The 456,921-nt window shown below is 64.9% G+C and carries 423 protein-coding genes, 7 tRNA genes and 6 pseudogenes (2 of these 436 only partly in view); 147 read left to right on the forward strand and 289 right to left on the reverse strand.

Annotation, left to right across the window (positions count from 1 at the left end):
- Positions 1–320: the start of a GH25 family lysozyme gene (locus CHEID_RS07025; RefSeq protein ID WP_112769269.1), read on the reverse strand. It extends 1,228 nt beyond the left edge of the window; 320 of the gene's 1,548 nt are visible here — the first part of the coding sequence; the start codon lies at positions 318–320; its stop codon lies off the left edge, out of view.
- A gap of 47 nt (positions 321–367) precedes the next feature.
- Entirely contained in the window at positions 368–895 is a 528-nt protein-coding gene (locus CHEID_RS07030) for a hypothetical protein (RefSeq protein WP_146743844.1), read from the reverse strand.
- A 402-nt stretch (positions 896–1,297) separates the two neighbouring features.
- On the opposite strand from CHEID_RS07030, the gene CHEID_RS07035 reads away from it, so the two are divergent.
- Entirely contained in the window at positions 1,298–1,792 is a 495-nt protein-coding gene (locus CHEID_RS07035; RefSeq protein ID WP_238599292.1) for a hypothetical protein, read from the forward strand.
- Positions 1,793–2,108: 316 nt separating this feature from the next.
- Here the strand turns inward: CHEID_RS07035 and CHEID_RS07040 are convergent, their stop codons facing one another.
- The 25 genes from CHEID_RS07040 to CHEID_RS07160 all read right to left on the reverse strand — a co-directional run bounded on the left by CHEID_RS07040 (position 2,109) and on the right by CHEID_RS07160 (position 21,624).
- Positions 2,109–2,384: a hypothetical protein gene (locus tag CHEID_RS07040; protein WP_112769266.1), complete on the reverse strand. Its 276-nt coding sequence runs from the start codon at positions 2,382–2,384 to the stop codon at positions 2,109–2,111.
- A 2-nt stretch (positions 2,385–2,386) separates the two neighbouring features.
- On the reverse strand, positions 2,387–3,493 hold the full coding sequence (locus CHEID_RS07045) for a hypothetical protein (protein ID WP_112769265.1): 1,107 nt from the start codon (positions 3,491–3,493) through the stop codon (positions 2,387–2,389).
- 6 nt (positions 3,494–3,499) lie between these two features.
- Entirely contained in the window at positions 3,500–4,705 is a 1,206-nt protein-coding gene (locus CHEID_RS07050) for a Gp37-like protein (RefSeq protein ID WP_112769264.1), read from the reverse strand.
- 12 nt (positions 4,706–4,717) lie between these two features.
- On the reverse strand, positions 4,718–5,605 hold the full coding sequence (locus tag CHEID_RS07055) for a hypothetical protein (RefSeq protein ID WP_112769263.1): 888 nt from the start codon (positions 5,603–5,605) through the stop codon (positions 4,718–4,720).
- On the reverse strand, positions 5,605–8,511 hold the full coding sequence (locus CHEID_RS07060) for a phage tail protein (RefSeq protein WP_112769262.1): 2,907 nt from the start codon (positions 8,509–8,511) through the stop codon (positions 5,605–5,607). Before CHEID_RS07060 ends, CHEID_RS07055 begins: the two co-directional genes overlap by 1 nt.
- A gap of 3 nt (positions 8,512–8,514) precedes the next feature.
- Positions 8,515–8,829 (reverse strand): hypothetical protein, encoded by a 315-nt coding sequence (locus tag CHEID_RS07065; protein WP_112769261.1) that lies wholly within the window; start codon positions 8,827–8,829, stop codon positions 8,515–8,517.
- 86 nt (positions 8,830–8,915) lie between these two features.
- Entirely contained in the window at positions 8,916–9,395 is a 480-nt protein-coding gene (locus tag CHEID_RS07070) for a hypothetical protein (protein WP_112769260.1), read from the reverse strand.
- A gap of 84 nt (positions 9,396–9,479) precedes the next feature.
- Positions 9,480–10,070 carry a phage tail tube protein gene (locus tag CHEID_RS07075; protein ID WP_112769259.1) on the reverse strand — a complete coding sequence of 197 codons (591 nt, stop codon included), beginning with the start codon at positions 10,068–10,070 and terminating at the stop codon, positions 9,480–9,482.
- On the reverse strand, positions 10,070–10,489 hold the full coding sequence (locus CHEID_RS07080; protein WP_112769258.1) for a hypothetical protein: 420 nt from the start codon (positions 10,487–10,489) through the stop codon (positions 10,070–10,072). The genes CHEID_RS07075 and CHEID_RS07080 overlap by 1 nt, the downstream gene beginning before the upstream one ends.
- Positions 10,486–10,800, reverse strand: a complete 315-nt coding sequence (locus CHEID_RS07085; protein ID WP_112769257.1) for a DUF5403 family protein — start codon at positions 10,798–10,800, stop codon at positions 10,486–10,488. Before CHEID_RS07085 ends, CHEID_RS07080 begins: the two co-directional genes overlap by 4 nt.
- Positions 10,784–11,161, reverse strand: coding sequence for a hypothetical protein (locus CHEID_RS07090; protein WP_112769256.1), 378 nt, complete (start codon positions 11,159–11,161; stop codon positions 10,784–10,786). Before CHEID_RS07090 ends, CHEID_RS07085 begins: the two co-directional genes overlap by 17 nt.
- A complete protein-coding gene (locus tag CHEID_RS07095) occupies positions 11,162–11,626 on the reverse strand; it encodes a hypothetical protein (RefSeq protein WP_112769255.1) in 465 nt (154 codons plus the stop codon).
- Between the two features lie 85 nt (positions 11,627–11,711).
- The gene (locus CHEID_RS07100) at positions 11,712–12,788 is read right to left on the reverse strand and encodes a hypothetical protein (RefSeq protein WP_112769254.1); all 1,077 of its coding nucleotides are present in this window, start codon (positions 12,786–12,788) and stop codon (positions 11,712–11,714) included.
- Between the two features lie 6 nt (positions 12,789–12,794).
- A complete protein-coding gene (locus tag CHEID_RS07105) occupies positions 12,795–13,391 on the reverse strand; it encodes a hypothetical protein (protein WP_112769253.1) in 597 nt (198 codons plus the stop codon).
- A gap of 62 nt (positions 13,392–13,453) precedes the next feature.
- A complete protein-coding gene (locus tag CHEID_RS07110; protein WP_112769252.1) occupies positions 13,454–14,593 on the reverse strand; it encodes a VG15 protein in 1,140 nt (379 codons plus the stop codon).
- Complete coding sequence (locus CHEID_RS07115) at positions 14,577–15,977, reverse strand: phage portal protein (protein WP_112769251.1); 1,401 nt, start codon at positions 15,975–15,977, stop codon at positions 14,577–14,579. Before CHEID_RS07115 ends, CHEID_RS07110 begins: the two co-directional genes overlap by 17 nt.
- Positions 15,977–17,476, reverse strand: a complete 1,500-nt coding sequence (locus tag CHEID_RS07120; protein ID WP_146743842.1) for a hypothetical protein — start codon at positions 17,474–17,476, stop codon at positions 15,977–15,979. The genes CHEID_RS07115 and CHEID_RS07120 overlap by 1 nt, the downstream gene beginning before the upstream one ends.
- 3 nt (positions 17,477–17,479) lie before the next feature.
- Complete coding sequence (locus tag CHEID_RS07125) at positions 17,480–18,127, reverse strand: hypothetical protein (RefSeq protein ID WP_112769249.1); 648 nt, start codon at positions 18,125–18,127, stop codon at positions 17,480–17,482.
- A 211-nt stretch (positions 18,128–18,338) separates the two neighbouring features.
- The gene (locus CHEID_RS07130) at positions 18,339–18,791 is read right to left on the reverse strand and encodes a hypothetical protein (RefSeq protein ID WP_146743841.1); all 453 of its coding nucleotides are present in this window, start codon (positions 18,789–18,791) and stop codon (positions 18,339–18,341) included.
- 269 nt (positions 18,792–19,060) lie between these two features.
- Entirely contained in the window at positions 19,061–19,789 is a 729-nt protein-coding gene (locus CHEID_RS07135; RefSeq protein ID WP_146743914.1) for a hypothetical protein, read from the reverse strand.
- Between the two features lie 128 nt (positions 19,790–19,917).
- Positions 19,918–20,199: an HNH endonuclease family protein gene (locus CHEID_RS07140; RefSeq protein ID WP_202973264.1), complete on the reverse strand. Its 282-nt coding sequence runs from the start codon at positions 20,197–20,199 to the stop codon at positions 19,918–19,920.
- Positions 20,196–20,432: a hypothetical protein gene (locus CHEID_RS07145; RefSeq protein ID WP_146743913.1), complete on the reverse strand. Its 237-nt coding sequence runs from the start codon at positions 20,430–20,432 to the stop codon at positions 20,196–20,198. The genes CHEID_RS07140 and CHEID_RS07145 overlap by 4 nt, the downstream gene beginning before the upstream one ends.
- A gap of 50 nt (positions 20,433–20,482) precedes the next feature.
- A complete protein-coding gene (locus CHEID_RS07150; protein WP_146743912.1) occupies positions 20,483–20,761 on the reverse strand; it encodes a hypothetical protein in 279 nt (92 codons plus the stop codon).
- Positions 20,762–20,936: 175 nt separating this feature from the next.
- A complete protein-coding gene (locus CHEID_RS07155) occupies positions 20,937–21,098 on the reverse strand; it encodes a hypothetical protein (protein ID WP_181645974.1) in 162 nt (53 codons plus the stop codon).
- Positions 21,099–21,111: 13 nt separating this feature from the next.
- Complete coding sequence (locus CHEID_RS07160) at positions 21,112–21,624, reverse strand: hypothetical protein (protein WP_112770267.1); 513 nt, start codon at positions 21,622–21,624, stop codon at positions 21,112–21,114.
- 466 nt (positions 21,625–22,090) lie between these two features.
- Here CHEID_RS07160 and CHEID_RS07165 point away from each other — a divergent pair, with 466 nt between their 5' ends.
- Complete coding sequence (locus tag CHEID_RS07165) at positions 22,091–22,540, forward strand: Panacea domain-containing protein (protein ID WP_112770270.1); 450 nt, start codon at positions 22,091–22,093, stop codon at positions 22,538–22,540.
- Positions 22,541–23,043: 503 nt separating this feature from the next.
- On the opposite strand, the gene CHEID_RS07170 is transcribed toward CHEID_RS07165, so the two are convergent.
- The 16 genes from CHEID_RS07170 to CHEID_RS07245 all read right to left on the reverse strand — a co-directional run bounded on the left by CHEID_RS07170 (position 23,044) and on the right by CHEID_RS07245 (position 31,334).
- Positions 23,044–23,316, reverse strand: coding sequence for a hypothetical protein (locus tag CHEID_RS07170; protein WP_112770265.1), 273 nt, complete (start codon positions 23,314–23,316; stop codon positions 23,044–23,046).
- Complete coding sequence (locus tag CHEID_RS07175; RefSeq protein WP_112770264.1) at positions 23,313–23,672, reverse strand: hypothetical protein; 360 nt, start codon at positions 23,670–23,672, stop codon at positions 23,313–23,315. The genes CHEID_RS07170 and CHEID_RS07175 overlap by 4 nt, the downstream gene beginning before the upstream one ends.
- Before the next feature lie 256 nt (positions 23,673–23,928).
- On the reverse strand, positions 23,929–24,126 hold the full coding sequence (locus CHEID_RS07180) for a hypothetical protein (RefSeq protein WP_112770263.1): 198 nt from the start codon (positions 24,124–24,126) through the stop codon (positions 23,929–23,931).
- The gene (locus CHEID_RS07185) at positions 24,123–24,311 is read right to left on the reverse strand and encodes a hypothetical protein (RefSeq protein ID WP_112770262.1); all 189 of its coding nucleotides are present in this window, start codon (positions 24,309–24,311) and stop codon (positions 24,123–24,125) included. Before CHEID_RS07185 ends, CHEID_RS07180 begins: the two co-directional genes overlap by 4 nt.
- An 8-nt stretch (positions 24,312–24,319) precedes the next feature.
- Positions 24,320–24,700 (reverse strand): putative PDDEXK endonuclease, encoded by a 381-nt coding sequence (locus tag CHEID_RS07190; RefSeq protein WP_112770261.1) that lies wholly within the window; start codon positions 24,698–24,700, stop codon positions 24,320–24,322.
- A gap of 110 nt (positions 24,701–24,810) precedes the next feature.
- Entirely contained in the window at positions 24,811–25,287 is a 477-nt protein-coding gene (locus CHEID_RS07195) for a hypothetical protein (protein WP_112768747.1), read from the reverse strand.
- Positions 25,288–25,292: 5 nt separating this feature from the next.
- Complete coding sequence (locus tag CHEID_RS07200; protein ID WP_112768748.1) at positions 25,293–26,339, reverse strand: hypothetical protein; 1,047 nt, start codon at positions 26,337–26,339, stop codon at positions 25,293–25,295.
- The gene (locus tag CHEID_RS07205) at positions 26,320–26,667 is read right to left on the reverse strand and encodes a hypothetical protein (RefSeq protein WP_112768749.1); all 348 of its coding nucleotides are present in this window, start codon (positions 26,665–26,667) and stop codon (positions 26,320–26,322) included. The genes CHEID_RS07200 and CHEID_RS07205 overlap by 20 nt, the downstream gene beginning before the upstream one ends.
- A gap of 9 nt (positions 26,668–26,676) precedes the next feature.
- The gene (locus CHEID_RS07210; RefSeq protein WP_112768750.1) at positions 26,677–27,111 is read right to left on the reverse strand and encodes a single-stranded DNA-binding protein; all 435 of its coding nucleotides are present in this window, start codon (positions 27,109–27,111) and stop codon (positions 26,677–26,679) included.
- On the reverse strand, positions 27,108–27,980 hold the full coding sequence (locus tag CHEID_RS07215) for a hypothetical protein (protein WP_112768751.1): 873 nt from the start codon (positions 27,978–27,980) through the stop codon (positions 27,108–27,110). The genes CHEID_RS07210 and CHEID_RS07215 overlap by 4 nt, the downstream gene beginning before the upstream one ends.
- Positions 27,977–28,297 carry a hypothetical protein gene (locus tag CHEID_RS07220; RefSeq protein ID WP_112768752.1) on the reverse strand — a complete coding sequence of 107 codons (321 nt, stop codon included), beginning with the start codon at positions 28,295–28,297 and terminating at the stop codon, positions 27,977–27,979. The genes CHEID_RS07215 and CHEID_RS07220 overlap by 4 nt, the downstream gene beginning before the upstream one ends.
- The gene (locus CHEID_RS07225) at positions 28,288–29,292 is read right to left on the reverse strand and encodes a hypothetical protein (protein ID WP_112768753.1); all 1,005 of its coding nucleotides are present in this window, start codon (positions 29,290–29,292) and stop codon (positions 28,288–28,290) included. Before CHEID_RS07225 ends, CHEID_RS07220 begins: the two co-directional genes overlap by 10 nt.
- Positions 29,270–30,094 carry a helix-turn-helix transcriptional regulator gene (locus tag CHEID_RS07230; protein ID WP_273661036.1) on the reverse strand — a complete coding sequence of 275 codons (825 nt, stop codon included), beginning with the start codon at positions 30,092–30,094 and terminating at the stop codon, positions 29,270–29,272. Before CHEID_RS07230 ends, CHEID_RS07225 begins: the two co-directional genes overlap by 23 nt.
- Positions 30,091–30,384 carry a hypothetical protein gene (locus CHEID_RS07235; RefSeq protein ID WP_112768755.1) on the reverse strand — a complete coding sequence of 98 codons (294 nt, stop codon included), beginning with the start codon at positions 30,382–30,384 and terminating at the stop codon, positions 30,091–30,093. The genes CHEID_RS07230 and CHEID_RS07235 overlap by 4 nt, the downstream gene beginning before the upstream one ends.
- On the reverse strand, positions 30,381–30,578 hold the full coding sequence (locus CHEID_RS07240) for a helix-turn-helix domain-containing protein (protein WP_112768756.1): 198 nt from the start codon (positions 30,576–30,578) through the stop codon (positions 30,381–30,383). The genes CHEID_RS07235 and CHEID_RS07240 overlap by 4 nt, the downstream gene beginning before the upstream one ends.
- A gap of 519 nt (positions 30,579–31,097) precedes the next feature.
- Positions 31,098–31,334, reverse strand: coding sequence for an XRE family transcriptional regulator (locus CHEID_RS07245; protein WP_181645855.1), 237 nt, complete (start codon positions 31,332–31,334; stop codon positions 31,098–31,100).
- Positions 31,335–31,484: 150 nt separating this feature from the next.
- Between CHEID_RS07245 and CHEID_RS07250 the strand changes: the two genes are divergently transcribed.
- The 4 genes from CHEID_RS07250 to CHEID_RS07265 all read left to right on the forward strand — a co-directional run bounded on the left by CHEID_RS07250 (position 31,485) and on the right by CHEID_RS07265 (position 33,859).
- Positions 31,485–31,982, forward strand: a complete 498-nt coding sequence (locus CHEID_RS07250) for a hypothetical protein (protein ID WP_112768757.1) — start codon at positions 31,485–31,487, stop codon at positions 31,980–31,982.
- Entirely contained in the window at positions 31,966–32,367 is a 402-nt protein-coding gene (locus tag CHEID_RS07255; RefSeq protein WP_112768758.1) for an ImmA/IrrE family metallo-endopeptidase, read from the forward strand. Before CHEID_RS07250 ends, CHEID_RS07255 begins: the two co-directional genes overlap by 17 nt.
- Positions 32,364–32,612: a hypothetical protein gene (locus CHEID_RS07260; RefSeq protein ID WP_112768759.1), complete on the forward strand. Its 249-nt coding sequence runs from the start codon at positions 32,364–32,366 to the stop codon at positions 32,610–32,612. Before CHEID_RS07255 ends, CHEID_RS07260 begins: the two co-directional genes overlap by 4 nt.
- Before the next feature lie 80 nt (positions 32,613–32,692).
- Positions 32,693–33,859: a tyrosine-type recombinase/integrase gene (locus tag CHEID_RS07265; protein ID WP_112768760.1), complete on the forward strand. Its 1,167-nt coding sequence runs from the start codon at positions 32,693–32,695 to the stop codon at positions 33,857–33,859.
- 33 nt (positions 33,860–33,892) lie between these two features.
- Here CHEID_RS07265 and CHEID_RS07270 read toward each other — a convergent pair whose 3' ends face one another.
- Positions 33,893–35,062, reverse strand: a complete 1,170-nt coding sequence (locus CHEID_RS07270) for an acyl-CoA dehydrogenase family protein (RefSeq protein WP_112768761.1) — start codon at positions 35,060–35,062, stop codon at positions 33,893–33,895.
- Positions 35,063–35,351: 289 nt separating this feature from the next.
- On the opposite strand from CHEID_RS07270, the gene CHEID_RS07275 reads away from it, so the two are divergent.
- Positions 35,352–36,056 carry a DUF4232 domain-containing protein gene (locus tag CHEID_RS07275; protein WP_181645856.1) on the forward strand — a complete coding sequence of 235 codons (705 nt, stop codon included), beginning with the start codon at positions 35,352–35,354 and terminating at the stop codon, positions 36,054–36,056.
- A gap of 24 nt (positions 36,057–36,080) precedes the next feature.
- On the opposite strand, the gene CHEID_RS07280 is transcribed toward CHEID_RS07275, so the two are convergent.
- A complete protein-coding gene (locus CHEID_RS07280; RefSeq protein WP_181645857.1) occupies positions 36,081–36,764 on the reverse strand; it encodes a cutinase family protein in 684 nt (227 codons plus the stop codon).
- A gap of 518 nt (positions 36,765–37,282) precedes the next feature.
- Here CHEID_RS07280 and CHEID_RS07285 point away from each other — a divergent pair.
- On the forward strand, positions 37,283–38,209 hold the full coding sequence (locus CHEID_RS07285; protein ID WP_112768764.1) for a DUF808 domain-containing protein: 927 nt from the start codon (positions 37,283–37,285) through the stop codon (positions 38,207–38,209).
- The gene (locus CHEID_RS07290; protein ID WP_273661038.1) at positions 38,193–39,095 is read left to right on the forward strand and encodes a patatin-like phospholipase family protein; all 903 of its coding nucleotides are present in this window, start codon (positions 38,193–38,195) and stop codon (positions 39,093–39,095) included. Before CHEID_RS07285 ends, CHEID_RS07290 begins: the two co-directional genes overlap by 17 nt.
- A 46-nt stretch (positions 39,096–39,141) precedes the next feature.
- Here the strand turns inward: CHEID_RS07290 and CHEID_RS07295 are convergent, their stop codons facing one another.
- Both CHEID_RS07295 and CHEID_RS07300 read right to left on the reverse strand, forming a co-directional pair.
- Positions 39,142–40,023 (reverse strand): oxygenase MpaB family protein, encoded by an 882-nt coding sequence (locus tag CHEID_RS07295; RefSeq protein ID WP_112768765.1) that lies wholly within the window; start codon positions 40,021–40,023, stop codon positions 39,142–39,144.
- A 43-nt stretch (positions 40,024–40,066) separates the two neighbouring features.
- Positions 40,067–41,185, reverse strand: coding sequence for a hypothetical protein (locus tag CHEID_RS07300; protein WP_146743814.1), 1,119 nt, complete (start codon positions 41,183–41,185; stop codon positions 40,067–40,069).
- Positions 41,186–41,308: 123 nt separating this feature from the next.
- Between CHEID_RS07300 and CHEID_RS07305 the strand changes: the two genes are divergently transcribed.
- Entirely contained in the window at positions 41,309–41,875 is a 567-nt protein-coding gene (locus tag CHEID_RS07305) for a 1-acyl-sn-glycerol-3-phosphate acyltransferase (protein ID WP_112768767.1), read from the forward strand.
- A gap of 110 nt (positions 41,876–41,985) precedes the next feature.
- On the forward strand, positions 41,986–42,204 hold the full coding sequence (locus CHEID_RS07310) for a hypothetical protein (RefSeq protein ID WP_112768768.1): 219 nt from the start codon (positions 41,986–41,988) through the stop codon (positions 42,202–42,204).
- Between the two features lie 249 nt (positions 42,205–42,453).
- Here the strand turns inward: CHEID_RS07310 and CHEID_RS07315 are convergent, their stop codons facing one another.
- Positions 42,454–42,708, reverse strand: a complete 255-nt coding sequence (locus CHEID_RS07315) for a metal-sensitive transcriptional regulator (protein ID WP_112768769.1) — start codon at positions 42,706–42,708, stop codon at positions 42,454–42,456.
- A gap of 450 nt (positions 42,709–43,158) precedes the next feature.
- Here CHEID_RS07315 and CHEID_RS07320 point away from each other — a divergent pair.
- Positions 43,159–44,582: pseudogene (locus tag CHEID_RS07320) on the forward strand (MBL fold metallo-hydrolase).
- 14 nt (positions 44,583–44,596) lie between these two features.
- Positions 44,597–45,355 (forward strand): sulfite exporter TauE/SafE family protein, encoded by a 759-nt coding sequence (locus CHEID_RS07325; RefSeq protein WP_112768770.1) that lies wholly within the window; start codon positions 44,597–44,599, stop codon positions 45,353–45,355.
- A gap of 203 nt (positions 45,356–45,558) precedes the next feature.
- Here CHEID_RS07325 and CHEID_RS10615 read toward each other — a convergent pair.
- Positions 45,559–46,536: pseudogene (locus CHEID_RS10615) on the reverse strand (alginate lyase family protein).
- A gap of 647 nt (positions 46,537–47,183) precedes the next feature.
- On the opposite strand from CHEID_RS10615, the gene CHEID_RS07335 reads away from it, so the two are divergent.
- From CHEID_RS07335 to CHEID_RS07360, 7 genes are all read left to right on the forward strand, one after another.
- Positions 47,184–47,471 (forward strand): helix-turn-helix domain-containing protein, encoded by a 288-nt coding sequence (locus CHEID_RS07335; RefSeq protein ID WP_112768773.1) that lies wholly within the window; start codon positions 47,184–47,186, stop codon positions 47,469–47,471.
- The gene (locus tag CHEID_RS07340; protein ID WP_202973251.1) at positions 47,471–50,611 is read left to right on the forward strand and encodes a DNA-directed DNA polymerase; all 3,141 of its coding nucleotides are present in this window, start codon (positions 47,471–47,473) and stop codon (positions 50,609–50,611) included. The genes CHEID_RS07335 and CHEID_RS07340 overlap by 1 nt, the downstream gene beginning before the upstream one ends.
- Positions 50,612–50,616: 5 nt before the next feature.
- Entirely contained in the window at positions 50,617–50,964 is a 348-nt protein-coding gene (locus tag CHEID_RS10570; protein ID WP_112768792.1) for a DCL family protein, read from the forward strand.
- A gap of 84 nt (positions 50,965–51,048) precedes the next feature.
- Complete coding sequence (locus tag CHEID_RS07345; RefSeq protein WP_112768774.1) at positions 51,049–51,396, forward strand: hypothetical protein; 348 nt, start codon at positions 51,049–51,051, stop codon at positions 51,394–51,396.
- A 5-nt stretch (positions 51,397–51,401) separates the two neighbouring features.
- A complete protein-coding gene (locus tag CHEID_RS07350) occupies positions 51,402–51,722 on the forward strand; it encodes a hypothetical protein (protein WP_112768775.1) in 321 nt (106 codons plus the stop codon).
- Positions 51,723–51,977: 255 nt separating this feature from the next.
- Complete coding sequence (mobC, locus tag CHEID_RS07355; protein WP_112768776.1) at positions 51,978–52,340, forward strand: plasmid mobilization relaxosome protein MobC; 363 nt, start codon at positions 51,978–51,980, stop codon at positions 52,338–52,340.
- Entirely contained in the window at positions 52,322–54,247 is a 1,926-nt protein-coding gene (locus CHEID_RS07360; RefSeq protein ID WP_112768777.1) for a relaxase/mobilization nuclease domain-containing protein, read from the forward strand. Before mobC ends, CHEID_RS07360 begins: the two co-directional genes overlap by 19 nt.
- A 24-nt stretch (positions 54,248–54,271) precedes the next feature.
- Here CHEID_RS07360 and CHEID_RS07365 read toward each other — a convergent pair whose 3' ends face one another.
- The 4 genes from CHEID_RS07365 to ychF all read right to left on the reverse strand — a co-directional run bounded on the left by CHEID_RS07365 (position 54,272) and on the right by ychF (position 61,908).
- A complete protein-coding gene (locus CHEID_RS07365; protein ID WP_112768778.1) occupies positions 54,272–55,843 on the reverse strand; it encodes a recombinase family protein in 1,572 nt (523 codons plus the stop codon).
- Between the two features lie 129 nt (positions 55,844–55,972).
- Positions 55,973–58,948 (reverse strand): type III restriction-modification system endonuclease, encoded by a 2,976-nt coding sequence (locus CHEID_RS07370; RefSeq protein ID WP_112768779.1) that lies wholly within the window; start codon positions 58,946–58,948, stop codon positions 55,973–55,975.
- Between the two features lie 3 nt (positions 58,949–58,951).
- A complete protein-coding gene (locus CHEID_RS07375; RefSeq protein ID WP_112768780.1) occupies positions 58,952–60,808 on the reverse strand; it encodes a site-specific DNA-methyltransferase in 1,857 nt (618 codons plus the stop codon).
- Entirely contained in the window at positions 60,805–61,908 is a 1,104-nt protein-coding gene (gene ychF / locus CHEID_RS07380) for a redox-regulated ATPase YchF (protein ID WP_112768793.1), read from the reverse strand. The genes CHEID_RS07375 and ychF overlap by 4 nt, the downstream gene beginning before the upstream one ends.
- A gap of 471 nt (positions 61,909–62,379) precedes the next feature.
- On the opposite strand from ychF, the gene CHEID_RS07385 reads away from it, so the two are divergent.
- From CHEID_RS07385 to CHEID_RS07400, 4 genes are all read left to right on the forward strand, one after another.
- Entirely contained in the window at positions 62,380–63,930 is a 1,551-nt protein-coding gene (locus CHEID_RS07385) for a sodium-dependent transporter (RefSeq protein WP_238599227.1), read from the forward strand.
- Between the two features lie 2 nt (positions 63,931–63,932).
- Entirely contained in the window at positions 63,933–64,085 is a 153-nt protein-coding gene (gene metS / locus CHEID_RS07390; protein ID WP_112768782.1) for a methionine/alanine import NSS transporter subunit MetS, read from the forward strand.
- A gap of 140 nt (positions 64,086–64,225) precedes the next feature.
- Positions 64,226–65,797 carry an AI-2E family transporter gene (locus CHEID_RS07395; protein ID WP_112768783.1) on the forward strand — a complete coding sequence of 524 codons (1,572 nt, stop codon included), beginning with the start codon at positions 64,226–64,228 and terminating at the stop codon, positions 65,795–65,797.
- An 11-nt stretch (positions 65,798–65,808) separates the two neighbouring features.
- A complete protein-coding gene (locus tag CHEID_RS07400; protein WP_146743815.1) occupies positions 65,809–67,110 on the forward strand; it encodes a DUF6542 domain-containing protein in 1,302 nt (433 codons plus the stop codon).
- Between the two features lie 71 nt (positions 67,111–67,181).
- Here the strand turns inward: CHEID_RS07400 and CHEID_RS07405 are convergent, their stop codons facing one another.
- Positions 67,182–68,198 carry a 4-hydroxy-3-methylbut-2-enyl diphosphate reductase gene (locus tag CHEID_RS07405; protein ID WP_112768785.1) on the reverse strand — a complete coding sequence of 339 codons (1,017 nt, stop codon included), beginning with the start codon at positions 68,196–68,198 and terminating at the stop codon, positions 67,182–67,184.
- A gap of 83 nt (positions 68,199–68,281) precedes the next feature.
- Between CHEID_RS07405 and xseA the strand changes: the two genes are divergently transcribed.
- Both xseA and CHEID_RS07415 read left to right on the forward strand, forming a co-directional pair.
- Complete coding sequence (gene xseA, locus CHEID_RS07410; RefSeq protein WP_273661039.1) at positions 68,282–69,640, forward strand: exodeoxyribonuclease VII large subunit; 1,359 nt, start codon at positions 68,282–68,284, stop codon at positions 69,638–69,640.
- A gap of 58 nt (positions 69,641–69,698) precedes the next feature.
- Positions 69,699–69,986: an exodeoxyribonuclease VII small subunit gene (locus tag CHEID_RS07415; protein WP_112768787.1), complete on the forward strand. Its 288-nt coding sequence runs from the start codon at positions 69,699–69,701 to the stop codon at positions 69,984–69,986.
- A 65-nt stretch (positions 69,987–70,051) separates the two neighbouring features.
- Here CHEID_RS07415 and CHEID_RS07420 read toward each other — a convergent pair whose 3' ends face one another.
- Positions 70,052–70,624, reverse strand: coding sequence for a DUF4245 domain-containing protein (locus CHEID_RS07420; RefSeq protein ID WP_112768788.1), 573 nt, complete (start codon positions 70,622–70,624; stop codon positions 70,052–70,054).
- Positions 70,625–70,897: 273 nt separating this feature from the next.
- On the opposite strand from CHEID_RS07420, the gene glpX reads away from it, so the two are divergent.
- From glpX to CHEID_RS07440, 4 genes are all read left to right on the forward strand, one after another.
- Entirely contained in the window at positions 70,898–71,944 is a 1,047-nt protein-coding gene (glpX, locus tag CHEID_RS07425; protein WP_273661040.1) for a class II fructose-bisphosphatase, read from the forward strand.
- A 44-nt stretch (positions 71,945–71,988) separates the two neighbouring features.
- On the forward strand, positions 71,989–73,389 hold the full coding sequence (locus CHEID_RS07430) for a class II fumarate hydratase (protein WP_112770253.1): 1,401 nt from the start codon (positions 71,989–71,991) through the stop codon (positions 73,387–73,389).
- 140 nt (positions 73,390–73,529) lie between these two features.
- Entirely contained in the window at positions 73,530–74,315 is a 786-nt protein-coding gene (locus CHEID_RS07435; protein WP_238599425.1) for a TetR/AcrR family transcriptional regulator, read from the forward strand.
- The gene (locus CHEID_RS07440; RefSeq protein WP_112770254.1) at positions 74,312–75,985 is read left to right on the forward strand and encodes an MDR family MFS transporter; all 1,674 of its coding nucleotides are present in this window, start codon (positions 74,312–74,314) and stop codon (positions 75,983–75,985) included. Before CHEID_RS07435 ends, CHEID_RS07440 begins: the two co-directional genes overlap by 4 nt.
- Positions 75,986–76,377: 392 nt before the next feature.
- Here CHEID_RS07440 and CHEID_RS07445 read toward each other — a convergent pair whose 3' ends face one another.
- The 8 genes and pseudogenes from CHEID_RS07445 to CHEID_RS07480 form a co-directional block, all read right to left on the reverse strand.
- Positions 76,378–77,025 carry a hypothetical protein gene (locus CHEID_RS07445; RefSeq protein WP_112770255.1) on the reverse strand — a complete coding sequence of 216 codons (648 nt, stop codon included), beginning with the start codon at positions 77,023–77,025 and terminating at the stop codon, positions 76,378–76,380.
- A gap of 161 nt (positions 77,026–77,186) precedes the next feature.
- The gene (locus CHEID_RS07450) at positions 77,187–77,333 is read right to left on the reverse strand and encodes a hypothetical protein (RefSeq protein ID WP_165841710.1); all 147 of its coding nucleotides are present in this window, start codon (positions 77,331–77,333) and stop codon (positions 77,187–77,189) included.
- Positions 77,334–77,460: 127 nt separating this feature from the next.
- Complete coding sequence (locus CHEID_RS07455; protein ID WP_112770296.1) at positions 77,461–77,739, reverse strand: hypothetical protein; 279 nt, start codon at positions 77,737–77,739, stop codon at positions 77,461–77,463.
- Positions 77,740–78,228: 489 nt separating this feature from the next.
- Positions 78,229–79,312 (reverse strand): annotated as a pseudogene (locus tag CHEID_RS07460) (pyridoxal-dependent decarboxylase).
- Between the two features lie 73 nt (positions 79,313–79,385).
- Positions 79,386–80,009 (reverse strand): GNAT family N-acetyltransferase, encoded by a 624-nt coding sequence (locus tag CHEID_RS07465; RefSeq protein ID WP_112770297.1) that lies wholly within the window; start codon positions 80,007–80,009, stop codon positions 79,386–79,388.
- Between the two features lie 146 nt (positions 80,010–80,155).
- On the reverse strand, positions 80,156–81,526 hold the full coding sequence (locus CHEID_RS07470) for a PhoH family protein (protein WP_420536402.1): 1,371 nt from the start codon (positions 81,524–81,526) through the stop codon (positions 80,156–80,158).
- Positions 81,527–81,968: 442 nt separating this feature from the next.
- A complete protein-coding gene (locus tag CHEID_RS07475; protein WP_112770040.1) occupies positions 81,969–82,568 on the reverse strand; it encodes an LGFP repeat-containing protein in 600 nt (199 codons plus the stop codon).
- A gap of 350 nt (positions 82,569–82,918) precedes the next feature.
- Complete coding sequence (locus tag CHEID_RS07480; RefSeq protein WP_238599389.1) at positions 82,919–83,560, reverse strand: LysR substrate-binding domain-containing protein; 642 nt, start codon at positions 83,558–83,560, stop codon at positions 82,919–82,921.
- 392 nt (positions 83,561–83,952) lie between these two features.
- On the opposite strand from CHEID_RS07480, the gene CHEID_RS07485 reads away from it, so the two are divergent.
- Together CHEID_RS07485 and CHEID_RS07490 are read left to right on the forward strand one after the other, a co-directional pair.
- Positions 83,953–84,303, forward strand: coding sequence for a DUF5997 family protein (locus CHEID_RS07485; RefSeq protein WP_112770043.1), 351 nt, complete (start codon positions 83,953–83,955; stop codon positions 84,301–84,303).
- 791 nt (positions 84,304–85,094) lie between these two features.
- Complete coding sequence (locus tag CHEID_RS07490) at positions 85,095–86,288, forward strand: acyl-CoA dehydrogenase family protein (RefSeq protein WP_112770038.1); 1,194 nt, start codon at positions 85,095–85,097, stop codon at positions 86,286–86,288.
- Positions 86,289–86,491: 203 nt separating this feature from the next.
- Here the strand turns inward: CHEID_RS07490 and CHEID_RS07495 are convergent, their stop codons facing one another.
- Entirely contained in the window at positions 86,492–87,115 is a 624-nt protein-coding gene (locus CHEID_RS07495; protein WP_112770042.1) for an isochorismatase family protein, read from the reverse strand.
- Positions 87,112–88,404: a serine hydroxymethyltransferase gene (glyA, locus tag CHEID_RS07500; protein WP_112770037.1), complete on the reverse strand. Its 1,293-nt coding sequence runs from the start codon at positions 88,402–88,404 to the stop codon at positions 87,112–87,114. Before glyA ends, CHEID_RS07495 begins: the two co-directional genes overlap by 4 nt.
- 232 nt (positions 88,405–88,636) lie before the next feature.
- Between glyA and coaA the strand changes: the two genes are divergently transcribed.
- The gene (gene coaA, locus CHEID_RS07505) at positions 88,637–89,584 is read left to right on the forward strand and encodes a type I pantothenate kinase (protein ID WP_112770036.1); all 948 of its coding nucleotides are present in this window, start codon (positions 88,637–88,639) and stop codon (positions 89,582–89,584) included.
- Positions 89,585–89,617: 33 nt separating this feature from the next.
- On the opposite strand, the gene CHEID_RS07510 is transcribed toward coaA, so the two are convergent.
- Genes CHEID_RS07510 through mca form a run of 3 tightly spaced genes read right to left on the reverse strand, consistent with a single transcriptional unit; the run spans position 89,618 to position 91,961 of the window.
- Complete coding sequence (locus tag CHEID_RS07510) at positions 89,618–90,388, reverse strand: isoprenyl transferase (protein WP_112770041.1); 771 nt, start codon at positions 90,386–90,388, stop codon at positions 89,618–89,620.
- Positions 90,389–90,399: 11 nt separating this feature from the next.
- A complete protein-coding gene (locus CHEID_RS07515) occupies positions 90,400–90,963 on the reverse strand; it encodes a hypothetical protein (RefSeq protein WP_238599388.1) in 564 nt (187 codons plus the stop codon).
- Positions 90,960–91,961, reverse strand: coding sequence for a mycothiol conjugate amidase Mca (gene mca, locus CHEID_RS07520; protein WP_273661041.1), 1,002 nt, complete (start codon positions 91,959–91,961; stop codon positions 90,960–90,962). Before mca ends, CHEID_RS07515 begins: the two co-directional genes overlap by 4 nt.
- A gap of 140 nt (positions 91,962–92,101) precedes the next feature.
- Between mca and CHEID_RS07525 the strand changes: the two genes are divergently transcribed.
- From CHEID_RS07525 to CHEID_RS07545, 5 genes are all read left to right on the forward strand, one after another.
- Positions 92,102–92,656: a DUF4307 domain-containing protein gene (locus CHEID_RS07525; protein WP_112770100.1), complete on the forward strand. Its 555-nt coding sequence runs from the start codon at positions 92,102–92,104 to the stop codon at positions 92,654–92,656.
- Between the two features lie 76 nt (positions 92,657–92,732).
- Positions 92,733–93,248, forward strand: coding sequence for a transcription elongation factor GreA (greA, locus tag CHEID_RS07530; RefSeq protein ID WP_112770099.1), 516 nt, complete (start codon positions 92,733–92,735; stop codon positions 93,246–93,248).
- Positions 93,249–93,505: 257 nt separating this feature from the next.
- Positions 93,506–94,093 carry an ArsR/SmtB family transcription factor gene (locus CHEID_RS07535; RefSeq protein ID WP_112770098.1) on the forward strand — a complete coding sequence of 196 codons (588 nt, stop codon included), beginning with the start codon at positions 93,506–93,508 and terminating at the stop codon, positions 94,091–94,093.
- A gap of 43 nt (positions 94,094–94,136) precedes the next feature.
- Complete coding sequence (locus CHEID_RS07540) at positions 94,137–95,189, forward strand: serine hydrolase domain-containing protein (RefSeq protein ID WP_181645955.1); 1,053 nt, start codon at positions 94,137–94,139, stop codon at positions 95,187–95,189.
- Entirely contained in the window at positions 95,186–95,566 is a 381-nt protein-coding gene (locus tag CHEID_RS07545) for a hypothetical protein (protein WP_112770096.1), read from the forward strand. Before CHEID_RS07540 ends, CHEID_RS07545 begins: the two co-directional genes overlap by 4 nt.
- A 66-nt stretch (positions 95,567–95,632) precedes the next feature.
- Here the strand turns inward: CHEID_RS07545 and CHEID_RS07550 are convergent, their stop codons facing one another.
- Positions 95,633–96,535, reverse strand: coding sequence for a Bax inhibitor-1/YccA family protein (locus tag CHEID_RS07550; RefSeq protein WP_112770095.1), 903 nt, complete (start codon positions 96,533–96,535; stop codon positions 95,633–95,635).
- A gap of 237 nt (positions 96,536–96,772) precedes the next feature.
- Here CHEID_RS07550 and CHEID_RS07555 point away from each other — a divergent pair, with 237 nt between their 5' ends.
- A complete protein-coding gene (locus CHEID_RS07555) occupies positions 96,773–98,386 on the forward strand; it encodes a succinic semialdehyde dehydrogenase (RefSeq protein ID WP_112770094.1) in 1,614 nt (537 codons plus the stop codon).
- Between the two features lie 33 nt (positions 98,387–98,419).
- Here CHEID_RS07555 and CHEID_RS07560 read toward each other — a convergent pair whose 3' ends face one another.
- Complete coding sequence (locus tag CHEID_RS07560; RefSeq protein ID WP_112770101.1) at positions 98,420–99,166, reverse strand: SDR family oxidoreductase; 747 nt, start codon at positions 99,164–99,166, stop codon at positions 98,420–98,422.
- A gap of 345 nt (positions 99,167–99,511) precedes the next feature.
- Here CHEID_RS07560 and CHEID_RS07565 point away from each other — a divergent pair, with 345 nt between their 5' ends.
- The 3 genes and pseudogenes from CHEID_RS07565 to CHEID_RS07575 all read left to right on the forward strand — a co-directional run bounded on the left by CHEID_RS07565 (position 99,512) and on the right by CHEID_RS07575 (position 101,894).
- Positions 99,512–100,294, forward strand: a complete 783-nt coding sequence (locus CHEID_RS07565) for a DUF6230 family protein (protein WP_337956015.1) — start codon at positions 99,512–99,514, stop codon at positions 100,292–100,294.
- A 244-nt stretch (positions 100,295–100,538) separates the two neighbouring features.
- Positions 100,539–100,757: pseudogene (locus tag CHEID_RS10575) on the forward strand (DUF6114 domain-containing protein); the annotation flags it as partial.
- A 654-nt stretch (positions 100,758–101,411) separates the two neighbouring features.
- Positions 101,412–101,894, forward strand: coding sequence for a hypothetical protein (locus tag CHEID_RS07575; RefSeq protein WP_146743908.1), 483 nt, complete (start codon positions 101,412–101,414; stop codon positions 101,892–101,894).
- A 325-nt stretch (positions 101,895–102,219) separates the two neighbouring features.
- Here the strand turns inward: CHEID_RS07575 and CHEID_RS07580 are convergent.
- The 7 genes and pseudogenes from CHEID_RS07580 to CHEID_RS07610 form a co-directional block, all read right to left on the reverse strand.
- Positions 102,220–102,293: transfer RNA gene (locus tag CHEID_RS07580), tRNA-Leu, on the reverse strand.
- A 30-nt stretch (positions 102,294–102,323) separates the two neighbouring features.
- Positions 102,324–103,331, reverse strand: a complete 1,008-nt coding sequence (locus CHEID_RS10620) for a Ppx/GppA phosphatase family protein (RefSeq protein ID WP_238599414.1) — start codon at positions 103,329–103,331, stop codon at positions 102,324–102,326.
- A gap of 195 nt (positions 103,332–103,526) precedes the next feature.
- Positions 103,527–103,919: pseudogene (locus tag CHEID_RS10625) on the reverse strand (DUF501 domain-containing protein); the annotation flags it as partial.
- A 61-nt stretch (positions 103,920–103,980) separates the two neighbouring features.
- Positions 103,981–104,679, reverse strand: a complete 699-nt coding sequence (locus tag CHEID_RS07595) for an FtsB family cell division protein (RefSeq protein ID WP_112770220.1) — start codon at positions 104,677–104,679, stop codon at positions 103,981–103,983.
- 134 nt (positions 104,680–104,813) lie between these two features.
- Positions 104,814–106,091 (reverse strand): phosphopyruvate hydratase, encoded by a 1,278-nt coding sequence (gene eno / locus CHEID_RS07600; protein ID WP_112770219.1) that lies wholly within the window; start codon positions 106,089–106,091, stop codon positions 104,814–104,816.
- A gap of 222 nt (positions 106,092–106,313) precedes the next feature.
- Positions 106,314–107,048 (reverse strand): lytic transglycosylase domain-containing protein, encoded by a 735-nt coding sequence (locus CHEID_RS07605; protein ID WP_337956016.1) that lies wholly within the window; start codon positions 107,046–107,048, stop codon positions 106,314–106,316.
- 146 nt (positions 107,049–107,194) lie between these two features.
- On the reverse strand, positions 107,195–107,881 hold the full coding sequence (locus CHEID_RS07610; protein ID WP_112770218.1) for a metal-dependent transcriptional regulator: 687 nt from the start codon (positions 107,879–107,881) through the stop codon (positions 107,195–107,197).
- A 112-nt stretch (positions 107,882–107,993) separates the two neighbouring features.
- Here CHEID_RS07610 and CHEID_RS07615 point away from each other — a divergent pair, with 112 nt between their 5' ends.
- From CHEID_RS07615 to CHEID_RS07625, 3 genes are read left to right on the forward strand one after another with little or no spacing between them, the layout of a single operon-like run.
- The gene (locus CHEID_RS07615) at positions 107,994–108,971 is read left to right on the forward strand and encodes a metal ABC transporter solute-binding protein, Zn/Mn family (protein WP_337956017.1); all 978 of its coding nucleotides are present in this window, start codon (positions 107,994–107,996) and stop codon (positions 108,969–108,971) included.
- Positions 108,971–109,765: a metal ABC transporter ATP-binding protein gene (locus CHEID_RS07620; protein ID WP_112770201.1), complete on the forward strand. Its 795-nt coding sequence runs from the start codon at positions 108,971–108,973 to the stop codon at positions 109,763–109,765. The genes CHEID_RS07615 and CHEID_RS07620 overlap by 1 nt, the downstream gene beginning before the upstream one ends.
- Positions 109,762–110,595 carry a metal ABC transporter permease gene (locus tag CHEID_RS07625; protein WP_112770202.1) on the forward strand — a complete coding sequence of 278 codons (834 nt, stop codon included), beginning with the start codon at positions 109,762–109,764 and terminating at the stop codon, positions 110,593–110,595. The genes CHEID_RS07620 and CHEID_RS07625 overlap by 4 nt, the downstream gene beginning before the upstream one ends.
- Here CHEID_RS07625 and CHEID_RS07630 read toward each other — a convergent pair.
- Complete coding sequence (locus tag CHEID_RS07630; RefSeq protein ID WP_112770203.1) at positions 110,592–111,992, reverse strand: MazG nucleotide pyrophosphohydrolase domain-containing protein; 1,401 nt, start codon at positions 111,990–111,992, stop codon at positions 110,592–110,594. The two genes, CHEID_RS07625 and CHEID_RS07630, sit on opposite strands and share 4 nt — an antisense overlap.
- Positions 111,993–112,057: 65 nt before the next feature.
- Entirely contained in the window at positions 112,058–115,837 is a 3,780-nt protein-coding gene (gene mfd, locus CHEID_RS07635) for a transcription-repair coupling factor (RefSeq protein ID WP_112770204.1), read from the reverse strand.
- A gap of 149 nt (positions 115,838–115,986) precedes the next feature.
- Here mfd and CHEID_RS07640 point away from each other — a divergent pair.
- The 4 genes from CHEID_RS07640 to CHEID_RS07655 all read left to right on the forward strand — a co-directional run bounded on the left by CHEID_RS07640 (position 115,987) and on the right by CHEID_RS07655 (position 120,086).
- Positions 115,987–116,058 (forward strand) — tRNA-Gln (locus CHEID_RS07640).
- A gap of 433 nt (positions 116,059–116,491) precedes the next feature.
- Positions 116,492–117,955 carry a bifunctional UDP-N-acetylglucosamine diphosphorylase/glucosamine-1-phosphate N-acetyltransferase GlmU gene (gene glmU, locus CHEID_RS07645; RefSeq protein ID WP_273661513.1) on the forward strand — a complete coding sequence of 488 codons (1,464 nt, stop codon included), beginning with the start codon at positions 116,492–116,494 and terminating at the stop codon, positions 117,953–117,955.
- A gap of 218 nt (positions 117,956–118,173) precedes the next feature.
- Complete coding sequence (locus CHEID_RS07650; protein WP_112769846.1) at positions 118,174–119,145, forward strand: ribose-phosphate diphosphokinase; 972 nt, start codon at positions 118,174–118,176, stop codon at positions 119,143–119,145.
- Positions 119,146–119,411: 266 nt separating this feature from the next.
- The gene (locus tag CHEID_RS07655; protein WP_112769845.1) at positions 119,412–120,086 is read left to right on the forward strand and encodes a 50S ribosomal protein L25/general stress protein Ctc; all 675 of its coding nucleotides are present in this window, start codon (positions 119,412–119,414) and stop codon (positions 120,084–120,086) included.
- A 96-nt stretch (positions 120,087–120,182) separates the two neighbouring features.
- Here CHEID_RS07655 and CHEID_RS07660 read toward each other — a convergent pair whose 3' ends face one another.
- The 4 genes from CHEID_RS07660 to CHEID_RS07675 all read right to left on the reverse strand — a co-directional run bounded on the left by CHEID_RS07660 (position 120,183) and on the right by CHEID_RS07675 (position 125,680).
- Positions 120,183–121,976, reverse strand: a complete 1,794-nt coding sequence (locus CHEID_RS07660) for a dipeptide ABC transporter ATP-binding protein (RefSeq protein WP_112769844.1) — start codon at positions 121,974–121,976, stop codon at positions 120,183–120,185.
- A complete protein-coding gene (locus CHEID_RS07665; protein WP_112769843.1) occupies positions 121,973–122,938 on the reverse strand; it encodes an ABC transporter permease in 966 nt (321 codons plus the stop codon). The genes CHEID_RS07660 and CHEID_RS07665 overlap by 4 nt, the downstream gene beginning before the upstream one ends.
- Complete coding sequence (locus tag CHEID_RS07670; RefSeq protein ID WP_112769842.1) at positions 122,931–123,857, reverse strand: ABC transporter permease; 927 nt, start codon at positions 123,855–123,857, stop codon at positions 122,931–122,933. Before CHEID_RS07670 ends, CHEID_RS07665 begins: the two co-directional genes overlap by 8 nt.
- 218 nt (positions 123,858–124,075) lie before the next feature.
- On the reverse strand, positions 124,076–125,680 hold the full coding sequence (locus CHEID_RS07675) for a peptide ABC transporter substrate-binding protein (protein ID WP_112769841.1): 1,605 nt from the start codon (positions 125,678–125,680) through the stop codon (positions 124,076–124,078).
- 364 nt (positions 125,681–126,044) lie between these two features.
- Between CHEID_RS07675 and pth the strand changes: the two genes are divergently transcribed.
- From pth to CHEID_RS07690, 3 genes are read left to right on the forward strand one after another with little or no spacing between them, the layout of a single operon-like run.
- Positions 126,045–126,770, forward strand: coding sequence for an aminoacyl-tRNA hydrolase (pth, locus tag CHEID_RS07680; protein WP_238599363.1), 726 nt, complete (start codon positions 126,045–126,047; stop codon positions 126,768–126,770).
- Positions 126,771–126,805: 35 nt separating this feature from the next.
- Complete coding sequence (locus CHEID_RS07685) at positions 126,806–127,771, forward strand: ATP-binding cassette domain-containing protein (protein ID WP_112769839.1); 966 nt, start codon at positions 126,806–126,808, stop codon at positions 127,769–127,771.
- A 1-nt stretch (position 127,772) separates the two neighbouring features.
- Positions 127,773–128,555, forward strand: coding sequence for an ABC transporter permease (locus tag CHEID_RS07690; protein ID WP_238599362.1), 783 nt, complete (start codon positions 127,773–127,775; stop codon positions 128,553–128,555).
- Here CHEID_RS07690 and CHEID_RS07695 read toward each other — a convergent pair.
- A complete protein-coding gene (locus CHEID_RS07695; protein ID WP_273661044.1) occupies positions 128,552–129,775 on the reverse strand; it encodes a glycerol dehydrogenase in 1,224 nt (407 codons plus the stop codon). The two genes, CHEID_RS07690 and CHEID_RS07695, sit on opposite strands and share 4 nt — an antisense overlap.
- 123 nt (positions 129,776–129,898) lie before the next feature.
- Between CHEID_RS07695 and CHEID_RS07700 the strand changes: the two genes are divergently transcribed.
- The 5 genes from CHEID_RS07700 (at position 129,899) to CHEID_RS07720 (ending at position 137,907) form a co-directional block, all read left to right on the forward strand.
- Entirely contained in the window at positions 129,899–131,755 is a 1,857-nt protein-coding gene (locus CHEID_RS07700) for a dihydroxyacetone kinase subunit DhaK (RefSeq protein ID WP_273661045.1), read from the forward strand.
- A gap of 228 nt (positions 131,756–131,983) precedes the next feature.
- On the forward strand, positions 131,984–133,630 hold the full coding sequence (locus CHEID_RS07705) for a peptide chain release factor 3 (RefSeq protein ID WP_112769815.1): 1,647 nt from the start codon (positions 131,984–131,986) through the stop codon (positions 133,628–133,630).
- 299 nt (positions 133,631–133,929) lie between these two features.
- Positions 133,930–136,329: an MMPL family transporter gene (locus tag CHEID_RS07710; RefSeq protein ID WP_112769816.1), complete on the forward strand. Its 2,400-nt coding sequence runs from the start codon at positions 133,930–133,932 to the stop codon at positions 136,327–136,329.
- A gap of 53 nt (positions 136,330–136,382) precedes the next feature.
- Positions 136,383–137,099, forward strand: a complete 717-nt coding sequence (locus tag CHEID_RS07715; RefSeq protein ID WP_112769817.1) for a nicotinamide mononucleotide transporter family protein — start codon at positions 136,383–136,385, stop codon at positions 137,097–137,099.
- A 145-nt stretch (positions 137,100–137,244) separates the two neighbouring features.
- Entirely contained in the window at positions 137,245–137,907 is a 663-nt protein-coding gene (locus tag CHEID_RS07720; RefSeq protein ID WP_112769818.1) for a TetR/AcrR family transcriptional regulator, read from the forward strand.
- A 34-nt stretch (positions 137,908–137,941) separates the two neighbouring features.
- On the opposite strand, the gene CHEID_RS07725 is transcribed toward CHEID_RS07720, so the two are convergent.
- From CHEID_RS07725 to CHEID_RS07780, 12 genes are all read right to left on the reverse strand, one after another.
- Positions 137,942–139,201 (reverse strand): enoyl-CoA hydratase/isomerase family protein, encoded by a 1,260-nt coding sequence (locus CHEID_RS07725; RefSeq protein WP_112769825.1) that lies wholly within the window; start codon positions 139,199–139,201, stop codon positions 137,942–137,944.
- A 98-nt stretch (positions 139,202–139,299) separates the two neighbouring features.
- Entirely contained in the window at positions 139,300–140,283 is a 984-nt protein-coding gene (ppk2, locus tag CHEID_RS07730) for a polyphosphate kinase 2 (RefSeq protein WP_112769819.1), read from the reverse strand.
- A 168-nt stretch (positions 140,284–140,451) separates the two neighbouring features.
- Positions 140,452–141,963 carry an L-serine ammonia-lyase gene (locus tag CHEID_RS07735; protein WP_112769820.1) on the reverse strand — a complete coding sequence of 504 codons (1,512 nt, stop codon included), beginning with the start codon at positions 141,961–141,963 and terminating at the stop codon, positions 140,452–140,454.
- Complete coding sequence (locus CHEID_RS07740) at positions 141,960–142,295, reverse strand: putative quinol monooxygenase (RefSeq protein ID WP_112769826.1); 336 nt, start codon at positions 142,293–142,295, stop codon at positions 141,960–141,962. Before CHEID_RS07740 ends, CHEID_RS07735 begins: the two co-directional genes overlap by 4 nt.
- Before the next feature lie 66 nt (positions 142,296–142,361).
- The gene (locus tag CHEID_RS07745) at positions 142,362–143,642 is read right to left on the reverse strand and encodes an esterase-like activity of phytase family protein (protein ID WP_112769821.1); all 1,281 of its coding nucleotides are present in this window, start codon (positions 143,640–143,642) and stop codon (positions 142,362–142,364) included.
- A gap of 70 nt (positions 143,643–143,712) precedes the next feature.
- Positions 143,713–145,533, reverse strand: a complete 1,821-nt coding sequence (locus tag CHEID_RS07750; RefSeq protein ID WP_112769822.1) for an ABC-F family ATP-binding cassette domain-containing protein — start codon at positions 145,531–145,533, stop codon at positions 143,713–143,715.
- A gap of 31 nt (positions 145,534–145,564) precedes the next feature.
- On the reverse strand, positions 145,565–146,614 hold the full coding sequence (locus tag CHEID_RS07755; protein WP_112769823.1) for a 4-(cytidine 5'-diphospho)-2-C-methyl-D-erythritol kinase: 1,050 nt from the start codon (positions 146,612–146,614) through the stop codon (positions 145,565–145,567).
- A complete protein-coding gene (rsmA, locus tag CHEID_RS07760; RefSeq protein WP_238599359.1) occupies positions 146,611–147,543 on the reverse strand; it encodes a 16S rRNA (adenine(1518)-N(6)/adenine(1519)-N(6))-dimethyltransferase RsmA in 933 nt (310 codons plus the stop codon). Before rsmA ends, CHEID_RS07755 begins: the two co-directional genes overlap by 4 nt.
- 105 nt (positions 147,544–147,648) lie before the next feature.
- Complete coding sequence (locus CHEID_RS07765; RefSeq protein ID WP_273661047.1) at positions 147,649–148,806, reverse strand: resuscitation-promoting factor; 1,158 nt, start codon at positions 148,804–148,806, stop codon at positions 147,649–147,651.
- A 242-nt stretch (positions 148,807–149,048) separates the two neighbouring features.
- Positions 149,049–149,942 carry a hypothetical protein gene (locus tag CHEID_RS07770; protein WP_146743909.1) on the reverse strand — a complete coding sequence of 298 codons (894 nt, stop codon included), beginning with the start codon at positions 149,940–149,942 and terminating at the stop codon, positions 149,049–149,051.
- A gap of 18 nt (positions 149,943–149,960) precedes the next feature.
- The gene (locus CHEID_RS07775) at positions 149,961–150,749 is read right to left on the reverse strand and encodes a hypothetical protein (RefSeq protein ID WP_133258614.1); all 789 of its coding nucleotides are present in this window, start codon (positions 150,747–150,749) and stop codon (positions 149,961–149,963) included.
- A 34-nt stretch (positions 150,750–150,783) separates the two neighbouring features.
- Positions 150,784–151,650: a TatD family hydrolase gene (locus CHEID_RS07780; protein WP_112770229.1), complete on the reverse strand. Its 867-nt coding sequence runs from the start codon at positions 151,648–151,650 to the stop codon at positions 150,784–150,786.
- Positions 151,651–151,858: 208 nt separating this feature from the next.
- Here CHEID_RS07780 and CHEID_RS07785 point away from each other — a divergent pair, with 208 nt between their 5' ends.
- Positions 151,859–152,497 carry an HAD family hydrolase gene (locus CHEID_RS07785; RefSeq protein WP_112770226.1) on the forward strand — a complete coding sequence of 213 codons (639 nt, stop codon included), beginning with the start codon at positions 151,859–151,861 and terminating at the stop codon, positions 152,495–152,497.
- A gap of 24 nt (positions 152,498–152,521) precedes the next feature.
- On the opposite strand, the gene metG is transcribed toward CHEID_RS07785, so the two are convergent.
- The gene (gene metG / locus CHEID_RS07790) at positions 152,522–154,363 is read right to left on the reverse strand and encodes a methionine--tRNA ligase (protein ID WP_273661048.1); all 1,842 of its coding nucleotides are present in this window, start codon (positions 154,361–154,363) and stop codon (positions 152,522–152,524) included.
- A 256-nt stretch (positions 154,364–154,619) separates the two neighbouring features.
- On the opposite strand from metG, the gene CHEID_RS07795 reads away from it, so the two are divergent.
- Complete coding sequence (locus CHEID_RS07795; protein WP_238599415.1) at positions 154,620–155,075, forward strand: RrF2 family transcriptional regulator; 456 nt, start codon at positions 154,620–154,622, stop codon at positions 155,073–155,075.
- Between the two features lie 58 nt (positions 155,076–155,133).
- Here CHEID_RS07795 and CHEID_RS07800 read toward each other — a convergent pair whose 3' ends face one another.
- Complete coding sequence (locus tag CHEID_RS07800; RefSeq protein WP_112770021.1) at positions 155,134–156,960, reverse strand: BCCT family transporter; 1,827 nt, start codon at positions 156,958–156,960, stop codon at positions 155,134–155,136.
- A gap of 198 nt (positions 156,961–157,158) precedes the next feature.
- On the reverse strand, positions 157,159–158,100 hold the full coding sequence (gene rsmI, locus CHEID_RS07805; protein ID WP_112770022.1) for a 16S rRNA (cytidine(1402)-2'-O)-methyltransferase: 942 nt from the start codon (positions 158,098–158,100) through the stop codon (positions 157,159–157,161).
- An 18-nt stretch (positions 158,101–158,118) separates the two neighbouring features.
- On the opposite strand from rsmI, the gene CHEID_RS07810 reads away from it, so the two are divergent.
- The gene (locus CHEID_RS07810) at positions 158,119–159,720 is read left to right on the forward strand and encodes a dolichyl-phosphate-mannose--protein mannosyltransferase (RefSeq protein ID WP_420536370.1); all 1,602 of its coding nucleotides are present in this window, start codon (positions 158,119–158,121) and stop codon (positions 159,718–159,720) included.
- Here CHEID_RS07810 and CHEID_RS07815 read toward each other — a convergent pair.
- The 6 genes from CHEID_RS07815 to CHEID_RS07840 all read right to left on the reverse strand — a co-directional run bounded on the left by CHEID_RS07815 (position 159,717) and on the right by CHEID_RS07840 (position 165,801).
- Positions 159,717–160,601 carry a zf-HC2 domain-containing protein gene (locus CHEID_RS07815; RefSeq protein ID WP_238599386.1) on the reverse strand — a complete coding sequence of 295 codons (885 nt, stop codon included), beginning with the start codon at positions 160,599–160,601 and terminating at the stop codon, positions 159,717–159,719. The genes CHEID_RS07810 and CHEID_RS07815 overlap by 4 nt on opposite strands.
- 132 nt (positions 160,602–160,733) lie before the next feature.
- Entirely contained in the window at positions 160,734–161,153 is a 420-nt protein-coding gene (locus tag CHEID_RS07820) for a DoxX family protein (RefSeq protein ID WP_112770023.1), read from the reverse strand.
- A 26-nt stretch (positions 161,154–161,179) separates the two neighbouring features.
- Entirely contained in the window at positions 161,180–162,472 is a 1,293-nt protein-coding gene (gene sepX / locus CHEID_RS07825) for a divisome protein SepX/GlpR (RefSeq protein WP_181645950.1), read from the reverse strand.
- Between the two features lie 131 nt (positions 162,473–162,603).
- On the reverse strand, positions 162,604–163,287 hold the full coding sequence (locus CHEID_RS07830) for a GNAT family N-acetyltransferase (RefSeq protein ID WP_112770024.1): 684 nt from the start codon (positions 163,285–163,287) through the stop codon (positions 162,604–162,606).
- 36 nt (positions 163,288–163,323) lie between these two features.
- The gene (gene glp / locus CHEID_RS07835) at positions 163,324–164,694 is read right to left on the reverse strand and encodes a molybdotransferase-like divisome protein Glp (RefSeq protein ID WP_112770025.1); all 1,371 of its coding nucleotides are present in this window, start codon (positions 164,692–164,694) and stop codon (positions 163,324–163,326) included.
- 150 nt (positions 164,695–164,844) lie between these two features.
- A complete protein-coding gene (locus tag CHEID_RS07840; RefSeq protein ID WP_112770026.1) occupies positions 164,845–165,801 on the reverse strand; it encodes a UTP--glucose-1-phosphate uridylyltransferase in 957 nt (318 codons plus the stop codon).
- Between the two features lie 243 nt (positions 165,802–166,044).
- Between CHEID_RS07840 and CHEID_RS07845 the strand changes: the two genes are divergently transcribed.
- Positions 166,045–166,692 carry a 5-formyltetrahydrofolate cyclo-ligase gene (locus tag CHEID_RS07845; RefSeq protein WP_181645914.1) on the forward strand — a complete coding sequence of 216 codons (648 nt, stop codon included), beginning with the start codon at positions 166,045–166,047 and terminating at the stop codon, positions 166,690–166,692.
- Between the two features lie 36 nt (positions 166,693–166,728).
- On the opposite strand, the gene CHEID_RS07850 is transcribed toward CHEID_RS07845, so the two are convergent.
- The 5 genes from CHEID_RS07850 to CHEID_RS07870 form a co-directional block, all read right to left on the reverse strand.
- Positions 166,729–167,019 (reverse strand): hypothetical protein, encoded by a 291-nt coding sequence (locus CHEID_RS07850; RefSeq protein ID WP_112769533.1) that lies wholly within the window; start codon positions 167,017–167,019, stop codon positions 166,729–166,731.
- On the reverse strand, positions 167,019–167,651 hold the full coding sequence (locus CHEID_RS07855; RefSeq protein WP_112769532.1) for a MogA/MoaB family molybdenum cofactor biosynthesis protein: 633 nt from the start codon (positions 167,649–167,651) through the stop codon (positions 167,019–167,021). Before CHEID_RS07855 ends, CHEID_RS07850 begins: the two co-directional genes overlap by 1 nt.
- Before the next feature lie 181 nt (positions 167,652–167,832).
- On the reverse strand, positions 167,833–169,020 hold the full coding sequence (locus CHEID_RS07860) for a S1C family serine protease (RefSeq protein WP_337956018.1): 1,188 nt from the start codon (positions 169,018–169,020) through the stop codon (positions 167,833–167,835).
- A 525-nt stretch (positions 169,021–169,545) separates the two neighbouring features.
- The gene (gene rpmF, locus CHEID_RS07865; RefSeq protein WP_112769530.1) at positions 169,546–169,713 is read right to left on the reverse strand and encodes a 50S ribosomal protein L32; all 168 of its coding nucleotides are present in this window, start codon (positions 169,711–169,713) and stop codon (positions 169,546–169,548) included.
- A gap of 15 nt (positions 169,714–169,728) precedes the next feature.
- Entirely contained in the window at positions 169,729–169,992 is a 264-nt protein-coding gene (locus tag CHEID_RS07870; protein ID WP_112769529.1) for a type B 50S ribosomal protein L31, read from the reverse strand.
- 385 nt (positions 169,993–170,377) lie between these two features.
- On the opposite strand from CHEID_RS07870, the gene rpmB reads away from it, so the two are divergent.
- The 10 genes from rpmB (at position 170,378) to CHEID_RS07920 (ending at position 175,702) form a co-directional block, all read left to right on the forward strand.
- A complete protein-coding gene (rpmB, locus tag CHEID_RS07875; protein ID WP_112769528.1) occupies positions 170,378–170,614 on the forward strand; it encodes a 50S ribosomal protein L28 in 237 nt (78 codons plus the stop codon).
- A gap of 2 nt (positions 170,615–170,616) precedes the next feature.
- Entirely contained in the window at positions 170,617–170,781 is a 165-nt protein-coding gene (gene rpmG / locus CHEID_RS07880) for a 50S ribosomal protein L33 (RefSeq protein WP_010187624.1), read from the forward strand.
- Between the two features lie 2 nt (positions 170,782–170,783).
- Positions 170,784–171,089 carry a 30S ribosomal protein S14 gene (gene rpsN, locus CHEID_RS07885; protein WP_112769527.1) on the forward strand — a complete coding sequence of 102 codons (306 nt, stop codon included), beginning with the start codon at positions 170,784–170,786 and terminating at the stop codon, positions 171,087–171,089.
- A 15-nt stretch (positions 171,090–171,104) separates the two neighbouring features.
- A complete protein-coding gene (gene rpsR, locus CHEID_RS07890; RefSeq protein WP_112769526.1) occupies positions 171,105–171,353 on the forward strand; it encodes a 30S ribosomal protein S18 in 249 nt (82 codons plus the stop codon).
- Between the two features lie 436 nt (positions 171,354–171,789).
- The gene (locus CHEID_RS07895) at positions 171,790–172,308 is read left to right on the forward strand and encodes an RDD family protein (RefSeq protein ID WP_181645913.1); all 519 of its coding nucleotides are present in this window, start codon (positions 171,790–171,792) and stop codon (positions 172,306–172,308) included.
- A gap of 116 nt (positions 172,309–172,424) precedes the next feature.
- On the forward strand, positions 172,425–172,640 hold the full coding sequence (locus tag CHEID_RS07900) for a hypothetical protein (protein WP_112769524.1): 216 nt from the start codon (positions 172,425–172,427) through the stop codon (positions 172,638–172,640).
- Positions 172,641–172,716: 76 nt separating this feature from the next.
- Positions 172,717–173,373: an RDD family protein gene (locus CHEID_RS07905; RefSeq protein ID WP_112769523.1), complete on the forward strand. Its 657-nt coding sequence runs from the start codon at positions 172,717–172,719 to the stop codon at positions 173,371–173,373.
- A 161-nt stretch (positions 173,374–173,534) separates the two neighbouring features.
- Entirely contained in the window at positions 173,535–174,128 is a 594-nt protein-coding gene (locus CHEID_RS07910; protein ID WP_112769522.1) for an RDD family protein, read from the forward strand.
- Positions 174,129–174,131: 3 nt separating this feature from the next.
- Complete coding sequence (locus CHEID_RS07915; protein WP_112769521.1) at positions 174,132–175,112, forward strand: AEC family transporter; 981 nt, start codon at positions 174,132–174,134, stop codon at positions 175,110–175,112.
- Positions 175,113–175,156: 44 nt separating this feature from the next.
- Positions 175,157–175,702, forward strand: coding sequence for a TM2 domain-containing protein (locus CHEID_RS07920; protein WP_238599322.1), 546 nt, complete (start codon positions 175,157–175,159; stop codon positions 175,700–175,702).
- Here the strand turns inward: CHEID_RS07920 and CHEID_RS07925 are convergent.
- From CHEID_RS07925 to CHEID_RS07940, 4 genes are all read right to left on the reverse strand, one after another.
- Positions 175,699–176,907, reverse strand: coding sequence for an acetyl-CoA C-acetyltransferase (locus tag CHEID_RS07925; protein ID WP_112769520.1), 1,209 nt, complete (start codon positions 176,905–176,907; stop codon positions 175,699–175,701). The genes CHEID_RS07920 and CHEID_RS07925 overlap by 4 nt on opposite strands.
- Positions 176,908–176,998: 91 nt before the next feature.
- Entirely contained in the window at positions 176,999–178,678 is a 1,680-nt protein-coding gene (gene purH / locus CHEID_RS07930; protein WP_112769519.1) for a bifunctional phosphoribosylaminoimidazolecarboxamide formyltransferase/IMP cyclohydrolase, read from the reverse strand.
- Positions 178,656–179,351: a phosphoribosylglycinamide formyltransferase gene (gene purN / locus CHEID_RS07935; protein WP_420536371.1), complete on the reverse strand. Its 696-nt coding sequence runs from the start codon at positions 179,349–179,351 to the stop codon at positions 178,656–178,658. Before purN ends, purH begins: the two co-directional genes overlap by 23 nt.
- Positions 179,348–181,180: a cell division protein PerM gene (locus CHEID_RS07940; RefSeq protein WP_146743853.1), complete on the reverse strand. Its 1,833-nt coding sequence runs from the start codon at positions 181,178–181,180 to the stop codon at positions 179,348–179,350. Before CHEID_RS07940 ends, purN begins: the two co-directional genes overlap by 4 nt.
- Before the next feature lie 338 nt (positions 181,181–181,518).
- Between CHEID_RS07940 and CHEID_RS07945 the strand changes: the two genes are divergently transcribed.
- Positions 181,519–182,283 carry a M23 family metallopeptidase gene (locus tag CHEID_RS07945; RefSeq protein WP_112769517.1) on the forward strand — a complete coding sequence of 255 codons (765 nt, stop codon included), beginning with the start codon at positions 181,519–181,521 and terminating at the stop codon, positions 182,281–182,283.
- A 32-nt stretch (positions 182,284–182,315) separates the two neighbouring features.
- Here CHEID_RS07945 and CHEID_RS07950 read toward each other — a convergent pair whose 3' ends face one another.
- Entirely contained in the window at positions 182,316–184,781 is a 2,466-nt protein-coding gene (locus CHEID_RS07950) for a UvrD-helicase domain-containing protein (protein WP_238599323.1), read from the reverse strand.
- A 178-nt stretch (positions 184,782–184,959) separates the two neighbouring features.
- Between CHEID_RS07950 and CHEID_RS07955 the strand changes: the two genes are divergently transcribed.
- Positions 184,960–185,301, forward strand: coding sequence for a chorismate mutase (locus CHEID_RS07955; RefSeq protein ID WP_112769515.1), 342 nt, complete (start codon positions 184,960–184,962; stop codon positions 185,299–185,301).
- Between the two features lie 31 nt (positions 185,302–185,332).
- Here CHEID_RS07955 and CHEID_RS07960 read toward each other — a convergent pair whose 3' ends face one another.
- Positions 185,333–186,631, reverse strand: coding sequence for a phosphatase PAP2 family protein (locus tag CHEID_RS07960; protein WP_273661050.1), 1,299 nt, complete (start codon positions 186,629–186,631; stop codon positions 185,333–185,335).
- 416 nt (positions 186,632–187,047) lie between these two features.
- On the opposite strand from CHEID_RS07960, the gene CHEID_RS07965 reads away from it, so the two are divergent.
- Positions 187,048–188,166: a branched-chain amino acid aminotransferase gene (locus CHEID_RS07965; protein WP_112769514.1), complete on the forward strand. Its 1,119-nt coding sequence runs from the start codon at positions 187,048–187,050 to the stop codon at positions 188,164–188,166.
- Positions 188,167–189,458: 1,292 nt separating this feature from the next.
- Here the strand turns inward: CHEID_RS07965 and CHEID_RS07970 are convergent.
- On the reverse strand, positions 189,459–189,857 hold the full coding sequence (locus tag CHEID_RS07970) for a GtrA family protein (RefSeq protein WP_112769943.1): 399 nt from the start codon (positions 189,855–189,857) through the stop codon (positions 189,459–189,461).
- A gap of 1,696 nt (positions 189,858–191,553) precedes the next feature.
- On the opposite strand from CHEID_RS07970, the gene CHEID_RS07975 reads away from it, so the two are divergent.
- Together CHEID_RS07975 and CHEID_RS07980 are read left to right on the forward strand one after the other, a co-directional pair.
- The gene (locus tag CHEID_RS07975) at positions 191,554–191,781 is read left to right on the forward strand and encodes a hypothetical protein (protein WP_112769942.1); all 228 of its coding nucleotides are present in this window, start codon (positions 191,554–191,556) and stop codon (positions 191,779–191,781) included.
- Positions 191,782–192,217: 436 nt separating this feature from the next.
- Positions 192,218–192,877 carry an LppP/LprE family lipoprotein gene (locus CHEID_RS07980; protein ID WP_112769941.1) on the forward strand — a complete coding sequence of 220 codons (660 nt, stop codon included), beginning with the start codon at positions 192,218–192,220 and terminating at the stop codon, positions 192,875–192,877.
- Positions 192,878–193,203: 326 nt separating this feature from the next.
- On the opposite strand, the gene CHEID_RS07985 is transcribed toward CHEID_RS07980, so the two are convergent.
- Together CHEID_RS07985 and CHEID_RS07990 are read right to left on the reverse strand one after the other, a co-directional pair.
- Positions 193,204–193,277, reverse strand: a tRNA-Met gene (locus CHEID_RS07985).
- A gap of 124 nt (positions 193,278–193,401) precedes the next feature.
- A complete protein-coding gene (locus CHEID_RS07990) occupies positions 193,402–196,329 on the reverse strand; it encodes a UPF0182 family protein (protein WP_238599375.1) in 2,928 nt (975 codons plus the stop codon).
- Positions 196,330–196,610: 281 nt separating this feature from the next.
- Here CHEID_RS07990 and CHEID_RS07995 point away from each other — a divergent pair, with 281 nt between their 5' ends.
- Complete coding sequence (locus CHEID_RS07995; RefSeq protein ID WP_112769939.1) at positions 196,611–197,156, forward strand: PPA1309 family protein; 546 nt, start codon at positions 196,611–196,613, stop codon at positions 197,154–197,156.
- Here CHEID_RS07995 and CHEID_RS08000 read toward each other — a convergent pair.
- Both CHEID_RS08000 and CHEID_RS08005 read right to left on the reverse strand, forming a co-directional pair.
- Positions 197,153–199,159 carry a vWA domain-containing protein gene (locus CHEID_RS08000; RefSeq protein WP_112769938.1) on the reverse strand — a complete coding sequence of 669 codons (2,007 nt, stop codon included), beginning with the start codon at positions 199,157–199,159 and terminating at the stop codon, positions 197,153–197,155. The genes CHEID_RS07995 and CHEID_RS08000 overlap by 4 nt on opposite strands.
- A 129-nt stretch (positions 199,160–199,288) precedes the next feature.
- On the reverse strand, positions 199,289–200,302 hold the full coding sequence (locus CHEID_RS08005) for a YlbL family protein (protein ID WP_181645941.1): 1,014 nt from the start codon (positions 200,300–200,302) through the stop codon (positions 199,289–199,291).
- 202 nt (positions 200,303–200,504) lie between these two features.
- On the opposite strand from CHEID_RS08005, the gene CHEID_RS08010 reads away from it, so the two are divergent.
- Positions 200,505–201,992 (forward strand): zinc-dependent metalloprotease, encoded by a 1,488-nt coding sequence (locus CHEID_RS08010; RefSeq protein ID WP_112769936.1) that lies wholly within the window; start codon positions 200,505–200,507, stop codon positions 201,990–201,992.
- Between the two features lie 167 nt (positions 201,993–202,159).
- Positions 202,160–203,065, forward strand: coding sequence for a hypothetical protein (locus CHEID_RS08015; protein ID WP_273661052.1), 906 nt, complete (start codon positions 202,160–202,162; stop codon positions 203,063–203,065).
- Here the strand turns inward: CHEID_RS08015 and CHEID_RS08020 are convergent.
- The 7 genes from CHEID_RS08020 to CHEID_RS08050 all read right to left on the reverse strand — a co-directional run bounded on the left by CHEID_RS08020 (position 203,062) and on the right by CHEID_RS08050 (position 215,349).
- On the reverse strand, positions 203,062–205,197 hold the full coding sequence (locus CHEID_RS08020; RefSeq protein ID WP_273661053.1) for an ATP-dependent DNA helicase UvrD2: 2,136 nt from the start codon (positions 205,195–205,197) through the stop codon (positions 203,062–203,064). The two genes, CHEID_RS08015 and CHEID_RS08020, sit on opposite strands and share 4 nt — an antisense overlap.
- Complete coding sequence (locus CHEID_RS08025; protein ID WP_112770119.1) at positions 205,198–206,271, reverse strand: potassium channel family protein; 1,074 nt, start codon at positions 206,269–206,271, stop codon at positions 205,198–205,200.
- Positions 206,264–209,797, reverse strand: a complete 3,534-nt coding sequence (locus CHEID_RS08030) for a UvrD-helicase domain-containing protein (protein ID WP_112770120.1) — start codon at positions 209,795–209,797, stop codon at positions 206,264–206,266. The genes CHEID_RS08025 and CHEID_RS08030 overlap by 8 nt, the downstream gene beginning before the upstream one ends.
- Positions 209,797–213,126, reverse strand: a complete 3,330-nt coding sequence (locus tag CHEID_RS08035; protein ID WP_273661054.1) for an ATP-dependent DNA helicase — start codon at positions 213,124–213,126, stop codon at positions 209,797–209,799. Before CHEID_RS08035 ends, CHEID_RS08030 begins: the two co-directional genes overlap by 1 nt.
- Positions 213,127–213,191: 65 nt before the next feature.
- Positions 213,192–214,118, reverse strand: a complete 927-nt coding sequence (locus CHEID_RS08040) for a TIGR02569 family protein (protein WP_238599442.1) — start codon at positions 214,116–214,118, stop codon at positions 213,192–213,194.
- A gap of 6 nt (positions 214,119–214,124) precedes the next feature.
- Positions 214,125–215,090: a DUF3152 domain-containing protein gene (locus CHEID_RS08045; protein WP_273661056.1), complete on the reverse strand. Its 966-nt coding sequence runs from the start codon at positions 215,088–215,090 to the stop codon at positions 214,125–214,127.
- 28 nt (positions 215,091–215,118) lie between these two features.
- Positions 215,119–215,349, reverse strand: coding sequence for a DUF3107 domain-containing protein (locus CHEID_RS08050; RefSeq protein ID WP_112770064.1), 231 nt, complete (start codon positions 215,347–215,349; stop codon positions 215,119–215,121).
- Between the two features lie 137 nt (positions 215,350–215,486).
- Between CHEID_RS08050 and CHEID_RS08055 the strand changes: the two genes are divergently transcribed.
- Complete coding sequence (locus CHEID_RS08055) at positions 215,487–216,746, forward strand: DEAD/DEAH box helicase (protein WP_112770074.1); 1,260 nt, start codon at positions 215,487–215,489, stop codon at positions 216,744–216,746.
- A 46-nt stretch (positions 216,747–216,792) separates the two neighbouring features.
- Complete coding sequence (locus CHEID_RS08060; RefSeq protein ID WP_112770065.1) at positions 216,793–218,031, forward strand: Rv3212 family protein; 1,239 nt, start codon at positions 216,793–216,795, stop codon at positions 218,029–218,031.
- On the opposite strand, the gene CHEID_RS08065 is transcribed toward CHEID_RS08060, so the two are convergent.
- On the reverse strand, positions 218,028–218,453 hold the full coding sequence (locus CHEID_RS08065) for a hypothetical protein (protein ID WP_273661057.1): 426 nt from the start codon (positions 218,451–218,453) through the stop codon (positions 218,028–218,030). The genes CHEID_RS08060 and CHEID_RS08065 overlap by 4 nt on opposite strands.
- Before the next feature lie 417 nt (positions 218,454–218,870).
- Here CHEID_RS08065 and CHEID_RS08070 point away from each other — a divergent pair, with 417 nt between their 5' ends.
- Positions 218,871–219,137, forward strand: a complete 267-nt coding sequence (locus tag CHEID_RS08070) for a WhiB family transcriptional regulator (RefSeq protein WP_112770067.1) — start codon at positions 218,871–218,873, stop codon at positions 219,135–219,137.
- 93 nt (positions 219,138–219,230) lie between these two features.
- Complete coding sequence (locus CHEID_RS10580; RefSeq protein ID WP_099298023.1) at positions 219,231–219,305, forward strand: 50S ribosomal protein bL37; 75 nt, start codon at positions 219,231–219,233, stop codon at positions 219,303–219,305.
- A gap of 41 nt (positions 219,306–219,346) precedes the next feature.
- Here CHEID_RS10580 and rsrA read toward each other — a convergent pair whose 3' ends face one another.
- From rsrA to CHEID_RS08085, 3 genes are read right to left on the reverse strand one after another with little or no spacing between them, the layout of a single operon-like run.
- Positions 219,347–219,640, reverse strand: a complete 294-nt coding sequence (rsrA, locus tag CHEID_RS08075) for a mycothiol system anti-sigma-R factor (RefSeq protein WP_112770068.1) — start codon at positions 219,638–219,640, stop codon at positions 219,347–219,349.
- A gap of 4 nt (positions 219,641–219,644) precedes the next feature.
- Positions 219,645–220,292 carry a sigma-70 family RNA polymerase sigma factor gene (locus tag CHEID_RS08080; RefSeq protein WP_273661059.1) on the reverse strand — a complete coding sequence of 216 codons (648 nt, stop codon included), beginning with the start codon at positions 220,290–220,292 and terminating at the stop codon, positions 219,645–219,647.
- A 58-nt stretch (positions 220,293–220,350) separates the two neighbouring features.
- On the reverse strand, positions 220,351–221,010 hold the full coding sequence (locus tag CHEID_RS08085) for an SOS response-associated peptidase (protein WP_112770070.1): 660 nt from the start codon (positions 221,008–221,010) through the stop codon (positions 220,351–220,353).
- Between the two features lie 49 nt (positions 221,011–221,059).
- Here CHEID_RS08085 and aroA point away from each other — a divergent pair, with 49 nt between their 5' ends.
- Together aroA and rsgA are read left to right on the forward strand one after the other, a co-directional pair.
- Entirely contained in the window at positions 221,060–222,361 is a 1,302-nt protein-coding gene (gene aroA / locus CHEID_RS08090; protein WP_112770075.1) for a 3-phosphoshikimate 1-carboxyvinyltransferase, read from the forward strand.
- Between the two features lie 2 nt (positions 222,362–222,363).
- A complete protein-coding gene (gene rsgA / locus CHEID_RS08095; protein ID WP_112770071.1) occupies positions 222,364–223,362 on the forward strand; it encodes a ribosome small subunit-dependent GTPase A in 999 nt (332 codons plus the stop codon).
- Positions 223,363–223,365: 3 nt separating this feature from the next.
- Here the strand turns inward: rsgA and CHEID_RS08100 are convergent, their stop codons facing one another.
- Both CHEID_RS08100 and CHEID_RS08105 read right to left on the reverse strand, forming a co-directional pair.
- Entirely contained in the window at positions 223,366–223,872 is a 507-nt protein-coding gene (locus tag CHEID_RS08100; protein ID WP_112770072.1) for a DUF6912 family protein, read from the reverse strand.
- A gap of 2 nt (positions 223,873–223,874) precedes the next feature.
- Positions 223,875–224,285, reverse strand: a complete 411-nt coding sequence (locus CHEID_RS08105) for an HAD family hydrolase (protein WP_112770073.1) — start codon at positions 224,283–224,285, stop codon at positions 223,875–223,877.
- A gap of 111 nt (positions 224,286–224,396) precedes the next feature.
- Between CHEID_RS08105 and CHEID_RS08110 the strand changes: the two genes are divergently transcribed.
- The gene (locus tag CHEID_RS08110; protein ID WP_273661060.1) at positions 224,397–224,993 is read left to right on the forward strand and encodes an Rv3235 family protein; all 597 of its coding nucleotides are present in this window, start codon (positions 224,397–224,399) and stop codon (positions 224,991–224,993) included.
- Here the strand turns inward: CHEID_RS08110 and secA are convergent.
- The 9 genes from secA to CHEID_RS08155 form a co-directional block, all read right to left on the reverse strand.
- Positions 224,990–227,569 carry a preprotein translocase subunit SecA gene (gene secA, locus CHEID_RS08115; RefSeq protein WP_112769983.1) on the reverse strand — a complete coding sequence of 860 codons (2,580 nt, stop codon included), beginning with the start codon at positions 227,567–227,569 and terminating at the stop codon, positions 224,990–224,992. The two genes, CHEID_RS08110 and secA, sit on opposite strands and share 4 nt — an antisense overlap.
- Positions 227,570–227,656: 87 nt before the next feature.
- Positions 227,657–228,331 (reverse strand): ribosome hibernation-promoting factor, HPF/YfiA family, encoded by a 675-nt coding sequence (hpf, locus tag CHEID_RS08120; RefSeq protein ID WP_112769984.1) that lies wholly within the window; start codon positions 228,329–228,331, stop codon positions 227,657–227,659.
- 192 nt (positions 228,332–228,523) lie between these two features.
- Entirely contained in the window at positions 228,524–229,219 is a 696-nt protein-coding gene (locus CHEID_RS08125; RefSeq protein ID WP_112769985.1) for a ComF family protein, read from the reverse strand.
- Positions 229,220–229,249: 30 nt separating this feature from the next.
- Entirely contained in the window at positions 229,250–231,010 is a 1,761-nt protein-coding gene (gene lpqB / locus CHEID_RS08130; RefSeq protein WP_112769986.1) for an MtrAB system accessory lipoprotein LpqB, read from the reverse strand.
- A complete protein-coding gene (gene mtrB / locus CHEID_RS08135; protein ID WP_420536372.1) occupies positions 231,007–232,782 on the reverse strand; it encodes an MtrAB system histidine kinase MtrB in 1,776 nt (591 codons plus the stop codon). The genes lpqB and mtrB overlap by 4 nt, the downstream gene beginning before the upstream one ends.
- A gap of 3 nt (positions 232,783–232,785) precedes the next feature.
- On the reverse strand, positions 232,786–233,460 hold the full coding sequence (gene mtrA, locus CHEID_RS08140; RefSeq protein ID WP_112769987.1) for an MtrAB system response regulator MtrA: 675 nt from the start codon (positions 233,458–233,460) through the stop codon (positions 232,786–232,788).
- A gap of 9 nt (positions 233,461–233,469) precedes the next feature.
- A complete protein-coding gene (locus tag CHEID_RS08145) occupies positions 233,470–234,177 on the reverse strand; it encodes a dTMP kinase (RefSeq protein WP_112769988.1) in 708 nt (235 codons plus the stop codon).
- 1 nt (position 234,178) lies between these two features.
- Positions 234,179–235,669 carry an adenosylhomocysteinase gene (gene ahcY / locus CHEID_RS08150; protein WP_112769989.1) on the reverse strand — a complete coding sequence of 497 codons (1,491 nt, stop codon included), beginning with the start codon at positions 235,667–235,669 and terminating at the stop codon, positions 234,179–234,181.
- A 100-nt stretch (positions 235,670–235,769) separates the two neighbouring features.
- Positions 235,770–236,144: a DUF4259 domain-containing protein gene (locus tag CHEID_RS08155; RefSeq protein ID WP_112769990.1), complete on the reverse strand. Its 375-nt coding sequence runs from the start codon at positions 236,142–236,144 to the stop codon at positions 235,770–235,772.
- Between the two features lie 327 nt (positions 236,145–236,471).
- Between CHEID_RS08155 and CHEID_RS08160 the strand changes: the two genes are divergently transcribed.
- The 3 genes from CHEID_RS08160 (at position 236,472) to CHEID_RS08170 (ending at position 240,291) form a co-directional block, all read left to right on the forward strand.
- Positions 236,472–237,182 carry a hypothetical protein gene (locus CHEID_RS08160; protein ID WP_273661061.1) on the forward strand — a complete coding sequence of 237 codons (711 nt, stop codon included), beginning with the start codon at positions 236,472–236,474 and terminating at the stop codon, positions 237,180–237,182.
- Between the two features lie 80 nt (positions 237,183–237,262).
- A complete protein-coding gene (locus CHEID_RS08165) occupies positions 237,263–238,657 on the forward strand; it encodes a purine-cytosine permease family protein (protein WP_238599434.1) in 1,395 nt (464 codons plus the stop codon).
- A gap of 53 nt (positions 238,658–238,710) precedes the next feature.
- Positions 238,711–240,291 (forward strand): amidohydrolase family protein, encoded by a 1,581-nt coding sequence (locus tag CHEID_RS08170; RefSeq protein ID WP_112770327.1) that lies wholly within the window; start codon positions 238,711–238,713, stop codon positions 240,289–240,291.
- On the opposite strand, the gene CHEID_RS08175 is transcribed toward CHEID_RS08170, so the two are convergent.
- The gene (locus CHEID_RS08175) at positions 240,288–241,304 is read right to left on the reverse strand and encodes an HNH endonuclease signature motif containing protein (RefSeq protein ID WP_273661062.1); all 1,017 of its coding nucleotides are present in this window, start codon (positions 241,302–241,304) and stop codon (positions 240,288–240,290) included. The two genes, CHEID_RS08170 and CHEID_RS08175, sit on opposite strands and share 4 nt — an antisense overlap.
- Before the next feature lie 579 nt (positions 241,305–241,883).
- Between CHEID_RS08175 and CHEID_RS08180 the strand changes: the two genes are divergently transcribed.
- Positions 241,884–242,891 (forward strand): formamidase, encoded by a 1,008-nt coding sequence (locus CHEID_RS08180; RefSeq protein WP_112770192.1) that lies wholly within the window; start codon positions 241,884–241,886, stop codon positions 242,889–242,891.
- A gap of 15 nt (positions 242,892–242,906) precedes the next feature.
- Here the strand turns inward: CHEID_RS08180 and manA are convergent, their stop codons facing one another.
- From manA to CHEID_RS08195, 3 genes are all read right to left on the reverse strand, one after another.
- Entirely contained in the window at positions 242,907–244,091 is a 1,185-nt protein-coding gene (gene manA / locus CHEID_RS08185; RefSeq protein WP_112770191.1) for a mannose-6-phosphate isomerase, class I, read from the reverse strand.
- A 3-nt stretch (positions 244,092–244,094) separates the two neighbouring features.
- Positions 244,095–245,489, reverse strand: coding sequence for a phosphomannomutase/phosphoglucomutase (locus CHEID_RS08190; RefSeq protein WP_112770190.1), 1,395 nt, complete (start codon positions 245,487–245,489; stop codon positions 244,095–244,097).
- A gap of 67 nt (positions 245,490–245,556) precedes the next feature.
- Positions 245,557–245,985: a DUF3499 family protein gene (locus CHEID_RS08195; protein WP_112770189.1), complete on the reverse strand. Its 429-nt coding sequence runs from the start codon at positions 245,983–245,985 to the stop codon at positions 245,557–245,559.
- A 91-nt stretch (positions 245,986–246,076) separates the two neighbouring features.
- Between CHEID_RS08195 and CHEID_RS08200 the strand changes: the two genes are divergently transcribed.
- Complete coding sequence (locus CHEID_RS08200; protein WP_112770188.1) at positions 246,077–246,544, forward strand: metallopeptidase family protein; 468 nt, start codon at positions 246,077–246,079, stop codon at positions 246,542–246,544.
- Here the strand turns inward: CHEID_RS08200 and CHEID_RS08205 are convergent.
- From CHEID_RS08205 to rfbD, 4 genes are all read right to left on the reverse strand, one after another.
- The gene (locus CHEID_RS08205; protein ID WP_273661063.1) at positions 246,541–246,906 is read right to left on the reverse strand and encodes a WhiB family transcriptional regulator; all 366 of its coding nucleotides are present in this window, start codon (positions 246,904–246,906) and stop codon (positions 246,541–246,543) included. The genes CHEID_RS08200 and CHEID_RS08205 overlap by 4 nt on opposite strands.
- A 316-nt stretch (positions 246,907–247,222) precedes the next feature.
- A complete protein-coding gene (gene manB, locus CHEID_RS08210) occupies positions 247,223–248,356 on the reverse strand; it encodes a mannose-1-phosphate guanylyltransferase (RefSeq protein ID WP_112770187.1) in 1,134 nt (377 codons plus the stop codon).
- Between the two features lie 73 nt (positions 248,357–248,429).
- Positions 248,430–249,308 carry a glycosyltransferase family 2 protein gene (locus CHEID_RS08215; RefSeq protein WP_112770186.1) on the reverse strand — a complete coding sequence of 293 codons (879 nt, stop codon included), beginning with the start codon at positions 249,306–249,308 and terminating at the stop codon, positions 248,430–248,432.
- A gap of 10 nt (positions 249,309–249,318) precedes the next feature.
- Positions 249,319–250,194: a dTDP-4-dehydrorhamnose reductase gene (gene rfbD, locus CHEID_RS08220; protein WP_273661064.1), complete on the reverse strand. Its 876-nt coding sequence runs from the start codon at positions 250,192–250,194 to the stop codon at positions 249,319–249,321.
- A gap of 137 nt (positions 250,195–250,331) precedes the next feature.
- Here rfbD and CHEID_RS08225 point away from each other — a divergent pair, with 137 nt between their 5' ends.
- Positions 250,332–251,984: an LCP family protein gene (locus CHEID_RS08225; RefSeq protein WP_112768734.1), complete on the forward strand. Its 1,653-nt coding sequence runs from the start codon at positions 250,332–250,334 to the stop codon at positions 251,982–251,984.
- A gap of 10 nt (positions 251,985–251,994) precedes the next feature.
- Positions 251,995–252,687 (forward strand): TIGR03089 family protein, encoded by a 693-nt coding sequence (locus tag CHEID_RS08230; protein ID WP_112768733.1) that lies wholly within the window; start codon positions 251,995–251,997, stop codon positions 252,685–252,687.
- Here CHEID_RS08230 and CHEID_RS08235 read toward each other — a convergent pair.
- The 7 genes from CHEID_RS08235 to CHEID_RS08265 form a co-directional block, all read right to left on the reverse strand.
- Positions 252,684–253,394 carry a hypothetical protein gene (locus tag CHEID_RS08235; RefSeq protein WP_112768732.1) on the reverse strand — a complete coding sequence of 237 codons (711 nt, stop codon included), beginning with the start codon at positions 253,392–253,394 and terminating at the stop codon, positions 252,684–252,686. The two genes, CHEID_RS08230 and CHEID_RS08235, sit on opposite strands and share 4 nt — an antisense overlap.
- Positions 253,391–254,341 (reverse strand): ATP-binding cassette domain-containing protein, encoded by a 951-nt coding sequence (locus CHEID_RS08240; RefSeq protein WP_112768731.1) that lies wholly within the window; start codon positions 254,339–254,341, stop codon positions 253,391–253,393. Before CHEID_RS08240 ends, CHEID_RS08235 begins: the two co-directional genes overlap by 4 nt.
- Before the next feature lie 47 nt (positions 254,342–254,388).
- Entirely contained in the window at positions 254,389–255,183 is a 795-nt protein-coding gene (locus CHEID_RS08245; RefSeq protein WP_112768730.1) for a hypothetical protein, read from the reverse strand.
- 27 nt (positions 255,184–255,210) lie between these two features.
- A complete protein-coding gene (locus CHEID_RS08250) occupies positions 255,211–256,152 on the reverse strand; it encodes an ABC transporter ATP-binding protein (RefSeq protein ID WP_112768729.1) in 942 nt (313 codons plus the stop codon).
- 107 nt (positions 256,153–256,259) lie between these two features.
- On the reverse strand, positions 256,260–256,766 hold the full coding sequence (locus tag CHEID_RS08255; RefSeq protein ID WP_112768728.1) for a hypothetical protein: 507 nt from the start codon (positions 256,764–256,766) through the stop codon (positions 256,260–256,262).
- Positions 256,767–256,844: 78 nt separating this feature from the next.
- Positions 256,845–257,567: a response regulator gene (locus CHEID_RS08260; RefSeq protein ID WP_112768746.1), complete on the reverse strand. Its 723-nt coding sequence runs from the start codon at positions 257,565–257,567 to the stop codon at positions 256,845–256,847.
- A 74-nt stretch (positions 257,568–257,641) separates the two neighbouring features.
- The gene (locus tag CHEID_RS08265) at positions 257,642–258,895 is read right to left on the reverse strand and encodes a sensor histidine kinase (RefSeq protein WP_112768727.1); all 1,254 of its coding nucleotides are present in this window, start codon (positions 258,893–258,895) and stop codon (positions 257,642–257,644) included.
- Positions 258,896–258,958: 63 nt separating this feature from the next.
- On the opposite strand from CHEID_RS08265, the gene CHEID_RS08270 reads away from it, so the two are divergent.
- The 5 genes from CHEID_RS08270 (at position 258,959) to CHEID_RS08290 (ending at position 263,424) form a co-directional block, all read left to right on the forward strand.
- Positions 258,959–260,035, forward strand: a complete 1,077-nt coding sequence (locus CHEID_RS08270; RefSeq protein WP_112768745.1) for an ABC transporter ATP-binding protein — start codon at positions 258,959–258,961, stop codon at positions 260,033–260,035.
- Between the two features lie 94 nt (positions 260,036–260,129).
- On the forward strand, positions 260,130–261,392 hold the full coding sequence (locus tag CHEID_RS08275) for an ABC transporter substrate-binding protein (RefSeq protein ID WP_112768726.1): 1,263 nt from the start codon (positions 260,130–260,132) through the stop codon (positions 261,390–261,392).
- A 96-nt stretch (positions 261,393–261,488) separates the two neighbouring features.
- A complete protein-coding gene (locus tag CHEID_RS08280; RefSeq protein WP_112768725.1) occupies positions 261,489–262,388 on the forward strand; it encodes a carbohydrate ABC transporter permease in 900 nt (299 codons plus the stop codon).
- Positions 262,372–263,190 carry a carbohydrate ABC transporter permease gene (locus tag CHEID_RS08285; RefSeq protein ID WP_112768724.1) on the forward strand — a complete coding sequence of 273 codons (819 nt, stop codon included), beginning with the start codon at positions 262,372–262,374 and terminating at the stop codon, positions 263,188–263,190. The genes CHEID_RS08280 and CHEID_RS08285 overlap by 17 nt, the downstream gene beginning before the upstream one ends.
- A gap of 15 nt (positions 263,191–263,205) precedes the next feature.
- Positions 263,206–263,424, forward strand: coding sequence for a hypothetical protein (locus CHEID_RS08290; protein WP_112768723.1), 219 nt, complete (start codon positions 263,206–263,208; stop codon positions 263,422–263,424).
- 10 nt (positions 263,425–263,434) lie between these two features.
- Here the strand turns inward: CHEID_RS08290 and bsaP are convergent, their stop codons facing one another.
- The 8 genes from bsaP to CHEID_RS08325 all read right to left on the reverse strand — a co-directional run bounded on the left by bsaP (position 263,435) and on the right by CHEID_RS08325 (position 271,107).
- A complete protein-coding gene (bsaP, locus tag CHEID_RS10630) occupies positions 263,435–263,692 on the reverse strand; it encodes a biotin synthase auxiliary protein BsaP (protein ID WP_475678943.1) in 258 nt (85 codons plus the stop codon).
- Between the two features lies 1 nt (position 263,693).
- Positions 263,694–264,695, reverse strand: a complete 1,002-nt coding sequence (gene bioB, locus CHEID_RS08295; protein ID WP_112768722.1) for a biotin synthase BioB — start codon at positions 264,693–264,695, stop codon at positions 263,694–263,696.
- An 11-nt stretch (positions 264,696–264,706) separates the two neighbouring features.
- Positions 264,707–265,237, reverse strand: a complete 531-nt coding sequence (purE, locus tag CHEID_RS08300; protein WP_112768721.1) for a 5-(carboxyamino)imidazole ribonucleotide mutase — start codon at positions 265,235–265,237, stop codon at positions 264,707–264,709.
- Between the two features lie 36 nt (positions 265,238–265,273).
- Positions 265,274–267,460, reverse strand: a complete 2,187-nt coding sequence (locus tag CHEID_RS08305) for a YhgE/Pip domain-containing protein (RefSeq protein WP_112768720.1) — start codon at positions 267,458–267,460, stop codon at positions 265,274–265,276.
- Positions 267,457–268,296 carry an ATP-binding cassette domain-containing protein gene (locus tag CHEID_RS08310; RefSeq protein ID WP_112768719.1) on the reverse strand — a complete coding sequence of 280 codons (840 nt, stop codon included), beginning with the start codon at positions 268,294–268,296 and terminating at the stop codon, positions 267,457–267,459. The genes CHEID_RS08305 and CHEID_RS08310 overlap by 4 nt, the downstream gene beginning before the upstream one ends.
- 205 nt (positions 268,297–268,501) lie before the next feature.
- Complete coding sequence (locus CHEID_RS08315; protein ID WP_112768718.1) at positions 268,502–269,779, reverse strand: 5-(carboxyamino)imidazole ribonucleotide synthase; 1,278 nt, start codon at positions 269,777–269,779, stop codon at positions 268,502–268,504.
- Positions 269,766–270,272, reverse strand: coding sequence for a hypothetical protein (locus CHEID_RS08320; RefSeq protein WP_112768717.1), 507 nt, complete (start codon positions 270,270–270,272; stop codon positions 269,766–269,768). Before CHEID_RS08320 ends, CHEID_RS08315 begins: the two co-directional genes overlap by 14 nt.
- Positions 270,265–271,107, reverse strand: a complete 843-nt coding sequence (locus tag CHEID_RS08325) for a biotin--[acetyl-CoA-carboxylase] ligase (protein WP_181645854.1) — start codon at positions 271,105–271,107, stop codon at positions 270,265–270,267. Before CHEID_RS08325 ends, CHEID_RS08320 begins: the two co-directional genes overlap by 8 nt.
- 58 nt (positions 271,108–271,165) lie before the next feature.
- Here CHEID_RS08325 and CHEID_RS08330 point away from each other — a divergent pair, with 58 nt between their 5' ends.
- Genes CHEID_RS08330 through CHEID_RS08340 form a run of 3 tightly spaced genes read left to right on the forward strand, consistent with a single transcriptional unit; the run spans position 271,166 to position 273,492 of the window.
- Positions 271,166–272,581: an acyl-CoA carboxylase subunit beta gene (locus CHEID_RS08330; RefSeq protein ID WP_181645853.1), complete on the forward strand. Its 1,416-nt coding sequence runs from the start codon at positions 271,166–271,168 to the stop codon at positions 272,579–272,581.
- A 21-nt stretch (positions 272,582–272,602) separates the two neighbouring features.
- Positions 272,603–272,875 (forward strand): hypothetical protein, encoded by a 273-nt coding sequence (locus tag CHEID_RS08335; RefSeq protein WP_112768716.1) that lies wholly within the window; start codon positions 272,603–272,605, stop codon positions 272,873–272,875.
- An 8-nt stretch (positions 272,876–272,883) separates the two neighbouring features.
- Positions 272,884–273,492, forward strand: a complete 609-nt coding sequence (locus CHEID_RS08340; protein ID WP_112768741.1) for a Maf family protein — start codon at positions 272,884–272,886, stop codon at positions 273,490–273,492.
- Here CHEID_RS08340 and CHEID_RS08345 read toward each other — a convergent pair.
- On the reverse strand, positions 273,489–274,559 hold the full coding sequence (locus CHEID_RS08345) for a Cj0069 family protein (RefSeq protein WP_112768740.1): 1,071 nt from the start codon (positions 274,557–274,559) through the stop codon (positions 273,489–273,491). The genes CHEID_RS08340 and CHEID_RS08345 overlap by 4 nt on opposite strands.
- A 271-nt stretch (positions 274,560–274,830) precedes the next feature.
- On the opposite strand from CHEID_RS08345, the gene CHEID_RS08350 reads away from it, so the two are divergent.
- The 4 genes from CHEID_RS08350 (at position 274,831) to CHEID_RS08365 (ending at position 280,099) form a co-directional block, all read left to right on the forward strand.
- Positions 274,831–275,805 (forward strand): sulfurtransferase, encoded by a 975-nt coding sequence (locus CHEID_RS08350; protein ID WP_112768715.1) that lies wholly within the window; start codon positions 274,831–274,833, stop codon positions 275,803–275,805.
- A gap of 107 nt (positions 275,806–275,912) precedes the next feature.
- Entirely contained in the window at positions 275,913–277,712 is a 1,800-nt protein-coding gene (locus CHEID_RS08355) for an acetyl/propionyl/methylcrotonyl-CoA carboxylase subunit alpha (protein WP_112768714.1), read from the forward strand.
- Between the two features lie 67 nt (positions 277,713–277,779).
- A complete protein-coding gene (glpK, locus tag CHEID_RS08360) occupies positions 277,780–279,396 on the forward strand; it encodes a glycerol kinase GlpK (protein WP_112768713.1) in 1,617 nt (538 codons plus the stop codon).
- 10 nt (positions 279,397–279,406) lie between these two features.
- Positions 279,407–280,099, forward strand: coding sequence for a DUF1707 SHOCT-like domain-containing protein (locus CHEID_RS08365; protein WP_181645852.1), 693 nt, complete (start codon positions 279,407–279,409; stop codon positions 280,097–280,099).
- A gap of 44 nt (positions 280,100–280,143) precedes the next feature.
- Here CHEID_RS08365 and CHEID_RS08370 read toward each other — a convergent pair whose 3' ends face one another.
- Entirely contained in the window at positions 280,144–281,325 is a 1,182-nt protein-coding gene (locus CHEID_RS08370) for an amidohydrolase (RefSeq protein WP_420536404.1), read from the reverse strand.
- Between the two features lie 150 nt (positions 281,326–281,475).
- On the opposite strand from CHEID_RS08370, the gene CHEID_RS08375 reads away from it, so the two are divergent.
- A complete protein-coding gene (locus CHEID_RS08375) occupies positions 281,476–282,522 on the forward strand; it encodes a phosphohexomutase domain-containing protein (RefSeq protein WP_112768711.1) in 1,047 nt (348 codons plus the stop codon).
- On the opposite strand, the gene CHEID_RS08380 is transcribed toward CHEID_RS08375, so the two are convergent.
- Positions 282,509–284,005: a glutamate-cysteine ligase family protein gene (locus CHEID_RS08380; RefSeq protein WP_112768710.1), complete on the reverse strand. Its 1,497-nt coding sequence runs from the start codon at positions 284,003–284,005 to the stop codon at positions 282,509–282,511. The two genes, CHEID_RS08375 and CHEID_RS08380, sit on opposite strands and share 14 nt — an antisense overlap.
- 81 nt (positions 284,006–284,086) lie before the next feature.
- Entirely contained in the window at positions 284,087–284,725 is a 639-nt protein-coding gene (gene upp, locus CHEID_RS08385; protein ID WP_112768709.1) for a uracil phosphoribosyltransferase, read from the reverse strand.
- A 127-nt stretch (positions 284,726–284,852) separates the two neighbouring features.
- On the opposite strand from upp, the gene CHEID_RS08390 reads away from it, so the two are divergent.
- The 4 genes from CHEID_RS08390 (at position 284,853) to CHEID_RS08405 (ending at position 287,779) form a co-directional block, all read left to right on the forward strand.
- Entirely contained in the window at positions 284,853–285,158 is a 306-nt protein-coding gene (locus tag CHEID_RS08390) for a hypothetical protein (RefSeq protein WP_112768708.1), read from the forward strand.
- Positions 285,158–286,192 (forward strand): C40 family peptidase, encoded by a 1,035-nt coding sequence (locus CHEID_RS08395; RefSeq protein ID WP_181645851.1) that lies wholly within the window; start codon positions 285,158–285,160, stop codon positions 286,190–286,192. Before CHEID_RS08390 ends, CHEID_RS08395 begins: the two co-directional genes overlap by 1 nt.
- Before the next feature lie 72 nt (positions 286,193–286,264).
- Positions 286,265–286,426, forward strand: coding sequence for a hypothetical protein (locus CHEID_RS08400; protein WP_181645850.1), 162 nt, complete (start codon positions 286,265–286,267; stop codon positions 286,424–286,426).
- 63 nt (positions 286,427–286,489) lie between these two features.
- On the forward strand, positions 286,490–287,779 hold the full coding sequence (locus CHEID_RS08405) for a hypothetical protein (protein WP_112768707.1): 1,290 nt from the start codon (positions 286,490–286,492) through the stop codon (positions 287,777–287,779).
- 44 nt (positions 287,780–287,823) lie between these two features.
- Here CHEID_RS08405 and CHEID_RS08410 read toward each other — a convergent pair whose 3' ends face one another.
- From CHEID_RS08410 to trpS, 6 genes are all read right to left on the reverse strand, one after another.
- Positions 287,824–288,711 carry an ATP-binding cassette domain-containing protein gene (locus tag CHEID_RS08410; RefSeq protein WP_112768706.1) on the reverse strand — a complete coding sequence of 296 codons (888 nt, stop codon included), beginning with the start codon at positions 288,709–288,711 and terminating at the stop codon, positions 287,824–287,826.
- Positions 288,712–288,713: 2 nt separating this feature from the next.
- On the reverse strand, positions 288,714–289,769 hold the full coding sequence (locus CHEID_RS08415; protein WP_112768705.1) for an ABC transporter permease: 1,056 nt from the start codon (positions 289,767–289,769) through the stop codon (positions 288,714–288,716).
- Positions 289,769–290,764, reverse strand: a complete 996-nt coding sequence (locus CHEID_RS08420; protein ID WP_112768737.1) for a sugar ABC transporter substrate-binding protein — start codon at positions 290,762–290,764, stop codon at positions 289,769–289,771. Before CHEID_RS08420 ends, CHEID_RS08415 begins: the two co-directional genes overlap by 1 nt.
- A 197-nt stretch (positions 290,765–290,961) precedes the next feature.
- On the reverse strand, positions 290,962–292,227 hold the full coding sequence (locus tag CHEID_RS08425; RefSeq protein WP_112768704.1) for an adenosine deaminase: 1,266 nt from the start codon (positions 292,225–292,227) through the stop codon (positions 290,962–290,964).
- A gap of 11 nt (positions 292,228–292,238) precedes the next feature.
- On the reverse strand, positions 292,239–293,333 hold the full coding sequence (locus CHEID_RS08430) for a YhjD/YihY/BrkB family envelope integrity protein (protein ID WP_112768703.1): 1,095 nt from the start codon (positions 293,331–293,333) through the stop codon (positions 292,239–292,241).
- A gap of 125 nt (positions 293,334–293,458) precedes the next feature.
- Positions 293,459–294,478, reverse strand: coding sequence for a tryptophan--tRNA ligase (trpS, locus tag CHEID_RS08435; protein WP_112768702.1), 1,020 nt, complete (start codon positions 294,476–294,478; stop codon positions 293,459–293,461).
- Here trpS and CHEID_RS08440 point away from each other — a divergent pair.
- Positions 294,477–294,920: a hypothetical protein gene (locus CHEID_RS08440; RefSeq protein ID WP_420536373.1), complete on the forward strand. Its 444-nt coding sequence runs from the start codon at positions 294,477–294,479 to the stop codon at positions 294,918–294,920. The genes trpS and CHEID_RS08440 overlap by 2 nt on opposite strands.
- The gene (locus CHEID_RS08445) at positions 294,917–295,792 is read left to right on the forward strand and encodes a cation:proton antiporter (RefSeq protein ID WP_112768701.1); all 876 of its coding nucleotides are present in this window, start codon (positions 294,917–294,919) and stop codon (positions 295,790–295,792) included. Before CHEID_RS08440 ends, CHEID_RS08445 begins: the two co-directional genes overlap by 4 nt.
- A 1,051-nt stretch (positions 295,793–296,843) precedes the next feature.
- Here CHEID_RS08445 and CHEID_RS08450 read toward each other — a convergent pair.
- The 3 genes from CHEID_RS08450 to CHEID_RS08460 form a co-directional block, all read right to left on the reverse strand.
- Positions 296,844–297,617, reverse strand: coding sequence for a CoA transferase (locus CHEID_RS08450; protein WP_112768700.1), 774 nt, complete (start codon positions 297,615–297,617; stop codon positions 296,844–296,846).
- A 530-nt stretch (positions 297,618–298,147) separates the two neighbouring features.
- Complete coding sequence (locus tag CHEID_RS08455) at positions 298,148–299,173, reverse strand: exodeoxyribonuclease III (protein WP_273661077.1); 1,026 nt, start codon at positions 299,171–299,173, stop codon at positions 298,148–298,150.
- Between the two features lie 30 nt (positions 299,174–299,203).
- Positions 299,204–300,445 (reverse strand): MFS transporter, encoded by a 1,242-nt coding sequence (locus CHEID_RS08460; protein WP_238599429.1) that lies wholly within the window; start codon positions 300,443–300,445, stop codon positions 299,204–299,206.
- A gap of 297 nt (positions 300,446–300,742) precedes the next feature.
- Between CHEID_RS08460 and CHEID_RS08465 the strand changes: the two genes are divergently transcribed.
- The 3 genes from CHEID_RS08465 (at position 300,743) to metX (ending at position 305,640) form a co-directional block, all read left to right on the forward strand.
- Entirely contained in the window at positions 300,743–302,965 is a 2,223-nt protein-coding gene (locus CHEID_RS08465) for an NADP-dependent isocitrate dehydrogenase (RefSeq protein WP_112770299.1), read from the forward strand.
- A gap of 138 nt (positions 302,966–303,103) precedes the next feature.
- Positions 303,104–304,504 carry an O-acetylhomoserine/O-acetylserine sulfhydrylase gene (locus CHEID_RS08470; protein ID WP_273661080.1) on the forward strand — a complete coding sequence of 467 codons (1,401 nt, stop codon included), beginning with the start codon at positions 303,104–303,106 and terminating at the stop codon, positions 304,502–304,504.
- Between the two features lie 14 nt (positions 304,505–304,518).
- The gene (gene metX, locus CHEID_RS08475) at positions 304,519–305,640 is read left to right on the forward strand and encodes a homoserine O-acetyltransferase MetX (RefSeq protein WP_112770371.1); all 1,122 of its coding nucleotides are present in this window, start codon (positions 304,519–304,521) and stop codon (positions 305,638–305,640) included.
- A gap of 69 nt (positions 305,641–305,709) precedes the next feature.
- Here the strand turns inward: metX and CHEID_RS08480 are convergent, their stop codons facing one another.
- Positions 305,710–306,171, reverse strand: a complete 462-nt coding sequence (locus CHEID_RS08480; protein WP_273661082.1) for a DUF3017 domain-containing protein — start codon at positions 306,169–306,171, stop codon at positions 305,710–305,712.
- Entirely contained in the window at positions 306,168–307,025 is an 858-nt protein-coding gene (locus CHEID_RS08485) for a bifunctional methylenetetrahydrofolate dehydrogenase/methenyltetrahydrofolate cyclohydrolase (protein ID WP_112770242.1), read from the reverse strand. The genes CHEID_RS08480 and CHEID_RS08485 overlap by 4 nt, the downstream gene beginning before the upstream one ends.
- An 86-nt stretch (positions 307,026–307,111) precedes the next feature.
- Between CHEID_RS08485 and CHEID_RS08490 the strand changes: the two genes are divergently transcribed.
- Positions 307,112–308,164 carry a HoxN/HupN/NixA family nickel/cobalt transporter gene (locus tag CHEID_RS08490; protein WP_112770243.1) on the forward strand — a complete coding sequence of 351 codons (1,053 nt, stop codon included), beginning with the start codon at positions 307,112–307,114 and terminating at the stop codon, positions 308,162–308,164.
- Positions 308,165–308,187: 23 nt separating this feature from the next.
- On the opposite strand, the gene CHEID_RS08495 is transcribed toward CHEID_RS08490, so the two are convergent.
- On the reverse strand, positions 308,188–308,649 hold the full coding sequence (locus CHEID_RS08495; protein WP_181645972.1) for a tRNA (cytidine(34)-2'-O)-methyltransferase: 462 nt from the start codon (positions 308,647–308,649) through the stop codon (positions 308,188–308,190).
- A 97-nt stretch (positions 308,650–308,746) separates the two neighbouring features.
- On the opposite strand from CHEID_RS08495, the gene CHEID_RS08500 reads away from it, so the two are divergent.
- Entirely contained in the window at positions 308,747–310,036 is a 1,290-nt protein-coding gene (locus CHEID_RS08500; RefSeq protein ID WP_112770245.1) for a saccharopine dehydrogenase family protein, read from the forward strand.
- 31 nt (positions 310,037–310,067) lie between these two features.
- Here the strand turns inward: CHEID_RS08500 and CHEID_RS08505 are convergent, their stop codons facing one another.
- Positions 310,068–311,921, reverse strand: coding sequence for an alpha/beta hydrolase family protein (locus CHEID_RS08505; RefSeq protein ID WP_112770246.1), 1,854 nt, complete (start codon positions 311,919–311,921; stop codon positions 310,068–310,070).
- A 63-nt stretch (positions 311,922–311,984) separates the two neighbouring features.
- On the opposite strand from CHEID_RS08505, the gene CHEID_RS08510 reads away from it, so the two are divergent.
- Complete coding sequence (locus CHEID_RS08510; protein ID WP_273661087.1) at positions 311,985–312,992, forward strand: DUF4272 domain-containing protein; 1,008 nt, start codon at positions 311,985–311,987, stop codon at positions 312,990–312,992.
- A 24-nt stretch (positions 312,993–313,016) separates the two neighbouring features.
- On the opposite strand, the gene CHEID_RS08515 is transcribed toward CHEID_RS08510, so the two are convergent.
- Positions 313,017–314,336: a CE1 family esterase gene (locus CHEID_RS08515; protein WP_273661089.1), complete on the reverse strand. Its 1,320-nt coding sequence runs from the start codon at positions 314,334–314,336 to the stop codon at positions 313,017–313,019.
- A gap of 65 nt (positions 314,337–314,401) precedes the next feature.
- Positions 314,402–317,899, reverse strand: a complete 3,498-nt coding sequence (locus CHEID_RS08520) for an error-prone DNA polymerase (protein WP_273661091.1) — start codon at positions 317,897–317,899, stop codon at positions 314,402–314,404.
- A 343-nt stretch (positions 317,900–318,242) separates the two neighbouring features.
- On the opposite strand from CHEID_RS08520, the gene CHEID_RS08525 reads away from it, so the two are divergent.
- The 3 genes from CHEID_RS08525 to CHEID_RS08535 are packed head-to-tail and all read left to right on the forward strand — an operon-like array spanning position 318,243 to position 320,838.
- On the forward strand, positions 318,243–319,118 hold the full coding sequence (locus CHEID_RS08525; RefSeq protein WP_112770033.1) for a MetQ/NlpA family ABC transporter substrate-binding protein: 876 nt from the start codon (positions 318,243–318,245) through the stop codon (positions 319,116–319,118).
- Positions 319,115–320,149 carry a methionine ABC transporter ATP-binding protein gene (locus CHEID_RS08530; RefSeq protein ID WP_112770032.1) on the forward strand — a complete coding sequence of 345 codons (1,035 nt, stop codon included), beginning with the start codon at positions 319,115–319,117 and terminating at the stop codon, positions 320,147–320,149. The genes CHEID_RS08525 and CHEID_RS08530 overlap by 4 nt, the downstream gene beginning before the upstream one ends.
- Positions 320,146–320,838 (forward strand): methionine ABC transporter permease, encoded by a 693-nt coding sequence (locus CHEID_RS08535; RefSeq protein ID WP_112770031.1) that lies wholly within the window; start codon positions 320,146–320,148, stop codon positions 320,836–320,838. Before CHEID_RS08530 ends, CHEID_RS08535 begins: the two co-directional genes overlap by 4 nt.
- 24 nt (positions 320,839–320,862) lie before the next feature.
- On the opposite strand, the gene CHEID_RS08540 is transcribed toward CHEID_RS08535, so the two are convergent.
- The 6 genes from CHEID_RS08540 to guaB all read right to left on the reverse strand — a co-directional run bounded on the left by CHEID_RS08540 (position 320,863) and on the right by guaB (position 329,131).
- On the reverse strand, positions 320,863–321,966 hold the full coding sequence (locus CHEID_RS08540) for a sucrase ferredoxin (protein WP_112770030.1): 1,104 nt from the start codon (positions 321,964–321,966) through the stop codon (positions 320,863–320,865).
- Between the two features lie 34 nt (positions 321,967–322,000).
- Positions 322,001–323,713 (reverse strand): Y-family DNA polymerase, encoded by a 1,713-nt coding sequence (locus CHEID_RS08545; RefSeq protein ID WP_112770029.1) that lies wholly within the window; start codon positions 323,711–323,713, stop codon positions 322,001–322,003.
- Positions 323,710–324,438: a hypothetical protein gene (locus CHEID_RS08550; protein WP_238599387.1), complete on the reverse strand. Its 729-nt coding sequence runs from the start codon at positions 324,436–324,438 to the stop codon at positions 323,710–323,712. Before CHEID_RS08550 ends, CHEID_RS08545 begins: the two co-directional genes overlap by 4 nt.
- Before the next feature lie 244 nt (positions 324,439–324,682).
- The gene (gene guaA, locus CHEID_RS08555) at positions 324,683–326,239 is read right to left on the reverse strand and encodes a glutamine-hydrolyzing GMP synthase (RefSeq protein ID WP_112769636.1); all 1,557 of its coding nucleotides are present in this window, start codon (positions 326,237–326,239) and stop codon (positions 324,683–324,685) included.
- 138 nt (positions 326,240–326,377) lie between these two features.
- Positions 326,378–327,520, reverse strand: coding sequence for a GuaB3 family IMP dehydrogenase-related protein (locus CHEID_RS08560; RefSeq protein ID WP_112769623.1), 1,143 nt, complete (start codon positions 327,518–327,520; stop codon positions 326,378–326,380).
- 81 nt (positions 327,521–327,601) lie between these two features.
- A complete protein-coding gene (gene guaB / locus CHEID_RS08565) occupies positions 327,602–329,131 on the reverse strand; it encodes an IMP dehydrogenase (protein WP_112769624.1) in 1,530 nt (509 codons plus the stop codon).
- Positions 329,132–329,387: 256 nt separating this feature from the next.
- Between guaB and CHEID_RS08570 the strand changes: the two genes are divergently transcribed.
- The gene (locus tag CHEID_RS08570) at positions 329,388–329,759 is read left to right on the forward strand and encodes a DUF5319 domain-containing protein (RefSeq protein WP_112769625.1); all 372 of its coding nucleotides are present in this window, start codon (positions 329,388–329,390) and stop codon (positions 329,757–329,759) included.
- Between the two features lie 68 nt (positions 329,760–329,827).
- On the opposite strand, the gene CHEID_RS08575 is transcribed toward CHEID_RS08570, so the two are convergent.
- Both CHEID_RS08575 and shbA read right to left on the reverse strand, forming a co-directional pair.
- Positions 329,828–330,868, reverse strand: a complete 1,041-nt coding sequence (locus CHEID_RS08575; RefSeq protein WP_112769626.1) for a hypothetical protein — start codon at positions 330,866–330,868, stop codon at positions 329,828–329,830.
- Positions 330,869–331,022: 154 nt separating this feature from the next.
- Positions 331,023–331,598, reverse strand: coding sequence for an RNA polymerase sigma factor ShbA (gene shbA, locus CHEID_RS08580; protein ID WP_112769627.1), 576 nt, complete (start codon positions 331,596–331,598; stop codon positions 331,023–331,025).
- Positions 331,599–332,173: 575 nt separating this feature from the next.
- On the opposite strand from shbA, the gene CHEID_RS08585 reads away from it, so the two are divergent.
- Positions 332,174–332,479, forward strand: a complete 306-nt coding sequence (locus CHEID_RS08585) for a WhiB family transcriptional regulator (protein ID WP_112769628.1) — start codon at positions 332,174–332,176, stop codon at positions 332,477–332,479.
- Positions 332,480–332,655: 176 nt separating this feature from the next.
- Here the strand turns inward: CHEID_RS08585 and groL are convergent, their stop codons facing one another.
- From groL to glmS, 7 genes are all read right to left on the reverse strand, one after another.
- Positions 332,656–334,272, reverse strand: coding sequence for a chaperonin GroEL (gene groL, locus CHEID_RS08590; protein ID WP_112769629.1), 1,617 nt, complete (start codon positions 334,270–334,272; stop codon positions 332,656–332,658).
- A 13-nt stretch (positions 334,273–334,285) separates the two neighbouring features.
- A complete protein-coding gene (gene groES, locus CHEID_RS08595; RefSeq protein WP_112769630.1) occupies positions 334,286–334,585 on the reverse strand; it encodes a co-chaperone GroES in 300 nt (99 codons plus the stop codon).
- Positions 334,586–334,841: 256 nt separating this feature from the next.
- Positions 334,842–335,270 (reverse strand): hypothetical protein, encoded by a 429-nt coding sequence (locus tag CHEID_RS08600; RefSeq protein ID WP_112769631.1) that lies wholly within the window; start codon positions 335,268–335,270, stop codon positions 334,842–334,844.
- A 77-nt stretch (positions 335,271–335,347) separates the two neighbouring features.
- Positions 335,348–337,825: a tRNA (adenosine(37)-N6)-threonylcarbamoyltransferase complex transferase subunit TsaD gene (tsaD, locus tag CHEID_RS08605; protein ID WP_112769632.1), complete on the reverse strand. Its 2,478-nt coding sequence runs from the start codon at positions 337,823–337,825 to the stop codon at positions 335,348–335,350.
- Between the two features lie 34 nt (positions 337,826–337,859).
- Positions 337,860–339,653, reverse strand: coding sequence for an alanine racemase (gene alr / locus CHEID_RS08610; protein WP_112769633.1), 1,794 nt, complete (start codon positions 339,651–339,653; stop codon positions 337,860–337,862).
- 34 nt (positions 339,654–339,687) lie between these two features.
- Positions 339,688–340,677: an ADP-dependent NAD(P)H-hydrate dehydratase gene (locus CHEID_RS08615; protein ID WP_112769637.1), complete on the reverse strand. Its 990-nt coding sequence runs from the start codon at positions 340,675–340,677 to the stop codon at positions 339,688–339,690.
- 24 nt (positions 340,678–340,701) lie between these two features.
- Positions 340,702–342,564, reverse strand: coding sequence for a glutamine--fructose-6-phosphate transaminase (isomerizing) (glmS, locus tag CHEID_RS08620; protein WP_112769638.1), 1,863 nt, complete (start codon positions 342,562–342,564; stop codon positions 340,702–340,704).
- Between the two features lie 65 nt (positions 342,565–342,629).
- Between glmS and CHEID_RS08625 the strand changes: the two genes are divergently transcribed.
- Entirely contained in the window at positions 342,630–343,523 is an 894-nt protein-coding gene (locus tag CHEID_RS08625) for a dienelactone hydrolase family protein (protein WP_238599335.1), read from the forward strand.
- A 29-nt stretch (positions 343,524–343,552) separates the two neighbouring features.
- Here CHEID_RS08625 and CHEID_RS08630 read toward each other — a convergent pair whose 3' ends face one another.
- The 10 genes from CHEID_RS08630 to CHEID_RS08675 all read right to left on the reverse strand — a co-directional run bounded on the left by CHEID_RS08630 (position 343,553) and on the right by CHEID_RS08675 (position 354,946).
- Positions 343,553–343,804, reverse strand: coding sequence for a hypothetical protein (locus tag CHEID_RS08630; RefSeq protein WP_146743859.1), 252 nt, complete (start codon positions 343,802–343,804; stop codon positions 343,553–343,555).
- A 5-nt stretch (positions 343,805–343,809) separates the two neighbouring features.
- Positions 343,810–345,855, reverse strand: a complete 2,046-nt coding sequence (locus CHEID_RS08635; protein ID WP_273661097.1) for an ICP22 family protein — start codon at positions 345,853–345,855, stop codon at positions 343,810–343,812.
- Positions 345,852–346,292: a hypothetical protein gene (locus CHEID_RS08640; RefSeq protein ID WP_112770382.1), complete on the reverse strand. Its 441-nt coding sequence runs from the start codon at positions 346,290–346,292 to the stop codon at positions 345,852–345,854. The genes CHEID_RS08635 and CHEID_RS08640 overlap by 4 nt, the downstream gene beginning before the upstream one ends.
- A 128-nt stretch (positions 346,293–346,420) precedes the next feature.
- Entirely contained in the window at positions 346,421–347,764 is a 1,344-nt protein-coding gene (gene glmM / locus CHEID_RS08645; RefSeq protein ID WP_112769127.1) for a phosphoglucosamine mutase, read from the reverse strand.
- A 238-nt stretch (positions 347,765–348,002) separates the two neighbouring features.
- Entirely contained in the window at positions 348,003–348,548 is a 546-nt protein-coding gene (gene rpsI, locus CHEID_RS08650) for a 30S ribosomal protein S9 (RefSeq protein ID WP_112769126.1), read from the reverse strand.
- Complete coding sequence (rplM, locus tag CHEID_RS08655) at positions 348,548–348,991, reverse strand: 50S ribosomal protein L13 (RefSeq protein WP_112769130.1); 444 nt, start codon at positions 348,989–348,991, stop codon at positions 348,548–348,550. The genes rpsI and rplM overlap by 1 nt, the downstream gene beginning before the upstream one ends.
- A 382-nt stretch (positions 348,992–349,373) precedes the next feature.
- A complete protein-coding gene (locus CHEID_RS08660) occupies positions 349,374–349,655 on the reverse strand; it encodes a WXG100 family type VII secretion target (RefSeq protein ID WP_112769125.1) in 282 nt (93 codons plus the stop codon).
- 49 nt (positions 349,656–349,704) lie between these two features.
- Entirely contained in the window at positions 349,705–349,989 is a 285-nt protein-coding gene (locus tag CHEID_RS08665; protein WP_112769124.1) for a WXG100 family type VII secretion target, read from the reverse strand.
- A 227-nt stretch (positions 349,990–350,216) separates the two neighbouring features.
- A complete protein-coding gene (locus CHEID_RS08670) occupies positions 350,217–351,596 on the reverse strand; it encodes a type VII secretion-associated protein (RefSeq protein WP_181645884.1) in 1,380 nt (459 codons plus the stop codon).
- Between the two features lie 101 nt (positions 351,597–351,697).
- Positions 351,698–354,946 carry an FtsK/SpoIIIE domain-containing protein gene (locus tag CHEID_RS08675; RefSeq protein WP_112769122.1) on the reverse strand — a complete coding sequence of 1,083 codons (3,249 nt, stop codon included), beginning with the start codon at positions 354,944–354,946 and terminating at the stop codon, positions 351,698–351,700.
- 217 nt (positions 354,947–355,163) lie between these two features.
- Between CHEID_RS08675 and CHEID_RS08680 the strand changes: the two genes are divergently transcribed.
- The gene (locus CHEID_RS08680) at positions 355,164–356,438 is read left to right on the forward strand and encodes an EsaB/YukD family protein (protein ID WP_112769121.1); all 1,275 of its coding nucleotides are present in this window, start codon (positions 355,164–355,166) and stop codon (positions 356,436–356,438) included.
- Positions 356,438–357,814: a S8 family serine peptidase gene (locus CHEID_RS08685; RefSeq protein WP_112769120.1), complete on the forward strand. Its 1,377-nt coding sequence runs from the start codon at positions 356,438–356,440 to the stop codon at positions 357,812–357,814. Before CHEID_RS08680 ends, CHEID_RS08685 begins: the two co-directional genes overlap by 1 nt.
- On the opposite strand, the gene eccB is transcribed toward CHEID_RS08685, so the two are convergent.
- The 19 genes from eccB to CHEID_RS08780 form a co-directional block, all read right to left on the reverse strand.
- Positions 357,759–358,940, reverse strand: a complete 1,182-nt coding sequence (eccB, locus tag CHEID_RS08690; RefSeq protein WP_112769119.1) for a type VII secretion protein EccB — start codon at positions 358,938–358,940, stop codon at positions 357,759–357,761. The genes CHEID_RS08685 and eccB overlap by 56 nt on opposite strands.
- A gap of 1,125 nt (positions 358,941–360,065) precedes the next feature.
- Positions 360,066–360,932 carry a tRNA pseudouridine(38-40) synthase TruA gene (truA, locus tag CHEID_RS08695; protein ID WP_112769118.1) on the reverse strand — a complete coding sequence of 289 codons (867 nt, stop codon included), beginning with the start codon at positions 360,930–360,932 and terminating at the stop codon, positions 360,066–360,068.
- 221 nt (positions 360,933–361,153) lie between these two features.
- On the reverse strand, positions 361,154–361,810 hold the full coding sequence (gene rplQ / locus CHEID_RS08700) for a 50S ribosomal protein L17 (RefSeq protein WP_112769117.1): 657 nt from the start codon (positions 361,808–361,810) through the stop codon (positions 361,154–361,156).
- 44 nt (positions 361,811–361,854) lie between these two features.
- A complete protein-coding gene (locus tag CHEID_RS08705; protein ID WP_112769116.1) occupies positions 361,855–362,868 on the reverse strand; it encodes a DNA-directed RNA polymerase subunit alpha in 1,014 nt (337 codons plus the stop codon).
- A gap of 175 nt (positions 362,869–363,043) precedes the next feature.
- Positions 363,044–363,649 (reverse strand): 30S ribosomal protein S4, encoded by a 606-nt coding sequence (rpsD, locus tag CHEID_RS08710; RefSeq protein WP_112769115.1) that lies wholly within the window; start codon positions 363,647–363,649, stop codon positions 363,044–363,046.
- 27 nt (positions 363,650–363,676) lie between these two features.
- Positions 363,677–364,081, reverse strand: a complete 405-nt coding sequence (rpsK, locus tag CHEID_RS08715; protein WP_112769114.1) for a 30S ribosomal protein S11 — start codon at positions 364,079–364,081, stop codon at positions 363,677–363,679.
- Positions 364,082–364,087: 6 nt separating this feature from the next.
- Positions 364,088–364,456, reverse strand: a complete 369-nt coding sequence (gene rpsM, locus CHEID_RS08720) for a 30S ribosomal protein S13 (RefSeq protein WP_112769113.1) — start codon at positions 364,454–364,456, stop codon at positions 364,088–364,090.
- Between the two features lie 336 nt (positions 364,457–364,792).
- Positions 364,793–365,014: a translation initiation factor IF-1 gene (gene infA, locus CHEID_RS08725; RefSeq protein WP_005519800.1), complete on the reverse strand. Its 222-nt coding sequence runs from the start codon at positions 365,012–365,014 to the stop codon at positions 364,793–364,795.
- A gap of 133 nt (positions 365,015–365,147) precedes the next feature.
- Positions 365,148–366,338, reverse strand: a complete 1,191-nt coding sequence (locus CHEID_RS08730) for a dicarboxylate/amino acid:cation symporter (RefSeq protein WP_112769112.1) — start codon at positions 366,336–366,338, stop codon at positions 365,148–365,150.
- 10 nt (positions 366,339–366,348) lie between these two features.
- Positions 366,349–367,155, reverse strand: coding sequence for a type I methionyl aminopeptidase (map, locus tag CHEID_RS08735; protein ID WP_112769111.1), 807 nt, complete (start codon positions 367,153–367,155; stop codon positions 366,349–366,351).
- A 32-nt stretch (positions 367,156–367,187) separates the two neighbouring features.
- On the reverse strand, positions 367,188–367,733 hold the full coding sequence (locus CHEID_RS08740; protein WP_112769110.1) for an adenylate kinase: 546 nt from the start codon (positions 367,731–367,733) through the stop codon (positions 367,188–367,190).
- Positions 367,730–369,052, reverse strand: coding sequence for a preprotein translocase subunit SecY (gene secY / locus CHEID_RS08745; protein ID WP_112769129.1), 1,323 nt, complete (start codon positions 369,050–369,052; stop codon positions 367,730–367,732). Before secY ends, CHEID_RS08740 begins: the two co-directional genes overlap by 4 nt.
- 228 nt (positions 369,053–369,280) lie before the next feature.
- Entirely contained in the window at positions 369,281–369,727 is a 447-nt protein-coding gene (rplO, locus tag CHEID_RS08750) for a 50S ribosomal protein L15 (protein ID WP_112769109.1), read from the reverse strand.
- A gap of 2 nt (positions 369,728–369,729) precedes the next feature.
- Positions 369,730–369,915: a 50S ribosomal protein L30 gene (gene rpmD, locus CHEID_RS08755; protein WP_112769108.1), complete on the reverse strand. Its 186-nt coding sequence runs from the start codon at positions 369,913–369,915 to the stop codon at positions 369,730–369,732.
- Positions 369,916–369,921: 6 nt separating this feature from the next.
- On the reverse strand, positions 369,922–370,575 hold the full coding sequence (gene rpsE, locus CHEID_RS08760; protein WP_112769107.1) for a 30S ribosomal protein S5: 654 nt from the start codon (positions 370,573–370,575) through the stop codon (positions 369,922–369,924).
- 40 nt (positions 370,576–370,615) lie between these two features.
- Entirely contained in the window at positions 370,616–371,026 is a 411-nt protein-coding gene (gene rplR, locus CHEID_RS08765; RefSeq protein ID WP_112769106.1) for a 50S ribosomal protein L18, read from the reverse strand.
- A complete protein-coding gene (rplF, locus tag CHEID_RS08770; RefSeq protein WP_112769105.1) occupies positions 371,026–371,562 on the reverse strand; it encodes a 50S ribosomal protein L6 in 537 nt (178 codons plus the stop codon). Before rplF ends, rplR begins: the two co-directional genes overlap by 1 nt.
- Positions 371,563–371,575: 13 nt before the next feature.
- On the reverse strand, positions 371,576–371,983 hold the full coding sequence (gene rpsH, locus CHEID_RS08775) for a 30S ribosomal protein S8 (protein WP_112769104.1): 408 nt from the start codon (positions 371,981–371,983) through the stop codon (positions 371,576–371,578).
- Between the two features lie 364 nt (positions 371,984–372,347).
- The gene (locus CHEID_RS08780; protein ID WP_146743832.1) at positions 372,348–373,052 is read right to left on the reverse strand and encodes a hypothetical protein; all 705 of its coding nucleotides are present in this window, start codon (positions 373,050–373,052) and stop codon (positions 372,348–372,350) included.
- Positions 373,053–373,626: 574 nt separating this feature from the next.
- On the opposite strand from CHEID_RS08780, the gene CHEID_RS08785 reads away from it, so the two are divergent.
- The 3 genes from CHEID_RS08785 to nadC all read left to right on the forward strand — a co-directional run bounded on the left by CHEID_RS08785 (position 373,627) and on the right by nadC (position 377,761).
- A complete protein-coding gene (locus CHEID_RS08785; protein ID WP_202973253.1) occupies positions 373,627–375,432 on the forward strand; it encodes an amino acid permease in 1,806 nt (601 codons plus the stop codon).
- Between the two features lie 186 nt (positions 375,433–375,618).
- On the forward strand, positions 375,619–376,725 hold the full coding sequence (gene nadA / locus CHEID_RS08790) for a quinolinate synthase NadA (RefSeq protein ID WP_112769101.1): 1,107 nt from the start codon (positions 375,619–375,621) through the stop codon (positions 376,723–376,725).
- Between the two features lie 124 nt (positions 376,726–376,849).
- Positions 376,850–377,761 (forward strand): carboxylating nicotinate-nucleotide diphosphorylase, encoded by a 912-nt coding sequence (gene nadC / locus CHEID_RS08795; protein WP_112769128.1) that lies wholly within the window; start codon positions 376,850–376,852, stop codon positions 377,759–377,761.
- 129 nt (positions 377,762–377,890) lie between these two features.
- Here the strand turns inward: nadC and CHEID_RS08800 are convergent, their stop codons facing one another.
- Both CHEID_RS08800 and CHEID_RS08805 read right to left on the reverse strand, forming a co-directional pair.
- Positions 377,891–379,606, reverse strand: a complete 1,716-nt coding sequence (locus tag CHEID_RS08800) for a hypothetical protein (protein WP_273661103.1) — start codon at positions 379,604–379,606, stop codon at positions 377,891–377,893.
- Between the two features lie 131 nt (positions 379,607–379,737).
- Positions 379,738–381,057, reverse strand: coding sequence for a thymidine phosphorylase (locus CHEID_RS08805; RefSeq protein ID WP_112770137.1), 1,320 nt, complete (start codon positions 381,055–381,057; stop codon positions 379,738–379,740).
- A 116-nt stretch (positions 381,058–381,173) separates the two neighbouring features.
- Between CHEID_RS08805 and CHEID_RS08810 the strand changes: the two genes are divergently transcribed.
- Both CHEID_RS08810 and CHEID_RS08815 read left to right on the forward strand, forming a co-directional pair.
- Entirely contained in the window at positions 381,174–381,644 is a 471-nt protein-coding gene (locus tag CHEID_RS08810; RefSeq protein WP_273661104.1) for a cytidine deaminase, read from the forward strand.
- A 59-nt stretch (positions 381,645–381,703) separates the two neighbouring features.
- A complete protein-coding gene (locus CHEID_RS08815; RefSeq protein ID WP_112770135.1) occupies positions 381,704–382,918 on the forward strand; it encodes a NupC/NupG family nucleoside CNT transporter in 1,215 nt (404 codons plus the stop codon).
- Positions 382,919–383,072: 154 nt separating this feature from the next.
- Here the strand turns inward: CHEID_RS08815 and rplE are convergent, their stop codons facing one another.
- Genes rplE through rplN form a run of 3 tightly spaced genes read right to left on the reverse strand, consistent with a single transcriptional unit; the run spans position 383,073 to position 384,331 of the window.
- A complete protein-coding gene (rplE, locus tag CHEID_RS08820) occupies positions 383,073–383,642 on the reverse strand; it encodes a 50S ribosomal protein L5 (protein WP_112770134.1) in 570 nt (189 codons plus the stop codon).
- A 2-nt stretch (positions 383,643–383,644) separates the two neighbouring features.
- A complete protein-coding gene (gene rplX / locus CHEID_RS08825; protein WP_112770133.1) occupies positions 383,645–383,959 on the reverse strand; it encodes a 50S ribosomal protein L24 in 315 nt (104 codons plus the stop codon).
- Positions 383,960–384,331 carry a 50S ribosomal protein L14 gene (rplN, locus tag CHEID_RS08830; protein WP_112770132.1) on the reverse strand — a complete coding sequence of 124 codons (372 nt, stop codon included), beginning with the start codon at positions 384,329–384,331 and terminating at the stop codon, positions 383,960–383,962.
- A gap of 303 nt (positions 384,332–384,634) precedes the next feature.
- Between rplN and CHEID_RS08835 the strand changes: the two genes are divergently transcribed.
- From CHEID_RS08835 to CHEID_RS08850, 4 genes are all read left to right on the forward strand, one after another.
- Positions 384,635–385,534: a siderophore-interacting protein gene (locus tag CHEID_RS08835; RefSeq protein ID WP_112770131.1), complete on the forward strand. Its 900-nt coding sequence runs from the start codon at positions 384,635–384,637 to the stop codon at positions 385,532–385,534.
- A 140-nt stretch (positions 385,535–385,674) separates the two neighbouring features.
- The gene (locus CHEID_RS08840; RefSeq protein ID WP_181645960.1) at positions 385,675–387,180 is read left to right on the forward strand and encodes a pyridoxal phosphate-dependent decarboxylase family protein; all 1,506 of its coding nucleotides are present in this window, start codon (positions 385,675–385,677) and stop codon (positions 387,178–387,180) included.
- 70 nt (positions 387,181–387,250) lie between these two features.
- Positions 387,251–388,672, forward strand: a complete 1,422-nt coding sequence (locus CHEID_RS08845; RefSeq protein WP_112768829.1) for a lysine N(6)-hydroxylase/L-ornithine N(5)-oxygenase family protein — start codon at positions 387,251–387,253, stop codon at positions 388,670–388,672.
- A complete protein-coding gene (locus CHEID_RS08850; protein ID WP_181645859.1) occupies positions 388,672–391,245 on the forward strand; it encodes a GNAT family N-acetyltransferase in 2,574 nt (857 codons plus the stop codon). Before CHEID_RS08845 ends, CHEID_RS08850 begins: the two co-directional genes overlap by 1 nt.
- Here CHEID_RS08850 and CHEID_RS08855 read toward each other — a convergent pair.
- From CHEID_RS08855 to CHEID_RS08870, 4 genes are read right to left on the reverse strand one after another with little or no spacing between them, the layout of a single operon-like run.
- Positions 391,232–392,026 (reverse strand): ABC transporter ATP-binding protein, encoded by a 795-nt coding sequence (locus CHEID_RS08855; protein ID WP_112768827.1) that lies wholly within the window; start codon positions 392,024–392,026, stop codon positions 391,232–391,234. The genes CHEID_RS08850 and CHEID_RS08855 overlap by 14 nt on opposite strands.
- Complete coding sequence (locus tag CHEID_RS08860; protein WP_112768826.1) at positions 392,026–393,078, reverse strand: FecCD family ABC transporter permease; 1,053 nt, start codon at positions 393,076–393,078, stop codon at positions 392,026–392,028. Before CHEID_RS08860 ends, CHEID_RS08855 begins: the two co-directional genes overlap by 1 nt.
- Positions 393,078–394,220, reverse strand: a complete 1,143-nt coding sequence (locus CHEID_RS08865) for a FecCD family ABC transporter permease (protein ID WP_238599231.1) — start codon at positions 394,218–394,220, stop codon at positions 393,078–393,080. The genes CHEID_RS08860 and CHEID_RS08865 overlap by 1 nt, the downstream gene beginning before the upstream one ends.
- Positions 394,217–395,251: an ABC transporter substrate-binding protein gene (locus CHEID_RS08870; protein WP_112768825.1), complete on the reverse strand. Its 1,035-nt coding sequence runs from the start codon at positions 395,249–395,251 to the stop codon at positions 394,217–394,219. Before CHEID_RS08870 ends, CHEID_RS08865 begins: the two co-directional genes overlap by 4 nt.
- 318 nt (positions 395,252–395,569) lie before the next feature.
- Here CHEID_RS08870 and CHEID_RS08875 point away from each other — a divergent pair, with 318 nt between their 5' ends.
- Together CHEID_RS08875 and CHEID_RS08880 are read left to right on the forward strand one after the other, a co-directional pair.
- Positions 395,570–396,031 (forward strand): hypothetical protein, encoded by a 462-nt coding sequence (locus tag CHEID_RS08875; protein ID WP_112768824.1) that lies wholly within the window; start codon positions 395,570–395,572, stop codon positions 396,029–396,031.
- 6 nt (positions 396,032–396,037) lie between these two features.
- Positions 396,038–396,235, forward strand: a complete 198-nt coding sequence (locus CHEID_RS08880) for a helix-turn-helix transcriptional regulator (protein WP_112768823.1) — start codon at positions 396,038–396,040, stop codon at positions 396,233–396,235.
- Positions 396,236–396,388: 153 nt separating this feature from the next.
- Here the strand turns inward: CHEID_RS08880 and rpsQ are convergent, their stop codons facing one another.
- The 11 genes and pseudogenes from rpsQ to rpsJ form a co-directional block, all read right to left on the reverse strand.
- Positions 396,389–396,706 (reverse strand): 30S ribosomal protein S17, encoded by a 318-nt coding sequence (gene rpsQ / locus CHEID_RS08885; protein WP_112768822.1) that lies wholly within the window; start codon positions 396,704–396,706, stop codon positions 396,389–396,391.
- On the reverse strand, positions 396,703–396,936 hold the full coding sequence (rpmC, locus tag CHEID_RS08890; protein WP_112768821.1) for a 50S ribosomal protein L29: 234 nt from the start codon (positions 396,934–396,936) through the stop codon (positions 396,703–396,705). Before rpmC ends, rpsQ begins: the two co-directional genes overlap by 4 nt.
- Entirely contained in the window at positions 396,937–397,353 is a 417-nt protein-coding gene (gene rplP, locus CHEID_RS08895; RefSeq protein WP_112768820.1) for a 50S ribosomal protein L16, read from the reverse strand. It abuts the gene before it with no gap.
- 6 nt (positions 397,354–397,359) lie between these two features.
- Positions 397,360–398,106: a 30S ribosomal protein S3 gene (gene rpsC / locus CHEID_RS08900; protein ID WP_112768819.1), complete on the reverse strand. Its 747-nt coding sequence runs from the start codon at positions 398,104–398,106 to the stop codon at positions 397,360–397,362.
- Positions 398,106–398,468: a 50S ribosomal protein L22 gene (gene rplV, locus CHEID_RS08905; protein WP_112768818.1), complete on the reverse strand. Its 363-nt coding sequence runs from the start codon at positions 398,466–398,468 to the stop codon at positions 398,106–398,108. The genes rpsC and rplV overlap by 1 nt, the downstream gene beginning before the upstream one ends.
- Positions 398,469–398,471: 3 nt before the next feature.
- Positions 398,472–398,750, reverse strand: coding sequence for a 30S ribosomal protein S19 (gene rpsS / locus CHEID_RS08910; RefSeq protein WP_010269028.1), 279 nt, complete (start codon positions 398,748–398,750; stop codon positions 398,472–398,474).
- Positions 398,751–398,766: 16 nt separating this feature from the next.
- On the reverse strand, positions 398,767–399,609 hold the full coding sequence (gene rplB, locus CHEID_RS08915) for a 50S ribosomal protein L2 (RefSeq protein ID WP_112768817.1): 843 nt from the start codon (positions 399,607–399,609) through the stop codon (positions 398,767–398,769).
- A gap of 41 nt (positions 399,610–399,650) precedes the next feature.
- The gene (gene rplW / locus CHEID_RS08920) at positions 399,651–399,956 is read right to left on the reverse strand and encodes a 50S ribosomal protein L23 (protein WP_112768816.1); all 306 of its coding nucleotides are present in this window, start codon (positions 399,954–399,956) and stop codon (positions 399,651–399,653) included.
- A gap of 89 nt (positions 399,957–400,045) precedes the next feature.
- Positions 400,046–400,687 (reverse strand): annotated as a pseudogene (gene rplD, locus CHEID_RS08925) (50S ribosomal protein L4); the annotation flags it as partial.
- Positions 400,684–401,340: a 50S ribosomal protein L3 gene (gene rplC, locus CHEID_RS08930; RefSeq protein WP_112768814.1), complete on the reverse strand. Its 657-nt coding sequence runs from the start codon at positions 401,338–401,340 to the stop codon at positions 400,684–400,686. The pseudogene rplD and the gene rplC, both read right to left, overlap by 4 nt.
- 65 nt (positions 401,341–401,405) lie before the next feature.
- Complete coding sequence (gene rpsJ / locus CHEID_RS08935; RefSeq protein WP_010120790.1) at positions 401,406–401,711, reverse strand: 30S ribosomal protein S10; 306 nt, start codon at positions 401,709–401,711, stop codon at positions 401,406–401,408.
- 838 nt (positions 401,712–402,549) lie between these two features.
- Here rpsJ and CHEID_RS08940 point away from each other — a divergent pair.
- Entirely contained in the window at positions 402,550–403,020 is a 471-nt protein-coding gene (locus tag CHEID_RS08940) for a hypothetical protein (protein ID WP_273661105.1), read from the forward strand.
- Positions 403,021–403,170: 150 nt separating this feature from the next.
- On the opposite strand, the gene tuf is transcribed toward CHEID_RS08940, so the two are convergent.
- The 9 genes from tuf to rplJ all read right to left on the reverse strand — a co-directional run bounded on the left by tuf (position 403,171) and on the right by rplJ (position 418,231).
- A complete protein-coding gene (gene tuf, locus CHEID_RS08945) occupies positions 403,171–404,361 on the reverse strand; it encodes an elongation factor Tu (protein ID WP_112768812.1) in 1,191 nt (396 codons plus the stop codon).
- Positions 404,362–404,795: 434 nt separating this feature from the next.
- Entirely contained in the window at positions 404,796–406,910 is a 2,115-nt protein-coding gene (gene fusA, locus CHEID_RS08950) for an elongation factor G (RefSeq protein ID WP_112768811.1), read from the reverse strand.
- Positions 406,911–407,055: 145 nt separating this feature from the next.
- A complete protein-coding gene (gene rpsG, locus CHEID_RS08955; RefSeq protein ID WP_112768810.1) occupies positions 407,056–407,526 on the reverse strand; it encodes a 30S ribosomal protein S7 in 471 nt (156 codons plus the stop codon).
- Positions 407,527–407,529: 3 nt separating this feature from the next.
- A complete protein-coding gene (gene rpsL / locus CHEID_RS08960) occupies positions 407,530–407,901 on the reverse strand; it encodes a 30S ribosomal protein S12 (protein WP_112768809.1) in 372 nt (123 codons plus the stop codon).
- Positions 407,902–408,165: 264 nt separating this feature from the next.
- Positions 408,166–409,059, reverse strand: coding sequence for a phytoene/squalene synthase family protein (locus CHEID_RS08965; RefSeq protein ID WP_112768808.1), 894 nt, complete (start codon positions 409,057–409,059; stop codon positions 408,166–408,168).
- A 205-nt stretch (positions 409,060–409,264) separates the two neighbouring features.
- Positions 409,265–413,233, reverse strand: coding sequence for a DNA-directed RNA polymerase subunit beta' (locus CHEID_RS08970; protein WP_112768807.1), 3,969 nt, complete (start codon positions 413,231–413,233; stop codon positions 409,265–409,267).
- 102 nt (positions 413,234–413,335) lie between these two features.
- Entirely contained in the window at positions 413,336–416,848 is a 3,513-nt protein-coding gene (rpoB, locus tag CHEID_RS08975) for a DNA-directed RNA polymerase subunit beta (protein ID WP_112768806.1), read from the reverse strand.
- Positions 416,849–417,268: 420 nt separating this feature from the next.
- Positions 417,269–417,655 (reverse strand): 50S ribosomal protein L7/L12, encoded by a 387-nt coding sequence (gene rplL, locus CHEID_RS08980; protein WP_112768805.1) that lies wholly within the window; start codon positions 417,653–417,655, stop codon positions 417,269–417,271.
- A 63-nt stretch (positions 417,656–417,718) separates the two neighbouring features.
- Positions 417,719–418,231 carry a 50S ribosomal protein L10 gene (rplJ, locus tag CHEID_RS08985; protein WP_112768804.1) on the reverse strand — a complete coding sequence of 171 codons (513 nt, stop codon included), beginning with the start codon at positions 418,229–418,231 and terminating at the stop codon, positions 417,719–417,721.
- A gap of 532 nt (positions 418,232–418,763) precedes the next feature.
- Here rplJ and CHEID_RS08990 point away from each other — a divergent pair.
- On the forward strand, positions 418,764–419,747 hold the full coding sequence (locus CHEID_RS08990) for an esterase/lipase family protein (RefSeq protein ID WP_112768803.1): 984 nt from the start codon (positions 418,764–418,766) through the stop codon (positions 419,745–419,747).
- A 64-nt stretch (positions 419,748–419,811) separates the two neighbouring features.
- Here CHEID_RS08990 and rplA read toward each other — a convergent pair whose 3' ends face one another.
- The 9 genes from rplA to CHEID_RS09035 all read right to left on the reverse strand — a co-directional run bounded on the left by rplA (position 419,812) and on the right by CHEID_RS09035 (position 425,110).
- Positions 419,812–420,522, reverse strand: a complete 711-nt coding sequence (gene rplA / locus CHEID_RS08995; protein ID WP_112768802.1) for a 50S ribosomal protein L1 — start codon at positions 420,520–420,522, stop codon at positions 419,812–419,814.
- 255 nt (positions 420,523–420,777) lie between these two features.
- Complete coding sequence (gene rplK / locus CHEID_RS09000; protein WP_112768801.1) at positions 420,778–421,224, reverse strand: 50S ribosomal protein L11; 447 nt, start codon at positions 421,222–421,224, stop codon at positions 420,778–420,780.
- A 225-nt stretch (positions 421,225–421,449) separates the two neighbouring features.
- A complete protein-coding gene (gene nusG, locus CHEID_RS09005; RefSeq protein ID WP_112768800.1) occupies positions 421,450–422,466 on the reverse strand; it encodes a transcription termination/antitermination protein NusG in 1,017 nt (338 codons plus the stop codon).
- Between the two features lie 179 nt (positions 422,467–422,645).
- Positions 422,646–423,008, reverse strand: coding sequence for a preprotein translocase subunit SecE (gene secE, locus CHEID_RS09010; protein WP_238599230.1), 363 nt, complete (start codon positions 423,006–423,008; stop codon positions 422,646–422,648).
- Positions 423,009–423,121: 113 nt separating this feature from the next.
- A tRNA-Trp gene (locus CHEID_RS09015) sits at positions 423,122–423,194 on the reverse strand.
- Positions 423,195–423,437: 243 nt separating this feature from the next.
- Positions 423,438–423,514 (reverse strand) — tRNA-Met (locus CHEID_RS09020).
- A 77-nt stretch (positions 423,515–423,591) separates the two neighbouring features.
- A tRNA-Thr gene (locus tag CHEID_RS09025) sits at positions 423,592–423,664 on the reverse strand.
- A 231-nt stretch (positions 423,665–423,895) separates the two neighbouring features.
- Positions 423,896–423,980, reverse strand: a tRNA-Tyr gene (locus CHEID_RS09030).
- 107 nt (positions 423,981–424,087) lie between these two features.
- The gene (locus CHEID_RS09035) at positions 424,088–425,110 is read right to left on the reverse strand and encodes a polyprenyl synthetase family protein (RefSeq protein ID WP_112768799.1); all 1,023 of its coding nucleotides are present in this window, start codon (positions 425,108–425,110) and stop codon (positions 424,088–424,090) included.
- Between the two features lie 123 nt (positions 425,111–425,233).
- Between CHEID_RS09035 and CHEID_RS09040 the strand changes: the two genes are divergently transcribed.
- Positions 425,234–426,607, forward strand: a complete 1,374-nt coding sequence (locus tag CHEID_RS09040; RefSeq protein WP_112768798.1) for a geranylgeranyl reductase family protein — start codon at positions 425,234–425,236, stop codon at positions 426,605–426,607.
- A gap of 35 nt (positions 426,608–426,642) precedes the next feature.
- On the opposite strand, the gene CHEID_RS09045 is transcribed toward CHEID_RS09040, so the two are convergent.
- The 5 genes from CHEID_RS09045 to CHEID_RS09065 form a co-directional block, all read right to left on the reverse strand.
- Positions 426,643–427,329 (reverse strand): demethylmenaquinone methyltransferase, encoded by a 687-nt coding sequence (locus CHEID_RS09045; protein WP_112768797.1) that lies wholly within the window; start codon positions 427,327–427,329, stop codon positions 426,643–426,645.
- Between the two features lie 106 nt (positions 427,330–427,435).
- Positions 427,436–428,827: a glycosyltransferase family 4 protein gene (locus tag CHEID_RS09050; RefSeq protein ID WP_112768796.1), complete on the reverse strand. Its 1,392-nt coding sequence runs from the start codon at positions 428,825–428,827 to the stop codon at positions 427,436–427,438.
- A 98-nt stretch (positions 428,828–428,925) separates the two neighbouring features.
- Positions 428,926–429,423 carry a DUF3592 domain-containing protein gene (locus CHEID_RS09055; protein WP_112768795.1) on the reverse strand — a complete coding sequence of 166 codons (498 nt, stop codon included), beginning with the start codon at positions 429,421–429,423 and terminating at the stop codon, positions 428,926–428,928.
- Positions 429,423–431,246, reverse strand: coding sequence for a 2-succinyl-5-enolpyruvyl-6-hydroxy-3-cyclohexene-1-carboxylic-acid synthase (gene menD / locus CHEID_RS09060; protein WP_238599229.1), 1,824 nt, complete (start codon positions 431,244–431,246; stop codon positions 429,423–429,425). Before menD ends, CHEID_RS09055 begins: the two co-directional genes overlap by 1 nt.
- Positions 431,247–431,280: 34 nt before the next feature.
- Positions 431,281–432,372: an o-succinylbenzoate synthase gene (locus tag CHEID_RS09065; RefSeq protein WP_273661106.1), complete on the reverse strand. Its 1,092-nt coding sequence runs from the start codon at positions 432,370–432,372 to the stop codon at positions 431,281–431,283.
- A gap of 50 nt (positions 432,373–432,422) precedes the next feature.
- Between CHEID_RS09065 and CHEID_RS09070 the strand changes: the two genes are divergently transcribed.
- From CHEID_RS09070 to CHEID_RS09085, 4 genes are all read left to right on the forward strand, one after another.
- Positions 432,423–433,340, forward strand: a complete 918-nt coding sequence (locus CHEID_RS09070; RefSeq protein WP_112768794.1) for a 1,4-dihydroxy-2-naphthoyl-CoA synthase — start codon at positions 432,423–432,425, stop codon at positions 433,338–433,340.
- Positions 433,341–433,588: 248 nt separating this feature from the next.
- Positions 433,589–433,951: a hypothetical protein gene (locus CHEID_RS09075; protein ID WP_273661107.1), complete on the forward strand. Its 363-nt coding sequence runs from the start codon at positions 433,589–433,591 to the stop codon at positions 433,949–433,951.
- A 17-nt stretch (positions 433,952–433,968) separates the two neighbouring features.
- Entirely contained in the window at positions 433,969–435,201 is a 1,233-nt protein-coding gene (locus CHEID_RS09080; RefSeq protein WP_273661108.1) for an AMP-binding protein, read from the forward strand.
- Between the two features lie 41 nt (positions 435,202–435,242).
- Positions 435,243–436,178: a 1,4-dihydroxy-2-naphthoate polyprenyltransferase gene (locus CHEID_RS09085; RefSeq protein ID WP_112770231.1), complete on the forward strand. Its 936-nt coding sequence runs from the start codon at positions 435,243–435,245 to the stop codon at positions 436,176–436,178.
- Here the strand turns inward: CHEID_RS09085 and CHEID_RS09090 are convergent.
- Positions 436,175–436,528: a DUF4229 domain-containing protein gene (locus tag CHEID_RS09090; protein WP_238599417.1), complete on the reverse strand. Its 354-nt coding sequence runs from the start codon at positions 436,526–436,528 to the stop codon at positions 436,175–436,177. The two genes, CHEID_RS09085 and CHEID_RS09090, sit on opposite strands and share 4 nt — an antisense overlap.
- 102 nt (positions 436,529–436,630) lie before the next feature.
- Between CHEID_RS09090 and CHEID_RS09095 the strand changes: the two genes are divergently transcribed.
- The gene (locus CHEID_RS09095; RefSeq protein ID WP_181645971.1) at positions 436,631–437,032 is read left to right on the forward strand and encodes a hypothetical protein; all 402 of its coding nucleotides are present in this window, start codon (positions 436,631–436,633) and stop codon (positions 437,030–437,032) included.
- Here CHEID_RS09095 and CHEID_RS09100 read toward each other — a convergent pair.
- Genes CHEID_RS09100 through CHEID_RS09110 form a run of 3 tightly spaced genes read right to left on the reverse strand, consistent with a single transcriptional unit; the run spans position 437,029 to position 439,636 of the window.
- Positions 437,029–438,051 carry an aminoglycoside phosphotransferase family protein gene (locus CHEID_RS09100; protein WP_112770233.1) on the reverse strand — a complete coding sequence of 341 codons (1,023 nt, stop codon included), beginning with the start codon at positions 438,049–438,051 and terminating at the stop codon, positions 437,029–437,031. The two genes, CHEID_RS09095 and CHEID_RS09100, sit on opposite strands and share 4 nt — an antisense overlap.
- Positions 438,045–438,929: a glucose-1-phosphate thymidylyltransferase RfbA gene (rfbA, locus tag CHEID_RS09105; protein WP_112770234.1), complete on the reverse strand. Its 885-nt coding sequence runs from the start codon at positions 438,927–438,929 to the stop codon at positions 438,045–438,047. Before rfbA ends, CHEID_RS09100 begins: the two co-directional genes overlap by 7 nt.
- Positions 438,926–439,636, reverse strand: a complete 711-nt coding sequence (locus tag CHEID_RS09110) for a dTDP-4-dehydrorhamnose 3,5-epimerase family protein (RefSeq protein WP_112770235.1) — start codon at positions 439,634–439,636, stop codon at positions 438,926–438,928. The genes rfbA and CHEID_RS09110 overlap by 4 nt, the downstream gene beginning before the upstream one ends.
- A 141-nt stretch (positions 439,637–439,777) precedes the next feature.
- Between CHEID_RS09110 and CHEID_RS09115 the strand changes: the two genes are divergently transcribed.
- On the forward strand, positions 439,778–441,091 hold the full coding sequence (locus CHEID_RS09115; RefSeq protein WP_112770236.1) for an MFS transporter: 1,314 nt from the start codon (positions 439,778–439,780) through the stop codon (positions 441,089–441,091).
- 98 nt (positions 441,092–441,189) lie between these two features.
- On the opposite strand, the gene rfbB is transcribed toward CHEID_RS09115, so the two are convergent.
- Together rfbB and ccsB are read right to left on the reverse strand one after the other, a co-directional pair.
- Positions 441,190–442,311, reverse strand: coding sequence for a dTDP-glucose 4,6-dehydratase (gene rfbB, locus CHEID_RS09120; protein ID WP_273661109.1), 1,122 nt, complete (start codon positions 442,309–442,311; stop codon positions 441,190–441,192).
- A 92-nt stretch (positions 442,312–442,403) separates the two neighbouring features.
- The gene (gene ccsB, locus CHEID_RS09125) at positions 442,404–443,516 is read right to left on the reverse strand and encodes a c-type cytochrome biogenesis protein CcsB (RefSeq protein WP_112770123.1); all 1,113 of its coding nucleotides are present in this window, start codon (positions 443,514–443,516) and stop codon (positions 442,404–442,406) included.
- Between the two features lie 147 nt (positions 443,517–443,663).
- Between ccsB and CHEID_RS09130 the strand changes: the two genes are divergently transcribed.
- A complete protein-coding gene (locus CHEID_RS09130) occupies positions 443,664–444,497 on the forward strand; it encodes a DUF8175 domain-containg protein (RefSeq protein WP_112770124.1) in 834 nt (277 codons plus the stop codon).
- Positions 444,498–444,587: 90 nt separating this feature from the next.
- On the opposite strand, the gene CHEID_RS09135 is transcribed toward CHEID_RS09130, so the two are convergent.
- From CHEID_RS09135 to hemB, 11 genes are all read right to left on the reverse strand, one after another.
- Positions 444,588–446,204 (reverse strand): cytochrome c biogenesis protein ResB, encoded by a 1,617-nt coding sequence (locus CHEID_RS09135; RefSeq protein ID WP_181645958.1) that lies wholly within the window; start codon positions 446,202–446,204, stop codon positions 444,588–444,590.
- 148 nt (positions 446,205–446,352) lie between these two features.
- Entirely contained in the window at positions 446,353–447,165 is an 813-nt protein-coding gene (locus tag CHEID_RS09140; protein ID WP_238599399.1) for a cytochrome c biogenesis CcdA family protein, read from the reverse strand.
- Entirely contained in the window at positions 447,165–447,737 is a 573-nt protein-coding gene (locus CHEID_RS09145; RefSeq protein WP_181645959.1) for a TlpA family protein disulfide reductase, read from the reverse strand. The genes CHEID_RS09140 and CHEID_RS09145 overlap by 1 nt, the downstream gene beginning before the upstream one ends.
- Positions 447,738–447,904: 167 nt before the next feature.
- On the reverse strand, positions 447,905–448,510 hold the full coding sequence (locus CHEID_RS09150; protein ID WP_112770127.1) for a histidine phosphatase family protein: 606 nt from the start codon (positions 448,508–448,510) through the stop codon (positions 447,905–447,907).
- Positions 448,511–448,606: 96 nt separating this feature from the next.
- Positions 448,607–450,031 (reverse strand): family 1 glycosylhydrolase, encoded by a 1,425-nt coding sequence (locus CHEID_RS09155; protein ID WP_112770128.1) that lies wholly within the window; start codon positions 450,029–450,031, stop codon positions 448,607–448,609.
- 97 nt (positions 450,032–450,128) lie between these two features.
- A complete protein-coding gene (locus CHEID_RS09160) occupies positions 450,129–450,644 on the reverse strand; it encodes a pyridoxamine 5'-phosphate oxidase family protein (protein WP_112770237.1) in 516 nt (171 codons plus the stop codon).
- 68 nt (positions 450,645–450,712) lie between these two features.
- Positions 450,713–452,089, reverse strand: a complete 1,377-nt coding sequence (hemL, locus tag CHEID_RS09165; protein ID WP_112770238.1) for a glutamate-1-semialdehyde 2,1-aminomutase — start codon at positions 452,087–452,089, stop codon at positions 450,713–450,715.
- A gap of 87 nt (positions 452,090–452,176) precedes the next feature.
- Positions 452,177–455,014: a heavy metal translocating P-type ATPase gene (locus CHEID_RS09170; RefSeq protein ID WP_238599419.1), complete on the reverse strand. Its 2,838-nt coding sequence runs from the start codon at positions 455,012–455,014 to the stop codon at positions 452,177–452,179.
- Positions 455,015–455,040: 26 nt separating this feature from the next.
- Positions 455,041–455,574, reverse strand: a complete 534-nt coding sequence (locus tag CHEID_RS09175) for a hypothetical protein (RefSeq protein WP_112770240.1) — start codon at positions 455,572–455,574, stop codon at positions 455,041–455,043.
- Positions 455,575–455,676: 102 nt separating this feature from the next.
- Positions 455,677–456,561 carry a DUF1129 domain-containing protein gene (locus tag CHEID_RS09180; protein WP_273661110.1) on the reverse strand — a complete coding sequence of 295 codons (885 nt, stop codon included), beginning with the start codon at positions 456,559–456,561 and terminating at the stop codon, positions 455,677–455,679.
- Between the two features lie 40 nt (positions 456,562–456,601).
- Positions 456,602–456,921, reverse strand: partial view of a porphobilinogen synthase gene (gene hemB / locus CHEID_RS09185; protein ID WP_420536405.1) — the final stretch only. Its footprint extends 742 nt past the window's final position; 320 of the gene's 1,062 nt are visible here — the last part of the coding sequence; its start codon lies off the right edge, out of view — the gene reads right to left on this strand; its stop codon occupies positions 456,602–456,604.

The raw sequence follows: 456,921 nt of genomic DNA on the forward strand, positions 1-456,921 counted from the left end.
CCGTCCGGGGTTAGGGTCGCGCCGGTTTCGCAGTCGAGGAATAGCGGTAGCCACCAGCAGTTGGCGGCGGCGTACTGGTCTCGGACCGCGTCGGCCTGCTGCGCGAAGCTCGTGCCCTCGGATTCGGCCCGGACGAAATGATAGGCCGCCGCGACGAGGCCGCGGTTGTCCAACGCGTCCTGGACGTTCGAGACGAACGCGGGGTCGCGGTAGTCCCCATCGCCGGTCGAGAAGATCACGAACTGCAGGCCCTCATCCACCATCCTCCGGAAGCTGATGGGCGACTGGTAGTGGCTCACGTCCGCGCCGAAAATCGTCATGCCCCCAGTACACCGACCACAGGGCTGCTAGCAGCGGTGCGCGACAGCTACCTAGCCCGCAACAGATCCAGGCCAGGGGAATAGTACGACGGGCCCAGCCACCCCCTGTACATGTTCAACCGCAGAAACAGCTTCCGAGTGCCTGACCCCTGGAGCCACGCGGCGGGGATGAGGCCAGACGCTGCCCGCGACCCATCGATATCCACTGTGACTAGCTGCCCTGACCTACTCATCCTCACCGTCGAACCCGCCTTCAGCCAGGGCTTATCAAGTCGCTGCAGTTCAGTGAAGGCGTTCCCCTTCCAGTAGCCCAGGTAGAGGGTGTTTGGGCAGAACATCACAGCGACGCAGTCCGACTCCGCTGATCCGATCATGATCCCGGACTCCTGCACCGGGTCTGGCAGGTCATAGATCACGGTCTCGGCTACCCAGTCATCGCCTTGGGCGACATCGGCAGTGGTCCACCGAGTCCACCGCCCGGACCCAGCCGTTACACGAACAAACGCGCTGTTGACGGTGTCGATACCCGACCCTGAGTAGCCCGATCCGAGCGAACTCCGATTGAAATCGTCCACGAAGAACCAGGACGGCCAGATCTGCTTGGCGCCTAGGTAAACAGCTTTGACCGGCGTGGATCCAAGATAGAGCGCTTTCGGCTCTCTCGCCCCGATGAATAACCCCATCAGACGACCAGGGTGATGACGTTAGTCGGAGTGCCCGAGGCGGGTGGCGTAGAGGACGTGGTGATGCTGTACGCCCCGAACGTGAAATTGTTGCTCACCCATGCGCGAGATGTGGCATCCGTAGCAGTCTCGGGATTGCTCGGTACCGTCACCTGCCCAGTTGTCCCACGCCGCACCACCCGGCTTGCAGTGGCCGATACCGCCACGTCGGACTGCTGCACGAATTGCGTAGTGTCTGGGGCGGGTCCGGGTGGACCAGCAGGGCCCCGGATGTTTCCGCGTTCAGTCCATGCCATGCTAGGCCCCCTAGGTCAGCTCGTAGACAGTGCCGCTAGTCGTATCGAGGTACATGTCGCCAGCAGCAGCTCCGGTGATCTGGCCGGGTGTGCCGCTCCCGGTGAACCACTTAGCTCCTCGAGCGCCTTGGGGTCCCTGCGGACCGGCGTTTCCCTGGGGACCTTGTTGACCTGCGCTGCCCTGTACGCCCTGGGGTCCGCGCTCCCCTTGTGGTCCTTGGGGTCCTGCGGGCCCCTCGGGGCCCACAAAGTCCACGCCTTGGCCTTCGGGCGGGAAGCTCTCGCCTCCCCATACGTACAGGTCGCCGTCGCTGTTGACGATGTAGCCCTTGCCGGCATCGGCTGCGCCGAGGTTCTTCGGCAGATCGGCGTACGCGGCTACCTGCCCAGCGACCTCGACCCCCTTTCCATCGGCTCCCGCTGGGCCTTGCGCCCCCTGGGGTCCGCGCTCGCCCTGGGGTCCTTGGGGCCCTTCCGGTCCTTGTGCCCCTGATGGCCCCTCTGGGCCTATCGGGCCGCGTTCGCCTTGGGCGCCTGTGTCACCCTTAGGGCCTTTGAGTGAGCCGCGTTGTACCCATGCCATAGTGTCTCCTAGATCAGCTCGTACGTATCGCCGGTGAGCGTGTCGAGCCACACGTCACCGGGCTTTGCCCCGTCGACCACCTCTGGGGGTGTTCCCTGCCCCGACCACACGATCGGAGTCTCCGACGCGGCTCCAGGTGGCCCAGCAGGTCCGGGCTCACCGGGGGGCCCTATCGGGCCCGCAGATGGGACCACCATGACTCCGTTCACCACCATCGGCCCCGATGTCACAGCACCCTCCTCACCAGATGTCCTTCGCAAAGCACAGTCCACATGCCCGCTACCTTGACTCTGATCTCTGCGGGGGACCGATCGTCGATTTGAGACATCTCGGACGGCGGTATCACCAGCTCCGCTCCGCCCTCCGTCAGCGTGAACGGAAACCTTTTACCGCCGAGAATCGCCACCATCTCCTCAACGCGCGCCCCCTCCTTGAGGAAGAAGGTCGCCCGGAATGGGAGCCCGTGCCGGTCGACTGGCTCCCACGTGTACGGCGTCCACATGGCTACACGTCCACGGGGTAGGTGACGTGAAACGTCCAGGTGCCAACCGGGTAGCCATTCGCGATGAACGGGGTGCCGGACCCCGGCCCGCCATTGGGCCGTTGGCACTGGTAGGGCCACAGGCGGGCATCGTCGATGCGGGCGTTGGTGAACATCTGGCCCCTGTTCCACCCCTTCTTCACAAGCAGCTCGGCATGCCAGTCGTAGTTACCGTCGCCGCCGTACCCGAAGGTGAACAAATGCCCCATCGACCAGGTGTCCTCCTGCCAGGAGGCGCAGGCCATCGGCAGGTCCACTGTCATAGGCCCATCACCGTACGTCGCACCGGTCGACCCCGGCTGGACGTAAATGTAGCCGTCGAGGAGCCCATCGACGATCCGGTACCGGCCGGACGCGCTGCCGCCGTTACCCAAGCCAGCGACGGTCCCGCCCGAGGTTCCATTCGGTACCCCCGTGCCGTAGAACCGCAGCGTCGGCGTCCACAGTTTCCAGGGGTTGGACTGCGTACCCACAGACCGCCACACCCCGTCATCATCGAGCCGCTTCGTTAGCTTCCCCTGGTCGGTGGCGATCCACGTGCCCGGGCGGGCATCCAGGAGCGAAGGGGATGACAGCGCCGCGTCAGTGACACGCAGCGGGCCACCGTCGCCGCCCCACGTCCGGTAATCCGTCAAATTCGCGACGGTCGTCGACCCTGCGTTGACCTGCACCACGCACACGAGCGCGTCGTACAGCACCCCCGGGATGCGGTTAATTTGGGCCGTGTTCGGCGCCGAGCTGGTGTTCACCGGAACGGTGGACGAGGTGCCCTTCACCACCGCAAGCCGCTGCGTCGCCGAACTCCAATCAATGCGGATGACGATCGCGTCCCAGCGGGACCCCGACGACTGCGAGTCGCACGAGATGGTTTCCGTACCCGTCGATCGGATCCTCGTACCCCCAGCGAAACCGGCGCCCGATGACACGGACACGGTCCGGCTCGACCCCGCCGACGGGCGCAGGTCATTCGGCGAGTCAACCTTGAACCGGGCGGTGAGGATCTGGGACATGTCCGCGTACTGCGCCGGGCCGATCGTCGTGTTCGATGTGGCCAGGGCCGTGATCGCCATACGCTGCTACCTCCGCTGCTGCTGGCCCAGGCGCTTATCGAGGTCCAGGACCGTGCTGTATAAATCTCGCTCACGAGTATCAGGGGTAGCCACCTTCGGGACGACGGTTAGCGACACCGGCGTGAGCGTCGCCGTCACCTCCGTGATCACCTGCTCGATCGACCCGATACCCTCAAGCTCGACGCTGGCGTAGTCGCCCACGTCGTATTGGCGCGGGTACAGCCCATCGGAGCCGAACTCCCACACAGCAGCCGGGCTTGCTGCGATGTCCGCCGACACGACGGGCCCCGTTTTCGCGAGTTCGTCCAGACCCACCTGCTGCAGGTCGTCGCCATCCGAGCTGGCGGAGGTGTACCCCTCCCTCCGGGCCCACGGTGAGCCCGGCTCGTCATCCGCGACCACCTCCACGAACTTCTGGGCGGTTTTCTCCCCCTTATCACCCACGATCATCCTCGTCGCCGTGGCCCGCGTGTGCCTCAACTGCCATTTCTCCAGCTCCTCCGCCCGGGCGGACCACACCAGGCCGGGCTGCCGCCGGTACGGCTGCACGTCGGCGATGATCGTCGGACGTGTCAGCGGCAGGTCACCCACCGGGCCGTCACCCGGGAGCCACGCATCTAGGCGCAGCCGGTAGCCGGTGCCAGCCAGCGCCTTGTCGACGAGGTCGGATACCGAGTCGTTCCTCGACCGGACAGTGACCGTCGGGCCCCGCCCGGTATCCGGCTGCACCTGGATGGGGTGGCCCAACCGCGCGGCGCCGAGCTGCACCAGGCGCTTCACCACCGTCTCCACCGGCCCCGTCAGCACGAACTCCTCGGCGGACTGCTGCAGCGACAGCGGCTGGTCCGGCACGGGCGGTATCAGCTGCCCCTCGAGCATCGACCATGGGGACGCGGTCGCCACCCTGATCCGCACGTCGTGGATCTGATCCGACTCGGCAAACGGCACAGCCTCCACCACCGAGGAAACATGCCTCTTCCCGTTCAGGTTCACCACAACCAGCATCGCACCATCAGCGGGGATCAGAGACCGGGTCAGGTCCGTGAGCGGCGATTCGATAAGGACCGTCCCAGAGCCGCGATCAGCCCACGTCACCTCGATCTTCTCCGACAACTCGAGGCGCCCCACGGGCCCGTCGCCGTCCCACGGCCAAATCTCCACCACCATCGGGTCCCATGTCGGACCCCGCGAGGTGTTGTACATCGTCGCCATCAGCCACTCCTCCTAGAACGGGCGCGCGAACTGCTCGCGGGCCGTCACGATCACAGCACTATCGGCTGTCATGCCCTCGGCGGTGATGGTCAGCGGGATACGGTCACCCACCGGCATCGGCGCGAACGTTCCCGACAGCTTCCCGTACCTGTTCTCCCCACTGCCCGCCTCGATCGCGTATCGGTCGCCCGGGGCAGTCGACACCACTACCTGCTCGCCGGAGGGGATCGCCCCGTCGTAGGCGAGGACGCCACCCTCCACGCCGAACCGGACGCTGGTTAGCGGCCCGACGAGTGTCCACGTCAGCCACACCGGTCCCTGCCCAGAATTGGCGATGAAAAGATCGGTCGCTGCGGTGGCGGACGCGATGTACAGGGGCCACCCGTAGCCCCGCGTGCCGTAGAACGGCTCCCCCTCCCCGGCGACGACGTCGGAGGCGAATCGGACTGACTGCTCCGGTCCGGACCAGTACGACGAGGGGCTGGTCAGTAGCCACGCCTCACCCGGGGTGTCGTCGAGTCCGGCGCCCGGGTCGTACGGGTATTCGGTGCCGGGGGTGTCCCGCAGCCGTGCGGCGAGCTCCCGCACCTCCCCATCAGACCGAGTGACGCGGAGTACACCCATGTCGAACGGGCTGTTCGCCAGCGACCACCACTCGTCGGCGAGGCGGTAGTACTCCGTGCCCGTCTTTTGGTCGGCGACGAGGACTTTGAGAGACGGTTCGGCGCGCTTGACCTGCGCCCCAGCCCACTGCGACCCGCCACGCACGTAGGTGTGTTCGATCGGCGAGAGGGTGAAATCGGATTGATCCACGTCGAGGAGCACCCCCTCGGTGCCGGACGTGAGGTCCCATTTTTTCCCCCGGTGGTCGATCCATTCCACGGTCAGGTGCTCGGCCATTACGCGCCGCCTCCTCGAATCCTCGCCTTGAGCTGCATTTCTTCCGCTTCCCGGATCGGTTTATTCGGGTCGGCGGCGACGATCGTGCCGATCGACACGGAGTAGTCCGCGCCCACTCGCGCCCCAGGACCACCGAGGGCGGACACGTCCGCCTTGTACCCGGATAAGTTCGCAGACGCGGCTTGCATGAGCCGGCTTGACGAGGCCGCGGCCTGCCCGATGGTGTCGTCGATACCTGCGGCGAAGGCGGTGCCGAGGCTCCGCCCGGAGTACAGTACCCATCCCCGCCCCGAGAATGGGCCGGTCTTCGCAGGTGAGAACGGAAACAGATTTCTCGCGGCGCTGACGACCTTGCCAGCGGCGCTAGCGACGCTCCCGACCATGGAGAGGATGCCGTCGATGAAACCCTGGACCAGGGCACGACCCGAGGAAGCCAGCAGGGACCCCACGTTGCCGAGGGCCGCGACCGCCCTACCAGGAAGACCAGCCACCCACGTCACGGCTTGATTAACTCCGCTGGCGAACGCGTTGCTGACCGACGCCCACATCTGCGTGGCCTTAGCAATCGCCGATGATGCGAGGTTGGTGAAGAAACCGAGGATCGCCGACACCCACCCGGCGACCACGCCAATGACCGTCGCCACGAGGTTCACGAACCCGGCAATCACAATCGCCACAAAGGAAATGATTGCGGCGACGGCCTGCGCCACGAAGCCGATGATCACCGCCGCTAGCTGGAGGAACACCCCCACCACCTGCAGGACGATGGAGATCACCGGCATGATCGCCGCGATGATGTTCGCGAACGCCGTCGCAAGCGAGATGATGGCGGGCATCAGCGCGTTGATCACCGGCACGAGCGCGCTGATTATTGTCGTCGCGAGGTTGATGATGATCGGCAGGATCTGCATCAACACGGGCATGAGCGCGCCGATCAGGATCCCCGCGATCTGGATGATCGCCGGTAGCAGCGGCATGAGGGCCTGCAGCAGCTGCATGAACGCGGCCGCGATCTGCGGCACGAGCGGGGCGATCATCGAGATTGCCTGCTGCAATGCCCCGCCGATTAGCTCCGCCATTTGCTGCAGGTAAGGGGCGACCATCTGCACCGCCTGCCCCAGGAGCTGGAACAGGGGCGTGAGTGCCTGCAGGGCAGATGCGAGGACCGTTCCGATGATCTGCGCGATCTGCCCGATGATGGGCGCGAGCGTGCTGAAGATCTGCCCCACCACGGAGATGACCGGCGCGAGCGCCTGCACCGCAGGGGCCAGGCCAGCGACGATTTGAGCGATCAGCTGCCCCAGCACGGGGAGGATCGGGGCGATGGCCATGCCGATCGCGCTGATCGCCGATGCCAGGGGCTGAAACGCCGGGGCCAGCGCCGCCAGACCCTGCCCAAGCGACGACAGCAGGGTCGAAATCATCGGGGCTAGAGACGCCAGCGCGGCGCCCAGCGGCTGGATAGCTGGGGCGATGGATGCCAGGCCCTGACCTAGCCCGTCGACGATGGTGGAGATGGCTGGGGCGAGTGTGGTCACTAGTCCCGCGATCGCGGGCGCGACAGTCCCGGTGATGATGCCAGCTAGCTGCCCGAAGATCGGCAGAACCGCAGCTACGGCGGTGGACATTGAGCTGAAGAAGCTGGTCATGGCCGACATGCCCTGAGCGCTCTGCACCCACCGGCTGGTCGCGGCGATGGCTTGCCCGATCACGCCGAGGAACGGCATCCCCGCGCTGCTCATTGCGGAGAACACGCCGCCGACGATGCTGCCGAGCTGCTGGACGACGGTCCACAGCTGCGACGCTTTCTGCACGGCACTATCGAAGAACGCCGCCATCGACCCATCCGCAAAGGCGGTCTGCATGGACTGGGACCAGCCCTGCGCAACGGCCTGGAATTTCTGCGTCAGCTCCGCGAAGATCGGCGCGGCGGTCGCCCCAATTAGCAGCACGCCCTTGGCGATGTCTGCGAAGGCATACGACATCGCCCCGGCTGCGGCGCGGGACCCGTCGAGGAGCTGCGTAAACGCCGCAAGGCCTTGCCCCCTGGATACGAAGCTCACGAGGTTGGACGCTGCGGTGCCCATGTCGGAAGCCAGACCCGACATCGCCGACCGAACAGGCCCAATGAGCGCCGCAAGATCGCCGATGTTCGTCAGGTTGGCCCAGAAATTCTGCTGGACCTGCTCCTTGATGCCCTTCAGCTCATTCTTCAAGCCGAAAAGCGCCGTAGCCCCAGCTTGGGCAGCGGGCGGCATGTCCTTGATCGCCTCGGCGAACGCGGCCGGGTCGGCGGCTTTGAGGGCATCGCCCATGCCAGACATGGCCATTTTCAGGGTGCCAATAGCCATTGCGGCGGACCCGAGCGCAGCCGGGCCCATCGCCAGACCTAGAGCCCCGATCGGCACGAGCGCCTGGGCTGCAGCGGTGCCGATCGCAGCGACCGGAGCGGCGATACCAGCCACGGCGACAGTAGCCGCCCCGGCAATCGCCGTCATCTGCCCGAGGCTCCCCACGACCCCGGTGAGCGCTCCGCGAGCAGAAGAGCCGAACGCCCCGAACGCACCGGCCAGCCGGTCAGCGAACGAGCGGTCGACGTTCATCTTCACGTCGATGTCACCCGCCGCTGCCTGCGCCTCCGACACGGCCCGACGAGCCGACCCCACCAACCTCGACGCGTCGGTATCCATCCCCACCTGCAGGTCGCGCGACGCAGCCTCCGCCGATCGCACCGCCCGGTTCACCGACTGGGCTAGTCCCCGCTCGTCCGCCTCGAGCTTCACCTGCAGGCGGGTAGTCTTCTCGATCCGGTCGAGGTACTTCTTCAGGGACGCCGCGAATTTCGAGGTGTCCGGTAGGACGCGGACAGACGCGCGCCCTACCTCTACGCCACCTGGTCCTGCCATGATCTACCTCAGCTCCGCTCGTCCATCATCCCCAGCCAGGCTACGAAGCTGGGCGAACCGCTTGGCCCTTTCGCGACGCTTCTGCGCTACCCGCCCGGGGTAGTCATGCCACTCTCGGAACTTCGGGCGCTTTCCCTTCCCCTGGGAGGCGTACATCACCCGCAGCGCCTCCACGCCGTTACGCAGGTCGAACAGGAGGTAGTCCTGGTCTGTCCACCCACGGCCACCCGCGTACCCCTGGATCCGGGCGGCGTACCGCGATGATGCTGGTAGCCCTGCGATGAGCAGTAGAACCTCCGCCGGATGCCACCGCGCCACCACCTCCGTCAGCCGTAGGTGGTAGTGCTCCTGGAAGTCTGGGACTAGCGCGCTACCGAAGAGTTCTACCTGCTCATGCAGGGCGATTAGTTTCCCAGTTGCTCCGCCATCACGCTGAAAGCGTCCATCAACGCTTGTTCGCCGTTCTCCTGGGCGCACAGCCACCGCTCCATCTCGGCGCGGTCCTTAGCCCGGTCGAGCAGCATTGCCTCCGCCTTGGAGAACAGCTCGTCGACCTTGTCCACGTCGGCGAGCACATCCTCCTCGCTGACGTCGCCGTCCTTCCACGACTCGGGCATCAGTGCCTGAATCTCCATCATCTGCCTCTTCACGTGGAACCGGGCGGACGGCAGAGTGCCCTGCATCGACCGGAACGCGGGTAGGCCATCGAGGTTTACGGTCGACCGCTCCCCGCCCGGCGACGTGGCGGCGTACTCGGGCCCGACCGACGCGAGCGCGGGCGTTTCGTCCGGGGTGGCATCCACAGGGGCCTGCGGGGCGTAGTCAGTAGCCGTGGCGGTGGCACGGTCGGCATGGTCAGCAGCGGACTCGGCGGGGCTGGTCACAGTCTGGTCTCCTCACAAAGAAAAAAAGGGGGCATGTACCGCGCCATCATGCGCAGCACACACCCACCAAGAGCCGGAACGCGACTAACCGCCCACAGGAGTGGACTTCAGCCACTGGGCGATCACGTTGCCCTTTGGCTTACCCGTGATGCTCATGACCGTGTACTTCACGGGCATGCCAGCGAACTTCTCCGGGTCCAGCTCGATGCTGTCATCCGGGGACGTGCTGGTCTTGTAGTAGTGGATACCGACTGCCCCATCACCCTCGATCAGCAGCACCAACATCGCCACGTCCGTGGACGAGTACACCTGCGGCATCTCGAACCGGCCGTCAGCGCCGACGACGCGGCCCGGGCCGAAGCGGTGCGTCAGCGGCTCCTCGGTCCACTGAATCGGGATGACCGAGATCGAATCGGTGATCTTCGTCTTCGTCATCCGCAACGCAGAGTTCTCCCACGCCCCCTTCGTCTCACCACCGTCGGTGTCGGTGTTGAATTTCGGCAGGTCGTCTTCGCTGGTGTACCCCAGCGGGGAGTATGCACCCAGCTGACCGACCGCACCGTCAGCTACCCAGGTGTTGATCGCGTCAGCGGTCGGCGGCTCCGTCCCGACGGGCGCGATCAGCACCGCGCCACGACCCGGGATTAGGACCGCATCATCCTTGTATGCGCCCATCAGGCAATTCCTTCCCTCCGCATGATCGCGGAGTATCGAGAGACCAGGGCCTCCGCCCCAGTAGGAGTGTGTGGCGACAGTCGGACCGGCTCGCTGTCACAGATCACGCTAGAGACCCGCACGCCATCGACCACGGACAGCGACAGCATCGCGTCCGCCACTGCCCACGCCCCCTCCGCAGCCGCGTCATAGTCCGGGCCGGTGGTGACCAGGGATACCTCCACGCGGAATGCCCACCGCTGACCCGGTTGCCCGCCGATCGGGGCGGCGTTGGTGATGTCGACGACTGTGACCACCTCCTCGCCGGTGTAGGTGGCGTCCCTCCCAAGCTGAACAGAGTGGCCCGTACCGGCGCGGATCAGCCCTTCCCGTACGACAAGTGCCGGGTCGATCCGCTGGTGGTGTGGTTGGTTCGTCATCCGATCGCCCTCCGCAGATTGTGCTGTCCCGGCACGTACCGGCCGGCCTTCCCGCTCTTCGTCGCCGCGAAGTGCCCGAACTCGATAGCAGCGGACGCGGGGTGCGTGTTCGTCACGAGCCGGTCCATCACCCCGCTACGGCCCCGCGCCGGCTTCACAACGAAAGCATTCGAGTACCGGCCCGTCCGGTGGTGCGCCGCAGCATTGCTTTCCGCCCGCGCGAGGATCCCCGCCGCCGCCTCATCAAGGAGGGGCTGGATGCCTGCCAATCTGGCGATCTTGGTGCCGGTGCCCTTATAGACCGTGGCCATCACGCACCCCCCGCCGAACCCCGGACTGCCGCAGGGCGACCACGTCACGGGCGGTACCCCGCGACCCACGGTGCCGCTTCGGCTCCCCCACCACATTCCACAGCACCCCATCAGCGTCGATGACCTGCGATAGATCATCACCAGGGAACACCCGCGTGTAGAACCGCTTCAGGTTCAGCACACCAGTCTCACCCGCCGCCGCGTACGCCTGCACGTCCGTCGACGTGGACTCCTGCATCCGGCCCAGGCACGAAACCCGCCCGATCTCGGTGGGCACGTCCACGCCCCGCTTTCCGGGCCGCATCTCCCGCAGCACCACCACAACACGATCGGTGGCGGACGTGTTCGATCGCAGCCCCATCTACTCCCCCTCCGCGTACCAGGGGAACCTGAACTCGGTACCATCCGGCACGTAGCGGGTGCCCGTCGTACCAAGGTCACCCCGGTACGTCGAGACGGTGCCCAGCCCGGTGCTGCGGCGCGCGCCACGGTACTCCCGCAGCGTCGCCCGCTCCGACGCGGTGAAGATATCGGCGCTGGTGACGGACGGGTCCAGGCCGTAGGAGTAATCCCCCTCCGCCTCCCGCGTGTACCGGTCGGGGTTGGTGTAGAGGCGGCGGCAGGCCAACGCGAGGACCGCCATCGCCCCGGGCGGCACGTCCATGCTCGACGCCCAGTCCCGGCGGGTGATATCCAGCGCCGCCGCCGAGACCACCTCGATCACCCACGCGGCAAGGCCGTGGTCGATCGGGCCCGAGTCGGAGGTCAGGGACCGCTCGAGATCGGCGAGGTCGACCAGGCGGATGCGGTCCTGCGGTGCAGTCACGATCTGTGTCCTTTCGTGTACGCGGAAGGCCCGCCCACGGCCACAATGCTGTGGGCATGGGGCGGGCCTAAACCGTCCCTAGCTGCTAGGCGGTGCCGGAGCTAGCGGGGGCCGGTGCGTCCTCGGTGATGGTCGCGGCACCCTTCAGCTTCACGATGCGCTGGGCGTCAACAACGCTGGCGCCAGCGAAGGTGTCCACGACGGCGCGGTCCGTCAGGTGGTCCGGGTCGTAGTCCTGCAGGTACCGCATGGTGAAGCCCTGGGCAGCGGTGGTCGCAGCGAAAGCTGCGCCGCGCGGCAGGGCCGTGGTGCGGGTCGCGAGGATGATCCCGTCACGCTGGAAGGCGTACGCCGCGTTCGCGTCGATGGTGTAGTCCGCCACGATGGTGAAGCCATACAGGCTCCCCAGCGTCGCCTGGCGGAGCAGGCCACCACCGTCGCCGGCCTCGTTGACCTTCTGCAGCTGAGCGGTGTCGAGGAGCGCGGCCTCCCAGTTCGCGCCCACAACCAGCACGCGGTTCATCAGAGACACGCCGCGCTGGGACAGCAGCTGGTGAGCTGCGCGGATCGTCGGAAGGACATCCCTCTTGTAGGTCGCAGTCAGGTTGGCTGCGGTCACAGAAATGTTGTCCTTGGCGCCGAAACCAGCGAACTCGGTCCCTGCCTCCCGGAGGGCCTGGATCGTGTCGTAACCGGTCCCGTTGGTGCCGACGTACGGCTTGTTGGTCTTGTCCAGGGCGGACAGGCCATCGGTCACGCCGCCGAGGGCGGTTGCCACGGCGCGGTTGATCTGCTCGGCGACGGACTCCGCCATGGGGGCGATGACCTGCGCCTCGAGATCGGTCAGCGTGAAGGTAGCGAAATCGTCCGGCAGCTTCACCGCGTTGTAGATCTGGTCGGTGAGCCGGACGCTGGTGTACGGCTCGTACAGGTTGGAGTAGGTGATGGCGTTCTCGGCGTCACGATCGGACTGCGTGTACACGCGGGCCTTGTCGATCATGATCGGTCGCTTCACCGTCACCGTCGCACCGCGACCAGCGGTGAACTCGGCGGAGAAGTCGGTGGACACGAGCCGCGCGAGGGTGGACTGGTACTTGGTGGCGGCCAGAGTAGAGCGAGCCGCCTGCTCGGGGGTGTACAGGAGATGCTGCGGTGCAGCCATAAGGGTTTATCCTCCGTAGATTCGTGAGCCGACCTTGTCGAGGTCCAGCTCGTCTTCTGGGCGAGTGGCCCGCCCATCACCACGCCACACACCATCGTCGGGGCCCCAGCCTGGGGCGCGCCGCCGTGAGGACACGACCTGCAATAGGCTTTCCGCGTCTTGCTTCAGCTCCTCGGGGGTGGAACCCCGCAGTCGGGTGGCCATCTCGAGCGGCAGGCCGGTCTGCATCGCCGCCCGGAGCTGTCCTAGCTCCCGCTCCGCGTTCGTCGCGCGCTCCCGAAGCTTCTGCGCCTCACGGTTGCTCTTCCGAATCTTCGCCAACAGCTTCTTGACGTCCTCCGGGGACTGGTCAGAATCGCCATCCGAGTCAGCGTCGCCGCTGTCGTCGGTGTCCTGCTCGTCCTCGTCGGATTCGTCGCCGCTGTCGGTCGTGGCCTCCGCCACGTCCTTCGGGGTGGGCATGCCCCGCGTCTCCGTGCGCTCGGCACGTGAGTCGGTGGACTGGTCAGCGTCACCAGCGGTGGCCTCTACCTCCTGGCTAGTAGCCTTCTCCGCGATGGTGTCTCCGTCGTTGGTGTGTGTGGTTGTGGTCTGGTCGGGCATGGGGTCTCTGTGCTCCTGGCAGTCGAGTTGTCATCTCACCCAGCACCACGGCCAGGTGTCGCCTACATAGTGCGGGCCTTCTTCCGGTACCTCGCGATCCGCGACAGCAGCGCTTTGTGCTCCTCCTCAAGGTGCACCACCGGCGCGTCAAAACCCGTCTGCCCGGCCTCCAAAAGTGCGGCGAGTTCCTCCTGCACGCGGTTCGCCCGCACCGCGAGCTCCTCCGCGTGGTCCAGGTAGTCCTGCGACGTCCAATCCGCCCGGGCGCCCACGCCGCGCTTCCGCGCCCTCTCCGACGGCTTCTGCGGCACCGGCCGCTTCTTCACGCCCGTGGCCTGGCCCCTCACCGGCGCGCGGCGCGGTTTCGAGTCCAAGGGTCCGTCGTAGTTCTCCGGCAAGGTGCCTGACTGCCGCCACCGCTGCCACGCCAGCCACGGATCCGGCTGCCCCGCAGCGACCTGCGCCCACTCCCTAGCCAGCTCATCCCCATTACCCGGGAGCCTCAGCTTCCCATCCACGCGGTACACCGGCTCCAGCGTGCAGCAGCACCCGTCGTGGACCTTGAACTCCCCGTCACCGGCGAACCGCGCGTTCGACGCGATGAAGCTTCCCCGGTGGTACAGGCCTGCCCCCTCCGCCTCCTGCCCCATCCGGTACACCCCACGAGAGGCGAGCATCGCGCAGAAAGGGCACGGATCCGCGTCCGCGACCCGCGCGTACCCCACAGCCTGACGGCCCTGCCTAACCTCCGCCTCGACGACGCTGCGCCCCCCATCACCGGCGATCTTCTCCGCACGCCCCGTCGCCGCCATCTCCCCACGGTCCATCCCATCGGAAGCGCCGTAGCCCTTCTTCGCCACGGACTTCATCGCGCCCCGCGTCGACCGCAGCAACTCCGCCGCGATATCTGCCACATCCAGCCCATCCTCCGGGTACTCCACCCCCTCCACGTCCCGACCGATCGCCTCCGCCGCCCGGAACGCCTCGACGTAGTCAATCGACCGCAGCCGCGACGCCAGCCGGTACTGCGCCACAACCGGCGCCGCCTCACGGGCGAACACCTCCGCCGACTGGTCGATGTCCTCCCAATCCACCGTCCGGCGGAACAACCGCCTGATCGCCTCCGCGACCTGCCCGGCGATCGTCACCTGCTGCTGCCGGTGCTCCTCCGTAAGCTGCTCGCCCTTAAGAGTCCTGGCCACCGGTCACTCCGCTGATCGTGGACTCCGCCCGCCGGTTCATCGCCACCCGCAGCGGGTCGGACTCCTCCTCCAGGTCGGCCTGCTTCTCCCACTCCTGCACGTCGGCGGACTCCACCCCCGGGATCATCGGCCACAGCGCCCGAGCAGGCACCCGCAGCATCTGCGCCGCCTTACCCAAAGCGTCCACGGCCTGCGCCATCGACCGGATCTCCATGTCCTGCCAAGTCACCCGCACCAGATCGTCATCCGCCAGGTCGTCGTAGCCCGCGATCATCGCCGCCACCCGCAGCAAATTCGAGTACGACGCCCCCGCGTTCTGCTGCCGCTCGTAAACCTTCTGCGTCAGCGGGGCCCGCGCCGCCGCGAGTGCTTCCGCCGACAGGTTCACTAGCTGCCCGGTTAAGGCGTGCGCCGGGGTCTGCGACACCGCTGCCAGCCCCTCGATATCCGCCCGCCACGACGCCACGAAAGGATCCAAAGCGGTCGCGTCCAGGGTGCCGAACTTGACCTCGGCGCCGCCGGTGAGGATGTCCTCCTGCGCCAGCCGCATCTTCAGCTCGTCCGCCTTCCGCTGGTCAACGACGCCCGTGCCGTCGCCGTCCTCGTCGAGCACCTCCGGCATCTCCAGCCCGGTGGCGGTCTTCACCTTCCAGCTGTTGTAGTGCTGCGCCAACAGCCGATCGTAGGCCGTCTTGTTGATCCGCTTCGCCGACGGGATGAACGGCTCCACTTCGCCAATCACGCGCCCGTCTAGGTCCAACTGGTTGCAGAACCGCACCACGGGCACGTAGTCGAGGCCCGTCTCGAACGACTCCACGACCTCGGGCAGCTCCGACGCGGCCCGCCGCATCGACAACACGTGCTCCACCCCCGGCAACCGCAGCACGTACCGCTCACGCTCCCCCGCTGCACCCAGCAGCTCCAACGCCGCCGACGGGTACGGGTCCACCCCCAAATCCGCGTACTCCACCGCCACCCGACGCGGCGAGAAGAACCGGATCTTCGCCGAATCCTCGCCCCGCAGCGTCGCCGGGGTGACGATCGCATACGAATGCCCATACGACACCATCGCCCGGTGATTACTGATCTGCTGGGCCCTCATGTGGTTGGCGTTCCACAGCCCCCACAGCTCGTCGATCCGCCCGTCCTCACCGACGACGTTGTCGACGTACATCGCCTGCACGACGTTGTCGACGACGAGGCGGAGCCACGGGGTGCGGGACAGCGCCCGCAGCGCGTGATGCTCCCGCGTCGCCTTCGCGGGCAGCTCAAACCCCGCCACCAATTCCGGGCGGAGCCACGAGTCCACGGCCGCGCATTCCCGCTGCTGGCGGACCAGCACCGCCTGCAGACGGTCGAAAACGTCCCTGATCTCCTCGAACATCACGCGGCTAATCCTCGTTTCTTCTTGACCACTGGCTCCATGTCCAATCCCCGCAGCGCGAGCGTGATCGCCCGCAGCGGCTCAACCCTCACCTCACCAAACTGCTGCCACGTCCAGGCGGTTTTCGACGTGCCCACCAGCCGCCGCCGCGCCGTGTGCGCAGCATCATCGAGCAGCGGATGCTCCCCGTGCATCACCGACGGGTCCGGCGCCCCCGACTCGTCCTCCCGCACCAGCCGGTCATACAGCGCCGCAGTGCCCTGCGTAATATCCCGCGTCGCGGCCAACGACACAGGCACCCCAGCCTCCGCCAACCTCGGCGCCAGGGCAGCAGCACCAGAGAAGCTATCGATTACGATGCCCGCATGGGGGCGGTGCTTCTTCGACACGCGGCGGCACTCATCCTGAATCCACGCGACCCCAGGCTTCGCCGCGATGATGTCCACCACCACCCGCCCATCACGCAACAGCGCCGCGCCCGCGAGCACCGCAAGATCACGATCCGCAGTGACCTCCAACGCCAACGACCTGCGCTTCACCTTCGCCCCGATCATCCCCTCCGCGGTGACGAACGAGCGGGCCCACACGTCCACCCCGATCGCCGCAGCCGACGACGCATCCGCCCACACCCCCAGCCGCTCCCGCTGATACTCCTCCTCCCCCATCACATCCAGCTCGGCCTCTTTAATCCACTCCCAGTCCTGCAGGTAGCCCAACGACGGGTTCGACGCCGCGACCGCGTCCACGGAACGCCAGTCCAGCTTGTTCACGTCCGCCGACCACTCCATGTACAGCAGGCGGCGGTTCTCCTCCGGCGTCTTCGTCGCCTTCTCCCGCACCTTCAACAGCGTCTCCGAGTAGTCGAAGCCAGTCGAGGAGGTGTACCACACCTGCGGAGACGGCCGCGACGACAACGTCGGAAGAAGGTCCGACACCAGCTTCGACGACAGGGCAAAAGCCTCGTCCAGGATCACGCAGTCACCCTGCAGACCACGGCCAGACGCCCGCGACGACCGCGCCAAGAAATCAATCCTGCGCCCGTCCTTCAAGATGATCGCAGTCTCCCGGCTATCCGGCATCGCCTTGACCTGGTCCAGCAGCCACGGGGTGCGCTCGATGATCTCCCGCAGCGCCTCGTACTCGTTGTGCGCCGTCTTGAAGACGTGCGCCGTGTGGACCAAGCGCTCCTCACCGAACAGGAAAAGGCCGGCGAGGAGCCGGGCGCGCACGATGAAGTTCTTCCCGTTCTGCCGAGGCACCACCAGCGCTACCTGGAACGCGGCCCACCGGCCCCGCTGGTCCTCCCCCAGGGCATTCCGCAACACCAGCTGCTGCCACGGCAGTAAATCCATGCCCAACGCGCCCGCCAGATCAACCGCGTCCTCCCCCGACGACTCCGACCACTCCGGGGCGTGGAAAATTGGCGGGACCTGCACCCCCACCGGCTCCGACACCGGCACCATCGACGAGCCAGGCACCACCAGACGATGATCCGCCACCGACTAACCCCCCGACGCCAGACGCTCGCGGCGCTTCCGGGCGATCTCGTCCAACGGATTCGCCGCAGCAGCCTTCTCCCGGCCCGGCTTCAGCACCCCAATCTTCCCCAACGCGGTAGCCACCGCCGCCTGCATCTGCCGAGCCTCCCCAACCATGTTGTTAACCACCACCGACATCTGCACCTCCCCCGACTCCAGCTCCTCCGGCTCCCCCAACTCGAACCACAACGTCGACTGCGCCGACAACGCAGCCGCGAACCGCTCCAACCGGTCCCGCATACGGCACGCCTCCGTCAGCACCGCCAGACCAGCCGGATCCAGGTCATAGGAGCCCGTCACCTCGTCCCACAGCTCCCGCCCATGCCTCCGCAGGAACGCCGGATACTCCCCACCCCGCTGCGCCTCCTGTTCCTCCCCCACCAGACGAGCGACGACCTGCTCCCCCAACTCCTCCTGGGCCTTCTGCTTCTTCGCCCTCGGCTCCGGCCGCTGCCGCTTCTCCCCCGCCCGATGCTCCCGCATGTACTCCGCCCGAGCAGCCTTACACGCCTTACAGGTGTTCTCCCCCCGCTTCGAGTGCTGCCGGTAACCCGCCACCGTCCCGCACTGGGGCCGCTTCCGCGCCCGCTTCTTCTTCTCCACCTCAGCCATGGACCGCACCCTAGCCGCCCACCGTGAAACCGCTACGGAATCCGCCACCCCTCCGAAAATGGCAGGCCACGGGCCGAAAACGGTTTCACCACCGGGGCCATTTCAGAGCCGCCCCAGCTGTGAAACCGACATGGGGTTTCCCTGCGTGCACGCCGCTACCAATACCGGGAGGTAGGAGGGGCCTAGGCCCTGGGGAGGGTCCCCCAGGGGGTTAGTGGTCTGTGGTGGTGGTTGGGATGAGAGCGAGCGCGGGAAGCCAGGCCTCGGGCACCAGTGGGATCGGTTCTCCAGGTTCAATCGTTCCAGATCGTTCGTCTGCGAATCGTGGGGTGCGTCCTGTGATGACGTGTCTGGTTTCAACGTCGAGGAAGTGCGTGTGCGGCGTGGTGTGTTCGCGCGCGTCGTCCTCCGTTGCGCAGAACGTGAGTGCGTGTGTTCCGGCGTCGACGAGTTTGTTCGGGTCGAGAGTTCCACCGTCGAGAGTTCGGAAATAGTCGCCGGGCGCTTTGACATAAGAGACGAAGAACTGTCCGCGTGTGAGCGTTTCGTCTTCTGATGGTGGCTCGTGCCGTAGGTGCCAGTGGTCTCCGGTTCGATGGGCGATGACGGCGAGCGTTGGGTCTGGCTGTCCGTTGGGGTCTTTGAGGAAGTAAAGGTGGGGCATGGGGGCGAGCTTAGGCGGGGCGGGAGGTTTGGTGTTGGGCGGTGGTGTAGCAGGTTTCGGCTATGGCTTCTTCGAGGGTTTCGAAGGCTGCGGATCTGATGTGGTGGTAGCGGTGTTGCTGGATGTGGTTGACGGTGTCTTTAGTCAGCCTGATTGCTGCGGCGAGGGCGCGTAGCGAGGGGGTGCGGTTGGGGAAGAGATGTTCGGCGAGGAGGTCGAGGGCTGCTTGCGCTTCGCTGGTGAGGTGTTCTCGACCGGTAGGGTCTAGGTCAGAGCAACTCGTGTGTGGTTTTGTACAGCTCGATAGAGAAGTCACGCCCGCTCTGAATCTCGTGTTCTAAGTGCGCTGCGAGCCTCCTTCCGGCGAGCTCTGTTGTGGTGCTGCTAACAACGAGGGCGCAGAGCGCAGCCGCCTTCAAGGTAAGTCTCGAGTCCAGCTGTAGGTTTTTGTGCACTCCCATCTGGTAGATGGCGACGGCGGCTTCGTTGCTATGAACCCAGTCATGGAGCTCATTCAGCTCCTCGGTGTCGATGTTGAAGTGCCTGCCTCGGTCCCAAACGGTTGACCATATCTTCAGAAACTCTCCATTGCTCGGGACGTCTTCATTAATCCTCCCAGATTTAATTGCAGGCACCAGGTGGCGATTCTCATCTTGTTTGATGATGGCACCGTCTGTGACATGCTCTAGCCAGCTCATTCTCGTCTTGGCGATCTTTAGGGCGCGGTTCGTTCTGTCAACCTCTTGAACTTCCGAATCGATGAGCCACATACACCGACCACAGGCTTCGATGGATGCGCGAGCTAGGACACTGATCGGTGGCAGGTTCGCTCTCTTGTGCCGAAGGAGTACGCCGATGCTGTGCAGATGAGCGCCTGCTGCCTGGAGTAGCAGAGTAGCTTGTTCGTCGCAGAGACGGGCACAGTTGCTGGCAAAGGAGGAATTATCGGACGGCTGGTTGAAGGCTGCGTTGACTTCGTCGCGTTCGCCCTCTCCCATGCGCGGTTCTGTCCTGGCGACTTCGTTAGCGCAATGCGCCACTCTTTCCAGTTGGTTCCCGATCTTGCTTGGGTTGCGCATGTCGTCCTCACCCTGATGCAGCCTTTGCGATGGACGCAATCTTAGACCTACCAGTCGAGGAGGGTGTTGGGGTTGGTGGCTTCCCGTTTGTTTCCTCGTGCTGCGTTGCAGTTGCGGTGTGCTGGTTTGGTTTCGCCGTGGAGGTCGCCGCCGCGTGCGATGGGGACGATGTGGTCGAGGGTGAATGCGCGTTCGTGGTGTGGTGGCAGCTGCATGTTGATGGGTTCGCCGCAGAGCCAGCAGACGGCGTGCTCGGGGTTGCGTTCGAGTCGGCGGCGTTCGCGGGCGACGGTTTGCTTGTAGCGCCAGTCGACTTGCCTGGTGGTCATCCTGGTCCTGTTGGGTTGTGGCCTTGGCGGTGTCCTGGCCAGTATCCGAAGACGGTGTGGAAGTAGGTGGAGGCTAGGCGGGGTGCCATGGCTGGGCCGACGTGGGGGGTGAGGAGTGCGACGAGGCTGGTCCAGGGGTGGGTGTTGGTGGCCCAGCGGGCGAGGCCGGGGCCGCGTGTCCAGTAGTGCTCGAGTTTGCGGGCGCCGGAGTCGCCGGGGTGTAGATCAGGCATGGACCTGGTTGTATCCCTCCACGCGGCTGCGGGTGTTGTTCGGCGACGGGTTAGTTATCGCATTCTTGTGGGGGGCCTACTTTGCGATACTGCATCCGCGCCCCTTCGTGGGGTTCGAGGTAGTCGCACCATGGGCCAAAACTGCCGTCGGGGTAGGCCCAGCGGTATTCGGTGCTGGCCGCGTCGAGGAGGTCGTGGTCGGCGGCTTCGAGCTTTTCGAGGGTGGCGAGGATGCGGCCTTGGTGGGCGTATTCGGCTATGCCGCCGATGACGCCGAGGGTGCAGACGATGACGACGGCGGCGCCGATGGCGAGTTCTTCAGTTGTCATGGTGGTGTCCTTGGTTTGGGCATGGGAAAAGCCCCGTGGCAGGTGGCCAGCGGGGCTTCGGTCGGGGTGGGGTGAGGGTTAGCCCTCATTCCCCTGGTCTCATTCTCGGGTCATGGGCTCGCTTCAAGGGTGAACCCCCGGCCGCTCGAGGTGGGGCCGGGTTTGTTGTCTAGCTCTAGGCCTTGTGGTCAACGCCCAGCCGATCGGCTGCCATGCTCAGGAGGAATGCTGCCGCTAGGAGCACTAGCGGCAGCGTCGGGAATCCAATGTGGGCGATCACCGTGACGATCGATCCCAGGCAGAGCGCGATTGCAGCGTAGTTGGCGGTCTTTCTCAACGTTGGCCGCTCCTTAGCACTTCTCGATTGCGAGGCCGATTCCGGAGAGTTCCGAGGCTAGGGATAGGAGCTGGTCGCGTACTTCGGTGGCTTCAATAGATGCCCCCTTGGTGGCGATGATGTTGCGAAGACCGCCGGCTTCTTCGATGAGCCTTCCGACGCGGCTTGCCCCGCCGAGGGCTTTCACGGCGCGGACGATGCTGACAACCTTTGCGATGGGGAGCACGGTTCCGGCGACGATCAAGGTGATTGCGCCTGCGCATTCGAATGCATTTCGTGGGGCCGTTCCGCGCTGCAGGTAGGCGGCGATCTCTTCGTCGGAGCCCTTGGCGACGACGTCGTCGGGGATGGTGTCGACGTAGTCCAGGAAGCTGTTGATCTCGCGGATGTCTTCCTGGGTTAGGTCGGTGGCGGAGGTGATTTGGGAGCGGTCGGTTTCAGCGGCGTTGGCTGCTTGGGCCCCTGCGAAGGGGACGATGAAGGCAAGGCCGACTGCGGTTAGCCGGGTTGCGGTTTTGCGGTTCACTACTGTGGTCCTTCCTGCTGTGGGGTTGGCTCCTCGCCGGTCGGCGGGGTTCATAGGGGACCGTAGGGCTTTCGGAGTGAACCCGCTAGACGAAAGTAGCAAATGTGATCACCTTCACCCTCCTGCAAAACGCCTTTGCTCCCCGTGTGCACTTTCTGTATCTCACTTCAACGTCCGTGCGTAGCGGTCCTTGTTTTGGACATGGGAAAGCCCCTGGGCGGTGGGGCCAAGGGGCTTGGATGTGAGGGTCTCCGCTCCTCCTATCTCACAATCGATCTCTGTGCCGATCCATGGGGAAACCGATGGAACGGTTCCGGGAGGAGCAGCGTGGTGATATGACGATAGGAAGGGTTTGTGGGAGACTGGCGTTGCAGTCGTATGTACACATGGTGTGTACGTACGTACCGATCGGTGGGAGCGCTCAAGCCATGGTCGGTGTGTCTACCCCTAGATGCAGGAGATTGTCATGCCCACGGTGAAGGATGTAGCCGCCTATGTGCTCAATGAGGCTGGGCCCATGACGGCCATGAAGTTGCAGAAGATGGTCTACTACTCCAAGGCTTGGCACCTTGTTTGGGAAGAGCGCAGCCTGTTCCCAGAACCTATCCAGGCCTGGGCGAATGGGCCGGTGTGCCCGGAACTGTACCAGCAGCATAGGGGCCAATTTCGGGTGTCCCCCGGTGACATTAACGGGGATCCTGACGCCCTTGCCGACTTCGAGAAGGAATCGATCGACGTCGTTCTGCAGTTTTACCGGGACTTCACCGCGGTTGAGTTGAGTGATCTGACCCACAGTGAGGATCCGTGGAAGGACGCCAGGAAGGGTCTGGCTCCGGGTGAGCGATGCCAGAACGTCATCAGCGAAGCGGCTATGGCCGAGTTCTATGAGGCGCTCGCAGCATCGGCTGAAGTGTAATGGGGAAGAGAAATAAGCGACCTGTCGCATCTCAGGTACCGAAGCGGCGGCGTGGTCCTTTGGCTGCGAAGCAGCCTGACGGGGAAAAACGAGCAGCACGGTTGCCCTCATCTGGCTCCAAACCGACTGTAACTTTCCTGTTCAACCGTATTGCAGATGCGGATAATTGGTCTCCCCTGAAAAATAAAGCTTTCAAGCAGGACGTCGTAGACATAGTCAAGACTCTCAAGAAGCTGGAGAATCATACGATTGAGCAGGCTAGGAATAACGAGCTTTTAGCAGACTACGACATGGATAAATTTCCGAACCGCGCCGCAGCTGACCACCTGTACAACACGTATGGTTCCGATACGCTATGTCGCATAAACGTCCTAGGCGGGGGTGGGGGTCGGAAGCTTTTCGGTCTACGGGAAGGCTCTGTTGTGTCCATCATTTGGTACGATAATGCGCACGAGATATGGCCCGTTGGGAAGAATAAACGGTAGCTGTGGTGTGACTTTAAGTCATTTGCGTGTGGGGCGTTGGTTTGCCCAGTCGCAGGTGAACCCTCCGGTGTTGTTGAAGATGCAGGTGACGGTGTTGCCGGTTGGGAGGTCTACGGGGATGGCGTAGGGTTTGCGGACTGCGAGGGAGTCCTGGGTGATTGGCCGGGCCAGCGGTGGGGTGGGTGTGGTGGGTTGGTGGGTGGCGATGTAGCAGAGGATGGCGAGGTTTCCGGCCGCGAGGGCGAACGCGATGATGGTCGCGGCGATCGTGAGGCGGGTTGTGGTGGTCATTCGATTACCTCCCAGTCGGTGACCCAGCGGCGTACTTTCGTGCCGGGTGGTTGCCCGGTCTCTTCGTGTTTTTGCGGGTAGATGTAGCCGTGGAGGTCGGTCTCGTAGTCCTCGGGTTCGGCTGCGACTGGGGCGCCTAGGGGTGTCCAGGCGCGGGGTAGATCGAAGCGAGGGATGATGTTCTTGGGCGCGCTCCACACGTGATTATCCCCCCGGTCTGGGAGGGAAAAGGTCGCCTCTTTCCTTACCCAGTTCCAGTACACGAATATCCCGAGCTGGAACTCGCCCTCGTCTTTAGCTCCCGGCCGGAAGTCGCACCACATACCGATGCAGTCCGCGAGCGCCTCCGGGGGCAATTCCGCGAGTGTGCGTTTGGTGGTCCTTCGATTACCTCCGGTTCGGTGACGAGGCGGCGGACGATCCGTTCGAGACTGCCCACCGCCTCCAGTTCTTCTCGACTCCAGTCAGATATGGGTTTCCATACATAAAGTTCTGGCTCCCATTCTTCTGCCCGATATTCCCACTGCATTCCGGCGATCTGCTCCGCCATAGCGGAGGCTGTCTTCCGCTGCTCGTGGATGTCCATTGCGCGTGCTTGCTCTGGCGTGATGGTCATTTCTTTCCTTTCGTGGCTGTGCGGGTGCGGTGCAGGCGGCGGGCGGCGGCTTCGGCGTGTTCGCGGGTTGCGCAGTCGTAGTGGATGCGGCAACGGGCGATTTCGGCGGGGCTTATGCCGCGCGGGCGGTTTGGGGTGCCGCACACGTAGTAGCGGCCTTTGACGTGGTGGACCCAAATACCCGTGCTGCTCATTCGTCGCCTTCGATTTCTGCGGTGAGATATTCGGTGGGGTCTGTGTGGATGTAGTCCCAGGCTGTTTGGGTGGCGGTTTCGGGGTCTGGGGCCATGACGGTGATGCCGCCGGTGAAGTCGACGTTGTAGCGGGTCAGTGGGGGGTCGAGGTAGCGGTCAACGTCCGCCAAATGGGGGTCGTTCATGGTGGTCCTTAGGGTTCGTAGCGGCCTGGCATGTCGTCGCCGGTGATGAGTGCGGTGAGGTCTTCGAGGGTCATGGTGACCCACTGGCGGGCTGCGTTTTGGGTGCCTCGTCTTTTGTGGACGATGAGGCCGATGTAGGCGTCGGCGTTGCCTGCTTCCAGGTGGGCTTCTTTGATCCATTGGGATAGTTCGGGCCGGGTGGTGTTTTTGCATTCGATGGCTATTGGTTTGCCGTGCGCGTACACCCCGGAAATGTCGCCCCGGTCTTTGTTTCCGGTTTTGACGCGGCGGTCGATGTGGGGGTTATCGAGTGTGCTTTTGAGATAGTCAGCTACCTGTCTTTCGAAAGTGGTTCCGGCTTTTTTTGCGGATTGTCTGTTGCGTGGCATGGGTGGGGGCTCCTAGGGGGCGCAGTGGGCGGTGGCGAGGATGGTGGCGAGGGCGGCGAGGGTGCAGGCCCAGTGCCAGGCGGTGATGGGGGCGGGTGGTTTTTCATCGCTCATGCGGCTTCTCCGGGGTTGAACAGGGCCAGCTGTACCCCGGCATAGGCGGGGGCGTCTTCGCGGCTCCTGGGTGCCTTACGGCTCGTTTTTGGGCGGGTTGGGCAGTCATACAGCGCGAGCTGCTGGCCGGCCTGCGTGGCGCGGGTGGCGTACAGGTGATCCGCAACCGCGTCGAGGAGGTTCTCCCACGCCGCCGACCGCAGGTGCTGGTACCGGCCCAACCGGATCGACCGGACGACGTCCTTGGACACGCCGATGCGGGCGCCGATGCTGCGCAGCGACTCACCGGGGGCGGCGATCTGGTCGAGGAGGGCCCGCGCTTCCTGGATGGGGTGCTCTCGGACGGTGGGGTCGTAGTCCGCGCCGATCGTCCCGGCCCGGAGCTGGTGGGTGTGGGTGGTGCACAGGCCCAGTCCGAGGATGTCGGGCGTGGCTTGTGGGTTCGGGCATCCGCAGCGCAGGCACCGGGGCATGGGGGTTAGCCTCCCTCCGCAGCGATCTGTGGTGGCCAGTCGTCGTCGGTGGGTGTTGCGTCGACGGCGTTGAGGGGCTGGTCGGCGTCGACGATGCGGGTGCGGCGCCTCCACGCGGCGATGTGCGGGTTCGGCTTCGGCCGTGGGGCGGGCTGGTGGTCCTCGTGGTCGGCGATGGCGCGCATCCGTTCGACCTCGTCGGCGTCGTGCGGGCAGCGGGTCAGGACACCGCCGATGCGGAGCATGCCGTTGACGTCGCACAGCTCGCAGTTGCGGCGGGCGGCGAGGAGCGCCTGCTTCTCCGCGTCCGCTTGCCGGGCCCGGTGTTGCTCGGCTTCCGTGGCGATGGCGTCGTCGAGGAGGGGGCGGAACAGCCCGCCGGTTTTCGAGCCGGGGCGGGATTCCCACGCGGCGATGGCGGCGGCGATCGCGGTGTTGCTCACCCCCCGCTGTTGGGCGCGGGCGACAGCCCCGCGCAACTGGCCGGGGATGTGGTCCGGCAAGCCAGCCCCGCCGTCGCGCGCGGTAGAGCCGTTAGCTGGCTGGCTACCGTAACCACCATTAAGGGACGGGTCGGGTCGGGTCGGGTCGGGATAACGCGCGCGCGGGGTACCGGACATTTCCGGGAGTCCCCGGGATGTCCCCCTGGGGGACATTTGGGGGGACATTTCGGGGAGTCCCTGGGGGACATTTCCGCGTCCGTGCTGGTAGGCCTCTTTTCGCTCGCGCTGTTTGCGCTTCTTTTCGGCCCACTCTTCCCTCTCCTTCTCGCGCTGTTCGCGAGTGGGTTGGTAGTCATTCCAGTCCCGGAATGCGTACGCTTTCGCACCCGAATCGGTTTCGATTTGCACCCACAATCCACTCCGGATCAGTGCCGAAACCTGACTAGAAGTGCCCTTCAACGCACGCACCTGGGTCGCGGGGATGACCCCGTCGGTCTCGTATCTGCCGCACCAGGAACCGGCCTTGACCCACAGCCCGACGGCCGCGTTCGGCAGTGTCGAGACCTTCGGGTGGTCGTAGAAACCGTCGTCAACTTTGAACCAGGCCATCCAGGTGCCCTCCTTCCGTGGTGTCTGTGGTGTGGGCTACGTCCGCGAGGAGGTAGCCGCGATTCGTGTGGGTGAGTAGGCCGACGGTGGCCAGCAGGTCCGGCATGTAGGCGGGGATGCGGAGCCTGCGGGCGAGGTGGCACAGGTGCGGGACGGTGATCTCCCCGCCGGTGTAGCTGCGGGCGGCGTGCCACCCTGCGGCGTGCCAGAGGCGGTAGCCAGCCCACTGCTCGTCGGCGGAGCCGAGGGAGGCGAACCGTGGGTCGGTGGGCGCCTCGTCGGTGGGGATGAACACGCCGTCGTGGATGAGGGCGATGGGCTGGGTCATGGGTGTCTCCTAGAACGGCGGGTCGTCGTCGCCGTCGCTGATGGTCTGCTGCCACCCGCTGGCCTGTTGCTGCGGCGGCTGTTGTTGTTGGGTGGGCTGGGGTGATGGGGTGCTGTTGCTGGGGGCGTCGAGCATCCGCCACACGTCGAAGGCCTGCACCTCGGTGGCGCTGCGGCGTTGCCCTTCGGGGGTTTCCCACTGGCGGGTGACGGGCTTGCCCCGCACGACGACGCGGTCGCCCTTGGTGAGGCGGGCGGCGGGCTCGGCGCAGCGGCCCCAGACGGCAACGGTCCAGTAGACGGACTGGTCACGTACCCACTCGTCGCCGTCTTTGTGCTGGTCGGATGCGGCGATGCGGAGCTGACAGACGGCTTTGCCGGATTGGGTGTAGCGCAGCTCGGGTTCCATGCACACCCCGCCCTCGATGTAGATGTGCTGGATCATGCGGCGTCACCACCATCGGCGAGGCCGAGGGCTTCCGCGCGGGACTGGCAGGCGCCGGCGAGGCGGGCCATGTCATCGTCAGATAGGCCCAGGCTCTCGGCGTGGGTGTAGATCCGGTCGATCTGGTCGCCGGTCTGCGCGTCGTCGAGGGCCGCGATGGCCTTCTCGATCGGGGTGCCCTCCGGCTCCGCCTTCTCCGCCTGCCGTGGCGTGCGCTTCTGCGTCAGGGCGGCGCGTGCTTTGCCCCGCTGGGGGCGCTGCTTCGGCCCGTCGAGGCGCTCCGCGCTGGCCTGGATCGGCTGCTCAAGTTCGAGGTCCTCTGCGGCGTACCGGATGCCGAGGAGGACATCAGGAGCCAGGCGGCGGCACACCTCGGACGCGGCCTTGGCGTACAGCATCGCCTGCGGATCCGTCGCGTACTTCTTGTTGCTCGTATATCCGGCTTGCTTGGCGCGGTCGATGGTCCAGCGGGACTCCTCCGTCTCGCCCCTGGGGCTGGAGCCTCGGACGTGGACTGCGTCGGGGCCGGACTCCACGGTCTCGAACCGGTAGCCCTTCGACTTGAGGAGGGCGACCATGGTGCGGGCGTACACGGCGGGCTGGCCGTGGACCACGAAGACCTGCTGTAGTGCTTGCTGCGGTTGGAGGCCGAGTTCGGCGCCGTACATGATCGCGGCGGCCCCGTTGTCGGGCTTGCCTCGGAAGGCTTGCGGCACCATGTCGGTGTTGCACATGACGGTGGCGAGCCGGTGGGCGTATTCCATTGCCCGGACCTGCTTTTCGAGTAGTTCGAGGCCGTCGTTGGTGGGGTTGGGCAGCGGCATCGCTTCGGCCTGCTGCGGCTGGGTGGTGTCTAGTTCTTGGGTCATTGGTCTGTCTCCTTGGTGGCTTCGAGGAAGGTGATGGTTTCGAGCTCGTCGAGGGCTCGGAGTGGTCTGGCGAAGATTTCGTGGAGGAAGTCGAGTTCCTCGGTTTCGCCGTCGAAGAAGTCGCGGGCGAGTTCGTCGCGCCATCGGTCGGCGGATTCTTTGAGTGCGGTGGCGAGGATGCGGCAGGCGTCTTCGCGGCTGATGGTCCCGTCGGTGGCGAGCGTGACTGTGAATGCGCGTCCGCCGAGGGCGTCGGCGACGGGGTTGTCATCCGGGTACGCGGCGAGCGCGAGCACCGGCTTGCTGGTCATGTCCATGCTTTGCGCTCCATGGTGTAGGTGTCCGCGCCGACTGCCTGGGCGTACAGGTCGGGTTGCTCCCGCTTGAGGCGGGTCGTGTCGAGCTGCGGTTTCGGCTCCATGTAGTCGGCGAGGAGCTGTGCTGTGGCGTCGTCCTTGGGCAGTCGTGATCGGGCGAATCGGCCGGCTTTCCGGGTCATCACCGGCGCCCCGTCGAACACGCAGCGGCGGGCGTCCCCGGCTTGTTGCATGAGCCGGTTCTCCGCGTCCCGCACCGCCCGGTCCGCGTCAGCTTGTCGCCTCCACGCGGTGGTCAGCTCGTCCATGAGGTCGACGGGCACGTCGAACTCGCGGGCCTCATCGGCGCGGGGGTTCAGGGCGGTAAACACCTCCCGGGCGTGGACGCTGTCGCCGACGTCTGGTGGGGTACCGTCGAGGATCAGCCGGTAGAAATCGGCGGCGTCCGCGCACAGGTTGTCGAAAGCATCCTCGTCCCACTCCACGGTGTGGATGCTGGGCGTGCCGTAAACGGGGGCGATGATGATGTCAGCCTCCCGGATCCCGGAAACACCCATCTGGAAAATCACCTGCGCCCACCAGTTATCGCGGACCCCGTCGTCGCGGCGGGGGCGTTTGACCTCGAGGATGCGCCGCTTCGACCCGATCCGGGCCCGCCTATCGAGCGTGACCATGTTCGGGAAACCGAGGTCCGGGTCCCTGTACGCCACCTCGCCCCGATTAGCCTGCCAGCCGGGATGCTGACGCAGCCACACGTTGACGGCGTAATCCTCCGCATCGTGGGCATCGTCGAACATCGCCTGCGTGGCGGCGTCGATGGGCTGCGACCACTGTCCGGTCATCTCGTGGTACCGCTCCCACGCGGAGACGTAGTCGATGCCGAGGTAGGCGCCGTCGGCGTCGCGGGCCATCGCGGGGATCTTCGAGGCGGTGACGAGCTTCTTCCACTCGTCGGTGCCGGGGGCGGGCGGGTTACGCACTAGCTCGTGCGACATGCTGTGGTCCCTTCTTTGCGGCGTGGGCGTCGGCGTAGGCGAACAGGCGCTGCGCGACGCGGGTGTCAATCCGGTGCTGCTTCCGGTTGGGGTTGAGCCACCGGGTGAGCTGGTTGCGGGTCGTGCCGAGGCGGCAGATCGTCGTGACCTCCCCCAGCTCGTCACACATGAGCTGCAGCGCGGCGAGGGTGTGGTAGGTGAACGGCACCCGGTCGGGTAGCTCGGATGGGGCGGGTTTGGCGGCGGGGTTGTCGATCTCGTCCCACGCGGCGATCGGCACCCACGCCCTGGCTCGGGTGAAGATCGTCGGTTCGCGCCGGTAGGTGTAGCCGTGCTCCTCCGCGAACTCTGCTATCCGAGGAGCCATGGTTGGCGACTTGGGATGCGGGGATACTCCGCGGGTCAGGCTGTAGATCGTTGTCCTAGTCACCCCGAGGGCGTCGGCGAGTTCGTCGGAGCGCCACCCCAGCGCCATGAGGCCCTGTAGTCGGCGGGCCACCCCGGTCGGGGTGATGGCTGGTGGGGCCAGCGGTATGGCGAGGATGCGGGCGATGACGCTGCGCCGTCCGCTGCGGTACCGTCCGGTGGCGTAGTTGGTGAGGGTGTCTGGGGATACCCCGGCGGCGTCGGCGATCTGGCTGTACCGCCAGCCGAGGGCCTTGAGTCGGTGGATGTGGGCGGCGGCCGTGGAGTGGTCCACGGTGGGCGTGACTACACCCGTCGCGCGGGCGTGTTTGTGGCACAACCCCCGGTAGCTCTCCCGCCCTTTGTTGGTGCAGTTGGGGCGTACGCAGGTGGTCACTGGCCACCGCCGTGGGTGAGGATCGCGGCGACCGCGTAGCCGACCATGCAGATGATGACGAGGAGGGATAACACCGCGAGGGTCAGCATCGCCCACTCCGCCACGGTGAGATGCGAGTCCTCGATGCGGCGGGCCCGGTCCTGCAGGTAGGTGTCGCGCCAGTGCTCCTCGTGCTCGGAGATGGCCCGGTCGATCGCGGCCCGTACCGCCGGGTGGGTGGTGTCGGGAGCGTGGTCTGGGATGATTCGCTTCGGCGTGGGTTCTGGGATGGGGTGGCGTGACTGGATCATGCGGTCTCCTGGATGCCGAGGCGGCGGTTGACGGTGGAGCGGGGGAATCGGAGGGCGGCGCCGATGCGGTAGGGCCGGAGGTCGGCGAGTTTGCCGGCATTGGCGTGGCGGATGACCGTGGTTCGGTGGATGCCGAGCATCACGGCGAGGTCGTCGGGCGTGTACGCCACGGGCGATGCGGTAGAGTGAGTCATGGATCGCGTCCTTTACTGGGTGGATGCGGATACCCGGCGTGTGGTGGCAGCCACGGATACGCCGGGTTTTCTTCGTTGTTGGGTGGGTGTGGTGGGCAGCTGGTCCCCTAGCCGCAGGAAGCGGGGCATTGTGGGGGCGCTTGCCGTGGGGAGTGTCGGACCCATCGGCTGGGATCACCTCGCCACACCTCGTGGTGGTGCTGGGGGCTGGACCCCAGGAGCGTTCCATCTCCACCACCTGAATTTGTGTTGTCGCGCCGTGGTGTTCCCTCCCCACCGGTTGCCACCAAGTGGGGGTGCCTGCCTGTCGGCTCGGCCCCGGTCGTGGCACGTCTACACACCAGTGCTCTCGGGGCCCCGTATCTGCCACGGCGCTCTGTATTCGGTTGTCAAACATCACGGGGGACTTGGTGGTCCCGGCGCCCGGGCGGGGAATCGAACCCCGCGCCACTCCTCCAAGCGGGCTGCTGATTGTGGTGTCGTCCGGCCTTCCCCAGCCAGGCGAAACCAAACGCCGGGTTATGCGGCGGTGTTTGTGGGGGCGGTTTGGTCCACCGCGACGAGTAGGCGGTCTGGCCGCGCCCCCAGATCGTGGAGGGCTTGGAGCACCATGGGGGTCGGCTCGCGGGTTCGGAGTGCCCGAGCGACTGTGTTGCGGGACAGCTGCGTGCGGGCGGCGAGCGAGACGTTGCTGGTGATTTGGTGCATCCGCTTCACGCGGTCCACCTCGTCCAGGCTGATAAGAAGTCTTGTCACTTTTCACCTCCTTCGCGGTGACATGACAAGACTTTAGGGCACTTCCCCCCGTAATGACAAGAATTCAGGGCGAAAGTTCTTGTAATTACATCGGAACGTGCTGGTCACCCCCGTTTGATGCGCAAAAAGTTGTGCAGTAGGTTTACCCCCATGACCAACAAACAGGGCACCCCAGACCCCATCAAGTGGCTCAGCGAAACCACCGGGCAGCGCATCACCGTCACCCGAATCGGACAGATCCTTGGAGTCTCACGGAACACCGCTCGTAGTCGGCTCGATGACGGACTAGCGGCTGACGATGTAGTCACGCTCGCCCGTGGCTTAGGGGTCAACCCCGTTAGCGCCCTGCAGGAACTCGGCTACGTCACCACCAACGAACTCTTCGACGCCCTCGACTCCGACGGAACCCTCCTCGCAGCAGCGCCACCGGACCAGCTCGTCAAGCGTCTGGCCGAGGACATGCTCACCCCGGAGCAGAAGCTCGAACTAGGCCGGGCAGTATTCAGCGATGCGCAGCTAGCATCGGTTACCCCCATCCGGAACCGGCCGCGTGATGTCCCGACCGTCCCATACGATGACCAACCAGAGGACGCAGTTGCGGACTCATCCCCGGACGTAGGAGGTGACTTGGATGACCTCGATCGGTGACCTGCATGACCTGGCCTACCGGCTCGGCATCACCCTCGGCCACCACCACGGAGGCCCGAAGGCGTGGTACTCCGCCAGCACACGGCGGATCAGCACCCGCTGGTGGCTACCCGTGTGGGAGTACAAATCCTCTCTCGCGCACGAGCTGGGCCACGCCATCCACGGCGATCAACGCCTCGACCACGGGCACTTCTCGCAGATGCAGGAACGCCGCGCAGACCGGTTCGCCGCCGAGCTGCTGATCGACCCCGACCAGCTCGCGGACCTCGCCCTGTGGCACGTCGACGACCTCGACTGCCTCGCCGCAGACCTCGAGGTAACCCCTCACCTCCTCGCCGTCTACCTCCACCACAACCCCCAACCCCGACAGGAAGAAGCAGCATGATCTGCCCCCAGTGTCACAGCCCCAATGCCCGCGTTGACTTCGTCCAGTCCGCTAGCCGGTCCAGCCACACCGGAACCGGCCTCGGCGGGCACACCAACAACGCCGCCCGTGCCGTTACCGCGCTCTCAACACTGGGCATGTCGAACCTCGTGTGGAAGAAATCCAAGGGCGGCAGCAAGCAGAAGTTCAAGACCCAGAAGATGGGCCTGTGCCAGGACTGCGGCGCGAGTTGGAACGTCCGCTAGACACAGAAAGACCCCCACCGCCGGGGTAGGGCAGGTGGGGGCCAAGAGTTGTCCCACGTGAGAGACAGGAAACAGGCTACATGAGCGTCCAACGACGCCCCAAGACAGGCAAACCCGCCAAGGGCTCGGTGAAGTGGGTGGTGCGGTACCGCGACCCCTCGGGGCGCGAGCACTCCCGCAGCTTCCCCACGGAGAAGGCCGCGAAAGCATATGACCAGGAACAGCAGCGCGCACTCCAGCGCCGCTCATGGGTGGACGAGAAAGCGGCCCCCACTCTCGACGAGCTCTGGGATACCTGGGAGGCATCGGCCACCACCAGCGGAACAACAGCAGTCCGGAAACTGGTGCGGAAAAACCTCGGTGAGCTAGCCGACGTCAGCATCACTCGCATCACTCCCGCCATGTTGCGAGCCTGGGTCGCGCACCTACGGGGCGGACGGCCGTGGATCGATGGCTGCACCGGCTTGTCGGAAAACACGATACGCAACTACTGGGCACAATTGTCCGGGGCCCTCAACCAGGCCGTGGACGATGGTCTCCTAGTCGCGAGTCCCGCCGCGCGGGTGCGTCTTGGAGCTGCTCCAGATACCCGCGTGAAGCGCGTGACGATACCTCGAGTCGATCAGGTGCGGGAGCTAATCGAGACGTGCGACGCGACAGGACGAGACACGCTCGCGACGATGGTCATCCTCGCCGCGTCCACCGGCATGCGGTCGGGCGAGGTTGCGGGTCTCCGGTGGCGAAACGTGGACCGGGTCAACCGCATCGTGCACGTCGTCGAGCAGGCCGCGTCGCAGCACGATGGTAAACGGAGGGCCGGTGAGGCACGGTGGTCGCCGAGGCTCAAGACCAGCACCTCGCGCCGTGACATACCCGTCTCACCTGCAACGGTTCAGCGGCTTCTAGAGCACCGCCTGCGGCACCGGTCGGCGCCGGATGAGCCGCTGTTTCTCACGCCCACTGGCCGGATGTGGAGGTCTGACAACGTCAGCGCGGCTATGTCCAGCTTTGGGTTCCGGTTCCACGACTTGCGGCACCTCTATGCGTCCCATCTCATCCGCCAGGGCCTGGGGGTGAAGGCAGTGCAGGAGCTGTTGGGTCATGCGTCGGCTTCGACGACGTTGGATACGTACACGCATCTGTGGGTGGACGAGTGGGATCGGGCGCGGGATGCCAGCGCGGATCTTGTGCGGGATATTTGCGGGATAGAGGATGGGGAGAGCCCCGCGCCGGTGGTCGTGGAGTGACCTGGCGCGGGGTTAGAAATCCGCCCGGACCTGCTACCCGAGGATCTGGCGGCCCATCACCAGGCGGCAGATCTGGTTCGTCCCCTCGTAGATCTGCGTGATCTTAGCGTCGCGCATCATCCGCTCCAGCGGGAAGTCCCGGGTGAACCCATACCCGCCCAGGAGCTGCACCGCGTCTACGGTGACGCTCATTGCCACGTCGGACGCGTAAGCCTTGGAGGCGGCGGCCATCAGGCCCAGCTTCTCACCCCGGTCTGCGCTGCCTCGCTCGGCGTTGCTCGCGGCGGTGTAGACCATCAGACGGGCGGCTTCGATCTTCATCCGCATATCGGCGAGCATGAACTGGGTGTTCTGGAACTCGGCGATGGCCTTGCCGAACTGGCGCCGTTCCTTCACGTATGCCACGGCGTTGTCGTAAGCGCCCTGGGCGAGACCCAGCGCCTGCGCGCCGATGGTGGGGCGGGTGTGGTCCAGGGTGGCCAGTGCAGTCTTGAAACCGGTGCCCTCCTCACCGATCATGCGGGAGGCCGGCACGCGGCAATCCTCGAAGTACAGCTCGGCAGTCGGGGAACCCTTGATGCCCAGCTTGTGCTCCAGGCCCCCGACGCGGAAGCCCTCATCGTTGGCGTTGACCATGAACGCGGAGATGCCCCGTGCTCCGGCATCGGGGTCGGTCACTGCCATGACGGTGTACCACTCGGACTTGCCGCCGTTGGTGATCCAGCACTTGGAGCCGTTGATAACCCAGTCGTCCCCGTCCTTGCGGGCGCGGGTCTTCATGGCTGCCGCGTCAGATCCGGCTTCCCGCTCGGACAGAGCGTACGAAGCCATCTTGCCGCCCGCGATGTCCGACAGCACTTCCTGCTTCAGTTCCTCGGATCCGGAGAGGATGAGGCCCATGGTGCCCAGCTTGTTGACGGCAGGGATCAGCGAGGAGGACCCGCACACACGGGCGACCTCTTCGATCACGATCACAGCCGCCAGGGAGTCGCCGCCTTGCCCGCCGTACTCCTCCGGGATGTGGATGGCGTTGAATCCGCTCTCGTTGAGCGCCGCCAGGGCTTCCTCGGGGAAGCGGGAGTTTTCGTCGACGTCCTTGGCGTGCGGCGCGATTTCCTGCTCGGCGAGGCCACGGATCGCGGAGCGCAGGTCCTGGTACTCCTCGGGGAGACGGAACGGTTCGAAGTTTGGGTTAGCTCCCATTTGCGTGACACACCTTTTCGTGACGGTTGTTCTTGTTCTTGAAATCGCCCCACGCCCGCATCTGACGGGCTTGCGCGGGGGTTCTCACGACGGCTCTCGGCGGTCGAGAAGCCTCCCCGCAGTGGGCGCACTCTTCTACCAGCTTACGAAATCATGAGCCACAGCGCCGTCACCGGCAACGTTCGGGGGGACTTCGAGCCCCGCGGAGCGGCCAATGACACGGAGGCAGCGGGGTGGGGGCGCCCATTCTTGGCGCCGTGGGTGGCTGGCTGGGGCTACGGTGTTGTTTATGGACGCCAGCACTCAGCGCTTACCCAACTCCTCCCCCAACGCCACCGTTTCGCTGCCCGCATCGCGTCGTCGGTTGGTAGCTGCGTCAGTTGCAGCCGCAGCCTGCCTGGGACTCGTCTCCGCCTGCGGGTCCGAGGGTGGCTCGACGGGTGGGAGCCAGGCCCCGAGTCAGCGGGCGGCAGAGGGGACGCCGGCGCAGTCTACCCAGCCGTCCCCGACTGCAGGTGGGGGCCAAGGGCCCTCTGCTTCCCCGGCACAGCCGGGACCCACCGGGGACATGTGCCGATCTGCCAATCTGGCAGCTGACGTCACCGATGAACACGGCGCGGCGGGGAGCATGTACGTGAATCTGGGATTGACCAATGTGGGAAACGAACCGTGCACCCTGCAGGGGTATCCTGGGGTCTCCCTCGTCGCCGATAACGGAGCGACGCAGCTCGGAAAGCCTGCCAACCGGGATGGGGCTTCCGGGGATGGGGAGCCAGCCGTCGTCCGGTTGGAACCGCAGCAGCGAGCGAGTGCCGAGCTCAAGATTTCCCGGGCGGAGATTCACGGGGCTCGGTCGTGCCAGCCAACTCCCGCTGAGGGGTTCCGGGTGTTCCCACCGGGAGAGACGGAGGACATCGTGGTGGCCCACGGCGGGCTGAAGGGATGCCGAGGGGACGTGGGCCTCATGCAGGTCGGCCCAGTGCGGGCCACCTGACGCAAATGCCCTGGGTCAATCACCTCAGGCGAGATGGGAGGTGATGTAATCCGTGGCCAGACCGGAACCATTCACCGTGTAGTAGTCCGTGTGCAGGATGGTACCCAGGGCGTTGGCTGGCAACTGGGTGTAGAAGTTGATCTGCTCCTGCGGGGGCAGCTTAGCCACGTTGGCGTTTAGCTGATCCACGGGAAGCTTCAGCGCCAGGATCGCCGTCTGAGCAAAGACCTGGGCGAGGAGACGTCCGGAGTCCCGCGTATCGCAGACGATGTCACCGGCACGGCAGATATCGAGGACCCGGTTAGTCACCGAACCGTAGCCGCCGGGCAAAGCACCGTAAGCGCCTTCCGTGGCGCCGGCTCCGCCGGCCTGCTGAACGCCTGGAACGCCTCGATTCGGGTTCGCCATCAAGACCGCGCTGGTCAAACGGTCCGCAGGGATTGGCCCCTTGCCCTGCCCGATCTCCTGAGCAAGACGGGCCCCGATATCGGCCCCCATCGAGTAGCCGAAGACAGCGAACTTCGCGTTAGGGCAGGCTTTCGCCGCCTGGGCAAGGGCGGCTCGAGCGGTTGTGAGTCCGTTATCGCGGGTCTGCTCGTAGGTGTAGGCCCCACCAGGAATAGAGTCGTAGCCTACGTAGCGATCGATAACTCGGTTAGGAGCCGTAATCCTCAACCTCGTCCCCACATCACGAGAGTAAGCACCCATCGGAAGATTTTCTGGCGAGGAACTGAAAGTATTAGCACCACCCGGAATGTTGATCACAATGTTGGATGAGCATTGGCCGGGCAATGCTGGCAGGTAGGGAGTGAAAACGGATGATCCAGGAATCTGGGCCTGCGCCTGGGGCGCTAGGGATGGGGTAGCTACGGTAGCGGCCACAGCACTAGCGGCGATACCTGTGGAGGCAAGAAGGGCAGCACCCAAGCGGCGAAGCATGATGATCTTTCTCTCCCGTACTTTAAGTTTCGTGAAAGCTGAGGTTGCCCGGCCGTGTCTCGGTGTCGCGACGCGGGCGATCGGCTAGCGGTAGGCTGTAACACGTTCAGCCACCCACCAGCAGAAGACCATCTGAAATTAGCTGCAATGGGAGGCTTTTTCTAGTCGAGCGTCGACATATGTGCAGCCTGTGTTACAGATCACTCTCACGAGCTTCAGTCCGGTTGCATCTTTGCTCCCAGAATGTAGATTTTAGTCAGCCAGAACTAAACGAAAGGTGCAAGCTCATGGCCGGAGGCCTTGCCGCACTACTCGACGATGTTGCCCTCATCGCCAGAAAAGCCGCCGCCAACCTAGATGATGTCGCCGCCACCGCCGGACGCACCAGCACCAAAGCTGCCGGAGTAGTAGTGGACGACACCGCAGTGACCCCCAAATTCGTGGAGGGAGTCACACCCGACCGTGAAATCCCCATCATCTGGAAGATCGCCAAGGGGTCCTTGTTTAATAAGCTCATCATCATCCTGCCCATAGCCCTCCTCCTGAGCTGGCTGGCTCCCTGGGCGCTCATGCCCCTCCTCATGCTGGGCGGGTTCTACCTCAGCTTCGAGGGCGCTGAGAAGATCGCCGAAAAGGTTGTTCCCGGCGCCCACGAGCACGCCAGCGACGAAGACCAACCGAAAGACGAGAAACAACTCGTGCGAGGGGCGGTCCTAACTGATTTCATCCTCTCCTCAGAGATTATGGTCATCAGCCTCAACGAGGTAGCGGCAGAACCACTAGCCACCCGCGCCATCGTTCTCGTCATTGTCGGCCTCCTCGTCACCGCAGGCGTCTATGGAGTGGTCGGTTTGCTCGTCAAGATGGACGACGCTGGCATCAAACTCAGCCGCAGCAAGAGCCCCGGGGTGCGCAAATTCGGCCGCAGCTTGGTCTCCGGTATGCCCAAGTTGCTCTCCGCCATCGGCATTATCGGGACGTTCGCCATGCTATGGGTTGGCGGCCACATCCTCGTTATGGGCGTGGATTCGCTAGGGTGGCACGCCCCGCACCATGGCGTCCAATATCTGGAAGAGGCGGCACACCACCTCGTCGGAGGAGTGGGCGGATGGGTCGCCGAGACCCTCGCGTCCATGATCGTGGGGCTCATCGTCGGTTTCGGCATCGTCGCAATCGTCACCGCAGTCAGGCGGGCCCGTGGACACGCACACTAGGCCGCCGGCGGAGCTACACGCCAAGGACGTGGCCCTCGTCATCGAAGGCGGCGGCATGCGCAACAGTTACACGGCAGCGTGCATTCACGAGCTGGTGGCCAAAAACATCCATTTCGGCTGGGTCGGCGGTGTTAGCGCAGGCGCTTCTCACCTGGTCAATTTCCTCTCCAGAGATGCTGACCGCAGTAGAGAGGCTTTTGTAGAATTCGGCGCCCACCCCGATACAGGGGGTCTTCGCAGCATGGTTCGCGGCAACGGCTTCTTCAACGCGGAATACATCTACGAGGTTGCCGGAAATCACGATTCCGACCTCCCCTTCGACTATCAAACATTTGCGGCGGACCGCACTCCTTTTCGCATCTCCGCTTTCCGGGCCGATACCGGGGACACGGTATATTGGGGACGGGAAGACGTGTCCTCCATGCCCTCGCTAATGCGGAAAGTCCGGGCTAGTTCCACATTGCCGGGACTCATGCCGATGCCGTTCATTGACGATGTTCCCTACGTGGACGGGGCTCTGGGCACGTCCGGCGGGATTGTTACCGAGGCTGCGGAAAGCGACGGCTTCACCAGGTTTCTCGTGCTATGCACCCGCGGGCGGGATTTCTACCGCAAGCCTCCCCGCTCCCCCCGATTAATCCGGCGATGGTTCCGGGGATACCCACACGTCGCGGAGGCCGTGATTACCCGCCACGAGAGGTATAACGCAGCGCGGGACCACCTCAAAGCACTGGAGCGAGAGGGCAGAGCCCTCATCTTCTACCCCACCAACATGCGGGTCGAAAACCGTGAGAGAAATCTCAAGAAGTTGCAGCAATCATATGAAGACGGGCGGAAACAAACACATGACGAGTGGCCACAGTGGATGGAATTCCTCGGAAATTAGAGGCACGGGACACGGGAGCACCCCATCCCCCGTCCGGGTGCGCGGGTTAAGCAGCTTGGGCGACCTCCGGCCGCTCCGCCGCTAGTGCCCAGCCGATACCGGCCACGGCAATTCGACCGCCAATCTTCTCGCTCTTCAACCTCTGCGGGCCTGCTTGCCTCTCGAGCATGTCCCGGGCCCACTGTGGCAGACAAGCCAGTCCGCCCCCAGTGACCAGGCGAAAAGCAGGCCACGCGTACTTCGGTAGAGGCGGCTCGTCCAGCAAAAATGCGGCGGCATCCCGCGCTGGCGGAGTGCAGCGGAGTTCCGGGAGGTAACTCTCCAAGCCGTTGAGCAGCCCCTCCCATGTTTCCGGCAAGTCTTCCGCCCCGAGTAGCCGGGCGGAGATACAGCTCTGTTGCACGTAGGTGTCCATCTCCGAGGCATCCAACGGACTGCTGGAGTACATCTGATGCGCCGTAAGAAAACTGTATGCCTCCGCTAAATGCACCCAGCGCAGAAGATGGGGATCGTTCGCTTCATAGGGGCGCCCTTCATCATCGACGCCCCTAACCCTTTCGTGAATGCGACGTATCGCGCCAATCAACCGCTCGGCGTGCGTGATAGTACCAAAGGTCGTCGTAGCCAAATAGGTACTGGTGCGTTGCAACCGACCCCACGGATCTCCCCGATAGCCACTGTGATCCGCCACCCCGTACATCGCGCCGGGGTGAAGCGACTGCAGAAGAAGCGAAGTGATTCCGGCCGGGAACATCGCGGCGTGTGCGTGGACGCGCCAGATCGGGTCCTCGGGCGTGAACCAGCGAGCGCCGGGGGTTTCCCAAATGCGGCGCGCCGCTTTCTCCGCGTGGGGCCCCGCGACCATGGACTGCAGCTGATCGTGGGCCTTCTGCTGCAGGAAGCGCTGAGGTCTCAACCGTACATTCATGGTGCAAGTTTACGCCGGTGGGCAGGGAGCTGAGGGGGTGACGTCACCAGGACAAGGAGAAGTCCGTTGGCTGTCCGAACACGAGGCGGGCGTGCTTGCAGGCCGTGGGTTCCGAATTCTCTGCGGTGACTTTCCCAGTCACGAGAATGCCGTTGATGACGGTGAGATCGCTGCCGTTGATCCCACTAATCCATTCCACGCCCCGCCGCGCAAGGTCGTTCGGCTGCAACGGAAACGTCGTGAGCTTTTCCGGTGCGGGGAGGGTGAACTCCATGTCATAAACGGAGGGTTCCTCTCCCCAGGTTCCGGTGCGGGCGTCCTTATCAGCAAGGTGGATAACACAATCGCTGCGCGGGGTGGTCACCGACATCCCGTGCTGTCCGCGGTCAGAGTATTCAGCACCGGGAATGGAGCCACACCACTTCTTATGCTGTCCGATGGGTAACCCCAGGTTGGGGCCCACATTCGGTTTATCCTTGTCGATGTTTCCGACCGAGCGATCGTAGTTCAGCAGTCGAAGCTGGGGGCTGGGCGCGTGATCGTCTTCATCGTTGAAGCGGCGGGCAGACACATTTTGGTTTTCGCCGCGTTCCCGAATGGGCACCGAGCTCCCCTCTGTCTTGCTAGACAGCTCTCGTGCGATTGCAGCGGCATCGTCCTGCGGCGCAACTAGCCGCGTGAGAACCTCCGTTTGTTCCGCCACCGTCTTTTTCCACGCTTGCAGAAATTCGGCGGATTCCACGTCGCGGGATTGAGAACTGGTGAAGCCATCCACCCATTCGCGAATGCTCCCATTCGCATTCGTATACGCGGTGGTCTCGTGATTGATGTTGTCCTTCGTCCACATACACCGCCACTGCACCACATCGCGAGTCTGGCTCGTTCGAGCACAATGGCCCTGATTCTTCACCAGCCTGCCCATTGCGGCGGCGATCATCGTTGGCCCGGGGTGCACCGTATCCACAGCTTGCAGGCTCACCTGCCCCTGCTCATGGCTGGTGAGTCCGCACGCGCTCACGGTGGCGGTCAGCGTCGCGGCCGTCAGCACAGCAAGTGTTGGACGCCACCACCCGCGCGCTCCCCCACCTCCCCGCCAGGCGCGACGGGCGCGCACATCCGGGCCCAGAAACTGCGGGGACTCCAGAAGTTGCGGGGCGTTCATGCTCTCAAACTTTAACCGGCGAAGCGCTGCGGTGCCGGGACGGGGCGGAGCGATTCAGGCGCCGGGCTGGTGGCGTCGGGACCCCAGATGCAGCGCACCACCCAATTTCGTTAGCATGGGTGCGTGATTCGCCGCCTTGTCTCCCGCACATTCTGGGCCCTAAGCCCCTGGACCCTGAAAACCGAAGCCGCCCCGACACGACCGACCGTTCTCATCGGAGCCCCGCACACATCCAACTGGGATTTCATTCTCATGTTGGGTATTGCCTGGCGTCTGGGCATACACATCAAGTGGTTGGGAAAAGACAGCCTGTTCAAGGGATGGAAAGGCCCGATCATGCGCGCGCTAGGGGGTGTGCCCGTTGACCGGGCCAATCCGACCGGAATTGTGGAAGATATGGTTGCTCGCGTTCGTGCCGGGGAGGTCTTCGGTTTGGTGGTGACGCCCGATGGCACGCGCGGCCACCACTCCCATTGGAAGTCGGGCTTTTATCGCATTGCACGGGATACGGGAATGCCGGTGACCTTGGGATATGTGGATCGGACGACCATGACGACGGGGCTGGGACCGACCATCGAGCTAACCGGGGATATGCGCGCCGACATGGATCGGATTCGGGATTTCTACCGGGATAAATCGGGATATAAGCCGGACATGCGGGTGGAACCTCGATTGACCGCAGAGGAGTAGCTGAAGAGGAGTGGCTGAGCCATGAATTCTGGCTCCACTCTTGACACTGGCCTCAGCTGAGCTTTAGCCTCCCTGACTGTTCGATAACCACAAATCTAGGAGACTAACGCATGACCCTGGACGTTTACTACGACTTCCTGCACACCGCCGCTGACGCTGTGAAGGGCTTCATCCACGCGCTTCCCTTCGCCGACCAGCAGGTGACGGGCAGCACGGATTCCTTTGTGTGCGGGTTCCACGAGGGGCTGGACGTCGCGGCTCAGTACCCCAACGACCCGGCAACGGCACAGACCGTGGCAGTGAACCAGGCTGTGCAGGTTTGCCAGTAAGGTAGCCCCCTTTCGAGCGAACTCACGGCTGGACCGAATCGGCATCCCCCGAACAAATTCGCGGCCGTGGAACTCTTAGTGGACCAGTCTTTATCAGGCCTACACAACGTGTGCGCTCTCGGCTATTTGCCGTGAGCGCCTTTTTGTGACCCTCATTTCCGTGCCGCTCACCCAAAGCGGGGAAGTTGCTTGCCCGATGCAGCAGCATCCGCAGACGGGACGTTGGCACCGAGCCTATCGACGCGCGCCTTACGAAAACGCAAGGAAAAGCTTTTCTAGCGCTTCGCGCTCACTCTGATCGTCCTCGCCAAGGCATTGCGCCATGCCAGTCGCCAGAATGCTGAAGGCGGCCCGATCCAAAGCTTTCGATGCAGCGGTGAGCTGTTGAAGTATCTTGCAGCAGTCTTGCCCCTCTTCCAGCATCCGCACTACCGCCTCAATTTGCCCCTTAGACCGCTTGAGCCTGTTGACCGCTGGCCTCACAGAATCGGCTGAAAGTTCCACAACGATTCTCCTCGTCCGTCTCTACACGGCGGTGAACCGGCCCATTTTTAGGTGTCGGTGTACCCCACCCGCCGAACTACACCCCAGCGGGTATCTTGTATACCTCCCGGGGTATTGGCGCTTTGGAGCACAGGGCACACGCCCCCGTCAACGCACCCCCTACCCAACGCATCTTGATGCACGTCAAGGCGAACAAGTATGTGCTCACCCACCACCTGTAATAACTGCGGCAAGACCACCTGGGTCGGCTGTGGTCGGCATGTCGACGCTGTCAAGGCAAGTGTCCCGGATGCACAATGGTGCGCCTGCGAACGCAATCAGACGAAGACCCGAACATCCTTGCGGCAGGTGTTGTTCGGAAATTAGTGCCATCGACCCGGAAGAAGGTCGGGCTTCCGGCCCCAACGGAACACTGCCCGAACACTATCTACAACACCGTTAGGACCTCGCATGTTCCTCCAACGCATTTATGACGAAGACCTTGCGTCGGCCAGCTACTTCATCGGCTGCCAGGCCAAAGGTGAAGCGCTCGTTCTCGACCCCCGGCGCGATATCTCGGTCTACCTGGACATGGCCGCAAAGCAGGGCATGACCATCACGCACGTCACCGAGACGCACATCCACGCCGACTACCTCTCCGGTACTCGGCAGCTCGCCAACGCCACCGGCGCGGAGATCCACCTCTCGGCCGAGGGAGGACCGGACTGGCTCTACGATTTCGAAGGCACGCCCATGCACGATGGTGATTCCTTCGAGCTCGGCAACATCACCGTCAAGGCCGCCCACACCCCAGGCCACACCCCGGAACACCTCATGTTCCTCGTGACCGATGGAGCCTTCGCCAATGAACCCGGGTTCGCGTTCACGGGCGACTTCGTCTTCGTCGGCGAGCTGGGCCGCCCCGACCTACTCGACGAGGCCGCCGGTGGCGACAACACCCGCGTCCAGGGAGCGAAGGATCTGTTCGCCAGCCTGCGCACCAAGTTCGTCTCCCTGCCCGACTACGTGCAGGTCCTGCCTGCTCACGGCGCAGGAAGCGCATGTGGCAAGTCCCTGGGGGCCGTGCCCACCTCCACCGTGGGCTACGAAAAGGCCAATGCTTGGTGGGCTCCCTACGTGGAGAACAACGACGAGCAGGGCTTCATGGACGAACTCCTTGACGGCCAGCCCGATGCCCACGCCTACTTCGGCCGCATGAAGCGCCAGAACAAGTCCGGCCCCGCAGTTCTCGGCGAACGCCCGGAGCCGCACGAACTCAGCGCCGACGAAGTCAACAACCAGCTCAAGAACAACGAAGCGATCTTCGTGGACACCCGCTCCCACCAGCAGGTCCACCAGGGCACAGTGCCGGGCTCGCTGCACATCCCCGGCCCGGACCAGACCGCGACCTTCGGCGCTTGGGGCTACGACCCCGAGCGCGAGTCCCAGCCGCTCGTATTGCTCGCCACCGACCAGTCCCAGGCCGAGGCGATGCGCGATTCCCTCGCCCGCGTCGGTATTGATGCGGTGAAGGGGTTCGTCACCAGCCTGGATGGTTTCCAGCTTTCCACCCCGGAGATTCTCGAACCGGAGCAGCTCGAACAAGCCACCAAGGATAAGAGGGATAAGAAGTACGATCTACTGCTCGACGTACGCAACAGGAGCGAGTACGCCGCCGGCCACATCCCCGGCGCCTCCCAGCTCAGCGCCGGCCCGCCCTCTGGCATACCGATACACTGCCTACTGACGGCACCATCGTGACATACTGCCAGTCCGGTCGCCGCAACTCCGTGATCGCCTCGGCTCTGCGCCGCGAGGGCTTCCACATCATCGAGCTCGACGGCAGCTACGCGGGCTGGTCGGAGCGCACGTCAGACGAGCCGGCCACCGACTGAAGGCTGAAGAGCCCATGACCATCCTTCACACCCTCGCGCTCGGCGTGCTCGCTGTTGTCATCGGCCTCGCCGTCGGCATCCTCGGCGGCGGTGGTGCCATCCTCGCGGTGCCGGTGTTTACGTTCGTCGCGGGCTTTCCGGCGTCGCAGGCGGTGGGGGCATCGTTCGTGGTAGTGGGGGCGTCGTCGCTGTTCGGTGTGCTGTTGCGCCTGCGCAGCGGTTCGATCCGGTGGATGGTGGGTCTAACCATGGCGGCCGCGGGCGCGCTGGGTGCTCAGGCGGGCCAGTGGCTGGGCGACTTCGTCTCCGACCGCGCGACCCTCATTATTTTTGCGCTGGTCATGCTTCTCAGCGCCGTGTCGATGCTGCGTGGTTCCCGCCCGTCTCGTTCTTCTCGACGCCCATCCATTCCCCTCGTCCTCGCACTCGGTTTAGGGATTGGAGTGCTGACTGGCTTCACGGGGGCAGGCGGCGGCTTCATCATCGTGCCCGCACTGGTGGCGCTGGCGGGGCTTCCCTTCGCAGCGGCATCGGCCACTTCCCTGCTGGTCATCACGATCAACAGTGCCAGCGGATTGCTGGGTTATCTGGGGGAACAATCGCTGCCGTGGGCCACGGTCGGCTCCGTGGTGGCGATCGCTTTGGCGGGTACGTTCATCGGCACGTGGATTGCCAGCCGAGTTGATGGCGCGAAGCTGAAGGTCGTTTTCGGCGCCCTGACGCTCGTCATCGGGCTCGGGGTGCTGATCAGTCAGCTGGTCGGCGCGGGCTAGCCGCGCAGTTGCGGATCCGGTGCCTTCTTATCGTCAGCCCCTAGCGCTCAACAGGAAAGAGCGTAGCCAGCCAGAACCTATCCCCTTCCGGCGCAGACTTTTCCAAGACTTGCTGTGCAGTTGCGTTGGGTTGATGGCGCAGTAGCAGTGCAAAGTATCCGTCGTTGTGCAGGTCCGGCAGTTTCCCATCATTGCTCGTGCAATTACGGGAAACTCATTGGGTCATTGACCCACCCCGCAACGACTCCCAGCGCTTTGCCCATGCGCTGGCCGCCGTCGGAATCCCAGACGGGGTTGCCAGCGACGTCGAAAGTCTGCGCAGCAACACTCATCGGCAACAGGGCGTAGTGGGTGTACGCGATGCCCCGCTGCCCCTTAGTGGGACCGCCGTGATAGTCGCTGGTCGACGACCGGATCATCTCCTTCGGCAGCGATCCATCCGGGGCGATTTCCTGCGGCACGGCCTTCAACCATTGTGTTCGCGCTCGTGTAACCAGGAATTGATCGTCAAGGAATATTCCACTCGACGCCACCAGCAGTATCCCCCACTGCCCGTGGTTGTTGGAGTTGGTTAATTCTGCGTTGGGTACAAGTTGGTCTCGGGTGAATGCTGCGAACGTCGAATCATCTTAGCCGCCGACTCCGCGGACCCACGTTGCCGCGGCGAGAAGGTAGGGCCCATTGAAATTGGGGGCGTTCGTAACCTGAACCGTCCCAACGTTCTGCAGGGTTGTGGCCCACGCATCGAGAATGCGTTGTGCCTGGCCCGCGTCGTCGGTGTTTCCTGTGACGAGGTAGCTGAGGGCCTTGACGTAGGCGGCGTTGGCATCGCGGGCTAGGTCTTGCGAGCCCTGATCAAGTTCTTCGTCTGTTCCCGTTGAGGTGTAGTGATCGAGCAAATTCAGCTCCGCGACGGGGTGCGGCGTGTAGGCGCCCAGTTCTGCGCTGGCCTGCCGAATCTTTGCTACGGCGCCAGCATCGCTTTTGACTCTCTCGAGATGTTGGTGGGTAAGGATAAAGCCCTGGGCGCTCGCCAAGGTTGAATCTGAGCTGGCCGTCGCCTGGCTTATTGCGGAGTGTTTTCCCGGGTCATCGGAGGAGCAGGCAGTGAGCGGCGCGGCCATGAGCACCATGGCGCACAGAATGGTACCGAGGCGCCGCCCCGCTGACAATCGGCACATTCCGCCGATAGAAGGCCTGTGGTGACGCAGTGTCAAAGGCGACCACAGCGAGGAGGAGGAAATGTGAGCTCCGGGCGAGCTGGTAGGAGGCACACTTCAGCGTTGCGCGAACAGAGCCCCTGCGGTCAGCTACACGTTGAACTTGAACTCCACCACGTTCTGGACAGTTCTAACGTCTAGCAAGCGCTACCCTTACTGATTTGCCACTCTTAGACGCTAGAATGGGTATGTCGCTGAACGCCAGCGATACACCCCTCCGAGCTAGGCCGGTTCGGAGAAGAAAGTTACTGTCGTGTGGCCAGCGATAGCTTGTGGATGCGGCGACGCGCACCGCAAGAACAATGGGACACCGTCGCATGCCCCTGCGCGAGATGGGCCCGCGCAGACAAGGCAGTCCACTGGGAGCCCAACCCCGCAAGATTCGGTCGCGGTCCCGATGCGGTGGAAAGGAGACCTGACCGCGAAGCCCTGTCCGAGATGAGCTCCGGGCGGGAAGCTAGTGTCGAACGTTGTCTCAAGCCTGAACGGCAACCGCAGCGGAGCGGGTCGCACAGGAAATTTAAGGGTCCGCAAGCCGCTCGACGGGCACGTCGGGTTCAAGAGGCTAGTTATGGCATGGGTGACTGAGTTCCTGAGGAGAACTCGGCATGCCCAGCTATCGGCGCGAGTCCGCAGCCCCATACCTATCGCTCCACGAAGCTTCGGAACTTGGCTACGGCGGATACTCCACCCTTCGCAAGTACATCAGCGATGGGCGCTTGCCCCACCACCGTCTTGGTCGCCGCATTCGCGTGCGCCGGGGCGATCTTGATGCTCTACTGACCAGCGCGGACTGTGACCCTGTTGATGCTGCCATCGATAGGCTGCTCGCTGCTGCCCCACCACTCACCGCCGAGCAGACGCGGCGTTTGCGCGACCTCCTCGAAGGTGCGTGATGAGCGTGCTGGACTCCACCTCGCAGGCCCTCGCAGAGGTCGTCGTCGACAACCCCGTTGCGTCCCGAAAAGACGTTATTGGGACGCAAGAAGAGGGCAAAACACCTGGTCAGAGGTCACTGGCGGCACTCCCCTATGGGGAAGGCCCCATTGCCGCCGCTGCCGCCAGTGGGTGGCGGGTGGGCCGGGTGGTCGACACCGCGACCTCGCGCAAGCACCCGGCGTCGTTCGTCGTGCTGACCAAGACGGTCTATCGGACGGCGACCCGTGCGGCGGGCGGCTTCGGTTCGTACCCGTCGGTGCGGGGGATGCGGTCGGGCAAAAACTCGATCGTCGTCGGGTTCGACACCGAGTTCGTCGGTGCAGACTCGTTCGACGCCGAGCGTGGCTGGATCGGCGAGAGCGAGCAGGTCACGCGCCGGATCGTGTCCTACCAGTTCGCTGCCATCGACCCGACCAACCACGACCGGCTGCGGCTGGCCGTCATTCTGCCGACCCCATACCACGGCCCACTTGGTCGCCGCGTGGCTCGTCTGTCGTTCGGCAAGGCGCTGGAGCTGGCCACCACGGCGCTGGGCTTGCACGAACACCCGCTGGCAGAGGGTTGGACAGTCAAGGGCGTGCCCTGCAAAGACGTGATGGACGCCAACGGCAAGTGTCAACGGGGGCGGTGGTTCCGGCAGAAGGGCGAGCATGCGCACGCGCTGCCGATCACGCTCGTGGCGCACTTCCAAAACGCCGACCTGACGACCTTCGTCGACCCGGTGAAGATGCACAACACCTGGGAGAGCGCCTATCCTGGCGGCAGGAAGCGACGCCGGTCGAGTGCCGGCTACTCGGGGTATCGGAATCGTCGGCTGAACGACCGGGAGCCGGACATCCTGCGTGCGGTGATCTCGGCCAGTGCGGGGATGGTCTCGCCCAAGCCCATTGAGTGGGTCCTGCCTGGTGAGAACAAGCGCTGGGCTCGCCCGGTGGTGGTCTCGATCCGCGACACGATGGCGCAGTCGGGCGCTGCGAAGCTGTCTGAGCTGGGCGACGCCGTGGGCGTGGGGAAGCTGGATGTGCCCGACGACTGGATCACGCGCATGGACGCGTACCTGTTCGCCCATCCCGCCGAGTTTCTCGACTACGCTTCTAACGACGCCGTGATCGCCTTGGAGTACGTCAGCCAGATGTACGGCGAGGACCAGGAGGTCGCGCTCACGCTGCCGACGGCTGCGGCCCGTGCCGTCCGCGGCATCATCACGGCCGAGCTCGCAGAGCGCCAGTTGGGCAAGCCCCTGGTGGGGGTCGGGCCCAAGATCAACTTCAACTCCGTGTTCGGCGGTCTGGAGAAGGTCACCAAGAAGACCGAGCAGACCGTGAGCATCGAGAACCAGCTCGCCTACTACCGGCAGCGCGAGTTGCAACCGCTGGACGGTGCTGCGGCGACGTGGATTCATGCCTGTGCCCTGTCCTTCCGGGGCGGGTACAACATGTGCGCGGAGGTGGGGTTGTTCCGGCAGACCACCCACGACCTCGACCTCCAGTCGTGCTATCCGACGGCCAGCTCGACCATCTGGGATGTTGACTACCTGCATCCCGACGGCGTGATCCTGCGGACGGTGAACAACGTTGAGCTGTCGCTGGACGACTTCGCCGAGGGTGGGCCGTTGACGCCGTTTGTGGGGTTCGTGTCGTTCGAGTTCGACAAGTCGGTGGCCTTCCCCTGCCTGCCCGTGCCCGTCGAGGGGTCGATGGTCTACCCCCGGACGTCGGGTGGTGCACGTGGGGTGTGGGCGATGGCTCCCGAGGTCTGGTTGGCGCTGAAGCTGGGTGCCCGGGTGACGTGCCAGATCGGACACTTCGGTCGCACTCTGCGGCTGGAGGACGGGTCGCCGTCGCGTCTGCTGCGCCGCCCGTACAAGACGCTGCTGGACGACCGGGCGCGGGCCAAGAAAGAGTTCGGCAAGAAGTCCTTCCAGCAGTCCGTGCTCAAACTGATGGCCAACTCCCCCTACGGCAAGCTCGCCCAGGGTGTCATGGGTCAGCGTGGCTGGGATGCCTGGGCGCAGGAGCGCGACGAGGTGGGTGGTTCGGCGATCACGTCCCCGTGGCACGCTTCCATGACCACCTCCCTTTCTCGTGCGGTGCTGTTGGCCACGCTCAACGACTTGAACGACCGTGGGTACTCGACACCGAGCTGCACGACCGACGGGTTCATCACCGACGCCGAGCTGGTCGTGGTCGATGGTCTGGAGCTCTACGGGCTGTCGGGGCTGTGGCGCGAGACCCGCGAGGCGCTGACAGGTTCGCGGGACATGTGGGAGGAGAAGCACACCCAGACAGACCTGCTCAACGTCACCACCCGCGCGAACTTCTCCCGGCAACCCTGCGGCGTGCTCGCTCACGGCGGGTACAAGCTACCCGAGGGGATCGAGGTCGATAGCCAGGAGGATAGGGACCATATGTACGACCTCATGGCCTCCCGTGAAGGCGCGCTGCCGGTGACGATGAAGGTCTTCCCGTCGATAGAGGAGCTGACCCGCGTCCACAACCGGCTGGACTTCTCCCCCATCGTCGTCGACAAGCAGCAGACTATCGAGTTCGACCGTAAGCGTCGCCCTGTGCCCGACGGCATGACGGTCGACATGGTGATGGTCGACGATGAGGTCTTCGAGGTCGCTCACGTACAGACCGTGCCGTGGGGCTCCCCGGAGGAATGCGAACTTGGCAGGTCCGTCGATGGCGGGCTGAAACGGTGGGACGAAAAGCTGGGTGAGCCCGTGTGGGAACGCTCGCCGGTGCGCCGGACGCGCAACCAGTGGCTGGACTATTTCGACCGACTCGATGTGCTCCTTGACGAGGACGGTCAGATCGCTGAGGCCGAGCGGCTGGACCGCATCTCCAAAGGCATTGTGATCGCCTACCGCCAAGGCGTCATTGACATCCCGTGGCTCGGTCCTGACCGTCCATTAGCCGATCGGCTCAACGCCTTCGGGAAGTTCGGGCTGCCCAAACCCAAAGAGCGCTTCTGGTCCCATGCACGGTCCAAGGCCGAACGTCAGATCGAGGTTGACTTCGATGCTATCGCGCCGTATGCGGCCAAGATGCAGGCCTCCGATCCATTCGCCAAAGACACAGACGAGCAGGTGTGAGCACGATGCCCTACACCCTCGGTGGTCTGTCGTTCAACACTAAGAAGGAAGTCTGCGCTCACGCCAGCGCCGTCCTAAACCGCGCGGCCCTTGACAAGTTTCTTCACGGCCCCGATGCGCGGTTCGCTTGTGACCTCCTCGCGCATCATCCCGACGCCTCACGGAAACGTGGTGTGGGGGTTATTGGTATCACCGTGGTCCATATCGCGGACTGGGGTACCCGGAACTTCCGTGTTGTGCGAAGGGACGGCTCTGTCGACAACTGGTCGATCAAGAAGTGTATCTCCCACCTCCGGCCGGATGATCATCCTGAGGGCTGTCACGGGTCGCAGAGTGGGGCTGTGGGTGGCTGAAATGGGTGGCTCGAACAGTTCCCGAGCTCCACCTTGTGGATGTGGTGGCACGCAACAGCAATTCGTCAGGAGAAGGAGAGAGTAATGACCGAGAAACCCCCTATGGACCCTGCGGTGTTTGGGGTCTTGTCTGTGGATTGGGTGGCGCTGGCTAAGGAGGCTCGTGCGGCTGCGGACGCGCTGGAGCGCGCTTTTGCGTCGTCAGCTCGCCCCGATTTACCGCCCGATATGGCTGCTGAGTTTGCGGCGTTTGAGGATGCTCTGGAGGAGCGCCGGCGGTGGGATCGGGAGCAGGAAGCGCAGGCCTCGAAGCCGCCGCAGGCGCCGCGCCGGCGGGCCTCGCAGTCTCGGGCTCCACGGCGTGAACCTGCGCGCCCGCTGCGGTACACGCGGGCCCCGAAGAAGGACAACGATTTTGAGATGGGGATGTGACAGTAATGGCACGACGAGTCGAGACCGCCGTGCGCCGTATGGCGGCGGTGCAGAAGGAGCGCGAGGCTGCTGTGCAGCGGGAGCGGGAACTGCGCGCGCAGCTGGTTACTGCTGTGGGCGAGGCCGTGGTGAGTGCGGTGGAGAAACCGCGCTCACGATGGGCTGCGTTCCGCACGAAGCCGCTGGACGATCTTCTGGTGGAGATCGGGCTTGTTCAGGGTCACAGGGAGGACACGACGATCACGGATAGTGATGGTCAGGGTGGCCCCGAGGCTGCGAGTCCTGGGGGCGCTCACCCCCAGGAGTCGGCCACAGAGGACAGGTGACATGTCCGTGTGGTGCAGGGGTCCAGGGGCGGCACGCTCCGGCCAGCCACCCGGAGCGCCGGAGGTGCTCAGGGTGATGCTGGCCCTGGTAGCCGACCAGCCGTCGCCAGCGACTCACCAGTGCCCGATCACCGCGCCTTGCGGTGGGTGGGACGGTGATCGTCTGAGGCGTGTCGGTCGGCTACCAGCTGTGGGCCACCCCGCCGCGCGGGTGGGCCACTTCCCGCGTAGCGGGATGGGCGAAGGAGGTGTGCGATGTATCGCACGACGATTCGCCTGAGCGAGGACCAGGCTGCGTTTGTGGAGCAGCTAGCCGAGCGGCTTGGGCTGCGTCCCGTGGATGTGATCCGGGGGGCGCTCGATGCTCTCGGTGCTCGCCTGCCAGCGGACTGGCACTGGAGGCTCTCAGAGCTGCCGCCGAAGACTCGGGCGTCACTTAGTCAGCTGGCTCTGTCTGTGGATCGGGTGGGGGTCAATGTCAATCAGATTGCGCGGCTGTGCCACCGCCACGGGGTCGGTGTTGAGGCTGACGTTCTCCTAGAACAGGTGGCGCAGGTTCAGCAGTATCTCGGTGCGATAGAGCAGGCGGTGAAGGTGCAATGTCGGTCACCACAGTGACGAGAACAACTTCGCTGACAGCGGCCACCATTTATGTGGCCTACGGCACGCGGGAGAATGCGGATGCGGACCTTCTGCGTGCGGAGCGATTGTCCACTATCGGGTTTCGGGCGGCCTCGCCATTGGAGTGGGCGGTGGCGGGGTGTCAAGAGCTGCGGGGGCATCCTCGCCGTACGAATCAGGCCGTGGCGTATGTGCAGAGTTGGCCAAGGGAGGAGCTGGACAGAAACGACCCGGAACACGTCAGTCGTGCTCATCAGGCTGGGCTGGAGCTGGCTCACCGTATGGCCCCGGGGTGTCCGGTGACGGTGGCCACGCATACCGATAGCGCCAGTGGGTGCGTGCACAACCACATCGTGATTCTCAACCACGATGTAGGCACTGGTCTCGCCGCCCCGAAGCCTGCGGGGAACGTCCACGCGGTGCGTGCTGTGAACGACGAGATCATGCGCGATTTCGGCCTGGCTGTGCTGCCGGGTCGGGAGGAGGTGTCGCTGTCGCGGGCGGAGCGTATCGCTCAAGCGCAGGGTCGCCAGATTGACGCGGCCGGCCTCAGTCTTCACGAGCTCACGGGGGACACGTGGAGGTCGTATCTCCGCGCGCGGATTGACGCTGTTCTCGCCGACGAGCACGTGGGGTCTGTGGACGATTTCATTCGCCACGGCCCCGACCACGGGGTGCACGTGGAGCGTCAGGGTGACGCCCTCACCTATGCCCTGGTCGATGACGACGAGGATGTTGTGCGATACCGAACGAAAAGAGGCTTCCGGAAGTGCGCCACCAGTGGCTCGCGCCTGGGGTCTGACTACACCACTGCGGGCGTGGCGTCGTATCTCGATGATCTCGCGCAGGCTCGCGCCGAGGAGGCGGTGGAAGGCCTCAGGCAACAACAGCAACGGGCGGCGCTTGCCGCCGTGAGCAAGCACACAAAAAACGATCAAGGAGTGATTTCCATGCCACAGAACCCCAGGCGCCAGCCACAGCACAGCGAGCTCACGGAGACCAGGGTCCACAGCCTGATTACGGATCGTCTCGAGCCCGTGGTGGAGACCATCCAGGAAAGCCCCACCAGGCAGGAGCTGGAGTCCTCGCTGTCGGAGATCGACACCCGGATTCAGAAGCTCGGGGTCTCCTACCAGGCACTCAACGGCTTATCCGAACAGCAGCAGAAGCTAGAGCGGCAGCTGAGCGTGCTGTCACGGACCACCGTGGGGACGGAGGAGTACAACCACGCGCAGCAGAAGGTCAGCGAGACGATCAGCTCCATGGTCAGGATGATCAGCGGGCTAGGTCCGTCACTGGCCGAAATCAAGCAGCTCCTCGCCGAGCTGCTCAGGATGTACCGGGCCACGCTCGAAATGGGAAAACATCCCGTACAGCTCAGCGAAAAGTCGTCCGACAGCATCAGCGCCGGGCTAGCACGACAACTCAGCGAGACTTTGAGCCAGAGTTTTAAGCCGCTGGTGTCTGACATCAGTAATGAGATCCGAGACGATGTGACGGGCGCTATCAAACGCACACTCGTCAATGAGCATCAACAGCTAGCTAACGATGTCCAGCGACTACAAGCAGAGAACAAAGACCTGCATAAGACACTGGAGACCGCTGCCGACCAGGCACGCAGGCAGTCACGGGTTACTGTCTGGGCTCTCACCGGCACAATCGCTATCCTTGCGTCCCTCATGTCCATCGGAGCCCTCGGCAAGTCGCTGCTCGACATCCTGGGCGTCACCCAGGGCATTCCCGCGCTCTGGGCCCACGTCTGGGCCGCCGAAGGGTTCTGGCCCACGACAGGGTGGCTGTTCGTGACAATCCTGACACTCGGGGTCGTCCTCGGCGGCCTCGGCTGGCTCGTCCACATCGGGTGGGGCATCGTTCGGGGCATCGAGGAGCGTCGACGATGGTGACCCCCGTCACGTGAGCCCCTGTTTTCACCGCCACTCGACGGCCACGCTGTCCGGGTTGAATGCCTTTTTGCCGCGTGGTTGAGGCTGAAGGGTCACGGTTGCAAGAGCGTCGATGACCTGGCGTTGGACATCGAGAGAGGCGGTGAGGAACGCCTTCGCTGGGTCGTTGGCCCCGAGGATGGGGGCGAGTCCTGCGGCCTGCCCCCGGAGGAGTCGCTCGGTCTCCAACTGGGTGATGCGTGCCTCGGCGGCGTCACGGATGCGCTTGAGGTCCCGACCCTCGATGATCTCCTCGTCGTAGTCGCGTTGGGCTCGCAAAATGCGAGCGCGCTGCTCGGAGATGGCGGCGTCGATGCCCTGACTCGTTGATCCAGGACTGACCGTGGGCTCCCTGCGTAGAGCGTCGGGCCTTCTCAGCCGCTCGGCGATGAGGCGGGTGACGAAGTTATCGACCCCTGCACCGCTGCGCATGAGACTCGTGACAACGGGCTTGCCTTCCTCGTCGCGCACGACGTGCTGGGCACAGCGGTAGCCGCGAGGAGCACCTGTGACTTTGGCTCCACACACACCGCAGCGGTACAGCCCCGAGCCCAGGTGCGTGCGCTTGGTCAACCCGGAAGTGTTGGTCACTCGTTCGGTGTCGTCGAGGATGCTCTGCGCCTGCCACCAGGTCTCGTCGTCGATAATTGCGTCCCATTGCCCCCGGATGGGTTCCCCAGACTCGTCGCGAAGAATCTGCGCCCGCCACGTGCGACGGCGCCCGCCGTCAGGCTGGGCGGTCTTGGGGGTGTAGGTCGACATCCGCGCGTATCGGGGGTTACGCAGAATGCCCAGCACGGTCGAGGGGTTCCACGGGCCGTCGGGTTTAATGGGGTGGGGTATTTTTCCCTCATCCTGTCGTTGCTCGGCGCGCTCGACCGAGACGACATGGGTGTGCTTGGGGCGGGGCTCCAAGCCCTCGATGGGTTCGGTACCGCTGAGGCCACGAGCAAGCGAACGCAGCGACTCGCGGTGGTCGGTGCGGGTGAACAGACGGTAGATGGCGCGAACGGTGTCAGCCTCATCGGGGATGATGTCACCGTTGACGGCGTAACCGAGCGGTCGCATCCCCTTTGGGGCCCTCCCCTGCCTGGCCCGCTGGAGTTGCGCCGCAGATTGGCGGGCACCCTTGCGTTCCATCTCTGCACGGGCGACAGCGGCCTTGATGCGGGCGTACATGCGTCCGCCGTCGGTAGAGAGATCGGCGTCGCCGTTGGCGGTGACCAAGGCGAGCCCGCGCAGCTCGGATGCGTCGATCCAGTCCTCAAGCTGGCGAGGTTGGCGGGTGAGCCGATCGAGGTCGTAGCAAATGATGGCGTCGAAAGCCCCAGCCTTGTAGTCAGCGACCATCTGGTCGTAGGCCGGGCGAACTTTCGTTCGGTCCGTGGCGCTCTTCGACTGGTCGACGTAGGTCTCGACGACCTCCCACTGGCGATAGGCAGCGAGTGCCTCGCACTGCTCTCGCTGGCGGTCGATGGCTAGGCCGTCCATCTCGCGGTCGAGGGAGATGCGCAGGTAAATCGCGGCTTTACGGTGCAGGGGAGACGAGGGAGGCATGTGACCACAATAGGAGCCACACGTAAGTCCTGTACAGAATAGGCTCCATCCCCCTCAGACTATCGCCTCGTTAAGTGTCCCCCGCTTGCACACGACGGCATCATCCTCACACCTGTGCCATGAGTTGACTCACCCGGCCAAGACCTGCTTGATCAATGCGGCGATATCGTCACGCTGCACTTGGTCGCGGAACGTGACTTCGATTCCCCCAGAGCTCATCGACTCGAAGAAACGCCGTGCCGCCACCATCCTGAGCTTCTCACCCTCTCTCAGGTCGGAGCGCTTCTTGACGTCCTTGGTCTCAACGATGAAGTTGAGTGACAACCCACCGTCATCGCGCTTGAGCACGTACATGAAGTCCGGGCTAGTGGTGCCGCCGAAGTACAGGGGCACCTTGATCGACCGGCGTGGGATCTTCCCGAAGACGAGGACTTCATCGAGCTTGGAGTCGCGGATCGTGTCATGCTCCTTCGGCGAGTCGTACACAAACGCGTCGTACAGGAACTTGTCCGGCACGATGGCCTTGTCGTCGCGGAAGACGCCGATGTTACCCTGCGTGATGCTCTCGAGCGGGGCACCATCTGCATCGGTGAGTTCCGTGCCGAGTACGAGCCCCTCGATCTTCGAGTACGTGAACCGCTCGAGGTAGTTACGCTCCATCCACTCCGTGAACCCAGCAACAAACTCATGCAGGGTCGCCTTGTTGAAGAAGTCGGCAGGGAGGCTCTTCTTCGCGTCGAGGCGGACGAGCCCCGCGTGGACACGATCGATCGGCAGTCCCGTCTGAGCACGGACACGCTTCAGCCAGTCGCCGTACGGCATCGTCTCGGTTGCGTTGAAGACCTTCTTCGTCTCCGTCCGAACCTCCAGGGACGAGCCCTCGTCAGCCTGCACGACGACATCTTGCGCGAATCGACCGAACTCCTGCCGGTAGATATCAGCGCCCAGCACCTCGTCGATGCACTCATCGATCTCGCCGGCCGCGAGCTCGTCGAGGCGGAGGTAGTACTTGGCGTTCAGCGTCTCCCAGAGGTCCTTGAGCGCGGAGTACCGCTCGGAGCGAATGCCGACCTTAACCTTCTGATTTCCCTTCACCACCTTGTCAGGCTTCAGGCCCGTCTTGTTGAACGCGGGGTAGGCAGCGAACAGGTCATCTTCGCGCCCCGGTACGACGTTCTTGTCGGGATCGACGAGCCCCTGCTGCAGGAGCTCGATGAAGAGTTCCGTCTCCGTCTTGCCGAGCTCGTCGGCGACCTTGGGCAGTAGCTCCTTAACCTTGGCTGGGCCCACGGCGACGTCGGAGTTGATCTCGTCGACGAGAGACTCGGCGAACTTTTGCTCCGTGTAGTCGATGAGGTAGGTGAGGTAGAACTGCTCGCCCGCGCGACGCGTGCCTTTCGCGTCCACGGGCAACCGGAGGCCACGGCCCACCTCCTGGAGCTTCGAGATCTCCGATCCGGACGACCGGAGCTTGACGATCTGGAACACGTTCGGGTTGTCCCAACCCTCACGGAGCGTCCACTTCGAGAACAGGAATCGGCGAGTGTTCGGCTCGCCGCTCGCTGTCTCGAAGGACAGCATCGCCTCCTTGTTGCGGAGGATGTCGTCGACCTCGCGCTGGATAGCCTCGTCGGTGGTGGAGTTGTCCGCGGAGAAGTATCCTCCGTTCGTCGCTTCGACGTCAGCGAGCGACGCGCGCAGGTAGGCGACGTACTCCTTGGCGACGGGCGAGGAGTCGCCCTCACGCTTCTCGATCTCGGCGGTGAGCCGTGAGATGAGGAGCTCCTCGAAGCGCTGCCTGAGGTGCCCCTTCGAACCGTCGCTGCCGCGATAGGACTCGATCGAGTCGATGAAGAACAAGGTGAGGGTCTTGACCCTGGACGAGCGGCGGAAGTTCTCCCACTCGGTTTCGAAGTGGTTGTCGAGTGCCTGCCGCATCATCAGGCTCTGATAGGTGTCCGAGTAGACCCGGGCCGAGAGGATGTCCCCTGTACCCAGCGTCTGACCGTTGGAAAGCGTGACGCCGGATTTGATCGTCGGATTCTCGGTCTTGCCGATTCCTTCGATCGTGATGCCCGCGAATGCACCGTCCGCGATGCCGAGGGACTCCCCCATATCGAAGGTGAGGGACTTCCCCGTGCCAATGTTCTGGAACGTGGCCTGCTTCGGCTTGCGCGCGGAGAGACTCGTGAGCTTCAGTCGAGTTGTGTCGCTGCTGCTGTCCTGCGGGTACTGGACCTGGACGCCCTTGACCAGCTGTTCGTTGAATGACTCGACGGCACCGAGGTTGAACACGAGGTTGTTGTAGTCGGTCTTTCCCGTCTTGCCGAGCTCCGGGAACGTCGCGCCGAAGCGGAAGACCGCCAGAGGCTGGATCTCGTCGATGAGCGTCTGATACGCCTTGTTGTCGCGTCGGAAGCGGTGCGGCTCATCCATGATGACGATGGGGCGAGTCTCTCGGAGCGCCTCGTACGGGACGCTGGCCGTGCCGAGCACCGTCTGGTCGTAGTTGAACGCCATAGTCTTCTTCGACTGCAGCATGCCGTCAGTCATGAGGAGAGCGGACATGCGACCAGGCGACAGGCGGGAGCCATGCGCGAAGTTGACGACGGAGTTCGGCATCATCTTCCGCCCCTTCGACCGCTTCTGCGGGTCGAGGACGTCGAGGCGCAGCTCCATCTGTGGCCCGTACGAGTCAGCGAAGTACTTGCGCGCATAGTCCGATCGGATGAATGCCTTTACCCCCTCCTTGATCGGGGTCGAGGGCACAAGAAGGATGAACTTCGTGAAGCCATAGAGCCGGTTTAGTTCATACATGAGCTGCGTGTAGACCAGGGTCTTGCCGGTGCCGGTCTCCATCTTGGCGTCGACCCCGAGCACGCCGTCATCCACATGTCCCCGCCATGGACGAGGGATCGCAGCGATCCCCTCCACTATTCCGGACTGAATCGCATTGATGTTCTCGCGAATCTGCGAATCAGCGGGGTCGAACGCGATGTTCGCCTCGGGCGGCGTACTGGCGTCGAGCTCCACGTCCTTGAATACGCGGGTCAGCGCATTCAGCGCACGCTGCTGGTGCTCCAGCGTTTGAAGTCGGATCTGCATGGATCAGTACCGCTCGATTACGGAGACGACCTGACCTGACCGGAGCGACTTGAGGTTCTGCCTCAGCTCGTGCATGACCGAGAACGGCACGGAGTACCCGAAAACGACGAGACGCTTCAGATCGAGCTCACCGGCCTCGAGCTTGGCCACGAGCGCCATCACGTCGTCACTATCGAGTCCCGGCTCGATGACGTAACCGGAGTCCTCGCAGACCTGGAGCTTATACTCGTCGAGCTCCACGGCGTTCACTGTGGGCGTCAGGCCGAATCCATCCTGAACGAGCCAAGTGGAAAGCGCGACCTGGGACCCGGGCGTCCCGTTGGAAGCGAACTTGGATACGAAGTCACCGGCAAGCAACACGCCGTCCTCATTCGGATCGAAGGACTGAAGCTGATCGAGTGTCTTTGCACTCGGCTTTTCCAAACGAAAAAGCTTGAACCCATAATCGACGTCAAATTGCGAATCATTCCGGATATTATCTGCGGCACGTTTGATGCGCTCACGACCAACAGCGTCGACAGTTGCGAAGACATGCCGATCTTCGAAATCGGCGTCGACAGCTTCGGGAATCTGAACCGAAATACACCGACGATCTCCGTCATCTTCCGAATTGAGTTGCATCACAGCATCTGCAGTGGTCGCAGAACCCGAGAAGAAGTCCATGACCAGTGGGCGGTCGCCCTTGGGGGTCACAGATCTAATCAAGGTCTTCACCAGTTCGACTGGCTTCGGATACGTGAAATGGCGCGACAGACCGAGTTCATCGAGGCGACCATCGGGCAGGTACTGAACGATCGGAAGTAGCGAGTAGAGCGCCGAAGACATTTCATCGATCGGCTTATATTCAACAATTACATGTCTACCGGTGTCCCGGAACGGCTCGAGAACCAGCTCCCCAGCCTCTATCCGGCGATCGATTTCGCGCTTCTTGGCTTCGCTGTGATACTCGAGAATCTCTTCATACAGACAACGCCGCTCGACCCCCTTATCGTATTTACCAAACTTCTTGCGCAACACATCATCATCTCGAAGATAATCGCGTCCATCGCGGGAGACAACGTGACCCTGAACAACTTTTGGACGAGAGAGCCGGGGGGCCGATTCTTTGACCGATTTCGAATAGACGTGGATAAGATCGTGGCCCTTAACATAGTGCTTTGCCATTCCACCACCCTTTGCCCGCTGATGAACCAGTGTCCCGACGAAAGAACTCTCGCCAAACACTTCGTCGCACAAATTGCGGAGATTGGCTTGTTCATGGTCGTCGATGCTAATGAAAATGACGCCGTCATCCGCGAGTAGTTCCTTCGCGAGCTCAAGCCGCGGGTACATGAACGTAAGCCACGCGGAGTGCGACGACTTGCCCTGGAGGGCTATCACTCTCTCGGCTTCGTCCTCGTCAAGACCCACCTTCTCAACCAGGTCCTTCGCGGTAAAGCTGAAGTCATCAATGTAGACGAAGCCATCGGAACCAGTGTTGTACGGCGGATCGATATAGATGCACTTCACCTTGCCCGCGTACGACCCCAGCAGATGCTTCAGCGCGTCGAGATTGTCCCCGACGATGTACAGGTTCTCCGACTCAGCGTTCGTCGCCTCGGCGTTGTGCTCAAGGTCGGGTACCACCACCGTCTCGGTCCGCGTCGAGGTCAGGTACTTGGCGTACGACTTCCCCAGGAACTTGAGCTCATAGCCTTCCCGCGTCATCGACACGTCCGCGGAACTGAGCGCCTCCTGAAGGCGGTCGAGCCTGAAGTCGCCGTCCTTGCCGAAGTACTCGGGCAGGGCCGCGCGGAGGCGTGCCAGCTCGAAGTCGTTTGGCTTCGTTGTCTCGTTCGCGTCGTGCGCGTCCCTGATCACTTCCTACCTCCAGACGTAAGACCCGTCCTAAACTCCACCACGTCGCCGTCGGCCATGATGTAGTCTTTGCCCTCCTGGCGGACCTTGCCGTGAGCCCGAGCCTCCGCCATGGAGCCCGCCTCATCCAGGTCCTCGAAGGACACAATCTCGGCCTTGATGAAGCCGCGCTCAAAATCCGTGTGGATCACGCCCGCGGCCTGCGGGGCGGTGGAGCCCTTCTTGATCGTCCACGCACGGGACTCCTTCGGGCCAGCCGTCAGGTACGTCTGCAGCCCCAGAGTCTCGAAGCCCGCCTTGGCCAGCGTCTGCAAGCCCGGCTCCGTCTGCCCCACCGATTCCAGCAGCTCGGCGGCTTCCTCGTCGTCGAGCTCCAGCAGTTCGGCCTCCGTCGCCGCGTCCAGGAACACACAGTCAGCCGGAGCGACGAGCTGGCGAAGTTCGTCCTTGCGGGCGTCGTCGAGCAACACCGACTCGTCGGAGTTGAACACGTACAGGAAGGGCTTGGCTGTCATCAGATGAAGATCGCGGACGCTCGCCAGGTCGATCTCACCGTTGGTGGCGGCAGAGGACAGCGTGCGGCCATCCTCGAGGATCGTCTGGGCAGTCTTGGCACCCTCGACCTGCTCGGCGATCTCCTTATTCTTACGGGCTTCCTTCTCCAAACGCGGCAGAGCCTTTTCAATGGTCTGCAGGTCGGCGAGGATGAGCTCGGTCTCGATCACAGAGATGTCGCTCGCGGGATCGACCCGGCCATCCACGTGAATCACGTTGTCATCGGAGAAAGCACGGACAACCTGGCAGATCGCGTCCGCCTCGCGGATGTTGGCGAGGAAGGCGTTGCCCATTCCTTCACCATCCGAAGCGCCCTTGACGATGCCGGCGATGTCCACGAAAGACACCGTGGCGGGAAGGATGCGCTCCGAGTTGAAGATCTCGGCCAGGCGGGTCAGGCGCGGGTCAGGCAGTTCCACCAAGCCGACGTTCGGCTCGATGGTGGCAAACGGGTAGTTCGCGGCCAATACATCGTTGCGGGTCAGGGCGTTGAACAAGGTGGACTTACCGACATTGGGCAGACCGACGATTCCGAGAGTTAAAGTCACGTCGCTCATCCTAACGCGCGCCGAGACGTTCTCCCCCTGCTCCCCCTAATCCCCCGGCCAGCTCCACACCCCTTTCCCACTTTGCCTCAGCTTTAGCCCCAATCTTCAGTCGCAGCCGGCGCTCCTCTCCGTCGAGCACGTTCCAATCCGTCCACCCATCGTCGAAACACCTGGCCACGACGAAACTGCATCAGCCTTGGCAGCGCCCTGGTTGGTGCTTATAGTTTTGACGTATCAACCGCCGCCGATCTTCCCCAGTTCGGCTCGGTACTGGCCCCGTCTCCCACTAGAGAAGATGCTTCCCCTATGACCCCACCGCGCGAGCCTCAGCCCACGCCCAACCCATCGGACCAGCACCCAGCGACCGCCGACCAGTACTCACCAACCACCGACCAACCCCAAACGGTCACCGACCGTCGCCCGAAAAACACCGGTGGACGGGAGCAGTTCAACACTCGCTTCGTGTTCCTTATGGCCGCGATCGGTTCCGCAGTCGGCCTCGGAAACATCTGGCGGTTCCCCTACGTGGCCTACGACAACGGCGGTGGAGCCTTCCTCATTCCCTACCTCGTTGCCCTCCTGACCGCCGGTATCCCCCTGCTCTGGTTCTACTTTGCCGTGGGCCACCGCTATCGGGCTTCCGCACCTTTGGCCTACCGCCGCATCAACCGCAGCGGAGAGTTTATCGGCTGGATCAAGGTGGGCGTGGCCTTCTTCATCACGCTTTATTACGCGGCGATCGTCGCGTGGGCGGCGCTCTACGCGGTCAAGTCCGTTTCCAAAGCGTGGGGTTCGGACCCATCCACTTACCTCATGTCGGACTTCCTGCAGGTGGACAAGACCCACACCTTCAGCACGAACTACGTTGTCCCCATCCTCATAACAATGGTGCTCGTGTGGATCCTCACAACCGTCACCCTCGCTACCGATGTGAACAAGGGCATCGGGAAAGTCACCAGCGTCTTCGTTCCGCTGCTGGTGGTGTTGTTCGTCGTCATTGTGATCCGGGCGCTCTTTCTGGACGGCGCGTCCACCGGCTTGGAGGCCTTCTTCCACCCGAACTGGTCCGCCCTGAAAGACACTGGCGTGTGGATTTCTGCGTACGGCCAGATTTTCTTCTCCCTGTCCATCGGCTTCGGGATCATGACGACCTACGCCTCCTACCTCAAACCCCGCACCAACCTCACCGGCACCGGGATGGTCACCGCCTTTGCGAACTCCTCCTTCGAGGTTCTCGCCGGAATCGGTGTTTTCGCCGCACTCGGGTTTATGGCGAACCAGCAAGGAGTTGCCGTCAAGGACGTCGCCAGCAACGGGGTGGGACTGGCCTTCATCGCCTTCCCCACCATCATCAACGAGATGCCCCTCGGCGGCCTATTTGGTGTCCTCTTCTTCGTCTCGCTCTTCCTCGCGGGGATCACCTCCCTTATCTCGCTGATGGAAGTCGTGCTCTCCGCCGTCCGGGACAAACTCAACACCAGCCGCCGCACTACGGCCATCGCTCTCGGCACGATCATGGGCATCCTGTCGGTCGCCCTATTCGCAAGCACCAGCGGCCTCATTGCGCTAGACATTATGGACAAGTGGACCAACAACATCGGTATCGTCTGCGCCGCTATCCTCTCACTCGTCGCCACCGGGTGGGTGTTCAACCGCCGTCGCGAACTGCAGCAACACCTCAATGCCGTGTCCTCCGTCCGCGTGGGTGCAGTGTGGCAATTCTGCACCTTTATCCTCACCCCACTGGTGCTTCTCTACACCGTCATCAACGAGATCCGCGGCCTGCTGCGCGAACCCTACGAGGACTACGCCTCCGCCAGCCTCAGCTTGTACGGGTGGATGGTCATTGCCGTCATTGTTGTGGCTGCGATGGTGCTCAGCGTCATTCCTTTCCATCGCCAACAATCGGTTGATGGCGTCGTCGGATCCAATTACGGCGTACCCCAGCACGGGCGACCGGCAGATGAACCGAACCACCTGCTCCCCCAATCCACCACCGAGACCGCAGCGCAGAAAGAGTGATCATGACCGCCATAGCAATTGCCATGATGGCCCTATTCATTGTCGTCATTTGGGGTGGGCTTGTTGTCAGTAGCATTTTACTGGCCCGCACCTCTGATGATCAGACTGGTGAATTGGGAACCACCCCAGGAACGGACGACGCCTCACTAATCTAGTCGCCTCCCTGTCCCAAGGGACACAGCCCCGCCCCTCGCGGCGACATCACCGCCCCATCCCCAGAGGAATCGCTCTCCGGCCACTAAACGTCCCATCGCGGTTAACGGCGCCCAAAACTTTTAGGGCACAATGGACCCCGATGAACGCTAAAGACTCAGGCCGCGAATCCCACGCCGCCGGAGCCGAGGGACATCGGGATTTCGCCGATTTCCTGACCGGCTCGGAACCCAACAATTCCGCCGCCTCTCTCCCAGACGCCCCCAACCCGATCCCCTCCGATGCGTACCCAGCAGCCACGGAGGCAGCCCCCGCCGTTCCAGCGGGCATCCCCTCCGACACCGGCAGCGGGCCCAGCCACGAAAACCCCTCCACCGACACAGAGGAGCTCGTCGCCGCCTCCCTCACCGAGGATTCCGCTGAACCGGACGATGACACCCTGGAGAAGTCAGACGCCCACGGCCTCGGACCGGAGCTACGCGACCGTGCGGAGGTCATCGGCGCCGCCGGTCGATGGTTCGCCGGATGGTGCTTGCGTTTTCTCATCATCGCCATCGCGGGATACGTCTTCGCGATGGTGTGGAGCAAGCTGTGGGTCGGCATTCTGCCCGTGCTGCTGTCCATCATCGTCTGCACCGTCCTCTGGCCGGCGGTGCGCACCCTGCGCAGGGCAAAGCTACCTAACGCCCTGGCCGTGATCCTCACGATCCTCGGCTTCTTTGCCCTCATCGTCGGAGTGTTCACCTGGATCAGCACCACCGCCGTGGACCAGGGCAAGCAACTAGTGGACCAGGGAGTGGACGGGGTCCGCAAACTGCAGGAGTTCCTGCAAGGTCCTCCGTTCAACATCCAGGACCGCCAGCTCAACAACGCCGTGGACCAGGGCGTGACGTGGATTCAGGGCCGCAGCGGCATGATTGCCTCGCAGGTAGCGGCGGGCGCATCCGCAGCGACCTCCGTGGCCGTCACCCTTGTTGTGATGTTGGTGCTAACGTTCTTCTTCCTCAAGGACGGGGAGAAGTTCCTGCCCATGGTCCGGCGGGTGACCGGCCGGCGCGTGGGATGGCATCTTACGGAAGTTCTCACCCGCTGCTGGCAGACCCTCGGCGGCTTCATCCGCACCCAGGCGCTGGTCAGCTTCATCGACGCCTTCTTCATCGGCGGCGGGCTCGTCCTCCTCGGCGTGCCGCTTGCCGGCGCGCTGGCCGTGCTGACCTTCTTCGCCGGCTTCATCCCCATGGTCGGGGCCTTCGTCGCCGGCACCCTGTCCGTGCTCATCGCCCTGGTAGCCAACGACGTCACCACCGCGCTGCTGGTCCTCCTGCTCGTCGTGGCCGTTCAACAGCTCGAGGGCAACGTGCTGCAGCCCTGGCTGCAGGCCCGCGCGATGAACATTCACCCCGTTATCGTGCTCCTCTCCGTCACTATCGGCGGCACCCTCTTCGGCATCATTGGAGCCTTCCTCGCCGTGCCCGCCGCCGCGATGATCACCGTGGTCCTGCGCTACCTGGGTGATCTCACCGATCTATCCACCGGCGAGCGCACCACGAAGGACATCAATTTCGTCACCACCGCCGGGACCCTGTCCGGAGCCCAAAGCGAGCAGGCCGCCAAACGATGGCAAGCGCGCCGATCCACTTCGGGCGCGGGAAATTCTAAAGAGATAGGCGGTTTCGCCAGCCTCCTCAGCCATCGGCGGGACAACTCCAAGTAACATTGCCTCCCATGTCAGCTACGTCTCACTCTCGCCGAGGTGCCGCCCACGGGTCCGTTTCCCGTCGCGGACCCGCCGGGGAAAGTGTACGCGGCAAGCTCTTCCCCGTGTGGGCGCCCGTGTTGGTCATGCTCGCCGTGATCATTACGGGGGTGGTGCTGGCGTGGAACACCGGGCAGACGCCGACCGCCTATTTCGTGATCTTCGCCGTCGCCGCGCTGGCCTGCACCCTGTTGGTGGAACCACGCGGGCTCTTCCTCACCGTGGCCGCGCTGCCCTTGTACTTCTTTCTGGGATCCGTGGCCATCGGCATCATCGTGTCTTCCGGCTCCAAACGCGCGGTCGGCGGCAAGACGGGGGTGGTCATGGCCACCTATCCCGCGATCGTCCACTATTTGTGGCTGCTGTTCCCGTTGTTGCTGTGCATTCTTCTGGCATGGGCGCGGTGGTGGCTATACCGCGATAATTTGGCTCGACGCCAACACCGAGAGCGCGTCGCCCGGCAGCGCACAAAGGAAGCTAACTCCGCCAATGAGGAGAATGCTCGTCGCGTCCGGCACCGCCGGGAGGGTGCACGGGAGCCGCTGAACGCCTCCGCCGAAAAACCCCTGCGCGTTGCCCGGATACGCGAGGCCCAGTCCTCCCGGGAGACTACTGAGGCACCGGAACGTCGACTGCGAGCGAACCGGGATGCCCGGCGCAGCGGCCTCGGGACCGGCTCGGCGCCGAGCCGACAGTCCAGTCGGCGTGACAGTGCGGGAGCTACGGCGGTTCGCCGACCACGGCACGAGATGCCGGAGCGCGAATCGGGCGAGAGGCACGCGCGGGACCAGCAACCCCGAAGGAACAACCGCTCCGCCCACACCCGACACGATCCCGAGGAGAACACTGGTAGGCACTCCAGGGGGGTCGGCCGCTCTGCGCGGGACGCGGCACGGCGCCCTCACTCTGGGCGCTCCGCCGAGGAGTCGGCGAACCGTAGTTCTGGGGGAACGCGCTCGGTGAGTTTCTCTTATGACAGCGCCGCTTCAAGTAGAACCGCAGCGTCCCGGGGTGGCTCCGAGGATTCCGCCGCATCGGCTCCCTACCGGCGGACCACCCCGCTGTCCGCCTACACCGGGGTAGAACCGGCCACGACTCGTCCCACGTTCCCCATCCCGGAGCCCAAACCGGTCGCAGAGCAGCGCGCGGGCCGGGCTGGTGAATCCGAATCCCACGCCGTGCGCGCGCAGCGAACTGAATCCGAGTTGCCCCGGCCACTGAGCCAATATCCCGCACAGCGTCGGCGCTCCCCCCGGCATTACGTGGACTAAACTCCTCGGCCTGAAGGGGCCGTGTAACTCTCACGTGTCGGAGCTGGTGCTATCGTTCCTGCCCCGGGCAGTTACTGCGTGTTGCAGGGGTTGTCGTTCGCGGCCCGGGAGGTCCGGGCCGGGCGCAACTCGCGGGGAAGGGAGAAGATCAACTCCTCCGTGGCTGTCGTGACTTCCTCGACGGTGTCGAAGCCCTGCTCGGCCAGCAGCTCCAGAACCCCGCGAACAAGGATCTCCGGTACGGAGGCACCAGAAGTGACCCCCACGGAATCCACCCCCTCCAACCAGGCCAGATCCACCTGATTGGCGTAGTCCACCAGGTACGACCGGTCGGCGCCGTACTGCTCGGCGACCTCCACCAATCGGCGGGAGTTGGAGGAATTCTGGGATCCCACAACGATGAGCAACTGCACCTTGGGAGCAATGGCCTTGACCGCTACCTGGCGATTCTGGGTGGCGTAGCAGATGTCATCGGACGGCGGATCCTGGATGTGGGGGTACTTTTCCCGCAGCATCCGTACGGTCTCCATCGTCTCGTCCACGGACAACGTGGTCTGGGATAGCCAAATGAGTTTCGTGTCCGGGGGAAAGTCCAGTGCGTCCACATCCTCCTGCCCATCCACGAGGTGCACCACATCCGGGGCCTCCCCCGCAGTCCCCTCCACCTCTTCGTGGCCGTGGTGGCCGATGAGAACGATCTGGTAGCCCTGCTTCGAGAAACGCGTGACCTCGTGGTGCACTTTCGTCACGAGCGGGCAGGTGGCGTCGAACGTCCGAAGTTCCAGAGCCTTGGCCTGGGCGCGCACCGCAGGAGAGACACCGTGGGCGGAAAACACCACATTGGCCCCCCGAGGAATTTCGTCGGCCTCGTCGACGAAAATAACCCCCTCTTCCTCGAGCGTCTTGACGACGTGCTTGTTGTGCACAATTTCCTTGCGCACATACAGCGGTGCTCCGTGCTTCTCCAGGGCCTTCTCCACGGTCTCCACGGCTCGGTCCACGCCCGCGCAGTAACCGCGCGGTGCTGCGAGGTACACCTTCTTCGTGCCTGGGGACGTCCCGGAATCGGTCATGGTGGGCGAAGTCATGCGCCCATCGTAACCGACGGGCAACCTGCCCCAGAGCGCCGTGCAGCCAGCGATGTCCCGGGGCCCCTTTACACTGGGTCATTATGACAGCATCCGCATCGTCAGCCGCGGGTTCGGGGGGCCCCGCAGGTTCGAACAAACCAGCCGGACCCCCCAACAGTGCTGATTCCCCCTGGCCGGTCACGCAAGTCAACGGCAAGATCAAGAAGTGGATCGAGCGCCTGGGCTTCCTGTGGGTCGAGGGACAGATCACCCAGGTCAACTACAAGAACACGTGGAAGCTGTCCTACATCACGCTGCGGGATGTGGACCGGGAAGAATCCGTTCCCGTGACCGTCAGCTCCAGCACGCTGCGGAACATGAGTACGCCGCCGAAAAACGGCGATCGTGTCATCGTGTACGGCAAACCCGCCTTCTACGCGGGACGGGGCAGCTTCTCTCTCTGGGTCACGGAAATCCGCCACGTCGGAGTGGGGGAACTACTGGCGAGGATCGAACGGCTCAAGCACGCCCTGGGCGCAGAAGGGCTGTTCGACGACCGGATAAAGAGCCAACTGCCCTTCTTACCTCGCCGGGTGGGGCTCATCACCGGGCGCGGTTCTGCCGCCGAACGAGATGTGCTCAGCGTGGCCCGGGATCGTTGGAAGAACGTCCAGTTCTTGGTGGTCAACACGGCAGTACAGGGTCCCAATACGGTTCCGGAAGTTACCGCAGCCCTCGCCCAACTAGATCAGGACCCCGAGGTGGACGTCATTATCGTCGCCCGCGGGGGCGGCTCCGTGGAGGACCTCCTGCCCTTCTCCGAAGAAGCGCTCATCCGGTGCGTATCCGGACTGAAAACACCCGTCGTCTCCGCCATCGGGCACGAACCGGATAACCCATTGCTGGATTACGTGGCCGACCTTCGCGCGGCCACGCCGACGGACGCGGCTAAGCGGGTCGTCCCAGATGTGCGAGCAGAACGGCAGTTGCTTCTGGAACTGCGCGACCGATCCGCCGGGGCGCTCACTGGGTGGGTGCGCAACGAACGCCAGCACCTGGCCACCATCCGCTCCCGACCCGTACTCGCGGATCCCCTCCTGCCCGTCACCCAGCAACGGGAGCTCATCAGCACTGCCGCTGGACGCATGGACCGGGCTCTCCAGCTCGCGGTTCGCGAACGGCGCGCAGAGATCAGCCACCTGAAGTCGCGAGTCAATGCGCTAGGGCCCGCGCAGACCCTCGCCCGCGGTTACGCCGTAATGCAAGTAGTCCCTCGCGACGGCAGCGGGCCCCAAGTGGTCACGACCATTGACGAAGTCTCCCCCGGAAGCCAACTGCGGATCCGGGTGCAGGACGGCTCCATCACTGCGGCTGCCATGGCGGTCAATCCCGCCCACGGTGCCACGCCAGATGGGCCACATGCGCCAGAGGAGACATCCTCCCCGCCGAGTCGGACCTAACCCGATCACTGCCGAATCGCACACCCCCACCCCTGATACCCGAAGAAGGAGCTAACCGATGAGCCTAGAGCAAACACAGCAGAAATTCCGCCCGGTGGAAGAGATGACCTACGAGCAGGCGCGCGACGAACTCGTCGAAGTAGTCAAGATCCTGGAACTCGGGCAGATGAGCTTGGACGAGTCGCTCAACTACTGGGAGCGCGGGGAAAAGCTGGCCGCCTACTGCGAGACCTACCTGGATGGCGCTGCCTCCCGCATCCGCTCTGCCCTGGAGAAGCGAGAGGAGCGAAGTGGGGGAACGGAGAACTCGGGGACCGAGGAGCGGCGGGCCGCCTCCCAATCTTGAGGCCCGCCGATTGGTGCTACTCCTCCCCCCCTTGGTTCTGCTCCCCCCGCCCGCGGATGTGAGCCCTAGCCGCGCTTGATCGGCTGGGCTTCCATGACCTTCGTTGCTGCCGTTTCGAAATCCCTGTCCGGCGCCATGCCCTCCAGAATGAGCCGGACATCCTTGACGTCCGCGACCCAGATTGGTCGCACATCGTGGCCCGTGAATACGTGCCATTGCACCCCGCCGACCTTTCGTATGCCAGCCGGCTCCCGGTGGGAGTTGTCCGGCTCGGTGGCCTTGTCGAAGGGGGCATCGGTCTGCGTCAGGGACATGTAGGACTTGCCGTCGATCACCCACCCCACCAGGCTCGACACGCTCTGCCCCACCTGTACCCGGCGCGCGCTGTTCGGCACCCAATTGTCGGGCATTTGCGGGTTTCGGATCGGGAACTGTAGCCCCGCAGCATCCATCTGCAGCAGGGTATCAACGTCCACCCGCTGCGCGGTGCCAGAACGGTCCGCACCCCCAGGGTGAAAAGAGCACAAACCGGTGAATCCGATGCTGAGGAACATCACGACCAGCAGGACCCCAAGGGAAAGGGCAATGTCCTTCGTGCCCTGGAAGGCGCGGGGCTTTTGAATACGCACGGGAGCCATTATCTCAAACCCCCCACCGCCGCGCCTTCTCCCCCCTTCTGATTCACGCTTTCGTATTCCCAGCGTTAAGAAGGTACCGCAGCGGCTAAGAAGATGGAACAATCAGTAGTAGAAGCTTTTTAGCTCGCGAAACGACCCACAACGTCGGCGGCTGAGCAAGGGCTACACACTCACGAGCTGCGGTTTTGTGCCGCTCCTCCCGCCCCATCGAGGGGGTGTTCGAAACCCCGCGCTCGGACCCGGCGTCCCAAATGAAAAGAGTTGGTAGAACAAATGACCGTCGACGAATCGACCTCCGGAGTCTCCCCCACCCCAGGCCCCAACCCCCAGACCCCGGACCGTAACCTCGCTATGGAGCTGGTGCGCGTCACAGAGGCTGCCGCGCTGGCCTCCGGCAAGTGGGTTGGACGTGGACAGAAGGAAGCCGGAGATGGCGCCGCTGTGGACGCCATGCGACAAATGATCAACTCCGTAGACATGGATGGTGTGGTCGTCATCGGGGAGGGTGAAAAGGACGAAGCCCCCATGCTCTACAACGGTGAAAAAGTCGGCACGGGCAACGGCCCTGCCGTGGACATCGCCGTGGACCCGGTGGACGGCACCACCCTCATGGCCGAGGGCCGCCCCAACGCCATCGCTGTAATCGCCGCCGCAGAACGCGGCTCCATGTACGACCCCTCTGCGGTGTTCTACATGTCCAAGATCGCCGTTGGGCCGGAGGCCGTGGGCGTGGTGGACATCGAGGCCCCCGTCCGCCACAACATCCATGCCGTAGCCAAGGCAAAGGGCGTTGTGCCCGGGGACATCACCGTCGTCGTCCTCGACCGCCCGCGCCACAACGACTTGATCCGGGACATCCGCGAGGCCGGTGCTAAGGTGCGCCTCATCGGCGATGGCGACGTGGCCGGTGCCGTGGCTGCAGCGCAACCAAATTCCACCAACTCCGTGGACATCATGATGGGCATCGGAGGCACCCCGGAGGGCGTCATCACCGCCGCGGCCATGAAGTGCATGGGCGGGGAGATCCAGGGAAAGTTGTGGCCAAAGGACGACGAAGAGCGACAGAAGGCACTCGACGCCGGACACGATCTGAATAAGGTGCTCACTACGAGTGACCTCATCAACTCCGAGCATTGCTACTTCGTCGCTACCGGTGTGACGAACGGCGACATGGTGCGCGGCGTCTCCTACCGCCGGGAATCCGCGACCACCCGCTCCCTTGTCATGCGCTCCCGCTCCGGCACTATCCGGTTCGTTGAATCCCAACACCAGCTGAGCAAGCTGCAGCAGTACTCGGTGCTGGACTACACCCGCAGCTGACCGGCCTGGCCGAAAAAACCCTCCCCAACGCGAAAGGCAACCCCATGACCGACCAGGAATACCGCATCGAACACGACACGATGGGCGAAGTGAAGGTGCCCGCCAACGCGCTCTGGCGTGCGCAGACCCAGCGCGCCGTAGAGAACTTCCCCATCTCCGGCCGCGGTCTGGAGGCAACTCAGATCCGCGCCATGGGCCTGCTTAAGGCCGCGTGCGCCACCGTGAACATGGAGCGCGGACTGCTCAACGAGGACAAGGGCAACGCGATCATCGCCGCTGCCAAGGAAATCGCCGAGAACAAGCACGATGCTGAGTTCCCCATTGACGTGTTCCAGACCGGGTCTGGCACCTCCTCTAACATGAACACCAACGAGGTCATTGCCTCCCTGGCCAGGAACAAAGGCGTGGAAGTGCACCCGAACGATGACGTGAACATGGGCCAGTCCTCCAACGACACCTTCCCCACCGCGACCCACGTCGCCGCCACGGAGGCCGCCGTAAAGGACCTCATTCCGGGGCTGAGGGAATTGCACACCTCCCTGCTGAACAAGGCCAAAGAATGGGAGCGGGTGGTCAAGTCCGGCCGCACCCACCTCATGGACGCGGTGCCCGTCACCCTGGGCCAGGAGTTTTCGGGTTACGCTCGCCAGATCGAGGCGGGGATTGAGCGCGTGGAGGCCACCTTGCCCCGTCTTGGTGAGCTGCCGATCGGCGGCACCGCCGTGGGTACCGGCCTGAACACCCCCGCCGACTTCGGGGCAAAGGTCACCGAGGAGCTCAAAAACCTCACCGGCGTGAGCGAGCTGCGGGAATGCGTGAACCACTTCGAAGCGCAGGCCAACCGCGACGGCCTGGTGGAGTTCTCCGGCGCGATGCGCACCATCGCCGTATCGCTGAACAAGATCGCCAACGATATCCGCTGGATGGGTTCCGGCCCGCTGACCGGCCTCGGCGAGATTCACCTGCCTGACCTGCAGCCGGGTTCCTCTATCATGCCGGGCAAGGTCAACCCCGTGCTGTGCGAGACTGCAACCCAGGTTGCCGCTCAGGTGGTGGGCAACGACGCTGCCGTCGCATTTGGCGGGGCCCAGGGGGCCTTCGAGCTCAACGTCTTCATCCCCGTCATGGCCCGCAACGTCCTGGAATCCGCGCGCCTGCTGGCCAACACGGCGCGGGTCTTCGCCGCCCGCCTCGTCGACGGCATCGAGCCGAACACGGAGCGGATGCGAACCCTTGCGGAATCCTCCCCCTCCATCGTGACCCCGCTGAACTCCGCCATCGGCTACGAATCTGCGGCGAAGGTCGCGAAGACGGCACTGAAGGAGGGCAAGACCATCCGCCAGACCGTGCTGGACATGGGCTTCGTCCCGGACAAGCTCAGCGAGGAGGAGCTGGACAAGCGCCTGGACGTGCTGGCGATGGCCAACACCGACCGCGATAAGTAACGGGCCCGTCCTGTTCATCTTTTCCGTCCACCGCGCGGTGGGCGGTTTTTTATGTCTTCTTATTGCGGACGCCAACCCACCCCCGCCACCCACATCTTTGCATTGCGTGCAATTATGCACACGTGGTAAATTTGCCTACCGTGAGCGACATTTCTGAATCACCCACCACCCCGGGCGACGCCGATCCGCCATCCATGGGCTTGCGGGAGCGCAAGCGCCAGGCGACCCGGCTGTGCATCGAGGACACGGCTACCCGCCTATTCCTCGAGCACTCCTTCGATCAGGTCACCCTGGACGAAATCTGCGCCGACGCCGGGGTGAGCCGCAGAACCTTCTTCAACTACTTCTCCTCCAAAGACCACGTCGCCACCGGCTCGCTTCCTCCACCACTCGACGAACCTGCCTTCGAGTACGTGGCCAAGCTCAACCCGCAGCCAGACGCTGCGGGCGGTGCGCAGCGGGACGCCTTCTTCGCGGAGCTGTTGAACTTCACCGGCTCCCTCCGCGCAAAGCATAGCGCCACTGAGGAAATATGCGCGCTAAACCCGGAGTTGAGCAAGGCTGTAGCGCAGCGACGGGCAAAGATCATGCTGCACAACCCGACGCTCGCCGCCGCGAAACTCGGCACCTACGAACAGCTCCGCTCCCGGCTGCGGGACGCAGTGGCCAGCAACCTCAAGGCCTACCCCAACCACCGCGTCACTCCTGCGGACCCCGGGGCGGAGCCTTTGTCCCTCGACGATCAGGCGCTCTGCATCGTCTCGGCGATCACCTCGGCGTTGTGGACTTCCTCCATCCTCGCCACCCAGGAGGGTCGTCCCGTCACCCTCAACCGGATCCATGCCACGACCGCCGCCCTTGCGCAGGTGTACCGCGGTTGCGCGAGCTCCAGCACTCCCCCAAGGAAAGGACACCACACCCCATGACCCAAGCCCCTTCCTCCGCAGCCACCCCGGCCAGCGCTGCACCCACCCCGGCCAGCGCAGCCGCTGCGCCTGCGTCCAACAAGGCCTCCCCCCGTGCCGCCGCTAGCGGAAAGACCAACAGTCGCGCCACCAAACGCGGCGCCGAGGCCAACCCGCACAACAACGTTCCCCTCATCGTTGGCTGCCTCATGCTGGGCATGCTGCTCTCGGCGTTGGGGCAGATGATCTTCGCCACCGCGCTGCCCACCCTCGTCGGTGAACTGGGAGGGGTGGACCAAATGAGCTGGGTCATCACGATCTTCCTGCTCGCCATGACCATCTCCATGCCCATCTACGGCAAGATCGGCGACCAGGTGGGCCGGAAGCCGCTGTACCTCTTCGCCATTAGCGTGTTCCTGGTCGGCTCCGTCGTCGGCGCCACCGCACAGAGCATGACCACGATGATCGTGGCCCGTGGCATTCAGGGCCTCGGTGGCGGCGGGCTCATGGTGCTGTCCCAGGCGATCATGGCGGATGTTGTCCCCTCCCGCGAGCGCGGCCGCTACATGGGCGTGATGGGTGCCGTCTTCGGCCTGGCCTCCGTCATGGGCCCCCTCCTCGGCGGCTTCTTCACGGACGGGCCCGGTTGGCGTTGGGCACTGTGGTTCAACCTGCCGCTGGGACTGCTGGCCCTGCTATCCACGGCCTTTGCCCTGCACCTGCCGAAGCGGCGCTCCGGCGGCCGTCCCGATATCCTCGGCACCATCATCATGGCCATCGGCACCTCCGCGATCATTCTCACCGCGACCTGGGGTGGACGGCAGCACGCCTGGAACTCCCCCACGATCATCAGCCTCATCGCGGTGGCGATCGTCGCCACCATTGCCTTCGTCTTCGTCGAGCGCGCGGCGTCCAACCCGATCATCCCCATGCAGCTGTTCACGGTACGCAACTTCGTTCTCACCACTACGGCAGGGCTCATCGTGGGCATCGCCATGTTCGGCACGCTTGGATACCTGCCCACCTACATCCAGATGACGCACGGCATGTCCCCCACCGCCGCTGGTCTGATGATGATCCCGATGATGGGCGGGATGATTCTCACGTCTGTCGTTGTTGGTCGGTACGTAACCCGGACGGGCAACTACAAGTGGTTCCCGGTCATCGGCTCCGTCATTGTGGCCGGCGCGCTGGTGCTCATCGGTCACATGACTGCGGACGCCAGCCTTCTCCACCTCGGCCTCGTCCTCGCCATGTATGGACTGGGGCTGGGCATGATCATGCAGCTCCTGGTACTTATCGTGCAGAACAGCTTCCCCATCTCCATGGTGGGCACGGCCACCGCGTCCAACAACTTCTTCCGCCAGATCGGCGGAGCGCTGGGCGCGGCGATCGTGGGCTCCATCTTCACCCACCGGTTGACCGACTTGCTAGCCCAGCGATTGCCGGAAGCCCTGGCCAGCATGGGCCCGATGGCGAAGCCGTTCGCGGAGGGCTTCCGGCACGGCAGCTTGGGCAGCCTCACCCCGAGCACAGTGGACAAACTGCCGGATGCCCTCAACCATGCCGTGGTCACCAGCTACAACGACGCGCTAGTTCCAGTCATCGGGGCCATCGCCCCGGCGCTCATACTGGCTGCCATGATCCTGAGCCTGGTTCGACACGAGAGCCTTAAGGAACGGGTGGAGTAACCCCTCCCCCTAAGTTGTCGGCTGCTCCCCCACCCCACTCCCCCCAGGACACGCCAAAAGGCCGGGTCCCTGGGGTGCTCTTTTGTCCCGGCGGCGCTGGGGTAGCTGCCGTCCTCAAAAGAAGGACGGCAGCTACCGTTCATGCGAGAGGAGAGAAAAGACCGGACCCGGTCTTAGGAGGGGAAAACGGCGATTTACAGGGCGCCGAAGATCTTGCCGATCGTACCGAGGATCGTCTTCACGATCTCAACGGCGAAGTGCAGAGCGTCGGTGTCGAAGTAACCGGGGAAGGGGGTCTGACCAGTAGGCATGAGAAACAGTGTCCTTTCGGGAGAATATTGGGAGAGAAAAGGGATCTGTGGGGCTACCGCAGAAGGCTGGGTGGCGCGGGCTTAGGCGGCCGGGCCGATGGTGATGATGGAGTCGGCGTTGTTGTAGTCAGTCCATGCAGCCAGCGGGGGAACCGTCTTGCACTGCAGAACGCAGGATTCGTCGACTTTGTTGGGGCGACCGTCGCGGCCCACATCGTCGGCCGAGTACACCGCAGGAGCAGCTACAACTTTTTCTCCTTCACTAGCCCGGGTAGGGATAGAAACTCGAAGGTTGATGTTGAGCTTTCCATCATCGGTAGCCTTGTAGGTCTGCCAAGTGTAGACCCCCCAATCCTTACCGGAGCCAGCTTCTCGCAGAGTGATGCGTACGGTGTAGAACTTCCCGGGAGCAAAACCAGTTGCGGTAGATTGCACCCGGGCATAGCGTTCGCCACCTTCGTTGAGATGCCCCGGAACACGAGCGGGGATGGAATGATCACCGTCAGTATCGTCCGTGAAGGAGACGGAGGGGATCTCGCCTTCAGAGTGGCCCGGGTCGACCGGGGACTCGATGACCTGGGTGGGGTCCCACCAGGGGCGACCATCGCCAAAGGTGGAGGAGGACGGGACGGAGGAACCGGAGGACTGTGCTGCCGCAGTTCCTGCACCGCCAACTACGGCGGCTAGAGCAAGGGCAATGCCTGCTGCGCGAGTTGCTGTACGCTTCACGTTTTCGAATCCTTTTCGGAAGTGAACCGCCGCGAGTGGTGGGCGGCGGTGATCAATGCGGATGTGTTCTTCTGGGGGGGGGAAGCCACCGGGGGCCATGGGGGGAGGACGGGAGGACCCGGGGGCTTTGATGCGTCGTACGGTCGGTGAACGACGGCTTGCTAGACGATGCCGGCAGCGAAGCCGAGCATGGCCTTGATGGCCTCGATGAGGGAGGGGCCGACCTCCTGGAACCAGTGGAAGACCGGGATCGGGTCATGCGGCGGATCCAGGGGGTACTTGGCGTTGGGATCGGTATCTGCACCCATGTGCGGGAACTCCTTGTTCGTGTTTTGTGTTGTGTACGCGGTGAAGCCGGGAGGGAAAACCTTGCCACCAAAAAAGAGTGCCGCGCACGCCGTGGCGCGCGGCCGTGGGCTGAAAGGGGTCGGGAGACTAGCCGACCAGCGCGGTGACGAGACCCAGGATGGCGGAAGCCAGGCCGGATAGGGACTCGACGGAACCGGTGACATTGTCAGCGGTGATCTCGGAGGACAGGGCCTCAGCGGAACCCTGCGGCTTCTCGTCGGTGGTCGGCTGCTCGACGCCGGAGACCGGGGAGGTCGGAGCGGTCTCAGCTGCAGAAGCCGTAGCAACGGTGACCGGAGCGGCAATGGCGGTGGCCAGCATGCCAGCAGCAGCGAAACGACGGAAGGAAACAGTACGGGTAGACATGTGACTCCTTGAGAGATGGATTTTCTGCAATGTTCGAGGAACCTGTAACGGAATGAGTTTCCGCATCGTTCCCATGGTTCGGTGATGTTATTACATACACCCGGGGGATGCAGGGGGAGGTTTTGTCTGATCCAACACAGATCACTCCAAGGTGTGATACTCCTCTCAATTGTGCCACAATGGGAACTGCAGACCTGTGCAGAAATAGGCCCCAAACTGGGGAAACATAACATTTCAATCGATTCGCAAACTTATATATTTAAGTGCAATCGGATTGCAATCCTTTGAAGTAGGCTGTGCAGGGGTGCCAGTGAGTTGCCAAACCGGGTCAAGAGCCCCTTTGCCAAGGGGCCTTTTGAGGGGCCCTCTGGGGAATGTTTGAACATGGTTCGGCGGGATGGATGAGGCTGCGCAGCGGGCCGGGGGGCAGACGAGGTGGCGAGGGCTTGACTAGTCCTCGGGGGAGCAAGGCGCTAGCGTCTGACGGCGCTAGTGGGTGAAAGCCCCTGGTTGGGCTGGGCCCGGGGATGGAGCGTCCAGGCTCTCCAGATAGTCGACCTCCGTCTCGAAATCACGGAGCGGTTTGGATGCCAAGTCGCGGTTAAACCGGTTACGCACAACGATGCGCTGTACCGTCAGCCCGCCCTATTCGTCTGGCATGGGATAAGCGGGCACGAGCCAGCCCTTGATCCTCAGGCGCTCCGAGAGGTCGTTCAGGTTTTAGTGCCGTGGCTCCTCCGTGAGATACCACGCGAAAACGGGGATGTCCCCGCCGTCGTTCGACAACTTGAACTGCGGCATCCGGCCGATCTCCGCGGCCAGGTAGCGGGCCACGTCCTGCGAGTACGACTACACCTTGCGGTAACCCTCAAACCCCAAACGCACGAACAAGTAGTACTGCAGAAGCACCTGGCTGCCAGGCCGGGATAGACCAGACCGTACTTGTGCCCAAACGGGGAGATAGAGGCCACTCGGTCCACCCCGGAAGTCCCACTCCAACCCGGCTTGGAGGACGGAGGCGACCATCGCGCCGGAGGCACCGTCGACGCGGATGGGGATGTCCCAGCCGCGCTCGGTTTCGATGGCGTCCGAAACATCGGCAATCTGCACCACCGGCTCATACATGCCGGTGTCTGTCACCCCCATGATCGCGACCACACCGATCGTGTTCTCGTCGACGTAGGCATCGAGGTCGTGACCGTCAAGGACTTGGTGCTCCATTGAGATCGGCACGTAGCGGGGTTCCACTTCGAAGTGATTGCAACTTGTAGCGGCGCGTTCCGATCTCGGCGGTTTGGGGGTACTCGTTTTTGTCGATCATGTTCTCGCCGTCAGTCTCTAGGTAGAGCCGACGGGCGCGATCGCCCATCCACGTGCTGACGAACGTCGCTAGATTTAGCCGCGCGTTTCCATCGAGCATGGCCACGTCGTGCACGAGCTGGTAGGCCGTTTGCGGATCCGTTTCACCGCTGGGAATTTCAAACTTGTCGAGCGGAAGGCGCGAACCGTGCCGAGCCGCCAAGGGATTGACGTCAATTTGATCCTGCGCGTCGTCATTGTTGGAATGGGGAATGCCCTGGGGTCTGGGAGCGGTTGTTCTAGGTTTTCCCGGCTACGTCAGTAATGGCGGATCTCCTGTGGGTGTTTCAGGGGGCCTCTTGCTCCCGGGAGGGGTGGGCGGGCCCGCCACCCAGAATATGCTCCATTTTGAGCAGGTCGCGCCACATTCCCTTCTTTGACCCGTACTCCATCTGCGCCATGCGGTGCAACACGCCAACTTCCTCGAAACCGCGGGACTTGTGCAGCTTCACGGATCCCGTGTTCTCCGGGAAGATGGAGGAATGCAGGGCCCAGTAACCCTGTGCGGTGGCGGCGTCCATAAGCGCGTCGAGCAGACGCCCGGCGATGCCCTTACCCAGCGCGTCCTTGGCCACGTAGATGGAATCTTCGACCACGCCGTGAAAGACGTGGCGATGGCTGGAGGGGGAGGCGGAGACCCACCCGAGAATCTTGGCGTTATCGTCTTCCGCGACGAAGGTGAGGCTGGGGATCCGGTTGGCGATGAACTCCGGCCAATCGGGTGCGGTCCCTTCGAAGGTGGCCTCCCCGGTATCCATGCCTTGCTGCAGGATCTCCCGGACCTGCGGGTAATCCGTCTCGTCCATGGCCCGGATGGCCACATTGCCAATGCGGTCAATGGGGGCAGCGTGGGTGACCTTCCGATCTGCGCCGCCGTCGCCGCTCGGGGTGCCTTCGTGTGCAGAAGCCATGAAGGAATTGTGCCCTATCCGCCGGAGTGGCCGCTACCCTGCCACCACCTTCGGCAGTTCACGGGCGAACCTCAACGAGTTGGAAACACCGGACGGTGGTGGGCAATGACGGAGCCACCCGACGGGCGGCCCTCCCCCGGGGATGGCTATCCGTTCTCCAACAGGTTGGTGACCAATTCGGCGATGGCGGAACGCTCAGATCGCTTGAGAGTCACGTGGGCAAACAGCGGGTTGCCCTTCAGTTTTTCGATGACCGCTTGAATCCCGTCGTGGCGGCCGACCCGCAAGTTGTCGCGTTGGGCCACGTCATGGGTGAGGACAACGCGGGAGTTACGGCCGAGTCGCGACAGGACGGTAAGCAGCACGTTGCGCTCGAGGGACTGGGCCTCGTCCACGATGACGAAGCTATCGTTCAAGCTGCGACCACGGATATGGGTTAGCGGGAGCACCTCTAGGATGTTTCGGGAATCCACTTCCTCCAGAACGTTGTCGCTGACCACCCCCTCCAAGGTGTCGTAAACCGCCTGCGCCCAGGGGTTCATCTTCTCCGTCTCGCTGCCCGGCAGGTACCCCAGGTTCTGCCCACCCACCGCATACAGAGGGCGGAACACAACGATCCGCTTATGCTGACGCCGTTCCAGGACGGCCTCCAATCCAGCGCATAGGGCGAGGGCAGATTTGCCGGTACCCGCGCTGCCGCCGAGCGAGACAATCCCCACCTCGTTGTCGAGCAGAAGGTCTAAGGCCACGCGCTGTTGGGCGCTGCGTCCCCGAATGCCGAATGCCTCCAGGTCCGTAGGGATCTGCTGAACCATCCCGTCGGCGGTGACGCGTGCAAGAACGGATTGACTGCCGGCGGTGAGCTGCAGGCCACAGTGCACGGGCAGCTCGTCGATTTCCTGACCGTCCACGCTGACCACGCCGGTGAGGTCGGCCTCGCCCTCCTCGTAGATCTCGTCGATCACTTCAGAGGGCACCTCAGCCCGGGCCATGCCGCTGTACCCGGTGAACACCACGTCTTGGGCGTGGTACTCATCGGCGGGCAAGCCCACCGCCCCGGCTTTCACACGCAAGGGGACGTCCTTCGTCACCAGGGTGACCGCATGCCCCTCCATTTGCAGGTTGAGAGCACAGGCCAGGATGCGGTGGTCATTCTCGGTCGAGCGCAACCCAGCAGGAAGAACTGCGGGGTTGACGTGATTCAGCTCTACCTGGACGGTGCCGCCCTGGGCATTGACGAGGCACGGCTGATCCAGCCGCCCGTGGGTGTGCCGAACGTCCTCCAGCAGGCGCAGAGCCTGGCGGGCAAACCACCCGAGCTCTGGGTGATGGCGCTTGGCTTCCAACTCGCTGACCACCACGACGGGAAGGATGATGGAGTGCTCGGCGAACTTCGTCAGGGCCCACGGGTCCGACAGGAGAACGGACGTATCAATGATGTAGGTTCGGGTCCCGCTTGCGCCGTCCGTGTAATCCGGGGCCGTGTTGTCGGGTTGATGGGTACTGGTGGTGAGCATCATGCGGGCTGCCTGCTCCTTCGAGCGTTAGAAGTATCCTCTGCTAGGCTCGCAGGTCAGCCGCGCAACTGGCCGACCTTGGCCTGTCCACGCCGTCGTCGTGCCAAGTCCTTCATGCCGCGGCGCGTACCCCCAAGCTAAGCCGCCGGGTCAAAAATTACATGGGTGTCAGATGAACGTTCCGTGAATAGCCACCCCACCTTTCCCGATTGCCACACCCGCACTGCTGCAGGTCCGGTTCACCAACCCTTCGCCCGTGCTGCCACCGTGCAGCCCTTACCGCCTTGCCCCCGCCACACCTAAGCAGCGCCACACCTTCTCTCCCCCCCCTCCCTACTTCCTCTCCCCTCAGAAACGGCGAACCCCCTCCGCGTGGACCTGACGCGCACTTTGGCGACTGGACGACGGGGAAGGGGCAAGCGATGTCGAGCTGTAGCCGGTGCTACATCTTCTCAACATTGGCGGAGTACTCACCGTTGCCGTCATCGGCCCAGGTGATCTTGCCGTTCTGGAACATCTGGGTCCAGCCGCTCATGGCATTGCCTTCCTCGGGCGCGGTGGGTAGACCCAGTTCGCTGTCTAGGGCCCCTTCGTCGGCCCAGGTCTCACCGATCTTCCCGATCAGGGGCACAGCGCCGGTCTCCTTAGAGTAAGTCATCCAGCCCTTATCGAAGCTGGCAAGGGTTTTACCATCCTTCTCATCGACGCTCTTCAGGGCACCGAATTCACCGGACTCCCGACCGGCGTTCTCCCATGCGGCGTCGATGTCCTTGGGGAGCTGCACGGACTGCCCGTCGGCAGTCTTAGCCTCCACCATTTCTGCACCGTCCGGCATGCCGGACTCGGAAGAGTTCATCTCGTCAGCCGCTGAGCCAGCGGCTGAGGTGGCATCATCTGCTACAGATCCCGCCGCAGAGGTGGCATCGTTGGCGGCGTCCTCCGTCTCAGAACAGGCTGCCACGCCAAGGGTAAGGGCCGCACCTGCTGCTACAGCAACAGCTGCGCGGCGGGTGGTGTGGAGGTAGGAATTACGAATAGTCATATGGTTCTCGGTCCTTTCACCGTTTTTGAACGTCTGGCCTTATGTCGGCGGGAACGCAAACCAACCGTGTACGGTGGGCCGACCCGCTTCCTTCGCAACGCAAAAGATCGGGCGACCGTGGAGTTGCGCTCGACCATCCCAGGCCTTCCCTCGTTTCTACCAGAACACGGCAGTCCTGGGGACAACTCCTGCCTACGAGATGCAACTGTCCGGCCTGTCCGCCGCCTGACGATGCACAGAATCGGCCAATGCCCCCCTCTTAAACCGTCCGCCCCGGACGGGACGTTGAGCAGCGGGTAACCGCGCCTCTCCCACCCTCCCCCAGGCGCCTTCTGGCACCTAGCAACTCGTCAGCGAGAACTTCCCTCCCTACGCCCCCGGCAAATGCCAACGAACTGCTGAATCACTTCATCATCCCTGTCTGTGCGCCACACCAGTGCAACCTGGGTGCCGGGAATGCCGGCCGCCTGGGTGTCCCCGCCTACATCGCAATGGGCCACCCCGCGATAGTTGAGCCCGCGCAGCAGGGGCCGCGGCGCGATCGCGATTCCCGCCCCGGTGGACACAATCGCCAGCGCAGAACGCACCGCTGCAGGCTCGACTTCCCCTTCGACCGGCGTGCGGTACAGCACCACCTCTTGCTCGACATCCTCGAGCGTTACCTCCCGCATGACAGCAATGGGGTGGTCGGTACTTGCGGCCACCCCGATGGCTTCCTCGTACAGCCGGACCATGTGGTGTTCTTCCTTGGAGACGCCCGCAACCGGAAGCCGAGCGATAGCTACGTCGGCGCTACCAGCTTCCACGGCGGACAGGGGATGGTCGAGCCTGGCGGATGCGATCGCCCAGCCGGGGGTGCGCTGGTCGAAGCGGGTGAACCATTTGTCCGGTGCGACTCCCGGGCTGAATACGACTTTGAGATAGGACCGGGGACGGCCCCGCCTCCCTCGGGGGGTCTTGGCTGGGGGCTGGGCTGCGGCAGGGGTGGACACGCGGTTCATCCTAACTGTGGCCGGCAGTTGGGCTTCTTCCGAGCTGCCACCCGCAGCACCCCGAGGTACGGCGCGGCATCCGCCCGGCTCCCCTCAGCTTCCTCCCTGAGCCGTGCACTTGGTGGCTCGATGCTCGCGGCCAGCCCGCCGCGCCTGGCTAGACTAGCGGCATGTCTGCGAACGAAAACGCTAATACGCCCCAGGGTTCCACCACTGGGCCCCTGGGCCAGCCCCATCACGCCGAGGAAAAGACGACGAACCCCAACGAGGGCGCTCAGCCCTCGCAGCGGGAGGTCTCGGGCGAATCCTCCACGCCCGGAGAGGAGGAAGACCCCGCCAGAATCGGCTCTTCCAGCACTTCTCGCCGCCCGGCCGGCTCTGGTGGCCCGCTGATGAAGCCGATCACTGCGGCAAAGAAGCTCGGCGTGTACTTGCCGGCCACGCCTGAAGACTTTCAATCAGCCGGTTTGGCCCATGAGCAGTTCGTTCAGCTCCAGCAGGATCCTCCGGAATGGCTACAGGAGTTGCGCCGTCACGGCCCCCATCCGCGGCCGGAGGTCGCGCGCAAGCTCGGCATTACCATCACCGCGTTGAAGAAGAACGGGATGGACAAACCGTTCACTACGGAAGAGATCAAGGAGCTTCTTGCCAACCAACCGGAGTGGTTGAGTGAGGCTCGGCAGAGCTTGGCAGCAGAGCGCGACGGAGCCCCTTCCACCGGGGAGGACGACGAGGCGACCTGAGAGGCGTCGGACCCCACCGAATAGCCGATGCCGCCGGACAATCAAGCCTGTGGACAAAGGTAGCGGGCTGGATAGAGAGCACTCCATCCAGCCCGCTGCAGCTTGTCAGTGCAGTGACTGCAAGCCGTGTGATCCCCAGGTGACGAGCCCGTGATCACGGGGATGCCCAACCCTCGACGTGGGTGACGAGTCCACCGGGGCGCTCCCCTCTTCCCGACGACCGGATGCCTTGGAGGGCTCAGGTCTACCGGTGGCGAAGGAGTACGGCATCCAACCAGGTTTCACCGCAATCGCGGTGCAACCAGTGCGACGACATTCGCCGCCGCAAAGTTCCATCGCATGTCTCCACCTCGCCGGAGGTAACGACCTCGCCCCGCCCAGGTGAGGAGATGCGCGGGCGGCTCGAGGGGCGTACACGGGAGAAGAGCGACCGTGTAACCGGCGGAGAAACGGCGAGATGCAACTCAACTGAATGCACCGTTGCGGCCATTCCACAACTGCAGTGCGCCCCAGGTGGCTAGCCCGGAACACATGAGCAAGGTTAGCCATACCTCACCTAACAAGTCAATATTAACGCCACATTTTTGTTTCCAAATTTGTAAACGCGCAAGTAGATGCCTGCATTCCGAGCCTGGAGAGCGTTTTTTAAATCACACCCGGGCCGGTAGTATGAGCTACGAGTACCTGGCAGTTCGCTGCCCGCATTCTGGCCCGCCCCCACACGGAATCCATGCTGGCAGCAGCTCCACCAACTTTTTCGATCCCCCTGTAGAGGGAGCCGAGAGGAACTAATGAAGAACTACTTGCCTCGCAATATCTTCGACGACGAGCACAACATGTTCCGCGAGACGGTCCGGGACTTCGTCGAGGCGGAGATCCGCCCCAACGTGGACCGCTGGCATGAGCAGGGCTACGTAGACCGCGAGATGTTCAAAAAGGCCGGCGAAATGGGCCTCCTCGGCATCATGGCTCCGGAGCAGTACGGCGGCGGCGGGATGCCGGACTACCGCTTCAATGCCGTTCTCACCGAAGAACTGGCAGCGGCCGATTCCGGCTCCGTGATCGTGAGCATCCAGACGATTAACGACCTGGTCATCCCCTACCTGGACCGCTTCGCCAACGACGAGCAGAAGGAGCGGTTCCTCAAGCCTCTGTGTCAGGGCGACAAGATCGCGGCACTGGCGCTCACCGAGCCCGGTGCTGGCGCGGACCTCGCGGGGATCCGCACCTTCGCCCGCAAGCAGGAGGACGGCAGCTACCTGCTCAATGGTGCGAAGACATTCATCTCCAACGGTGTGCAGGCGGACTTCACCCTTGTCATTACCGTCACCGACCCCTCCAAGGGCCGGGCTGGCGTGTCCATGGTGATCGTGGAAGACGGCATGGAGGGCTACACCAAGAACGGCCCGCTGAAGAAGGTCGGACTGAAGTCCCAGGACACTGCAGAGCTGTCCTTCCAGGACGTGCGGATCCCGCCGGAGAACCTGCTTGGCCAGGAAGGCGCAGCCTTCGAGTACGTGCGCACCAACCTCGCCCAGGAGCGCCTGTGCATCGCTGTGGGCTCCATCGCTACCTCCCGCCGCGCCTTCGACCTGGTCTACAAGCACTCCCAGGAGCGCGAGACCTTCGGCAACCGCCTTGTGGATCACCAGGCCTACCGCTGGGAGCTGGCTAAACTCGCCATCGACATTCAGGCCTCCCAGTCCTTCGTGGACGCCGCCATCATGGCGAAGGTCAACGGGACTCTCGACGAGGTCACCGGTGCCATGGCCAAGTACCAGACCACCGAGCTCCAGGTGGAAGTGGTCAACCGCGCCCTGCAGCTCCACGGTGGCTACGGCTTCATGCTGGAGTACCCGATCGCTACGCACTACCTGGATACGCGCGTCCAGCCGATCTACGGCGGCCCGAACGAGATCATGCTGGAGATCATCTCCCGCAAGCTCGCCAAGGGCGATCGCGCGAAGAAGCCGCTGACCGCGTAACGGCACTCAGCTCGGCTTGGGCTTGCCGCCCTCTCCCTCCCGGAGATGGTGGGAAGTCACAGACCTAACCCGGCTCGCAAAGGTGGCGAGTCGGGTTTTCGCGTCTGCGCCGGTCGGATCAAGCTGGGGCCCGGATGTGGTGTGGTGGCGGCGGAACCGGCTTGGCTTGCACTCCGATTGACCGCCCGGTCCCCCCTAGGGCTCTACCACCGGTCGGAGGTTTCGATGCGGATTCCCGCCTCGGCCATCTCCGCAAGCGCCTGAGCCCCGCCCTCCTCGCTCACCGGGGCACACAGATCCTCCAGCACGGTCACATCGAATCCCGCCCGCGCCGCATCCAGAGCCGTCGCTTTCACGCAGTAGTCCGTCGCGATACCCACCACTGCCAGTTGTTGGATCCCGCGGCGCCGGAGCCACGCTTCTAAACGCACCTCTGCGTCCTCGGCCGCATGCCCCTCAAAGCCGGAATAGGCTGCCGTGTACTCGCCCTTGCGGAACCACTCCTGGATCGCGCCCGCGTCCAACTCCGGGTGTGGCTCTGCTCCCGTAGCCCCGGCCAAGCAGTGCACCGGCCACGTCTCCCGGTAGTCCGGATCCTGCCCCTCGGGGGCAAAGTGCCCGGCCGGGTCGATGTGCCAGTCCTGGGTTCCGATGACGGTCTCGCCGCCGTTCCTGGCGTCCCGAATAAATGGCGTAATGCGACGTGCCGCATCCGCCCCCGTTGCGGTGGCCAGGGAACCAGAGACGAAATCATTTTGGACGTCCACAACCACCACGGCGCGCGTCGAAGCCTGCCCAGGTCGGGCACCTGCGCGGCCGCTGGTCATGCCAGCTTCCACTCGTCCAGGCCCTCGTAGAGCGGGAAGTCCTTCGCCACCTTGGCCACCCGGGCCCGCAGACCATCAACGTCGGCGTTCTTTCCACCGGCCAGCGCTGTGGCGATGACGTCCGCAACCTCCGTGAAGGCAGCGGCATCCAGGCCCCGGGAGGCCAGGGCGGACGTGCCAATGCGCAGGCCGGAGGTAACCATCGGCGGGCGCGGATCGAAGGGCACCGCATTGCGGTTGACGGTGATGCCCACCTCGTGCAGCAGGTCCTCGGCCTCCTGACCGTTCATCTCCGAGTTCCGCAGATCCGCCAGGACCAGGTGAACATCGGTGCCGCCGGTGAGAACCTCCACGCCTGCGTCCTTAGCATCGGAGTTGGTCAGCCGCTCCGCCAAGATCTTCGCCCCCTCCAAGGTGCGCTCCTGGCGGTCCCGGAACTCCGGGGTTTGGGCGATCTTCATCGCCACGGCCTTCGCCGCCACCGCGTGCATGAGCGGCCCGCCCTGCTGGCCCGGGAAGACCGCTGAGTTCAGCTTCTTGGCCCACTCCTGCTTGGCCAGGATCATGCCGGAGCGAGGGCCGCCCAGGGTCTTGTGGACGGTCGTGGAAACCACGTCCGCATGCGGAACCGGGCTGGGGTGCACCCCAGCAGCTACGAGACCGGCGAAGTGGGCCATGTCCACCCACAGCTTGGCACCGACCTCGCGAGCGATGTCGGCGAAAGCCGCAAAGTCCTGGTGCCGGGGATATGCCGACCAGCCAGCGATGAGCACGGTGGGCTTTTCCCGCTTGGCCTGCTCGCGGATGACGTCCATGTTGAGGCGCATCGTCTGCGGGTCCACCTCGTAGGCGGCGACCTCATAGAGCTTGCCGGAGAAGTTGAGGTGCATGCCGTGGGTCAGGTGACCACCGTGCGCCAGGGAAAGGCCCATGATCTTGTCCCCCGGATTGGCGAGAGCCATGAGCACCGCAGCGTTAGCCTGAGCACCCGCGTGGGGCTGCACGTTGGCGAACTCCGCGCCGAAGACTTCCTTCGCGCGAGACCGGGCCAGATCTTCCACGACATCCACGTGCTCACAACCGCCGTAGTAGCGGCGACCGGGGTAACCCTCGGCGTACTTGTTAGTCAGCACGGAACCCTGGGCTTGCAGCACCGCGCGGGGAACGAAATTCTCCGACGCGATCATCTCCAAGGTATCCCGCTGGCGGCCCAGCTCCCCGGCGATGGCCTCCGCCACCTCCGGGTCGAGCTCGGCAAGGGGGGTGTTGTGCTGAGAGACAGTAGACATACGGCGGTTGAGGGCCTTTCTTTCCGGAGTTCGGCGATGGGCGGCTGAGGAGATGCGCTCCCGCCACCCGGGGCGACACGTTGCCGGGGTGGCACACAGTGTGGGGCTTCACGGAACCCGCCGGTATCGGCGCTTCCACCGGCGGCATCGCAACGCCTAGCCATTATACCGGCACCATGTGGCCCACGGATTTACCAGCAAAATTTCAGGTCTGGCCAACCGACCGGGCACAATGGTTCGCATGAGTCCGCGCAAGGCCGACCGCGCCGAAGTCAGCCCCTATGTTGAGCTGCACCGCTCGCAGTGGCGGAGCCTGCGCAAATCCATGCCCCAGGTGCTCAACGACAACGAGCTAGAGCAACTCCGCGGTATCGGCGACGAAATCGATCTGGACGAGGTCAGCGAGGTGTACCTCCCCCTCTCCCGCCTCATCAATCTCCGCGTGGAGGCCCACCGCCAGCTCAACCGTGTCACGGAAACCTTCCTAGGTGAACCGATCCCCCAGATCCCCTACATCATTGGGGTGTGCGGTTCCGTGGCCGTGGGCAAGTCCACCACCGCCCGTGTCCTCCAAGTGCTGCTCCAGCGCTGGGAATCCAGCCCTCGGGTGGATCTGGTCACAACGGACGGCTTCCTTCTTCCCACTGCAGAACTTTCCGCCCGTCGCCTTCTCCACCGCAAGGGGTTCCCGGAGTCCTACGACCAGGCTGCGTTGTTGCGGTTCGTCACCCGCGTCAAATCCGGGACCCCCAAGGTGACCGCCCCGGTGTATTCCCACGAGGCCTACGACCGCATCCCCGGGGAAGTGGTCACCGTGGACCGACCGGACATCCTCATTGTGGAGGGCCTGAATGTGCTCCAAACGGGGCCCACGCTGATGGTCTCCGACCTTTTCGACTTCTCCGTTTACGTCGACGCACACAAAGACAACATCGAGGATTGGTACATCAACCGCTTCCTCAAACTGAAGAACACTGCCTTTCAGGACCCCGAGGCACACTTCCACCACTTCGCCCGCCTCACCGACGCGGAAGCCACGTCCGTGGCCCGCGAAATTTGGCAGACGGTGAACCTGCCCAACCTGGAAGAAAACATCTTGCCCACGCGAGTTCGTGCCTCGCTGGTGCTGCGCAAGGGTGCTGACCACGCGGTGCAGAGCATCAGGATGCGCAAGATCTAACGCTCGGAGATCGGGCACGCATCGGCCGGGGGTTTAGCGCCCGAAGCGGCGGTGGCGCTTCGAGAAATCCCGCAGCGCTCGGAGGAAGTCAACCCGCCGGAACGCCGGCCAATACGTATCCGTGAACCAGATCTCCGAGTATGCCGACTGCCACAGCAGGAAGCCCGACAACCGCTGTTCCCCGGACGTACGGATGACCAGATCCGGGTCCGGTTGGCCCTTGGTGTAGAGGTGATTGCCGAGTTTGTCTGCGGTGATCGCATCAGCAATGCCATTGGCGGGAGTGCCCTCCGCAATGAGTTGGCGCACCATGGCCCGCACGGCATCCACGATCTCCTGCCGCCCGCCGTACCCCACGGCCACGTTCACCTGAACTCCGGAATGCCCAGAGGTGCGCTGTTCGTTATCCCGCAGCCGCTGTTGCAGCCCCTCAGGCAGTAGCTCCAGGTGCCCCACAGTGCGCACCCGAAACCCGGCCTTCGCCGCGGCAAGTTCATCGGCCACATCTCCGATGATGTCGCACAGCAGCGCGAGTTCGTCCGGGCTGCGTTCCAAGTTTTCGGTGGACAGTAGGTAGACCGTGACGGTGTCAATCCCCAGCTCGTCGCACCAGTTGCACATCTCCGCAATCTTGCGGGCACCCACCCGGTGCCCGTGGGATACGTCCGCGAAGCCGTTCTCTCGTGCCCAACGGCGGTTGCCATCGGCCATGATGGCGATATGCCGCGGGCGCTGCTCAGGCGGCAGGGAGCGAGCCAGCCTGGCTTCGTAGAGCGGGTACAGCCACCCCGGGACGTTTTTCACGCTCACCGATCCTAGTTATCGGTCCTGGGGTTGCCGGATCCCTCGCTGGGAGCTTCCTGTTCCCCCAATGGCTTGTGGCCGGGCGCCGCGCCCGGGTCCCCCACCGAGCCCGTGCGCCCCGCTGATTCCTTCCCGCCCGTCGCCGACAAACCCTCCACGCGCCGCTGAGCCTCTTGGGCGCGCTCGGCATCGATGGCGTCCGCACCGGTTTTGATACCGGAAGAGGGCAGGAACCGATCATCGGTGACGGGCACCTCGGTACGGGCAAACATCGATCCGCGCGGTGCAACATCGCTGAAGCCCTCCGCGCGCATCGCCGCCTCCAGCCGCTGCGTATCGAACAGATCGATCCCGTGCATGTCGGCGAACGCGCGGCGCCGCTCCAACCGCCGGATGCGCTTGTTCATCGCAAACCCGATGAACAGCACCACCACCAGGAGCGCCAAAATGACCAGCAGGCCCACCGGCGCGGCCTTGCCGAACTCCGGGCCGCGCAGTCCCGTGTCTGGCGTGGGCCCGCCTTCGGCTGCCAGCACGTTGACGGCGGCATTGTAGGCGGAGGGGACGATGTTCACTTCTGCTCCTCGGGGTAGGTGTGCGGGCGGGGGGACGCTTCGACTCCACAACGGGCCTGCGCTATCCCATCCCAGGAATCGGGAATACCGTAGAAGAGCTCGCTCTCCAGCCCCTCATCCGGGGCCGAGACCGGCACCCGCGACTGGGCCAGCTCGTATTCCTCGGTGGGCCACACTTCCGCTTCTGTGTCCACATCTACCGCAAAGAAGGGCCCATCGGGGTCGATCTGCGTGGCATGCGCTCGCAACGCCGCGTAACGCCGGGGCAGCCACTGCGCCACCGGCACCCGGGTAGTCACTCGGGGGTAGACATCGGGCATCCGCCGGAAGAACTCCAGCAGCTCCAGGGCCTTCTTCGTCTGAGGGTCCTCCACCTGCGGGTCCCGCCGCTCCATCTGGTCGGCGAGGGCCTGGAATTTCGGCCGCACGAAGCCGTGACTGTAGTACAGCTTCGCCGCCGCCCACGGCTCGCCAAGCTCTGGGGCGTACTGCGGGTCTGCGGCTTGGGCCCACGCGCGGATGGATACTTTATGGACCATGATGTGGTCCGGGTGGGGGTATCCCCCGTTTTCGTCGTAGGTGATGATGACGTGGGGTTGGTAGTCGCGGATCTCGCGCACCACTTTCTCCACTACTTCATCTTCGTCGGCCAGTGCGAAGCAACCCTCAGGCAGCGCAGGCGGGGGATCCCCTTGAGGCAGGCCGGAATCGTGATAGCCCAGCCAGGTGTGTTCAATCCCGAGGATTTCCGCAGCGTGAGCCATCTCCCGGCGCCGGATCGCCACCATGTTCTCCACCACGCCGGGCTTATCCATCAAGGGGTTAAGGATGTCCCCACGCTCGCCGCCGGTGCAGGTCAGGACGCGCACCCGGTGGCCTTCATCCACATAACGAGCCATTGTGGCCGCGCCCTTGCTGGATTCGTCGTCGGGGTGGGCGTGGATCGCCAGTACCCGGAAGGGCCCGGGCGTGGGTGGGTGGGCCTTGCTGTCTGCCACAGAACTTCCCTTCCGTTGAGTGCCCCGTCCGCGCCGAGGATGGGGGCGTGGGGTCGCTCATTGCTGCAATTCCCACCTAACTTACTCGGGGCTCACCTGGGGAATCCAACCACCCCGGGCGCGCTAGGATGGGTCTCATCATGAGTGAACATCCCCGCGCCGATCGGCCCGCTAGCTCCCCCGACTCCCCCGGCGGTTCCGCCGACCAGCGTCGCGGTGATCTCTCCGGGACCGCCGCCGAGGCGCCTGGGACGCAACCGGTGGATCGTTCTCCGCAGAGTCGGCTCGTGGACCGTTACGGGGCAACTCGGCGGAATAAGTTCACCGGACGGGTAGTGGTGATCGTTCTGGTCTTGCTCATGCTGACTGCCGGGATTTATATCGTGCGGCAGGTGATGCATTCGTCGGCGGCCCCGGTGCAGGCGGTGCAATCGGGGGGGCGGATCGTCTCCGACGACCGACTGCAGATGCGAGTGGACGTGACCCGTGACGATCCGAATGCCGCGTCATACTGCATCGTCAAGGCGCTGGACTACGACAAGAATGAGGTCGGTCGCCGTGGTTTTGTTGTCCCTGCCGGCGGCCCGAAGACCGCCCGCATGATGGTGGATGTGCAGACTACCTCGCGTGGTTATGCAGGTGCGGTCTACGGGTGTTCGGATAAGGTTCCCGATTTCTTGACGCCCAGGGCCTAGCGCCCGTCGGCCTCCCCCCCAGGTGCTAGACTTGCCGGGTTAGCTCCCCGGACCGAGGAGGGTCGAAAAAACACTTATGCCTGATAACCACACTAATTGGCTCACTCAGGAATCCTACGATCGGCTTAACGCTGAGTTGGTTGGACTGAAGGAGAACCGTCCCGTCCTGGCCGCAGAGATCAACGAGCGCCGCGAGGAGGGGGACCTCAAAGAAAACGGCGGGTACCACGCCGCCCGTGAGCAGCAGGGCCAGGAAGAAGCTCGTATCGCCTACCTGGAGGAGCTGCTGGACAACGCGACCATCGGCGAGGCCCCGCAGGAAAGCGGCGTTGCGCTCGTCGGTTCCGTGATCCACGTGTACTACGACGGTGACGAAGACGACAAGGAAACCTTCCTCATCGGAACGCGTGGCACCGAGTCCTCCAACCCCGATCTGGAGACGTACTCCACCGACGCTCCCCTGGGGGCCGCGATTGTCGGCGCCAAGGAGGGTGAGACCCGTGAGTACCAGACACCCAACGGGGCCACGGTGAAGGTGACGATCGTTAAAGCGGAGCCGTACAACCCGGACCTGGACCGGCCACGCGACTAAGACCGCGTCCTAGCAAGGGGCTCTAGCGGAGACCCGGAACGCCCGGCGTTCCACAGCCTTCTCCCGCTAGGGCCCCTTTTGGCATGCCGGGGTACGAATTGGCGCCGGGTGGATCCGCGGGGTGAAGTTGCCATGGTGCTCTGATTCTATATTTTTAGTATTCTAGATTTATGGAACACCGGCACTCACCACACCGCGATAGCCGTAGCAAAGGGTCTGCACCAGCGACGGACGGTACGTCCATCGAATTCGCGGAGATGAAAGACAGGCTCCGCGCAGCCGAAGAACGCATAACACGTCTGGAAAGCCTCGTTGCCCACGAAGTCGGCGGCGAGCAAACTTCCCAGCCACCACTACCACGGCCAAGCACAGCTTCCCAGTCCAGCCAACGCGGAAACTCCGATCACCCCGCCACCCAGCCGGGCGAGATTACTTGGCTTGTCGACCAGCTCCCGGACCATGTATCCGAAGCCGAGGCCCCGGAGGGCAGCGTCATCTTCGCTGGTTCGGTACGGGCAGGTTCCCCCGGTGGACGCGTCATTTATCAGTGGCACCGGCCCAGCCACGCCCTCACCGACTCATCCTGGGATACCAAAATCGAACGGTTGCAGGCCATAGCGAACCCTGTTCGGGGGTGCATTCTCCGCAGACTAGCTGCTGCTGAGGCCACCATTGCGCAGTTGATAGAGGAGGGCGTTGTCAGCTCCACAGGCACCGCCTATCACCACCTCAACGCATTGGCGGCGGCCGGATGGGTGAACAAGAAGGGCGAAGGCGTCTATGCGCTCCGAGCAGCCCGGATTGTCCCCCTGCTCGTCATCATGGCAGCCGCCGAGAATCACTAGCACTCCAACGACGACGCCTAATAGACCAGCCGGAAGGAAAACCATGACCATATCCCAGTTCAAGACCCGTCGATTAATTCCACTCGCGACCGCTTTGCTCCTCGCGCTCGCCGTACTCGCCGCCTGCCTCTGGTTCGGGCCGCGTCCGGTGGCGTTGGCGTCCCAAAACACCGGAGATCCGAGACTGGCGACGATGCTGCGAGAACACGCCCAGAAGGGACACAACGAGCTTGCAGCTTTTGGAATTCGGGGCAACCGAACGACGTTTGCGGGGGTCGGAGCCGACGCCCACACCGAGGTGGAAATTGGCTCCCTGACCAAGATGTTTACCGCAGAACTTCTCCGGAACCAGATTGCGGAAGGAACGGTCCGGTTATCCACGCGAGTGGGGGAGATCCATCCGCTCAACGCGCAAATGGACTCAGTGACGCTGGAAGAACTCGCGAGGCATAGGTCGGGCCTACCCCGCATTCCGCAGGGCGACACTCTGCGGCTGCTGACGTCCGCAGTCACGTATGACAACCCCTACGGGCAGCTGGGACGGGATGAGATCTTCCGGGAGGTTGCAAGAGCCCCGCTGACGGGGCGAGGCGAGGAGCACTATTCCAACTTGGGTTACGCCCTGCTGGGCCAACTGCTGGCGGAAAAGGCTGGGATGACGTGGGAGGAGCTCGTTCACCGCGACATCTTGAACCCACTGCACATGCGAGAGACGTACGTGGCCACGGAACCACTGCGCCAGGGGGCTCCGCGGGGAATGACCACGGGGGGCTTGCAAGCACAGCCATGGGCACTTGGCGGGATTGCCCCGGCGGGCGGATTGAGATCCACGGCGGCGGATATGGCTATCTTTGCCAGACACTCGCTAGAGCTCGGCAGGGCTGCGCAGGTCTCTGAGGCCGGTGGAGATAACGATAAACCGCTGCTGGGGTGGGTGGACGGAGGGGACTACTGGTGGCACAACGGCGGAACCTCCGGTTACTCCTCCATGCTGATTATCGATCCCCGCCGCCAAGAGGCGAGTTACGTGAGCGCCAACACCTCGGAGCGGGTGGAAGACATCGCCGCCGCCATTCTGGGAAGGACCTTCAAATGAGTATCGTCGCACTTACCTGGGCTTTGATCGGCATAGCGTTAATGTCCGAGTTGGCTCTTGCAGCCCGGGGAATCGCGCGGCTGCGGAGGAACGCCATATCGCGGCGCGATCAGACGGGCGGGCTCACTGGGAGGCGCCAGAAGATGGGGCAGGCACCGCAGGGTGACACGTCCGTGGCAGCCGTAAGCATCGCTGCGACATTGGGGTTATTCGGTTGGGTGCTGGTCAACGCGGCGCTGGCGTTTCTGGCCGGTCGGCACGTCGCCGTGGGGTGGAATACCCTTGCTCCGATCTGGCTATGGTGGATCATCGCTGTAGGGCTGGCGGTCAATGTGGGTGTTGTGAGCTACACAGCAATGGACCGGAGCCACACTTAGCTCCGGTCCGGGGTGCTGCCCGGACGCGATGATTGCCGTGGGCGGGCAGCGGTTATTGCGCTTTCGCTAATTGCGCATGTAGCTCAGCAGCCGCAGGATCTCGGTGTACATCCACACCAGCGTGACGGCTAGGCCGAGTGCAACGCCCCAGGCCATCTTGGACGGGGCACCGGCACGGACCAGCTTGTCCGCCTGGTCGAAGTCCAGCAGGAAGCTCAGGGCACCAAGGCCGATGCAGACAAGACTGAACAGCCAAGCCACCGGTCCACCATCACGCAGCGGGCCAGCGCTACCCGCGACCAGCCCGAAGATGAGGTTGCCCAGGACGAGAACGAGAACGCCGATCAGGGCCCCAACCATGAACCGAGTGAACTTGGGGGTCACCCGAATCGCCCCGGTCTTGTACACAAACAGCATCCCGAGGAACACGCCGATGGTGCCGAGAACAGCCTGGGCGATTAGCGAACCCGCGTCCTGCCCCTGAACGCTCAGCCCAGCGACCATGAAGCTGAAGCCACCGACAAAAAGACCCTCGAAGGCGGCGTAAATGAGGGTGACGGCAGCCGAGTCGTACTTTCGCCCGAACGATGAGACAAGAACCGCAATGAGGCCGCCGATGGCACCCACGGCGGTCAGGAGCATGCCGATACCGGACGTCGCGGGAGATGCGCACAGGAAGTAGTTGACGATCGCTCCGACGATGATCACCGCCAGGGTGATGCCAGTCTTCGTGACCACATCATCCACCGTGATTGGACGGTCGCTAGCCCCGGCCTGGCCGTAATTGGCGGCCCCGGGCATTCCTTGGTGTGCGGCAGCCGTGGCCACCCCACCCTGCATGGAACCGTACTGTCCACCGGGCTGGGCGTAAGGGTTAGTCGGCGCCTTATTCCCGGCAGTGAATGGGTTGCCCTGGTTTTGCGTGCCACGACCAACCATGGAACTCATGAACGGATTAGAACTCTTCATTTTTTGATGCATCTCCAACATCGATTGGGGAAAGGCCCGGAGGTTCCCGCATTGCCGCGCCCTCTTCTTGGCCACGACCCTAGTCTGAAACTTCCCGGGGAGCGTGCTGGGTCCTCTGACGCTCAACGCTTCACGCTTCTTCTCGTCAACGGTCTCATCCTGGGAAATGTTCCCAGAACGACTTTCGATCCCCCATCCCTCCCCATGAGCAGCTGCTTTCCGTTAGTATTCAAAACTATGACGCACACTAGTGGCACCAGTAACCGCACCTTCAAAAGGTTGACCTGCGGTCCCCTGCCGGAGCAGCTCGCCGCCGAGTTAAGAGAGCTTTCCGCAAACGCCCGCAACGGGTCGCTGACCGCCGATGCGGCAAAGCTTGAGGTGGAGGGCCCCTTCACCGGTGAGACGGTTGGCTGGGTCGGAGCGGGGACGGAAGCAGACGTTGAGCAGGCCTTTGCCCGTGCACGGCGCGCCCAGCGCTCCTGGGAGAACGTTCCCTTGACTGAGCGCAAAGCCATCTTTCTTCGCTTCCACGATGCCGTTCTACGCAACCGGGACCTACTCATTGACCTCGTTCAACTAGAGACTGGCAAAAACCGAGCCTCGGCCTTTGACGAAGTGATGGATGTTGCCAACAACGCGCGGTACTACGCGCAACGAGTAGCCCGTCTACTCAAGCCGAAGAAGCGCCGCTCTGCTCTACCGATTCTGTCGAAGTCCATCGAGTATCACCAGCCGCTGGGCGTGGTTGGTCAAATCAGCCCGTGGAATTACCCCCTTACGCTGGCAATCTCGGACGCCGTTCCAGCTCTCCTCGCCGGCAATGCAGTAGTAGCCAAACCAGACTCCTCTACCCCGTTTACCGCGCTACTCGTCTTCAAGTTGCTCTACGAAGCGGGTTTGCCCCGTGAACTGGTGCAGCTCGTGACGGGTGCCGGACGGGTCGTGGGGACCGCCATCGCCGAGCGCTGCGACTTTCTCATGTTCACTGGTTCGACTAAGACGGGAAAGATCCTGGGCGAGACCGTGGGGCGTCGATTGGTTGGGTATTCCGCTGAGTTGGGGGGAAAGAACCCCCTCATCGTGACAGCGGATGCAGACCTGGACTACGCAGCCCGCGGAGTGGTCGACGCCTGTTACTCCAACTCGGGTCAGCTATGTGTCGCCATCGAACGGGTATACGTGGAAGATTCCATTTTCGATGCCTTCCTCACGGCCTTCGTAGACCGGGTGAAGGCCATGACCCTAGGTGCCGGATTCGGCTGGGAGGTTCAAATGGGCTCCCTCGCCTCTGCGGACCAACTGGATACAGTGGTGGGGTACGTGGACGACGCCGTGGCCAAGGGGGCAACGGTACTCGCAGGCGGCAAGCACCGCCCTGATCTCGGCCCCTACTTCTACGAGCCCACGGTCCTTGTGGATGTTCCGGAGGACGCCAAACTGCGGCGCGAAGAGGTTTTCGGGCCCGTTGTGTTTGTCGAGCGAGTGGAGGATCTGGACCGGGCAGTGGAGCTGGCTAATGACACGACATACGGCCTCAACGCCTCCGTGTTTGCCAAGCCCAGCACTGCACACCGGATTGCCCCGGCTATTGCTGCGGGCAGCGTATCTATCAACGATGGGTACACTGCGTCCTGGTGTGCTATCGGAAACCCCATGGGTGGCATGAAGGAATCAGGCGTATCGCACCGTCACGGCGACGATGGGCTGCTCAAATATACTGCAGCGCAAAATGTGACGGAGCAGCGGTTTATGTCTATCCGCGGGCCGGAGGCACTAGGGCGCAAGGCCTATGCCGACATCATGACCACCGCATTGAAAGCCGGAAAGGCTTTCAGAATCCTTCCCTAGCGAGCTGCTTCGGGGGTAGCCGGCGCACGCCCGCTACCTCTGGACCGGCCGAATTGTGATCTCCTCAGTCATAGACTCTTGGGAAGTCTCCAGGGCGAAGCGGACAGCCTTGGCAATTGTCTCCGGGCGGATGAACCGCTCAGCGTTGTACTCATTACCCCGGAGCGATTGAATCTCACGTTGCATGTCCGAATCCACCTTGCCCGGGTGGATACTAGAAACCCTGACTCGACCCCGCTCCTCCTCGCGCAGGCTATCGGTCAGGGCCCGAAGGGCGAATTTACTCGCAGCGTAGGGGCCGAAGCCCTCACCGGAGAAGTGCCCTGCCCCGGAGTTGATTGCGATAACACTCCCCTGGGCGCGGCGCAGGGCAGGCAGCAGGCAACGCACGAGCTCCGCGACCGAAAACAAGTTGATGCTGAAAAGCCTCTGCCATTGTTCCGGCGTGGTATCGTGCACGGGCCTATGCCCTGTGACTCCAGCGCAGGGGACCACGGCGTCTAAACGCTCGAGGGACAACTGACCCAGGATAGATTCCAGAGAATTGACCTCGGCAAGATCGGCGACGAACACCACGGCCTTGGGATGAGTGTGCCGGAGTTTTTCAGCGCTTTTCTCGCTGCTCGCAGCCAATATGAGATCGTAGTCCCCCGAGAGGTTTTCGGCGATGCTCCTTCCAATGCCGCGGGTGGCACCGGTAATCAGAACCACCTTCCGCCGAGCTGAAGGAGGTTGGGAGGATGAGGAGGGTGAGGAGGAAGTCTGTCTCGGATCGCTCATGGGCATGACGTTACCTGGGTTCACGGCACCATCTCAGCGCTCACGGGCCAAAAGCTCTCGATTCGGCTGGCACGAGAATGCTCCCAGGAGACAGGCGTTCGCCAATACCGTCAGGTGCCGACCACTAACCCACACCTCACGCGGTTGATGGCCCGATCGCGTCCTCACGTCTTCCGAGCATAGGTAACCCGAATCGACCGGATCGAACGGCCCGAACGCTAGGTCGGCAAAGGGTTCGAGGAGAACCACTGTCAGCCTGTTGCCTGTCTGCCGCGACTAGATCGGACCGAATCCCCGATGCACGTTGACATAGTGGCCTGCTGGCGTCATGCTCGAATCCGCAGCGTGGTCCGCCGTGAACACAGCGACGCGACGACCAGCTGCTCCCCGGTGAGCTTTGACTTCTTCCCGAAAAACTTAGGATCTTGCAAAAAGAACAGGGATGCGTACTACTATGACATGAAGTTAGGTTCCAAAAAGCAATGGAGCCAAACGGTAAGCCGACCCAGAGACGCCGGCAACGACCGCATCTCGGCACTTTCACGAGGAGAGTTACACATGGGACACATTCGACGGATACGATTTGCTAGCATCCTGGGCGCCGGCCTGCTCGCGATGGGAGGCATGGGGGTCGCCATGGCCCAAGGCGGCATTTCCGCCAACATGGCCCTCTCGAACACCATCTTCACCCAGCAGGTGGGATCGCTCGACGGCAAGGGGATGAAGCTTTTCGTTGACAAGGACAAGATGAAGGGTGGCGACGTCGGTATCACCCGTCTGAGATTGGATGACGCTACCATTACCGATCTTTGTATGTCTGCACCCATCAAACTCCCAGGGCTCGGTGACAAAAAATTCCAGATGGTTGTGGCCGGACCGAACACCAGTGCCCAGAACTTGGTGATCGGGGCTAAGGATCTCTCGGGGTCCATGACCCTCTACCAGCCGCGTATTGGAGTCGACGCCCAGGGCCTGTCGGAGAATGCCGTTCCAGGTTCGGCCGGAATTCAAGCGCAAGGTCTGGATGCCTCGGGGCAAACAATTCATGCCTCCTCGATCGCTGCAGACAAGTTGACCGCCGCCGGCGGTAAGATTTCCGTCCAGGAGGGCAACGGCGGTGAGTGCTAACCCCAACGCTGGGGACTCCACCGATAAGACGCGGAGTAACGCGCCGTTCGCCCCTCAGGCGAAGCGCTCTGCTCCGGGATCCCCTGAAGCTGACCAGGGCGTCTCAGCCGTAGCTGCTCGAGGACGGACGAATGGCCGAGACGGGCGCAAGTCCTCCTCAAGCAAGAGCGAACTCGACGCGACTAACCGAGGCTTTACCTCCTGGCGTCGAAAGCGTCCGTTTTCCGGTGGACTTTTGATGATCATGTCAGGCCTGATCATCCTCACCCCGGCCTACCTCACTTTCGAAGTGGCAGACATTCAGATCGCCATCTCGAGCCTGTCCGGCGTTTCCACACTCCTGATCGGAGTTTTACTGGTGGCATGTGGGTTACTCACATGGTTCAAGGCCGATGGGCGGATACTTTGGTCCATAGCTGCCCTTATCTTAGCCCTAGTATCCATGCCAACGGCGAACCTCGGAGGCTTCATCATCGGTGCGCTCCTGGGCATCATTGGAGCAGCTCTGACCCTCGCTTGGACGGAAATGCCTAAGGAGGGTCGCCGGAAGAAAAACAAAGGCAAAGGCGAGTCCAGCCACGTTGAATCGGCCTCACCTGATCAGCACGAAGTAGGACACGGACCCACCTCCGCTAAAACTGACGCTAGCTCGCCAAACGTCCGCCCAGAGCAAGGCACAGACGCTACGCGCGAAATGCGCCTGCCGACAACAGGATCAGAGTCACAAAGTACGGCCCCAGTTATGAAACGCGGCCATGCGGTAGCTATTGTCGCGTTCGTCGGAAGCCTCGGCATTCTGTCGGCGCATCATGTACCAGTGGCTCAGGCTCAACTACCACCGCTACCGGGACTTGAGAACCTCCTCCCACCAGCGAATGCGCCGCAGCCAGGAGAGCCAGGACAAGCTGCTCCAACGCAGACCAGCACTCCTCCTCCGGCCCCAACGATCCCTGGTCTGCCTCCACTGCCTTCTCTGCCCCCCCTACCCCAAATCCCCGGGTTGCCCCCAGCTGGATCGGCAGCTCCGGCAATACCTGAACTTCCTCCTCAGTTTAACGGCCTCGCCTTCCCACAGATCGCCGGTTTAGATTTCGCTCCACCTGCCCCAATACCGGGCATGACGACACCCAGCGGAACAACCTTCACCGTGCGTTCTAATAAGACAAGTCTGTTGGGCAACGTCAAGCTGTCGTACATCACTCTCGAGACACTGGCGGGCCCGAAACCAGCTATCCGAATTGACGCAGATAGGGTTGTGTTGGACAACCTCAACGTGCAGTTCCCGGGCTGGCCGAGTGGATCGCCAGACGTTTTCCAACGCTCGGGCCCAGGTGTCATCACGACATTGAACGGGAATTTCCACATAATCGTGAAGTCTCTTAAGGTCCGGCCGGAGCTGGCGGGGTTGCCGCTACCGTTTGCCATCCCGATCGACGCTAATTGGGCCCCCGAACGAATTCGGCCCGAATTGCAGAAGATCGGCGCGGGTTTGCCCGACGTGCTCTCTGAAAAGACAGTAATGCTCGACGGCGAGCTCGAGACGTACTACATCTCGGCTGATGACCTGCGCGGGCCAGCACAAACAACCTTAGGCCCCTAGCTCTACTCTTCTCGTCGCCCCTCTCGCCTCGTAAGCCTCGCTAACTTGGCAGAGGGGTTTCTTCGTGAGGGTGCGAGCCCAACCCGGCTCGAACCGGGGGCACCCGAAAGAATCTCGGAATGGTGCCCCCATCGACCTGCCCTGGCCGCGAGCCCCAGGCGATCTCTTTTCCCGGGGGATGCGGCATCGCAGATCGGTTTGCGGGGCTGGTAGTGCGTCCACCTCACGGACGCACACCGCGGAGGGGCCGGGCGATTATTTGGACATTTTTCGGACTCTTTGGCTGGTTTTGACCAACTACCCGCCCTGTCTCCACTGGTCAAAGTGCCCCCAGTCGGACTCGAACCGACACTTGGCGGATTTTAAGTCCGCTGCCTCTGCCAATTGGGCTATAGGGGCCATTTCTGCGTCTCTGCAGTATACCGACCATCACAAGTTGCGGGCGATGACCTCCGCCAACATGCCGTCCAAGACGTCCTTCTCACTTACCGTGATCTGCTCCAGCCCTAGGTCCAGGAAGCGTGAGGTAAAGGCGTCCACAACAATGGCCCCTCCCCCGATCACATCGGCGCGCCCAGGGTGCATGGGACCCAACTCCAATCGCTGCTCCACCGTGCGATGCAGCAGGTCACGCGCGACCTCGCGGAACCGCTCGAGGGACACGCTGGCCATGTGAATACGGCCCGGATCATACGTGCGCATACCGGTGGCAATGGCCGTCATTGTCGTCATGGTTCCGGCAACCCCCACCACGCGATCTGCAGAGGCAAGATCCACCTTCGCCTCTACCTCCCGCAGCAAACGGGTCACATAGGCCTCGGCCTCGCTGATCTCGGCAGGCTGGGGCGGCTGCGTATGCAAGTAGCGCTCCGTCAACCGCACACACCCCATATTCGCTGAGTACGCGGCATCGACCGTGGCCTCCCCTCGCCCCGGGCCACGCACGGTCCCCACGACGAACTCCGTGGACCCGCCCCCCAGATCGATGACGCACACCCTCTCCTCCTCGTCCGGAGCCGCCAGATCAATAGTGGCCCCGGCGAAGCTCAGCTCGGCCTCCCGCTCCCCGGTAATAACCTCCGCGCAGGCCCCGGGGGCCACCTGGGAGAGGTGACGGCGCGTGATCTCGAAAAATCCCTCCCGGTTCTCCGCATCTCGAGTGGCGGACGTCGCCCCCATCATGACGTCCGTCACCCCGTAGCTGAGCATCCGCTGGGCATACACGTCCAGCGCCGAATCCACCCGCTGCAGGGCCTCCTCATGGAACCGCCCGGTGGCATCCACGCCCTGCCCGAGCCGGACGATGATGTTGTCCCGGTTGAGCTCGACCAGGTTCCCATCGTCGCCCACTTCTGCAATGAGGAGGCGAATGGAGTTGGTCCCGCAGTCAATAGCGGCGAACCTCGGGGCCTGCTGCTCCGGCCCCGCTTCTTGCACCCGCTGACTGGCTTGGTCCACGTCAAACCCCACGTTCTTCGCTCCTTCTTCCGTCATGGCCTGCGCCAACGTGATCCCCAGCTCTGCCGTGGTGGGCCAGTCCGCCGGTAACGCCGTACCCCGCAAACCGGGCTGGTGCTCTGCGGCAAGAGCCACAGCCTCCGTGCCCAGCCGAACTCGCCGCGGTCCCTCGGCCAGCGCGTAGGCCATGAGGACATGCAGGCACTTCACCCTGTCCGGCATCCCACCGCCGGAAAACTTCGTGCCCAGATCCGCAAGCGCATTGCGGGTACGTAGGTAATGTTCGTGCGCCGCCCGGTAGTCTGCGGCAAGCTGCGGGTCGGTGCCCAGTCGCCGTTCCATTGTCTTCATGACGCCACCAACCTCCAGCCGGCTCGCCTCCGCCGTCAGCCGCGGATCCGTGAGGTAGTACAGCGTCGGGAAGGGTGTGCCGTCTGGCAGTTTGGGGTGAGTCATGACTACGGCGGGTTGACCGTCTGGCGTGTAGTAGCTCACCTCCACGGCACCGCGGGGCGCCCGGCCGAGCTGCTTTTCCATGATGGCCATATCGGTATCGGTGACGGGCATGGGGGGAGGGCTCCAAAAAGTTTTCGAGGGCTGGAATGACGGCGGGCGCGCTATAGGCGAGCTACTGCTGCGGTTGATTGGGGGCGGCTGGCGCCTGGGGCGCGCCCGGTTGCCCGGCAGGCTGGGGCGCAGGCTGCCGGGCCGGAGCGTTCGGATCCGGAACCGTGGGGACCGGCAACACGTGATCCGGAGCTTTTCCCTCCCCGGTTGCGGGTTCCGGCACCGCAATGGAATCCCACAATTGCTGGTACCAGGGCCGGTGCTCCAGGGGATCCTGCCCGTCCTGCTCTTGGCCGGCGTTCGGGCTGCCGGAGGAGATCTTGGGGGACACGATGCGGAACGCCGACTCCCCCGGTTCGATCAGGCCCAACCGGGTGCGGGCCTGCTCCCGGACGTAGTCATCGTTGTTGTAGCGATTGAGCTGTTCGGTGAGCTCGTCCTTGCGCTGTTGCTGGGTCGCCAACTGGGAGTTCAGGCGGGCTAACTCGCCGCGCTGCTGAAAATAGTTGCGCAACGGGGTGGCAATGGAGATCGCGAGAAACACGACGACGAGCAGCACGGTAATGGTGGCCGCAGCATTCATTCGCTTGGGGAGCTGGATGAAGGAGCGGGCCATTCTCGCCGGGGCCTGCTGGGCCCGTTGGCGCCGGGCCTCCGCCCGCTCGAGGGAGCGGGCTCGGGGGAGGCTGCCGCGATACTGGGATTCCCCGGCTCGCGAACCACGCGCGCGCCCGGCCTTCCCGGTCATTGCGGTTCTCATGGCTCTAGACCTTACCCAAAAGAGCACCACGGACCCGGTAGGGGCTCTCGTGGTGCTCGGGGGAAAGGGCGCGTTCCCCGCGCCTCTCCGTCAAAACCAGTGGGTTCGGACCTCGATCAAGCTGTCCTGGGGGCTTAACCCTGCAAACGCGGGAAGGCGGAACGCCCGGCGTAGACGGCTGCTTCGCCGAGGTACTCCTCGATGCGCAGCAACTGGTTGTACTTGGCCACCCGCTCGGAGCGGGCCGGTGCGCCGGTCTTGATCTGGCCGCAGTTCAGTCCCACGGCGAGATCAGCGATGGTGGTGTCCTCCGTCTCCCCGGAGCGGTGGGACATCATCGTGCGGTACCCGTTGCGGTGCGCGAGGTCCACGGCATCCAGGGTCTCGGTGAGGGTACCGATCTGGTTTACCTTCACCAGCAGCGCATTGGCGGCCTTCTTCTCGATGCCCTCCTCGAGGCGGGCGGGGTTGGTCACGAAGAAGTCATCGCCCACGATCTGTACCTTGTCCCCGATGGCGGCAGTGAGGGTGGTGTATCCCTCCCAGTCGTCCTCCTGCAGGGGGTCCTCGATGGAGACGATGGGGTAGGTGGCAATGAGGTCCTCGTAGACCTTGGCCATTTCTTCAGCCGTGTGCTCGCCGCCTTCGAAGTGGTACTTGCCATCCTTAAAGAACTCGGAGGAGGCGACGTCCAGGGCCAGCGCGATGTCCTCACCGGGGGTGTAGCCGGCGGCCTTGATGGCCTCCACGATGAGGTCCAGGGCTTCCTTGGTGGAGCCGACGGAGGGGGCAAAGCCGCCCTCGTCGCCGAGGCCCGTGGACAGCCCGCGCTTCTTAATAACGGACTTCAGGCTGTGGTACACCTCGGCACCGGTACGCAGGGCTTCCGCGAAGCTCTCCGCGCCAATGGGGGCGATCATGAACTCCTGGACATCCACGCCGGAATCTGCGTGGGCCCCGCCGTTGAGGATGTTCATCATGGGCACCGGCAGGACGTGGGCGTTGGGTCCGCCGACGTAGCGGAACAGTTCCAGCTCGGCGGACTCGGCGGCAGCCTTAGCTACGGCCATGGACACGCCAAGGATGGCGTTGGCTCCCAAGCGGGCCTTGTTGGGGGTGCCGTCCAGGGCGATCATGGCCTGGTCGATGGCGCGCTGGTCGTCGGCGTCCATCCCGATCAGCTCGTCGGCGATCTCATCCTCGACGTGTTCCACGGCCTTGAGCACGCCCTTGCCCTGGTAGCGATCGCCGCCGTCGCGGAGCTCGTGGGCCTCGTGGACGCCGGTGGAGGCGCCGGAGGGGACGGCGGCGCGACCGGTGGAATCGTCGCTGAGCAGCACCTCCACCTCTACCGTGGGGTTGCCGCGGGAATCCATGATTTCGCGGGCACCGATGTGCAGGATCTCAGCCATGTGTCTTGCCTCCTCCCAGGGCGCGGACACTTTAGCCCGGCGCCACAGGGTCAATGGGTTGGAATGTTCTGTTGGCGTTCACTCGGCGGCTGGGCACCTGCTGGTCCGGACGGGGCGGGTGCCCGCAGCCATGGTCCATTGTTCCACGTTTGGCCGCGAGGCGGCCCGGGCCCGCAGGTACGCCGACACGATCGGACTCAGATTTCCTCGCCCAAGGCGGGCTTAGACGGCCGGCCGCTGGTTGAGGGCGTAGTTGGCGGCGGCGTCGCGCACCTTGCGGACGTACTCACCGGAGAGGTTGTAGGCGGAGATGGCCTTTGTCCACCCCTCCGGGGTGCTGAGATCCCGGTCGAAATCGCACAACAGCCGTACCGCAGAGGCTGCGGCGTCGTCGATCTGCTGCGGGTCCGCTTTGCCGTCCCCGTTGGCGTCCACCCCATAGCGGCGCCAGCTATCCGGGATGAATTGCAGCGGCCCGACCGCTCGGTCCCACTGCTTGTCCCCGTCGAGATCGCCGTTGTCCGTGTCCTCGATCTTGGCGAACCCGTTGCCGTCCAGCGGCGGGCCTGTGATGCCGGGGGTGGCAACCCCGTTTTGATTGAGTTCCGCCGCGCCGTAGCGGACACCGTTGTAGGTGCCGTGACGGGTCTCCACGAAGCCTAAACCCGCCAGGGTGTTCCAGGTGACGTGGCACTGGGGGCGAGATTGGGTAGCGATGGATTCCGCATTGGCATACGCCACCAGCGCCTGCACCGGAATGCCCGTCTGCTCCGACAGGGGCCGGGCCCAATCGGTCAGTTGCAGCGCCGTTCGGCCGGGGGCGTGAATGTTGACCAAAGGGGCCGGTTTTGCTGCCGCCGGGGGCACGTTGTCCGGCACATCCACCCGGTTGTCGCCGGAGAAGTTCTTGCTTGACAACGCGGCGACCCCAAAACCAACTGCTCCAATGACCGCCAAGACCAGCACGATGAGCAGGGCACAGCCACAGCCGCGCGCCCAACCCCCCGGTTTTCTGCCGTGCGGGCCCGGTTGCCGGCCTCTCTGCTGGGGATGCTTCTGGCCCCCCGTACTACCGCCGGGGGAACCCACCTGCGCCCGGGCCACTAGGCGTGGTCCTGCTCGCTAGCCCGACACAGGATCGCCCCCAGGGAGGAGACCGGAAGCTGCAGCGAATGCCCGTCCGGCCCGACGGTGAAATCCGCCATCTCCGGGTAGGGCCGCTCCCCCACATCGATGCGCACCCCCGGCAGCACCCGGTGCTTCTGCAAATGCCGCAGCAAGGCGGTGTCCTTATCGCTGAGGCGGTCGACGTAGACCCGGTCTCCGGGCCGGGCGTCCGCAAGAGAAAACACCTCCGGGACCTGCATGTCTCCCCTGGGGTCCGGAATGGGATCGCCGTGGGGATCCCGCAGTGGGTGGCCCATGAGGTTCGCGATGCGTTCGACAAACACGTCCGAGACGGCGTGTTCCAGCACCTCGGCCTCGGCGTGAACCTCCGCGAGTGAATAGCCCAACTCGCGGCACAGGTAGGTCTCGATGAGCCGGTGGCGGCGCACCATCACCAAAGCCAGGGCGCGGCCGGTCTCGGTGAGGGTGATGTCGCCGTAGGGCGCATGGTCCACCAAGCCCTGCCCGGCGAGCCGCTTGACCGCCTCGGAGGCAGTGGATGGGCGCTGGCCGATGTGAGCGGCGAGCTTGGTCAGAGATGCTCCGCCGTTGGGCCACTCCTGAAGGTCGTAGATGCCCTTCAGGTAATCCTGCGAGCGCTCAGGGAGGTCGGTGACATGCATGAGGACATATTAACGGCACGGCCCGGTTCATCGAACGCAGCCGAGCATGCTAATTTGGAGCCCGAATCCCAAAGTTCAACCGGTTGAACTTTCAAAATTGGAAGGTGCGAAATTGACCCTGCGTACCGCCCTCGCCGGAAGCGCTGTGCTCCTGGCGTCCACAATGATTCTCACCGCCTGCACCACCCCACCCCCGGAAGAAGAACACCACAGCGGCACCCCCGGGCACCCCGCCACCGTCCTCACCACCTTCACCATCCTCGCGGACATGGCCCGCAGCATCGCTGGAAACGCCGCCCACGGTGGGCCGGGCGACGTGCTCACCATCCGCTCCCTCACCCCACCCGGCGCGGAAATCCACGGCTACGAACCCACGCCGGCCGATGTCGCCGCCGCCGCGGACGCCTCCCTCATCATCGACAACGGCCTCGGACTGGAGCACTGGACCGACCGCCTCACCCAACGCACCCACGCGGCCCGCGCCACCGCCAGCACCGGGATCACCCCCATCCCCATCGCCGGAACCACCGACCCCAACCCCCACGCCTGGATGAGCCCCACAGCCGCGCGCACCTATGTGGACAACATCGCCGCCGCCCTCACCGACCTTCAGCCGGACCAGGCCGAACAATTCCGCGCCAACGCCGACAGCTACAAACGCCGCCTCGCCGACGTGGACGGCCACATCCGCTCTGGCCTAAGCCAGCTCCCCAAGGACCAGCGAGCCCTCGTCACCTGCGAGGGGGCCTTCTCCTACCTCGCCCGGGACACCCACCTGGCCGAGGGCTACATCTGGCCTGTCAACACCGAACGCGAGATCAACAGCGATGACATCCGCCGCGCCGCCGATTTCGTCCGCGATCACCACGTCCCCGCCGTGTTCTGCGAATCCACCGTGCCCGCCGGCCCCAAGCAGCAGCTCATGCGGGAAACGGGGGCGGCCGATGGGGGCACGCTCTACGTCGATTCGCTCTCCGATGCCCAGGGGCCGGTGCCGACCTACCTGGATCTGTTGGAATACGACGCCAAGACCATCGTGACCGGCCTGACCAGCGCATTCACCCCGACCACCGCGGGGCAACGGCAGTGATGAGTCACCCGGCAACCGAGCGCAACGACGGGGACATTCTGCTGGAAGCCCGCGGCCTCCACGTGAGCTACGGGGCGACGATCGCGCTGGACAATGCCAGCGTGACCCTCCGGCGCGGTCGGATCACCGGGCTCGTCGGCATGAACGGGTCCGGCAAGTCCACTCTGTTTAAGACCCTCATGGGGCTCATCGAGCCCCAGCCGACCCCGGCAGCCCGAACCCCCGAACGCGGGCAGGTCCGCTTCCCGGCCCACGCGCCGGTAGGTAAGGCCCGCAACTTCTGCGCCTACGTGCCCCAATCGGAGGCCGTGGACTGGAACTTCCCCCTCACCGTCGCCGAAGTGGTGGGTCAAGGCCGACGCGGCTGCCCCCACCGCGGCCCGGGATGGTGGCGCCGCGGCCACAGCAGCGCAGACCGCCGCGCCATCGCCGCAGCCCTTCGCCGAACGGGACTGCAGGACCTGGCCGGGCGACAGATCGGTCAGCTCTCCGGCGGCCAGCGCAAACGGGCGTTCGTGGCCCGGGGGTTAGTCCAGGACGCGGACATCCTCTTGCTGGACGAGCCCTTCGCCGGGGTGGATGCCGCCAGCGAGATCGCTATCGCCGGGGTGCTGCGGGAGCTCGCCGACAGCGGGGTGGCCATCCTCGTCAGCATTCACGACCTGCACACGATTGATCGGCTGGTCGATGAAGTCCTGCTGCTCAACCGGCGCAGCATCGCCCAAGGGCCGGTGGAGCGGGTGCTCACGCACGACAACCTCCGGGCCGCCTTCGGGAAGGGGATTGCCCGATGAGCTGGGTGGAACACGTCGTCATCGCGCCCTTTAGCTACGACTTCATGCAGCGGGCCGCCATCGTGGGGGTGTTCACCGCCGTGGTGGCGGGGGTGTTGAGCTGCTGGTTGGTGTTGGTGGGGTGGTCCTTGCTGGGGGATGCCGTGTCCCACGCCGTGCTGCCCGGGGTGGTGGTGGCCTACGCCCTGGGCCTGCCGCTGGCGGTGGGCGCGCTGGTGGCTGCGGTCCTCGCGGTGGGGTTGGTGGGGTCCGTCCGCGAGCGCACGACCCTGCGGGAGGATGCGGGCATCGGGGTGGTCTTCACCGGCTTGTTCGCCCTCGGCCTCGTGCTGCTCACCGTGTTGCCCCGGGGGCCGCACCTCAACGAGCTGCTGTTCGGCAGCGTCCTAGGAATCACGCAGGCGGCCCTGTGGCAAACCCTGTGCTGTGGGGCGGTGGCGTTGTTGGCGTTGTTGCTGTGCCGCCGGGTCCTGACCTGGTGGGCTTTCGACGCCACCCACGCGCGCGCCAGCGGAGTGAACACCACGGCGGTGCGCTGGGTGTTGCTGGGAAGCCTTGCCCTGGTGGTGGTGGCCTCCGTGCAGGCAGTGGGGGTGATTTTGGTGGTGGCCATGCTGATCACCCCCGGGGCCACCGCCTATTTGTGCACCCGGCGTTTCCACCGGATGCTTCTCCTCGCACCGCTGTTGGCGGGCGGGAGTGCCCTGGCGGGGTTGTTGCTGAGCTATCACACGAACGTCTCCTCCGGGGGAGCCATTGTGTTGGCCCAATCCGCGCTGTTCGCCGTGGCCTTCGGGGTCGCCCGGCTGCGGGGCGAACCACGGGGTTAACTGCGGTTGGGGGTGTGAGGGGCCGGACTTTCTCCGTCGCGTTGGCGTTGGCGGAGGGCGGTGCGGAAGGCGTGGACGGCCCGCAGCAGCCGCTGGTCGGACTGGCCGGGGTTATCCAGCTCCAGGCCGACGAGGGGGAAGCGTATTTCCGCGGGGATATCCGCGTCGGACAATCCCAGCTTGCGGGCCTCGGCGATGACCTGCTCGGCGGCGGCGAGACCGGAGGGGCCCTGGACCTCGGGTGCGGGTTCCTCCACCGGGATCACCGTGGCCTGGTTGCCGGTGGCGGGTGCCTCCGCCGGGGCCTGGTTGCCGGTGGCAGTAGTCGAGGGCTGGCGGTATTGGCGCGACTTGGCCTCGAGGAATTCGCGGTATTCCGGCCCGATCTTCTCCACCCGGCGGGCGGTTTCCCGGGCCTTCGCCTCCTGCCACAGGCGTTGCTGGTCCTCGACCGGGACGTTGCGCTCGACCTCCTCGAAGAGGTAGGGGGCACGGGATCGCAGCTTCGCGGTGAAGGCCCCGGCAACGTGGCCGATGTCGAAGGCCCCCCGGCGGTTGGCAATCTCCGCGTGGAACAGCACCTGCAGCAGTACGTCGGCCAGCTCCTGGCACAACTCCTGTTCCATCCACTCGGGGACGTCGCCCCCGCGCTGCTCCCATAACTCGACAATCCGGGCCAGCTCATCGGTTTCCTCCCGCAGGTGAACCAGCAGGCTGGAGTGGGTCATGGACTGCTCCCATTCGCCCTGGCGCAAGGCCCGGGCCATGAGGGCAATCGCGTCCTCCACCTCGTCGAGCACAGAGGCGGGCACCTCCGTGCGGGTGGTTCTCCGCAGCCCGGCGACCGCCGCCGTGTGCTCGTCGGTGCCCACGATCTCCCCGTCGACCACTCCCCCGCCGGAAACCGCTACCGAGGGTTGGTCTGGGGCCGCGTCTTCTGACTCGTCCTCAGACTCGCGGTCGGGGGCATCTTGGCCGGGGGCATCCTGGCTGGGGGCTGCCGGAACATCGCTGGCCGCGCTGAGCTCGGCCATGCGCTCCTGCTCGGCGCGGTTGATGCTGTCGGTGGCGCGCAGGAGCTGCGCCATCTGCTGCGTGTGCCCAGCGGTGGATGAAGGTCCGGCGGGTAGCTCGCGATCGGGGGAGAGCTGCACCAGCAGGGAGGGGGCCGCGACGAGCTCCGCGCCCTCCTCGAGGAGCTCCTGGACCAGTTCGTTGCGCAGGTCGGTGGTCACGAGGACGTCCGCACTGTCCACCGTGTGCCCGCCGAGATCCGCGATGACCCAGCGCACCCGGACGGGGACTTCCTCGGTGTAGGCCACGTCCTGGCGCAGCAGGTCGATAGCTTCCACCGGCACCATGGCGGGGAAACGTGGGTCCAGCAGCACAATTGACATGGTCGTTCAGTTTACCTGGCAGCCACGTCGCACCGGGGGACCCTCCCCCTTCCGTCTGTACACCCCTAGCGCGTCGGCGGCTCCCCGCCGCGCATATCGCGGGTGGGCAGCCCGGCGAGGTGGCTAAGCGCATCGGCACACCATTGCACCAGCTCCGTATCCCGCAGGGCCACGGCCCGCATCCCGGCCCCCTGTTTCGGGACCGGCAACTGCACGATCTTCGTCGTGGCCCGGTACACCGCCGACGGGAACAACCTCTTCAGGCGCACCTGCCCGGAATCGGGCAGGTCGATCGGACTGAAGCTGATCTTGGAACCGGTGGCCACCACCTCCGTGACCTTCACGTCCCGGCACAATTGGCGCAGGCGAGCCACTGTGGCCAACCGCTGCACCTGGACCGGGGGCGCGCCGTAGCGGTCGGTGAATTCCTCCAGCACCGCCGCGATATCCTCCTCCGTCTGCGCCTCCGCCAACTTGCGGTAAGCCTCTAGGCGCAGCCGTTCGGAGGCCACATATTCTGCGGGGATGTGCGCATCGATCGGCAGATCGATGCGGATTTCCTTGCGCTCCTCGCCGGTGCCGTCCACGGTCTCCCCGTCGGCCATGGCGCGAAAAGCCTCCACGGCCTCGCCGACGAGGCGCACATACAGGTCGAAGCCCACACCCGCGATGTGCCCCGACTGCTCGGCGCCCAACACGTTGCCGGCCCCGCGCATCTCCAGGTCTTTCATCGCCACCGCCATGCCGGCCCCGAGGTCGTTGTTCGCCGCGATGGTGGACAGTCGGTCGTAGGAGGTCTCTGTAAGTACCTCCCCCTTGGGGTACAGGAAGTAGGCATACCCCCGCTCCCGGGACCGGCCCACCCGGCCGCGCAGCTGATGGAGCTGGGAGAGCCCCATGTGGTGGGCGTTTTCCACGATGAGGGTATTGGCGTTGGCGATGTCCAAGCCGGTCTCCACAATGGTGGTGCACACCATGACATCGAACTGCCGGTCCCAGAAACCCTTCACGGTGGTCTCTAGCTGCTCTTCGCTCATCTGGCCGTGGGCCACCACGATCCGGGCTTCCGGTACCAGGCGTCGTAAATCATCGGCCGCTCGCTCGATGGTCCGCACCTTATTGTGCACGTAGAAGACCTGACCATCTCGGAGCAGTTCCCGCCGAATCGCTGCGGCCACGTGCTTGTCCTCCCGCGAGCCCACATACGTCAGCACGGGGTGGCGATCCTCCGGGGGTGTGAGGATGGTGGACATCTCCCGGATCCCAGCCATGGACATTTCCAGGGTCCGCGGAATGGGGGTGGCGGACATCGTCAACACGTCCACGTGCGTGCGCAGGGCCTTGATGTGCTCCTTGTGCTCCACCCCGAAGCGCTGCTCCTCATCCACGACGATGAGGCCCAAATTCTTCCACTGCAGGCCAGTCTGCAGAAGACGGTGGGTGCCGATGACGATGTCCACTTTCCCATCGGCCATTCCCGCGATGACCTCCCGGGACTCCGCCGGGGAGGTGAACCGGCTGAGCTCCTTGATCACCGTCGGAAAGTCCTGCATTCGCTCGCTAAACGTGGAGTAATGCTGCTGCGCCAGCAACGTCGTGGGCACCAACACCGCGACCTGCTTGCCGGATTGCACGGCCTTGAACGCGGCCCGCACGGCGACCTCGGTTTTGCCGTAACCGACGTCCCCGACAATGACCCGGTCCATCGGTACGGGCCTTTCCATGTCGGCCTTGACCGCCTCGATGGCCTGAAATTGGTCCTCCGTCTCGGTGAAGGGGAAGGCCTCCTCCATCTCCCGCTGCCAGGGGGTGTCCGGGGCGAACGCGTATCCCGGCGCGGCCTGGCGCGCCGCGTAGAGCTGCACCAGCTCGGCGGCGATTTCGCGCACGGCCGAGCGAGCCTTGCGCTTGGTGTTCTTCCAGTCCACGCCACCCATCTTGGATAGGGCGGGTTTCTCCCCGCCCACGTAGCGGGACAGCAGGTCGAGCTGATCCATGGGAACGTAGAGCTGGTCTCCGGGACCTCCCCGTTTGCTGGGGGCGTACTCCAACACGAGGTACTCCCGGCGGGAGGCATCTGCCCCCTTGCCCACTGTGCGCTCCACCATCTTCACGAACTTCCCGATGCCGTGGGAATCGTGGACTACGAGGTCCCCCTCAGACAGGGCCAGGGGATCTACCCGATTGCGCTTCTTGGCCGGTTTGCGCTTGCCGGTGGCCTGGGCGTCCACGCGATTGCCGGTCACGTCGGTTTCGGTGATGAACAGCAGACTTGGACCCGCTTTGTCCCCAGCCATGGGGAAGTCCACTCCGGCGTGGGCCACGGCGTGGTAGATACTCACCATGCCGGGGTTCGGCGGGGCGGAGGCCGCAGGGGCTTTACTCCGGTTGATCCGCCCAAGCCCGCGCATCCCGGACAAGTCCATGCCCACGGGCTGCACAGGGATACCGGCCTCCCGGAACCTCCGGATCATCCGAGCCGCCACGGTTGTCGTGGGAGCGGCGTAGGCCACCCGTCCGCCGGCCTCCACGCGCGAGCGGATGGCGGACATCATGGCGCCGATGGACTCCAGATCCCCGTGGGGCTGGGGCGCGGGGGCATAGTCGAGCGAGAGCGCATCGGCCTCAAAATCCCCTGTGGCACCCGCGTCACCGTAGTCCGCCATGCCCAGCGGGGACAGGGTCCACCAGGGCCGGTCGAGACGGCGCTGCACCTCCCGGACTGCCGCAACGGACAGATATGCGACGCCGTCGGCGGGGCCCGCGGTAGGGACGTCCGTCATCGCAGTCGCATCCCACGCTGCGGCCATGAACTGCTCCCCCGTCTCCCGGAGATCCACCGCCCGCCGCTCCACTGCGGCGGGAGCGACCACAATGGTGTGGGTCCCCTGCGGCATAACCTCCGGCAGAGCCACCAGGGGGGAGCTGTGCAGCACGGGGATCAGGGATTCCAAACCCTGCACGTAAATCTTCTGGCTGATCTTGTCGAAGGTTTCCGCCAACTCCGCATTACCTGCGTGTTCCCGGGCCAACCGGGCCGCACGGGCCGCCACTTCCTCGGTGATGAGGAGTTCTCGACACGGATAAATCCGCAATTCCTGCGGCCCGGGCCCCGGGATGGTGCGTTGGTCCCCCACGCTGAAGGGGTGGATCTCGGCGACCTCATCCCCCCAGAACTCCACGCGCACCGGCAGCTCCGCATCCGCCGGGAAGATGTCCACCAACCCTCCGCGGGTGGCGAACTGCCCCCGCTTACCCACCACGTCCGAGTTCGTGTAACCCAGTTGCACCAATCGCTGCTGCAGGTCTTCGAATTCCGTGTCCTCCCCCACCCGCAGGGCAATGGGCTCGATTTCCCCCAACCCGGACTGCACCGGCTGCACGAAGGCGCGGGTAGGGGCCACCACAACCCTGAGGGGGTTCTTCTCATCTGGGTTGGCCAATCGGTGGAGCACCCGCATCCTCCGCGCAACCGTCTCCACGGAGGGGGAGAGCCGCTCGTGGGGCAAAGTCTCCCATGCGGGGAACAGCTCCACTGCCCCGCCCAGCATGTGTCCAAGCACGGCTTGCAGATCCTGGGCTTGGCGCCCGGTCGCCGTGACGATGAGTACCGGGGCACGTTGGGCCACCGCGCCAGCGACGAAGGGCCAGATGGCCTCGGGACCCTGGATGTGCAGCTCCGATTCACCGACGTGGGTGAACAACCCCACCAACTTGGAATCCCGCATCGCTGCAGCCAGAACCCCGGACAGGGCCGGAGCGGAGGAATGAGCGGAGCCCGAGATGGGGGCCGTGGGATGAGAGGAAGCAGCAGATGAAGACGAAGAGGACGCGGCGCCGGACATGGTGGACCAGTTTACGTTCCCGGGAGGACATGCCTCCCAGCTCCCACGGCACCGCGCACCCCTCGGCCTATTTCAATGACTCCCCCAGGGTGCGCTACAGTTTGTCCCGAGCGCAGGGCGCGCCCTCGGTGCCGCTGTGCCCGCTGTTTTCTCCCATGGTGTAATTGGCAACACTACGGTTTTTGGTACCGTCATTCTAGGTTCGAGTCCTGGTGGGAGAGCGATTCCCCTAATACCCGCTGGCTGCCCCATGGCTGCAGCGGGTTTTTTCATGCCCACCGGCCCCATCCCCCCTTCCCCGCGCCGCTGGCTGCCCCCCACCCTCCTCCCCCACAGTCCGCGATTGCTTCCACGGCACCCACCCGGCGGCCGTTAAGCTAAAAGACGCGCGGGACCCTCTCTGCGCCCTCACGCTGCTTGGTATCGCCCCAACACCCCTTCTGGCAGCGGGCACTTCGGCCCCAGGGGCACGGCGAGAAAAGCGGTTGGGCCCTGGCGTCCCCCCCTCCCCTCATCCGAACCCCACCAGGAAGATGGCCCCCTTTGAGTAGCACCGCGACCAACAGCGCGCAGCACCAGGCAGCGCCCAACTCCCCCGCAACGGCAGCGCAGCAACGCGCCAGCACCCAAGCCCACCGGCATGGCGACGCGGATTTGAGTGTGGTGGTCCTCGCCGCCGGGGCTGGAACGCGGATGCGCTCGGCAACGCCCAAAACACTCCACGCTATCGGCGGCCGGACGTTGCTGGAGCACAGCCTCCACGCGGCGGCCCAGGCCCACCCGGAGCACATCGTGGCGGTAATCGGCCACGGTCGCGAGCTGGTGGGCCCCGCCGTGTCGCAAACGGCGGAACACCTGGGTCGCGACATCAAAATCGCAGTCCAGGAGGAACAAAACGGCACCGGACATGCGGTGCAGTGTGCGATGCAGCAGTTGGAGGGTTTCTCCGGCACGGTGATCGTGACGAACGCGGATGTGCCGCTGTTGACCTCCGAGACCCTGCGACGCCTGCACGAGGCCCACGTGGAGGTGCCCACGGCGGTGACGGTGCTCAGCGTGGCCCAACCGGACCCCAAGGGCTACGGCCGCATTATCCGCACCTCTGATGGAGAGGTCACGGCCATTGTGGAGGAGAAGGACGCCACGGCCGAGCAGAAGGTGATCACCGAGGTGAACTCCGGCGTGTTCGCCTTCGACGCGGACATACTGCGCGGCGCTCTCGGCAAGCTGAACACGAACAACGCCCAGGGGGAGCTGTACCTGACGGACGTGTTGGGCATCGCTCGCTCCCAGGGCCATCCGGTGCGCGCCCACATGGCGGAGGACGCCGAGGAACTGGCGGGCGTGAACGACCGGATCCAGCTAGCCGCCGCCGGCGCGGAGCTGAACCGCCGCTGCGTGCGGGAGGCCATGCGACAGGGGGCGACGGTGGTAGACCCGGCGACGACGTGGATTGATGTGGACGTTCAGGTCGGCCGGGACGTGACCATCCACCCGGGCACGCAGCTCAAAGGCAGCACGCACATCGCCGATGACTGCGAGATCGGTCCCGATACCACCCTGGTGAATGTCGAGGTTGGGGAAGGTTCCCGGGTCCTGCGCACGCATGGTTACGACGCCACCATCGGCGCGCACGCGGAGGTCGGTCCCTTCGCCTACCTGCGCCCGGGCACGGACTTGGGGGACGAGGGCAAGATCGGCGGATTCGTGGAGACGAAGAAGGCGAAGATCGGCCGGGGTTCCAAGGTCCCCCACCTGACGTACGTGGGGGATGCGACCATCGGCGAGCACAGCAACATCGGCGCCTCCAGCGTGTTCGTGAACTACGACGGGGTGAACAAGCACCACACCACGGTCGGCTCACACGTCCGCACCGGATCGGACACGATGTTCATCGCTCCGGTGACCGTAGGGGATGGCGCCTATTCGGGGGCTGGAACCGTAATCCGCGAAGATGTCCCGCCGGGAGCGCTGGCGGTGTCCGGCGGTCGGCAGCGCAACGTGGAGGGCTGGGTCCAGCAGCGGCGCCCTGGGACTGCGGCGGCGGAGGCGGCCCAAGCTGCGCTGGATGCCCAGGGCAAGGCGGACGGCGGGGCTTCCGGAACCGAGCAACACTAGCTGCGCACTCCCCGACCACCGCCCCGCGCGCCGAGTGCGACCCTCTCCTCCGGTGCCACCCCTTGCGTTTGCCGACTGTTGGTCGAATGGTAACCCGCGACCTATTATTGACCTGCCTGACGGTTTCCCGCCCCTTTCGCCGGGTGAGCTTCCCGGCCAAGTAGGCGACAGTTCGGACCGCACGCTCCCCGCCCCAGACTTTTTCGGAAGGCTCGCTTGTGTCTACCACTCACTGGATCGACAACCAGAAGAACTTGATGATTTTCTCCGGTCGGGCCCACCCGGCCCTCGGCGAAGCCGTCGCCCGTGAGCTAGGGGTGGAACTCACCCCCACCACGGCCCGGGACTTTGCCAACGGAGAGATCTTCGTCCGCTTCGAGGAGTCGGTTCGCGGCTCGGATGCGTTCGTACTGCAATCCCACCCTCAGCCGCTGAATAATTGGCTGATGGAGCAACTCATCATGATCGATGCGTTGAAGCGGGGCTCCGCCAAGCGCATCACCGCCGTGCTGCCCTTCTACCCCTACGCCCGCCAGGACAAAAAGCACCGCGGCCGCGAGCCCATCTCCGCCCGGTTGATCGCGGACCTGTTTAAGGCGGCCGGCGCCGATCGCCTAGTATCCGTTGACCTGCACACCGATCAGATCCAGGGTTTCTTTGACGGCCCTGTGGACCACATGCACGCGATGCCCATCCTCACGGACTACGTGCGGGAGAACTACAACCTGGACAACATCTGCGTGGTTTCCCCGGATGCCGGCCGGGTGAAGGTGGCGGAGAAGTGGGCCAACGTTCTCGGCGACGCCCCCCTCGCCTTCATCCACAAGACCCGCAATGTGGACGTGGCCAATGAGGTCACTGCGAACCGCGTCGTCGGTGATGTGCGTGGCCGGACCTGTGTGCTGCTGGACGACATGATCGACACCGGGGGCACCATCGCCGGAGCCGTCGGCGTGCTGCGGGAGGCCGGCGCCACGGACGTCATCATCGGCACCACCCATGGCGTGTTCAGCGGCCCCGCTCGGGAACGGCTGAATAGCTGCGGCGCCCGCGAGATCATCACCACCGATACCCTTCCGCAGAACACAGAGGGCTGGGAGAACCTCACGGTGCTGCCCATCGCACCCCTGGTGGCGAAGACGATCCACGAGATCTTCGAGAACGGTTCCGTCACCAACCTCTTCGAATAAGACCTGCAACCGCCGCCGGGGGCCCGTCAACGCGGGGCTTTTGTCCCCCCTGCGGCCCCGATGTTAAGCTAAGCGGCGATCTCGGCGAGGGCCGGTGCCCCTACAGGGGCATTGGCCGTTATCGGCGCGATGAACCCACTCGTGAGCTGCTCATTCTTAGCGACGCCCCTAACGGCGCGCTGCTCTCCTCGGGTGTGTGAAGGGCCTCGATCGTCAAACCGCGCGAGAGTTTTCACGAAACCACCCCCTTTTTTTAGAGGAGAACAATGTCTCACGTTTCCCGCCTGAAGGCCGACATTCGCCACGAGTTCGGCAAGGGCGCTTCCCGCCGCCTCCGCAAGGACTTCCGCGTTCCCGCCGTTGTTTACGGCCACGGCGAGGATCCCCTCCACGTGCACGTGGACATCCTGGAGCTCCAGGCCATCCTGCGTAACGACGGTGTCAATGCCGTGCTGGAGCTGGAAGTTGAGGGCGAGGATCACCTCGTCATGATCAAGACCGTGGACCAGAACGTCCTGACCCTAGATGTGGACCACGCCGACTTCCTGTACGTCAAGCGCGGCGAGAAGGTGGAAGTGGACGTGCCCGTCGTCTACGAGGGCGAGCCCGCCCCGGGCGCACTGGTCACCCAGGATGCGGACGTTATCACCATCCTGGCGGACGTCATGGACATCCCGGAAGAGATCACCATCGACGTGGAGGGCATGGAGATTGGCCACCAGGTACTGGCCAGCGACGTGAAGATGCCGTCCAACTCCTCCCTCGTTTCCGAGCCGGAGACCCTTATCATCAACATCGTCGAGCCGGCCGAGGAAGAGCTGCCTGAGCCCGAGTCCGGCGAGGGCGAAACCGTCATCGGCGAGGACGGGGAGGTCACCTCCGCTCCCGCCGACGAGGAGGAGCCAGAGGCCACCGAGGCTGCCCAGTCCGACGAGTCCTAGACCAGAAGACGAGTCTTAGGTCCGAAGGTAAGTCCGAAACCCGAAGGCACCTGGCACACCGGTGAACTTTTGCTCCCCCCCCTACTTACCCGCTGTTCACCCGCTGAAGGTGTACAGCGGGATTTTTCCGCCCGGGATGGAATCCAGCAGCCTACGGGTGTATTTCTGCTGGGGATTGGCGAACAGTTCGTCGGTTTCCCCGCGCTCGACAATGCTGCCATCCTGCATCACCAGCGTCTCGTCGGCGATCTGCTTAACCACCGCGAGATCGTGGGTGATGAACAGGTACGTCAGCCCCATTTCAGACTGCAGTTTGTTCAGTAGCTGCAGAATCTGCGACTGCACTAACACATCCAGCGCGCTGACGGCTTCGTCGAGTACGAGGACCTCCGGGTCCAGGGCGAGGGCGCGAGCAATGGCCACGCGCTGGCGCTGGCCGCCGGAAAGCTCCCCGGGGAACCGGTGCATCATGGACTGGGGCATGGCCACCATGTCCAGCAGCTCGCGCACCCGCTTCTCCCGGCTGCCCTTGTCCCCTACCCGGTGGATTTTCAGCGGCTCCGCGATGGTGTTGAACACGCTGTACATGGGGTCGATGGAGCCATAGGGGTTCTGGAAGACCGGCTGCACGCGGCGGCGGAAAGCTAACTCGTCTTTCCCCCGCAGCCCCGTCACATTTTTGCCATCGAACAGCACCTTCCCCTCGGTGGGCTCCAGCAATCCCAGGATCATCTGCGCCACTGTGGACTTGCCCGACCCGGATTCCCCGACCAGCGCCAAGGTGTGGCCCCGTCGGAGGAAGAAACTGACGTCCCGCGCCGCGATGAACTTCTTCTTGCGCCACGGGCGATCCCCAGGCACGTCGAACTCCTTCGTCAGGCCACTGACCTCGATGAGGTGGCTCCCACTGCGGTCCTGCGCCTCCCCCGCCTTGCTGGCGGGCACCGCGGCGTCGGTGGGCCGTGCGGGGGACTGCTGCCCCGCGCTCGGTGGGTTGGCGTCCCCAATCTCCCGATTTTTCATGACGTCACTCCGGCGCGCCGCAATGGATGGAGCCGCAGAGACCAGCTTCTGTGTGTAGGGGTGCCGGGGATCCTGGAGGATCTCGAGAGCCGGCCCTGTCTCCACGACGCGCCCCTGGCTCATGACCACAATGCGTCGCGCCCGCTCGGCGGCCAGGCCCAAGTCGTGGGTGATCAGCATGACGGACGTTCCCAGTTGGTCCGTGAGGGATTGCAGGTGATCGAGGATCTGCTTCTGTACCGTCACGTCCAAAGCACTGGTCGGCTCGTCGGCGATGAGAAGCTTGGGGCGGGCCGCCAAACCACAGGCGATGAGGGCGCGCTGGCGCATACCGCCGGAGAACTCGTGGGGGTACTGCCCCGCCCGCCGCTCCGCCTCCGGCAATCCGGCCTCTCGCATCAGTTCGAGGATGCGCTCGTGGGCCTCGGAGCCGGTGGCGACGTTGTTGGCTTTGAGGGCCTCCCCGATGTGGGTGCCGATGCTCCACACGGGGTTGAGGTTGCTCATCGGATCCTGCGGGACCAACCCGATGTGGCTGCCGCGCAACTGCGTGAACAGGCGTTCGGAGGCGTGGGTGATGTCCTCCCCCCTAAAGGTGATACTGCCACCGGTGACGTGCCCACCCCCGGGCAGCAGGCCCAGGACCGCATGGGCCACCGTGGACTTACCGGAGCCGGACTCGCCCACGATGGCGACGGTCTCGCCCTCGTAGACGTCTAGGTCCACCTCGAAGACAGTGGGCAGGGGCTTCTTCTTTCCGCCGAACGCGATATCCACCCCGCGGAGCCGCAGCAGTGGATCATCCTGCGGCGCCTGCGGCAAGAAGGGCGCGTCGTGTGCGGACGCTGTCGGGGAGTTGCTGGTCATCGGGTGCGCTCCTTCGGGTCGAAAGCATCCTTGAGGGTATCGCCGAGGAGGATGAACCCCAGCACAGTAAGGGCCAGGAAACCTGCGGGGTAGAACAGGACGTTCGGCGCTTCGCGGATCACGTTCTGGGCAGCGGAGATGTCATTGCCCCAGCTAACCTCTGTCGGCGGCAACCCGATGCCCAAGTAGGACAGGGTGGCCTCCATGACGATGTAGATGCCCAGGCTGGTCGTGGCCATAACGATGATGGGAGCCAGGCAGTTGGGGAGGACGTGGCGCAGCAAGATCTTCCCGCTGGACAGCCCAAGGGCCCGAGAGGCTTGCACGTATTCGTTGTTCTTCACGCTGATCACCGCCGAGCGCACCACGCGGGCCATCTGCGGCCAGCCGAACAGCGCGAGGACGAGAACAACAGTCCAGATATTGCGGGACTTGAACACCTGCATCAACACGATTGCGGCGAGCAACAGGGGGATAGCGAAGAAGATGTCGGAAATTCGGGAGAGCAAAGAATCCAGCCAGCCGCCCCGATACCCGGCCACCGCCCCGACAAACACGCCCATGATTGTCACCAGGAAAGTCGTGGCGATGCCACAGATGACGGAGGCGCGGGCGCCATAAATGGTCCGGGCGTACACGTCATAGCCCTGCTGGGAGAACCCGAAGGGGTGCCCGCCCTCCGGCTTCGCCAGGGACTTGGACAGTTCAGCGGCGTGCGGGTCCAGGCTGGTGAACAGCCCCGGCACAACCGCCAGGAGGATGACCAGGAAGATGAGGGCCAGGGCCACCCAGAAGGTAATGCGCTTGCGCATCTGCTTCCAGGCCTCTCCGAAGGTGCTGGTGGGGGCCTCATCGGGCAGCATCTGATCTCGGGTCAGCACATCCTCGGTTTTAACCTCTGCGGCCCACCGGATGCTGCGGACGTCTTGCTCACTGGGTAGCGGTGAATTGGTCTTAGGCATAGCGGATCCTCGGGTCCAGCGCGGCGTACAACAGGTCGATAACCAGGTTGGTCACTAGGAAGATCAGCACGAGCACTGTGACCACGCTGACCACCGTCGGTGCCTCCCCCAAGGTGACCGCCTTGTAGAGCAGACCACCGACCCCGTGGATGTTAAAGATGCCCTCGGTGACGATTGCCCCACCCATCAGAGCGGCCAGGTCGGTGCCGATTAAGGTGATGACGGGAATCAGGGAATTCCGCAGGACGTGTCGGAGGATCACAGTCCGTGGGGACAGTCCGCGAGCGTAGGCGGTGCGGACGAAGTCCGAGCGCAGATTCGTGGCCACCTCCGAGCGGGTGAGTCGCAGGACATACGCGAAGGAGACCAAGCCCAGCACGAAGGCGGGCAGGATGAGATCGGACAGTGTGGGTTTGGACCCCACCGTCGGCGCGACGACCCCCCACTTGATGCCGAAGAGGAACTGAGCCACGAAGCCCAGCACGAAGATGGGCACCGCGATGATGACCAGGGAGACGACGAGAACCGTCGAGTCGAACCACCCTCCCTTGCGCAGCCCGGCGAGAACGCCGAAGCCCACGCCGAAGACTGTCTCGATGAGCAGCGCCAGTAGGGCTAGCTCGAAGGTCACCGGGAAAGCCCGGGCGAGCTCGTCAATGACGGGGCGCTGAGAGAAGGTCATCCCCAGATCCCCCTTAAACAGGCCGCCGATGAACAGCAGGTACTGGACGATGAACGGCTTATCCAGGTGGTACTGCTCGCGAATGCTTTGCAGCACAGTTGGGTTGACGGCTTTGTCGCCGGCCAGAGCAGTGACGGGATCTCCCGGGGTGAGGAAGACCATTGCGTAGATGAGCAGAGTGGCGCCGAAGAATACGGGCACAATCTGTAAGAGGCGTCTGCCTATGTACCACAACATGGTTGGGGGGTATCCCTACTTGGGTCTAGATGGGCAACTATCGATGGGTCGGCGGGAAGGTTGGTGAGGGCGTCGGGGCGGGGGAAGCTGTTGACGACGCCGGGGCCGGAAGAATGTTTCGAACGACGAAAAGGGGGAGCCCCGCGTTCGCTGAGTGCGGACACCGGGCCCCGTCTTTCGATCACATCGTGCGCAGCATCGAAACATCCACCAAGGGCTTAGCCCTTCTCGATCTCCGTGAAGACCGGGGCGCCCTTCCAGTTGTATTTCACGCCCTTGAGGTCCTCGTTCCAGGCATCCGTCGCGTTGTAGTACCACAGCGGAATGGCCGGCAGGTCCTTCATCAGTACAGCCTGGGCATCGTTGTAATCCTTCTGAGCCTTGGCCTTGTCGGTCTCAGCCGAGGCCTTGGCCAGGAGATCGTCGAATTCCTTGCTGGAGTACTGCGTATCGTTCGACGGGCCATCCGTGGCGTACTGGGTGGACAGGAAGTTGAAGATGGAGGGGTAATCGGCTTGCCACCCCGTACGGAATGCGGTGGAGATGGTCTTCTTGGTTACGTCATCGCGCAGAGCCTTGAACGTCGGGTAGGCCTTGCCGTGAGCCTCGATCCCCAGGTTCTGGGAGATGTCGTTGGTCACGGCCTCCACCCACTCCTTGTGACCGCCGTCAGAGTTGTAGGCAATCTCGAAGGTGCCGGACCAGGGCTTGATGGCATCCGCCTTCTTCCACAGTTCCTTGGCCTTGTCCGCGTTGTAGTCCAACACGTCGTTGCCCTCGATGTTCGGCGTTCCGTCGCCGAGGGTGGGGGCGCCGAAGTCCTTGGCCGGGGTGCGCCCACCGGAGAAGATCTTGTCCGTGATCAGTTTGCGATTGACTGCCATGGACAGAGCCTCGCGGCGCAGCTTGCCTTCCTCGTCGTTGCCGAAGTGCTCCAAGCGGCTCGGGATAGAGAACGTCTGGATGGACGCGAAGGGGCTATCGCTGTGGGACTTCGGGAAGTCATCGCGATACGTAGCCATCGCACTGGAGGGCACGGTTTGGTACGTGATGTCCAGGTTGTTGGACTGCAGATCGGCGTAGGCGGTGTCCAGATTGTTGTAGATCTTGAACTCGATGCCACCGTTCTTGGCCTTGTTGGGGCCCGGGTAGTCCGGGTTAGCCTCCAACTTAATGTACTGATTGTGGACCCAAGCTTCCTTGTCCACCAGCTTGTAAGGCCCATTGCCGATGGGGTGCTCCCCGAAGCTCTTCATGTCCTGGAAGGCTGCCTTAGGCAGAGGCATGTAGGGGGCATGGCCCAAGCGATCTGGGAAGGCAGATTCCGGGTCGTTGAGCACCACCTTGAATTCGGTATCGCTGACCTTCTGCAGACCGGACATCTTGTCCTTGGTGGAACCGGGGGCGGAGACCTCCTCATAACCCTTGATGGGCGAAAAGAAGTCAGCCTGGAGCTGGGCGTTCTTGGCAGCCGCGCCATAGTTCCACGCGTCGATAAAGCTATCGGACGTTACCTTTTCCCCATTCGTAAACTTCCAATCCCGAAGCTTGAATGTAAATTCGGTGGCATCCGTATTGGGGGTGATGGATTCGGCAACCGCGTTTTCCGTCTTGCCGTCTGAGGTGTAGCGCACCAGCCCGGAGTACAACTCGTCGAGGACGCGTCCTCCCCCGTTTTCGTTGGTGTTCGTTGTAACCAGCGGGTTTTGGGGTTCCGAGGCATCCGTCGAAATGACGTTATCGGAGCTGCCGCCAGAGTCGGAACCGCCACAAGCGGTGAGCCCTCCCCCAGCTAGCGCGGCGGTGAAACCCACCGCCAGCATCTTCTTCCAAGGGCCACGGCGCGGAGAACCTCCGCGCGTCCCATTGGCATGTGTCCGTTTCAGCAAGGCGCACCTACTCTCGTGGAAAGCCGTTGTCACACGGCGGGATTCACCGCGGACGGTTTTCAGCACAGGTTAAAACAGCCTGGCAAAACGAACAACTGGTTAACCCCATCATGTTGAATCTCCGCTAATTCTTTATTGAGCCCCTAACGGGCCAGTGTTATATGTGATAATGACCATTCTTCGCTATGGATGCGAGTGAACTGACCCGGGCACGCAGCATCGGCCCCAGCCGTATCGGCTCCACCCCGCCCAAGCCATGGCTTCCCGGGAGAGTGCCTCCGAATGGCACAATGTAGCGGTGTTTTCCCACAGCCACCGGAGCCACCAACCCCGGAAAGATACTGCCGGATCCGTAGTTCGACCCACGGGCACCCCACCCGCCGCGAACGGCCAGCCGTGGCTCGTCGTAGGACTCGGTAACCCCGGTGCGGAGTACGCGAGCACCCGTCACAACGTCGGTTACCTGACCCTCGATGAACTGCTGGGGGACCTCTCCCCCATGCCGGAGACGCTCAGCATCCACCGCAAAACCAACAGCCAGATCTGCCAAACGCGCCTAAGTCTCCCCGGCGGGTCAAGCGGTCTCACCCAGTCCGGGAGCGACGCCGACGGGCCAGTCCCCGTCATCCTCGCGCGCACCCGCACCTATATGAACGCCTCCGGGGGCCCCATCGCAGCCCTGGCGAAGTTCTTCAAGATCCCCCCCGAACGCATCATCGTCATCCACGATGAACTTGACCTGGATCCCGGAACGGTGCGGCTCAAAGTCGGCGGTGGCGAAAACGGCCACAATGGGCTCAAATCCACCAGCCAAGCCCTGGGAACCCGCGACTACGTACGTATCCGCATTGGCATTGGCCGTCCCCCGGGTCGGATGGACGTGTCCAACTTCGTGCTGAAACCCTTCACCAAGGCAGAGCAGGAGTGGCTGCCGGTGGCGCTGGGCAACGCCGCAGATGCTGTGCGTATCGCTGTTGTTGGGGGCGTCCCCAATGCACAAAATGAGATCCACCCCCGGACCTAAACCATGACGATGAACGCCGCTGTAGCCTGGCGGACATGCCATTGATCGAACTGTCGAACGTGCGGAAAATCTACCCCGCCGCCACGGGTGACGTACGCGCGCTAGACGGGCTCAACCTGCAGGTGGAAGAAGGCACGGTGCGCGGCCTGCTGGGCCCGAACGGCGCTGGTAAGACCACCGCGGTCAAGGTGCTCACCACCCTCGTTAAACCGACCTCCGGCAGCGCGACAGTGGCCGGACTAGACGTTGTCCGCGACGGTCACCGCGTTCGCGAGATCATCGGCGCCTCCGGGCAATACGCCACGATCGACGAGGACCTCTCCGCTCGAGAAAACCTCATGCTCATCGGCCGACTCTTCCACCTCGGCGACCGCCGGGCCGCCGCCAGAGCCGCGGAGCTGCTGGAGATCTTCGACCTCCAGGACGCTGCGGACCGCCCGGTGAAGGGATTCTCCGGCGGTATGCGTCGGCGTGCGGACCTGGCGGCCTCCCTGGTGAACGACCCGCACATCCTTTTCCTGGACGAGCCCACCACCGGCCTAGACCCCGCCGCGAGGAATGCGTTATGGGAGGTCATCCGCGATCGCGTCGCAGCGGGAACAACCGTTCTGCTCACGACGCAGTACCTGGAGGAAGCAGACCAGTTGGCGAATAGCATCAGCGTGATCGACCACGGGCGGGTCATCGCCGAGGGAACGGCCGACGCACTGAAGGCCCAGGTCGGTGGCCAGCAGATCCGCATCACCGTCGCCGACGAGGGCAACGTCGAGGTGGTCGCGCAGATCGTGGCCGACGTTGCCGTGGACGACGTTCACGTTCGGGAGCGCGTGGTTCGAGCCGCCGTGCGCGGGGAGGGATCCCACGCCCTCGAAACCGCCCTGCGCAACATTCGCAAGCGGAACATCGACATCACCGATGCGGGCATGGCGCGGCCCACCCTAGATGATGTGTTCCTACAGCTCACTCGACGGGAACCAACCGACCACCACGGGGAGAAATAACGTGCAGCACTGGCTCTCAGACGTCCGGGCGATCACGATCCGCAACCTCATCCGCCTCAAGCGCAACCCGGACGTCATCACGTGGGGCGTGCTGCAGCCCGTCATGTTCGTGCTGCTGTTCAGCCAGGTCTTCGGCGGGGCCATCCAGGTCCCGGGGGCGGACTACACCAAGTTCCTCATGGCCGGCATTTTCACCCAGACCGTTGTCTTCGGGTCCACTTTCTCCGGCAGCTTCATGGCCGAGGACAAGAAGAAGGGCCTGCTGGACCGGTTTAAGACGCTCCCCATCGCGAACTCCGCCGTCCTAGTAGCTCGCACAGTCGCCGATCTCGTGCTGAACACACTGACCTTATTGGTCATGGTGGCCACCGGTTTTCTCGTCGGGTGGCGCTTCGAGGCGGGGGTGGGGCGCTTCCTCGCGGGGATTTTGCTCCTGCTGGCTTTCTCGTGGGCCTTTTCCTGGGTGCTGGTGCTGCTAGGGCTCATCGTGAAAAGCCCGGAAGCGTTGAACAGCGCGGGGTTTATGGTTCTGTTCCCCCTGACGTTCCTGTCGAACGCCTTCGTGCCCGCCGAGACCATGCCCACGGTGCTGCGGGTATTCGCCGAATGGAACCCGGTCTCCGCGCTCGTGCAGGCCAGCCGCGAGCTGTTCGGCAACACCGGGGGTGCCCCGGCACCCAACACGTGGGCCATGCAGCACCCCGTGTTGGGTGTATTTGCGGGCATCGTGCTCATGACCGCGATCTTCGCGCCGCTAGCGGTGCGGCGCTACGCCCGGATCTAGGCGGACTTCTCTTCCAGCGCCTTCGCATAGGAATCGGCCGCGCGGATCGCCTCCACCACGTCACCGGGGGTGTACTGGCCCGGCATCTGCTTCAGCGTCTCCGAATCCGAGCACGCCAGCTCGGCGATTTTGTGCAGATCCTCCTCCGTGGCGTTTTCCAGGTGGATATCCGCCAGGGTGGTGGGCAGGCCCACAGACTGGAGGAAGCCGATATACTTGTCGGCCTCGGCCTTCTCCGCGCCCTCCAGCATTAGCTGCACACCGATGCCGAAGGAGACCTTCTCCCCGTGGGACATGTGGTGGATGTCCCCGTCGAGGGCAGTGAAGCCGTTGTGAATGGCGTGGACGGCGGCCAGGCCGCCGTTTTCGAACCCAAGGCCGGACAGTAAAGTGTTCGCCTCGCAGATGTTCTCCAGCGCGCGGCTGGCGATGTGCGCCTCATTGTCCCGCAGGGCCTGATGGGCGTAGGCGAACAGGGTTTCCTCGCACTTTTCCGCAAGCGCCAGGCCAGCCAGGGTGGGCCGGGCGGTGTCGTCCATCCGGCGGGCATTGGCCCGAGCCACGGCGCGAGCCTCCACGGAGGTCGCCAGGGCATCGCCGAGACCGGAACGCAGGGTGTTCACCGGTGCGTTGGCGATCACGCGCACATCCACGGCGACGAGTTCGGGGTTGCGGTTGTAGAACAGGTAAGAATCGAAAACGCCTTCGTCGGTGTAAATCACCGAGACGCGCGCGGTGGGGGCGTCGGCAGAAACGGCTGTGGGGAAGATGGCCACCGGAAGGTCGGTGTGATCCGCAACGGCGCGGGCGGTGTCGATCGTCTTGCCGCCGCCGAGGCCGATGATGACATCGGAGCCGGTCTTCTTGACCACCTCCGTGATGCGGTTGATCTCGTTCATGGAGGCTTCCCCGCCGAAGACTTCGTGGGAGGCTTCCATGCCGTCCTCGGTGAGGGAGGCTTCGAGCTTCTCCCCGGCGATGCCCCACACCACTTCATCGCTGATGATGAGGGGGCTGCTGCCGAGCGGCTTGAGGTACTCGGCAGCGCGGTCGATGAGGTCCACGCCCTGCACGTACCGGGAGGGGCTGGTGTACATCTTGTCCACCGGGGTGGTGGTGGGAGCGGAGGCACCGGATTCACCCTTGTCCGGGCTGGTGCCTGTGGACTGGGCGTTGGCCGCCTGGATGTCTTCGCTGCCGGTGGTCTTCGGGTCAGACACGGATGCTTACTCCTTTGATGCTCTAGCTTGGCTACTCCTGCCACCCTACGCGGGTGGGCTTGCAACAGGTGCGAAATATTCGGCCGGCCGCGCGCGGATAGCGGGTTGGCTATCGTGGGTTTCATGTCCTCCGCACAGTCTGAGAAGAAACTCCGTTCGTTCCGCAATGATCCGTCCGACTTCCTGGCCGAGGCGCTCGGCGGGTTTGTCGCTTCCCATCCGGATGCCGAATGGCACACGAATGGTTTTATCGGCCGGGCCACCCCTATCACCACTGACGATGGGGGCCCGGCCGTCGCCATTGTGTCGGGCGGTGGTTCCGGACACGAGCCGATGCATGCGGGGTTCCTGGGGGCGGGGATGCTCTCTGCGGTGTGCCCGGGGCTGCTGTTTACGTCGCCGAATGCGGTGCAGATTACTGAGGCCACTCGGTGGGCCGATCAGGGCGAGGGCGTGCTGCACATTGTGAAGAACTACACCGGGGACGTCATGAACTTCACCGTCGCGCGGCAATCCCTGGATGAGGTGGATACTCGGGTGGTTCTCGTCGCGGACGATGTGGCAACCGGTTCCGAATCGGATGGGGACGATGACGAAACTGACCACGGTGGGGTGGACGACAGCGGGGCGGACAACGGCGAATCGGACAACGGCGGGGAGGACGACGGCTCTGACGGGCCGGGCCGACGGGGGACGGGCGCCACAATCCTCGTGGAGAAGATCGCCGGGGCTGCGGCACAGCGCGGGGACGGCCTGGACGAAGTCGCTGAACTGGCCCAATGGGTTGCCGATAATTCCCGCAGCATGGCCGCCGCGCTGGCCCCCGGTCACCTGCCCACGTCCGGGCGGGACACCTTCGATCTGACGGAGGGGAACATGGAGGTGGGCGTTGGCATCCATGGGGAGCGCGGCGTGGCTCGCGAGGATGCGGAAACCGCCGACGTGGTGGTGGACAAGTTGCTCAGTGCGGTGGTGGAGGCGCTGGATCTGAGCGATGGGGACGAGGTGATCTGCCTGGTGAACAATCTCGGCGGCAGCACGCCCCTGGAGATGAGCTTGGTCTACGGCTCCGCCTTGCAATGGCTGGCTCAGCGGGGCATCAAGGTGCGGCGCAGTCTCGTGGGGACGTTCGTGACCAGCGTGAATATGGCTGGTGTGTCCATCACGCTCACCCGGTGCAGCGAGGAGGTTCTCAATCTTCTGGACGCCAATACCAGCGCGCCCGGCTGGCCACGCGTCCTGGGGGAAGAAACCGACTATGCCCCGGCGAAAACGGATTTCGACGACGCGATGCCCACCGGCGGGGAGGAAAACGCGTGGCTGAGCGGATTCGTCGAGCGGGTGCAAGGGGCCACGGAGGATTTGACGGAGCTGGATCGGTTGGCCGGCGATGGGGACTTCGGTACCAACATGGAGGCCGCCTTCAGTGGGATTGAGCTGCCGGTGACCGGTAGCGACGGTGAGGTGCTGGACGCCATCGGCAAGCGCTTGTTCATCCGGGCTGGCGGAACCTCCGGCGCCGTGCTGGGGACTTTGTTCCGCGAACTCGGTGCCGCGATGGGTGGCGGCGAGGACAAGAAGGAGCAGGAAGCGGCCGGGGCGAATGCGAGCGGCGCGGGCGATGACGGTGCAGAAGGAACCCGCGCCGAGCAACTTGCGGCTGGCCTTGGGGCCGCCCGCGATGCCATTGGCGAATTGGGCGGCGCCAAGCAGGGAGACAACACCCTGATGGATGCCCTTATCCCCGCCGTTGAAGCCGTACAGAAGGCGGCCGAGAGCAGTGCAGACGATTTCGACGCGGTCCTGGAGCAGGGTTACTCCGCTGCGGAGGAGGGCGCGTTGTCCACCCGCGAGATGGTGGCCAAAAAAGGTCGTGCCTCTTACCTTGGCGACGCTTCCAAGGGGGTCGTGGATCCCGGGGCCATCTTCATCTCCTGGTTGTTTGGCGGTTCCGGCAAGGTAAGCGACTTCGACGCCTAGCTGCGGTCCGCCCCAAACCCGCCCCTCCCAAGCGCCCCACGCCGCTCATCCCCGGGCCCCGCGGGCACCGCGGGCAGCCGTGCGCGGGGCACCGCAGCCAGAACGGCCCCGGCCGCGCCGCGCCGCGGGGACGCTGCGGGCCGAGCGCAAATCAAGGGCAGCCCGCAGGTGGGATATTCTCGACAGGTCCCCCCAAAAGCCCGCCGAACCGAGGAGTACCTCCACCCCATGAGCGATCACAGCATCACCAGCGAAGCCGAGCGCCGCCGTACCTTCGCCGTGATCGCGCACCCGGACGCCGGCAAGTCCACGCTCACCGAAGCCCTGGCCCTGCACGCCCACGTCATTCAGGAGGCCGGCGCGGTTCACGGCAAGGCGGGCCGGAAGGCCACGGTCTCGGACTGGATGGAGATGGAGAAGGACCGCGGCATCTCCGTGGCTTCCTCCGCGCTGCAATTCGAGTACTCCCCCAAGGGCCACACCGGGGAGCCGTACATGATCAACCTGGTAGACACCCCAGGTCACGCGGACTTCTCCGAGGACACCTACCGAGTCCTCTCCGCCGTGGATGCCGCTGTGATGCTCATTGACGGTGCCAAGGGCCTCGAGCCGCAGACGCTGAAGCTGTTCCGCGTGTGCAAAGCTCGCGGCCTGCCCATCATCACCGTGGTGAACAAGTGGGACCGCCCGGGCCGCACCCCCCTGGAACTGGTGGACGAGATCGTCACCGAGATCCAGTTGCAGCCCACTCCCCTGTTCTGGCCCGTCGGCGAGGCCGGCGATTTCCGGGGGCTGGCCCGCATCAACGCCGACGGGGAAGCAGAGGAGTACATCCACTTCATCCGCACCTCCGGCGGTTCCACCATCGCCCCCGAGGAGCACTACACCCCCCAGGAGGCCGCCGCCCGCGAGGAGGAAGCCTGGGAAGCGGCCGTGGAGGAGGCAGAGCTGCTCGCGGCCGATGGCGCGATCCACGACCAGGAGTTGTTCCTGGACTGCACTACCTCCCCGCTCATCTTCGCCTCGGCCATGTTGAACTTCGGGGTGCACCAGATCCTGGACACGCTTTGCCACCTGGCCCCCGCCCCTGCCGGCCGGGCCAGCGACCCGCAGGTGCTCAACCAATCCGGGTCCAGCGCGGCGGTCGATTCCTTCCGGGCCACCGATGCTGCGTTCGCCGGGGTGGTCTTCAAGGTGCAGGCGGGTATGGACGCCCATCACCGGGACCGGCTTGCATTCATGCGGGTGGTTTCAGGGGAATTCGACCGGGGCATGCAAGTGACCCACGCGCAGTCCGGCCGGAGCTTCTCCTCCAAATATGCCCTCACGGTGTTCGGCCGGACTCGGTCCACGGTGGAGGCCGCTTTTCCCGGTGACATTGTGGGCCTCGTCAACGCCGGGGCCCTGGCTCCGGGCGACACGATCTACACGGGCAAGAAGGTGCAGTTCCCGCCGATGCCGCAGTTCGCCCCGGAACACTTCCGCACGTTGCGGGCGAAGTCGCTGGGTAAGTACAAGCAGTTCCGCAAGGCCTTGGAGCAGTTGGATTCGGAGGGCGTGGTGCAGATTCTGCGCAACGACCTGCGCGGCGATGCCGCACCGGTGATGGCTGCCGTGGGCCCCATGCAGTTCGAGGTGATGCAGGCCCGCATGCAGGTCGAGTACAACGTGGAAACGGTGACGGAGCAGATCCCGTACTCTGTCGCTCGGCGCACCGATAAGGAATCCGCAGCGGAGTTGGGCCGACAGCGCGGGGTGGAGATCTTTACCCGCACGGATGGGGAGCTCATTGCGCTGTTCGGTGACAAGTGGAAGCTGGCTTTTGTGGAGAAGGAGCACCCCAATCTCACGCTGGAGCCCCTGGTCGCGGATTAGAAACCACACAGGCGAAAACGTGCACCCCTTGCAAGAATGGCTGGGCCATGAAAACCTGGCGTCCATAAGAGGAGATCCAATCACCGCCGACCACCTGACATAACAAATAAGACAACCAGGCGGTAGGGCAAATACGACAGAAGAGAGACCGAGTCCCTCATCTGCCTTTCCTCCGCCCACACACACCCAGCACGTTTCCCCCTCCCCTCCCTCGGAGAGACCCGCACGTACCCCGCACACCCCCGGATTTGAGCGTGCGAGTGGGACCTCCGACGGCGACGAAAGGACATCCCCCTCTCATGGCATCGTTGCTCTATCGCCTCGGCCGGAGCGCCTACCTACACAAGTGGCGTTTTATAGCCGTCTGGCTCCTGCTCATCCTCGGCGTGGGCGGCGCAGCTGCGGCCTTCTACGAGCAGCCTGCGGATACCTTCACCATCCCCGGCATCGAATCCGTGGAAACGCAGGACAAGATCAAGGAGAAGTTCCCCAACCAGTCCGCAAACCAGGCGGACTCTCCCTCCGGCAAGCTGGTCCTGCGAGCCCCGGACGGCAAGAAGCTCACCGACCCGGACGTCGACGCGCAGGTCAAGGCGTTGGTCGGCAAGCTCAGGGACCTGAGCTACCTCAAGGAGAAGGACTCTATCGCGCCGCCGCCGATGGCCGCCGAGGGCCTGAAGCAGAAGCTCGCCCCCGTCAAGCAGGCCCAGGGCATCCCCGAGCAGCAGATCAAAGCGGACCTGGCTGCGCTAAGCCCCCTCAGCCAGGACCAAACCACCGGCACGGTTCAGATCACCTTCGATGCGCCCTCCAACACGCAGATCAGCGACGCAGATCGCAACGACTTCTCCTCCGTCGTGGAGCAAAACAAGGGTGACCTCCAGGTGGCCTGGTCCGGCCCGGCTTTCCAGTCGACTCAGCCGCCGAACGGCTCTTCCGAGCTCATTGGTATCGCCGTCGCCGCCATCGTGCTGATCATCACGTTTGGCTCTTTCGTCGCCGCGGGCCTGCCGCTGCTCACCGCCGTTGTGGGCGTGGGTATCGGCATCGCCGGGGTTTTCGCAGCCACCTCCCTGTCGGACGCCATCGGGTCCATGACCCCCACCCTGGCATCTATGATCGGGTTGGCCGTGGGAATCGACTACGCCCTGTTCATCCTCTCCCGCTTCCGCAGCGAGCTCATCGCCCATGTGAGCGGGGAGGATCTCACGCCCAAGGAGCTAGCCCCCAAGCTCAAGGCCATCCCGCTGCGCGAGCGGGCCCATCTCGCCGGTCTCGCGGTGGGTAAGGCCGGTTCCGCAGTGGTCTTCGCAGGCACGACGGTGCTCATCGCTCTTGCCGCCCTGTCCATCGTGAACATTCCCTTCCTCACGGCCATGGCACTGGCCGCGGCGGCCACGGTCTTCATCGCCGTGCTGGTCGCAATCACGCTGCTGCCGGCGATCGTCGGCCTGATCGGCACGAAGGTGTTCAGCGGACGGGCACCCGTGGTCAAGGCACCGGATCCGGAGAACGAGACCCCGACCATGGGCCTGAAGTGGGTTCGCCTCGTGCGCAAGCACCCGCGCAAGTTTGTGATCGCCACCGTTTTGCTCATGGGGCTGCTGGCCATCCCCGCCGCGAGCCTGCGTCTGGCCATGCCCAACGATGGCTCCAAGGAGAAGGGCACGCCCAACCGCACGGCCTACGAGATGGTCGATGAATCCTTCGGGCCCGGACGCAACGCCCCGATGGTCGCCCTGGTGGAGTACGACAACCTCGGCCAAGACCAGCGGGCCCATGCCGTGCAGGCGGCAGTGCAGACCCTCCAAGGTGTCGATGGTGTGCAAAACGCCCAGGTCACTGCCACGAACGGTGATCAGACCAAGCCCGGCGATGTGGGTACGGCCGCCCAGATATTGGTGACGCCAAAATACGGCGCGACGGATGAAAAGGCCTCCGAGACGCTGCAGTCTCTGCGGGATAAGTCCGCCGACTTCCACAACCGCACCGGCGCAAGCTACGCCATCACCGGGGTGTCCCCGACCTACGAGGACATCTCCGATCGGCTCTCCGGCGTGCTGCTGCCGTACATCGGCATCGTCATCGTGCTCGCCTTCCTGCTGCTCATGCTCGTCTTCCGATCCATCTGGGTGCCGCTGCTCGCGGCCCTCGGGTTCGCACTGTCCGTTGCGGCAACGTTCGGTGTGACGGTGGCGCTATGGCAGCAGGGCTTCGCGGGGATCATCTCGGACCCCCAGCCCATCATTTCCTTCCTGCCCATCATGCTCATCGGATTGGTCTTCGGGCTGGCCATGGACTACCAGGTGTTCCTCGTGACCCGCATGCGGGAGGGCTGGGCCCACGGCAAGCCCGCCGGCAATGCCGTTGCCAATGGTTTCAAGCACGGTGCCCGCGTGGTCACCGCCGCCGCGCTCATCATGATCAGCGTGTTCGCCGCCTTCATGCTCAACGGCGAGCAGTTCATCATGGTGATGGGCTTTGCCCTGGCTACGGCAGTCTTCTTCGACGCTTTCATCATCCGCATGACCTTCATCCCGGCGGTGATGTTCCTGCTCGGCGAGCGGGCCTGGAAGATCCCAGGCTGGTTGAACAAGATCCTCCCGACGGTGGATGTGGAGGGCGAGAGCCTGCAGCACAAGCAGGCCGACGGCAGCGAGAGCGCCGAGCCCACAGGGGGCCCGAAGCACGCCCTCTAGAACCACCCCTTTAGGCTGACAATCGAACATCGTCGTCGATCTTGGTGAGCACCGTGAATCCTCTTTCTGATCTGCTGGAAGCCACCGTGACCGTCGGCGGTTTTCCCATTCTCTGGCGGGAAATCGTGGGCAACGGTTTCGGACTCGCCTCCGCCATTGGGGGGATGCGACGGTCCACGTGGGCGTGGCCAGTCGGAATCGTGGGCAACATTGTGCTCTTCACGGTATTTCTCGGCGGGGTCTTTCACACCCCGCAGAATCTGAACCTCTACGGCCAGGCGGGGCGGCAGATCGTCTTCTGTGCGGTCAGCCTCTACGGGTGGTGGCGGTGGGGCCGGGCACGCAGCGCCGGGGTCCGCGAGCCCAACCGCACCGATCCCAACCGGTCCATTGTGTCCGAACCGCACGAATCCACCGAGGCCGTCCGGCCCCACTGGGCCAGTAGCCGGGAGCGGTTGCTACTCGCCGTGGCGGCGGTGCTCGGAACCTGTATTACCGCGCAGGTCTTCACCGCGCTGGGATCCTGGGGACCGTGGGCGGATGCGTGGATCTTCACGGGCTCCGTGTTGGCCACCTATGGCATGGCTCGGGGGTGGACTGAGTTCTGGTTGATATGGATAGCGGTAGATTTCGTTGGAGTGCCCCTATTAATCACTGCGGGCTACTACCCCAGCGCGGCGTTGTACCTGGTCTACGCCGGTTTTGTCCTCTGGGGTTTCGCCGTCTGGCTGCGGGTCCAACACCGGAATTCACCTGCTGGGCAGCGTTGAGACACGCCCAAGACACCCAGGCGTGGGTTCACCTTTTGCGCTGAAGTGTTGTTAACTGTGCTCCAGATTTATCAGAACAGGTCAATCCGAAACGTTTTGCACTCGTCACGCAAGCTATATCGGCCGATTAAGAAAGGAGTACACAATGCCAGACGACCACACCGGCGTATTGTCGACGGGCCTGCCCCGTCGTCCACAGGGGGTACGTGAACAGAAGAAAGCCGAGACGCGCAAAAGCCTCGCCACTGCCGCCGCACAGTTGATGCTTTGCGAAGGTTCAGAGGGCACCACAATCGCTTCCATCGCCCGGCGAGCAGACGTCTCATCACGGACGTTCCACAACTACTTCCCCCACCGTGAGGCCGCCTTTCGGTACTACATCGAGACCTTCATTGACGACGTCAAAGTCATGGTGGAAGCATCCGAGCCGGGCCAGCCGGTGTTGGAAATGCTACTGGGAATTGCGAAGAAACTCACCGTGGATTCGCCCGAAGGCGTCGAAACCATTTACATGGCGGCCACCCTTGGTGAGCATCTGACGATGCACATGAGCAAAACCGAATTCGCCGATCTGCTCACTGTGTTCGAGCGCCTGACAAATGCAGTTTATGAATATTGCGAAGGCCGCCTCAGTAAATTCCAGATCCATCTGCTGATCAACACTGGCGCCTCCGCAATCAGCGCCCTGACAGAGATTGAGAGCATGACGGACTACTCCAATGGGCGCAGCTTCGAGGCACTGCTGGAGGAATCATTCGATCTGTTGGCCAACGGCTTCGAACCCCGCGCAACCAGAACCAAGGGGTAATCCCATCCCCCAGCACTTCCCCTTCCCCCGGGCGTCAGGACATCAACAGCGCGCGCAGCTCGGCGATGTCCACCCCCTCCGCTGTGCTGGGGTCAAAGGCCGCAGCGTGGTCCTTGTCCACCAGCACCGCCCGCACTCCCTCGGTGAAGTTGCGCTGTCGGCGTAGATAACGGGCCAGCACCGCCTCGTAGTCCAGCGCCGTGGGCAAGTCCACCAGCGCGCTGGCGTGGAAGAGCTCCACGGTCGCAGCCAGGCTCACCGGATTCCCCTTGGCCACAGCCGCCCGCACCTGCTCCACGAACTCCGCTGTCCTGTTGTCACCCGCATGCCGCTCACCTGCACCGGCACCCGCACCCGCATGCCCCTCCCCCGCGGGCTCGTAATCGCGAAGCCGCCGGCTCATCTCTAGCCAGTCCCCATAGGCGAAGACCTCCTCAATAAAGGCCGCGTTATCCCGCAGCGCCGAGCGGGGTTGATCGAGCTCGTCGGCCCCCAGGGCCCACTGGGAATCGGGGGCCAAGACCTCCGAGACCTCCCGGGTCTCCAGCGCATTGGCAACCGCGTCCACATCCGCGACGAGGTTGGTCGCCAGGCCGGTGTAGAGCAGGTCGGCCGGGCTAAGCCTCCAGCCCGTCAGGCCGATGAAGGTCCCGACCGCGATGGATTTCCGAGGCACGGCCTCACCGCCGTTGACGTCAGCGCCACCAACATCGTGGCCGCCAACATCGGCACCGTCAGCCCCAGCACCATCGGCCTCCCGAGACGAACCCCCCTCCCCCTCCCGCAACCTCAAGTGCGTCAACCGATAGGACATCCCCACATCGGGAATGAACCCGATGGCGGCCTCCGGCATCGCCCCCAGGGACCTGGGCGTAATGACCCGGTGGGAACCGTGGGCGGAGATGCCGAAGCCGCCGCCCATCGTCACCCCCTCAAGCAGGGCGATAAGCGGCTTGGGGTACTCCCCCAGCCGCCGGTTCAGCGCGTACTCCACCCGGAAGAACTCGTCGCCAACTTCGTGCTTGCCCTGGGCGTCCTCCTCGGCAACCCAGCGCACGTCCCCGCCAGCGCAGAAGGCCCGCGGGCTCGTGGAGCGCAACACCACATGGTGCACCTGCGGGTTCGCCTCGAACTCGTCGAGGGCCTCGGAGATAACGGCGAGCATGTCCGCGTTGAGGGAGTTCAGCGCCTTCGGTCGGTCCAGCTCGATGAGTCCGGCATGACCGGCGATTCTCCAGCGGGCATCCCGGGTCTCATGGTCAACGGGTGCGGGTATGGGGTGGTCCTGGCTCATGGCCCCCATGGTGGCACGATCTCCCCAGCGGCCGCGCGCGAATGGGCATAGCCGGAGGGGAAAACTGCACCAGCAAGGATGCAGCGGGCCGCCGTAACTTAGCTGCTCTTCTTGCCCTTCTTGCCGTGCTTGGCCTTCTTGTGCTTCTTTCCACCGGCCCGATCCTCGGCGCCGGGGTCAAAGCTGTGGCCCGCGCCGGGGTTATTGGCGTCCCCATCCTTAATCACCCCATCCAGCAGCGCGGCGGCAGCATCGGGCACATACCGGAATTGGGTGCGCGGCGGGCGTTGATAGCTGGCTGCGGAATCGGGGCGGTCCGGCACCTTGGGGACGTTCTTCTCCACCGACTCCCACGGAATCGTGTTGAGGATGTGGGAAATCACGTTGATGCGCGAGCGCTTCTTGTCCTCGGACTCCACGGTGTACCAGGGGGCCGATGGGATGTCCGTGTGGATAAACATCTCGTCCTTGGCCCGGGAGTAGTCCTCCCACCGCGTGATGGACTGCAGGTCCATCGGGGAGAGCTTCCACTGCCGCAACGGATCCTTCTGCCGGGACTTGAACCGCCGGATCTGCTCGTCGTCGGAGACGGAGAACCAGTATTTCCGCAGCATGATGCCGTCTTCGACCAGCAGCCGTTCGAAGATCGGGGCTTGGTGCAGGAAGCGGCGGTACTCCTGGGTGGTGCAGAAGCCCATGACGCGCTCCACCCCGGCGCGGTTGTACCAGGAGCGGTCGAAGATGACGATTTCTCCGGCTGTGGGCAGCTTCTCCACGTAGCGCTGGAAGTACCACTGCCCGGATTCCCGGGAGGTGGGGGCAGGCAGCGCTTCCACGCGGCAGGTGCGGGGGTTGAGGTATTGGGTGATGCGCTTGATGGCCGAGCCTTTGCCCGCGGCGTCCCGCCCCTCCATGATTATGACGACCCGCGCCCCGGTCTTCACCACCCACTGCTGCATCTCCACCAGTTCGGCCTGGAGGCGTTTGAGCTCGGACTCGTAGGCATCCTTGGGCAGCTTGACCAACCCGCTCTTGGTGGTCTTCAACTTCTTTTTCGCGTGCTTCTTGTTGGTGCCGGACATGTGCAGGCGGGGCCTCTTCCGTGTAGTTCTTGGCGCCGCTGCTTGTGCTTTGGATCAGGGGGCAAGCGGGGCACCCGGTTCGTCATCTCACTGTAGTAGTTAGTTGAGATCTCCCACAATTGAGGACGCCACCCTCACCGCGCGCGCCGAACACCGAGCGCAGGGCACTCAGCACTCCGGCACGTTCACCGCCACGTTGATGGCCAAACCTCCACTGGCGGTCTCCTTGTACCTGTCGCTCATGTCCGCCCCGGTCTGCCGCATCGTCTCGATGACCTCATCTAGGGTGACGTGGTGCTCCCCATCGCCGCGCAGCGCCATCTTCGCGCAGTTGATGGCCTTCGCCGCCGAGATGGCGTTGCGCTCGATGCAGGGGATCTGCACCAGCCCGGCGATGGGATCGCAGGTTAACCCGAGGGAGTGTTCCATCGTGATCTCCGCGGCGTTGGCCACCTGCCGCGGGGATCCGCCGAGCACCTCTGCCAGGCCGGCGGCAGCCATGGATGCCGCGGAGCCAACCTCGCCCTGGCAGCCGACTTCCGCCCCGGAGATGCTGGCGCGCTCCTTGTACAAAGAACCCACCGCTCCCGCCGCTAACAGGAAAGTGCGGTCGCAGCGTTGCCGGTCCTGCTGGCCCAACGGGGTGTACTCGCGGGCGTAATGCATCACGGCCGGGATAATGCCCGCAGCCCCATTTGTCGGAGCCGTGACTACCCGCCCACCTGCGGCGTTCTCCTCGTTCACGGCGAGCGCCACAAGGTTCACCCAGTCCACGGAGTGCTCCGGCTTGAGCTCCGGATCCTCCTCCAACAACTGCTCGTACCACCGCTTCGCCCGGCGGCGCACGTGAAGGGCACCGGGGAGCGTGCCATCAAAACTGAACCCGCGTTTTGCGCAATCCTGCATCGCGCTGGAGATGGCGTCCAGATTGACATCGATCTCCACATCCGTGCGTAGACTGCGTTCGCAAAACCGCTGGATATCGGAGATACCGCAGTCGTTATGCTCTGCCAGGGCGATGAGCTTATCCCCCGAATCGAACAGAAAGTCACCACTGAGCTCGTCCAAGGACGGGATGTCATCTGCGGTGCGGATGAAACCGCCGCCGATGGAGTAGTAGGTCTCCTTCACGTCCCCCGCAGGAACGCCGGCCTCGGCGGCTCCGTCGTCGATAGCGGAGCCCGTGAACGCGGCGGCATCGGGCTCGGCGACCCCCGCCCCAGGGCCGGTGAGAGTATCCGCCTCAGCCGCAACAAACGTCACCGCGTTGGTGTGGATGGAACGGCGAACACCCGGGCGCAGGATAATGTCCTCGAAACCGCACGTGATTGGCATGGACTCATCCCCGGCTAGATGCAGAGTGCGGGTTTCCCGGATCTCCGCGAGCCGCTTGTCCATGTAATCCGGGTCCACGGTCGCGGGATCGCACCCATCCAGACCCAGCAGACAGGCACCGAAGGTGCCGTGGCCCGCGCCGGTGGCGGCAAGTGACCCATAGAGGACGATGCAGGCCGCGCGGTGGGGGGCGCCGGACTCGGCTTCCTGTGTCCCAGCGCCGCTGTGAGTGAAGTGGGTATGGGCCTTGCGGGCAAAATCGAGCCCCGCGAGCATGGGGCCGACGGTATGGGAGGAGGAGGGTCCCACCCCGATCCGGAAGAGGTCAAAGACGCTGACTGTCATTCGGCCCCGTTCTCCACCTGGAACTCGCCCATCCGGTCCCACTCGCTGCGGCCCTCGATCGTGGTGTTGATGATCTCCGGGGTTTCCCGCAACACGGTGGGGAAGAGTTCCGAGGCTTTGCGGAAGTGGTCGGAGTTGACGTGGGCCTCTGCGGCATCGTCCTGGAAGGCCTCGCAGAGGAAGTATTCGGTGGGATCGTCGGTAGAGCGGTACCACTCGAACCAGAGGCAGCCCGCTTCCGAGCGGCTTGCCTGGGTGAACTCCTCCACGACGTCCCGGAAATTTTCCGTGTACTCGGCCAGGGGCTTGAATTTCACGTTAATGAGGATCATGCCGTCCACTTTAGGCGGCTCAACCCCGGCTCCCCCCCCCCGGCCACGGCCCGTTGGGGGGGTGGGTTACCCCAGGGCGATGGTGTGAATCAGGCTGCGCTGGGAATCGCTGAAGTTGTTGTCCGTGCTAACCAGGACGGTTCGCCGCCCATCCTGCAGCGTGGGCCCCCAGGCGAGACCCTCGATGTTGTCCGGGTTCTCCCCGTTGGGGGAGAAGTCCAGCAAGGTCTCCTTGCTCACCGGCTTCTCCTGGCCGCTCAGCGTGGCGGTACCCAGCACATCGGTGGCCCCGGAGGTGGAGATCCGATACAACTTGCCGCGGGTGCCCTGACCCTTGACGTAGTTGCGTTCCAGAACGAGGAAACTGCTCTCGCTCTCGGCGAGGATCTCGGTGGCGCCGCGCTGGTCGGCCCCCGGATCGTCGGGATCCAGTTGGTAGGCGTACTCCGCCGTGGGCCGACCGGTTTCGAGGTCGTAGAAGGTCAGCCGGTTGCGCTTGTCCTGCTTGAGGGGATCCTCGGTGAGCACGGCCGCACGAGCGGCGTCACCTGCGCCCGTGATGGTGAGCCCCTCGTAGGCCTTGTTGTTCTGGATTCCCATCGCAGCCCCGGTTCCGGGTGCCTTATCGCTGGCGGGCGGCCGGTGGTAGTCGGGAATCTCGAACTGGCGCTGGGCCCGCCCGGAGCCATCGGCGACCGTAATCGCCGGGGCAATGCCGTGGTCTGCATCCCCTTCGGAGGTCCACACGATGGAACCCTCCGGGGTCACGCGGATGCTCTCCGGGTCCACGCTGCCCTTGGCGTAGGGCTTGCCCTCCTGGTCAGTGAGCAGCAGGGGCTTACCGATCCGCGCGGAGGCCGTGTGGCCAGCCTTGTCGCGCGGCAGCTCCATGGGGTACGCCCGCACCGGCCCTTTCTCCGCACGGTCGTCGCTCAAACCCAAGTACACGTCGTCCGTCACTCGGTCCAGGCCGGAGATGCCACCGAAGGGAACATCACCCCCGGGGGCGGCAGAGCCCTTGTCCCGCTCCGCTGTGGCCAGATCGTAGGTATCGATGAGCTGGGCACGGGCTGCCCCCGGCACAGGGGGCTGGGGACCCAGGGTGCCCGGTGCGGGAATCACCGGCCCGATCCCGGGCAGGCCAGAGGACAGCAGGGAGAAGGTGTCCACGCTGCTCGCGGGCGCGGCCCAGGCGGCCGGGACCGCAGCGAGGGCTCCCCCGGCCGTGAGGCCGACAGCGAGGGCGGCGGAGATGCCCGCCGATCGTGCGAGGCGGGGCAAGGATCGGCGCCCAACGTGGGCGCGGCGAGGTGCAGACACGGCACACGGTTGCTCAGGGTGAGTCATGTGGTTTAGCGTCCAACCCGCACATGAAGCCCAGGTGAACGCCGCGAAGCCAGACCGTGAAAAGTGGCGATTAGCCTTCCAACTGCTCCCCCAGCTCCATCCACTCCAGGGTCAGCTCTTCCCGTTCCTCCTGGGCGGCACTCAGTTGGGCATCCAACTCGGTCAGCTTCACCGTATCCATCGCGGCCGCCGCATCCGTCATGGCCTGCTGAAGCTGCTTTTCCGTCGCCTCCAACTTGTCCATCTTGCGTTCCAGCGAACGCATGGCCCGGGTGATCTGCTGCGTTTCCTTGGCCCCCAGTTCCGGGCCCGCTTCAGCGGGGCCGCCCACTCCCTCGAGAACGTGGACATTGCGCCCGGCCGCCGCCTCCAGCTCGGCCCGGCGCGCGAGGTACTGCTCGATCCCGCCGGGCAGGTTGGTGAGCTGACCGTCGCCGAACAGGGCCCACGTGGAATCGCAGATTCGCTCCACCAGATAGCGGTCGTGGGAGATCACCACCATCGTCCCAGCCCAGCCGTCCAGCAGGTCCTCCAACTCCTGCAAGGTGTCAATATCCAGGTCGTTGGTCGGCTCGTCCAACAGCAGTACGTTCGGCTCAGCCATGAGCACCCGTGTCAACTGCAGCCGCCTGCGCTCCCCTCCGGAGAGGTCACCCACAGGCGTGCGCTGCCGTTTAGCCGAAAAGCCCAGCCGCTCGGCCAGTTGCGCGGCGGACAGTTCCCGCTTCCCCAGCGTGACGTAGCTGGCCACATCCTCCACGGCTTCCAGCAGCCGCCACTGGGGGTTGAGGTCATCCAGTTCCTGGCGCAGCCATCCCAGACGCACGGTGCGGCCCTCGATCCGCCGACCCCGGGTGAGGGAGTGTTCGCCCGCGAGGGTGCGCAGAAGGGTCGTCTTGCCGGAGCCATTAACGCCCACGAGGCCCACCCGCTCCCCTGGTCCGAGCCGCCACGTGAGGTCCTCTACGAGCACCCGGCCATCGGGCGCGGTGATGGTGGCGTCCTCCAATTCGATGACTTTCTTGCCCTGCCGCCGCGCGGAGAACGCCATGAGCTCCACGGAATCACGCGGCTCCGGAACGCCGGAGATGAGGGCCTCCGCGGCCTCGATGCGGTAGCGCGGTTTGGAGGTGCGCGCGGGGGCGCCGCGGCGCAGCCAGGCCAGCTCCTTGCGGGCGAGGTTCTGGCGGCGCTGCTCCTCGGCGGTGGCCTGGCGGGTGCGCTCGGCGCGGGCGAAAGTCCAGTCGTTGTAGCCGCCCTCGTACACGTCTACGGCGCCGTCGTGGACCTCCCACGTCTTGGTGGCCACCGTGTCCAGGAACCAGCGATCGTGGGTCACGACGAGCAGCGCCGTGTTCCGGCTCATGATGTGCTCGGCCAGCCACTGGACGCCTTCCACGTCCAGGTGGTTGGTCGGCTCGTCCAAAATCAGCAGGTCCAGTTCCTGGACCAGGGCGGACGCCAGACCGGTGCGCCGGCGTTCACCTCCGGAGAGGTCACGAACCCGGGTGTCCAGACCCAGGTCGATGATTCCCAGCCCGTTGAGCACAGCCCGTACTTTCGCGTTGGAGGCCCATTCGTAGACGTCCAACCCGAGGGGTTCCACCACGGCCCCGCCGACGGTCAGCTCCGCGAGGGCGGGGTCCGTCAGGGCATCCCGGAGCACATCTTGGGTGACCATGGCCATCCGCAGATCGTTGTTGTGGGATACCCTGCCGCTGTCGGCGCTGTCGCTGCCGTACATCACCCGCAGCAGGGTGGACTTTCCCCCGCCATTGAGGCCAACTACTCCCACTCGTTCCCCGGTGGAGATGCCCAGGCTCACCCCATCCAGGAGGGTTTTCAGGCCGTAGGACTTGTGCACATTCTCTAGGTTGATGAGGTTGACCACGGTAAAGCGGTGATTCCTTTCGGCACGACAGCTAGCGCCGCACGATGCGGGCTCCCGGTGCGGGGGAGGTGGTGGTGGTTGTTGCGGAGGCCTTTCCGGCGACGGACACGGCAGTCGCCACGTCCACGGCGTGGGCCGCGGACTCGCACAGCATCGCGACCGTCGGACCAGACCCCGAGACTAGCGCGGCCAGTGCCCCGGCCTCCCGGGCAGCCGCCAGGGTCCCGCGCAGCGTAGGCATGAGGCTGATGGCCGGAGCCTGCAGGTCGTTGGCGAGCAGTGGGGCCAGGGCCCGGGGGTCGCCCGAAAGCAGCGCGCGGACCAGCTCGTCGGTGCCCCCGGCGCGAATGTTCGGGCGCTGCCCGCTCGCGGCCGCGGCGCGCTGTTGGTCGAGTTGCCGGAACACGGTGGGGGTGGACAGCCCCCGTTTGTCCGTGGCGATAGCCCAAAAGTAGGGCCCCTGGGACATGAGGCTGACCAGCTCTTCCCCCCGACCGGTCCCCAACGCTGTGCCACCAAGCAGGCAGAAGGGCACATCCGCGCCCAGTTCCACCGCCAGGCCCCGCAGCTCTGCCTCGTCCGGGGCCGTGGGGGCCACGAAGGTCCCACGGTGGTGCGGCCGGGCTGCCGGAAGCACAGGGGGAAAGCGGTTGAAATAAAACTCCACGGCGGCGAGCAGCGCCGCTGCGGCGTCGGCGGAGCCGCCCGCCATGCCGCCGGCCACGGGGACACCCTTGTCGATGTGGATACTCAGCAGCGGCACTTCGGTCTGCGCCACGCCGCTGCGACGCAGCCAGAGGTCCCGGATCAGGGAGACTGCGCGCCACGCGAGGTTGCTGGCGTCCTTAGGAACAAGGTGCGCATCGTGACCAGAGACGATGAGCTCGGCCACTCCCCCGGTGCCCGGGCGCTGCCCGCCCGACTCGATGGGCACGGGGGTGAGCGTGACGGTCTCGACGAGGGAAACGGCCTGAAAGATGGTGGTCAGTTCGTGATAGCCGTCGGGGCGAACGTCGCCCACCCCGAGGTGTAGGTTGATTTTTCCGTGCGCGGTGGCCGCGACGGTGAGGTCCCCGATCATCGGCGATCCCCCGCCAGCAGGTGAGCCGCAGCCAGGCGAACAAAATCCGCCGTGGCGAGTTTTTCGCCGCGTTCCTTGGGGTCAATGCCCGCGGCGTGAAGGGCTTGCTCGGCCTGCTGGGCGGAACTAAACCACCCGCTTAACGCGGCTCGGAGGGTCTTGCGGCGTTGGAGGAATGCGGCGTCCGCCAGGGAAAACACGGCGGTGCGCAGGGCTTCTTCGTCGTAACCGGCGGCCTCTAGCTGCGCCGTCAGAGCGCTCCAGGGCTGGGCGCCGGGGGCCCAGCGCGTGAGACGGACGAGGCCGGAGTCGATCTTTGGCGCTGGCCAGAAAACGTTCTTACCGATGGTGGCCGCCTTTTCCACCCGGCCGTAGTAGCCGGCCTTGACGCTGGGGACGCCGTAGACGCGCGAGCCAGGCTGGGCCGCGAGGCGCTCGGCGACTTCCAACTGGAGCATGACCAACACCTTGTCGATGCTGGGGAAAGTGAGTAGCAGATACAGGAGTACCGGGACGGAAACGTTGTAGGGCAGGTTCGCCACGAGCGCGGTCGGGGGCGCGCCCAGATCGGCCGCGGAGATGTGGAGCGCGTCGGCGGCAAGCACCTGAAGCTTGTCGGCACAGCCGGGCGCGTAGGTGGCCGCGGTGTGGGGCAGGTGGGCGGCCAATCGGGGATCGATCTCAATGGCGACGACGCCAGCAACGGCGCGCAGCAGCTCCAGCGTCAGCGAGCCGAGACCGGGGCCCACCTCCACGACGCGGTCGGAGCCGCTGACCCCGGAAAGGGCGACGATTTTGCGGACCGTGTTGGGGTCGTGAACAAAGTTTTGCCCCAGCCTCTTCGTGGGGTTGATGCCGAGCTGCCCGGCGAGCTCACGGATCTCGGCGGGGCCGAGGAGGCGCACGGGGGAGCTGGCGGAGGAAGTCACCGGTTCAATATACCCCCGCAAAGTGGGCCCGACCCCCGCCCCCGATGGCATACGAGCATCAGGGGTTATCTGGGCGCCACTGTGCGGGGCTGAGGTTGGCGGGCTTTACCGAATGCCAAGCTTGGCGGTACAAGCGGGCCATGCGCCCCAGCCCTGGGCTGCCTGGACCTTCTCGGCCACGGCGATCTGCTGCTCGCGGGTTGCCATATGGGCCTGGGGGGCGTAAGCGGTTCCGCCGTAAGCCGCCCAGGTGGAGTCCGTGAACTGCAGCCCACCGGAGAAGCCGTTACCGGTGTTGGTTGCCCAGTTGCCGCCCGATTCGCACTGCGCAATGGTGTCCCACACGGACCCGTTGCCCACTGCGGGGGCGGATGCGCCGGTGTTGCCAGCGGGGGCCTTGGTGCCGCGGCTGACCACGCGTTCCTGGGCGGGGCGGGTGGGTTCGGCACGAAGTTCGTTGCGGGCCACTTCCGCGCCATTTTCCTTGCGGACGGTGTACACCACGCGCTCGGATCCGGGCGTCCCCGGGTTCAGCACCTTCTCCTGGCCAATGGGGGCATTGGGATCCTCCTCCACCCGAACCGGAGGGGCCACTTCCCGATCTTCGGTGACCTCATTTTCTTGGACGCGGAGGACATCCACGTGCATCCCGGCGGTCAGGGGGGTCGTCGCCGGAGGGTTGACCACGTCCTTCGGGCCCAGCGGTACGCCGCGCATCTTGAAGATGTCGCCCACGGTGCGGGCGGGCAAACTCATCTGTCCCTCTTGGCCACCGTCGTTGACGGTGAAGAACTTGGGGGAGGTGACCTCCAGGCTCATGCCATTGAGGGGAATTTCGCTGGTGCGGGCAGCCGAGAGGGAAGCGGAGGGGTCCGTCTGACCGAGCTGGTTGAGCATGTCCCCCACGGTCAGGGCCGTGGTGTCGATGGTGCGTTCTTGCCCGTCGACGATGAGGGATACCTGGCGGGCACTGCGCACCGTGATCTGCTGGTTGTTGCCCACCTGGCTGTCCAGAGAAGGGCTGACCATGTCCTTGTCGCTGACCTGGACGCCCGCGCCGTCGAGAACCTTACGAACATCGCCGGTGACGGTGCTCGTCTCCGTGATCTCGCCGTTGACGTCCAGAAGAACGTGCTTCTGCGCGGCGGCGGCCACTCCGCCACCGACGACGAGGGTGGCGAGCATTCCGCCCGTCGCTAGCCGCAGCGGGGTGGAGTTGGAGTGGTTGATGCGATGCAGGTGAGACTTCTTTTTGGGAGTCACGCGCGTGGTTGCCTCTCAGATGCGTGGGTAAATCTTTTGTCACAGTACGGTAACGAAGCCCCCGGGGACAAAAGAATCTCGAAAGTTGTCGCTCCAATCACAGCTGGCCAGGCCACACAACGAACCTTGAGTCACACAGGCCACAGTGGTCAACACCGATCACGCGGGGGAGCGCAAGATGTGTCACGCCGTCGACCCCCAGTTAGCAAAACGGCGCGTCCAGTATCTCTCCCCTAGGCCGCCTAGTACGCGACCCGAATATCCGCCAGGAAACCTGCACCGACCTCAGAAGGCGAAACTTTGAAACCAGCAGGGGCCAAACGCATGATCATGTGCGACTCCATTGCTATCCACAAGTCGGTGAATTCCGGTTCAGCTCGTGAACAAAATCCCATAGTTACCGCGCGGCTGTCTCCCTTGCGCGGGTTGTAAACCACTGCCGACTGAATCACGGGGCTATTCGAGGCTTGCACCAGGCAGTCGTCCGCCCCAGCACATAAATAGGTGCGGACCCGCTCCAGCACGCCCGAATCGGCCTTCTCCGTTGACAAGCTGACCGGTAGTCCTACACCAGACGCAGGATCAAACAACGATCCAAAATGGGCGTGTACATTCTGGTAGAAGGATCGGAGGGCATGAATCGACCCAACCGCAGTTGGCACCTCCTCGGGCGGCAGTGGGGATCCGCCAATGTACATCCCATAAGCCTCACCCACATACGGAGTTCGTTCCAGTGTCTCTGACCCGAAGTCGTGGAGATACGAAACAAAGTAACTCCCTGGATCACCTGGATCACCATCTGCTAAGCGGACTACCCGCGCATCGACGAGCGAGTTGGGGAAATTATATTGCCAATCCTCAAGATGGCTTAACAGAGCAGACCAATTCTCTAGAGCTATTGCACGCCGCTCTTTCGGGTCGGTCGACGATACAAGATCTGTGAAATACGGACTCAAGACTTCGTTGCCATCGCCGACCCCGTTGGCTGTCGGCGATGCCGACGGGAAAACTATCCGTCTCCCTCCATCCATCAACCAATCATCGGAGATCATCTCCTCGAAAGATCTCCCCATGCGCCGAGTGATGGAAATTGTTTTGAAGGGGTCCGAGGATATAAAGGTTTGTTCTACACTCATAGTGCACTATCCCTGGAGTTAGTCGAGATGGGCGGGGCGAAGGTCTGCCATCATACTTACTTCAAGCAACGCCCAAAACGGCGCCCTATCGATTCTAACTTCCCGTCCGTACTGAATCGAGATCGCCTCGTCAACTTCCCCGGAAGTGATGTCAACCGCGATGACATAACCCAACGGCGAGCGGTGAATTTCGGCCAAGTTCTCCAGCTTTAGCGCCGGTTCGAGCCGAGATATCTCCGCCCTAACGGGCCCAGATATGTCCTGCAAGAAGGTTTGACTCAACGGCGCAGTTCCGTCAAGAAGTCCGAAGCTGCTCCCGAAGCAGCCGTGAACCTGACTGATGAACTCCACGTATTGAGCTGGGACGACACCGGCGAGCTGATCGATCTGGGTACCGTAGGGCGCGCCCCCTACGTAGATAACGATCGCCGGATCCAGGTACGGTGACCCCCCGCCCAAACTGTTCTTACTGAAATCGTGGGCGTAAAACATGCGGTAGTCGGCCTGCTCACCCGGCCGAACTTCGCCCACCCGCGCCACCTTGACATCCAGGAGCGTTAGCTGGAAGTTTGTCGCCCAAATCCTCACATTCCGCAAGGTAGGCACCCATCTAGCGTTCACCACCTTCCTACGGTTCGTAGCATCTTCTTCCCGCAGGACGTCTCGAAACCATTCCGGAAGGCCAGGCGCATCCGCATCGTCTTTAGTTAGAAAGTAAAGAGGGTCCTCCCGGTAACGATGCCAATCGGCTCGTATCAGCTCCTCAGCGGTTTTTGTCCCAGCAGCCTGTACCTCAACGCTCGTCATTTCGGTCCCCAAGTTGTATTCGAAAGAGTTAGGATCAGTCGCCATCGGTCACAGAGACTCCGTACAACCGCTCCGCATTGGCTGTCACCTGTGCGGCGAAGAACGCCGGGTCCTCCCCACGCTCCTGCGCTATAGCCCGGGCCGTGTACCCCACGAAGCCGGGTTCGTTTTTGGCCCCGCGAAATGGCATTGGCGTCATGAATGGAGCATCGGTCTCCACCAGCAACATATCCGACGGGGCATACGCCGCCGCGGCTCGGAGGTGATCATTCGGTTTGAAGGTGACGTTACCCGCAAACGACAGCACGTAACCGCGATCCAAACATTCCTTGGCCACATCCAACGGCGAGGAAAAACAGTGCAGAATCACGGCGGTCGGCTCCGGTGCGTCGTCGAGGATCCGCAGTAGATCCTCGTCGGCCTCCCGGTTGTGGATCATCAGGGGTTTGCCCACCGCGCAAGCCAGGTCGATGTGCCAACGCAGAGCTTCCTCCTGCACCTCCAGCGACGGGGTTTCCGGATCTCGTTCAAGCCAGTAGCGGTCCAGTCCCGTCTCCCCGATCGCCACACACCGTGTGTCCTGGGCGAGTGCAACCAGCCGCTCCCGTGCCTCCGAGTCCAACGTGTCCGCTTTCGTCGGGTGCATCGCGCACGCCGCCCACACTCGTTCGTTGATGTGGGCAATGCGCACGGCCAATTCGGTGTCGGTTAAACCTTCGCCGATCGTGCAGATCCCACGCACCCCGGCCCTAACCGCACGGTCAACGAGCTTGCCTACCGCTTCCTCCAGCCCCTCCTCCAGTGCATCCTTGGGCACCGTGTGTCCTAGGTGTGTGTGCGCGTCAAACAGCGGGATCAGGGGTTCTGGGAGCTCGGGCGTGGGGCGTTTCTTCTTGGCCATGGTTCCCAGGCTAGCCCCGAAAATGTTCACATTCCCGTTAGCCCGCATTGCCCCAAACGCAACCGCGCTGTAGCACCGCCGACACAATCGCCGCGCACAATAAACAAATGTTCCGATAACTTCCGCCGCTTCCCCTCTCCCACCCGTCGCCCCCTCGACGCTTCCCTGCCCCCCACTCACCCCACACCCCCTCACACTGGAGACCTCCATGACACGCCAACTCATCGTGTTCGACCTCGGCGGAGTGATCGTCCCGCGCGAGTGCACCCTGCGGGAACTCACCGCCACCTTCATGCGCCACGCTGCTCCGGAGACGGATCCCTTCAGCTTCGAGCAGGCCTACACCCGCTACCGGGAGAGTTACAGCCTGTCCATGGGCCCCCGGGACTACTTCACCGCCCTGGTCCGTTCCGCCGGGGTGGAGCCTGACCAGTCCCTCATCCAGAAACTCACGGCGGTGGATACCCGCCTGAGCTCCACGGCCGGCGATGCCGAACTTGGCCTCCTGCGGTATCTACAGGCAACGGACCAGCCCTATGCCATCTTCAGCAATTCGCCCACCCCCGTGATGAAGGCCGTTTTGGCAACGGCGTGGGGGCAGGCGGCCGCCATCGCCGCGTTCACCCCGGAACTGCGTTTCACCAAGCCGAACCAGGGAGCGTTCCGGGAGTTCGAGCGGCTCGCCGAGGCCGCCGGGTTCGGCGCCGGGGAGCTCGTGTACTTCGATGATCATGTGGTCAATGTGGACGCCGCCACCCAGCGCGGCTGGAACGCCCACCTGTGGGAATCGGTAGAGGCCGCCCACGAAGTCCTCACCCCCATCGTGGGCATCCGCGAGGTGCAGTAAGCGCCCTACCGAGCCGAATCCGACCTACTGGACCGGCGCGAAGGCGGGGCCAGTCTTTGCCAGCTCCGGGTCTAGCTTGGCGAACAACGGTTTTGGCTTGCTCAAGGGGGTCCCTGGCTCGAGCTCCCGACGGCGCCACACGGCCTGCTGCTGCGTGTAGTCGCCCGTGATGACCGGGTAGGTGCGGCCCGGCTCCGGAACACCGGCGCCCACCGGTTCCCGCGGACTGTCGTCCGTCACCTCCTCCACCCGCGGCTGGGCGGCCCACTCGCCCGTGCCCCCCAGGGTTTCGAATACCTTCTGGGCACTAAACGGCAGGTATGGCGTGAGCAGCGTATTCACATCGCTGACCACCTGCAGCGCGGTGTACAGCACGGTCCCCAGACGCTCCCGCTGGGATTCATCCTTTGCCAACTTCCACGGCTCCATCGCGGCGATGTACTGGTTCGCCCGACCCGCGAGGCGCATTGCCTCGCTTATCCCCGCCTTGAATTTGCAAGCCTGGAGAGCATTACCCACCGTTGTGTAGGCCTGCTGGGCTTCTTTCAGAAGCGCGCGGTCCGTGGCGTCCAACTCCCCAGGTTCTGGAATAGCACCGAAGTTCTTGTGGGCCATAGAGACCGTACGGTTGACCAGATTGCCCCACTCGTTGGCCAGCTCACCATTGATGCGCCGGACGAATTCATCCCAGGTGAAATCGGTGTCCGTGGTTTCCGGCCCCGCCATGGAGATGAAGTAGCGCAACGGATCTGGCCCGAATTCCTCCAGGAAATCCTTGACGTAGATCACCACGCCCTTGGAAGAGGAGAATTTGGACCCACTCATCGTGAGGAACTCAGAGGAGACGACCGCTGTGGGCAGGTTCAGATTCCCCTGCTGACCGCCCAGGTCCCCGGCCGTGCCCCCCATGGCGCCTTGCCCGACGTAGCCGAGCAACTCGGCCGGCCAAATCTGGGAATGGAACGTGATGTTGTCCTTGCCCATGAAGTAGTAGGACACCGCCTCCGGGTCATTCCACCATGTGCGCCATGCCTCCGGGTCCCCCGAACGCCAAGCCCATTCGATGGAGGCAGAAAGATAACCAACGACCGCATCAAACCAGACGTAGAGCTTTTTCGCGTTGTCATCCTGCCACCCCTCCATCGGCACGGGAATTCCCCAGTCGATATCGCGGGTCATGGCCCGCGGCCGGATATCCTTGAGCAGATTTAGGGAGAACTTCAATACATTAGGACGCCAATTATCGCGCGCTTCCAACCACTCCCGCAGAGCATTGGCCAGGGCCGGCAGATCCAGCATGAAGTGCTCGGTATCGACGAACTCCGGGGTCTCCCCGTTGATCTTCGAGCGGGGGGCGATGAGATCCGCCGGATCCAACTGATTGCCGCAGTTATCGCACTGATCCCCGCGGGCATCGGTGGCCCCGCAAATTGGGCACGTGCCCTCGATATAGCGATCCGGCAGGGTGCGGCCGGTGGATGGGCTGATGGCGCCGCGGGTGGTCTGCTTGATCATGTAGCCGTTGGCGTGAAGGCCCCGGAAGAGATCTTGCACCACCGCGTAGTGGTTACGAGTCGTAGTTCGGGTGAATAGGTCGTAGGACAGGCCCAGACCCGCCAGCTCTTCCACGATGACGCGGTTGTAGCGGTCCGCCAGCTCTCGAACGCTGGCGCCCTCCTTCTCCGCCTGAACAAGGAGGGGGGTTCCATGCTCGTCGGTACCGGAAATCATGAGCACGTCGTTGCCAATCATGCGCTGGTAGCGGGCGAAGACGTCCGAGGGGACGCCGAAACCCGCCACGTGACCGATATGGCGGGGGCCGTTGGCGTAGGGCCAGGCGACGGAGGCTAGAACGCGTTGTGGCATGCAAACCACAGTATTAGATGCCCGGGCGGGCTGCGAACGTGGGGTTTGGGGCCGCGCCCCCGGCCGGTCTCGTGCCAGCGGGATAGTCATAACAAAACTCCTGTGTGAACTGTCTCACACTGCAGTTTCTTAGTGACAGAATTGGTGTTGAGCAGCTCAGACGGGTGGTCTATCATTGCTTTTCATTAGCATTTTCCGAGGGAATAAAATTAGAATGCAATTCACGCGCTTTACAGACTTAGGATTGCGCGTCGCTATGCAATTAGCGGCCGAGCATATTGCGCGCTCCACCGATAGCTCGACCGGCCACGAAAAACCTTCTTATCGCGTGACGGCCGCGACGGTGTCCGATGCGATAAATGCCAGCCACACTCATGTGGCCAAAGTGGTTTCCCGCCTCGTTGAACTCGGAGTGGTCCGTTCTACCCGTGGGCGCACCGGGGGTATCAGCCTGCTGGATGAAGCCCTGGATTTCCCCTTGGGCAACCTCGTCCAGGCTCTCGAGGGTGATCAGAACGTCCTCAGCACCTTCCGGGATGATCCCCTCCCCATCGATGAAAACTGCCGCCTTGTCAGCGTGCTAGCGCGGGCGCAGGAGGACTTCTACGCCCAGCTCAACCGGTTGACGATCCGGGACATCTCCATCGACAACGTCGCCGAGCTCACCGGCACCGGAGCTCAGAAACCGGTGCGCGGGCGCATCGGAGCCTAAACCTCCGGCAGGGTATGGCCCCCTCCCCCTCCCCCACCCCGCCTGCCCCGCCTGCTCCTTAGCTCTCGCCGGAGCGCTTCGCGGCGGCGGGCCCGGGGCTCTGTTCGGCCGCGCCCGCGTTCTTGCCAGTCGGGCCGGGGTTCTTCCCCCGTGCGGCTGCTTCCCGGTGCAGCCGCCGTTGCCGGGCCGCGTGAAGCGCCTCAGATCGAGCTCGCCGCTCGTCTAGGTACATCGGGTCGTTGCCCAGAGCCCGGACGATCGCGAACATCAGCGCAATGATTATGAGCACGAAGGGGCTAGCGGCGATGATCGTTACCGTCTGCAGGCTCGCCAGCGAATCCTCCTTACCCGTGGTCAGAAGGACCAGGGCGATGGCGCCGGTAAGGACACCCCACAACACGGTGACCCGTCGGCTGGCCACGAGCCGGCCGCGCTGGGCCATGCTGCCCATCACCGTCGACGCGGAGTCTGCCGACGTGATGAAGAACGTCGCCAACAGCATCATCGCGATCACCGCCATGATGTTGCCCGCAGGCAGCGTCTTGAGCAGGTCGAACAGTTGGCGGGTGGAATCGCCATCACCCCAGATGGACTTGCCGGTTCCCTCCAGGTGAATGGCAGTGCCGCCGAAGATGGAGAACCACAGCAGGGTCACACAGGTGGGCACCATGAGGATGACCAGTACGAACTCCCGGATTGTCCGGCCACGGGAGATGCGGGCGAGGAACATCCCGACGAAGGGGGACCAGGAGGTCCACCAGGCCCAGTAGAAGATGGTCCAGGAGGACAGCCAGGAACCGGCTTCTGGGGAGGAGTCCGCAGTGCGCGAGGCCATGGAGAAGAACTGCGAGAGATAGGCACCCCCGGCCAGTGGGACTTCGTTGAGGATCACCACGGTGGGGCCGGCGATGAGGACAAACAGCGCGAGAACGGTGGCCAACCCCATGTTGATGTTGGACAACCACTGAATGCCCTTGCCCACCCCGGAAGCCGCAGAGAGCAGGAAGGCGGCACCGAGCACCACGACGATCATGACGATGGTGAGCTGCCCCGGATTTTGCACGAGACCCGTGACATCCAGCCCCGAGCTGATCTGCTGCGCGCCGATACCCAAGGACGTTGCCGTGCCGAAGACCGTAGCGAAGATGGCGAGGATGTCGATGGCCTTGCCCAGGGGTCCTTCGGCCCGGCGCTCCCCGATGAGGGGGATGAATGCCGAGCTCAGAAGCTGCTTGCGGCCCAACCGGAAAGTGCTGTAGGCGATGGCGAGCCCCACGATGGCATAGAGGGCCCAGGGGTGCAGACCCCAGTGAAACATGGTGGTGGCAAAAGCGGCCTGCACGTCGCCTTTCTCGTGCCCCGGAACGCCCTGCCGGAAGAAGGTCAGCGGCTCGGTGGTCCCGTAGAACATCAGGCCGATGCCCATCCCGGCGGCAAACATCATGGCGACCCAGGAGACCGTGGAAAACTCCGGTTGTTCATCGTCCTTGCCCAACCGAATGCGGCCGAACCTGCTGAATGCGACGAAGAGAATGAAGCCCACAAAGGCGGTAGCCGCGATGACAAATAGCCACCCAAAATCGTTGACTACAAAAGTCAGCGCCGAATTGGCGGTGCGGGAAAAGGAGTCGGCGGAGGCCAAGCCCCACACCACCACCGCGAGCAGCAGAACTGCTGTGATGGAGGTGACCACCCAATCAGTCCTGGCATGTGCGTCTCGGCCCGCCGAGGCCCCCGGTCCGTGGGATTCGGGATCTTGGGTCTGGACGCCATGAGCCCCGGCGCCGTCAGGCCTGGCGCGGCGCGATTCAGCTCCGCGGGCCTCGGCGGCAGTGGCCTGCGTGCCAGGTCTGCCCGGTAGTGCAGAATCGGTTGAATCAGACATATTCCTACTTCCGTGTGCGTGCGTCCCCGCGTCACTGCACTCGCGAAGGTTTCGAAAAAGGCCGCCGAAAAATCACAGAACATTCGAATTTAGCCGCGGCATCTACGAAGCCGCGCGAGCGGGCAAGCGGGCGTACTCTTTTCCACCATAACAACTGTTCTACCGCTGGGTGGAAACTAGAAACCCACTGTGAATCTTTTACTTCGTCGCAAAACCCGGGGAATCGTCCCGGTCTTTTCGCGCCACCGCGGCCTCATATAATTCCCGCTTGCTCACCCCGTAGCGCCGGGCCACAACCCCCGCCGCAGCTTTTAACCGCTGCCCATCCGCGACGAGGTCCTCCACCTCCCCCACCACGTCTTCCACGGCAGGGGTAGCGGCCCCCTCTGGCACCGGGGCGAGAATGACCGTGATCTCCCCCTTAACTCCCTCGGCCGCCCACCGCGCCAGCTCCCCTAGGGTGCCTCGATGCACCTCCTCAAAGGTCTTCGTCAGCTCCCGGCAAACCGCCGCCTCCCGCTCCTCGCCCAGCACCTCCGCAGCGGTGGCGAGGGTCGCAGCCAGGCGGTGGGGCGACTCGAAAAAGCACGCGGCGTGGGTGGCCCGCCGCAGGGTTGCCAACCAGGTCCGCCGAGCCCCGTCCTTCCGCGGTGCGAACCCCTCGAAGCTGAAGTGATCCATGCCCACCCCACTGAGCGCCAGGGCCGTGGGCACGGCGGAGGGCCCCGGCAGGCACGTCACGGGCACCCCGCGCTCCCAAGCCAAGCTCACAACAGCGAAGCCCGGGTCCGAGACGGAGGGCATACCGGCATCGGTGACGACCAACACCCGCTGGCCCGCGGCCGCCCGCTGTACCAATAAATCCGCCCGCTGCTGCTCGTTGTGATCGAAGTTGGAGATTACCTCGGTTCCCCTGACGCCCACGCCCAAGTACTCCGCAAGCGCCCGCACCCGCCGGGTATCCTCCGCGGCGATAACGTCCGCGCTGGCAAGCGCGGCGAGCAGGCGGAAGGAAGCGTCGAGCGGATTGCCCAACGGCGTTCCCGCGAGGATGATCCCCCCGTGGGGCAGGGGGCTGTGCTCCTCGGCCCGGACGGCCAGGTGGCTGGCGGCGGAGCTGATATCGGGTGTCTCGGTCATGCAATACAGTATGTACCTGTGCCCGCACCGAATCCCGCAGATGCCCGCGCTCTGCTGACCCCGACGTCCGCCGGGAGCTCCACCCGCGGTGAGCATCGGCCCTCCCCCGGCGCGAAAACCGCTGCGACAAGCCCCCGCCGCTGGCGGGTCATTTTGGCCGTGTTGGCCCTGGTGACCGGTACAACCCGGCTCATGCGACTCGGCCGCCCCACGGACGCGGGCACCCCCGTGTTCGACGAGAAGCACTATGTCCCCCAGTCCTGGCAGATGCTGCGTAGCTGGGACAACTGGCTGATCGGCGGGATCGAGGACAACCCCGGTTTCGGTTTGGTGGTCCACCCGCCCTTGGGCAAGCAACTGGAAGCGACGGGGATGGCGCTGTTTGGCTACACCCCCACGGGCTGGCGCATCGCCTCGGCAGTGGTGGGCATCGGCGTGGTCATCCTCACCGCCGCCCTGGCACGACGGATCAGTCGCTCCGACTTCGTTGGCCTGTTGGCCGGGATCTTCGCCGCCAGCGAGGGGATCCTGTTCGTCACCGGCCGCTCGGGGATGCTGGACCACTTCCAGGTCCTCTTTGTCGTGGGAGCCGCTTACTTGTTGGTCCGAGATCACGAGCAGATGAATCGGCGCATGGCCCGCGTTCGGGAGCAGGGGCGCATCCGGCTCTATCCCGCCGGGCCCCGCCTGGGCTACCGCTGGTGGCGGTTCGCGGCCGGTGTTGCGCTCGGCCTCGCCCTATCCGTGAAGTGGTCCGGCCTCTATTACATCGCCTTTTTCGGCGTGGCCTGTGTCGCCGCAGATGCGTGGCGCCGGCGGCGCTTTGGCGTCCGCAGGCCGGTGGTCGGGGCGCTGGCCTTCGATGCTTGCCCCGCTCTTGTTGCCCTCGTGGGGCTTCCCGCCGGGGTCTACGTCTTTTCGTTCCGGGCCTGGTTCGCCTCCGAATCGGGGGTCTTCCGCCACGCCGCCGAATCGGATGCCTATCCCCAACTGGCCGGGTGGAAACTGTCCTTTCTTCCCGATAGCGTGCAGAGCTTCCTCTATTATCACGCCAGCGTGCTGAAGTTCCACAGCGAGCTCACCAATTCCAACGGCCACTATCACAACTGGGAATCAAAGCCGTGGTCGTGGCTGGCCTCTACCCGTTCCCTGATGTACTACAACCCCAAGTCGGACGGCGGCATCCATCACGTGGTGTTGTTGGTGGGCACCCCGGCCGTGTGGTGGCCGTGCGTCCCCGCGTTGCTGTGGGCATTGTGGTGCCTAATTATTCGTCACGACGCCAGGTTCACCGCGCCCCTCGTCGGCTTCGCGGCCGGGTTCCTTCCGTGGCTACTAAATCTCGATCGCCAGATGTACTTGTTCTACGCGGTGAATCTCTCCCCCTTCGTCGTAATCCTGTTGGCTTTGACGATGGGGCAGGTGGTCAACTGGCGGCTGCCCGTGACGAGCCACAGGCGCTGGATCGCAGCGCTGCAATCCCACGCCGGCATTGCCGTGGTGGTGGGTTATAGCGCCTTGGTGGTGTGGAACTTCTTGTTCTTCCTGCCGATGTACACAGCCATGCCGTTGGACTCGTGGGGCTGGCAGTCCCGGATGTGGCTGCCTAGCTGGTCCTAGTGCGATCCCTCCCCCACGTCGGGGACGTCCGCGGACTGGGTGTGGCGGCGGTAATCGGCCGGGCTGAAGCTCACGGGCCGCGCTGCCAGCGCCCGCCAGGTCTGGCTCAACGTGGATCCCAGCGGGGCCCTGGCGCGCAGCCGCGTCAACCAACAGGCCGACAGTGCCAGCGCGGCGAGGAGGTGAATCAAGACCGTCCACACGGCGGAGGAAGCGCCATAGCCGGAGTCCAGCAGCCCCAGCACGATATCGCGGGTGGCAAAACCCGCGCCGAAGGCCCACATTCCCACGTACACCACGAGCAGGTGCCCAGCGGACTTCGGGCGCCACGCGGCCCACAGGCACCCGGCGGCCAGCGCGAAGCGGGCCGTTGCGGCTTCAATGACAAAGCGGGCGAGCGTCGGGTCCGCGGCATCGCCGTAGGGTCCGCCAGGCGAGTTGGTACTCAGCCCCGGGGCCGACCCGGCAGCCGGCCCACCGGCCAGCACTCCGTCGACCCCGGTGGTTGCGCTGAGCAGCGTGAGGACTCCCCAGGCCACGTAGCCCACAGCGACCAGCACGAGAAACAGTCGGGCTAACAGCAGCGGCAGTTGGCGGGTGCGCACACCGCTGTGGCTCAGCACCCCGTGCGTTGGGTCCGCCGGCGCTGATCCGGCGGTGTCCGGGGCGAAGCCGGTGAGTTGTTCGGCCAGATCGGCCGCGGACGTTTTTGGCCCCCCACTGTCAGCGGTGGCAACGCCCATCCGCAGGTGCCGTCCCAGCGCTGTCGCGGAGGCGTACCACGCTTGGCATTCGGCACATTGAGCCAGGTGGGCGTCCGCGATCTCCTCATCGTGGGGGCTGCGTTCGCCATCGAGGCGCGCAGAGAGCGTGGTACGCACGTCAGAACACTCCACGCTGAACAGCCCTGCCTTCACTAGTTCGGATCATTACCGCTTGGTTACCCGCCGGGGGGCTCAGCCACAGCCGGACGGGGCGCGGCGAACCCCTCCACGGTCGGCGGAGTCCTCCTGCTAGGAGAACCTCGATAGCGCCCTATCCAAACTAGCGCGCCCCGGCCCGAAAACCAGCACGACGATGAGCGCCGCAATGCACAGCAGGCCCAGCTCCATCCCACCATTGCGGGCGAACAGGCCGTGGTCGATATTCGCCACATACACGGCTGCGGCCAGAAAGAGAGCCATGAGGCCCGCCACGGCGGAAGTAAGTAGGCCCAACAGCAACAGGGCTCCGCCGACCATCTCCCAACCGGCCACTCCCCAAGCGCTCATTTGGGCCTTGGGGATGCCCAGGCGTTCGAACTGAGCGATGGTCCCGGTGGGCCCGTTCATGCCGGTGAGGAAGGCCTTGTCCCAGCCGTGGGCGATGAACACGACGCCCAGGACAACGCGCAGGATGAGCAGGGCGGCGTCCCGCACCGCAGGATGGTTCATAGGTATCTATCCCCCTAACAGTCCGGCTAAACGGCCCGCATGTGGGTACGGCCGACTGGCGCCGCCGCAGTGGCATCGAGGGCGGGTCCCTCCTCCACCTCCGGGCCGAAGAAGTCCGCGCCGTCCACGGCACGCAGGTGCTCGAACTCCGGGGCTTCCTCGTCCGTCTCCAGGATGACGGCCCCCGGGCGCAACAGCCGGTCGGGAACACCCAGATCCACGTCCTCCGTGTTGCGCACACCCAGCCGAGCCCGGCGCATCCGGGACAGACGGCGGTCCCTCAGCTGCGCTTCCTCAATGGCCTGCTTGCGCAAGTAGTAAAGGTACACCCCCGTGGCGCCCAGCATGGCCACGACCGCCAGCCACACCGAGCCGCCAATCCACAGCGCCAACCCGATAGACAGAACGGACAGCACCAGCAGGGCAGTGAGCACCTGCTTCCGGCGGCGCAGCCTGCGCTGCGCCAACACCTGCGAGGCGACCGGGTCGTAGACCCCGCGCCCACGGCGGCGCTCGATGTAGGCAATGTCTTCTTGGCTCAACTCCGAGGAGTGGGTGAAGAACTCCAGCTCGGTGGAAGCCCCGGCACCGGCAGCCGCTTCCTCCAGGGGAGTGAGCTCCGCATGCACGTCCACGCCGCGAACGTAGGCCTCGGAGACCGAGGCGAAACGCTGGCGCGGGCGGGCACCCGGCTCCTCCACCGCGTCCTCGCCGCTCTCAGCCTCGGGAGCCTCTCGGGATTCGCGGGTGATCTTGCTAGCGCGGACGGCGCGGGCACCCGAGTTGTTGAGCTCATCTGCCTCGCCGTCGTCCTCGGCCACGACCTCCCCGTCCAGGATCGCCAAGTCCCCCGCCTCGGTGGCCCCGGCATCCGCCAGGTCTGCGGCCTCCGCACCGTCGCGCCCGGAGGCAGCTTCGGCTACCGGAACTAGGTCCGTAGAGGGCTCTGCCACAGCTTCATTGCCGAGATCATCTCCGTGGCTATCCCCGGTCTCGGCAGCCTCCTGGCGCCGGTTGCTACTGCGCCGGGATCCCCCGAAGCGGGAGCGCCAACCGGCGCTGGTGTTGGTGGCGTCGTCAACAATGACATATTCGGGCTCGGCATCGACGAACTCGATGTCCTCATCCTCGTCCACATAGTGCCCCTCGGCGGGCAAGGGTCGACGGCGCCGACTGGCCAGCTCCGTCCCCCCCTCGTGCACCACCCGGGTCTCCGCCAGCGCAGGGGACGTCCGCCGCACCGGGGACTGTCGGCGCAGCAACAGCGGTGCGAGCAACAGCAGCCAAACGGCGGCGATGAGCAAAAGGGAACCGGACACGGCGAGCGGTCCTTCCTGCGGAGACGACGGGTGGTGGAGCGGGACGGTCGAGTTCGACGAACACGTACTTGACCCCCCAACCTAGTAGCGCCGCCACGCCGAGCGGAACTGCCACGCCGGAGGGCGCCCGCCTACCCCCGGATCAGCCGCCCCTCCTCCACCAAGCGGGCCACAACGCCCCCGCCGTGGGCCAGGCCGGTCTCCTCCGCGGTCTGCGCCACCAGGAGGTGATCCTGCCAGCGGCCGTTGATGTGAAGATTGCGCTGCAGCCTGCCCTCCACCCGGAAGCCGGTTCGCTCCAGCACCCTGCGAGAGGCGTGATTGCCCTCCATCACTGTGGCCTCCACCCGGTGCAACCCCACCTGGCCCACCGCGTGATCCGTGCCGAGCGCCACCGCCGCCGTAGCCACGCCTGCACCCCCCACGGCGGAATACACCCAGTAGCCAATCCAGCAGCTACTCACCACCCCGTGCTGGATGTTCCCCAGCGTCAACTGGCCCGCAAAGCGCCCGTCGACTTCGATCACCGCTGGGATCAGGGCCCCGCGCACCGCCGTCGCCCGCAGCGACGCACACATCCGCCGCCAGGTCGGCGGCGAGTGAAACTCCGCCCAATCCCCCGCCACCGTCGGCTCCACGGGACGCAGCCGCTCCATGTCCCCCCGCCGCAGCGCGCACCAGGCCCCGCCGTCCGAACGGCGCAAGGGGCGCAGGCGCACTCGAAACCCAGGCCCCTGCGCCGGGCGGGTGTGCACCACCGGAGTAGAAATCGGCCAACCCGGGTGGGCAGCCCCGGACAACAACGCGGCGAGCATCACGCAGCCTCTCCCATCGGGTCAGCCTCCCATGGGCTAAGTCCGGTTGGTCAGGAACATCACGTCCACAACGTGACCGGGTTCCACGTGGGTCTCGTCCGTCGGCACGATGATCAGGCAGTTTGCCTGCCCGTGGCTGCCCAATAGGTGCGTCGGCTCCCCCCGGTCGGCGGCGCCCAGAGGATCCACGAGAAACTCCCGGGTCTCCCTATCCCGCATGAGCTGGCCCCGAATGAAGCCTCGGCGGTGCGGGGCGGACTCGATACTGGCGATCGTCCGGGCCTGCACGATGCGGCGGGTGGCCTGGCGCTGCCCGCGAATGATCTGGACCAGCGGGCGCACCATGACCTCGAAGGCGACCAGCGCTGCGGAGGGGTTGGGTGGCAACAGGAACGTGGGGATCTTGTCCGGGCCCAGCGTACCGAACCCCATGACGGAACCCGGGTGCATCGCGACCCGGGTGATCTCCATTCCGCCGAGCTCGTCGAGCACCTCCCGCAGACGGTCGCTGGCCTGCCCGCCCACAGCCCCGGCGATAACCACCACCTCCGAGCGGATCAGTTGCCCCTCGATCGTGTCTTTCAACCGCCGGGACTCCCCAGCCATGATGCCCAGCCGGTGCACATCGGCGCCCGCCTCCCGCCCGGCAGCGGCCAGGGCGTAGGAATTGACGTCAAACACCTGGCCCAGCCCGGGCTCCCGGTCGATGTCCACAAGCTCTGCACCGAAGGCGAGCACGGACATCCGCGGCCGCGGGTAAACCAGCACTTTGGAACGGCCCACCGCCGCCAACAACCCCACTTGCGCCGCACCGATCACCGCGCCCTGCTCCACCACCACGTCCCCCGGCTGCACGTCCGAGCCCTTGCGGTGTACGAAATCCCCCGGCGCGACCGGCCGCAGCGGGGCGACGTGTCGACCGTGCACCTCGGCCCAGTCCATGGGGACCAGGGCGTCCGCCAGCGTGGGGATCGGGGCACCCGTGTACACCCGCACGGCCTGTCGGGGCTGCAAGCGGACGGGCCGGTGGGAGCCGGCGGTCACCTCCCCCACGATGGGCAGCGTCATGGCCGGGCCACGGCGACGCGGCCCATCGGGGCGTTCCTCCCCCACTTCACCGGGTTCCCCGTCGATCTCCTCGGGGTCCTGTAGAGACGCCCCGTCATCGGCGTCCTGAAGAACATCGTGGGCATAATCAGTGTCCCGCAGATCCCGCAGGCCCCGCAGATCCACGGCGCGCACGGCGAACCCGTCGATCGCGGCCTGATCAAAACCGGGAACGGACCGGGTTCCCTCCACCTGCTCAGCGCAGCGCAGCCCCAGTGCCTCGGAGATCGCGATGCGCACGGGCTCGGGAGTCACCGCAGCGGCGCTGATCACCGATAGCTGTTCTTCCACAGATCTCATGGGTACGCGCGGGTCCTTCCCCTCTCAGGTGGCGGCCTGCACTCCCGGCGGTACGGCAAAAAGGGGCCGGCGGCGGAAAGCAGTTACGTGCTTTCGAGTGTGCCTTGTCCGGCCCCTGTTACGCGGGCTGCCACGCCGGGTGGGCGGGGGTTAGTTCTCCTGGAAGGTTTCTTCGAAGCTGTCCAGGGCGTTTTCTTCGGCGACCCGCTTGTTCAACCAGCGGTGCAGGGAGGGGCCGTAGGTGTCGTCGCGCAGGGCGAAGTCCACGCAGGCGCGGATGTAGCCGCCGGGGTTGCCCAAGTCGTGGCGGGCGCCGTGGTGGACGACGATGTGGACGGGGTGGCCCTGTTGGATGAGGGATTCGATGGCGTCCGTGATCTGGATCTCCCCGCCCTTGCCCGGCTTGGTGTTGCGCAGCGCGTCGAAAATCTGGCGACCCAGCAGGTAGCGCCCGGTGGCCACGAAGTTGGAGGGGGCATCCTTCACGTCCGGCTTCTCCACCATTGCCTTGACCTGCTTGACGTCCGGGTCATCGGAGGGCTCGATGTCGAACACGCCGTACTTGGACACGTCCTCCGGATCCACTTCGAAGGCACACAGCACGGATCCGCCGTACTGCTTGCGCACCTCGATCATCTTGTCCAGCACGCCGAAGGGCATGACCAGGTCATCCGGGAGGAGCACAGCAACGGCCTCTTCGTCATCGTCGAGGACCTGCTCGGACAGGCCGATGGCGTGTCCCAGGCCCAGGGGGCGTTCCTGTTCGACGGCGACGGCGTCGATGAGGCCGTCCACGGCGCGAACGCGGTCGAGCTGTTCGGTCTTGCCGCGCTCGGCAAGGGTCTCCTCCAGCTCGGGGTGCTTGTCGAAGTGACCCATGATGCCGGTCTTCTTGGGAGCGGTGATGATGGCCAGGCGAGTGGCGCCGGCGGCGGCGGCTTCCTTGGCGATGAGCTCAATGCCCGGGGTTTCCACCACTGGCAGCAGCTCCTTGGGGACGGTCTTGGTGGCCGGCAGGAAGCGCGTGCCCAGCCCGGCTGCTGGCACCACAACGGTGCGGACGTGGCCCGGCTGCGATGGTGCGTTCGTGGAGTCGTTGGAAGTCATGGGGTGAATGCTACCGTCTGGCGGGGTTGCGGCGGGGTGATTCGCTGCCGGGTGGGCGGGCGGTGAGGGGGGTATGGGGTTGGACGCCAATAGCGGCGCAGCGGGCCTGAGCTGCATAATTGATTGCGGGAATCGTTAGCTAGTGTGATGGCAGTCACACCCGTGCGCAAGTGTGACTGCACTGCGCCGAGAGGAGGACTCGTGGAAGAGACTGTGAGCGAGTCGACGAACGGAGACACTGCTATGGCTGAGCGGCACGATGCCATTGCCGAAGACAAGCGCCGTCTACGAACCAAGATCCGGCGGGCCCGTCGGCGCTTGAACCCCGAGGCTCGCCGCGTACGGGATGGTGAGATTCAGTGCAGGATGCTCGCCCATCTGGCCGAAACGATGGAAGGGGCCGGGTCGAGTGGCGCCGCCGGTTCGCTACAGCTAGCCACGGTGTTGGCGTTCGCGCCGATGGAGGGAGAGCCGGGCGGCACTGCGCTGCCCCAGGTGCTTTCCAGCGCCGGGTATCAAGTCCTGCTGCCGCGGATCGACGAGCGGACCCTCGAGCCGACGCTGCTGTGGGTACCGTTTCGGGGGCCGGGGGACCTGGCCTGCAACCGCCTGGGCATCCCGGAACCCCAGGGCCAGCCGGTGCCCGACTGGCGGGCGACAGACGTCGCGGCGGCGATCGTCCCTGCGCTGGCGATTGATGGCGAGGGGATTCGACTAGGCCAGGGCGGCGGGTTCTACGACCGGGTCTTCGCCAGCTCCGCGGGCGCGCGGCCCTATGTGATCGGGCTTGTCGGCTCTGACGAGCTCGTGGACGAGGTGCCCTCCACCTGCTGGGATATGCGCGTGGATGCGGCGGTCACGCCAGCGGGGGTGCAGCGCTTCGGGAAGTAGCATTCCCGGGAGCCGTGCCCGGCAGCACCCGCTCCCCTACTGCCAATGCGGCGGTCGCTGCTCGCGCCAGTAGGTAGCGTCGAAGTGTTCGGCGTCCTCGGCAATCATGCTCTCCGCGGCAGAATCCAACACCTCCCGGTTGTCGTCGAGGGACCCACGATCCGCCGCACTTGCACTCGACATCGCCCTGCCCGGCGCGGCACTCCGCGTGCGCTGGGCGGCCCGCTGGCCGTTAGTGTGCGGCTTGTCCGAGCCAAGCTGCCCCGTCACCCGGCGGGGCCGCCTCCCCCCGAAAGGACCGGTCTGGGCCTGTTCGTCCCCTGCCATTAGGAACTCATTTCGTCCAGAACGTGCCGAACCAGCGGACACAGAGTCGCCATTCCGTCTCGGATGGCGCCGCGGGACCCGGCCAGATTCACCACGACCGTGGAACCGGATACTCCCGCTACCCCTCGGGACAGGGCGGCGTCCATGCTGTTCGCGGACAGTCCCGACGAGCGGATGGCCTCCGCGATGCCGGGGATCTTGCGGTCCAGAAGGGTCCGCGTGGCCTCCGGGGCGCGATCCCGGGATCCCATCCCGGTTCCGCCGATCGTGACCACCAGGTCCGCTCCCCCCACCACTGCGGTCTCGATGGCGTTCCGGATGATGGACTTTCGTGATTCCACGGTGAGTACGGCGTCCACGATGAAAGATTCCTCCGCCAACAGCTCGGCGACGAGATCGCCGGAGGCCTGCGGATCGGAGGGGTTATCGGAGATGAGGACGACGAGGGCGTGATGATCGGCGGAGGACCCAGCGTCGTGACGCACCCGCCGTTCCGCGTCGAGGGTGCGGAAGTGGGCTGCATCGGGCTCGACGACCTCGGCGGCCAGGCGGTCGAGGTCAGAGTGGTCCACGTTGTCCACGCTGGGAATTGCAACTCGTTGGGAGGCGCTCTGGCCGGAACGGGGCGACACGGATTTGTCTCCTTGACCTGGTAAAACGTAGCTCACCAGAGCTATCGCGTCGGGGCGGGGGCGAAGCGCTGGTGAAGGACACTTTCACCGTATCCGCCCAACGGAGGGCTGTACAGACGAACGGGGTTTTTGGGGGCCTCTCCCCCAGGATCCGGCAGCTCACCCGGGGGTAGCAGGCAAGCTACTCCGAGCCGAGGGTGACGGAGACGTTCCGCTCCGGCCCGTCCTTGCCGTCGCGCACTACGAGGTTCACCACATCCCCAACCTGGTGGGAGCGAACGGCCGCGATGAGAGCCACCCCTGATTCGATGGGACGGCCATCCATCTTGACGACCACGTCACCCTTCTTCAACCCTGCCTTCTCTGCGGGGCTGCCGGGGTTCACTGCCGCGATCTCTGCCCCGCCGGCTGTGTCTGAGCGGCTCACCTGCGCACCGATGATGGCGTGGCCTGCCTTGCCGCTATCCATCAGCTGCTTGGCGATCCGCTGGGCTTGATTGACCGGAATGGCAAAACCCAACCCGATGGAGCCGGATTGCCCCTCTTGCCCCAGGGTGGCGATGACCGTCGGGATCCCCACGAGTTCACCGCGCATATTAACTAAGGCTCCCCCGGAGTTGCCGGGGTTGATCGCCGCATCGGTCTGCACTGCGTCGATGAGGGAGGCCTCACCGCCGCCTTCCCCGGTGGCCTGCACGGGGCGGTTCTTTGCGGAGACGATGCCCGTTGTCACCGTGGCGTTAAGACCCAGCGGTGAGCCAACGGCTACTACGCTCTCCCCGACCACCAGCGAATCGGAATTGCCCAGTGTCATGGGGGTAAGGTCCTTAGCGCCGACGGCCTTGATCACGGCAATATCGGTCTGCGGATCGGTGGCCACGAGCTTCGCCGGTAGGGTTCTCCCATCATTCAAGGTGACCCTAATATCACCGCGGCTGCCGGCGTCCCCAATAACGTGATTATTGGTCATGATCATGCCATCAGAGGTGAGGATGGAGCCGGAACCCTCGGCGCCGCCCCGCAGCCCAGAGGCCTGGATGGACACGACGCTGGGCAGCACCCGGCTGGAGACCTCCTCCACTGACCCGGCCTGCGGGGGGCGTTGATCGCCTGCGGGCAGCGGCCGATCGAAGGAGCTAGAGACGTTCTTCGTGCCCGCCGATTCCATCGCAAGGTTGGTTCCGACGGTCGCCAGTACGGCAGTCCCCGCCATGAGCAGCGCTACTACCGGGGTGGACCATCGCCGGGACTTGGGGGCACTGGGGGCCACACCCGCACCGGGATAGGGCTGGTTGGGCCCAGCTCCTCCTGCGCATCCGGGGTTACCGTAGGTGCCCGCCCCCGCTACCCCACCGGGGCCGACGGGCATGGAGGCGGTTTCTTGGATTCCGGGTTGGGGACCCCTGGGAGTGTTCGGCTGCCCGGCCGGAACCGAACCCCTGTGGGTGTTCTCATTGTGAGTTCCTGGACCCCAACTACCGCCGTGACCGTTGGCCATGTTCTCTTCGCTTCCTTTCCTCTTGCCCCGCTTCACCGAAATTCGCCCGGCTGCCGGGGAGCCCTGGCGTGGGCCACCCACGGCAGCGGAGGAATGCGTGAATGACGCACAAATCGAACTACGTAGTGAGTATGGGCGATCAACTTGGGGGTTTGCCACCAGAAGGGCTTGCCTTGTGCTGCGAGGTTACCGCCTCTTCTCTAGTCCCCACCCACCCCAAGATCCCCATCGCACACAGCAAATTCACAGTAAACGCTCACGGAGGCGCTCGTGGCGCACCGTCGGGGGCGCTCCTGTGCCCCCGAACGCGAAAGCCCCCACTGCTATCCCGTCCATTCACGTGGATGGGATAAGCAGCGGGGGCAAGAGGTCGGTCTCCTATTCGGAGCCGGTGGCCTAGTCCAGATCGATGAGGCCGAGCTTGGCGGCCTTGACCAGACGGCGGGGGATCTGCACCTCGCGGCCCTGGATCTTCACCGTCTGGAGGGCGACGTTATCGGCCTTCCACTGGGAACGGCGAGTGCGGGTGTTGGCGCGCGACATGCGGCGCTTGGGAACTGCCATTGTTCTCTACCCTCCTTACTTCTTCTTGCGACGGGAAACGGAGCCGTAACGGCGCTGGAACTTCTCGACTCGGCCAGCGGTGTCCATGACACGCTGCGCGCCGGTCCAGAAGGGGTGGGACTCGCTGGTGACGTCCACGACGATCAGCGGGTACTCGTTGCCATCTTCCCATTCCACGGTGCGCTGGGACGTCGCGGTGGAGCGGGTCAAAAAGGAGTGACCGGTGCTCGCGTCCTTGAACACCACTGGATGGTAATCCGGGTGGATATCCTTCTTCATATGTTCTGATCCCTCAGGTTGCTACAGCAGGTCGGTCCCCATCAACAGGGTGGGGTCGTGCCTGCGTTGGGTTCGGTTGTGTTTTGGAGGGACAACGCCAACAACCTGGCGCTCCCTCGGCACAACCGCTCACCTTATATCCTCCCCGCCCTCCACTGGAAATCGCTGGGTACCGCGCATGGAAGCAACGTCCGTGGGAGTGGGCCTCGAGCATGCGAAACACCGATTAGGTCCTCGGCGCAGGCTGAAGTAAGCTATCCAATCGCTGTTGTCTATGTAAACGTCATCGCTGGTCAGCGCAGCGCCCCGGCCCTCTCCCGGCCCGTCTAACCGCGGAGAACCACCGGTGCGGCACTCGCCTGCTGCCAGCGGAAGGAGAAAACCCATGTCGGCATATTGCCAGGTCACGGGTCGGAAACCGCAGTTCGGCAAGTCCGTTTCCCACTCGCACCGCCGCACGAGCCGCCGCTGGAACCCGAATATCCAGCGCCGGTCGTTCTACCTGCCCTCCGAAGGTCGCACGATCAAGCTGAACGTGTCCACCAAGGGCCTAAAGACCATCGACCGCGATGGCATCGAGGCTGTCGTGGCCAAGATCCGAGCCCGTGGGGAGAAGATCTAACAATGGCACGTAACGATATCCGCCCGATCATCAAGCTGAAGTCTACGGCTGGCACTGGCTACACCTACGTCACCCGCAAGAACAAGCGAAACAACCCGGATCGAATCACGCTGAAGAAGTTCGACCCGATCGTCCGCAAGCACGTCGAATTCCGCGAGGAGCGATAGATATGGCGAAGAAGTCCATGATCGCCAAGAACGAGCAGCGCAAGGAAATCGTCGCCCGCTATGCGGAGCGTCGCGCCGAGCTCAAGAAGATCATCTGCAATCCCAAGACGTCCGATGAGGACCGCATGGAGGCCCAGTGGGAGCTGAACCGTCAGCCCCGCGACGCTTCCCCCGTGCGTGTCCGTAACCGCGATGCTGCCGACGGCCGTCCGCGCGGCTACCTGCGCAAGTTCGGCCTCTCCCGCGTCCGCGTCCGCGAGATGGCGCACCGCGGTGAGCTGCCCGGCGTCCGTAAGTCCAGCTGGTAAGGGGAACTGTCACAAATGAAGCGCACCAACATGAAGAAGGCGCGGATGGAGCAGACCCGTCGCCCGAAGAAGAACCCGCTCAAGACTGAGGGGATCGAGACCGTCGACTACAAGAACTACGCCCTGCTGCGCAAGTTCATCTCCGACCGGGGCAAGATCCGCTCCCGTCGAGTCACCGGCTTGACCCCGCAACAGCAGCGTCAGGTCGCTACGGCGATTAAGAACGCCCGGGAAATGGCGCTGCTGCCGTTCCACAGCCGCTGATCCGGCTTTTCCGAACGACGATTACACAGACACACAAAACCCGCCCTTCCACTTGTGGAGGGCGGGTTTTGTGTCCTTTAGTTACCGTTTCACCAGCCGCTGGGCCTTCGATAACCACTGGTTTCCAGCTCTAGGCCCCTGCCCGATCCCCTACGTGGCAGGGAGCCCGGGGATGTGGTGGAGTTGTGAGGTACGAGCTCAGCCATCATCGGAGCACAGCACAATCAGGAGCACGATGAACCAACAGCCAAATCCCTACGGCAACTACGGGCCATCCGGACCCGGTCCAGTGCCGCCGACCTACGGCCATCACACGCAGAACCAGGGCCAGCCGACTCCATCTGTTCCGTCGGCGTACGGACCGCCCCATCCCCAGAGCTCTCCCTATCCGAGCAACAACCCTACGACCCTCGCGGGTCGTCCCGCCGGAGCTTGGATGCGCTTTCTGGCCTACGTGCTAGACACTGTCTTCATTGGGCTCGCGCAGTTCCCACTGGACAGTATCTTCCCCAAACTTGCACCCACTGAAGACTTCTCCTACAGGCTCGAGCGCGTTCAATCTCTGCGGGAATTCGGGGAGGTCCTCAGCGGGGCCGTCTCCATACCTAACGTCGTCATGTCCCAGGTGGTTGCCGTTGCTCTATGGCTGATTTACCGGACGCTGATGGAGCACCACTTCGGGGCCACCCTTGGCAAGATGTTTGCCAATCTGCGGGTGGTCTCCCGGAACTACCAGCACCCCAGCTATGGGCAGGCGCTCAAGCGGAATGCCTGGTTTGCCGCCACGCTGCCCCTCCTTATCTTTTTGCAGATCAGCGGCCCCCTAACGGGAATGGCAATCGTGGGTGCCGCCGGATTTGTCATCCAGGTCGCCTTGGGCATCAACATTGCCGCAAACCCCTACCGCCGCCATGTTTGCGATAGCTGGGCGGATAGCAGCGTGGTCAATAAGTAACCACCGAGCAGCCTCCGAGCTGCTTCCCCCTCCCGAAAGCGCGTGGAACGTTCCCCGAAGAGTGTGACTAACGTCCCAAGCGCACCGGCGCTCAGGTTCCTCTAAGGTAGTTAGACATGACATCCCCCGACAGCTCAGATGATTCCACCACCGTGAAAAACAACGAACGCCCCGCTGCTCCGCAGGCGGCCTCACCTGGCGACCACAACGAGGCCCCCAACGGTGAAGCCGGTCCCTCCAACGACTCTGCAACGGACTCCGGCAACCCGCAAGGCACCCAGCCCAACTATGGGGTGGATCCCGACGGACTCACCGAGAACTCCAGAGCTTAATCCGAAATAGTAGAATTCCATCCGGCCGCGCGACCACCCGGCCCCCCACCCGAGACGTAAGTGAAAGTGAGATGTAATGACGAACCCCTATGGTTCTGACACCCCAGACAACCCCTACGCCTCTTCCAACAACCCCGGCCAGTACCCCGGCTCCGCAGGAGGCTTCAACCCCGCGCAACAGCCAGGTGAAACCACCGGGCAGCCGTATGGCGCCTTCCCCAATGCCGAGGCCAACAACCAGCTCCAGGGAGGCCAAGCTGCAAGTGCGGGAATTCGCTTAGGGGCCTTTGTCATTGATGCTCTGCTCGTAGGAATCGTTGGCTTGCTGATCAGCATGCTGCTGCTCGGGGGCGACTTCATGGCCGCATTCCGGGCGGCCCAGAACGGGAACGACAACGCGGCAGCGGCTATACCCTCGTGGAAGTACGCTCTTGATTCCATTCTGGGTGTTGTGATCTGGTTCGCCTATCGCGTGGGAATGGAGACCGGAGCCGAGGGCACGTTGGGGAAGAAGATCCTCGGCCTGAAGGTCATCGGCGAGGATGGCGGCAAGCTGCCAGCCGGCCGCTCCTTTATCCGCAACATCTGGTACCTCATCGCTGCCCTCCCGTCCACAATCGCCTCCATCGCACAGATCGCCATCATGATCGTCCTTGGGGTCACTCTTTCCCGGGATGCGCGGCACCAGCATCAGCCCGACAAGTGGGCTAAGGCGCTCGTCGTCCGCAAGTAGCTAAGCACCACCGCAGTTTTCGGGCTGTGGAACTCCTGGGCTCGGACTCCCCCTTCCGGGCCCTTTTCTCATTCCAGCAAGGAACGCCAGTGACTAACTACCAAGCGGGCCAAGGTTCTGCCCACGAGCCGGAACCGAATTCAACCGAACACCTCGGCCCGATGCCTGCCCCTTACCCCACTTCAAACCCTCAGCCGGGGGATAACCTCAATCCCTACGGCCTCCCACAGCAACAGGAGGGCTTCCTCCCCACTGGGGAAGGACCCCGAGAGGCGACCCCACCACCGGCAAGTGCCTGGAGGAGATTCTGGGGCTTGTGTATCGATGGTCTCGTACAATTCGCCATCCTCGGTCTCTCCATACTGTGCGGAGTACTCGCTACCCCCGATCCAGACGGGCGGGATCCAGAGGACACTACGAGCCTCCTCCTCGTCATCGCCCCGATTTTCATTGCCTCGATTCTCGGGTTCCTGTTGTGGCTCCTGTACCGAGTGGGAATGGAAAGTCGCTTCGGAGCTTCCCTAGGGAAAATGGCGCTGGGTATGCGGGTGCAGCACCTAGAGGGGCGTCGACTAACTTTTGGAGAGGCTGCCAAACGCAACCTGTGGTTTACCTCCAGCTTCGCCAGCTTCATCCCCGGGGGTTCCCTTCTCCCGTTGATTCTGGAAATAGTCGCAGGAACCCAAATCAGCAGAGATCCCCGAGGGCAGCATTTCGCTGATCGATGGGCCGGAGCCATCGTCATCCGCAAGTAAACGATGCTCAACGTCCTCTCCGGCTTCGCCGTCGTGGTGCTCATCATTGCGCTGGGTTACCTCATCGGCAAACAGCGGCTCCTCGGGCCACACGCGGTCTATCCACTGAACATGTTCGTGTTCTGGATCGCGCTACCCGCGACTCTTGTTGAGTTCCTCAGCCGAACCGACGTAGCAGCCCTTTTCGGCCCAAACTTGGCCGTGGTAGCACTCAGTACCCTGTCCGCGGCGGCGATTGGGTACTGCGGTTCTCGGTGGATCGCCCGTCGGGCGACGAACGAAGCGCTGGTTGCGATGCTGGCTTGCGCCTACTGCAACGGCTCAAATCTGGGCATTCCGTTGGCAGCCCATCTGCTCAAGGATCCAACCCTCACTCTGCCTGTCATTCTCTTCCAGGTTGCCTTCTTCGGCCCACTTTCCGTTGTACTTCTGGACTTGACCACCCCCAGCGATGGCCGCGGCCCGGGAAGGCAGCGGGCGAAAACCGCTTCGGCTGGCAGGATCCTCCGTGACGTCCTGTTGGGAATCATCCGCAATCCATTGATCATCTCTGCAGCGACCGGCATCGCCATTGGTTTGATCGAACGGCAAACGACGTGGCATCTGCCGCACGTGCTCGCCGAGCCCGTACACATCATCGCCAGTGCAACTGTCGGGGTGGCCCTCATTGCTTTTGGTATGTCCATGGCGGAGGTACGGGTGTTAGCCGCCGGGGAGAGCCCCCGACGCAGCGTGTGGGCAGCGGCCTTCATCAAGGCGGTCGTGCATCCCCTTATCGCCTGGACCCTCGGGGCCGTTCTCTTTCACGCTGAGGGGAGCCTGCTGCTGGCGATGGTGGTGGTCGCCGCGCTTCCCACCGGGCAGAACGTCTTCACCTATGCCCAGCGCTTCACAGTGAATACCATCCTGGCCAGGGATACCGCAGTGGTCTCAACGGCGATGAGCATCCCAGCGATGACTGTGTTTGTCCTCCTGCTGAGCTAAAAAGAACCCGGCGAAGCTCATCTGGGCTGTGTATGTTCGGCCTCATGAGTGCTCCCGACAACCCCTACCTCTACCCCGACGGAGCCGGTGGCCCCGCTCGGCGGCCGACGAGCTATTGGGACAATCATTCCCCCGGAGATACCTACTTCATGGCGACGGGGCAGCCGTACCCGCGCCCGGGTGTTCCCCCCTACGGCCCCTCCCCCTATGGCGCAACGCCCTATCCGCCCACGGCCTACCCACCCGAACCGTATAGCGCTTCGGCGTACGGCCCCCAGGCCTACGACTCCTCTGGGTTGCCCATTCAGGCACCTGCCGACAGGCCGGTTTACGAGCCCAAATCGTACGTCGCTGCCGGACTACTGGCCCTTTTCTTCGGCCCCCTGGGCGTCCACAACTTCTATCTAGGCCACAAAAAACGCGGTTGCATGCAATTGGGACTCACCGTGTCTGGCTGGCTGACCATAATCCTCCTCATTGGCCTGCCGCTCCTCCTCGGTGTGGGCGTCTGGGCGTTCGCGGAGGCCATATTGTTGCTGACTAGATCTCGCGGCTATGACGTGGACGCCCATGGAGTACCGCTGATCTAGCGCGTCAGCAGCAAAGCGTCGCCTTGCCCGCCACCGCCGCACAGGGCCACACCCGCCTTGCCGGTGCCCCGGGATTCCAGCTCGTAGGCGGCGGCCACCACCAGACGCGCCCCGGAGCATCCGATGGGATGCCCCAGCGACAGGCCCCCACCGTGAATGTTGGTCTTCTCCAGGGGGTAATCCAGATCCTTAAGGGACTGGGCAACAACCGAGGCGAAGGCCTCGTTGATTTCCAGGAAGTCGAGAGCGCCAACCTCCCAGCCGGCCTTGGCCAGGGCTGCACTCAGGGCCTGGGAGGGCTGGGACAACAGCGAGGTGTCCGGGCCCGCAGTTTGCCCGTGCGCCCCGAGCGTTGCCAGGACGGTCAGCCCGTTGTCCTCGGCGTAGGACCGCTTCACCAGCACCACGGCCGCAGCCCCATCGGAAATCTGCGATGCAGAAGCGGCGGTAATGGTGCCGTCCTTCGAGAATGCGGGACGCAGCTTGGCCAGCCCCTCCGCCGTCGTCCCGGGACGGACGCCCTCGTCCTCGGAGACCGTCACCGTCTCCTTGCGCTTGCGCACCTCCACCGGAACGATCTGCTTGTCGAAGGTGCCATCCTGCATTGCCTTCTCCGCCAACTGATGGGAGCGCGCGGCGATGGCGTCCTGCTCCTCGCGGGTGATCCCCTTCTTCTTGTTCCCCTCATCCGTTTCCAGGCCCATGGAGGTCCCCTGGATAGCGTCGGACAGGCCATCCCGGTCCAGGGAGTCCTGCAGCTCCAAGCTGCCGAAACCCTTCCCGGCGCGCACACCCGCCGCCAGGTGGGGGGCGTTGCTCATGGACTCCTGGCCCCCGGCGACAACGACTTCCGCATCACCGACGGTGATCATTCGCGCGCCGCTGATGATGGCGTCCAGACCGGACAAACAGACCTTATTGACGGTCATGGCCGGCACGGTCATCGGCAACCCGGCAGCCACAGCGGCCTGCTTCGCCGGGTTTTGCCCCGCCGCCGCTTGCACGACCTGCCCCATGTAGACGTAATCGACATCCTCGGCGGCAACCTCCGCGCGCTTTAAGGCTGCCGTGATGACCGCGGCACCCAAGTCCACCGCAGACTTGCTGGCGAGTGAGCCGAGCATCCGGCCCTGGGCGGTACGTGCGGCGCCGACGATGACGATGTCCTCGGGGCTAGGGGTAGTGGTTGTGTCCGTAGTGCTCATAGTGGTGTTAACCAGGCCTTTCTGTTGATTTATTCCGCTGGGGTGAAGAGTTTGGGGGAGGTTGGTCGAGCGGGAGTTCGCCCTGCCCCGTCTAGTGGGCGAAGTGGCGCTCCCCGGTGAGGTACATCGTGACCCCCGCGCGGTTGGCGGCGTCCACAACCTCCGAATCCCGCACCGAACCGCCGGGCTGCACAACGGCCCGCACCCCCGCCGCACTGAGCACCTCGAAACCGTCGGCGAAGGGGAAGAAAGCATCGGAGGCCGCCACGGACCCCCGGGCCCGTTGCGTGTCGCCGCCCAGCGTGTTGGCGCGCTCCACGGCCAGCTTGGCGGAATCCACGCGGTTGACCTGCCCCATTCCCACTCCCACGGTGGCGTTGTCCTTCGCGAGCAGGATGGCATTGGACTTAACGGCCCGCACGGAGCGCCACGCGAACTCCAGCTCGGCCATCGTGGCTTCGTCCGCGGGCTCGCCGGCGGCAAGGGTCCAGTTGCGCGGGTCATCCCCCGGCGCGTCAATCGCGTCGCGCTGCTGCATCAGCAGGCCCCCGGAGATTTCCCGGGTTTCCGTGCCCACCGCGGTCGGCGCACCGGCGCGAAGGATCCGGATGTTCTTCTTCTGGCTGAGCATCTCCACGGCGCCATCCTCGTAATCCGGGGCGACAATGACCTCGGTGAAAACGTTGGCGACTTGCTCTGCCATTTCTTTACTGACGGGCCGGTTGACGGCGATGACCCCGCCATAGGCGGACATGGGGTCGCAGGCGTGCGCCGCGCGGTGGGCGGCCGCGATGGATTCCTCGCTCACGGCGATGCCGCAGGGGTTCGCGTGCTTGATAATGGCCACGGCGGGACGGGCGTGGTCCCACGCGGCGCGCCAGGCGGCATCCGCGTCCGTGTAGTTGTTGTAGCTCATTTCCTTGCCGTGGAGCTGCTCGGCCCCGGCCAGCCCAGCGGACTTCTGCCCAATGCCGTTCTGTCCGGCGCCGTCCTGCCCGCCCGGACGCGCGTACACCGCCGCAGCCTGATGCGGGTTCTCCCCGTAGCGCAGCGTCCTAGTTCGCTGGTAGACGTTGCCCACCCACTCCGGGAACTCGCTCCCCTGCCCATCGCCCTGGCTCTCGCTGACCTGATGGGTCAGCCACGTGGCCACGCCGACGTCGTAGGAGGCGGTGTGCTGGAAAGCCTTCATTGCCAGCTCCGTGCGCTGGGCCAGGGTGAACCCGCCGCCCGCTGCGGCCTGCAGGACCTCCCCATAAGCCCCCGGGTCCACGACCACGGCAACGGAGGCGTGATTCTTCGCCGCCGCGCGCACCATGGAGGGTCCCCCGATATCGATTTGCTCGACCGAATCGTCGTAGCTAGCCCCAGAGGCCACGGTCTCGGTGAACGGATACAGGTTCACCACCACCAGCTCGAAGGCCTCCACGTCCAGCTCCTCAAGCTGCCGCAGGTGGTCCTGCTTCCGGGTATCCGCGAGGATCCCGGCGTGCACCCTGGGGTGCAGCGTTTTGACTCGGCCCTCCAGCACCTCCGGGAATCCCGTGAGCTGCTCCACCTGCGTCACCGGCACCCCGGCGGCGGCGATGTGCTTCGCCGTGGATCCGGTGGAGACGATTGCCACCCCCGCCTCGGCGAGCCCGCGGGCCAGTTCCTCCAGGCCGGTTTTGTCGTAGACGCTGATGAGGGCGCGGCGCAGTGGCCTCCGGCTCGGGTCCTCGCTTGCGGCTGGGGCGGGGTTGGGGTGGTCAGCGGGAGGGTTTGGTGACATTGTCTGGGATCCGGGCCTTTCGTCCATCAAGGGTGATGCCGTGTTCCGCGATCGCTTGCAGGGTATGCACGAGCACCTCGCGTTCCACGGTTTTTATCCGTTCGTGCAGCACGTCCACTCTATCGGTTTCGAAGACGGGCACTGCTCGCTGAGCCAAGATTGGGCCGGTGTCCACGCCAGCGTCGATGAGGTGGACGGTGCTGCCGGTGACCTTGACGCCGTAGTCCAGCGCATCTGCGACAGCATGGGCGCCGGGAAAGGCCGGCAGCAGAGCGGGGTGGGTGTTGATGATGCGCCCGGCGTAATCGGCGAGAACCTCCGGGCCGAGGATCCGCATGAACCCCGCAGAAACAACAAGATCGGGGGCGAAGCGGCCCAGAGCTGTGCGGAGGTGCTGGTTCCATTCGCTGCGGTTCGTGGTGCCAGGCAGGTAGGGCACAACAAAGGTGGGGATACCTGCGGCCTCCGCGCGGTGCAGAGCGGGGCATTCCCGGTCGCTTCCCACGCCGCAGATCCGTACCGGGGCCTGTGTCGGCCCGTGGTGAGCGGGGTGGAAGTGGTCGATGAGGGCCTGCAGGAGGGTGCCGGAGCCGGAGGCCAACACCACCACCGACAGGGGTTCGCCCTCGCGCGGGCGCAGCGGTGGGAATTGGGGGCGGTGGGTGTCGGTCACGGTGTGGTGCCCTCCTCCTCATCCTCGGTGCTCTTTTTGCTTTGGGACGCCACCCCACCCGGCGCCGCCTCACCCGTCCCCTCCGGGGGTGTTTCGTCCTGCTCGCTGTCCGGGGTGGGGCTTTCTTCTGCGGTGTCCGATTCCTCCGCCGCGTCCGATTCCTCTGCCGCGCTCACCTGCTCGGAGTTGGGTTCTTCGGCGGGACTTTCCGCGGCGCTGTTGTTCCTGGCGTCGGCCTCCTCACTGTCGACCTCATCGACGTCTACCGCATCTTCGGCATCATCTGTGGTTTCGGAATCCTCGCCGGTCTCGGCGCCCTCGTCAGAGACGTTCTCGCCCCCGGTCTCAGCAGGCTCCTCCACGTCCTCCAGGACCCGCTGGCCGGTGCGGGAGAGATAGGCCATCAGCGCGACCCCCGGCAACAGCAGCCACGCCGCAGCCTCCAGGCCCGCCAACCAGGCCAGCGGCCCCGTCTGGCCGAACACGCCCAGCTCCCCGCCGGACAACCAGGCGATGCAGTACGACAAGAATCCCGCGAAAGCACCGGCACCCGCCGCAGTAGCTATCGGAGCCTCGATGAAGGACCGGTCGCGCAAAAACCGGTATAGCGTCCAAGCCGTGACCGCCGCCGGAATCGCCAACCACAGGGCCCCGCCCGGAATGTCGTGATTCGGGACTGCGGCCAGTACTGGCACCGAGGGCAAGTTCACGTTGTTCACACCGAACAGGGAGGCGGAACCGTTGCCCACCGAGAACTCCCCGCCGAGAAGCACCGCAATCGCACCGATGAGGATGTTCGGCAGGTACACCAGGCCCACGACCGTGAGCCCTACGACGGACAGGGTGGAGTCGGTGATCCCATAGGAGCGGGTCAACGCACCCAGGTTTCCCACCAGGATGGCCAGCGCTCCCAGAGCTCCCGCCGCGGCCATCCATTTCAGCCAGCTCGTCGCCAGGCGAAAAGACTCGACGGGCCAGGTTGGCAAGCCGCGGCGCAGCAGCAGAGCCCGCCAGATGCGCGAACGCATCCCCAAACCAACCGCCGCGCCATTGACCAAGAGGGCGGAGATGAGAGCCACGGCCAGGTTGGGGGCGGCGACGGGATACACCGAGCTGGCGTCCCAGATCATGAACCACGCAACAAGCGTGAGAAGCACTGGAATGGCCAAGGCCAACGCCGCGAAGGCCCGCAAGCCGCGGATGCTGATCGAATCCCCGAGGATCTTTGTAATCCGGCGCGAGTAGCCGTAGACCACGACCGCCGCGGGCAACATGGGGAGGAAACCCAGCTCGGCACCCTGCAACTTGATCGGGGCGAGGATGGTGGCCATCCACATCGAGCCGATCGCCGCAGGAACCACGCTGAAGCCACGGGAGATACCGATTATTACCGCGATGGCCGCGATGACCGCCAAGGTGACCCCGTGGTTGATGGCCAAGGGTGGGGCAAAACGCCGGACGTGCGGGCCCCACGTGGCCCACCACCGGCCCCGGCGGGTCTGTGGGGTGGACCGGGCGGGACCCGTCGAACGCACCCGGGGGTCCCGGGCAGGGGAGCTGCCGGCCGCAGCCGAGGTGGACTGCGGAAGGGGGAAGCGCTCCGGCTCGCCGGGCTGCGCAGGCCGGGAGGGGCGCTCGGCTTTTTTGGGTTCTTGCTGCTGGCGTTCCTCCCGCTCGCGGATCCTGCGCTGGGCGGCCTCGCGGGAGGCATGGCGATCGGCCATACGCTGGGCAGCGGAGCGGTTTGCCGAGCGCGTGCGCCCCGTTGCCGGTCGACGCGCGGACAGGCGGCGGGATCCAGGGCGGTTGGCGTTGGCGTCTCTACTCACCCCTCCCATTGTGCCCGTACGCCTGGTGCAGGCGGGCGACTGACTCGCCTCCCGGCTGCGGCCTGGAACTAGTGGGGAGACAACGATCACCTATCCCCGTTTGCTTGCGCAAAGTGTGCATCTTTCATAGGGCGGCGTGGCCGCAAAACCGCATTTCGGAGGGCTTTTTGACGGCGGTGCGGTGGGGCCAGAATAATGCCGTGTAACTTCCGAGACTATCCGGCCGTTATTTTTTCGTGATTTGGCTTGCCCAGTGGGGGGTCTAAGGCTAGTGTTACGTCTCGTTGATAACGAAGTGGTCACAATCAGACGAGCAGACGACGAAAAGGTAACGAATCGTGCAGAAGACTTCTGGAGCGCGGCGCGTGGGCTCCCATCGCAAGCAAGACACTTCCGCGAAGCGCCGCGTGGCGATGGTTGCAGTTGCAGCTTCCGCCGTGACCTCAGCAGGAGCGGCCGGAGGTGCAGCGGGCGCCAGCACCGGGGCGCAGCATAACGCTGGTTCCCGCGACGTGAAGCTCGCCGCTGATACCACCATCCTGGCCCAGGGCGAGGGTGCCGGGGCCGCCGGCTCCAGCTCGGCCCCCGCCACCGGGGAAGCCCCCCAGATCTTGGAGGTTCCGCAGGCCGTTCCCGCTGGGGACCTCGCAGGCCAGTTGGATTCCGCCATGCGCTTCGCCGCCCAGCGCGCCGCCGCCGATCTCGCGGCCCGGGCTCCCATGGCCGCCAAGCCCGCTGAGGGCACCATGACCTCCCCCTTCGGTCCTCGCTGGGGCGGGTTCCACAATGGCATTGACATCGCGAACGCCATCGGTACCCCCATCCTGGCCGTGGAGGATGGAACCGTCATCGATTCCGGCCCTGCCTCCGGCTTTGGCCAGTGGATCCGCATCAAGCATGAGGACGGCTCCGTGAGTGTCTACGGGCACATGCAAACCCTGGACGTGGCGGTGGGCCAGAAGGTCACCGCCGGGCAGAAGATCGCCGGCATGGGCAGCATGGGCTTCTCCACCGGCTCTCACCTGCACTTCGAGATTCACCCGGACGGGGCCAACCCGGTGGACCCGATCCCGTGGCTCGCCGCTCACGGCATCACCGTTTAAGAGAACAAAGCTGCTGTAGCCCGCCTCTCAGGCTACAGCTTTTCCATCGGCACACCGCCGAACAGCATCAGCCGCACGGTCCGCTCGCCCCCGAAGTCAATTATGACGGTGGTGTGCGGGCCGCTTCCGTCTACGTTCTTGACGGTTCCGAGCCCGTACTTATCGTGGTTGACCCTATCCCCCACATCCAGCTTGAGCGGTGCGGCACCCGACTTGCTGCCACGCGGACTCGGCCGAGGGCCGCGGCGCTGCTGTGGCGGCTTGGGGCGGGCCCAGTGCGGGGTGCTCGGGGTGACCTCCGCCGCACCGGAGCTGCCGAAGCCTTCCGATACCCAGCCCGTGCCGTAGGCTCCGCTGGCTCCCCACTCCGGCGCCTCCCGCAGCCAATCCCATAGGGATTCCGGCACCTCCCCGAGGAAACGCGACGGGGGGTTCGTTGTGGGCGACCCCCAGGCGGAACGGGAGATGGCCCGGCTGATGAAAAGCTTCTCCTTGGCTCGGGTGATCCCCACATAGGCCAACCGGCGCTCCTCCGCCAGCTCCCTCGGATCCCCTAGCGACCGCATGTGCGGGAACTGGCCATCTTCCCATCCGGGCAGGAACACGACGGGGAACTCCAGCCCCTTGGCGGTGTGCAGCGTCATGAGCGTGACCATGTCCTGGTCCTCATCGGGGATCTGGTCGGCGTCTGCCACCAGGCTGACCCGCTCTAGGAATGCCTGAACACTACCCAAGGGAGCTTCCCCCTCTGCGAGGTCACTGGCGCCGCTGGCCTCCTCTTCGGCACCGGAGGGCATCTCCTCGTAGGCCTTAATATTCGCCGCTTCCCGGGAGAACTCGTGGCTCACGCTAACCAGCTCGTTGAGGTTGTCCAGCCGTGCCCCGTCCTGGGGGTCCGAGGATTTCTCGAGTTCAGCTTTATAACCGGTCCAGTCCAGGATGGCGGTGATAATGCGCCCCAGGTCGGGCAGGCCCAGACCGGTGCCGTCGGAGGCGGTCATCTCCGCAGCGGAGGTCTCGGCACGCAGACCGTCCATCATCTCCAGGAACCCGGCGATGGCGTTGCGGCCCCGGCCGGAGAGCTTAGCGACCTTCCCCTCCGCTGCGTCCCGCAAGCCCTCGCTGAAGCTAATGCCATTGCTTTCGGCGTGCAGGCCCACCTGAGCCAGGGCGCGATCCCCGATACCCCGCCGGGGGGTGTTGATGATGCGTCGGAGGGCAATGGCGTCGCTAGGATTTTCCAGAACCTTGAGATAGGCCACAACATCCCGCACCTCCCGGCGCTCGTAAAACCGGGTGCCCCCAACGACCTTGTAGGGCAGGCCAGAGCGCATAAACACGTCCTCCAGCGGCCGGGAAGCCCCGTTCGTCCGGTACATCACGGCGATATCGCCGTAGGAAATCCCGCTGTCAGACAGCTCGTCGATCTGGCGCGCGATGAAGCGGGCCTCGTCGTGCTCATTGTCGGCGACGTAGCCGCCGATCGGATCGCCTCCGCCCAGGTCCGTCCACAGGCGTTTGGCGCGGCGGCCCTGGTTCTTCGCGATGACGGCATTCGCGGCGGAGAGGATGGTCTGGGTGGACCGGTAATTCTGCTCCAACAGAATGGTGGTGGCGGTCGGGTAGTCCCGCTCGAACTCCTCGATATTGCGAATGGTTGCGCCGCGGAAGGCGTAGATGGACTGGTCTGCGTCGCCCACCACGCACAGTTCAGCGCCGCCGGCCTCGGGATTGCCCACCAGGGTGGAGACCAGGACGTACTGGGCGTGGTTCGTGTCCTGGTACTCGTCGACGAGAACGTGGCGGAACCGCCGCCGATAGTGATCCGCCACCTCCAGGTTGGTGCGGAGGATGCCCACCACTTCCCCAATGAGGTCGTCGAAGTCCACGGCGTTCGCCTCCCGCAGGCGGGCCTGATAATCGGTGTAGAGCTGGGCGACGGTGATGAGGTGGGTGTTGGCATCCCGCTTGGCTTCCTCCAGGGCCGCCTTCGCGTCAACCAACTCGTTCTTCCAATTGGAGATCGTCGCCAGAACTCCCCGGGGGGCGAACTCCTTGAGATCCAGGTTGTGGTCCTTAATCACCATGGTGATTAGGCGCTTGGAATCATCCGAGTCGTAGATGGTGAAGTTCTGGTTCAGCCCCTCCACGAGGTGCGCGTTGTGCCGCAGGATGCGCACGCACATGGAGTGGAACGTGGAGACCCACATCCGGGACGCCTCGGGGCCGATCAACGCGGCCACGCGCTCGCGCATCTCCGCGGCGGCCTTGTTGGTGAAGGTAATGGCGAGGATCTGCCAGGGGGCCACCGCACCGCCGGCGAGTAGCCAGGCGATCCGGCGGGTCAGCACACTAGTTTTGCCGGAGCCCGCGCCGGCGACGATGAGCAGCGGGCTGCCAGTATGGGTGACGGCCTGCCGTTGCTGCGGATTCAACCCCTCCAGCAGCTTCTCCCGATTCGGCTTTTCCCGGCCCGGTTTTTCCCGGTCCGCTGCCAGTTGCGTGTGCCCCGCCCCGCGCACGTGGCGGGCCACTCCCGCTTGGCGGCGCGCCTGGGTGCCACCTCCGGCCGCGCCCCAGCCGCCGTTCCTCCCTGCGAAAGCTTCGCCCACGTCTATCCTCACCTCTCTGTTGGGTTCACCCACCCCTGTGCCGGGTCACCGTACAATCAACCCTATGACGAGCGCGGGACATGGCGATCAGCAGGGCCTCGAACAGCCTTCGAACAGTAGTTTCACGGTCCGCATGCCCTCCGGCACGCAAGACCCACTGTCCGATTCGGAGATTCGAACCTACCGCGAGGAGATCGACCGCATGGATCGCCTCATCATCGATGCGATTCACCGGCGCAGCGAGGTATCGAAAGCCATCGGGCGGACCCGGCAGGGGTCCGGGGGGACGAAGCTGGTTTACACCCGAGAAGTGGCCATCATCAATATGTTCCGGGAGGAGTTCGGCTCGGAAGGGGTGGAGATCGCCAAGGCCCTCCTGCAGTTGGGCCGCGGCCGCCTGGGCTAGGAGAACCCAGGGCCACCCGTGTCGCGCGCGTTTAAGCCTTCTGAACGCTCACGCTGCCGTCGCCGTTGACGCTGACCTTCGCAGCGAAAGCGGCGGCCAGGTTCATCCGCTGCCAAGATCCCGCCGCGCTCATGTCGTCTAAGGGGTAGCCGCCGGGGATTGCGGTCTGCCGGAGCACAGAGGCGCGCTGTTCGTAGTTCAACTGGGGGAACTTCGTGAGCAGCAGGTCCGGGGCGGCCTTCGGAACGATGGGGGCGTTCACTTGCTTGGTGATCGGCCCGAAATCGTAGGTCATTCGGTGGGTGTACTCGGCCACGGCGTCCGGGGTGCTGTGGTAGGCACCGGAGGCGGCGATGGCCTGGTCCAGCGGCTTGCCCGCGCGCCATTCCAGCTCGGCGCGCAGTTCGGCGGACGCTTGGGTAATGGCGTCGCGCATATGAAGATCGTTCCATCGATCGGCGGCCGCGGCGGTTCCGGTCATCCGGCCCCCGATAACATCCAGAGGATAGTGGACGCCCATCACCAGGCGATCGTAGCCAGCTTCAGCACCGCGATCCAGGATCTGCGGGCCGAGCTCCGGGAGCATGATGGCCCACAGCGTGGTGACCCAAGCGGCCTGGTTAGTGTGGCCGGACGGGAAGGACGGGGAAGTCTCGTAGAAGTCCCGGGACCCCTTTTGGTAGCGCTGGATGCGGTCGGGGGCCACGACGAAGGGGCGTTCGTAGCCGAAGTTCTGCTTTTCGAAGTAGCTGGAGCTGGCTATTCCCCCGGCGCGGGCCAAGTACCCGTTACCCAGGAGGAAATTGGTTTTCGGCAGGCGGTTTTCTGCGAGGGCGTCGCGGAAGTGCTGGCCGAGTTCCGGGCCAAGAGCGTCCGCAAATTCAGTGAGAATGCCGGCCTGATCCGCCGCCGCATCGCGCTGGGCACGATCGATGAGCTGCGGGTCCGAGGCGGCGGCATTGTTGATCCGCACGGTCGTTTCGAGGTTCTGCGCCATGACCTCCGGATGATTGGCGCGGAGATCATCGAAACCCTGGATGACGGCCTGGTAGCTGCCCGGCGGGTAGGAGCTGATGTCCGAGATGTACCCGCCGAGGAATTCCGGGCCGAAGGGCGTGGGCACGGGAGCCCCGGGGTGCTGGACGGGCTGGGGGTAGCCGGGAACACCCTGAGCGCCCGCGACCTGAGGAACCTGCAGCCCGTCGAGGGGGGAGGCCGCCGCCGGGTTGGTGGTGAGCGCGGTGCTTGCTGCGATGGCGGTGAGGCTGGCTGCCCACACCGCCCGGCGCTTCCGGGGGTGGTGGGGGGATCGAATGCCGGGGATGCTCACGGGAGAGGGCGCCTTTCGTTCTGGAACGGGGCTGAAGATCGTCGACCGGGCTGAGACGGCGGCTAAAGAATGTCGCGCTCCGCCTGGGAGGACCGAACTAACAGAGGGGAAATTACCCGTGAGCCGGTCCTGGAGGGTGACCTTAGGGTGAACGGATGATGGTGCTGAAGTGAACTTTTGGCAGGAAAGTTCGGTGGGCTAACATGGCCCGCAGACTGAGGACCGGCGCGCGGCCATTTTTCTCCCTCACTACCCCTTGAGCGGACACCGCGGCCGTTACCTGAAGGCCCCGCAGCATACCCAGGCGGATTGGGGCCGATCATTCCGGCACATTCTCGCCCGACTTTTCCTGCCCAGGTTCTGTGGCCCCGGAACTCGATTGGGCCTCCCGGGCTTCCGGGCACCAAAGGACAATAATGATTCGCCATTCTGCACAATTCCTCCCCTCCCAGCCAGTTGCATTTACCCGCTATTTGAATACGACGCCAGTACCTCCAGCGCAGCGGCAGACCATCCTGGCAAATCCCCAGTTTGGCGCCGCCTTCACCGATCACATGGTGGGGATGGATTGGGATGAGAGGCAAGGGTGGCACAATGCGCGGGTAGAGCCCTACGGGCCAATCGCGATGATGCCCTCCGCCGTGGTGTTCCACTACGGCCAGGAAATCTTCGAGGGCCTCAAGGCCTATCGGCACGCGGACGGATCCATTTGGACCTTCCGACCGCAGGACAACGCAAAGCGGTTTCAACGATCCGCGCACCGGCTATCCCTGCCGGAGCTGCCAGTTGACCATTTTCTGGCTTCGCTGAAGCAGATCGTCGATGTAGATAACGAGTGGGTGCCCGGCGCGGAAGGGCAGAGCCTGTACCTGCGGCCCTTTATGTTTGGGAGCGAGGCCTTTTTGGGGGTTCGCTCCGCGCGGGAAGCGCGGTTCCACGTGATCGCGAGCCCTGCTGGGGCGTACTTCAGGGGCGGGAACGACTCGGTGTCGATCTGGGTCAGCGACTACTACCGCAGGGCGGGGAAGGGCGGGACCGGATCGGCGAAGTGCGGCGGCAACTACGCGGCGAGCTTGTTGCCCCAAGGGCAGGCACTGGAGCACGGCTGCGACCAGACGCTGTTTTTGGACACCGAGGGCAACGTCGATGAATGCGGCAGCATGAACATCGTCTTCGTGATGAGCGATGGGACCGTCGTGACCCCCGAGTCGGACACGATTCTGCCCGGCATCACTCGGGAGTCCTTGCTGCAGCTGGCGGAAGACCGCGGGATGAAGGTTGTACGGCGGTCCGTGAGCTTGGCGGAATGGCGCGAAGGGGTGGCAAGCGGGTCGGTTCGTGAGGTCTTTGCGTGCGGCACGGCTGCGGTGGTGATCCCGATCCGTGAGTTGTGCGGCATCGACGGTGGGGAGGAGTTCCGCGAGCAGCAGCCGAGGGGCGAGCTGGCGCAATCGCTGCGGGATGAGCTGGTGGGCATTCAGATGGGCCGGGACGATGATCGCCACGGGTGGCTCTACCGGTTGGATGTCGACTGAGGCTAGCGGCGACCGGGGCTGGACGGCGGCCCAGGCTGGACGGCGCGGGGGCCGGATGGCGGAGGGGGCGGGTATCAATCGCCCCCTAGCCCGCGTTTTTACCGCTATCATGCCAACAAAACCCGGATCCGCGACACAAAACCGGTAAAAACGGAGGCCCTGTGAGCGCAAAACCGGTAAATCGGGGGCTCCCCGAGAGCGGAAACGCGCAAACGCTCAGATACCGGCTGTGCTGCCGTGTTTTCGAAGCGGTGTCACCTCCCACCTCCCTCCCGCCCGGCAGCAGACCACCGACGCAGACCGTGGCGAACCGTTCCGCCGGGGGTACTGCTCCGGTGCTACGCAACTCTAACGGGACCACTCCCCAACTGCTTCCAACCACATCTCCGCTGAGAGTAGCTTGAGGGACATGAAACGTACTTCGGTCTTCCTCACAGCTCTCGCAGCCACCGCTTTAATTTCTGCCTGTTCAGACGGGGACTCGAGCCAGAATGCTGCTGGTACGTTTTCTGCCGCGCCCTCCCAGTCGCAGTCGCAGCCCACTACAGACGGCTCACCCACCGCTGCGGGACCTTCCCCCACTCTCGGACAGGGATCTCCCGACTCCAGACCTGCACCCGCTACGCAAGACAACAGAGGCCCCTGCACGGCGGACACGGCGCTACAGTCGTTCAAAGCCCATGAGCCGGATGTTCCGCCACCTTCCTGACTTATCTTACCGATGGCTTTTACCTGACTGGGAGTTCTGACTTCACCAATGCCCTCAGAGTGTGCGGTGGACTGCACTGCATCGACGCGGGTGCTGCCAATATAACAACCAAACCTCCAGCGCAAACTTTCTGCTTCACAATGCAGAGCACACAGATGCCATCACAACAAGATAGCGCCGTTTATCCAGCTCCGAGGGCCGAGTCCGTTACGCCATCACATTGGAAACACTAGCGCATCTCAAGGCGGTAAAACCTGTTTCGGCACAGCTTGAACCGTAAAGTCTACACTACAGGAGCACCATAGAAGTAGATTTCAAGAAGTAAGTCTATCCCCGAAGCTTCTAGGAAACTGTGATATAAAATTTAGCCTACTGACACTTATCGTAAATTAACAGGTTAAACTTTTTTCTACTATAGAGGTGGGAACCAAAGATTTCACCATTCGAATCTACATCATACTAGCGTCGATGTACACAGCGGCAGACCCCCTTTAAAGAGATTCGACGGTACGGTTAGCCACCGCAGAACCGTGATACACTCTAACCGCGAACCAGCCGTTCGACCAATTTCACAGGCACAGTACTAAGGATTAATCGAATGACTACTCGGTCGACGGAACACCCAGAAGCTTTGCAATAAAAAGTTCACTAAAGTTGCTACGGCCTGCGAAACAACCCAGGCCACCAGCAATGTCTTATCGGACAAATCCACAAGTGTTCTAACTTGATGATCCACGACTACAGCTAGCGCGAAGCATGTGGCATAGGCAACAATAGCTCTCCGATTTTCCGCGCTACTGCGTTCGCCATCGAACGTGAAATAGCTATTTAATAGGTAAGCTACCGTACTGCCAATAGCATAAGAAAGCGCCCTGGCACAGGTTGGATTAACGGAGACATTTATGAGCAAAGCTCGGGAGCCGTAATCAAAAAGCGCGCCCGCAATTCCAACGAGGCCGAATCGTGAGAGCGTTTTTACCATTCGTTACAAAAGCGCTTACGTGTCACCATCGAGACATCCACCACCGTTTTCCATCATTACGTTGCTCACAAGCCACCTTGACAATGAGAAAGTGGAGCCCGCGGTTCTCGCCAGACGCCAAGATACAGGTACCGTGGCTATCGTACGGCCCCTTCCACGCTGAAGCTGCACTCGCGCTGCCAGTTCCCACCCCGAGCAAGCATACTGTCGTAGTAAAAGCAGCAAGCGATCTCATAGCCAGTTTCTTCTTCGACCTGATGCGTCCTTTTTCTCGGTCATACTCTATGCGCCCGCTGACCCGCTCAATTAACAATTCCGTCAAATAGCCGGTTGCTCGAGCCGATATTCCTTGCGGTAACCATCAGCGGACTGGGTTTTCCGAGCCTTCTTCAGACCCCGTACGACCCGCAGCACGGTACCCGGCCTAGTGTTACCAGGTTCATGGGCTGCAGGCATGAGGGTAGCTTACAGCCGGATTGCTAGCAAGAGGCCATCCAAGGACTTTCCTTCGCAACCGTTCGCGAAAGCTGACAGCACGAAGACCAAGGTACTAGGGTGACTACCGCCCAGTCATGATTTCGCTCCGCATTGCGATGCGGGTTTGGGCTCCCGATGCACCTCAACGCTCTGTGGCTCTTACTGCTCGGTTGGGAGCGGGGATTATTTTCGTAGTGCGGCACCTAGTCCAAGTCTCTTAGCAACGCACCTTCGACAAGCCACTTTCTGTGATCCCTGTCCGGACTGGCTGGCCGCGGCAACATGGTATCAACTCATCCCCAGGCACTCCTTTCTGGCGACTATGTAGCGAGACAGCTCGCCTGATTTTGGTTGAGCAGCGCCCTTGACTTTGCGTCTTAGCGAGTGACAGCTGACACGAGAACGGACGGCTTGCTGTAGGTTCGATTCCCCTCTTTCGGTTAGGGCGAGGGGCTGGTGCGTGGGTAGGTGACATCTGACGTGGCTTGCCGTTGATGAGCCTGGAAGGCTGCCGCCGTGCCTAGACCTATCCCCAGGAGTTCCACGACCATGTTCTCGGCGCGATTCGGTCCCGCGAGGACGGCAGGAGGATCGAGCAGATCCCCTCTGACGCCGGGATCCACCCAACAATGCTGACGCAGGGGATGCGTAAGGCCGATGTGAAAGCCAGGATCAAGCCCAGCACCACGGCCGCAGGGTCCCTACAGCACCAGGAGCTTACGCGCCGGGTACGACTACTCGAGCAGGAAAACGAGGTGCCGCGCTGCGCCGCAGCCTACCTCTCCCAGGCGAACCTGCCGGGAGAAGGCTCAGCCCACTCATCGGCGAACTCGCCGTCGAGTCGATGTTTCGTCAGACCGCGTGGCGGTTTGTCAGGCCACCAGATAGACCAGCACCATCAACCGACGTCGCAGGGGCAGGCACAGGCGTTCGGACCCCCGTCCACGATGACCGGGGCAACCGCGAGTTCACCGCCGTCGCCCCGAACAATCAGACCACGCCAAACCCGCGACTGACCAACACCACTGGCCACACAACCGGCGAGGGAACGGTATACCCATGTGCGATCGAGGTCGTCTACTTGAGGACGAAGCGTCAGCGCCTCGATGAGCTCGCCCATGAAGCCCCGCCTCGCGGTCCACGTTCTCAACAGCGCCATCGCCAGACGAGGTGACGCTGCCGGATGTGTTCTACACAGCAAGAAAAGATTCCAATTCCGATGCTGAAGATGCACGACGCGATCAACCGTCACGACTTCGTCGGACCCTTGGGGCAAGCCGGTGCGTGCGGGGGCAACGCCGCCATAGGAAGCCTCTTCTTCCTGATGCACAAAACGTTCTCGACCAACAATTTTTGGCAACCAAAGACGAGCTACAAACGGCGACTGTGTGATGGATCCAACACACCGACCGCCACCGCCGACGCCAAGACCGCCTCGGCCGCTTAACCCCCCATCGAATACAAGACCATCAGGCCCCACCCAGCCACTCAACCTGCCTGACTACCCGTGTCATGCAACCCCGCACCAGCCCCACCTCGGCTGGCTCTTACCCCTGCCGCAGGTCTTAGGTGTCCCCCAGCATGACAATTGATCATCTGCCACTCATCTCGAACTTAGCTCTCTCTCGGTTAGGAAACGTCATGGAAACCTCTGGTGTCCTGGAGGATTTGAGATCCTGAGGCCAGTAGAGGTGGCCAAGTACGACCACGAACTCGGCTGGTATAAACGTCATCGACCTGGTGCCCCGCCCCCGGCAGCAGGCCACCGAGGATATCCCTGCCAAACGGTTCTAGCCGGGCGCTGCTCCGGTGCTACGCAACTCTAACGGGACCACTCCCCAACTGCTTCCAACCACATCTCCGCTGAGAGTAGCTTGAGGGACATGAAACGTACTTCGGTCTTCCTCACAGCTCTCGCAGCCACCGCTTTAATTTCTGCCTGTTCAGACGGGGACTCGAGCCAGAATGCTGCTGGTACGTTTTCTGCCGCGCCCTCCCAGTCGCAGTCGCAGCCCACTACAGACGGCTCACCCACCGCTGCGGGACCTTCCCCCACTCTCGGACAGGGATCTCCCGACTCCAGACCTGCACCCGCTACGCAAGACAACAGAGGCCCCTGCACGGCGGACACGGCGCTACAGTCGTTCAAAGCCCATGAGCCGGATGTTCCGCCACCTTTTCCCAACAACGATGACCCAGATGCCGGATGGGCATTCGACCGCTCCGAAAACTCTGGCTTCACTGACGCGGCAAACGTCTGCGCTCCCCTCGGATACGTGACGTTAGGGATTCGAATGCCAACAGGATCCTCGCCTATACAGATCGTGCTTTTCCACAATGGGCAGTACATCGGCGTCGCTACAAAGAAGGCCTACGCCAAGGCCGACGTCGCACGCATTGACGGCTCTTCGATTCGTGTGACCTGGCGCTTTCCTAGACCAGGCGAGTCTAACGCTGAGGCCTCTGGCGAGACCGAAGCCCAATTCAGGTGGGATAGTGCAGCGAACAAGGTGGTCATGACCGGCGGCGTACCCGACTACTGATACCTCCTCTAACCCGCTGCGGTGGGTCAAAAACCACGGGCAAAAACACGGGCCAAATCGCCCAAGACCGCAGTTCTGCCACGCTCGACTGCATCTTCGAGCGCATTTTTACCGCTCCCATGACTGAAAAACCCTGATCCGCGACACAAAACCGGTAAAAACGGGGCCGGGGGCGGCAAGGCACGGGGCGACTAACAAACGGGGCCGGGGCCGCTAGAGAACCAGGGTCGACAGAGCCAAGGAGCCGGGGCCGCCGGAACGCAGCCGTTGCAGCACATGCGAAAGCCCCTCGCCGGTGTCTCCACTGGCGAGGGGCTTTCGTTTAGTAGCGGGGGCAGGATTTGAACCTACGACCTCTGGGTTATGAGCCCAGCGAGCTACCGAGCTGCTCCACCCCGCGACGGGTCAGAATCGCGGCAAACACAGTGTGTCCGCCCGAAGCGACTCCCATACTCTAACGCAACTTCCAGCCGAACTAAAATCGCCTGCTCGCCCCCACCCGCGGGCGGGCCGCCCCAGCCCGCCTATCCCTGCTGCTTCTGCAGGTCGCTCACCGCGGCGTCTAGCTCATCGAGGGCCTTGCCGAATTCCTCGAAGCTGCCGTTCTGCCGGGCCTGCTTCACCCGATCCATGGCCTCGCGCACCCTCTGGGCAGCGGCGGAGGACACGCTGCTGTTAGGTGGCGTCGTACCATTCTCCGGACGGTTCTCCGGACGATCGCCCTGATCGCCCTGACCACCGTTCCCACCGCCCGCAGCAGCATTCCCAGCCCCCGCCTGGGCCGCATCCGAGGCCGCAGCGGGATTGATCCCCACCTGACTCAGCGCCTCCGCAATCGTGGGGGCGTAACCCACCTGCCCGTTGAAGGTCACCAGCACCCTCAGCAGCTTCGGGAAGGCGGAGGCCTGGTCCGCGCGCTTGGCGTACACCGGCTCCACATAGAGGATCTGCCCATCGCCGACGGGCAACGTCAGCAGGTTGCCGTTCGTCAGCGTGGTGGTGCCCTTCAGCAGCGTGCGCTCCTGCGCCGCCCGGTCGGAGGACATCATCGTGTCCTGCGCCTGGCGGGGGCCCTGCGTCTGCGTCCCCGTGGGCAGCACCCGCACGTTGATCTTGCCGTAGCTCTCCGGGTCGCTGGACACGCTCATCTGGGCGGCCAGGAAGTCACGCCGCAGGCCCACGAACGCGGTGGTCAACTGATAACTCGGCTGCTTCGTGCGGGGGTCCGCTGCGACCACGTAGTACGGCGGCTGGTTCAGCTCCTTCTTCCCCTCCGGCGCGGTGGGGTCGGCGGGCACGGACCAGAAGGCATCATTCTGGAAGAACACGGAGGGATCCGAGACGTGGTACTTGGAGATCAGCTCGCGCTGCGTCTTGAACATGTCCTCCGGGTAGCGCAGGTGGCTCATCAGTTGCTCGGAAATTTCCGACCGCGGCTTGACCACCCCGGGGAAAGCCCCCATCCACGCTTTCAGCACCGGATCCTCGTCGTCGAAGGCGTAGAGGTCCACGCTGCCGTCGTAGGAATCCACCACGGCCTTCACACTGTTGCGGATGTAGCTGACCTGGTCGTTGACCAACTGGGTCTGCGCCACGCCGTTAGGGGTCGCCCGGTCGGCCGTCGCGTTGGTCAGGGAGGTCCGCTGGGCGTAGGGGAGGTTCTGCAAGGTGGTGTAGCCGTCCACGACCCACTTGATGCGCCCGCCATCGACGATGGGGTAGGTCTTGGAGTCCGTCGTCAACCATGGGGCCACCTTGTGCACGCGCTCGCGGGGGTCCCGTTCGTAGAGGATGCGGGAGCCCTCCCCGATCCGGTCGGTGAGCAGCATGTTCATCGATTGGAAGTGGATGGAGTACATCAGGCGGTTGATGGGGTTGGAGACGTCCACGCCACCATCGCCCTCGTAGGTGTAGTTCTTGGTGTCCGTGTCGAACTCCATGGGATTGGCCGCGTCCCGGTTGCCGGCGATGGCGTAGTCCGAGTTGGCGACGGAGGAGGACGCGATCAGCGGACCGAAGTAGATGCGCGGTTGCTTGAGGTCCAGCTTGAGCTCCCCGCCCTGGTCCTTGCGGTCCAGGGACTGGAGGTCGGCAACGGTGTAGACGGGGTATCCGCCGCGGGAAGAACCGGCGTCCCGCGCGACCTCGTCCACCTTGCGGGCGGGGGCCGCGATGAAGCCGTTACCGTGGGTGTAGACCGTGTGCCGGTTAATCCAGTCGTTCTGGTTGCCGGTCAGGGTCTGGGGATTCAGCTCACGGGCGGCGACGACGAAGTCCCTCATCTGCCCGTTCACCTCGTAGCGGTCGATGGAGAGCTCGTCGGGGAAACCGTAGAAGTTTCGGAGCTGCTGTTGCTGGGTGAAGGTCGGGCTCAGCACGTCCGGATCCAGCAGCCGGATGTTGGAGATAGTCGCCTCGTCCTTGGCGATGGATTTGCGCTTGGCCTCGGCGTTGTCGGGCTGCTTCGCGCCCCAATCGCGTTCATAGGTGACGTTGTCGTCGCCGATGCCGTAGGCGAATCGGGTCATCTCGATGTTCCGGCCGATGTATTCCCGCTCTCGTTCGGCGCGGTTCGGGGCCACCGAGAATTGTTCCAGTGCGGCCGGCCAGGCAATGCCGACGGTCAGGGAGGACGCCACCATCAGCGCGACGCCCAGAGCCGGAATCCGAAGGTCCCGGACCACCAGCGTGAAGAAGAACAGGGCCGCCACGAACAGGGAGATCACCAGCAGCACAATCTGGGCCGGCAGTACGGCGTTGATGTCGGTGTAGGAGGCCCCCGTGAAGGTTCCCTGGTTCCGGTTCATGAGGGAGTACCGCTGCAGCCAGTAGTTCGCTGCCTTGTTCAGCATCCACAGCCCGGCGATGAAGGCCAGTTGGCGGCGCGCTGCCGGGGAGATGGAGGCCTTCTCCCCCACCCGCGGATTGCCGGTGGTGATGGACCCCAGCAGGTAGTGGAGCACGGCGTTGACGATGAACGCCATGATGAGCAGCAGGCTGAGGGTGTGCACAACGAACTGCAGCATAGGCAGGTCGAAGGCGTAGAACCCAAGGTCCCGGTGGAATTGCGGGTCCTGCACCCCGAAGTCTCCCCCATTGACCCACAGCAGCGCCGTACGCCAGTTCCCCTGCGCAATGAGCCCGGCGGCCAAGCCCGCGGAGATGGGAAAACCGACCAGAAGGGGCCGCACATTCCGCGCGATGCGGGAGCGCTGGGCGCTGAGGGGGCTCGCGGAGGTGATGGCGGTGAGCTCGTGGGGCCGCCGACGATATGCCGCCCACGTCGCCAGCCATGCGGCGAGCGCGGCAAGCACCCCAAACACGAAGAACAGCACCGCGCGGGTGATGATCACACCGACGTAGACGCCCTGGTAGCTGATGCTCCGGAACCACTGGAAGTCCGTGAACACGGAGACCACGATGGGGATAATCAAGAAGGCGGCCGCCACCACCGCAGCGACTATGCCCAAAAGTTTAGAGCGCTTGGAGGGGACGAAGCGAGCTGCGCGGGAGGCGCGTCCCGCGCGCCCCCGGCCGTTGCCGTCGGAGGCGGAGCCAGGCGTGGTGGTCACAGTGTGTTCTTCTCCTGTTGGTTATGCAAGGCCACACATCACCCCCAGAGGACGAGGGATAGCTCGTCCGGACGTGAGCGTTTGTGCTCCCCCACCTTACGTAGAATCCTTTGGGCGGGAAAAACCCGAAAACGCCAGAACGAGGAAGGGGCCCCTGGGCGATGAGTGAATTCTTCCACCCCGTGGATATCGGCAATCCCCGTGTTCTGAACGCGGCTGTGCTGGAAGCGGTGGATTTCGTCCAGGCTGAAGGGTGGGATCGTCCCCCATCACTGTTCGCCCTCGTCCCCCTCGAGCTTGTCTCGGACGCGGTGGATTTGGTGGAGGATCCCGACCGCAGGAGGCGCAATCCCTTAGCTTTGGTGCTGCAGGAGGATATTCCGGAGCACATTCCGCCCGGCTCAGAAGAATTGGGCGAGTTCATTGCCGCGATACGGTGGCCGAAGGCCGTGGTCGGTGCTGTGTTGGCGCAGGAGATTCGGTTCGTCAATTCTGCGTCGGATGCGGTGGCGCGCCCCGCTCGGTTGTTCTCGGGAATTTTGGACGACGCCGGCACCGGACCCGAACTCACCCTCGTGCAACTGCGCCCGTCGGCGGAGGAATTGGAGCAGGACCTCTTCGCTCAGGACAGGGTGGAGCTGCTGGGCGGAGAGAACCTTGCCCCCGGGGTCACCGCGGCCCTGCGAGCATCCTTCGATCCGGATTAACCGAGGCGCCTGATCATCAGAAGGGTGCCCGCCACTAGGCCGATCGCGACCAATCCCCCGAGAGCCAGAGCAGGCCAGAACCACACCGGCTTGGAATCGGACTTGCCCGCCGCATCCGGCTGCGACTGGCCGGCCGGGTCGGACCCGTTGCTGGGCTGCTTCTGGTTAGCCGAGTCGGTCAGGGGCTGAAACTCCGGACCACTGACCGGGGTGCCAGTGACAACCGCTCTCATGTGGAACTTCATCGGCTGCCGGTTTTCGGCCGAGGCACCCGTTTGCCCTGGCTTGCTTTGCAGGGTCACTCCAATAACTTGTCGGCCCGCCACAACACCATTGGGGTTTTGCGGATCAAACCCTAGTGTCGAAGCCATGTACCGCCTCAGTGCAGCCCCGCGATTGTTTGAAGGGGTACCTGAAAGCGGGCTGCAATCGCGAGTGCCCCTGTCAACGACCTTGGAGAATGTCGGTGCCAGTGCTTCCGCTTCCAAGCACCCTGCTTGTCCTTTGGGTGTCTCGGGGTCGACGGCTTTAGCTGCGATAGCCAGATCCTGGCCCCATTCGAGGGGCACGGAAAAGAAGCGAGTCTCGCCGGGTATGAGGTCCGATTCGATAGGTGAGTTAGCCTCAATCGGGACGGCGGTATCGGGACCAGTACCGCCCGTCACCGGCTTCGGATTGGGGCCGACGTCCTTCACGGCGTTCTCGCGATCAGTCGCGGTAATCGCTCGGGCTGGAGTGGTGCTTCGAACCGCCTTGTGGCCGGATAGGCTGACCTGGACGGGCAAGGGCTGGTCGGCCAAGAAAGGTCCATCCCGGACGACAACGATCCCGTAGTCTCCGGAATTCTGGGCCACGATGGTCTCGTCCACGTAGGCCGGCTTTCCCGTGCTTGGGGCACTATCGTATCCACCAGGTGAAGCGGAAGGCCTCCCGTTGGGGTTGGGAGTCACGTAATTCACCCGAACTGTTCCTCGATATTCCCCTTCGCTGAGGCGGGCAGTTCCTTCGACAGGCGGGGCGACCACGCCGACGTAGAGGACGTCACCCTCTTCGAGATGGACTTTGTAGGTCCGAGCCATGGCATGCTGGCCGGACCGGGATGCGCCAGTAGCGGGAAAGTCTTGCGGGAATGCTGGAAGTTCGGTCCTGATCAGCAGCGGAGTTGTTGGCAAGCCGGGGTGCACCACCGGGGCAGATTCGAAGTTTAAGCCGTCCACCCAAGTGTCTGCACCACCACTGCCATCCCATTTACCCGGAGCACCATCGATGCGTTGGCCGGTCCCGGAGTAGCCCTCCCCTGCGCGCGTCGCTACCTTCATCTTTTCAGTAAGACTCGCCGCGTCCCCCGCATCCGCGTAAGACCCACCTGTGACTTGGGCCACACACTCCAAGTCCCGCCGCCCCTGCTCATCGATGTTCAATCCAATTGTATTGACAACGAGATCAACCCCTTGACCTTTCAGCTCCCTAGCCACCTCACAGACTGGCGGCGGAGCACACGTATCCACCCCGTCGCTAACGACCACCACGCTGCGCGGACCCGACGACGGCAACGCCGCCGCTGCCTTACGCAACGCCGCCCCAATAGGCGTATAACCCCGTGGGATCACACTCGCAACGGCAGCCTTCGCCCGATCCACATCCCCTTGAGAAACCGGTCGCAATTCAGTCACATCTGCACAACCAGCCGCCTTCTCCTCGTCCGAACTACCCGTCTGTGTCCCGTACGTCAGTAACCCAAACCGCTGCTGGGGCCCCAAGGCATCGATCAGCGAGGACGTCGCCTGCTTCGCCGCATCAATGCGCGTCATCTCCCCACCTGCATCCGGAGTTAACATCGACCCCGAAGCATCCAACACCACCTCGACCGGAACACCATCCCCAACAGGCTCGGGCTGCGCACTTGCATCACCCGCCGAGGTGAAACCGCCCGCCACAACCGCAATTACCACAGCCAAAGACCAGGCCACTCCACGTTTGGGAACACAATGTACACCCCGCATCAACCGACCCACCGCCACAACCCCACTTCAGTCGTACCGCTTAAACACACCGGCTACCGCCTAGGGTAAAACACCCTGCAGACAACCGCTGGACAAGATGTCACCCCGCTCCCAGGCAGGGTCGCTCAGCTACTCACAATGGCTGGGCTGTTTACCCCCGTCGAGGTCCTTCAAGTCCCCCACTGCATCGGAAAGCGAATCGACTTTAATCAGCTCGATTCCTTTCTCTCCTTCCTGAACGGCTTCCGCGCAGTTGTCGGCCGGTACGAGAAACGCGCTGGCCCCGGCGTCCTTAGCCGCCTGAATTTTATGGGTGATCCCCCCAATGGGCCCGACCTTGCCTTCCGCATCGATCGTGCCCGTTCCCGCGATGAATCGGCCGCCCGTTAACTCCCCGGGCGACAACTTATCAACCACGGCCAACGAGAACATCAACCCCGCAGAGGGGCCGCCAATATCGGCGAGGTTGTACTCCACCCGCAACCCCCCCGCAGGCTGGGCCACCGTCGTCACCCCCAGGAACGCCGATTTCTCCCGGCCCTGCCGAAACTCCTCAGGAGTCTCGGCCAAAGTCACAGGGAAAGACACGCTCTTGCCCCGCCGATCTACCGTGACCGTCACTGTGTCCCCCGGCGCATGCTCTCGCACCGCGGCGGCGACATCCGAGGGCAGGGTGACCTTCTTATCGTTTACGGACGTGATCACATCATTGACGTTCATCACCGATGCAGCCGGAGAGCTCTCGCTGGTCTTGATCACCATCGTTTCCAGCGGGCGCCGGAGGTAGCTCATCGCCGCGATAGTCGCATTGGATTCCGAGTTGGCAAAGGCCTGCTCGTTATCCTTCTGCACCTGCTGCGGGGACTTGCCCGCGGGGAAGACCTGTTCAATGGGGACGAGCGTGTCCTCCGTAAACAGCCACCGGCTCATCGCCTGGGCCAACGTCATCTTGGTGCGCACCGAGACCGTGGTCATGTTGAGATGACCGGAAGTCTTGTCCTGTTCAGCGCCAACGATATCTACGACGGGCCGCCCCTCCGCCTGCCCCAGAGTGTCGAAGGTTGGGCCCGGCCCCTCGGCAGCGTAGGGGACCGTCAGATCGATGTCCGTGCCGGGAACCGTGGGCAATGTCAGCAAGGACATCACAGCCGCTACGGGCACGGCACCGAGGACGACGGTGCGCGATCGCCGGTTCCAGATTTTCACCCGTCTCACCTTACCTTCCGCCCGCCCCGGCACCCAGGCCAGGCTCCCCCTCCGAGCCGATGAGTTGTTCGCTCACAGCGCACGCCGGGATGGCCCGAGGCGGGCGACGAAACAATTCCTTCTCAGTAGGGTTGGGAACATGAGTAACTTTGGTTTTGGCTCCTCCTCGTCCAACGATGACTCGGACGACGACCGCCACAACAATGATCCGAACCAGAACCCCTTCGGATTCTTCTTCGGCATGGGCCCGCAGGGCCCGGGCGGGGGCAACGGGGGTTTCGGCGGAAACTTCGGTGACATGCTCAACCAGTTCGGGGCGATGATCAGCGGCTTCGGCTCCGACCTGAACAACTCCGACGGCAACGGGGCCGTGAACTACGCGATGTCGGAGCGGATCGCCCGTCGGCACATTGCGGACGCCAAGGGGCCCAAGCCCACGGATTCTCAGGCCGTCGCGGAAGCTGTGCGCTTGGCCGAGCTATGGCTCGATGAAGCCACTGCGCTGCCCGCCGGAGCTACCGGTTCCGTCGCCTTCGGCCCAGAGCAATGGCTGGAGGAGACCCTACCGACCTGGAAGCGACTGGTGGATCCCCTCGCGGAAAACCTCGGGAAGGCCGCGATGGGGGGCGTCCCCAAGGAAATGCAGGAACACATGGGTCCCATGGCGGGCATCATGAAGCAGGCAAACGCCATGAACTTCGGTGTTCAATTGGGCACCACACTCGGCGAGCTGGCCAAGGGCGTAGTGCTCTCCACCCAGTGGGGCATGCCTCTGGCGCAGGGACGCACCGCCGCCATCGCTACCAACCACCTAGAGGAGATGGCCAAAACCCTCGGCGCGGACCGCCGGGAAACCCTCATCTATCTGGCCTGCCGCGAAGCCGCCCACTTCCGACTGTTCCAGCACGTCCCCTGGCTGGCAGAGCGGCTCATTCTGGATGTGGAAGAGTTTGCGGCCGGGCTGGCCCTGGACAACTCCGCCATGGAGGAGGCCTCCGGGGAATTCAACCCGGAGATGCTCAACGACCCCGAATCCCTCAAGGGCTTCATGGAACGCCTGCAGGGGGCCGACCTCTCCCCGAAGGTCGTCAGCTCTAACGCGCACGCGCGCCAACGCCTGGAGACAAGCCTCAGCCTCGTGGAGGGATGGGTGGACTACGTCGTCGGCGCGGCCCTGGGATCCCGCATGCCCAACTCCGCCATGCTCGGGGCGGCGTGGTCCTCCTTCCGCAACAACGGGTCCCCCATGATGGAGGCGCTCACGAAAACAGTGGGCATCAGCCTAACCGCCCCCAAAGCCAACGAAGCCGCCGAGCTCTGGCGGCGCCTGGAGGACGCGGTAGGCACTGAACGCCGAGACGCCGTGTGGAACCACCCGGACTTCCTGCCGGTGGCAGAGGACCTGGACAATCCCGCCGGATACATTGGGAAAATCGCCTTCGACGAGGACGAGATGTCCACCTTCGACCCCATTGGGGAGATCGAGAAACTCGAGCGCGACAACCAACAGCCTGACACCGAAGAGCAACCGTCAGCCGGGGACGACAACGACACCAACGACAACGGTGACAAGAGCAACAACGGGGACAACGACAACAACGGCGAGGAACCCGGCAACAAGAACTAACTGGACAGGTCGGCCCCCCCCACCAGGACCACCTGTGGAAAACCCGGCGCCGCCCCGGGGGTTCCCACGTCGGCGGTGGTTATACTCAACCGCCGAGAACGTCTCCCGCCCCCCCAGGGGGGAAGAGGTGGGAAACAATAGCGACAAAGGGGGGAACCACCGGGGCCATGACCGCGCAACCAGAACCATCAGCACCCCCCACGCGGGCCTCAGCGGAGCTGGCGGTAACCGGCCCCGGCCCCCTGTTGTGTCGGCTGCGCCCCGGCCTGGCCCTGCTCGTCCGGCCTAGAGGTGCGGTCCAGTTCGGCACGCACCCCCACACCGCCCGCATCCTCCCGCTGCCCACCACGGTGAGCCCCGGACAAGTCGTGTACGTCCTGGACCGTGCCCGGCGCCCCACCGAAAGCCACGCCCTGGCCACCAGCCTCAGCCACTGCGGCATCCGCCCCAGCCAAGCTACGGGCATAGTGAGCGAACTGCTGGCCGCAGGCGTTCTGCAACCCGCGCCGCCAACCCCCACCGCCCACCGGCCCTGGCACTACCTGCACACCGGGCGCGTCAGCCAGGACGTCGCGGACATCCTCCAGCGGGACGGCATCCCCACCACCCCCGTCCGCCGCCCCGGGGGTGAACCGCTCCTGCTCGCCGGCATGCTCTTCCCGCCGGCGGACCTCACCTACCAGCTCATGGAACGGCGAATCCCCCACTACCCCTTCGGCATCCTCGACGGCCACGCCGTCGCCGGCCCCCTCGTCCTCCCCGGCCACACCCCCTGCCTCAGCTGCCTGGACCACCTATACCTGCACCAAGACGCGTTGTGGCGCAGCATCCGCCTGCAGGCCGCCGCCCGCCCCACCGGCACCACCCACACCCTCAGCGAACTGCTCGGGGCCCTCGTGCGCAGCATTTTGCTCACGCACCTGGACCCCTGGCGGCAGGCCGGCTGCCCGCCAGCACCCCTGAGCCCAGAGCTCACCCAGCGCATCAGCATCGCGCCACACGCCCTGGACCCCACCCGCGAGCCCATCCCCGCCGCCCCCGACTGCCCGGGCTGCGAACTCGCCCGGGCCTAGGCGTAGTTCCGGGTGATGGCCAGAATGTCCTCGCCGAAGCGCTCGATTTTCACCGGCCCCATCCCCGGCACTTGTACCAGCTCCTCGGCCGTCGTCGGCATCCGCTGCACGATCGCACGGATCGTCGCATCCGTCACCACGGTGTACGCCGGAGCCCCCAGGGCCTTCGCCTGCTCCAACCGCCACTGCCGCAGCGCTTCTACCACCACCTGATCGCCGTCCAACGCGTGCTCGCCGCACCGGGACAAGATCCGCATCTCCGGCGTGCTCAGCCGAGCCCCGCACACCATGCAGGCGTGTTTCGGGGCGCCCAGCTTCTCCCCCTTGCCGCCGGTCCCCCTCCCGCGCGCGGATCCCCCTCGGCCCGGCGCGCCGCTGCTGGCGTCCCCAGCCACATTCGGCACCAGATCGTCCAGGAACCGCGAGCGCACCCGACTGGACCGACCCCCCGCCTGCCGAGCCACCGGCCACGACAGGTGCAGGTGCTCCCGGGCGCGCGTCACCCCCACGTACAGCAGGCGGCGTTCCTCCTCGATGGCCTCCTGGGCGCCGGGGCCTCGGGTGGCGTAGTGGATGGGCAGCATGTCGTCGGTGAGGCCTACGAGGAACACCGCATCCCACTCCAAGCCCTTCGCCGCGTGAATGCTGGCGAGGGTCACGCCCTCCACCCGCGGGGGGTTCTTCGCGCTCGCGCGCTCCTGGAGCATGCCGAAGACCGTGGGGAAGGTTAGCTGCGGGGAGGCCGTGGTGATCTCCTCCACCAGTTGCGCGAGCGCATTGAGGGACTGCCAGCGCTGGCGTTCCTCCGCGCCCGTCGGTTCGGTTGGGGTCAGGCCCACCGGCACGAGGCTGGCCCGCGCGGCCTGGGCCACGTCCCCCTCCTCCGGTTGAAACTCCCCGGCCGCGGCCTTCAGCGCCGCCATGCCCTGGCGCACCTCCGCCCGCGCGAAGAAGCCCTCGCCGCCCTTGACCTGGTAACCGATCCCGGCGGTATCCAGGGCATGCTCGATGCTCTCCGATTGGGCGTTGATGCGGTACAGCACCGCGATTTCGGACGCCGCCACGCCGCGCTTGAGCAACTTTCCGATGCGGGCGACGACCTGCTCCGCCTCCTCGGTGGGATCCGCGTACTCCTCGAAGGTGGGCTTTGGCCCCGCCGCGCGCTGGCCCTCCAGGCTCAGGCGGGATCCTGCGATGCGGCCCGTCGCGCGGCCGATGAGGTCGTTGGCCAGGCCCACGACCTGGGGTGTGGAGCGGTAATCGCGGTGCAGGCGGACGGTCACCGCCTCCGGGTAGCGGGTGGAGAAGTCCATGAGGAAGCGGGGGGTGGCCCCATTGAAGCTGTAGATCGTTTGATTGGCATCCCCCACCACCGTGAGGTCGTCCCGCTGGCCCACCCAGGCCTCCAGCACGCGTTGTTGCAGCGGCGTGACGTCCTGGTACTCGTCGACAACAAAGCTGCGATAGCGGGAGCGGAACTCGTCGGCGATGCCCGGGTTCGTCTCGATCGCCGCGGCCATGTGCAGCAGGAGGTCGTCGAAGTCGAGCAGGATGCCCTCCCCCGTGGTCTTGGACTGCTCGTAGGCGTTGAAAACGGCGACGAACTGTTCCGGCGGCACCGGGCAGTCCCGCCGATCCGGTTCCACCCGCGCCGGGTACTCCTCCGGCACGACCAGGGAGGACTTGGCCCACTCGATCTCACCGACTAGGTCCTTGACCACCGTCTTGGAGGGCTCCACCCCGCACCGCCGGGCCGCCCGGGAGACCAGGCGGTACTTCGAATCCAGCAGGGCCCAGGGCAGGTCCCCGCCGGCATAGCTGCGCCAGAAGTAGCTCAACTGTCGGCGGGCGGCGGCGTGGAACGTCTTGGCCTGCACACGGGCCACCCCCATCATGGCCAGGCGCTCGCGCATTTCCGCCGCAGCCCGGGAGGTGAAGGTGACGGCGAGGACTCCGTCTGGGTTGACGTAGCCGCCGTCCACGAGGTGGGCGATGCGGTGGGTGATGGTGCGCGTCTTCCCTGTCCCGGCTCCGGCGATGATACACACGGGCCCGCGCGGGGCGGTGGCGGCGCGTAGCTGCTCCGGGTCCAGGCCGCTGAGGTCCACGGCCCTTGGAGAGGCGGGGGCCATCTACTGCTCCTCCTCTGGGGTGGGGTTGCCCCGCACGAAGAGGATGCGATCGCCCGGCTCGATGGTCTCCGCTTCCGCCGAGTCGATGCGGTAGAGCTCCCCGGATCGGACCACGCCGAGGACGATGTCCTCCAACACGCGGGGGTTGCCCCCGACTTCCTCCTCCACCACGAGGCGCTCGGCGATGGAGAAGCCCTCGTCCGGGCTGAGCAGGTCCTCCATCATTTCCGTCACCGAGGGGGTCACAGTGGCCAGGCCCATGAGTCGGCCGGCGGTCTCGGAGGACACCACCACCGAGTCCGCCCCGGACTGGCGTAGCAGGTGGGAGTTGTCGGACTCCCGCACGCTCGCGACGATCGTGGCAGACGGGGCGATCTCGCGCACGGAGAGTGTGATGAGCACCGCGGTGTCGTCCTTGTTGGGGGCCACCACCACGGCCCGGGCCCGGTTGACCCCGGCGAGCTTCAGCACATCCGAGCGCGTCGCGGAACCGTACACCGTCACCAGCCCCTGCGCTTCGGCGAGGTCCAGCACTTCCCGGTCGTAGTCGATGACCACGATCTGGGCGGGGGACACCCCGTCCGCGAGCAGCGCGGAGATGGCGGAGCGGCCCTTCGTGCCATAGCCAATGACAATGGTGTGGTTGCGCATGCGTTTCCTCCAGCGGCGGATTTGCAGGGTTTTGCGGGATTCCTCCGTCAGGACGGAGAGGGTGGTGCCGACCAGCAGGATGAGGAAGATGACCCTCATGGGGGTGATGAGGAAGATATTCATCAGCCGGGCGTGCTGAGTCACCGGCGAGATGTCTCCGTAACCGGTGGTGGACAGGGACACGGCCGCGTAGTAGACCGCATCCACGAACGTGTCCAGCTTGGTGTAACCCTGCCGGTCCATGTACACCGTGATGGCCGTGAGCAGCAACAACACGACGGCGTAGGCCATCCTCCGCAGGATCAGCCACCAGGGGCTCTGCTGCTCCGTCTGCGGGATGCGCACGATATTGAGCAGCGCGTGGTGCGGCAGCTCGTCGACCTCTCGGTCGGCACGGAACCGGTCCCGCAACCTGTCATCCATCTATCAACCGTTCTAATTCTTCAGCATCTGGCAGTGTATCCGGTTCGAAGGTCTCGTTGGCCTTCACGTAGTGGAAGGCGGCGCGGACATTCTGCTCGGGCACGTGGACGCCCAGCTCGGCGGATAGCACCCTCGCCCAGGCCAGCCGGTACACCGCCAACTGCATGATGGCCGCGGGCATCTCTGCGGGCCCCGGCTTGCTGCCCGTTTTCCAATCGAGGACCAGCCAGCCACGCGCCGGGTCGGTGGCGTCGTGAAAAACGGCGTCGATCCGACCCTCGAAGACATACCGGCCGATGGTGACGGAGTAGGCCCCCTCCACGCTCTCCGGCTGCCGGTTGGCCCATTCGGAGGCGAGAAATTGCCGCTTGAGCTCGGCGAGCTGGGGGTCCTGGAGGCTAGCGTCGGAGGCGCCGGGCAGCTCGTCATAGTCCATGAGAGAAGTGATGTGGTAGTGCTGTTCCACCCAGTTGTGGAATGCGGTTCCCCGTTTGGCCATTGGTTGTGGACGCAAGGGAACGGGGCGCCGCCGACGGCGGGCGAACTCCTCCTCATCGCGTCGCAGGGAGACGGCCTCCGTGGCGGTGAGGCGGGCGCCGAGGGGCACCACCACCTTCTCCCTCAGTTCGGCGGCGTGTTCCTCCAGCAAAAGCTCCGTCTCAGCGCACCACTGCTGCGCCAGCTCGGAGGAGGAGGCCGGGGCCTGTTTGGGGTCTGCGCGGGTGACGAGGGCCACTGCCTCCGCGAAGTCCGGGTCCCGCTGGGATAGAGGTTCTTGCGGCCAATGCGGGAGCGATCGCGGATCAGGATCGCCCTGCGCCGCCTCCGCATCGCGCCGCGCCGCGTAGTCCGCGCTGAGATCCAGGTGGGCGGCGCTGGGGAACATGAGCTCATCCTCCCGGGTGAGCTGGCCGTCCTCGACGGCCTTGAGGTGCTTGGAAGTCACCTTCGCCCGCAGTGCGGACCAGTGCACCACCGGTCGTCCGGGATGGGCCAGCGGGGGCGTGCCCGGATCGCTAAACACCACATCGGGACTGAGCGCATTGCGCAGCAGGGTGAGGGCCACTGCCGGGTCCTTGGCCCCCTGTCCGCCCTGCGGGGAGAAAGCGGAACCGCTGGCCAGCAGGACCCGCTGGGTGCGGGTGATAGCCACGTAGAAGACGCGGTCCGACTCCTTGGCCCCGTAGGCCCGCACCCGGGAGACGAAGTCCATCACGGCCTTTTTGTGGTCGGTGTGGGTGCCGACCTCGGCGGTATCCAGCACGGGGAAGGCGTGGGGCCCGTCGGCGTCTCCGCGCAGGGCGGAGGGCACCAGTGCCGGGGCGCTGGCCCAGGTCCGCGCGGATTTGGGGCAGGTGGCGTCGTCGTAGGCGCTGCGGTCGCAGTGGGGCACGGCGACGATGTCCCACTCCAGCCCCTTGGCCTTGTGCACGGTGAGGATCTGCACGGTGTTTTCCCGCTTGCTGACCTCCCCCGGCTCCAGGCCCGCCTCCTGGTCGTGGGCGGCCCGCAGGTAGTCCACGAGGGCGGCGGGATCTGTGCCCCCCACCTCCGCAAATCCGCGCACAACCTCCGCGAAACGGTCCAGGTGGCTGGTCCCCAGGGCGCTTTCCGCGTCGGCGTGCCAACGGGTCAACACCTCCACCCGCATCCCTATCATGCGCTCGATGTCCGCCACCAAGTCCGGCAGGGCTTTGCCCAGGCTGTGCCGGCGCAGGTAGCCCAGTTCCGCGGCGAGGGCTGCGATCCGCTGGGCCCCGGCCGGGCTCATCCCCTGGTCCACGGCGTCCGAAAAATCCGCCGCCGCCTCCGCCAACCCCACCGTGCCCTCAGCGGGGTTGGGGATGAGCTCCGCCAGTGTCTCGGCCAAGGGCGAGTCAATGCCGGCCAGGTGGGCGGGCAGTTCCTGGGGTTCGGCGGCCACCTGGCTCCCCCGGTGCTGGATCTGGGCGGTCCGCTCGGACAGGACCGCCAGGTCTGCGGCACCGATGTTCCACCTGGGGCTGGTGAGCAGCCGCAGCATGGCGACGTCATCGGTGGGATCCACCAGCACGCGCAGGGTCGCATACACATCGGCCACTTCCGGCTGGTCCAGAAGGCCGGGGCCCGCCGTCATCTCGGCGGGCACGCCCCGCTCCCGCAGCTTGGCGTAGATGGGCGGGGCGTCCATGTTCCGGCGAACTAACACGGCCGCGCTGAAGGTCCCGCCCTCCGCGCGCAGGTGTTCCTCCCAGTGCCGCGCCAGCTCGTCGGCCAACCAGTCCAGCTCCTGCTCGCGCTCGTCGAAGAAGCCCACGTTGATCTGGGCTTCTTGCGCGTTGGGGCCGGCCGTCAGCGGGGAGACCGGGCGCTCCCCCACCCGCATGCCTGCGACCTCCATGGACCAGGCGGACACCTCGTTGGCCAGGTCGAGCACCCCGGCCGGGTTGCGGAAGGAGGTGGTTAGCTCCAGCTTGCGGGCCGGCTCATCGCCGACGGGGAAATCGGTGCGGAAGTTCTCCAGGTTGGAAGCCGTGGCCCCGCGAAATCCGTAGATGGACTGCATGGGATCCCCCACCGCAGTCACCATGGGCGCCGGCGTGCTGCCCTGCCCGTACAGACTGCGCAGGAAGACGCGCTGAGCGTGGCCGGTGTCCTGGTACTCGTCCAGCATCACCACGTGGAAGCGGCGGCGCTGGGCCTCCCCCACCTGCGGGTGGGCCACCACGAGCTGCGCGGCCTTCGTCATCTGCTGGCTGAAGGTCATCAACTGCAGCTCGTCCAGCCGCGCCCGGTAGGCCGCGACCACCGGCAGCAACTCCAGGCGGGTCCGCTGCGCGGTGAGGAACTTCTCGTTGTCCTGGTTCAGCTTGGGGGTCACGCCATCGGCTGCGGTCCCGGCCACCGCCAGCAGCTCGTCGATGGCGCTCTGGGTTTCCTCCGCTACCTCCGCCGGTTCGATGAGGTGGTTATCCATCTCGTCCGATAGCTGCTTCACCGCCTTGATCAGCTCTGGCACCTGGGCGTAGGCCCGCACCCGCCCCTGCCATTCGAGGGCCACATCGCGCAGCAGGATCCAGCGCTCGGCCTCGGTGATAATGCGGGTGGCTGGCTCCACGGGGATGAGCAGCCCGTATTCCCGCACGATCGTGCCCGCGTAGGAGTCGTAGGTGGACACTGCCGGGGCAATGTTCTGCAGGGCCGCGCGCCGGGGATCCTCGGCGGGCAGATCCTGCATGAACTCGCTGTTGGCCAGGGCCTGGAGCCGGCTGCGAATGCGCTGGCGCAGTTCCGTGGCGGCCTTGCGGGTGAAGGTCAGGCCCAGCACGTTCTCCGGGTTGACGTATCCGTTGGCTACCAGCCAGACCACCCGGGCAGCCATCGTCTCGGTTTTTCCGGCCCCGGCCCCGGCGACCACCAGGTAGTTGCCGGTGGGTGGGGCCGAAATCACGGCGGCCTGTTCCGGGGTGGGCGGATGCTTCTGGCCCACCAGCTTGGATAGCCGTTCCGGGGTGACGCCAGGCCCGGAAATGTGTTCGGGGTGCATCACACTACCGCCTTTCCTTCGGGTTGAGCTGGGCAGATCGAAGTCAGGTCACAGCGCACGCAGTGCTTGCCCGGGATAGCCCGGAAAACCGGGCCGCTGACTGCGGGTGCCAGGTCCAAGAGCCACTGCGCGAAGGCTTCCCGCTCCTCCGCCGTGCTGGCGTTCTGCCGCCTTAGGGAGGGGCCCGACTTGACGGGTACGGCCGGGTAGACCAGGGCGGCACCCGCCGGTTGGTGGCCCTGGAGGGCCAGCGCAAACTGGTAGCTGGCCAACTGGGGACTTTCGGCCGCCTGATCCTTGGTCAGCGTGTGATTTCCAGTTTTGAAGTCGTACACCGTCGCCTCTCCATTGCCCGCGATGGCGATGAGATCGGCGCGGCCGCTGATCCGCACAAGTGTGCCTTCCTCGGTCTGGCCCACCTCCCCGGTCAGCCAGTGCTCGCTGAGCAGTCTGCCGGGCGGATCGGCGTGCTCCAGCTCGTCCTTAGTCTTGGTGATCCACCGGTGGAGCCCGCGCACCGCGGCTTCCCACTTGTCGGCAGCCTCCTCCAGCGCCGCCTCGGAAGGGGCTTCTACCAGGTCCGGGAGCACTGCGTGAATGGCCGCCACGGCATCGTCCTCCCCGAGGCCCGTGATGATGGCTTCCGCCACCGCGTGCACCGCGATCCCGATGCGCATTTGCGGTGTGGACTCTCCCACCCCTTGGTGTTGGTTCATGAACACCTGGAAGGGGCAGTTGGCCAGGGCTTCCAGACCCGAGGGGCTCAGCCGGAGCTCCCCGTGCCGATCGAGGATGAGGTCCGCCGTGGAGGGGGGCAGGGCACCGAGCCACTGGTGGGGCAGGGCCGCGTACACCTCTTTCGCCCCCATCCGGGCCAGGTTCTGCGCGGCCACCTGCCGGTCCGGGTAGGGCAAGTGGGGATTGCGCACGGCGTGGCGCATCTCCGCGAGCACCGGCTCCAGAGCCAGGACGCGGGGCAACGCACTCTCTGCGGGGTGCTCATCCTCGCCCTCCCCACTCGGCTTGCCGGTGATTACCACCGCCGCGGTCTGCGCCAGTTCAGCTACGAAGCGGGAGGGCTCGTATCCCTCCCCTGTGGGACTGTCCACGGCGGTGACCACGGTGCGCTGCCGAGCCCGGGAGAGCGCGAGCAGGAATAGGCGCCGCTCCTCGTGCAAGGCGGCCACGTGCCGGGAGACGTAGGTGTCCGGGCTGATCCCCCGGTCGATGAGGTCCACCAGCTCCTGCTGGCCGAACAGCCCGCCCACGGTAGGCCCGGCGGGCCAACTGTCCTCCTGGACCCCCACCACGCACACGAGGTCCCACTCCCGTCCGGCCGCGGCGTGGGCGGGGAGGATTTCCGCCGCACCCGGCCGCACCCCCCGCCGGTCGCGCCCCCCTGTCGGCAACTCCTGGGCGCGCACCGTGGACAGGAACGTCCCCAGGGAGGCAGAGGGGTTGCGTTCCACGAAATCCCCGGCCATGTCGAACAGGCTCATAACCGCGTCCAGGTCCTGGTCCGCCTGGGACCCGGCGGTTCCCCCGCGCAGCGCCTGCGTTTGCAGCGAGGCGGAGAGCTTCGTCTTCTCCCAGATCTCCCACAGCACCATCTCCACACTGCGCCCCTGGGCGTAGGCCTGCCTCCCGGCGTCCAAGACCCGGTGCACGCTCTCCAGCATCCCCAGCTCCCGCGGGCCAAAGGCCGCAGTCCACTGGCGTTCCTGCTCCGGGCTAGCCTGGCGATTAACCAGCGCGGCCAGGCACTCCGCCACACCAAAGGGCAGCCCGTCCTCCTCCCGGCGCGGCAGGTCCGCAGACCCGGTGGCGTGCTGCTTGGCCAGGGCACGGGCGATGGCCCGCTCCACCCGCCGGCGCGTCATCGGGTCCGCCTCCCCGATGGAACTGGCTAGCAGGCTATCCACTTCCGCCACACTCAGCTCGCGCATCGACGCCTCCGCGGCGAGCAGAAGCGTGCGAACGAGCGGCTGTTCCGCCAGCACGGTGCTCGTCGGATCCACGGTCACCGGAACCCCGTGGGATAGCAACACCCGGCGCAGCGGCGCGATCTGCCCGGTACCGCGCACAATGACGGCGATCCTGTCCCACTCCACGTGGTGGGCCACGTGGGCCCGGCGGATCACATCCGCCACGTACAGCCCCTGCGCTGTCACGCTGGGCGCCCGATACAACTCCAGTTCCCCCGGGTTGTCCGGCGCCGCGGCGCGCAGCGGCACCCGGGTGCTCACCGCGGGCAATCCGGCGGTCATGGCGGTCACGGCACCCACTGCCGCAGGACCCAGCCGGTGGCTCGCAGATAGCACCACCCGGTGCTCCTCGTCGGCCGCGTGTCGGGAAAGAAAGGCCTCGTCAGCCCCGCGGAAGTGGAAGACGCACTGATCCGGGTCCCCCGCGATGAGCGTCCGCGTTCCGGGGGTGAAAAAGTTCTCCACGAACTGCGCCGCTGCCGGGTCCAGGTTGTGGGCGTCATCCACCACAATCAACCGCAACCCCTGCTTCATCCGCAGCAGGAAATCCCGGCCCTCCCCCGGCGCATCCACCGCCGCCACCGCCGCGTGCAGCAACTCGGATGCATTGAGGTTCTCGGAGCCGCTCAACCGCTGGATCTGGGCAAACTCTTCCATAAACCGCCCGGCCCCCACCCACATTGGCCGCCCATGAGCCTCCCCCAGCTCACAGAGCTCCGCCGGGCCGATGCCGCGCTCCGTGGCGCGCAGAATCACGTCGCGCAACTGCCGGGCAAAGCCCACCATCGGCAGCGCCGGCACCATCTCCTCGGGCCAGTAGCGGTTGCCGTCAATCCGCTGCCCCTGCAACATCTGCTGGATCAGCGCGTCGTGCTCCGCACCTGTGATGAGGCGTGGCAGAGGCCGATTCTGCTGCTGCCGAATCGCCCGATACACCGCAAACGCCCAGGAGTGCACGGAACGCACCGGGGATCCGGAGGCCGCGTAGCGCTCATCTTGGCGCAACCGTTCGAACAACTCCGTTCGCACCCGGGTCGCCGCTTCCTTGCTGGGGGTGAGGAACAGTACCTCCTCGGCCCGGTTCCCGCCCTGGGTCAAAAAGTCCGCGACGGCATCCACCAGCAAGCTCGTCTTGCCCGTCCCCGCCCCACCCAAAACTGCATAGGGGCGCGCGTAGTCCAGGCGCGAATCCCCGGTGACCAGGCCCGCTGGCACCCCGGACCAGGTGCGAGGGGTCGGTACTGCGCTCGGTGGGTTGGCATCCACAATCACGGTGGGACGCCGCGCCGCACCCATGCGCGCCTCGGGGCTATCGGCGGAATCGGAAGGCGGTAGCGGGTTCATGCCACCCAGTGTGGCACGCGGCCGGGACATCGCGAATGGGCCGCCCGATTCACCCGTCTTGCCCCCTAGCCGCGCCCCTCGGCGCGCATCGCCTCCATCCGGGCCACCACCACATCCGCCACCCGGGCCAACCCCGGCCACGCCACTGCGCGGGACTGCGGGTGCAGGGCATGCACAAACAGGCGATACATCACCGCCCGCAGGGCCAGCTCCCAGAAGTCCGGCAAATGCTGCCAGCGATCCAGCAGCGCATCCGGCCCCCCGGCCCAGGCCATCGAATCCACCACCAGAAGAGCCACCGACCACGCCGTCGGATGCCACATCGGCACCAAGTCCGTCACCGCGGGATCCGCCACCCCATCGAAGATCACGCACCCGGCGATATCCCCGTGGACCAGTTGCTCACGCTCCCCGATCTTCCCCCGCAACCCCGCCGCCCGGGCCGCGCGCACCAAAGCCTGCGCCACATCCTCGCGGGGCACCGCCTGCGGGTCCAACACCGCAGTGATCCAAACGCTCGGATCCGGGGCGAAGGCCGCGGCATCGGCCGCCCGGAAAATCTCCTCCTCCCCAAAGGACTGTCCGGGGTCCGGGGGCAGCAGGAACATCGGCCGCGGCTCCCCCACCAGCGCCTCATTCATCCGCAGCGCCGCCGCCGCCATCTCGTCGAAGCGCGGGGCCCCATGCCCGGAGAGGAAGGTTCGCGCCCGCCACCCGGACACGCTGAACCGCCCATCACTCGACACGATGGGGCGGCTCACGGACACCCCGGCCGGGCGCACCCGAGTCATCACCCGCGCCACCCAGGCCGCCTGATCCTGCGGCGCGCTGCGAGAAATGACCGCCCGCTCGCACCGCCAGCCCTGGCCCCACGAATCCTCTAGCAGGACGGGGTGGGCCGCGGGCACCTGGAAGCTAGCCAGGATGTGCTCCGGCGGCATGGGTGCGCTGGGGCCCGCGGCACCCAAGTCCTCGGTAACGCGGTCGTTCATCGCCGCTCACCGCCCCTGCAGCGGAAAGGGCCAGGGGTTCGGCCGGCAGGTCGTGTCGTCATCGCCGTACACCTCATTCGGCTCGATCTTTTTCAGCGTCCGATTGTTCAAGCTGAGGGTCTGCTGCATCATCACCGGGGCCAGGGCACCGTTCTTTTCACAGGGCTGGTGGTTGGCGAAGCCGATGCCGTGGCCCACCTCGTGGCTGATCATGTACTGCCGGTATCCCCCCAGGTCCCCCTCGAAGGGCAGGGCCCCACGCACCCACCGGCCCTCATTGAGCACTACGCGCCCGCCATCGGAGTAGAAACAGCTAGTCTCCATGGCGAACTCCGCCCCACAAGTATCCGCCGTGGTCTTCTGCGTGCTGAGCTGGATCCGCAGGTCCGGGTGCCGATCGTTTGTTTCCGTGATGTGCTGGAAGGCGAACTTGGGGTCGTGCGTCCAGCCCTTGGGGTTGGCCAAGGTTGCGTCCACCATGGCGGCGAAGGCCCCATCCCCGCCGAAGGTGGAGGAATCGATGCTGTCTTCCACCTCCACGACGTAGGTGAAGACCTTCTCCCCCTTGCCCACCTTTTGGCCCGGCTCCCCCACAGTCCGGTACTTGCCGCTCGCCGTCTCCGTCAGCGGCCCACCGTGGGGCAGGTCCCCCACCTTGTAGCCGGTGTACTGTCCGTCCGGCACCGGGCCTTCAGCCCCATCCCCGGAGCTTTCGACCGCGGCCGTGGGGGCGGAACCCTCGCCACCCCCCGAGTGCAGGGCATCTCCCAGCAACAGGCCGCTGACCAGCGCCGCGACGACGAGGACGAGGGTTTTCCACCGCCCCTCCTCCAGCAAACCCCGGGCGGAGCGCTTGGGCCGGGCCCTCCGCTGCGGGGCCGGCAGGTCGAACTGTTCCCGGCGCGCGCGATCCACCCCCGGCCGCCGGGTGGGGCGGCTGGGGGTGGGCGGCGGCAGGGGGGAGCGATTCATCGAATTGCCACAGCGAGGGTTTCCCGGATCAGATGAAGCCGACGGAGCGGCGTTCGGAGGTTCCGACCTCAATATAGGCGACCTGAGGGCGGGAGAGGATGAACTTGGAGCCCTTCGAATCCTCCAGGGTGGTCGTGGCATTGTTGTCCTCTGCCGCGGCGAGGAATTGTTCCAGCTGCGGCAGGATCTCCTCTTGGCTCTTGTCGCTGGTAATCAGCAACTCGCGCGGATTGTGCACCAAACCGATCTTGATCTGCATCAGCAGCTATCCATCCTTAGGGGGTTTTGTCCGTGCAGTAGTCTGACCATCATAACGATTAATTGTCTACTGGCTAACGAGGAGGCCCGGTGCGCAGTTCCGCCGCCCATTCCCCCCAGGGGCCGACGTTTACCCAGATGGGCGTGGCTGCGGAGATTGTGGACGCCCTGGCCGGGCACGGTATCCGCCACGCCTTCGCCATCCAGGAGCTGACTTTGCCCATCGCGTTGAAGGGGCAGGATGTCATCGGCCAAGCCCGCACGGGGATGGGCAAGACTTTGGGGTTCGGTATTCCCCTGCTGGATCGCGTGTTCGACGATGCGGGGATTACCGAGCTGGACGGCTCCGTGCGGGCACTGGTGGTTGTGCCGACGCGAGAGCTGTGCCTGCAGGTGGCCGGGGATCTGGAGATGGCCGCCGGGAACCTCGCGGTGGGCGGTCGGGCGGTGACCGTCACCCCCATCTACGGCGGCGTGGGCTTCGAGGCCCAGCAGCGGGCCCTGGATAACGGCAGCGATGTGGTCGTGGGTACCCCCGGGCGCCTCTTGGATCTGCACCGGCAAAAGATTTTGGATCTGTCCTTGGTGGAGATCACGGTGTTGGATGAGGCCGACGAGATGCTGGATCAGGGTTTCCTCGACGACGTGCAGGCCATCCTCGCGGCCACCAGCCCCCAGCGCCAGACGATGCTCTTCTCAGCAACGATGCCCGGCCCCATTGTCGCCCTGACCCGCAAATTCATGCGCCAGCCGGTGATGATCCAGGCCGACAGCGGGGCCACGGAGGCCACGCACAAGAGCACCCGGCAGATCGTTTTCCAGTCCCACAAATTGGATCGGATGTCCGCGCTGGCCCGGTTGCTGCAATCCCCGGGCCGGGGCCGCACGATCGTGTTTGCCCGCACGAAGCGGCAGGCGGCGTTCGTGGCCCAGGATCTCGCGGCGCTGGGTTTTCGGGTGGGCGCGGTGCACGGGGATATGCGGCAGCGGGACCGGGAGACGTCGCTGGCGCAGTTCCGCACCAATGAGGTGGACGTGATGGTCGCCACCGACGTGGCCGCCCGGGGGATCGATGTGCAGGAGGTGACGCATGTCGTGAACTACCAGGTGCCGGAGGACGAGCGCACCTATGTCCACCGGATCGGCCGGACGGGGCGGGCGGGCAAGTCCGGGATCGCGGTGACCCTGGTGGGCTGGGATGAGGTGACCCGGTGGAACGCCATCAACGACGCACTGGGCCTAGACCATGCGGATCCGCCGCAGTGGTTCTCCGCCAGCCCGGAGTTCCGGCAGACATTCGATCTTCCCGCAGGGGTCACGGATCGGGTGGGCCCGGCGCGAAAGGTGCAGGGGGCCCAGTCCGCTACGGCTCCGGCCCGGAAGTCCCACGCCAGATAGGTCTTTTTTCTTGTCGACGCCACCACCCCAGTGCCGGAAAACCGCCGTGCCACGGCCCGAACAGCGATCCGGGCGGGATATCCTCGCGACCCTGCTCATCCTTGCCCTAGCACTCCTCGCGGCCGGGGGTTGCTGGTGGTACAGCCAGGCCAGGGACGTGGAACACGAGCTGGCTTCCACCCCCGCCCCCGCGTCCGCGCCCCCCGCTACTGCCGTGCCCGAGCAGCTCCGGGCGCTGTGGGAGGCCCCGGATCGTTCGGCGCGCCTGACGACGACCACGTCGGGGGTGCTGACCGTCGCCGATAACCGTGCGGTCCTACGCGATCCCGAGGGCGGGCGGCAAGTGTGGAGCTATCGCCGGGAGCGCCCGATCTGCGGGACGGCGGCGGACTGGGAACGGGTGGTGCTCATCTTCCGCAGCCCCAAGGGGTGTTCGGAGGGCTTGAGCTTCACCGCCGGGACCGGGCAGTACGCCCACAGCCGGGATGCCCTGGGCTCCCCGGAGGTCTCGGTGTTTAGCAGCAACAACCACGTGGGGTTAATCTCCCCGCAGCGGGTGGAGCTGTGGCGTTCGGACCTGGTTCGCACGACGGAGGTGGGCAGCCAGGAAGCCCCGGCCCAGCCGGGCCAGCAACAACCCCACGGGGAGTGCGAGTTCACCTCGGCGGCCACCCGCAAGCAGCTCCTGGCGACGGTCCAGCAGTGCCCAGGCCAGCAGAACAAGTTGGTGCGCTTGCTCCACGCGGTTCCGGCGAAGGCGGATGTGCCGGAGAAGTATCACGAGTTCACCGTTCCCGCCGGTTCCGAGTTGGTGGCGATCGGCCAGGACAAGGCCGTGATTTACGTGCCCGGCAACGGGATCCGGGCCCGCGATGCCGAGGACGCCGTGGGCTCCCGATTCCAAATCCTGGGGGAAGATGGCCGGTTTAGCCAGGTCCCGGCCGATCCGACTTCCCTGGGAGCGCAGGAAGGCCTTCGGCAGCCGTGGACTGCGGATTTGCCGCATCACATGACGTGGTGGGATGGGTCCCGTCTGGTGGCTTTCCAGCCGGGGTCCATGGAACCGGTGTTCTCCGTGCCCGGGGCCATTGGTACTGGGGACACCGTGGCCGAGCGCCTCTTGGTGCCCGTCGCAGGGGGACTAGCAGTGGTGGATTGGTCGACCGGGGCGGTAGAGCGGACCATCCCGGTGGACCGATCCGGTTACGCGGGGCCGGTGGAGCTAAAGGTGGTGAACAACGTCATCGTGGAAAAGCGGGGCGATCGCGTCGTGGCGCTGGCCTAAATTTTGTGGCGCGTCGCGGCCCAGTCCACGGAGCGGGGATTAAACAGTAGGCCGAGCCCAACGATGGCGAACAATGCCGTGGGAACACCCAGGTGCAGGGCACCGGAGCGGAACATGTAGTAAGCCACGCCCAGCAAGCAAAGCTGGAAAAAAACGATGGGCCCGCGCCCCCAGAAGCTGCCGCGGTAGAGGAAGACCCCGGCGGCTAGGACGGCCCCGCAGACGAAGAAGAACCACAGGGCGGTGCCGTAGCCGCTGATCTTGGCGCCGGGATCGTGGAAGCCCTGGGCTTCGCGGATCACGAGGAAGATGCCGAAGAGGACGCCCGCGAGGCCCTCGAGTATGCCGAGAATGCCCGCCCAGCGAACGGGCGGCGGCGGGGTGGCGGCGGGGCGGGGGGTGCTGGAAGACCTCGGGCTCATGGTTTAGGCAGTCTACCCCCGGTATCGAAACGGCCAGCAATAGTGAGCTTGGTCACACTTTTAACGCGGCCCTAGCAACCCCGAAACATCCGTGCAATACTTCTCCGAGTAGCCAAAAGGGGACAGCGCATCCGGTTTGCCGGATGCTCTTTCCATGCCCGGAAGTGGTCTTGACGAGACCTCAACCGAATCGGTGCCCACGACTGACACCACGTCTGGCCGCCTGGGACCGGGCTTGCTGGTAAGGCTCGTTCGCAATTCGAATCCTTCATCACCGGCTCTGTGAGCTGGCGGATCCATTCGATGGTTACACCATAACCCATGCGGGCGGGAAAGGCCTTATCGCACCGTCACACCCACTTCACCGGCTCTGCACGGAGCCACAACTGCTGCACGCCGCTAGAAAGGATCACCACAATGGATTGGCGCCACAAAGCTGTCTGTCGCGACGAGGACCCCGAACTATTCTTCCCGGTCGGTAACTCCGGCCCCGCTCTGGCTCAGATTGCCAAGGCCAAGCTGGTCTGCAACCGTTGCCCCGTGACCTCCCAGTGCCTTGCCTGGGCCATCGAGTCCGGCCAGGATGCCGGCGTGTGGGGCGGCATGTCCGAAGACGAGCGCCGCGCGCTGAAGCGTCGCAACAACCGCGGCCGCTCCCGCACCCGCACTCGCGCTACGGTCTAACCGACTGCGCGTTTTTGGGGCCACCCGGCACCCACGTTAAAATCCCGAGAAGCGTATTCTCAGTAGCCCCCAAAACCGTCAAGGAGACGCCCGATGAGCAAGCGTGGCCGTAAGCGCAAGGATCGCCGGAAGAAGAAGGCCAATCACGGCCGTCGCCCGAACTCCTAAAGAACAAAACCCGCCGACAGCATCGGCGGGTTTTTTCATGCTTACTCGCGGTATTCGTAGCGCACTCGCAACTGGGCGCGGATCCGCGAATGCAACTCCTGCGGCGCGGTCTCGTTGCAGGTAGAGCGTAATAGCTGCCGCACCGCCATCTCGATCCCTAGCATCTCCAAGCACTCGGGGCACTTATCCACATGGTGTTGCAGTAGGGCGCGCAGATTCTCGTCGCAGCCGCCATCCACATACTCGTAGAGAACGTCCATGAGGTTGGAACAGTCGGACCTCGTCGGGTCCACCGAGGAGAGGTAGGCGCCATCATCGTGCTTGTCAGTTGCCATTGTTCTATCCCTCACGTGTCCTCGTAGTTTCGGGACCCACCGACTGAGGTTCCCGCTTGGTACCCGCCCCCACAGTGCCAATGCCGTGTTCCGCTGCCACGTCTTTCAGAGCCGCGCGCAATTGCTTCCGGCCGCGGTGCAGCCTACTCATCACGGTGCCAATGGGGGTATCCATGATCTCCGCGATCTCCTTGTAGGGCAGGCCCTCCACATCCGCGTAGTAGACCACCATGCGGTAGTCCTCGCTGAGGTCCATCAAAGCCTGCTGGATCCGCACGTCCGGGATGTGCTTGAGGGCTTCCACCTCCGCAGATTCCAACCCCGTGGAGTGGTGGGAGGCGCTCTCGGCCAACTGCCAATCGGCAACGTCCTCCGTGGGCGCCTCCACCGGTCGCCGCTGGGCCTTACGGTAACCGTTGATGTAGGTGTTTGTCAGGATGCGGTACATCCACGCCTTCAAGTTCGTCCCGGGGCGAAACGAACGGAAGGCCTGATAGGCCTTCATGTAGGCGTCCTGCACCAGATCTTGGGCATCGGCCGGGTTACGGGTCATGCGCAACGCCGCGCCGTAGAGCTGATCCAGCAGCGGCAGCGCGTCTGCTTCGAACCGGGCCAGCAACTCCGCGTCGCTGTCCTCGGTCCGCCTAGTCATAGTCGGAGCCATCGCTCTCCTCTCGTGCATTCCACACCAACGCCACGCGGGCCGCGCGTTATTCCGGCTCCAGCAGCTCCGGGCCGTTATTGGCCACGTTACCCACCGCCCGCGAAACCTTTTGACTCTCTAGCTGCGGCCAGTGCTGGGCCCCCGGGCGCGCCGCAAGCTGCGCTACTGTTGTGGGCGTCCCCAATAACCATTCCGCGGCCTCATCCTCCTCGCCTTCCAACAGGACCCGAGGCATCCGATGATGCAGCCAGGCCATGTCCTCCGGCGCCGCGGTGGTCACAATCGTGCCGTACAACTGCCCCGCGATGAGCTTGCACATTCCCGCCACCAACAGCGGCTCGCCATCGGAAGAGGAGGTGAACCAGGGTTGCTTGGCGGCGCCGTCGGCCGTCCACTCGTACCAGCCATCCATGACGAACAGGCACGGGCGGGACCCGCGGAACAGGGGCTTGCTCAGCACTGTCTCCCCGCGGGCATTGAACACCGTCTTCGGGGGATAACCCCACCGGGCCGGGCCAATCGTCGGCCGCTGACGGAAGGGCCGCACGATCGGCACCACATGAGAGGGAGCCACGTTGTAATTCGGCCGCCACATCCCGGAACCGGACTGCTCCCCCACCACCGGCACCTCGGCGCTGCCCAACCGCCGGGACAACAGCGGGCGAACATCGTCGATTTCCGAAAACAGCACATAGCGGCCACACATAACAGCCCATTATCCCGAAGCCGCCGCCACAGGTGGAACAATGGTTTCCATGTCTAACGAATTGTGGTCCGCGCCGGTCGCCGGAGCCCCGGTCACCGCGAACGTGAGCATCCCGGGATCCAAGTCCATGACAAACCGGGCGCTCATCCTCGCCGCCCTCGCCGCCGGGCAGACCTCCACCATCACCGGCGCGCTCCACAGCCGCGATACCCAGTTGATGATGGACGCGCTGCGCACCCTCGGCGTGCACATCACCGAGGAGGGAAGCACGCTCCGCGTCATCGCTCCGGAGGCATTTACCGGCGGCGAAATCCACTGCGGTTTGGCCGGGACCGTCATGCGCTTCGTCCCGCCCCTCGCGGCGCTTGCCGCAGGCACCGTGAGCTTCGACGGCGACGAGCAGGCCCGCCACCGGCCCATGAAGACAACCCTGGATTCCCTCCGCGCGCTCGGCGTGGAGGTAACCACCGCCACCCAGGCCGAGGCCCTACCCTTCAGCCTGCGCAACTCCCGGGAGCACCCGGAGGTGCCCGGCGGCGAGGTGCGCATCGATGCCTCTGCGTCCTCCCAGTTCGTCTCCGGGCTGCTGCTCGCCGGGGCCCGCTACCGGGATGGGGTCACCGTTATCCATGAGGGCACCGCGCTGCCCAGCCAACCCCATGTGGAAATGACTGTGCACATGCTCCGGGAGGCCGGGGTGGATGTGCAGTGCAGCTTTAACCGCTGGGAGGCGGCGCCGGGCCCCGTGGCCGGGCGCACCTGGCACATCGAACCGGACCTCTCCAACGCCACCCCCTTCATGGCCGCCGCGGCAGTGACAGGCGGACAGGTGCGCATCGCCGAATGGCCGCAGAGCACCACCCAGCCGGGCGATCAATTCCGCACCATCCTGGAGGACATGGGTGCCCGTGCGGAGTACTGCGCCGACACCTGCGAACTACTGGTCCAGGCCCCTCAGTCCGACGGCCCCCAGCTGCGCGGCATCACGTGGGACATGCACGACATCGGGGAGTTGACCCCCACCGTCGCCGCCCTCGCGGCCCTGGCCAGCACGCCCAGCCACCTCTACGGCATCGCCCACCTGCGCGGCCACGAGACCAACCGCCTGGCCGCCCTGGCCCGCAACATCAACCGCCTTGGCGGGCGCGCCATCGAAACCGACGATGGCATCACCATCGAACCCGCCCCACTCACCGGGGGAATCTGGGAATCCTACGCGGACCACCGGATGGCCACGGCGGGGGCCATCATCGGCCTGGCCGTTCCCGGGATCCAAGTGGAGGACATCGACACCACCGCCAAAACCCTGCCGGGCTTCCGCTCCATGTGGTCCCGGCTGCTGGAGGGCTAGCAATGGCGGCACGAACCCGCAGAAGCTGGGACGAGACGGACGTTCGCATCCGCCCCGGCAAGGGCTCCCGGCCCCGCACGAAGGACCGCCCCGCCCACAAGGACGCCCAATTCGGCCTCGTCGTGTCCAAAGACCGCGGCCGCTGGGGGGTGGTCCTGGACACGGCGACGATCACCTGCATGCGGGCCCGCGAGCTGGGGCGCACCCCCATCGTGGTGGGGGACCGAGTGGGCGTGGTGGGGGATACTTCCGGGGCCGAGGGCACCCTGGCCCGCATCGTCAAGGTGGAGGACCGCCGCAGCGTGCTGCGCCGCACCGCCGACGACACGGACCCCTACGAGCGGGTGGTGGTGGCCAACGCGGACAAGCTGCTCATCGTCACCGCCGTGGCGGACCCGCCGCCGCGGGCCGGTTTTGTGGAGCGCGCCCTCGTGGCCGCCTTTGTGGGGGGCCTGACCCCCGTGTTGTGCCTAACTAAGTCGGACCTCGCGGACCCGAGCGAGTTCGCCGCGGAATTCCAGGACCTGGACGTGCGGGTCCTGCGCACGGGCATCGACGACGACCTGGAGGAGCTGCGCGCCGAGATCACCCCCGGCATCTCCGCCCTACTCGGCCACTCCGGCGTGGGCAAGTCCACGCTGGTCAACCGGCTCGTGCCGGATGCCGATCGGGAGACCGGCGAAGTCTCCCAAGTGGGCAAGGGGCGGCACACCTCCACGCAGTCCGTGGCGCTGCGCCTGCCCGAGGGGGACGGCTGGATCATCGACACCCCCGGGATCCGCAGCTTCGGCCTCGCCCACGTGGATCCCGCGACCGTCGTGGGCGTGTTCGAGGACCTCTCCGCCCTGGCCGAGGCCTGCCCCCGGGGCTGCACCCACCTGGGTCCCCCGGCCGATCCGGAGTGCGCGCTGGACACGGCCACCGGCGCCACGGCCCGCCGCGTCCTGGCGGTGCGGAAGTTGTTGGCGGCCCTGCGCTCCAACAACGAATGGGAGATGTGATCCCTACAGCAGCTCTAGCAGGAAGGGCAGTTCCTTTGCGTCGTACCAGGACATGAGGTTGTCCTCGGCATTCCCGAGGGTGATCTCCGCGTCCTCGTCGCCGAGGTCCGCAGCATCCACGATTTCGATGGCCGCGCGCGTGTCCGCCTCCGCATCGGCATCGTCCACGTGAATGGCCGCGAGCTGCTCGGCCCGCAGTACCGGGGGATCCAGCCGCACGACGGACTCGCCGTCCTCGGGGGCGAAGGTGATCGCGGCATCGTCCACATCCGCGCTCATCACCACCCGCCGGTGGGGAAACCGCTCCTCCGCCTCGGCGGACAACAGCCGCAGGGAGGCCCGGGCGGCGTCCAGGAAGGCGGTGTAGGCCAGCTCTTCCTCATCTCCCCCGGTGTAGAACTCCCGGACCGCCGGGGTGAGGGCGAAGGCCACGGCGCTGCGCACGGGCATCGCGCCGCTGCTGTGGAGCACGGCGAGCATGTCGAAGGTCCCCGGAATGTAGATCCGCAAGGTCAGAACTCACCGTCCAAGTCGAACAGGTTGGTGATCTCCACAACGGCCCGATCGAATTGTTGGTAGTAGACCCCGATCAGCCCCGCTTCCACGGCGCCCTTGATGTTCACGATGGAATCGTCCACCAGCACCAGCTCGGTCCGGCCCAGTTCTAGCCGCTCGGCGACGATGTCGAAGACCTCCTGGCTGGGCTTCTCCGCGCCCACTTCGCCAGAGAGGATCACATCATCCACCAGGCCGTTCTTCTGCCAGGCGCGGATCGGCGCGGCGTTGGGTCCACCCTCATCGTTGGACAGGATGGCGGTGGAGACGCCGTCCGCCTTCGCCGCTTCCAGCAGCTTCTTCCACCGTCGGCGGTCTTCCTCGGCTCCGTCCAGCACGCCGCAATAATCCACAATGAGTCCACGCATGTTTCACATTCTGCCAAATCTTCGGTTCGAAAAGGCAGCGCGCTGCCCGGTGGGTTTTGCTAAGCTCCTGAACAGCTATCCGGGGGGAAAAGATAAGGGGGATTTTTGACAATGACGTCTGGCACCGGGGTGCTGGGGGCCGAGCGGTCCGGGGATGTCTCGATGGGGGAGGACGCCACCGACAGGGCGTGTGCTGCCCTCCCCGGATTCACCTACTTGCGTCGGCCGCGGGGCGGGATAGGGCGGGGCGGCATGGTACCGGCCCCCATCTACACCGACTGCACGACGGCGAAACGCTCGCCCCTGCCACCTCCGGCACCGGGGCACGTCGCCCGCCTGGTTCAGGTGTGGTTGGAGGCCTGGGATGGCCACCGGGCCCCGGCGAGTTTGCGCAAGGGGCCCTTCGCGGGCGAGATCATCGAGCGCCTCATTCTGCAGCGGGAACTGGCGGCCCGGAACGCTGGGGCCACTCCGCGGCGGCAATCTGGCGCGAGCGTGGTGAGCGTGCGCGTGCAGGCCCCCGCCCACCGCACTGCCGCCCCCAAGGTGCCCTTTTGCGCGTCCGTGCGCCGGGGGTCCCGCATCCGGGCGGTTGCCGGGTATCTGCAGTTCTATCGGCCGCGGCGCCAGCAGAGCCACGCCGGGGGGCTCTATGGTCCCCGGCGGGCGCCCTCGGGGTGGGTGATGACCTCCGTGCGCCTGATCTAGGCGCCCTGGGTGGTCTGCTGCTCGTCTACGGCCGGGTCGTTCACCGTCACGGAGTGGGCCCGCTGCAGCTGCTTGCGGGTGAGGAAGAGCTGGCGGACCGTCTCCTCCTTGATCCCGTCCTTCATCCGGTTGAACATGTCCCCGCCCTCGCGCTGGTACTCCACCAGCGGATCGCGCTGCGCCATGGCCCGCAGGCCAATGCCCTCCTTGAGGTAGTCCATCTCGTAGAGGTGCTCGCGCCACTTCTGGTCCACAACGCTCAGCAGGGTGGCCCGCTCCATGCCGCGCATCTGCTCCTCGCCGGCGATGGAGCTCACCGCCTCCTCCAGCTCGTCATACTGGTCGTTGGCATCCTTCACGAGCGCATCCAGTAGCTGGCCGGAGGACAGCTCCCCCTTCGCGCCGTATTCCGTGCCCTCCACCAGCTCTTCGTGGCTGAAGGAGGGGCCGTAGAGGGACTCCAGGGCGTGCCACAGCTCGTCCAAGTCCCAGTCCTCCACGTAACCCTCGCGGGTGGCCCCGTCCACGTACGCGGCGATCGTGTCCTCTAACATCCCGCGAATCTGGGTCTCCACGTCCTCCCCCTCGAGGATCTGCCGCCGCTCGCGGTAGATGACCTTGCGCTGCTCGTTCATCACCTCGTCGTACTTCAACACGTTCTTGCGCATCTCGAAGTTCGCGCCCTCCACCTGGGCTTGGGCGTTCTTGATGGCGTTGGAGACCATCTTCGAGTCGATGGCCTCGTGGTCGGGGATGTTGAGCCGCGTCATCATCGCTTCCATGGTCTGGCCCACGAAGCGGGTGATGAGGTCGTCGCGCATGGAAAGGTAGAAGCGGGTTTCCCCGGGATCCCCCTGGCGAGCGGAGCGCCCGCGGAGCTGGTTATCGATGCGGCGGGACTCGTGGCGCTCGGTGCCCAGCACGTACAGCCCGCCGGCTTCGATGACCTTCTCCGCTTCTTCCTTGCTGGCCTTTCGAGCAGCACTGACCTCGGCGTCCCAGGCCTCCTCGTATTCCTCGGGAGTCTCCACCGGGTCCAGCCCCCGCTTGCGCAGGTTGATGTCCGCGATGATGTCCGGGTTGCCGCCGAGCACGATATCTGTACCACGGCCGGCCATGTTCGTGGCCACGGTCACGGCTCCCACTCGCCCGGCCTGGGCGACGATCTGGGCCTCCTGCTCGTGGTACTTCGCGTTGAGCACGTTGTGCTTGATCCCACGCCGCTGCAGCAGCCGGGAAAGGTATTCGGATCGCTCGACGGAGGTGGTACCGACCAGCACGGGCTGGCCCTTTTCCACCCGCTCGGCAATGTCGTCTGCGGCAGCCTCGAACTTGGCCTCCTGGGTCTTATACACCAGGTCCACGTGGTCGATGCGCTGGTTGGGCTTGTTCGTGGGGATGGCCGCCACGTCCAGCTTGTAGGTCTGCTTGAGCTCGGAGGCTTCCGTCTCGGCGGTACCGGTCATCCCGGCCAGCTTGTCGTACAGGCGGAAGTAGTTCTGCAGGGTGACGGTGGCCAGCGTCTGGTTCTCGTTTTTGATCTCAACGTGCTCTTTGGCCTCAATGGCCTGGTGGATGCCCTCGTTGTAACGCCGGCCGTCCAGGATGCGCCCCGTAAACTCGTCGACAATGAGCACCTCTCCATTGCGCACGATGTAGTCCTTGTCCCGGGTGAACAGCTCCTTGGCCTTGATGGCGTTGTTCAGGTAGCTCACCAACTGGGAGTGCTCGGGGGCATAGAGGTTCTCGATGCCGAGGTGATCCTCAACGAACTCCACGCCCTCCTCTTTGACACCGATGGTCTTCTTGCGCTCGTCCACTTCGTAGTGGATGTCCCGGGTCATCTTGGGCGCAATTGCCGCGAAGGCGGAGAACCACTGGGAAGAGCCGTCAACGGGCCCGGAGATGATCAACGGGGTGCGGGCCTCGTCGATCAGGATTGAGTCCACCTCGTCCACGATGGCGTAGTTGTGGCCGCGCTGAACCAGGTCGTGGACGTTGTGCGCCATGTTGTCGCGCAGGTAGTCGAAGCCGAACTCGTTGTTCGTGCCGTAGGTGATGTCCGCGTTGTAGGCGGTGCGCCGCTGCTCGGGGGACTTGCCCGCGAGGATTACGTCGGTGCTCAGCCCCAGGAAGCGGTGGACGCGCCCCATCCATTCGGCATCGCGCTTGGCCAGGTAGTCGTTGACGGTCACGACGTGCACGCCTTTGCCCGCCAGCGCGTTGAGGTAGGCGGGGAGCACACACGTCAAGGTCTTGCCCTCGCCGGTCTTCATCTCCGCCACGTAACCGAAGTGCAGGCCCGCGCCACCGATGATCTGTACCCGGTAGTGCTTCTGCCCGAGCACGCGCCAGGATGCCTCGCGGGCGGTGGCGAAGGCCTCGAGGAGCACGTCGTCTAGGCTTTCGCCGTCCTCCTGGACGCGGGTGCGCAGCTCCTCGGTCTTGTCCGCGAGTTCCTGGTCGCTCAGCTCGGCGTACTCGTCCTCGAGGTCGATGACCTTGTCTGCGATGGCTCCGAGCCGCTTGACGGCACGGCCTTCACCCATCCGGAGAAGTTTGTTCAGTCCTAGCACGTGTCTCGCTCATCCTTGTTGGCGGTTGATGGGGCCTATTAGGGCCCCTGTGTTGTCTAGCTAGCCAACGCTACAGTGTAGCGGGCGCTAGCCCTCCTTCAACGCGATGAGACCGTAATCGTAGGCGTGGCGGCGGTACACCACGGAGGGGCGCCCGGAGTCCTTGTTCATGAACAGGTAGAAGTCGTGGCCCACGAGCTCCATCTCGCTGAGTGCCTCGTCCACCGTCATGGGGGTGGCCTGGTGCTCCTTGGTGCGCACGATTTGACCGGGTCGGTACTGATCGGCGTACTCGTCCACGTCGTACTTGCCGGGCTTCTCCTGCTCTTCCGGCTTGGCCTGTTCCACGAGCGCGGCGGTGGCCTCCCCCACGGAGATGGGGGCTCGGTGCCCGGAGCGGGCGATCTTGCGACGCGCCTTGACCTTGCGCAGCGAGCGCTCCATCCGGCCGATGGCCACTTCCAGGGCGGCGTAGAAGCTGTCCTCCTTGGCTTCGGCGCGGGCGATGTGTCCCTTGCCGGTGGCGGTGATCTGGATGCGGTCCGATTCATCGGAGCGCCGCGGGTTGGGTTCGTGGAGCAACTCGACGTGGAAGTACCTCAGGGTGGGGTCCAGGCGCTCGATCTTGGCCAGTTTGGTGTTCACGCGGTCGGCGAAGTGCTCCGGGACCTCCACGTTGCGGCCGGTGATCTCTACCTGGGCCTCTGGGGTCAGGTTCTCCTCCGGCGCTGCGAAGTGGGCCTTGGTGTTCGCGCTCGACATGCTCTACCTCCCGGTCTTGGTCACCGGCAGCGGGAGTGCGGGATTGCCCACCGCCAACCGGTGATGCGTGTTCCACGCTCATTCTATCCACCGCCGTCCCCGGGGTGGTTGCCAATCCCTAACCCCGGTGCCATATTCGGGCCACTTTGCGGTCACCGGTTATTCATGTCGGTTCTTTTTTAGGACGCCACCTCACGCGGCCGCGATCACCAGCCCCGCGCGGACCCGCACTCCCCGGGTCGCGAGGTGAAGACAGAACTGGCCCAGGGTGGCCGTCGTCGTGGCAACGTCGTCCACGGCGATGACACTCGCTCCCCTGCGGATGAGGCGGCGCAGCTCGCGCGCCGCGTTGGCGTCCACAAGAAGATTCCGGGCGACATTCTCCCTGCGCTGCGCACGGGACAATCCCACCGAATCCACGGCCTTCTCCGCCAACCGGCCGGCGGGCACGACCGCTACCCGGGGCGCCAAGGCGGCGCAGGCACCGGCCGCGCGCGTGACCACGTCCCCGCCGCGCGCCCGCGCCGAGCTGCGTCGGGTGGGCGCGGGAACCAGGACCACCGGCTCCTGCCGCCCACTGGGCACGAGTCCCCCGGCGGCGAGGTAGTCCAGGGCTCCCAAGTACATCCGGCCCATAATCTCCGCGGCCTCCGCCCGCAGGCGCTCCTTCGCGGCGAGCACGAGCATGCGGTGGGCCCCACCGTAGGGCCCGCAGGCGTAGATGGGGATGGGCATCGTAGGGGCGAATACCCGGCGCGGGGCCGCCGCTAACCGGCAGGCACAACGCTCGCATAGGGCTTCCCCCGGGCCCCACTCCACGATGCGCCCGCAGCACACGCAATCCGTTCGCCACAGCAGCCCCGCCGCCGCTTGCCACAAGGACCCCATGTCTTACCCGCACCCCCCTCCCCTTGGAGACTAGTAGGCGAACACGGGCACGGCTCGCTGGCCCTGCAGGGTAGGTTCCTCGCGCCAGAAGCGGGTCTCGGCCTCCGCGCTGTCGATCTGCATGAGGGCGCGGCTGTCCGTGGCGTAGGTGACGGTGCCCACGGACGCGACCGCCACCACCGGGGCCGTGAGGTTCCTGCTGGTCATCTGCGTGGCCACGGATCCGTCGGCGGCGATGGTCCACACGGGGGCGTCGCTGGCGCGGGTGCCCACCACCACGGTGTTGTCCGTGCGCCAGCCCGCGGAGACGGCGCTATCCCCGAGGGGCACCCCGATCTCCACGGGACGGCCCATCACCGTGCGGCCGTTGCCGTTGTCCTCCAACACGCTGATGTAGACCCGCCCGTTGACGAGCAGCACGGCGCGGGCGCCATCCGGGGAAACCTGGAAGACGCTGATGCGGCCCTCCCCCGCGTCGTTTCCGGCGGTGCTGGAGATGCCGATGGAACCCAGGGCGGACGTGTCGATCTCCGTGGGGGAGATTTCACCGGTGGTGGCAGAGCGGGTGAAGCGCATGATGCGGCGCCCATCCGCGACGGTGTAGAGGGCCGCGCTGTTGGAGCCCCAGGAGGGGCGGGTGAGGGAACCGGCCTGGATCGCCTCCACCGGTTGATTGTCGGCGCGCCCCACCATGAGTTTGCGCCGCTCTGCCCCGGCCTCGCTGACCACGGCAAACACGGATTCCTGGGGGGCCACGGCGGCCGATTCGACGTTCTCCGTGGCCAGCCACCCCTCCACGCGCTGGGCACTGCCGTTTTGCACCTCCTGCACCGAGCCGTTGACCACCGCGCGCAGCGGCATGGCCACTTCCCGGCGGGGGTCGAACTGGGAGACGTCGTTGACGGTCCAGGGGTTGCCCACGGCTTCGGTGAGGGGGGCACCGTCGGCGGTGATGGAGTAGGGCCCGCGCACGTCGTTCGTGGCCAGCGTCCACACCACCTGCGCGGCCAGCAGTTCCCGGTCTCGTGCCTGGAGCTCGGTGAGTCCGGTGAAGTCCACCGAGAATCCTCCGCCATCCGGCACGGAGGTTTGCACTGTGGCCCCGGCGGGGATGTAGGACTTCACTCCCTTCGCGAGGATGGACTGCGGGCCGGTGGCCAACAGGGACACGAGGGAGGAGCCGAGGGATTGCTGCCGGTTGTAGACCCAGCGGCGGTCCGGGACGAGGGCATCCAGCTTCGGTTCGACGAAGTAGATGTTGCGGGCATCGTAGGCCTCGGTGAAGTCCGCCCGATCCAGCAGCACACCATCGCGGAGGTTGTCCACGCGCCACTGCCCGTCCACCCGGACCATCTGGTAGCTGGTCTCGTAGGCGGTGTATTCGGGGTTGTACACGCCGCCGGGCCCCAGCGTTCCCACGACGTTGCCGCGCACCCGGTAGGTGATCCGGCCGTCCTGGGCTGCGCCCTCCGAGGTGATATCGATGCGGTCCAGGATGAGGGTGTCCTGGCCGGAGTCCCACTGCTTCTCCGCGGCGGGGGTGAGGAACTTCCGGGCGGCCTGGTAGTTGCCCAAGGGGTGGGCGCTGGCCCGAAAGAAGTTGCGCAGCAGCAGGTCGGAGGCCTCATCCTTGGTGGGGGTGATGACGTTGTTGCTGTCCGGGGTCGGCGCGTAGGAGCTGACGGCTTCCGGCGCCGAGTCCCCAGGCAGCGTGGTGCAACCCGCGGTCGTGAGGGACAGTGCGGTGATGGCGGCGGTGATGGCCGCGGTTGGTCGCCGTGATTTACTCATTGGTCGCCTCCTGCTGGACTGTCCCCGAACGCCTCGATGGCCAGGGCAACGGGGGGTTTGCCAATGGGTTGGCCCACCTCCCGGGGCAGCGTCAGCCGGAAGCAGGAGCCCACGCCGTATTCCCCGACGGCTTCTAGTTGCCCGCCGTGCAGCAGGGCATCCTGCAACGCGATCGCCAGGCCCAAGCCGGTACCTCCGGTGCGGCGTTCGCGGGAGGGATCGGACCGCCAGAAGCGGTTGAACACCATATCCTCCTCGCCGGGCTTGAGGCCCACCCCGTGGTCCACCACAGCAATGGCCACAGCGGTATCGCTGGTGCCTAAGGTGACATTGACGGGGCGCCCCTCGGAGTGGTCCACGGCGTTGGCCAGGAGGTTGCGCAGGATGCGCTCCACCCGCCGGGAATCGATCTGTGCGGGAACGGGTTCAGGGGGCAGGTCGATGGCGAAGTCCACGTGCATCTCCTCCGCGATGGCCCGGACTTGCTCCAGGGTGGAACGCACCACCCCCCGTACGTCCACGACCTCTGCGGAGAGGTTGGCCTGGCCCGCGTCGTGCCGCGAGATTTCCAGTAGGTCCCCGAGGAGCGATTCAAAGCGGTCGAGTTCGCGGTTCATCAACTGGGAGGCGCGGGCGGTGACTGGGTCTAGTTCCTCGGCATTGTCCTGGATGAGATCGGCGGCCATCCGCACGGTGGTCAGCGGGGTGCGCAGCTCGTGGGAGACGTCCGAGGTGAACTGTTTCTGCAGGCTGCCGAACTCTTCCAAGTTGCGGATTTGGGTGGAGATGGATTCCGCCATCTCGTTGAAGCTAATCGCCAGCTTTGCCACCTCGTCCTGGCCGTCCACGACCATCCGCTCCCGCAGGTGCCCCGAGGAGAAGCGCTCAGCGATGCGCGAGGCGCTGCGCACCGGGACGGTCAACTGTTGGGAAAACACCCAGGCGATGACGACCAGCAGCACCAGCAGCACGATGCCCCCGGCTAGCAACAGCCCGCGCATGAGCGTGAGGGTCTGCTCCTCCTGGGTGAGGGGCATGACCAGGTAGAGCTCGAGGCCTGGGATATCGCTGGAGACGGGACTACCCACAATGAGCGCTTTGAAGGACCCGCCCGGCTGATTCACCGTGGTGTACTGGAAGGACACCTGCCCTTGCTGCACGAAGTGGCGCAGACCGGCGGGCACGCTGAAGTTTTCCGGCACGGAAACCTCCCCGCCGGAGGAATCCTGGGCGATGAGCACGGGCTCGAAGACTGCGGCGGCCCCCTGTTCCACGCCGGTGTTGCGGTCGGCAAGTACGGCGCGGGCAGAGGACAGCCGGACGGCCAGGGGGTTGGAAGTATCTGTGGCGGCGATCTGCTCCTCCACCGCCGTGCGGGCCCGGTCGATCTCCTCCACGGAGGTGGTGTACTTCGCGTTGAGTAGCTGCTGGCCCACGAAGCTGGTCAGCACCAACCCGAGGGCCATGATCACCAGCAGGGAGGACAGAAACACGCTGCCGATCACGCGCACCTGAATGGAGGTGCGCCATTGCTGCACGAAGTAGGCCCAGCCCTGTTTAAGGGCCGTAATGGGGTGCCGTAGCGCAAGGCCGAGGAGATGCGTGGGCCCCTCCGTTTTCGCCGGGGTCTCCGGGGTGGGTCCCTGGGCTGGGGAACCTCCCGATTCCGCGCGCAGGGCCCGGCGCCGGGCAGCGGCGATGGCCCCGCGCACGGGGATGAGCCCCTGCCGCGGGTTGTCCGCTTTCTCCTCCGCTACTTCCGGCGTGCTCACCGGCTACTCGCCCGTCTTGTATCCGATGCCGCGCACGGTCTGGATGATGCGGGGATCGTCCGGGTCCACCTCGATTTTGGCCCGCAGGCGCTGGATGTGAACGTTGACCAGCCGGGTGTCGCCGGACTTGCGGTAGCCCCACACCTGCTCCAACAGCTCCTCGCGGGAGAAGACCTGCCGGGGCCGCGAGGCCATCGTCACTAACAGCTCGAATTCGATGGGGGTGAGGGCAATCTCCACCCCGTTGCGGCTGACCTGGTGGCCGGAGACGTCGATGCGAACATCCCCCACCTGCAGCGTGTCGGGGCGCTCCTCCGGGTTACGGCGCAGCCGCGCCCGGACCCGGGCAACCAGCTCCTTGGGTTTGAAGGGCTTGTGGATGTAATCGTCCGCCCCGGATTCCAGGCCCAACACTACGTCCACGGTGTCCGTGCGGGCGGTGAGCATCACGATGGGCACGGTGGATTCTTCCCGTATCTCCCGGCAGACGTCGATGCCGTTGAGCCCGGGCAGCATGACGTCTAGCAGGATGAGGTCCGGATGGTTCTCGCGGGCCGCTGCGACCGCCGAGTTGCCATCGCCAACAACGATCGTGCGGAAGCCTTCGCTCTCCAGCACGATGGTAAGCATTTCCGAGATTGCGGGATCGTCATCGACCACCAGGATTGTTGCTGACATGTTCCTCATTCAATCATGGGTGTGGGACATGCCCGCAGCGCGTTCGATGGCGTCCGCAATCTCCCGAGCTCGCCGCTGCACATCCCCATCGCCGGATTCGGCAATCATCCACGGTCCGCACCACTCGGCGGCGGCCAGCCCCGCATAGGCGGCGGCGGTGAGTTCCTGCAGGGTGGCGTTGGATTCGTAGGCATCGAGGCGGCGGCTCTCGTCCACTCTCTCCCGCCAGCGGGCCCGCTGCCCGGCCAGCTCCGGGCTTGCGCTGACCAGCACAGTGAGATCCGGCACGGGAATGCCCAGCCGGTCGAATTCGAGTTCCGCCACCCAGTGCACGACGGGCAGCTCCCCCGCCCTGCGGCGCAACTGCTCGGCCGCAGTATCGGCGCCGGTCGCGGCCCGCGCTGCGGAGTAGGCGGCATTGGAGGCCACGTATCGGTCCAGCAGCACCACGTATCCGTCCTCGCTCAACTGCGCGAGCTCCTCGGCGACCTCCGCCCGATCTAGGGCGAAGAGCGTGGCCATGCCGTGGATGGACCCGGTGAGATCCCCCATCTCGTGGCGCAGGGCCGCCGCGGCCATTTGGGCGTGGATGGACTCCTCATAACGGGGGAAGGTTCCCGTGGCCACGGGCAGCTCGCGGCCAATGAGCTTCCCCTCTACCGCCCTGACCAGGGTGTTCTTGCCTGCCCCGTCGATGCCCTCGAATGCGACGATCATGCTAGTAGCGGTAGTGCTCCGGCTTGTAGGGACCGGCCACATCCACGCCGATGTACTCGGCCTGCTCCTTGGTGAGCGTGGTCATCTTCCCGCCGAGGGCGTCCACGTGGATGCGCGCGACCTTCTCGTCCAGGATCTTTGGCAGCCGGTACACCTCCTTGCCGTACTGCTCGGCCTTGGTGAACAGCTCGATCTGGGCGATCGTCTGGTCCGCGAAGGAGGTAGACATCACGAAGGAGGGGTGGCCCGTAGCATTGCCCAGGTTCAATAGCCGCCCCTCGGAGAGCACGATGATGCTCACGGGGGTGCCCGCGGCGGAGGGGAAGGTGAATTCGTCGACCTGGGGTTTGATGTTCACGCGGGTGACATCGTCGCGGTGCAGCAGCGAGGCCATGTCGATTTCGTTGTCGAAGTGGCCGATGTTGCCAAGCACCGCGTGGTCCTTCATGCGCTGCATCTGCTCGAAGGTGATGATGCCCAGGTTGCCAGTGGCGGTGATCACGATGTCCGCCCCGGCGATCGCGTCGTCCACCGTGACCACCTCGAACCCGTCCATGAGGGCCTGCAGCGCGTTGATGGGATCGGCCTCCGTGACCTTCACCCGGGCCCCCTGCCCGGCGAAGGCCTCAGCGCATCCCTTACCCACATCTCCGTAGCCGCAGACCAGCACGGACTTGCCCCCGATCAGCATGTCCGTGGCGCGGTTGATCCCGTCCAGGAGGGAATGGCGGGTCCCGTAGCGGTTGTCGAACTTGGACTTGGTCACCGCGTCGTTGACGTTCATCGCGGGGAAGGGCAGTTGGCCCTGCTCGGCGAAGTGGTAGAGGCGGTGCACCCCGGTGGTGGTCTCCTCCGTCACCCCCCGCACTTGGCTTGCGGTTCGGCCCCACGTTTCCCTATCCAGCTCGTAGACCCGGGCGAGCATGCCCAGAAAGGCGCGGTGTTCGTCGGAATCCTGCGCGTCCGGCTCCGGCACCATTCCGGCGCGTTCGTACTCGGCCCCCTTGATCACGGCCATGGTGGCGTCCCCGCCGTCGTCCAGGATCATGTTTGCGCTGATGGGCTGCCCATCTTCGCCGACGCCCCAGTCGAAGACCTGCTGCAGGCACCACCAGTATTCCTCCAGGGTCTCCCCCTTCCACGCGAACACGGGCACCCCCTTGGGGTTCTCCGGGGTGCCGGAACCCACAACCACCGCCGCCGCAGCCTCGTCCTGGGTGGAGAAGATGTTGCAGGAGGCCCAGCGAACCTCGGCCCCGAGGGCGGTGAGTGTTTCGATGAGCACCGCCGTCTGCACCGTCATATGGATGGAACCGGCGATCCGGGCGCCCGCCAGCGGCTGCTCTTCCCGGTATTCCTCCCGCAATTGCACCAACCCGGGCATCTCGTATTCCGCGAGCCGGATCTGATGGCGGCCGGATTCGGCCAGGCCCAGGTCGCGGACTTTGTAACTGAGCTCACCGTGCCGGTCGGGTTCGGGGGTCTGTGCCATTGCGCCTCTTTGTTTTGTGGGGAATATGCTTATGGACGCCCGGTTCCTGGCGTCCGAAAAGAATGGATCCAATGAGAAGAATCAACGGCCCCCTACCCTACTAGCTGACGGCCTCCACGTAGGTCTCCAGACCCTCCACCAGGTTGTCCTCGCCCTGGGCTTCGAATTCGGCTTCGAGGAGCTGAAAAGCGGCCTGTTGCAGGGTTTCGGGGCAGTCGCCGATGTACTCCCGGACGAAAGGATGAGCCTCGGTGACCGCGGTAGAGGAGAAGGGGGCACCGCACCACACGGCGGCGATGCTGGCTGCGCACAACCCCTGGGCGTAATCCACATCCCCACGGCTGGCCTGTTTGAGGGCGATGGTGATCGCGTCCTCTAGGGCCTCGTGCAGATCAGTTTCGTCCAGGTCCACGAGATCGTCGAGGAAGTCCACGTTGTCCTCGCCCGTGAAAACCTGCTCATCCCAGCTGCTCATGATTTTCCCGCCTTCTCCTATTTCTATGGTGTTTGATATGGGTCCGTGTTTGATGCGGCTCCGTGTTTGATGTGGGTCTGGGACCACCGAGCACAAGCTGCTTGATTTTGAGAGTAACCCTTTTGACGGCGGAGTTTCCCTCCCCCCGTCCGCGTGCGTCGCGGAGCACGGATGTCCTGCATCGTGCTATCCTGCTGCTGGCCATCCGTGACCTATCCGTGATAAAAGTTGCTGTATCGACAGGTCGTTGAACAGCATATCTGCGTGTCAAGGGTCACACATTGTAACGAAATGAGATCTAGCTAACCGGGAGGAGGAGACGCCGCGATGTCCCAGGACCACAGCGCCCGAGACACTGACCGCGAGACCGCGACCGCGGCCTCCGCTGCCCTGCACCCCACGACCGCCAAGCACACACGCACTGGTTCACGCCTCGTTGCCGGGTTTGCCGCCGGTGGTCTCCTGCTCGCTGGACTCGTTGGTGGGTGGACGTGGCAGAGCGCCAGCAGTCCGATCCACACTCGCCCCTCCTCCATCTCCGAGTCGGCCGCTCCCGGGGTGCAAGCGGAGGGACCCACGGGGAGCGCCCCCGCCACGGCCGTCCCCCAGGATCCGCGCGGTGAGGACAGCGACCCGGGCACCGGCGCACCCGCCCGGCACGAAGCCCAGGTTCCCCAGGACTCCCGCAACGTTCAGTTGTCGGAACGCGACCCCTACCTGCCGCCGAACTCCTGGAACGGCAACGGTGGGCCTGTTCGGCCCACCGCCACTGTCGTCGTCGAGCCGAGCGCACCCGTCGCGCGCCCGCAGGCTAGCCCCGTGAACACTGTGGAGCCGGAAACTAGCAGCCCTGCCCCGGAGGAGACCACCCCCTCCCCCACCCGGCCACCGGCGACCACAGCGCCGCCCGCCACCTCCGCGCCCGGCTCCGCCGGCGAAGACACACGGCCCACCAAGGAGCCCGTTGCCACCGAGCCGTCCGCGCTCGTGGACACCCGGCCCACCCAAACGCCACAGGACGTCGAGCCCTCCCAGTAGAGGCAGAACGGCGGAAGCAAAACGGTAGAAGCAAAACAACGGTAATCCGGTCGAAACGCCGACGCCTTAAGTTGGGCGGGGTGAATACCCCTCATGGCTATCTTGGGCCAATCCCCGAACAGCACCGGCACCGTGATGTTCGCAGCCAATTCTGGATCTGGGCCGGGGCCAACATCGCCCCGATCAATTGGGTTCTGGGAGCCCTCGGCGTAACCATGGGGTTACCCCTGTGGGAAACAGTCGCCGTTCTCCTGGTGGGCAATGCCATCGGCATGGCCATCTTCGGGTACTTCGTTGTTCTCGGGCAGCGCACGGGGGTAACCGGAATGGTTCTCTCCCGAGCCGTCTTCGGGCGCAAGGGGGCCTACCTACCTGCGGCGATTCAAGCCATGCTGTGCGCGGGGTGGTGCGCTGTGAACACCTGGATCGTGCTGGACCTCGTGGTGACGCTGTTGCAGACCATCGGCTGGGTGGGGCCCGGGACAAACCTCGTTGCGGTTAAGAGCGCGGTAGCTCTGGCGCTGATGGTGGTGCAGGTCGGCATCTCGTGGCTAGGATACCGAGCCATCACTGCGTTCGAACGATGGACTGTCCCGCCCACCATCGCCATTCTGGTGATCATGAGTGCCGTCGCATGGTTCAAGCTGCCGGTGAACTGGGCCGCAGGTATTGGCGTCCACAATTTCTGGTCGACTGAGCACCTATCGGCCGTGACCGGCGTGATGACCGCAATCGGAATCGGCTGGGGCATAACCTGGCTGACGTACGCTGGGGATTACTCGCGATTCATCTCCGCCGACGCCTCGCCGAGGCGGCTGTACCTCGCTTCCGTCAGCGGACAATCTGTGCCCGTCGTTTGGCTGGGAACGCTGGGAGCCAGCCTGGCGACCATCTCGCAAACCACCGACCCGGGGCAACTTATCGCGGAGGCCTATGGGTCCCTGGCGGTGGTGATCCTGCTGCTGGTGCTTCATGGGCCAATCGCTACGAACATTCTGAACGTGTACACATTCTCGGTGGCCGCGAAGGCTCTGGATGTGCGGCTGCCGCGCCAGGTGCTGGCGATTGCCGTTGGGGTGGTTGCGATGGGTGCGGTGGAGCTGTTTGTCCTGTTCGGCGAATTCGGCGAAACGATCGATGGATTCCTGGTGAGCGTGGTGGCGTGGGTTTCCCCGTGGGCGGCGATCGTTGTGGTCCATTGGGAATGTGTGGCTCGAAAGCGGATCGATGCAGAGGCGCTGGATACCCCCGTTGCGGCTACGACGCTGCCGCTGTTTCGGTGGGGAGCGCTTGGGGCGTTACTGCTGGGGATGGGGGCGACCTGGTTATGTCTGTACGCGCCGCTACCGTGGTTCCAGGGGCCCGTGGCCTCCGCCTTGGGTGGCATCGACCTGTCCTGGCTGGCTGGCTCGGCGGTGGCGGGAGGTACGTATTGGACGATTAGTCGTTCGGGGGAGGCGGGGATTAGGCGGTAAGAGACGGGGAGTACGCCGTAAGAGACGGCAGCAATGAAGGGAAAGGCACGGACATGACAGAGCGCAATCTGCACCGCAGTGATGGACGGTTGGCGGGAGGCGGGGGTGCGTTTTTCATCGATTCACCCACCGTTATCGCCGTAGATAAGCAACATGGAACCACCCCGTTCACCACATCGCTCCGGATAGCAGGCGGACAGATCGCCGAGATGGGGACAGACCTGCGACCGCTACCTGGGGAGACCGTTATTAGCGGTAAGAATCGTCTTGTCACTCCCGGGCAGGTCAATGCGCACACCCACAACTGGGAGGCGTTTTGGAGGGGCACACAGGACAACCTCCCGCTCGAACTGTGGATGCTGATGTGCTACCCCCTTTTGGGCACCGAACCGCTGGCTCCAGAGATGGTTCGTCTACGGGCCCTGCTTCTGGCCACGGAGTCACTGAAGTCCGGGGTTACTACCGTGGTGGATGACGCCTACGAGTTGCCCACCCAGCGCCTGGATCACCTTGCTGCGGAGTTCGCCGCCTACAGTCAGGCCGGGATTCGGGCAAACGTTTCCGGACAGATCAGCGATATTCCATTCCTGGACACCATGCCTTTCGCGCGAGACTATCTGGCTCCTGAGGTGCAGCGACTTGCCGATGATTGTTCAGTGCTAAGCAGTTCGGATTATCTGCGGTTCGCCCAGGAGGCGATTGCTTCCTTCGACGGGAGCGGCGAGGATGAGCGGCTTCGGTTCATGCTCGGCCCTTCAGCTCCTCAGCGTTGCACCGCCGAGCTGCTAATTGGGTGCGGTGAGCTAGCTGCGGAACACGATCTGGAGTTCCATACCCATGTCTTGGAGACCCGCACGCAGAGGGTCCATGCGGACCGGGATTTCAACGGGTCCTTCATCGAATGGTTCGAGCAGCTTGGCATTCTCAGTCCGCGCCTTACGCTCGCTCATGGGGTATGGTTGCGGCCCGCTGAGCTGGAGCTCCTCAGTGAAAATGGTTGCTCCATTGCCCATAACCCCCTGTCCAACATGAAGCTGGGTTCCGGGCTCCTACCGTGGTCGCAGGTGCGGCGGAGCGGCATCAATCTCGCCCTGGGAACCGACGGGGTGTGCTCTTCGGACACGCACCGACTGTCCGAGGTCATGAAGTCCGCCGCGTTGGTTCACAAGATCACTAGTGATGACCCCGAGGAATGGCCGACAGCTGGCGAGGTGATCGAAGCCGCGACCCTCGGCGGGGCGCGCTCGGCTCGCCTTGGGCACAAGGTCGGATCCCTCGAGCCCGGCAAGAGCGCCGACCTCGTCATCTACGACCTGGACACGCTCGCCTTCTGTCCGCGCCAGGACGTGTCTAAGCAGTTGATTTACAGCGAAAACGGGTCCTCGATACGCCAGGTGATGGTCGCCGGGCGGATGGTGGTGGAAGATGGCGAGACCGTCTTGGTGGACGAGGCCGAGCTTCGACGGGACATCGCGGAGATCACCCCGTGGTTGCACCGCTGGCAGGCGGAAGCCCAGAGGGCCAATGAAGTCTTCTTAGAGGGGTTCTGGAAGCAGTACCGACACGCTGTTCGCAGATGGTCGGGCTCCATGTGTTCCCCTTGGCACTCGCCACATGAGTGGAGGCGGCCTTAGGCGTACGGGGAGTTGCCGTCGTTCGGTGAGCGTGGGTGTGTGGCCCGCGTGCCCTGGGTGGGTGCGGGTGTGGGTGGGTGGTGTGGGGTTGGAAGGGGGGGTTCGTTGTCGGGTGGGGGTTTGAGTTGGTTGTTGCGGTCGGTGAGTATTCTCGCGCGGTTGGTGGCCCGGTGGGTGAACGATGCTCGGCGTAGCGGCCCGCCGGGTTCGGTGATGATGACGTGCCCGTCGCCGTGGCTGGTCCATGCTTGGGTGCCGTCACCGGCCATGGTGACGTCCCAGTGGCCGGAGGTTTTCACCCGGTGGTGGAACGCGCAGAGGCATGGCAGGTTCCCGGTCACCGACGGGCCCCCACCGGTGGGGGTGGTGTGGTCGAACCGGGTGATGTGGTCGATCTGGCATTCGGCGGCGTCCACGCCGCAGCTGGACAACCGGCAGGTCCCGTCCCGGCCGGTGACCATCGCCCGCACCGCGTCGCTGGGCGCGTACCCGCGGGTGTAGGCCCACCCCACAGCCCGGGTGTGGGTGATCCTGGGCACCCACCGGGCGCGTTGGGTGTCGGTCAGCCCGGCGGTGGCGGTGGATAACTGCTGGGGGTTACTGCGCGGGGCGTAGAGGTTGACGGTCACCGAGGTGGTCAACTGCCCGCGGATCAGGGCGATAAGCGCCTCGGCGGTGGTGGTGTTCTCGTCGCGGGTGTCGATCGACAAGGTCCCCGCCGAAGGTGGTGGGGTGGGGACCTCGTCGGTGTCGGTGGGCCGGGCTGGGGGGGAGATCTCGGCGATGATGGCCTGCACCCGCCGGTGGACACACCGCACGGCGGGTACGGCTTGGCATGCCCGGGTGGGGGTGAGCACCTTGGTGGCGATGGTGGTGTCCACCTTCTGGCGGTGGGCTGGTGGCACGGCGAGGAGGTCGTCGGCTAGGCGGGTGGCGATATCGCTGATGACCACCTCCGGGTCGTCCGGGGCGCACACCTGGGCGGTGGCGAGGTGCTGGCGGTTGCCGGTCACCGCGTGCACGCTCAACGCGTCGGTGGGATCACAAACCCGCCACGACGGCCCCGGCAATGGTGGTGGTTGGTGTGCTGGTGGTGGTTGGTGTGTGGGGTGGGTTTTTGCCGGTGTGATGTTGGGTTGGGGGGGTTGGGGGGCATGGGGCCGGTAAAAACGGCTGGGTGGGGTGGGGTCGCAGGTGGGTTGGTGTGGGTGTTCGATCGGATAGTTTTTCGATTACCCAGCCGGTGGGGTGTGGCGGCAGGGGTGTGGCGGCGCGGGGATGCGGAGGTGCCACAGGCAACAGGCAGCGGTAGTGGTTGGTGGCACCGCTCCCGGGCCGGTGGTGCGGGTGAAGCGCGCCGCTGTTGGCGTCCGGAATCTTCCCGACGGATCCCGCGCGGCGGCTGCACATCTGCGAAATTAACAGCGCCGAAATACAAGGAAATGAAGCCGTAATGGCACCGGCCTACCTTGGTGACCGAATGCCGGGCTGCAACACTGCCAACATCCGACCGCACCGATCTACCCCCCCCCGATCGTGCCCAGACCAAGACCAACGCCTAGAACCCCACCCGAAAGGATCATCCGAAGAACATGGGAAGCACCGGAAGCGTCAGCGCCAGCCCCGATGGCCTCCTCACGGCCCTCATCCAGTACCCCGTCCTCGTCGTGAAGGGACCGGAGGACATCCAACCGAACGTAGACAAGATCTGCGAAACGGTCGCCAACACCAAAGCGGGCTACCCGGACCTCGACCTCATCGTCTTCCCGGAGTACTCCACCTCCGGCCTCAACACGAAGATCTGGTCCTACGACGACATGCTCCTCAGCCTGGACTCACCCCAGGTCGGCCAGTTCAAGCAGGCGTGCAAGGACGCGGACGTGTGGGGCGTGTTCTCGGTGATGGAACCCAACGACGTCCCCGGCCGAGCGCCCTACAACACCGCCATCATCATCGACAATAACGGCGAAATCGCCCTGCACTACCGCAAGCTCCAACCCTGGGTCCCCATCGAACCCTGGTACCCCGGGGACCTCGGCATGCCCGTCTGCGACGGACCGAAGGGCTCCAAGCTCGCCGTCTGCATCTGCCACGACGGCATGTTCCCGGAACTCGCCCGCGAAGCCGCCTACAAGGGCGCCAACGTCTACATCCGCATCTCCGGCTACTCCACCCAGGTCAACGACCAGTGGATCCTCACCAACCAGACCAACGCCTGGCAAAACCTCATGTACTCCATCTCGGTGAACCTCGCCGGCTACGACGGCGTCTTCTACTACTTCGGGGAAGGCACCGTCTGCAACTTTGATGGCAACGTCCTGCAGCAGGGGCACCGCAATCCGTGGGAAATTGTCACCGCCGAACTCTTCCCGGCCCTCGCGGACAAGGCACGCACCGACTGGGCCCTGGAGAACAACATCTACAACCTCGGCACGCGCGGTTACGTCGGCCAGCCGGGCGGGGATAAGCAGAACTACCTCACCTGGGTCAAGGACCTTGCAGAGGGCAACTACCACGTCCCCTGGGAAGACGATATCCGCATCAAGGACGGGTGGAAGTACTACCCCGACGGCGGCCAGTACGGCCCGATGCCGAAGTAGGTGCCTACCGCAGCACTACCCGGCGGTAGCCACGAAGGCGCCGGGGCCATCGTCGGCGCTGATGCGGGTGGCGTCCTCCTCAGCCGCAATCCACACGGCCTCCCCAGGACGCAGCGATTCCTGCTCATCGCCCTCGGCAGAGGACCGAAGCTCCACCCGCCCACCGGCGCACAGCACGATCGCGGGCCCGGCCACCACGGCATCCTCCCCCGGCACCACCCGGCGCAGGCGGAAATCCGGCGCGGGCGTGGGGAAAATGCCATCTGCACCCGCGCGGGTCACCGGGTCCGCCAGCGGTTCGGAAACAAGCACCCGCATGAGTTCAGGCACGTTGATGTGCTTGGCGGTCAGGCCCCCGCGCAGCACGTTGTCGGAGTTCGCCATGATCTCCACGCCCAACCCGCTGACGTAGGCGTGCAGCTGGCCGGCGTCCAGGTAGATCGCCTCCCCCGGCTCTAGGGTGATGTAGTTGAGCAGCAGGGCAACCAGAATCCCGGGGTCCTTGGGGTACTGCTGGGCAATCTTGGCAATGGCCCCGGCCGCCGCTCGCATCCAGGGCTCCCCCTCGTCCTCCGCAGCAGCCAACCGCTTACAGCGCTCCACCACATCCGCGATAACCCGCTCGCTCACGGCCGGGGGCAGGTTGATCCATGTCGTCACCAACCCGCGCAAATCCGCCGCCTCGTCCCCGCTGCCCAGCAGCCCGCAGAAGCGCTTCAACTCCTCCCCGCCGAGGGTTCCCAGGAGCTGCTGTGTATGCGCTACAGATCGGAAACCGGCGAGGGCTTCAAAGGGGCTACTCAGCGCGACCAGCAGTTCGGGCTTGTGGTTGTCGTCTCGATAGCACCGGTTGGGGGCGTCCCGAGGAATTCCCTCGGCATCTTCCGCGGCACACCCCTCCTCCGCCTGCCGCTTGGAGGGGTGCGCCTGGATACTCAACGCTGTATCGGCAGCCAGGATTTTCAACAGGAAGGGCAGGCTCTCCCGCCCGGATCCCAGGTGGTACTCCGGGTCTGCGGCGATGAGGTCGGCCAGCGTCCGGCCGCTGCCGTCTGCCACCAGCGTTGGGCCACCGGGGTGCGCGCCGAACCACATTTCCGCCTCGGGGCGCTCGGTCGGCGATCGGCGCCCGGTCAGCTGCGCGATCGCGGTGCGGGAGCCCCAGGCGTAGGGGCGAATAGTTCCCTGCAGGCGGTACACGATCTACCCGGCCTCCCCGGCGCGAATCACGCCCAGCGCCTCCGCCACGATGGCCTGCACTTCGGCGGCCGTGGGGGCCTCCACGTTGAGGCGCAACAGCGGTTCGGTGTTGGACGCGCGGACGTTGAGCCAGGAGCCGTCGGTGAAGTCGATGGTCACGCCGTCTAGGCGATCCACACTCGCGGTGCGGTCGGCGAAGTGCTCCACAACAGCTTCGGTCCGGCCCTGCTGATCGGCGACCTCGCTGTTGATCTCCCCGCTGGCCAGGTAACGCTCGTAGGCGACCTTCAGCTCGGACAGCGGCTTGTCCTGCCCGCCGAGGGTCGCCAGGACGTGGAGCGCCGCGAGCATTCCAGAGTCGGCGTTGAAGAAGTCGCTGAAGTAATAATGGGCGGAATGCTCCCCGCCGAAGACAGCACCGCTTTCGGCCATTTTCGCTTTGATGAAGGAATGCCCAACCCGGGTCCGCACGGGCGTTCCCCCGGCCTCCCGCACCAATTCGGGGACGGATTTGGAGGTAATGAGGTTGTGAATGATCGTGGCCCCCGGGTGGAGGTTGAGGTAGCGCTCGGCAATCATGGCGCAGATTGTGGACGGGGACACGGCATCGCCCTTTTCATCTACGATAAAGCAGCGGTCGGCGTCCCCGTCGAAGGCAATTCCCAGGTCCGCCCCACTGGCCACCGTGAACTCTTGCAAATCCACCAGGTTTTTGGGGTCCAACGGATTAGCCTCGTGGTTGGGGAAGTTCCCGTCCAGTTCGAAATACAGTGGCGCAACATCCAGGGGCAGATCCCGGAAAACAGCGGGCACTGTCAACCCGCCCATTCCATTACCCGCATCCACCGCAACCTTGAGCGGTCGAATATTCATGGGCACCAGCTTGTGCAGGTATTGGGCATACCCCTGCAGCACATCGCGTTCGCTCGACCGACCCGGATTGCCCTCAAACCCGGGGACTCCCGCAATGAGGTCCGCCACTATCTTATCCAGCCCGGAGTCCTGCCCAACCGGCCGCGCCCCTGCCCGACACATCTTGATGCCATTGTATTTCGCGGGATTGTGCGAAGCAGTGAACATCGCCCCTGGGCAGTTTTCCACCCCCGAGGCGTAATACAATTCATCGGTGCTGGTCAGGCCTAGATTGACGGCATCCAGGCCCTGTTCGTTAACTCCGGAAATAAACGCGGCCGCCAACCCCGGGGAACTTTCCCGCATGTCATATCCCACGACGATGGATTGCGCCCCCTCGGAACGCATGAGCCGCGCAAAGGCAGCGCCGGCGTCCTTAACAAAATCCACATCGATTCCCTGGCCCACCACACCACGGACATCATAGGCCTTGATAACCGCAGCGACCGATTCGGCACTGCGCGGGGCGGATTTCTGTGCAGCCATTGCTAAAACTCTTCTCTCGTGAATTGTTGTTTGATTTTTTTGGACGCCAGGAACCCCGGCGCCAGCCCTAGCCCTCGCTGCGAATCGCGCGGAGATGCCGCTTGGGGGTGTGCCGGGGCAGGTTCCGCTTTGAGGGGTGATGCCCGGTGGGCACGGGAACCTCCTTGCGCCGAATGAGGCGCGGCGCGGGGGGCATCTCCACTCGCTCCTTGGCCTCCGCCGCTTGTTGCACGGCCTGGGCGAGGGCCAGAAGGTCCTCTTCATCGGCATCCGCGGTGTTGTCCTCGGCGTCCATGCGCACGTGCAGTTCCCAACCTTGGGGCACGGAGGTGCGCTGCGCGTGCTCCTCACACAGGTCCCAGGTGTGCGGGCTGGATAGGACGCGCAAGGGCCCGATCGTGGCCGTTTGCTCGGCATAGTTGAAGTCCAAGGTGGCCACGGCTGGCCGGGAGCACCCGGGGCGGGAACATTGGCGGATGACAGACACGGGGTACATATTAACGGCTGCGCGGGACACTTCCCCGGACCTCCGCGCCCACCGGCACGCCTTGCTGATCGACAGCAGTCCGCCGGTTTACAATCGCCCCATGAGCCACACCACCCGGTCAGCAGCCCGCCCGGATCGCCGGGGGCGAGGGCTGCGCGGAGTCCTGCTACCGGAGCTGCCCCGCTATCAGACGCGCTCTCAGCGTTTCGACGCGGCGGTGCTGGATGTATATGAGAACATTTTGGCGGACTTCGAAGATGCCCTGGGCGGGCTGGATATTGCCGTGGATACCGTGCCGCGAATGCAGATGGAACCCGGGTTTACCCAGTGGCCGGAGGACATTGTCGCCGACGGTCAGGTTCCACTGGGTAGGTTGATTCCCGCCGGGGTGGACGATGCGGGAAATCCGACGCGGCCGCGGCTCATTGTTTTTCGCCGACCCATCGAATTGCGGACGGAGGGAGCGGCGAGTGTGCGAGAGCTGCTTCGCTTCGTCATAGTGCAGTTGGTGGCGGTGTACCTTAACGTGTCCCCGGAGCGGGTGGATCCGGGGTTCTCGCTGGACTAGCCGATCCGCTTCTTCAGGCGACGGCGTTCGCGCTCGGAGAGGCCGCCCCAGATTCCGAACCGCTCGTCGTTGGCGAGGGCGTATTCCAAGCATTCATCCCGCACCCCGCAGGCCTGGCAAATGCGCTTTGCCTCTCGGGTGGACCCACCCTTTTCCGGGAAAAAGGCCTCCGGGTCTGTCTGGGCACACAGAGCTTGTTCCTGCCAGTCCTGGTCTACCGCATCGAACAAGGAGTCCAGGTCCTGGGTGAGTTCGAACAGGTTTTGCTGGCGCTGCCGTTTAGCGGACTGTGCGTTGTGCTCCACCGCGGCGGAGCCTGCAGAGATCGGGCCCGGGTAGGCCGTGTCTGCTGACTTGTCCACAGTGGTCTCCTTCGCGTTGCTGTCGGAGAGGGGGACCAGGCCCCGTCTCGCTTTCTAAGCCAAGATTACACACTGGTAATTCGGCAGCGTCAACATTTGCCCTATTCCCACGAGCAACGCGAACCACATCAGTCACAACCGCAACAAAGTCAAGCGACGTTGGCAATCATGAAGCTTCCAGCAACCACCAGATGGCCCCCGTCAGACGGGACCAACCACAAGATATGGGGGGCCCGTTCAAGCTCGAGTCGACGGTCACCTAACACTGTGTGAAATTTATTGTTTTTTCCTGAACACCACTGCCCAGCATCACCCGCTAGACGTCACTGGAGAAGCGCAGCCCGCCGTCCGGAATCTCCACACCCGGCCACACCCGGGCGCCATCCCGCAGCTCACAGCGGGCCCCCACAACGGCCCCCTCCCCCACCACGCAGTCAGTCAGGTGCGCCCGCGCTCCGATTTGAGCCCCCGCGGCGATCACACAACGCTCCACCGTGGCCCCGGCCTCGATATGCACACCGTCGAAAATTACGGAGGTATCTACCCGGGCTCCGCCGCGAATCTCCGCCCCGCGCCCCACTACGGTGCCACCGAGCACCAGGGCCCCATCGGCCACGGAAGCCGAAGAGTCCACGAGGGCCTCTCCGTGCATCCCCTCCAGGAGGGGGGAGGGCGCGATCCCGCGCACCAGGTCGGAGGATCCGCGCACAAAGTCCGCCGGGGTTCCCATATCCCGCCAGTAGGCCTGGTCCACGTGCCCAAAGACCCGCTTGCCCGTCTCCAGTAGCTCCGGGAACACCTCTCGCTCCACGCTCACCGGCCGCCCCGCGGGGATGGCCTCCAGCACGTCACGATTGAACACGTAGCTACCCGCGTTGATCTGGTCCGTCGGCGGGTCCTCCGTCTTCTCCAGGAATGCGGTCACCCGTCCCTCCTGGTCCGTGGGCACGCAACCGAAGGCACGCGGATCCGGGACCCGCAACAGGTGGAGGGTAACGTCCGCGTTCTGGGAGACGTGAGTCTGCAGGATGGCACCTAGGTCCGTGCCGCCCAGCACATCCCCGTTGAAGATCATGGCCCGATCGAATCGCAGGTGGTCGTGGACGTTGCGGATAGCGCCGCCGGTGCCCAGTGGCTCGTCCTCCACGACGTACTCAATCTCCAGGCCCCAATCGGATCCGTCCCCGAAGTAGCGCTCGAAAACCTCGGCCTTGAAAGATGTACCCAGAACCACGTGCTGCATTCCCGCGGCTTTGATACGCCCAAGCAGGTGTTGGAGAAAGGGCAGGCCCGCGGCGGGCAACATCGGCTTTGGCACGTTGTTGGTCAGGGGGCGCAGCCGGGTGCCCTTGCCGCCCACCAGGATGACGGCATCCGTCTCCGCGGCGAGTGCGGCACCCTCCTCGTTCACTGGAGCAGCTTGCGTGAGATGAGCCGCGCTATAGGCCATGGGCTAGGTCAACCTCTCTGTCTTCGGTAAGAAACACCCGTGTAATACGTGGGAGCGTAGCGCAAAGGAGCCACTATCTGCGGGATAGCCACACACTCAAACGACTGCGGACGCCAAGGCCAACGCGCAGCACCAAGCGAATCGGAGCGTAACGCCACCCCGGCAGACGGTCGGCGTTGAAGCGGTAGGCACTTTCGTGATGTGCCGGAAGCATTTTCTCCGGCACTGCGCCTGCGGCGTGGCCCTTGGCGTGGCGGATCTGCGCGCTAGGGGCGAAAATCTTCAACCACCCAGCGCGGCCCAGGCGATCGCCCAGATCCACGTCCTCCATGTACATGAAGTAGCGCTCGTCGAAACCACCGACGCTGGCGAAGGCTTCCCATCGCAGCAGCAGACAAGACCCGGATAGCCAACCGGCGACCCGCTGGGATTCTAGGTCCCCGTCCCGGCGGTACTGCTGGGTCCACGGGTTTTTCGGCCAGATAGGTCCCAGTAGGGCGTGGCCGATTCCCGCCGCCAACCTCGGCACGGCCCGCGCCGAGGGGTAGGCGGACCCGTCGGCCTCGCGGATCAGGGGGCCCACGGACCCGGCGCGAGGGTTGTTTCGAGCCACGTCGATCAGGGCGTCGATGGCCCCGGGCTCGAAGACCACATCTGGGTTGGAGATGAGCACGAAGTCCCCGTCGATGAGTCCCTGGCGCCGTTGTCGCTGGAGCAGGCGAATGCCCAAGTTCATGGCCGCGCCATAACCCACGTTCCCCCCGCTGTAGTGCAGCTCCACACCACCGGTGCGATCAGCGGCAACGGCGGCTTCGGGGGCCCCGTCCACGGAGCCGTTATCCACCAGAACCACCTTCGCCCCCTGCTGAGTGGCGGCCGGTACGGAGTCCAGGAAAGCCCGCAGATACTGCCCGGGGGAGTAAGTGACGGTCACGATGGCAATGGGTTTCACGCGCGTCACCCTACCCCAGGGCTCGGCGTAGCCCGTCCTGCCACGCGGGCAGGGGCGCGAGGCCCCAGCGCTGCCAACCGCCCAGCTTGAGCGCGCTATAGAGGGGACGGCGGGCGGGGGTGGGGTACTCGGCAGTGGGGATGGGGCTTACCCGATCGGGGTCCTGCCCTCCGGCGGCGAACACGGCCCGGGCGAAGTGGTACCAGCTCACTGGTTCCCCGGAACCGGCAGCGTGGACGATGTCTCCCTGGGGCCCGTCGGCCGCAAGCCTCTCGGCGAGCTGGAGCAACCCCCCGGCGAGATCGGCGGCGTAGGTGGGTAGCCCCCATTGATCGGCGACGACCTTCGGGTCCACCCCCCGCTGGGCCAGTTGCAGCATGGTCACCACAAAGTCCCGCCCGGGTTGGTGCGGCCCGCTGTGTACCCAGGAGGTGCGCACCACCACTCCCCCGGCCTGCATTACCGCCTCCTCCCCGGCGAGCTTGCTGCGGCCGTAGGCATTGATTGGCCGATCTGCGGGCTCGATGGGCCCCTCCGGGATGCGGTGCACCTCCGGCCCCGTCCGGCCCCCATGCACGTAGTCCGTGGACAGGTGAATAAACGACCATCCCCGCCGCTGGGCAAGCTGGGCCAGGGCCCCCGGCGCCTCGGCGTTGACCTGCCACACCTCTTCCGCGTGGGCGGGGTCCTCCGCCCCGTCTACATCCGTGTAGGCCGCGGCGTTGAGGATCACGGCCCGGTTGGTGCTGGTGAAGGGATCCTCGGTCAGCGCCCGCAGGTCCAGATCCTGCCTGCCCAGGGCATGCACTCGGTGTCCCCCCGCCCGAGCTTGACGGGCAAGTTCGCGCCCGACTTGGCCGTGGGCGCCAGTGATGTAGATCTCCATGGCTGTCAGTGTTCCACAGCACAGGGTGCGTGTTTTTGAACCCCGGTGTGCGTACACTAAAAACACTTTTGCCCGCCGGGAGCGTCAATTCCCCGGCCGACTGCTACCGATCCAACCGTCTGCGAGTCTGCCTACCTATGACCGAGAAGTCCTCCGCCCGCCCGGGCCCCCGGCACTCCCGTCGAATCATGGCGGCCCCGTCTGGCCGGGAGGCCCACCAGATTGGGCCGCGGGCAGCGCGGGGAATCCTGGCTGCCGTGTCGGCGCTCACCCTCATTGCCGGTGGAGTGGGATATTCCGCGATTGGCAACCTCAACAATGAGCTGGCTCAGGCCGGGGACCTCAACTTGGGCCGGGAGAAGGACGGGGCCACCGACATCCTGCTGGTGGGCATCGATTCGCGGACGGACGCCCAGGGAAAACCGTTAAGCCAGCAGGAGATCGACATGCTGCGGGCGGGCGAAGAAGCCGCCGCGAATACGGACACGATGATCCTCATCCGCGTGCCCAATGACGGTTCGAGCGCCACCGCGGTGTCCTTGCCCAGGGATACTTACGTCTCCACCCCGCACATGGGCAACATGAAGCTCAACGGTGTGTACGGGGAGGCCAAGAAAGACAAGAACGACCAGCTAGCCCAGCAGGGCGAGCGCGACGAGCACACCCGGGACACGAAATCCACCGAGGCCGGGCGGCAGGCCCTAATCTCCTCCGTCGCCGATCTCACCGGCATCACTGTGGATCACTATGCAGAAATCGGGTTGCTGGGCTTCGTCCTGCTCACTGATGCGGTAGGCGGTGTGGACGTCTGCCTGAACCAGCCCGTGGACGAGCCGCTATCCGGCGCGAAATTCCCGGCGGGGCGGCAGACACTCAACGGCCCCGATGCCCTGAGCTTCGTGCGCCAGCGTCACGAGCTGCCCCGGGGCGACCTTGACCGCATCACCCGGCAGCAGGCCTACATGGCTTCCTTGGCTAACCACATCCTATCCTCCAAGACCCTGACGGACCCGGGCAGCCTTGGCCGGATCAACAGCGCGGTGCAGCGCAGTGTGGTGTTGGACAAGGACTGGGACGTCATGGGGCTCGCCGGCCAGATGCAGAACCTCACCGGCGGCAACGTCCAGTTCCGGACCATCCCGGTAACCAGCATCGACGGCACAGGGGACTACGGGGAGTCCATCGTCACCGTCGACCGCGATCAGGTGCACAACTTCTTCCACGAGATGTTGGTGACGAAGGACGGCCCCAGTGAAGCCGAGGCAAGCAAGGACAGCTCGAAGGAGAACATCCCCAAGTTCAAGGCCGCCGATTACAAGGTGAACGTACTCAATGCAGGCGAGGTCGCTGGCCTGGCAAGCCGGGTGGCCGACCTGACCACGGGTTATGGCTATACGGCCGGGGACGTGGGCAATGCCCCCAACACTGGGGTCTCCGAATCCCAAATTAATGCGAAGGACGTGAAGGACCCCGCAGCACGCGCACTGGCTCGCCAGCTAGGTGGCCTTAAGGTGGTTCAAGATCCCACCCTGGGCGCCCGCGAAATCAACGTCACCTTGTCCGGAACGTACGAGGGTCCCGGTGTGACGGAAGGTGCCGCCGACAAGCTCAAGGATCCAAACGATCCGGAGGTGGACAAGGCCGCCGAAAAGGCCGCCGAACAGCAACCGGCGGACACTCCCGGCGGTTCCCAGGGCTCGGTTGTGGGCACTCCCGGTACGGAACCTCCCGAGCAGCAGCTCACCAAGCCGATCGACGCTGGAGGCAACGGACCTCGCTGCGTGAACTAGCATTCTTCGCATGGATCTCATCGCGCCGCTGTTGACGAACCCGGCCTCCCCCCGCGTGACCACGTACACCCCCGAAGGTCGGGCGGAACTGTCCGCAGAAACGTTGGCTAACTGGTCGGCTAAGGCGGCGAACCTGCTGGTCGAGTTGGATTTGGGAGCGGGCGACCGGGTGGCCGTGGCGGCCGCGACGGGGTGGCAGCCGATCACCGTAGCCCTGGGGGCTTGGCGCGTAGGGGCAGCGATTACGGAGTGGCGCAGTGACCAGGAGGAGCCGGGGGCCCTGTTCACGGATTCGATCGAGGTTGCCGAGGCCGCCGCCGAAGCCGGCGTGCCGGAGGTGTACGTCCTGTCCACCGACCCCCTGGGCCGCGCCGTGTGGGAGCCCGGTCGGCAGCCCTTCGGATTGAATGACTACGCCGAAGAGCTACGTGTGCAGCCGGACGCCTACAGTGGGGCGCGAGTTGATGGTCAACCCCTGCTGTATGGGGAAGATGGGCCGCTGTTCGCGCAGGACTTCTTCGCCCGCGCCTCCACGGAGCTCCCCCACGGTGGGCGGGTTTTGCAGACGGGGTGGTCCTCCACCGCAGAAATGTGCGAGGCCCTGCTGCCCCTGTTCGCCGGGGGTTCCGTGGTGTTGAGCACGGACTGCGCCCCCGAGCGGCTACAGCAGCTAGCCGAGGTGGAGAAAGCGGTTCTGCGTTAGCGAACGTCGGCCCGTTGGTGGCGCCAGAAAGCCGCCGCCACGAACAGGAGCGCCCAGGCCCCAAGGACCAGGATGGGGTGCCCGCCGGAGCTTTCCCCGGTCATAAGCGTCAGCACATTGCGCATCGGCAACCACGGTGCCACCTTGTTCGCCAGGAAGGGGTGGATGTTAACCAGCGCCGGTTCCATGGCTACCCACACGATGGGCAGCGCCACCGCCGCCGCAGTGGAGCCGATGAGAACGCCCACGGCGCTGGCAATGAGTGAAATGGCCCCATAGCCGAACAACAGGCGCGCCAGGTCTGCCGCCCCGCCTTCCTGCCACCCCACCCCCGTGCTGGCTAGCAGGGCAAAACTCACCAGCAGACCCACCGTCACGGCCGCCATGCACATCACCAGATTGACGAGCATCACCGCAGTCAGTTGTGGCCATCGTGAGGGCAGCACCAGGAAGGATTGGGCGTGCAGCTTGTGCGCCCTGGGGCTGCGCGAACGCCAGGCGCTGAACGCCAGGATGAGCACGATGGTGCCGATGAACCCCAAGTTCATGTCCGTCACTCGCACCCGGCCGCCACCGGGATCCTGGCTCACGGCCATCCTCAGGCCCAGGTTGGGCAGGAACACAATGCCCACGATGAGCAGCATGAAGACCCAGGTGCCCACGAGTGCTTTCGTGCGAGTCCATTCGCTGCGCAGGGCCCGGATCATGCGGCACCCGCCTTCCCGGCGCGGTACTCCACGGCGTTCTGCGTGACATCCAGGTAGCGCTGTTCCAGCCCGGCGCGGGAGGGCGTGAGTTCCGTTACCACCCAGCCGTTATCGCGCGCGAGGGTGCCCACCGTGTGGGCCAGCTCCTGCGGCGGTAGTTGGCCACTGATCTCCGCGGCACCGTCAGGCAGTGCGCGGATGTTCAGGTCGGCGCGCTGTGAGATGGCGTCCATAAGCTGCTGTTGTTCCTGGACCCGCAGGCGCACGGTGGTCCCGGCGGACCCGGCGGAGGAGAGGAATTCGCTGAGCGTGTGCTCCCCGAGCAGGCTGCCCCGGCCGATGAGGACGACGCGATCGGCGGTGAGCTCCATCTCGTGCAACAGGTGGGAGCTGACCAGCACGGCCCGGCCCTGCGCAGCGCACTGGCGAATCAGCCCGCGCATCCAGTGCACGCCCTCCGGATCCAGGCCGTTGACCGGCTCGTCCAGCAAAAGGTGCTTGGGGTTGCCCATCAGGGCGATAGCCAGGCCAAGGCGCTGTTTCATGCCCAGGGAGAAGGTTTTGATCTTTTTGGACGCCACCTCCGTGAGCCCCACCATCGCCAGGCACTCGTCGGCGCGCTCCGTGGACAACCCCGCGGCGCGGGCGATGGCGTAGGCGTGGGTCTTGGCCGAGTGGCTGGGCAGGTACCAGGTGGGTTCCAGCAGAGCCCCCACTACGCTCGAGCGGTTCTTGGCGATCGCTTCACCGGTGGTGGGTTCCCCGTCGAAGAGGACGGTCCCATCGTCCGGCCGGTCCAGGCCCAGGATGCAGCGCAGGGTGCTGGATTTACCGGAGCCGTTGGGGCCGAGAAAGCCCGTGACCTGGCCATCGGGGACGTGGAAGGACAGGCCGTGGAGGACCTCCTTACCCCCATAGCTCTTCTTGAGGTTTTCGACCGTGATCATGGCAACCACTGTGGCACAAGTAGCCGGGGGTTTGCTGTTGCTAGCGGTTAAGCGACGTCTTTGCGCTGGTTGGCGATCAACCCTGCGGCCATGAAGACGATTGCCCAGCCCAGCAACACGGCTATGGAGGCGAGATTGTTCGTCGCGGAGCCGTCCATCTGGCGGCCGTTAACCAGGGCCATGAGCTGACTGCCAGGGCAGAACTTACGCACGGTTGCGAAGACGGGGAAGTTCCTGGCGGCCTGGGCGATGAGGCCTTCGATCACAGCGATCCACACCACGCAGATCCCGATGGCGGCTACCCGGTTGCGGACGAGCGCCGCCAAACCCACGGCGATGACGGGATAGACAACAGCTCCGAAAAGCTGGGCAAGTAGCGGCCGGACGCCGTTGAGGCTCAAGTATGCATCCGGGTACAACTGCACAACAGCCATCGCCAGACCGAGGCCCAGGAGGTAACTGAGCATGCCCCAAATGCTCAGGACGATGGCTTGACCCGCCACCCAGTGCCAGCGTCTGCGTTGAGTGGCGAAGGCGTGGGCAGCCATCCCGGACTGGATGTTGCCGGCGGTGTTTCCCGCCGCCTGGATGAGGAGGATGAGCTGGAAGATGCCATATCCGATTGTCAAGGTCGACCAGGCGACGGAACGATCGTCGGAGGCATTCAATAGCACTTCGAGGACCACTGGGCCGTACAGGGCTCCAGTGAGAAGGACGAGGTAGACCCAGGTGCTGCGCAGAGTACGAAGCTGGAGGATCGAGCTCTTGATAGCGGAAAGAAAACTTGGGGTGCTGGTGCTGGTGGTTACCGGCGTGGGGGCGGGAGCGGTGCGGGTTGCCATGGTTTCTTTGGTCCTTTCGGCAGCGTGTTAGCGGGCGATGTATTCGCGGGAGGCCTCGGTGGCCTGCAGGAATCGGTTTTCCAGGGTGTCCCGGTGGGTGGCCAACGCCGTGACCAGGAAACCCTGTCTGGCGGCGACCTGGGCGATGGTCTGGCGGAGCTCTTCCACACCGGTGTTCGTGGGCACGGCGACGTGGACCTGGTTCGGCTGCTGGATTGTGCAGGTCAGGCCCCGGCGCTTCAGGTCCTCCGCCAGCAGGACGGCCTCCCGGCACTCCACCTGGATTGTGGTTCCATTGGCCAGGAATTCCTCGAGGGTGTACTCCCCCAGCAGCGCACCCCTGCCAATGACCACCAGCCGGTGGGCGATCTGTTCCATCTCCGACAGCAGGTGGGAGGACACGAGGACGGCCCGCCCTTCGTCTGCGAAGGTGCGAATGGCATCGCGCATCCAGCGCACGCCGTCGGGGTCGAGGCCGTTGACCGGTTCGTCCAAGATCAGGTGTTGCGGATCCCCCAGCAGCGCGGCGGCCAGGCCCAGGCGTTGCTTCATGCCCAGGGAATAACCCTTCACGGCCTTTCTGCCGGCAGAGCTCAGGCCCACGAGCTCGAGGCATTCGTCCACCCGGCGGGTGGGGATGTTGGCCCCGGAGGCCAAGACGCGGAGGTGGTTGCGGCCACTGCGGCTGGGGGTGAACCAGGACGCGTCCAACACGGCACCGGCAACGGAAGGCTTGACGGGAATCGCGGGAAATGCTGCGGAGTAGGCAGCGCCACCGGTTGTTCCGCTGAAGGTGACGCGGCCCCCAGTCGGGTTGTCCAGCCCCAGAATGCAGCGCATCGTGGTGGACTTTCCGGAGCCGTTGGCCCCCAGGAATCCAGTGACCTGCCCGTCGGGGACGGTGAAGCTCAGATTGTTGACTGCGGACTTTTTTCCATATCGCTTGGAGAGCGTGTCGACGATGATCATGGCACTAAGCCTGCAGCTCAGCACCCCTGATCCACATCATGCTGGGGGGTGATTTCGGGGCGTCAGACTGCGGTATGACACGTGCCGCTCCAGCCATATACCTCCCCTCAACCCATGTAGCTGCCCTCGGTCACTAATTGCTCGGCGGGCTGCCCTTTGGCCTCGGCGAGCTTTTCGGCGAATTCCTTATAGCGGGGCATGCTCACAACCACACTGCGCGTGTTCGTCGCTAGGCGGACCCCCGGAAGCCCGGCGACGATGGCCCACTCCCGGGGATTATTGAAGTAAATACCCAGCGAGTAGGCCGCGAACGTGGATTGGTTGAGGTCCGTGAGCACCTCCACCCGCGTGATCTCCTCCGCTTTCCGGCGAAACATCTTGATCCCGCACCAGCGGACAACAACGTCACCGGTCGTGGTGAGCTCGGTGCTCACGGTCCAGAACACGAGGATGATGCTGACCAACAGGAAGGCGGCGCTCATCGCAATCCCCCCGGGGCTCAGGTCATCAAAGAGCACCAGAACAGCGGGGATGGTAAAAGCCGCCGTCAAGATGAACAGCGTCAACGGCTTCGGCCGCGCGGCAGAGTAAAACCGAACTGGTTGCGCCGGCATATCAACCACCTCATCTCGACTGGATAGACACCACCATGACTGAACGAGTTTACGGCGATTGAGTGTAAACCAGCCCTGCTACTCCCCGCCGAGCAAGTCCACATTGCTCACCAAACCATGGCGAAACGCAAAGAGCACGGCATGCACCCGATCCCGCGATCCGGTTTTCGCCAGCACTCGCCCCACGTGCGTCTTCACCGTCGGCTGCGAGATGAATAGCTCCTCGCCAATCTCCGCGTTGCTCAGCCCCCGCGCGATGAGCACAAGGATTTCTTCCTCCCGCGGCGTCAGAGGCTCAATCAGCTCGTAATCGGGCGGTTCCGGTCCTCTATTTCCGGACGCCACAAGCCCAGCGCCCGTATTGCTCTCCCGCACCCGCTTGAGCAGCCGGGCAGTCGCCGCTGGGCTAACGACCGCTGCTGAATCCCCCACGGTGCGCACTGCGGCAATCAGATCCTCAGGGTCGGCGTCCTTAAGAAGAAATCCGCTGGCCCCGGCAACCACGGCGCCCATGACGTAGGCCTCATCATCGAAGGTCGTGAGCATCACCACCCGGGTGGCCTCCCCGGAGGGACCGCGCAGATCGCGGGCCACGATCTCCCGCGTGGCGCTGATGCCATCCCGCACCGGCATCTGCACGTCCATGAGGACCACGTCCACCGGCTGGTCGTAGGCGAGCTGGATGGCTTCCTCCCCATTGGCGGCTTCCCACACCACGTCAACCGAGTCTTGAGAGTCCAGGACCATCGCGAATCCCGCGCGGACGAGCTGCTGGTCATCGGCGAGGCCGACGCGGGTGATCCCGCTGGCAGGAGCATCGGGGGTGTTCATCGTCGGTCCTGTCCTCTCTTCGTCGTGTCCCGAATGTCGTGTTCTTAATACGGCAATGTGGCGATCACGGCCCACCCGCCGGGATACCGCTGGGAGGGTCCCCAGGTCACCTGCCCGCCGTGGATGCGGACGCGCTCCTTCAACCCCGTCAACCCGCGCCCGCTGCCGGCGATCTGGCGGCGCCCGGGAGCGGCATCTGCGTTGCCGGGGGCATTGTCCACAGTGATACTCACTGCCTCTTCCCCCCACGTCAGGGAGATGTCCGCGAGCACAAAGCCGGCGTGTTTGAGCACATTCGTCAGGCATTCCTGGACCACGCGGTAGGCGGTGAGGCTTCGCACATCATCCATCTCGCGGACGGTGCCCTCCACGCGGAAAGTAACATTGAGGCCGTGGCGTTTGGCGTCCTCAACAAGATCGGGAATTCCGGCAACTCCAGGAGCGGAATCGACAGACCGATCATTCTCATTGTCATCCCGCAGCACGGACAGCAACCCGCGCATATGAACCAGGGCTGCACGGCTGCGTTCCGAGATGGTGTCCAGGGCCTGCAGGGCCTTATCCGGTTCACGTTGGCCCGCGTAGCGACCCCCATCCGCCTGCGCGATAACCAGGGTGAGGGTATGGGCAATGATGTCGTGCATCTCCCGGGCGATGCGATTTCGCTCGGTCATGGTCGCCAATTCCGCGCGGGCCCGCAGCGTCTGCAATTCGTAATTCCGGCGCCACGTTCCCCGTCCCCACAGCGCTCCGAACCCGATGGATACAGTGATGAAAACCGTGAGCGTCACGATCCGCAGCACCGTGGCAGTGACGATCATTCCCTGCTTGTCGAACAGCGGTTGCCCGATGCCATAGGGGGCCCACAGCAGCCACCCCACCGCAAACTCGCTACCGACCCACAAAGCTCCCAGCAGCACCCATTTACGGTGGCTGAGGAAGGCCGTAATGTACCAGGCCTCGTAGACCACCACGACGTAGTAGAACATCACCTCACCCGTGGCAGTCAACGCCGCCACACCCAGTCCCACGGCCACGACTGCTAGACCGATTCGCGCCCGCCACCGCTGGACCAGCAATCCCACGAAGACGACGGCGCTGGAGACCCACACCCCGAGGACCTGCCAACCGTGGAGATGCTGGGGGCCCGCGACCAGTGCGGGGCCGAAGGTGAGGAGAACCGCTGTTTGCACGGCTAGCCGGACCCAGAACCCCTTTTCCTTCCACCATGGCGAGGTTGGGGTGGCATGGGGGTGCGACGACGTGGTCGGATTCTGCTCGGGATTGTGAGTCTCCATTGGATCTCTCACTTTATTCGCGTGCGGTCTTTTCACGGATCATCCTCAAGTATGATCCTGCCCATGGCAGATGTGCGTTTTGAGGATGTGGAGATCAAATACCCGGGTGCCGAGCGCCCCAGCGTGCAGCATTTCGATCTGCATATCGGGGATGGCGAATTCCTTGTATTGGTGGGCCCCTCGGGTTGCGGCAAGTCCACCACACTGCGGGCGTTGGCGGGGTTGGAGCCGACGAGCGCGGGCCGCATCTGCATTGGGGATCGGGACGTCACCGGTACCGAGCCGAAGGAACGCGATATCGCGATGGTATTCCAGGACTACGCTCTGTACCCGCACATGAGCGTGGCGGAGAACATGGGCTTCGCGTTGAAGGTGGCGAAGCGACCGAAGGCGGAGATCGAACAGCGGGTCCAGCGGGCGGCGGAGATTCTGGGCCTCACCGAGTTTTTGGGCCGCAAGCCGAAAGACCTCTCCGGCGGTCAGCGCCAGCGGGTGGCCATGGGCCGCGCAATTGTGCGGGAGCCGCAGGTGTTCCTCATGGACGAGCCGCTGTCCAACCTCGATGCCAAGCTGCGCGTGCAGACGCGGGCGCAGATCGTCAAGCTGCAATCCGATCTGGGCGTGACCACGGTGTACGTCACCCACGACCAGGTGGAGGCCATGACCATGGGGGACCGGGTGGCGGTGCTCAACGGCGGCGTCCTGCAGCAGGTAGATACGCCGAAGAACCTCTACAAGCGGCCCACCAACGCCTTCGTGGCGGGCTTCATCGGCTCCCCCGCGATGAACCTGTTGCGCACGCGGGGACCCCTGCCGGGGCTGAATCTGCGGTTGCCGGAGGGTTACGGCAGGGAGCGCAAGGTCATTGTGGGCCTGCGCCCGGAGGCCGTCGAGATTGTGGACGCCACCTCCACCGAGCGCTCGGACAGCACCGGGGGCCTCGCTGGCACCGTGACCATGGTGGAGGAATTGGGGGCGGATTCCTACATTTACCTGGACTCCGACCATGGCCAGATCGTCGCTCGCGGCGGCGATTCCCGCACCGCCCCCAGTGTTGGCGCGCAGGTGGGCATCCGCCCTCGCCCGGACGCCCTAGTGCATTACTTCGACGGCGAAACCGAGCGTCGCATCGAGTCCTAAACGGGGGCATTTAACCCCGGCACCGGGGCTGCACGTCTTAAACTCACCGTAATAGATCTTTTAGGAACATCCTTTTAACAGAGAGGTTTTTCTCATGGCTCCCACCCAGCGCAAGATCGTCGCGGCCCTTGCCGCGTCCACCCTCGCGGCCTCCGCACTCGGCCTCAGTGCCTGTTCCGAGGATTCCGATGGTGGCGGGGACACCGGCTCCAACACTGCAAAGGGGCCCATCACCTTTGCCATGGGGAAGAACGACACCGACAAGATCCGGCCCATCATCGATAAGTGGAACGCTGCTCACCCGGAGGAGAAGGTGAACCTGCGCGAGCTGGCCGGTGAAGCCGATGCCCAGCGGGACACCCTGGTGCAGTCACTGCAGGCGGGATCCTCCGACATTGACGTGATGGCATTGGATGTGGTGTGGACCGCGCAGTTCGCGGCCAATGGGTGGCTGGCCCCGCTGAAGGGGGACCTCCAGGTGGATACCTCCAAGATGCTGAAGGCCCCGGTGAAGTCCGCAACGTACAAAAACACGCTGTATGCGCTGCCGCAGAACACCAACGGCCAACTGCTGTTTCGCAATACCGAGCAGGTGCCGCAGGCCCCGCAGAAGTGGGATGACCTCAAGAACGCCTGCAAGGCGGTTAAGGGGCGCGATTGCCTGACCACTCAGCTCAGCCAGTACGAAGGGCTGACGGTCGCCACCGCGGAGTTCATGAACGGCTGGGGCGGGGGAATCACCGACGAGTCCGGGAAGATCACGGTGACCTCCCAGGATTCCCGCGCGGGCCTGCAGGCCCTGGTCGATGCCTACGAGGATCACACCATCGCCTCCTCCTCCACGGGCGCGACCGAGGAGGAGACGAACCTCTCCTTCACCCAGGGGCAGACGGCCATGGCCATCAACTGGCCCTACATGTACGCCAATGCCCAAAAGGACGGCTCCGCTGTCAAAGGCAAGGTGGAAGTCTCCCCCATCCTCGGCAAGGACGGCGTAGGGGTCTCCACGCTGGGCGGTTACAACAACGGCATCAACATCAAGTCGAAGCACAAGGGCACGGCCAAGGCCTTCATGGAGTTCATCGTCAACGAGGATAACCAGCGCTCCTTCGCGGAGTCGGCCTTCCCGCCGGTGCTGGCCTCCATCTACGACGACCCCGCCGTCCAGGAGAAACAGCCCTACATGGCCGCGCTAAAGGCCTCCCTGGAAAACGCCAAGCCCCGCCCGGCATCCCCGAACTACGACGCCCTCAGCAAGGCCGTGCAGGACAACGCCTACGCCGCCCTGACCCAGGGCCGCCCGGTGGACACCGCCACGAGCGATATGGAAAAGGCCATTCGCGCCACGAACGGCTAAAACGCCTTGTCAGGAGGATCTACCCCGGTGAGTTCGCCCCGCCCCCCGAAACAACGGCCCCGCGACCTGCGGGCAGTATGGCTGGTGGGACCCGCCATGCTGCTGCTCGCGGTGGTGATCGGCTACCCCGTCTTGCGAGCGGTCTACCTCTCCTTCCAGCAGGACCGCCACCTGGACCCGGTGACCGGCATGTTCACCAGCGGCGGCTTCGCCGGCTTCGACCAGTACCTGTACTGGTTGACCCAGCGATGCATGACCCCCAGCGGGGAAGTCCTGGAATGCGCCCCGGGCGTGCTCTCCATGGACTTCTGGCCCGCCCTGCGGATCACCCTGTTCTTCACCGTGGTGACAGTGGCCCTGGAAACGCTGCTGGGGCTATGGATGGCCCTTGTCATGAACCGCAGCTTCCTGGGCCGGGGCCTGCTGCGTGCCGCGGTGCTTATCCCCTGGGCGATTCCCACCGCCGTCACCGCGAAGCTGTGGCAGTTCATCTTCGCCGACGTGTGGAAGACCGCCCCCTTCATGGCGCTACTCATCCTGGCCGGCCTGCAGATGATCCCGCAGGGGGTCTATGAGGCCGCGAAGGTGGATGGCGCCAGCCGCTGGCAGCAATTCACCCACATCACGCTGCCCCTGGTGCGCCCGGCCCTCATGGTGGCCGTCCTCTTCCGCACCCTGGACGCCCTGCGGATGTACGACCTCCCCGTGATCATGATCAGCTCCTCCGCGAACTCTCCCACCGCGGTGATCTCCCAGCTAGTAATCGCCGACACGAAGCAGGGCAACTACCACTCCGCCTCGGCCATCTCCACCCTGATCTTCCTACTCATCTTCGCCGTGGCCTTCATCATGGTGAAGTTCCTCGGCGCCGATGTCGCCGGGAATGGCTCCTCCCCCCGGCGGGGACGGTTCCGCGTGCGCCGCGCTGGTGGCGTCCATAAGAAAGAGACCACAGCGAGCACCGAAGCGGTGAACGAGAATGCGGACATTGCGTAACTATCTGGGCGTGATCTTCATCCTCGTGTGGGGCCTGGCCCCCTTCTACTGGATGGTGGTCACCGCACTGCGGCACAAGGACTACACCTTCTCCACCAACCCCCTGCCGAGCCACGTCACCCTGGACAACTTCCGCGACGCGCTGGCCACGGACGCGGGGAACAACTTCCTGCGGGCCATTGGAAACAGCCTCATCATCGGCGCAGTGACCACCCTCGTTGCGCTCACCGTCGGGGTTTTCACGGCCTACGCGCTGGCCCGGGTGGACTTCCGCGGCAAGGGATTCGTCACCGGCATCATCCTGGCCGCGTCCATGTTCCCCACCATCGCTCTCGTCACGCCCCTGTTCCAACTGTTCTCCAAACTGGGCTGGATCGGGCAGTATCAGGCGCTGATCATCCCGAACATCTCTTTCGTCCTCCCGCTGACCGTCTACACCCTCACCAGCTTCTTCCGGGAGCTGCCGTGGAAGCTGGAGGAAGCAGCCCGGGTGGACGGGGCCTCCCGCGGCTACGCCTTCCGGAAGGTCATTCTGCCGCTGGCGGCACCGGCGCTGTTCACCACCGCCATCCTGGCCTTCATCGCCACCTGGAACGAATTTATGCTGGCCAGCCAACTATCCAACCCACACAGCGAACCGGTGACCGTGGCCATCGCTCGGTTCAGCGGGGTGAGCTCCTTTGAGTTCCCCTACGCGGCCACGATGGCGGCCGGGGCACTGGTGACCATCCCGCTAGTCATCATGGTCCTGGCCTTCCAGCGACGGATCGTCTCCGGGCTCACCGCCGGTGGCGTGAAATAGGAGGCCCGGGCGCTCGTGGCGGATCCACCCCGCATCACCGAATCCGAATCCCGCCGGCGCAAGCTGGTCTGGGAGGCGGTGCTGGGATTTGTCACGACGTTTGCCACGCTCGCCGGGGTGGTCGCGGTGTGGAACGTTTTCCGCCCCGATCCGAGCGTCGGCCCTGCCCTGGTGTTTGCGGTGCTGCTGGCGCTGGTGTGGCTGACGTGGCGGCAGTACGGCCGCTATCGGTAGCGGCGGGGACCTACCGCAGCTCCAGCATGGCCGAATCGATGGCACCGTGACGAGAGCAGCGCGCCAACCAGCCCGTCGGCATCACCTGCACGATCATCCGCCTTCCGCACAGCGTGCAGTAGCGGGGCACGTCTAGCCCGAGGCGCTGCGAAGGGCTGTAACCATCGACTTCCCCGCCCTGGCACGGCTGCCCCGTATACGGATCGAACGGGCCAAGCTGGCCGCTGGCGTACGCGTCCGACAGGCCCCCGGCGCCCACCCTGTCCACCTCACACGCTCCGGTTGAGCACCTTCAGCGGGAGGCTCAGGCGCTCCAGCATGTCCAAGTCCTGCTCCTGCGGACGGCCCAGCGTTGTCAGATAATTGCCCACGATCACCGCGTTGATCCCGCCCATGAGGCCCTGCTCCGCCCCCAAATCCCCGAGCGTCAACTCCCGTCCCCCGGCGAAGCGCAGCGTCGTGCGCGGCAGGGCGAGGCGGAAGGCCCCAATAGCCCGGAGTGCGTCCTTATTGTCCATCACCGGCAGGCTGGCGAACGGGGTGCCCGGCCGGGGGTCCAGGAAGTTCATCGGCACCTCATCGGGCTCAAGGGCCGCCAGTTCCGTGGCGAACTCAGCGCGCTGGCGCAGGCTCTCCCCCATGCCCAGAATTCCCCCGCAGCACACCTCCATTCCACTGGCCTTGACCATGCCCAGGGTCTCCCGGCGCTCCTCCCACGTGTGGGTGGTGACCACCTGGGGAAAGTGGCTGCGCGCGGTTTCCAGGTTGTGGTTGTAGCGGTGGATGCCAATGGCCGTCAGCCGGTCCACCTGTTCCCTGCTGAGGATGCCGAGGGAGGCGGCGACGTTGATATCCACCTCCGCGTGGATGGCCCGCACCGCAGTCTCCACCTGGCTCAGCAGGTTTTCGTCCGGGCCCTTAACCGCCGCGACGATGCAGAACTCCGTGGCTCCCGTCTTCGCCGTCTGTTTTGCCTGCTCCACCAGCAGAGGGATGTCCAACCAGACGGAGCGCACGGGGGATTCGAACATCCCGGATTGCGAGCAGAAGTGGCAATCTTCCGGGCAACCGCCGGTTTTCAGGCTTATGATCCCCTCCACCTCCACCTCTTCCCCGCACCACTTCACGCGGACTTCATGGGCCAGGGCCAGCAGGTCCGCTATGGCCTCGTCGGGAAGGGTGAGCACCTCCATGAGCTGCTCGGTATCGAGCCCGCGGCCGTGCTCCAGCACTTGGGTCCGGGCCGTGTGAAGGATCGAATGTTCCGCCATGCTGTGAGAGGTTACTCCCCTATCAGACGGGCCTTGAGGTCCTGGTCCTTCTGCAGAACTTGGTCCCGCATCCGTTCCTGGTAGTCGAGCATCCGCTGCATGAGCTGGGGATCCCCGGTGGCGAGAATACGCACCGCCAGCAGGCCGGCGTTCTTCGCGCCGTCGATGGAGACGGTGGCGGTGGGCACCCCGGCCGGCATCTGCACGATGGACAGCAGCGAGTCCAGACCGTCCAGGTTGCCGAGTGCCCGGGGCACCCCGATGACCGGCAGGGGGGTGGCGGCGGCGACCATTCCCGGAAGGTGGGCCGCTCCCCCGGCGCATGCGATGATGACCTGCAGGCCGCGAATGTGGGCGGTGCGGGCGTAGTCCAGCATGCGTTCGGGGGTCCGATGTGCGGATACGACGCCAACCTCCAAGCGCACCCCGAACTCCGCCAGGATGGCGGCGGCCGGTTCCACGGTGGGCCAGTCGGAATCGGAGCCCATGATGAGGCCCACGCGGGCGGCTGCGGGGGACGGGGTTGGCTGGGAGGAAGTCATGGCGGGGCTGTTAGGTGCCTTTCGCTACTCGGGGGGTTAGGCGTTGAGGACGGGGTGGAGTCGCTTCATCGTCCACGTTCGCTTTCGCGCGGTCGCGATGGCCGTGACCGCCATCGTGGCGATGCCGAGCCCGATGAGGACCGCAATGGCCGTCCACATACGGTGGTCATAGACACCATAGATGACCTGGCGGAAACCATTGACGGTGTAGGTCATGGGGTTGATCGGGTGGAAGAAGCGGAAAAAGGACGACTGGGTCTCGACTGGGTAAAGACCGCCGGAGGAAACAACCTGCAGCATAAGGAACGCCAACCCAGCGACCCTGCCTGGTCCGGCTCCAAACACCACGCTAAACATCTGATTGATGAGCATGAAGACGAGGGCTACTAAAGCCCCGAAGGCGAACAGGCCCGGCAAGTTGGCGGGGTGTAGACCCACGGCAAAGACGGTGACGGCGACTACGACGGCGGATTGCAAGATGGCAATGATGCCCGTGGGCAAGAAGCCGTCTAGTGCGGCACGCAGGGGGCTGAGGCCAGCATTGATGGCACGTGCCTGTAAGGGTGCGATGAGGGTGTAGACGATAATGCCCGCGATGAACAGGGCCATGGAGAAGAACAGCGGGGCCAGACCGGCGCCGAAGGTGTTTGTGCCGGAGTCGTTGGAGGCCTTGAGGTCCACCGGGCCGCCGATAGCGGCAGCGGTGGCGACGCGCTGGCCGTCGTTCCACTTGGGGACGCGATTGACGCCGTTGACGAGGCCGTCGCGCAACTGGGTAGCACCGTTGTTGAGGCGGTTGGAGCCATCCACCGCGCGGGTAGTGCCGTCGGTGAGCTGGCGGGAGCCGTCGAGGAGCTTTGCATTGCCCTCATCTAGCCGCTTCGTCCCGTCGTTGAGGCGTTGGGCTCCGTTGTCCAGGCGGTCCACTCCACCGGCGGCCTGGTTGAGGCCATCGTGGAGCTGGTGGGCACCGTCGTTGATGCGGGCTACACCGTTTTGCAGGTCGCCGAGCTTGCCGGGTAGCTGATTCGTGCCGCTCTGCAGTTGGTTGAGCCCACCGCGGAACTCGGCCCGGGGATCGCTGAGCTGGTAAGCCAACTGAGAGGTCCCATCGGCCAGGCGATTAAGGTCCTGGGTCAGGGGCGCTTGGGCGCCCAGGCCCGTGGTGTCTGCGGTCTTGGCTAGGTTCTCCAGTTGATTGGCGGCATCCTGGGCCTGGGGGCCAGGGATGGTGCGCAGGCCGTTGGCGAGGTTGCGAAGGTTGGCGGCCTGCTGCGACTGAGCCTGAGTGACCCCGGCGACGTTGTTGCGCAGTTGTTGGACCCCATCGTTGATCTGGGTGGCCCCGGCGCCGAGCTGGTCGGCTCCGCCGCCGAGCTGGGCGATACCACCAGTCAGCCGAGTCAGTTGGCCCGCGGCGTTCTGCACCTGGTCGTTGAGCTGCTGGGTTCCGTCGGCTAGCTGGCCAGAGCCGTCCTGGAGCCGCCCGATACCGTTTTTTAACTGCCCGGTTCCGTCTACGAGCTGGTTGGCGCCATTAACTAGCTGGGTAGAGCCGTCTTTTGCCTGGCCCAACCCGTCGTTAAGTCGGTGGGCACCGTCGTTGAGTTTCGCAGAGCCATCCTTGAGCTGGCTCGTTCCGTCCGCCAACTGGGTGGCCCCCACCGCTGCTCTCTCGATGCCTTTACCGGAATCCAGTACACCGATGAGGACCTTGTCAACAGCCTGGGCGCTTATCTTGTCCCCCACCGTGTTCAGCACTTCCCGCATCACGTTTTGGCCGATCACAGTCGAGAGATAACCGTTGGTGTCGTTGTACGTGGCGATGAGATTCGCTTTGCGGGGATCCTGGGAAGACGGCGAGGTCACCGCGGCGGAGAAGTCCTTCGGCAGCTCGAGTGAGAAGTAATATTTTCCATTCGCCACCCCCTTGCGCGCGTCCTCCTCATTGGTCATCTGCCACTGAATCCGGTTGCTGTTCTGCAAGCCCTCCACCACCTTGTCCCCTGCATTGATCACCTTGCCATCCTGCACGGCCCCCTCGTCGCTATTCACTAGAGCGACGGGGAGCGCGTTGACCTTCGCAAAAGGATCCCAGAAGGCCGCGAGGTACAACGCCGAGTAGAGCAGCGGCATCAGGAGTAGTGCGACAACAGCCATGCGGCTGATCCGGGCCCGCTTGAAGCTACGAAAGTGGTTTGGGATGTGGAATCCGGCAATCATTGGCGGGTCTCCGTTTCTGCGGCGAACTGGCTAGGCGCGGTGGTGTAGTGGTTATCGGTGTGGTACTCAGGGGCGTGGTGTTTTCCCTGGTCTAACTGGGCGGCAGCGACTGCTCTCGCTGGGCGGGCCCTGCCCTCCACGTGACCAGCGTTAGTGTTGAGCTCCAGCTCGATGTGGTCCGGGGACCCCGGGGGTAGCTCGTTGACCGAGTTCACGATAACCGGCATGTGCTCGGCGAGCCGGGCAAAGATATTGAGCAATTCGATCCGATCCCCGATCTCCCGGACCTGCTCCACGTCATCGACGACGAGCATGTCGATGTGGTCTCCGTTGACGGGGTGTAGGGACAGAGAGATGCGCAGCAGGATCTTGTCCAGGGTGGGGATCTGTGAGATGTAGGCATCCAGCGGCGGGAAGGGGCGCTGACCGTAGACGGCGCCGCAGTAGTACTGCAGGTCCTTCATGCCGACCTTGCGGTAGGGCAAGAACCAGTTGCGCTGCCAGGCCTTGTTCTCGTTGAGTATGTCCCGCACGGTGACGGAGCGCTCCAGCAGATCGATCTGGTCTACTCCGGCGATAGCGACGTGTCGGCGGATGTCGCGGGGCTGGCTCATGCCCAGCACGGAGAGCTTGCCCTTCGTCGGCTTCATGCGACCCGCCAGCACGAGAGCCAAGGCGGTACGCCCGGAGCCCCCGGTACCCGTGAGAACGGTGATTCCGTGGGGTGGGACGGAGAAGTTGAGCGGTCCAAACACGGGCCCCTCGTCCCCGATCAAGGTGAGGTCTTCCGCATACACAGAGGCCTGCCTACTTTCGGCCGGGGCGTTGTCAACCACGTTAGAGGCTCCTTGGGTGGTTCTCGGTGCTGTCTAAGGGTTGCGCGTCGAAAGCTGGTATGGGCGCGTTGCACCTTAGGCCGTGCAAGATCCTGCAAAACCGTACACATGATCTGTACCCAATAGCTTTCTACGGGTGGGGCTGTTTAGTAAAACCGCTATCGAGCAGACTGTTTATAAATTCATATCAGTACATCGGAGACTACTACCCGCGCCACCCGTCCGACCAAATTGCACCCACGAGGAAAGTAGCCGCCAACTGCGCATCTGAGCGCAACTTCGCTACCGCCTCCGCCGTGGCCGACGTGCCCAGCGGCAGAGACATGTTGACGTGCCCGATCTTGCGCCCCGGCCGCCAGTCCTTGCCGTACATGTGGATCTTCGCCCCCGGGAACCGACGCCACACCTCGTCCATCCGCTCGTGCATCGGCATCTCCGGGTCGGCCGAGCCCCCAAGCACGTTCGCCATCACCGTGCACGGTGCCGTCATCCGCGTATCCCCCAGCGGCCGGTCCAGCACGGCCCGCACATGCTGCTCAAATTGACTGGTTACGCAGCCATCCTGCGTCCAGTGCCCCGTATTGTGCGGTCGCATAGCCAACTCGTTGACAATCAGCTCCGGCTGGCCAAACTCATCCACCGTTTCAAACAGCTCCACCGCCAGGACCCCGGTGACCCCCAAATCCACCACGATCATCCGCGCTAACTGCTCGGCCGCGTCGATCACATCTCCACCCCGCGCCGGCGCCGGGGCGACGGCCTCCACGCAAATCCCGTCCCGCTGCACCGACTCCACCACCGGCCAGCTAGCCACCTTCCCCGATGGGCTGCGCGTCACCATCGCGGAGAGCTCCCGCACCAAGTTCACCTTCTTCTCCGCGAGCAACTCCACCCCCTCGGCCAGCAGGCGCTCCACCAACTCGGCCGTCTCCTGTCGGCTCTGCGGAAACCAGACCCCCTTACCGTCGTACCCACCCCGGCGGGACTTCACACACACTGCGCCGTTGGTGGCGTCGTAAAATCCCTGCACATCCGCCACCGACTCGATGGCCAAGAACGGCGGCACCGGTGCCCCGATCTCCCGCAGCTTCTTGCGCATGACCAACTTGTCCTGAGCATGGATCAGCGCCGCCGGCTGCGGCTGGACATTGACCCCCCACCCAATGAGCTCGTCCAGGTACTCATTCGGCACGTGCTCATGATCGAAGGTCACCGCATCCGCGCCCTTGGCCACCTCATCCACGTGATCCCGGTTGCGATAATCCCCCAGCACCACGTCCGCAGCCACCTGCGCGGCCGAGGCATCCGGGCGACCCGCCAAAACCCGGGCGGACAAGCCCAGCTCGATCGCGGCTTGCTGCATCATCCGCGCCAATTGGCCATCCCCCACAATCGCCAAAACTGGCGCACCCGGGGCATGGGCGCTAGAGCGGGAGAAGCGGAAATCGGGGGACGGAGTGGAGGCTGTTTTATCGCTGGTCACGGTTCGTCATCATAACGCCGCCACAGGCGTGCCGAAGCAGCGAGACAAAGCGCTTGGTGTGCGGGACGTCCTGAACCACCACCGGATGGCGCGTCCCCATCACGTACACCACGACGTTGCTCCCCCGCCGCCGGGCATCCACCACATGCGCCAAGGGAATCTCCGAAACCCAACTGCGCAGGTGCCCGCTCGCCGTAAGCAACCGCTGATCCGTCAGGACGATCCGCGTGCGCGCCCGGAAGAGCAGAAAGCGCAAGCTCCGCCGCCAGGCCAGCCAGGCCCAGGCCACCAACAGCAGGCGTTGCACCCACATCGCGGCCTCCGTCATCGCCTCCGGGGTGGCCAGATACCGGTCCACCAGCCCGATCCCCATCCACACCAGCGCGGTAACAAGCAACAATTCCAGCACCGGGAACAGTACGGATCGACGGGTGGGGCTCAGCTCCGCCAGGATTCGCTCCTCCGGATGAAAGGAGATTTTCCCGCTAGCCATCGGCACACCCCGCCCGCCCCAGCACACCGAACTGGTGCACCACCTCCCCGGAAACGACGGTCACCGGCCCCGCCGCCGTGCGCACCACCAGCCCCCCATTGCGGGCCACGTCCTCTGCCCGGCCCACGGTGTCCCCGGCGCGCACGTCGGCCCCCAGACTCACGCAGGCTAAGCGATACCGCGGCAGCACCACCTCCGGGGCCCCACCCAGGGCCCGCCAGCGCTGCAACTCGGCGGCCAGATGCCGGGCGATGGCGAGGGTCACCTCCGTCCGCGTCGGCATCGCCCCTGCCGGCTGAAGGCACAGGGAGGTAGCATGCTCCACCGGCAGCTCCTCGGGCAACAGGTCGTAGTTCACCCCGATCCCGATCACCGCCACGGGCCGGTGCTGGGCCAGCTCCACCAGGATTCCGCCGACCTTGAGCCCGCCGAGCAGAACGTCGTTCGGCCACTTCAAGCCCACCACCGGGCCGGCCGGCTGCCCCAGCACCTCCACGAGGGCGGCGCGAACCGCCAGCCCCGCCAGCAGCGGCAGCAGCCCCAGGAGATCCCCGTGAACCCCAGTGACCTCCGCCGCCACGGACATAATGATCTGGCTGCGCGGCGGCGCCCCCCACGATCGCCCCAACCTGCCCCGTCCGGCGGTCTGCTCCTCGGCCAAAAGAGCCACCAAGTCCGCGTCAACCTCGCCCCCGCGGACGGCATCCAGGAGGTCCGTATTCGTGGAACCGGTTTGCTGCACCACCTCTACCTTGTGGTACTCGGCCTCCAGGAACCCGGCGGTGATGGCGGGGACATTCAGCCCTATCCGCTCTACTGCCTCCGATCTGCCCATGCCCGACAGCTTACCGACGACCCCAAATACCCCCATCCCCCGCTGTACACTGTCCACCATGACAGCTAGCACCACGTCGGCCACCACCAGCGGCAAGATAGCGGACCTGCACAAACGCCTTGCGGAGACCCGCGCTCCCCGAGGGGAAGAGGCCATCCGTCAGCTCCACGAGGCCGGCCGAATGACTGCCCGGGACATGGTGTATTCGCTGCTGGATGACGGCAGCTTCGTGGAGATCGATGCCCTCGCCCGCCACCGCAGCCCCGGCAACAAGGAGGACCGGCCCGTCACGGACGGCGTCGTCTCCGGTCACGGCACGGTGGATGGCCGCCCGGTGTGCGTCTTCGCCCAGGATGCCTCCATCTTCGACGGGCAGGTAGGGGAAGTTGCCGGGGATAAGATCCTCAAGGTAATGCAGCTCGCGGTGAAGTCCGGCTCCCCGATCGTCGGCATCTATCACGGCGCGGGGACGCGGGTGACCGAGGGCATGGCCAGCTTGGAGGCCTTCACCAAGATCTATCGGCTGCAGTCCCGGGCCTCTGGCGTAATCCCGCAGATCGCGATGGTCGCCGGCGCCACCAGCGGCGCGCAGGTCTTCGGCGTCTCCCTTTCCGATGTGGTCGTTGAGGTCGCCGGGCGGGCACAGTTGCGGTTGTCGGAGGGGGATGAGGCCAGTTCGGATCTGGACGCCACCTCCGGGACCGCGCACATCCTCACCGAGGACGAGCGGACGGCACTGGACGCCGTAGCGGACGTGCTGGCTTTCCTCCCCTCCAACAACCGCGCGGTTCCCCTGTCCAGCGAGTCGGGTGAGCCCTGCGCCCAAGACCTCAACGCCGCAATCCCGGACGAGGCCGCGACGACCTACGACGTGAACGCCGTCATCGACGGGATCGTGGACTGCGACTCCGTCGTGGAGCTGCAGCCCCGCTACGCGCCGAACATGCTCACCGCTTTCGCCCGGGTGGATGGGCGCAGCGTGGGCGTGCTGGCCAACCAGCCCAGCCAGCAGGCCGGGGCCCTGGACGTGGATGCGGCCGAGAAGGCCGCTCGGTTTGTTCGGCTTTGCGATGCCTTCAACGTCCCCCTGCTCAGCATCGTGGACGTCCCCGGATTCCAGCCGAACAGCGGCGGAGAGGAAGCGGTGGTGCGCCGCACCGCTAAGCTGCTAGGGGCCGTGGCGAACGCCTCCGTGGGCATGATCAGCGTGATCACCCGCAAGGCCTATGGAACGGCCTATCTGGCGCTGGGGGCCAAGCGGATGGGGACGGACTTCGTGTTCGCCTGGCCCACGGCGGAGATCGCCGCAGCCGAGGTGGACGGGGCTTCCCCCTACGAGGCCGCCGCCCGGGGGCTGGTGGATGCCGTGATCCCGCCGGACCAGACGCGCGGAAAAATCGTGGAAGCCCTGCGTCTCATCGAGCGCAAGGTGGATGATTCGCATACCCGCAAGCACGACACGATCGCCTTCTAACAACTAGGGAGGGGCACGCTGATGGAGAACAACGCATTCGAAGTGGTCAAGGGCAACCCCAACCAGGTCGAGCAGCGAGCCCTGTCGGCCGTCCTGGCCCAGGTAGTTCAGCAGGCCCGAGCCCTGCGGGAGGAAAAGCCGGATACCCGCGGCTTTTACGGCATGGTCAGCTCCACCGTGCCAGGGGCCGCGGCGGAGACGGTGGATCGGGCCGGGGCGGACGTGGAACCGAACCCCGGGGGGTTCCGCCTGCCGGAGTTCCCGGTGGCGCCCGCTCGCAGCACCGAGGGGTAACGCTGGTGCTGCGCGTGGTGTTGGCGTCCTCCTCCCCCTCCCGGCTCGCGGTCCTGCGCAACGCGGGGATCGAACCGGATGTGCACACCAGCGGGGTTGATGAGGATGCGGTGGTCGCGGACCTGCCGCCGGATCGGCGGGACCCGGAGGCAGTCGTCCAGGCCCTCGCGCTGGCGAAAGCGCGGGCCGTAGCCGAGGAACTGGCCGACCCGGAGGCAGTGGTCATCGGCGGGGACAGCATGCTGCTCATCGACGGGGAGCTGCAGGGCAAGCCGCACACGGAGGAGGAGACGGTGCGGCGGTGGCTCCATCAACGCGGAAAGACCGCTGAGTTGCTCAGCGGTCATGGGGTTTTGCGGGGAACTGCGCGCTACACGGAGGTTTCGCGCAGCCGCATCCACTTCGCCTTGGCCAGCGACCGGGATATCCGGGCGTACGCCCGCACCGGAGAGCCCTTCGGCTGCGCGGGTGCCTTCACCCTGGAGGCGCTGGGGGGCTGGTTTATCGATCGGGTGGAGGGGGATCCCTCCGGGGTGCTGGGCCTGAGCCTGCCGGTGGTCCGGCGGGCCCTGGCCAGCTTCGGGCTGCCTGTTTCGGCGGCCTGGAACCGGTTTTAGGCGGCGGCTGCGGCTTCCTCACAGCGCTTGATGGCCTCCTCGGCGACGAGCTGCTGAATGCCCATGTCCAGCTCGGAGGTGAAGCCCACGCAGGAGCAGTTGATCTCGCCCAACACGTAGGTATCGGAGCCGTCCTCTGCGGTGTCCAGCATGAAGTCCGCGGTCCAGATCAGCGGGATGTTGTTGTCCTCGCCGAGCTTGGTGGCGATGGTGGGGCGGGCCTCGGCGAACATGTCGATGAGGTCCTGCCAGGCCTCCGGCTTGTCGTAGGTGTACTTGGCGCCGGAGAACAGGGTGGCGGAGAAGTTGTCCCCACCGGCGGCGGGCTTCTTGTGCACGACGAACACGGGGTGCGGGCCGACGAGGAGGATGCGCACCTCCCCTTCCACGATGCGAGGCATGAAGCGCATGTCCACGAGCATTCCGTTATCCCCCACGATGTACTGCTCGCAGAATTTCATGAAGTCCCCGAGCTCGCGGACCTCGGTGTGGTTGTCCACGGCCTCGGTGCACTTCAGCTTGGTATCCAGGGGCAGAGCTTCACCCGGCTTAACGGACTTGGCCAGCTCGCGGTCCTGGAGTTGGACGCGCCAGATGCCGGAACCGGTGGAGCCGCGGTTCTGCTTAAGCACGCGCTCACCATAGGAGAGGGTCTTGGGGAAGATCTCGTGCAGGCTTTCTACGTCGTAGTAGGCTGCGGTGTCCTCGGGAACGAGGTCGGTGCCGTTGAGCTTAACCAGGGCATCCTTGGCGCCGTAGGCCATCATCTCCTCCGGCGTGGACATGCCCACGAGCCCGGCATCCTTGCTGAGGCGGGAGAGCATCTCAAAGTAAATCTTCTCGCCGCCGGGGATGTGGCCCGGGTTCACGCGGGAGATGTAGCCGTCGAAGTTGTTAGCGACGGTGTCGTAGATCTCGTTGGCGCGGTCGGACTCGAAGTGAATGACCTCCGCGTTCCAGCCCTTGTCCTTAATGGCGTTGACGATGGGCATGGTGTCCCGGCGGTGGCCGTCCTCCCCCTTGTCGTTGCCCCCGGCAACCTCGAAGACGACGATGCTCTTGTGCAGCTGCTTAGCCATGTATGTCACCCTTCTTACTCGTTTATGCTGGTCTCCCGGTCGGGGGCAGCAGGCGGAACAAGAGGCGAGGAACATACACACGCCCAATCCCGCCAAGGCCATACATGGGAAAGTCTATTGGCCGTGGGCCCGGGTTTGCAGAACTTCAACCCCCACGGGGTTAGCCCGCGGGGGGAAGACGAGACCAGGCGAAATGCGCACCTACCCCTGGTGCGTTAACTAACATTGCACCGTGGCACGTCAAACCGAGGCGGTGAATATGGCAATCGAACGCGATCCCAGCCCCATCCTGGAGCAGTACGCCAATCCCGGGAAGATCGTGACCAACGCCTGGTTGGGCGCGAAGCTCGGTACGCCGGGGTTGAAGGTTGTAGAGAGCGATGAGGATTCCCTGCTTTACGACATCGGGCATATTCCCACTGCCGTGCGCATCAATTGGGGGGCGGATCTCAATGATCCGGTGCGGCGCGATTTCGTCTCACCCCGGGATTTTGCCGATCTCATGGACGCCAAGGGCATAGCGCGGGACGACACAGTGGTCATCTATGGGGACCAGTCCAATCTATGGGCGGCCTATACCCTGTGGGTATTTGAGCTGTTCGGGCACCCGGACGTGCGCCTGCTGGACGGGGGCCGGGACGCGTGGATGCGGGAGGAAAAGGAGACCTCCTACTCGGTGCCGAACCGGCCGACCTCCGGCTATCCGGTGGTGGAGCGGTTGAATACGCAGGAGCGCATCTTCGCGGACGAGCTGCGCGAATCCCTGCCGGAGCTGCAACTGATCGACTTGAGGGAACCAGAGGATTACGCGGGCCTCCCCGCGCGGGTGGGGGCGTGCAACCACCCCACCCCCACGGGTTTTTCCCGGACGGGGCACCTGCCGGGGTCTGTGAACTTCGCCCTTGTCAGTGCCCTTCACCCGAACACCCGCTTTCGCTCTCGCGCGGAACTGCAGGAACTGATGCGGGGGTTCGATCCGGAGACGGCGACGGTGGCCTATTGCGATAACGGCGCGCGCGCCGCGCACCTGTGGTTTGTGCTGCGGTACCTGCTGGGCTGGGGGAACGTGCGGGTGTACGACGGCTCCTGGATCGAGTGGGGAAACATGATCGGGGTGCCCATCGAGGTGTCCAAGCGGGAGGCCCCGGTGAAAAAGAGCGCCTCTGGGCGCACATCGCCGCCGAAAGCCGGGCGGAAGAAGCCTGGCGGGGCAAAGAGGGCCGCAAAACGCTGAGTTCTCCTGGCAACGCTCCTGGGGGCGGACGTGGCATAGTAGCGTGGCTGCCATAGTATTGGCCCGCTGCGTCCAGTTGCGTGAGTGAAGTAGAAAGGCGTTGTCGAGTGGAGGCCACCCAGGTAACCGCTGAACCCCGCACCATCACCAAGGTGCTTATCGCCAACCGTGGCGAGATCGCCGTCCGCGTGATCCGGGCCGCCCGGGATGAGGGCATTGCGAGCGTGGCCGTGTACGCGGAGCCGGATGCGGACGCGCCTTTCGTCCACATGGCGGACGAGGCCCTCGCCCTGGGCGGCCAGACTTCCGCTGAATCTTACCTGGACATCTCCAAGATCCTGGCTGCGGCGGAGAAGTCCGGCGCGGATGCGATCCACCCCGGCTATGGCTTTCTCTCGGAGAACGCGGACTTCGCCCAGGCTGTGCAGGAAGCCGGGTTGATCTGGATCGGCCCCTCCCCGGATGCCATTCGGAAGCTGGGAGACAAGGTCACTGCTCGCCACATCGCCCTGAGCGTGGATGCGCCCATGGCTCCGGGCACGGATTCCCCGGTGGATAGCGCCGAGGATGTCGTGGCCTTCGCCCAGGAGCACGGTCTGCCCATTGCGGTGAAGGCAGCGTTTGGCGGCGGCGGCCGGGGGATGAAGGTCGCGTACACGATGGAGGAAATCCCGGATCTCTTCGACTCCGCCGTCCGCGAAGCGACCGCGGCGTTCGGGCGCGGCGAGTGCTTCGTAGAGCGCTACCTGCACCGGGCCCGTCACGTGGAGGCGCAGGTGGTCGCAGACATGCACGGCAACGTGGTGGTCGCGTCCACTCGCGATTGCTCCCTCCAGCGCAGGTTTCAAAAGCTGGTGGAGGAGGCCCCGGCTCCATTCCTCGACGAGGAGCAGAACCGGCGGTTGTACGAGTCGGCCGTCGCGATCTGCCGGGAGGCCGGGTACTACGGGGCCGGCACGGTGGAGTACCTGGTTTCCAGCGACGGGCTTATCAGCTTCCTGGAGGTCAATACCCGCCTGCAGGTGGAGCACCCCGTCACGGAGATGGTCACGGGGTGGGACCTGGTGCGCGAGCAGTTCCGCATCGCGGAGGGCAAGCGGCTGTCTCGGTTGCGCTCCCCGGAGCTGACCGGACATGCATTGGAGTTCCGGATCAACGGGGAGGACCCGGCCGCGGGATTCGTCCCCAGCCCGGGACGCATCTCCCGGTACGTAGAGCCGACGGGCCCCGGCGTGCGGGTGGATTCCGGCGTGGTGGAGGGTACCGTCATCGGCGGGCAGTTTGACTCGATGATGGCCAAGCTCATCGTCTGGGGGGAGTCTCGGGAGCAGGCGCTGGCCCGCGCGGCCCGGGCACTAGATGAGTACACCGTGGAGGGCCTGCCCACGGTCATCCCCTTCCACCAGGACATGGTGACCAACCCCGCCTTCACCGCCGCGGAGGGGCAGTTCACCGTGTACACGCGGTGGATCGAGGAGGAGTGGGATAACCAGTTGCCGGCCTACGTGGAGCCGTTGGATCCGCGGGGCGCGGACGATCTGCTGGAAATTCCCCGAGAAACGGTCGTGGTGGAAGTCGATGGGCGCCGCGTCGAAGTCTCGCTGCCGGGGGACCTGCTCGCTGCGCGAGGTCAGCTGCGTCGAGCTCGAAAGCGCCGCGGGGCAGCCAGCCAACTGCAGATCACGGGAGATACGGTGGCAGCACCCATGCAGGGCACGATCATCAAGGTCGTGGTCAACGAGGGGGATATCGTCGCCGAGGGCGATACTCTGTTGGTCATCGAGGCCATGAAGATGGAGAACTCCGTCAAGGCCCACAAGTCCGGTGTGGTCACGGGCCTCGGCGTGGTGGCCGGGGACGGGGTTTCCAAAAACCAGGCGCTGTTCGAGTTGCTGGATGCAGAATAGGGGCACCGCCACCTTCTCCCCCCGGAAGGTGGCTTGTCGTGCGATGGAAAGCGGAATGTGAGCGGTTATGGAGCACCTGGCTAATTCCCTGACCGGGAAGTTCGCGAAACTCACCAATTCCCGTCGGGGTTGTGTGGTCTCTATCGACCAGGGCACCACGTCCACGCGGTGCATCATTTTCGACGCCCAGGGCCAGATCGTGACCAGCAGTCAGCTCGAGCACAAACAAATCTTTCCCAAACCGGGCTGGGTGGAGCATGACCCCAATGAAATTCGGCTTAATTCCCGGCGCGTGCTTGCGGACGCGTTGGCGTCCGCAGATATCACAAACGATTCGATTGCCGCAGTGGGCATCACGAATCAACGGGAAACGACGATCATCTGGGATCGAGAAACCGGCAAGCCGGTCTACAACGCCATTATCTGGCAGGACACCCGCACCGAGAGCATCATCGACTCCCTCAGTGATGAGCAGCAAAAGATGTTCTTCGAGCGCACGGGTTTGCCGGTGTCCACGTATTTCGCGGGCCCAAAGATCCGGTGGATTCTGGACAATGTGGAGGGGGTTCGCGAACGCGCGGAAAAGGGCGAGTTGGCCTTCGGGACTATCGATACCTGGCTGGTGTGGGAGTTAACCCGCAATTCGCGGCGGAGCTCCGGGGATAAACCTAAGTCGGAGCGCACAAAGGCGCGACACGTCACGGATGTCACCAACGCCTCCCGCACCATGCTCATGGATCTACGCACGCAGGAATGGGACCCCGAATTGTGCGAGGCGCTGGGGATCCCCATGAGCCTGTTGCCGGATATCGTGAGCTCCTCCGATGTGGTGGGGCGGGTGCGCCGCAGCGGCCCGGCACAGGGGGTACCCATTAGCGGCATCCTCGGGGACCAGCAGGCGGCGTCCTTCGGACAGGCCTGCCTGGAACCGGGAGAAGCCAAGAACACCTACGGCACGGGCAACTTTCTACTGCTCAACACCGGTACCAAGCCGCAAGTGTCCGAGCACGGCCTGATTACCACCGTGGCCTACCGCTTGGGCAACGAACCGGCGGTGTACGCCCTGGAGGGATCCATTGCAGTGACGGGCTCGCTGGTCCAGTGGCTGCGCGACAATCTGGGGTTCTTCAGCAGCGCGGAGCAGATCGAGCCGCTCGCCCGCACCGTGGAGGACAACGGCGGGTGCTACGTGGTGCCCGCCTTCTCCGGGCTGCTGGCACCCCGGTGGAAGCCAGATGCCCGGGGGGCCATCGTGGGGCTCACCCGCTACGTCACCAAGGCGCACATCGCCCGGGCAGCGCTGGAGGCCACGGCTTTTCAAACCCGCGAGGTCGTGGAGGCCATGAACCGGGACTCTGGGGTGCCCCTGACGAAACTCAAGGTCGATGGTGGCATGGTGGCCAACGATCTCCTCATGCAGTTCCAGGCGGACCAGCTCGGGGTGCCGGTCATCGTCCCGGAGGTCGCGGAGACCACAGCACTGGGGGCGGCCTTCGCGGCCGGGTTGGCCGTGGGGTTCTACTCCAGCCAGGAGGAGATCCGCTCCCTGTGGCAGGAGCGACAGACCTTCACCCCGCAATCTTCGCGAGAAGAGCGAGACGAGGCTTTCCGCCACTGGAACCGGGCTGTGGAAAGGACCTACGACTGGGCTGAGAAAGCGAGCCCGCCACCGGTCGTGGGCTAGCATGTCAGGCATGAATGGGTTTGGGAGTAGCGCGCCGTGGTCTCGCCCAGAACCTAGCCGCAGCAACAACGATGTACGGATCGGGGATCAGGAGAGGGAACAGGCCATCTCTCACCTGGGCGCACACTATGCCGCAGGGCGGTTGTCGCTGACGGAGTACGAGCAACGCTCCGGCCAGGCGGCGGCTGCGGTGATGCGCAGTGATCTCGTAGATTTGTTCACAGATTTGCCCGTGCTACCCCCTTCCTCACCTCAAGCCCCCGGGGCGGGCGGCCCGGTACCCCCTGCTGCAGCGATGCAGCCACCCGTGAACTACGGCAAGGCTGTGACGATGTACTCGTCCTCCGAGGTGGAAAAGGCAGCCCATCAGGCTGGGCGGCCCAAGGCGGCAATCATGTGGTTGACCGGCCTCGGCGCCTTTACCGGCGGCATCGTGCTCAACCCGATGTGGAGCTCGTCGGCCGTTCTCCTCTTCCTCATCCCGGCGGTGTACGCCCTGCTATACGTCGCCAAGATCGGCCCGGCCAGTTGGCACCAACCCTCCGTACGCGAGTTAGAGCGCCAGCGGCAACGGGAACTCCGCACGTTCTACGCCCTGGAGGCGGAGCGGCAGCGGGCGATCCGCAAGCAGCGCCAGGCGGAGCTGGGCACAGCCGCGGTGGATTACGCCAACCAGTTTCTCCAGCGTCGGCGCCCGCACTAGGGCACGATCCAGATGGGGGACTCGTTCAGGGCCGGGACGCTGCTCTAGATCTCCGCGCGGTACTGGTCGATAACCCCCGCGAACAGGCGGATTCCCACCGTCAGGCACCGCTCGTCGAAGACGATATCCGGCTGGTGAAGGTCGGGCTTGGCCCCGGTACCGCTCCACGACCCCAGCCGAGCCATGGATCCGGGAACGTGCTCCAGGTACCAGCTAAAGTCCTCGCCCCCGCTGGACTGGGGGGCTTCCTTGAGAGCCACGGGGTCCACGTCCTTCACCGCCTGGGCCATCAGCGCGGTGCACACGTCGTCGTTGATCACCGGCGGCACCCCCTTGGTGTAGCGGATCTCCAACTCGGCCCCGGTGGGCGCGACGATTTGCCCCACCAGCTCGCGGAGGAAGTCCTCCCCTTGCCGCCACACGCCAACTTGGGCGGTGCGGAAGGTGCCGCGGATCCGCACCTCCTGAGGGATGGCGTTGAAGGTGGAGCCACCGTTGATCGCGCCGAAGGCCATGACCGTCCCGCTGCGCGGATCCACCCGGCGCGTCAGCAGGGCCGGCAACTGGGTGACCACTTGGCCGGCGGCGTGCACGAGGTCCGCGGTGAGGTGGGGCCGGGAGGTGTGTCCGCCGGGGCCGCGCAGAATGATCTCCACCACGTCGGAGGCGGAGGTGATCGCCCCGGTGCGCACTCCGATCTGGCCCACCCGGAGCTTGGGCTCACAGTGCACCGCGAAGATTTGCTGAACCTCGTGCAGGGCCCCGGCGGCGACCACGTCGATGGCCCCGCCGTCCATGACCTCTTCCGCCGGCTGGAAGATGCCGCGCACGCGCACAGGCAGCGCGGCCTCCCCTTCTCGGTGAACGTAATCCGCCAGCGCGCACATGAGGCCCAAGACGATGGTGGCGTGGATGTCGTGTCCGCAGGCGTGCATCACGCCGGGGATCTCGCTGCTGTAGTCCAGCCCGGTGGCCTCGGTGAGGGGCAGCGCGTCGATGTCCCCGCGAAAGGCGACGAGCGGCGCGTGGGCGGGGCCGATGTCCACGGTGGCCCCGGTGGACGGCAGCCGCTGGGGGTTGAGGCCGTGCTCGGTGAGGATACGCACCAGGAAGTCCGTGGTGTTGTTCTCCAGGTGGGACAGTTCCGGGTTGCGGTGGAGGTGGCGCCGCCACTGGATGACGTCCTCCGCGTGCGTGTGCAGCCAGTGCGCTACAAACCGTGCCAGGGGGGTGGGGGTGTTGTCCTGGTGTGGGTGGTCTGTTTCTGCGCTGGTGGTGCTCACTAAGTTCCTCTACGCCTTCCCCGGTTGCTGCGGCCGTGGTTCCAATCCCCTAATACTAAACCCTCGGGTTTTGGGGTCTGTACTCTCGTGCCCATGACCACGGACAGCTTGGGTGCGCCGGAGACTGCGGCGCGAGACGTTGTTGCTCCTCTGGGCTTCGGCCCTGCTGGGTGGCGGGCGCCGATTGGCCCTGGGCCGGATGAGATGAATGTGCAGACGGTCACGCGGATCACGGCTGGGGTGGCCCGGTGGATGCGTCAGGCCACGGCCCCTCGGCGCCGAGATGGGCGCTTCGCGGTGGCGGTGGGCCACGATGCCCGTTATGGATCGCAGCCGATGGCCCGGACGGTGGCGGAGACCTTCGCGGGCGCGGGCTTCGAGGTCACGCTTGTCGCGGAGCCGGCTCCTACGGCTGTGGTGGAGTACTTGGTGCGCAGCCGGGGGTTGGATGCGGGGGTTCAGATCACGGGTTCCCACTGCTCGGCGACGATGAGCGGTTACCGGTTGTTCTGTGCCGGGGGTTCCCCGGTGTCGGAGGCTGCGGCGGAGGCCATCGAGCGTGCCATTTCAGCTCAACCGGCGGCCTTCCTGCTGCCCCGCTCGGAGGCGAAATCCCTGGATTTCGGGGCGATTTCCGCGTATGTGCACTTCATCAGCGGGCCGGTGGCCACGGGGGAACAGCGGGTGGTGCATCCGCGTCGTACCCTGCGGGTGGTGTACACGCCCTTGCACGGGGTCGGCGGCAGCGCCCTGGAGGATGCGTTGCGCGCGAACGGATTCGGGGATGTTCATTCGGTGCCCTGTCAGCGTTGGCCCGATCCGGAATTTCCGACGGTGGATGTGCCGGACCCGCTGCGGCCGGGGGTGACGGACGAGCTGCTCCGTCACGGCGAGGAGCTCGGGGCGGATTTGCTGGTCGCTCTGAGTCCCGATGCGGACCGGTGCGTGGTGGGTTCCCCAATTTCTCTTAAGGACGCCACCCCCGCGCGCTTCACCACGTTGAGCCAAGAGGACACCGCCGCTGTCCTGGGGAGGGAACTCGGCGAGGACGGGGTGGCCACGGCTGTGCTCGCCGCGGCCCGGGCGGCTGTGCTCAAGCAGCAGGGGCGCACCTTGTGGGAGGAAGCTAGCGGTCGATAGTGGTGGGCCAGGTGTGGACGGGGGCACCTGTGTTCTGGTTGGCAAGGTAGGCCCGCAGCATGGTGGTGATGGCCTCCCGGCGCTGAGGGCTATCGGGGTCTTCGGCGCCCGGGCCGCTGGCGTTCTCAAGAGCCGCCAACTGCCAGGTGGCCCCGTTCTGACGGCTGCGGGCCCGGCCCTCGATGATGGCCAGGTTGGATTCGATGAGCTCCGGGTCCACTTCCAGGCGGCGTAGCCCTTCCCCGGCCTGTTCCAGTAGATGGTCGGTGATCAACTGGTCGACCGGGATGTGGCCCAATGTTGGCCAGGTCATGGAGGCGTGCAGACCATCGCGCGCCCCGGCGAGGAAATTGCTCTTGGCGTCCCCAATGGTAAGACGGGACCAGACGGGCCGCGTTTGCTCGCCGAGGAATTTGACCATGCCGTAATAGAAGGCGGCGTCCGCCACGATGTCCGCCACCGATGGGCCCGCTGGCAGGAGGCGATTTTCCACGCGGATGTGGGCGAGCTCCGTGTTGGGGTCGTAGATCGGCCGGTTCCAGCGCCAGATGGTGCCGTTCTGGAGGTTGAGGTAGTGCAGGCCGGGCTTGCCATCGGTGACGATGGGGGTGCCCGCCTCCACGCGATCTTCCGGCAGGAGGGCTGAGAAGTAGCGCACGTTTTCCTCGAAAAGATCGAATGCGCTGGTGATCCACCGATCGCCGAACCATACGCGGGGGCGTACTCCCTGGACGATGAGCTCGGGCGTGCGGGTATCGATGGCCTGCTCGAAGACGGGGATTCTGGATTCGTGCCACAGCTTGTGGCCGCAGAACAGGGGGGAGTTCGCGCTGAGGGCAGCCTGGATGCCGGCGATGGCTTGGGATGCATTCCATGCGGCGGCGAAGCGGTCTGGGGCTACCTGCAGGTGCAGTTGGATAGAGGTGCAGGTGGATTCGGGGGCGATGTCCTCAAAGTCTTCGTGGTAGTGCTCCTCGCGTTCGAGGTCGATGCGCACGAGCTCGCCGCGGGATTCGAGGATGGAATTGCTCAGCGCCTTGTAGCGGTTTTCGGGGGTCATCCAGGAGGGATCGTGCAACAAGTCGGTGGTGACGCTCGGGAGGGTTCCGATCATGGCGACCTGGGCGCCGGCTTTGGCGGCGGCGGTGCGGACGCGGTCGAGGCGTTCGCGCAACCCCTCTTGCAGCTCGGTGAGGCCGGAACCTGCGATGGACAGCGGGGGGTGGTTGAGCTCGACGTTGTAGGCGCCGATTTCGGACTGGTAGTCATCCGTCAGCTCCGCGAGCACGTCCTCGTTGCACAGCTTCGGCTGCATGTGCTCGTCGACGAGATTGAGCTCCAGTTCGAGGCCGATCGTGCCGTGATCCACGAACTTCGCCTCTTGGAGGTACCGATCGAACACCTCCAGGTCCTCCATGAGGCGCTGGCGATACCGCGTGCGTTGGCGCGGGGTATAGGACTCGGTACTGACTGCGTCACCCATAACCGCCAAGCCTATCTGCCGAGCGTTTGGAAACCCTTACCTGACGGGCATATCGAGCGGACTTCTGCCGACCCCCTGTTGTCAGAAATGGATATTCCGTGGCCCGTAGAGCCGGTCCCCGGCGTCGCCCAATCCCGGGACGATATACGCATCCTCATTGAGTTCCGGATCGATGGCCGCCGTGACCAGCTTCCTGACCGGCAAACCGGAATCGCGCACCGCCTCGACACCCGGACGGGCAGAGAGCATGCATACGCAGGTGATGTCGTCGGCACCCCGATCGGCGAGCAACCTAATCGCGTGCAACAACGATCCCCCAGTGGCCAGCATCGGGTCCACTAGCAAGACGGGTTGTCCCGCCAAGTCATCTGGCAACGCTTCCAGGTAGGGAACGGGCTTGTGGGTCTCCTCATCCCGTGCCAACCCCACGAAGCCCACTTGGGCATCCGGGATCATGGACAACGCGGGATCCACCATGCCCAACCCGGCACGGATCACCGGGACGATGGTCGGCGGCTTTTCCAACCGCGTGCCCGTCGTGGCGGTCAAGGGGGTGTCCATCGAGAACTGTTCGACCCGCAGATCAACGCTGGCCTCGTAGATCAGCATCGCGCCGAGATCCGCCAGCGCGCTGCGGAACGTGGCATTATCGCTCCTCTTATCGCGCATGATGGTCAACCGGGCTGCAGCGAGGGGGTGGGTCACTACCTGGATCTCCATGACCAGAAATCTACGCGGCGAGGGCGCGGCAAGAAATTCGTGTGAACCTTTCGCGCCGATTGAGCGTCTAACACCACAGTGGGGTCTTCACGATCCGACCGATAGATCGAAGGGGGAACAAGGACCAATGTCAGACGAACTCACCGCCCACGTGCCCGACGTGCACCACGCTGCGGAGGATGCGGGCCGACTCGCGGAAGCGCTTAGAGCTCGGACAGCCAGCCAGCCCGCACACCTCGAATTCCTAGCTCTGCCGGGCGCCGAAGCCTTCCTCACCGCTCTTGCTGCAGCCCGCACTCACCACGGCGAATGCCTAGGCCACTGCGCTAACTACTACCACCGGGCCTCCACTGCTCTGCGGGACTTCGGCGCAAGTGTGGATAGTCAAGACCATCAGGCCGCCGATGCGCTGACCAGCGGAGGTAGCTTCTGATGCTCACGGACTTGCTCATCCGCCCCGTTATCGAACTCATTCCGGGGCCGCTGAAAATGGGGGCCTCCGCGGCCGCACCCGACCTGGACCTGTTGGTTGTCGACGCACTCCCCGCCGTGGTGGGCGCGGCCGTACAGGGCGGTGCGGGGATGGCCATGGTGGACCACTTGACCAAAGCGACCTCCGCCACCCTGGGCCTCGTCGACGCTGGTCACCGCCTGGACGACATCGCGCAGGAGGCCAACGGTGCGGTGAACGCCTGCATTGCAGACTTAACGGTTGAGGCCATCCAGTGCATGTATGACGTCTACCGGGTCCTCGCGGCGGGGGCTGCGACGGGGCCAGGTGCCGTCGCCATCGACCTCGCCGTGGCACCAATCGTGGCCAAGCACGTTTCCAGCGGCATGCTGCGCCTCGCTGACCTCAGCGCCGAGCTCGATGCGCTCACTGGCCAAGTCGCCGCCGTCGACATCCCCGGCGCGCCCACGCCGCCGAGCACCGCCCCGCTGACCGAGGGACTGCGGCAGGTAGCCCACCAAGTCGCCGCGATCCCTGCTGCAGCTAAGCCCCCGACGGGCATGGCGCCGGCGTCGCTCCCCGGTCCTTCTGCCGGAGAGGAGACCTCCATTCCAGTCGCGCCAGCCAACGTGGCCCCCCTGCCTCCTTTCGCTGCGCCGGGGGCCCCTTCGCCTCAGGCTTCTGCTGCGGTGCAGGCGGCGCTCTCGGCGGTGGGCACCCCCTACCAATGGGGCGGAACGTCCCCCGGTGTGGGGCTCGACTGCTCCGGCTTGACCCAATGGGCCTACTCCCAAGCCGGGGTACAGATTCCCCGCACCGCCGCCGAACAGGCAGTCGGCCCGCAGATCTCGCCCGACCAGTTGGCGCCCGGGGATCTGGCGGTGTGGGACGGGCACGTCGCCATGGTCATCGGTGACGGTCAGATGGTGGAGGCCGGGGACCCCGTAGAGGTAAGCCCCATCCGCACCGAGAACATGGGCATGGGGTTCCACGGATTCTTCCGCCCAACCGGTTAGACCACACGCCCTCGGCCCGACTCGCCCACCCCCCACCGACCAGTGCTCAACGAACAAGAAGTAAACACAACCATGCCCAACCACCATGGCGGCCTTGCCCGCGTCATCTCGGAACCACCGGAGCAGGAATACCACCTCGCCCAGTTTCTCGGGGAACCCCCCGCGGTGGTCCCGCCCGTCCTCACCAACGAACTCCGCCGAGCCCCGGGGAACCGCCCGGCGCCGAACTCCTAACACCACCGGTTCGCCCACTCCACACACCTCCCGCGCTCCACCCGCCGGGTAGAATCCCCAACCATGGCCTCCCAGTCTTCCGCATCCTCGCAGTCCAGCGCCCGCCGACGCCACCGCCACGGCATCGTCCCGCTTCGACTCACCATCACCAGCGGCGAGTGGTACACCCTCTGGGCGCAGACGTGGATCGTCCACGGGGAGCACTTCCAGGGCTTCCTCGGCGAAGAGGAGCGCGCCTTCATCTTCAAGACCCCCGCCGAACTGCTGGCCTTCATCACCACCGAGGGCGAACACGACCTCAGCTCCCACCCGCAGTGGGCCTCCTTCAAGGAAGACGCAGCCGCCCAACTACAGTCCACCACGGACATCGATCTCATCGAACTGCCCGTGGAACTCACCCGCCAGGCGGACTACCGCAACACCCGAACTGTCAGCGACTCCTTCGACGTCCTGCAGTCCCTCGGAGCCGTCTTGGGCATCAGCTCCATCAACAAGTGGTTCGGGGACTACTCCGTCCTCGCGAACGTCCGCCGGGGCGCCGACCACTACGCCAGCCAAAACGGTGCCCAGGAATGGCTCTCCGTCGGCCGTCTCGTCGCCGATAACTGGCGCACTATGCTCACCGACCTGGAGGAGCACCTCCACAATCCCTCGGTCGACGAAACGGACACCTTCGCTGCCCAGGACAAGCTGGATGCCGCCAGCTTCACACCCGATCAACCAGCCGAACCGGCAGCCGCCGCTGTAACCACCCCCGCATCCACCGAGGAGGCAGACGCGACTGAGGAGGCCGGGGACCCCTACGACAACACCATCTGGTCGGAGGTCGGAATCGACCCCATCCGGATCACCATCAAGGGCCAACACGTCTACACCCTGCGCTGCTACGTCGACGGCAAACCCCGATTCCTCGGCCGTTACGGTCAAATCAATACGTTCCCGAATCCTCGGTCCATGGTGCGGTGGATTATCGACACCACCGACCACGATCTTGAGGAACTGGACACCTGGGGCGACGTCGTCTCCGCCGCGAACTCCGGAGAGCTGGAGGTCAGCGTCCACGATTCCAACCAGTACGCCTTCACCGGCCTGCGCGAGGACATCGCCAAGGGCAAGGACGCTGTCGACACTGACCAGCTCGGGCGGGCCTACGAGGTCATAGCGGACGCCGCCGACTGGGCCGAGGACGACCGCGTCAACCGAGTCCTCGTGGCCTACCCACAACTGCAGAACTACATCGCCTTCATGCTGGGCTCGCCCTCAGACACCACTCCGAGTGCCCCCTACGACGAAGAAGTGCGCGGCTGGACGGCCCTCGAAGAGGACTTCGTCAAGCGCTTCACGAAGTTCTAGGCCCCCCTCCCGCTGCCGTCCACCGGCCAGGGGTGGGGTTACCCCTATTCGTCCCGCCGGAGTTCGTGGCTGAGCGCGTCGAGTTCGCCACCGCCGGCCATCGCCAGGGTCAACTCCTCCAGGGTGACCTCGTCATAGGCGCGGTTCATGGTCTGCTCACCCATCGTCAGCAGCACAAACCGGTCCCCCACCAGGTAGGCGTGGTGCGGATTATGTGTAACCAGAATGACCGCCACACCCCGCTCACGGGCGGCTTTGATGAAGCGCAGCACCATGCCCGATTGCTTCACACCCAGGGCGGCCGTCGGCTCATCCAAGATGATCACCCGAGCCCCGAAGTACACCGCGCGGGCAATCGCCACCACCTGCCGCTGCCCCCCGGACAGTGTGCTGATGGGCACGTCCACATCGGGGAGGTTCACCCCCATGAGCGCTAGCTGCTCGGACGTGACCCGCCGCATTTCGGCTGTCCGCAGCCGACCGAAGCTCCGGGTCAGCTCCTGGCCCAGGAAGAAGTTGCGCCACACCGGCATCTGCCCCACCACCGCCAGGTCCTGATACACCGTGGCGATTCCCAAGTTCAGCGCATCCTTGGGGCTGGAAAAGCGCACCGGCTTGCCGTCCACGCGGATGACCCCACTGGTCGGCTGGTGCAAGCCTGCCAATGCCTTGATCAGCGTGGACTTGCCCGCGCCGTTATCGCCCAAGACACACGTCACGGTGCTGGCGTCCACAAAGAAGCTCACGGACTTCAGCACATCCACCGGGCCGTAGCTCTTGGACAGATCTTCCAGCTCCACGAGGTGCGTGGCATCCGCGGCCGCCCCATTCTCCTCGGGGTGCGCCAAATCCGTCACCCTCGCTGCATCCGTCGCTCTCGCTGCGCCCGTCAACTTCGCGCCGGCTGGTGTCTTCGCCTTGTTTTCGGACATCGCTAGGACCGGCCTTCCGTGAAGCGGGAAAAGGTGTTGTTCGTAATGACGGCGAACAGCAGCATTGCGCCGAGGAAGAACTTAAACCAATCCGGATTCCAGCCGGCGTACACAATGCCCTGGTTGGTCATACCGAAGATCAGCGCACCGATCGCCGTGCCCACCGCGGTCCCCCGGCCGCCGTTCAGGGCACAGCCGCCGATCACCGCGGCGATGATGTACAGGAACTCGTTGCCCACGCCCTGTCCGGCCTGGATCGAATCGAAGGCAAACAGATTGTGCATGCCCACGAACCAGGCGGCGAAGCCCACCAGCATGAACAGGGAAATCTTCGTGCGCTGCACGGGCACGCCCACGGCGCGCGCGGCGTTGGCGTCCCCACCCACTGCAAAAAACCAGTTACCGAACCGCGTCTTAAACAGCAACCAACTGGCCACGGCCACAAACAGGATCCACCACACCACTGTGATTCGGATGTTTACCCCAAACACGGAGAAAGAGGAGGCGAAGAAAGCCTTGGCGGAGTTGAACCCCTCCATGTCGGAGATGCCGGGGGTAGCGACCTGCCCGGTGACCATCTTCGTCACCGCAAGATTGACCCCCTGCAGAATGAGGAACATCGCCAAGGTGATGAGGAAGGAATGGATCCCGGTGCGCATCACCAAAAAGCCGTTGATTGCCCCGATGGCCAGGGCGAAGAGGAGGGACAGCCCCACCCCCACCCAGGAGTTCAGCCAGAAGTTGTAGTTCAGCATCGTGGCGCACAGGGCGGTGGAGGTCACGGCCACACCGGAGGACAGGTCGAACTCGTCGCCTATCATTAGCAGCCCCACCGCGAGGGCCATAATGCCCATCGTGGAGGAGGCGTAGAGAACGGTGGCGAAGGCGTCCGCGCTGCGGAAGGCCGGGGCGACCACCATGAACAGGACGAAAATGACGACCGCGCCGAGCACGCTGGTCAGCTCCGGGCGTTTCAGCAGGCGCGCTCCGCGGGAGGCAGTGTTCCCAGCGGTCGGCTTCTCGGCGGCCTTCCGGGCCGGAGCAGCAGATTCGGTCATCAGCGCAGCCCCTGCTTAGCGGCGTCCGAGATCTTATCCACGTTCGACTTATCCACGAAGCTGGGGCCAGTGAACACCGGCTGCCCGCCACCCATCGTGGAGCCATTTCGCTTGGCGAGCCACAGGGAATCGATCGCCAGGTATCCCTGCAGGTAGGGCTGCTGATCCACAGCCCACTGCACCTCGCCGTTGCGGATGGCGGTGACCAGTTCCGCATTCGTGTCGAAGGTGGCGACCTTCGCCTGGGACCCCGCGGCCTCCTTGGACTTCGCGGCGGTCAGCGCCACCGGCGCGACAAGCCCCATGATCCAGTCCACGCTTTTATCCTGAGCCAGCTTGGCCTGCACCGTGGACTGCACGGCGGTGAGGTCCATGCCGTTGACGTAAAGGTTCTCCACCTGCCCGCCGCCGGATTGCACTCCCTTGGCGATCCCGGCGCAGCGGGCCTCCTGGGAGGGGTTGCCCTGTTCGTGGATCACGCACAGCACCTTTTTCGCCTTCTCCTTGGCCAGGCGCTCCCCAGCGCGCTGACCGGCGATGTTCTCGTCCTGCCCAAAGAATGCCCGCACCCCGTATCGGGCGTAGTTGTCCATGCCGGAGTTGAGGGCTACGACCGGGATCCCGGCGTCCACGGCCTTCTGGGCCACGGGGCCGATGGCCTGCGCAGTAGGCATGGTGAGGGCGATGCCGTCGGCCTTGGAGTCGATGGCGTTTTGGACGAGGTTCGACTGGTCGGGGGCCTGCGGTGCGGAGCTGTAGCGCAGCTCCAGGTTGTCCTTCTTCGCGGCATCCTCCGCGCCTTTGCGCACGAGATCCCAGAAGGTATCGCCGGGGGCACCGTGGCTCACCATGGCGACGGTGTAGCGCGGGGTGTCCACTCCGCCGCCGCCGGAGCCGTCTCCATTGCTGGTGCGGGGGCGCCCGCCGGTGGAGGAGCATGCAGTAAGCGTGGTGGCCACGCAAAGAAGGATGAGAAGCGCACCAAGGACCAGCATGCCGGGAGCGCGTCGTTGCTCGCGGGGCCCGGGGTTTCCCGGACCGAGGGGCAGCGCTGCCGCTGCGGGGTTCAGCTTGTTCACAATTGCTGATTTTCCGCAGGTGGGAGGCCGGAAGTCAATTCCCGGTCCAAAGTTCTGGAAGGATTCAGACGCCAGGAGCAGGGCGTTTGCCGAACCTCCCCCAAGGGGTGGCTCTAGCCGCGGGCGGAATCCCCGCGATCATCCGGAGACTCCGGGGCCTCCGCATCCAGATCCAGCCCCAGCTCCTCCAACTCCGCCTTGAGGTTCTCCATGGATAGTTCGAGGTTCTCGCCGGCTCCTGCCGTCTCGGGCCGGGCGGGGTGCTCCGCGGTCTGCTCGTCGTCCGCGAACCGCCCCTGCGCTGCCATGTAGGCGGGGTAGATGACTTCCCGTTCCAAGTCCTCCCGCAAGGGCGCGTCGCAGAAGGCCACCTGCAGCGAGTTGGTGGTCATCTCCAGCATCTGCCACAGCTCCAGATCGGCGTCCTCGGCGAGCACCGTGAACTCCCGGCTCAGGGAGGTGCCGCTCACCAGGCGATTATCCGTGTTGATCGTGCACACGAAGCCCGTTTCGTACAGGAAGCCGAAAGGGTGATCGGCGATGGTCTCACACACCCCGGTCTGGGTATTGGAGGTCGGGCAAATCTCCAAGGGGATCCGCCGGTCCCGAATCGCGGCGGCCACCTTCCCCGGCACGACCCCGCTCATCGTCGCGTCGAAATCCTCGTAGACCCGCACACCATGGCCGATGCGGCTGGCACCCAGGGCCACTGCCTCCTGCAGGGACTCCACCCCGGCTGCCTCCCCGGCGTGAATGGTGAATGGGACCAAGTTCTTGCGCAGCAGGTCGAACGCCGCCTCGTGCTTGGTGGGCGGGAAGCCGTCTTCTGGCCCGGCAATGTCGAAGCCCACCACGTAACCCTCTCCGGGGCTGTCCGGGCCGAAATTGTCGATGGTCAGTTGGGCGATTTCCGTGGAACGGTCCGCTTGCCGCATGGCGCACAGAATGAGCCGGGCGTGGGCCCGCTTGCCCTGGGCGGCCACGGCGCGCTCCCCTTCCTTCACGCCCCGGACCGCGGCGTCCACAATGTCCTGCAGCTCTAGCCCCCGCTCCTGGTGCTGCTCTGGGGCAAAGCGCAGCTCGGCGTAGCAGACGTTATCCGCGGCCAAGTCCTCCACGGCCTCCTTGGCGATCCGGGCGATGGCCTCCGCCGTCTGCATGACGGCGGTGGTGTGGTCGAACATCTTGAGATACGTCGGCAGATCCCCCGAATTGGCCGCATCGTAGAACCACTGCTTGAGCTCCGCGGGGTCCGTGGTGGGAAGCTCGTGACCGATCTGGGCGGAGAGCTCCACGATGGTGGCGGTCCGCAACCCCCCGTCTAGGTGGTCGTGGAGTTCGATCTTCGGCAGGCTTTGGATCAGCTGAGCATCAATCATGTCAGCGGATTCTACTTGTCGCGGCGAAACATCCCCGTGACCAAGCCCCCGGCCAGCACACCGATCGCTGCCCCCACTCCCATCAAGCCGGCCTTCGCCGTGTCGGTGGAGCCAGTGCGCACCTCTTGCCGCACCCGAATGACGGCGGCCGGCGGAACCTCGGGAAGCACCTCAGACAGCGCCTCCGGGGTAGTCGCCGCCCAGGCTGAGCAGTACAGCACGATACGCCACACGAAATACATTAGGACCATCACACCGATGATCGGCCCGAACGCCGCCCCGGCGGGGTTGCTCAACGCCTTGGAAAAGAAGAGGCTACCGAACTGCTTGAAGATCTCGAAGGCGATAGCGCCGATCACGGCGGCGCGGGCCGCCGACTTACGGGGCACCCGCGTCCGGGGCAGGTAGACGATGAGCCAGAGGAACACCAAGTAGTTGGCGATGAGGCCAATCACCAGCGCCGCGAGGAACGTGAGGAATCGCGCGCCGGGAATGGCGTCCAACCCCACCAATTCCAGCAACCGCGAGGTCAACCCGGAGTTACCGGCAATCGTCACGGCGAATGCGACGATAAGGGCAATGATCAGCACGATGAGGCCGATGAGGTCCTTGATCTTGCCGCGCAGGAGGTTCTGGGCCACACCCGGCACCCGCCACATGGAGGAAGCCCCCATCCGCAGGTGGCTCATCCACGTCAGCCCGGACCACAGGGCCAACAGCAGACCGATGGAGAACACTGAGCCGGCCTGGTCCACCGCCTGCTTGATGATGGTCTTGAGGATGTCCCCCATCTGCCCTTCGCCGGTTTGGGCGGCGCGCTCCAGCACCCGGTTCAGCAGGTCCTGATTGTTCGCCAGCACGAGGGCCAGGATGGCGAAGGAGAGCATGAGGAGGGGGAACAGGGACAACACGGAAAAGTAGGTGATGCCGGCGGCGAATTGGTTGCCGCCGGCCTTGCTGTAGCGTTCCTGCATCCGCATGACGTGATCGAACCAGGGCCACTTGTCGCGGAATTTCTCCAGCGGGCCCTCATCGTCCTTGCGGGTACGCTCAACGCCGCGGCTATCGAGCTTGTCACGGTCCGGTTCGGTGGTTGTCGCAGCCACGGCGGGGCCCGTCCTCTCGGTGTTCTGTGGGAGGGTGGTTTCGGCGCGGTCAGACTGGGCCGCGCCATTGATGTAAAACGTCTGCGTTTACCTTAGTGGCAAACGGCGCCTGCAGGGGGAGAACGTCAGGGGGCCAGGAAACCCACCTTGTCGTACACGCGGGAAATGGTCTGGTGAGCCACCTCCCGGGCGCGCTCGGCACCCCGGGCAAGTACGGCCTGGAGCTCGGCGCGATCGGACATGTATTCGTCGAAGCGGGCCTTGATCGGCTCACAGAAGGCCGCCAGGGCTTCGGCGGTGTCCTTTTTTAGCTCGCCATAGCCCGCGCCCGAGGCCTGGTAGGAGTCCACCAGGTCCTCGACGCTGCGGTCGGTTAAGGAGGCTTGGATCACCAGGAGGTTCGATACGCCGGGCTTGGCCTCCTTGTCATAACGGATCTCCCCGTCGTTGTCCGTCACTGCGGAGCGGATGCGCTTGGCCGATACGTTCGGCGGGTCCAGCAGGTTGATCAGGCCCTTCGGGTTATCCGTGGACTTGCTCATTTTCGCCGTGGGGTTTTGCAGGTCGTAAATCTTCGCCGCCCCCTCTGGGATGAAGCCCTCGGGAACACGGAAGGTTTTCTTGTACCGGCTGTTGAATCGCTCGGCGAGGTTGCGAGTCAGCTCCAGGTGCTGGCGCTGATCCTCCCCCACGGGCACCAGGTGGGGGTTGTAGAGCAGGATGTCCGCGGCCATGAGCATGGGGTAGGCATACAGCCCGGAGGTGGTGTTATCCGCACCCTGCTTGGCTGACTTGTCCTTGAACTGCGTCATCCGGCGGGCCTCGCCATCCCCGGTGAGGCACATGAAGATCCATGCCAGTTGGGAGTGCTCGGGGACGTGAGACTGGATGAACAGTGTGGAGCGCTCCGGGTCGATTCCCAGCGCCAGCAGCTGCGCTACCCCGGCCAGGGTGCGTTCCCGCAGATCCTTGACGTTGTACCCGGGGACGGTGATGGCATGCTGATCCGGGATGAAATAAAACGCATCGTAGGTTTCTTGCAGCTCGATGAACTGCTTGACGGCTCCGAGGTAATTGCCGAGGTGATACGAATCGCTCGTGGGCTGTAGCCCGGAGACGACACGTTGCGGTGCGCTTTGAGTCATGGTGGCCATGGTAGCGCGGCCCGGGTGCTCCCCCGCTGGGCAGTCCGAGCGAGCGGGTCCTTGGGCAAGGAGGCGTTGGCAACAGGAACCTGAGGAGCACGATTACCCCGCTGCTGCCTCCTACCTATCGCTTATCGCGCCCTCGGAGGTTGTGGAAGCCACCGTCTCGGCGCTTCGCTCCGCACCAATCAACACCCACAAAGCCAAGGACGTTCTAGGAGCCAGTCAGCTGCCGCTGCTTCCGCGCGACAACAAACACGTCGACCACGACCTACACAAGATCGCGAAGAATAAACCGCTGAGCCCCGTCCTCATCATTCGCGGCCACCTCACCTGCGGCATCCCGGCCCAGATCGCCGATGGTTATCACCGGGTCTGCGCGAGCTACCACGTGGATGAAAACGTGAACATTCCCGCGCGGATTGCGGACTACCCGCGATGAACTTCGCACAGCTCTCCCTGATTTGCCTGGTGGCCATTAGCGGACCGGCACTTTCGTTGTCGAAGACGGCACGGGTGCCCGTGGTCATCGGTGAATTGGCAGTGGGATTAATACTGGGGGCCACAGGTTTTCGGGTGCTGCAAGCTGGGGATCCAACGTTCGGCTTTCTGGCAGATATCGGGTTTGCTCTGGTCATGTTCATGGCCGGAAGCCACGTCCCGGTGCGGAACCCCGCGTTGAAAAAGGGGGCCGTAAGAGGGGCGGCACGGGCACTGGGTATCGCGGTGGTATCGATCGTGTTGGGCATTGTGGTGGCGCGAGCTTTCCACAATTCGCATGCCGCGATGTATGCGGTTTTGATGGCAAGCTCTTCTGCGTCCCTGATCATGCCCTCGCTGGAGGGAGTGCCGTTGACCGGACGCTCGATGGTAGAGGTGCTGCCGCAGTTGGCGCTGGCAGACGCGTTGTGCATCGTGGCTCTTCCCTTCGCGATCGACCCAGCGCACGTGACCCGCGCCGTGACGGGGGCAGTATTGGTACTGGCAGCGGCCGGGGCAGTATTCGCGGTGCTGCGCTTTGTGGAGTCGCGTGGTTACCGGCGGCGGGTACACCGGGTATCCGAGGAGCGGGGTCTGGCCCTGGAACTGCGGGTCAGCTTGGCGCTGCTGTTCGGACTGGCGGCGCTGGCTCTAACTGCTGCGGCACAGTTGGGCGTACCGGTGGCTGGGGCAACAACGGGCACCAAGCTGCATCTGCTGGCGCTAGGGGAGGCGACCGCCATCCTTCTCGAAGCGATCATCATGATCGCGGTCACGACGGCGCTTTCTGGACGAGTGTCCACTCTCGCCCGAGCGGAGGCCGCTGCGGCCTAACAGTGCCGGGCGCTCCATGACGAGCGCGGCCATTCACAACACGCTATCCTCGCTTGAGTACAGAGGTAGGCTATCCACCTTCGTCAGCCCTTCGTCCGTAGGAGCCAATTTGAATTTCGGACCCATTGAACTTCTTGTCATACTTGTTTGCATCGGATTGAATCTTCTAGTTCCAGGTCTACTCATCTACGTGATCATCTTGCTCTTGCGCAGAAACAAGCAGGCTGACAGGCCAGAGAGCGAATCACACCCATTCACCGAGAAAGGCCAAAGTTCTCAGCCTCGGTAGAGAGGACCTGATCCCCGGCAGCTCCACGCTGAATGAAGAGGTCATGCCTTTGGGTCAGCAACCGCACCGCAGAGCCGGATCGACGAAGGGGACCTTGCTATGCGCCGATTTCAGGGCCTCTGGCCCGCCATCTTCCGCGATCTATGTATTGGCTGCCTGAATTTCTTGCCCACCGCGATTGCCGCCACTGCGGTAAACGCGCGTTGCCGCCCAAATAACCGGCCGCACCCGATCCTTACCGGTGCAACGGCGGCGCTCACCTCCATCAGCGGCTCAACTCTGACCGCACAGTTAGACCGTCCGCTCGCCCGCAGGCAGGGAACTCGGGTACCGCATGGTGGGCTCGCAACGGCCACTGCGTTGACGGGTCCCGCACTAGCTGGAATGCTGACATCTCTCATCGCGGGACGTACCAGGAACAGCGCGGCCCGGGGTGCTGTGGTTGGCCTGTTTGGTTCGTTACCCCTCACCCTCTTGGCCAAACCGTGGAACCCCCCGATGCACACCGACGAGGAACTAGCGGAGCTCGCAACAGAATTTGGCCGGGCCACTAGGCGCTTAGCTAAAGAACATAGAGCAGAAGTAGCCGAGAAGTATCGGGAACACACCCGCCGCAAACTTCGATCCAATTACGCCAAGCTCCGCCCCGAAAACCGCCCTTACTTCCCACCGCGCTACCTCGAGTCCACTGATGCAGACGGAGATGTGCTGGGCTAGTTGCAGGACTCGCAACCAGTGATCCGACAAACCGATGGTTGTTTGCTACCGCCACTGAGGCAGGGCCGAGCCGTAGGCCGGAGGTACCCGTTTATAAACCAGAGGCTTACTGGGCAAATCGAAGGGAGGTAGAACGAACTTCAATTGTCCGTAAGGACTGTTCCGAGTAATCATGTCGCAGGACTGCAGAGCTTGCTTTGGCCCGGGAGAAACCGGCCGTTCGAACAGCGCATCAGCGGTTCTGCTCAAAGCCAGTTCTGAAATCGTTGCCGAACCATTTCTTTGCTGTTTCGCCAATGCCGAGAGGACCTCGGCAGCCATGTAGTAGCCCGTCGCGTAGTCAAGGGCTTGAACAGGCAAGGCGCCCGGACTCCCACTTTCTGAGTCTCGATACAGGTGCGCTACCCCACACGCGGCCTGAACGATGGAATCAAAGCCGTTCCATGTTCCCCATGGACCCTCTACCCCCCAAGCGCTCACGGAAATCCGAATCAAATGCGGATAAGAATCCAGGATTTCACCGACTCCCAACCCTTCCAGCGCGCCCGGACGATAACCAGTTACAACAACATCGGCCTCGGCTGCCAGACGATCAAACACAGCAAGGCATTTCGAGTCGCGAAAATCAAATGTAAGTGACCGCTTGTCAAACCCCATATCGACGAAGGTGTCCGGATCCTCTGGAACGCTGGGCGGATCGATCCGCAAAACGTCCGCGCCCAATGCACCCAGGATCCGAGTTGCAGTCGGTCCGGCGATAACCCGCGTTAGATCCAGTACTCGTAGACCATCTAGCGGTGACCCCTCATGTCCCCGCAGCCGCCAGCGGGGCTTCGCGGGGGGGCGCCAACCGTCGCGTCACCAGCGGGAGCCGCGCGCTTGCCTTCCCTTGAGCCGACGCCAACCACTCCTGGCGATCCCTAACCTTGGCTGCGACCCCGCCTGCCCGCCGAATTCTTTGTTCGGCCTCAGAAGCAGTCAGCGCGGACAATGAACCGCGAACATCATCCGCGTTCTCAACGTTTAGACCCTGCCGGAGTCTCGCTTCATGGTGAGGGTAGTTGGCGTGTATCCGCACCCAGCCGTCGAGTGTTTCGTGGAACCCAGACAGGGGCGCAAAGCCCCTCGGGATTCGCCCATTGATTCGCAGCAGACTTTGGGATCTAAATGCGGCCGCAACACGCGACGGGTGAATCTCCCAAGGGCCGGGTTGATCACATAAATCCGCTAGCGCACTCACTACTTCCCGCACGGAATCGCAGGCCAACCCCTCCACATCCAAGGGACCGCCCCACCATCGACGTGAACCCAGATTCCTTGTGACTGCGCTACTCATTGTCCAAGCAAGATTAACCGTACTCCACCATCACCGGGGAGTGATCCGACCAACGCAGTGCGTATGCCTCCGCCCGGTCCACCCAGGCCCGCCGCGCCCGCTCGGCCAGCTCCCGTGTCGCTACCTGCAGGTCGATGCGCCACCCCGCGTCCGTATCGAAAGCCTGTCCCCTAAACGTCCACCAGCTGTAGGGTCCCTCGGCCTCGGGGTGCAGCTTGCGCACCACGTCCACCCATCCCGGCTCCTGAGCCGCACCGCCAGCCAGCCTGGCCTGCGCCAAGTCCCCTGGCACGTAATCCACGGACCCGTAAAAGTCCCCGGCGCTCCCCCCGGGGTTACCGGTGCGGCCGGCGTCCACAACATCCCCTACCTGGCTGGCCCCATCCAGGCCGACACCCAGCAGAGAATCCATGAAAGCCCGCTCGTCCGGTAGGAACCCAGCCTTGGTTCGGTTGGTTCGCCAGTTCTTGAGGTCCTGTCGGCGGTGGCAAATGTTCCAGTCACCGCCCACGATCGTCGGCTCCCCCACCGCCGCCCGGGCTTGCAGGTAGGGCCCGAAAGCGTCCAGGAACCGGTATTTCTCGTCCTGCTTCGCCGTTTTCGCCGACCCACTGGGCAGATATAAGGACGCCACCCGCACCGCGCCCGCCCCACCCTCCCCACCGGGAAGATCCACGGTGGCCTCGATGTACCGCCCTGCGCCATCGAACTCCCGTGCCGCCGCACTGGCGCCCGGGTGCCCCGCGATGTCCTCGTGGCCAAAGCCGATCTGCACATCCCGTAACGGCAGCCGGGACAGGATCCCTACCCCGGCGCGCCCCTTCGCCGCTGCGGGGGCCTGCACTAGGTGCCACCCCGCGTCCAGCGCCGGGGCCAGGGCCGCCTGGGTTTGCGCCTCATCGGCCCGCACTTCCTGCAGCAACACCACGTCCGCCGGGGTGCCCTCCAACCAGGGCAGGAAACCCAAATTCTCCTCGCTGCGCTTCTTCACTGCAGCGCGGATGCCGTTGACGTTGATGCTCGCAACCGTAAAAGTCATGCCCACACCATAACGGCGGTGCGGACGGGCCTACGCCACCGCACGCTTGCGCAGCAGATAGGTCGGCACCCACACGGCCACCCCCGCCGCGGCCATCACCGCCCCGGCCAGAGCCGGCGCCGCGTAGCCGTATCCAGCGGCCACAACCGCCCCACCCACGGCCGCCCCGGAGGCATTCGCAATGTTCAGCGCCGAGTGATTCAGCGCCGCGGCGAGGTTCTGCGCATCCCCGGCCACGTCCATCAGCCGCGTCTGCAAATTGGGCACCAATGCGGAACCCATGAAGCCAATGGCACCGAAATTGATCAATGCGGTGATTGGATTTGTGGACGCCACCACGAACACCGCCAACACCCCGATCAGGACAATGAGGATGCCCGCGATGGACCGCTCCAGGTTCCAGTCGGCCAGCATGCCGCCCACGAAGGTGCCGAGCACCATGCCGATGCCGTAGATCATGAGCGGCAGCCACATGAGGTGCTCCGGGAAACCGGCCCGCTCCGTGAGGGTCCAAGAGATGTAGGTGTACACCGCAAACATGCCACCGAATCCCACGGTCCCGATGGCCAAGGTCAGGAGCACTTGGACGTTCTTCAATGCGGCTAATTCGGTCTTGGGCGTGGAGGAGGGCATGAGCACCATGTGGGGAACAGATACCCACAGGGCGATGAAGGTCACCACCCCCACCGCCGCGACGAGGGCGAACGCCCAGTTCCAGCCGAAAGTCGCCCCCAACCACTGCGCGGCGGGCACGCCGATAACCGTAGCGATGGACAGGCCCAGCCCGGTGAGCGCCACCGCCTTGCCGCGTTGCCCGGCCGGGGCTAGGGAGGCGGCGATCAACGCTGTGACGGAGAAGTAGGCGCCATGCGGCAGACCCGCGATGAAACGAGCGGCTAGGAGGAAGCCGAAGGATTGCGCGAACACCGTCAGGGCATTGCCCACGGTGAAGGCGAACACCAGGATGAGGGCCAGTCGGCGGCGCGGAATTTGGCCGGTGAGGGTAGTAATCAACGGCGCCCCGATCACAACTCCCAGGGCATAGGCGGAGATAATGTTCCCCGCCTTGTCCTCGCTCAACCCCATGTCGTCGGCGATGAAGTTAAGCAACCCCATGGCCACGAACTCCGTAGTCCCGATGCCAAAACCACCCAGGGCCATGGCGATCATGGTGATGAGGCGGCGCCGGGATCCCATCTCAGTCTGGCGGGGAATCGGCTGGCGCCACTGCGCCGGGTTAAAAACCGACGGAGACTGGATCGCCGGGCGCATGCGGGACGCGCGATGCGCCTGCGCAGCTCGTTGGGGGGTATTGCTGTGATCGTTCACGAGTGGGTGGCCTCGGGTTTCGCTCGGGTGTGGGTTCAGCGGGGCTGAGCAGGTCGTGGCCCGGTGGGGCCGGTGCTACGGGCGCGGTTGGCCATGGCGTCTACACAAAGAGGACAAAAGCACACAAGCGGCAACCGTAGTCCCTTCGTGGGTCCAGCCCGGGGCGGTTGCCGTACCCTGGGATGGTAAACCAGACCAGATAAACGCTCGAATTCTTGAGGCATGGGAGACACACGCCGTATGGCAAAGATCATCTACACCCGCACGGACGAAGCCCCGTTGATGGCTACCTACTCGCTGAAGCCCATCGTCGAAGCGTTCGCGTCTACCTCCGGCGTGGCTGTGGAAACCCGCGATATCTCGCTGGCGGCGCGCATCCTCGCGGCTTTTAACGACCAGCTTCCGGAAGACCAGCGGGTCAACGATGCCCTTGCCGAGCTGGGTGAACTGGTCAAGGAGCCCGAGGCGAACATCATCAAGCTGCCCAACATCTCCGCGTCCCTCCCGCAGCTCAAGGCCGCCATCGAGGAACTGCAATCCGCCGGGTACGACCTGCCGGAGTACCCCAACGAGCCCAGCACGGAGGCACAGAAGGATGCCCGGGCGCGTTATGACTCGGTTAAGGGGTCCGCGGTGAACCCCGTGCTCCGCGAAGGCAACTCCGACCGGCGGGCCCCGCAGGCCGTGAAGAACTTTGTGCGCAAGCACCCCCACAAGATGGGCGAGTGGTCCGCGGAGTCCAAGACGAACGTCGCCACCATGGAGGCCGATGACTTCCGCCACAACGAGCAGTCCGTGATCCTGCCCGCCGATGACGAACTGCGGATCCAGTTGCTGCTGCCCAGCGGGGAGACCACCGTCCTCAAGGAATCCCTCCCGGTGCTCAAAGACGAGATCGTGGACGCAACGGTGATGCGGGCCAGCACTCTGGATAGCTTCCTGCGCGCGCAGGTGTCCCGCGCCGCTGCCGAGGATGTGCTGTTCTCCGTCCACCTGAAGGCGACCATGATGAAGGTCTCGGATCCCATCATGTTCGGCCACGCCGTCCGGGCCTACTTCGCGGATGTCTTCGAAACCTACGGCGAGGAGCTGCTCGCAGCCGGCCTCAACGGCGAAAACGGCCTGGGGGCGATCCTCGACGGACTGGACTCGCTGGACAGGGGCGAGGAGATCCGTGCGGCCATCGACAAGCGGCTGGCCGAGGGACCCCGCCTGGCCATGGTCAACTCCCACAAGGGCATCACGAACCTGCATGTCCCCTCCGATGTCATCGTGGACGCCTCCATGCCCGCCATGATCCGCATCGGCGGGCACATGTGGGACAAGAATGACCAGGAGGCGGATACCCTCGCGGTTCTCCCGGATTCCTCCTACGCCGGCATCTACCAGGTCGTCATCGACGACTGCCGGAAGAACGGGGCCTTCGACCCGACCACGCTGGGCACCGTCCCCAACGTGGGCCTCATGGCCCAAAAGGCCGAGGAGTACGGCTCCCACGACAAGACCTTCAAGATCCCCGAAGACGGCCGGGTACAGGTCGTGGATTCCTCCGGAGCGGTGCTCATGGAGCACGAGGTCTTCGCCGGGGACATCTGGCGCGCCTGCCAGGCCAAGGACGTGGCCATCCGTGACTGGGTGAAGCTCGCCGTCAACCGCGCCGAGGCGACCGGTGCCCCCGCTGTGTTCTGGCTGGACCCGGAGCGCGCGCATGACCGCAACGTCCAGCAGCAGGTGGAGAAGTACCTCGAGGACCACGACACGGCCAACCTGGACATCCGCATCCTCTCCCCGGAGGAAGCCTGCCAGCTCTCCCTGGACCGGATCCGCGCCGGGGAGGACACGATCTCCGTGACAGGCAACGTGCTGCGCGATTACCTCACGGACCTCTTCCCCATCATGGAGCTGGGCACCTCCGCCAAGATGCTCTCCGTGGTGCCGCTGATCGCCGGGGGTGGTCTGTTCGAAACCGGTGCTGGCGGCTCCGCCCCGAAGCACGTCCAGCAGCTAGAGGAGGAAAACCACCTGCGCTGGGATTCTCTGGGCGAGTTCCTGGCGCTGGCCGAATCCCTGCGCAAGCTGCAGGAAACGGACGATAACCCCCGCACCCCCATCCTCGGGGATGCCCTGGACGTGGCAACCGAGGAGCTCCTCAACGAGGACAAGTCCCCCTCCCGCAAGGTCCACGAGAACGACAACCGGGGCTCGCACTACTACCTGGCCCGCTACTGGGCCCGCGAGCTGGCCTCCCAGACGAAGGACAAGGAGCTGGCGGACCTCTTCGCCCCCGTCGCCTCCGCCTTGGAGGACAACGAGGACACCATCACCAAGGAGCTGCTGGCAGTCCAGGGCGAGCCTGCCGATCTGGGCGGCTACTACTGGGTGGATGAGGACAAGGCGTCGCACGTCATGCGCCCCTCGGAGACCTTCAACAAGATCATCGACGACCTCCAGGCGCGGCACTAGGCGCAGCACGAGGTGTGGCCGGGCGCGCCGGTAAATTGGCGTCCAAAATAGACAGAGCGGTTTACATAGACAGAGCGGTCCACTAGCGTCGTAGCTCAACGCCCAACAAGACGACCGAAAAAGGACCGCTCGAAACCCATGTCAGACAACAGCAACGCCGACCTCGGCGCAGAACTCGCCTCCGGTACCGCGACCCCCACGGACTCCGCGCCCGCACCGAAGTACGACAACTCCGCCGCCGAGCAATGGGGCTTCGCCACCCGCCAGATCCACGCCGGCCTTCCTGCAGATCCCACGGGAGCCCGCAACCTCCCCATCCACTTCACTAGCTCCTTCGTCTTCAACTCCGCCGAGCACGCCAAGCAACGCTTCGCCCTAGAGGACCTTGGCCCGGTCTACTCCCGCCTCACCAACCCCACGGTGGAGGCAGTCGAGAACCGCATCAACTCCCTGGAGGGCGGCGTACACGCCGTGGCCTTTGCCTCCGGGATGGCCGCCGAAACCGCCGCGATCCTCAACATCGCCAGCGCCGGGGACCACCTCGTGGCCTCCCCCCGCCTCTACGGCGGCACCCTCACCCTGCTGACCGTCACCCTCCCCCGCCTCGGCATCACCACCTCCTTCGTGGAGGACCCGGACGACCCCGAATCCTGGACCGCCGCAGCCCAGGACAACACCGTCGCCTTCTACGGCGAGACCTTCGCCAACCCGCAGGCGGACGTGCTGGACATCCCCGCCATCGCGGACGCTGCCCACCGCACCGGCGTTCCCCTCATCGTGGACAACACCCTGGCCACCGCCGCCCTCGTGCGCCCCCTGGACCTCGGCGCGGACGTGGTCGTGGCCTCCCTCACGAAGTTTTACACCGGCAACGGCTCCGGCCTGGGCGGCATCCTCGTGGACGGCGGCTCCTTCGACTGGACCCAGGAGCGCGGCGGCAAGCCCACCTTCCCCGGTTTCGTCACCCCGGACCCCGCCTACCACGGCCTGAAGTACGCCGACCTGGGCCCCGCGGCCTTTGGGCTCAAGGCGCGCGTCGGCCTGCTGCGGGACACGGGCGCCTGCCTCTCGGCCCTCAACGCCTGGGTGATCGCCCAAGGCCTGGACACCCTCTCCCTGCGCGTGCGCCAGCACAACGAGAACGCGAAGGCCGTCGCGGAGTTCCTCTCCCAGCACCCGAAGGTGGCGAAGGTCAACTACGCCGGCCTGCCGGATTCGCCCTGGTACCACGTCAAGGAGAAGTTGGGGCTGGAGTACACCGGCTCCGTGCTGACCTTCGACCTGGCCACCGGCAACGAGGACCCGCGCGAGGCCGCATGGCGGTTCATCGACAAGCTGCGCCTGCACTCCAACCTCGCCAACGTCGGCGACGTGCGCTCCCTAGTGGTGCACCCGGCGACCACCACGCACTCCCAGTCCCCCGAGGAGGACCTGGCCCGCGGCGGTATCTCGCAGGCAACCATCCGCCTCTCCGTGGGCATCGAGGACGCCACCGACATCATCGCCGACCTGTCCCAGGCCTTCGACGCGATCTCCTAGAAAAACCGCCCCGCATGAACCCATCTCTTTTGCCCCCACCAGGTGGCCACCTCGATATCCCCATCGGGGATGTGGTCACCGAGGCGGGCGCGTCCATCCCCGGTGCGCGGTTGCGGTTGCATGCGTTTTACGACGCCACCTGCCCGGAACCCACCGCGACGGATCGCCCGGTGCTGCTCGTGGAGCATGCCCTGACTGGTGATGGTGACGTGGCCCAATGGTGGCCGGGGATGGTGGGACCCGGCTGCACCCTCGATACGAATCGCTACCTCGTGCTGTGCGCCAACGTCATCGGGGGCTGCTCCGGGTCCACCGGGCCGGGCTCGCTGCACCCCGACGGGGGGTACTGGGGCTCGCGCTTCCCCGGCATCTCCATCCGGGACCAGGTCAGCGTGGAAAAACGCCTGCTGGATGTACTGGAAATCCCCCGGGTACACGCGGTAATCGGGGCCTCCATGGGAGGGGCCCGGGCCCTGGAGTGGGCCTTAATGTACCCCGGCAGCGTCAATGCCGCGCTGGTGATCGCCGTGTCCGCCCGGGCCTCGGCATGGCAGATCGGGATCCAGTCCAGCCAAATCCGGGTGATCGAAGCCGACCAGGCCTGGCACGGCGGGGACTACTACGAGGCCGGAATGGGGCCCGTGTGGGGGCTCGGGCAGGCGCGGCGGATAGCTCACCTGACCTACCGCGGCGAGTTGGAGGTGGACGAGCGGTTTGGGACGGATCCGCAACAGGGGGAGGACCCCTACGGCCCCTACCGGCGGCCGGACCAGCGATTCGCCGTGGAAAGCTACCTGGACCGCCAGGCGCAGAAGCTGCAGAGCAGGTTCGACGCGGGCTCCTATGTCACCTTGACAGACGCGCTCAACCGGCACGACGTGGGCCGGGGGCGCGGGGGGATGAACGCGGCTCTGGGCCGATGCGAGGTGCCCACGATGGTGGTCGGGGTGGATACGGACATCTTGTACCCCTTCCACCAGCAGGAGCACCTGTCCCGCAACTTGGGGAACTTCATCGGTTTGTCCAAGATCACCTCCCCCACCGGGCATGACGGTTTCCTCATCGAGGGCCGACAGATGGGGGCCATCCTGACGAAATTCCTGGTCAAAGCGGACCTCCTGGCCGCGGGGGAATAGGCCCCTTGCCCCCGGGCACCCCGCCCGGCAGCACCCCGCCCAGCTTCGGGCATCCCCCTTGCTGCGGCGTCAGCTTCCCAGCGAATCCACGCTCACGGCCAGGAAGAGCATGAAGGCTCCCACGAAGCCGGTGAACAGGCTGTCAAAGCGGCGCGAGCGCACAGCCAAGACCCCCAGCACCTGGGAATCAACCATCCACCGGATCACCGACAGCATCAATAGCGCGGCGCCGAAGAGCGCCCCACCGCGGCGCCACCGTTCCAGCGCGATGAACACTGCGGCGCCGAACACGAGCGCGACGACCACGCCCACCAGCGCGTACTGGACCGCCGGGCTCAACTGCGACGGGGGGTTGGCCACATCGTGGGGGTTATGCAACAGCTTCCGCCGCACCGTGCCGACTTGGTGGGGCGCTTGCTGGTGGCGTCCAACATAATCACCACCCCGCCCCAGACCTGCGCGCCGGGGGTGCCCACCGCCCCCGACGTGATCGCCGCCGCCCGCCATCTTCACCGGCCTGGCCGCCGTCACGCGAGCCCCGCCATCCTCTCGGCACGCTCGACCACGTTGCGCACCAAAAACGCCCGCGTCAGCGGCCCCACACCCCCCGGGTTGGGCGAAACCGCCCCGGCGACATCCCACACCCCGGGGTGCACGTCCCCGGCCAGCTTGTCGTCCAGCCGCGATACGCCCACATCCAGCACGGCTGCGCCAGGTTTGACCATGTCCGCCGTGAGCATATGTGCAACCCCGGCCGCCGCCACGATCACGTCGGCCGTGCGCGTCTCCGCCGCGAGGTCACGGGTGCCGGTGTGGCACAGGGTCACCGTCGAGTTCACCGTCTTCGTCGTGAGCATGAGCCCGATGGGCCGCCCCACGGTCACGCCGCGGCCGATGACCACAACCTTGGCCCCGGCCAGGTCGACGTCGAAGCGCTGCAGCAGCGCGATAGCGCCGTGGGGGGTGCACGGCAAGGGGGCCGGCTCGTTGAGCACCAGCTTGCCCAGGTTCACCGGGTGCAGGCCGTCGGCGTCCTTATCGGGATTGATGCGCTCCAGCACCGCGTTTTCGTCCAGGTGCTTGGGCAGCGGCAGTTGCACGATGTATCCCGTGCACTCCTCGTCCGCGTTGAGCTCGTCGATGACCTCCAGCAGCCGCTCTTGCGTGACGTCTGCCGGCAATTCCCGGCGGATCGAGTTCACCCCGATCTGCTCGCAATCCCGGTGCTTCATCCGCACGTAGGAATGGCTCGCCGGGTCCTCCCCCACGAGGACCGTCGCCAGCCCGGGCGTGATTCCCTTGTCGCGCAGGCGCTCCACGCGCCCGGCGAGCTCGGCGAAGATCTCATCGCGAAACAGTTTGCCGTCCAAGGTCAGTGCTGCCATGCGGCCATTAAATCACCGTTAACACTCTCCCGGGCCCGTCACCCCGCCGGTGACACAACCGCTACCCGGGCGCTAATGTTCCCAGCATGAGGCCCCAGCAGACCCTGAACACCCCGCCGCGCCTGGCCCAGTCCCCCGCAGTCATGGGCGTGAATATCGCCCTCCACCTGCTCTTAGTCGCCGCTGCCGCCCTGGCCTGGGCGACGGGCAACCTCCATGGGGCCTTCTCCTTCGGCCTGATCCTCACGGCGTACACCTTAGGGCTGCGCCACGCTTTCGACCCGGACCACATCGCGGCGATCGACAACACCACTCGCGCCTTGCAGACCCGCGAGCGCACGCCGCAGAGCATCGGCATGTTCTTCGCCTTGGGCCACTCCACCGTTGTCGTCCTCGCCGCCGGTCTCGTGGCCTTGTCCGCCCAGTGGGCCGGGTTGACGCAAGACTCCCCGGTGACGGAAGCTCTCGGCATCTGGGGCGCGGCGTTCTCCGGCGTCACCCTGCTGATCCTGGCAGTAATCAACCTGCTGACGCTGCGCTCCCTGTACCGGCAGATGCGGAAGTCCCGGTCGATGGGCAATGGTGTGCCCGCGAGCGCCGAAGTCGGCCGGGAGGGGTATCTCCCCGACGGTTCCCTGCCGCGCGGGCCGCTGACCAGCCTACTGGGACCCGCGCTGCGCAGGGTGACCCGCCCGTGGCACATGTACCCGGTGGGCTTCCTCTTCGGCCTGGGCTTCGATACCGCCACGGAGGTCTCGCTGCTCATCCTCGCGGCCGGCGGGGTCGCGGCGGGGGCCCCGTGGTGGGTGACGATGCTGCTTCCCCTGGCCTTCACGGCCGGGATGGCCCTGCTGGATTCCATCGACGGGGTCTTCATGGCTCACGCCTACCGCTGGGCCCTGAACCGCCCGCATCTCAAGCTGCGCTACAACATCACAATGACTGCCGTATCCGTCCTCTTCGCCGTCCTCATCGGCGGCACCGGCCTGATGAGCCTGGCCAGCGAACTGGGCCTGCCCGGCTTCGCCTGGGTGGAGGGTGTCAATCTGGATTACGCCGGTTTTGTGGTGCTCGGGCTGTTCGTCACGATCTTTTCCACGGCACTGGCCCTGTGGCGGCGTCGCCCCCAGATGTCCTGAGGCCGTCGAACCCCCTCAGGCTGTCAAGCACCGTCCGGGAACCCTAGCTGCCGCCAGACCTCGTAGGCCGCCACCGCCGCCGCGTTGGACAAGTTCATGCTCCGCCGCCCGGGCAGCATGGGAATCCGCACCCACTGGCTGATCTGCGGATCCGCGAGCACCTCGTCCGGCAACCCGCTGGGTTCCGTGCCGAACAGCAGCACATCCCCGCGCCGGTATTCCACGTCCGTATGCCACCGCGTCGCCTTGGTGGTGAAGGCGAAGATGCGCGCACCGCGGAGCGCCGCGAAGGCCGCCGCGATGTTCTCGTGCCGGTGGACCACTGCCAGCTCGTGGTAGTCCAGGCCCGCGCGCCGGACATGCTTGGCGTCCAAATCAAACCCCAACGGCCCCGCCAGATGCAGCACCGCGCCCGTGCCCGCACACATCCGAATCGCATTGCCGGTGTTCGGGGGAATAGCCGGCCGGTCGAAGACGATGTGCATCGGGGGCGGCGACGCCTGCTCCGCAGGGCGATCACTGAGTGTGCTCACCGCCCGAAGCTTAACCCACCCCGACCGACAAGCAGGTAGAACGGAACCCATGACTGAACCAACAGCCGCTGCCAGGGACTACGACATTGTGGTGTACGGCGCCACCGGATTTGTCGGCGCCCTCACCGCCAAGTACCTCGCCGAACACGCCCCTGAGGGCATCCGCATCGCGCTGGGCGGGCGCACCAAATCGAAACTGCGGAGGGTCCAAAACGATCTCAGCGAGGTCAATCTCGATGCGGCCCATTGGGGAATCATTGCTGCGGACGCTACCGACAACCGCGCCCTCCGCAGCCTCGCGGAGAGCACCACGGTGGTCATCTCCACGGTGGGGCCGTACGCCAAGTACGGCAAGCAGCTCGTTGCCGAGTGCGCCGCCGCCGGTACCCACTACGTGGACCTGTGCGGAGAGGTGCTGTTCAACCGCTACACCATCGATCATCACCACGAGCAGGCCCGACAGACCGGGGCCCGCATCATTCACGCCTGCGGTTTCGACTCGGTGCCCTCGGACATCGGCATGTTCCTGCTGCACCGCGCCGCAGCGGAAAAGGGCGTGGGCCCCCTGGCGGAGGCAACGATGCTCGTGAAGATGAAGGGCGGCCTGTCCGGGGGCACCGTGGACTCCATGCGCGGGCAAATCGCCACGATGCGACACGACAAGGACGCCGCCAAGCTGCTGCAGGACCCCTACAGCCTGTCACCGGACCGGGAGAGCGAACCGGACCTGGGCAAGCAACCGGACTATGCCCTGGCCAAGGCCCAGGACTTCGGGGCCCCCGACGGCCACGCTGCTCCCTTCCTCATGGCCGGGGCCAACACCCGTGTCGTGCGACGCTCCAATGCCCTGCTTGGCCACGCCTACGGCAAGGACCTGCGCTACCGGGAGTTCATAGCCACGGGGCCCGGCCTCAAAGGCAAGGCCACCGCCGCCGGCCTGGCCGCCGGGACCGGCGCCCTATTCGGGGCCCTGCGGCAGGACAACCTGCGCGGGGTATTGAAGAGGTGGCTGCCGGAGCCGGGGCAGGGCCCCTCCGAAGAAGACCGGGAGCAGGGGTTCTTCCGGTGCGATTTCTACGGGCGCAGCACACCGGGGGCCGGGGTGGACGTCACCGCACGGGTGGCCGCCGAGGGAGACCCCGGCTACAAGGCCACGTCCCTCATGCTCGCGGAGGCCGCACTCACCCTGGCCCTCGGCGAGGACGGGCAGTCCCCGGAGGAGACGAGCCAGCGGGAGCCAGCCGGTGGCGGTGTCCTCACCCCCGCCACCGGGCTGGGCATGCCCTACGTACGGCGCCTGCGGGATGCGGGGATGACGCTCACCGCCCGCGCGCTCTAGCGCACTCCACCTGCCGCGCTCCTCCGGCGACTCAGTCGCCCGAGGCGAAGCGGCTCAAGTCCACCCGATCCACGAGGCCGAGCCCGCGGAAGAACTCCAGCATCCGGGTGGCGATGAGCTCGCGGGAGGCGGGCACCACGAACTGGTGGCCCTCCTCCGGCAGCACGAGGAATTCCACGCCGTCGTCCCCACCCCTGGCCTCCACAAGGGCGTCCCGCAGTTGCTGGGACTCCCCGATCGGCACGGCCCCGTCGTTGCCCCCGTGGATCAGCAGCACCGGGGCTAGCACCTGGTCCGCCTTATACAGCGGGGAGATCTCCATGAGCAGCTCCGCGTCGTGCATGGGGTAGCCGTACTTCGGGGAAGCCGCGCTGGCCAGCCAGGGTTCCGTGGACTCGTAGTACGTCTCGAAGCTGGACATGCCGCAGGCATCCACCACGCCCACCACCAGATCCGGGTAGCGCGCCGCCGCGAGGGTGGAAAGATACCCGCCGTAGCTTCGGCCCCCGAGGAGGATCGCGTCGCGCTGGGCGAGGTGGGCGTCGATAAGAAATTGAACGGTATCCGCCACGTCATCAATGGCGCTGAAGCGACCGTAACGATCATCGGCGTGCAAAAATGCCCGGCCGTTGCCCTTGGAACCCCGGATGTTGGGCGTGAACACCGTCACCCCCGAATCGACCAGTGCCGTCAAACAGTCGTGATTCACCGGCCGGGACTGCCCCTCCGGGCCGCCGTGCAGATGGATGTACACCGTGCCCCGCGGGGACGGATCGGGGGCGACATACAACCACCCGGATAGCTCCAGCCCATCGCGGGCGGTGTAGTGCACCAGCTCCGGGGCCTCCACCGCCGCCGTGCGCTCCTCCAACCGCTGCGCCCGCTGCGGATTGCACGATTCCACGCGTGCCCCATCCACCCGCAAAATCTCCACGGATGGCGGCAAATTGGGGCCCTCCACCGTCACGCTCAGTAGGGAGCCGTCGTCCGTGATGGACAGGCCGAAGGCAACCATCCCCGGCACATCCACCGTCCGGCGCACCATCACCCGCTGATCCGCGCCCAGGATGAGCACCTCCAGGATGCTCACCCCGTCCTGGTTCCACAGCACCGCCGCGGTGGACATGTCCTCGGAGATCACGAACTCGTCCACATCCGCATCGGGGGAGGCGATGAGCTCCTCCACCCCACTCCGGCGCGGCGGGGAGGAGGGCAGGTCGATGGTCAACCGCACGATCCGCCGACGCTGGGCCCCATGGTCCGTGGCCAAAAACACCACGAGCGTCTCCGGGTCCAGCAGGAAAATGCGCCCCTCCTCCGTGGCCGCCCCCGGCTCGGGCGGCAGCAGGGGAATCCAATCGCCATTCGGGGTGGTCAGCAGCAGCTCCCGGTTTCCCCGCGGCCCCACGCGCATCAGGCTGTACTCCGCCTCCGCCGCGACGAGCAGCGAGTCGCTGCGCCGGTCCACCACCTTGTAGCGGGAGGTCTCCGGGTGCACCAGGCGGGCTTCAGTGACCCCGTCGCTGGCCACCGCGTCCATCGCCAGGAGGTGGTGATCCCACTCCACCAGCGTGGTCTTCGCGTCGAAGGTGTTGCGCAGGGACTTCGCCTCCGCCGCGTCCTGCTGCTCGGGGTCCGTGGGCACGATGAACGTCTCCAGGCGCTCCGAGCCCTTTGGGGAGACCTCGCAGGCGATCCACTTGCCGTCCGGGGAGTGCAGGACCTTCGTCACCGGCCCCTCCATCGGCAGGCGGATGGGCCGTTCAGGGCCTACCCCGTCCTCCGTGAGGTCCGCAAGAACCGCGTAGGGATAGCCGCCATCCCGCACGATGTAGGCAATTCTGCCGCCAATGGGTGCCAGCGAGGGGCCGTAGGTGTGCCGCATAGTGGGTCAATCGTAGCCATAGCCGCTGCACACGGCCTTGTTCGGGGGTTATGGTTTGGTTCCATGAGCATCTACGTGAACGCATACTCCACGGTCCGGCAGGTCCTGCCCTATGTGCCCGCACATCTCGCCGACGGTGGGGCGCGGGCCGGTCTACCGGATTCGGCGCAGGGATTGGCCTATGGGCCGGCACTGCACGAACGCAGCCTGGCCCACGATGAATACGTAGATGGGCAGTTCCTGGGGCCCTTCGTCACAGACTCGGACGATGCTCGGGCCCTCCAGGAGCACATCGACGGTTTCTTCGGCTATGCAGTGGCCCTGGGCCACCAACGAGCCGGGAGTTATACCGCCGCGGTCGATTCCGTCGCTCGGCATATCCGCACTATCCGCCGCCAGTACGTCTTCGAGCGCCCGGACAATTACTCTCCCTCCGATCTGCGGGAATTCTCCCAGTGGGCGGAGCAGGCGAATGCCATCTTCCTCATACAAAGCGACAGTGAGGTCCGTGATGCGCAAGGCCGGGATCTCTTGGGGACGCCCCCAACCTCCGCACCCACCCACCCCGCCGCCCGGGCGCGCCGGGATCGCATCCGTGGGCAATTATGGGACGAGGGGATTCAGATCGCCCAATCCCTACCGCCGGTGCTCTCCGAGTTTGAGATTGTGCTGCGCCGGCCGGAGGAGATTTACGCCCAGGCCCAGTCCGTGCAGGGGGAGGACGCTGCGGTGGAGACTCTGCTGTGGGCCGTGGGGCTCGTTGAGGGTGATGTGACCTCGCTGTATCCGCCCGCCGAGCAGCGGGCAGCGGGTGGGGCCGGGGCAGCGGGGGCTGGGGAGACCCCGCCCAGCCAGCAACTGCGGCTGCGCAACATCGTGCAGTTCTGCGATGCCTTCGAGTACGTCTTTTCCATGCGGTGGTTTGCCGTGGATCAGCAGTTGCAACAAGATCGTCGGCACCCGGAGATCCTGGACCCCAGGGTGCAAGACGTGCTGCTGCAGCGCCACCGCGCCTTCGCCTGGATGAGCAACCACCGGGCCTCCTGGTCCGAGGTGGACCTGTCTACCTAAGGCGGCCGGGGATACAGGGGAAAGCTACCGGGTGTGTTGGCGGAAGAACGCCAGGATCTCCCGCGTCGCCGTCACGGAGGTGGACACGCGGTTATCCGGCGCGCCGCGATGGGGCGTCAACACCTGTTTGGCCGCCACCCCGGATTCCCCAGCCCCGGCATTGGACTCCCCGGGCCATGCATGCCCGGCATCGGCGATCGCGAGGTGGGTGACCTCCACCCCGCTGCGGCAGCCGGGCCACTCCACGCGCAGAACCTGATCCGTCACCCGCGTGGTGGTGGGAGCACCGAAGCACCCGGACCGGGCGGCCAAGGCGCCGGAGTACTGCATCGCCGCCAGATAGGGGGTGGCGTGGCGGACCCCGCCGTTGTATTCGATGGTCGTGTCCTTCTTGCCGTGGATATCTAGATAGGGGACGCCCGGACCCGGCGCGAAAGCAGACACCTGCCCATCACGGGCCGCTTCCCCGCGGGGAGCGCATCCGGTCCACTCGCCCGGATAGTAGGCCCCAGCCACAGCCGCGAGCCCGGCGAACTCCTGGGGCAGTTCGCAGGCCAACTTGCCCACAAAGCCGCCCCCATTGGACATCCCGGCCGCGTAGATGCGGTGCTTATCCACGTTGTACGTGGAGCTGAGGGAATCCAGGAGGTCCCGGGTGAACTGGATGTCCTGCCCGGGTTTGGTGGCATCTGCGTAGGGGGCTCCCTCCCACGCCAGCTTCTTGCCCTCCGCGTACACCACGATGGCGCCGTCGCGGCCCAGGCCGCTGTACCGGGACATCGATTCCGGCGTTTCCTTCCAGCCCGGGAAGGCCAGCACGAGGGGCAGTGGCTTGCCGGGCTGTCCCGCGGGTGTGGCGGTAGCGGGGAGGGCCAACAGGGCCTCGCGGCGTTCTCCGCTGCTGTCCAGGGAGATGCGTTCGATGCTGTTGGGGGCGGGGGCCCGCTTGAGGGGAATCTGGCGGGCCGGGATCCGGGCCTCTGCGGCGGGTTGGTCTGCGAAAGTTCCCGCAACAGTGCCGCCCTCGGCGGGGTTTTGCGGGGCGGTGGGGGTGATCGCGATGGCGCTGTCCGGCCCGCTATCCCCGGAGACCGCGGGGGTGACGGTGCGATTCGGTTTGGCACCCGGGGGATTGGTGGCGGTGGCGCCGGGGGCCAGCGGACGGCCTTGGTAGTCCGCCGGTTCCTGGATGCTGTTGTGGCGGGCCCATTCCTCTGCGGTCCACCCCGTTGCCTTTTGCACGCCCACGCCGATTCCGGCGGCCGTGGTCACGAGGGCCACGCCTGCCAGCGATGCCGCGATACGGCGGCGCCGGAGGTGCTTGGCGGTGGGGTACTGATGCACTTGCTCGATTGTTCGCAAGAAGCCCACGGGTGTCAATCGCTACAGCTTCTCGGCTACCCGCTGGTTCAACGGAAGTCCCGCGCCTTGGAGCCCAGCACGCTCGCCGCGGCGAGCTCCGGTTCCACGGCCTCCACCATGTCCGCCGCCACGCTGGCCGCACCCTCCGCGTTGGAGACGATGCCGCGGATGACGACGATCCGGGCGTTTGCCGCGACCACCCGCTGCTTTTCCCACAGCCCCGGAGGGATGATGATGTTCGCCAGGCCCGTTTCATCCTCCATGCCGATAAAGACCACTCCACCGGCAGTCTTCGGCGCCTGCCGGTGGGTCACGACCCCCGCCACGCGCACGCGCGTGCCGTCGGGCACGGCGAGCAGCTGGTCTGCGGGGATCACCGGGGCCCCGCCGCGACGCTGGCCGGCGCGGGGGCCAGTGCGCACGGTCAGTGCATGCCAATTGTCGAGGAAACCGCGCAGCAGCTCCAGGGGATGGCCCTCCGGCGTCATGTGCGTGGCGGCCAGATCCGCGGCGGTGAGTTCGAACGTGCTCATCCCAGGAAGGGCGGGGACGCTGAGCTCAGAGGTTCCCGGCAGCATGCCGGGGCGCTCCGTCGCGGCGATGCCCGCGGCCCAGACCGCCTGTCGGCGATCCAGACCCAGGCAGGTCAGGGCCCCCGCGCGGGCAAGCTGCTCCACGTGGGAGACAGTCAACCCCGCTTCCCGGGACAAGTCGCTGACCCGCCTGAAGCGCCCCAAGCGGTCCCGGGCGGACACGATTCGGCGGGCAACGTCCTCCCCTATCCCGGAGACCCCGGCCAGTCCCAACCGAATTGCGCCGATGGGCTCGCCCGTTCCCCGCCCCAGCCCGTGCACGCCGCGCGGTTCATTGGGGCACCCCGTCGCGTCCCCGTCGGCGGCAGTATGACCCTCGATGACGGTATCTGCCTCCACCCCGGAGGCGTTGACATCCGGGGGAAGTATGGTCACGCCGTGGCGACGGGCGTCCGAAATAAGAGATTGCGGTGAATAGAACCCCATGGGCTGGGCCCGGAGTAGAGCAACGCAGAATTCCGCCGGATAGTGGTATTTAAACCACGCGGAGTAGTAGACGAGGGCCGCGAATGACTGACTGTGGGATTCCGGGAAACCGTAGGCGGCGAAGGCCACGATCTTGTCCCACAGCCGATCCGCCACCTCCCCGGTGATTCCGTTTGTGTCCTCCAGGCCCTGGTAGAAGCGGGCGCGCAACCGCTCCATCTTCTCCGGGGAGCGTTTGGAGCCCATCGCCCGCCGCAGCGTGTCGGCCTCCGCACCGGTAAAGCCGGCGGCATCCACCACCATCTGCATGAGCTGTTCCTGAAACAGCGGCACTCCCAGCGTCTTCGTCAGCGCGGGTTCCAGGCAGGGGTGGTCAAAGGTCACGGGTTCCAGACCGTTGCGCCGACGGATGTACGGGTGGACGCTGCCGCCCTGGATGGGGCCGGGCCGGATGAGCGCGACCTCCACCACCAGGTCGAAGAAAACCCGGGGTCGCAGGCGCGGGAGGGTGTTCATCTGCGCGCGCGATTCCACCTGGAAGACCCCCACCGCATCCGCCCGGGACAGCATCTCGTACACCGGGGCCTCCGTGGGGTCCAGCCGCCACAACTCCACGTGCCGACCGCGGTGTTCGCGCACTTGATCCACGGCGTGGTGGATGGCCTCCAGCATGCCCAGCCCCAGCAGGTCGAACTTGACCAACCCCACCGTCGCGCAGTCGTCCCGGTCCCACTGGACCACGGAACGATCCGCCATCCGGGCCCACTCCGTGGGCACGACGGCGGCGATGGGCCGATCGCAGATCACCATGCCGCCGGAGTGGATCCCGAGGTGGCGGGGGTGGCCTTCCAGTTGCTCGGCAATGGTGGTGACGATCTGCGGGGGCTCCTCGGTCCCGCGAGACCACGCATCCACCCGGCCGGCCGGATAACCCAGGGCCCTAGCCGCGTCCCGCAGCGCGGATTTGCGCCGGTAGGTGATGACGTTTGCGACCTGGGCCGCGTTATCCCGCCCGTAGCGGCGGTAGACATACTGAATGGCCTCCTCGCGCCTACCGGATTCGATATCGAGGTCGATGTCCGGCGGCCCGTCGCGCTCCGGGGAGAGAAAACGCTCGAAGAGCAGTCCCGCGGCCACGGCGTCCACCGTGGTGATGCCCAGGGCAAAGCAGACAGCCGAGTTGGCGGCCGAGCCCCGGCCTTGGCAGTAGATGTTGCTGCGGTGACAAAAGTCGACGATGTCGTGGACGATGAGGAAGTATCCGGGGAAGCCCAGCTTCTCGATGATCCCCAGCTCCCGGTCGATGATGGCCCAGGCCCGGCGGGCGGCGGCGTGCCCATCGCGGGGTCCGTAGCGGTAGGCCCCGCCGCGTTCCGTGAGTTCCCGCAGCCAGCTCATCTCCGTGTGCCCCTCCGGCACCGGGAAGTGCGGGAGGTTGGGCGCCACGAGGTTCAGCGTGAACGCGCACTGGCGGGCCACCTCCACCGTCGTGGCCACCGCCTCCGCCAACCAGGGGTTATCCCCGGCAAGCTGCATCATCTCTCGCCCCGAGCGCAACCACGGTCCCCCCAGGGGGTGGGTTACCGGGGCCGCAGCGGCCATGTCCTGGCGGTCGGCCAGGGCGGCTTTCACCCCGGCGAGCCGGGCGTGCGCGGGGGTGGCGCAGCGGGGGGCGGTGCTGACAATCTCGCGCAGGCCGTGCTCCTCGGCAAAGGCGTGCAAGCGCTCGTTGCGTTCCGGGTCGGCGGGGTTCATCGTGTGCTGTAGCTCCACAACACAGTTATCGGCGCCGAACGCCCGTACTATTTCCTCTGCTGCCCACGCGCCGCTGGGGGCGTCCTCAATACCCATCTGGGCCCACCCGATGAGAACGATCCAGGTGCCCTGCGCGGCCACAGCGAGCTGATCGACGTCCGGGTAACTCACCGAATCTTTATCCCGATCGGCCATCCGCGCATCCGTGATGACCATGGATAGCCGCCGGTACCCATCCTGACCCTTGCACAGCACGGTCAACCCCGGCCTATCCACCCCATCCACGCTGAGCTCCGCGCCGAACACCGTGGCTAGCGATTGCCCACGGTCCGCCAGGGCCTCCGCCGCCGCCGTGGCAAACCGCGCAGCCCCATAGAATCCATCCCGATCTACGCAGGACAGGGCCACCAACCCCAGTTCGAGGGCCTTCTCCACCAGCTCTTCCGGCTCGCTGGCCCCGGCGAGGAAGCTGTAGGTGGTGCAGCAATGCAGTTCTGCGAACGGTAGTGGGGGGTGATGTTCTTTCTCATTGTGGACGCCACGCTCCCCCGACCTGGGCCCCCGCCCGTCGACAACGACCTCCCCTGCGACGTCGAAGAACTCCACCCTTGGGGAGTTGTTCGTATTCTCCGCGATGCCCACCGCCTGCAGCGGGGGAACGTCCTTGCCGGAGAGGATTCGCTCCAGGCGCGACCAACTGAGGGCCACGGGGTTGGTGAACCCTCGGCCCCCAGCGGTGGGATACAGGCTGCGCCGCGGTCGGCTAGTCACCCGGATAGCTTAGCGGAGAATCGCTCACTTGTTCTACTGGAAAAGCAACGGGAAGCTCTTCATGCGGGGCGCTTGACACAACAGAAGCCAAGACCCGGTGAAGGGTGACAGAATCAGGAACCTACTGTCGAAACACGTCAGTAGAGACAACGCGTGACACCGCATGCCAACTCTCACACAATGCAATTAATTCGAGCTGAACTGGGACGATAACTTCGAAGTAGACTAAGTTGTTCACTTTCTTCTGTTGGTGTTAACGTGGTCCCCACTTTGCCCCGGTCGGCCACCAGCCGCCGCAGCAACTCCCCCCATCGACGCCAACCGGAGACCCCCGAGAACAACCATGTCACTCAAGCGCAAAATCGCTGCAGCCCTCCTCGCCACCACGGCCACCATGTCCCTCGCCTCCTGCGCCGGCAAGGACAAGGACACGATCGTCATCGGCGCCACCAACACCGAAAAGCCCCAGTGGGATGTCTTCAAGCAAGAAGCCCAGAAGGTCGGCCTGAAGATCGAGGTAAAAAACTTCCAGGACTACAACATCCCCAACCGCGCCCTCACGGATGGCCAGGTGGACGTCAACAACTTCCAGCACATGATGTTCCTCGCCCAGTACAACGTGGAGACCGGCAGCAACCTCGTGCCCATTGGCGCCACCGAGATCTACCCGCTGGGGCTCTACGCCAAGGATGCCAAGAGCGTGGAAGAGGTGGCCAAGGCCGGGGAGGTGGCCATCCCCAATGACGCCACGAACCAGGGCCGGGCCATCAACGTGCTCGTGCAGGCCGGGCTGGTCAAGCTCAAGGGTGGCCAGCGCCTGACCCCCACCCCAGCCGACGTGGACCCGGGTGCTTCCAAGGTGAAGGTCACGCCCGTCGACGCCGCCGCGACCGCCACCGCCTACCTCGATGGCAAACCCGCCATCATCAACAACGACTTCCTCATCAACGCGAAGATCGACCCTAAGTCGGCCATCGCCAAGGATGACCCGAAGGCGCCCCAGGCCCAGCCGTACATCAACGGCTTTGTCACTAAGCCCGAGCATCAAAACGACGACAAGTACAAGAAGCTCGTGGAAGTGTGGCACCACCCCGAAGTGCAGAAGGCCATCGACGAGTCCACCGGCGGATCCGCCGTTCACGTCACCATGGACGGCCCCCAGCTCACCGACGTGCTGCACAAGACGGAGGACTCCTTCCGCAAGGAGAACAACAAGTGAGCCAGGGCACCCGGGTGGAATTCCGGGGCGTGAACAAAACCTTCACCCAGGGGCGGCGGGAAGTCCACGCGCTGCGGGACATCAACGTCACCATGCCCGCCGGATCCATCACCGGAGTGATCGGCTATTCCGGCGCCGGGAAATCCACTCTGGTACGCCAGATCAACGGCTTGGACCGCCCCACCAGCGGGGAGATCCTCCTGGACGACCGTGACATCGTAGGGCTCAAGGAGTCCGAGCTGCGGAAGCTGCGGTCGGATATCGGCATGATCTTCCAGCAGTTCAACCTGTTCAACTCCCGTACCGTTGCCGCCAACATCGCCTACCCCCTGACCCTGAGCGGCATGGCCAAGGCGGACCGCAAACGCAGGGTCGCTGAGCTGCTGGAGTTCGTGGGCCTCAGCGACAAGGGCAGGGCCTATCCCGAGCAGCTCTCCGGTGGCCAGAAACAGCGCGTCGGCATCGCCCGGGCGCTGGCCACAAACCCGAGCCTGCTGCTCGCCGACGAGGCCACGTCTGCCCTGGACCCCTCCACCACCCGGGATGTCCTGGAGCTGCTGCGCCGGGTGAACAGAGAATTGGGCATCACCATCGTGGTGATCACCCACGAGATGGAAGTCGTTCGGTCCATTGCGGACGCCGTCGTCGTGATGGAAAACGGCCGTGTGGTGGAGCAGGGATCCGTCTACGACGTGTTCTCTCGGCCGACTACGCCGGTCGCCGCGAACTTCGTGGCCACTTCTTTGCGTAACACCCCGGACATGGTGGAAGCCGAGGCGCTGCAGGCGGAGCACGGCCGCCTGTTCACCATCACCATGGCGGAGGGCATCGGATTTTTCGACGCGGTCTCCCGTGCCACTGCTCAGGGGGTGCGGGTGAACATCGTCCACGGCGGGGTAACCACCCTGCAAAACCACTCCTTCGGCCGGTTGACGTTGCGCATGACCGCCCCCGACCAGGCCGCAGAACAGGCCATCGAGGACTTCTACCAGGCCCTGCAGGCCAGCACGACCATCGAGGAGATCCGATGAGCACCAGCGACGCAACGATTGTCCTCGCCCAGATGGACTGGGATCGGCTGGGCACCAGTTTTCAGCAGGCCGTGGTGGAGACACTCACGATGGTCGCCGCCACGTTGGCGATCGGCGGCCTGCTGGGCTTGGTCGTGGGCATGCTGCTCTACACGACGCGCCGGGGCGGGGTGCTAGAGAACAAACCCGTGTATTGGGTGCTGAACTTTCTGGTGAACTTCATCCGGCCCATCCCCTTCATCATCCTGCTCACCGCCATCGGACCCGTGACGGACCTGCTGGTGGGATCCCGGATCGGCCTGGAAGCGGCGATCGTCGGAATGGTGGTGGCGGCGACGTTCGGGGCCGCGCGCATCGTCGAGCAGAACCTTGTGACCATTGACCCGGGCGTGGTGGAGGCGGCGAAAGCGATGGGCGCGTCCCCCCTGCGGATTATCTTCACGGTGATCGTGCCGGAGGCCCTGGGCCCCCTCATCCTGGGATTCACCTTCATGTTCATCGCCATCGTGGACATGTCCGCCATGGCCGGGTACATCGGCGCAGGGGGCCTGGGGGACTTCGCCATTGTCTACGGCTACCGCTCCTTCAACGACGAGGTCACGTGGATCACCGTGGCGGTGATCATCGTCATCGTTCAGGTCGCCCAACTGTTCGGTAACTGGTTGGCCCGCAAAGTCATGCGGCGCTAGGCAGGACCCGAGGGACGCAGCGGCTTAGGTAGAGGAACCCAGCGGCTCACGCAGGGGGGTGCAGCGGCGCACGTCGCGGGCCCGCCAGGATGCCTGGGAGCCCGGAGCATCACCGCAGGAGGTGACCACCCTGGTGAGGGTGTCGCGGGTGAGCAGAACTCGCCATTGCCGGCCGGTTGCGGTGTCCGTGACGATGCGAGCCACCAGCCCGGGGACAGTTGCTGGGCCGGAGGCAGTGGTCGACGCGGATGGCCCGGCGTGCGGCGCCACGTTCGCGTGATCGGCGGGCGTCGGTTCGCATGCGGTAACTGATAGCCCGGCGCAGCGGGCAACTTCCCCGTTTTCCACAATGAGCTGCGCGACTTCGATCTCTGCCACCTGGCCGGCCGGGTCGTAGCAGCCGCGGCCGCGATTGCCGGGCAGGTACAGGTCCCCGCGCTCGGCGAGGTTGAGGGCGACTGCCGCGGCCGGGGCATCGAGCCGCCCGTAGGAGTAGTTGGCGGGGAGCAGCAGCATGGACGGGGCGAAGCGATGGCCCTTCGTGTGGGAGGCTTCCCATACGTGGTCCGGGGGGAAGGTGGCTGCGAGTTGGGCGGCGACGGGACGGCCGTACATGGCGCAGCATCTGTCCCGTTTGCCGTGGGTGCAGATGAGCATGATGGGGTGGTGTATCTGCGTTGCTCCGGGGTGGAGTCCCGGGTGGCTGAGGTCGATGCCGAGCAGCTCTTCCGGGTGGTGGATGTAGAGGCGGTGGAGGGTTGGTTGGGATGTGCTGGTGGCGGCGACGTACAGGCTGAGGGTGGGGTTGTTTTTATCGTGGCGTTGCCCTGCTCTGCCGGGGCGGCGGATGAAGTGTAGTTCGGCACTGTGGTGGGCGAGGTGGGCTTTAATGCGGGCGGATAGCTCCGGGCCGAGCGCTTCGCCGTCGAGGATGTCCCTGCCCCAGCCGCGGTGGTGTTCGAGGGCGACGACGGTTTTCCCGGTTTTGGCGGTGCCGGGCAGTGGTTCGGTGGTGGGGGTGGAGCAGACGGTGCCGGGGAGTTCGGCTCGGGTGGGGCTGGTGGGTTTCCGGCTGGAGGTTTCGGGGGCTGGGGTGCGCCCTGCGCGGGGGTTCCTCCGGGTTGCCATGGAGTGTAAGGCTACCAGCGGGTGGGGTTGGGTTTTAGTAGGTGGCTTCGATGCGCCAGTGGCTGCCCTTGCATACCAGCAGGTAGGCGCCGGGTTCGTCGGTGCTGATCTGGGCTCGCGCATAGCGCTTGCCCCGGGCCCACCACTGTTCGTCAACGGGCCAAGGCCCGGCCCATCCGGTGATGCGGTAGTGCTGATGGCCCCACACGAGTTCTTCGGGCGGAGCGCTTATGAGCCCCCGTCCGGTGACGTACACGCGGGTTCCAGCAGCGTCGAGCAAGCTCACGCGGGCGGCGGGGTGGGCGATGCTGGGGTTCGCGATGGCTGGGTTGGCAATGGGGTTGCCATTGCCTCGATCACGGGGTGGCGCCCCCACGAGGGCGGGCAGGGGTGCCAGTAGTTGGCCCTCCCAGGCGGTGGTTTGCAGTGCGGTGACCTCCTCCGGGTCCTCGTCGCCGTAGGCCACGGTGACGATGCGCCCGGCAACGGCCCGCCCGCCGCGGTGGATGGCTCGGCGCACTCCTTGGGTTCCGATGAGCGCTTGGGCCCGCCCGGCCACTGCCCGAGCTGCGCGGATGCCTTCGTCCGGCCCTCCCCACAGCGGTGCGACGACGGTGCCCGCAGGGACCGTGTCTATGGGGATGAGTTCAATCGCGCTAACCCCCGTGATCCCGTCGGACCACTCCCCGACCTCCCATGAGCTCTGGGGGTTGCCCCTGTGGGGGTCGGCTTGCCGGGAGCGTAGCCGGGTGATCCACCCGTCTAGTTGCCAGCGCACTCGCTGGGCGGTTTCCTCCTCAGTCAGTGGTTCGCGGCAGCGCCACGCCCGTTCCACCACGGTGGCGCCGGTGTATCCGGGCGGCGGGTTGATGTACGCCCGCACCGACAGCCGCAGGCAGGCGTCCCCGGCCTTGAATAGTTCGTTGTGCAGCAGGGCAGCGGCGCGTTTGGCGACGAACGCCGCGGTCTGGGTGTTGGCAATCGGTTCGTCTAGTTCGTGGCGGACCACCAGTGCTTCGGTGTTCCGTTGGGGGGCGACGCCACGCCCTAGCTCTCCGGCCGCTATCCGATGCCATTCCACTGCGTTCTGGCCAAACCGCGCAGCGACTTGGGTGCGGGGGAGGGCGGCAAAATCCGCAAGCGTCTGTACCCCTAGCTGCTGTAGAACGTCCACGAGTTCGGTAGGGCCGTGCAGTGCGGGGTCGCTGGTCAGGGCATTGATGGGCAGCCTGGAAACGAACTTCTTGGCTCCACCCGGTTCGATCACGCGCCCCGCCCGGGCAGCCCAGATGGCAGTCACTAGGTCGTCGGCGGTGCCCACTTGGCAGTCCGCTTCCAGCCGTACTGCGGCGTTGAGCAACAGTTCGACGGCGGTATCCTCCCCGCCGTAGTAGCGGGCCAGCGGATCGGTGGCGAAGGCCAGCAACCCCGGGCGCAGCGTTTCCACCCCAGCGGCTACGTCCGCCAGGGCCGTGACCACGTCCTCGTGCACTGCGGCTTGCTGAGCCGGATCGTCTTCCGCCACGGCCAGCCGTGGGCACGTCGCCAGGGCATGGCGCTGTTTCATGCCAGTTCGCACCCCGGCTTTCCTGGCCGCTGCATTGCAGGCCAGCACGCGGTGATCGGCGATAACTGCGGCAGGGTGGAACACATCCCAGCCCAGGGACCGCCCCAGTGCGTACACCGGCCAGTCCGGAAACCAGACAACGGTCACCCGCTCTGCTGCACACGTCGCTGCGGTAGTCATTGCGCCACCCGCTGCATCGAGTGAGCCATCGTGGCATGACGGGGTGCCACGCGATGATGCTGCCTAGACTGCTGCCTGGCCTCCCCCACAACGGCTTCGAACGTCCGCGGCGGCTGCGCCTTGCCCCATACTTTCCCGGTGAGCTGGATCCCCCGAATTCGGCCACTGCCCCGCCCCAATCCGAGTACCCCTTGGACCTTCATATCCAGGTTCAAAATAGCCCCTGGCCAGGGGGTTCCCACGGAGATGAGGGCACAACTGCTTCTGCGCAAACGGGCTTCTACCGGCCGGGCAAAGGTAGGGGTCACCGGAGTAGCCGGTGCGTAGATAACCAGGTCCAATCCCTCCACCAACGTGCCCAATACCGCACCGGCGTGGGGGGCTGGGTCCGGGATCACCACTAGCCGGTCGATGTTCCCGCCCCCGGCAGCCACCGCCGCCAGCGCCAGGGAGGGATACCCCACGACGGCGGCGCACCCGCCCGCTGCGGTGATGCCCGCAAGGACGTCCACGAGCGCCGCCGGGCAGTTGGCCATTGCCGTTACCGAGGCGCGCGGTAAGCCCCCGGCCGTGAGTTGAGCGCCCAGCCACTCGGGGACCGTCACCACCCCCGCGCCATTCATCGCGCCGCTTGCCGCGCCGTTTGCCGCGCCGCTCATTTTGCCGATCTTGCGGCGCAGATCCTCTATCACTCCCGCTTGCGATACGGCACGAAGCTCAGCCATTGTTCACCACCTTTCCCCGTTGCGGATTTCCCTGCGTTCACCACTGCGAACTTAGGCGGATGCTGGGACATAACCCACCTGACCCCACAGTCAATATTAGAACACCTGTTCTACACTGGGATCGAGTTTAGAACCGCGCCGGTAATGGCGTCAACAAGAAAAGAAACCCCGCCTCCCCCTCACCCCTCTACCCTGCCCCAACAGCACCGTCCCCCCATCAGCACCGTCCCCCCCGACGGCGCCGCTACTCCCACTCGATGGTTCCCGGCGGCTTGGAGGTCACATCCAAGACCACGCGGTTGACCTCCTGCACCTCGTTGGTGATTCGGGTGGAAATCCGCTCCAGCACGTCATAGGGCACGCGGGTCCAGTCCGCCGTCATGGCATCCTCGGAGCTCACCGGGCGAAGCACGACGGGGTGGCCGTAGGTCCGACCGTCCCCCTGAACCCCCACGGAGCGCACGTCCGCGAGCAGCACCACCGGGCACTGCCAGATCGTGTCGTCCAGCCCCGCCGCCGTCAGCTCCTCCCGCGCGATCGCATCCGCCGCGCGCAACGTCTGCAGCCGCTCTTCGGTCACTTCCCCGATGATGCGGATGCCCAACCCCGGCCCCGGGAAGGGCTGGCGGCCCACGATCTCCTTGGGCAGCCCCAGCTCCCGGCCCACCGCGCGAACCTCGTCCTTGAACAGCAGGCGCAGCGGCTCCACCAGCTTGAACTCCACGTCATCGGGCAAACCGCCCACGTTGTGGTGGCTCTTGATGTTCGCCGTTCCGCTACCACCCCCGGATTCCACGACATCCGGGTACAGCGTGCCCTGCACCAGGTAATCCACGGTCGCCCCTTCCGGCGCGCTCTCCAGCACCCCGGCAACCGCGCGTTCGAAAGAACGGATGAATTCCGCGCCGATGGCCTTGCGCTTGGCCTCCGGATCCGTCACCCCCGCCAGCTTGGACAGGAAGGCCTCATGCTCGTGCACCGTCACCAGGTTCGCACCCGTGGCGGAAACGAAATCCTGCTCCACCTGCTCCCGCTCCCCGGCGCGCAGCAGCCCATGATCCACGAAAACGCAGGTCAGACGGTCCCCGATGGCCCGCTGCACCAGCGCCGCAGCAACGGCGGAATCCACCCCACCAGACAGTCCACAGATCGCCCGCCCCTCCGGGCCGACCTGCTCGCGGACCTGCTCGATCAGTTGCTCGGCGATGTTGCCGGGAGTCCATGTCGGTTCCAACCCCGCGAAATCCAGCAGGAAGCGCCGCAGCACCGCCTGCCCGTGCGGGGAGTGCAGCACCTCCGGGTGATACTGCACGCCGGCCATCTTCTTGCCCTCGCACTCGAAGGCGGCGACGGGAGCCCCCGGGGTGGTTGCCGTCACTTCGAACCCCTCCGGGGCTCCGCTGACGGCATCCCCGTGGCTCATCCATACCTGGTGCACGTCCCCCAGCCCCTCGTGCAGGTGCCCACCCCGCACGTCCATCGAGGTGCGGCCGTACTCCCGCTGCCCGGTCTGCGCGACGGTCCCCCCGAGGGCCTGGGTCATGGCCTGGAAGCCGTAGCAGATGCCGAACACGGGCACGCCCAACTGCAGCAGTTCTTCGTGGAGGGCCGGGGCGCCATCGGCGTACACAGAGGAGGGACCGCCGGAAAGCACCAGCGCCGCGGGGTTCTTGGCGCGCACCTCCGCGATATCCATGGTGTGCGGGATCACCTCGGAGTACAGGTTCACCTCGCGCACGCGGCGGGCGATGAGCTGGGCGTATTGCGCGCCGAAGTCCACCACGAGCACGGGGCGGGGCAGGTGGGCGGCTTTGTTATCAGTGTGGCTGCCGGTTGTTGTCACGGAGGGCTATTTTACCCGACGCCACGCCGCCCCCATCCCGGGCTCCCGCGGGCATTCTCACGCGGCGTCGAAGCAACCGCGGGCTCAGGCACGGGCTTAGCCCTCCCGGACGACCAGGTCCACCTTTTGAAAGCTCTTCAAGTCCGTGTATCCACACTTGGCCATGGACCGGCGCAGCCCACCGACCAGGTTCTCCTCGCCGTAGGGATTGGGCGTGGGGCCGAACAGGAGCTGTTCGAGGGGGAGCAACTGGCGGGGGCGAACCGCCTCCACCATCCCGCGCGGCGCCTTCGGGTGGGCCGCAGCGGAAGGCCAGAAGTACCCGGGGGTCCCCGCCGACTGCGCGGCGGCCAGGGGGGTTCCCAGGCACACGGCGTCCGCCCCGCAGGCGATGGACTTGGCGATGTCCCCGGAGGTCGTCAAGTGGGAGTCGGCGATGACGTGAACGTAGCGGCCCCCGGTTTCGTCCAGGTAGTCCCGGCGAGCGGCGGCGGCATCCGCGATGGAAGTGGCCATGGGGATATCGATGCCCAGGGAGGCGCTATTGGTGGTGGTCCCCGCACCCACGATGACCCCGGCCGCACCGGTGCGCATGAGGTGCATGGCGGTGGTGTAATCCACCACTCCCCCGGCGATGACCGGCACATCCAGCGAGCCGATGAATTCCTTGAGGTTCAGCGGCTCCCCACCGCGGTAGACATGCTCCGCAGAGATGAGGGTGCCCTGGACCACGAGGAGGTCGATGCCCGCCTTGATCAGCGCCGGGGCGTACTCGCGGGCGTTTTGCGGGGAGACCCGCACTCCGAAGCGCACCCCGGAGTCCCGCACCTGCTGCAGGCGCTCCTGCAACAAGTCCAGGTCCAGCGGCTGGCTGTGCAGGCGCTGCAGCACGGCGTTGGCGGCGCAGTCGTCCGCCACCCGCAAGTCCCCCTCCTGCTCGGCGGCGGCGAGGACCTCCCCCAGGGCCCTGTCCAGGTCGGCGGCGCGACCCCACAGCCCCTCCCCGTTGATGACGGGCAGGCCACCCTGTTGGCCGAAGTCGATGGCGAACTCCGGGGTGACCAGAGCGTCGGTGGGATGGGACATCAGCGGGATATCGAAGGTATAGGCATCGATCCGCCACGTGGTGTCCACGTCGTGGGAGGAGCGGGTGCGCCGGGAGGGCACGATGTCCACCTGGTCCAGGCCATACACCCGGCGCGCTACCCGGCCGTGGCCGATATCAACGTGTTCTTGCATGCCTCGTCTCGCCTCTTCGTCATAGCGATCTCATTGCGCGGACTCGCGGGAGGAGCCGCGCAAGGAAGTTGCCGGTTGGATTTACCGATTCGGATTGTAGTTCGGGGCTTCCGCAATGCCCTGCACATCGTGCGGATGGGATTCCCGCAGCCCGGCGTTGGTGATCTGCACGAACCGGGCCTTGTGGAGGTCAGCAATCGTCGCCGCCCCCGTGTAACCCATGGCGGCCCGCAGACCACCGACCTGCTGGTGCAGAATTGCCTCGATGGAACCCCGGAAGGGCACCCGACCCTCGATTCCCTCTGGCACGAGCTTCTCCTCGGACTTCACGTCGCCTTGGAAGTAGCGGTCCTTGGAGTAGGAGCGCTTCTCCCCCGTCAGCCCGCGGCCCTGCATCGCCCCGAGAGAGCCCATCCCACGGTAGCGCTTGTACTGCTTGCCCTGGATCGTGACGATCTCGCCGGGGGTTTCCGCCGAGCCGGCGAGCATGGACCCCAGCATGACCGTTGAGGCTCCCGCCGCGAGGGCCTTGGCGATGTCCCCCGAGTACTGCATGCCCCCGTCCGCGATGATGGGTACCCCGGCCTGGTGGGCCACTGCGGCGGCCTCCATGATGGCGGTGATCTGTGGGGCCCCGACGCCGGCAACCACGCGCGTCGTACAGATGGATCCGGGGCCGATACCCACCTTGATGCCGTCCGCCCCGGCCTCGATCATGGCCTGGGCCGCCCCCCGGGTGGCGAGGTTCCCGCCGATGACGTCCACCGCCTTGCCGAACTCCCGCTGCACGCGAGACACCATGTCCAGCACGCCCCGGTTGTGCGCGTGCGCGGTATCCACAACGAGCGCGTCGACCCCGGCGTCCACAAGACAACCGGCCCGGCGCCGGGCATCCTCGCCCGTGCCGATGCCCGCCGCAACCAACAGGCGACCGGAGGCATCCTTCGCGGAATCGGGGTACTTCTCGCGCTTGGCGAAGTCTTTCACCGTGATCAACCCCGTGAGCTTGCCCGCACCATCGACGATCGGCAGCTTCTCCACCTTGTGCTCGGACAGCAGGCGCAGGGCGGCCTCCGCGGAGACTCCTTCCTGGGCCACGATCAGCGGCTGGGCGGTCATGACCTCCCGTACCGGTCGGGAGAAGTCCGCTTCGAAGCGCATATCCCGGTTGGTGATGATGCCCACGAGCACGCCCTCCTCGTCCACGACCGGGAGGCCGGAAATGCGGTAGCGGGCACACAGCTCGTCGACTTCCCGAATGCTCATATCGGGGCTAGCGGTGACAGGATCCGTGATCATCCCGGCCTCGGAGCGCTTGACGATTTCCACCTGCTCGGCTTGATCCTCCACCGGCAGGTTGCGGTGCAGCACACCGATGCCGCCCTGACGCGCCATCGCCACGGCCATGCGTGCTTCCGTAACGGTGTCCATCGCGGCAGAGGCGATGGGGATGTGCAGCTCGATGTTTCGCGTCAACTTGGTGGAGGTGTTCACCTCACTGGGGATCACGTCCGATGCGTCGGGGATCAGCAGCACGTCATCGAACGTCAAGCCCACCAGGGCTACCTTGTTCGGGTCGTCTCCACCGGTGGGTACGGGCTGCTGCGGCATGCGGGCGGGGTCCTTTCCTTGGGGATGGTCGATCGGGCGCGAGGATGGTCGGTGGCCCCCGGCGAGCCGCGAGGTGAGCGGCGGGTTAGGTCGCACGTCGGGGGCACAGTATGTTGCTCAACTCTAACCCGAGCCCGGGCGGCAGGATAGCCACAGCTCCCCCAGGTGGGACGCGGTGGACGATAGCTGAGCCATTGGTGTGTGCTAGGGGGCGGTGACCCGGTACGGTTGAAGCGTGAATTTCAGCAGCCACCAGATGCCGCCGGACCCGTTTGCTAACGACCCGAACGATCCCGCGTCCTTCTTAGAACCGGATGAGGAGTTCGTGCCACCCACGCCCGAGGAAATCGTGGCGCTGCACGAAGATCTTTCGAACGTTCGGCTGTTCCGCTCATTGCTGGAGCCCAGAGGGATTCGCGGAATCGGGATGGTGTGCGAAGACTGCGAGGAGTTGCACTTTTACGACTGGGAGATCATGGAGTACAACATCACGTCGTTGCTGAACAACCAAGCTATTCCGGTGCATGAGCCAGGCGCGAAGACGAACCCGGATCACTACGTGTCCTGGGACTACTGCCTGGGATATGCCGATGCCGCCGGGGCTATGGAAACCCGGCGCTGGCTTTAGGCGAAAGCTGCACGCTAGCTCGAGGCGGCCGAGCCAGAGGATTTGCCGTCTTTCGGGGGGAACCGCTACTAGCTGCCGAGCGCCGCAGTATCTGCGGAGGGGTGGGCAACCGCAGCCTGAGCTGCCACCGCTGCAGTGCCGGTGTTGGAGATGCCGGGGATCGCAGACTGGCTTTGCACGGTCTGTGCGGTCGCGGTGGGGGACGCACTGGGCGACACCGTGGGGGCCTTGGTGGGTTGCGGTTCCCGGTGCTCTGTACCGGTGGGGATGGTGATGGTCGGGGCATCCCCGTCGTTATCCCGGGGCACACCGGTGCTCGGGGCAGTGGTGCCCCCCTCGGCCGGGGTGGTGGCCCCTGTGCTGTCACCCGTTGCCGTCCCCGTGGAGGGGGAAGGACTAGCCGTGGGTTGGTCGCTGGGGGTGCGCAAGGCACCATCGATGTAACCCAGTAGGCCGTTGAGATCCACGTGCTGCCTGTCCGCCTTCGGGTCCTGCGGGGACTGGGCGTTCTTACTCGGGCCGTTCGGCGATGGTTCCTCTGCCCGGCGTTGATCGGCGGCGCCGTTGTCGCCGCTCTGTTCCGTGGCGACGCCACCAGCCGGGCGCTCGGTGGACCCTCCCGCCTGAGTTCCAGAAGTGCTGGTTGCGCTGGAGCCCGGGGCGGCCCCGGTTTCGGACTGCTTGGGCTTGAAGGGCAACTCTCCGGCGTTGTACGCGGCCACACCGAGGCCGCCCACAGCCAGCGCTGCGGCTACCCCCCCGGCTATGAAGATGGCGGTGAGGGAGGCCCCGCCGGCTGCAGCCGCCGAGGCGCTGCGACGGATGAGGCGGTGGCGTTTCAGCGGAGTGGGAGCGGCCGAACCGCTATTCGGTTCGGCCGAGCCTTCGGAGATTGAGGATGCGGGTGCGCTCGTAGTGGCACCGAGGAGATCCGCGACTAGGGGTGGCGCCGGGATGTTCGCTTCACTGTCCGCGCGCGCTGTGCTGAGAAGCGCGAGCACCGCGTCGGAATCATTACGTTCTCCCCGGCCGATGGCATCGAGAGCACGGTCGTCAGCCGCGACGTCCGCAACATTGGGACGCCCGGGCAGACCGCTGGTCGGTGTCATGGGTCAGCTTCTTTCTGGTGTGGATACTAAAAGCGTTTTCTGGGGAATACTTTGGGCTCGCCCGAAGAACTGCGAACCCAGTTGGCCGTTTCTAGCGATAGACCAACACTGTTGACGGCTAAACATTTATCCGGACTAAAACCATTATTTGAAATCATCCGGATGTGTCTTTGGCCACATGAGCCCTCAACTTCGCGAGAGCCCTAAACTGTGCAACCCTGACGGCACCGGCGGATGTTCCCAGCATCTGGGCTGTTTCTTCTGCTGAGTATCCGCCGAAAACGCGGAGGATGATAATTTCACGAGCCTTCTCACCCAAAATATCGAGCAGCTGAGCTACGTCGTTACACGAATCTCGATTGATGGCCTCCAATTCGGGGGAGGTGCTGTGATCTTCCTCATCTGGAATTCCTTCAGTGGGCTGAGCTAAATCCCGAGATTGCGAGCGTCGGGCGTCCACAATTTTGTTCGCTGCGATCCGATAGACGAAGGCCATGAAGGGCAGGCCCTTGTCCTCATATCCCTCGATGGCCCGGGCCACCGCAAGGCAGACTTCCTGGGCGATGTCTTCTGGCGTGGGGTAGCGCGACGAGGTGACACGGGCGCGGCAATAGCGAACCACCGGCGGGTGGATGAGGTTGATCAGTTCCTGCAGTGCCTGATGGTCACCAGCTATAGCGCGCGGGGCGACAGCCTGAATGGCTGCGTCCAGATCGGCTGTAGCTGTCATAACGCTCCCGGAAGACTTTGATGGCGGATGGAGGGGGTGCTTCACGAACTCCGCTGCGCTCCCCAACGCCCCGCACTGACTCACAGCACGCGGCCTACCCGGGCTCGTCGGGGCCCCGGCGCGTCGGCGTGAGCCCGACACATGATTTGAATAACACGCTCGACGTGGGCTGTTCTTCCGCCCGTAGACTAATGAACCTATCACAACCCCGCCCGTCAGCACGGATCGTTCGTCCGCGCCGGTAGACGGGTGAACCCCGCGGGCGGGACCGACCCGCTCCCGTGGACTCACCTCCCTATGGGGGTCCTCCGCCAGACAATTCACACAACGTTCACAAAGCATCGAAAGGCCAGTTCATTACTGACAGCACACATGCTAGTCACCGGCCCACCTCTTGAAATACACGTTTTTGGCGAGCACGGTTCATATGACGTTCACCTTCGAATTGGACTCTCCTACTCGTCGTTGAGCACGGAGCGTTCCGGCGCTATCCCCCTCTCAAGCACGACCCCCCCTATGCACGACCCCCCGTCTGTAGATACATCGCGAACAACCAGCTCAAGGAGAATATCCTCATGCCGCAGCCCTATCAGCTCCCCGGTTCCGCGTCGTCCGTCTGGGAGTGGCAGCTACACGGGTCATGCCGGGGCGCGGATTCCTCCATCTTCTTCCATCCCGATGGCGAACGTGGGCGGGCGCGGGCCATGCGCGAGCACCGGGCCAAGGCCATCTGCCGGGAATGCCCCGTGATGCAGCAATGCCGCCAGCACGCGCTGGACGTCGCCGAGCCCTATGGCATTTGGGGCGGGCTCAGCGAATCGGAGCGGGACGCTATCCTGCGCCCCACCTCCCGCAATCGCGGCCGCCGCATCGCGTCCTAGGCACCCCCTCTCCCCCACCTAACCGGCGCACACGAACGAAGGGAGGGTCCTGGGTTTCTTCCCCAGGACCCTCCCTTTGTAGTCGCCAGATCCTTTCCGTCTCCGATTTTCTTTGAGCGGCTGGAGACGAAATCTGCGACCCCCCCCCCCCGCCTCAGCGGCGGGGTCAACTCCGACTAGTGATGGTGGTGGCCGTGCCCACCTTCGCCTTCGGGAGCCTTGGGCTTGTCTACCACGGCGGTTTCGGTGGTAACGACCATCCGGGCCACGGACGCAGCGTTGACGACGGCACTGTGCGTCACCTTTACCGGGTCGATGATTCCCTGATCGAGCAGATCGCCGTACTGTAGGGTGGCGGCGTTGAAACCGGAGCCGTTTACCTGCTCGGCCACCTTGGAAACCACTACGGCGCCGTCCAGGCCGGCGTTCTCCGCGATCCAGAAGGTCGGACGGCGCAGCGCGCGGGCCAGGGAGCGCAGGCCGATGGCCTCGTCACCCGCTGCCTGGTCGGCCATCGCCTCAATGTCGGCGGCGATCTGCACAAGTGCAGACCCGCCCCCGGCGATCACACCTTCCTGGGCTGCTGCGCGCGCGGCGTTGATGGCGTCCTCAATACGCAGTTTTCGCTCGTTGACCTCGGTCTCGGTGGCACCACCGGCCCGGATCACGGCAACACCGCCGGAAAGCTTAGCCAGCCGCTCCTCCAGCTTTTCACGATCCCAGGAGGAATCGGTGCGCTCGATGTCGTTGCGGATCTGGCCCCGGCGCTCCTCTACGGCCTGCGCAGAGCCACCGCCGTCGACGATGACCGTCTCGTCCTTCGTCACGGTGATGCGACGGGCGGAACCGAGCTGCTCCAGGGTTGCATCGGCGAGGTTGTGGCCCAGCTCCTTGTCGATCACCGTGCCGCCGGTGACGATAGCCAGGTCGTCCATGAAGGCCTTTCGGCGATCCCCGAAGTACGGGGACTTCACGGCCACGATCTTGAGGGACTTGCGGATGGAGTTGACCACCAACATCTGCAGCGGTTCCCCCTCCACATCCTCGGCGACGATGAGGACCTGCTTGCCGGACTGGGCGATCTTCTCCAGCAACGGCAGGAACTCGGGCAGAGAGGAGATCTTCTCCCGCACCAGCAGAACCAGGGCATCCTCTAGCACCGCGTGCCCGGTCTCCGGATCCGTCACGAAGTAAGGGGAAAGGTAGCCCTTGTCGAAGGACACGCCCTCGGTGACGATGGACTCGTCCTCGATGGACTGGGACTCCTCGACGGTTACCACGCCGTCCTTGCCCACCTTGTCGAAGGCATCCGCGACCATGGCGCCGATCTTTTCGTCCCGAGAGGAGACGGTGGCAACGTTGGCGATGGAGGCCGTGTCATCCGCCGGGCGAGAGCGCTCGGCGAGTAGTTCCACGACCTTCTCCGCGCCGGCGGCGATGCCCCGGTTCAGGGCGATGGGGTTGGCACCGGCGGCGACGTTACGCAGTCCCTCCTTGATGAGGGCCTGGGCCAGCAGAGTAGCGGTGGTGGTGCCATCCCCGGCGACGTCGTTGGTCTTGATCGCGACGGACTTCACCAACTGGGCGCCGAGGTTCTCGAAGGGATCCTCCAGGTCGATATCCCGGGCGATGGTCACCCCATCGTTGGTGACCGTGGGGCCGCCGAAGGCCTTCTCCAGCACCACGTTGCGGCCTCGCGGACCTAGCGTCACCTTCACCGCGTCGGCGAGAGCGTCCACGCCCCGCTGCAGCCCCTCGCGAGCCTCTTGATCAAATGCGATGAGTTTTGACATACACGTTACCCGCTTACTTTTCGATGATGGCCAGGAGGTCGCGCTGGCTCAGCAGCAGGTACTCCTCGCCGTTGTACTTCAGCTCGGTTCCGCCGTACTTGGAGAACACGACCACGTCGCCCTCCTTGACCTCCATGGGGACGCGGGTGTTGTCCTCGCCCGTGCGGCCGGGGCCCACTGCGATGACGGTAGCTTCCTGCGGCTTTTCCTTGGCGGAATCCGGGATGACCAGGCCGGAAGCGGTGGTGGTTTCCGCCTCGACGATCTGGACCAGAACGCGATCCTCAAGCGGCTTGATGTTGACGTTCGCCACGATTGAATACCTCCGTGTATTCGGGTGATGTCTCGGGTAGTCGAATGTTGAGTTCTGCCGGTGTGTTAGCCGCGCTCAGCCGTCGTCGCGGGTGAACGACTGTGCGTCAAACAACCTATTGGCACTCTACCCGTGCAAGTGCTAGCCCTCAACATCGCGAGCGCTAGCTTTTCCCGCAGACACCCCCGGCCCAGCGGGCCACATGCCCCCCGGGATTACTACCCCCACCCCCGGGGGGTTGCCCTTTATCCCGTGATTACACGCCGCGGTTGAGGTTGAGCACAGCGTCGTGCCAGAGCTGGAACTCCTCGGGGTTATCGGCCCGGTAGTTCTCCACCGCGCGGATGCCGTTGTGGACGGACTCGACCTCCTCATCGGTGAGGTCCTCCCCCTCGCGGCCGACGAACAACACCGGTCCGGCGATGGCGCGGGTGGGATCGGACAGGAACCGGGCGTTGCCGGTATCCGACTCGTTGCGCCCCATGGATGCCAGCGGGTTCGGCTCCGCGTCGGGCTTGTTCATTGCATCCTCGGAGTACACGGCGGCGATGTGTTGGCCGCTTTCCACGAAGGCGACATGCAGGCGGCCGCCCGCGCTTCCCCCCAACAGTTCGGGAGCCTGGGACAGATCTATGTCCATCTCGCGAACATCTAGCTCCGGTGTGACCAGCAGACTGCGTGCCATGGAATGGTCTCCTTAAGGTCGTTCAACCCTGGAAAACTCCAGGTGTCTCTCACGGCTCATTCTGCCAGGCCCCGCCGCTATCCGCAGTGCAGCTGGGGAACAGATACGTCCAGCATCGGATCCGTGCCGACCTGCAGCTCACTGGGCCGTGCGCCCGCAGCAATGAGCTGGGCCCCCAGCGCGGCGATCATCACCCCGTTGTCGGTGCATAGCGCCGCCGGAGGTATCCGCAGTTCCACACCGGCCTCGGCGCAGCGTTGCGCGGCAAGCTCCCGCAGGCGCCGGTTGGCGGACACGCCGCCGCCCAGCAGCAGTACGGATGCACCGGTGTCTGTGCAGGCGCGCAGAGCCTTGGCGGTGAGCACATCGACGACGGCCTCCTGAAAGCTGGCGCACACGTCCTCAATGGGGATGCGCTCCCCCGTCTTTTCCGCGCGCTCCACGTAGCGGGCAACTGCGGTTTTCAACCCGGAGAAGCTGAAGTTGTAGCGGGAATCCTGTGGGCGCATCATGCCGCGGGGGAAGGCGATGGCGGTGGGGTTCCCCCGGCTGGCTAGCTGGTCGATCACCGGCCCCCCGGGGTAGCCGAGGCCCAGCAGGCGGGCCACTTTGTCGTAGGCCTCGCCGGCGGCATCATCCACGGTGCTGCCCAGTTCTCGCATGGGGGCGCCGAGTCCGCGCACCTCCAGCAGTTGGGTGTGTCCCCCGGACACGAGGAGGGCAACGGCATGGTCCAACCGGGGGGCCTTCTCCTCCACTTCTCGCTTGTCCAGCGCCTCCACGGCAACGTGCCCGCCGAGGTGGTTGACTGCGTAGAACGGCACGTCCCAGGCGGCGGCGTAGGCCTTCGCCGCTGCAGCGCCGACCATGAGCGCCCCTGCAAGTCCCGGCCCGATAGTGGCGCAGACGGCGTCCGGCCTGCGGTTTCCGATCTTCCTTCGGGCCGCCCGCATTGTCGGACCCATGGCCTCCAGGTGGGCGCGCGAGGCAATCTCCGGCACCACGCCGCCGAATCGGGCGTGCTCATTCATTGAGGACGCCACCACGTTGGCGCATTCCCGAACCTCCCCGGTGGCCGGATCCAGTGCCACTATCCCCACGCCTGTTTCGTCGCAGCTACTTTCCACACCCATGATGAGGCGCCCGCGCGCAGCGACCGCCCGGGGGGCCCGCCGCATGGTGTAGGCATCCGCACCGGAGGGGTGGTAGTAGTTCCGGCGGGTACCCAGGATGGTGAAACCGTAGCGCCGGTACAAGCCAATGGCGGGGACGTTATCCGTGCGAACCTCCAGGAAGATCGGGCTGTTGGCGCCGTCGGCCACGTCCAGGAGGGCCTCCATGAGCAGGTGGGAATAGCCTTTGCCCTGTTCTTCGGGGACCAGGCCGATGGTGTGCAATTCAAACTCTGGGGAGTCCGCTGGCCCCATAGCTGCGATCCCGGCGTATCCGATGAGGGCCCCGCTGGAATTCCGCAGCCCCCAGTACTGGGTGTGGGCAGCGGCGAGTTCTACCCGGAACATGGATTCGGACCACGGGGAATCCTGTGGAAACAGTCGGGCTTCGATTGCTGCGAGAGCCGGGGAATCCGCGGGCGCGAGGGCCACGAGTTGCGGCGAGGTCGCCTCGGCGTGCGGGGCCTGCTCGGGGGCTGGTTCTGGCCGATCCGCAGCGGCGAAGTCGATCGCCGCGGACCTGACCTTGGGCTTGGGTTCAGCGGCGTCCGGCCGGCGCAAGTAGCGAGCCCGCAGGGGTTGGCCGGGCCGGCGAAGCGCGTCCCTCCCGTGGGCCAGGATGGCAGCGGAGCTGGAGCCTTCCGGCACGTCAACCGTGAGGGTGCTCAACGCCGCCAGAACGAGGCCGCGCGGATCCGGGTAGGCATCGGCCTCAGCCAGGCGGGCGGAGTATCTGTCCTCGAGGCCGAGCACCAGGTCCGCGGCCGACTCGGCCGTGGCCCGGGCGCACACCAGAGCACACCCGGCCGACTTGGCCTGCTCTGCTTCCGGGAATGGCTCTGCCCCCGGGGAGTGCGCCGTCGTACTCGCGACACCCTCCTGGACAGCCTCGTCTGGGGACAGCACGGCGGGTGCCCCGATCTGTCGAAGTCGGTTCTGGGCAAAAACATATGAGCCCACATACCATTCGCGGCGCCGAGCATCGGAAAGAGCAACTATTGGCTCCCCCTCGCCTATGCGCCCGGCCACTACCGCACTGGCGGCCATCGCTGCCAGGCTGTCCACGCCGTGAACCGGGATCCCCAGCGCATCCCCGAAAGCCGCGCCCGTCGCCATCCCCACCCGCAGGCCGGTGAACGGGCCGGGCCCTTCGCCCACCACCACGGCACCCAAGTCCCCGGGGGTCAACTGGGACTCCTCCAACACCTGCAGGATGTTGGGCACCAACAGCTCCATGTGCCCCCGTGGGCTAACTGGGACGCGCTGGGCGCGCACCCGGAGGGCCTCCGCGACACGCACTGCGGCTCCCGCCGCGGGGCGTTCCACCTCCACGACCCCGGCCACTACGCGCGACGTCGACGTGTCCACAGTCAATACGAGCATGGACCCGAAGCTTACCCGCCGCGCTGAGCTGCCCCTATCGCCAAGCCCACGTCACCTCTCGGGGATCATCGGCCCACTCCGTGTCGTCCGGGCCCACGCCGGAGACCCGGGTTATCTCCACGTCCAATACCTGCTCCGACAACCCCTCCACGATGCCGCGCCCCCACTCCGCCACCACGACGTGGGATTCGATGTCCGCGTCCACGTCGAGGGATTCCAAGGCGTCCAGGACCTCCCCCCGGTCCATTAACTCCCCTGGCTCCAGTCGGTGGCCGGCCACGTCCTGCCGCTCCTCCACCCGGTCCCCCAGCAGCCGGTATGCATCCATGTGCAACAACCCGGGCCGCGACCGCCCGCCGTCCGCCGCAGATCCAGGTCGGTGCTGACGGACCACGGTGAACGTGGGCGATTGCACCCGACCCTGCACCCCCATTCCCGCCGCGAGGCCCTGGGTGAAGGTTGTCTTGCCTGCACCCAGGGGCCCCGTGAGCACCACCACCGTCCCGGCGGACAGTTGGGACCCTAGGGCCTCGCCCAGGGCGCGCATGTCTTCTGCCGTCGCCACCGTGGTTCGTCCGCCCGACACGCGGAGGTGATCGGGGCGCTGGGGGAGGTGGCGTCCTGAAGAAATACAACGGCGAGCCACCCTGGGCCCCCTGGGCATCGTGAGAATCTCGTAGGCAATCGTGCCCGCCCGGCGCGCCAACTCCTCCGCGCTCAATCCGCCCGCGCCGAAAATCACCGCCCACTCACCCGGTGTGACGGCCTCCGCCTCGGGGGAACCCACCGGTCCCAGATTGATGACGACCTGATCCATGCACACCCGCCCAATCTGCTGGTACAACCTCCCCTCAATGGCGACCTGGAGGTTCCCGCTGAGGCTGCGCAGTAAACCGTCGGCATACCCGATGGCCACCACTGCAGTGCGGATGTCCTCCTGGGCGACCCACGTGTGGCCGTAGCTCACGCCCTCCCCGCGGGGAACGATCCGCGTGGTCGTCACGCGGGCGCGCAACGTCATCGCGGGGCGCAGGTCGGCGGGCTCATACCCGGCGGAGGGCTCCACCGGGTCCACGCCGTACAGTCCCACCCCGGGTCGAACCATGTCGAAATGCAGGTCGGGGCGCGTCAAGGTCGCGGGGGTGTTGGCCAGGTGGTTGCAGGGGACGTCCAAGCCATGGCTGCGGCAGTCCTCGATTGCGGCGCGGAAACGCTCGGCCTGGCGATCTGTGGTGGGCCGTTGATCCGGCATGTCCGCCGACGCCAAATGACTAAAGACGCCACCGACCCGCACCCACCCGGCGCGGCTGGCCTGTGCCACCAACCGAACCGTCTCGGACCATTCCACCGGGCTCACCCCGGAACGGGACAGGCCGGTATCGGCCATGAGTCCCATGAGGGGGACGGTTGAGCTGGGATTCGCGGGGTCCGAGTCGCCGACGTACTCGCGGGCGGCAGCGATGGCGACCCGGGCATGGGCCAGGGACGGAAGGCCGAGCTCGATGTGGTTGGCGAACACGGGCGCCAAGGCCTCCCCCGGGTGCCACATCCACGCTGTGATCGGTGCGGTGACGCCGAGCTCGCGCAAGTGCAGAGCCTCCGCAATCGTCGCCACTCCCAGGGCTGCGGCGCCGTGTTCCAGGACTGTGCGGGCGACTTCCGAGACCCCGTGGTTGTAGGCATCTGCTTTCACCACCGCCATCAGCTTCGCCGGCGCAACCCGCTGCGCCAGGTACGCCGCATTGTGGGCGATGGCGTCTAGGTCGATGATGAGTTCCGCGAGTGCCGGGTGGGCCTCGCCGTCCCCTGGGATGCGATCAACACTCATGCTTCGTGCAAACCTGCTTTCAACTGTCCACCACCTAGAAGCGCCCGGCCTCCCGCAGCGCAATGGCCACGGCCGGTCGGATCGCGGCCGCGATGCCGCTCGCGGAAACCGGTGCTGGCCCCTCCGGGGTCCGGGCGGCCAGCTCTCCTGCCAGGGCGTGTACCGCCACCGCGGCCATTACGGAGTGGACTACCGGCTGGTAGCGGTCCACGGCCGCTACCAATGCTCCCAGGAGCCCAGCGAGGACATCACCGGATCCGGCGGTCGCGGCCCAGGAATGCTCCACATCGACCGCCCACGCCTGCTTTGCATCGGCGACCACTGTCAGCCGCCCCTTCAGCAGCACCACGGCCCCCATCTCCCGGGCCAACCACTGCGCCGCCTCCAGCCGATCCGGCAGGCTCGCCGTAGCCGCATCCCCCATATCCGGCCGATTGAGGCTCTCGGCCAATCCCCCGAACTCGCCGGCATGAGGGGTGAGTACCGTCACCCTGCCGTGCTCGGCGCGTTCGACCAGGATTCGTCGCAACTCGGAATGCGCTGCCACCAAACGCAAGGCGGTGGCGTCCACAACAAGACGCTCCGGCTGCCGCAGGACCCACCGCACCGCTTCGACGGTTTCGGCGTCCTGACCCAACCCCGGGCCGGCCACCCACGCTTGAACGCGCCCGGATTCCTGCGGGCTGAGGTGCGCGATGACCTCCGGAAAACGCTCCGTGATCTGCGGTGATCCTATCACCCGCACCATGGGGGACGTCGCAGCGACGGCCGCCTGGGTGCACATGATCCGCGCCCCCGGGTACTGGTCCGAACCAGCGTAGATGCCGACAACACCGGAATACTTATCATCCGTGGGTCCCGGCACCGGCCACAACTGGCCCGCACCCGGCAGGCATTCGGAGGCCAACAACACCTGCGCGGAATGCGGAAAAGACGCGAGAGAACGTTCCTCCCCGCGGGCGGGCAGGCTCCGGTGGTCGCGGCCGTCATTGTCGCTGGGTCCGGGCCCCGCAACACTTTCCATCTCGGGCACCACGCACCACCGCCCCTATTCGACCGTCACGGACTTGGCGAGGTTACGCGGCTTGTCGATGTCCTGGTTGCCGCACTCACGCGCGATATCCGCAGCGAGGAACTGCAGGGGGACGGTGGACAACAGCGGCTGCATCAGCGAGGAAGTGTTGGGGATCCGCAGCAGGTAATTCGCGAAGGGCTCCACGGCGGCGTCCCCTTCCTCTGCGATAACGATGGTCCGAGCTCCGCGGGCGCGGATCTCCTGGATGTTGGAGACGATCTTGGAATGCAATATAGGCCGCCCCGTTGGGCTGGGCACCACCACGACCACCGGCAGGCCCTCCTCGATCAGCGCGATCGGGCCATGCTTTAGTTCCCCGGCCGCGAAGCCCTCGGCGTGGATGTAGGCCAATTCCTTGAGCTTCAGTGCGCCCTCGAGCGCCACCGGGAAACCGACGTAACGGCCGAGGAAGAGCATCGTCTTCACCGGTCCCAGCTCCTTGGACAGCTCCAAGATCTGTTCCCTCAGCTTGAGGACCTTCGCAATCTTCTCGGGCAACGCTTCGAGGGCGTTGTAGATGTCCGCGATCTCGTCAGCGAACTTCGTGCCGCGGGCCTGGGCGAGGGCCAAGCCCACCAGGTAGTTGGCTGCGACCTGGGCCAGGAAAGCCTTGGTGGAGGCCACGCCGATCTCCGGGCCGGCGTGGGTGTACAGCACCGCGTCCGATTCCCGCGGGATCTGGGAGCCGTTAGTGTTGCACACCGCGAGAACTCGAGCGCCCTGGGTCTTCGCATGGCGCACAGCTTCGAGGGTGTCCGCCGTCTCCCCGGACTGGGAAACCGCGAGCACGAGCGTCCGCTGGTCCAGCACCGGGTCACGGTAACGGAATTCGCTGGCCACCTCGATCTCCACGGGCACACGCACCCAATGCTCGATGGCGTACTTCGCCAGCAACCCGGAGTGGTAGGCGGACCCGCAGGCCACGACGAAAACCTTCTCTACGCCGCGGAGGTCCTCGTCGGAGAGGCGCTGCTCATCCAGCACGATGCGCCCGTCCACGAAGTGCCCAGCGAGGGTGTCCCGCACGGCGGCGGGCTGCTCGTGGATCTCCTTCATCATGAACGAATCGAAACCGCCCTTCTCAGCGGCCTCCAGGTCCCAGTCAATGGTGAAGGGGGTGCATTCCACGTCGTTGCCGTCGAAGTCAGTGGTGCGGTACCCGTCTGCGGTGATGATGACGGCGTTGTCCTGGCCCAGCTCCACAGCCTTCTTGGTGTGCGCAATGAAGGCCGCGACGTCGGAGCCGAGGAAAGTCTCGCCGTCCCCGACCCCCACGATGAGGGGAGTGGAACGGCGCCCGGCGACGATGGTTCCGGGGTGATCGCAGTGGGTGAACAGGACGGTGAAGGCACCATCGAGGCGGCGGAGGACCGCCAGGGCGCTGGCTTCGAAGTCCCCCGCGGTGGGGCCGTCGTTATAGGCGAGGGCCAGCAGGTGGGCGGCAACCTCCGAGTCCGTTTCGGAGGTCATCTCAATTCCGGCGTTTTCCACTTCTTCGCGCAGTGTGGCGAAGTTCTCGATGATGCCGTTGTGGACGATCGCGGCCTTACCGTCGAAGGAGACGTGGGGGTGGGCGTTGACGTCGTTGGGGCGACCGTGGGTGGCCCAGCGGGTGTGGCCGATGCATGTGGTGCCGGTGAAGTTGTCCCGCCCGATGTGGTCCACCTGCTCGAGAAGGTTGGCGAGCTTGCCCTCTTTCTTCTCCACGTGGAGGGCCCCCTTTTGGACGACCGCAATGCCGGCGGAATCATACCCCCGGTATTCCATGCGTTCTAGGGCCTCGAGGCCGATTTGCAAGGCCTGCGCCTGCCCAACGTAACCAACGATCGCACACATAGCGCACACCATACACGCCGCATCTTGGGTGTCTGAGAAGGCGCTTTGAACTAGTGTTGTGAGACGTGGCTGACAATCTGAAGAATCTCGTGGCCCGCCTCGGCAAGCGGGGCCCGCATCGTGTGTTGACCGGAGACTTAAGCTTCGCCGGGATCCCGGGGAAGGTGTATACCCCGGCTGACGGCAACGGCATTGCCGGTATTGCCTTCGGGCACGATTGGCGGCTGGGCGTGTGCAATTACCACGGGACGCTGCGGCATCTGGCCAGTTGGGGCATCGCGGTGGCCGCGCCGGATACGGAGCGGGGGTTCCTGCCGAACGCCCGGGGCTTTGCGTCCGACCTGGAGACGTGTCTGCAGATCCTGGCGGGCGTGAAGCTGGGGACGGGCAGCGTGAGCGTGAGCCCGAACAAGCTGTTCCTTGCCGGCCATGGCTTTGGAGCTTCGTGTGCGGTGTTGGCGGCAACGGGTCGTTCGGCCCAGTCCAACCCGAAGAGCGGGTATCACAATCAGCCTTCCATTGCGGGGGTGATGGCGGTGTACCCCTCGGATACCACGCCGAGCCCCTACGAGGCGGCGAAGCAGGTGGATGCCCCCGGCCTAGTGCTGCACCCTGGGTCTGCGGCGGAAAGCCAGTATGGGGACGCCAAGCGGATGGCGGCGCTGTGGCGCGGGGAGGTCGTGTACCGCACGATCGAGGGGGCCGGTAGCAGCGGTTTCCACGAGGCATACGGCCGCAAGTTCCTGCTGGGTGGGGGAACCCCGGAATTCGCGAAGCAGGATCTGGTGCGGGCCCTCATGGTCGGGTTCACCCTGGCTGAGTCCGAGGGCAAGTACGACAAGTTCCGGGAAACCAACGTCAAGCTGAAGAACACAGAAACCGCCTCTCAGGTGGAGCTGTTCCGCAACCTGCCGGAGCATATGGACACAAAGCAGCTTCTGGCCCAACTGCAGTTCTAGTCCCCGGCCCCCACGGTCGGGTTCGGTTGTTATTCGGCCGTGAAGATCCGCCGCGCCCCGATGTGGTGCGGTTCTTCTCTGTTTAAGGACGCCACCTCCCCCCGCGCCTGTTCCGCAACCCCGGGCTCTTCACTTTCTGCGGCACCGGTCAGCATGCCGCTCTCGTTGGCCCGGCGCAGCGCCTCGGTGTGCTTTTTCAGCTCGGCTTCGAACTCGGCGCTGGCCTGCTCGACGGACTGCATGAACCTGTTCATCACGTCTTCGTAGGGGCTACTGCTCATGGTGGTCACCATTCCTCACTGCGTTGTAGGTGGATGTCGGTCACTGGCTGCCCCACCGGAGCGGCGGGGGCATCGGGGGCTGGTGCGCCCTCTGGCGTTGGCGGGTCGAAGGTGTCCGGGGAGGTTACCCAGATGTCCGGTTCCCAGCCAGAGCTGCCGGGATCCGGGGAGCTTGTTGCTGTCGCGGTCGACGAACTGCCGGAGGCAGCGGTAGCTGGCTGCTCCTGCGGTTCGCTGCACACTGGGGCGGCCGCGGCCCCGTCCGGCACCGACGGGTGTTTGCTCTTGTCGAACCCCTGGCACGCAGAGGTATCCCCGGCCGGCTGCTCCGCTTCCCCAACTACTTCGGCTTCCGGGGAGGGGCCGGGAGCTTCCGGCTCCGCGCAACTGTCCGCGTGTTCCCCCGCGGCATCCTTATCCTCATCGACCTCCGCCGGGGCGGCGTCCGGTGGACAATCGGGGGCCTCCTCACTGGGAACCGGGCATTCCCCAGCCCCACCAGGTCCCCATTGGATGTCCAGGGCCCCACCAGCCTGGAAGTGTCCACCGGCGAGGTCCGCTTCGATGAACCCTCCGGCGCCGAAGGAGCCAGTGGCGGTTGAACCGCCGACAGCACCGGCGGCTGTCACCCCGCCCGTTGCGGTGGCCCCGGGCGGGGGACAGACCTCCGGCGGCGGAGGCGTCACACCAGGCCCGGCAACGGCACCAAGGTCGGGTGGGCACATCGCGGACGCCGCAACGTCGATGACAGTGTGCAGGGCCCCGGCAGCCACCTGCACACCATCGTGGGCGATCGCCACGACGTGCTGGGAGAGAACATCGCACGGCATGGGGGCGAGCCCGGGCGGCGGAACGTACGGCGGCGCTGACGGCAGTGGGGCAGGGGCCGGCATGGTGGGAGGTTGCATAGCTAGCGGTTGCGGGACGGAGACGACACTGCCGACGGTGCCAGCCGCACTGACAGAAGCGGACGCCGCAACTGCCCCGGCCACGTCCCCGGTGACCGCGTTCGTGCCTGCCGCTAACGCTGAACCTGGCTGCGTACTGCTGGCAGGAGCCACGACGGGAGCCTGCACCTCGGAGATTGCCTGGCCCAGCCCGCCAGCGGCGGCGCTAGCGCCTGCAGCAGGCGCTGCTGCAGGCGCTAGCGCCATTTCCTGCTGTGCAGGCGCGTTCACCGGGGCTGGCACAGGCGGGGTGGGCGTGGGTGCAGCCGCTGGCGGGGTGGCCGTGGACGCAGCGACTGGCGGGGGTGATGGGGCAGGTTCGGGGTGCTCGGCACTACTGGGTGGAGTAAGCGACGAATCCTCGCATTCCGCTGCCGGCTTATCGGAGCCGCCAGTCGAGGCCGGCGTAAACCCGCCATCCTGCGCAGCGCGGTCGAACTCGTCGGTGAGGATCTGGATGGCCTCCACCATGGATTTGTTCCGCTGCTGCAGAAGCTGTTCGATCGCCCGGCTAGCGGCGTCCCCAATCGCCTTGGCCCTGGCCACATCCTCCGGACTTGCTCCCTCCGCTGCGGCGGCGGCCAACGCGGATTCGGAGATCTTTTTAGCCAGCTTGATCGCGAAATCGTTGAACGCGCCGAGGTGCTCGGCGCAGTCAACCCCCGATTCCCCACACTGTGCTGTGTTGTTCTCGTGTTGCTCCTGCTTCTCGCTGTCCTTAGCCACCTTGTCTCCCACGAGACCGCCGGCGAAGTCCTGGAACGTCTGGATGATGTCGCCGACCCGATCCGCCCCGTCTAAGAGGTCATACAGCTTGGAGCCCCAGCCGGAGCCCTCCGAGGATCCCGCGCCCCCATCGGAGGACGAATGCCCCGAGCCCTCCCCATCCTTCGTTCCGCGAGCACGCCCGCCGCCAGAGCGCCCGCCGCCGGCCCGCCCTACACCCCGTCCTCTTGCGACAATCTCCGAATGATGAAAGCTGTGCCCTACCGCTGCGGCGTCGAAACCGTCTGTGAAGCTCAGCAGACTCAAAGCCCTGTTCACGTCGGCGCCCTGCGCCTCGAGCAAACGCAGGTTGGCCGCCAACTCCGCCGTCACACTCACCGCCGTTCACCCCCAACACCTACTGCGGGCAGACCGGCCTGGACCCCCGTAAGGCCGCCGACATTCGTTTCCTCCGCCTGGCCCACCGCAGCGGCTTCCGCATGGGCATGCTGCCCGTGGGCCGCCAACAGTTGCGCGTGCTGCTCGCGTATCCGGTGGACCCGCTGCCGGGCCGCGTGCAGCCGCGCTGCCTGCGCTGCCAGACCCGTGCCGAACGCGGCGATGGGCGTATCCGGCTGGTGCGCCATCAGGTGTTCATGCCACTGCTGCTGGGCATCCCGAAACCGCGCCGCCGCAGCCATCGCCCCCGGTGGGTCGATCTGCATTTCCACGCTGTAAACCCCCTCCTGAACCATCCCCTCCCCGACGCGTTCCCACCTGCCGCGAGCGTAACGCTCGGGGAGAAGCCCAGGGGAGGGATCGAAGTCTTTGCGCACGCGGTTTGCCTGTTTGCGTGCCTATAGGGTTAGACGCCACCGGCGCCCAAAAGGTTCACGGGAATCTTCCCCTCCCCCCCCCCACATCACCCGCCCCCACCCGCTGACGCGGTAGCCGGAGAAAGAGGTCAGACCTCCGCGACCACCGCGGCTAGCTTCCCCGCGATCCGGCGCGCCGTCGCCGGATCCGCCGCCTCCACCATCACCCGGAACAGCTCCTCCGTGCCCGAGGGGCGCAGCAACACCCGCCCGGTCTCCCCGAGCTCCTGCTCCGCTGCTTCTAAAGCGCCCTGGACCCTGGCGTCCGAAATAATCTTGGATTTATCCGGGACCGGGACATTGATGAGTGTCTGGGGCAGCACCCGCATGACCGAAGCAAGCTCGCTGAGGGACCGCCCGGTCGCGGCCATCCGCGCCATGATGGACAGGCCGGTGAGGGTGCCGTCCCCCGTGGTGCCGTGCGCTGGAATAACGATGTGCCCGGACTGCTCGCCACCCAGGGAGTAATCCCCCGCGTTGAGGTCGGCGAGGACATACCGGTCGCCGACCTTGGTCTCCCGCATGGTGATGCCCTGCTCCCGCATGGCGAGCTTGAGGCCCAGATTGGACATGACGGTGGCCACGAGCGTGTTCTTCTTCAGCTCGCCGTCCTCCTTCATCGCAATAGCGAGGATCGCCATGATCTGGTCCCCATCCACCACGTTTCCTTCGCTATCCACGGCCAGGCAGCGGTCCGCGTCCCCATCGTGGGCCAGGCCGATGTCCGCGCCGTGCTCCACCACGGCCTTCTGGATGACGTCGATGTGGGTGCTGCCCACCCCATCGTTGATGTTGTACGCATTCGGGCGGTTGTGGATCGCCGTAACTTCCGCACCGGCGCTGGAATAGGCCAGGGGGGCGGCCTCGGACGCTGCGCCGTTCGCGCAATCGACAACCACCTTGAGGCCGTCCAGCGGGGTGGGCACCGCCAGGCGCAGGTGGTGCAGGTAGCGCTCCAGGGCATCGTGGGATTCGTCGATGATCCGGCCGATCGCCGCACCGGTGGGGCCCTGCGGGGTGAGGTTAAGCATCGTCGCTTCGACGGCGTCCTCCACCGTGTCGTCCAGCTTGTGGCCCCCCGCGGCGAAGAACTTGATGCCGTTATCCGGCATGGGGTTGTGGGAGGCGGAGATCATCACCCCCATGTCCGCCCCGAAATCATCCGTGAGGAAGGCGACTGCGGGGGTGGGCAGAACCCCTACGTCCAGCACATCTACGCCCTGGGAGGCCATGCCTGCGGCCAGGGCCGCGGTGAGCATTTCCCCGGAGGCCCTGGGGTCCCGCCCCACCACTGCGGTGGGCCTGCGCTGGCCGCTGGCCTCGATCTCCGTGAGGACATGAGCCGCCGCCGCACCGAGTTTCATGGCCAGCGGAGCGGTGAGGCGTTCGTTGGCCAGGCCGCGGACACCATCGGTTCCGAACAATTTACCCATGAGGGTTCATCCTAGTGCCCCTGCCGTGGGGGCCATGGCGGCCACCACCCTTGCGGGTTCGACGCCGCGGCAACGTGGGCGCAGGCCGGGCCCAACGAAACCGAAACCGCCCACCGCAGGCGAAGAGCTCTGCGATGGGCGGCTGGTGGGGGGTCCAAGGATTGGACCCTGCGGGCGAACCGAGGGACCGGCTCGAAACCGGCAGAACCGGCGCGGCCCCAGGAAACCCGACCGGGGTTTAGCGCTTGGAGTACTGCGGTGCGCGGCGGGCCTTGTGCAGACCGGCCTTCTTGCGCTCCACGGCGCGGGCATCGCGGGTGAGGAAGCCGGCCTTTTTCAGCTCGCGGCGCTCCTCCGGGTTGTACTTGTTCAGCGCGCGGGCGATGGCAAGGCGGAAGGCGCCGGCCTGCCCGGAGGGGCCACCGCCGTTGAGGTTGGCCTTGATGTCGAACTGGTCTTCCCGCTCCAGCAGGACGAGGGGTGCCTTGATGAGCTGCTGGTGCAGCTTGTTGGGGAAGTAGTCTTCCAGGGTGCGGCCGTTACAGGTGATCTCGCCGGAGCCCTGCACCATGCGGACGCGGACCACGGCGCGCTTGCGGCGGCCGACGGTCTGGATCGGGCCGTCGTAGACCACGGGGGCGGCCTCGACGGTTTCCTCGGCGTCCGTTTCGGTGACAAGGGAGTCACCGATGGTGGCCACGAACTCTTCGTTCACGGCGTCGGTCGAGGTGTACTCGCCCTCGTAGTTTTCCTCGGGGTTGATGTTCTCGTTGTAGTCGCTCATTACTGTGCCACCTGCTTGATCTCGAAGGTCTCCGGCTTTTGGGCTTGGTAGGTGTGCTCCGGGCCGGCGAAGACGTGGAGCTTCTTGATGGAGGCTCGGGAGAGCTTGTTGCTCGGCATCATGCCCTTGACGGACTCCTCGATGACGCGCTCTGGGTGCAGATCCAGGGAGCGGCCAAGGGTCATGGACTTCAGGCCACCGGGGTAGCCGGAGTGGCGGTAGCGCATTTCGCGATCGCGCTTGTTGGAGGACACGCGGACCTTGTCGGCGTTGATGATGATGACGTTGTCGCCGCAGTCCACATTGGGGGCGAAGTAGGGCTTTTTCTTGCCGCGCAGCAGGTCGGCTGCGGTTACGGCGAGACGACCCAGAACCACGTCAGTGGCGTCGATGACGTACCACTTACGGGTAATGTCACCGCTCTTCGGGTGAAAAGTAGTCACGAGAGACTCCTTGGTGCTCGTTAGATCTGCCAGCCAGGCGCTGCGGTTCCCGCCGTTGCCGTGCGCGAAGGGCACGGTCTCACCGGTGGTGCTGTTGTCTTTTGGGATTGTGGACGCCACTAGCGGCGCGCTCCCGGCACTGCCCGCGAGAGGGGCGGAAACGGTCTGCGGCGGCCGGTGGAGACCCGCAGACACTTGTGTAACGCAACCTGAGACAGTCTAGTGACCTGCGGGCCAGACACCAAAAAAGGGGCCGATGACGGCCCCTTTTCGCGGCCGCACGACAACGCCGCGTTGCAGCGAAGCCGCGCTACCGCGATCCGACGGCACAGCCCGACAGGGCGAACCGGCGGTGCGATCCCACGGTGCGACCTAACTTGGCCTAAGCCCAGCTATTGGCTGCGTTCGTGTTGATCTGGCTCATCCGGTCGTTGGCTTCCCGCACGGCCATGCCCACTTGCCGCAGCACATCGTTGAGGTCGGCAGCGGACTGGTCCCACTTGCGCTGTGCGGCGTTGTAGGCCTCAGCGGAGCTTCCCTCCCACTCGGAGACCAGCGGCTTGAGGTCTGCCTTGAGGTTGTCCAGCAGACCGTTGATGTTGTTGGTGGTGGCGTTGATGTCTTCCGCGGCCTGGCCGACGGCACCAAAGTTGTACTGGATCACGATCTTTCCCCCTTATGTCCTAAATGCGTGTTGTCCGTGTGCGCCCGGCTTAACGGAATGCCGCCTGGTTGGCCATTTCGGTCTCGTCGAACGCGCGGGCGTTGGCTCGGAGGTTCTCCGAGATGCTCTGCAGCGCCTCGCTGAGCTGCCGGGCGCTGGTGTTCCAGCGCTCCATCAGGGCCTGGAAGGCGTTTTGGGCATCGCCCCGCCAACTGCCGGCTGTCCCCTCCACCACAGCAGCCAGCCGCTGCAGCTCCGCCTGCACGTTCGAGTTGATGCTGTCCACGTTGTTGGCGGCACCCTCCATGGTGCCGATCTCTGTTCTGAAGTTCACAGTTTTCCCCTCCCTGGTCAGTCAATCATCGCGTCGTCGGTCGAGCGATGTGTGCAACACATGTGTTGGATGCATACCCGCCCGGTGGCCCCCGGACCGCCGGGCGTTGGGGAGCATTGACGTTGCTGTCTTTCGCGCTCCTCATAAGGGTTAGACCCCACACAACGCCGAAAGGTTCACGGCTCATCATCGGTTTACCCCCGCAGTACCCCCCCGATCGAGTCTCTCTACTCCGGGCGAGCCGTCGCCGCGAAGCGGTCGCAGATTGCCATCCGCTCCGGGGTGACGTTGCGGTACTGGCACCCCACGGAGACCTGGTGCCCCGCGACGAAGCGAACGTGCCAGAGCGTCACGGAGTCCGCGAACCGCTCCCGGTAGCTCACCGGCGTGTTGCTGACAATCTCCATGCCGCCGGTCTTACCCAGCGCCGTGAGCACCGCGCGGTCCAGTTCCGCCTGCGAGTGGACGGGGGCCGGGGCCGCCGCGACCAGCACCCGCATTCCCTCGTCCCCGGAGCGGTATTCCTCCCGTTCCGGGGTGGCCCCGGCGCGGCGCCAGCCAGCCACGTCCGCAGTGGTGGGCACCCGTGCCCGGCTGTTGGTGGAAGGCGCGCTCGCCGGTCCCGCATCCGCCCTGTCGTGGGCATGACGCCACGGATCTTCTGGAGCGTCCCGCTGTTCTGCCGGCATCGCGGCGGTCGCGGCCGGCGCCGAGCTGGGGCCAGCCCCCGCAGACGGCGCGGACCCCGATGCCGCGGTGCCTTCTTCTTCGTCCGCCCCCGCCTCCACGTTGACAGCGCCAGCTTCCACTTGGCTTTCGTTCCCCCCTGCTCCGCCGATCATCACTGCCAGCGCGATGCCCACGCCAAGCACGCCGCATCCCGCAACGACGGGAAGCGCGGCCCGCCGCGGCGATGGGGAGCTTGGCAGTTCGTCCTCCACGTAGCCCTCATCGGTGAGCTCCTCGTCCTCATCCGCACGATAGAAGCCGCCGTCCTCCGCGCCTGTGTCATGGTCCAACTCGTAGGGCAATGGGGTTATTTCGGTGGGGACGCCACCTCCACCCAGCGCCGCCAAGGACCCACCCTGCAAGCCGACACCTTGCCCGGCCCCGTCCGCGGGCTCGCCCGCGGACGCACACAACGTGGGCGGGACTCCCGCCTCCCGTTCCGCCCGCGCGAGTGCGTGGGCCACTTCGATGGCGGGGTCCGGGTCGTACACCCGGGCCCGAAAACCCTCCAGCTGGAGGTATCTGGCCACCACGGGCGCATGGGTCCCGACAACGAGCAGGTCAGGTGGGTTGATACCAATCCCCCAGGGGAACCGGTTTCTGGGCAGGGTCGGTTTGGCCGAAGCGGCCGACGGGTTGGCCACGCGCTGTTCCAGGGCGTCGATAACCGCCTCTCGCAACTGGTCGAGACGCGCATGCCCCAACGGGGAACGCCGGAATCGATCCTCCCCCTCGTCGGCGAGCAACGGATCCTTGTTGTGGGAGCTTCCCGGAAAGTCGGCGACGGCGACGAACCCCGTAGACAGGTCGGTGACGGTCGCGCCGTCCACGAACAGGCCGCTCTCCTGCAACCCCACCGCCTGTGCGACAACCCCCATGTGCGGAAGCGGCGGCACCAGCGGCTCGACTGGGCCGCCGCGCCGTGTTTTCGCCGGAGCTGCGGAGCCCGCAGCCGGCCTTTTGCTACGCCGAGACAACATCATTGCTCCCCCTTTTCGTCTTCGTGGCGGGCGACATGGATTGCCCAGGGTTCCGAGTGGACGTACACTCCCCGCCCCGGCTCCCGGCGCTGCAGCTTCTGCCCAGCGATGGGGCCGTCTTCCCGCGGTGCGGATAGAACCACCCAGGCTGATTGATCACGGACGGCCTGCATGAGCGGCTGGAAAGTGCTGCGTGAGAACAAGCCGCTGCGCCGAGCAAGGACGAGGTGCAGCCCCACATCGGCGGCAAAGGGCACCACGTCAAGCAGAACATCCAGGCCAGGGTCGCTATCGGAATCGTCCACAACGACGTACAGCTCTGGGCCAGTCCACCAGGACCGCTCGCGCAACTGCTCGCTGGTGACCTTCTGCGGAATGCGCTCGCGCAAGCGCGCGGCCCAGGCCCCCAGTTGCTGCTTGAACTCTTCCCGCGGCAGGTAACCGGGGCAGCCCATAAGTCCCCGGCGGGTGTCGGTCGCAAGAATTTCAATGGGGCGGGCGGCGGCGGGCCCGCGCAATTCGGCGACGGTGTGCAGTTGGGTGCACAACGTCCGCAGCGCGGTGGTGGCGCCCGCTCCGGACTGGCCCACGACGAACAGGTGCGGATAGGTGCCGCTGTCCCAGGCGACCACCTCCAACCGCGGTCCACCGAGCGCGAAGGGGACGGGCGGGGCCGACAACTGACGTCTAGCCTCGGCGGCGTCGGGAATTTTGCCCGTGGCGGCCCATTCCTGAGCCAGTTCCTCGGCGGAATAAATGTCCGGCAGGACCCTCATCTCGACGTTGGGTTCGCCACGCTCCGCGGTTACTCGGCGCACGTGCTCCACATCCTGCGCGGTGCTCAACGCAACCTGGAGGTGCTTTCCGTTATGAGACACGCCCCGGCCCGGCAGATCCGGCAGGCTGCGCTGGGCGTCCCGGAACACCGAGTCCAAGGGGGTCATCCGCAGTTCCAGATGCCCGGTGAGCACGTCTCGCAAGGTGGGGCGCAGATTCCACCGCAGGGCGGTCACCACCACGTGCAGGCCCCGTTCAAGGCCGGTCGTGGTCATCCGGATGAGGCGCTGTTCTTCCTCGCTGCCGGACTCCCCGACGGAGTCGATGCCATCGATGATGAGTACCCGGTGGCCACTGACCTGATCTGCCTCGTCCAGGAGGCGCTTGAGATGCTCTTTCCCCACCACCGCCGCGACCTGCGGAAGCCGGCGGAGCGAAGCCAGGGAGCCACCGGGATCGAAGATGTAGATGGGCACGTTGGGGCTGCTGAGGGCCAGCCCGATGACGAGAGTCCGCAGTGCGAAGGTCTTCCCGCTTTGGGGTTGGCCCACCACAACCCAGTGTTTTCGAGTGAGATCCACGTCATAGGGAACTTGCTTGCCGTCGAAGGGGAGGTCCTCCACGCCGACTCGGGCACACAGGGTGGCCACGGGGCGCACCACCTCCGGGGCACGCAGGACAGTGGGCAAAGGTGGCAGCCAAATGGGGTTGGTATTGGGGGCGGCAAGCCGGTCCACCACCATGTCTAACGTGGTCTTCGTGGCCTCCGGCTGTGCCCCCAGGGCCCGGATCACCCGCTGATCCCGGGGCAACTCCGGCCCGGAAACGTAGGCGGCCTTGAACCGGGTGGTTTCGTGGGAACACAAGATGGCGGATCCTGGCACCGCGGGCAATTCATGCGCTGCCGCGGAGCCGATGAGCGCCCGGGATTCGGCCGCGGAGAAGGTTCGCAGGGCGATGCGGTAGCTCAGGTGGGATTCCAAGCCGCGCAGCCGCCCCTCCTCCAAGCGCTGGCTGGCGAGGAGCAAGTGCATGCGCAAGCTTCGTCCCAGTCGGCCGATGGCGGCGAAGACATCGGCGAACTCCGGCCGGCAGTGCAGCAGTTCAGAAAACTCGTCCACGATGATGAACAGCGCCGGCATAGCCCCGGGGTGGGCGCGGTTAAACTCCGCGGCCGTCGTCATTCCCGCAGCCCGTAGGCGTTCTTGGCGCCGGTGCATCTCCCCGAGCAGGCTGTCTTGCATGCGGTCGACCAGCCCCGCCTCATCCGCCAAGTTGGTGATGACGGCACTGGTATGCGGCAGCCGGTCCAACCCCAGGAAACTCGCCCCACCCTTGAAGTCCACGAGAACGAAGTTCAGCTCCTCTGCCGAGTGCTGGTGCGCGAAACTGACCACCACAGCCTTGAGCAGTTCACTCTTGCCGGACCCGGTGGCGCCGATACAGAGGCCATGCGGGCCAATTCCGCCCAGCGCGGATTCCTTGATGTCCAAGTACACGGGGGCCCCGGAAAAGCCGATGGGAGCACTGAGATCGCCACCCGGTAGTTCCAGGATGGAGGTGGTCCCCTTCACGGTGGACCGCGCTCGGCACAGCATCGCCAGCTCCACGTCGCTCAGTTGGTCGGCCACCCCGAACGTGGACCATCCGTCCACCGTCCAGGCAGACAGGCGCATCACGCCAGCCTCGCTCTGCGCCTTGAGCAAAAGCCCCTGGGCCTTGGCCACGTCCAACCACTCCGGGGAGGGGTCGTGCACAACGCACTGGGAGGTCACCGGGTGGGTGCTATCGCAGAAGCGGTAAGTAGCGGGGCCATCGTGGGGTAGCCACTGATCGTGGGGCCCCACGATCGTCGCTGCCCCTTTGTCCTGGCAGACCAACTGTGCCTGCATGGCCCGGGACAACCCGGCCGCGCCATCGCCGACGATCACAACGCTGTGGAAGCTGGCCAGGTCCACGGCCACGGGAGCCTCGATCGTGGCCGTCCGAATGGCCAGGTCTCGCAGGCTCATAGCGCTGACCGGCTCCAAGTCCTCCGGGGGTGCCGTCACCGGGATCTCCAGCGGATCCTCGGGAGCTTGCACCGCGATACCCAGGCGAACCACTCCGGCGGCCCCCGTTGCGTCCTCGCCAGCGCGCAGGTGGGTCCACAGGGTGCGGGGATCCGGGTGTTCTTGGGCCAGCCGCGCGATTTGTTTGCGCCGCGAGCGTTGAATGGCGTCCTTCACCGCATCGATATGGCGATGGAAACTCCGGCGCGTTTCGTCCACATTGCCCCCGGGCTGGAACATCATCACCATGGACCCCAGCATCATCAGTGGGAATACAAAGGTCATCGGGGAACGGCCGGAGCCCGATAACACCATGGCCCCCACCATGCCCAGCACGGCGACCAGCATGACTGCCGGCATCAGCATGCGAATGAACGGCTGTTTTTCCTTTGGCAGCGTCGGTGGCGCCTGCGCCTTCACGCTTTTCCTCCCCCATTGTGCTCGTCATCGTGTTCTTCCCCCGGTGGACTGAGCGCGAGTCCGATTAGGCAGCGTACTCCTTCCCCGCCCGCTGGGCAGGGGCAAAAACAAACTATCCACAGGGGGGTGGCTCACCCCGTCGCCGATGTCCGGCGCGGGCACTATGCTGTGTGCTCGCAGGGGGACACGTAGACGTTTGTGGGGAGGGATTTCTGCCGTGCTAGCAGTCAGTATCGCCATTCCGGCGCGCAATTCGGTGGTGGAGGCAGCCATCGCGGATCACATACCGGTCGCCGAGCTCATTCCGCACTTGGTCGACCCGGAGCCGGGCCAGCATTGGGTTTTGTCCCGGGCGACGGGGGACATTCGGCCGGAGCATTCGTTGGACCAGGCGGGGGTGCGCCCCGGGGAACGCCTCACCCTCGAGCAATCGGAGGTTGGTCGCTGCCCCACTCCCCCGATCGACGCTGTCGACGAGCTGACGGGCTCCGTCGGGACAAACCACTCCACCTGGATCTGCGCGATCATCGCCGCGCTGTTCGCCATTCGCAGCGTGCCGGTGTGGAATCCGCTGCAGTTTCATCCGGCCCGGCAGTTGGCTTTCCTGCCCGGAGGGTTGCCGGGGATGCTCGCCGGGCATGCGGGTGGCCGGCCGACCGCCGAAGGTGCGGACAACGCCTCGCAGCAGGCTTCCTCACAGGCGAGCGAGGCCGCGTCCTGGCTGACGGACTCGGGCGCGCTGGTCCCCCTCGTCCTCATCGCGCTGGCGGCCCTGGCCACCGCGGCCTTGTCTCTACACGATCGCAGGTTCGTCCCCATCGCCGCGATCTTGGGCTTCGGGGCGGGTCTGCACGTCAACGTCATGTGCGGTTGCCTGCTGGCCACGGCGCTCGTGTGGCGCCGAGGGTTTACACGGGTGCTGCTCGTGGCCCTCACCGCCTTTGCCGCCATCAACGTTGCTCCTGGGGTGACGCTCCTGGTCGCCCTGGTGGTGCTGGCGATCTCGGGGCAGATTGCGGTGGGGGTCGCGGGGATAAAGCTCCCGCGAGTACCGGCCACGGGGGTGTTTCGAGAGCCTGTGGATAACTCCGCTGGTTCCGCCGTTCCCACCCATTCGGCGCTCGTGGTGGCGTGCTGCATCGCCATCGTGGCTTGCGTGATGCAGATCCTCCCGCCGGGCTCGCAGCATCCGTCCGGCTGGGTCTGCGCCCTCCTCGTCATGGTGGTTCTCACCGGTGTGTCCTCCCGAGATTGCCGCCCGGTGCACGCAACTGCGGTGGCGGTCATGGCCGCTGTGGTTGGTCTGTGGTTGGCGTGGCACGTGTCGTGGGGGGTTCTCGTGCTGGCGCTGCTGGCCGTGCCGCTGATCAAACCGACTTCCCCGCTGTTCGGGCGAGCTGTGGATGCGGTGGAGAACGTGGCCTTCGCGGCGTGCGTTCCGCTCGCGCTGCACACCACTGGTCTGTTCGAGGCGATTAGGGGGATCGGGTGATGCACGCTCGGCCCTACCCCGTGCAGCCCACCTTCGAGCTGGCTCAACCGGCCCCGCCACACGCCGGGCACGTGCCATGCGAGGTACCTCTCCCCGGCAAGGCGCTACCGCTCGATCTCGGCAGTGGGTTTTCCGGGCCGGGACCTGCGGGCGTAGCCGAGGGCGGGGGTGCTACCGGCGGTGCCGGGGCTGCCGGGGTCTCGGGGAGTTCGATTGGGGACGCCAACTCCGTCACCCAGCGCCCCCTCAACGGCATCCGCCATGATCTGGCCACTGGCCGCGGGGTGAAGGTCGCCGTGGTGGACACGGGTGCAGCGATCCCCGACAGCACGGGGGACCGCGATACCTGCATCCTCCACGGCACCGTCACCGCCAGCGTGGTCCGCGCGGTCGCCCCGGAGGCGGAAATCGTGAGCTATCGCACGGCGGAGAAGAACTCACCCCGGGGTGAAGGGTTGCTGCACGTTGCGGTGGAGGCGATCAACCGCGCCATTGACGACGGGGCGAAGGTCATCAACGTGTCCCTCGTGGCCTGCGCGGAGACCCAGGGGCTTCGAGAGGTGGTGGACCGCGCCGAGGCCGAGGGCCGCATCATCGTCGCAGCCATTGGCAACACGGGGCAATGCCAGGAGGGGCTGGCTCCGTACCCCGCCCATCTGCCTTCGGTTCTCGCGGTGGGCGCCGTCGCTCCCCGGGTCGGCGGGCTCAGCGGACACCCCGTATCTGGCGGCGGTGGCCACCAAAAACAGGCGGCAGCGCTGGAAGGTAAGGGCGGGGCACGGGTGGCCCAGAAACCCGGTGGTCCTTCGCCGCAGATGGATCAGGGGCGCCTCCCGGCCGAGTACAACCTGCCTGGACCATGGGCCGACATCTACGCACCGGGCGGACCCGTCTCGGGCCAACTGGACACTCCAGACGGCCCGATCACCATCGTGGGCAATCCCGAGCCCTTCATCGGAACCAGCTTCGCGGCACCGGTCGTCAGCGGCACTGCGGCCCTCATGGCGCAGGTCGCCCCGCACACACCCCCGGCGGTGATGCGGGATATCCTGCTGGCCTCCGCTATCCCGGGGGGTTTCACGGACCATGCGCATCCCGTTCGGGTCATCGATCCCTCCGCTGCCCTATCCCGTGCGGCGGGGGTTCACCAGCGCCTGGCCTTGGGCGTGGACCCGGCGACGCATTCCCGTGATGTGGACAACCTGCTGCGCCCGGCCCACCCCGGTGTCGGCCACACTCACATCGGAGCGAAGCCGGTGGAGCACACGGCCACGAACTACACCGTGGCGGGGTCCTGTGGCCTGTTCGTTTCCCTCGCCGCTATTGCTGCTGTGATTGTGCGGGCACGACGCCAGCGCGGGCGCGCGACCCGTTGAGCGCCCCCGCATCTGGCAGCGGCGCGAGGATCCGCCACGGAACCTCGTCATAGGACGTAAAGCCCAGGGCGGCGAAGTCCTTCGCACTCCCCACGGTGTAGCGCAGACCGTGCTCACTGACCAGGACATAACCGCGCTCGGTGAGGACGGCGGCAGTGCCGCGCGGACCCAGGTAGGTCCGCTGGTCGCGGTTGTCCTGCGGCCGCTGCGCGGGAACAACTAGGCCTTCGCGTCCGACGCAGGGGACGGCAGGGGTCTGCCATTTCACCTCTGCGGCGGCGGGCACGTGGGGCAGCACCTCCGCCGAGGGCAGGGCGAGCAGCACAGACAGCGCCTGTTCCAGCGCCACGTCCGGCGCGTTCCACTCGGCGAGGACCCGCTGAGCCCCACGGACCTCCCCAACGCCCCCAGGTACGGCCACGAACATGCGCTCGCCGGCGGTAAACACCCGCCCGGAGACGTCATAGGGCGCCGGCAGACCGGTGGGCCCAGTGGGGAGGATAGAGTCCGCCCGCCGCTGGAACTGCTCGATGAACTCCTCCGAGACCTCCCCGGGTTGGACCCCCAGTGCCCGGCCCGTGCCCGGTGGAACGAGAGTGCGGGAATCCCGGTGGATAAGCCAGGTCCCAGAGGGGGAGGTGAGCACGGCGTTATCGATCTTCCTTGCCTGCGGCCCCGCAATGACGGTTCCGGAGTCGCACACGGCCCACTGCTGGCTGGGGGCAGGGGCTAGCCCGGGCACGTCACTGATACCCATCGGAACTCCCAGGGGCATCTTGGCGAGCTGGCCACTCGTCGCCTTCTTGACCTCCACCGGCTGCCCGAGAATCAACCGTGCCGACGCAACATTGGTGACCGGGTGATAGCCATCCTCCAGGCGCACATGAAGGGTGCCCTTCTCGTCCTGGGCCAACTCCGCTCCGTTCAGGGATGGCGCGGGCCGGAGCAGCGCCATCATCACTGCACCCCCGCAGATGAGCAGGGCCACCAACACGCCAACGATGAGGGCACGGCGCTGGCTTCGCAAAGGATCGTGGGCCATCCGCGGATCCCCGATGACGAGCGCGAGCTCCAATCTGCGCAGCAGAAAGTTGTAGCCGCTGACTTGCAACCCTGTAGTACGCACGGGTGTTGACTTCCCCTCCCCGGTAGAACCCCTCAACTACTCCCCCGCCGCAGTGACGCTACCGCGGCAGGCAGCCAGTCGATCCCCACAGACCCCAATGACTGGCGTAGACGGCTTATAGCTTCGCATGTTTGAATGTGCCGTGCATGGTGAACGGGGATTCGCTAGGAAAATATGAGGGGGACTTACTGATGAGCATCATGTCGGGCTTGCTCACTGCGGCTGTGGGCGGGCTCAGCACCGCGGTGGCTGGCGGGGCCTATACCTGGTGGAACCAAAGCTTCCGGGCCGGCCCCACGCAGACGGTAACGTGGTTTGACGTCTGGCTGCCGCCCGGGAATCTGTGGGGCGCTTTCGAGGGTGGAGGGTTGGAGGTATCCCTGCTAGTCGAAGCCCTCAGGCTGACGGAGAAGGAAGCTGCAAGCCTCCTCGTACGCCCCTCAGAGGGGCCGACGGTACCGACACGCCTGGGAATTCCCGGACCGGCGGCTACCCGGATGCCATGGGTCGCCGCCGCGTGCGGAGTCCTCTGCCACCCCAGCTCTAACACTCACGTAGGGGTCCCGGCAGGCACGATGATCTTCGTTCCGCCCGCCCCTTCCTGGAGGTTGGGGTTGTGTGTGGACGAGGCTCAACCGAGCGCTCTCGACGTGAACTTCGTGCCCGGGTCCACCATCGCGTTGCTTGGCTGCGGAGCTGCTCTTTTGGCGCACACCGTGCCTCGGAACCTCCCCTGGCTGCGAATCATCGGAGCTCCGGAGCAGGCCCACCAGCCAGCGGCATCGACCCAACAGTCGCAAAACATTGCCCCGGGAACCCGCGACTTCGCCGTCCCCCCAACGCGCCGGGCACCCACGGTACCCGCGCTCTCCACAACCCCCACCGCCCCGGAACAGGGCGGTGTCCTCGCCGCCTGGCAACGCGCGTGGGACGACGAAGGCCCGCGGACGTGTCGCCTGCTCGTCCTCTCCGAAGGTGAGGTACCGGGCCAGGTTTTCCCAGACCTGCTCATCCGCACCGACGGGACGATGGAAAGCCACGGCCGCCACATTCGCTTCCACTCACCCATGCTCCCGGGCGCTCATGCCGGACGCGGCGAGAGGAAACCTCGAATGCATTCAGGCCTCACTCGGCAGAGCGCTTCGCCCGCGTTTGCTGGGCCCGAGCGGCTAGCTCGCTGTCCGGGGGATAATCCACCTGCACCAGGTTCAACCCACAGGCGGGGGCCACAGGGACCTGGGAACTACGCTGCCGCTGGCGAAGCAGCCCGCTGGTGAAACCCTGGGGCCGGCGCCCCTCCCCCACGGTGAGACACGCCCCCACGAGCGAGCGGACCATGGACCAGCAGAACGCATCGGCAGTGACGTGTGCCTCGTACGTAGCCGGTTCTGCCGCGGTGGATACGTCCACCCATCGAAAGTCTTGGAGCTCTCGAACGGTCGTGGAACCCTCCCGGGCCTTGCAGAAGGCAGCGAAGTCGTGCAAGCCCAGCAGCGCCTCGGCGGCCACCTGCACTCGATTCAAGTCCACCGACCGGCCCCACCTCGCCGTGTCCCGGGCGCGAACGGGCAATGGCCCCGCAGGATCGCAGGTCACGCGATAGGTGTAGTGGCGTCGTAAAGCAGAAAAACGGGCATCGAAACCCTCCGGAGCAGCACTGGCCGAATGCACCCGGACATCAGCGGGCAACAGCCGGGAAAGCCGACGCACCAGATCCTCCGGCCGCCGCAGGGACCGCTGCTGGAAGGCCTGTGCAGGCAGGTTCACGTGCGCGACCTGGCCGTTGGCGTGGACGCCGGCGTCGGTGCGGCCGGCAACCACGAGGCGAACCGGTTGCCGGGCTACCAAAGCCAGCTTCTCCTCGATAACCCCCGCGACCGTGCGCAATCCCTCCTGGGTGGCCCAACCGTGGAAGTCGGTGCCGTCGTAGGCGATGTCGAGGCGGACCCGCACAGTTGAATCGGCTGGCGGAGAGGCGGCGGTGTCGGTCATCGTGCGTCCTCGATAATGGGTTCTTGGGCTGCATAGGATGTTAATGCCCGCCTCCGGTGCCAGACCTCGCCTGTCAGCAGATCTGACAAGCGGCCCGCTTCGGACACGGCAAGGTCGCGGACACGCGAAAACCCGATGCCGACCAAACGTGGCACCGGGTCCTTCCGTGAAGAAGTCGCGGGGGCGTCCCAGTGAGACCGGGAATACCCGCGCGGCCCTAATTACCGGTTTTCCGAAGCTTCCGTCTTCACGGTCTCCACGGTGTCCGCGGTGGTGGGATCCTCCACCACCGGGCTGGCCGGAATAGCGGACGCATCTGCGTCGGCATCCACGGACTCAGCGTTTTCCGTACCAGCTTCGGCCTGCACCTCGGCGGCCTCGGCCTCGGCAGCAGAGTCGGTGGCGGTCTCGGCCTCCACCTCGGGGGCATCGGTCTCAGCCTGGGTCTCGGCGCTGGCGGTCCCCTGGCCGCGCTTGGATGCGGCAACGCGGTTGGCCCGCTCGGCTTCGGTGGAGGCGGTCGGCTCCGTGACCAGGGAGATGCGGGAGATCGGGGCGTTGTCGCCCTTGCGGTTCTCCAGCTTGACGATGCGGGTGTAGCCACCGTTGCGGCCCTCGAACTTGGGAGCGACTTCCTCGAAGAGGTAGCCGACGACAGCTTTGTTCGGGATGAGCTTCAGCACGTTGCGACGGTCGGCGAGGGTGCCGGACTTGGCCTTCGTGATGATCTTTTCAACGTACGGGCGCAGCAGCTTGGCCTTGGCATCCGTGGTCTTGATGGCGCCGTGCTCAATGAGCTGAGCAGCGAGGTTGGACAGGATCTTCTTCTGGTGGGAAGCAGAACCGCCCAGGCGGGCGCCCTTCTTAGGGGTAGGCATGTGTTCTCCTCGTGTGGATTAGATATGAGCGCTTTGGGAGCGACTTACTCTGCGATGTCCTCGCCCTCGGTGTCGACCCACTCGCCGGTCTCGGCGTCGTAGCCGTCGATATCGCTGATGTCGAAGCCCTCGGGGGAATCCTTCAGCCCCAGGCCGAGCCCGTTGAGCTTGACCTTGACCTCGTTGATGGACTTCTGACCGAAGTTCCGGATGTCCAGCAGGTCCGATTCCGTGCGAGCGGCCAGCTCACCGACGGTGTGGATTTCCTCGCGCTTCAGGCAGTTGTAGGAACGCACGGAGAAGTTCAGGTCCTCGATGGGCATGCTGTAGGCGGCGATGTGCTCCGTCTCCTGTGGGGACGGGCCGATCTCGATGCCCTCGGCCTCCAGGTTGAGTTCCTGCGCCAGGCCGAACAGTTCCACCAGGGTCTTTCCTGCGGACGCCAGGGCATCGCGCGCGGTGATGGAGTTCTTCGTCTCCACATCGATGATCAGCTTGTCGAAGTCCGTGCGCTGGGCGACACGGGTGGCCTCGACCTTGTAGCTGACCTTCAACACCGGGGAGTAGATCTGGTCCACGGGGATGCGGCCGATTTCCGCGGTGGCCTGCGCAGCGGGGACGTAACCGCGGCCGCGCTCTACCACCATCTCGATCTCCAGCTTGCCCTGATCGTTGAGGGTGGCGATGTGTAGGTCCGGGTTGTGCACCTCCACGCCAGCCGGGGGAACAATGTCCGCACCGGTAACCGCACCGGCGCCCTCCTTGCGCAGGTACATGGTGACCGGCTCGTCGGAGTCGCTGGACAGAACCAGGGACTTGATGTTGAGGATGATGTCCGAGACATCTTCCTTCACACCCGGGATGGTGGTGAACTCGTGCAGAACGCCCTCGATCTGGATGGAGGTCACAGCCGCCCCCGGAATGGAGGACAGCAGCGTACGGCGCAGGGAGTTACCTAGGGTGTAGCCGAAGCCCGGCTCCAGGGGCTCGATGATGAACTTGGAGCGGGAGGGGTCAACGTATTCCTCGGTGAGGGTGGGGCGCTGGGAAATCAGCATGGAACTTCTCCTATTCGGCGACCGCTATTTGACGCCGGTAGAGGGCTGCTCCCTCCCCGGCGGGCCAGGAAGGAAGCTAAGGCTTTCGTATGAGTTAAGTCTCGCAAGACCCTGCCCCCCCAGCCACCACGTAGCACGCGGTGGAGGGCGGCGGGGCAAGCGTGGGGGGTCCTACTTACTTGGAGTAGAACTCGACGATCAGCTGCTCCTGCAGCGGAATGTCGATCTGGGCGCGCTCGGGCAGCTGGTGCACGAGGATGCGCAAGGTGGAGGGGACAACCTGCAGCCACGCGGGGACCACGGCGTCCACAAGACGTTCCTGGGCCTCTTCGAACCACAGCATGCCGCGGGACTTCTCCCGAACGTCGATGATGTCGTACTGGGAGACCTGGAAGGACGGCACGTTGATCTTCTTGCCATTCACTGTGAAGTGGCCGTGGGACACAAGCTGGCGGGCCTGTCGGCGGGTCCGGGCGAGACCAGCGCGGTAGACCACGTTGTCCAGGCGGGACTCCAGCAGGATCACCAGGTTGTCGCCGGTCTTGCCGGACCGCCGGTTAGCTTCTGCGTAGTAGCGGCGGAACTGCTTTTCCATGATGCCGTAGGTGAAGCGAGCCTTCTGCTTCTCCTGTAGCTGGATGAGGTACTCGGACTCCTTGATGCGGGCGCGGCCAGCCTGCCCCGGGGGGTAGGGGCGGCGCTCGAAGGAGTTGTCTCCGCCGACGAGGTCGACGCGGAGACGGCGGGATTTACGGGTTGCAGGGCCGGTGTAACGAGCCATGTGCTTTTCTCCCTATCCTTTCTGTTCTTAGACGCGGCGGCGCTTCGGCGGGCGGCAGCCGTTGTGCGGCTGGGGGGTGACATCGGCGATGGTGCCAACCTCCAGGCCTGCGGTGGACAGGGAACGAATAGCGGTTTCGCGGCCGGACCCGGGGCCCTTGACGAACACGTCGACCTTCTTCATGCCGTGGTCCATGGCCTTACGGGCGGCGGACTCGGCGGCCAACTGCGCGGCGAAGGGGGTGGACTTACGGGAGCCCTTGAAACCCACGTGACCGGAGGAGGCCCAGGCGATGACGGCACCCTTCGGGTCCGTGATGGACACGATGGTGTTGTTGAAGGTGGACTTGATGTAGGCGTGGCCCTGGGCCACGTTCTTCTTGACGACGCGGCGCCCAGTGCGGCGTGCGCCGGAACGAGTCTTCGGAGGCATAAGCGGTTACTTCTTCTTTCCTGCGATCGTCTTCTTCGGTCCCTTACGGGTGCGAGCGTTGGTCTTGGTGCGCTGTCCACGCACGGGCAGGCCACGGCGGTGGCGCAGGCCCTGGTAGCTACCAATCTCGATCTTGCGGCGGATGTCGGCCTGGATCTCGCGGCGCAGATCGCCTTCGACCTTCCAGGAGTTTTCGATGACATCGCGCAGGGCGGTTAGCTGCTCGTCGGTGAGGTCCTTGGAGCGCAGGTCAGGGGAGATGCCGGTCTTTTCCAGCAGTTCCTTGGAACGGGCCGGGCCAATTCCGAAGATGTAGGTCAGTGCGACCTCCATGCGCTTATCGCGGGGGAGGTCAACACCAGCAAGGCGTGCCATATGGCAGTTCCTTCCGGAGTCAATTCAGCGGCGGTTTTCTCCACACTCGCCCCGCCGAACTCTCCCCTCCTTCGACCTCTCCTCCCCTGCTCTGTCCGCCGGGGAGTTAGCGATAACTCAAACGCGCCGTTGGAAGCTAGGAGGTGGAGTTGAAAGATGGATGGTTCGTCGGGCTCCAGCCGCCGCGGCCGGAGGTTGTGACCGGGCGATGGTGCGGTGCTGGCCGTTGCTCTGTTAGCGAAACCCCGTTGTGATGCTCGACGGGATAATGATTGAAACAAACCAAGGGCCCCGCACTCACCCGGATGGATGTGTGGAGGCGTACGAAGTTGGTGCTTACTTGTAGCGGTAGACGATGCGCCCGCGGGTGAGGTCGTAGGGAGACAGCTCCACTACCACCCGGTCCTCCGGGAGGATACGGATGTAGTGTTGGCGCATCTTGCCGGAGATGTGGGCCAACACCTTGTGGCCGTTATCCAACTCGACACGAAACATCGCATTGGGCAGGGGCTCGACAATGCGGCCCTCTACCTCGATGGCGCCTTCCTTTTTTGCCATATCCTCCACGCTTCCCCATCGCGGTGATTCGCGATGGTTGCAGGCTTGTTCAAGTTTCTCTCGGGCCTGATGAACCCTGGTGCATCGTCATGGCTTGGCATTGCACCACCCGACAACCCTACACGCGAGCTGGTCACGGCCCAAATTGGCGCGAGAGGTCGCCTTTCGCCAACCGGTTAACGATGAGCGCAATGGCCCCGTCTCCCGTGACGTTGGCGGCGGTTCCGAAAGAGTCGATAGCGATGTACGCGGCTATCATCAGGGCCACCTGCCCCTCGTCAAAGCCCAGTTGGCTTTGCAGCAGCCCGACTGCGGCCATGATCGCCCCGCCGGGCACCCCGGGCGCGGCGACCATCATGATGCCCAAGAGGAGGATGAAGCCGACCGCCGCCCCGGCCCCAATCCCCTGGCCGGTGAGGAAGAGAATAGCGAAGGCGAAGAGGCAGATCTTCATCATGGATCCGGACAGGTGCACGGTGGCGCACAGGGGCACCGCAAAGCCGGCCACGGATTCCCCCACCCCGTTGCGGATAGTCGACTTCAGCGTCACGGGAATAGTGGCAGCGGATGAGGAGGTGCCCAGCGCGGTGAAGTAGGCGGGCAGCATGTTCTTCAGCGCGGCGAGGGGATTGGTTTTCGCCACGGCCCCGGCGAGGAGATATTGGGCGACGAGCAGAATCCACGTCATGGCGGTGGCCAGCAGCAGGACCTTGCCGAAGGATGTGAGGGTTGTGATGAGGTTGCCGTTCATACCCAGGGAGAGAAACATGCCGAAGATGTAGATCGGCAGTACCGGGATGATGAACCCCTCGATGACCCGCATGATGGCGCCGCGGAGCTCCTCAGCCCCGGCCTGGAGCCGCCGGGCACCCGTGGCGGCCATGGCAATGCCCAGCGTGAATGCCAGCAGCAGGGCGGCCATCACTTCGAAGGGCGCGGGCATCTCGACGGTGAAGTAGGGCGCTAGGGCCCCTTTCTCCACGTCCACCGCCTGAACCATCGAGTTCCCGCGAAGCATGATCGGGTAGACGGCTGTGGCCACCAGGTAGGCGACCAGCCCGGAGACGATCGTGGAGCCGTAGGCGATTCCTGCCGTGACCCCGAGCCACTTTCCAGCGCCTGCGCCGAGGCTGGAGATGGCGGGGGTGATGAGCGCGAAAATGAGGACGGGGACGAAGAACTTAAGGAAGTTGCCGAACAACCCGTTGAAAGTGACGAACACCCGCCCCAGCCAGTCTGGGAAGAAGAGGCTGCAGATCACTCCCAGCACTATGGCGATGATGATCTTGAACAACAGGGAGGAGCGGATTCGGCGGACGTCCATACTGCAGATCCTATCGCCCGCGATATGCGCGCGGGGTAAGGATGCGCGGCCCTTCCGCCGTGGCGGCTACTGTGTGCTCCCAGTGGCTGGAGTAGGAACCATCTGCGGTCACGACGGACCATTCGTCGGCCAGGACGGTGGAATCCGGGGTACCCAGAGCCAACATAGGTTCGATGGCGAGCACGGAGCCCTCCACGATCTTCGGCCCGTGGCCGGGGTCGCCCTCATTGGGTAGGTAGGGATCTTCGTGCATGGCCCGGCCGATGCTGTGGCCACCGTAGCCGTCGACGATGTGGAGGGGCACGCCGAATTTCTCCTCCGCCCGAGCAGTGGCCTCCTCTAGGGCCCAGGACACATCGGTGAGGCGATTACCCGGGACCATTGCTTTAATCCCCTCGTCCAGTACCCAGGCAGTGGCCTCATTGAGACGATGGTGTTCATCGGCCAGCGTGCCGATACCGAAGGTCCAAGCGGAGTCCCCGACCCAACCGTCAAGGATCGCCCCGCAATCCACGCTGAGCAGGTCACCGTCGCGGAGCACCACGTCGTCGGCAGGTATGCCGTGAACGATCATGTCGTTCGGGGAGCTGCAGATAGATCCGGGGAACCCTTGATAGCCCTTGAAGGCGGGTACGGCTCCGGCCGATCGGATCACGTCTTCGGCGATGGCGTCCAATTCTAGGGTGGTGACGCCAGGGCCAGCAGCGTCACGAACAGCTTCTAGCGCCCGACCGACGATCTCGCCGGCAGCCTGCATCACCTGGAGCTGCTCAGGGTTTTTGGCCGCGATGACCCTCTTCTTCTTACGGAATGCCACAGTGTCTGCCAGTCGGATACGGAAGGGCCCCGCTACTTATCGAGGGCGTCGAGGGTGGCGGCGGTGATGTCCTCCACGTTGCCCTCGGCATCAATGTTCAACAGGATGTCCTGGTAGTGCTCGATGAGCGGGGCGGTTTCGGTTCGATACACCTCCAGGCGGGTGCGGATGGTGTCCTCGTTGTCGTCACCGCGACCGCGGGCTAGCATCCGCTCGACCACCACATCCTCGCTCACCACGTAGTTGATGACGTGGTCCAGACGGAGGCCTTTATCGGCCAGCATCTTTTCCAGCAGTTCGGCCTGCTCGATGGTTCGGGGGAACCCGTCGAGGAGAAACCCGTCGGCGGCGTCGTCATGCTCCAGGCGGTCCTGGACCATGTTTGCGGTGACCTCGGTGGGTACCAGCTTGCCCGAGTCGATGTATTCCTGTGCCTGCTTGCCCAGGTCCGTGCCCTTGGAGATGTTTGCCCGAAAGAGATCACCCGTGGAGATGTGGGGGATCGTGAGGGTGTCCGAGAGGAGGGCTGCCTGGGTGCCCTTGCCTGCACCGGGAGGGCCGAGGAGAACGAGTCTCATTTCAGGAATCCTTCATAGTTAGCTTGCATGATTTGCGATTCCACCTGCTTGACGGTTGTCAGCGCGACGGAAACGAGGATGAGGATGGCGGTACCACCGAACGGTAGATTCTGGCCGCCTGTCTGTACGCCCATGTTAATGAGAATGTTCGGCAGGACTGCGATGGCACCGAGGTAAATAGCGCCGACGATGAGGAGCCGGTTCATGACATAGCCGAGATATTCCGCCGTGGGACGGCCCGGGCGGATGCCGGGGATGAATCCGCCGTACTTCTTCATGTTGTCCGCCTGATCGTATGGATCGTATTGCACGGAGACGTAAAAGAACGAGAAGAAGATAATCAGGCCCAGGTAGATGAGGATGTACTGCCAAGCTGACGGGTCCGTTAGCGTTGTGACCACGTTGCGGTTCCACCAGTTGCTCTGGGTGCTGGGATTCGATGACCCGGATTGGATGATCTGAGTAATCAGGATGGGGACGGTCAGCAGGGAGGAGGCGAAGATGACTGGGATCACACCCGCCTGGTTCACCTTGAGCGGCAGGTAGGTGGAAGTCTCCCCGTACTGGCGTCGCCCAATCATTCGCTTAGCGTATTGCACCGGAACGCGGCGCTGACCCTGCTCGATGAAAACAACCCCGACCACCAGGATAAGAACCCCGGCCATCACGGCGGCAAAGACAACGCCGCCGGAGTTCTGCAGGATGGAGGCGCCCTCCGCGGGTAGACGGGTGGCGATGCCGGCGAAGATGAGCAGAGACATGCCGTTGCCGATGCCCCGGTCGGTCATAAGCTCGCCGAACCACATGAGCAGAACGGCCCCGGCGGTCATGGTCAACACCATGACAATCAGACCGAAGATACCCACGTCGGGCTTCAGCACCGGCACCCCCTGGCCGAGGAGCTGCTGCCGGTCGGCGAGCGCCACGATGCCGGAAGACTGGAGCAGCGCTAGCCCAACAGTAAGGTAGCGGGTGTATTCGGTCATTTTCGCCTGACCAGTCTGCCCCTCCTTTTTCAACTGCTCGAATCGGGGGATCACCACTGTGAGCAGCTGAACGATGATCATCGCCGTGATGTAGGGCATGATCCCAACCGCGAAGATGGAAAGCTGTAGCAGCGCGCCGCCGGAGAACATGTTGATCAGTCCGTACACGGGGGACCGTTCAGTGAGGTCCTGCACCCGCTGGTTGATCAGCTGATAATCCACCCCGGGGGTGGGGATCTGGGCGCCAATTCGGTACAGCACGATCAGCGCAAAGGTGAAGACGATCTTCTTGCGCAGATCGGCGTTCTTGAACGCCGAGGCGATGGCGGACAAACTTGCCTCCTGGGGGTGTTTAGCTGGCTGGTACCGGGGCTGTGTGGTCTCCGGCCCGGCGTGCAACCATTTGAGAATAGCAGCGTGCCCGGATGGGGGAAACACGCAGGAGCCACCGCTCGTCCTTGGCGGGGCCTGGGTGGATACGCAAAACCGCACCCCACGCTGGGAGGTGCGGTTCGTTACTGAGCCCGAGGGGCACGCCTTAACGGCGACCCCGACGGCTCCTTAAGCCTCGGTGGTCGAGCCACCTGCGGCTTCGATCTTCTCCTTGGCGGAGCGGGAGAACTTCTGGGCGGTGACGTTAATCTTCACGGAGATCTCGCCATTACCCAGAACCTTCACCGGCTGCTTAGCGCGGACGAGACCCGCGGAGACGATATCCGTCACGGTCACTTCCCCACCGTTCGGGAAGGCCTTCTCCAGATCGCCGACGTTGACCACCTGGTAGGTAATCTTCGCCGGGTTCTTGAAGCCCTTGAGCTTCGGCAGGCGCATGTGCAGCGGCATCTGGCCACCTTCGAATGCGGCCGAAACCTGCTTGCGGGCCTTGGTGCCCTTGGTACCACGACCGGCGGTCTTACCCTTGGACGCTTCACCGCGACCGACACGGGTCTTCGGCTTGTTAGCGCCCTTGGCGGGCCGGAGGTCGTGGAGCTTGATGGGTTCGCTCATCTTTACTCTCCTGCCACTTCTTCAACCTTGACCATGTGGCGCACAACGTTGATCTGCCCACGCACGGACGGTGCGTCCGGGCGAACAACTTCTTGGCCGATGCGCCGCAGGCCGAGGGAGCGCAGCGCGTCGCGCTGGCTCTTGCGTGTTCCAACAGTTCCTCGGAGCTGAGTGATTTTCAGTGCCATTGGTTCCTAGGCCCCCTGTCCTGCAGCGCGTGCGCGAAGCATGGCGGCGGGTGCAACCTCTTCCAGGGACTTGCCGCGGCGAGCGGCAACTTCCTCGGGGCGCACTAGCTGTTTTAGGCCGGCGACGGTTGCGTGGACGACGTTGATGGCGTTGTCCGAGCCCAGGGACTTCGACAGGATGTCCTGCACGCCTGCGCATTCGAGCACGGGGCGGGCAGCACCGCCGGCGATCACACCGGTACCCGGGGCGGCGGGGCGCAGGAGCACGATCCCCGCTGCGGCCTCACCCTGAACGGGGTGGGTGATGGTGCCGTTGATCATGGGGACGCGGAAGAAGTTCTTCCGGGCTTCCTCGGCACCCTTCTGGATGGCGGCGGGGACTTCCTTGGCCTTGCCGTAGCCAACGCCGACCATGCCTTGCCCGTCGCCGACGATCACAAGAGCCGTGAAGCTGAAGCGACGACCACCCTTGACCACCTTGGACACGCGGTTGATGGTGACGACTCGCTCCATGTACTGGTTACGCTCGTCCTGCTGGCCGCGGCGATCGTTGCGCCCGCCGCGGTCGTTGTTTCGCTCGTTGCCGCGGCCGCCGCGCTCGTTGCGGCCCCCACGGTTGTTATCGGCGGAGCGTCCGCCGTTACGGTCACGTTCCGACATCACGCGTTCCTTCCGTTGATGCTGTTCTTTGCGGTGATCATTAGAACTTCAGACCACCTTCACGAGCTGCGTCGGCCAGCGCTGCAACGCGGCCGTGGTACTGGTACCCGGCGCGGTCGAAGACCACGGAGGTGATACCGGCTTCCTTGGCGCGCTCGGCGATGAGCTGGCCAACCTTGGCGCCGCGGGCCTTCTTGTCGCCCTCCATGTTGCGCACGTCGGCTTCCATTGTGGACGCCGCTACCAGGGTGTGGCCGACAGTGTCGTCGATGACCTGGACGTGCATGTGCCGGGAGGTCCGGTGCACGACGAGACGCGGGGTCTCGGCGGTGCCGGAGAGGTTCTTGCGAATGCGGAAGTGACGGCGGGAACGTGCAACGCGACGGCGGGTGGAGATGTCCTTGCCCACCGGGAGACGCTTGCCGGACTTGTTGCTTTCGGTTTTGCTCATTACTTACCCGTCTTTCCGACCTTGCGACGGATCTGCTCACCTTCGTAGCGGATGCCCTTGCCCTTGTAGGGGTCATCCTTCCGCAAACGGCGGATGTTGGCGGCGATCTGTCCGACCTGCTGCTTGTCGATACCGGCGATGGAGAACTTGGTGTTACCATCCACGGCGAACGTCACACCTTCCGGTGCTTCGATGAGCACGGGGTGGGAGTAGCCGAGGGCGAACTCCATGTTCTTGCCCTTGAGCTGCACGCGGTAGCCAACACCGAAGATTTCCATCTTGATGGTGTAACCCTCGGTCACGCCGACGACCATGTTGTTGATCAGCGAGCGGGACAGGCCGTGCAGGGAGCGGTTCTTGCGGTGGTCATCCGGGCGGGACACGATAATCTCGTTGTCCTGCTGGGTGACGGAAATCGGCGCGGGGATCTGCTGGGACAGGGTGCCCTTGGGGCCCTTGACCTCAACGTCCTGGCCGTTGATGGTGACGGTGACGCCAGAGGGGACGGACACCGGTGCCTTGCCAATACGAGACATGGATGCTCCTCCTCTACCAGACGTAGGCGAGGACTTCGCCGCCCACGCCCTTGTTGTTGGCCTCACGGTCGGTCAGCAGGCCCTGGGAGGTGGAGATAATGGCCACACCCAGACCGCCGAGAACCTTCGGCAGATTGTTGGACTTTGCGTACACACGCAGGCCGGGCTTAGACACGCGGCGCACACCGGCCACAGAACGCTCCCGCGAGGGACCGTACTTCAGCTCGATCTGCAGGGTCTTGCCAGCCTTGCCGTCTTCACGATCGGCGACGGTGTAATCAGCGATGTACCCCTCCTGCTTCAAGATTTCGGCGATGTTCACCTTGAGCTTGGAGGAAGGCATCGAGACGGAATCGTGGAACGCGTTGGAAGCGTTCCGCACGCGAGACAACATGTCCGCGATGGGGTCAGTCATGGTCATAAGCGACCTATAAACCTTTCTCGTTGCGGTTCCCGCTAGATCCACCTAGGCGTTACCGGGCTTGGACGGTGACTAATCACGCTCCTCCAGGCCAAATAGCCTGGGGCGCTCGCTACCGTGTGTCGCTCGGCCGCAGCGGCGAGGGGCCTACAACAAAGTTGATGTACGGGAAGTGTCCCCACATCCGGGCAGGGACACGCTTCCGTAACCCGATTGGGCACAGGAAGACTGAATAAGCCTAGCAACCGGCGGAAACTTGGCCAAAATCCTGCCTTCTCGCCCGGCAGCGGCTTCCTCTCAGGAGGTAAAACGCTGCCTCCTGCGGGGAACCGTCACTTCCCACCGGGGACCCGTCAGCGCGGTGCTAGGACACTCCTGCGCACCCTAGGGATCCCAAAGGGGGCCGGGTATCTGAGGGCCACCGGCATTGGGAAAGGTCCACGGTTATGCTGACGTGCTCGCCATTGCGGTTCGCATACTGGCTTCGCAGCGGAGCCTGCCCATAATCCAGGAACAACTCTCTCGTTGTGCTTTCCCTGCTCCCATTGTCCCCTCCGTTCTTCGCCGTGACGGTGGCCGGGGCGTCCAGTTGCAGGAAAACAACCCTCTCACCCGGGCTAATGGGGTTTGCGTATTCCGGCTGGTAACTGGCCTTGAATTCCTGCATGCTCCTGGCCCGCACCGTCCCGGTGAACGTGTAGTTGCCGGTAGCGCCCGACCCGCCGGAAGTACCCGGGGCTGGAGCTCCGCCTCCGGCTGCCCCACCACTCGGTGCGGAACCACCCCCGCCGGCATCGGAATAGATGTAAACGTGGGCGTCGTTCCCGCCGGCACAATGCACGGTTGCCCCACCCGAACAGCTCATGGTGTACGTCGTTGACGTGGACGGGGAAGTCGCCACGACAGTCTGGTTGGCGTTGCCAGTACTGATCCACTGCTGGATGAAGGTGTCGTACACGATTTGGGCAAACCCCTCGGTGGTATTCGGCCCAGCGGCGAACCGCGGGTACTGCGCCGGACTCCGCTGCGCCCCAGCTTGGGCGCCTCCGCCCAAGCTGGGGGATGGCATGGCCACCGCACTGCTCGGGGCCGGGGATTGCACGGGGTCCGAATGATGCGGGGTACTACAGCCGGCACACTGCAAGGCACCTACGCCACACGCAGCGAGAACAGCTATCCGCGCCGTCTTACGGTTCGGTTTTAGTCCGCTCTGCATGCCGATCCCCTGCTTTCATCTCGTCGAGGCAACCGAAACGAACCCTCTCCACTCGAAAGTTAGCACGCTAGTCCCGGCCACTCTTGGGGTCTGCCAACCTGCCACCCCCTTCTGCGTAGGAATTCGATGCTCGCAGCAGGTTAGAAACCACTTCACGGGCGTAGCATTTTCCTCTGTGAACTCATCCAACGCAGGCAATGGCCCGAGCCCCCAGTCACTGGCTCGGCCCATGGGCGCAGAGCCCACCTCCGCTGACCAGGAGTCCCCGGGGGCCGCCCTGGCTCAGGTGGATCCTCCCCAGGAACCGAGCGGTTTCAAAAGGTGGCTCCTCAAACCCAACGAAGACGAGGGTGAACCGGCCCACACCTTGCCCGGCCCGCACGGGACCCCACCGAACAAGGAGCACCGTCGCCCCTGGTGGCAGGTCATGTGCCTCACCGGTGTGGACTACTTCTCCTCCCTCGGTTATCAACCGGGCATCGCGATGCTCGCGGCCGGACTGTTGGCCCCGCTGGCCACGATCGTGCTCGTTCTGCTCACCGTGTTGGGCGCCCTGCCCGTTTACCGCCGCGTGGCCCAGGAATCCCCCACCGGGGAGGGTTCTATCCGCATGCTGGAGCGCCTCATGCCCCGGTGGTGGGGCAAGCTGTTCGTCCTGGTCCTTCTCGGCTTCGCCGCAACGGACTTCCTTATCACCATGACCCTGTCCGCGGCAGACGCCGCCGAGCACTTGGTTTCCAACCCCTTAGCCCCGCACTGGCTCCACGGCGCGACGTTATGGGTCACCCTCACTATGCTCGCGTTACTGGCAGCGGTTTTCCTCAAGGGGTTCACGGAGGTCATTGGGGTTTCCGTCATCCTCGTCTTTGTCTACCTCACGTTAAATGTCATCGTCCTGGTCACCGGGGTGGTGGGTATCTTCTCCGAACCCCACGTCGTCCTGGAGTGGCGGAACCTTGCGGAAAGCCAGCACGGCGGCAACTGGGCGGCGATGATCGGCATTTCCCTCATCGTCTTCCCCAAGCTCGCTTTGGGCATGTCCGGTTTCGAGACTGGCGTGGCCGTGATGCCCCAGATCCGGGCGCGCAACCTGGAGGAGCGCATCCGCGGCGCCCGTAAATTGCTGGCGACATCCGCAACGATCATGTCCATTGCTCTCCTGCTCAGCTCTGCGGTGTGCACCCTGCTCATCCCCCAGGAGGAGTTCCAGCCCGGCGGCAGCGCCAATGGCCGCGCCCTGGCTTACCTGGCGCACGAACGGCTGGGGAACGGTTTCGGCACCGTCTACGACATCTCCACAATCCTCATCCTGTGGTTCGCCGGGGCCTCCGCAATGGCCGGCCTGCTCAACCTCGTGCCGCGATACCTGCCCCGCTACGGCATGGCCCCCGAGTGGGCTCGCCTCACCCGGCCGTTGGTGCTGGTCTTCGGTCTCATCGCCGTTGCCGTCACGGTCTACTTCAAAGCGGATGTGGACGCCCAGGGCGGCGCGTACGCCACCGGCGTGCTGGTGCTCATGACCTCCGCGGCAGTGGCTGTGGCACTCTCCGCCCGCAAGAAAGCTCAGAAGAAGCAATTCATCGGCTTCACCGCCGTGGCCGTGGTCTTCCTGTACACCACCATCACCAACATCATCGAACGCCCCGAGGGTGTTCAGGTGGCTTCGCTGTTCATCCTCGCCATCATCGCGGTATCCATCATCTCTCGCGTCCAGCGGGCCTTCGAACTGCGCACCAGCAGCGTGGCCTTCGATGAAAAGGCAGTGGAATTAGTCCAGCATGTGGTCCGCTCCGGGGGCGGCGAGCGCATTGTCCTCATCGCCCACGACCCCCATCGCCATTCCTTCGCCGATTACGTGGAAAAGGAAAGTGTCCAACGGCGCATCAACCGCCTGCCCGGGGACCTCATCCCGCTGTTCGTGGAAATTCAACTACGTGATGCCTCGGAGTTCTCCACGGACCTTCTGGTGAAGGGAATGGAGCGTTATGGCCATCATGTGCTGCAAGTGGAGGCACCATCCATTGGCAACTCCATGGCCGCCGTGCTGCTCCACCTTAGGGACATGACGGGCATTGTTCCGGACGCCTACTTCGAGTGGTTCGAGGGCAATCCCTTTGCCAGTTTCATCCGCTTCCTCTTCCTCGGCGAAGGAGAAAATGCTGCGGTCGCCCACGAAGTATTGCGCCGCGCCGAAAGCAATCCTTCCGAGCGCCCCCGGGTCCACGTGGGTTAACCGCCCCGCCGGCAGTGATGTAAACTTTGCCCATTACCCCAGCTAAAGGCCTATGCGGGGCACCGGCCTCCTTTCCCGGGCCGTTCCGTTCCCCGCGATGGTCTGTACCGGCGCCCCGGTTGGTGGCGTCCGGAAACAGAAGAAAACCGAAGCACCCTCCCCTCCCCGACGAAGGCAGCAACGTCCATGACCGTGGCCCCATCCCCGCATCCATCTCCCGCCACAGCGGCAGTTTCCTGCTCCACCGCTTCTCCCACGACTGCCGCCCCCACAACTGCGTCCGCCACGACCGTCACGGCGGATCGCCCCTGGGAGCAGTGGAGCAAGGAGCGTTGGAGCGATTGGACACACGAGGTTCGCCGCCTCGCCGAGGAAAACAACGCCATCATCCTGGCTCACAACTATCAACTGCCCCAGATTCAGGACATTGCCCACCACGTGGGTGATTCCCTGGCCCTATCGCGCATTGCCGCCGATACCGATGCGGATACCGTGGTTTTCTGCGGTGTGCATTTCATGGCCGAGACCGCGAAGCTCCTCTCCCCCGGGAAGAGGGTTCTTATTCCGGACGCCAATGCCGGATGTTCCCTGGCCGATTCCATAACGGCAGAGGACCTGCGGGCTTGGAAAGCAGAGCATCCTGGGGCCGTTGTTGTCTCCTACGTCAACACCACCGCAGAGGTAAAAGCGGAAACGGATATCTGCTGCACCTCCTCCAATGCTGTGGACGTGGTGAACTCCATTCCCGCTGACCGGGAAGTCCTCTTCTGCCCCGATCAGTTCCTCGGCGCGCATGTGCAGCGGGAAACCGGCCGCGAAAACCTACGCATTTGGATGGGCGAATGTCACGTCCACGCGGACATCTCCCCCACCTCCTTGGAACAGCGCGTGCGCGAGACTCCGCACGCCGAGCTGTACGTGCACCCCGAGTGCGGCTGCACCACGTCCGCCCTGTGGATGGCCAGCAGCGGCGAGTTCGACGCAGAACGCACCCATGTGATGTCCACCGGCCAGATGTTGGACGCGGCCCGTGGGGAGACCAACTCCGCCGTGCTGGTCGCCACCGAAGTGGGCATGCTCCACCAGCTCCGTCAGGCGAACCCCAACACCGAGTTCACCGCCGTCAACCCGGAGGCCGCGTGCCCATTCATGCAGATGATCACACCGCCAAAGCTGCTGGAATGCCTGCGCAACGGCACCGACGAGGTGGAGGTCCCGGCGGACATCGCCGAGCGGGCGCGGGGGTCCGTGGAGCGGATGATCGCCATCGGTCAACCCGGCGGCGGTGAGTAAGCCGGTGGTGGACATCGCCTCGCCATCCCCGGCGCGCTCGGCCGACGGCACTGGCCCAACCACCCCGTCCTCCCCACTCTTCGAGGCGGCACTATCCTGCCTGTCCACGGCGACGAGGACAGCCCTGGACAACGCCCGTGACCTCGGGTTACCTACGCACTACGCCCTCGAGCTCGTACTGAGCACCCTCACGGAGGACCTATCCTGGGGCCCGGACGTCACCACAAACGCCACCCTCGGCACGGACGCACGCGGAACCGCGGCGATCAATAGTCGGCAATCCGGGTGCCTGGCGGGGGTCCCTCTCGCCGCTGCGGCCTTCGAAATCCTGCCCATCATTGTGGACGCCCCCAACCCCGCGCAGCCGGACGGGAGCCCGGGGGAAAGCACCGCCTGCCAGGTAGACATCAAGGCGGCGGACGGGAGCACCGTTCGACCCATCACGACAGTGCTGACCGTCAGTGGCCCGCTGCACATCATCCTCACCGCGGAACGCACCGCCCTTAACATCCTCTCCCAGCTATCGGGCGTGGCAACGGCGACGGACGCGTGGGTAAAGGCGCTGCGCGGCACCTCCGCGCGGGTTCGGGATACCCGCAAGACCCAGCCGGGGTTGCGCATCGCTCAGAAGTATGCCGTGCGCTGTGGTGGGGGCGTCAACCATCGCATGGGACTGGGGGACGCCGCGCTGATCAAGGACAATCACGTCGCCGCAGTCGGATCCATTGGCGCGGCTGTGCGGGCGGTTCGGGAAAAGGCGCCGAACATCCCCATCGAGGTGGAGTGCGACACTCTGGAGCAAGTGCGGGAGGCGGTGACTGCCAGAGTCCCGTTGATTTTGTTGGACAATATGAGCCCGAAAACAGCCCGAGCTGCCGTAGACGTTGCCCGGCGCGGCGGGGTGCGTACGGAAGCCAGTGGCGGGCTGAGCATCGAGGATGCCGCAGAATTCGCCGCCACCGGGGTGGATTACATCGCCGTCGGGGCGCTGACGCACTCTCCCACGGTCCTCGACCTGGGTCTGGATCTGGCCTAAGGCTGGCCCGAGGGAGGGCGGGCGAGGGAGGGAGGGCCGAGCGCACGGGACTGCCCGGTGCCCCGGAGGGGAGGAAGGAACCTGGTACCCAGGCTCACCCACCCCCTCCCCTTCGGTTTCCTCTGCCGGTTACTCCTTCCCTGGGCGGCGCTTGCCCTTCAGGACCGCAGCGAGACCAAGGCCGATCAGCGCGAGGGCGAGCGCTACCGGTACCGCGATCCGGGCACCCGTGGACGCCAAGGTCGGCTGCTGGTTGGACGCCTGGGGTTGGGCACCCTGAGCTGGCGGATTCTGCGGGCCGTCCACGGGATCACCGGTAGCCGGGGTGCCAACCGGGCCAGACGGGTTAGCAGGGCCGCTCTCCGGTTGCCCCGGTGCAGTTGTCGTGGAGATGGGTGACCCGGGGCTGGGGGACGTAGAGGTGGGAGTGGAAGTCGGGGTGGCACTCGGGGAGCTCGAGCCAGGCGTAGTGGTGGTGGGGGTTGGGGTGGCACTCGGGGAGCTCGGGCTGGGCGACGTAGAGGTGGGAGTAGAGGTTACCTCCGGCGGCGTGGAAGGAGTGGTGGAGGCCGCAGGCACACAGCCGGGTTTCGTGCCCTTGAGACGATGGAACAGCACAACGTAGTTGCTATCGCCGGTGAGCTGAATGGGGGCGTTGAACGAATAGGACGAATTCGCAGGCATGGAATCCATCGTCCCTTTGGCCCCGCTCGGAGCGATATCGCCGCTGAAGCCCGTAACGGCGTTCGTGTAACCATTCTTTTGCAACTGCCCTAATCCCGGGCTACTGACTTGGGGGGTTCCCGGCAGGAACTGCGCGCCTTCGACCGGGAGTACCTCCCAGGTCACGTTTTCCAGGGCAATCTTGGTGGCACCGTACAGTCGCATGTCACGTCCCGCACCGGCGGTGAATGCAGCGGGGGTGTCCCCCCGGCCCCACCCGTCGGCATTGACCTCACCGTTGTTAACACTTTCGCTGCCGTTGTAGTACTTGTTGCGTTCGGTGATGTCCTTATCGAAGATGTTCCACACCGTGCGCCCGAGAAACTCCACCTCACAGGTATTGAGGGCGGGGGAGGGTTGAGGGGCCTGTGTGGGATAACCCTGACACTTGGAATCCTGGTAGCCGCCGGTCACGTGGCCCGTCCCCAGGAACTGCTGGCCCATATTGAAGTCCGAGGGCATCTGGTAGTTGAACTGGAATAAGGTTGCCTGTCCCGGCAGTAACTGCGGAATGGTCACCGTCCAGGACCCGTCTGGGTTGGCCACAGCGGAAGAAGCGGGCAACGGGCTCCACGTGTACTGGGCATAGCGCGGCCCCCACGATGCGATCTTTGCGTTCGCCGACACGGGGTCGAACACCGGGGTAACGTTCTTGAGCTGCTCCGGTGGCGTCCAGGTGAAAGTCAGGTTGGAGACCGGCCGTTTCGTGGCGATCGGGATTCGCCAGAATTGCTTCTTGCCGCCTCTGTCCTGCCAGTGCTGCAATTCGAATTCGCCGGGATCGCCGAACGCTGCAGAACTGACCTCGGAAACGTACCCACCGTTCGAGTAGTCAACCGGTTTTCCATCCAATCCCACCATCAGGTTGGGATAAGTGGGATCGTCGTTTTTCAAATTCTCGTCCATGACCGTCTGGGCATTCCAATCCAGGGTGCATTCGGAGGAGTGGTTTCCCTTGACGGTTCCGGTATTCGTGGCCCAAGCGACGGGGCTCAAGTGGACACCGAGGAGCAGGGCGACAGCAGTCACCGCGAGACTGAGTAGTGCGTGCCTCTGGGTTAGCCGAAAGTGACCCGTGGCATTGCAGGAAATGTTGATGGTGGTGTTGTGGTGAGTGAGCATCAGCGGACCTCACATATGTAGCCGGGGCCCTCCATGTGGAGAGGCACGGGTGGCATTAGTGCGTGTGCACTCAGACTGCCAGCTATCGGCTGGGTGCGCATCTTGAAGCGCAGTATTGCTCGGCCTAGGGCTCAACCAGCAGTGCGGTCGATAGCAATGCGGTCGATAATGACGCTCTCTCGGGCCCGCGGGGGCGCATCGGTGATGGACCAGCCGGGTTCGAGGGTTTCCAAGGCGCGCTCAAAGCGCTCTGGAGTGTCAGTGTGCAGCGTGAACAGTTTTTCCCCGGCGCGAACGGGTTCGCCGATTTTCTTGCGCAGCTCAATGCCGGCGCCGGGTTGCACGGGATCCCCCTTGCGCGCCCGCCCCGCACCGAGCCGCCAGGAGGCCACCCCCACGGCCAGCGCGTCCAGGGTGGCCAGGTAGCCATCCTGATCCGCCGTCACAGTGTGCGTATGCATCGCCGTGGGCAAGTCCGCATCGGGGTCTCCACCCTGCGCCGAGATCATGCCTCTCCAGGTGTCCATAGCCTGGCCGTTGTCCAGGGCTCGCGCGGGATCGGCGTCCCAAAGACCTGCAGCATCGAGCATCTCCCGAGCCAGGGCCAGGGTGAGTTCCCGGACGTCATCCGGCCCTCCCCCGGCCAGGACCTCCACTGACTCTTCGACCTCTAGCGCGTTGCCAACTTTCCGGCCCAAGGGGGTATCCATATCCGTCAGCAGGGCGGTGGTGGTACAGCCAGCGCCGTTGCCGAGGGCCACCATCGTGGTCGCCAACTCCCGGGCCAGCAATTCGTCCTTCATGAACGCGCCAGACCCCACTTTGACGTCCAGCACCAGAGAGGCAGTTCCCTCCGCGATCTTCTTGGACATGATGGAGGAGGCGATAAGGGGGATGCAGTCCACCGTGGCGGTGATGTCGCGCAACGCGTAGAGCTTCCGATCCGCCGGGGCTAACCCTGATCCGGCCGCGCAGACGACGCAGCCCGGACCCCGGAGAATCTCCATCAGCTCGTCGTTGGCGATGTCGGCGCGCCAACCGGGGATGGACTCGAGCTTGTCCAGGGTGCCGCCGGTATGGCCCAGGCCGCGGCCCGAGAGCTGGGGCACGGCAACGCCGAAGGAAGCGACCAGCGGCGCCAGCGGGAGGGTGATCTTGTCCCCGACACCCCCAGTGGAGTGCTTATCTGCAGTGATTTTGCCTAACCCGGAGAAGTCCAGTGTCTCGCCGGAACGGATCATCGCCTGTGTGAGCTGCAAGACTTCGGCGGGTTCCATGCCGCGTATAAAGATGGCCATCGCTAGGGCGGCCATCTGCTCGTCCCCCACCACGCCGCGGGTATAAGCGTCGACGATCCAATCAATATGCTCCACGCTTAGCGGGTTGCCGTCTCGTTTGAGACGGATGATGTCAACAGCGTCGAATGGTTCTGGGGCGTTGTCGCGGGCCAAAGGTACTTCCTGTTCTGAATTCAGCGAGCGGACGGTGCCTGGGGGCCATATCCATTGTGTAGCTTAATGGTTGTCCGAGTACCGATGTTCGCGTTCTTTGGCCGACCGAGCACGCCTTGGACTCGACTTGGGCCACATGCCACGAGGAAGGATGCCCCATGTCCCCAGACGCACTCCTGGATCGGGCCCGCGAAGCCGCCGCTCACGCCTATGCCCCGTACTCCACTTTTCCGGTTGGATGCGCTCTTCTTCTGCAGGACGGCAGCGTCGTCACCGGTTGCAACGTAGAGAACGCCTCCTACGGCCTGAGCATGTGCGCAGAGCGCGGCGCTATCAGCCGCATGATCATCGAGACCGGTGCCAACCGTCCGCCCTCCGCCGACAGTGCGCCTCCCCGGCCGGAGATCGTGCTGGCAGCTACCGCCGGGCTTAAAGCGGCACCCTGTTATCCGTGCCGGGCATGCCGACAGGTTCTCCACGAGTTCGATTGCGGAGCCATCGTCGTGGAAGACAAGGAAACCAAGGGGCCAGTTGTCATCGACTTCGCCGATCTTCTTCCCCACGCTTTCGGCCCCGCCGATCTATGACCCGGTCGGCGCTGGTCTAGGGGCCCAACTGAGCACGCTGGATTGTAAAGGACCCACTGATGGATAGGCTCCAAGGCCTGATCGGCATAGCGCTGATCTTCACCTTCTTGGTCATCTTTTCGCGCCACCGCAAACACATCAAGTGGCGGACCCTGGGCGTGGGGCTGCTGCTGCAGATCGCGTTCGCCTTGCTGGTGCTCAAGTGGAAACCTGGCTTTCATGCACTGAAGTCCGTAGCGCACGGGCTGGAAAAACTCACCGAATTCACCAACGAGGGCACCAGGTTCGTCTTCGGGGGATTGTTTCCCCAGGGCAAAGGTTTCGTCTTTGCCCTCAACGTCTTGCCCGTCATCATTGTCCTCGGTGCGATCATCGGGGCGCTGTACTACTGGCGCGTGATCCAGTACTTCGTCGACTACCTGGGGGGAGCTCTCAAACGCCTGCTCGGGACGTCCAAAGTCGAAAGCGTTTGGGCATCGACGGTCATCTTCCTGGGCCAGTCCGAAGCACCCCTGGTGATCCGCCCATACCTGCCGAAGCTCACGAAATCCGAGTTGTTCACCTGTATGACCGGAGGCTTCGCCTCAGTCGCAGGTTCCACCGTCATCGGCTATTCGCTCCTTGGCGCACCGCTGGAGTATCTCCTGGCGGCTTCGCTGATGAACGCTCCGGGCTCCCTCATTGTGGCCAAGGCCTTTTGGCCGGAGACGGAGGAATCCACCCTCGATGCGACCGTTAAGGACGTGCGCGATGAGGATTCGCGAAACATCATCGACGCTATCGGGGCTGGCGCCATGGCCGGAGGGCGAATCGCCGTGGCCGTGGGCTGCCTGCTCATCGCGTTCATCGCAATCATCACCATGCTGTCGGCGATCATTGGCGGCATCGGGAGCTGGTTTGGCCACCCGGATTGGTCCCTGCAGGGGTTGTTCGGATGGGTGTTTGCGCCTCTCGCCTGGGCAATGGGGGTTCCGTGGGACCATGCGCCACTGGTGGGTTCCTTCATCGGCGAGAAGACGGTGATCAACGAATTTGTCGGTTACACGTCGATGGGCGATAACCTTCCCAAACTGGATCAGAAGTCCCTGATGATCTCAACGTTCGCACTTGCGGGCTTCGCGAACTTCTCCTCCATCGCGATCCAGATTGGCTCGATTGGAGGGCTATGCCCTGAACGCCGTGGGGAGGTGGCCAAGCTCGGGCCGTTGGCCCTCATGGCCGGTTTCCTGGTGAATATGCTCAACGCGGCTATCGTAGGGGTGGTGGTGTTCTAACGCCCGCTTAGCCAAATCCCCAGGTAAAACGAAAAATCCCGCGCCCCACCTCCACCCTCGCTAGAGGGGAAAGGCAGGGCACGGGATCCGTCCGCACTCGAAGGACTAGGTGGGGACCGTGAGGATTACCCCGACCTCCGTCGCAAGAAGCGCTTCAGTTTGCGGAGTCGTTCTTCTTGAAGGGGAAGCCGAGCTCGCGCAACAAGGCACGGCCTTCCTCGTCGTTGGTGGCGCTGGTCACGACAGTGATGTTCATACCGCGCGGCCGGTCGATCTTGTCCACATCGATTTCGTAGAACATGGACTGCTCGGACAGGCCGAAGGTGTAGTTGCCGTGACCGTCGAACTGGCGATCAGACAGACCACGGAAGTCGCGAATACGGGGCAGGGCCACGGTCAGCAGGCGGTCCAGGAATTCCCACATCCGGTCACCGCGCAGCGTGACGCGGGCACCGATCGGCATACCTTCGCGCAGCTTGAAGTTAGCGATGGCCTTCTTCGCGGTGCGGATCTGCGGCTTCTGACCGGTGATGAGGGTCAGATCGTTGAGGGCGCCGTTGATCAGCTTGGAATCGCGAGCAGCATCGCCAACGCCCATGTTCACCACGACCTTGGTCACGCCGGGGATCTGCATGACGTTCTGGTAGCCGAACTCGGAGTTCAGCTTCTCGCGGATCTCACCGCGGTACTGCGTCTTTAGACGGGGGGTGTAGTTGTCGCTCATCGTTAGATGTCCTTCCCGTTGCGCTTGGACACGCGGATCTTCTTACCGTTCTCGTCGAAGCGGTAGCCGATACGGGTCGGGTTGCCGTCGGAATCAACGATCATGACGTTGGACACGTGGATCGGAGCCTCCTGGGTCACGATGCCGCCGGACTCTGCACCACGCTCGGGAGCGGAGTTGACCACATGCTTCTTGATGCGATTGACACCCTCCACGAGCACCTTGTCGCGCTGAGGGTAGGCCTCGATGACCTTGCCCTTGGCTCCCTTGTCGGGGCCGGAGATTACGAGGACGGTATCGCCCTTACGGATCTTCATTTACAGCACCTCCGGAGCAAGAGAGACGATCTTCATGAACTTCTTCTCACGCAGCTCACGGGCAACCGGGCCGAAGATGCGGGTGCCGCGCGGGTCGTTGTCGTTGGCCTTGATGATGACGGCAGCGTTTTCGTCGAAGCGAATGTAGGAGCCGTCCGGGCGGCGGGTCTCCTTCTTGGCGCGCACAATGACGGCCTTGACAACGTCGCCAGCCTTCACGGTGCCACCGGGAGTGGCTTCCTTCACCGTGGCTACAACGACATCACCGATGCCAGCGAAGCGTCGGGTGGAACCGCCGAGCACGCGGATCACCAGGATTTCCCTGGCGCCGGTGTTGTCGGCAACTCGCAGACGCGATTCCTGCTGAATCACTTGAGTCTCCTTGTTAGACCTAGATTTTGCGAATGTGCGTGGGATTTCCGTCCCGCACGCACGCGGTCTGCGCCCTTGCAACGGCCACACGTGGCCCAGGGCAACCCGAAGATTATGGCACGCACCTGCCCCCACCTGCAAAACCCTATGGTTTAAGTGACGCTTGCTGTGCAAGTTTAGGTAGTGCTAACCTAGCCGAGACGTTAGGCTTGCCTTGCTTAACCCAGCTCGCCTTCGAACCTTTCACCCCCCTCGATCGTCGAGCACCCTCGCAACCGAGCACCACCTTGAAAAGGAGCGGCGGTGACATCAGCAATATCCAGCGCCTTCAGCGATACCGCGCTGCTAACCGAACCCGCCGCGCCCCCACATCGCTGGTTCCCAGCGGAGGTGCTGTCCAACGAGCTCATCGCCGGCAACGTGCGCCGCATCACCCTGCACGCGAGAGATATCGCCTCGTGGACGATGACGGGACCGGACGAGTTTTTCGGCCTCCTCATGCCACAAAGTGGCGTACCGATCGAGGACCTTTCCGCCCTACTCCACGTGCCCGCCGGCAGCAATCTGCGCGCCGTGCTCAACCGCGTACCCCAGGCCCAACGCCCCGATTTGCGGTGGTACACCGTCCGCCAATTAGACCGAGCCTCGTGCAGGTTGAGTTTCGACGTGGTTACCCACGGCGTTCGCAGTATCGGCCCGGGAACGACGGCGGGCCCCGGCCTGACCTGGGCCACCTGCGCGACCCCGGGGGACAAAGTCGGCGTGTGGACGGTTCGGGGTCTGTGGCACCGCGCCCACCAGCGCCAGTTGCTGGTGGCGGACGCGGCGGCCATGCCCTCCATTCGCTCCATTCTGGAGTTCCAGGCCACCCATAACCCCACCCAGCTCAGCCGGATGCACGTCGTGGCCATCGTTGAATCGGACGAGGATATCGAACCGGGAATGACCAAGGAGTGGGTTGCCCGCATCGGCAGCCTCTCCATCATTCGGGCTCCGCTGTCCGAGCAGGCGGACGCTGCCGAAACCGCGATGGCGACCCTACGCTCCGCCGGGCATCCGGCAGCTCACCCGGAATACGTCTGGGTCGGCGGCGAGGGGACCATGTGCAAATTAGTCCGCGCCATGGCCGTCCGGGAATGGGGCCTGGATCGCCAGCGCATTCTGTGGTGCCCGTATTGGTTGGTCGGACGCCCCCGCCCGTAATCGACCAATAGAGCACCTGTGGTCTGCAAGGATTTGCCCAGCAAAGGTGATACCCACCGCTCTCCCTATAAAGGTTAGCCTTACCTTGCTACGATGCCGCCATGGCTGTTAGAACACAGCCCGTACACTCGGGCGCACTTATGAACGATTTCCTCACACACAACACAACAGCGCTCCGCAACGCGCTGACAGCCGCCGAGGAGCTGCTGGAACACCACTTCCGCACCGCAGCACAACCCTGCGGTTCCGCCACCGCAGCCGAACTCACCCGGGCCGTCCGAGAGGTGGACCTGGACAACCCCACGGGCGACCTCCCCTCCGCCCTCGCCGAGCTCAGCCCCCTGTGGCTCGACCACGCCGTCTGGTACCACCACCCCTATTACGCCTCCCACCTGAACTGCCCCATCGCCGCCTCGGCTGTCGCCGGGGAGACCATCGCCACCAGCCTCAACACCGCCGTAGAGAGCTGGGATCAAGCGGGCGCAGCCGCCGTCATGGAACTACATCTGCTGGATTGGGTCTGCGCTCACATCGGCTGGGAGGGCCCTGGCGTCCCCAAGAACAAAGACGACGAAACGACCCCACCGGTCCGCGGGGTATTCACCTCTGGAGGCACCCAATCCAACCTCCAAGCCCTCTACATCGCGAGGGAGAAGGCACTGCGGGTCTTGAGCAACACGGGCCTGAGCCACCAGGAAAAGATGGGGCGCCTGCGTTTCCTCACCAGCGAGGACACTCACTATTCCGTCGCCCGGGCCGTTCGCCTCCTGGGCCTGGGTGACGAAGCGCTTCTCACCATGCCAGCACCCCCAACGGCCCCCGGGACAATATGCCCGCAGACCCTCTCGGAGACCCTCGATCGCGCCGAGAAGGAGGGGTTGACGGTAGCCGCCGTCGTCGCTACGGCGGGCACCACGGATCGCGGCGCCATCGATCCACTACTCCCCATTGGCAACGTGTGCGCCGAGCACGCCACACACCTACACGTGGACGCGGCCTACGGCGGGGCCCTCCTGGTCAGCCCCACCGCCCGGCACCGGCTCCGCGGGATCGAGTTGGCCGATAGCGTCACCGTCGATTTCCACAAGGGCTTCTACCAGCCCGTCGCCTGCAGCGCCGTGGTCTTCCGCAACCCCGCGGACCTGGGGCACGTTACCCACCACGCGGACTACCTCAATCCGCAGGACAGCTACCTCACCCCCCAGGGCTCCACCCGGGTCAACCTGGCCGACTACTCCCTGCAAACCACGCGGCGCTTCGACGCACTAAAGCTGTGGGTGACCCTGCGGACCCACGGCTCCCGGCCCATCGGGGAGGCCTTCGATCGGTGCTGCGAGCTGGCCGCCAACGCCGCCGAGCAGCTTCGGGAGTTTCCCAATCTTCGCCTGGTCGCCTCCCCGGAACTATCGACCCTGCTGTTCGCCCCCGCCGATCCGCAAGCGGGCCCCCAGAAGACCGTGGAGAGCGTGCGCGAACAGCTCATGGCACAGGGGCGCGCACTCGTCGCAACGACCGTGGTAGAGACCAACCCCTGCTTCAAGCTGACCATCCTGGACCCCGCCCTCACCCCCGCCGAGCTGCGCGGGGTGCTGGCTGCGGTGTCGGACCAGCTCGACCGCCAACGGCCCTTCCCCGCCGCCACCTAATCTTCCACCACTCGCGCTTTCCCCCCCACCCCCCTACCCCGTCCCTTTTAGTCGAACAGGATGCCCCCGCATGAGGACCACCGAACTGCTTTCCGAAAACCCTGACCACGCCCAGCAAGATGTCTACGACATTGTGGGCATCGGCATCGGCCCCTTCAATCTGGGGCTCGCCGCCCTCGCCCAACCCCTGCTCGATTCCGGGGAGCTCAGCGCGCTATTCCTGGACCGCGAACCAGAATTTTGCTGGCATCCGGGAATGCTGCTGCCCAGCGCCACCATTCAGGTCCCCTTCATGGCCGATTTGGTGACGCTTGCGGATCCGACGAGTCGCTTTAGCTTTTTGAACTACTGCAAGCTGCAGGGGCGCATCCACCGGTTCTTCATCAAGGAGGATTTCTATCCGCTGCGGCGGGAGTACTCGGATTACTGCGCGTGGGTGGCCCGCCAACTGCCCTCCCTGCGCTGGGGGAGCGCAGTCACCGAGGTATACCGAGAGGACTCGGGTTTGTGGGCCGTCACCTACCGGGATAGCGCAGATCAGGACAGCTCTTCTCAGACCGTTCGGGCGCGACACATCGTCTCCGGGGTGGGAACGCAACCCTTCGTCCCGCCCGCCCTGCGCGGCAAGGAGGACGAAGAAGGCGTATACCATTCCGCCGAGTACCTATTCCACAAGGACCGCATTGCGGATGCGGAGTCCGTCACCATCATTGGATCCGGCCAATCCGCAGCAGAAATCTACCGGGACCTCATGGAACACAGCGCCGCAAAGGGGCACCGGTTGGATTGGATCACTCGATCGCCCAGGTTCTTCCCGATGGAATACACCAAATTGACGCTGGAAATGACAAGCCCCGAATACGCCCGGTATTTCCATTCCCTACCCACCGATATTCGGGACGCCACCAACCGGAGGCAGCGGAACTTATACAAAGGCATTTCAGGGGAGACCATTAACGACATCTACGACACCTACTATCAGCTCTCCCTCGACGAGACCCTGCCCCATCCCTTCCGGTCCACCCTGCGCACCGGGTGGAGTGCCGCCTGGGCTGAAAGCGGCAACAGCGCAGCGCACACGCTGGAGCTGACGCACGAGGAATCAGGTGCCCAGCTCATCCAGGAATCGGAAGTCGTGGTGCTCGCCACCGGCTACCGCGGCCCGACCTTCCCCGCCTTCCTGCAGCCCGCCCAGGAGCAGTTCGAATTGGACCCGAAGGGGCGGTTCGCGGTGCGCCTGGATTTTAGCGTCGATAAGGACCACACCGCGTTCGTCCAAAACGCCGAGGAACACACCCACTCCCTCACCGCACCAGATCTGGGAATGGGACCGTGGCGCAACTCGGTCATCCTCGCCGCCATCACCGGCCGGGAGGTCTACCCAATCGAACGCCACATCGCTTTCCAGACCTTCGGCACCGTCGATAGCTTCCAGCCACCCTGTAGCTCGGATACTCCGGCGCGCCACGAACAGGAGGGGCCGGCGTGCTAGTGCAAACGCAACGCGTGGATCACGTCCTCACCTCTACCGCAGGGCTGCTCACCTTCCGGCCCCTGCGGGTAGACGGGGACATTACCGATGTGCACGCCTGGGTCACCCACCCCAAGTCGGCCTTCTGGGGTGCCCAAGGGGCCAGCGAGCATGAGGTAGCCGAGGAGTACGAGCGGATTCACGCCTCGGCTGAAGAATCGGCCTGGATCGTTGAGCGCGCAGGCGCGGCCATAGCCCTCGTGGAGACCTACGATCCGGGGCAATCCGTGCTCGGTGAGTACGTTGCGGCGGGCACGATCCCGGGCGCGGCAGTAGGTATGCACGTTCTCGTCGCACCCCCCGAAGGCGCCCCAGAACCAGGCCTGACGAGCTGCATTTTCGCCGCCGTCATGCGCTGGCTCGTGGATGTGCACGGTGCGGACAATGTGGTGGTGGAGCCGGACGCGGCCAACGACCTCATCATTGCCAAGAACGCGGCGGCAGGGTTTGTGGACGTCCCCGGGCTCACAGCGGTTTCCCTCCCCTTCGGGGATGGCACGAAGACTGCCCGGGTTCAGGTTTGTTCCGCTGGTGGCTTCCACGCCTCGGCGTTGGCCTCCCACGCCACCGCGAGGTTCACCGCGCCCGCGGGCGCCGCCCAACGGTCCGCCCACCACGCCGTGCCCCCGCTGGACCCGGGGGCCCAGCACCTCGTAGAACACGGGGCGGCGATGCATCGCATCCTCCTGGCCAAGGCGCTGCGAGAGTTCATCCACGAGCGGCTACTCGTGGCTCGGCCGATAGCGCCGGAACGGCACGAGGAACACGACGAGGACCAGCCCGAAGAACGCTTGAGCGATCGGCCGTCAACCTTCGGCGCACCCCGGGAGTACGAGGTGGACTTTGGGGGCCGTCACCTGCGCTTCACCGCCCGCCCCTACCCCCTGGAGCACCTGAAGATCGACCCACACTCGATCCGCGCACGGGATGGTCAACCCGTGCATCTGCTCACCCTCATTGCGGCGGGTGCCGACCAATTGGGCCTCGGCGGCGACTATCTGCACACCTACCTGGCAGAAGTGCAGGCCACCCTGGCCACCCGCACCCGTGCTAGCCACCGGCCGCGACCGTCGGCCGCCACACTTGGGGCCTGCCCCTCCTCCCAATCGGGGCCCACTGATGTTCAGCGCGCCACCTACCTGCAGTTTGTGGAGGGCTCCATGGTGGAGGGGCACCCCGGTTTCGTCGCCAACGCCGGGCGGGGCGGAATGGGCGAAAGCGAGTTGGAGGCCTACGCCCCGGAGCTCGGCGATCCCTTTCAAGTGGTGTGGTTGGCCGCCCGCCGCGCCGATTGCGTCACGGAGACGTGCGCCGACTACGGCCCCCTTTCCGGTTGCGGGCAGCGGCTCATGGGCGCGCCGATGTGGCACCGATTCTGCGACACCTTGCGATCCAAGGGCCACGATCCGGAAGATTTCGCGCCCTTACCTGTTCACCCCTGGCAATGGGATAACCGCATAGTCAGCGCTTTCGCCCAGGACCTGGCGGCGGGCAAGCTGATCTACATCGGACCCGGCCTGGAAATCTATCGCCCCCAACAGAGCTTGCGTACCCTGTTGAGCATGTCCGATCCGACGTTGCCCTACGTCAAGACGGCCACAGCTGTGCGCAATATGGGATTTACCCGCGGGCTTTCCCCTGCATACATGAGCAATACTCCGACCATTAACGATTGGCTGCAGAATACCGTGGCTGCGGATCACGATTTCACTGCCCATAATGTGCGCCTGTTGCGGGAGGTGGCGACGGTGGGATATGTCGGCGATGTCTATCACGGTGGCCAGACGGCGGAATCTGGGGAGAAAACCGCCTACCAGAAGATGTTGGCTGGGTTGTGGCGGGAGTCGCCGATTCCCTTGCTGTCCGAGGGCTGTGTAGCAGCCACCCTGGCGGGCATTCTCCACTGCGACGATCACGGCTTCCCGCTGGTCGGGGCGTGGATCGAGCGCTCCGGCCGGAACGCCCGGGAGTGGGTGGCGGCCATGCTGCGGGTCTACTTGCGGCCCACCATCCGAGCGCTGGATGAATATGCGCTCGCCTTCATGCCCCATAGCGAAAACGTCATCCTGGAACTGCGCGATGGTTTTCCAGTTGGGAGCTTCTTCAAAGACCTCGGGGAAGAGGTCGCCGTGTTGCGGGCGGATTATCCCCTCCCGGAGGAATGCGAACGAATCCGGGAGGACAAGCGGGGCACCATGACGGATGAGGAGCGGGCATTATCCGTGCAAACGGACGTTCTCGATGGGGTCCTGCGGCATTTATGTGCCATTATGGACGCCAACAACCTCCTAGCCGCCGAGGACTTTTGGCACCTGGTGCGCGAATGTGTCCTGGAATATGCCCGGGATTTCCCGGGAATCGAGGAGCGGCTGCCCCTGTTGGCCCCGGACTTCCCGCACTCCTGCCTTAACCGCCTACAGCTTCGAAATCCGACTTCCATGGTGGACCTCGGCGATCAGAATGCTTCCCTGGTGTACGCCGGCCGGATCGATAATCCGCTGTACCGAGCCGAGGCAGAGCCTAGTCTGCGGTGAAGCCGCGGGGGGCGATGACCAAGTTTCCCCCGTTTCTTGGCTCCGCCCACACCTCAGCTTGGAGCCGATACACATCGGCCAACACCTGCGGGGTGAGGGTCTCTTCGGGTGTGCCGCGGGTGAATACCCTGCCCTCCTTGAGCACGACGATCTGATCGCTCACCCCGGCTGCCGACATGAGATCGTGCAGAACCATCACTACCGTCTTGCCCTCCCCCGCAAGTTGACGGGTGAGTTCCAGCACCTCCAACGCGTGGGCCGGGTCCAGGAAAGTAGTGGGTTCGTCGAGAAGAACCACGGGAGCATCCTGCGCCACCACCATTGCCATCCACACCCGTTGCCGCTGCCCGCCAGAAAGTTGCTGCACCTGGTGGTCCACCAAGTCTTGCGTATGCGTCAGTTCCAACGCACGGCACAGCGCCCGCCTGTCCTGCGCTGTATCGCGGTGCAAAAGACCTCGGTGAGGGTGGCGGCCCCGAGCCACCAGTTCCCCCACCGTCAGCCCCTCTGGGCACACCGGGTGTTGGGGCAGCAGGGCCACCCTACGGGCCGCGGCCGCCGCTTTGAGCCGGTGCAGGTTGTCCTCGCCCACCCACACCGATCCGGCCATGGGGTTGAGCACCCGGCTCATGGTTTTCAGCAGGGTGGATTTGCCGCATCCATTGGGGCCGAGCAGCGTGGTCACCGTCCCCGGTTCGGCGCGCACGGTCACCTCCTCCACCACGGCCCCGGCGCCATACCCGACCGAGAGGTTCTCCACGCTGATGCCCTGAACTGCCATCACGCCACCCTTCCGTTCTTTTGCACGCCACGCCATACCAACCACACCAACACCGGCCCGCCGACAATGGCGCTGGTCAACCCCACGGGTGCGGCGAAGGGGAGGAATCCGGCCAGCACTCCACATCCTGCGAGCACGGCTGCGCCCGCGGCCGCTGAGGACAGGAGCTGAGGCGTAGGTGCCCCAGACACGATCCGCGCGACCTGGGGTGCCATGAGCGCGACAAACCCGATGGGCCCCACCAGGGAGACGACTACTGCAACCACCCCGGTGGCGGCCAGAAGTACACAGGCCCGGGTGCGCCGCACGTCCACCCCGAGGGTGGTTGCCGTCGCGTCATCGTGGGCCAGCAGGCCGATCTGTCGCTGCGCCCACAGGCCGATCAGGAGGAATGGCGCAAGCCCCAAGCACAGCGGCAGCAGCGCCTCTATGCGCACGAAGGCCGTGGATCCCGCAAGCCAGGTCTGGGCGTCCGCAGCTCGGTGCATGTCCGCCCGGGCCAAGGCGTAGTAGACCAGGGCGTTGGCCAACAGGGACAGTGCGAGCCCCACCAGCACGACCCGTTGCGCCGAACTGAACCCGGCCAGTGCAAACAGCAGCCCAACTACTATTGCAGCCCCCAGCAATCCCAGGCCCGCTCGCCACCAGAACAGTGGTACCTGCTGGGCCCACTCCGGGCGGAGCAGGACAGTCCCCCACACCACACACACCGCCGCTCCCCCGGAAACCCCGAGAATGTCCGGGGAAGCCAACGGGTTGCGGGCCATGACCTGGGTCCAGGATCCCGCCGCGCCCAGGGCGGCGCCTGCCACAACGGTGGCCACGGCCACCGGCAACCTCAGCTCCCACACCACGGTAATCGCCCGTGTGGATCCGCCCCCCGTGAGTACGTCCAGCACCTGCAGCGGGCTCAGCTCCACCGGGCCCTGCCCCAACATCACGCAGTAGGCGGCAGCGGCCAGGGCGCTGAAGCCCACCGCCGTGAGCAGCTCGCGGCGCAGTCGACGAGCGTGGACAGCGTGGACCCGCTGGGCCGGGTCGGTTGTGACCATCACGCGACGGCCTTTGGTTCGGGCGCGCGGCTTTTGGCGTCCTCAAGAGGCATCAATGCCGGGACGGCGACCGCCCGCCGCCGACCTGCCCACCGCCGACGATTGCGCCGCGGTCCCCGGCGCCGGACCACTGCGATCATCAAGGGAGCCCCGACGATGGCCAGCACAACGGACATTTCCAACTCACCCGGGCGCATGACGAACCGCCCGAGCACGTCCGCAACCAGGGCCATCTGCGCCCCCACCACCGCGCAGGCGGGCAGCAGACGGGTCAGGGCGGGCCCCGTCGCCCACCGCACCACGTGCGGCGCCGCGAAACCGACGAACAGGACCATCCCCACAGACGCCGTCGCCGTGCCCGCGAGCACGACAATCGCGACCGCCGCCAAGAGCCGCACCCGGCCAGCGCTCACCCCCAGGCTCGCGGCAGCCTCCTCCCCCATGGCAACGAGATCCAGCGGCCTGGCCACCACCGCGGCCAACACGCCCCCGGCCGCCAGGCCCGCCGCGGCCAGTGCGACATCGCCCATGCCCCGGCCCGAGGTGGAACCCACCGCCCACATCCGCACCCCGTTGAGCGCCGCGCCGGTGTACAAACTCAGCACGTTCATCACCGCCTGGAAGCACAGCATCACTCCAATGCCGACAAGCACCATCGTCATGGGCTCCCGCGCCCCCCGGGCCACCAATAGGACCACGGCGGCCGCCAGCGCAGCGCCCGCAAGGGCCAAGCCAGTCCGACCCGCCGCCGTCGCCGCCCACCCCACGGTCGCCCCTGCGGCCACGGCGCACCCGGCTCCCGCATTAACCCCCAGGATTCCGGGATCCGCCAGGGGATTGCCCGTCCAGACCTGCGCTATCGCCCCGGCGATCGCCAGCGCAGCACCGACCGCCATCGCCAGCAGGGCCCTGGGCGCGCGCAGCTGCCACACCACATCGTGCAGCGCGGCGAACTCCCCGGTACTTCCCCGCTGCACCTGCCCCGGCCCAGCCAGCAGCGCCCGCACAACCTCCCCGGCCCCCGCCCCGTGAGAACCGAGGAACAGGGAGCCGACGGCCGTGGCGACCAGAACTAACCCGGCCAACACCAGCGCTGCAGAGGCGTTCGGGCGGCGCATCTCACCGCGCACAGCTACGCTCACAGGGAGGATTTCAGCTGCTCAATGGCCCAGGGGATGGTCACCGGGTTGGGCATGCTCATCGCATTCCCCGTGTCCTCCGACAGGAAGCGCACCTTGCCCTGCCGTACCACGTCGAGGTTGTTGAAGGTCGGTTCCTTGCGCACGGCATCCACGGCACCCTGGTAGTCCAGGACGAACAGGTAGTCCACGGAGTTGAGCTGATCGTAGTTCTCCGGGGCGATATCGCGGTAGAAGGTTTTGCCGTCGCCCTCGAGTTCCTTGGGGATGTCAAAGCCGAGGGATTCGATGAAGGCACCGCGACCGTCGCCGGAGGTGTACAACCCCAACTTGCCCTGGTAGGGCATCACCACCGCGGCCTTTTTGCCCTGTAGTTCGGGGTGGTTCTTACGGAACTCTTCGAAGGCCTTGTTTGTGCGCCCAATGAGGTCCTCCCCCTTGTCCTTCTTGTCGACGGCCCCAGCAATGGTCTTTACCTGGTCCTGCCACGGGATTTGCCAGTCCTGGGTGCCCTCGGGTTTAAGGGTGGTGGGCGCGATTTTGTTCAACGAGTCGGCGGCCTGCTTATCCACGGCCTGGTTGACGGCAATGATCTTGGTGGGGTCCGCCTTGGTGACCTCCTCGATGACCTGCGGGGTGAAGCCGCGGGCCACGTCGTAGATCACACTCGGTTTTTTGTCCCCCAGCAGGTCTTTGGCCCAGGGGCCCACACCGGAGGCGTCCACGTCGCCCTTCTGCCCCCATGCGGCGATTGTTACGGGGGCGACGCCAAGAGCCAGGAGCGTGTCAGAATCACCCAGCCCCAGGGAGGCAACACGCTCGTTGGTGCCCTGGGTGCCGGCCTGGTCCGACCCATCCACGTTCCCCTTAGCGCATCCCGCCGACACCAGCCCGGCGGCCACAATGGTGGCGGCGAGTGCCTTGAGCCGGGTGCGTCGACCGCGGTGGGACGGCGCGGCACCCGCGGGCGGCGAGTCCGACGACGCTTCGCGGTGGGTTCCACCGTGAGTTAGGGGAACTAGAGATGTTGTCATGCGTGCCTCTTTAACGTTGCTACTTAGTTTCGATAAGAGGTGAATGTAGCAAGGCTAGCCTATTTAAAGCAAGGCTAGCCTTACCCATGGGTTCGGCCAGCACACGGACCGAACGGTCACGTACGGCGACGTCCCTAGCGCCGGCTCTCGACCCGACAGAGTCCGACCTCCCTGACGCCAGCGGCTGCTCTCACCACCCCGCGAACAGGCCTCGCCCAGCCCGAAGCATCCCGCACCCCATGTCAAATTTGTTTGACTGTAAAGCTTCTTTTACTTAGGCTCGGTTACGACCCACAGGCATCTTTGGAGGAAGGGACCATGCCGAACACCCAGCACCCACCCACCAACTACCGCTATGGCCTCGTCCGCGGCACACGCAACGTGCCAGCGCTGCCTGCAGCCCTTCCCCTCGGCCTTCTGGTTTCGGCGGTGCTGGCGTGTGTGAATCTCGCCGTCACCTCCGACGGGTCCTCACCGTGGCTGAGCACGCTAGTTTGGGGCATGGCTGTCACACCCGCCGCTACGGCGTTGGCATGGGTGGCACTTGTGGACCGAGGATCTCTCCCCGGCGCCGTAGCCAAACCCGAAGAGGCCGTCGAGAGCACGTGGTACGCCTCTGCGGCGTCCGATGCTTTCCACATCCTGCTAGCCGCCACTGGACTCGGCGCATACATGGCCATGTTCTGGCATCGCCCTACCATCGCCTTGACGCTCTCCGCCGTGTTCGGAGCCGCCGCTCTGACCTTCGGCATAAGCTACACCGTGCGGAAAGCCCGCTAGAGGCTCATGAGGAACCGAGTCTCCGAGCTGCGCCGCCAGCACAGGTTTTCGCAGCAGGGATTGGCGGAGCGCCTAGGGGTGACGCGACAGACCGTCATCTCCATCGAGAAGGGCCGGTTTTGCCCGTCCCTGCCCCTAGCATTTCAAATAGCTGCAGAGTTCCAGCTCCCCATCGAGGACATCTTCTACCCAGACCCGCGTTAACCGGGCGATTGCACCGGCGAGCAGCCACAGACACACCGAAACCCCCATTCTCCCGGCAGTACAGCCAGGAGAACCGGGGGTTGTAGGTATCGAGAGCGAGCCAGAGCGCCTTCAGCCGTGCCCGGCCATAGAACAGCCTGGCAGGACGGGAAACTACTTGGCCTTCTCCACGATGGTGACCAGGCGGAAGTGCTTGTCCTTGGACAGCGGCCGGGTCTCCTCGATGCGGACGCGGTCACCCACGCCCGCGATCTCGTTTTCGTCGTGCGCCTTCACGCGGGTGTTGGTACGCATGATCTTGCCGTACAGGGCGTGGCGCTTGCGGTCCTCGAGCTCAACCACGATGGTCTTGCTCATCTTGTCGGACACCACGTAGCCGGTGCGGACCTTGCGGGCACCCTTCGTGCGCGCCGCAGCGGCCTCGGCCTTGGTCTTTGGTTGGTTCACAGTTGCTCCGTTTACGTCGCTCATGCAGCGTCACCACCCGGGCTCGTAGAAAGTCCGAGCTCGCGCTCGCGCAGGACGGTGTAGATACGGGCGATGTCCTTCTTGACCACGCCCAGTCGACGGTTATTGCTCAGCTGGCCGGTGGCCATCTGGAAGCGGAGGTTGAACAGCTCCTCCTTGGACTCGCTCAGACGAGCGGTGAGCTCGTCATTGCTGAGGTCGCGGAGTTCGTGTGCCGGAGTTCCGGTAGCCATTTAGAACTGATCCTCCTTCTTCACGATGCGGACCTTGCAGGGCAGCTTGTTGCCCGCACGGCGCAGGGCCTCCAAGGCCATCGCCTCGTTCGGGTAGGAAATCTCGAACAAGATGCGGCCCGGCTTGACGTTGGCCACCCACTTCTCCACGGGGCCCTTACCGGAACCCATGCGCACGCCGAGCGGCTTCTGGGTCAGGGGACGATCCGGGAAGATGTTGATCCACACCTTGCCGCCGCGCTTGACGTGGCGGTTGATGGCGATACGAGCGGACTCGATCTGACGGTTGGTGATGTAGGTCGGCTCCAGGGCCTGCAGGCCGTAGTCGCCGAACGTCACGCGGTTGCCACCCTTGGACACGCCACGACGGGTCGGGCGGTGCTGGCGGCGGTACTTAACGCGCTTCGGGATAAGCATTAGTTCTTAGCCCTCCTGCTTCTGCTCAGCGCGCTGGCGGCGGGCACCACCGCGGCGCGGGCGCTCGCGGCGGCCGCCACGGGACTGGCGGTCATCGCGGGCGTTCATCAGGGACTCACGGCGGCCACCGACAACGTCACCCTTGTAGATCCACACCTTCACGCCAATGCGGCCGAAGGTGGTGTGGGCCTCGTAGGTGCCGTAGTCGATCTCGGCGCGTAGGGTGTGCAGCGGGACGCGACCCTCGTGGTAGCGCTCGGTGCGACCCATCTCGGCACCGCCCAGGCGGCCAGAGCACACAACCTTGATGCCCTTGACCTGCGGCTGGCGCATAGCGCCCTGGATGGCCTTGCGCATGGCGCGACGGAAGGCGACGCGGTTCGTCAACTGCTCAGCGATGGACTGGGCCACCAACTGGGCGTTCGCGTCGATGTTCTTCACCTCGAGGATGTTGAGCTGAACCTGCTTACCGGTCAGCTTCTCCAGGGCACCGCGGATGCGGTCGGCCTCGGAACCCCGGCGCCCGATGACAATGCCCGGGCGGGCGGTGTGAATGTCGACGCGGACACGGTCGTGGGTGCGCTCGATGACAACATCGGCGATACCGGCCCGATCCAGGCCCTTGGACAGGAACTCCCGGATCTTGATGTCCTCGGCGAGGTAATCGGCGTACTGCTTATCGGCGTACCAGCGGGAGCGCCACTCGGACGTGATGCCCAGCCGGAGGCCGTGGGGATGGATTTTCTGGCCCACTACTGAGCACTTCCCTTCTGGCTCTCGACGACCACGGTGATGTGGCTGGTGCGCTTGCGGACGTGGAAGGCACGACCCTGAGCGCGGGGACGGAAGCGGCGCATCGTCGGACCCTCGTCAGCGTAAGCTGCGCTCACCACGAGGGTGCGGGGGTCCAGGCCGAAATTGTTCTCGGCGTTGGCCGCTGCGGAGGCGACTACCTTGCTCACCGGCTCGGAAGCAGCCTGCGGGGCGTACTTCAGGATGGCGAGGGCGTCCTCCACGGACTTGCCCCGGATCGTGTCGATGACACGGCGGGCCTTCATCGGCGTCACACGCACGTAGCGTGCGGTGGCGCGAGCGGAGTTAATGGTCTCAGTCATGTTCTATCGACGACCCTTCTTGTCGTCCTTGACGTGACCCTTAAAGGTCTTCGTCGGTGCGAATTCGCCCAGCTTGTGTCCCACCATCGAGTCGTCGATGAAGACGGGAACATGCTTGCGGCCATCGTGCACAGCAAAGGTGTGCCCAATGAAATCCGGGAGAATGGTCGAGCGACGGGACCAGGTCTTGATGACCTGCTTGGTGCCCTTTTCGTTCTGCGCGTCCACCTTCGCTAGGAGGTGCTCGTCGACGAATGGGCCCTTCTTCAGGCTGCGTGGCATTCTCTACTACCTCCTCTTAGCGCTTCTTGTTCTTGTTGGTGCGGCGACGGCGGACGATCATCCGGTCGCTCGGGCGGTTGGGCTTGCGGGTGCGGCCCTCAGGCTGGCCCCACGGGGAAACCGGGTGACGACCACCGGAGGTCTTACCCTCACCACCACCGTGCGGGTGGTCCACGGGGTTCATGACCACACCGCGCACCGTCGGGCGAACGCCCTTCCAGCGCATCCGGCCGGCCTTGCCCCAGCGGATGTTGATCTGGTCGGCGTTGCCGACCTCACCCACGGTGGCGCGGCAACGGATGTCCACGCGGCGGATCTCGGAGGAGGGCATACGCAGGATGGCGTACTTGCCTTCCTTACCCAACAACTGGATGGACATTCCGGCAGAGCGGGCCAGCTTGGCGCCGCCGCCCGGCTTCAGCTCCACGGCGTGGATTGTCGTACCGGTGGGGATGTTGCGCAGCGGCAGGTTGTTGCCCACCTTGATGTCGGCCTCGGCGCCGGACTCGAGCAGGGCACCCTGCTGCAGGCCGCGGGGGGCGATGATATAGCGCTTCTCGCCGTCCCGGTAGTGCAGCAAAGCGATGTTGGCGGTGCGGTTCGGGTCGTACTCGATGTGAGCGACCTTCGCCACGATGCCGTCTTTGTCATTGCGACGGAAATCGATAACGCGGTAGCGGCGCTTGTGGCCGCCACCCTTGTGACGGGTGGTGATGTGGCCGTGAACGTTACGGCCGCCGCTCTTCGGCAACGGGCGCAGCAGAGACTTCTCGGGCGTCGAACGAGTGATCTCGTCGAACTTGGAGACGGAGCTCTGGCGGCGACCCGGCGTAGTCGGCTTGTACTTGCGAATAGCCATACTTGTGCTTCCTTATTACCTCTCGGTTTTCACCGTCCGCACTAGGCGGCGGTACCACCAAAGATGTCGATCGGATCGCTGCCGGCGACCAGGGTCACCATGGCGCGCTTCGTTGCCTTACGCTGGCCGTAACCGGAGCGAGAGCGCTTGCGCTTGCCCTCCCGGTTGACGGTGTTCACGCTGGCCACCTTCACGCCAAAGATCTGCTCGACGGCAATCTTGATCTGGGTCTTGTTGGAGTTCGGGTTCACCAGGAACGTGTAGACGTTCTGCTCCATCAGGCCGTAGGACTTTTCAGACACAACCGGAGCGATGATGATGTCGCGGGGATCGGCGATGGTGCTCACAGTGCCTCCTCCTTCTGGGTTTCAGCCGGGGCGGCTGCGGATTCGGCGCCGGTAGCGGGAACGCTGTGGTCCGTGGCGTCCACAACATCCTTCTTGCTCCGGTCGGCGAAATCGATGAATGCCTTCAGCGCCTCTACGGAGAACACCACGTCGTCGGCGTTGAGCACGTCGTAGGTGTTCAGCTGATCGAACACCAGGTAGTGCACGTTCGGCAGGTTGTTGATGGACTTGCGCGCAGTGATGTCCTCGCGGGTCAGCACCACCAACTGGCGCTTGCGGTTGCTCAGGCGCTCCAGGAAGGCGCGGGCGGCCTTGGTGGAGGGTACCTGGCCGGGGACCAGCTCTTCCACGACATGGATCCGTGCGTGACGGGCCCGGTCGGTAAGGGCACCGCGCAGAGCGGCGGCCTTCATCTTCTTCGGGGTCCGCTGGGAGTAGTCGCGGGGTTGCGGCCCGTGGACAATGCCACCGCCGGTGAAGTGCGGCGCGCGGATGGAACCCTGACGGGCCCGGCCGGTCCCCTTCTGGCGGAAGGGCTTGCGGCCACCGCCGCGGACCTGGCCGCGGGTCTTCGTGGCGTGCGTGCCCTGGCGCTTGGCTGCCAACTGCGCATTGACTACCTGGTGCATGAGAGCAATGCTGGCTTCCTTATCGAAGATGGAAGCGGGCAGCTCTACGGTGCCGTTGGTTGCGCCGTCGGCGGTATGGACATCGAGCGTGAGGTTACTCATGCGTGTGCACCACCCTTCACTGCGGTCTTGACGACGACGATGCCGCCGTTATTGCCGGGGATGGCCCCCTTGATCAGCAGCAGGTTGGATTCTGCGTCGATCTTGGCGACCTTCAGGTTCTGGAGGGTCACCTTGTTGCTGCCCATGCGGCCTGCCATGCGCTTGCCTTTGAACACACGTCCGGGGGTAGCGGCCTGGCCGATGGAGCCAACGCGGCGGTGGGCGGCCTGGTTACCGTGCCCGGCACCCTGGCCGGCGAAGCCGTGGCGCTTCATGCCACCGGCGTAACCCTTGCCCTTGGAAATGCCCGTGACGTCCACGAACTTCACATCGTTGAAGATGTCCACGGTGATGTCCTGGCCCACCTGGTAGCCGGAGGCGTCCTCCAGGCGGATCTCGGCCACGTGGCGGCGCGGGGTGACCCCGGCCTTCTTGAAGTGGCCCGTCGCCGGCTTGTTGACCTTGCGGGGGTCAATCTCGCCGTAGGCGATCTGGACGGCTTCATAGCCATCGGTTTCGTTGGTGCGCACCTGGGTGACCACGCACGGCCCAGCTTCCACGACGGTGACCGGAACGACCCGGTTGTCCTCGTCGAAGATCTGGGTCATGCCGAGCTTCTTGCCCAGGATGCCCTTGATCTCAGTTTCACTCATTCTTTGTTCTCCGCTGCCTCGAGTGCCTTAGGCCTCAAGTGCTGTGTTGATTCTCGGCCCTGGGCTTACTGAATGTTGACGTCGACGCTCGCCGGCAGGTCGATGCGCATAAGCGCGTCCACCGTCTTCGGCGTGGGGTCGAGGATGTCGATCAGACGCTTGTGGGTGCGCATCTCGAAGTGCTCGCGCGAGTCCTTGTACTTGTGGGGCGAACGGATGACGCAGTACACGTTCTTTTCGGTGGGCAACGGCACGGGACCGACGACGCGGGCACCGGTACGAGTCACCGTCTCGACGATCTTCTTCGCGGAAGCGTCGATTGCCTCATGGTCGTAGGCCTTGAGCCTGATGCGGATCTTCTGTCCCGCCACGCTTTTCCTTTTCCTCAGCGCCCCGCCCGGCCGGATGGGCTAGCCCGAAGGTTTCCGGTCTTTGAGTACCTAGTTCCCCTCCCCCTTGATGCTCTCCCCGGCGAATCGTCGGGGTTGCGCGGGGAGTTCTAGGGACCGGTCCGGTCTAGCCGCGGTGGCCGTGTGGCGCGCTTCTTGTCTCGTCCTGTGGTGCGCCCGCCATCGTCCCCGTCGTGGGGTTTTCATGGTGGACGCCAGGAACGTGTTCGTTGGTTCCAAGTTCATCAGACGTGCCAGTGTGTTGTTCGAGCAGGGGTCTCATGAACGAGGAAAGTGGGCTAGACCGTGTTCCAACTCGACCATCGCGCAGGCATTTCGGTGTCCCCAGGCAGTTTCTGCTGGTCTACCTGGGGCCCGCGTTGGCGATCGGGCCGGGGCGCGGAGGTTTTCGCACCACGGGCTAGTGTTTAACGCTGTTCATTTGACATGCTCCACTCCGGCACCCGCAGTCGGGCGTGTCACGCCCGTTCTGCGCATAACCGCACACCAATTCCCACCCACTGTATGTGGGCGATGAACCGCTGCGAGGGATCATGCTCGCTTTACCATCGTCAGCCGCGTGGCCGTCCGCCGGCGTCAACTGGTTCCGGTACGGCCTAGTTGAACTGTTCTTCAGATTCGGTCGGCTGCGACTGACGTGTCAAAGCAACGCTGAGTATTCAACCACAGGCCCGGGCATCCGCCCAAATTCCGGGCCCCCACCGCGCGCAGCCCTCGGCGTGTCGCAGCCGTAAGCTATGAGGGAGGCTCCTGTTGGGGGTTCACCCGTCAGCCGAGCCCTAGATTGCTGAAAGAGAGTGTGAGTTCAACGATGCCAGCCACCACGGGCCATTCTGGTCATTTCCGCGAGGACCCAGAGTACATCCGCCGGAGGCGTGCCATTATCCGGCGCTACCACCCCGACCGTGGCGGCTCAGACGAGGCGTTAGTGCGGGCATTGCGGGAATTGGACGAGCAGTGGTCCCGAAAGTCTTACTTGCGGCATCAGGTAGAGCAGTTGCGCCCCCCATTCATCTCCCGCGAGGTGGCTTTGCAGGCCGTCAATACGGCCGAGGATATCGCCGCGGGGATGCAGCAGCGCGCTGCGGGCTTGAACCGTCGCGCCGGTGACGTTCGGCAACAAGCTCGTTCGGCCTGGGTGCAGCGGGACAAACTCCGCGATCTGAGCCCGGGTGACGTGGGGCGCGCCGCGGTTCGGGTTTCGAGTCGCGCCTCCGGGATCGCGGCTGAGCGCCTGCGTCGGCGGGCTCGCCGAAAGAAGAATGGCTAGGGGTCCTCGCGTGCAGCCCCCGCAGCAGGTAGCACGCACGGCAAAATCCCCGCAACAGGGGCAGAGACCCTGTTGCGGGGCTTGAACTGTCCTTCCCTCTTCGAGGTAAGGACAGTTCCTCCCCGAGGGGGAGGAGCGGGGATCAACCTTTTACTTGGTGATCTTGGTGACGCGGCCGGCGCCGACGGTGCGGCCACCTTCGCGGATGGCGAAGCGCAGGCCCTCGTCCATCGCGACCGGCTGAATCAGGGTGACGGACATGTCGACGTTGTCGCCAGGCATGACCATGTCGGTGCCCTCCGGCAGCTTCACCACACCGGTCACGTCCGTGGTACGGAAGTAGAACTGCGGGCGGTAGTTGTCGAAGAACGGGGTGTGGCGGCCGCCCTCATCCTTGGACAGGATGTAGACGGAGCCCTCGAACTCGGTGTGGGGGGTGTAGGCGCCGGGCTTAGCTACGATCTGGCCACGCTCGACGTCCTCGCGCTTGAGACCACGCAGCAGCAGGGCGGCGTTGTCGCCGGCCTCGGCGGAGTCCAGCAGCTTGTTGAACATCTCGATGGAGGTCACCGTGGTCTTCTGGGACTTCTCGCGGATACCCAGGATCTCCACCTCTTCGTTGAGGCTGAGCTGGCCACGCTCCACACGACCGGTAACCACGGTGCCGCGGCCGGTGATGGTGAAGATGTCCTCGATCGGCATCAGGAAGGGCTTGTCGGTTTCGCGAACCGGATCCGGGATGGAGTCGTCGCAAGCCTGCATGAGCTCGACGATCTTCTCGGTCCACTCAGCGTCGCCCTCAAGGGCCTTCAGAGCGGAAATGTGCACAACGGGGGCTTCCTCGTCGTACTCCTGGTCGGCGAGCAGCTCGCGAACCTCCATCTCGACGAGCTCCAAAAGCTCCTCGTCGTCAACCATGTCGCACTTGTTCAGGGCAACGAGGATGTAGGGCACGCCCACCTGACGGGCGAGCAGCACGTGCTCGCGGGTCTGCGGCATGGGGCCGTCGGTGGCGGCAACGACGAGGATTGCGCCGTCCATCTGAGCAGCGCCGGTGATCATGTTCTTGATGTAGTCGGCGTGGCCCGGAGCGTCCACGTGTGCGTAGTGGCGCTTCTCCGTCTGGTACTCCACGTGGGAGATGTTGATGGTGATGCCGCGCTCCTTCTCTTCCGGCGCCTTGTCGATGGCGTCGAAAGCGAAGGACTTGTTCTCGTCCGGGAACTTGTCGGCGAGAACCTTGGTGATAGCGGCAGTCGTGGTGGTCTTGCCGTGGTCGACGTGACCGATGGTGCCGATGTTAACGTGCGGCTTAGTACGCTCGAACTTAGCCTTCGCCACTGTGTGTCCTCCTGGACTTCCTCGGTGGCTACGACTCTCGCAGCCACATTGCTTTATCGTCAGTCCGGAGTTCTTCCCGCCCGCTGTCCTTATGGTTCTGAGGTCGCGGGCCTCGGTATCTCCGGGCTTTCTTTGTTGCCGGTTACAGCATGTTGTGTGCATCTCTGGGCTGGGCACGGCAGGTTACCGCTGATGCTCTTTCACCCATTGACACATGGACTGGGTAACGGCCAGCACAACGCATACTACGCTACGGTGGGCGGGAGCGAAAAAGCTCCCCCGGTGTGGGAACTGCACTGCAGCTCTTGTCGGTGGTATGCCCCGAGCTGGCCCCTACCCTCCGGCGCCCGCTGGGCGAGCGTCGGATTTCGCACATTTGGAGAAGGTGAACGCAACGTCCGCCTCCTTCCGATGCGCAAGGGGAACGGCGGTCTTTAGGCGTTACCGCCAGTGCGCTCGGCGATGATCTCCTGGGCCACGTTGGTAGGCACCTCCGCGTAGGAGTCGAAGATCATAGTGTAGTTGGCGCGACCCTGGGTCTTGGACCGCAGATCGCCCACGTAGCCGAACATCTGGGACAGCGGCACCCGTGCCTTGACGACCTTCGCTCCGGAGCGGTCCTCCATAGAGGAAACCTGCCCACGGCGGGAGTTCACGTCGCCGATCACTTCACCCATGTACTCCTCGGGGGTGATGACCTCCACAGCCATCATGGGCTCCAGCAGCACGGGCTTAGCCTTGGCCACGGCCTCCTTCAGCGCCTGCGAACCGGCGAGCTTGAAGGCCATTTCGGAGGAGTCCACCTCGTGGTAGGCACCATCGAGGATGGTGGCCTTAATGTTCACCAGCGGGAACCCGGCGAGGTAGCCGTACTGCATGGCGTCCTGGATACCGGCGTCCACGGAGGGGATGTACTCCTTGGGCACGCGGCCACCGGTGACAGCGTTCTCGAACACGTAGTTCTCCTCGCTACCTTCCTCCGGCTCGTAGGGCTCGATGGCGATGATGACGCGGGCGAACTGGCCGGAACCACCGGTCTGCTTCTTGTGGGTGTATTCCAGCTTCTCCACCGGCTTGCGGATGGTCTCGCGGTAAGCCACCTGGGGGGCCCCCACGTTGGCTTCCACCTTGAACTCGCGCTTCATGCGGTCCACCAGCACGTCTAGGTGGAGCTCGCCCATCCCGCCGATGACGGTCTGGCCGGTCTCTTCGTCCAGCTTCACCGTGAAGGTCGGGTCCTCTTCGGCGAGCTTCTGGATGGCGGTACCCAGCTTCTCCTGGTCGGACTTGGTCTTCGGCTCGATGGCCACCTCGATCACGGGGTCCGGGAAGTCCATGGATTCCAGGATGATCGGGTTCTGTAGGTCGCAGAGGGTGTCACCGGTGGTGGTGTCCTTCAGGCCGATGAAGGCGTAGATGTGACCCGCCGAGGCCTTCTCCACCGGCTGCTCCTTGTTGGAGTGCATCTGGAAGAGCTTGCCGACGCGCTCCTTCTTGCCCTTGGTGGAGTTGGAGACCTGGGCGCCGGACTCCACGGAGCCCGAGTACACGCGGACGTAGGTCAGCTTGCCGAAGAACGGGTGCACTGCGACCTTGAAAGCCAGTGCGGAGAAGGGTTCATCGCGGGAAGGCTTGCGGATGAGCTCCTTCTCGGGGTCCTTGACATCGTGGCCCTTGATGGAACCAACGTCCATCGGGTTGGGCAGGAAGTCGATGACGGCGTCCAGCATCGGCTGCACACCCTTGTTCTTGTAAGCGGAGCCACAATAGACCGGGTAGACCTCAGAGTTGATGGTCAGCTTGCGAATCTGGGTCTTCAGCTCGTCGATAGTAATCTCTTCACCGGCAAAGTAGCGCTCCATGAGCTCCTCGTCGGATTCGGCCACCGTCTCAATGAGCCTCTCGCGGTATTCCTCGGCCTTATCCTGCAGGTCAGCCGGAATGTCCTCGATGGTCGGCTCGGTGCCGATCTCGGTGACGCCGGGCCACATCAGGGCCTTCATCTGGAGCAGGTCAACCACGCCGTCGAAGTCGTCCTCAGCACCAATGGGGAGCTCCATCACCAGCGGCTTCGCGCCGAGGCGGTTGATGATGGTGTCCACGGTGAAGTAGAAGTCAGCGCCCAGCTTGTCCATCTTGTTGACGAAGCAGATACGCGGGACGTCGTACTTGTCGGCCTGGCGCCACACCTGCTCGGACTGCGGCTCCACACCTTCCTTGGCGTCGAACACTGCCACCGCACCGTCCAGCACGCGCAGGGAACGCTCCACCTCCACGGTGAAGTCCACGTGCCCCGGCGTGTCGATGATGTTGATCTGGTTTTCGTGCCAGAAACAGGTAGTCGCGGCGGAGGTGATGGTGATGCCGCGTTCCTTCTCCTGCTCCATCCAGTCCATCGTGGACGCACCGTCGTGGGTCTCACCGACCTTACGGTTAATGCCGGTGTAGAAGAGGATGCGTTCGGTGGTGGTGGTCTTACCGGCATCGATGTGTGCCATGATGCCGATGTTGCGGACCTTCTTAAGGTCAGTCAGCGCTTCAAGTGCCACTGTGGGTAACCCCGCTCATGCTTTCGTGTTTGAGCGACCCGGACCTTAAGGATTCTGCGCGAAGTGTTAAGGCCGAACGAGCCGCAGGCGTTTATGTACTCGATCTATTGTGCCAGTGTCTGGCGGTTTCGTCGCGGCGAGGAAGTTACCAGCGGTAGTGGGCGAAGGCACGGTTAGCCTCGGCCATCTTGTGGGTATCCTCGCGACGCTTGACGGATGCACCCAAGCCGTTGGAGGCATCCAGGATCTCGTTTGCCAGGCGCTCGGTCATCGTGTTCTCGCGGCGTTGCCGGGTGAAGGTCACCAACCAGCGCAAAGCAAGGGTGGTGGAACGACCGGGGCGGACCTCGATAGGCACCTGGTAGGTGGCGCCGCCGACGCGGCGGGAGCGAACCTCAAGTGCGGGCTTGACGTTGTCCAGAGCCTTCTTGAGGGTCAGTACCGGGTCGGTTCCGGTCTTCTCGCGGCACTGCTCCAGGGCGCCGTAGACGATGCGCTCTGCAGTGGACTTCTTGCCGTCCAACAGCACCTTGTTGACCAGCTGGGAGACGAGGACGTCCCCGTAGACCGGATCCTTGGGCAGCGGACGGGCGGGTGCGGGGCCCTTACGTGGCATTGTTTACTTCTCCTTCTTCGCGCCGTAGCGGGAACGTGCCTGCTTGCGATCCTTCACGCCCTGGGTATCCAGGGAGCCGCGGATGATCTTGTAGCGAACACCGGGGAGGTCCTTCACACGGCCGCCGCGCACGAGGACCATGGAGTGCTCCTGGAGGTTGTGGCCCTCGCCGGGGATGTAGGCGGAAACCTCGATACCGGAGGTCAGCCGAACACGGGCGACCTTACGGAGGGCGGAGTTCGGCTTCTTCGGCGTGGTGGTGTACACGCGGGTGCACACGCCGCGGCGCTGGGGGGAACCCTTCAGTGCGGCGGTCTTCACTTTCGCCGTCTTGTCGTGGCGGCCCTTGCGGACCAGCTGCTGGATTGTAGGCATGTACCGACTTTCTGGATCTACGGTGCGGACTCGGTTGGGCTTTCTCTGGCGGCGTACCTCGCTGGGAGGCGGGGGTAGCCTCGGTCAGCCAATGCAACGGTTTTTAAACGTGCGCAAACCCCTCAGCCGCTTTCGCTGGCCTACGGGGTGAGAGTGAGAATCCTTATTGTGACCACAGGTCACACGGTGTTTTAGCACCGGGATTGTCCACATTGGCTGGGACTAGCTGCTAAGACTACCGAAGGTCGGCCCGGTGCTCCAAATTCATTCTGGACGCCAGGAGCGGCGCGCTACCTGAGCGGCCTCCTTGGCTGCGATTCTCAGCTTCACTGGACCGGGAACGCTGACCCTCCCAGCCCGCACAGCCTCGGCCGGCATTCGGTCAATGCGGTTGTTAAGCTCCTCGAACAACCCCGCCGCCGCGGCCACCCCGACCTGGGCCCCACTGGGCAGCCCCGGCAGGGCAGCGCGCGCGACCCGCAGATCCTGCTGAATGTCCCGGACCAGGTGGGCTTTCGTCTCCTCCGTAAGTCCCCGCTGCTGAATCTCCGGGAAGTACACCCGCCCCAGATGTCCCTCGTCCTGGGCGAAGTCCCGCAGGAAGTTCACCTTCTGGAAAGCCGCGCCCAGGGCTCGGGCACCTCGATCCAGTTCGGCCCGCGCGCCGGGAGTGGCGTCCTCACCCGAGAGAAAAACCGAAACGCACAACAACCCGATGACTTCCGCTGAACCGTAGATGTATTCCCCCAGGCTCTCCGGATCGTGGGTGGCCTGGGAGAGATCCATTCGCATGGAACGGAAGAACGCCCGGACGTGATCCGGATTGAAGCGGCAGCGTCGGGCCGTTTCCGCGTAGGCGTGCAGGACGGGATCCACGTGAAAGTGCAGGTCGGGCGCTGCTAATACCGCGCGCTCGTAGTTGTCGAGGGCCCGGGCGACTTGCTCGGCGGTCAGCCCGGCTTCCTCGGCAGTGCCATCGACGATCTCGTCGGCGATGCGGACCATGGCATAGAGGTTCGCTATATCCCGGCGCATGGCCGATGGAAGGAGGTTCGTCGCCAGGGAAAAACTGCTGGAATAGGAAGAAATGACACGCCCCGCCGCCCGGATGGACATTGCGTTATACCGGTCCAGCAAGGATGGGGAAGGGCAACTCATACCACGGAGGCTACCTGGTTTGCGCCGGGCCCCGTGAGGCTGGCGGCGATGGGCGACTGTTCGACTTATCTGATGGAAGCTCAACAGGGACACAAAAAAGGGGGGACGGCCCCCTCTCCCCTTCGCCAGGAGAGAGTGGACCGTCCCCGCTTGCTTGCGCTCCGCGGCCTGTTACGCCCTACCGTTTGCTGGGCTCCGCGGCGGGCTACATGCCCATGTCATCCAGGGGCACTGCGGCACCGGTGAACTCGCCGTAGCCATCGTCGCTGTAGAAGCCGTCGCCGAAGCTGTTCGGCAGGGAGTAGGCAGCGGCGCGCGCCTCCTCCGTCGGCTCCACCGTGATGTTGCGGTAGCGGGAGATACCCGTGCCAGCCGGGATCAACTTACCGATGATCACGTTCTCCTTCAGGCCGATGAGCTTATCGGAGCGCTTGTTGATGGCGGCATCCGTGAGCACACGCGTCGTCTCCTGGAAGGAGGCGGCGGACAGCCAGGACTCGGTAGCCAGGGAGGCCTTGGTGATGCCCATGATCTCGGCACGCACCTCCACCGGGCGGCCACCGGTCTTCACGGCCTCCTTGGAGGCGGCCACGGCATCCGCGTGCTCCACCAGGGAGCCCGGCAGGAACTCCGTGGAGCCGGAGTCGATGACCGTCACGCGGCGCAGCATCTGGCGCACGATGATCTCGATGTGCTTGTCGTGAATAGCCACACCCTGGTCCCGGTAGACCTTCTGGACCTCGCCGATGAGGTGCTGCTGCACCCCGCGGCGGCCGAGGACGCGCAGAACCTCGTGGGGGTCCGCGGCGCCCTTGAGGAGCTGCTGGCCCATCTTGATGTGGTCGCCATTGCGGATCGGGCGCTCCACGCCACCGGTGCCCAGCGAGGCCAGGCCCTGGCGCTTGGAGAGCTTTTCGTACACGACGTCGTCCGAGCCGTCGTCGGGCTGGATCGTCAGCGTGTAGAAGTGCTCGTCGTCCTCCAGCTTGACGGTGCCGTCCACGGAAGCGATCGGGGACTTCGCCTTGGGCACGCGGGCCTCGAACAGCTCCTGCACACGGGGCAGACCGCCGGTGATGTCGCCACCAACGCCACCGAGGTGGAAGGTACGCATCGTCAACTGGGTACCGGGCTCGCCGATGGACTGGGCGGCCACGATGCCCACGGCCTCACCGATCTCGACCTTCTTGCCGGTCGCCATGGACTTGCCGTAGCAGGTGGAGCATACGCCGGTGGCGGTGGCGCAGGTCAGCACGGAGCGAACCTTCACCTCCGGCACCCCGCGGGCGATGAGCTCTTCCAGCTCAACCTCGCCCACCACGTTGCCGGCCGGTAGTACCACGTCGCCAGCCAGGTCCTTGGCATCGGCAGCGAGGTAGCGGCCGACCACGGAGGTCTCCACGAAGTCGGCCCGCACGAAGGTGCCAGTGGGCTTGCCCTCGGCGTCCGTCACCGCGGTGGAGACCGGCAGCACAACGCCCTGGGAGGTGCCGCAGTCGTCCTCGCGAACGATGACGTCCTGGGCCACATCCACGAGGCGGCGGGTCAGGTAACCGGAGTCTGCGGTACGCAGCGCCGTGTCGGCCAGGCCCTTGCGGGAGCCGTGGGAGTTGTTGAAATACTCGAGCACGGACAGGCCCTCGCGGAAGGAGGTCTTCACCGGGCGGGTGATGTACTCACCGCGGGAGTTCGTCACCATGCCCTTCATGCCGGCCAGGGTCCAGATCTGGCGCATGTTACCGGCCGCACCGGACTTCACGATCATGGGGATCGGGTTGTCGTCCGGGTACAGATCCTCCACGGACTGGCCAACGAAGTCCGTCGCTTCCTTCCACAGGTCCACGAGGGACTGGTAGCGCTCGGCCTCGTTGATCTTGCCGCGGGCTAGCTTCTTCTCAATGACGCGGGCCTTGGCCTCGTAGCTGTCCAGCACCTCTGCCTTGTTGGGCAGCACGAGCACGTCGTGCATGGTGATGGTCACGCCAGAGCGGGTGGCCCAGTAGAAGCCGGCGTCCTTCATCTTGTCCACGGTCTGCGCCACGGTGATCATGGGGTACTTCGCGGCGAGGTCGTTGATGACGGCAGCCTGCGGCTTCTTGGCCATCACGCCCTCCACGTAGGGGTAGTTCCACGGCAGCAGCTCGTTGAACAGGACCCGGCCGAGGGTGGTATCGGCCAACCACGTCTGGCCGCGCTCCCACCCATCGGGGAACAGTTCGGCCTCAACATCCGCAGACGGGCGCAGGTGGCTGATCCGCACCTTGATCGGTGCCTGCAGCCCCAGCACGCCTCGGTCGTAGGCCATGATGGCCTCCGCCAAGGAGGAGTACACGCCCTGCGCCGGAGCCTCCTGCGTGGCCGGGCTGTAGGCACCCTGGCCGCCAACTTCGTTGCGCCCCTTGACCAACGTCAGGTAGTACAGGCCGGTCACCATGTCCAGGCGCGGCATGGCCAGCGGCTTGCCCGATGCGGGGGACAAAATATTGTTGGACGCCAACATCAATACGCGCGCCTCGGCCTGTGCTTCGGCAGACAGCGGCAGGTGCACGGCCATCTGGTCGCCGTCGAAGTCCGCGTTGAATGCCTCACAGGCCAGCGGGTGCAACTGGATGGCCTTGCCCTCCACGAGAATGGGCTCGAAGGCCTGGATGCCCAGGCGGTGCAGGGTTGGTGCACGGTTGAGCATCACCGGGTGTTCGGCGATGGCCTCCTCCAGCACGTCCCACACCTCGGGGCGCTGGCGCTCCACCATCCGCTTGGCGGACTTGATGTTCTGGGCGTAGCTCTTCTCCACCAGTCGCTTCATCACGAACGGCTTGAACAGCTCCAGGGCCATGAGTTTCGGCAGACCACACTGGTGCAGCTTGAGCTGGGGGCCGACGATGATCACGGAACGCCCGGAGTAGTCCACGCGCTTACCCAGCAGGTTCTGGCGGAAGCGGCCCTGCTTGCCCTTGAGCAGGTCGGACAGGGACTTCAGGGGACGGTTACCGGGACCCGTGACGGGGCGGCCCCGGCGGCCGTTGTCGAACAGCGCGTCCACGGACTCCTGCAGCATGCGCTTCTCGTTGTTCACGATGATTTCGGGGGCCCCGAGGTCCAGCATGCGCTTGAGCCGGTTGTTCCGGTTGATGACGCGGCGGTACAGGTCGTTGAGGTCGCTGGTGGCGAAGCGTCCACCGTCGAGCTGGACCATCGGCCGCAGCTCCGGCGGAATGACGGGGATGGAGTCCAGGACCATACCCGCGGGATCGTTTCCGGAGCGCAGGAAGGCGGCCACGACCTTGAGGCGCTTGAGGGCGCGCAGCTTCTTCTGGCCCTTACCGTCACGGATGATCTCGCGGAGGTTGTCCGCCTCGGCCTCCAGATCGAAGCTGCGGATGAGCTTCTGGATGGACTCGGCGCCCATGCCGCCGGTGAAGTAATCCTCGTAGCGGTCGACAAGCTCGTTATAGATGTTCTCATCCACGATCATCTGCTTGGGGGCCAGCTTGACGAAGGTGTTCCAGATCTCGTCCAGGCGGTCCACTTCGCGCTCGGCGCGCTCGCGGATGTGGCGCATCTCGCGCTCGGCCGCAGTCTGCACCTTGCGCTTGGCATCGTTCTTAGCGCCCGCAGCCTCCAGCTCGGCGAGGTCAGCCTCGAGCTTTTTGGAACGCTCGGCCAACTCGTTATCGCGGTCGACCTCCACTTCCTTCTTCTCCAGCAGCATCTCCGCCTCAAGGGTGGACTGGTCGTTGTGGCGACCCTCTTCGTCCACGGTGGTGATGATGTTGGCGGCGAAGTAGATGATCTTCTCCAGATCCTTCGGAGCCAGGTCCAGCAGGTAGCCCAGGCGGGAGGGCACGCCCTTGAAGTACCAGATGTGCGTGACCGGAGCGGCCAGCTCGATGTGGCCCATCCGCTCACGGCGCACCTTGGACTTGGTCACTTCCACGCCGCAGCGCTCGCAGATAATGCCCTTGTAACGAACGCGCTTGTACTTGCCGCAGGCACACTCCCAGTCGCGAGTGGGCCCGAAGATCCGCTCGCAGAAGAGACCGTCCTTTTCCGGCTTCAGCGTGCGGTAGTTGATGGTCTCCGGCTTTTTAACCTCGCCCCGGGACCAGCGGCGGATGTCATCGGCAGTGGCGAGCCCGATGCGGAGCTCATCGAAGAAATTGACGTCCAGCACGTGGACTTCCTTTCCCCTCCGTTACGCGGAGGGCTTCATTTTTCGCGGTGCTTGTGTCTGTGGTCGGTTGGGGGTATGGGCGGCGGTGGAGGCCGCCCACCCCTATCCGACGTCTAGATCTGCATCGGGGCGTTCATCGCGGGACAGGTTGATACCCAAGGCGGCGTTGGCGGAGTCCAATTCGTCGTCGTCATCGCTGGACAGCTCCATCGGGGTGCCGTCGGCCGCGAGGACCTCGACGTTGAGGCACAGCGACTGCAGCTCCTTGAGTAGCACCTTGAAGGACTCGGGAATTCCCGGATCAGGGATGTTCTCGCCCTTGACGATGGCCTCGTACACCTTCACGCGGCCCACCACGTCGTCGGACTTGATGGTCAGCAGTTCCTGCAGCGTGTAGGCGGCGCCATAGGCCTGCATTGCCCACACCTCCATCTCGCCGAAGCGCTGGCCACCGAACTGGGCCTTACCGCCCAGCGGCTGCTGCGTAATCATGGAGTAGGGGCCCGTGGAACGAGCGTGGATCTTCTCGTCCACCAGGTGGTGCAACTTGAGCATGTACATGTAGCCCACGGAGATCGGATGCTCGAAGGGCTCGCCGGAGCGACCATCCATTAACTGGGCCTTGCCGAAATCATCGACCATCCGCTCGCCATCCCGGTTGGGCCGGGAGGAGCGCAGCAGGCCGGACAGCTCCGCGTTGGAGGCACCATCGAACACCGGCGTGGCCGTCAGGGAATCGGCGGGCACGTCGTAGAGCCCCTGGGGAAGAGTCTTCAGCATCTGCTGAATCTTCGGGTCCTGGGAGTCTAGGTCCACGGCCCAGCCGGCCTTGGCCAGCCAGCCCAGGTGGACTTCAAGCACCTGGCCGATGTTCATACGGCGGGGCACACCGTGGGTGTTGAGGATGATGTCCACCGGGGTTCCGTCCGGCAGGAAGGGCATGTCTTCCTGGGGCAGGATCTTGCCCACCACGCCCTTGTTGCCGTGGCGGCCGGCCAGCTTATCGCCGTCCTGGATCTTGCGCTTCTGGGCAACGTAGACGCGAACCATCTCGTTGACCCCGGGAGCCAGGTCGTCGTCGTCCTCGCGGGAGAAGACCCGCACGCCGATGACCTTGCCGGTCTCCCCGTGAGGAACCTTCATGGAGGTATCGCGAACCTCTCGGGCCTTTTCGCCGAAGATGGCGCGCAGCAGGCGCTCCTCCGGGGTCAGCTCGGTTTCACCCTTGGGGGTTACCTTGCCCACGAGGATGTCGCCGTCGCGAACATCTGCACCGATGCGCACGATGCCGCGGTCGTCCAGATCGGCGAGCACGTCCTCACCCACGTTGGGGATATCCCGGGTGATTTCCTCCGGCCCCAGCTTGGTATCGCGAGCATCGATCTCGTGCTCCTCGATGTGGATGGAGGTGAGGATGTCCTCCTCCACCATGCGCTGGTTGAGGATGATGGCGTCCTCGTAGTTGTGACCCTCCCACGGCATGAACGCCACGAGGAGGTTCTTGCCCAGAGCCATCTCGCCGTTGTCCGTGCCCGGGCCGTCGGCAATGACCTGGCCCGCCTCAACGCGATCACCCTCGTCTACCAGCGGCTTCTGGTTGTAGCAGGTGCCCTGATTGGTGCGCTCGAACTTGCGCAGCATGAAGGTGTCGCGAACACCCTCGTCATCCATGACGGTGATGTAGTCCGCAGACACGTACTCCACAACGCCCGCCTTAGGGGCGATGATGACGTCCCCCGCGTCATAGGCGGCGCGCAGCTCCATACCGGTGCCCACGAAGGGGGCCTCGGAACGCAGCAGTGGCACGGCCTGGCGCTGCATGTTCGCGCCCATGAGGGCACGGTTGGCGTCGTCGTGCTCGAGGAAGGGAATCATGGCCGTTGCCACGGAGACCATCTGCCGCGGGGACACGTCCATGTAGTCCACCTCGGAGGCGGGCACAACCTCCACGTCGCCGCCGCGCAGGCGCACCTCGATCGTCTCCTCCGTGAACCGGTGGTTCTCGTCGAAGGGGGTGTTGGCCTGGGCGATGATGTGCCGATCTTCCTCATCGGCGGTGAAGTAGTGCACCTCATCGGTGATCTGGCCATCAACCACGCGCCGGTATGGCGTCTCGATGAACCCAAAGGGATTCACCCGGGCGTAGGAGGACAGGGAGCCGATCAGGCCGATGTTCGGCCCCTCCGGAGTCTCGATGGGGCACATGCGCCCGTAGTGGGACGGGTGAACGTCGCGCACCTCCAGGCCGGCCCGCTCGCGGGACAGGCCGCCGGGGCCCAGGGCGGACAGGCGGCGCTTGTGCGTTAGACCAGACAGGGAGTTGTTCTGGTCCATGAACTGGGACAGCTGAGAGGTGCCAAAGAACTCGCGGATAGCCGCGGAGACCGGGCGCACATTGATCAGCGAGGTGGGAGTGATGGACTCGGCGTCCTGCGTCGTCATCCGCTCGCGAACCACACGCTCCATCCGGGACAGGCCCACCCGCACCTGGTTCTGGATGAGCTCACCCACGGTGCGCAGGCGGCGGTTGCCGAAGTGGTCGATGTCGTCCACACCGATCGGGACTTCCACGCCCTCCGGGGAAGTCATGGACTTCTCCCCCGCGTGCAGCCGCACCAGGTACTCGATGGTGGTGAGGATGTCTTCCTCCGTGAGGGTCATGGTGCCCTCGTTGTCCCCACCGAGGCCGAGCTTCCGGTTGACTTTGTAACGCCCCACCTTCGCCAGGTCGTAGCGCTTGGCCTTGAAGAAGGAGTTCTCCAGCAAAGCCTGCGCGGAATCGCGGGTAGGAGACTCGCCCGGGCGCTGCTTGCGGTAAATCTCCAACAACGCCTCATCCGTGTTGGCCACCCCGTCCTTTTCCAGGGTGGACATCATGATCTCGGAGAAGCCAAAACGGTCGGTAATTTCTTGGGTAGTGAGACCCAGGGCTTTCAGCAGGACGGTGACCGGCTGGCGCCGCTTACGGTCGATGCGGACACCAACCGTGTCCCGCTTATCCACGTCGAACTCCAGCCACGCGCCGCGGGAAGGGATCACCTTCACGGCGTGCAACGGGCGCTCGGTGGATGCGTCGATAGACGAATCGAAGTACACGCCCGGGGACCGGACGAGCTGAGACACCACGACGCGCTCGGTGCCGTTGATGATGAAGGTGCCCTTGTCCGTCATCATCGGGAAGTCACCGATGAATACCGTCTGGGACTTGATCTCACCGGACATGTTGTTGGTGAACTCGGCCGTGACGTACAGCGGAGCCGCGTAGTTGATGTCCTTATCCTTGGCTTCGTCGATGGTGGTCTTCACCTCGTCGAAGCGCGGCTCGGAGAGCGTCAGCGACATGTTCTCCGAGTAATCCTCGATGGGAGAGAGCTCCTCGAGGATGTCCTCCAGCCCGCTGGTAACGCGGGCGCCTTCGCCGACCTTGGCCTGTTGGCGGGCACGCCACTCAGACGTGCCGACGAGCCAAGCGAAGGATTCACGTTGCAGGTCGAGGAGGCCAGGAACCTCAATGGGGGAGTCGATCTTCGCGAAAGAGAATCGCTGAGAAGCTCCGGGAATTCCGGCGACTGAACTAGTCTGGCGGGAGACTGCCAAGATGGGTCCTTCCAGCACCTCGGGCGGGAACGACGGGCCCCAAACCGCACGCCGCAGCGTGCTATCCGGCCGCCGTCACTTACCCTTGCATGAGCGCACGGTGATTGTGATGGTCGTTGTTGTGGCTTAAGATCGCCCGCGCACGTAGCGTGCGTAGGAACAGCTAAATGACCTTGTCAAATCGCGATTGTGGAACCGTGTGGACGACCCTCGAATGCCCACAATCGGCTACCAACCCCGCTCATTGCCAAGGCCGATGTGTGATGATGTGCCTCATCAGTTCACCTGTCTGCCGCAATGCACACGTGATCTAAGCCAGCGCAAACAGCAATCCTATATCACAAAGGCCCCAACGGCAAAACCCCGACCGGCGGCAATCCTGCCGCCAACCGGGGAGTTGGGTCAAACTCATAGGAGAGAGCGAAGCCGCTCCGGAACCTACTTGAGGGAAACCTTGGCGCCAGCCTCTTCGAGCTTGGTCTTGGCAGCCTCGGCGTCCTCCTTGCTTGCGCCCTCCAGGAGAGCCTTGGGAGCGGACTCCACGAGGTCCTTGGCTTCCTTCAGGCCCAGGCCGGAGACGATCTCGCGGACGACCTTGATGACGCCGATCTTCTTGGCGCCGGCATCCTCCAGGACGACGTCGAACTCGTCCTTCTCCTCGGCAGCGGCAGCGCCCTCAGCACCCGGGGCGGCGGCAACAGCCGCGACGGGAGCAGCGGCGGTGACGTCGAAGGTGTCCTCGAACAGCTTGACGAACTCGGAGAGCTCGATGAGGGTCATCTCCTTGAAGGCCTCGATGAGCTCATCGTTGGTGTACTTAGCCATAGTGGCTTGTCCTTTCGTGTGTTGTTGCTTTGTGGTGGGCGTTCCTGCACGCCCGGAGCGGAACTAGTCCTTTTTCTCCTGCAGGGCAGCAGCCAGGCGGGCGACCTGGGAAGCAGGAGCGTTGAACAGTCCGGCAGCCTTTGCCAAGGAACCTTGCATGGCACCAGCCAGCTTGGCCAGCGTGGTCTCGCGGTTGTCCAGCTCTGCGATCGCATCGACCTGAGCTGCGGACAGCGCGCCACCATCCATGTAGCCGCCCTTGATCACGAAGTTCTTGTGATCCTTACCGAAGTCCTTCATGGCCTTCGCGGCATCCACAGCTTCCCCGTGGATGAACGCGACGGCGGTCGGGCCAGTCAGCAGGGTCTCGTCGAGCTCCATGCCGGCATCTCGAGCAGCCAGCTTGATCAAGGTGTTCTTGGCGACGGAGTAGGTCACATCAGAACCCAGGGCCCGGCGCAGCTCGGTGGTCTCTGCCACGGAGAGGCCACGGTACTCGGTGAGCACTGCGGCGTCTGCCTTGGAGAAACGCTCGGTGAGCTCTGCCACGGATGCGGTGTTCTTCTGGTTTGCCATACTCTCGCCTCCTTCCTCGTATTTTTCGGTGTACGTCTGTACGTGCACCGGCGATCATGCGAAGGAAACACTAGCCACAACGACGATGCGCCCTATGCCTGCAGGTGAGGCACAGGGCGCAACGTGGACACCGGAGGGCTGGGGTCAGCTTTCCACCTCAACCCCGCGCTCCCCTTACCGGAGGACCCCGCCGTAGCGGGATCCCGCTCTAGCGGCGGGGTCTGGGGGAGATGTGTCGAGAACATTCCCGGTGTTCGCTGTACGTCTCTTGTGTTACCTGCGTAGGCCGTCATCGTGATGATGATCCTTCAACCCCACGCTGCGGTCGATGTACCGCAACTATGTGGTGACCGACGGTCTTGGGTGAAAACTTGAACGTAGTCAAACTTCCTCGCAGCATGTTAGCCGCGCTGGGGTCGAACCACAAAATCCGCCCCTTGTGCCCGCTCACCGGGAATACTGGTAACCGTCCACCTTGGCAACCCCCGCCTTTTCCGCAATCGATAGCTACCCCCCAGGAGACCGAAGAACGATGCCCCAGAACCCATCCGATGCAACCGACTCCACGCAGTCCGGCGAACAGGTCGGAACCAACCTCGGTTTCCTGCCCGCTTTTCTCGTCTCCCTGGCCAAGCCCACCCTCAAGCCCAAGGGAGTAAACGACTTCTCGCCTGTTGCCGAGGGGCAGGTACCCGTCGTGCTCATCCACGGCACCTGGCTCAACGCCTTCAACACGTGGTCCTACCTGGCCCCCCAACTCGAGCATGCGGGCTACCGTGTTTTCGCCTTCAACTACGGCCGGGATACCTACTCGCTAACGGGTAAGCCCAAGGCGGTGTACGGCACCGCGAGCATCCTAGAGAGCCAGAAGGAGGTGGCCGCCTTCATCGACGAGGTACTTGAGCGCACCGGCGCTCGGCAGGTGGATCTAATTGGCCACTCCCAGGGTGTTGCCCAGGCTCGCCTTTACCTCACGGATTCCGGGGGCGCGAACCCGGAGCACCCAGAGCAGAACAAGGTTCGCAAGCTGGTGGGCATCAGTGGCTGCAACCACGGCACCACCCTGTCTGGCGTTGCCTCTTTCGGAAAGTTCCTGGATCGCACCGGCATCCTGGACGATCCCATCCGCCGCGTACTGGGGTCTTCGGCGCTGGATCAGCGGCTTGGCTCGGACACGGTGGCCCACCTCAACCGCCACGGCGATACCGTTCCGGGCGTGGACTACACAATGATCTGCTCCCGCTACGACCAGATCGTCACCCCCTGGCGCACTCAACGCCTAGAGGCGGGGCCCGGCGCTACGGTCCGCAACCTGCTGGTGCAGACCGGCAACGTGAAGGATTTCTCCGACCACATGGCCGTGCTGTACTCGCCGAAAGTGCTGGACCTCGTTCTCGAGGCCCTGGAAGGGGAGGAAAGCTACCGGTCGGGCCACCCCCACGTCACCGGCACGGTTTTGCCTTTCCTCGGGTCTCTGCCCAAGGTTCCGTGGCGGCAAGTGCTGCGCCGCAAGTAGGCGTAGTTCCCCCCGGTCCCCTCCCCCTTCGGAAGGGGACCTCCCCCTCGGAGCGAAAGGGGACTTACGCCTCGACGGTGAAGTCCTTCACCACGGTCTCGTCCACGTGAACAGACGGGCTGTTGGTGGCGGAGAAGGTCACGCGCTTGAGGTACTTGCCCTTCGCGGCCGAGGGCTTGATACGCAGCAGCTCGTCGATGAGCGCACCGTAGTTCCCGGCGAGCTGTTCCTCGGTGAAGGAGGCCTTGCCGATAATGGCGTGCAGGTTGGAGGCCTTGTCCACGCGGAAGGAGATCTTGCCGCCCTTGATCTCGCGGACAGCCTTGGCCACGTCGGTGGTCACGGTGCCCGTCTTGGGGTTCGGCATGAGGCCGCGCGGGCCCAGGACTCGGGCGACCCGGCCAACCTTGGCCATCTGGTCGGGGGTGGCGATGGCGGCATCAAAGTCCGTCCAGCCGCCCTGGATGCGCTCGATGAGCTCGGAGGTGCCCACCACGTCTGCGCCTGCCTCCTCGGCGGCGGTGGCGTTCGGCCCCTCCGCGAACACGACGACCCGCACGGTCTTACCCGTGCCGTTGGGCAGGGAGACGGTGCCGCGGACGAGCTGGTCCGCCTTGCGGGGATCCACGCCGAGGCGGATGGCCACGTCGATGGTCGGGTCGTAGCTGGTGGGGGCGATTTCCTTCACCAGCTTGATGGCGTCCAGCGGACGGTAGGTGCGGTTCTTGTCGATCTTTTCCAGGGCGGCGCGGTAGGCCTTGGACGTCTTGCTCATTGGAGCTCCCATTCGTATGTCATCGGTCGCCGCCGCGTTCGGTATCCCTCCTTCCGCTTGACCAACCACCTGCGCTCCGAGCGGGGCCGATGGTAGAAGTTCACGGAAGGAGGGCGGACAGAAAGCGGGGGCGGACCGCTTGGTGTAGCGGAAGTTGTGGTCTCGTGGGCGCGAAGTTCCCTCGCGGGCCAGCAAGATTGGGCCCTGCCACGGTTGTTCCTGTATGTGCTCTTCGCCTTGTGGTGGGGGTGTCCGCTAGGCGGGCATTCCCTCCACGGTGATGCCCATGGAACGAGCGGTACCGGCGATAGACCGGGCACCCATTTCCACGTCGTTGGCGTTCATGTCTTCCTTCTTGGTCGCAGCGATTTCCTTGCACTGCTCCCAGGTCACGGAGCCGACCTTATCGGTGTGCGGCACGCCGGAGCCCTTTTGCAGGCCGGCTGCCTTGAGCAGGAGCTTGGCTGCGGGGGGAGTCTTCAGCTTGAAGGTGAAGGTGCGGTCCTCGTAGACCGTAATCTCCACCGGCACGATGTTGCCGCGCTGGGACTCGGTAGCGGCGTTGTAGGCCTTGGTGAACTCCATGATGTTCACGCCGTGGGCACCCAGGGCCGGGCCGACCGGCGGTGCCGGGGTGGCCTGACCAGCGGGGATCTGCAGCTTAATGAGGCCGGAGACCTTCTTTTTCTTCTTCGGTGCCATCAATTACCTTCTTTCTGTTATCGGGCCCCCCATGCGCCCGTGATGCCCGCGCGAGGTGGGTGGCGTCCGCAAGAAAACAGAACATGAGATTGAGGACGCCACCAACCCGGCGCTACCCCCAGTGATGGCCACCGAGGGGGACAACAATGCTGGTGGGAGCGGGGGATCCCGACCGGATGCCGGATTTTCACCAGCCACCGGAATGTGTATAGAACCGGGCTAACCCTAGTTCAGCTTCTCTACCTGATCAAATTCCAGCTCCACCGGGGTCTCGCGGCCGAAGATGGAGACCATGGCCTTCAGCCGGTTGGTGGATGTGTCGATCTCGGAGATCGTGGCCGACACAGAAGCGAAGGGGCCGGACAAGATCGTCACGGACTCGCCGACCTCGTAATCGACAACAACCTCGTCGCCTGCGGGCTTCGGCGGGGTGGCGATGCCGGTGGAGGACACGTCCACCGCCCCGGCAACCTCCCCGTCCTCGCCCTCCGGCTTGGCCGCTGCGGTGGCGGTCTCCGGGGGCAGGAGGAACTTAGCGACCTCGCGAACCTTCACCGGGGTGGGCTTGCCCTCGTTGCCGACGAAGCTGGTCACGCCCGGGGTATCCCGCACCACGGACCAGGAGGCATCCTCCAGGGACATGCGCACCAGGACGTAGCCGGGCAGCAGCTTCCGCTTCACCTGCTTGCGCTTGCCATCCCGCAGCTCCGTGACTTCCTCGATGGGCACGACGACCTCATGGATCAGCTCGTCTACCCCGAGGGTCTGCGCACGCATCTCCAGGTTGGTCTTCACTTTGTTCTCGTAACCGGAGTAGCACTGGATGATGTACCAATCGCCGGGGAGCTTCTTCAGCGCGCGCATGAATTCGCGGAGGCGGGTCTTGTAGGCCTGCATCGCGGCATCTTCCAAATCCTGCTGGGCTGCTGCGGGGTCGGCTCCAAGTTCAGCCGCACCGGAGTCGGCGGACGCCGCGGCACCGGAGGAGGAGTCCGCGGCAGATTGAGAGGTATCGGCCGTTAGGGAAGCGCCGCCGTCGGCCGTAGCGGGGTCCCCCTCGTGGCCATCGTGATCACCCAACTGCTGGGCGGCGGTGACATCCGCCCGCTTTTCCGCCACTTCCCGCTGCACGTCCTCCTGGGCGGCGGCGGCAAGGGTTTCAGCGGTGAGCTGCTCCGGCTGGGTTTCGGTGGTTTGAGCTGCTTCTATCTGGGTTTCTGCGGCGTGGTTGTCTTCGGACATAGCGGTTGATGGTCCTTTCTTCGGGTGCCTCCGGCTAGCAAAGGTCTCGACCGGGAGGTTCAGGATGACCTCCGGGGGAAGGTGCGCCGGTAAGAGAGGCAGCACCCGATAGCCTCACGAAAAATCCGCCTCCCCGGAAGCGGTGGAGGCGGCTTGTTATGCGTGCGAGTGTAGCACGCTTAAACGTCGAAAATGAACTTGAGGGCGAGGTTTGCCACGTAATCCACGCCCGCCACGAGGGCCGTCATGAGGGCCAGGAAGACAAGGACCACGATGGTGTAGGTCACCATCTCCCGACCCGTAGGCCAGATGACCTTGGACATTTCGCGGAACACGCCCTTGACGTAGTCCACGATCGCCGCAAAGGGGTTGCGACGGGTCTTGACGACGTCCGGGGACTTGCGGGCAGTGCGTGCAGGCACTTTGGCCGTGGAGGGAGCACCTTCGGAAACCCCCGCGACCTGCCGCTTCCCCTCTGGGCGCAAGCTGGCGGTTCGAGTAGCACCCCGGCGAGACGGGGTCTTCTTGCTCTCGTCGCTCACAGATACGCCTCCTCGAGACGGGGTTCATTCGCGATACTTCCACGCGAGGTGGGGGTTCGTTGTCCCACTGAAGATGCTAACCGAAGTTCGGCAGCACTTCCCGGGGAACCTTGCAGGGGCGACAGGACTTGAACCTGCAACCTGCGGTTTTGGAGACCGCTGCTCTGCCAATTGAGCTACGCCCCTTCGAACTAAGGAAGTGCCGGGGACGCATGCGATATGGCGTGTTCCCGGCGCAACACGCAAGGAGTCTAGCAGCCCGGCGGGGGCGGGGGAAATTGCAGCGGCCCGTGGCGGGGCGCGCCCGCGGCCGACGGTGCGGGGGACCGTTGTCGGAGATCGGAAGCCATCGCGCCAGCGCGCGGAAAACCCCGCCCTCGCACCACCCCGAAAGTCAACGGGGAGAGACGAAAGCGGGGCCTTCGTTATTGGTAGCGGTGGGGGGACTCGATCCCCCGACCTCACGATTATGAGTCGTGCGCTCTAACCAGCTGAGCTACACCGCCACGGTCATCATCACCTTTGGCATCCGACGATCGAGCGCTGTCGCGCAGGAGCGCGCGGTAGCCACCGGAAATGACAGAGCCCCCTGACGGAATCGAACCGTCGACCTTTTCCTTACCATGGAAACGCTCTGCCGACTGAGCTAAGGGGGCATCACTCCACACGGGCCAGCAAGTTCACACCTGAGGGCCGTTGAAGCCTGAGAAAGCATAACCACCCGGCGGCTTGATCTACAAATCGGCTGTTCCACGGGGTTTTCCAGCACCAATCGTCGGAACCTCGCCCCGATCCGATGGCACAACAAAGGAGGAGGGAACCAACCGAGTCCGCGTCGAGCGAATCTCGGAGGGTTCCCTCCTCCTGGATTGGCCGCAGTACGACCGTGGTGCCAGATGATGGATTCGAACCAACGTAGGCAGAGCCGACGGATTTACAATCCGCTCCCTTTGGCCGCTCGGGCAATCTGGCGAACACCTCTCGGTGCGGTAGGTACCTTACTACGGGCGGTGATCGTTTACCTAACCGGGCCGCGGCGCTGGGGAAACGGCGGTTTTTCTAGCAGCTACCCCCCCTCGTTAGCCCAGTCGACGCAGCGCGAAATCCATGAGATGGCGCAAACCGTCCGCCGCTGGACCGGCAGGAAGCTTAGCCAGTTGCTCCTCCCCCAATTGCCGGTATCGCTCCACGGTGTGTTCCGCCCGCTCCCGGCCGGCGGACGCCCGAATCAACTCGAGGGCCTCGGCCACCAGGGCATCGTCGGACACGGGGCCCGTCAGGATTTCCCGCAACCGAGCCCCGCCCGGGCTGTCCTCCTGCAGGGCGTAAAGCACGGGCAGAGTGAACACCCCCTCCCGTAAATCGGTTCCTGGCGTCTTCCCCGATTCCTCCGACGGGGACCACACATCGATGATGTCATCCACAATCTGGAAGACCTGCCCCAGATAGCGGCCAAACTGCTGCAGAGCGCGGGACTCCTCCTCGGTAGCTCCGGCGTGCTTACTGCCGAGGTACCCGGCGGAGGCGATGAGCACACCCGTCTTCTCCTGGATCACTTCCATGTAGTGGTCCACCGGATCCACACCGGGAGCTGCGCCAACGGTCTCCCGCATCTGCCCGGTGACGAGCTCGCGGAAAGTGCGCGCGGAGTGGCGGACCGTCTCCACCCCAAGATCCGCCATCATGTCTGAAGCGACGGCGAAGAGGTAATCCCCCGCAAGGATGGCGATCGAATTATTCCAGCGGGCATTAGCGGATTTCGCGCCCCGCCGTCGATCCGCCTCGTCCATCACATCGTCGTGATAGAGGGTGGCCAGGTGGGTGAGCTCCACCACCACAGCGGCATCCACGACCTCGGCACTTTCCGCCCGCGGCCCGAATTGCGCCGCAATGAGTGCGAAGACCACGCGGAAGCGCTTGCCCCCTGCCCGGGCGAGGTGGCTGATCTTATCCGTGAGGAAATCCTCCCCCTGCACGAGAACAGCGGTCAGGCGTTCTTCCGCCCGGGCCAGCCCGGCGGAGATGGTGGCGTTGAGATGGGCATCCCCAAGGTCCGGCGCTACCGGCGGATTCGCAGCGCCGCCTGCCTCGCGTGTAACCATGTCCTGCGTTGCCCTCATCCTTTGGTTTCCGCGCCCCGCCGTGGCAGGGCCCCAAGTCCGTTCCCACGATACAGTAGCGGACCTCCCCCGCCGGGGCCCCCTCGCGTGCAACAATCGACGACGATGCCCAAGTCAGTCCCGTCCGCACACCCCACCCAGCCGCGCGCCCCAAAACCGAGATCCGCCGAGCAGCTCACCGCCGATGTCCTCATCATCGGTGGGGGACCCGCAGGCTCCTCCGCCGCCTGCCACTGCGCCGCCCAAGGGTTGGACACCCTGGTGGTGGACTTCGCGGACATGCTGGAACACCCCCGGGACAAAACGTGCGGGGACGGGTTAACCCCACGGGCCGTTACGGCGCTGCAGGACATGGGGGCGGGGCACATCCTGGCCCACCGCCCCGCCATCGAGGGGCTCAAGCTGCACGGTTTCGGCGGATCCGTCACAGTCCCCTGGCCGAAACAGAACAGGTTCGCCCCACAGGGCAGCGCCATCGCCCGAACGGAACTCGATACGGCCCTGCTGGCCCACGCTGTGGCTTCCGGGGCTCGGTTCCGCGGCGGCCTGCGCGCCGTGGCTGCCCACACCAATAAGCTCCAGCCATCCTCTGTTACCAACGTTCGATGCGTGGACACGCTGGTCGGGGAGCACCCGGTGGATATCCGGGCTCGTTGGGTCCTGCTCGCCGAGGGGGTACGCAGCCGCATTGCCCGCCAGCTCGGGGTGTACTGGCTGCGAGGCATGGTGCACGGGGTGGCAGCGCGCAGCTACATTCGCACCCCGCGGGGCGGGGAACCGTGGATTCATACGGACGTGGAGCTGCGCGACGGACAAGACCAGGTCCAACCGGGTTACGGTTGGGTCTTCCCGCTGGGGGGCGACCGGGCAAATCTGGGCTGTGGCGCCCTGGCGACTGACCGCTACCCGGTGCAGGTGGGCACGAAGAGGTTGCTGCACACCTACGCGGAGCAGGTGCAGGGTTATTGGCACCATTCGGGGCCCACGGACATCACCAGTGCCCTACTGCCGATGGGTGGGGCGGTCACCCGGGTGGCCGGGGCCAACTGGGCGGCACTTGGGGATACCGCGGCGCTAGTGAACCCGCTGAACGGGGAAGGCATCGACTATGCCCTGGAGAGTGGACGCTTAGTGGCCCAGGCCATTGGGGAGGCCGGTCCCGCCGGGCGACGGGGAGCGGGAGGCAGCCTCAGTCGGCTCTGGCCCGATCTCTTGCGCAGTGAGTACGGCCACGCCTTCAGCATCGCCCGGCGCCTGGCCTTGCTCATCGCGGTGCCTGGCCTGCTGCCCTCCTTTGGCCCTCTGGCCATGCGGGGCCCCACTGCTGCCCCGGTAATGGGCGTGGCGGTGCGGTTCATGGGCAACCTCGTCACGGCAGAAGACCGGGATGTTGCGGCCCGGGTGTTTCGGGCGGCGGGCCGCGTTAGCGGGGTGTGGGACCGGGTGGCAGCAGCCGAGTCCCGGCCGTTGTTCGGGTAGCCGGTTCGCCGGGTGGTCGGCCAGGGCCCCGCCCGCTAGGCCTTGACCGCAGTGTGCAGCGCCACGATGCCTGCGGTGAGGTTGCGCCAGGTGACGTTGGCCCACCCATTGGCCTGGATCTCTGCGGCGAGGGTCTGCTGGTCTGGCCACGCGCGGATCGATTCGGCGAGGTATTCGTAGGCCTCCGCGTTAGAGCTAACCACCCGCGCGACCGCGGGCAGGGCGCGCATGAGGTAGTTCTTGTACACCTCGGAGAACACGGGAATCACCGGCGTGGAGAATTCCGCGATGGCCAGCTTGCCGCCGCGCTTGGTAACGCGGGCCATTTCGCGCAGCCCGGCACGGAAGTCTACGATGTTGCGCAGCCCATAGCTAATGGTCACAGCGTCGAAAGTGTTGTCCGCGAAGGGCAGTTGGGTGCCGTCGGCGCAAAGTTTGGGCACGTCGCGATGGGATCCGGCGGCGAGCATGCCGTAGGAGAAGTCGCAGGCGATGCAGTAGGCCCCGGTGCGGGCGAGTTCCTCGGTGGACACCGCAGTCCCAGCGGCGAGGTCGAGCACGACGTCGGTGGGCTTGAGGTCAAGGCGCCGCCTGGTTTCCCTGCGCCAGTGGCGGTCCTGGCCGAAGCTGAGGACCGTGTTGGTGAGGTCGTAGTTTTTACCCACGGCGTCGAACATCGTCGCCACGTCGTGGGGTTTTTTTTCAAGGCTGGCGCGGGACACGGTTGCTCATTCTACGCACCGGGTCGGGCAGGGGCGGGGCGAACGTCCGGGCTACGTCCAGCCGACGTCATCCGCCTGCGAGTCACCCACGCGGTAAGGTGCCGGGTTAGCTGGCCAGCTCGGCCGCGGCCTGTTGCTGCTGCGCCCCGACCTCGATGTGTGGGCGCCGTTGGGAATGGGGGTTTTCGGCGGTGGCGGATGCTGCGGGGGCTGCGGTGGGCACTACGGTCTTTTCTTCTGGACGCCGGGAGCCACCGCGCCGGCCACCAGCCTGCGCCGAGGCGAAGGCGGCCCGCCGGTTCACGGGCTTGGCGTTCGCCCCAAGGCCGGCGGCGTGCTGGTACACCGCGCGTTCGTAGTACCCCACCAACTGTTCGCATAGGTCCGGCCAGGTCTTGCCCTTGATGCCGGCGAGCGCGTTGGCCCGGTAGCTTTCGATGCCCTCCTCGATGATGCGCTCCACGGCGAGGGGCAGTTCTGCGGTGAACCCGCGCACGCTAAGCAGGTGCCCATTGCTGCCGGGTTGGATGAGGTCGATCGGACCACCCGCCGCGGGGGCGATGGTCGGCAGCCCGGAGGCCTGAGCCTCCTGAATGGCCTGGCAGAAGGTCTCGAACTCCCCGGTGTGGACGAACACGTCCAGGCTGGCGTAGCCGCGGGCCAACTCCTCCCCGTGCAGCTCCCCGGTGAACACGGCGGTGGGCATGAGCTTCTGTAGCTGGCAGTGTTCGGGGCCACCGCCGATGATGACGATCTGCACGTTGTCCATCCCGTTGAGCGCTGCCATGCGTTCCACGGACTTCTCCGCAGCCAACCGCCCGACGAACCCAACGATGACGCGCTTATGCTGCGCGACGGGGTTTTCCCCCAGCCCGGCGCGGACCCGCTGGCGTTCCCCGGCGAACAGCCACTGGCGGCGGAGGGCGAGGTCCCGTTTGGAGGGCTGGAATCGCGCTGCGTCTACCCCTCTACCCCAGTGGTAGATGTTGCGCACGTTGTGCTCCTCCAGCTCGTCGATCGTCACGGAGCTGGGGGCGAGCGTCAGGGTGCAACTGTTGTGTAGACCGCGTGTCCACTGCCAGGCCATCGTGGACAGAGCCTTGGCCTTGTAGTTGTTGGCAAACCCGGCCACGTCCGTCTGGTAGACCGCCACGCAGGGCAGGCCGAGGGCGCGGGCGGCGAGAGCTCCGGCACCGCCGAGCACGAAGGGGCTGGCGAGGTGCACCACGTCCGGGTTGAACTGCTTGAGCTCCATGAGCACACGCGGCAGGGGAACACCGATGGGCAACGAGTTAATGCCGGGGATCTCCACCGTGGGCACGCGGGCGATGCGGTACCCGGCGTACTGGAAAATCTCTTCCTGGCGGTAGCGAGCGCCGGGGGCGATGACCAGGGCTTCGTGACCGTGGCGGCGGAGGTGTTCCAGGACCCGGAGAACGGAATTGACCACGCCGTTGACGTTGGGCAGAAAGCTCTCGGCAACAATAGCGACTCGCATACCGGACAGCCTCTCTGGTGGAAGCCACAACGCCGTGGATATGGCGTTACGGCCGTGCCAAAAGTTAACAAACGTTAGGTTAAGAAACACACCTGCCTTCACGTCCCCGCAGGTGGGCTCCCATGGTTTTCCACCCAGCGCTTCTTGCGCCACCGTAGTACGGCCGCTAGCACAGCCGCGATCACCAGTGCGAGCGCCAGCGAGGAGAGCGCCGGGCGAAAGGCCAGCAGCCAGCTACGCCCCTCCACCTTGACGTTCTTCGGATCGGAGGCCTGGTACTCCACGCGCACCCGCTGCCCGGTCTGCAGGCCCACGGGGTACTTCAGCCCCGTGTCCGGCTGGTAGTAATTACCGTTCGCGTCGCGGAAACGCACCGTCGTGCGGGTCCCGTCCGCACTCACGACCGTCGCCACCGCCCGGGCCCGATCCCGGGCGATGCGGGCATCGTCGATGCCGCTGGAGATCACCAAGCCGCTGCACACAAGGATGGCGAAGATCCCAAAGGCCACAATGGCCTGCGCCGCCCTCCGGAACCGCAGCGGGAGAACGTAGGTTTCGGATACCGGCCGGGCCACGCCGGGGTTGTTGGCGTCCATTAGCTCTTCCCTCCCCGAGCCGCAATGGCCTGCTCCAGGGCTCGCCGACCGTGCCGATCCACACACGCCTCCACCAGAACCATCCCCGGGTGCCGCTGCTCGGGGTCGTACAGCTCCCCCTCATTGTGCCGGTGAAGCAGGTCCTCTAGCTCGGCCAGTGTCTCCGCCCGGTGGTAGGCCACCCCCGCCGCCGCGCAGGCGCCAGCGATCCGATAGCCCGTGGGCGTGCCGAACACCCGCTCGAAGGCCGCCGTCCCGTCGGCGAATGCCCGCAGGTCCTCGGCGCCCGGCTCCAATCCCTCGAAGATCGCGCCCCCATCATCGTTGATCACCACGAGGAGGAGATTCTCCGGCGCGGGTTCCAAGGGCCCGATGGACAGGCCGGTGGCGTCGTGAATGAATGTCAGGTCCCCCATCACCGCCACCGTCCGCGGCGCCCGAACCGCATCGGGATGACCGGCTTCGTGGCACAGGGCCACCCCGATGGCCGTGGAGACGGTCCCATCGATTCCCGCCGCCCCCCGGCTGGAAAAGGTCTCCACCCCCGCGAAGGGCAACCCGGCGCGGGAGGCGTCCCGGATGGTGGAGGAAGCCCCGATGACACAGGCATCCCCATCCCGGAGGGAATCGGCGACGGCGGCCATGGCATGCACCCCAGTGAAATCGGGCCACTCCCCGCCCTCTGCCAGGGATTCCCGCACGGCCTCCACGCCAATGTCGCTGATCGCCCGGCAGGCACGGATCCACTGCTGCGGGCTTGTGCCCACCAGGCAAACGGAGCTACCGACTTCTCGAACGGTATGGGCCACGTCGGGGATAGTTGTGGTGTCCGTCAGAACGACCACCCGAATACTGGGGTCCGCCAGCAGTGTGGAAACGCTGCGGTGCAACGTGGGCCGCCCCACCACGATGATCTGTTCCGGCCGAAGGTCCAGGTCTCCCCTATTGACCGTTTTGGTGAACAAGTGGGCCGCCCCGGAGTGCACGGGAAATTCGGGGCTGGGGCTCATGGGTTCTGCCAGCACCGGCAGCGGGGCCAGCGCCTCCAAGACTGCCCGGGCCCAGGGCCGCTGGCTCACCGCCCCGGCCACCACCAGCGTTGGGGCGGAGATGTCCACCTGGAGCTCGCCGTAGGGTTCCCGGGCGGGGGCTCGGTAGCTGCGCTGGGGTTGTGCGGCATTGCCCTGCTCGGCGACGCGGCGGGCGAGCATGCTCATTTCCGTTGTGCTGTGCGGGACCAGCCCGTCGTCGAGGGGGATGTCCAGGTGCGCGCCCCCGCCGCGGGCAGGGTCCGTTGCCGCCCCCAGCAGGCGGTCCACTACCGCTCGGGCGTGGCGCTGGGCGGCATCCAGGTTCTCCCCCCGGGCTGCGGTGGCGGCATCCAAGCCCTCCGCGGCCACGGCATGGGCGCCGAAGATGTCGCGCTGGTCGATGGTTTGGTTAGCACCGGACCCCAGGTAGGACCAGGGCCGGTTGGCGGAGAGCACGAGCAGCGGGATGTGGCTGAGGCTGGCCTCCACCATGGCGGGCAGGCACTGGGCCACGGCCGAGCCGGAGGTCATGACGATGGGAACCGGGCGGCGGGAGTACTGCGCGAGCCCCAGGGCCAGGAAGGATCCAGTCCGCTCGTCCGTGCGGACGTGCAGGCGCAGCCTGTAGGTGCGGGCGGCTTCGGTGAAGGCCAGGGCCAGCGGGGCGGAGCGGGATCCGGGGCAGACCACCGCTTCGCGCACGCCGCAGCGGATGAGCTCGTCGACGACGACGGCGGCCGTGTACATCGCCGGGCTCGGCGGGGTCTGGTCGGTCTCCTGCGGGGTATTCACACTGCTTAAACCTAGCGGTGCCGGTCGGCGGGGGTCATTCGGTGTCGATGCGAACGTGTTCGGCGGCGGCGCGCACCCGGTTCAGCCACCAGGTCAGGCGGTTCGGGGAGGCCTCATATTTATTGATGACGCCCATATCCACAGCGCCGCTTTCCAGGGGCAGCGAACCGTCGCAGATCGGGCGGGCTGCAACGTCGCGGCAGAAGAGAGACCCGGTGGCCAGACCCGCCGCCGCGGAACCGATTGCGGCGGCGGCGCGCAGCCCTGCGGTCATGCCCACGGCGGTTTCCAAGGCGGAGCTGACGGTGAGGTCCACGCCGTACTCCGCGATGCCCTGCGCGATACGGCAGACCTGGTCCACCCCGCCCAGCGGGGCCACCTTCACAACAGCCACGTCGCACGCCCCTGCCCGGACCACGGCATAGGGGTCCGCGGCTTTGCGGATCAGCTCGTCGGCAGCGATGCGCACCGGAACCTGCCGCCGGGCCAGGCGGGCGCGAAGCTCCGCGAGTTCCGCCGTGGTGCCGCAGGGCTGCTCTGCGTAGTCCAGGGGCCCCTGTTCGGCCAGGGCACTCAGCGCGGTGCAGGCCTGGTCCACGCTCCACCCGGCGTTCGCGTCCACGCGGATGCGGGGGTTACTCACGCCGCGCTCCGCGTAGTGCTGCCGGACGGCAGCGACGCGCCGCAGGTCAGCGCCCAATTGTTCCGGGAAGGGCTGGCCCCCGCCGCGCTCGGCCACTTTGATTTTTACGGTTGTGCACCCCGGGTAGCGCGCCATCAGCGTGTCGATGGCCTGCGGGTCCGCCGAGACATCCACTGCCGGGATGGTGGCGTTCACTTCCACCCTGTGGCCGGGGGAAACGTGCGGCAATGGGGGGAAGGGGCCGCGGAGGTCGGGGTTGGCGTCCTGAATAAGAGTGAGGGTGGACCGCAGCCACCGGGCCGATTCCTGCGGGTCATATTCCAGGAATGGGGAGAATTCCACCCAACCGCCGGGGGTTTTGCTGAGCAGGACCTCGCGGTGGCTCAGTCCCCGGAAGGGCACCCGCAGCGGGAGGCGAACCACCCGGGCTGTGGCGGTGAGGGCTTCCAGGAGCTCGGCGAGGGGAGCTGGGGCGTGGATCACAACCGTCAACGCTACCGGCGCCCACCGGGCTGGCCCTAGACTGGCTGGCCATGAACGCATCTGAGCTGAACCCCTTCGAACCGGACCAGTGGCGCGAGGTTCCCGGTTTCCACTTCACGGACATCACCTACCACCGGCACCGTGGGGAGGGCCGGGAGGACGGGATTGTGCGCATCGCCTTCGACCGCCCAGAGGTGCGCAACGCCTTTCGGCCCCACACGGTGGACGAGCTCTACCGCGCCGTGGATCACGCGCGGCGTAGCCCGGATGTGGGAACGGTGCTGCTCACGGGCAATGGGCCCAGTCCCAAGGACGGCGGGTGGGCGTTCTGCTCCGGGGGGGATCAGCGCATTCGCGGTCGGTCCGGGTACGAGTACGCCGAGGGGAATGCGGTGGACGTTCCCGCCGCCGAGGGCGGACGGCTGCACATCCTGGAGGTGCAGCGGCTCATCCGGACCATGCCGAAGGTCGTCATTGCCGTGGTCAACGGATGGGCGGCGGGTGGGGGGCACTCCCTGCACGTGGTGTGCGACCTGACCATTGCATCCCGGCAGCACGGCAAGTTCAAGCAAACGGACGCGGACGTGGGCTCCTTCGACGCGGGTTATGGGTCCGCTTACCTGGCCAAACAGGTGGGGCAGAAGTTCGCCCGGGAGATTTTCTTCCTGGGCCGCAGCTACGACGCGGAAACGATGCAGCGGATGGGGGCTGTCAACTGTGTTGCGGATCACCCCGAGCTGGAGCGCACGGCGGTGCAGTGGGCCCGGGAGATCAACGGCAAGTCGCCGACGGCACAACGCATGCTGAAGTTCGCGTTCAACCTCACCGACGATGGCCTCATGGGGCAGCAGGTCTTCGCGGGCGAGGCCACCCGCTTGGCCTACATGACGGACGAGGCCGTAGAGGGGCGGGATGCCTTCCTGCAGAAACGGCCCCCCAACTGGTCAGAGTTCCCGTACTACTACTAGTGGGTCTGGGGGCTGGGCACTGGGGGCCGGGGGTTGCGGCCCATGTGTAGGTTTCCCCTCATAGTACATATTGGTTGGTTCTATCAGATCGTCGTAAATATAAATGCTTGACTTTCTCCACTATTTTTCCGTACACTCGTTTACATCGTTAGGGAGGGCCTTCTTCTAGAGCACGCCAACTCGCGCAACACCACCAGCAGCGGCCTTCCCCCACAACAGCACCAACGCCCCAAGGAAGCGCCAGCATCATGAGCAACCTCATTTCCTCCCTGGTCCGCAAGATCAGCAGCACCATGCCCACCCTTGGTACCACCCACCGCGCGCCCGCCCCCGGCACCTCCGCGACCAACAAGGACGCGGGCCTGACCCCCACCCAGATCACCGCCTACCTGGACAGCCAGCAGGATCTGGCCACCCCTGGCCTCAACGCCCTGGACCGCCGCAGCCCCTCCTACCTGGACATCATCTCCTACCTCGTAGACATGGGGCGCACCCCGGCCCGCTCGCTGGACATTCAGGAGGCCTTCGTGGCCATCCACGACCGCCTCCCCGGCCCCGGGGAACTGGGCCTCATCACCCGCCGGGTCAGCGATTTTGGATTGCTCGCCTAACCCGTACCCTAGGCCCGGTGAGCAGTACCCCAGCAACCGATCCCGGCCCCGCTATCCCCCTGGCCGCCCATCACCTGGATCCCGCAGATACCCCCCACATCCAGCGCCTCCTTGAATCACTTTTTGCAGGTCGGGCCTCTTTTGTCCCCCTGGCTCCCGGATCCTCCCCCCACCCCTCCCTGCGGGTCGGCGAACCGGTAACCCCCGGCACCCTCGTGGCCTGCACCTCCGGTTCCACGGGCACCCCCAAGGGCGCCCTCCTCACCGCGGCAAACCTCCGCGCCTCCGCCGCCGCCACCGAAGCCTTTATGGCCCGGGCCTTCGCCGCCCACCCCGGCGCGTGGTTGTTGACCGTGCCCGCACACCACATCGCCGGCCTCCAGGTGTGCCTGCGCAGCCTCCACGCCGGATACTCCCCGGTCGCGGCGCGGCACCTTGGCACCGGGGAATCTTTCAGCGCGCCCGGTTTTGCCGCGGACACCCGCCGACTTATGCAGACCTTCCCCGGCGTGGACCTCTACACCTCCATCGTGCCCACGCAGTTGAACCGCCTGGCCGCCAGCCCGGGGGGCATTGCCGCGCTTGCGCAATACGCCGGTGTGCTGGTGGGGGGCGCGGCTGCGGAGCCTGGCGTCGTTGAAAAACTGCGCAACGAAGGGGCCCACCTGGCCCTGACCTACGGCTCCAGCGAGACAGCCGGCGGGGTGATCTACAACGGCCACCCCCTCCCCGGCGTGACAGCCGACATCGATACCCCAGACAACCAGGGCACCGGCCGCATCATCTTGTCCGGGCCGATGGTCTCCGCTGGCTATCGCAACGGACCGCAGGCGGCCTTCCCCCAGCCCGGCGTTTTCCGAACCAGCGATCTGGGGCGCCTCGACACACAGGGGAGCCTGCACGTGCTCGGGCGCATGGATGCCGTGATCAACACCGGCGGGATGAAGGTGCTGCCGGAGGATGTGGAACGCGCACTCACTGCGCTGCCGGGGATTGCGGAGGCCTGCGCGGTGGGCATCCCGGATCCCGAATTCGGCCAGGCCGTTGCGGCGGGCGTTGTTCTGCAGCCGGACGCCACCTACCCCAGCGCCAGTCTTACCGCCGCAGTCCGGCAAGCCCTCGCCGCCGCAGGGGTGCCAGCCTATGTTCGGCCCCGCTGCCTCCGAAGTCTCCCCCGCCTCCCCGTCACCGGCCCGGGCAAAGTCGACCGGCAGGCGGTGGGCCGTCTACTACGGGACGCGCAACGGTAAGCCCCTGAGGCGCGGGCCGATAAGGTGAAGGCACTCAACCGATGTGCCGGCCCGGAAAGGACGCTCCCCCACCCGTGAACACCACCCACACCTCAACGACAACCCCCGCGCAGTGGCTGGAAGGTTCCCGCCCCCACACGTGGGCCAATGCCGTGGCCCCGGTCCTCGCGGGAACCGCCGCCGCTATTTTCACCGGGCACGGCGATGCGGTGCGGGCAGTGCTCGCGGCCACCGTGGCGCTCGCCTTCATCATCGGGGTGAATTACGCCAACGACTATTCAGACGGCATCCGCGGCACCGATGACGATCGTTCCGGCCCGCTTCGGCTGACTGGCTCTGGCTTGGTGCCCCCCGCCGCTGTTAAGCGGGCCGCTTTCCTCAGCTTCGGCGTGGGGGCTGTGGCCGGCGCCGCGCTGAGCCTGCTGAGCGCTTGGTGGCTCATCCCCGTCGGCGCAGCCTGCATTGCCGCTGCCTGGTTCTACACCGGGGGCAAGAACCCCTATGGCTACCGGGGCCTGGGGGAAGTGGCGGTGTTCGTCTTCTTCGGCCTCGTGGCCGTGCTGGGCACCGAGTTCACCCAAAGCGGGGCGGTCAGCGGCCGCGGGGTACTGTTCGCCATCGCGGTGGGGGCCATGTCCAGCAGCGTGAACCTGGTGAACAACCTGAGGGATATCCCAACGGACTCCGCCGCCGGGAAGATCACCCTCGCGGTTCGCTTGGGGGACGCCCGCACCCGCACTCTGTGGGTGGTCCTCAACGCTGCGGCCATGGTAGCCACCGCGTTTGCCGCGCTGAGCGCCCCCGCTGTGCTGCTGGCGCTGGTGGCAGCTCCGATACTCTACTGTGCGTCCCGCCCGGTGCGCAGCGGGGCAACCGGTAAGCACCTCGTCCCCGTGCTGGGGCTGACCGGGCGGGGGATGCTGCTGTGGTCCGTCCTCGCCTTCCTCGCCGCGCTCATCACCACGATGGCCCGCTAGGTATCCAGGCGCTCCTGCAACTGCTGGCGGATCGTTTCCTTGTGCGCGCGGCGATTGGCGTCCCACTGCGCCATCTGCTCGGTGACCCGCAGCCGCAGCTTGCGGAACAACAACATAGACAACGGCAACGCCAGGATCAGGGCCAACATGGCGCTGATCAGCAACGGGAAGTAGTTGGCCATCCCCGCCAGGATGACGATCGAATGGATGACGACCGTCAACGCGATGAACAGCAGCAGGCGCAGCAGCCCGTAGAGGGCGATGTCGCGCCACGCCTTGCCCGAAAGCTTCGGGGTGTTCGGCAGGGACGCGGGTTCTGCGGCCAGGGGAGTGTCGGATTTCTCGGTCACAACACCCACCCTACTTTCGCGCCCCAGCCGGACAATGATCAGTCGGCCCCATGTGCGACAATGAGGCCACATCGACACCCGCCGGCGCAGGGAGGAACACTCGTGGCTCGCCTTGTTCTACTCGTCCTCATTGTGGCGACAGTCATCCTCTTGTGGAAAGCCTTCGGACCCAAGACCTGGGCGAACCGCAACACTCAGCCCCGCCAGACGATGCCGCCGCGGGGGCCGGACGACGATGAAGAGTTCCTGTGGAACCTCAAGAAGGAGCGTTTCAAGCAGCGCCGGGAGGCCGAGCGGCGCCAGCAGGAGGAGACCGGGCAGGAACGGGCCGGGTCGGGGGAGGCTGGGCAGAAGCGGACGGGTACGGACGAGACTGGCGCAGCGGGGCCCACCCCTGGGACCGAGGACCCGCGGCCGACGGACGGCATTGAAGGTCACGAGCGTCCAGATGAGGGCACCGATGGTTCCCTTGGGCCGTCGGGTCCGTCTGGGCCGTCGCGCTAGGTCAGGGGGAGGCGGGGGCTGCGCCCGGTGCGGAAGTGATCGATGGTGAGGAACACGTCATCCCACTGCCGGTAAATTTCCGCTCGGCGAAGCACGCCGGGATCATCGGGGTCCACATCTGGATCCGCCATCTCCGGCGCGATCTCCTGCACCATGGCGAACACCTGGGCTGGCAATTCCGGGTCAATGCGATGCAGATGGGCGTAGTCGATCGCCGGATCGCCGACCGTCACATCCGAAAAATCGATGGCCCCCAACCCCAGCCGGGGATCCCACCGCAGATGCACCGGGGCTACCTCCCCGTGCGTCAGGCAGCGGTAGCGGCCGGACGCCGCCAGCAGGGAATCCATCTTTTCCAGAGCGCGACGGGCCGCTTCGAGCTCAGCCGGTTCCAGATTGGGCTCTAGGTAACGCTGGACTCGGGACTTCATCAGCGCGTGCTTGCCCGGCAGGGTGCGCTCGGTCTCGTTGAGCTCCGATTGCCCGGGGCCCCACCAGCTTTCCAGCCGGTTTACCGGGGGTAGTTGGGGGTTCAGGGTATGCATCGCCGCCAGGAGGCCGCCGAGCTGCGCTATCGCGCGCTGCCGCTGGTGCTCGGCGAGGGTTCTCCACAACTGACTGTCCAACTGTTTGCCCGGGATTTCCGATAACAGGGTAATTCGGATGCGCTGCGGGCCCCCGGCTGTGCCCGGCACATGCGCCTGGCGCAGCGTCTCCGGCAGGCGCATCGCATCCTCCGGGTTGGGGAGCTCGGCGAGTCGGCGCCCCAGGGCCCCCACCACCCCGGTCTCCAGCGCTGCGTGCTTGCGATAGGCATTCGTGTAGGCTGCCCGGGCCACCAGGGAGTCCGGCAGCATGCCCTGAAACTCGAACTCGGTGGACTGCACGCCCTCCAAAATGACCACGGCGTGATCCATGCCTTGGATCGGCACGCGCACGCTTTCCCACATGAGATCCCGCCAGGTCAGGCTGACGAGATCAGGTAGCGTTTCCACAGTCAGGTCGTCGATGCTCAGCATGACGGCGGCTCCTCATCTCTGGGCGGAAGTGCGCGCAGGTAGGCACCATAGGGGCTGGAGCCCAAGGAATCGGCCGCGCCGAGCAGGGTGCCTTCGTCGATCCACCCCATTCGCCAGGCCACCTCCTCCGGGCACGACACCTTCAGCCCCTGCCGTTTTTCGATGGCCCGCACGAAATCGCTCGCCGCGTTGAGGTCGTCCACCGTTCCGGTGTCCAGCCACGCCGTACCGCGCGGCAAAACCTCCACGTGCAAACGCCCTTCCCCCATATACCTGCGGTTGATGTCGGTAATTTCCAGCTCGCCCCTGGCCGACGGGGTGATGGACTGGGCGACTTCCACCACATCGCAGGAGTAGAAATACAGGCCCGGCACAGCATAAGGGGATTTTGGCTGCTTCGGTTTCTCCTCGATACTTACGGCCCGCCCCTCTGCAGTGAATTGGACCACGCCGTAAGCGCTTGGGTCGGCCACTCGGTAACCGAAAATCACCCCGCCATCGGGGTCATTGAACCGGCGTAATTGCGTGCCCAGACCGGACCCGTAGAAGATGTTATCGCCCAGGACCAGGGCGACGGATTCGTTAGCAATAAAGTCGGCCCCAATGATGAAGGCTTCGGCGAGGCCGCGGGGTTCGTCTTGCTCCGCGTAGGAAATGTCTACCCCAAAACGGCTGCCATCACCCAAGAGTGTGCGGAAGGCGGGAGCGTCCTGGGGTGTGGTGATCACGAGGATGTCCCGGATCCCGGCCAGCATGAGTGTGGACAAGGGGTAGTAGATCATGGGCTTGTCATAAACCGGCACTAGCTGCTTGGAGACGGAGAACGTGATAGGCCACAGCCTGCTGCCGGTCCCCCCGGCAAGGATGATGCCCCTCATCGGCCCACGCCACCTTCCGGCTCCCCCTCATAGGCGTCCGCATGGGCCAGAGCATCCTCCCATTCGCTGCGTAATTGCTGCTCCCAACCGCGGCATTCCCGCCACTGAGGCAAGCGCTGGGTCACTTCTGCGAGCAAAGGTGCGTTGACGTCTTTGTCGGAGCGGACCGCGTCGGCGGCATCCACCCCCCATTCGATCCCCAAGGCGGCATCGAAGGCATTGATCTCGAATTCTCGCCGGGGGTTGTACGCCTCATTGACCAGATAGGTGACGGTCGCGGTGTCTGAGATAGCCGTGAACCCGTGCCCCACGCCGACCGGTACAAAGACCGCGCGAACGGTAGCGGCGGACAATGGAATGGAAATGTGCTTGCCGTAGGTGGGCGAACCTCGACGAACGTCCACTAAGACGTCGTTGACTTCCCCGGCCACGCAGGTAACGAATTTGGCTTGACCCGGGGGAACCTCGGCCAGGTGTATTCCCCGCACGACCGCCCGCTTGGAATGGGAAATGTTGGCCTGCGCTATCTCGAATGGATACCCCAGTTTCTCGGCGCATTCATCGGCCCGAAACCACTCGGCGAAGCTACCGCGCTCGTCGCCGTGTATGCGCGGGCTAAAGACCCAAGCGCCGGCGATGGGGAGCTCGGTAATCCCTCCCGCACGGCGCAGTTCGGGCAGTTCTAGCTGCTGGCCACCATTAGTCATGCTCAACACTCTAGCTAGGTGAACCTCGCGGCTGCCGGGAGCGCCTTGCACGGCCGGGTGGGCAGGCTGACCGTGGGACGGTCGGGCGGTTTTCGGATAGGCATATCCTCTTGGCCGTAAATCCTGATAAGTTCTCCCCCAATGGAAACTACGGTATCAGCAGCGGAAACCCGCTCCACGCGCATCCCTGACCAACGTCGTATTCTGGGTGCCACACTAGTTGGCAGCACTATTGAATGGTACGACTTCTTCATCTATGCCCAGGCTGCCGGGCTCATTTTTGCGGACCAGTTCTTCAAGCCCCTTGGACGCGATGGCACTCTGGCGCAAATCGTTTCTTGGGCCACACTGGGCATCAGCTTCCTATTTCGACCTCTGGGGGCGGCCATCGCGGGCCATTTGGGCGACCGCTATGGGCGCAAGATGGTACTGGCGGGCACCCTCATCCTCATGGGCCTGGCCACCGCGCTGATCGGCGTTCTCCCGACCTACGCCACCATTGGGGCTGCGGCGCCCGTCCTGCTCATTCTGCTGCGCATTCTGCAAGGCTTCTCCGCCGGGGGCGAATGGGGCGGAGCCGCCCTGCTTGCCGTGGAGCACGCGCCAGCGCGCCGCCGCGGGGTCTTCGGCGCATACCCCCAGATCGGAGTTCCCCTGGGACTCGCTGTGGCAACCACAGTCCTGCTGGCGCTCAGCGCCATCTTCGGACAATCTGCCTACCAGGATTGGGGATGGCGCATTCCATTCCTACTGAGCTTCGTTCTGGTGGCGGTGGGACTGGTGGTCCGATCCCGGGTAGCCGAATCTCCGGTCTTTGAGGAAATCCGGCACCGGGCCAGCGAATCCAGCGCACCACTGGGTGTCTTGCTCAAGGGCCACAGCCCCGTAGTGTTGCGAGCCGCGTTGATCTTCGCCGGTAACAACGCCGCAGGTTATATGCTGATCGCCTTCATGGGTTCCTATGCCGCCAAGACGCTGAAGCTGCCGCAAACGCAGGTGTACGCGGCCGTGGCAATCGGCGCTGTCATCTGGACGGCGGTGACCCTTTGGTCCGGTTACCTGTCGGATCGCTTCGGCCGGATTAATACGTTCCTCGTGGGTTACGGCCTGCTCTTCGTCACTGCCTGGCCCGCCTGGATCCTCATCGATAAGGCGGATATCACCCTCTTCGCCTTCGCCCTGGCAATCCTGACCCTCGGGCTTGGTCTCAGCTACGGCCCCCAGCCTGCGCTTTACGCCGAGATGTTCCCCCGCCGAATCCGCTACTCCGGCCTGTCCGTGAGCTACGCCCTGGGTTCCATCCTCGGTGGCGCCTTCGCCCCGATGATTGCCCAGCTGCTGCTGAACAAGACCCACGGCACCTGGTCCATCGCGATCTACCTCATGGTCATGTCCGCAGTCTCGGCTGCCGCCCTTCTCGCCACGCCGCGCAGCATAGAGCGCTCCGCCCTCTAGCCCCCTCTCCGCCCCCTTTCCCTTCTCTCCCCCTTCCCTTTCTCTCCCCCCTCTCTTCGGCCCGACCCACCGGGCACGGGCCACCCCCTTTCACAGGCTCATGCCCCGCCCTGTGCCAACACCTTCTCGTGGTGCCGATAACCTGCCTCGGCGGCGCGCCGCGCCTCTCGCCACCATTGCTCGTGTTCGCGGTACCACCGAATAGTCTCGGCGAGCCCCGCCGCGAAATCATTGTATCGGGGTACCCACCCAAGCTCGCGGACACTGGATGGGTCGATTGCGTAGCGGCGGTCGTGGCCCGACCGATCGGTGACGTGAACAAAGTCCCTGGGGTCCTTGCCGAACGCTTCAAGCAGGTCCCCAACGACCTGACGGTTGCTGCGCTCGCCGTCGGCGCCGATGAGGTACGTCCTCCCCGCCGCTCCCCTTTCCAGAATGGCCCACACCGCATCGTTGTGGTCATCCACGTGGATCCAATCCCGGACGTTATGGCCAGCCCCATACAGGCGCGGCTTCTCCCCGTCGATAAGCCCGGTGATCTGCCGGGGAATGAATTTCTCCGGGTGCTGCCGGGGGCCGTAATTGTTGGAGCAGTTGGAAATCGTCGCGCTCAATCCCAGGGAGCGCACGAATGCCCGCACGAAGTGGTCGGCCGAAGCTTTGGAAGCGGAATACGGGGAGGAGGGTCGATAGGGGGTGTCTGGGGTGAATCGTTGGGGGTCGTCTAGAGCCAAGTCCCCAAAAACTTCATCGGTGGAGATGTGATGCAGGTGCACCCCGTGGGCCACTGCGGCCCGAGCGACGTTGACAGTGCCCTCCACATTGCTCCGCGCGAAAATTGCTGGGTCCCGCAGGGAGTTGTCGTTGTGACTTTCGGCGGCGAAGTGGACGATGCCCACCGGACCATCCGCGCGCTCCACCTCCGCGGCGACGATATCGTCGACGGCGTGGCTGTCGGCAACATCTGCGCGAGTGAAACCGACCCGTCGCCCATACACCTCGGCCAGCGGGGCGCCGTTATCTGCGCAGAGGTTTGCGGGATTGGACGCGTAGGTCATGGCGTCCACAATATGAATCCGCAGGTCAGGACGCTGCCGCAGGGACCGATGCACGAAATTGGAACCGATAAACCCCGCCCCTCCAGTGACGATGAGGGTCGAAAAGCTGCGGGGGTCGCTGTGGGTGCGCCCCGGGGCCGGGGTGGCGGGCGTGTCGGTCATGTGGTCCAGGCTAGCGGGCGGGGAATCGACGACGACAGCCGGAGCTCGCAGCCCGGTAACCCGGTCCAGGCCAGAGCGCGCAGCCTGGTGGCCTAATTCAGGCCGGCGTAGGAGTGCAGGCCAGAGACCACCATGTTGATAAAGAAGAGATTGAAGACCATCGTGGCAAAGGCCAGGACGTTGATCCATGCAGATCTCGACCCGCGCCATCCCGGCGTAGCCCGGGCGTGGAGATAGGCGGCATAGAGGATCCAGGTAATGAAGGACACGGTCTCTTTCGGGTCCCACCCCCAGAACCGGCTCCAAGCGGCCTCCGCCCAGATCGCGCCGAACACCACTCCCAGTCCGAAGATGGGCAGGGCCCACACGGCTGAGCGGTAGGCCAGGGCGTCCAGCTTGGCGGCGTCTGGCAGGGGCCCGGCGATCACGCCCAGCAGCCCCTTTTCCTGTCCCCGTGGCTGCGCCTTGCGGACGAGGTACATGATCGAAGCCATCCCGGAAACCAGGCCGATACTAGCGCCGATGGAGACCGTGGACACGTGGACGACGAACCAGTGGGACTGCAGGGCGGGCACCACCGGCGCCGTCTGTGCGTAGAGTTTCGCGCCGCCGTAGAACAGCAGCGCCACGATCGGTGTGAGAATCCACGGCCACATCACCCGCATGGCCTTGCGGCGCAGCACGATGGTGGACACGATCATGGCGAACAAGCTGACCACGGAGACGTACTCAAAGAGATTGCCCCAGGGGAAGCGCTGGGCTGACACGCCGCGCAGGATGAGGTGTGCAGCGTGGACGGCGATGGCCAGGAGCACGAGGGCTTGCGTTACGCCACCGAGGCGGTCGGCGCGACCGATCTTTCTTAGGATCGCATCCGCCTGTAGCCGGGCGGGAAGGGCGCTCTCCTCCGTCGGGCTGGCAAGTGCGGAAACGGTGTCGGCTGCCGGTGGCTCCGTGTTCGTTTCATTGTGGACGCCACCCCCACCACTTCCCACCAGAACCTTCTCCGGGGCGCCGAGACGAGCCTCGGCTGAAGCGGCCGGGGTTTGCGCACCCAGCAGTGCCGCGCGTTCGCGCCGAGCTTCGGTGGCGGTGCGGACCATGCCGTAGTACACCAGCGAGACCGCCAGGGCCAGCAGGTAGAGCACAACGGCCGTCTTGAACGCGACGTCCGAGAACTGCGCCAGATCCTGATCGATAATCATATGTTTGGTCTTCCTGTAAGCCGGGACGCTTTTCGCAATTTGCCCGCGCGCGCCCTGCGGACTTGTTTACCTTAGGCCCAATGTAGAACTGTTGTGCGGCGCAACTCAATACTGCGGGCTAGGCAACGCAGCGGAAGGCGGGCTTCGATGGTGGCAACCAGGCGCAATGTGCGGACGCTGGGAGCGGTGATCGCCGCAGCTTTGTTGGGGCTTGGCGGCGCAGCCGCGTGCGGGACATCGCCGGAGAGAGGCGATGGCGCCGACAGCGCCGGCTCGGCCTCCGAGGAGGATCGACGTCCCCCGGAGCAGCGCTTCCAGTGGTCCGCTAAGGCACCGGATCCCCACGGAGTTGAGGTTTATGCTCCCCCGGCCGGGGAAGGCCGCGGGCAAGTTTTGTCTACAGCTACGCGCACCTACGACCCGGGCTCGACCCAGGCTCGCGAATCCCGGCCAGAGAACATCATCTTTCAGATCACGGACTTGGGCGGAATACATCCGGTAGCTTTTTCCACCTCTGATGGTCCGACGGGTTTCGACGGCCTCGTGCCCGTTGGGTACACCCAGTCGGCGGCGGGGGCTGCCCTGGCAGCGCAGGCTTATATGACGGCCCCCACGGGGCAGGGATATGGGGACCTGGTGGAGAAGGTTGTCGAGGATGCGACGGATGCGGACCGCCGCAGCGCGCGGCAACACAGTGATCGCATGGCGGGCGACGCGGAGATGAAGGAGCGTTCCGTCGCCGGCTACTACCCCGCCTCGGAAGGCGCTCGCGTCGCTCTCGTCGCCGCAGATCGAGCCGAGGTGATGATCTACGAGCGGGGGCAGAAAGCGGACGGGTCGGTCGGGTTCTTCGGCCGGCCAATGTCTCTGCACTGGGCAGAGGGTAGATGGAAAATCTCCAGCTTCCACACGTTCCCGCGGATGTGGGAGGGCGACCAGCTGCCACCGGAGGCGTGGCAGTGGTTCGGCCATGATAACTAACTCCTTTTGGAATGGAGCAGCGCTCAAGCAGCGAATTTTCTAGACCGACTGACGAACAGCCCCAAAGAACCGACATCAGATCCGCGCGGTCTAGTCCCGCTCGCCGAGTGCCTCGTCCAGGCCGTCGCCGAACTTCTCGTTCCAGTCCATATTCCCACTGTCGAGGTCCTCGTCAAGGTCTTCCTCGCCAAGCCCCAGGATGCGCTCGGCACGGCGGTTGAACTCGGCACCCCATCCAGCGGAATCCGTGCGGGACAAACCGGCGATCTCCACTCTCGTGCCACCGGAGTCCTCGATGGGGATCAACCGGACCCAGAATCGGCGCCGTTTGATGCGGAGGGATCCGACCAGGCCAACGAGCATGAGCAGTGCGGACGCCAGCACCCAGCGCACCGAGGGGTCATGCGAGATCTGCAAGTTTGCAAATTCCTTGGCGCCGTCAAAGCTGATTTGCGTTCCATCGTCTAGCCGAACCGATTGCCCCTGGCGCAGATTGACGCGGTCCAGTTTCTGCATCGCGCCACTGTGCAACTGCTGAGGGTCCAAGCTGAAGATGTTTTGGCTCCGACCCGCGTCTAGCCCCGTGTCACCCCGATAAATATCGATCGCCACCGCAGGGTCCCGCAATGCCGGGTAATTGGACATGAGCAGCGCATTATTCTTCCCCGAGAACTCTGCGGATGGGGCAAACAATCCTTGCAGCGAAATTTGGTGCTGACGGCGGTCTAGCAGGTCCTTGTACAGGCCAGCCGGCGGATCCCAGCGCACCGCACCGGAGGACAGGAAATTCACGGGGTCGTCCGGGCGGAACTGGATTGTTTCGGTTCGCTTTTCCCCGTTGGGCCAGGTGATGGTGAACGTCGGGGCGTACCCGTGCCCTTGCAGATACACCCTGTCACCGTTCAGGCGCAGGGGATGGTTGACCCGCAACTGCGTTTTGGGCCAGTCCCGCGTGTCCTGGTACACCGTATCCCCGGTGGCGTAATCGATATTGGAGCTGAACTTCGTGGCCTGGCCGTTGGGAAGGTAGTCGGCCGTGAAATCCTTGACATTCACGCAGTACGGGTTGAGGCCCGTGCCATCGAACAAGGGGCCGTTGCGGAAGGAATCGAAGTTGGAGACCGCCGAATTGCAAAACTGCGATTGCTGGGTCCCCGCCACCACGATGACCTGGCCCTCGTAGTAGACCATCCGCCCTGCGGCGACAGCTATCATCAGCCCGACGAGGGCAAGGTGGAAGATCAGGTTGGCGAACTCGCGGAGATACCCCTTCTCGGCGGACATGGACCACTGGTTCCCCCGGTCCTCCGCCGGCTCGTATTCACCTTTCTGCCACCCTTTGAACTCCTTGCGCAGGCGCTCCTTGACCACCTCCGGAGAGGCCTCTACATCCCCCACGGCGTAGCTCGGCATGCGGGACAACACCTTGGGAGCCCTGGGCGGGGTGGAGCGTAAAGCCTTGTAGTGATCCCAGGAGCGCGGCAGAATGCACCCGACGAGGGAAACGAACAGCAGAATGTAGATCGCGGCGAACCAGGGCGAGCTGAACACGTCGAACAACCCGATACGGTCGAAAATCTCCGCCGTCTTACCGTTGGCCTTGATGTAGTCCAGCACCTTGGACTCGTTGAGGGAGCGCTGCGGCAGTAGGGCTCCGGGGATGGCGGCAATGGAAAGGAGAAACAGGAGAACGAGGGCGGTCTTCATCCTGGTTAACCATTGCCACCCTTTGCGGGGCAGGCTTGCGATGGTTTTTAACACGTACTGCCTTTCCGGAGGAGATCCGTAAGTCCTGCGGCTACACACTGTTGGTTGCGGGCGGGCCCTGCGGCGTCCCCGGTTGTCCGCCCGGCCACTAGACCGGCAAGGTGGTGTCGGAGACGAAGACGGCCCGTAGCCATTCGACCATCATCGCCCACTGACCGGTGACCAGCAAGATGCCCACGATCACCAGAGAGGCACCACCGATCATCTGAATGAGTCGCGAATGCCGCCGCAGCCACCCCACACCAGCCAAAATCTTGGACGATCCCAGTGCTGCCAAGATGAACGGCGCCCCCAACCCCAGACAGTAGGCGACGATCAGGGCGACCCCCCGCAACGCCGTCATCCCCTGCGTTCCCGCAGACACCGACACAATCGCCGCAAGCGTCGGGCCTAAGCATGGGGTCCACCCCAGCGCGAACACGGCCCCCAGCAGCGGGGCACCGGCGATGGTGGTCCACCTTTTCGGCGCCATCCGCCGCTCCGCCTGCAGCGGGCGGATAAACCCCATGAACACCACCCCCATGAGAATGGTCACTACCCCGCCGATGCGCATGAGCAGCTGCTGGTTGAGTGTTAGCACACTGAGTAGCCCAAAAACGGTCCCGGACGCGAGAACGAACACAACGGTGAACCCCACTACGAACAGAAGGGCGGCGGTGACAACCCGTCCGCGCCGGGCCGTGACCTTGGCCCCCTCCCCCGTGAACTGCGTTTCCGCGCCAACCACCCCGGCAAGGTAGGAAATGTACCCGGGTACCAGGGGAATCACGCAGGGGGATGCGAAGGAGACTAGACCGGCAACGGCAGCGGCCAGCAGACCCAGGAGCAGCGGCCCGCTAGTCACCGTGTTGGCGAAGTGTTCCCCCCAGGACTGAGCAAGGGTGATGGTGGCGTGCGGCACTATTGCGGCCCCTGCTCCTTGGTCAGCGGCTCCACGACCTTCCACAATTGATCCTCAGTGACTTCCTGCAGAAAGATGTGGGCCGGGCGGTGCTGTTTGTCCAACACGATGGTGGTGGGGATAACGGATGCGGGCACGCCACCTAGCGCCAGTGCGGATTTAAATGGCGGGTCGTAGATGGAGGGATAGGTAATACCGTTGTCCCGAACGAAGTCTGCCGCTTTATCCTTGGACGGATCTTTGACATTGATCCCGAGAACGGTGCCTCGCTTCTGGGTGGTGAGTTTTTCGTGCACCCCTTGCAGGTCATCCGATTCGCTCCGGCACGGCCCGCACCACTGACCCCAGGAGTTAAGGACAACTATCTGCCCTTGGTAGTCATCCAGGCTGATTTGCTTATCCCCAACGAGCGCCTGTCCCTTAATGTCACCTACCGGTTTTCTTTCGTTTTCCGGGTAAGAGATGCTGGTTTGGCCCCCGGGCGATACGAACTTGAAGGTTCCCCCTTGTCGTACCGCGTCTTTCCCCGCGGTGTTGTTGTCGCCGCATGCTGTGGCCCCGCCCAGGACCATCGTGGCGGCGGCAAGACCGGCAAGGAATGTCCGAACCCTCCTCTTGTGGCCAATACCGCCGACAGGAGAGACGCTGTGGGCGCTATCGGGGGGCGTATGGGTATCTCCGGTATTGGGGCGGCGGGTCGAGAGCGGCGTGGTGCGGTGGGTGGGGTTCATATTGTTCATCAGATGTGTTGTGCGGGTTCGGCGTAGTGCACGTCAGCGAGGTCATTACCGTCGAAGATGAGGGAGGTTATGGACGCCAATTCACAGCGGCGTGCCGCGGGGTTATGCGCAAGCGGTTGGCCTTTCGCATGGCGCTGAACCATGACTATCGGTAGTTGGTGGCTGACCAGTACAGCCTCACGGCCTCGAGCTACTTCGCGCGCGCTGTCAATGGCGTCCAACATCCGGGACAGGATGTCGGTGTAGGGCTCCCCCCAACTGGGCTGGGAGGGATCGCGCAGCAACGGCCAGAGCCTTGGGTTCCACAGAGCGGATCGAACCCCCTTAATGTGGCGGCCCTCCAGCAGGTTTCCGGCCTCCAGCAGGCGCTTATCGGTCTTGACCTCAAGGCCCAGCTTGGCGGCGAAGGGGCGGGCGGTTTCCTGAGCTCGCTGCAACGGGGAGGAGGCCAGGTAGGTAACCCTGTGATCCGCGAGGTCCGCAGCGGCAGCGTGGGCCATGTTCCGTCCTCGTTCGGAGATCCGGTAACCGGGGAGGCGCCCGTAGAGGATCTTCTCGGGGTTGTGCACTTCCCCGTGGCGGACGAGGTGGACGATTGTGGTCATGGTTGATCAGTGTAGCGCCGGGGCCCCTAAACTCGGTGCGGTGGAGGTGAAGGCTTGTTGCCCGCGGCCGCGATATGGCGTCTTACGTCCCCCGCCTCAGCGCAGTGCCACCGTCGGCCCGTCCGACGGTGCAGGACGCGAACAAGAGTCCACTCCCGCAGCCAGCGAGCAGAACGCCGCCGGTCGATGCGGCCGATACCCCTCGGGCATACCCCCCTGCCGCACAACGTCCCGATACGCCGGAACGCTCGGGGTCTCCCGCCGGGTCAGCGACGGGTCCTCTTTAACGTCAACCCGCCACAAACCGAACCGCGGGCTGTAATCGCCCCACTCGTAGTTATCTACCAATGACCAGTGGTTATACCCGATTACGGGGATGCCATCAGCCTTAGCACGCTGCAACCAGTAAGCAACATCCTGCAGGTAGTCCTCTGGAGCGTACCCATCTGCACGGGGCGCCCCGTTGTCGGTGGGCACGCCGTTCTCCACGATGTACAACGGCTTACCCGGAAAGAGCTGTTGATATTGCCGCAGGGCGTAGTAGATCCCGTCGGCTTCCGGCGTCACCTTGGCGAAGTCCCCGAATGCCGCGTACGTCGCGGAGAGGTTTCCCAGCGACACGTTGTAGTAGTAGTCGATGCCCACATAGTCCAAGAAAGGTTCCAGGCGCTTTTGGAAAATCTGGTACTGCCCGGGTGTCACAGTGGGCATGAAGGCGAAGTTCGTCGTGACCTGAGCTCCCGGGTTAGCCGCGTGAGCCGCCCGGTACCCAATCTCGTGCAGCTCTGCCATGGTGTTTAGGTATCGGGGCAGATCCCCAATCTGGGCGAGCCCAATCTCCACGTCGTGGTTGAAAAACACGAAGGGCTCGTTCAAAGTCACCCACATCGTGCCGCTGCCTGCACCACCCCAACGCTTCGTGATGAATTCAGAAAAGCGGGTAAATTCCGCGCGAGCCAAGTCGCCGCTGATCCCTCCCCCGTCCACGACCCATCCCGGATAGACGTAGTGCAGCATGGTGATCATGGGGATCATGCCATGGCTACGAATCTCCGCCATGACATCGTCGTAGTAGGCGACTTCCGCAGGATCGAAATAGCCCGGCCGGGGCTCCAGACGGGCCCAGTCCACGCTCAACCGGAAAGTGTTGATCCCCAGGGAGGCGGCATTAGCTATGTCCTCTTTGTACCTATGCCGAAAGTCAACGGCATTGCGCACGCCGTCGAAGTGCTTTGTGGTTCCCGGCAAACCGCCCGGTTCCTCGCGGTCCCCCGCCGCATAGCGTGACCAGTTGCTGTCGGCATTGCTGCCCTCCACTTGAAACGCGCTCGTCGCCACACCCCAGTGGAACCCGTCCTCACGCACGGCCGAGGCGGCTTGTCCGGTGCCACGGGCGGTCGTGGCATCCCCAGCAAGTGCCACGCCCCCGCCGCCCACGGTGAAAGTCACCGCAACCGCCGAAGCAGCCAGAAAACTATTCGCACGCTGCGCAAAAGCGCGGCCAGGAGCCACGATTCTCATGGCTCCAATATAACTACCCCCACCCTTCCCGCCCTACACCGGGGTTAGCAAAAGGTGTACTACGGGGGCCCGCTGGGTGAACCTCCGGTAAAGCCCGCTACTTCAGATCGATGACCTTCGTCCCGTCATCCTCCTTCTCCTCCTGCGTATCCCCGGTCATCGCCTTCACCGTCTTGATCGCCGTCCCCACCAGGGAGCCCCCACCCCACAGCTCTGCGGTATCACCATGCACCCGAACAGCAACGTTGTTCGGGTTCTCCGGCCCGCCCTCCATGAACATGCCGGAAGCTCGGGACCATAGCTGCTCCACCAGTGCGTTATCCTCGACGATTTCCGCAGTGCCCGCGAAGGAAACCCACGCCTTCTTCGAGGCATAAGCGATATTGACGTGGGGATTCTGTCGCACATCCCGAGTAAAGGAATTGTCCTTCGTGGTGAGGAACACCACGTCCCCGCTGTCCTCTGCCCGCTGGGTGGAAAACGGGCGGCTGATCAAGCGGCCCTCGTGTTCGGAATCGTGAGTGGTAACCATTGCCACCCCGACGTCCTCAATGATCTTGTTCAGCTCGTCAATCTGGTCGGCCTGATCTGATGTCTGCGCATCCTGTGACATAGCGCCCAGCTTAGACACAATCGGCCCAGGCCCCCCCTCTGACCCAGCCGACCTATTCCCACCCCTTCTTAGGCCCCCGGCCCCTGCGCCTGTTTGGCCGCTTTAGCACCCGCCCGTGCAGCGACTTCGATGCGCTCGAAATCGGCGTCCGTCAGCGCGGTAGACACAAACCACGTTTCAAACACGCTCGGCGGGGCAAAGACTCCGTTATCCAGCATTGCGTGGAAAAACGCGGGGAAACGGAAAGTATCCGCGGCCTGCATATCCGCGAAGTTGGCGCCCTCCCCCTCGGCAAAGCGAACGGACAGCATATTGCCCGCCCGCTGGATGTGATGAACCACCGACTCCTCGGACAGCGCAGAAGAAAGGATATCCGCCAGCTTGTCGGCATTGTTGTCCAGCGCCCGGTAGGTGGCGTCGTCCGCCAATTTTAAGGACGCCAACCCCGCAGCCACGGCCACCGGATTCCCCGACAACGTCCCCGCCTGATACACCGGCCCGACTGGAGCCAAGTGGTCCATGATCTCCGCACGCCCCCCAAAAGCCGCAGCCGGCAACCCGCCGGAGACCACCTTGCCGAAAGTCGTCAGATCCCCCGCAACCCCATCGAGCCCATACCATCCCTGCCGGGACACCCGGAAACCCGTCATCACCTCGTCGATGATGAGTAAAGCGCCGTGGGCGTGGGCGACCTCCTTGAGCTCGGCATTGAAACCGTGCGGGTTCACCGCGCCCATGTTGCCTGCGGCTCCCTCCACGATGATCGCGGCGATCTCATCCCCACACCGCTCAAAGGCTTCCCGTACCGCCGCGATATCGCGATAGGGCACCACAATCGTGTCCTTCGCCGCCGCCTGGGTGATCCCCGGGGAATCGGGCAGGCCCAAAGTGGCCACACCGGATCCCGCCGCGACCAGTAGCGAGTCGACGTGGCCGTGGTAACAACCCTCGAACTTCAGGATCTTGTCCCGGCCAGTGAACCCCCGAGCCAGGCGCACAGCGGACATCGTGGCCTCCGTACCGGAATTCACCAGCCGCGCCTTTTCGATGCTGGTGCGCTCCCGAATGACCTTAACGAGCTCCACCTCCCGCTCCGTGGGGGCACCGTAGGACAGGCCCCGGCTCGCGGCCTCCTGCACGGCCTCCACGATCTGGGGATGGGCATGCCCGTGGATCATCGGCCCCCAGGAGCAGAACAGGTCCACGTAGGAGTTCCCGTCCTCGTCGATGAGCTGGGACCCCTTCGCGCGGGTGATGAACGGCGGCGTGCCGCCCACAGACCCGAACGCCCGGACGGGGGAATTCACGCCCCCGGGGATCAATTCCTCCGCATGGGCCATCGCCCGCCGGGAGCGGTCGTGGGAAAGCCCCCTCGTAGTTGCGCCTGGGGCGGCGGGGGAGGAGGCGGACGAGGACAAGGGACGGTCAGCGGATTGCGAGGACATGCTCCACACTCTAGGCGCGAATGATGGGCACGGGTCCGGCGGGTGCCAGGCCCGGGGCCGGGGTCCGGCCGAGGTCTGGCGCAGAACCTACGGTCGACCGGACGGCTGCATCTCCTTCAGGCGCCGCTTTTCCCGGTCCTGGCGCAAGCGCTGCCACCAGCCCTCCCACGTATGGGTGTGCCGCATCCGCCGATCCACGTAGTGCGGGGAAATGATGCGGGCACTGCGCCGCTCGATGAGCGCGGAACTAGCCAGCATCGCCGCCGTGGCCAGCAACGGATTGAGCACTCCCGAAACCGCTCCAAGCAGGGCAATCGCATTGTAGGCCCAGGACAACCAGATGTTCCAGTCCACCGTGTTTCGCACATGGCGGACGAGGTTGACGACCTCTGGAATACTGCTGACGTCCCGGCGGATCATCACGACGTCCGCATCTACCCGGTCCACGCCGTCCGGGCTGGCCAATCCCCGTTGACCCGAGCGGCCCAAATCCCCCATCAAAATGCCTACATCGGCTACCCGCAGGGCAGGCAAAATATCGGCGTCGCCCACCATCGCCACGCGCGAACCTTGGGCGTGAACACCCCGCACCGTAGCTTCCTTGCGGTTGGGTGCGATGCCCGCCAACACTGTGGAGATTCCCAAGGAGTCGGCGATCCGGCGGGCCACGGGGTACGGGTCCCGGGACATCATGTGGGTCTCAATCCCCATGTCCTCCAGAGCATCTACAGCATCCGAAGCGTCCGCCTTGAAGCTGTCCGTCAGGGTGATCACGCCACGGTCCATCCCTTGCCAGCTCACCACCACCGGGCTGCCACCAGACAGGGCAGCGTCTGCGAGGCGGTGGTCCCTCAGCTCCCCCATATCTCGCGGTCGCCACACGCTCGCGCGCACTTTCCGGGGAGCGCTGGCACTGGCGGGCTGGGCTGCGCCGGAGGGCCCGGTTCCGCCAGAGCGTTGGGGACGGCCGACGACGGCCCCGGGCAACTGGACCTGGCCGGAGAATGTTCCATCCGCACTAATGCTGGCATTGGAAACCGGCAACACCGCGGGCAGGCCACCGGCCCCGTCCTCTCCGGCATTGCCCGCGGCATCCCGAGCCTCCCGGTCCGCCCGCACAATCGCGGCGGACACGGTGTGCTTGGAGTCCATGCACAGCGCAGCCGCCACGCGCAGGACCAAGTCGCAATCCTCCCCGGCCGCCGGGGTCACACTCGTCACCTTCATGGGTCCGTTGGTCAGGGTGCCCACCCGGTTGAAGATGATGGATTCCACCTCCGCCAAGCGGTGGATCGTCGCCGTGTCCCGCAACAGCACCCCCTGCGCCGCGGCCCGGCCCACCCCTAACCGCAACGCCAGCGGCGCAGAAACCGCCAAAGCCACGGGAGCCACTGCGACGAGGATGGACAGGGTCGTCGCCACCGCTGCCGTAAGCGATCCAGCGACGAGCCACCAAATGCCAAAGTTGCTTAAGCCCAACACCACTGCCCACGGAACCAGCAGGCTGGCCGACCGGTTAGCCAGGTGCATCACGTGATTCTCGTCCCGGGCTGCGGAATGCACCCACCGATACATGGAAGCCAGGCGCGTGCGCGAACCCGTGGCTCGCACCCGCACCTTGAGAGCATCCCCGTGATTCGTGGCCCCGGCGAAGATTGGCTCCCCCACCGTCAGTAGCACGGTGCGATTAACCCCACCCACGGGGCCCAAATCCACCTCTGACTTACCGCTGATGACCTCCCCATCGCTGGGGCACACGGCCCCCGGTTCCACGATGATATCGTCGCCCTGCCGGATCTCGGTGGTCGAGACCTCCTTGCGCACCGGCGTCGACTTCCGGCCGCGGCGAACCACGGTGATCATGTGGGCGGCTGGGGGCTGCAAGATACTCAATGCGGACTTACTGCGCAGGAAAGTACGCCGGGAGAGCAACCGGCCAAAGAGCAGGAGGATAGTTACCCCGCAGGCCACGTCCAAAAAGATGGCCTCTGCGTGGGGGCGATACAACCACCCCCGAGCCAGCCACACCTGCACGCTGCGCCACGTGGGATCCCCGGCACGGGTGCTGAGCAGGGACAGCACCGAAAAGCCGTAGGCCGCCATGATCGCGATACTGCTGGCACCGTCCAGCGCGGATTGCCCCCGCCTAGCCCCGCCAATCATGGCCCGGTGGAAGGGGGCTGCGCAGAAGAAGACGACCGGCGTGGCCAGCGCCAGGCACACCCACTGCCAGTAGTCGAACTGCCAACCGCTGTTCAACTGCAGCACGAGGACCGGGGTCCCCAGCAGGACCGCGAGGAGCAACTTCGTGGGGGTGATGAGCTCCCGCGCAGTGTGCAAGCCCTCGGTGCCTTCAAAGGGGGAGGGGCGATGGGATCCCAGCAGCAGTGGGGTGCTGCCGCGCTTGCGCCGCTCAGCTTCGATCGCGGCCCGCTTGTGGGCGTCCGAGTGGCGGCGCATCCGACGGCGGGGGTCCGGCAGGTCCAGCCGAGCCGATCGCCGGCGCAACGAGGACGGGGTGAGATACCCGGTGACCCCAAAGCGTTCGAGGTGCTGCCGGATCGCGTCCGGGCCAATGTGGTCCTGCGCGGAGATCCACACTGTGCTCGTGGAGTACACAACGACCGCCTCGATGCCCTCCACGATGTTGAGATCCCGTTCCAGGGCGGACGCGGTGACGGCATTGTCCAGGCCGTCGATGCGGAACGCGAAAGAGGTCAGCCCCCGCCCGCTGCGTTCTGCAAGACGGCGGGAGGAAGCGGTGCGGTCGGTGTCTGAGAGCCGGACGCCAGCCCGGCGCGCTGCCTCTCGAGCCTCCGCGATGGCCCGTTCCGCGCGCCGGACCGGGGCGTCCACAATGGGAACGCCGGACGATTCCGCTGCGGAGCGCGAGGGCTCCCCGGTGGGTTGAGAATGGGTGGCCACGATGGATATCCGGTTCTATTGGGTGTTCATCGGTCTCGCTGGTTGCCCGGGGGATCATCCAGGGGGTCTCGCCACAGGCTGTGCCGCACAAAGAACGTTTGAAGCCCCGGGCGGTACATCAGCAGGCATGCCACGGCCAGCAACAGAGCCAGCACCGCCTGCCCCGTAGCTGCAATCTTGAGCACCCAACCCCCCAGCATGAAAAACATCGCGAGCACGCTGAGGCCGAGGATGATGCGCCTGCACCCGTTAGATCCCTTGCGCAGCCCGGGAGCCAGACCCACGATGGGAACGCCCAGCAAAATCAGCAGCACTCCGAGCAGGCGCACATTGCGGACCACGAAGTCCATGCGTTCCTGCTCTTGGGGGCTGGCGGCGGTGCGGTTCCAGTTGAGCTGGAACATTCCCACCGCGCTGAGCACCATGGCGCAGCCCACAATGATGAACAAGACGAACGCGATCACGACCTGGCGAGGGGTGGGGTCCCCTGCCTTCCACTCCTCGACGGAACGGTTGCGATCGCCCTCCGGCGGGACCAGGGAGGGGAACATGGTGGGCACGGTGGGCAGTCTCCTCTGGGACAGGGTGCAAGGGGGGCCTGGTTGTTGTGGGTCCTGGTTGTCAACGTATCTGCGGACTTGCCCGCTTTGTTCAGTTCCGCGCTATTCCCGGCGGTGGTGTTTGCCGCCGCTGGGTGGGGTGACGTCACCCGGCCCGGGCCCGGGGTTGTGCCCCGAGGTGGGCTTGGGGTTGCGCCCGGAGGTGGGCCGGGGACCGGGGACAGGCGCGGGACCCTGGGGGTAAGGCGGGCTCTGTTGGGGCTGCTGCCGGTGTTCTGGGCGGTGGTGCCCCTGCCGCTTATCCTGCTGCTTTTCCTGGCGCTTGTCCTGCCGTTCCTGCTGGCGCTGACGGCGCTGGGCCTCCACGGCATTGGCGTAGCGTTCCATTTCCGCCGCGCTGGGAATCCCGAACCAATCGGCGTTTCCCGGCCGGGACATGAAGTACATCCCCAAGCCCGCCGCGACGGCCGAGAGAATCGTGATGATCCCGGTGAGCAGGACAAACCCCACCGGCGTGGTGGCCGGGGCGGAACTGAACAGCAGGAAGATCGCGGACAGGATGAGGTAACCGCTGGCGATGTTGAGAAACAGCCGGGAGTACACGCCACCCCGCCCCGCCCGGAAGGTCAGATAAGCGCAGATGGCGGCGATGACAACGGACCATCCCAGCATCGTCCCATTGATCGCCGTGGTCAGGCTATCCACGCTCATCCCCTTGGGCAGGCCGGCACCCAGAGGACCGTTGGACTTCACCTGCTCGGCCACCTGCTGGCGCAGAGCCCGCCGGTCGACGAGGTTGCTGACGAACGTCACGACAGCAAGCAGAACCTGCATGCTGGAGACGGACAACCAGCACCACATCCCCCAACGGACATCATCCGGCGCCGGTTTCACGGAGCGCGCCAACCCACCCGGGCGGCCGATCTTCGGGGGCCGGGTGGGTTGAGATGGGGTGGGGTCCTGTGACGGCGGGGTTTGAGGCTGCATACCTGTCCTAGCCTACTGCCTGGCCGCGGCCCGGTTGGCGCTAGCGGCCCTGCCGCAGCAGCTTCGCCGCGTGGGTTGCCCAGTAGGTGAGCACGATATCGGCCCCAGCCCGGCGGATGCTCGTCAGCGATTCGAGGATCGCCGCATCCCCATCGATCCATCCGTTAGCTGCCGCAGCGCTGATCATCGCGTACTCCCCCGACACTTGATACGCGGCCACCGGCACCGGGCTGGCAGCCGCCACCTCCCGCAGCACGTCCAGGTAAGGCATCGCGGGCTTAACCATGACGAAGTCCGCCCCCTCGGCCACGTCCAGCTCGGTTTCCAGCAGGGACTCCCGGCGATTGCGGGGATCCTGCT

Origin of the sequence: Corynebacterium heidelbergense, from assembly GCF_028609845.1 — a bacterium.
Classification (GTDB): domain Bacteria; phylum Actinomycetota; class Actinomycetes; order Mycobacteriales; family Mycobacteriaceae; genus Corynebacterium; species Corynebacterium heidelbergense.

What these genes read in the sequence shown, in the direction of transcription:
- CHEID_RS08780 (WP_146743832.1), bottom strand. Translation starts at nt 373,052, where the DNA reads ATGCCATCCCCCAGCTTGGGCGGAGGCGCCCAAGCTGGGGCGCAGCGG.
- hpf (WP_112769984.1), bottom strand. Translation starts at nt 228,331, where the DNA reads ATGTCGAGCGCGAACACCAAGGCCCACTTCGCAGCGCCGGAGGAGAAC.
- CHEID_RS07205 (WP_112768749.1), bottom strand. Translation starts at nt 26,667, where the DNA reads ATGACCCAGCCCATCGCCCTCATCCACGACGGCGTGTTCATCCCCACC.
- CHEID_RS07485 (WP_112770043.1), top strand. Translation starts at nt 83,953, where the DNA reads ATGAAGCCGATCACTGCGGCAAAGAAGCTCGGCGTGTACTTGCCGGCC.
- CHEID_RS09035 (WP_112768799.1), bottom strand. Translation starts at nt 425,110, where the DNA reads ATGGTTACACGCGAGGCAGGCGGCGCTGCGAATCCGCCGGTAGCGCCG.
- CHEID_RS07860 (WP_337956018.1), bottom strand. Translation starts at nt 169,020, where the DNA reads ATGCCCGTCGGCCCCGGTGGGGTAGCGGGGGCGGGCACCTACGGTAAC.
- CHEID_RS07235 (WP_112768755.1), bottom strand. Translation starts at nt 30,384, where the DNA reads ATGATCCAGTCACGCCACCCCATCCCAGAACCCACGCCGAAGCGAATC.
- CHEID_RS08245 (WP_112768730.1), bottom strand. Translation starts at nt 255,183, where the DNA reads ATGGCAACCCGCACCGCTCCCGCCCCCACGCCGGTAACCACCAGCACC.
- CHEID_RS08575 (WP_112769626.1), bottom strand. Translation starts at nt 330,868, where the DNA reads ATGACACCGACCAGCGGTCTGCCCGGGCGTCCCAATGTTGCGGACGTC.
- CHEID_RS07965 (WP_112769514.1), top strand. Translation starts at nt 187,048, where the DNA reads ATGATTCGCCATTCTGCACAATTCCTCCCCTCCCAGCCAGTTGCATTT.
- CHEID_RS08285 (WP_112768724.1), top strand. Translation starts at nt 262,372, where the DNA reads ATGCGGACATTGCGTAACTATCTGGGCGTGATCTTCATCCTCGTGTGG.
- CHEID_RS08570 (WP_112769625.1), top strand. Translation starts at nt 329,388, where the DNA reads ATGCCGCCGGACCCGTTTGCTAACGACCCGAACGATCCCGCGTCCTTC.
- CHEID_RS07310 (WP_112768768.1), top strand. Translation starts at nt 41,986, where the DNA reads ATGACCCTGGACGTTTACTACGACTTCCTGCACACCGCCGCTGACGCT.
- CHEID_RS07385 (WP_238599227.1), top strand. Translation starts at nt 62,380, where the DNA reads ATGGCCGCGATCGGTTCCGCAGTCGGCCTCGGAAACATCTGGCGGTTC.
- CHEID_RS08395 (WP_181645851.1), top strand. Translation starts at nt 285,158, where the DNA reads ATGCTCACGGACTTGCTCATCCGCCCCGTTATCGAACTCATTCCGGGG.
- CHEID_RS07085 (WP_112769257.1), bottom strand. Translation starts at nt 10,800, where the DNA reads ATGGCCACGGTCTATAAGGGCACCGGCACCAAGATCGCCAGATTGGCA.
- CHEID_RS07265 (WP_112768760.1), top strand. Translation starts at nt 32,693, where the DNA reads ATGAGCGTCCAACGACGCCCCAAGACAGGCAAACCCGCCAAGGGCTCG.
- glpK (WP_112768713.1), top strand. Translation starts at nt 277,780, where the DNA reads ATGGAGCACCTGGCTAATTCCCTGACCGGGAAGTTCGCGAAACTCACC.
- rsmI (WP_112770022.1), bottom strand. Translation starts at nt 158,100, where the DNA reads ATGACCGAGACACCCGATATCAGCTCCGCCGCCAGCCACCTGGCCGTC.
- bioB (WP_112768722.1), bottom strand. Translation starts at nt 264,695, where the DNA reads ATGGCGGAACATTCGATCCTTCACACGGCCCGGACCCAAGTGCTGGAG.
- CHEID_RS07980 (WP_112769941.1), top strand. Translation starts at nt 192,218, where the DNA reads ATGAAACGTACTTCGGTCTTCCTCACAGCTCTCGCAGCCACCGCTTTA.
- CHEID_RS08190 (WP_112770190.1), bottom strand. Translation starts at nt 245,489, where the DNA reads ATGGCTGCACAGAAATCCGCCCCGCGCAGTGCCGAATCGGTCGCTGCG.
- CHEID_RS07560 (WP_112770101.1), bottom strand. Translation starts at nt 99,166, where the DNA reads ATGAGCGATCCGAGACAGACTTCCTCCTCACCCTCCTCATCCTCCCAA.
- CHEID_RS08160 (WP_273661061.1), top strand. Translation starts at nt 236,472, where the DNA reads ATGTCCCAGGACCACAGCGCCCGAGACACTGACCGCGAGACCGCGACC.
- lpqB (WP_112769986.1), bottom strand. Translation starts at nt 231,010, where the DNA reads ATGAGTAAATCACGGCGACCAACCGCGGCCATCACCGCCGCCATCACC.
- CHEID_RS07185 (WP_112770262.1), bottom strand. Translation starts at nt 24,311, where the DNA reads ATGAACGACCCCCATTTGGCGGACGTTGACCGCTACCTCGACCCCCCA.
- CHEID_RS09110 (WP_112770235.1), bottom strand. Translation starts at nt 439,636, where the DNA reads ATGACTAATGGTGGCCAGCAGCTAGAACTGCCCGAACTGCGCCGTGCG.
- CHEID_RS07195 (WP_112768747.1), bottom strand. Translation starts at nt 25,287, where the DNA reads ATGCCCCGGTGCCTGCGCTGCGGATGCCCGAACCCACAAGCCACGCCC.
- CHEID_RS08110 (WP_273661060.1), top strand. Translation starts at nt 224,397, where the DNA reads ATGACGTCTGGCACCGGGGTGCTGGGGGCCGAGCGGTCCGGGGATGTC.
- CHEID_RS07490 (WP_112770038.1), top strand. Translation starts at nt 85,095, where the DNA reads ATGAAGAACTACTTGCCTCGCAATATCTTCGACGACGAGCACAACATG.
- CHEID_RS08685 (WP_112769120.1), top strand. Translation starts at nt 356,438, where the DNA reads ATGCACGCTCGGCCCTACCCCGTGCAGCCCACCTTCGAGCTGGCTCAA.
- CHEID_RS07540 (WP_181645955.1), top strand. Translation starts at nt 94,137, where the DNA reads ATGACCATATCCCAGTTCAAGACCCGTCGATTAATTCCACTCGCGACC.
- rsrA (WP_112770068.1), bottom strand. Translation starts at nt 219,640, where the DNA reads ATGGCAACTGACAAGCACGATGATGGCGCCTACCTCTCCTCGGTGGAC.
- CHEID_RS10570 (WP_112768792.1), top strand. Translation starts at nt 50,617, where the DNA reads ATGCCCTACACCCTCGGTGGTCTGTCGTTCAACACTAAGAAGGAAGTC.
- CHEID_RS08380 (WP_112768710.1), bottom strand. Translation starts at nt 284,005, where the DNA reads ATGGGTGACGCAGTCAGTACCGAGTCCTATACCCCGCGCCAACGCACG.
- CHEID_RS08705 (WP_112769116.1), bottom strand. Translation starts at nt 362,868, where the DNA reads ATGCTGATTTCCCAGCGCCCCACCCTCACCGAGGAATACGTTGACCCC.
- CHEID_RS07495 (WP_112770042.1), bottom strand. Translation starts at nt 87,115, where the DNA reads ATGACCAGCGGCCGCGCAGGTGCCCGACCTGGGCAGGCTTCGACGCGC.
- rplC (WP_112768814.1), bottom strand. Translation starts at nt 401,340, where the DNA reads ATGAGTGAAACTGAGATCAAGGGCATCCTGGGCAAGAAGCTCGGCATG.
- nusG (WP_112768800.1), bottom strand. Translation starts at nt 422,466, where the DNA reads ATGTCCGAAGACAACCACGCCGCAGAAACCCAGATAGAAGCAGCTCAA.
- rplF (WP_112769105.1), bottom strand. Translation starts at nt 371,562, where the DNA reads ATGTCTCGTATTGGCAAGGCACCGGTGTCCGTCCCCTCTGGCGTCACC.
- manB (WP_112770187.1), bottom strand. Translation starts at nt 248,356, where the DNA reads ATGGCCTATAGCGCGGCTCATCTCACGCAAGCTGCTCCAGTGAACGAG.
- CHEID_RS07400 (WP_146743815.1), top strand. Translation starts at nt 65,809, where the DNA reads ATGTCAGCTACGTCTCACTCTCGCCGAGGTGCCGCCCACGGGTCCGTT.
- CHEID_RS08170 (WP_112770327.1), top strand. Translation starts at nt 238,711, where the DNA reads ATGACAGAGCGCAATCTGCACCGCAGTGATGGACGGTTGGCGGGAGGC.
- CHEID_RS08335 (WP_112768716.1), top strand. Translation starts at nt 272,603, where the DNA reads ATGGAGAACAACGCATTCGAAGTGGTCAAGGGCAACCCCAACCAGGTC.
- CHEID_RS09180 (WP_273661110.1), bottom strand. Translation starts at nt 456,561, where the DNA reads ATGCAGCCTCAAACCCCGCCGTCACAGGACCCCACCCCATCTCAACCC.
- CHEID_RS08155 (WP_112769990.1), bottom strand. Translation starts at nt 236,144, where the DNA reads ATGAGCAGCTGGGATGAGCAGGTTTTCACGGGCGAGGACAACGTGGAC.
- CHEID_RS08965 (WP_112768808.1), bottom strand. Translation starts at nt 409,059, where the DNA reads ATGAGTTGCCCTTCCCCATCCTTGCTGGACCGGTATAACGCAATGTCC.
- CHEID_RS07250 (WP_112768757.1), top strand. Translation starts at nt 31,485, where the DNA reads ATGACCAACAAACAGGGCACCCCAGACCCCATCAAGTGGCTCAGCGAA.
- CHEID_RS07720 (WP_112769818.1), top strand. Translation starts at nt 137,245, where the DNA reads ATGCCAGACGACCACACCGGCGTATTGTCGACGGGCCTGCCCCGTCGT.
- CHEID_RS07280 (WP_181645857.1), bottom strand. Translation starts at nt 36,764, where the DNA reads ATGGGTGCTTACTCTCGTGATGTGGGGACGAGGTTGAGGATTACGGCT.
- CHEID_RS07775 (WP_133258614.1), bottom strand. Translation starts at nt 150,749, where the DNA reads ATGACGAGCGTTGAGGTACAGGCTGCTGGGACAAAAACCGCTGAGGAG.
- CHEID_RS07240 (WP_112768756.1), bottom strand. Translation starts at nt 30,578, where the DNA reads ATGACTCACTCTACCGCATCGCCCGTGGCGTACACGCCCGACGACCTC.
- CHEID_RS08235 (WP_112768732.1), bottom strand. Translation starts at nt 253,394, where the DNA reads ATGATCCGGGCCCTGCGCAGCGAATGGACTCGCACGAAAGCACTCGTG.
- CHEID_RS07045 (WP_112769265.1), bottom strand. Translation starts at nt 3,493, where the DNA reads ATGGCGATCACGGCCCTGGCCACATCGAACACGACGATCGGCCCGGCG.
- CHEID_RS07035 (WP_238599292.1), top strand. Translation starts at nt 1,298, where the DNA reads ATGCTAGGCCCCCTAGGTCAGCTCGTAGACAGTGCCGCTAGTCGTATC.
- CHEID_RS08180 (WP_112770192.1), top strand. Translation starts at nt 241,884, where the DNA reads ATGGGAAGCACCGGAAGCGTCAGCGCCAGCCCCGATGGCCTCCTCACG.
- CHEID_RS08615 (WP_112769637.1), bottom strand. Translation starts at nt 340,677, where the DNA reads ATGGAAAGTGTTGCGGGGCCCGGACCCAGCGACAATGACGGCCGCGAC.
- CHEID_RS08495 (WP_181645972.1), bottom strand. Translation starts at nt 308,649, where the DNA reads ATGCACATCGTCTTCGACCGGCCGGCTATTCCCCCGAACACCGGCAAT.
- CHEID_RS08460 (WP_238599429.1), bottom strand. Translation starts at nt 300,445, where the DNA reads ATGCGCCCGGCGATCCAGTCTCCGTCGGTTTTTAACCCGGCGCAGTGG.
- CHEID_RS07595 (WP_112770220.1), bottom strand. Translation starts at nt 104,679, where the DNA reads ATGAGAACCGCAATGACCGGGAAGGCCGGGCGCGCGCGTGGTTCGCGA.
- CHEID_RS08560 (WP_112769623.1), bottom strand. Translation starts at nt 327,520, where the DNA reads ATGCAAGAACACGTTGATATCGGCCACGGCCGGGTAGCGCGCCGGGTG.
- rplB (WP_112768817.1), bottom strand. Translation starts at nt 399,609, where the DNA reads ATGGCTATTCGCAAGTACAAGCCGACTACGCCGGGTCGCCGCCAGAGC.
- CHEID_RS08305 (WP_112768720.1), bottom strand. Translation starts at nt 267,460, where the DNA reads ATGATTGCCGGATTCCACATCCCAAACCACTTTCGTAGCTTCAAGCGG.
- CHEID_RS07475 (WP_112770040.1), bottom strand. Translation starts at nt 82,568, where the DNA reads ATGACTATTCGTAATTCCTACCTCCACACCACCCGCCGCGCAGCTGTT.
- CHEID_RS07055 (WP_112769263.1), bottom strand. Translation starts at nt 5,605, where the DNA reads ATGGCCGAGCACCTGACCGTGGAATGGATCGACCACCGGGGGAAAAAA.
- nadA (WP_112769101.1), top strand. Translation starts at nt 375,619, where the DNA reads ATGACCGTGGCCCCATCCCCGCATCCATCTCCCGCCACAGCGGCAGTT.
- CHEID_RS08880 (WP_112768823.1), top strand. Translation starts at nt 396,038, where the DNA reads ATGAGGAACCGAGTCTCCGAGCTGCGCCGCCAGCACAGGTTTTCGCAG.
- rplL (WP_112768805.1), bottom strand. Translation starts at nt 417,655, where the DNA reads ATGGCTAAGTACACCAACGATGAGCTCATCGAGGCCTTCAAGGAGATG.
- rpsQ (WP_112768822.1), bottom strand. Translation starts at nt 396,706, where the DNA reads ATGAGCGACGTAAACGGAGCAACTGTGAACCAACCAAAGACCAAGGCC.
- CHEID_RS08510 (WP_273661087.1), top strand. Translation starts at nt 311,985, where the DNA reads ATGAGCATCTACGTGAACGCATACTCCACGGTCCGGCAGGTCCTGCCC.
- CHEID_RS08740 (WP_112769110.1), bottom strand. Translation starts at nt 367,733, where the DNA reads ATGAGACTCGTTCTCCTCGGCCCTCCCGGTGCAGGCAAGGGCACCCAG.
- CHEID_RS08250 (WP_112768729.1), bottom strand. Translation starts at nt 256,152, where the DNA reads ATGATCATCGTCGACACGCTCTCCAAGCGATATGGAAAAAAGTCCGCA.
- CHEID_RS07340 (WP_202973251.1), top strand. Translation starts at nt 47,471, where the DNA reads ATGAGCGTGCTGGACTCCACCTCGCAGGCCCTCGCAGAGGTCGTCGTC.
- CHEID_RS07150 (WP_146743912.1), bottom strand. Translation starts at nt 20,761, where the DNA reads ATGACAACTGAAGAACTCGCCATCGGCGCCGCCGTCGTCATCGTCTGC.
- rfbA (WP_112770234.1), bottom strand. Translation starts at nt 438,929, where the DNA reads ATGAGGGGCATCATCCTTGCCGGGGGGACCGGCAGCAGGCTGTGGCCT.
- CHEID_RS07420 (WP_112768788.1), bottom strand. Translation starts at nt 70,624, where the DNA reads ATGGCTCCCGTGCGTATTCAAAAGCCCCGCGCCTTCCAGGGCACGAAG.
- CHEID_RS07905 (WP_112769523.1), top strand. Translation starts at nt 172,717, where the DNA reads ATGACGAACCCCTATGGTTCTGACACCCCAGACAACCCCTACGCCTCT.
- CHEID_RS08320 (WP_112768717.1), bottom strand. Translation starts at nt 270,272, where the DNA reads ATGGCTAGCGGGAAAATCTCCTTTCATCCGGAGGAGCGAATCCTGGCG.
- CHEID_RS07430 (WP_112770253.1), top strand. Translation starts at nt 71,989, where the DNA reads ATGACCGACCAGGAATACCGCATCGAACACGACACGATGGGCGAAGTG.
- CHEID_RS08375 (WP_112768711.1), top strand. Translation starts at nt 281,476, where the DNA reads ATGACCACGGACAGCTTGGGTGCGCCGGAGACTGCGGCGCGAGACGTT.
- CHEID_RS08470 (WP_273661080.1), top strand. Translation starts at nt 303,104, where the DNA reads ATGTCAGACAACAGCAACGCCGACCTCGGCGCAGAACTCGCCTCCGGT.
- rplX (WP_112770133.1), bottom strand. Translation starts at nt 383,959, where the DNA reads ATGAAGATCCGTAAGGGCGATACCGTCCTCGTAATCTCCGGCCCCGAC.
- CHEID_RS08535 (WP_112770031.1), top strand. Translation starts at nt 320,146, where the DNA reads ATGAGCACCAGCGACGCAACGATTGTCCTCGCCCAGATGGACTGGGAT.
- eno (WP_112770219.1), bottom strand. Translation starts at nt 106,091, where the DNA reads ATGGCTGAGATCCTGCACATCGGTGCCCGCGAAATCATGGATTCCCGC.
- rpsK (WP_112769114.1), bottom strand. Translation starts at nt 364,081, where the DNA reads ATGCCTCCGAAGACTCGTTCCGGCGCACGCCGCACTGGGCGCCGCGTC.
- rplE (WP_112770134.1), bottom strand. Translation starts at nt 383,642, where the DNA reads ATGAGCGACAACTACACCCCCCGTCTAAAGACGCAGTACCGCGGTGAG.
- CHEID_RS07325 (WP_112768770.1), top strand. Translation starts at nt 44,597, where the DNA reads ATGACCATCCTTCACACCCTCGCGCTCGGCGTGCTCGCTGTTGTCATC.
- rplQ (WP_112769117.1), bottom strand. Translation starts at nt 361,810, where the DNA reads ATGCCTACCCCTAAGAAGGGCGCCCGCCTGGGCGGTTCTGCTTCCCAC.
- CHEID_RS07700 (WP_273661045.1), top strand. Translation starts at nt 129,899, where the DNA reads ATGTCCTCCGCACAGTCTGAGAAGAAACTCCGTTCGTTCCGCAATGAT.
- CHEID_RS08855 (WP_112768827.1), bottom strand. Translation starts at nt 392,026, where the DNA reads ATGGCAGTTCAGGGCATCAGCGTGGAGAACCTCTCGGTCGGGTATGGC.
- CHEID_RS08600 (WP_112769631.1), bottom strand. Translation starts at nt 335,270, where the DNA reads ATGGCACGCAGTCTGCTGGTCACACCGGAGCTAGATGTTCGCGAGATG.
- rplK (WP_112768801.1), bottom strand. Translation starts at nt 421,224, where the DNA reads ATGGCACCGAAGAAGAAAAAGAAGGTCTCCGGCCTCATTAAGCTGCAG.
- CHEID_RS08420 (WP_112768737.1), bottom strand. Translation starts at nt 290,764, where the DNA reads ATGCTGGTCCTTGGTGCGCTTCTCATCCTTCTTTGCGTGGCCACCACG.
- rplP (WP_112768820.1), bottom strand. Translation starts at nt 397,353, where the DNA reads ATGCTTATCCCGAAGCGCGTTAAGTACCGCCGCCAGCACCGCCCGACC.
- CHEID_RS08405 (WP_112768707.1), top strand. Translation starts at nt 286,490, where the DNA reads ATGGCCTCCCAGTCTTCCGCATCCTCGCAGTCCAGCGCCCGCCGACGC.
- ccsB (WP_112770123.1), bottom strand. Translation starts at nt 443,516, where the DNA reads ATGATTATCGATCAGGATCTGGCGCAGTTCTCGGACGTCGCGTTCAAG.
- CHEID_RS08070 (WP_112770067.1), top strand. Translation starts at nt 218,871, where the DNA reads ATGGATTGGCGCCACAAAGCTGTCTGTCGCGACGAGGACCCCGAACTA.
- rplR (WP_112769106.1), bottom strand. Translation starts at nt 371,026, where the DNA reads ATGAGCAAAACCGAAAGCAACAAGTCCGGCAAGCGTCTCCCGGTGGGC.
- CHEID_RS07660 (WP_112769844.1), bottom strand. Translation starts at nt 121,976, where the DNA reads ATGACCAGCAACTCCCCGACAGCGTCCGCACACGACGCGCCCTTCTTG.
- CHEID_RS09070 (WP_112768794.1), top strand. Translation starts at nt 432,423, where the DNA reads ATGAACGCATCTGAGCTGAACCCCTTCGAACCGGACCAGTGGCGCGAG.
- purH (WP_112769519.1), bottom strand. Translation starts at nt 178,678, where the DNA reads ATGTCACCAAACCCTCCCGCTGACCACCCCAACCCCGCCCCAGCCGCA.
- CHEID_RS08020 (WP_273661053.1), bottom strand. Translation starts at nt 205,197, where the DNA reads ATGGCCCCCGCCTCTCCAAGGGCCGTGGACCTCAGCGGCCTGGACCCG.
- CHEID_RS07395 (WP_112768783.1), top strand. Translation starts at nt 64,226, where the DNA reads ATGAACGCTAAAGACTCAGGCCGCGAATCCCACGCCGCCGGAGCCGAG.
- CHEID_RS08730 (WP_112769112.1), bottom strand. Translation starts at nt 366,338, where the DNA reads ATGGACGTCCGCCGAATCCGCTCCTCCCTGTTGTTCAAGATCATCATC.
- CHEID_RS09130 (WP_112770124.1), top strand. Translation starts at nt 443,664, where the DNA reads ATGGTGGCAACCAGGCGCAATGTGCGGACGCTGGGAGCGGTGATCGCC.
- CHEID_RS07255 (WP_112768758.1), top strand. Translation starts at nt 31,966, where the DNA reads ATGACCTCGATCGGTGACCTGCATGACCTGGCCTACCGGCTCGGCATC.
- CHEID_RS08390 (WP_112768708.1), top strand. Translation starts at nt 284,853, where the DNA reads ATGTCAGACGAACTCACCGCCCACGTGCCCGACGTGCACCACGCTGCG.
- CHEID_RS08015 (WP_273661052.1), top strand. Translation starts at nt 202,160, where the DNA reads ATGACCGCGCAACCAGAACCATCAGCACCCCCCACGCGGGCCTCAGCG.
- rpmG (WP_010187624.1), top strand. Translation starts at nt 170,617, where the DNA reads ATGGCACGTAACGATATCCGCCCGATCATCAAGCTGAAGTCTACGGCT.
- CHEID_RS08030 (WP_112770120.1), bottom strand. Translation starts at nt 209,797, where the DNA reads ATGCACCCCGAACACATTTCCGGGCCTGGCGTCACCCCGGAACGGCTA.
- CHEID_RS07080 (WP_112769258.1), bottom strand. Translation starts at nt 10,489, where the DNA reads ATGACGAACCAACCACACCACCAGCGGATCGACCCGGCACTTGTCGTA.
- CHEID_RS07260 (WP_112768759.1), top strand. Translation starts at nt 32,364, where the DNA reads ATGATCTGCCCCCAGTGTCACAGCCCCAATGCCCGCGTTGACTTCGTC.
- CHEID_RS07845 (WP_181645914.1), top strand. Translation starts at nt 166,045, where the DNA reads ATGGCTGAGCGGCACGATGCCATTGCCGAAGACAAGCGCCGTCTACGA.
- xseA (WP_273661039.1), top strand. Translation starts at nt 68,282, where the DNA reads ATGACAGCATCCGCATCGTCAGCCGCGGGTTCGGGGGGCCCCGCAGGT.
- CHEID_RS07685 (WP_112769839.1), top strand. Translation starts at nt 126,806, where the DNA reads ATGCCATTGATCGAACTGTCGAACGTGCGGAAAATCTACCCCGCCGCC.
- CHEID_RS09085 (WP_112770231.1), top strand. Translation starts at nt 435,243, where the DNA reads ATGTGCCGGCCCGGAAAGGACGCTCCCCCACCCGTGAACACCACCCAC.
- CHEID_RS08465 (WP_112770299.1), top strand. Translation starts at nt 300,743, where the DNA reads ATGGCAAAGATCATCTACACCCGCACGGACGAAGCCCCGTTGATGGCT.
- CHEID_RS07200 (WP_112768748.1), bottom strand. Translation starts at nt 26,339, where the DNA reads ATGGCCTGGTTCAAAGTTGACGACGGTTTCTACGACCACCCGAAGGTC.
- CHEID_RS08990 (WP_112768803.1), top strand. Translation starts at nt 418,764, where the DNA reads ATGCCCCAGAACCCATCCGATGCAACCGACTCCACGCAGTCCGGCGAA.
- rpmC (WP_112768821.1), bottom strand. Translation starts at nt 396,936, where the DNA reads ATGGCTACCGGAACTCCGGCACACGAACTCCGCGACCTCAGCAATGAC.
- mfd (WP_112770204.1), bottom strand. Translation starts at nt 115,837, where the DNA reads ATGTCCGGCGCCGCGTCCTCTTCGTCTTCATCTGCTGCTTCCTCTCAT.
- rplA (WP_112768802.1), bottom strand. Translation starts at nt 420,522, where the DNA reads ATGAGCAAGACGTCCAAGGCCTACCGCGCCGCCCTGGAAAAGATCGAC.
- CHEID_RS07465 (WP_112770297.1), bottom strand. Translation starts at nt 80,009, where the DNA reads ATGGCTTCTGCACACGAAGGCACCCCGAGCGGCGACGGCGGCGCAGAT.
- CHEID_RS07840 (WP_112770026.1), bottom strand. Translation starts at nt 165,801, where the DNA reads ATGACTTCCAACGACTCCACGAACGCACCATCGCAGCCGGGCCACGTC.
- CHEID_RS08005 (WP_181645941.1), bottom strand. Translation starts at nt 200,302, where the DNA reads ATGTCCTTGCTGACATTGCCCACGGTTCCCGGCACGGACATCGATCTG.
- CHEID_RS08525 (WP_112770033.1), top strand. Translation starts at nt 318,243, where the DNA reads ATGTCACTCAAGCGCAAAATCGCTGCAGCCCTCCTCGCCACCACGGCC.
- alr (WP_112769633.1), bottom strand. Translation starts at nt 339,653, where the DNA reads ATGAGTGTTGATCGCATCCCAGGGGACGGCGAGGCCCACCCGGCACTC.
- CHEID_RS07140 (WP_202973264.1), bottom strand. Translation starts at nt 20,199, where the DNA reads ATGACCACCAGGCAAGTCGACTGGCGCTACAAGCAAACCGTCGCCCGC.
- rpsD (WP_112769115.1), bottom strand. Translation starts at nt 363,649, where the DNA reads ATGGCTCGTTACACCGGCCCTGCAACCCGTAAATCCCGCCGTCTCCGC.
- CHEID_RS07285 (WP_112768764.1), top strand. Translation starts at nt 37,283, where the DNA reads ATGGCCGGAGGCCTTGCCGCACTACTCGACGATGTTGCCCTCATCGCC.
- CHEID_RS07670 (WP_112769842.1), bottom strand. Translation starts at nt 123,857, where the DNA reads ATGTTGTGGTACATAGGCAGACGCCTCTTACAGATTGTGCCCGTATTC.
- CHEID_RS07525 (WP_112770100.1), top strand. Translation starts at nt 92,102, where the DNA reads ATGAGTGAACATCCCCGCGCCGATCGGCCCGCTAGCTCCCCCGACTCC.
- CHEID_RS07075 (WP_112769259.1), bottom strand. Translation starts at nt 10,070, where the DNA reads ATGGGCGCATACAAGGATGATGCGGTCCTAATCCCGGGTCGTGGCGCG.
- metX (WP_112770371.1), top strand. Translation starts at nt 304,519, where the DNA reads ATGAACCCATCTCTTTTGCCCCCACCAGGTGGCCACCTCGATATCCCC.
- metS (WP_112768782.1), top strand. Translation starts at nt 63,933, where the DNA reads ATGACCGCCATAGCAATTGCCATGATGGCCCTATTCATTGTCGTCATT.
- CHEID_RS07710 (WP_112769816.1), top strand. Translation starts at nt 133,930, where the DNA reads ATGGCATCGTTGCTCTATCGCCTCGGCCGGAGCGCCTACCTACACAAG.
- CHEID_RS08410 (WP_112768706.1), bottom strand. Translation starts at nt 288,711, where the DNA reads ATGTCCGAAAACAAGGCGAAGACACCAGCCGGCGCGAAGTTGACGGGC.
- CHEID_RS07365 (WP_112768778.1), bottom strand. Translation starts at nt 55,843, where the DNA reads ATGCCTCCCTCGTCTCCCCTGCACCGTAAAGCCGCGATTTACCTGCGC.
- rpsM (WP_112769113.1), bottom strand. Translation starts at nt 364,456, where the DNA reads ATGGCACGCCTTGCTGGTGTTGACCTCCCCCGCGATAAGCGCATGGAG.
- CHEID_RS07795 (WP_238599415.1), top strand. Translation starts at nt 154,620, where the DNA reads ATGCAATTAGCGGCCGAGCATATTGCGCGCTCCACCGATAGCTCGACC.
- CHEID_RS07820 (WP_112770023.1), bottom strand. Translation starts at nt 161,153, where the DNA reads ATGAACCATCCTGCGGTGCGGGACGCCGCCCTGCTCATCCTGCGCGTT.
- rpsS (WP_010269028.1), bottom strand. Translation starts at nt 398,750, where the DNA reads ATGCCACGCAGCCTGAAGAAGGGCCCATTCGTCGACGAGCACCTCCTA.
- CHEID_RS07360 (WP_112768777.1), top strand. Translation starts at nt 52,322, where the DNA reads ATGTCGGTCACCACAGTGACGAGAACAACTTCGCTGACAGCGGCCACC.
- CHEID_RS08270 (WP_112768745.1), top strand. Translation starts at nt 258,959, where the DNA reads ATGGCAGATGTGCGTTTTGAGGATGTGGAGATCAAATACCCGGGTGCC.
- CHEID_RS08455 (WP_273661077.1), bottom strand. Translation starts at nt 299,173, where the DNA reads ATGACTTTTACGGTTGCGAGCATCAACGTCAACGGCATCCGCGCTGCA.
- CHEID_RS07275 (WP_181645856.1), top strand. Translation starts at nt 35,352, where the DNA reads ATGGACGCCAGCACTCAGCGCTTACCCAACTCCTCCCCCAACGCCACC.
- CHEID_RS08425 (WP_112768704.1), bottom strand. Translation starts at nt 292,227, where the DNA reads ATGATTGATGCTCAGCTGATCCAAAGCCTGCCGAAGATCGAACTCCAC.
- hemL (WP_112770238.1), bottom strand. Translation starts at nt 452,089, where the DNA reads ATGTCCTCGCAATCCGCTGACCGTCCCTTGTCCTCGTCCGCCTCCTCC.
- CHEID_RS08485 (WP_112770242.1), bottom strand. Translation starts at nt 307,025, where the DNA reads ATGGCAGCACTGACCTTGGACGGCAAACTGTTTCGCGATGAGATCTTC.
- CHEID_RS08330 (WP_181645853.1), top strand. Translation starts at nt 271,166, where the DNA reads ATGACAGCTAGCACCACGTCGGCCACCACCAGCGGCAAGATAGCGGAC.
- CHEID_RS08045 (WP_273661056.1), bottom strand. Translation starts at nt 215,090, where the DNA reads ATGAATCGCTCCCCCCTGCCGCCGCCCACCCCCAGCCGCCCCACCCGG.
- CHEID_RS08200 (WP_112770188.1), top strand. Translation starts at nt 246,077, where the DNA reads ATGAGCCACACCACCCGGTCAGCAGCCCGCCCGGATCGCCGGGGGCGA.
- rpmB (WP_112769528.1), top strand. Translation starts at nt 170,378, where the DNA reads ATGTCGGCATATTGCCAGGTCACGGGTCGGAAACCGCAGTTCGGCAAG.
- CHEID_RS08035 (WP_273661054.1), bottom strand. Translation starts at nt 213,126, where the DNA reads ATGAACCCGCTACCGCCTTCCGATTCCGCCGATAGCCCCGAGGCGCGC.
- CHEID_RS07655 (WP_112769845.1), top strand. Translation starts at nt 119,412, where the DNA reads ATGTCTCACGTTTCCCGCCTGAAGGCCGACATTCGCCACGAGTTCGGC.
- CHEID_RS07900 (WP_112769524.1), top strand. Translation starts at nt 172,425, where the DNA reads ATGACATCCCCCGACAGCTCAGATGATTCCACCACCGTGAAAAACAAC.
- CHEID_RS07145 (WP_146743913.1), bottom strand. Translation starts at nt 20,432, where the DNA reads ATGCCTGATCTACACCCCGGCGACTCCGGCGCCCGCAAACTCGAGCAC.
- CHEID_RS08400 (WP_181645850.1), top strand. Translation starts at nt 286,265, where the DNA reads ATGCCCAACCACCATGGCGGCCTTGCCCGCGTCATCTCGGAACCACCG.
- CHEID_RS07060 (WP_112769262.1), bottom strand. Translation starts at nt 8,511, where the DNA reads ATGGCAGGACCAGGTGGCGTAGAGGTAGGGCGCGCGTCTGTCCGCGTC.
- rpmF (WP_112769530.1), bottom strand. Translation starts at nt 169,713, where the DNA reads ATGGCAGTTCCCAAGCGCCGCATGTCGCGCGCCAACACCCGCACTCGC.
- CHEID_RS08445 (WP_112768701.1), top strand. Translation starts at nt 294,917, where the DNA reads ATGAACTTCGCACAGCTCTCCCTGATTTGCCTGGTGGCCATTAGCGGA.
- CHEID_RS07100 (WP_112769254.1), bottom strand. Translation starts at nt 12,788, where the DNA reads ATGGCTGCACCGCAGCATCTCCTGTACACCCCCGAGCAGGCGGCTCGC.
- CHEID_RS09135 (WP_181645958.1), bottom strand. Translation starts at nt 446,204, where the DNA reads ATGAAGACCGCCCTCGTTCTCCTGTTTCTCCTTTCCATTGCCGCCATC.
- rpsE (WP_112769107.1), bottom strand. Translation starts at nt 370,575, where the DNA reads ATGTCGGAACGTGACCGTAACGGCGGACGCTCCGCCGATAACAACCGT.
- CHEID_RS07350 (WP_112768775.1), top strand. Translation starts at nt 51,402, where the DNA reads ATGGCACGACGAGTCGAGACCGCCGTGCGCCGTATGGCGGCGGTGCAG.
- CHEID_RS07470 (WP_420536402.1), bottom strand. Translation starts at nt 81,526, where the DNA reads ATGCTCACCACCAGTACCCATCAACCCGACAACACGGCCCCGGATTAC.
- glp (WP_112770025.1), bottom strand. Translation starts at nt 164,694, where the DNA reads ATGAGATCTGTGGAAGAACAGCTATCGGTGATCAGCGCCGCTGCGGTG.
- CHEID_RS09155 (WP_112770128.1), bottom strand. Translation starts at nt 450,031, where the DNA reads ATGAGAATCGTGGCTCCTGGCCGCGCTTTTGCGCAGCGTGCGAATAGT.
- CHEID_RS07800 (WP_112770021.1), bottom strand. Translation starts at nt 156,960, where the DNA reads ATGTCTGATTCAACCGATTCTGCACTACCGGGCAGACCTGGCACGCAG.
- rpmD (WP_112769108.1), bottom strand. Translation starts at nt 369,915, where the DNA reads ATGGCACTGAAAATCACTCAGCTCCGAGGAACTGTTGGAACACGCAAG.
- CHEID_RS08255 (WP_112768728.1), bottom strand. Translation starts at nt 256,766, where the DNA reads ATGCCGGCGCAACCAGTTCGGTTTTACTCTGCCGCGCGGCCGAAGCCG.
- CHEID_RS07620 (WP_112770201.1), top strand. Translation starts at nt 108,971, where the DNA reads ATGAGTCACCCGGCAACCGAGCGCAACGACGGGGACATTCTGCTGGAA.
- CHEID_RS07920 (WP_238599322.1), top strand. Translation starts at nt 175,157, where the DNA reads ATGAGTGCTCCCGACAACCCCTACCTCTACCCCGACGGAGCCGGTGGC.
- rfbD (WP_273661064.1), bottom strand. Translation starts at nt 250,194, where the DNA reads ATGGAGATCTACATCACTGGCGCCCACGGCCAAGTCGGGCGCGAACTT.
- CHEID_RS07785 (WP_112770226.1), top strand. Translation starts at nt 151,859, where the DNA reads ATGACACGCCAACTCATCGTGTTCGACCTCGGCGGAGTGATCGTCCCG.
- CHEID_RS08350 (WP_112768715.1), top strand. Translation starts at nt 274,831, where the DNA reads ATGGCAATCGAACGCGATCCCAGCCCCATCCTGGAGCAGTACGCCAAT.
- CHEID_RS08670 (WP_181645884.1), bottom strand. Translation starts at nt 351,596, where the DNA reads ATGGGGGTTGTCGCACAGGCGGTGGGGTTGCAGGAGAGCGGCCTGTTC.
- CHEID_RS08860 (WP_112768826.1), bottom strand. Translation starts at nt 393,078, where the DNA reads ATGGTCACAACCGACCCGGCCCAGCGGGTCCACGCTGTCCACGCTCGT.
- truA (WP_112769118.1), bottom strand. Translation starts at nt 360,932, where the DNA reads ATGACCGACACCGCCGCCTCTCCGCCAGCCGATTCAACTGTGCGGGTC.
- CHEID_RS09040 (WP_112768798.1), top strand. Translation starts at nt 425,234, where the DNA reads ATGCCCAAGTCAGTCCCGTCCGCACACCCCACCCAGCCGCGCGCCCCA.
- CHEID_RS08545 (WP_112770029.1), bottom strand. Translation starts at nt 323,713, where the DNA reads ATGACTACCGCAGCGACGTGTGCAGCAGAGCGGGTGACCGTTGTCTGG.
- CHEID_RS08490 (WP_112770243.1), top strand. Translation starts at nt 307,112, where the DNA reads ATGAGGCCCCAGCAGACCCTGAACACCCCGCCGCGCCTGGCCCAGTCC.
- CHEID_RS08000 (WP_112769938.1), bottom strand. Translation starts at nt 199,159, where the DNA reads ATGCGGGGTGTACATTGTGTTCCCAAACGTGGAGTGGCCTGGTCTTTG.
- groL (WP_112769629.1), bottom strand. Translation starts at nt 334,272, where the DNA reads ATGTCAAAACTCATCGCATTTGATCAAGAGGCTCGCGAGGGGCTGCAG.
- CHEID_RS08800 (WP_273661103.1), bottom strand. Translation starts at nt 379,606, where the DNA reads ATGCTCACTCACCACAACACCACCATCAACATTTCCTGCAATGCCACG.
- CHEID_RS08025 (WP_112770119.1), bottom strand. Translation starts at nt 206,271, where the DNA reads ATGGATGACAGGTTGCGGGACCGGTTCCGTGCCGACCGAGAGGTCGAC.
- CHEID_RS07415 (WP_112768787.1), top strand. Translation starts at nt 69,699, where the DNA reads ATGAGCCTAGAGCAAACACAGCAGAAATTCCGCCCGGTGGAAGAGATG.
- rpsL (WP_112768809.1), bottom strand. Translation starts at nt 407,901, where the DNA reads ATGCCTACAATCCAGCAGCTGGTCCGCAAGGGCCGCCACGACAAGACG.
- CHEID_RS08845 (WP_112768829.1), top strand. Translation starts at nt 387,251, where the DNA reads ATGAGGACCACCGAACTGCTTTCCGAAAACCCTGACCACGCCCAGCAA.
- CHEID_RS07780 (WP_112770229.1), bottom strand. Translation starts at nt 151,650, where the DNA reads ATGGCCAAGAAGAAACGCCCCACGCCCGAGCTCCCAGAACCCCTGATC.
- CHEID_RS07665 (WP_112769843.1), bottom strand. Translation starts at nt 122,938, where the DNA reads ATGCCTAAGACCAATTCACCGCTACCCAGTGAGCAAGACGTCCGCAGC.
- CHEID_RS09145 (WP_181645959.1), bottom strand. Translation starts at nt 447,737, where the DNA reads ATGGTCCTGGGCGGGGCCACAGCATGCGGCGACAACAACACCGCGGGG.
- CHEID_RS07575 (WP_146743908.1), top strand. Translation starts at nt 101,412, where the DNA reads ATGACGACACCCAGCGGAACAACCTTCACCGTGCGTTCTAATAAGACA.
- glpX (WP_273661040.1), top strand. Translation starts at nt 70,898, where the DNA reads ATGACCGTCGACGAATCGACCTCCGGAGTCTCCCCCACCCCAGGCCCC.
- CHEID_RS08125 (WP_112769985.1), bottom strand. Translation starts at nt 229,219, where the DNA reads ATGGGGTCCTTGTGGCAAGCGGCGGCGGGGCTGCTGTGGCGAACGGAT.
- CHEID_RS07755 (WP_112769823.1), bottom strand. Translation starts at nt 146,614, where the DNA reads ATGATCGGGGACCTCACCGTCGCGGCCACCGCGCACGGAAAAATCAAC.
- CHEID_RS08505 (WP_112770246.1), bottom strand. Translation starts at nt 311,921, where the DNA reads ATGCGGCACACCTACGGCCCCTCGCTGGCACCCATTGGCGGCAGAATT.
- CHEID_RS07105 (WP_112769253.1), bottom strand. Translation starts at nt 13,391, where the DNA reads ATGCCCGACCAGACCACAACCACACACACCAACGACGGAGACACCATC.
- CHEID_RS07225 (WP_112768753.1), bottom strand. Translation starts at nt 29,292, where the DNA reads ATGTCGCACGAGCTAGTGCGTAACCCGCCCGCCCCCGGCACCGACGAG.
- rfbB (WP_273661109.1), bottom strand. Translation starts at nt 442,311, where the DNA reads ATGACCGACACGCCCGCCACCCCGGCCCCGGGGCGCACCCACAGCGAC.
- rplJ (WP_112768804.1), bottom strand. Translation starts at nt 418,231, where the DNA reads ATGGCAAACCAGAAGAACACCGCATCCGTGGCAGAGCTCACCGAGCGT.
- CHEID_RS07130 (WP_146743841.1), bottom strand. Translation starts at nt 18,791, where the DNA reads ATGCCCCACCTTTACTTCCTCAAAGACCCCAACGGACAGCCAGACCCA.
- CHEID_RS07725 (WP_112769825.1), bottom strand. Translation starts at nt 139,201, where the DNA reads ATGAGCCAGGACCACCCCATACCCGCACCCGTTGACCATGAGACCCGG.
- CHEID_RS08105 (WP_112770073.1), bottom strand. Translation starts at nt 224,285, where the DNA reads ATGCGTGGACTCATTGTGGATTATTGCGGCGTGCTGGACGGAGCCGAG.
- CHEID_RS08230 (WP_112768733.1), top strand. Translation starts at nt 251,995, where the DNA reads ATGGATCTCATCGCGCCGCTGTTGACGAACCCGGCCTCCCCCCGCGTG.
- CHEID_RS07345 (WP_112768774.1), top strand. Translation starts at nt 51,049, where the DNA reads ATGACCGAGAAACCCCCTATGGACCCTGCGGTGTTTGGGGTCTTGTCT.
- CHEID_RS07405 (WP_112768785.1), bottom strand. Translation starts at nt 68,198, where the DNA reads ATGACTTCGCCCACCATGACCGATTCCGGGACGTCCCCAGGCACGAAG.
- CHEID_RS08540 (WP_112770030.1), bottom strand. Translation starts at nt 321,966, where the DNA reads ATGGCAACCCGGAGGAACCCCCGCGCAGGGCGCACCCCAGCCCCCGAA.
- CHEID_RS07135 (WP_146743914.1), bottom strand. Translation starts at nt 19,789, where the DNA reads ATGGGAGAGGGCGAACGCGACGAAGTCAACGCAGCCTTCAACCAGCCG.
- CHEID_RS08010 (WP_112769936.1), top strand. Translation starts at nt 200,505, where the DNA reads ATGAGTAACTTTGGTTTTGGCTCCTCCTCGTCCAACGATGACTCGGAC.
- shbA (WP_112769627.1), bottom strand. Translation starts at nt 331,598, where the DNA reads ATGACAGCTACAGCCGATCTGGACGCAGCCATTCAGGCTGTCGCCCCG.
- CHEID_RS07975 (WP_112769942.1), top strand. Translation starts at nt 191,554, where the DNA reads ATGCTGAAGATGCACGACGCGATCAACCGTCACGACTTCGTCGGACCC.
- CHEID_RS08630 (WP_146743859.1), bottom strand. Translation starts at nt 343,804, where the DNA reads ATGAGCAGTAGCCCCTACGAAGACGTGATGAACAGGTTCATGCAGTCC.
- CHEID_RS07740 (WP_112769826.1), bottom strand. Translation starts at nt 142,295, where the DNA reads ATGATCCTCATTAACGTGAAATTCAAGCCCCTGGCCGAGTACACGGAA.
- tsaD (WP_112769632.1), bottom strand. Translation starts at nt 337,825, where the DNA reads ATGCTCGTATTGACTGTGGACACGTCGACGTCGCGCGTAGTGGCCGGG.
- CHEID_RS07335 (WP_112768773.1), top strand. Translation starts at nt 47,184, where the DNA reads ATGCCCAGCTATCGGCGCGAGTCCGCAGCCCCATACCTATCGCTCCAC.
- CHEID_RS07270 (WP_112768761.1), bottom strand. Translation starts at nt 35,062, where the DNA reads ATGGGAGCTAACCCAAACTTCGAACCGTTCCGTCTCCCCGAGGAGTAC.
- CHEID_RS07705 (WP_112769815.1), top strand. Translation starts at nt 131,984, where the DNA reads ATGAGCGATCACAGCATCACCAGCGAAGCCGAGCGCCGCCGTACCTTC.
- CHEID_RS08815 (WP_112770135.1), top strand. Translation starts at nt 381,704, where the DNA reads ATGGATAGGCTCCAAGGCCTGATCGGCATAGCGCTGATCTTCACCTTC.
- CHEID_RS07745 (WP_112769821.1), bottom strand. Translation starts at nt 143,642, where the DNA reads ATGACTCACCCTGAGCAACCGTGTGCCGTGTCTGCACCTCGCCGCGCC.
- infA (WP_005519800.1), bottom strand. Translation starts at nt 365,014, where the DNA reads ATGGCAAAAAAGGAAGGCGCCATCGAGGTAGAGGGCCGCATTGTCGAG.
- CHEID_RS09160 (WP_112770237.1), bottom strand. Translation starts at nt 450,644, where the DNA reads ATGTCACAGGATGCGCAGACATCAGATCAGGCCGACCAGATTGACGAG.
- CHEID_RS07630 (WP_112770203.1), bottom strand. Translation starts at nt 111,992, where the DNA reads ATGTCAATTGTGCTGCTGGACCCACGTTTCCCCGCCATGGTGCCGGTG.
- CHEID_RS09050 (WP_112768796.1), bottom strand. Translation starts at nt 428,827, where the DNA reads ATGCGAGTCGCTATTGTTGCCGAGAGCTTTCTGCCCAACGTCAACGGC.
- mobC (WP_112768776.1), top strand. Translation starts at nt 51,978, where the DNA reads ATGTATCGCACGACGATTCGCCTGAGCGAGGACCAGGCTGCGTTTGTG.
- CHEID_RS07455 (WP_112770296.1), bottom strand. Translation starts at nt 77,739, where the DNA reads ATGTCTACCCGTACTGTTTCCTTCCGTCGTTTCGCTGCTGCTGGCATG.
- CHEID_RS09100 (WP_112770233.1), bottom strand. Translation starts at nt 438,051, where the DNA reads ATGCTGAGCATCGACGACCTGACTGTGGAAACGCTACCTGATCTCGTC.
- coaA (WP_112770036.1), top strand. Translation starts at nt 88,637, where the DNA reads ATGGTTCGCATGAGTCCGCGCAAGGCCGACCGCGCCGAAGTCAGCCCC.
- CHEID_RS08550 (WP_238599387.1), bottom strand. Translation starts at nt 324,438, where the DNA reads ATGGCTGAGCTTCGTGCCGTATCGCAAGCGGGAGTGATAGAGGATCTG.
- CHEID_RS07625 (WP_112770202.1), top strand. Translation starts at nt 109,762, where the DNA reads ATGAGCTGGGTGGAACACGTCGTCATCGCGCCCTTTAGCTACGACTTC.
- CHEID_RS07830 (WP_112770024.1), bottom strand. Translation starts at nt 163,287, where the DNA reads ATGCTCGCCGCGTTGTTGTCCGGGGCTGCCCACCCGGGTTGGCCGATT.
- CHEID_RS08145 (WP_112769988.1), bottom strand. Translation starts at nt 234,177, where the DNA reads ATGATCGTCGCATTCGAGGGCATCGACGGGGCAGGCAAGAACACCCTG.
- CHEID_RS07440 (WP_112770254.1), top strand. Translation starts at nt 74,312, where the DNA reads ATGACCCAAGCCCCTTCCTCCGCAGCCACCCCGGCCAGCGCTGCACCC.
- CHEID_RS08265 (WP_112768727.1), bottom strand. Translation starts at nt 258,895, where the DNA reads ATGGAGACTCACAATCCCGAGCAGAATCCGACCACGTCGTCGCACCCC.
- CHEID_RS08870 (WP_112768825.1), bottom strand. Translation starts at nt 395,251, where the DNA reads ATGACAACATCTCTAGTTCCCCTAACTCACGGTGGAACCCACCGCGAA.
- glmS (WP_112769638.1), bottom strand. Translation starts at nt 342,564, where the DNA reads ATGTGTGCGATCGTTGGTTACGTTGGGCAGGCGCAGGCCTTGCAAATC.
- CHEID_RS07895 (WP_181645913.1), top strand. Translation starts at nt 171,790, where the DNA reads ATGCGCTTTCTGGCCTACGTGCTAGACACTGTCTTCATTGGGCTCGCG.
- CHEID_RS07925 (WP_112769520.1), bottom strand. Translation starts at nt 176,907, where the DNA reads ATGAGCACTACGGACACAACCACTACCCCTAGCCCCGAGGACATCGTC.
- glyA (WP_112770037.1), bottom strand. Translation starts at nt 88,404, where the DNA reads ATGTCTACTGTCTCTCAGCACAACACCCCCCTTGCCGAGCTCGACCCG.
- ahcY (WP_112769989.1), bottom strand. Translation starts at nt 235,669, where the DNA reads ATGGCACAGACCCCCGAACCCGACCGGCACGGTGAGCTCAGTTACAAA.
- CHEID_RS07850 (WP_112769533.1), bottom strand. Translation starts at nt 167,019, where the DNA reads ATGGCAGGGGACGAACAGGCCCAGACCGGTCCTTTCGGGGGGAGGCGG.
- CHEID_RS07995 (WP_112769939.1), top strand. Translation starts at nt 196,611, where the DNA reads ATGAGTGAATTCTTCCACCCCGTGGATATCGGCAATCCCCGTGTTCTG.
- CHEID_RS07535 (WP_112770098.1), top strand. Translation starts at nt 93,506, where the DNA reads ATGAAAGACAGGCTCCGCGCAGCCGAAGAACGCATAACACGTCTGGAA.
- CHEID_RS08500 (WP_112770245.1), top strand. Translation starts at nt 308,747, where the DNA reads ATGACTGAACCAACAGCCGCTGCCAGGGACTACGACATTGTGGTGTAC.
- CHEID_RS08585 (WP_112769628.1), top strand. Translation starts at nt 332,174, where the DNA reads ATGCCGCAGCCCTATCAGCTCCCCGGTTCCGCGTCGTCCGTCTGGGAG.
- CHEID_RS07915 (WP_112769521.1), top strand. Translation starts at nt 174,132, where the DNA reads ATGCTCAACGTCCTCTCCGGCTTCGCCGTCGTGGTGCTCATCATTGCG.
- rpsR (WP_112769526.1), top strand. Translation starts at nt 171,105, where the DNA reads ATGAAGCGCACCAACATGAAGAAGGCGCGGATGGAGCAGACCCGTCGC.
- rplV (WP_112768818.1), bottom strand. Translation starts at nt 398,468, where the DNA reads ATGACTGAGACCATTAACTCCGCTCGCGCCACCGCACGCTACGTGCGT.
- ppk2 (WP_112769819.1), bottom strand. Translation starts at nt 140,283, where the DNA reads ATGTCCGGCACCAACAAGAAGCACGCGAAAAAGAAGTTGAAGACCACC.
- glmM (WP_112769127.1), bottom strand. Translation starts at nt 347,764, where the DNA reads ATGGGTAAATTGTTCGGAACCGATGGTGTCCGCGGCCTGGCCAACGAA.
- rpsN (WP_112769527.1), top strand. Translation starts at nt 170,784, where the DNA reads ATGGCGAAGAAGTCCATGATCGCCAAGAACGAGCAGCGCAAGGAAATC.
- CHEID_RS07220 (WP_112768752.1), bottom strand. Translation starts at nt 28,297, where the DNA reads ATGGACATGACCAGCAAGCCGGTGCTCGCGCTCGCCGCGTACCCGGAT.
- CHEID_RS08050 (WP_112770064.1), bottom strand. Translation starts at nt 215,349, where the DNA reads ATGCAGATCAAGATCGGTTTGGTGCACAATCCGCGCGAGTTGCTGATT.
- CHEID_RS09075 (WP_273661107.1), top strand. Translation starts at nt 433,589, where the DNA reads ATGAGCAACCTCATTTCCTCCCTGGTCCGCAAGATCAGCAGCACCATG.
- upp (WP_112768709.1), bottom strand. Translation starts at nt 284,725, where the DNA reads ATGGAGATCCAGGTAGTGACCCACCCCCTCGCTGCAGCCCGGTTGACC.
- CHEID_RS07610 (WP_112770218.1), bottom strand. Translation starts at nt 107,881, where the DNA reads ATGCATGTCACCGACCTCCCTGAGCGCTCGCAGGATTACCTGAAGGGC.
- trpS (WP_112768702.1), bottom strand. Translation starts at nt 294,478, where the DNA reads ATGACTCAAAGCGCACCGCAACGTGTCGTCTCCGGGCTACAGCCCACG.
- CHEID_RS07300 (WP_146743814.1), bottom strand. Translation starts at nt 41,185, where the DNA reads ATGAACGCCCCGCAACTTCTGGAGTCCCCGCAGTTTCTGGGCCCGGAT.
- greA (WP_112770099.1), top strand. Translation starts at nt 92,733, where the DNA reads ATGCCTGATAACCACACTAATTGGCTCACTCAGGAATCCTACGATCGG.
- CHEID_RS07115 (WP_112769251.1), bottom strand. Translation starts at nt 15,977, where the DNA reads ATGTTCGAGGAGATCAGGGACGTTTTCGACCGTCTGCAGGCGGTGCTG.
- CHEID_RS08440 (WP_420536373.1), top strand. Translation starts at nt 294,477, where the DNA reads ATGGTGGCCATGGTAGCGCGGCCCGGGTGCTCCCCCGCTGGGCAGTCC.
- CHEID_RS08085 (WP_112770070.1), bottom strand. Translation starts at nt 221,010, where the DNA reads ATGTGTGGCCGCTATGTGCTGTTTTCGGAAATCGACGATGTTCGCCCG.
- rpsG (WP_112768810.1), bottom strand. Translation starts at nt 407,526, where the DNA reads ATGCCACGTAAGGGCCCCGCACCCGCCCGTCCGCTGCCCAAGGATCCG.
- CHEID_RS08415 (WP_112768705.1), bottom strand. Translation starts at nt 289,769, where the DNA reads ATGACCGAATCTGCTGCTCCGGCCCGGAAGGCCGCCGAGAAGCCGACC.
- CHEID_RS07675 (WP_112769841.1), bottom strand. Translation starts at nt 125,680, where the DNA reads ATGCTGGCGGTGGGTTTCACCGCCGCGCTAGCTGGGGGAGGGCTCACC.
- CHEID_RS08840 (WP_181645960.1), top strand. Translation starts at nt 385,675, where the DNA reads ATGAACGATTTCCTCACACACAACACAACAGCGCTCCGCAACGCGCTG.
- CHEID_RS07870 (WP_112769529.1), bottom strand. Translation starts at nt 169,992, where the DNA reads ATGAAGAAGGATATCCACCCGGATTACCATCCAGTGGTGTTCAAGGAC.
- CHEID_RS08225 (WP_112768734.1), top strand. Translation starts at nt 250,332, where the DNA reads ATGACCGAGAAGTCCTCCGCCCGCCCGGGCCCCCGGCACTCCCGTCGA.
- CHEID_RS08240 (WP_112768731.1), bottom strand. Translation starts at nt 254,341, where the DNA reads ATGATCACGGTCGAAAACCTCAAGAAGAGCTATGGGGGTAAGGAGGTC.
- CHEID_RS08280 (WP_112768725.1), top strand. Translation starts at nt 261,489, where the DNA reads ATGCTGCTGCTCGCGGTGGTGATCGGCTACCCCGTCTTGCGAGCGGTC.
- CHEID_RS07190 (WP_112770261.1), bottom strand. Translation starts at nt 24,700, where the DNA reads ATGCCACGCAACAGACAATCCGCAAAAAAAGCCGGAACCACTTTCGAA.
- CHEID_RS07090 (WP_112769256.1), bottom strand. Translation starts at nt 11,161, where the DNA reads ATGGGGCTGCGATCGAACACGTCCGCCACCGATCGTGTTGTGGTGGTG.
- CHEID_RS08080 (WP_273661059.1), bottom strand. Translation starts at nt 220,292, where the DNA reads ATGACTAGGCGGACCGAGGACAGCGACGCGGAGTTGCTGGCCCGGTTC.
- CHEID_RS08325 (WP_181645854.1), bottom strand. Translation starts at nt 271,107, where the DNA reads ATGGGCAGATCGGAGGCAGTAGAGCGGATAGGGCTGAATGTCCCCGCC.
- rpsH (WP_112769104.1), bottom strand. Translation starts at nt 371,983, where the DNA reads ATGACCATGACTGACCCCATCGCGGACATGTTGTCTCGCGTGCGGAAC.
- CHEID_RS07180 (WP_112770263.1), bottom strand. Translation starts at nt 24,126, where the DNA reads ATGAGCAGCACGGGTATTTGGGTCCACCACGTCAAAGGCCGCTACTAC.
- CHEID_RS08055 (WP_112770074.1), top strand. Translation starts at nt 215,487, where the DNA reads ATGGGCGTGGCTGCGGAGATTGTGGACGCCCTGGCCGGGCACGGTATC.
- CHEID_RS08065 (WP_273661057.1), bottom strand. Translation starts at nt 218,453, where the DNA reads ATGAGCCCGAGGTCTTCCAGCACCCCCCGCCCCGCCGCCACCCCGCCG.
- CHEID_RS07545 (WP_112770096.1), top strand. Translation starts at nt 95,186, where the DNA reads ATGAGTATCGTCGCACTTACCTGGGCTTTGATCGGCATAGCGTTAATG.
- rpsI (WP_112769126.1), bottom strand. Translation starts at nt 348,548, where the DNA reads ATGAGCGACTACAACGAGAACATCAACCCCGAGGAAAACTACGAGGGC.
- CHEID_RS07955 (WP_112769515.1), top strand. Translation starts at nt 184,960, where the DNA reads ATGACGAGCGCGGGACATGGCGATCAGCAGGGCCTCGAACAGCCTTCG.
- CHEID_RS08875 (WP_112768824.1), top strand. Translation starts at nt 395,570, where the DNA reads ATGCCGAACACCCAGCACCCACCCACCAACTACCGCTATGGCCTCGTC.
- CHEID_RS07770 (WP_146743909.1), bottom strand. Translation starts at nt 149,942, where the DNA reads ATGAGTGTAGAACAAACCTTTATATCCTCGGACCCCTTCAAAACAATT.
- CHEID_RS08365 (WP_181645852.1), top strand. Translation starts at nt 279,407, where the DNA reads ATGAATGGGTTTGGGAGTAGCGCGCCGTGGTCTCGCCCAGAACCTAGC.
- aroA (WP_112770075.1), top strand. Translation starts at nt 221,060, where the DNA reads ATGTCTAACGAATTGTGGTCCGCGCCGGTCGCCGGAGCCCCGGTCACC.
- CHEID_RS09150 (WP_112770127.1), bottom strand. Translation starts at nt 448,510, where the DNA reads ATGACCACAATCGTCCACCTCGTCCGCCACGGGGAAGTGCACAACCCC.
- CHEID_RS07370 (WP_112768779.1), bottom strand. Translation starts at nt 58,948, where the DNA reads ATGCAGATCCGACTTCAAACGCTGGAGCACCAGCAGCGTGCGCTGAAT.
- CHEID_RS07295 (WP_112768765.1), bottom strand. Translation starts at nt 40,023, where the DNA reads ATGAATGTACGGTTGAGACCTCAGCGCTTCCTGCAGCAGAAGGCCCAC.
- CHEID_RS07050 (WP_112769264.1), bottom strand. Translation starts at nt 4,705, where the DNA reads ATGGCGACGATGTACAACACCTCGCGGGGTCCGACATGGGACCCGATG.
- purE (WP_112768721.1), bottom strand. Translation starts at nt 265,237, where the DNA reads ATGACTTCCTCCCAGCCAACCCCGTCCCCCGCAGCCGCCCGCGTGGGC.
- metG (WP_273661048.1), bottom strand. Translation starts at nt 154,363, where the DNA reads ATGCCACAACGCGTTCTAGCCTCCGTCGCCTGGCCCTACGCCAACGGC.
- CHEID_RS09055 (WP_112768795.1), bottom strand. Translation starts at nt 429,423, where the DNA reads ATGGACGCCAACAACCCCGGCGTGGCCCGGCCGGTATCCGAAACCTAC.
- rsgA (WP_112770071.1), top strand. Translation starts at nt 222,364, where the DNA reads ATGGCGGCACGAACCCGCAGAAGCTGGGACGAGACGGACGTTCGCATC.
- guaB (WP_112769624.1), bottom strand. Translation starts at nt 329,131, where the DNA reads ATGCCGCAGCAGCCCGTACCCACCGGTGGAGACGACCCGAACAAGGTA.
- CHEID_RS07165 (WP_112770270.1), top strand. Translation starts at nt 22,091, where the DNA reads ATGCCCACGGTGAAGGATGTAGCCGCCTATGTGCTCAATGAGGCTGGG.
- CHEID_RS08040 (WP_238599442.1), bottom strand. Translation starts at nt 214,118, where the DNA reads ATGAACGACCGCGTTACCGAGGACTTGGGTGCCGCGGGCCCCAGCGCA.
- CHEID_RS07215 (WP_112768751.1), bottom strand. Translation starts at nt 27,980, where the DNA reads ATGACCCAAGAACTAGACACCACCCAGCCGCAGCAGGCCGAAGCGATG.
- CHEID_RS07550 (WP_112770095.1), bottom strand. Translation starts at nt 96,535, where the DNA reads ATGAAGAGTTCTAATCCGTTCATGAGTTCCATGGTTGGTCGTGGCACG.
- CHEID_RS07450 (WP_165841710.1), bottom strand. Translation starts at nt 77,333, where the DNA reads ATGGGTGCAGATACCGATCCCAACGCCAAGTACCCCCTGGATCCGCCG.
- CHEID_RS07170 (WP_112770265.1), bottom strand. Translation starts at nt 23,316, where the DNA reads ATGACCACCACAACCCGCCTCACGATCGCCGCGACCATCATCGCGTTC.
- CHEID_RS08275 (WP_112768726.1), top strand. Translation starts at nt 260,130, where the DNA reads ATGGCTCCCACCCAGCGCAAGATCGTCGCGGCCCTTGCCGCGTCCACC.
- CHEID_RS07970 (WP_112769943.1), bottom strand. Translation starts at nt 189,857, where the DNA reads ATGGTAAAAACGCTCTCACGATTCGGCCTCGTTGGAATTGCGGGCGCG.
- CHEID_RS07125 (WP_112769249.1), bottom strand. Translation starts at nt 18,127, where the DNA reads ATGGCTGAGGTGGAGAAGAAGAAGCGGGCGCGGAAGCGGCCCCAGTGC.
- CHEID_RS08195 (WP_112770189.1), bottom strand. Translation starts at nt 245,985, where the DNA reads ATGTACCCCGTGTCTGTCATCCGCCAATGTTCCCGCCCCGGGTGCTCC.
- CHEID_RS09115 (WP_112770236.1), top strand. Translation starts at nt 439,778, where the DNA reads ATGGAAACTACGGTATCAGCAGCGGAAACCCGCTCCACGCGCATCCCT.
- CHEID_RS07040 (WP_112769266.1), bottom strand. Translation starts at nt 2,384, where the DNA reads ATGTGGACGCCGTACACGTGGGAGCCAGTCGACCGGCACGGGCTCCCA.
- CHEID_RS07910 (WP_112769522.1), top strand. Translation starts at nt 173,535, where the DNA reads ATGCCTGCCCCTTACCCCACTTCAAACCCTCAGCCGGGGGATAACCTC.
- CHEID_RS07210 (WP_112768750.1), bottom strand. Translation starts at nt 27,111, where the DNA reads ATGATCCAGCACATCTACATCGAGGGCGGGGTGTGCATGGAACCCGAG.
- mtrA (WP_112769987.1), bottom strand. Translation starts at nt 233,460, where the DNA reads ATGTCAGCAACAATCCTGGTGGTCGATGACGATCCCGCAATCTCGGAA.
- CHEID_RS07555 (WP_112770094.1), top strand. Translation starts at nt 96,773, where the DNA reads ATGACGCACACTAGTGGCACCAGTAACCGCACCTTCAAAAGGTTGACC.
- rplO (WP_112769109.1), bottom strand. Translation starts at nt 369,727, where the DNA reads ATGAGCGAACCCATCAAGCTCCACGACCTCCGGCCCGCCAAGGGCGCT.
- CHEID_RS07735 (WP_112769820.1), bottom strand. Translation starts at nt 141,963, where the DNA reads ATGACAGTCAGCGTCTTTGACCTCTTCCGGATCGGGGTGGGACCCTCC.
- CHEID_RS08785 (WP_202973253.1), top strand. Translation starts at nt 373,627, where the DNA reads ATGTGCCTCACCGGTGTGGACTACTTCTCCTCCCTCGGTTATCAACCG.